Below are 440,449 nucleotides of genomic sequence, written 5' to 3'. Positions count from 1 at the left end.
GCAAATCCGGCCGGGGCCGTTGACCGCGGGCCGGGGTTACCCAGGTTGGCAGACGGCGGAGCGCGTCGAGGAGCACGGCATGGACGTCGGATTCATCGGAATGGGGCGGATGGGTCGCGCCATGGCGGCCAACCTCGCGCGGGCCGGCCACACGGTCCGCGCCTGGAACCGCTCGCCGGAGGCCGCGCGCGGCCTCGACGGCGTCACCCCGGTGGCGAGCGCCGCCGAGGCCTTCGCGGGGGACGCCGTGGTCACCATGCTGGCCGACGACGCGGCCCTCGAGACCGTGATCGTCGCCGGCGGCCTCCTCGACCAGCCAGAGCGGCCCGGCCTGCATATCGGGATGAGCACGATCTCGGTGGCCCTGGCGAAGCAGCTCGCCGCCGTGCACGCGCGGGCGGGCGTTCCCTACATCTCGGCGCCGGTCTTCGGGCGGCCGGACGTGGCAGAGGCCGGCAAGCTCAACATCGTGGCGGCCGGGGCGGCGGCCCTGATCGACCGCGCGGGGCCGCTCCTCGACGCCATGGGCGCCAAGACCTGGCGCTTCGGCGACGACCCGACGCGGGCGAATGCCGTCAAGCTCGCCGGCAACTTCATGCTGATCTCGGCCATCGAGGCCATGGCCGAGGCCTGCGCCCTCACGGAGGGCCACGGGGTCGCGGGCGCCGACTTCCTGGACCTGATGACCAACACGCTGTTCGCCTCGCCGGTCTACAAGGGCTACGGCGCCTCGATCGCGCAGAATCGCTACGAGCCGCCGGGCTTTATCCTCAAGCTGGGGGCCAAGGACGTGCGGCTCGCCCTCCAGGCGGCCGAGGGTGCCGGGGTGCCGATGCCGTTCGCGAGCGTGCTGCGGGACGGTCTCATTGAGGCGATCAGCCACGGCGACGGCGAGAAGGACCTCGCGGCGCTCGCCCGCGTCTCTGCCCGACGTGCAGGGCAGGGTTGAGATCGACGACGACGTCTCGCCTTTCTGGCGAGTCTTAACCCGTCATTTCAACTTCGCAAACGAGTGTTCGTGCCGGCTATAGGCACGGATACCAATAGATGCGCACACATTCCTATTCGCTGCGCAGGATGACTCTGTCTACGAAAGTCATCCTGCTGGCGATGCTCGCCGTGACAGTCACCGCCGGCGCCATCTGGATCACGGTCTCGCGGCAGACCTGGTCGCAGATGGAGGCGCGTCAGCGCACCAACGGCGAGCGCAACCTGAGAACTCTGGCGCTCGTCCTGGCGGCGCGGGTCGAGGGCGCGGCGGCGGACCTCGACGGCGCGCGCGTCGCCCGGGTGTCGACGCCGAGCCTGTCCGGCTTCGCCGATGCCGGCGTCGTGGACGACGCCGTCGCCTATTCGGGCGGCCTGGCGACGGTCTTCAGCTACGAGCCCGCCTCCGACAGCTTCGTGCGGCGCCAGACCACGGTGCGCCGGGAGGACGGGACCCGCGCGGTCGGCACGGCGCTCGCCGCCGACAGCCCGGCCCAGGCCGCGATCCGCGCCGGTCGGACCTACGAGGGGCCGGCCGCCTTGTTCGGGCGGCGCTACTACACAGTGTACCACCCGACGGTCGACACCACCGGCAAGGTGAACGGCATCCTGTTCGTCGGGCTGCCGATCGAGATGTACTTCGACGCCCACGCCCAGACGATGACGAGCCTCAGCGTCGCCGCCCTGGTCATCGCGGTGCTGGCCTGCGCCCTCGTCGGGCTGGCGGCGGCGCGGCTGTTCCGGCCCTTCGCGACGATCGCGGCGCGGATCGAGGCCCTCGCGGCCGGCGACTTGGACTCGGCGATCCCCCACGCGGGGCGCGGCGACGAGATCGGCACCGTGGCGCGCGCCCTCGAGGTGCTGCGCGTCGCCGGGCTGCGGACCCGGGAGCTCGAGAGCCTGCAGAGCGCGGGCGCGGCCGACGAGACGCGGCGGCGGGCCGCCCTCGACCGGGCCATCGAGGCGTTCCGGGGGCAGGTCGTTCGCCTGAAGGACGCGCTGACCGCCAGCACCGGCGCGATGCGGGCCCGGGCCGGCGAGATGGCGGCCAGCTCCGCCGAGGCGGAGGTCGCCGTCGCCGAGACCGAGCGCGGCTCGCACGAGACCTCGGCCAGCGTCCAGACCGTGGCGAGCGCCGCCGAGGAGCTCTCCGCCTCGATCGCCGAGATCGGGACCCAGCTCGACCAGGCCGAGGCCCTGGTGGCCACCGCCGCCGCGGAGTCGGACGCGATGAACGCCGAGATCGGCGAACTCGCCGAGGCCGCCGGGCGCATCGGCGCCGTGGTCGGGCTGATCCGCCAGATCGCCGAGCAGACCAACCTGCTGGCGCTCAACGCCACGATCGAGTCCGCCCGGGCCGGCGCCGCCGGCAAGGGCTTCGCCGTGGTGGCCGCGGAGGTGAAGGCCCTGGCGTCGCAGACCGCGAAGGCCACCGAGGAGATCGGCAGCCAGATCGCCGGTGTGCAGGCCTCGACAACGGCGGCCGTGGCGGCGATCGGCCGGATGGGCGAGCGGATGCGGGCGGTCAGCGTCACCACGGGCGGGATCGCGTCGGCGGTCTCGGCCCAGGGCGCGGCCACGGCCGAGATCTCCCGCAACGTCGCCGACACGGCCGGCGCCACCGAGGCCATCGCGGGGGGCCTCACTACGGTCGCCGGCGCGGCCCGGCGCTCGGCCCGCATGGCCGCCACCGTCACCGACGCGGCTCAGACCGTCGACACGGTCGCGGCCGACCTCGAGGCCGAGATCGAGCGCTTCCTCGGCCAGGTCGCGGCCTGACGCCTCAGAGCCCGTAGCGGGCGAAGGCCGCGCGCTCCGCGAACGCGGCCATCGCCCCCTCGGCCAGGTCGATCCCGCCCGGCGCGCCGCCGCGGCGCAGCAGGCGGGACAGGAATCCGCCCCGGGCCTCGGCGACGAGGCGCAGGTCGACCTTGTCGCCGAAGCGCGCGCGCATCGCGGTGCGCACGTCGCCAAGCGCGTCGACGAGTCCGAGGGGCAGCGCCTGCCGCCCGGTCCAGACCGCCCCGGTGAACAGGTTCTCGGCTCGCGACAGGGTCGGGCGCCGGGCCGTGACGAGGCCGGTGAACAGGTCCTGCACGTCGGCCTGGATGCGCTTCAGGCGCTCCACGTCGGCGGGATCCTCCGGGCGGAACGGGTCGAGCATCGACTTCGCCTCGCCCTGCGTGTGGACCCGGCGCTCGACGCCGAGCTTCTCCAGCAGGCCGTGGAAGCCGAACCCGGCCGAGACCACGCCGATCGAGCCGACGATCGAGGTCGGGTCGGCGACGATCTCGTCGGCCGCGCAGGCGATCATGTAGCCGCCGGAGGCCGCGACATCCTCCACGAAGGCGATCACCGGCACGCCCTTCTCGTCGGCCAGCGCCCGGATGCGGCGGTGGATCAGGTGGGACTGCGCCGGCGAGCCGCCGGGCGAGTTGATCACCAGCGCCACCGCCTTCACCCCCGGCATCCCGAAGGCGCGCTCCAGGCTGCCCGCGACGCTCCCGATCGAGAGCCCCGGCCGGATCGGCGAGACCGCCCCGATCGTGCCCGACAGCCGGACCACCGCGACCCGCGGGCGTCGGTCCCGGAAGCGGCGCGGGAGGAGGGCGCGAAATGTGTCGGGGAACGCGAACGCCATGGGAGTCTTACGCGGCTCATCGGGAAGCCGGGCGGGGGACGGCCCGGAAGCGCCTGTTGCGGAAACTGGGCGCTTTCCGGCGCCGCGCAAGGGCGGCGCGCGACGGCGGCGCATCTGCGCAGTCAGAACGGATCGAACCGTTTGCCGACCTTGGCCGTTTCAGGCGACGGCGCGAGCCTCGTGCCGGCCCGGATCCGCTGGACTCGGACGGGCGCTCACACGGGAGAGAAACGATGCGACCCTGGCCGATCCTGGTCCTCCTCGCCGCGCTGCTCGGCGGGCTGGCGACTGCGCCCGCGCGGGCGGCGCCCCTGCCGGTCCCCGCCGGCGCCGAGGCCGCGGCGCCCGCCCCCGCGGTGCAGCAGGCCCACTGGCGCTACCGCCGCCACTGGCACCGGCGTCACCACTGGCGGCGCCACTGGCACCATCGCCGCCACCACTGGCATCGCCGCCACCACTGGCACCGGCACCACCATTTCCGCCGCCACTGGCACCGCCACCACGTCTGGCACGGCCGCCCGTACGGCCACCGGCACGTCACGTTCTACTGAGCCAAGCCCCCGCGTCCCGGCCCGATCCGGCCGGGGCGCGGCCCCGCCGGGAACTGTGCCGGGGACCCTGCCGGAGACCCCGCGGCCGAGCCTGCCGGCGGCCGCGCTGCGACCTTGCGGGCGGCCTCGGAAAACCTTATTTAACCGTCTGATATCACTGCTCTTCCGCAAGGCCGTTCCGGCGCATCGCGCGCCGCTTGGCCGCCGCGAGCACCGCCCGTCCGGGCCTCAGAACGGAAATCGACTTGGCCGAGAACGATCCGACTGGCGCCGCCCCGCCCGCCAGCGACATCCGCCCCGTCTCCATCACCGACGAGATGCGCCGCTCCTACCTTGATTACGCGATGAGCGTGATCGTGAGCCGGGCGCTTCCCGACGCGCGCGACGGGCTCAAGCCCGTGCACCGGCGCATCCTCTACTCCGCCTTCGAATCCGGGCACCTGCCCGAGCGGAAATACGTCAAGTCGGCGCGCATCGTCGGCGACGTGATCGGTCTCTACCACCCGCACGGCGACCAATCGATCTACGACGCCCTCGTGCGGATGGCGCAGGACTTCTCCATGCGCCTGATGCTCATCGACGGGCAGGGCAATTTCGGCTCGGTGGACGGCGATCCGCCGGCCGCCATGCGCTACACCGAATCGCGGCTCGCCAAGCCCGCCACGGCGCTGCTCACCGACATCGACAAGAACACCGTCGATTTCGGACCGAACTACGACGAGTCGCGCGAGGAGCCGACCGTCCTCCCGGCCCGCTTCCCGAACCTGCTGGTCAACGGCGCCGGCGGCATCGCGGTCGGCATGGCGACCAACATCCCGCCGCACAATCTCGGCGAGCTGATCGACGCCTGCGTGGCGCTGATCGACGATCCGGGGCTCACCATCGAGCAGCTCACCGAGATCGTCCCCGGCCCGGATTTCCCCACCGGCGGCATGATCCTCGGCCGGGCCGGCACGCGGCAGGCCTACGCCACCGGCCGCGGCTCGGTGATCATGCGCGCGAAGTCGCATGTCGAGGAGCTGCGCAAGGAGCGCGAGGCGCTGATCTTCACCGAGATTCCCTATCAGGTGAACAAGGCGACCCTCGTCGAGAAGATCGCCGAGCTGGTGAAGGAGAAGCGCGTCGAGGGCATCTCCGACCTGCGCGACGAATCCGACCGGTCGGGCATGCGCATCGTCGTCGAGATCAAGCGCGACGCCATGGCGGACGTGGTGCTGAACCAGCTCTACCGGTTCACGCCCCTGCAATCCTCCTTCGGTTGCAACATGGTGGCGCTGAACGGCGGCCGCCCCGAGCTGATGAACCTGAAGGACCTGCTCCAGGCCTTCGTCGACTTCCGCGAGGAGGTCGTCTCCCGGCGGACCAAGTTCCTCCTCGGCAAGGCCCGCGAGCGGGCGCACGTCTTGTGCGGCCTCGCCATCGCGGTCGCCAACATCGACGAGGTGATCCGCCTGATCCGGACCTCGCCGGACCCGAACGCCGCCCGCGAGGCCCTGATGGGCCGGGACTGGCCGGCCCACGACATCGCGCCGCTGATCGCCCTGGTGGACGACCCGCGCCACCGGGTCGCCGAGGACGGCACCTATCGCCTGTCCGAGACCCAGGCCCGCGCCATCCTCGACCTGCGCCTGCAGCGCCTCACGGCTCTGGGCCGCGACGAGGTCGGCGACGAGCTGAAGACGCTGGCCGACGAGATCGCCGACTATCTCGACATCCTGCGCTCGCGCGCCCGCATCCAGGGGATCGTCAAGGGCGAACTGGCCGAGGTGCGCGAGCAGTTCGCCACACCGCGCAAGACCGAGATCGTCGACTTCGACGGCAGCGTCGAGGACGAGGACCTGATCGCCCGCGAGGACATGGTGGTGACCGTGTCGCACGCCGGCTACGTCAAGCGCGTGCCGCTCTCGACCTATCGGGCCCAGCGCCGCGGGGGCAAGGGTCGCTCCGGCATGGCGACCCGCGACGAGGATTTCGTCACCCGCCTGTTCGTGGCCAACACCCACACGCCGGTGCTGTTCTTCTCCAGCCAGGGCCAGGCCTACAAGGAGAAGGTCTGGCGCCTGCCGATGGCCGCGCCGAACGCCCGCGGCAAGGCGCTGGTCAACATCCTGCAATTGCAGGACACCTCCGAGCGCATCACCACGATCATGCCGCTGCCCGAGGACGAGGCCTCGTGGGAAACGCTCGACGTGATGTTCGCGACCGCGCGCGGCAATGTCCGGCGCAACAAGCTGTCGGACTTCACCACGGTGAACCGCAACGGCAAGATCGCCATGAAGCTCGATCCGGGCGACCACATCGTCCATGTCGAGATCTGCCGTCCGGACCAGAACGTGCTGCTGACCACGGCGCTCGGCCAGTGCATCCGCTTCCCCGTCGAGGACGTGCGCGTGTTCAAGGGCCGCGACTCGACCGGCGTGCGCGGCATCCTGCTCGGCAAGGACGACAAGGTCATCTCGATGACCATCCTGAATGCCTTCGACGCCACGGCCGAGGAGCGGGCCGGCTACCTGAAGATGCGCCGCGCCGTCACCGGTGAGTCCGAGGAGAACGGCGACGCCGAGGCCGAGGACGGCGCCGAGGCGGCGGCGATCTCGCTGGACCGCTACAACGAGATGGGCGCGGCCGAGCAGTACGTGCTCACCCTGTCGGAGCGGGGCTTCGGCAAGCGCTCCTCGTCGTTCGAGTACCGGACCTCGGGACGCGGCGGGAAGGGCATCACGGCGATGCGGGTCAACGCCCGCAACGGCAGCCTCGTGGCGTCCTTCCCCGTCGAGGCCTCGGACCAGATCATGCTGGTCACCGACGGCGGCCAGCTGATCCGCGTGCCGGTGGACGACATCCGCATCGTCGGCCGCGCCTCGCAGGGCGTGACGGTGTTCAACACCGCCAAGGACGAGAAGGTCGTCTCGGTGGAGCACATCGAGGGCGAGGACGAGGGCGCCGAGGCCGGCCCCGAGGGCGGCGAGGAGGCGTGAGGCGCCGCCCGGTTCCGTCCGGCGCGAAAATGCTCTAGGTCGGGTCGCGATGACCCGCACCGCCCTCTACGCCGGCTCGTTCGATCCGGTCACGAACGGCCATCTCGACGTGGTCCGCCAAGCCTGCCGGCTGGTGGACCGCCTCGTGATCGCCATCGGCGTCCATCCCGGCAAGGCGCCGCTGTTCTCCGCCGAGGAGCGCGCGGCGCTCCTCACCGAGACCTGCGGACCGGTGGCACAGGCCGAGGGCGCGGCGCTGGAGATCGTCACCTTCAACGACCTCGCCGTCTCGGCCGCCCGGCGCTGCGGCGCCGCGATCTTCATCCGCGGCCTGCGGGACGGCACGGATCTCGACTACGAGATGCAGCTCGCCGGCATGAACGGCGCCATGGCGCCCGAGGTGCAGACCGTGTTCCTGCCCGCCTCGACGCAGGCCCGACCGATCACCGCGACGCTGGTGCGCCAGATCGCCGGCATGGGGGGCGACGTCTCGCCCTTCGTGCCGGCGGCCGTCGCCGCGCGCCTCCGGCAGCGCTTCGCCGCCCATTCCTGAGACCGGCCCGACCCTGGAAGGACCACGATGAACCGACGCCACGCCCTCCTCGCGCTCGCCCTCACGCTCGGCACCGTCCAGGCCGCCCGGGCCGCCGACGCCAACACGGTCTATCTCCAGACCAAGGACGGGCGGATCACCATCGAGCTGCGGCCCGACCTCGCGCCCAAGCACGTCAAGCAGATCAAGACGCTGGTCTCGCAGGGCTTCTACAACGGCCTCAAGTTCCACCGCGTCATCGACGGCTTCATGGCCCAGACCGGGGACCCGAAGGGCAACGGCACCGGCGGCTCCAGCCTGCCGAACATCCCGGCCGAGTTCACGCAGGCGGCCCAGTTCCGCCGCGGCACCGTGGGCATGGCCCGGTCGCAGGATCCGAACTCGGCCAACTCGCAGTTCTTCATCTGCCTCGGCGACGCGCCGTTCCTGAACGGCCAGTACACGATCGTCGGCAACGTGACGGACGGGCTCGACGTCCTCGACAAGATCAAGAAGGCCGCCCCCGGCGCGCCGGGCGGGGCCGTGCAGGACCCCGACAAGATCGTCAGCATGACGCTCGCCGAGAAGGCCAAGTAGCGGCCGCATGCCCGGCCGGCGCGCCGCCTCGATCCTCCTGCTGAGCCTGATCCCGGCGGCCGCCGCGGCCTATGACGGCGCGCCGTTCTACGGCTACGCCGACGGGCCGGGGGGCGGCTATCCGCTGAGCCTGCCCCAGACCCTGCGCGCCACGGTCCCGGTGCCGGTCGCCCGGATGGCGACCAGGCCCGCCGACACCCTGGCCGAACTCTACCCGGCGCTCGCCGCCTGCTGGCAGGCTCCGGGCGGCCTCGGCCGCCCGAGCGGCGGCGCCGACGACATCGAGATCACCCTGCGGCTCGCGCTGCGGCGCGACGGCAGCCTGATCGGGCCGCCCCGCGTCACCTACGCGGCGGGGGTCGCGGGCGATCAGCGGACCGCCCTGGTGCGCGGGACCCTCGACGCCCTCGCGCGCTGCACCCCGGCCCACATCACGCCGGGCCTGGGCCGGGCGATCGCGGGCCGGCCGGTGGCGCTCCGCTTCGTCTACCGCCCGCCGGCCTGAGCGCCGGCGAACCCGACACGGGCGCTGGCCGGATCCGGAGCGCGCCGATACAGTTCCCCCAACCGGAAGGAAAGACCATGGCCGACAACGAGACCATCGTGCTGGAGACCACCAAGGGCCGCGTCGTGATCGCGCTGCGCCCCGACCTCGCCCCGGGCCATGTCGAGCGGATCAAGACGCTCGCCGCCCAGGGCTTCTACGACGGCGTGCCGTTCCACCGCGTGATCGACGGGTTCATGGCCCAGACGGGCGACCCGACGGGCACCGGCTCGGGCGGTTCGGACCTGCCGGACCTGAAGGCCGAGTTCAACGCCGAGCCGCACGTGCGCGGCACCTGCTCCATGGCGCGGACGAACTTCCCGCACTCGGCGAACTCGCAGTTCTTCATCTGCTTCGACGATGCCCGCTTCCTCGACAAGCAGTACACGGTGTGGGGCAAGGTCGTGGAAGGCATGGACGTGGTCGACACGATCAACAAGGGCGAGCCGCCGCGCTCGCCGGACAAGATCGTGAAGGCGACCGTCGCGGCGGCCTGAGCCCGGATTAAGCCTCACGTCTGAAGCCATCTCTCGGTGGCTTCGGCGCCGCTGTCGTTGCGGGCGGAGCGAAGCCATCCAGGGGGCACGACGACTTCCTCCGTCGCGCCGCCCTGGGTCACTGCGCTTCGCTCGCGATGCTGGCGGACCGCATCAACCCTCGATCCAGGGCTTCCGCCGCCGCCAGATCCGCCGGCGTGTTGAGGTTGAGGAACGGATCCACCGGCTCGACCGGCCAGGACGCCACCGCGGCCCCGCGGCGCGCGATGAAGGCGCCGACGCGCCGCTCGCCCCGCTCGAGATAGGCCCGGAGCGCGTCGCGCAGGGCCGTCGGCCAGAGGGCGATCGTGTAGTGCTGCCGCTCCCCCGAGGCCGCGAGCGCGATGCCGGTCTCCGGCCCGGCGGCGTCGAGGCGCGCCACCAGATCCCCCGGCAGGAACGGCGCGTCGCCCGACACGCTGACCACCCGCGCGACACCCCGCGCGGCGGCGTGCTCCAGTCCGGCGAGGATGCCGGCGAGCGGTCCCGGCTGATCCGGCACGGGGTCCGGCAGGACCGGCCCGGGAAAGCCGGAGAACCGCGCCGGGTCGCCGTTGGCGCTGAGCACCAGCCCCGCCCCGCATTGCGGCCCGAGCCGTTCGACCACCCGCTCCAGCAGGGTCCGCCCCCCGAGCCGCAGCAGCGGCTTGTCGCCGCCGCCCATCCGCCGCGCCTGGCCGCCGGCCAGGATCAGGCCCAGGACCGGCGAAGCGACAGCCGGCGACGGCATGGGATCACTCGAAGACGATCTTCGGCGCCGTCCGCCCGGCTGGCGCGCCGGACAGGTTCGCCCAGAGCTGGGCGGCGATGTCGCGGTAGACCTTGGCGTGCGGCCCGTCCGGATCGGTCGCCACCACCGGCTGGCCGGAATCCGAGGTCTCGCGGATCGTCATGTTCAGTGGCACCTCGCCGAGGAACGGCACGCCGAGGCGCTGCGCCTCGATCCGCGCGCCGCCGTGCCCGAAGATGTGCGAGGCGTGGCCGCAATTCGGGCAGACGAAGGTCGCCATGTTCTCGATCACGCCGAGGATCGGCACCGCGACCTTCTTGAACATAGTCACGCCGCGCCGCGCGTCGATCAGCGCGAGGTCCTGCGGGGTCGAGACGATCACGGCGCCGGACAGCGGCGTCGCCTGCGCCATGGTGAGCTGCGCGTCGCCGGTGCCGGGGGGCATGTCGACGAGCAGCACGTCGAGCTCGCCCCAGAGCACGTCGCGCAGCATCTGGGTGATCGCCGACTGGACCATCGGGCCGCGCCAGATCATCGCCGTCTCCGGCTCGATCAGGAAGCCGATCGACATGACCTTGAGCCCGTAGCCGATCATCGGCTCCATGGCCTTGTTGTCGACGACGTTGGGCTTGCCCGAGAGGCCGAACAGCTTCGGCACGGACGGGCCGTAGATGTCGGCGTCGAGGAGGCCGACCTTCAGTCCCTGTGCCTGGAGCGCCAGGGCGAGGTTGCAGGCGGTGGTCGACTTGCCGACGCCGCCCTTGCCGGAGGCGACCGCCACGATGTGGCGCACGCCCGCGATCTGCGGGCCCTGGTTCGGCGGCGCGCCGGGCCGCGGCGGCGCGACCGGCGGCGGCGTCACGGGGCGGGGGGCGGCGCTGCTCTGGGCCGGGTGGCTCTGGTTCCGCTCGGAGGTGAGGCTCGCGAACACGCCCGAGACGCCCGGCATCTGCAGGACGCGCCCCTCGGCCTGCCGCCGCACCGGCTCGAACCGCTCGGCCTCGCTGGGATCGACCAGGATCGAGAACATCACCCGGTTGTTCGGATCGACCACGACCTGGGAGAGCCGTCCCGAGCCGGGCAGGGTGGTGCCGGCGGCATCGACCGTGATGCCGGCGAGCGCCTTCAGCACGTCGTCGCGGGTGATCGCCAAGATGTCCTCCAGCGGGGCAAGCAGGTATGCCAGTGCATGTAACCGAGCGGGCCGAGAACACCAGACCCCGGACCCGCAATCGGCGCCGCCGGCGGCGGCCTGCGTCCCCGGGGCCGTCCCGCCACCCATCTCAGTGCGGGCGCGCGATGAGGTTGCACTCCTCCATCGGGCCGCGCACCACGGTCCCGTCGCCGCGCCGGTAGAAGCCGTGGCGCAGGCGGCGGCAGCCGAGCGGGCCGCGCAGTCGCTTGACGCGCTCGATGTGGACGCTGCCGTAGCGCCGGTTCGAGAAGTCGTGGCCGCCGATGCGCACGCCCGGGCCGAAGCGCACCTCTGCGGCGGCCGGCAGCAGGCCGAGTCCGAACGCGACCAGCGCCGCCGCTACCCGGCCGATCCCTCGACCCTGATTCATCCGAACCTCCTCACCGCACGGGCAAGCTGAACCAACGGGAGACTGATCCGTTGTCGGGGCAGCCTTCGGCCGGGGCCCCCCTCCGGAGACCCCGCCGGGACCGAAACGACGCGTAGGAGACCACTTTCATGCATCAGGGCAACCACCGCGACCACGAGGGCGCGAAGAAGCTGTTCGAGCTCATCAAGGACGTGAAGATCGCCATGATGACCACCGTCGATTCCGACGGCACGCTCAACAGCCGCCCGATGTGGAACAACGACGCCGACGAGAACGGTGACCTGTGGTTCTTCACCAAGCTGCACTCGCCCAAGACGGCCGAGATCAGCAAGGACAACCAGATCAACCTCGCCTATTCCGATCCGTCGAGCCAGAACTACGTCTCGGTGGCCGGAAAGGCCGAGATTGTCCGCGACCAGTCGATCATCGACGCGAAGTGGAATGAGAGCCTGAAGACCTGGTTCCCGAACGGCAAGGACGATCCGGAGGTCGCGCTGATCCGCGTCCACCCGGAGAAGGGCGAGTACTGGGACAGCCCGAACAGCACGATGCTGCACCTCTACGGCTACGTGAAGGCCTCGCTCACCGGCGAGAGCCCGAAGACCGAGACCAAGAAGGTCGATCTCGCCTGAGAGTCCGGGTTCAGGGCACGGCCTTTCCGCGGGCGGTCTCCGGGAGGAGGCCGCCCGTCTTCTTGACGTCGGCGGTTCCGGCATGCGCTCTGCGCGATCGAAGCGCGGCAGAGTGCCTTACGAATGCTGGATCTGGCGAAGCGAGTCTACGACCACAGCTTCCGCATCGACCCGATCGTGCGGTCGCTGCTCGACACGGATTTCTACAAGCTCCTGATGGCGCAGACGATCCTGCGCCGACACCCCGACATCCGGACCACCTTCGGCATCACCAACCGCACGCGGCGCATCCGCATCGTCGACGAGGTCGATGCCGGTCTGCTGCGCGAGCAGCTCGACCACGCCCGGACCCTGCGCCTCAGCAAGGGCGAGATCACGTGGCTGCGCGGCAACGTCTTCCGCGGCCAGGGGCGAATCCTGGGACCCGAATTCGTGAGCTGGTTCGAGGCCTTCCAACTCCCCGAATACGAGCTCGCCGTCCATGACGGCCAGTACGAGCTGACCTTCCACGGTCCCTGGGTCGAGACCACGATGTGGGAGGTCCCGGCGCTCGCGATCCTCAACGAGTTGCGGGCGCGGGCCGTGCTGCGTGGCCTCGGCAAGCTCGACCTGCAGGTGCTCTACGCCCGCGCCATGACCCGGGTCTGGGAGAAGATCGAGCGCCTGCAGAGGCTGCCGGACCTGTCGGTGGCGGATTTCGGCACGCGCCGGCGCCACGGCTTCCTGTGGCAGGACTGGTGCGTGCAGGCGATGGCGGAAGGCCTCGGCGGCGCGTTCCTCGGCACCTCCAACTGCCTGATCGCGGCCCGGCAGGAGGTCGAGCCGGTCGGCACGAACGCTCACGAACTGCCGATGGTCTACGCGGCGCTCGCCGAGGACGACGCGGCGCTCGCCGCCGCGCCCTACGCGGTGCTGTCGGACTGGCAGGAGGATTACGGCGGCAACCTGCTGGTGATCCTGCCCGACACCTACGGCACCACCGGATTCCTGGCGAACGCCCCGGACTGGGTGAGCGACTGGACCGGCATCCGCATCGACTCGAAGGATCCGATCGAGGGCGGCGAGGAGGCGATCCGCTTCTGGCAGGCTCGCGGGCACGACCCGCGGGACAAGCTCGCGATCTTCTCCGACGGGCTCGACATCGACGAGATCGAGCGCATCCACGCCCGGTTCCACGGCCGCATGCGCATCGGCTACGGGTGGGGCACGCTGCTCACCAACGATTTCCGCGGGCTCCTGCCGGAGGGGAAGCTCGACCCGGTCTCGATCGTCTGCAAGGTCACCGAGGCCGACGGCCGGCCGACCGTGAAGCTCTCCGACAATCCCACCAAGGCGCAGGGGCCGGCCGACGAGGTCGCCCGCTACCGGCGGGTCTTCGCCGTGGGCGAGCAGGAGGCGCTGCCGGTACTGGTGTGACGGGCGCACACCACCGGCGGAGGATTCCGGCACCGCCGGCCTCGCGAGCGGAGCGACGTGATGACAGTGAGGGACCCGTCCACCGAAGCGCTCGAGCGGAACGCGTATCAGACCCGGCCGTGTGAAACACGGAGGCTGCCGACCTGGGGATGAATTCATTATCGTGCCCGGCAATCGGAGCCGCCCCGGGCGGCCCCGTCCGGGAGAACGCCATGTCGATGAATCGCCGCTCGCTCATCGGGGCCGCGGGCCTCGCTCTCACGGCTCCGGCCCTGCAGGGCGCGCAGGCGGCCGAGACCGCCAAGCCGGCCGCCAAGCCGGCCGCGAAAGCACCGCCGCCGCCCGTGACGAAGATCCTCGCGCAGTGGATCCTCGGATCCACCTACGACACCCTGCCGGAGCCCGTCCGCCGCGAGGGCGTGCGCAGCTTCCTCAACTGGGTGGGGGTGGCGATCGGCGGCTCGCACCACGAGACCGTGGACGTGGCGGTCTCGGCGCTGCAGCCCTTCTCGGGGCCGCCGCAGGCCGGGCTGTTCGGCCGGACCGAGCGGTTCGACATCATGAACGCCGCCTTCCTCAACGGCGTGTCGAGCCACATCTTCGACTTCGACGACACCCACCTGAAGACGATCATCCACCCGGCCGGCCCGGTCGCCTCGGCGATCCTGGCCTACGCGGCGATGAAGCCGGTCTCCGGCAAGGATTTCCTCGACGCGCTGGTGGTCGGGATCGAGGCCGAGTGCCGGATCGGCAACGCGGTCTACCCGAACCACTACGACGCCGGCTGGCACATCACCGGCACCTGCGGACCCTTCGGCGCCGCCGCGGCGGCCGGCAAGCTGATGGGGCTCACCGAGCAGCAGATGGTCTACGCCCTGGGGCTCGCCGCCTCGCAGCCGGTGGGCCTGCGCGAGTCGTTCGGCTCGATGAACAAGAGCTTCAACCCGGGCCGGGCCGCGTCCAACGGCCTGTTCGCCGCGATCCTGGCGGCGAAGGGCTTCACCTCGTCGGACGGGATGATCGAGGCCAAGCGCGGCTGGGCCAACACGATCTCCACCAAGCAGGACTGGTCCGAGATCACCGACGGCCTCGGCACGCGCTACGAGGCCCAGCTCAACACCTACAAGCCCTTCGCCTGCGGGATCGTCATGCACCCGACGATCGACGCCGCGATCCAGATCCGCGACGCGGACCACGTCAGGCCGGAGGACGTCCAGCGCGTCGACCTGAAGGTCCACCCGCTGGTCCTGGAGCTGACCGGCAAGACCGCGCCGAAGACCGGCCTGGAGGGCAAGTTCAGCATCTACCACGCGGCCGCGGTGGCCTTCGTGGAGGGCGCGGGCGGCGAGAAGCAGTTCAGCGACCGGGCCGTGAACGATCCGCGGGTGGTGGCCCTGCGCCAGAAGGTGGTCCCGGTGATCACCCCCGGCGTCGACCCCGCGCAGGTGGACATGACCGTGACGCTGACCGACGGGCGGACGTTCCACCGGCATATCGAGCACGCCATCGGCAGCGTCGAGAAGCCGATGTCGGACGCGCAGCTGGAGGCGAAGTTCACCGACCTCGCCGCCGGGATCCTGCCGGACGCGCAGGCCCGGAAGGTGATGCAGCTGTGCTGGTCGCTGCCCGACCTGAAGGATGCGGGCGACGTGGCGCGGGCCGGCGTCGCGGGGACCTAACCTGCGCGCGAAGCCCGCGGGATCGTTTTCGCGTCCTGTGCCGTTCCCCGTCCGCGAGGCCTCCGCCGCTCCCGGCGGCCGCCCGCGCGTGGCGTTCGGGACGTGGATCACGGTATGGGCACGAGAACCCCGGTCGGGGTCGAACCGGCAGCGCGGCCCGGAACTTCCCTGATCCCGCCGCGGCCGACCCGCGTGGCCGCCGCCGAGACGCCGCGGGCCGCCATGGCGTCGCCGGTCGTGGTCGGCGCCACCATCATCGCCGCCCTGTATTTCGGCCGCGAGATCTTCATCCCGATCGCGATCGCGCTGCTGCTGTCGTTCGTGCTGACGCCGCTGGTGAACCGCCTGCGGCGGCTGCGGCTGCCGCGGCTGGCGGCGGTGGGCGTCAGCGTGCTCCTGACCGTCGGCATCGTGGCCGCCCTGGCCACCCTGATCGGCATCCAGGCCGCCGACCTCGCGGGCGACGTCCCCCGCTACCGCGACACCATCGAGCGCAAGATCGACGGGCTGCGGAACTCCCCCGTCGGCCACGTCACGCAGTACGTCGCCAATATCGGGCGGGCGCTCCACGGCGCGAAGGAAGCCGGCAGCCCGGAGACGCAGTCGGCCGCCCAGCAATCCGCCACACCGCCCTCGACACCGCCCTCGACACCGTCACCGGGCCCCGAGCCGACCCAGGCCGCGCCGAAGCCCGTCCTCGTCGAGGTCGCCACGACCCCGCCGGGCTCCCTGGAGATGCTCTCGACCGTGCTCACGCCGGTGATGCATCCCCTGGCCACGGTCGGCATCGTCTTCGTGGTGCTGCTGTTCGTGCTGATGCAGCGCGAGGACCTGCGCGACCGCATGATCCGGCTGGCCGGATCGAGCGACCTGCACCGGACCACCGTGGCCATCGACGACGCGGCCAAGCGCCTGAGCCGCTACTTCGTGGTGCAGCTGGCCCTCAACGCCGCCTTCGGCGTGGTCATCGGCATCGGCCTCTACATCATCGGCGTGCCGAATCCGGTGCTCTGGGCGATCTTCGCGGCCCTGATGCGCTTCGTGCCGTATCTCGGGGCGGTCCTGTCGGCGATCCTGCCGATGGCGCTCGCCGCCGCGGTCGATCCCGGCTGGAACATGATGATCGCGGTGGCGATCCTGTTCATCGTCCTGGAGCCGCTGACCGGTCAGGTGTTCGAGCCGATCTTCTACGGGCAGTCCACCGGCCTCTCGCCCTTCGCGGTCCTGGTCTCCGCCCTGTTCTGGACGTGGCTCTGGGGGCCGGTCGGGCTGCTGCTCTCGACGCCGCTGACCGTCTGCCTCGTGGTGCTCGGCCGCTACGTCGAGCACCTGGAGTTCCTGGACGTGCTGTTCGGCGACCGGCCGGCGCTGACGCCCGTCCAGAACTTCTACCAGCGCATCCTGGCGGGCGATTCCGAGGAGGTGCTGGGCCATGCCGAGTTGATCCTGCAGCAGTGCTCGCTCTCCTCCTACTACGACGAGGTCGTGCTCAAGGCGCTGGAACTCGCCGCCCGCGACGCGGCCCGCGGGGTGCTGACGGCGCAGCAGAAGGGCGCGATGCGGGCCGCGCTCACCGAGCTGGTCGCCGACCTCTCCGACCGGAGCGACGCCGTCACGGGGGCGACGGGCGAGGGCGAGGAGAGCGCTTGCAGCCCGCTCCCGATGGGACCCGCCCCAGAGGCGCTGCCCGCCGCCTGGACGCGCGAGGGCGCGGTGCTGTGCGTGGCCGGGCGCGGCTTCCTGGACGAGGCCGCGGCCGCGATCCTCGCGCAGATCCTGGAGAAGCGCGGCCTCGGCGTCCGCACGGTCCCCTTCGCCGAGACGGCCTCCGTGCGGATCGGCCGGTTCGAGGCCGGGCCGGCGCGCATCGCCTGCGTGGTCTCCCTGGCGCTCGACGGCGAGCCGACCCACCTGCGCCGCCTGATCCGCCGGCTGAGGGGCCGGGTCCCCGGCGTGCCGGTCCTGCTCGGCCTGTGGCTCGCCCAGGACGGTGGGGCGAACCGCCTCGCCGGCGGGCCGGGGGGCGCCGCCGAGGCCGACGCGCAGGTGGGATCGCTGCGCGAGGCGGTCGAGGCTATCCTGGCGGCCGCGCAGGAGGACGCGGCGGCGGCTGACGCGCCGGAGGGCGGGTCGGACGGCGCCGCGGAGAGCGCCCCGGACGCCTGCGGCGAAACGGCGGGGCTGCCCGCGCCGGCCAGAGCGTGAGCCGAGGATGCGCGGGGGCGAGGGCTTGACGGGCAGGGGCGCGCGCCGGTTTCGTCGGAACGGGCCAGTTGGCCGCGCGGCCTTCGGGCGGAACAGGGGACGGAACGGATGAGCGTCGTCGAACTCGGCCGGTTCATGGACGACCTCGCGGACGCGTCCGGGAAGGCGATCCTGCCGTTCTTCCGCGCCCAGTTCGGCCTGGACGACAAGGCCCGCGGCGGGGCGCCGTTCGATCCGGTCACCGAGGCCGACCGGGCCGCCGAGGTCGTCCTCCGGGCGATGATCGGCCAGACCTTCCCGGGCCACGGCATCCTCGGCGAGGAGTTCGGCGCGGAGCGCACCGACGCCGAGTGCGTCTGGGTCCTCGACCCGATCGACGGCACCCGCGCCTTCATCGGCGGCCTGCCGACCTGGGGCACCCTGATCGGGCTGACCCGCAACGGCGTGCCGGTGCGGGGGATGATGCACCAGCCCTACCTCGCGGAGCGGTTCACCGGGGACGGGCGCAGCGCCAAGCTCCGCGCGCCGGCGGCCGAGCGGACCCTGCGCACCCGCCGCTGCGGGGATCTCGCCCAGGCCATCCTGGCCACGACGGATCCCCGCCTGTTCGCGGCCGGAGACGAGGCCGAGCGCTTCCGGGCACTGGAAGGCCAGGTGCGGATGTCCCGCTACGGCGCCGATTGCTACGCCTACTGCATGCTGGCGGCCGGCCAGATCGACCTCGTGGTCGAGGCCGGTCTGAAGCCCTACGACATCGTCGCGCTGATCCCGATCGTCGAGGGGGCCGGGGGACGGGTCACGGCCTGGGACGGCGGCTCCGCCGCCGGCGGCGGCCGCGTGATCGCGGCCGGCGACCCGCGGCTGCACGAGGCCGCGCTCAAGGTTCTGAACCCGTGACGCGCGGCCGTCTCCAGTCCGTCCGCCGCGAAGGTTCGTCCGCGTGCTGCTGAACGCGCTGATCCTGGTCACGGCCCTGGTGCCGCACGCCGAGGCCGGCGCGGACGCCCTCGCGCGCGCCCTGCCGCTTCCGGCGGCGGCCACCGCCCCGGCGGACGGACGGCCCCCGCGCTTCGATCCCGCGACCCGCTCCGTGTCCAACTGGCACGCCCAGACCGGCGCGCAGCTGACGCCGCGGGCGCTGGCGGTCACGGCCTCGCTGGCCGACGACCCGCCCTACGTCGCCCGCTGCGTGCGGCTCAACAACGGCTGGTGCATCAAGTCCGCCCGCTGGCCCGGTGAGATCGGCGCCGACGGGGAGGGCCACACCGCCTTCGCCACCCTCGACGACGGCGCCGACGCCGCCGCGAGCCTGCTGCGGCGCTACTACCGGGATTACGGCCGCCGCACGGCGCTGGCCATCGTGCGCCGCTGGGCGCCGGCCGAGTGCCGCGTCGGCGCCGCGCCCGCGCGGCCGGGCCGGGCGGTGGCGACGCCCGCCGTCTCGGCGGCCCTCGCGCCCCGGGGGCTCGGGCGGACCCTGCGCGCCCGCTACCTCGCCGCGCACCGCCCCGGCGGCGCGCCGCGCGGCCGGGCAGCCCTGCGGGTGCAGCCCTGGTCGCCGCTCGCCCGGATGGCCGGCCGCCCGAGCAGGCGCCCGGCCGCCATACCGCGGGTGGCGATGCTGCAGCCGGTTCCCGACATCGCCGCCGGGATCTCCGCCTCCAGCGGCCGCCCGGCCGGGAGCGTCGCCGACCCGTCCGCACTCCTCGACCGGAAGCCGGGCCGCGTCCCGAGCGCCGAGCGGATGGTGGCCGAATCCGCGCTTCTGCCCGCGATCGCGGCCGGCCTGCCGGTGCTCGACCTGCGCCTGCCGGCCCCGCTCTGCACCGGCGACGAGGTCCGGATCCAGGCCTACGCCAACCGGATCAGCGCCAGCGTCGGCCTGAAGCCCGGCGACGACCTCGACCTGTTCGGGCCGGACGGCGCGCCGCGCGCCAACTTGGCGCCCGTGATGCTGGCGATGTCGGCGGTGGAACTCGGCACGCTGCGGGCCGGCCCGGACCTCGTGGCCGGGGCGATCGCCCGGCTGAGGCCGCTCACGCCGGCCGCCAGCACCGCGCCGCCCTAGGGGAGCCTTCCCGAGCGGCAAGCCTTGCGGTTCGGCCCCGGCCGCGCCACCTCTGCCCGGCCCGTTCCCCTCACCCCGAGCCCGCCCGTGCCCCTGATCGACCTTGCCGCGCGTGCCGGCTCGGCCGTCAAAGCCTTCGCCGAAGCCTCGCACGACCTGCTGGTCCAGCCGACGCTGCGACTGGGCGTGACCGGGCTCGCGCGGTCGGGCAAGACCGTGTTCACCACGGCGCTGATCCACCACCTCGTGGAGACGCACGCGCTGCCGGCCTTCGCGCCCGCGCAGGAGGGCCGCCTGCGCCGGGCCAAGCTGGTGCCCCAGCCCGACGACGACGTGCCGCGCTTCCCGTTCGAGGAGCATTTCGCGACCCTCACCGAGGCGCGGCGGTGGCCGCGCTCCACCGACCGGATCAGCCAGTTCCGCCTGGAGATCGCCTACGAGCGCGCCGCCGGCTGGCGCTCCGGCCCCGCGACCCTGATGCTCGACGTGGTCGACTACCCGGGCGAGTGGCTCCTCGACCTCGCGCTGATCGAGACCAGCTACACCGCGTGGTCCCGGGCCACGATCGGCGGCACGCGCCGACCCGGCCGCGCCGCCGTGGCGGCGCCCTGGCTCGAGGCGCTCAAGGGCTTCGACCCGAACGGCCCCCTCGACGAGGTCGCGGCCGAGCGGGCGAGCGACGCCTTCAAGACCTACCTCGCGGGCCTGCGCGCCGGCCCGGAAGCCGTGGCGACGACGCCCCCGGGCCGGTTCCTGATGCCGGGCGACCTCGCGGGCTCGCCGGCGCTCACCTTCGCGCCCCTCGACCGGCTCACCGAGACGATCGCCCCCGACAGCCTCGCCGGGCTGATGGAGCGGCGCTTCGAGGCCTACAAGGCCAAGGTCGTGACGCCGTTCTTCCGCGACCATTTCCAGCGAGTCGACCGGCAGATCGTGCTGGTGGACGTCCTGTCGGCGGTCGATGCCGGCCCGACCGCCCTGGCGGAGCTGGAGGAGGCGCTGGACGCGGTGCTGCTCAGCCTCAACATCGGCCGCAACACGGTGCTGTCGCGGCTGTTCGCCCCCCGGGCCGACCGGGTCCTGTTCGCCGCCACCAAGGCCGACCACCTCCACCAGACGAGCCACGACCGGCTCGACGCGCTGCTGCGGCTGCTCGTGTCGCGGGCCATGCGGCGGACCGAGGCCGCGGGCGCCCGGGTCGGCACCGTGGCGCTGGCCTCCGTGCGCGCCACCCGCGAGACCACCGTCCACGACGGGTCGGAGACGCTGCGGGCGGTGGCCGGCACCCCGGAGGCCGGCGAGGTGGTGGGCGACGAGGTCTTCGACGGCGACAGCGAGGCCGCGATTTTCCCGGGCGAGCTGCCCGCCCGTGCCGAGGCGGTGCTGGAGGGTGCGGTCGAGCCGGGCTCGCTGCGCTTCCCGCGCTTCCGGCCGCCGCTGGTGCGGCCCGACGGGTTCGGCCGCCCCGGGCACCTGCCGCAGATCCGGCTCGACCGGGCGATGCAGTTCCTGATCGGCGACCGGCTGGCGTGACGATGTGTGCGATGCGGAGCCCGCGACCATGACCTCCGGCCAGAAACCCCGCGCCTTCCGGATCAATCCCGAGCCGGCCGCCGCGCCGAGCGTGACCACGACGCCGCTCGGCCCCCGGCCGCCGCAGGCCCGGATCGTGGAGGAGCCTTTCGAGATCGTCGACGCCGCGGACGGCGTCGCCGTGCCGGTGGCGCCGCGGCGGCGCTCGCCCTGGGGCGCCCTGTTCCTCTCGGCGGTGGGCGGCCTCGTCTCCCTGGGCGTCGGCCTGTCGGTCGAGCGGATGATCAGCGACCTGTTCCAGGCCGCCCCCTGGCTCGGCTGGGTGGCCCTGGCGCTGCTCAGCCTCGCGGCGCTCGCGCTGCTGGCGATCGTGGTGCGGGAACTCGCCGGCCTGCGGCGGGAGCGCAAGATCGAGCGGCTGCGCCAGTCGGCGCTGGACGCCCTCGCGACCCGCGACCACACCGGCGCGCAGGCGGTGGTCCAGGCGCTCTCGACCTTCTACGCGGACCGCGACGCCCTGGCGGCGGGCCGCGCCCGGATCGACGCGGCCGCCGACGCGATCCTCGACGTCGACGACCGGATCGGCCTCGCCGAGCACGAGCTGCTGGCCGGGCTCGACAGGCAGGCGCGCAACGCCATCGCGACAACGGCCAAGCAGGTCTCGGCGGTGACGGCGCTCAGCCCGCGGGCGATCGTGGACGTGGCCTTCGTGGTGTTCGCGGCGGTGCGGCTGCTGCGCCGGATCGCCGCGATCTACGGCGGCCGACCGGGCTTCCTGGGCTTCCTGCGGCTGGGGCGCGCGGCGCTCGCGCATCTCACGGTCACCGGCGGGATGGCGGTGGGCGAGAGCGTGATGCAGCAGGTGCTGGGTCTCGGGATCGCCGCCCGGGTCTCCGCCAAGCTGGGGGAGGGCGTGCTCAACGGGCTGATGACCGCCCGGTTCGGGCTCGCGGCGCTGAACGTCTGCCGGCCGCTGCCGTTCGTGCGGGAGGCCCCGCCGCGGCTCGCCGACGTCGCCGGCGAGCTGCTGCGCTCGGCCGAGGCCGAGCCGAAATAGTGGCGGGCTACTTGGCGCCCGCGGCGGCGCGGCGGTTGGCGATGCGCGAGAACATGTTGCCGGTGTAGTCGGCGGTCTTCGGCTTCTCGGGCTCGCCGAGCTTGGCCTCGAAGGCCTCGATCCGCTTGAGCAGCGTCACGTCGTTGAACAGCGAGCTGTTGAAGTTGCTCTGGGCCCGGGGGCCGAGGGCGGTCTGCACCGCTTCGAGTCGTTCCAGAAGCTCTTTGCGCGTCACGGTGCTCTCCAGGGGCGGCTTCGGGACGAAGGACCGCCCGTGCCGCCACTGAAGAGGGCGGTGGTAAACAGCGCGTTAATGCGGCCCCACCGGTTCACCCCGGCCGCGGGGACACCGACCGTCCTCACGCGCGCGGCGGCGCTCGCAGGCTCACAGCCCCTTCAGGAACCCGGCGAGCCGCATCAGCCCCTCGGGCCAGGGCCCGTGCCCGCTCGCCACGTTGAGGTGGCCGGACTCGCCCGCGTCGACCGTGAGCGCGCCCCAGGCATGGGCGAAGTCGTCCGCCCGCTCGTAGCGGCAGTACGGGTCGGTGCGGCTGGCGACCAGCAGGGACGGGAAGGGCAGGGGCTCGCGCGGCACCGGCGCGAAGGTCCGGACCGAGTCGGGCAGGTCCGGCGCCTCCTCGACATCCGGGAGCGCCACCAGGAGGGCGCCGCGCACCACCCCCGCGGGGAAAAGCGGGACCGCCTCGACGCAGGCCACCACGCCGAGGCTGTGGGCGATCAGGATGACCGGGCGCGTCGCCGCCGCGACCGCCTCGGCGATGCGCCCGCACCACGCCTCCGGGGTCGGGGCGTGCCACTGGTCCTGCTCGACCACGCGCGCGGTGGCGAGGCGGCCCGCCCAGCGGGCCTGCCAATGGTCTTCCTCGGAGCCCCCGAGCCCCGGGACGATGAGGATGTCGCAATCGGCGGTCTTCATACCGGGATGCCTAGTGCGGACCGGCGGACGCGTCGAGACCGTCCCGTCACTCGGCCGCGATCGGCGCGGCCGCCTCGAGCGCCAGGATGTGACGGGCGATCTGCACGGAGGCGCAGTTCTTCGCCTTGGCCTCGATCTCGAAATCCGCCCAGGCGAGGTGCCGGGCGACGAGGTCGTTCACCGCCCGGTTCCACATCATGTCGGAATGGGCCGCAAGATCCCGGACCGCGTGGCCGGCCGCGCGCAGGGCCGGGAAGTCGGGCAGGGAGTCCGGATCGCAGGCGGCGGAGACCGCCTCGCGCGACACGCTGATGTGGGCCACGGGCCGGACGCCGCGCCAGGACTCCGTCACCCGGGCGATCCGGGGATCGTCCGGCTCGAGATATTCGCCGCCGCTCTCGACCCAGTGGTGGTGCAGGTCGAGCACGACCGGCACGGTGTCGGCGAGCCGCAGCACCGCGTCGAGGCCGAAGACGTTCTCGTCGTTCTCCACCGTCACGAGGTCGCGCGCCACCCGGCTCGCCCGGGGCAGGGTCTCGCGGAAGCCCTCGACCCCGGGATCGCCCGCGCCGACATGGATGTTGATGTGGGCGCCGTGCGGGTGCCAGCCGCCGCCGTAGCCCATCCGGTCGAAGATCTCGGCGTGGTAGTCGAGCTCGGACAGGCCGTTGGCGATCGCCGCCGGGTTGCGGCTCGCCAGCAGGCAGAACGGTCCCGGGTGGAAGCTCAGGCGCACCCCGAGCCGGCGGGCCAGCGCCCCGGCCTCGGCGAGGCCGCGCTCGACGAGCGCCGCCATCTCGGGCTCGGCGTAAAGCGCCTGCGCGATCGGGTGGGTGTAGCCCGGCAGGACGTTGCTCGCCATGCGCAGGAGGCGCTCCAGCGGCGGCCGGGCCCCGACCCAGTCGATCTGGCGGGCGAGGGCGTCGAGGTTGTGGGCGACGAGGCCGGCGAGCTTCGCCCGCCGGGCGGCGGGCTCCAGCTTGGTGAGATAGGCCATCGTCACGCTGGTGAGGTTCATGTGCAGCGTGGCCTCGCGCTCCGCCTTGAGGGTGGCGTGTGTGCCGGGAGGCTCGTCCAGGACGAACTTGCAGCAGAATCCGAGACGGGGCTGATCGCGCATGACGAGCACAACGCGCGAAGGGCTGCGGCGTCCCCGTGCGACGCGCGGAACGGCCGCGGCACGACGACGTTGGGAGTCCCGAGCGCGGCAGTTCCGCGCACTGGCTCCGACCCATGCCCCCGTCACCGACGCGTTCGACCGCCTCCTCCGAGACCGGCTCGATCCTCTGGATCCTGATGCTCGGCTCGGCGCTGGTCGCCCTCGCGGCGGCGCCGGCGCGGCGCGGCGTGCCCGCGGTTCTTCCCGCCGACGAGCCGCCGGCCGACCGCGACCCGCCCTGCGACGACGCGGGCCTGCGGAAGGGCGTGGCCGCGGGCGCGCGCTCGATCTCCGGGCGCGCCGCGCAGCTCACCGCCGCGACCCAGCCCGAGCGCGGTCGCGCCGCCGACAGCCCCGCCGAGATGACGCGGTCCGGCTGGAAGGACATCGCCGTCCGGGTCTACCTGGAATTCAACAAGGACCGGGTCCTGGCGGTCGCCGCCGGCGTGACCTTCTACACGCTGCTGTCGCTGTTCCCCGCCATCGCCGCGCTGGTCTCCTGCTACGGCCTGTTCGCCGACGTGACCGTCATCAACGATCACCTCGCCCAGCTGCACGCGGTCCTGCCGTCCGGCGCGGTCGAACTCATCGGCGACCAGGTCAAGCGCATCGCCGCCAAGGGCAGCGGCTCCCTCAGCATCACGTTCTTCTCCAGCCTGCTCCTGTCGATCTGGAGCGCCAACGCGGCCATGAAGGCGATGTTCGACGCGCTGAACGTCGTCTACGAGGAGGAGGAGAAGCGGAACTTCTTCTGGCTCAACCTCCGGTCGCTCACCTTCACGGTCGGCGCCCTGCTGTTCATCATCGTCGCGCTCAACGTGATCGTGGTCGTGCCGGTGGTGCTGAACTTCCTGGGGCTCGGCTCGACCGCTTGGCTGCTCGCGGCCCTGCGCTGGCCGGCGATCCTGATCGTCCTCCTCGGCGGCCTGTCGGTGCTCTACCGGTTCGGGCCGAGCCGGGAACATGCCCGCTGGCGCTGGGTCGGGGTCGGCAGCGTCGTCGCGGGCCTGCTCTGGCTCGCCGCCTCGCTCCTGTTTTCCTGGTACGTCGCCAATTTCGGCACCTACAATGAGACCTACGGCTCGCTGGGGGCCGTGATCGGCTTCATGACGTGGATCTGGATCTCGTCGACGATCGTGCTGCTCGGGGGCGAGATCAACGCCGAGCTGGAGCACCAGACCGCCCGCGACACCACAACGGGCGCGCCGCTGCCGATGGGCGCGCGCCAGGCGCGGATGGCCGACACCGTCGGCGCCGCCGCCTGAACGCGGCGTCTTCGGTCCCCGGGACGCCTGCGGCATCCTCCGGGACTGCCGGAGACGGCGCGCGTTCCCTATATAGCGTGGCGAAAAGGGAGATCGCCATGGCCGACACGCCGACCACCAGCCCGGAGACCCGCAGCGACGCCGAGTGGCGCTCGGCGCTGACGCCGGAGCAGTACCGGGTCCTGCGCGAGCACGGCACCGAGCGGGCCGGAACGAGCTGCCTGCTCGCCGAGAAGCGGGCCGGGACCTTCACCTGCGCCGGCTGCGGGCAGCCGCTGTTCGAGCAGGGCACCAAGTTCGAGTCCGGGACCGGCTGGCCGAGCTTCTTCGAGCCGATCGACGGCGCCGTCGGGACGACGGTGGACCGCAGCCACTGGATGGTCCGCACCGAGGTGCACTGCGCCCGCTGCCAGGGCCACCTCGGCCACGTCTTCGACGACGGCCCGGCGCCGACCGGCCTGCGCTACTGCATGAACGGCGCGGCGATGAATTTCGAGCCGGCTGAATGAGTCGCGCGTCCCGCTAACCTGGGTTCGGAAACCGGGCGCGAAAGCCGGGATATCGGGGACAGGCAGCGCCGTGGCCGGATCCTCGACCCGATCCGGTCTTGATTTCGTCGCGTTTTTGCTTAGCGCTCTATAGTCTCAGGTTGTCGCTGTCCGGTGATTGGCGACGGAAGCGGTCAGGCTCTGACGAATACGGCGTGGCAGTCAGCTTATACGCCGTGCGGGTCGGCTCCACGTGCCCCCTTCCGTGCGGCCCGGCGGCGCTGAGGGCTGTCCGCCGGATCGGCGCACCGCCGACCAAGCGGGAGGGGTTTTGAGTTCATGAGCACCGTTCGCCGATTTCTGGTCGCACCGTCCCTGGTCCGCCTGATCCGCAAGGAGCGGGGCGGCGCCCGGATCACCGAGGGTCACTTCGCGCCCCAGGGCGGCCGCGCCTCGTACGTGCGCGTCGACGGCCAGGTCTGCCAGCTGGTCCTGGTGAACAAGGGGCCGGACGGCATCCCGGTCGAGGAGCGCACCGACGTCCCGCGTGCCCACGGCGACGCCCTGCTGGACGTCTGCCCCGGCAAGGCCGCCTACGACCGCACCACCCTGAATGCCGGCGGGCGCGAGATCGCCATCGACCGCTACGTCACCCCCGGCAGCCTGGACCTGATCAGCGTCGCCTTCGACAATGACGGCGAGGCCGCCGGCTTCCATGCCCCGAGCTGGTTCGGCCGCGAGGTCAGCAACGAGCCGGCCTTCGAGCGGGCGGCGCTGGCCATCCAGGGCGTGCCGGCTGCCGAGGAGGTGGCGCTGAGCAACGCCGCGCTGGACGCGGTGCTGGACCTGATCGAGCCCCGGTTCGGCTTCGGCCGCTACGGCAGCAGCAGCCGGACCACCGAGTCCGACGAGGGCGCGATGGGCGCCATGCGCCGGGCCGCGGCCCCGGCGGCTCCGGCCGCCGCAGCGCCGGTCGTCGCGGCCCCGCCGCCGGCTCCGGAGCCCGCCGCCTCCGCCCCGCGCCCGCCCGAGCCGGCCCCGGAGCATCACCCCGAGCCCGAGCCGCAGCCGGAGCCCGCGCCGGAAGCGGCCGCGCACGCCGCGCCGGCCGCCGAGACGCCCGCCCCGCAGGGCGGCACCGGCGACGCCCTGCACGGGGATGCCCGCATCGACGACGTCATCGAGAGCCTGTCGCAGGCGCTCGGCGCGGCGATCCACCAGCAGCCCGATCCCGCCGCCGAGAACAAGGACGGGAAGAGCGATGATCCCGCCTCGATGTTCGAGCGCTGGACCGTCCGCCCCCGCCGGACCCAGCAGCAGACCTGACGCGCGGCGCGCCCCGCGGCGCAACGACGCGAGACACGGCCGGGCCGCAGCGCAGACCGCGCTGCGGCCCGTCTGCTTTCGCGGGTCCGCGGCTCTGCCGGACGCGCGAAGTCTTCGCCCGGGACTGACAGGTTTTTGTCACGGATGGTTCCGGGCCGATAAGCGTGCAGCCGTTGAGGCGCCGGGTGATAATCGCTAGCGTGCCGGCAAATCGGGAGGGTGCGCGGTCGTCGCACGGGATGGACATGGCACAGGCAATCCAGGCGACGGCTCCCGCCGCAGCGCCCCGCGAGCCCTGGTACAAGGTGCTCTACATCCAGGTGCTGATCGCCATCGCGCTCGGCGTGCTGCTCGGCTGGTACGACCCGGCCACCGGCAAGTCGATGAAGTGGCTCGGCGACGCCTTCATCGGCCTGATCAAGATGATGATCGCGCCGATCATCTTCTGCACGATCGTCCACGGCATCGCGTCGATCGGCGACCTGAAGAAGGTCGGCCGCGTCGGCCTGAAGGCGCTGGTCTACTTCGAGGTCGTGTCCACCATCGCGCTGCTGATCGGCGTCATCGTCGGTGAGGTGATCCGGCCCGGCGCCGGCTTCAACGCCGACCCGTCGAAGCTCGATGCCAGCAAGGTCGCGACCTACGCCAGCAAGGCGGCGGCCGATTCCACGGTCGCCCACATCCTGGCGATCATCCCGAAGAGCTTCCTCGACCCCTTCGCCACCGGCGACCTGCTGCAGGTGCTGCTGATCTCGATCCTCACCGGCGTCGTGGTGACGAATCTCGGCGATCGGGCGGCCTCGGTGAACCACGCGATCGACACGGCCGGCCAGATCTTCTTCCGGATCATCGGCATCGTCGTGAAGCTCGCCCCCGTCGGCGCCTTCGGCGCCATGGCGTTCACGATCGGCGAGTACGGGATCCAGAAGGTCTACGACCTCGCGTGGCTCGTCGGCACCTTCTACATCACGGCGCTGCTGTTCGTGCTCGTGGTGCTCGGGGCGATCGCCCGGGTGGCGGGCTTCTCGATCCTGCGCTTCCTCGCCTACATTAAGGACGAGTTGCTGATCGTGGTCGGCACGTCGTCCTCCGAGACGGTGCTGCCGCAGCTCATGACCAAGATGCGCCGCCTCGGCGCCTCGGACTCGGTCGTGGGCCTCGTGGTGCCGACCGGCTACTCGTTCAACCTCGACGGCACCAACATCTACATGACGCTGGCGACGCTGTTCCTCGCGCAGGCCGTGGGCGTGGACCTGTCGATCAGCCAGTACGCGACCATCATCCTGGTGGCGATGCTGACCTCGAAGGGCGCCTCGGGCGTCACCGGCGCGGGCTTCATCACCCTGGCGGCGACGCTCTCGGCGATCCCCAACAGCCCGGTCCCGGTCGCCGCCATGACCCTGGTCCTCGGCATCGACAAGTTCATGTCCGAGTGCCGCGCGCTCACCAACCTCGTGGGCAACGGCGTCGCCTGCGTGGTGGTCAGCCGCTGGGAGGGCGAGCTCGACGTCGCCAAGCTCAACGAGGTGATGGCCCACCCGGTCGCCATCGGCACCCACATCGCCGACGAGGCGCCGCAGCCGATGGGCACCGACAGCAAGGTCGCCGCCGCCGAGTGATGGGATCGCCCGCGGCGGAGAACACAGGTCGCCCGCGCCTCGGCATCGATCTCGGCGGCACCAAGATCGCCGGGATCGTGCTCAGCCGGGACGGGACGACCCTGGCCGAGGCGCGGATGCCCGCCCCGCGCGGCGCCTACCGGGCCACCGTCGAGGCCGTGGCCGACCTCGTCCTGCGTCTCGAGGCCGAGGCCGGCGCGCCCTGCAGCGTCGGCATCGGCATGCCGGGGAGCCTGTCCCCGGCGACGGGCCTCGTGCGCAACGCCAACTCGCACTGGCTCAACGGACACCCGTTCGCGGCCGATCTCGGCGCGCGCCTGGAGCGCCCGCTGCGGATCGAGAACGACGCCAATTGCCTGGCGGTGTCGGAGGCGATCGACGGCGCCGGGGCCGGGGCCAGCGTGGTCTGGGCGGTGATCCTGGGGACCGGCGTCGGGTCCGGCATCGCCCTCGACGGTCGGGTGCTCACGGGCCGCAACGGCATCGCGGGTGAGTGGGGCCACGGCCCGCTGCCGGCGCCCCGCGACGACGAGCGGCCGGGCGCCGCCTGCTACTGCGGTCGCCGGGGCTGCGTCGAGACCTGGCTGTCCGGTCCCGGCCTGGCGGCGGACCACGCGCGGCGGCACGGCGGCAGCCTCGCCGCCGAGGCGATCGTCACCGCGGCCCGGGCCGGAAGCCCGGCGGCACGGGAGACGCTCGCCGTCCATCTCGAGCGGCTCGGGCGTGCGGCCGCCCAGGTGGTGAACCTCCTCGACCCGGACGTGATCGTGATCGGCGGCGGCCTGTCGCGCATCCCGGAGCTGATCGCGGGCCTGCCGGCGGCGATCGCCCCCCACGTCTTCTCCGATGCCTTCGACACGCCCGTGCGGGCGAGCCTGCACGGCGACGCCTCGGGCGTGCGCGGGGCGGCGTGGCTGTGGGAGGCGGAGGCCGGCTGACAGCGGCCCAAGGCTTGCCCGACGCTTGCCCGAGACTTGCCCGACGCTTGCCCGAGCCCGATGGAACTGCCGAGCTCACGGAGACGTCGCTTGCGGGTCCGGAGGGGGCAGGGCAGGACGGCGGCACCGCATCGCCGAAGTCCCGATGATCGTCCGCACCCGGCCCAGCCTGCTGACCCTGCTGTTCACCCTGCGCGGCTCGATCCTGCCGCGGGTGGCGCCCAAGCTCGCCGGGATCATCGCAGTCTCGTGCGCGGTGGTGTGGGCGGAGTCGCGCTGGCCCGCGCTGTTCCCGATCAGCGCCGGTGTGACGCCGTTCACCGTGGTCGGGCTCGCCCTCTCGATCTTCCTGAGCTTCCGCAACAACGCCTGCTACGAGCGCTGGTGGGAGGCCCGGAAGCACTGGGGCAACCTGATCGGCGAGGTGCGCAACCTCGCTCGCTCCCTCCCGGCCCTGCTGCCCGAGCGGGAGGCCGCGCTCCAGCTCCGGCGCCTGTCGGCCTTCGCGCACGGCCTCCACGCCCGCCTGCGCGACCTGGACGAGGCCGCCGCCGTCGACCGGACCAGCCCGGGTTCGGACCTGTCCGGTCCGAACCCCACCGACTCGGTCCTGGCCGCCATCACCCGCGACCTCGCCGCGCTGACGCGCGCGGGCCGGCTCAGCGACATCCAGTTCGGCATCCTCGAGGCCCGGATCGAGGCGCTGTCGGGCGTGCACACCGCCTGCGAGCGGCTCGCCAACACGCCGCTGCCCTTCGCCTACACGCTGCTCGTGTACCGGACCGCGTGGCTCTACTGCCTGCTCCTGCCGGTGGGCCTCACCGGCTCGCTCGGCTGGGCGACCCCGATCGTGGTCGCGCTCGTGGCCTACACGTTCTTCGGCCTCGACGCCCTCGGCGACGAGCTGGAGGAACCGTTCGGCACCGAGCCCAACGACCTGCCCCTCGACGCCATGGTCCGCGCCGTGGACCGCATCGTCCACCACGCCCTCGGCGAGCCGATGCCCCAGGCGCTGGCGCCGGACGGGTACTGGCTGCGCTAGCGCCTACCCGTTCCAGGCGCGCAGCACGGGCTCGGTCCGGTCGTGCTCGTAGCCGAGGACCGAGACGCTCGCCGTGCCGAGGACGAGGAGCGCGCCGCCCCGCGGCTCCAGGCCGATCCAGCGCGCGGCGAGCACGCGCAGGACATGCGCGCTGGAGAACACGATCAGGTCGGCGTCGCGGGCGCGGGCCCGGGCGATGACCCGGTCCGCCCGGACACCGACGTCCGCCGCCGTCTCGCCGCCGGGGCAGCCGTCGCGGAACAGGCGCCAGTCCGGCCGCTCGGCCAGGATCGCCTTGGTGGTCCGGCCCTCGTAGGCGCCGTAATCCCACTCCGCGAGATCCGGGTCGATCATGCGGCGGTCGCCGAAACCCGCCAGCGCGCAGGTCGTGGCCGCCCGGCTCGACGGGCTCGACCAGACCTCCGCGTAGGCGCGGGCCGCCAGGCGCGGGGCGAGGGCGCGCGCCGCCTCCTCGCCCTCCGGCGTCAGGGGGATGTCGCTGCGCCCGGTATGCTGACCGGACAGGCTCCAGGCGGTCTCGCCGTGGCGGACCAGCGTGATCTGCGGGAACGGGCTCTCGGCCATGCGCGCCTCCCGGGCGCGCGGTCCGCGGCCCTGCCATCGATCCTGCCGTCAACGCGGCCGCCGCGCTACCGTCTCATCGGCTCGGCACGATCGCCTCAGGCCGGTTCAAGATCGCGCTTGCGTCCGCGTCGAAACGGACATAAACATATCTTTATGTCTATCGAACGCAGGCAAGAGGCGGGGTCGATCCCCTTTCCGGAAGCCCTGGGCGTCCTGCGTGCGGCCGCGGAGGAGACGCGCCTGCGCATCCTGGCGCTCCTCGTCGAGGGTGAGCTGTCGGTCTCCGACCTCACCGACATCCTCGGCCAGTCCCAGCCGCGGATCTCCCGCCACCTGAAGCTCCTGGTGGAGGCAGGGCTGGTCGAGCGCCACCGCGAGGGGGCCTGGGCGTTCTTCCGGCTGTCCGACGCCCGCGCCGGCCTGGCGGACCCGCTGCTGTCCGGGCTCGACCGGACCGCGCCGCCGCTCTCGGAGGACCGCGCGCGGCTCGACGCCGTCCGGGCGCAGCGGGCCGAGGCGGCCACGACCTTCTTCGCCCGGCTGGCTCCCAAATGGGACGAGCTGCGCTCCCTGCACGTGCCCGAGGCGATCGTGGAGGCCGCGGTGCTCGACGCCCTGGGCGACCGCCCGATCGGCAGCCTGATCGATCTCGGGACCGGCACCGGCCGGATGCTCGGCCTCCTGGCGCCCCGGGCCGGCCGGGCCACCGGCCTCGATTCGAGCCACGCCATGCTGTCCGTCGCCCGGGCCAACCTGGAGCGCCAGGGCCTCGCGCGGGTCGATCTGCGGCAGGGCGACATTCACGCGCCGCCCTTCGCGCGGGCGAGTTTCGACCTCGTCGTAGTCCATCAGGTGCTGCATTATCTCGACGACCCGGCCCGGGCGCTCCGCGGCGCCGCGCGGCTCGTGGCGCCGGGCGGCCGCCTGCTGGTGGTGGATTTCGCGCCGCACGATCTGGAGTTCCTGCGCACCGGACAGGCCCACCGGCGCCTCGGCTTCTCGGCCGACCAGGTCTCCGGCTGGCTCGCCGAGGCCGGCCTCGCCACGGTCGCCACCTGCGATCTGGCGCCGCGCGAGTCCGGCCAGCTCACCGTCACCCTCTGGCTGGCCCAGGACGGGCTGGCCCAAGACGGGCTGACCGACACAGAACAGCCTCAGCGCGCCGTCGCCTGAGACACCGAACTCCGCAGACTTCGTCTGAACCGACCGACATAGAGGACGAGACCCCGATGCGCCGCTCCACCCACCGCGCCAGCCGCGACGGCTACCACCCGATCCGCGTCTCGATCGAGTTCTTCCCGCCGAAGACCGAGGAGATGGAGAAGATCCTCTGGGCCTCGATCGAGCGCCTTGCCCCGCTGCAGCCGAGCTTCGTCTCGGTGACCTACGGGGCCGGCGGCTCGACCCGCGAGCGCACCCACAACACGGTGGCCCGGATGGTCCGCGAGACCAGCCTCAAGCCCGCCGCCCACCTCACCTGCGTCGACGCCTCCCGCGAGGAGATCGACGCGGTGGTCCAGTCCTACTGGGATGCAGGCGTGCGCCACATCGTGGCGTTGCGCGGCGACCCGGCCGAGGGCGTCGGCCACGCCTACCGGCCGCATCCGGAGGGCTACGCCTCGACCGCCGAGCTGGTCGAGGGGATCAAGCGGATCGGCGACTTCAAGGTCTCGGTCTCGGCCTATCCCGAGAAGCACCCGGAGGCGGCCTCGCTCGATGCCGATATCGACGCCCTGAAGGCCAAGGTCGATGCCGGGGCCGATCAGGCGATCACCCAGTTCTTCTTCGAGAACGAGATCTACCTGCGCTACCTAGAGAAGGTCCGGGCGGCCGGGATCACGATCCCGATCATCCCGGGCATCCTGCCGGTGCAGAACTTCAAGCAGGCGGCGAACTTCGCCCGCCGCACCGGCGCCTCGGTGCCCTACTGGCTGGCGGCCCGGTTCGAAGGGCTCGACGACGACAAGGAGACCCGCCGCCTCGTCGCCGCCGCGGTGGCGGCCGAGCAGGTGCTCGACTTGGTGGACGAGGGGGTCAATGACTTCCACTTCTACTCGATGAACCGCTCGGATCTGGTCTACGCGATCTGCCACCTGCTCGGCCTGCGCGCCCAGGCGCCGAAGCTGGCGGCCGCGAAGGCGGCGGCTTAGATTTCAGTGGCGCCCGGTTCGGGCGTGACTGGGGGTGACTGCTATGGCTGAGCCGCAGGATATGATCGTTCCGCTCCTCAGGGAGCTGAGGACCGAAATTCGGGATCTGAGACAGGACAACACGCGCGAATTTGCAGTCGTCAATCAGCGTCTGGAGCATATCGAAGGGCGCTTGGCAAACATGCGCGAGGCGATCAACGGCGAATCGGTCCTGGGCCGCTACGCCGCCGCAGAAGTCGAGGAGCGGCTCGAAGCGATCGAGAAGCGCCTCACCGCCCTGGAGAAGGCAGGCTGACCGCAGCCGGTCCGAAATACCCGCATATCCCACCCTCCACCTCATCCTGAGGTGCCGCGCGAGCGGCCTCGAAGGGGGGCTCCAGGGAACACCGAAATATCTGGAGGCCTCCTGCGAGGCCTCCGCTTCGCTCCGGCACCTCAGGATGAGGTGGCTGATGGGATCACCCGAATGACCGCTTTTGCCCCCGTTGACGGCACCGAGATCGCCAAGGCTCTGCGCCAGCGCGCGGCCGAAAAGATCCTCGTCCTCGACGGGGCGATGGGCACCGTGATCCAGCGGCTGAAGTTCTCGGAAGAGGATTTTCGCGGCGACCGGTTCAAGGATCACGGCCACGACCAGAAGGGCAACAACGACCTCCTGATCCTGACCCAGCCCGACGCGATCCGGCAGATCCACCTCGACTACTTCCTGGCCGGCGCCGACGTCTGCGAGACCAACACCTTCTCGGGCACCACCATCGCACAGGCCGATTACGGCATGGAGTCGATCATCCACGAGCTGAACGCCGAGGGGGCGCGGCTCGCCCGGGAGGCCGCCAAGCTCGCCGAGGAGAAGGACGGCCGCCGCCGCTTCGTGGCCGGCGCCATCGGCCCGACGAACCGGACTTTGTCGATCTCGCCCGACGTGAACAACCCGGGCTTTCGGGCCGTGACCTTCGATCAGGTCAAGCAGGCCTATGTCGAGCAGGTCCGCGGCCTGATCGACGGCGGCGCCGAGCTGATCCTGATCGAGACGATCTTCGACACGCTGAACGCCAAGGCCGCGGTGGCGGCGGCGTGGCAGGTCTTCGACGAGACCGGCATCCGCCTGCCGATCCAGATCTCCGGCACGATCACGGATCTCTCGGGCCGCACCCTGTCGGGCCAGACGCCGGCGGCCTTCTGGCACTCCCTGCGCCATTCCGAGCCGCTGACCTTCGGCCTCAACTGCGCGCTCGGCGCCCGGGAGATGCGCGGCCACATCGCCGAGCTGTCGCGGATCTGCGACACGCTGGTCTGCGCCTACCCGAATGCCGGCCTGCCGAACGAGTTCGGCCTCTACGACGAGAGCCCGGAGGCGATGGGCAAGCTGGTCGGCGAGTTCGCCGAATCCGGCCTCGTCAACATGGTCGGCGGCTGCTGCGGCACCACGCCGGACCATATCCGCGCCATCGCGGAGGCCGTCGCCGGCAAGGCGCCGCGGCCGATCCCCGAGGTGCCGCGCCTGATGCGGCTCTCGGGCCTGGAGCCCTTCGTCCTCACGCCGGAAATCCCCTTCGTGAACGTGGGCGAGCGCACGAACGTCACCGGCTCGGCCAAGTTCCGCAAGCTCATCACCAACGGCGACTACGCGGCGGCGCTCGACGTCGCCCGCGATCAGGTGGCAGCCGGCGCCCAGGTGATCGACGTCAACATGGACGAGGGCCTGCTCGACTCCCAGAAGGCGATGGTCGAGTTCCTGAACCTCGTCGCCGCCGAGCCCGACATCGCCCGGGTGCCCGTGATGGTCGATTCCTCGAAGTTCGAGGTGATCGAGGCCGGCCTGAAGTGCATCCAGGGCAAGCCGATCGTGAACTCGATCTCGATGAAGGAGGGCGAGGAGAAGTTCATCGAGGCCGCCAAGGTCTGCCGCTCCTACGGGGCCGCCGTGGTGGTGATGGCCTTCGACGAGCAGGGGCAGGCGGATTCCTACGAGCGCAAGGTCGAGATCTGCACCAAGGCCTACCGGATCCTGACCGAGCAGGTCGGCTTCCCGCCCGAGGACATCATCTTCGATCCGAACATCTTCGCCGTCGCCACCGGTATCGAGGAACACAACCCGTACGGCGTGGCCTTCATCGAGGCGACCCGCACGATCCGCGAGACCCTGCCGCACGCCCATATCTCGGGCGGCGTCTCGAACCTGTCCTTCGCGTTCCGCGGCAACGAGCCGGTGCGCGAGGCGATGCACGCGGTGTTCCTGTTCCACTGCATCAAGGCCGGCATGGACATGGGCATCGTCAATGCCGGCCAGCTCGCCGTGTATGACGAGATCCCGGCGGAGCTGCGCGAGCTGTGCGAGGACGTGGTCCTCAACCGCCGCGACGATTCCACCGAGCGCCTGCTGGAGGCCGCCGAGCGCTTCAAGACCGGCGCCTCGGCCCAGGCCAAGACCGCCGACCTGACGTGGCGCGAGGCGCCCGTCGAGAAGCGCATCGAGCACGCGCTGGTCAACGGCATCACCGAGTACATCGTGGCCGACACCGAGGAGGCGCGACAGAAGGCCGAGCGCCCGCTGCACGTCATCGAGGGCCCGCTGATGGCCGGCATGAACGTGGTCGGCGACCTGTTCGGCTCCGGAAAGATGTTCCTGCCCCAAGTCGTGAAGTCGGCCCGCGTGATGAAGCAGGCGGTCGCCTATCTCGAGCCGTTCATGGAGGAGGAGAAGCGCGCCAACGGCGGCGACGGCAAGCGCCAGGCCGCCGGCAAGGTGCTGATGGCCACCGTGAAGGGCGACGTCCACGACATCGGCAAGAACATCGTCGGCGTCGTGCTGGCCTGCAACAACTACGAGATCATCGATCTCGGCGTGATGGTGCCGGCCGCCAAGATCCTGGAGACCGCCAAGACCGAGAAGGTCGACATCGTCGGCCTGTCCGGCCTGATCACACCGTCGCTCGATGAGATGGTCCACGTGGCGGGCGAGATGGAGCGCGAGGGTCTCGACGTGCCGCTGCTGATCGGCGGCGCCACCACGAGCCGCGTCCACACGGCGGTGAAGATCCACCCGGCCTACGCCAAGGGTCAGGCGGTCTACGTCACCGACGCGAGCCGCGCGGTCGGCGTGGTCTCGAGCCTGATCTCCAAAGAGACCCGCGGCGCCACGATCGAGAAGGTCCGGGCCGAGTACGCCAAGGTCGCCGACGCCCACAAGCGGTCGGAGGCCGACAAGCAGCGGCTCCCGCTCGCCAAGGCGCGGACCAACGCGTTCAAGATCGACTGGTCGGCCTACAAGCCGGCCAAGCCCAGCTTCACCGGCACCCGGGTCTACGGCTCCTACGAGGTCGCGGACCTCGTGCCCTACATCGACTGGACGCCGTTCCTGCAGACCTACGAGTTCAAGGGCCGCTTCCCGGCGATCCTGGACGACCCGGAGCAGGGCCCGGCCGCCCGCGCCCTCTACGAGGACGCGCAAGGCATGCTGAAGCAGATCGTGGAGGAGCGCTGGTTCAACCCGAAGGCGGTGATCGGCTTCTGGCCGGCCAACAGCGTCGGCGACGACATCGCGCTCTACACCGGCGAGAGCCGGTCGGAGCGGCTCGCCACCTTCCACGGCCTGCGCCAGCAGCTCTCGAAGCGCGACGGGCGGTCGAACACCTGCCTGTCGGACTTCGTGGCGCCGGCCGAGACCGGCATTGCCGATTATGTCGGCGGCTTCGTGGTCACGGCGGGTCTGGAGGAGGTGCGGATCGCCGAGCGCTTCGAGCGGGCGAACGACGATTACCGGGCGATCCTCGTGAAGGCGCTCGCCGACCGCATCGCCGAGGCCTTCGCCGAGCGGATGCACGAGCGGGTGCGCAAGGAGTTCTGGGGCTACGCGGCCGACGAGGCCTACGGCCCCGATGAGCTGGTGCTGGAGAAGTACGACGGCATCCGCCCGGCCCCGGGCTACCCGGCCCAGCCCGACCACACCGAGAAGACGATTCTGTTCGACCTGCTCAAGGCCGAGAGCCGGATCGGCGTGAAGCTCACCGAGTCCTACGCCATGTGGCCGGGCTCGTCGGTGTCGGGGATCTACATCGCCCACCCGGAGGCGCACTATTTCGGCGTCGCCAAGGTGGAGCGGGATCAGGTCGAGGATTACGCCGCCCGCAAGGGGATGGATGTCCGCGAGGTCGAGCGCTGGCTCGGGCCGATCCTGAACTACGACCCGGCGCGGTACCTGCCGCAGGCGGCCGAGTAGGGCGGGCCACCGCCGTCATCGTGAGCGGAGCGAAGCGACCCAGGGCAGCGCGACATCGGTCAGCGTGGCGCTATCCTGGATTGCTCGCCCCGCCCGCGAGGACGGCCCGGCGGCCCCACCGGCCGTCCAGCCTCAGCAGGTCCCGGCGCCCCGCGTATTCACGTACAGCGCATAAACCGAGTGCGAGGCCGTCATCAGCAGCAGGTTGCGGTTGAGGCCGCCGAAGCACAGGTTGGCGCAGCGCTCGGGCAGGCGGATCCGGCCGATCAGCTTGGCCTGCGGCGAGAGCACGATGACCCCGTCCTCGGCCTCGCTCATCCCCCAGCCGCACCAGAGATTGCCGTCGACGTCGACGCGGAACCCGTCCGGCGTGCCGGTGCCGGCGTCGTAGAACACCCGCCCGTTCGCGGTCTTGGTGCCGTTCTCGACCACGTCGTAGACGCGGATCAGGCGGTTCGGCTTCGCCCGCGCCTCGATGACGTAGAGCTTGGACTCGTCCGGCGAGAAGCAGAGCCCGTTCGGACCCGCCACGCCCTCGACCGCGACGCTGGCCTGCCCCGTCCTGGGGTCGATCCGATAGACGGTGCCGGGCAGTTCCGGCGCGGCCATCGCCTCGTGCGGGTTCGGCCCGAAGGCCGGATCGGTGAACCACACGGCTCCGTCGGAATGGCAGACGACGTCGTTCGGCGAGTTCAGCGGCTTGCCGTCGAACCGGTCGAGCAGCGTGGTGAGGCTGCCGTCGTGCTCGGTCCGGGTGACGCTGCGAGTCCTGTGCTGGCAGGTGATCAGCCGTCCCTGCCGATCGCGGGTGTTGCCGTTGGCATAGTTCGATGGCTTGCGGAACACCGAGAGTGCGCCCGACGCCTCCTCCCATTTCATGATCCGGTCGTTGACCACGTCGCTGAACAGCAGCGATCCCATGTCGCCGAACCAGACCGGCCCCTCGGCCCAGCGGAAGCCGGTGGCGACCCGCTCCACCGTCGCCGAGGCGAGGCGGTACTTGGCGAAGGCCGGATCGAGGATCTCGACGGCCGGGTCGGGCACCCGCTGCGACGGCTCCCAGCCGGCTCCGGCCGCCCGCGCGGCGCCGAGCAGGGCCGCTCCGGCGAGCAGCCCCCTGCGTGCGATCATGACCATGGTCCCTCCCTGTGGTGCGGCCCGCCGCCTGTTGCCGACGGCTCGGGCCGGTCAGTGAATCTCGGGTTCCGGGATCCCCCCGGCGCCCTCCAGAAAGTCGAAATCGCACCCCTCGTGCGCCTGCCGCACGTGCTGGGCGAACAGCCGGTTATAGCCGCGCGGATAGACCCGGTCCGGCGGCCGGAACGCCTTCACCCGCGCCGCGATCTCGGCGTCGTCGAGATGCAGGTGGATCCGCCGCCCGGGCACGTCCACGGTGATGCGGTCGCCGTCGCGCACCGCCGCGAGCGGGCCGCCCGCAGCGGATTCCGGCGCGACGTGCAGGATGCAGGCGCCGTAGCTGGTGCCGCTCATCCGCGCGTCCGAGATCCGGACCATGTCGCGCACGTCCTGCCGGAGCAGGACCTTGGGGATCGGCAGCATGCCCCATTCCGGCATGCCGGGGCCGCCGATCGGCCCGGCATTGCGCAGGATCATCACGTGGTCGGGGGTGACGTCGAGGTCGAGGTCGTTCACCGCGGCGTTCATCGCGTCATAGCTGTCGAAGACCAGCGCGGGACCGGTATGGTTCAGGAAGCGCGGGTCGGCGGCCGGCGGCTTGATCACGCAGCCGTCCGGGGCGAGGTTGCCGTAGAGGATCGCGGTCCCGCCCATGGCCACGATCGGCCGGTCGAGCGGACGGATCACGTCGTCGTTGAAGACCTTCATGCCGGCGAGCCCGTCGCCGATCGTGCCGCCGGTGACCGAGCGGGCGTCGAGGCGGAGCAGGGGGGACAGGCGCGCCATCAGGGCACGGATCCCGCCCGCGATGTGGAAATCCTCCATCAGCCACTGACCCGACGGCCGGAGGTTGGCGATCACCGGCACCCTCTGGGCGAACTCGTCGAACTCGGTGAGCTTGACCGGGATGCCGGCCCGGCCTGCCATGGCCACGAGGTGGATCATCGCGTTGGTGGAGCCGGCGAGCGCGTTGTGGACGACCAGCGCGTTGTCGATCGAGCGGCGGTCGAGGATGTCGGACGGCTTCAGGTCCTCCCAGATCATCTCGACGATCCGCCGGCCGCAGGCGCCGGCCATCCGCGGATGATCCGCGTCCGCTGCCGGGATCGAGGCCGAGCCCGGCAGGGACAGACCCAGCGCCTCGGTGATCGCCGTCATGGTCGAGGCCGTGCCCATGGTCATGCAGGTCCCGGCGGAGCGGGCGATGCCCGCCTCCATGTCGTTCCACTGCTGGGTGGTGATGTTCCCGGCCTCCTTCTCGGCCCAGTACTTCCAGACATCCGAGCCGGAGCCCAAGATCGTGCCGCCGAAATGCCCGCGCATCATCGGTCCGGCCGGCAGGAAGATCATCGGCAGGTCCATGGAGATGCCGCCCATCACGGTGCCGGGCGTGGTCTTGTCGCAGCCGCCCATCAGCACCGCGCCGTCCACGGGATGCTGGCGCAGCAGCTCCTCCACCTCCATGGCCAGGAGGTTGCGGTAGAGCATCGTGGTCGGCTTGACGAAGTTCTCGGACAGCGACAGCGCCGGCAGCTCGATCGGGAAGCCGCCCGCCTGCCAGACGCCGCGCTTCACGTGCTCCACGCGCTCGCGGAAATGCTGGTGGCAGGGGTTGATGTCGCTCCAGGTGTTGATGATGCCGACGATCGGCTTGCCGGTGAAATCCGCCCGCTCGTAGCCCATCTGCAGCATGCGCGAGCGGTGGCCGAAGCTGCGCAGGTCGGTGGCGCCGAACCAGCGCTGGCTGCGCAGGTCGTCCAGGGTCTTCTTGCGCGCGGTCATCGCTCTGTCTCCGGTCTCACGCGTTCGGCCCGGCCGGGCGGACGGCGGCGAGCGTGATCGCCGCGGAGACGAGCGCGCAGGCCGCCAGGAAGTAGAGGCCGGCCTCGTAGGTGCCGGTGTGATCCTTGAGCCAGCCCAGGACGTAGGGGCCGACGAAGCCGCCGAGATTGCCGATCGCGTTGATCAGCGCGATCCCTCCCGCGGCCGCGGGCCCGGCCAGGAACTCCCCCGGCATCGCCCAGAAGGCGGGCTTGCTCCCGTAGAGCCCGAGCGTAGCCGCCGACATCGCCGTGAGCGCCCAGAGACTGCCCAGCACCGGTCCGGAGGCGAAGAGGCCGAGGGCGGCGACCAGGGCAGCGATCGCGAAGTGCCAGCGGCGCTCGTCGCGCCGGTCCGACGACCAGCTCCAGGCGATCATGCCCAGGGTGCCGACGCCGTAGGGCACCGCCGTGGCGACGCCCGTCTCCCAGTCGGTGAGGTGCAGGCTCTTCAGGATCGGCGGCAGGAAGAAGGTGATGCCGTAGGTGGCGGTGCCGATACTGAAGTAGATCGCCCCCAGCGCCAGCACGCGCCGGTCGGTGAGGACCTGCCCCAGGGTGAAGTGCCCGTGGGTCCTGACGGTGCCGTCCCGCTCTGCCGCGAGCTCCGCCTCCAGCCACAGCCGCTCCTCGACCGTGAGCCACGCCGCCTGTTCGGGCCGGTCGGTCATCAGCGCCAGGACCGCGAAGGCCAGCAGGATCGAGGGCGCCGCCTCGAGGAGGAACAGCCACTGCCAGCCGTGCAGGCCGAGCGCCCCGTCGAGCTGGAGCAGCGCCCCCGAGATCACGGCGGTGAGGGCGTTCGAGCCCGGGACCGCCAGGAACAGCGCGGCGACCACGCGCGCCCGGTACCGCTTCGGGAACCAGTAGGTGAAATAGAGGATCACGCCGGGGAAGAAGCCGGCCTCGGCCACGCCCAGCAGGAAGCGCAGGGCGAGGAAGCTCGCCGGGCCGGTGATGAGGGCCATGCTGCCCGCCACAAGCCCCCAGGTGACCATGATCCGGGCGATCCAGAACCGCGCCCCGGCGCGCTCCAGCAGGACGTTGCTCGGCACTTCGAAGATGACGTAGCCGAGGAAGAAGATGCCGGCCGCCCAGCCGTAGACCGTGGCGGAGAACCCGAATTCCCGGTCCAGCCCGAACGAGGCGAAGCCTACATTCGTCCGGTCCATGTAGGCGACGAAGTAGATCAGGACGATCAGCGGCAGAAGACGCCGCGACACCTTGGCGATCGTCCGCCGCTCGATCTCCGGCGCCGCATCGCCCCCGTGCAACCCCGCCGCCATGGCGTCCCCCCGAGCCGAATCCGACGCGTCCCGGCCCGTTGCCGAGCGCGGGCCGGGACGGAGCGGGCCGGTGCGGCACGCTCAGCGACCGGTCCGCGTCCGCCAGGCGGCGAAATCGGCGAGGCTCTGTTCGTCGGTGGCAGGGTAGAGGCCGAGGATTGTGCGGCCCTTGCGAACCTCCTCAGTGACGAAATCCTCGTAGGCGGTCATCTCCACGGCCTCGTCGGCGACCGCGTCCGCGAGGTGGGCCGGGATCACCGCCACCCCGTCGCCGTCGCCGACGATCACGTCGCCGGGGAAGACGGGCGCGTCGCCGCAGCCGATCGGCACGTTGATGTCGATCGCCTGGTGGACCGTGAGGTTCGTCGGCGCCGACGGGCGCGCGTGGTAGCTCGGCATCTCGAGCCGGGCGATCTCGTCGGCATCGCGGAAGCCGCCGTCGGTGACGAGCCCGGCGCAGCCGCGCACCATCAGCCGGGTCGCCAGGATCGAGCCCGCGGAGGCGGCACGGGCGTCCTTCCGGCTGTCGATCACCATCACGGCGCCGGGCGGGCACTCCTCCACGGCCTTGCGCTGCGGGTGCGCGCGGTCGCGGAACACCGTGATCGGGTTCAGGTCCTCCCGGGCCGGGATGTAGCGCAGGGTATAGGCCTCGCCGACCATCGTCGGGCCGCCGGCCTTCAGGGGCAGCACGCCCTGGATCATCTGGTTGCGGAAGCCGCGCTTGTAGAGGGCGGTCATCAGCGTCGCCGTGCTGACGGTCTTCAGCTTGGCGCGCGTCTCAGGGGACAACCCGGACATCCGCTTCTCCTCCCCGGGCCTCGGTCTCCACGCCCGGCAACGGTGACAATCACCCGTCGCTTGCGCCGGCCTTGGCTCCTGCCCGCGCTGCGCGCGGACTGATATCCCAAGTCTTGAGTAACGCGCCGCGCGGCGCCATTGTCAACCGGCGCAGGTTGCGACGGATACGGGCACATATCGACGGGGAAGTCCTTGGCCGGATTGGAATTTGCGGGCCGCGGGCGCGCGACGCCGGCGGACGCGCCGAGGCCGCGCTCGCTCGCCGAGACCGCCTACGACGCCATCGAGCAGATGATCATCAGCCGCCGCCTCGCGCCCGGCGCCATGGTCTCAGAGGGCGAACTCGGCGCCGAGCTGGGCCTCGGCCGGACCCCGGTCCGCGAGGCGCTGGCGCGGCTGAAGATGATCGGGTTCGTGGAGGTCCACCCGCGCCGCGGCGTCCTCGTCACCCAGGTCGACATCATCAAGCACCTCGAACTGCTGGAAGTGCGGCGCCCCCTCGACGAGACCGTGGCCCGCTGCGCCATCGCGCGCGCCACCGAGGCCGACGTGGCGCGGCTGCTGGACTGCGTCGGCGGGCTGCGCAGCACCGCCGAGGCCCGTGATCGAGAAGCGTATTTCCGGCACAAGCGCGCCCTGCACGAGGGCCTGGTCGGCGCCGCCCACAACCCGACGCTCACCGGCACCATGGCGGCGCTCCACGCGCAGTCGCGCCGGTTCTGGTACACCTACGAGCCGACGGCGAGCTTCCCGGACTGCGCCGCGATCCACGCGGCGATCGTGTCGGGCATCGCGGCGCGGGACGCGGGTACGGCCCTTGCCGGGATCGGGACGCTGTTCGACTTTCTCGACCAGATGACCCGCCGGGCCCTCGACCGGCGGCCCCTCGTCTGACAGGTTGACCGCCCCGAACCCGTCCCTATCCTGAAACTGGGATATCAGACGCATCTCAGCGGCGGGCGGATCCACGGCCGATCCCGGCACCACGCCCCGGATGCGGCCCGAGCGCCAGGGAGGAACGGCTTGAGCGGATTGCCCCCACGCACCGGCGCGCAGGTGCTCGTCGATCAGCTCCGAGCGCAGGGTGTCGAGCGCGTGACCTGCGTCCCCGGCGAGAGCTACCTCGCGGTGCTCGACGCCCTGCGCGACAGCGGTATCGACATGCTGGTCTGCCGGCAGGAGGGCGGCGCGGCGATCATGGCGGAGGCCGCCGGCAAGCTCACGGGCCGCCCGGGCATCTGCTTCGTCACCCGGGGGCCCGGCGCCACCAACGCCTCCGCCGGCGTGCACATCGCCCGCCAGGATTCGACGCCGATGATCCTGTTCGTCGGCCAGATCGCCCGGCGGATGCGGGATCGCGAGGCGTTCCAGGAGGTCGATTACCGGCAGATGTTCGGCGGCGTCGCCAAGTGGGCGGTGGAGATCGACGACGCCGCGCGCATCCCGGAGATCCTCGCCCGGGCCTTCCGGGTCGCGATGCAGGGCCGCCCGGGCCCCGTCGTGGTCGCCCTGCCGGAGGACATGCTCGACGACGTCGCGGCCGTGCCGGACGCGCCGCGCGTCGTTCCGGCCGCGCCGGCCCCGTCCGGGGACGACGTCGCGCGCCTGCGGGCGATGCTGGCGGAGGCGCGGCGGCCGGTGGTGCTGCTGGGCGGATCCCGCTGGACGCCGGGCGCCGTCGCCGCCATGGCCGCCTGGGCCGAGCGCCACGACCTGCCGGTGGCGGTCTCGTTCCGGCGGGCTCAGCTCTTCCCCGCCGACCACCCGAACTTCGCGGGCGAGCTCGGGATCGGGCCGAATCCGGCGCTGCTCGCCCGGATCCGGGAGGCCGACCTGCTGCTGATGGTGGGCGGCCGCCTCTCCGAGATGCCCGCGCAATCCTACGGCCTGCTCGGCATCCCCGATCCCGGCCTGCCGCTGGTCCACGTCCACGCCGACGCGGCGGAGCTCGGCCGGGTCTACCAGCCGGCGCTGGCGATCGAGGCGGCGCCCGAGACCTTCTGCGCGGTCCTGCCGGATTTCGAGGCCACCGGGACCGGCCGCGCCGCCGAGGCCCACGCCGCCTACCGCGCGTGGTCCGAGACGCCGGAGCCGAAGCCCGGCGCGTTCCAGTACGGCGCGGCGATCACGTGGCTGCGCGAGCGGCTGCCGCCGGACGCGGTGATCTGCAACGGCGCCGGCAACTTCGCCACCTGGGTCCACCGCTACTACCGGTTCCGCGCCTTCGGCACGCAGCTCGCGCCGACCTCCGGCTCCATGGGCTACGGGCTGCCGGCCGCCGTGATGGCCAAGCGCAGCCGCCCGGAGCGGATCGTCGTGGCGCTGGCCGGCGACGGCGACGTGATGATGACCGTGCAGGAATTCGCCACCGCCGTGCAGTACGGGATCGCCGTCGTGGTGGTCGTGCTCGACAACGGCATGTACGGCACGATCCGGATGCACCAAGAGCGCGAGTATCCCGGCCGCGTCTCGGCGACGGAGCTGCGCAACCCCGACTTCGCGGCCCTCGCCCGCGCCTGCGGCGGCCACGGCGAGCGCGTGGAGCGCACCGAGGAGTTCGCCCCCGCCTTCGAGCGCGGCCTCGCCTCCGGGCTGCCGGCGATGATCCACTGCCTCGTCGATCCCGAGGCGCTCACCCCGACCATGACCCTCGCGGCTATCCGCGAGAAGGCCCTGGCGGCGCAGCGGGGCTGACCGCCCGCACGCGCCGTCCCGGTGCGGCCCCGCCCGCACACCCTATCGAGAGGAGCAGCTCATGACCCTGCGCGGCGAGAACCTGATCGGCGCCGAGGCGCGGCGCGGCACCGAGGCGGCCTTCCGGGCCGTGGAGGCGGCCACCGGACGGGCCCTGGAGCCGGATTTCCCGGGCGCGAACCGGGGCGACCTCGACCGGGCCTGCGCGCTCGCCGAGGCCGCGTTCGACACCTTCCGCGAGACCGATCCGGAGGCGCGGGCCGGCTTCCTGGAGGCGATCGCCGCGAACATCCTGGACATCGGGGACGACCTCGTCACCCGCTGCATGGCCGAGACGGGGCTGCCCCGGCCGCGGATCGAGGGCGAGCGCGCCCGGACGGTCGGCCAGCTGCGCCTGTTCGCCGGCGTCGTCCGCGAGGGCAGCTACGTCGAGGCGCGGATCGACCCGGCGCTGCCGGACCGCAAGCCGCTGCCCCGGCCGGACCTGCGCCTGCGCCGGATCGCCGTCGGCCCGGTGGCGGTGTTCGGCGCCTCGAACTTCCCGCTGGCCTTCTCGGTGGCGGGCGGCGACACCGCCTCGGCCCTGGCGGCGGGCTGCCCGGTGGTGGTCAAGGCCCATCCCGCCCATCCCGGCACCTCGGAGCTCGTCGGCCGCGCCATCCAGAAGGCGGTGGCCGCCTGCGGCCTGCCGGAGGGGACCTTCTCGCTGCTGTTCGATGCCGGCCAGTCGATCGGGCAGGGGCTGGTGGCCGATCCCCGGATCGCCGCCGTCGGCTTCACGGGCTCGCGCCGGGGCGGCACCGCCCTGATGGCGATCGCGGCCGGCCGCCCGTCGCCGATCCCGGTCTACGCCGAGATGAGCAGCATCAACCCGGTGCTGCTGTTCCCCGGCGCGCTCGCCGCGCGGGGCGCCGCGATCGGCAAGGCCTTCGCGGCCTCGCTGACGCTGGGCGCCGGGCAGTTCTGCACCAATCCCGGCCTGATCCTGGCGCTGCCGGGCCCGGGCCTCGACGCCTTCCTGGAGGCTGCCGGCGCGGCCCTGCGCGAGAGCCCGGCCGCGACCATGCTGACGCCCGGCATCCAGCGCGCCTACCGCGAGGCCGTGGCGCGGGTGGCCGGCCACGCCGCCGTCACCCGCATCGCCGAGGGTGCGGAGGGCGGGGCGACCCAGGGCCGGGCCACCCTGTTCGCCGCGGACTCGGACGTGTTCCTGGCGGATCCCGAGCTGCAGGAGGAGATGTTCGGCGCCTCGGGGCTCGTGGTGCGCTGCGCGGACTTCGCCGCGATGCGGGCGGTTCTGGAGCGCCTGGAGGGCCAGCTCACCGCCTCGCTGCACCTCGCGCCGGAGGATCACGCGGCCGCGCGCGACCTGCTGCCGCTCCTGGAGCGCCGCGTCGGCCGGATCCTGGTGGACGGGTTCGGGACCGGCGTCGAGGTGGCGCATGCCATGGTGCATGGCGGCCCCTATCCGGCGACCTCGGACGGGCGCACGACCTCGGTGGGCAGTCTCGCGATCGACCGATTCCTGCGGCCGGTGAGCTATCAGGACGTTCCCGACGCGCTGCTGCCGGCCGCGCTCCAGGCCGCCAACCCGCTGGGCCTGCCCCGCCGGATCGACGGCACGCCCGAGCGCCGCTGAGCCGCGGCTGGCGGGCGCCGGACGGCCGCGATCCGCCGCTTGCCAGGGGCGGGCGCGGCGTCTAGACAGCCTCCGCTCACCTTGGGGCGTCGCCAAGTGGTAAGGCAGCGGTTTTTGGTACCGCCATTCCCAGGTTCGAATCCTGGCGCCCCAGCCAAACTTCCCAAGGGAAACAGGACCTTCGGGACCGGGATTGAGCGGGCGGCCGGGTCGCGCGTGGCGTTTGCCCGCGGCGCGGAAATCCGCTCTGGCCCGAACGTCCTCCGGCGCCGGCGCCCTCCGGCGAGGAGCCTGCGCGCCGACACCGCCACCGCGCCGGGGCTTTGCCGCACGAGGGTGATGGCCGCGGTCATCATGGGCTTTCCGAGACCGACATGAGCGACGTGCCCGATCAGAAGCGGACGAAGATCGCCGAGAGCGTGCTGGTTCGTCTCAGCACGTTCGCGCTGGGCGCCGGCCTCTGCGATGGCATCGCCCGGAGCATCGTCGAGAAGGTGGTTGCCGACATGCCGGAAGCCTCCGTCGAGCAGATCGCGGCGGCGGCGCGGATGATGATGCTGTTCGTGTCGGGCTGAGCGCGGTACATGGCCCGGACCGCCCCGCTGGCACATCCGGTGAAAGGATGAGCGCGTGATCCTGCCGCCCCTCCGCCGGACCGCGGCCGATGCCCAGACGGTGGCCACCGTCGTCCACCGAGGCCAAGTCGACAAAGCCGGCAGGCCGTACATCGAGCATCTGGCGCGGGTCGTTGCCGGCGTGCTCAGGCTGTCGGAAGGGTGCCCGTCCTGGTCCGATCTGGAGCGGGACGAGGCGGTGCAAGCCGCATGGCTGCACGATGTGGTCGAGGATACCAGCTACGGGTTCGGCCACTTGGCCAAAGAGGGCTTCAGCGACAACGTGCTGACCTCGGTCGCCATGCTCACGAAGCCCGGTGGGCGCTTCACCTACGCGGCCTGGATCAACAACATCGCGAAGGTGGGCACCCTTCGGGCCACGCTCGTGAAGCTCGCCGACCTGGAGGACAATTCGGATCCCGGGCGTCTGGCGCTCCTCGCCGCGGAGACTCGGGAGCAGCTCATCCTCAAGTACGAACCGGCCAAGGCCAGCCTGCGCACAGCGGCCGCGGCGAAGGGCTGGCTCGGTTCGCCGACGACGGTCGAGGGCGACAGGCCGCGTTAGCCCGGCGCCCTCCGAAGGCACCGCCGCCGGGAGCGGCACGGCACCGTCGGGCGGCCCGGTCGGGACGGGATCAGCCGCCGCGTCGATCCGCGTGCCCGGACCGCGCGATGCGGTCCGCCACGGGACATCCTGAAGAACCGGACATTTTCCGGAAGATCAACCGATCTTCTCTGCAGACCGAGAGCGTGCGTGAGCGCACGCGTTTCACAATCCCCGCCGCAGACCGCCGCGCGCGCGCGGATGAAGACCCGATGATGGGACCGTTAATACAGGGGGCCTCGATTTCGGGAGGCAGCACGTGGACCGCACGTATCCGAACACTCGCAGAGGGCGAGCCTTGCTGTTCAGCCGGCGAGCCGAGCCGGCCATTCGGACGTCGGATCTGGTCGGCGCCACGGCCGGGGTCGCGCTCCTCGGCGGCCTGTGCTTGCTGCTCGTGGCCCTGTTCACGAGCGAGGCGCAGGGCTTCACGGATCTCGCGTCGATCCTCCCCGGATCTTAGGTCCATCGCCGGCCCTGCCGGAGACCGGCCACGCGCCTGCATCCGCGTCGGCCGGCGGCGTCTCTCCCTCCGGCGCGGGCCGGCCCGCGACCCGCGGGGCGGGGCACGCAGCGGCCGCGCCGCCGGTCGCGGGCACCACCGGACACATGCGCATGTGGCGCGGCCTCCGACGGCGCCCGGTCGCGGCAGCGGTGAAGCCGCGGGTGCCGGGTCCCGGCCGATCGTCCCGCCCCGACCCGCCTCGGCCCGCGACCGCGCGCCGGATCCCTGCACGATGGCCGCGATTGGAGACGCGGGCGGCGCCGGCCGCCCGACCATCGCGGCGCGGCGGCCGGCGGTCTCGCAACGCCCGGATGGGACGCGGCGATCGCTGACGGCGATCCGCACAGCTGTTCGGCCGGAAGAGGGTTGAATCGCGTTCGCCAGTCGAGAAGGCTCGCTCCGCCCGACCCGCATCGCCCTTCGGAGGTGAAGACCCTGTGCCGCACGCGACCGAACTGATCGCCGTCATCGCCCTCGGGCTGACCCTCGCCTTCATCTGCGGGATGGTCGCGCAGCGCCTCAGGCTGCCGCCTCTGGTCGGCTACCTGGTCGCGGGCGTCCTCGTCGGCCCCTACACGCCGGGCTTCGTGGGCGACAGCAACCTCACGGGCCAGCTCGCGGAGATCGGCGTCATCCTGCTGATGTTCGGGGTCGGGCTGCACTTCTCCTTCAAGGACCTGATGGCCGTGCGCGCCATCGCCCTGCCCGGCGCGGTGGTGCAGATCACGGCGGCGACCGCCATGGGCATCGGCCTGGCCCTCGCCTGGGGCTGGACCCTCGGCCAGGGCCTGGTCTTCGGCCTCGCCCTCTCCGTCGCGAGCACGGTCGTCCTGCTCCGCGCGCTGGAGGAGCGCGGCCTCCTCGACACGGATAACGGCCGCATCGCGGTGGGCTGGCTCATCGTCGAGGATCTGGCGATGGTGCTGACCCTCGTGGTCCTGCCCGCCCTCGCGCCTTCGCTCGGTGGCGAGGCCCGCGGCCTCGGGCACGGCACGGCCCACGCGCTCACGGACCTCGTGGCCCAGCTCGTCGGACCCGACCGCGCGCAGAGCCTCGCGCTGACCGTCGCTCTGACGCTCGCCAAGGTCGCCGTCTTCGCGGCGCTGATGCTGGTCGGCGGACGCCGCTTCGTGCCCTGGCTGCTCGATCAGGCGGCGCGCACCGGCTCGCGGGAGCTGTTCACCCTGGCGGTCCTGGCCCTGGCCCTGGGCATCGCCTTCGGCTCGGCGGAGCTGTTCGGAGTCTCCTTCGCGCTCGGGGCGTTCTTCGCCGGGATGGTGCTCGCCGAGTCCGATCTCAGCCACAAGGCGGCCGCCGACTCGCTGCCGCTGCAGGACGCCTTCGCGGTCCTGTTCTTCGTCTCCGTCGGCATGCTGTTCGATCCGGGCATCCTCGTGCGCGCGCCGCTCTCGGTCCTGGCGGTGCTCGGCGTGATCATGGTGGGCAAGTCCCTGGCGGCGGTCGCCATCGTGCTGGCCTTCCGGCACCCGCTGGGCACGGCCCTGACGATCGCCGCGAGCCTCGCCCAGATCGGCGAGTTCTCCTTCATCCTGGTGTCGCTCGGGCTGTCGCTGAAGCTCCTGCCGGAGGAAGGGCGGAACCTGATCCTGGGCGGAGCCCTGCTGTCGATCACGCTCAACCCGCTCTTCTTCGCCCTGGCGGCCCGGATCGAGCAGGCCTTCGCCGACCGGCCCGAGCTCGCCGCCCGCTTCGAGCGCGAGGGCGTGGTCGACGTCGCCGTCTCGGGCGGGGAGCCGCCGCGCCGGGACCACGTCGTGATCGTCGGTTTCGGACGCGTCGGCAGCAGCATCGGCGCGACGCTGGAGACCTGGGACCTGCCCTACGTCGTGGTGGAGCGCGACCGGCGCCGCGTGCTGGCCCTGCGCGCGGCGGGCACGCAGGCCGTGTTCGGCGACGCGACGGCGCCCGGCATCCTCGAAGCGGCCGGCATCGGCACGGCGCGCCTGCTCGTCGTCGCCACGCCCGACGCGCACCAGGCCCGCCGGCTCGTCGAGGCCGCGCGCGCGGCCAATCCGGGGATCGACACCGTGGTCCGCACGCACAGCGAGGCGGAGCGACGCCATCTCGAGGAGGACGGCGTCGGCCTCGTGCTGATGGGCGAGCGGGAGCTCGCCCTAGGCATGTCCTTCTACGCGCTGCGCAGTCTCGGCGTGCGGGAGGGCGAGGCCCGCGTCTTCATCGACACGGCCCGCGCGGAGAGCCGGAGCGACGCGGAACGGACGGTCGGGCCGGTGAGGGGAAGCCCCGAGTTGCGCCACCAGCACGACCGCGACGGGGCGGACCTGTCCTGACGCGGGAGCACGAGGGCGGCCCGGTCGTGACCGGCCCCGGCCGGAGCGCGGGGAGCCGCCGTCAGAGGTAGCTCAGGGCCGGCCAGGTCGAGGCCCGCTTCAGGCGCACCATGGCGCGGCACGCCAACCAGAGGGGAACGCTCACGGCGGCCGCGATGAGCCAGAGCGCGAGGGGCGAGCCGGCCTCCACCCGTCCCGACGCTCCGGCGAGGCCCAGCGCCGCGGCACCGTCGTAGAGGAAGCGCAGCAGCGCGAGGTGCAGCAGGTAGAAGAACAGCGGCGCGCCGCCGAAGACGCGCAGGCCGCCCAGGAGCCGCTGCGGCAGCGTCTCGAACAGCGCCAGCAGGCCGAGGCCGAGCCCGAGCGTCAGCAGCAGGAAATCGGCCGAGGGCGGGTACTTGGTCAGGTTGACGAAGGACAGGGCGGTGGCGAGCGGCGTGGCCCCCGGCTGCCACGGCACCGGTTCGCCGTAGCCGTTGAGCACGCGCAGGGCGAGGAAACCGACCAGGGCGGCCGCCCCCAGCCCGAGGAGCCGCGCGCGCCGGCGCGCGGGATCGACCCCGCCGGCGAAGAGCGGCCCGAGGGCGTAGCCCGCCGCGATCACGCCGATCCAGGGCAGGAGCGGGTACGAGGTCCGCGCCAGGCCGCCCCAGGGCAGCGCGATCATCCCGCGCTGATGCAGGATCGACCAGAGCACGTAGCCCGGCTCGTCCGCCCGGATCGCGATCCCGTCGAGCAGGTTGTGGCCGAGCATCAGCGCCAGGGCCCCGGCCACGAGGGCGAGCCGCGGCAGCCAGAGGAGCCCGGCCAGCGACACCATGCAGAGGCCGATCACCCAGATCACCTGCAGGTAGAGGATCGACGGTCGGACGCTGCCGGCCCAGGCGAAGCTGACGAGCGTCACCTCCAGCAGGATCAGGAGCAGCCCGCGCTTGAGCAGGAAGGCGGCGGTCGACCGCCGGCCGTGCTTCTGCCCGTAGAGGCAGGCCGAGAGGCCGGTGAGCAGGACGAAGACCGGCGCGCAGAGGTGCGAGGCCGCCCGCGTCAGGAACAGGTCGGGCGGCGTCGCGGCGAGGTCCATCGGGTCGCGGACCTGCGCGTGCAGGTAGAAGAACTCCCGCACGTGGTCGACGAGCATCAGCAGCATGACCAGCCCGCGCAGGGCATCGATGGAGCCGATGCGCCGGGATGCCGCCGGGCCGCCGGTCGCGGCGGCGGGCGCCACGGAACGAGAGACCATCAGGAGCGCGCCGTCGTGCGGAGTGCGCCCCGCAGGCGCGCGCCGATGCCGGCTCGGACGCCGCCGGCGATCGCGCGGGACGCCGACGCCCCCCGACCGGCGCGGTCCCGGCGGCGGCCGGCACCGGCAACGATCTGGGAGCGGAGGGCCGGCGGATCGGTGATCAGGACGTTCTCCTGCGCGAAGGGGCGAGGCGCGTCGGTCACGCCGCCGCGGATGCGACGGTCGAGCGCGATGCCGGTCTCGTAGCCGAACCCGGCCTCGGGGCGAAGGGTCGACTGGCCCCGTCGATGCCGGTGTCGGGCCGGAATGAGGCCACCGCCTCGTCGCGCCCGGGCACGGTCAGCCGGCCCGGATCACCGCGCCGGCCGCCCGCTCGCGTACCGGACCGGCGGCCGGCCGACGTGCCGGGCGAAGGCGACGCTGAACGTGCTCGCCGAACTGTAGCCCACCCGCTCGGCCACCTCGGCCATCCCGATCGCCTCGCGGCTCAGCAGATCCTTCGCCAGCGCCATCCGCCACGCCAGCAGGTACGCCATCGGCGCGACCCCGACCGCGCGGCGGAACCGCTCGAAGAACGTGGACCGGGAGAGCCCCGCTTCCCGCGCGAGCGCGGCCACCGTCCAGCTCTCCGTCGGCCGGTCGTGCATGAGCCGCAGCGCGGCGGCGAGCCGGTCGTCGGCGAGGCCGCGCACCAATCCCGAGGGCGCCGCCGGCCCGGCTGTGGCGCGCAGCGCCTCGATCAGCACGACCTCCAGCAGGCGGGCGAGGACCACGTCGCGGCCCGGCCGGTCGGCGCGCGTCTCCTCGTTCACGAGGCCGAGCAGGGTGGTCAGCCGGGCGGCGCCGCGGACATGCACGTACCGGGGCAGCAGCGACACGAGCAGGTCCGCGTCGCTCGACGCGAAGACGCAGTGCCCCACGAGCATCCGGACGTTCGGCGGCCCCTCGGCGGCGCCGAGCCGGAACACGCCGGGGGCCACCTCGACGGGAGGCGGCGCGGCGCGCCGCGGCGGGTCGAGGCTCGTGGTGGTGAACGCGTGGGCCGCGGGAATGAGGACAAAGTCGCCCTCTCGGAGCACGATCCCGGCCTCGCCGTCGATCGCGAGACGGCACCCGCCCTCGAGCACGGCGGCATAGAACGGCCGACCGGAATCCGCGCGCCGCACCGCCCAGAGGCCGGATCCGGTGACGAGCTTGGACAGCGGGGCACTCGGCCGGAGGAGGCCGACCACCTGGGTGAGCGGATCGGGCATTCTCGGACGCTCGCCAATGCGAACCGGACTTGCGCACGTATCGGGTCCGGCCCGCGCTCCCTATCACCCCGTTGCCCCATCTGCACGGGAATTCCCATGAACACGATCCTGATCACCGGCTGCTCGTCCGGCTTCGGCCTGGAGACGGCCCGCACCTTCCTCGCGCGTGGCTGGCGCGTGGTCGCCACGATGCGCAGGCCGCGGGGCGATCTGCTGCCGCCGTCCGATCGTCTCAGCCTCCTGCCGCTGGACGTGACCGACCGAGACAGCGTCGCCCGCGCGGTCGCGGCCGCCGGACCGGTCGACGTGCTGGTCAACAACGCGGGCGTCGGGCTCCTGAACGCGCTGGAGGGCGTCTCGATGGACGCCGCGCGGGAGGTGTTCGAGACGAACACCCTCGGCACGATCGCGATGACCCGGGCCGTACTGCCGCAGTTTCGGGAGCGCCGTGCGGGCGTCGTCGTCAACGTGACGTCGAGCGTGACGCAGCGCCCGCTGCATCTGCTGTCGGTCTACACGGCGAGCAAGGCGGCGGTGAACGCCTTTACCGAGTCCCTGGCGCTGGAACTCGAACCGTTCGGCGTGCGCGCGCGGCTGGTCATCCCCGGCCGCGCCCCGGAGACCGCGTTCGGCGCCAACGCGCGCGCCCGCATGGGCATGGACATCCCCGAGGCCTACGCGGCGGTGGCCGCGCAGGTCTTCGCCGGCTTCCAGCAGGCGGACGAGGACCTGACCCGGCCCGCGGACGTGGCGGAGGCGGTGTGGCGCGCGGCGACGGACCCGTCATGCCCCACGCGCCTGCCGGCCGGTGCCGACGCGGTGGCGTGGGCCAAGGCGGGCTGAGGGCGGGCTGAGGACGGAGTGCGCGCGGAGTGCGGGCGGCGGCGAACCGCGCCGGCCCCGGACCGGAGGTCCGGGATCCCGACGCGGAAGCCCGGGCTCAGGATGGATCCGCGGACGCGCCGGCCGTCCGGCCCAGGCCCAGGGCCTGATGCAGGATGCGGCTGAGCTGCTCGGCCGAGTACGGCTTGTGCAGCAACGTGAAGTCGTGGGCGTCCGACTGCGCGAGCACGTGGCTGTAGCCCGATGTCAGCACCACGGGCACCTGCGGCGCGCGCCTCCGCAGCTCCTGCGCGAGCGCGACGCCGCCCATGCCGGGCATCACCACGTCCGAGAAGATCAGGTCGAACCGGTTCCCCGCCCGGCCGAGTTCGTCCAGCGCCTCCTCGGCGTTGGCCGCCCAGGTCGGCTGGTAGCCCAGATCCTCCAGGATCTGTGTCGCGAACTGCCCGACGCCGACATTGTCCTCCACGACCAGGACGCGCTGCCCGCTCCCGAGCGGCGCGCGGTCCGCATCCTGCAGGCGGTCACCGGCCGGACGCTCCTGCGACCGCACCTCCGGCAGGTAGAGGGTGAAGGCGGTGCCGGCACCGAGGGTGCTGCGCACGTCGACGTCGCCGCCCGACTGCTTGGCGAAGCCGAACACCTGGGACAGGCCGAGGCCGGTCCCCTTGCCCACCTCCTTGGTGGTGAAGAACGGCTCGAAGATCCGCCCGATCTGCTCGGGCGGGATGCCCGTGCCGGTGTCGATCAGCGACACCGCCGCGAAGGGCTTCTGGGACCCGGCATGGCCGCGGATGGCCGGCAGGGCCGCGCCGCAAGTCACGCGCAGGATCAGCGTCCCTTCTCCATCCATCGCGTCGCGGGCGTTGACCGCCATGTTGACGAGCGCGGTCTCGAACTGGCTCACATCCGCGCGGATCAGGCAGGTCGTCTCCGGCACCTCGGTCACGACCTGCACCCGCGCGCCCGTCAGCGTGTCGAGCATGTCGGCGATCGCCCGCACCCTCTGGCCGACGTCGAACACCTCGGGCTTGAGGGCCTGACGGCGCGCGAAGGCCAGCAGCTGGCCCGTGAGCTTCGCGGCCCGCTCGACGGTCTCTGAGACCGCGTCGAGGTAGCGGCGCTTGCGGACCTCCGGCAGATCGGGCCGGCGCAGGAAGTCGACGGACGAGCGGATGATGGTCAGCAGGTTGTTGAAGTCGTGCGCGACGCCGCCGGTGAGCTGGCCGACCGCCTCCAGCTTCTGGGACTGGCGCAGCGCTTCCTGCGCCTGGGCCAGCTCGGCCTGGCCGCGCAGGCGCTCGGTGACATCCACGACGAACTGGTAGCAGCCCGCGCGCGCGCCCCGCGCGTCGCGCAGGGTGCGGAAGCTGATCTCGTAGTGGGGACGCGCCCGCCCGGCGTCGCCGAACGCCTCGACCAGGGTGATCTCCTCGCCGGCGAGCCCGCGTCCCCACACCGCCCGCACCTGCGCCTGGTGCTCCGGCTGATCGGCCAGCAGGTCGAGCATGTTGTCGCCCACCTTCGGCCTCACGCCGTAGATGCGCGCGAACTCGTCGGCATTCGCCTTGTTGATCGCCAGGATGTTGTAGTCGAGATCGGCCGCCATCACCATGATGTCGGTCCTCTCGACGATCGTGGCGAAGAGATTGCGCTCCGCGGTGCGCTCGGAGACCTGCAGCTCCAGGGTCTCGTTCAGGTGCTGGAGGCGGCGCTCGCTCTCGGCCAAGCGCTGCTCGGCCTCCTTGCGCCGGCTGAGATCGGCCGTGACGATCAGCAGGCTCTTGAGCCTGCCGTCCGCGTCGTCGAGGCGCCGGATGCTGCTGCTCGCCCAGATCGCGCTGCCGTCCGGGCGGCGATACCGCTTGTCGAGGGCGACGCTGCGGTCGGTCTCGAGGGCCCGCGCCATCGCGGCCGCGCTCGGCGACCGGTCCGCGGGATCGGTCACGTCGCCGATGCCGAGCCGCAGCAGCGCCTCGGCCGGCCGGTCGAGGATGCGGCACAACTCGGTGTTGACCCGCAGGAAGCGCCCCGCGGCATCCACCTCCGACAGGCCGACGGAGGCGCCGGCGAAGATCGCCGCCAGGTGCTCCTCGCTCTTGCGCAGGGCCGCCTCGGCGCGGGCGCGCTCGATCGCCGCCTTCACGCGCTCGCCGACGTCGCGGATCAGGTTACCCTCGGCGGTGGTCCAGGCGCGCGGGACCGCGCTCTGCACCGCCAGCAGGCTGACCCACTCAGCGCCGCGGAACAGCACGACGTCGACGAAGGCCGCGACCTCGCGCGACCCGAGGCCGGCGCGCGCCGCGTCGCTGAACCGGAGATCGGCGGCCACGTCCTCGACCGCGACGACGTTCCCGTCGCGGTAGGCGGCCAGCAGGTCAGGGCCGAACGCGGCCAGGGAATGCTCCCCCACGATCGAGCCGACGCCCCGGGCGTATTCGCGCTCGACCTTCATCAGGCTGCCGCAGATCTCGGCGTAGAAGACGCGGCTGGCACCGAGGCGCTCGCCGAGGCGCCGCGAGGCCACCTCGACGATCTCCGCCGACGCGGTCAGCGGGCGGAGCGTGTCGCTGAGATCGAGCAGGAAGGATTGCCGCTCCTCGTTGTCCCGAAGCGACGCCTCCGTCTCGCGCGGACGGCGCGCGGCGGGCTCCTGGCCGGCGAGCGCCGTGCAGGCCCCGTAGAGGCCGGCGACGTGCCCCGCCGTGTCCCGGACGGGCACCAGGGAGAGGGCGAAGCGCGCCGCGCCGGCCCCGTCGCCCCCGTCGTGGAGGACGTGCTCGCCATCCGCCGTGTGGACCGGGCGGCCGGAATAGGCCCTCTCCACGAGGGGGGCGAGACCGGCCCCGATCGCGCCCCAGACCTCGAGGTAGTCCCGGCCGAGGGCCGCGGGGTGCCGCCCGCCGAGGATCTGCGCGTAGAGATCGTTGTACAGGAGCCGCCGCTCCGGACCCCAGACGATGAACATCGGCTGGTTCGCGCCGAACATGACCGCGACGAGGGTCTTCAGGGATTCGGCCCAGGCGAGCGGCGCGCCGAGGGGCGTACTGTCCCAGTCGTGCGCGCTCAGGAGCACGCCCATCGCGCCGCCGTCGGCCAGGAAGGCCGGGCCGCGGATCGGGGCGTCAGATCTGCCGTGCATGACGTCCTGGCGCGGCTTCGAAGGGCATCGGGGGATCCTGGGGCGACGGGGTCGGATGCCGGTCTCGCCCGCTCCCTCGGGCGGCCGGCCGCGTTGCGGCGCGCGCCGGCGGATCATCGCACGCGGAGGCTACCGCGAAGGTCGACCCGGTCCGTTCGGTCGTCGGGGCGGCATCGCGCATCTGGTCGCCCGGCATGCCAGAGCGGTCCCACGAGACGCCGAGCTTGTCAAAGCCGGGGCCGCGATCGCGATCCCCGCCTCGCAGAATCCTGATACAGCCGGGGACCGGACAAGCCGGGCCGCGCGTCGTCCAGGTCCCTCAGGAGACGGCGGCCGGGCCGCGCGCCGGGCGGGCGGAGGCGAGCTGGCCCTGCAGGGTCAGCGCCAGGGCGTTCGAGCGCCACGGCCGCCGGACGATGTCGGCGATGGGAACCGCCGCGAGCACCTCCGGCTGCACCGCGTCGGTCGCCGACAGCGAGAGCACGATCGGCCGCACGCAGATCTCCGCGGCCCGGTGCGCGAAGGCGAGGCCCGAGGAATCGGCTAGACGGTTCTCGACGATCAGCAGATCGAACCGCTGCGGATCCCGCCGGAGGACGGCCAGGGCCGCCTCGGGATCCGCGTAGCCGACCGGCTCGTAGCCCAGGGCGGCCAACGTCTCCTCGTCGTCCTGGACCGACCCGGGCGTGCGCCCGACCAGCATCACGGTCCCGCCGGCCGCCGCCCCGCCCTCGACCTGCGGGATCACGGGCAGCCACACCGCGAAGGCGCTGCCCCGGCCCGGTGCGCTGCGCACGTCGAAGGCGCCGTCGTGCTCCTGAACGAACTCGTAGGCCGTGGCGAGCCCCAGGCCGGTCCCGGCCGGACGGGTGGTGAAGAACGGCTCGAAGATCCGCGCCAGCGTGGCCTCGTCCATGCCGCGGCCGGTGTCGGACACGCGGATCCGCACGTAGTTGCCAGGCCGCAGGGTACCGTGGGTCAGGGCGCCGGGACCCGGCAGGGCGACGCGGTCGAGCCGCACGTCGACGGCCGCGCCCGGCTCGGAGGCCTGGACGGCATTGCGGATGAGGTTGTGGACCACCTGCTGCAATTGCGCCGGCTCGCCGCCGACGCGGGCGCCCTCCGCGGTGCCCGAGAGCTCGATCGTGGCCGGGCCGGCCGTGGAGGCGCGGATCTGCGCCACGGTCTCGTGGAGCACCGCGTCGGCCGCGCTGGTACACTGCGCGGAGCGCCCGCGGCGGCCGAAATCGAGGATCTGGCCGGCGATCTCGCGCGCGCGGCCGCCGGCCTGGACCAGCAGCCCGACATGCTCGGCCGCCCGACCGGGATGGGACGGCAGGGCGTCCCCGGCGATCTCGGCATGACCCAGCATGACGTTGAGGACGTTGTTGATGTTGTGGGCGACGCCGCTCGCGAAGGTGCCGATGGCCTCGAGCCGCTGCGCGCGGCGCAGGGCCGCCTCGATCTCCCGGCGCTCGGCCCAGACGTGCTGCCGCTCCAGGGCGGCCGCGAAGCTGTCGGCGACGACCTGCAGCAGGCCGCGCGAGTGCCGCAGCCACGGCGGCAGGCCGGAGGTGGTGCGCTCGAAGCAGAGCAGGCCGACGATGCGCTCGCCCCGGCGCAGCCGCGCGCAGGCCCACGAGACGACGCCGCGCGCGGCCAGGGACCGGCGCAGGGCCGGCGGCCCGGTCTCGTCCGCCACCTCGACGAAGATGAGATCGCTGGCGGCGGCCGCCACGTCGTGCACGAGAGCCTGCTGCGCCACCGGCCAGCCGCTCGGCGGCGCGAGGCCGGGCCGGTTCCAGAGGTAAACCGCGCCGGTGCCATCGAGCATGAGGACGTAGCCGTGATCCGTGTCGAGCCCCTCGCCCACGATGGCGAGGACGTCCACGATGCGCGTGGCGGTCTCGTCGGGCTGGCTCGCCAGGAACCGGTTCGCCGCCCGCGCCACGACGGTCTGGAAGGCCACGGTCCGGCGCAGGATCCGGGTCCCGGCCCGCATCAGCAGGCCCACGCGGACCACGAGGGCGAGGAGCGCGAGGGCGACGGCGTAGAGCGCGAGGCGGAACCCGTCCGCCCGGGCCTGGCGCCGGTCGCGGAGGCCGCGGCGGGCGTCCAGGAGCGCCTCGCGGGCCGCCTCGCTCGACGAGGCCGGCAGCGAGCGCGTGACCGCGTCGACGTGCGGCAGCAGTTCCAGGAGCTGCCGCCCGTGCAGGACGATGGCGTCGACGTCGCCGGCCCGGGCGGCCGCCCCGTCGGCGGCGTGCAGCGTCTCGAGGCGGCTCCGGATGTCGGCGAGGCGCGCCGGCGTCGAGTCGCGCACGAGTTCCGAGACCCGGATCTGGAGCGCGGCCACCGCGCGCGCGAGCCCGGGGGCGATGTCGGACTCGGACAGACGGTCGCTGAGCGAGTCGAAGTAGGCGATCGAGTTCTGCACCAGGGCGTTGCCGGTCTTGAACCGCTCGACCATCTCGGCCTCCCGGTCCACCGCCTCGGCCAGCACCCGGACATCGGCATCCCCGGCATTGCTCGCCTGCAGGTCGGCCACGGCCTTCTGCATCTCGCGCAGGTGCGCGACGATCGGATCGTAGTTGCGCAGCAGGCCGGTCCGGGCCCGCAGCACATCGTGCTGCATGCGCGACTCGGCCAGCGCCAGGGCGTCGACGGTCCGCTGGGTCGCCACGTAGGCGGCCTCCATCCCGCCGCTGCCGTTGATCAGGAGCCATGTCAGCAGCGCCGCGAGCAGCGCGCCGAGCGTGACGGCCTGCAGGGTCAGTCTCATAGCTGCGGCTTGCCGTCCGGGCGCGCGCCGTCCTGCAACCCCGCGCCGGGCGCCGGCGGCGCGGTCAGGGGCCGGCCCTCGTAGGTGCCGGTCAGGGTTCCCAGGAAGGCGACGATCCCGTCGACCTGCGCCGGGGTGAGTTCCCGGCCGAGCTGCGCCCGCGCCATGAGCCGGACCGCCTCGGGGAGCGTGGCGACGCCGCCATCGTCGAAGTACGGCGCCGTGACCGCGACGTTGCGCAGGCTCGGCACCCGCAGCACCTCGGCGACCTTGTTGGGGATCGTGACGAAGATCCCGACCTTCTCGAACAGGTTGCCGCCGACATTGACGCCCTGGTGGCACGCCGCGCAGCCGATCCGTCGGAACAGGTCGTAGCCCGCCCGCTCCGGGCCGGTGATGGCGCGGGCGTCGCCGCGCAGCCAGCGGTCGAAGCGGCTGTCCGGGGTGAGGAGGGTGCGCTCGAAGCTGTTGATCGCGTCGATCACCGCCTCCCGGTCGGCCGCGCGGCCGTAGGCGGCCTGGAACATCGGGGCGAGCACCGGGTCGTCGCGGACCGTGTCGAGGATCCGCGGCCAGGAGCCGCCCAGGAATTCGGGCCGCGTCAGGGCGAGCTCGGCCTGCTCGCGCAGGCTCGGGATGTCGCCGGCCCAGCCCAGCCGGAAGCTGAGCGCCGCGTTGAAGGCCGTCGGCGTGTTGCGCGGAACCGGCGTGCCGTCAGCGGTCAGGTTCCGGGGCACCGCGCTCGCGCCGCTGGTGCGGATGTCGTGACAGGTGATGCAGGCCCGGTCGCCTCCGCGCGACAGCCGCGTGTCGGTGAAGAGCAGCCGGCCGATGGCGGCCCGGTCCGGGTCCGCCCCCAGGGTGCCCGGCACCGGCGTGATCACCCCCAGGGCATCCGCGGCCTCGGCGGAGAGTTCGGCGTCGGCCGGCCCCGCGTGCGGCCCCTCGTGCGGCCTCTCGTGGGCGGCCGCCGCGAGGATCGCCAGCGCGCTGGCGAGGAGCGCGGCGACCGCGACGCGGCCGCGGCCGGGACGGAACCGGGCCACGGCTACAGCTTCTCGACGGTCGCGGTGAGGACGTAGCCGACGCCGCGCTCGGTGACGATCAGGCGGGGCGCGCTCGGATCCGCTTCCAGCTTGCGGCGCAGCCGCAGGATCTGGACGTCGATGCTGCGGTCGAACACGTCCTCGTGGACGCGCGTGGCCTGGAGGAGCTGCTCGCGGCTCAGCGGGCGCTGGGGCGCGTCGAGGAAGGCCACCAGCAGCGCGTACTCGCCCTTGCTGAGCGCGACCTCCGCGCCGTCGGGATTGGTGAGGCGCCGGCGGCGCCGGTCCAGCACCCAGCCGGCGAAGCGGCTGCGGTGGGACTCCTGGACCCGCGCCGGGGCGGGCGCCACCTCGGCGCGGCGCAGGATGACCCGCACCCGCGCGAGCAGCTCGCGCAGGCCGTAGGGCTTCACGAGGTAGTCGTCGGCGCCGAGTTCGAGGCCGATCACCCGGTCGATCTCGTCCCGGCGATGGCCGGTGGTGATGATCACCGGCAGGTCGCTCCGGGTGCGCAGGTCACGCAGCAGGTCGAGCCCGTTCTCCGAGCCCAGCCGCAGGTCCAGCACGACGAGGTCGAATTCGGCCTCCGCGAGCCGCTTCTCCGCCTCCGCCCGGTCGGTCGCCGCGGTCACGGCGACGTCGTGATCGGCGAAGTGGTCCGAGACGATGCGCTGCATGCCGGCGTCGTCCTCGACGAGGAGGATGCGGGTCGCGCCGGCGCGCGCGCTCCGACCCTGAACTCGGTCCAGACTGGATTCGATCATGGCCACCTCCGGTTCGCGGCGGCTCGCCGCGACGGCACGATCTCGACGCGCCGGCTCCCGGGGCGGGAGGAGTGTCCGGTCGGGCGGATATCGCCGACCGGAAGACCTTCGCGTCCGTCGCCGGTCCGCCCCGGCGGCCTACCTGGGCGCGTCCGGTCATCGGGCCTTACACGGCCGAGTTGATATCACGCCCCCTAAAAGATTGCGCCCTTCGCATTGTGCGTGACAGCACAGCGCGAGCATTCGAACGGTCCCGTACCGTATCGGACCAACGAAATTCGGACCTGTTACCGTTGTAACGGAAAACATCTTGCCCAGACACGGGGATGTAACTCGCGAAAATCACGATCACGCTCTCGCAATAGAGAGGTGACCATGCCTGACGCCGCGATTCTGGAAATCCGCCCGCGCCGTCGGCGACACTTCGGCAAGTCCGGGCCCGACTTCCGGAATGCGCCGGCTGACCTTGTCGGGCCGCCGCGACGCCCGCCGCGGGAGCGCGACGGTCCGATCTCGTCTCCGGTCGCCGCGTCGCAACCGGCGCGCGGCGGCCTCGGACGACGGCTGCTCGACGCGCTGGTGGTCAGCTTCGCGTTCGGCGGGTGCATCCACAGTATCCACCCGGATTACGTCGACTTCCTGCGCGATATCAGCAGCACGAATCGGCACGCGCTCTGATCTCTCCGCTGTCGACAGAGCAACCTCATCCAGATCGATCCAGCCAGGTCCGCCTCGTCGCGGCCTAACCGCGCCTGCGCCGCGGGACGTGCCCCCGAGCTGGGCGGGCATGACGCCCGCCCGCGATCATCTTGGGACATCCAGATCATGTCGCTCAACGTCCTCTGCATCTCGTGGGGCACCACGGGCAACCTCAGCCCTGTCCTCACGGCGGCCCGGCAGCTGCGCCGCGCGGGGCACCGCCCGCGCGTCATGGCCGACCCGGCGATGTGCGGGGAGGTCGAGGCCGCGGCCTTCCCGTTCGTCGGGTGGCGCCGGGCCCCGACCGGCCTCGATGCCGATCCGGCCGACTTCTCGGATCTCGCCGACTGGCTGCGCCGGACGATGTTCGCCCCGGCGGGCGCCTACGCGGCCGACACGCTCGACGAGATCCGCCGCCTCCCGACCGACGCGGTCCTGAGCCTCGACCTCCTGCCCGGCTGCGCCCTGGCGGCCGAGGCGGCCGACCTGCCGCACGCGGTCCTGTCGCCGCATATCAGCATCCGCCCGCTCCCCGGCATCCCGCCCGCCGCGAGCGGCCTGACGCCGCCGCGGACCGAGGCGGAGCGGGACGCGGTGGACGCGGCGACGGCCGCGATCGTGTCGGCGATGGAGCAGGGTCGGCCGGCGCTCAACGCCGCGCGGCGCGCCTTCGGGCTGCCGCCGGTCGCCAGCGCCTTCGCGCATTTCGATCGCGCCGACCGCGTCCTGCTGGCCGTCAGCCGCGCCTTCGACTTCGACACGCAGGCGCTGCCCGCCAACTATCGCTACATCGGCCCGCTGCTCGACGAGCCGGGCTGGTCCCGCGGCGCGCTGACCGCGTGGCCCGGGGCGCGGCGGCCGCGGATCCTCGTCGCCGGCAGCACCGGCGCCCAGAACCAGACCGCCCTGCTGCGGCGGGTCGCGCGCGCCGTCGGGACGGTCGAGGCCGAGACCGTCGTGACCACCGGCCCGAATGTCGGGGCCGCGGACCTGGACGCTCCCGCCGCCGTCCGGGTCGTGGCGGCCGCCTCCCACGACGCCCTGATGGCGCGGGCCGATCTGGTGGTGTGCCAGGGCGGCCACGGCACGGTCAGCCGGGCGCTGCTGCACGGCGTGCCGCTGCTGGTGATCCCCCTGGCCCGCGACCAGGCCGACAACGCTGCCCGCGTCGCCCTGCGCGGCGCGGGCCTGCGCCTTCCGGCCGGCGCGGACGAGGCCGAGATCGCCGCGGCGGCGCGCCGGCTCCTGGCGGAGCCGGGCTTCCGCAGGGCCGCCGAGGCCCTCGGGGCAGCCGTGCGGGCGGATCTCGACGCGGGCGGCCTCGTCCGCGAGATCGACGCGATGGTGGCGGCGCGCCGGGATCCCGGGGCCCGGGGTGTCGCTCGAGGCGGAGACCGGCTTTGGGCCTGACCCGCGCCGCCCCGGCGCATCCCCCCATCCGCCCCGGCTCGGCCGCCTTCTCGGCGCTGCTCGGGCTGCTGGCGGCGCTCCCCACCTTCGGGATCGACATGATCCTGCCGAGCCTGTCGGACACGGCGGCCGCGCTGCATGTCCCGGCCACCGCGATGGGCGCGGCTATGGGCGTCTACCTGCTCGGCTTCGGCGGCGCGCTGCTGGTCTACGGTCCGGTCTCGGACCGGCTGGGCCGCAAGCCGGCCATCGTCTGCGGCTGCCTCCTCCTCGTCGTCGGCAGCCTCGGCTGCGGCGCGGCGCGGACGCTGCCGGACTTCCTGCTGTTCCGAGCCGTGCAGGGGATCGGCGCGGCGGGCCCGGGCATGGCGGTCCTCGCGATGGTGCGCGACCTGTTCGAGGGCGAGGCGGCGCGCGCCCGGATGTCGTTCGTCGTCCTCACCATCAACGTGGTGCCGACGGTGGCCCCGACCCTCGGCGCCGGGCTGATGCATCTCGGCGGCTGGCGCCTGATCAACGCCGCGCCGGTCGCCGCCGCCCTGGCGGCCCTGGTGGCGATCCGGCACGTCGACGAGCCCCTGCGGCGCGCCGCGGATCCCGGGCCGGCCTCCGGGATCCTGCGCGGCTACGGGCGGATTCTGGCCAGCCGGATCTTCCTCGGCCACGCCCTGTGCAACGCCGCGGCGGCGGGAGCGGTCTTCGCCTACATCACCGGCTCGGCGCTGGTCTTCGTCGACGCCCTCGGCCTCGACCCGCTGGCCTACGGGCTGGTCTTCGGGGCGAGCTCCCTGTCGGTGATGGCGGGCGCCTTCCTGAACGGGCGGCTCGCGGCCCGGGGCGTCCCCCCGTCGCGGGTGATCGCCGCCGGCCTCGCCCTGGCGACGGGCGCGGCGGCCGCGCTCCTCGTCGCCGCGCTGGCCCGGCCGCCCGCGGCCCTGCCGGTGGTCGCCGCGATGGTCGGCGTGGCCCTGGCCTTCGGCCTCGTCTCGCCCAACGCCATGCACGGCGCGACGGAGCGCAACCCGGAGGACGCGGGCGCGGCCAGCGCCGTCGCGGTCTTCCTGCAGATGCTCGCGGCGGCCATCGCCAGCGATCTCGTGGCCCGGTTCTTCGACGGCCGGTCCGCCCTGTCGATGGCCGCCGCGATGCTCGGCTGCTGCCTCGCGGCCGCCGCCGCCCAAGCGGGTCTCGCCCGATCGGCGCCCCGCGCCCCCTCCCAGCCCCACGGAGAACCCGCATGATCTTCGACCCGCCCCCCTGGCCGCCCCACTACCTGACCCGCGAGGACGGCCGGCTCGCCCATATCGAAGCCGGGCCGCTCACCCCCGAGGGGCAGCCGCTGCTGCTGATCAACGGCTGGACCGGCGATCACGGCATCTTCACGCCGCAGATCCGGCACTTCGCGAAGACGCGCCGCGTCGTGGCGGTCGACCTGCGCGGCCACGGCGCGAGCGACGCGCCGGAGCGGGCCTACACGGTCGCGGGCTTCGCCGAGGACGTCGCGTGGCAGTGCCGGACGCTGGGCCTCGTGAAGCCGATCGTCATCGGCCACAGCTTCGGCGGCGCGGTGGCCCTGGAGCTGTGCGGCCGCCACCCCGACCTCGCCGCCGGCCTCGTCATGATCGACTCGATCGTCCTGCCGTCGGCGGACAGGGCGGGCGCCGGCGCGATCGAGGGGCTGCTGGCGGGCGTCGGCGGCCCGGATTACCGGTCCGTCGTCCGGGAGATGGCCTGGGCGATCGGCGGCGACTACGACCACCCGGCCAGGCGGAAGGCGATCTTCGAGACGTTCATCCTCGGCGGCTGCCAGCGGACGCCGCAGCACGTCGCCTACGCGGCGCTGCGCGACATGGTGCTGGGTCACGACCCCGTCCCGGCCGCGCGCGCCTGCCGCATCCCGATGGCCTACATCTCGGCGGACGTGCCGCTGGTGGCAGCGGCCCGCGACCTCGACCGGCTGCGGGAGCTCTGCCCGCAGCTCGTGACCGCCCAGACGCTGCTGGCGGGCCACTTCAACACGATCGAGGTGGCCGAGCAGGTCAACGCGATGATCGAGCGCTTCCTGGCGGTCGGCCTGAGGCCGCGCGGGCCGTAGCGGGACGCCGCGGGACCGTCGCCGGACGGGCGGGGCGCGTCAGGACGCCCGGCCCGCCTCCGTCCGGTCGCCCAGGAGGCGCCGCGCCGACGAGATGACCTGGAGCGTCTGGGAGCTCAGCTGCTCCTCGCGCGCCCGCAGCGCGTAGTGTCTCAGACGGACGATGAGCTGGTCCTCGTCCGGGACCCCGTGGTCCATACCGCCCATCACGAAGTCGGTGATCGTCCGTCGGAGCAGCGTCTCGAAGACGTCGTCCGTATTCGCCCGCCCTGCAACCATGAGGACTTCTCCTTCTGCGAAGCGGCGCCTTTTTCGGAGCGTTAAGTTACGGCATGATTTCGGAACATCTCACACACCAAACCCGCGGCGCCCGGCGTGCTCTTCCGCACAAGGCGGGCGCGTGGGTGCCCGGCCCGCCGGAACGCCGAATGTTATGGCTGTAATCATCGGCCAAGCTCCCGCAATCATCCTGTAGCTCGGGCTTCCGAGAGTTCTCGCGCAACACAGCAGCGAGAATTTCCGGATGAATGCGACCGACGATCTGACCCGACAGGCCGGGCCGCCCGGCTCCCCGGCCGATGTCCCGACGCTGACGGTGGCGGAGCTCGAGGCCGACCCGCACGGCGTGTTCCGGGCGTGGCGGCCCAGGCTGCCCTTCGTCGGCCACGAGATCGCGGGCGTCCTGATCCTCCGCGCCCGCGACGTCGATCTGCTGATGCGCGACCCCCGCGCCCAGGCGACGGAGACGCTCTATCCGGAATCGCGCGCGATCCCCGAGGGCGCGCTGTTCGACATCTTCGCGCACGGCATGCTCACCGCCAACGGCGCGGTCCACCGCCGGCGCCGCTCGCCCTTCACCCGCACCTTCGCGGCCCGCCTGATCGAAGGCCTGCGCCCCCGGATCCGCGTCGCCGCGGAGGGCCTCGTCCGCGACTGGCTGGGGGACGGAGAGGTCGACCTCGTCGCGCGCTACACCGCCCAGATCCCCGCCCAGGCCATCGCCGACATCCTCGGCCTGCCGCGCGACGACATTCCCCGGTTCACGCACCTCGCCTACGAGGTCTCGCGGGTCCTGAGCTTCACCTTCGGACCGGAGGACATCCCGGACCTCGAGGCGGCGGCGGTCGCGCTGCAGGACTACGTGGCCGCGATCCTCGCCGCGCGCCGGTCGGCGCCCCGCGACGATTTCCTGTCGCGCTTCCTCGCGGAGGCCGAGGCGGCCGGCGAGCTCACGCCGCAGGAGGTGGTGATCCAGCTCGTGCAGATGATCATCGGCGGCACCGACACGACCCGGGTCGCCGGCGCCATGCAGGTGGCGCTGCTGCTGCAGCATCCCGAGCAGTGGGCGGCGGTCAGCCGCGATCCCGAGCTGATCCCGGCCGCGGTGGCGGAATCCCTCCGCTACGAGCCGAGCGCCGGGTCCGCCGGACGCGTCGCCCGGGAGGACATCCCCCTCGACGGGCACGTCGTGCCGGCCGGGAGCCTGATGCTGCTCTCGACGCTGTCGGCGATGCGGGACGAGACGGTCTACGCGCGTCCCGACACCTTCGACATCCGGCGCACCGACCTCCCGCGCCTCCACCCGGTCTTCGGCGGTGGCGCGCACCGGTGCATCGGCGAGGCCCTGGCACGGATCGAGCTGGAGGAGGGGCTGGGCGCCGTGCTGCGCCTCGCCCCGCGCCTGCGCCTGACCGGTGCGATGCCGGTCCTCCGGGGCCACAGCGGCATCCGCCGCATCGACGCGCTGCGGGTCGCCGCCTAGCGCCCGCGCCGCCTCCCGCGCGCCCGTTGCAGCCGTAGCCACTTCGGCTCCGCGCCGCAGCCACGCCGTAACGGGCCGCCCCCAGCCTCGCTCCCGGACGCCCCGACGATCGTGCCGCGATCGCGCGGCGCCCTCACGTCCCACACGGAAAGGACATGCGATGAAGGTCCTCCTCTGCTCGACGCCCGCCACGGGCCATCTCAATCCCCTCCTCGCGATCGCCCACATGCTGACCGCCGACGGTCACGAGGTCATGGTCCTCTCGGGCTCGGCCTTCCGCGACCGCGCCGTGGCGGCCGGCGCCCGCTTCATGGCCCTGCCGGGCGCGGCCGATTTCGACGGCCGCGACCTCCGCGCCGTCGTGCCCGAGCTGGCCCAGATCGCGCCGGGGCCGGACTGGCTGCGCGTCGCCATGGAGCGCATCTTTGTCGACCGCATCCCCGACCAGGCGCGCGGCCTGCGCGCGGCGCTGCGGGCCTTCCCGGCCTCGGTGGTGATCGGCGACGACATGTTCTTCGGCGTGCTGCCATCGCTCCTGGGGCCCCGCGCGGAGCGCCCCGCCATTGTCCTGTGCGGCACCTCGATCCTGCACTGCGCGCGGCCCGACCGGGCTCCGGCCTTCCTGGGCCTCCCGCCGGCCGAGACGCCCGAGCAGGAGGCCGCCTACGGCCGCATCGCCGAGGCCTACGACGCGGCGGTCGACCGGCCGGTCGGGCTGAGCCTCGCCGCCAAGCTGGCGGAACTCGGGCGCGCCGCCCCGCCCTGGCCGCTGTTCGACGCGGTGGTGCGGCTCGCCGACACCTACCTGCAGCTCACCGTCCCGAGCTTCGAGTACCCTTTCCCGCTGCCGCCGACGGTGCGCTTCATCGGGGCGCTGCCGATCGTCCCGGGGCAGGCGGCGCTCCCGCCCTGGGCGGCCGATCTCGACGGCGCGCGCAAGGTCGTGCTGGTCACGCAGGGCACGGTCGCGAACCACGATTTCGGCCTGCTCGTCGGCCCCGCCCTCCGGGCCCTCGCCGATGAGCCCGACATCCTGACCGTGGTGACGGGCGGCGGCCGGGGGCTCGACGCCATCCCGGGCCCGATCCCCGCCAACGCGCGGCTCTCGCCCTACCTGCCCTTCGAGTGGCTGCTGCCACGGGTCGACGCCATGGTGACCAACGGCGGCTACGGGAGCGTGAACCAGGCCCTGAGCCACGGGATCCCCCTCGTCGCCGCCGGCCTCACCGAGGACAAGGCCGACGTCAACGCCCGCATCGCGTGGTCGGGTGCCGGGATCGACCTCGCCGCGAACGACCCGGCGCCGGAGGCGATCCGGCAGGCGGTGCGGACCGTGCTCGACGCGCCCGGCCATCGCCGGGAGGCGCGGCGCCTCGCCGCCGAGTTCGCCACCTACGACGCGAAGGCCGAGATCCTGCGGCTCCTGTCGAGCCACGGCGGCCGCGCGCGCAGCGCCGCCTGACCGGTCCCGCTCCCGACCCGAGGGCCGTCCCGGCGCGGACGACCCTCTCATCCGCGCCCATCACGGCACCCGGTCCGGCGGACCGGGTGCCGTTCGCGTCTCGGGGCGACGCGTCCGATCTCCGGTCGCGATCGTCCCGGCAACGATCCTGAGCACACCCGTCGATCGCGCCACATTTCTGCTGTCATTGTTTTCCGATCCGCCGAAATCGCGGTGAAAGATCGGGTTTTTACTTTGGCTCCTCCACCACGAGGAGCACCAGATCATGAAATCTCACCGCACACGCACCGCCGCGGCCCCCGCGATCGGGACGCTGCTGATGGTCCTGGCGGCCCCGACCGAGGCGCGGGCGCAGCCGGTCCCGCGCTTCGCGCAGCCCGACGTTCAGCGCCTCGCGGCGATCATCCATGCACGCCCGTTCCGGACGGATCTGGACCTCCGCTCCCCCGCCGTGGCGCGCGAGCACGCGCGGGCCCGGCGCATCATCGGCCGCGTCTGCACGGGCTGCTGATGCCCGCGATGGCGCTCCGGCAACCCCGCGCGGACAGAGCGGACGCCTGTCCCGGCCGCGCGGGGGGTGCCGGGCGACGGGCGGGGACCGCCCCGATCCGCCGACGCCTCGCCGTCGCGGCGGCGGAGCACGGCCGGCTCCTCGCCGCGGCGCCCCTGCCGCTGCTCCTGGCGCTCGCGGCCACGACGACGCCGGAGCCGGTCACCCTCGGGCTCGGCGGCCTCGCCCTGGCGTGGCTCTCGCTGCGGGTGCAGCGCCTGCGCGGAGCCGCGCGCGCCGCGACGCGCCAGCGGAACAACCTCGCGCGCCTGACCGCGCCGACGGTCGCCCGATGGGTCGCCGAGACGGATCGCGCCGCCCGGCGCCCCGGCTGGGAGCAGGAGGCGACGGTGCTCTTCGCCGACATCCGCGGTTTCACCCGCCTCTGCGAGGGCATGGCGCCCGGCGAGGTCGCGGATTTCCTCGCCGCGTTCCGGTCCCGCGCCGCGCGCGCGATCGAGGCGGCGGGCGGGCTCGTCGACAAGTTCGTCGGCGACGAGGTGATGGCGGTGTTCGGCGTGCCGGACGCGGCGGCCGGGGACGCCGAGCGCGCCATCGCGGCGGCGCGCGCGCTCGCGGCCGCGATGGCGGCCTGGAGCCGGGAGCGCGGGGAGGCCGGCCAGCCGCCGGTGCGGCTCGGCATCGGACTGCATCGCGGCCCGGTCTTCATCGGCGTCATCGGGGCGGAGCGCATCGAGTTCACGGCGGTCGGCGACACCGTCAACGTGGCCCGTCGCCTGGAACAGATGACCCGCGCGCTGCCCTGCGACTGCCTCGCCTCGGAGGCGGTGGTGCGGGCCGCGCCGTCCGGCGGGGCGCGGCTGATCGCCGTCGGGCCGGTGCGCGGCGCCCGCACCGTCCTGCGCCTGTTCACCCTCCGGCTCGACCCGCCGCGGACGCGTGCGGACCGAACCGGCGCGTCCTGAAGACCCGGCGGGGCAGGGGGCGGCGACCGCGGCCCGCCGCCGTTCCGGATGCCGCCCTCACGCGCGGGGTCCCTCGGCGAGATCGTCGAGGTCGACGCGCCGGGTGATCCCCAGCGCGTCCAGGAAGGTCGCGTCGTGGCTGACGACGAGGAGCGCGCCGTCATAGGCCGCCAACCCGGCCTCGAGGGCCGCGACCGCGTCCAGGTCGAGGTGGTTGGTCGGCTCGTCGAGGAGCAGGAGGGGCGGGGGCGCGCGGTTGCCGAGCGCGCAGGCGAGGGCGGTCCGGACCTGCTCGCCGCCGCTCAGCGCCGCGACGGGGCGGTCGGCGGCGGCCGACCGGAACTGGAATCGCGCCAGGGCCGCCCGGCACCCGTTCGCGTCCTCCCCCGGGTTGAGACGCGCGAAGTTGTCGGCCACGGTCCGGTCGCGGTCGAGCAGGTCGAGGCGCTGGTCGAGCAGCGCGGCGCGCACGCCGACCGACACGCGGCCCGACCACGGGCTGAGGCGGCCGGCGACCACGGCGAGCAGGGTCGACTTCCCCGACCCGTTCCGCCCGCAGAGGGCGACGCGCTCCGGACCCGTGACCGCGAGGGACACGGCCCTCAGGACCGGTTGTCCCGGCCGGTAGCCGACCGTCACATCGGTGAGCGCGAGGACGTGCCGGTCGGCGTGGAGCCCGCTCGGCGGGACCGCGATCGCGGCCGGCTTCACCGACGCGATCCGGTCCCGGGCCTCGATCAGTTCGGCCTCGGCGCCGGCGCGCTGGCGCTCGGTGAGGCGCGCGCTCCCGCCCGCCGTCCGCTCGGCGTTGTCCCGGCGGGCCCCGGCCAGGATGCGGGGCAAGTCGCCCTTCGCGGAGCGGCGATGCCCGGCCGCGTCGCGGCGCTGCTGGCGCTCGACCCGCTCCTGCGCCCGGCGGGCGAGGTCCGCCGCCCGCTTCTCGGCGACCGCGAGGTCGTGCTCGGCCGCGGCGAGGCGCGTCGCCTTGGCCTGCCGGAAGGCCTCGAAATTGCCCCGGTAGCGGGTCGCCCCCGCCGGCGCGAGGTCCACGATGGCGTCCATCGCGTCCAGCAGGGCCCGGTCGTGGCTGACCACGACCGCGCCGGCGCGCCAGCCCTGCAGCACCTCGCGGACCGCCCGCCGCCCGTCGCGATCGAGATCGTTGGTCGGCTCGTCGAGGAGCAGGAAATCCGGCGCGGCGAAGACCGCCGCGGCGAGCGCCGCGCGGGCGCGCTGCCCGCCGGAGAGGCGCCGCAGCGGCGTGTCGGGGCTCACCGGCACGCCCGTCCGCGCCAGCGCTCCCGTCAGGCGCTCCGCGAGCGTCCAGTCGGCGAGGGCGAGCTCGTCGGCCTCCGCCGCACCGGTCTCCGCGCGGCGGAGCAGCGCCAGGCCCGCGGTCGCGCCGAACAGGTCGGCGACGGTCTCGTCCGCGGTCGGGCCCGCGAACTGGCGCAGCAGCGCGACCGTGCCGTCGCGGTGGACGGTGCCGCTCGTCGGCGCGAGGCGGCCCGCGAGGAGGCTCAGGAGCGTGCTCTTGCCGGCGCCGTTGCGGCCGACGATGCCGGTCCGCTCCCGCGCGAAGCTGGCGGTGATGCCGGAGAGGACCGGGCGCTCGTCAGGCGCGGTCCACGCGACGTTCAGGAGGGCGAGCTGTGCTGGCATGCGGAGAGACGGTCCTGGCGGCAAGGCGGGGCGGCGTTGCAGTCAGGGTCAGTCTCATCGGCGTCTCGGCTCCGGCGGGGCGCCTCGGTAGCGCCGGCCGCGCCCTCCCGCAATGCCGCCGTCGCTTTTTTCGCCGGGATGTCACAAACCGGGACGCTGCATCGTCTCGTCGCCGACCGGGAGGCCGGAGCGGCAGGGTGCCGCTCGGCCCGGTCCGCGCCGGAGACGGGAAACATGAAGATCGTGGTGATCGGCGGCAGCGGGTTGATCGGCCGGCATCTGAAGGCCGAGCTGGAGCGCGCGGGCCACGAGGCCGTCCCCGCCTCTCCGAGCACGGGCGTCGACGCCGTGACCGGCGACGGCCTCGCCGAGGTCCTCGTCGGCGCCGACGCCGTGGTCGACGTCGCGAACGCGCCCTCCTTCGAGGACGCGGCGGTGCTCGACTTCTTCGAGCGCTCGAGCCGCAACCTCCTCGCCGCCGGCCGGCAGGCGGGCCTCAAGCACCACGTCGCCCTCTCGATCGTCGGCACGGATCGCCTGGACGGCAACGGGTACTTCCGGGCGAAGGTCGCGCAGGAGCGGCGGATCGCGGCCTCGGGCCTCCCCTACACCATCGTCCGCGCGACGCAGTTCTTCGAGTTCATCGCCACGATCGCCGAGGCCTTCGCGGTGGGGGATCGGATCGTCGTGCCGGACGCGGATTTCCAGCCCATCGCGGCCACGGACGTCGCCGCGGCGCTCGCCGCGGTGGCGGTCGGCGCGCCCGCCGACGGGACGATCGACGTCGCGGGGCCGGAGCGCTCGTCGTTCCGGGCGTTCGTCGCCCGGCGCATGGCGGCCGCCGGCGACGGCCGCGCGGTGACGGTTGACGGCGCGGCCCGCTACTTCGGCGCCCCGCTGGCGCGGGGCTCCCTGGTTCCCGACGACGGGGCCGCGGCCCGCCTCGGCGGCACGCGCTTCGAGACCTGGCTCGCGACGGCATGACGGGACCCGACCGTCCCCGCGGACAGGTCCGGCCGCGACGCGTCCGGGCATCCGATCCGGTCGCGCGGCCGGTGCACGGGGACGGGACCGCCACCTTCGAGGCCCACCGCCCCCGGCTCCTCCGCATCGCCTACCGCATGCTCGGCTCGCGCAGCGAGGCCGAGGACGTCGTGCAGGACGCGTGGCTGCGCTGGGTCGCGGCGGACCGGACCGGGGTCGCGGCGCCCGACCGGTTCCTCGCGCGCGTCGTGACGCGGCTCTGCCTCGACCAGATCAAGTCGGCGCGCGCGCGGCGGGAGAGCTATGTCGGCCCCTGGCTGCCGGAGCCGCTGGTCGAGGCGGCGGCGGACGGCGTGGACGAGGACGACCTCACCCTGACCCTGATGCTCGCGCTCGAGCGGCTGTCCCCCTTGGAACGCGCGGCCTTCCTGCTCCACGACGTGTTCGGCCTGCCGCTCGGCGACGTCGCGGAGACGCTCGGGCGCGCGCCGCCGGCGGTGCGCCAGCTCGCGGCGCGCGCGCGCCGGAACGTCCGGGCCGCGCGCCCGCGCTATCCCGTGACCCGCGACGAGGGCGAGCGCGTCGCCCGGGCGTTCTTCGAGGCCTCCGCGAGCGGCGATGTCGCGCGGCTGCGGACGCTGCTCGCCGACCGCGTGACGCTGTCCTCGGACGGGGGCGGCAAGGTGCTCGCCTTCGTCAATCCGATCCGGGGGCTGGAGCGCCTGCTCCGGCTCTACGCGGGCGTGCGGCGCAAGTGGGGTGACGACCGGGCGGCGCTGGTCGCGTTCGTGTGGATCGACGGGCTTCCGGGCTATGTCAGCCGCGAGCGCGGCGGCCTCCTGCAGACGACCGCCCTCGCGATCGAGAACGGCCGGATCGACGCCATCTACGTCACGCGCAATCCCGACAAGCTCCGCCACGTCGCGCGCGCCGTCGCGGCCGGGCCGACGCGCGGCGGCGCGGCCGCGACCGGAGCGGGCCCGTCTTGACGACCCGCCCCGCGGCGCGGCTTGCATGGTGCGCGGCGGGCCCTCGCGTCGCCGCAGGTGGACCGACCCACGCGGACTGATCAACCATGCCGGCGCGCCCGCTCGTCCTGTTTCCCGATCCGCGCCTGACGCGCCCGGCCGAGCCGGTCGACGCGTTCGGGCCGTCCCTGCAGGCCCTGGCCGACGACGTCCGGGACACGCTCATGGCCGAGAGCGCCATCGGCCTGACGGCCCCGCATATCGGCGTCCCCGCGCGCCTCGTGGTGGTCCGGATGTCGCCGGACGAGAGCGCCCGCATCTACGTGAACCCCGTCGTGTCCTGGGCGTCCCCCGAGACGGCAACCCACGACGAGGGCAGCGTCAGCATGCCGGGGGTGCGCGAGCGGATCGCCCGGCCCGCCCGCATCCGCCTGAGCTACCGCGACCTCGACGGGTCCGCCCGCGAGGCGGAGACGGAGGGCTTCCCGGCCGCGGTCCTCCAGCACGAGATCGACCAGCTCGACGGCGTGTTCTGGATCGCCCGCCTGTCGCGGCTGAAGCGCGAGCGGCTGCTGAAGCGGTTCGAGAAGGGCCGGCCCGCCTAGACAGGTCCGGGCCCCGCCGGCGGGAGCCGGCGCCCCGCCGCGAGCGTGCTGGCGGAGCCGGCGCAGGGAGGGCTAGGATGAGGGCGACGTCGCCAGCCCTCCGGACTTGTCTCCGCAGAACGGACCTTGCGCATGCATCCTGCCGTGGCCGCCGCCACCGCCTTCAAGGCGGTTCACGAGACCGGTCAGGTCCCGGACTACGAGCGCATCCTGCGGCAGGGCTACAGCCGCTTCCTCGCCCCGGGTGACGTCGTCGTCGATGTCGGCGCCCATACCGGGCTCCACCTCGTCGCGTTCGCCGACCTCGTCGGTCCGACCGGCAAGGTCCACGCCTTCGAGCCGATCCCGTTCCTGATGAAGGACCTGGCGCGGCGGTTCGGCCGGCGGCCCGAGGTGGAGCTGCACGACGTCGCCCTCTCCGACACCGCGGGGCGGACCGCATTCACGGTCGCCAGCGTGCCCGGCGAGAGCGGGCTCCGCGCCCGCTACTTCAGCAGTCCCGCCATCACGTCGAAGACGATCACGGTCAGGACGGCGAGGCTCGACACCGTCCTCGGTCATCTCCCCGCGGTGGCCTACATCAAGATGGACATCGAGGGCGGGGAGCTGAACGCCCTGAGCGGCGCGGCCCAGCTCCTCCGGCGATGCCGCCCGATCGTCAGCGTGGAGTACGGCTGGGCCGGCTACTCCGCCTACGGGCACGCGCAGGACTCCCTCTACCGGTTCGCCGAGAGCCACGGCTACATCTGCGCGGACATCACGGGAAACCTGATCGACGACGCGAGCACGTGGCTCGCGGTCAGCGACTGCGTGACGTGGGATTTCTTCCTCGTCCCGCAGGAGCGTCGACCGGACTGGGGCGCGATGTTCGCGCTCCGCCCGGTGCCTGGACCCGCGTGATCCGGACCCGGGCGGGACAGCGCGACCGGTCCGGATCACGCGGCGGAACAAGCGCCGCGCATGGTGCGTTGCACGCTCCCGCTTCTGCGCCGTCCGGCGTGGCCGTCCGTCCATCGTGCCCAGTCCCGAAGGTCCGTCAGGACCGCGCGCAGGGTATCTCAGACCAACCCGCGTGAAGGGTCGTGACCGTGCCGAAATCGCGGCAGCCGCTGCAATCCTCGTCCGCCGCCAGCGCGCCGCTGGTGAGCCTGCGTCGCGGATCGGGCCAGCTCTTCGAGAGCGAGCGTCGCCTCAACGCGGTCCTCGACAACGCCTCCGTGTCGATCTTCCTGATGGATGACCGCCAGCATTGCATCTACATGAACCGCGCCGCCGAGCAGCTGACCGGCTGGACGCTGCGCGACGTTCTCGCCCGCGACTGCCCGCTGCACGACATCGTCCACCACAGCTACCCGGACGGCCGGCCGTTCCCGCTGGAGGAGTGTGCGATCGACCGCGCCTTCCCGGAGAACAACCAGGAGCGGGGCGAGGAGGTGTTCGTGCACAGGGACGGGCACTTCTTCCCCGTCGCGTTCACCGCCAGCCCGATCCGCGACGACGCGACCAACATCATCGGCACGATCATCGAGGTCCGCGACATCAGCGACGAGAAGGCGGCGGCCGAGCGCCAGCGCCTGCTGATCAACGAGCTCAATCACCGGGTGAAGAACACCCTCGCCACCGTGCAGTCGATCGCCGCGCAGACCTTCCGGGGGCAGACGGACCAGACGGCGCGCGCCGTCTTCGACGCCCGGATGGCCGCCCTGTCAAACGCCCACAACGTGCTGGTCGAGGACAATTGGGAGAGCGCCAGCCTCCGCAGCGTGGTCGAGCGCGCGCTCGCCCCCCACCTTTTGGCAGAGGTCGATCCCGGCCGCTTCCGGTTACAGGGACCGGACGCGCGATTGCACCCTAAGGTGGCAGTGACGCTGGCAATGGCCTTGCACGAGTTGATGACCAACGCGGCGAAGTACGGCGCCCTGTCGACGCCCGAAGGCCAGGTCGCGGTGACGTGGTCCCTGCACGACCGGGATGACGGCCGGCAGCAGCTCGACCTGCTCTGGGAGGAGCGGGGCGGCCCACCGGTCGCGCCCCCGACCCGCAGGGGGTTCGGCTCACGGCTCATCGAGCGGCAATTGCCGCTGGAGTTCGACGGCAGCGCGGCGATCACCTACGCGCCCGCGGGCGTGACTTGCCAGATGCGGATCCCGCTGACCCGCCTCGGCTGGATCGGCCAGGAGACGGTCGAAGGACCGCGCGCGCCATGACGCCGCTCGCCGGACGCCGGGTGCTGCTGGTCGAGGACGAGAGCCTCGTCGCCATGCTGGCCGAGGACATGCTGCTCGACCTGGGCTGCGAGGTCGTGGTGGCGATGCGCCTCGACAGGGCCCTGGCCCATGCCCGGAGCGAGGCGTTCGATCTGGCGGTGCTGGACGTGAATCTCGGCGACGCGCGCAGCTACCCGGTCGCCGACCTGCTGCTGGCGCGCGGGACGCCGTTCCTGTTCGCCACCGGGTACGGGCAGCACGGCCTGGACGCAGCCTATCAGGCCGTTCCGGTGCTTCAGAAGCCCTATCAGGCGGCGCCGCTCGAGCATCTGCTGCTCCGCCTGCTGAGCGGCGAGGACGCGTGCCGCGCGGACCCGACCGGCCTGCCGCCGTCCTGCCGCTGTCGGGCATCCGAGCCCGCCCACGGGCAGTTCCGCGCCGATCCCATCCGCTGAGGCGGCCGGGCCGATGCGGGGACCGAAGCGACGGCACGGCGCCGACCGGCAGGGAGGGGCACTACCATGATCGATCTCAACACGGCGACGGCCGAGGAGCTGGACAGCGTTCCGGCCCTGAAGGGCCACGGCTTCGAGATCGTGCGTTACCGGGAGGAGCGCGGCCGGTTCACCAGCCTGCGGCAGCTCGACGAGGTGCCGGGCCTCAGCGGCAAGACCGACGGCATCGCCGATCAGGTCACGGTCGCGGAACACCCTTAGCGCCGGTTCCGAGCGGGCTGGGACCGAGGCGATCGCCGAGCCCGTGCCGCGAGCGGCGCGGGTCCCTTCTCCCGTACCGGAGAGGGGCATGGTGCGGCGGTCCCGACCGGGGGCGCCGTCCTTCCGAAACCTCGCGACAGGATCGGGAACGGCTGCGGCGCCGGACCCACGGGGTCGCACCGGTTCAGCACCGCCCGCGTACGCACGGATCTGCCCCTGCGGCGGATCGCGGGACCGCTGGCCCGGCGGGATGGCCGGGCGCGGCCGAACCCGGAGGATCGCGGCTGACATGCTTTCGCCGCCTGTCCGTGTGATGGGCTGCGCGAGCGGTGTGAACGCCGCGCGGGCCGACGATGCCCGCGCAAGCCCGAGCTTCGAGAAGCAACGATGAACATGCAGGTCGAGAAAGCCCAGGGCAGGCCTCTGAAAGGCATCGACCGGAACAAGGTGATCGCGCAGTCGCTGCGGCAGTTCGCGCGCCTCCCGGGCCTGCCCGACACCAAGAAGGGCGTGCGCTCCTATCAGAGCCACGTCAAAAGCGACCCCTGGCTGCCGCTCCTGTTCGTTGTCTGCTTCGTCCTCCCGACCCTGGCCGCCGGGATCTACTACGGGCTGATCGCCTCCGACCGCTACGTCACCGAGGCGCGATTCGCGATCCGGCCGACCATCGGAACCGCCGACAAGGCGACACCCGACACGGTCGGCACGAATGCCGGCGTGATCAAGGCGACCGTCGCCCAGGAAACGCTCATCGCGCAGGAGTACATCCACAGCCGGCCGATGGTCGAAGCGGTCTCCGCGGAACTCCCGATCCGCGCGTGGTTCGGTCGGGACGACATCGACATGTTCTCCCGCTTCAACCCTGAGAAGCCGGTCGAGAAGTTCCTGCGGTACTGGCGGCGCCGGGTCGATGTCGACGTCGAATCCGCGTCCGGCATCATGTCGCTGACTGTCGAGGCCTTCGATCCCGACGAGTCGCTCGCCATCACCAAGGCGGTCATGGCGGACACCGAGCGGATGCTGAACGAGCTCAGCATGCCGTCCCGGAAGGACGCCGTCGACGTGAGCACGCGCGTCCTGAAGCTCGCGGAGGAGCGGGAGGCCAAGGCCAACGCTGCCCTGAACGAGCTGCGCAACCGCGAGGGCGTGCTCGACGTCATCAAGTCGAACACCGCCACCATCAAGTCTGTCTCGGAACTGCGGGAGACGCGCACCAAGCTCGCCGTCCAGCTCGCGGTGCTCCAGCGGGACCTCGGCCCGCAATCCCGCAGCATCGTCGACCTGAAGCAGCAGATCGGTGATCTCGACGCGAACATCGCGCGGGTCCAGCAGCAGCTGGCCGGCACCGCGCCGACGGAGAAGCGGCGCCTGTCGGACGCGCTCACGCGGTTCGAGGATCTCGAGCACGAGCGCGAGAACGCCGAGAAGTATCATCGCGACGTGCAGCTGGCCTATGACCGGGCCCGCATCGTCGCCCAGCAGCAGGTCGTGGCCCTGGTGCCGATCGTGGAGCCCATCAAGGCCGGGTCCTCGACCGAGCCCCGCCGCATCCTGATGACGAGCATCATCACAGCCGCCGCCGCCGTGCTGTTCGCGGCCGCGATGTTCACCCGCCGCATGCTCATCACCTGATCCCGGGTCAAGCCGGCACACGGCCGGCACCACGAAAAAGCCCGCCGCGGCGGACCGGGCGGGCTGAGGGAGTGCTTGGGAGGAAGCGGAACCGTACGGCGGATCCCTCTGGTATGCCAGATACCGGATCGCAGGGCAGGTCTGCGAAATCGCGCGGTCTACCGAGGGAATACATTTCCTGAACGAGGCATCGGGCCGGCCAGACCGGGTGTCGAAGCTGTCGGCGACAGCGGTCTTCGGCTGCGCCCGCGCCGCTCCTAGGCAGCCGCCGCCCGGGGCCGGGTCCGCTCCTCGAGGCCGCGGATCGTCGCGGTGAACAGCCTGTCCAGGGCGTCACACGCGTCCGCCCGCTCGGCGCAGGCGGCGCTCCGGGCAGCCTCCTCGATGACGCGCAGCCGCGCCACGAGGGCGCGCGCGCCGACATTCGCGCTCATCGACTTGAGACTGTGCGCGGCCCGGGCGATGGCCGGCTGATCGGAGGCGGCGAGGGCCGCCCTGAGATGGGCGAGCGCCACCGGACCCTGGGCCCGGTACAGGTCGAGGACGCGGTCGAGGAAGGCGCCGTCCCCGAGGCCGAGCAGCCCGTCCAGGACCTCGGCGTCGAGGAGGTCGTCGGCCGCCTCGGGCGGCGCGGCGACCGGGCCGACCGATTCGGGCGTGCCGGTTCGCGCGGGGGCGTCCGCCGGCGCGCCGCGCAGCGCCGGCACCTGCGCCTGCAGCAGGTCGGCGAGCTGGCGCAGGGTGAAGGGCTTCAGGAGCGTCCCGTCCATGCCGGCCGCCACGGCGGCGTCCGCGGCCTCGCCGAGGACGTGCGCCGTGAGGGCGACGATCGGAACGCGCCCGCCGGCGGTCGCCTCGCGCTGCCGGATCCGCCGCGCGGCCGCGAAGCCGTCCAGGACCGGCATGCTGCCGTCCATCAGGATCAGGTCGAAGTGCCGCGCCGCGGCGGCCGCCACGGCCGCGGCCCCGTCCTCGACGGTCACGACGTCGGTCACGCCGCAGCGGGCCAGCGCCTCGCGGGCGACCTCGCAATTGACCGCGCTGTCGTCGGCGACGAGCACCCGCGCGGCCGGGAATTGCGGGAGCGCCTCGGCCGTGGCGGCTGTCGCGGCCGAGGGCGCGGACGCCGCGAGGGCGTCCCCGGCGGCCAGCGCCGCCAGGACGGGTTGCCACTCCGCCTGGGTCACCGGCCAGCGCAGCACCGCGTCGGCGAGGCCGGCGCTGAGCACCGCGTCGGCCGCGCCGTCCCCCGGCCCCGCGACGGCGAGCACCCGCCCGGCCCGGTCCGGCCGGCGGCCCGCCGCCACGAGGGCGGCCGCGTCGCCGATCCAGTGGGCGGCGGTGCCGCTCCCCGGCGCGACCGGCGCGACCGGTGCGAAGCCGGCCGCGCCCAGGCCGGCCGCGAGGGCGGCGCGGGTGGCGGGGCCGGCCGCGTCCAGCACGATCGCGGCCGGCACCGCCTCGCGGCGCCGGACCGGGCGGGCCGGCTCCGCGACGGTCACGGGGATGCGCGCCGAGAAGGTCGAGCCCGCGCCGACGCGGCTCGTCACCGCCACGGTGCCGCCCATGGCGGCGACGATCTGCTGGGCGATCGAGAGCCCGAGGCCGGTGCCGCCGAACCGGCGGGTCGTCGACTGGTCGGCCTGCGAGAAGGCCGAGAAGATCGTGGCCAGCTTGTCCTGCGGGATGCCGATCCCGGTGTCGGAGACCGCGATGACGAGGCAGCCGTCGCCGGCATCGATCGCCATCCGGACGGAGACGTGGCCGGCCTCGGTGAACTTCAGCGCGTTCGACACGAAGTTGCTCAGCACCTGCCCGAGGCGGACCGGGTCGCCGAGGATCGCGCGCGGAACCTCCGGCGCGACCTCGGCCGCGAGGTCGAGCCCGGCCGTCCGGGCCCGCTCGGCGAAGAGCGTCACCGCGGTGTCGGCCAGTTCGGCGGGGCTCACGGGCACGCGCTCGAGCTCGAGCTTGCCCGCCTCGACCTTCGCGAAATCGAGGATGTCGTTGATGATCGCCAGCAGCGACCGGCCGGACCGGGCGATCACCTCGGCGTAGCGGCGCTGGCGCGCGGGCAGGTCGGACCCGGCCAGCAACTCGGCCATGACCAGCACGCCGTTCATCGGGGTCCGGATCTCGTGGCTCATCGTGGCCAGGAAGGCCGACTTGGCGGCGTTGGCGGCGTCGGCGACCTGCTTGGCCTCGCTCAGGTCGGCCGTCCGGGCGCTGACCTCGGCCTCGAGGTGAGCGCTGTGGGCGGCGAGGCGGTGATCGCGCTCGTTCACCGCCGACAGCAGATCGTTGAAGGTCCGCGCCAGCGCGCCGACCTCGTCGTCGCCTCCCACGGGCGCGCGCTGCGCGTAGTCGTGGCGCAGGCGGGCCGCCTCCATGGTGCGGGCGAGGGCGGCGAGCGGGCGCGTGACGCTGCGCTGCAGGTAGAGCGACACGCCGACGCCGATCGCGACGGCGAGCAGCGCCGCCAGCGCGGCGTTCTGCGCGGCCGCCCAGATGTGGCCGAGGATGTCGTCGGTCTCGCCGATCAGCACGACCCGGCCGACGGGCAGCCCGTTCTCCACGATCGGCGCGGTCGCCTGGAGGCTCCGGGTGGCGAGCAGGTGCAGGAGGGACAGGTCCGCGCCGTCCTGGGCGGCGTCCCGGGTCAGGCGCAGGCCGATCCCCTGCTCGGCGAGGACGGACCCGTCCAGCCGCTCGATCGCGCCGTAGACGATGGACGGCACCTTGCCGATCGCCCGCAGCGACGCGTCCGCGCCGTCGGCGTCGCCCGCGGCGGTGGCCCGGGCGCCGCCATGCGCGAAGACCTGCGCGACGGCTTCCAGCGCCGCCTGCTTGTCGGCGGCGTAGCGGGCGACCTCGCGCCAGACCGACAGCGCCGCCGCCAGGACGAGCGCCGCCGTGACGGCGCCGGTCACCGCCAGAGCCAGCCGGCCCGCCAGGGAGCGCCTCGGCCTCAGCCACGCGAGATGCACGCTCTGCTCCTTGAGGTGGCCCGGTCGGGCCCGAACGCGGGAAGGGGCGGGGAAGGGGGGACGGGAACGGGGATGGTGTCAGGCGGCGGCGCGCAGGCAGGTCCGCGTCACCGCGTCCCAGCCCGCGAGGAACGCCTCGACGCAGCGGGGATCGAAGTGGCGGCCGCTCTGGTCCGCCACGAAGGCCCGCGCCCGCTCGAGCGGCCAGGCCGCCTTGTAGGGCCGCTCGGTCACGAGGGCATCGAACACGTCCGCCACCGCCACGATGCGCCCGGAGAGCGGGATCGCCTCGCCGCGCAGGCCCTTCGGGTAGCCGGTGCCGTCCCAGCGCTCGTGGTGGCTCTCGGCGATCTCGGCGGCGAGCCGCACGACGTCGGAGGTGCTGCCCTCCAGGATCCGCCGGCCGCGCTCGGCGTGCTTCTCCATCTCGGCGCGCTCCTCGGCGGAGAGCGGTCCCGGCTTGAGCAGGATCGCGTCGGGCACGCCGATCTTTCCGACATCGTGCATCGTGGAGGCGAGCTTCAGGATCCGGATCTCCTCCGGGTCGAAACCGAGGTTCCGGGCGATGACGCCCACGTAGCCGGCCACCCGGGCGATGTGGTCGCCGGTATCGGTGTCGCGGTGCTCGGCGGCGCGCATCAGGAGGGCGATGATCTCGCGCTCCCGCGCCTCGATGACGGCGACCGCCGCCGCGACCTCGCGGGCGAGCCAGGCGGCCCGGTCCTGCTCCTGCCGGTGGGCCGCGCTAATCTTCATCAGGTTGGTGATGCGTGCCTGGATCTCCACGGGATCGCAGGGCTTGCCGAGGAAGTCGGTGGCGCCGGCGCGCAGGGCCTCGTGGCGCAGGCTGCGCTGGTCGAGGCTCGTCACCATCACGATCGGCACGTGCGCGAAGCCCGGGATCGCCCGCGCCGCCGCGATGACCTCGAGGCCCGTCAGGCCGGGCATGTCGTAGTCGGTGACGACGACCCCGATCCGGTCGACATGCGCCCGCAGGAAGTCGAGCGCCGTCACGGGGCACGTGAAGGCGACCGGCTCGCAGTCCGCCACGGGCTTGAGCGCCTGCATGATCAGCAGGTTGTTCATCTCGGAATCGTCGAGGATCAGCGCGAGCACCGTGTCACTCCCAGGCGACGAGCCGTCGACGCAGGATCCGCATCGCGTCCTCCCTACTGCGACAGCAGCAGCTTGCCCGAGAGGGGGCCGACCCCCTTGGGCACCGGCACGCTGGTCGCGTCGTAATTCGCGTTCAGATAGAGGTTCGGGCCCTGGTACAGGTTGACCTGCTGGGCCACGATCACCGTGTAGGCCGACTGGTCGGCGACGGGCTTGTCGGCGTCGATCACGACGCGACCGGCCGGCAGGTAGAGCGTCCCCAGCATAGTTCGCGCGTTGTCGCTGATGATGCGGTAGGTCCGCATCGGCTTGGTCGCGGCCAGCGGCGGCGGGGTCGGCGACGGGGGCGACGGGGGCGACGGCAGCAGCGGCGCGACAGCCTGGTCCAGGCCGGCGAGGATCGCCGCGGGATCGACGGGATCGCTGACCGTGCGCTCCTCCATCATCAGCAGGCCGGCCATGGGGCCGGTGGTCGGCGCCGACAGGCTGACCGTTGTCTTCTTGTCGAAGAGGAGACCGCCCTTGTTGCCGGTGAAGTAGAAGGCGACGTCGGTGCCGGACATGGCGGCGCTCTGGTCGACGATGAGCGGCCCGTCCTTCATCACGTAGGTGCCGGCGCGCAGCGTCACCGAGGCGTTCTTGGTGATGCGCAGGCCGCCGCAATAGGTGCCCGGCTCGAGGGTGGCGCTCTGGTCGACGAGGTTGCCGCCGGTGTCGCGCTTGCTGTTGGCCGAGGAGGGGATCGCCGTGCACGCGCCGACCGGCGGCGCCGCCCGGTCCTTCAGGGGGTCCTGGATCGGCGGGCAGCCCGTCTGCGGCGGCGGCGCGAAATTCGCGCGGGCGCCGTCGAAGCCGCCGGCGGTGCAGATCGTCTGCGCCCGGGCATAGGCGCTGTCCTTGCCGACCATGCCGCGCGGGCTCTGCGAGTTGCTGTAGAGGGAGCAATCCTGGGCGGTCACCTCGGCGCTCTTCTCCAGCTCGAACGCGCCGGCGGCGAGCGGGTCCAGCGTCAGCAGGCAGAGGCGCATCTTGCCCACGACGCGGACCGTCGAGCGGACCGAGACCTTGACGGCGGGCACGCCGACGAAGCCGCCGAACGCGAGCTTGACGGTCTCGTCCACCGTCGTGGCGACGCTGGTCTTGTCGTCCGCCACCTCGACCCGCAGGGCGTAGGGGCTCTCGGGGCGCGGCGCCGCCTGGGCGTGGACCGTGTCGACCACGATGCTCTTGGCCGCCGCCGAGGTCGCGACGGCGAGCTTGAGGTAGTTGCCGGCCGCGAGGACGCCGGCATCGGCGGCGTTCTGAAGCTGGCTGCGCCGGGCGGCGAGGCGGGCGTAATCGATGCCGCCCCCGGTCAGGCCGAGCAGCACAACGGCGCTCAGGCCGAAGGTCAGGGCGACCGAGCCGGACCGGTCGGTCACGGCCCGCGAGCCCGCGCGGAGCACTCTCCAGAAGGGGGAAATGGACGCGTCTCCCAGGGCGGGACCGGATCGGCGGCTGCGGCGGCACCGGCCACCGCTCCGGCAGGCGTAGAGTCCAGCTCCTAAAATTCCGTCGCGCCGGAGCCCCGGAAAGCTGTCGGAGCTCGAGTAAGGCCCCTTTAGCTGTGAACAACGTCTATACGCTGCCCTCCAAGGCCCGCCGCCGCGCCGACGACTGGCCGCATCGGGACCAGCACCGTGAGAGGATACAACAATACACAACCTGAGGGCGAATCTGGCCCCTCATCAAGCGTCGCGCCCGCAAAATCTTCCTGAACACGCAATTTCTACTCAGATTTGAACCGTTTTTAAACGGCCTCGTCATAGGGTTATTTCGTCCGCGCCTCTGCGTCCGGACAGCGGCAGGCGTGGACCTGCAGAGTTCGTTCGGCATGATGGGCATCTTGCGGCGCGTCGCGACCGGCCGCCGTCCCGGCGGGACCGAGGGCACCGCCCGGCGCGTTCGGCGGTTCGCCGGTCACCGGACCGGCGCCTCAGCTGTGGAGTTCGCGCTCCTGGCCGCGCCGTTCCTGGCGCTCCTGGGCGTCGTGGCGGAAGCCGGCGTCATCGCCATCGAGCAGCAGACGCTGGACATCGCGGTCGACCGGAGCGTCCGGCAGCTGCGCACCGGCACCTTCCAGGACGGCTCCGACGGCAGCGATCCGAGTGAGCGCCTCCGGAAGATCGTCTGCACCGGCCCCTCGGCGCTGTTCCCCTGCGCCGATCTGCGCCTCGACGTCTCGCGGACACCCTCGTTCGCGACCTCGCAGCCGGCGGAACCGTTCGACAAGACCACGAAGAACTGGACGCCGGGCTTCGGCCAGCGGTTCGAGTGCCCGCAGGGCGGCGACACCGTCACGGTCCGGGTCGCCGTGCCGGTGATGCGGCTGTTCCAGATGCTGGATTTCACCGGCCGGATCATGGCCGACAAGACGCAACTGCTGGTCACGACCGAGATCTTCAGGGCCGAGGATTACGAGCCCAAGCCGTGCTGAGCGGCCGTCCGCGCGCCTGCCTGATCCGCTTGATCGGCGACCGGGAGGGCGTCAGCGCGATCGAGTTCAGCGTGATCGCCCCGATCCTGCTGCTGATCCTCATGGGGTCGATCGAGCTGCCCCGGGCCTACATGATCGGGAAGCGGCTCGACAACGCGGCCGCCACGATGGCCGACCTGATTTCCCGCGGCAGCTACGCCGACCTCAAGCCGGTCTTCGCCGCGACGGGCGCGATCTCCAACCCCTACGACGTGAGCCGGGCGAGCATCGTGCTGACGGCGGCGGGCACCTACAGCGACGGCAGCTCGGCGACGACCAAGGTCTGCTCGAGCGCCGAGTCCAACGGACAGGCCCGCACGGCGGGCTCCTCGCTCGGCGCACCGCCCGCCGGGATGACCCGGAACGGCGACCGCTTCGTCGTGTCGGAAGTCACGATGACCTACCACCCGATCTTCCCGGTCCTCTCGAACCTGACCCGGTGGACCTTCCGGTACAAGAAGATCTGGCCGGTGCGCGGCGGCGAGATCTACAACGGGCAGAGCGAGGTGGTTCTGCCCGGGGGCAAACCCTGCCCGGCCTGACGGGCGGGCGCTTCGCGCCGGGCCGGCGCTGCGGCCGGCGCCACCGGATCGCCCGGTGGCGCCGGATCGCGGCCACGCCCCGCCTCAGCGGGCCGAGACCGCGGTGGCGACGACCCGCCGCGAGGCCGGGCTCGCCGGGACGAGGCGCGGCGTCGTGGTCAGCTCGGAGGCCGGCCGCACGGCGGCCGTGGGACGAGCCTGCTCGCGGTAGAGCGGCGGGGTGAGCGCGATGGTCTCGTCAGCCCGGGCAGTGCCGATCATCGGGACGGCGGTGAGGGCGGCGAGAACGATGGTGCGAACGGTCATGGTCTGAAGTCCTCTCGTTGTCCGGGTGGTGCCCGGCTTCGAGGGGTTATCTACGTTGCAGCGCATCATGATCCAAACAGATGCGATCGATTCTCATTATCGATCGCGTCAATGCCAGGACCGCCGCCGGTCCGCCGCATTGCCCCGGTGGCCCGCTTTCTGCTCGCGTGCGGGCTGCCCGATCGGCGTGGGGCAGAGTGGGCCTGCGCGACGCCGATCACTGACGAACCGCCCGGGGGGACCCGTCGAGTTAATGCTAAATTAAATCTCACCCTCGAAGGTCGGGCACGCAGTCGAAAATCCGTGAACTGCCAGAGGTTTAGCGCGTAAAAGTTTATCTATTCGCGCGGAAGGAGACGGCTCGTTGCTGGTTGCGGCCCTGCTTTTCGCGGTGGGCATATGGGAGGGCTGGCGGTATCGGGCATCGGTTCTGGTGGCCAGCTCGATGCTGGTCACCCTCGCGTGGCTGGCCCTCTGGATCTTTGTCTGGGCACAGCTCGACACCGAGAAGGTCCTGCTGCTCTTCGCCTATCTCACAGCCCTTCAGGCCGGCTATCTCGTCGGGGCCTATCTCGGCGTCGACACCGATCCGAATTGCTGACCGGACGGGCCGAGGCATGCTCAGCGGCCGAGCGCGACCGGGATGCTGAGATCGACGATCCCGTCCTCACCCAGGAGTGCGGCCGGCGGCACGGGCGCCGGGCTGATGCCCTGCACGGCGCGGAGCGCGCGCTCGTCGAGTCTCGGCGAGCCCGAGCTCTCCTCGATCTCCGCGCCCTGCACCGCCCCATCGGCGGCGATCTGCACGTGGACGACCACGGTTCCGCGGCCCCGGTCGGGACCCGGCCGCGTCCCGGCGCGGTCCGCGGCATCGATCCGCGTCACGAGATCCGAGAGCCAGGCCCGCGCGGCGGGTCCCGGGGTGGTCCGCGCCCCGGCCGCCCCGGGCGACAGGGTCAGACCGAACACGACGGCAGCGGAGATCACGGCGCGCGGCGACATGGGCAACGGCGGCTCCTCGAGCCCGGGATCGGGGATCGACCCTACGCGCAGAGGCGGGTCCCTTGCGACTCCTCCCGCCGGTCGCCGTCACGAGACAGCGGTGGATTTCCGCCCCTTCGGCCCCGCGGCGGCCAGCATGACGTCGTCGCTGCCGACCTCGAGACCGGTATAGCCCAGCATCTCGGCGAGCTGCGTCCGGGCCCGCCAGACCCGGCTCTTCACCGTGCCGATCCGGCACTGCATGACGGCCGCGGTCTCCTCGTAGGTGAGGTTCTCGATCGCCACGAGCACGAGCGCCTGCCGCATCGACGGCGCCAGGCGGTCGAGGGCGGCTTGGACGTCGCTCAGATCGAGGTGGCCGCCCTGCTCGGGCAGCGAGACCATCCGCTCCGCCTGCGCGCCGTCCTCGTCCTGCACCTCGCGCCCGCGCTTGCGGTGCTCGTTGTAGAACTGGTTGCGCATGATCGTGAACAGCCACGCTTCCAGGTTCGTGCCCGGCGCGAAGCTGGCGCGCGAGCGCCAGGCCCGGAGAAGCGTGTTCTGGAGGAGGTCGTCGGCACCGACATGGCTGCGCAGGAGCGAGCGCGCGAAGCGCTGCAGGTTCGGCACCATCGCGAGGAGCGAGGCCTGGAACGCCTTCTCGCGGCCGTCCTGCGCCCGGCCGAAAGCGCCGTCGAGCAGCCTCAGCAATTCGGCGAAGCGATCCGCGATGGTCGGCTCGACGTTGTCCTGCGCGTAGGTCGCCGCGAGCAGATGGCCGAGATGATACTGCACGCTGTCGGGGAGCCGGGGGCCCTGCGCGTCGATTGTATCGGCGTCGAGCGAGAGTTCGAGCATGATAGCCGATCACCTGAGGAGTATGATAAATCGCGTGGCGCCATTAATCGCTGATTATGCCGTATCCGCCGCAACATAGATCAGCGGACGGGCACATCTTCGGACCGATATATGCTGGGATCCGCGGCAATCGCGACAGATATGCCGACGGAAAGAGGGAGTTCGATGAGGTCATACGTACCGGAAAACTGTTCGCCGCGCGGCCGTATCTGCGGCAGCGCACGCGGAGATCTCGCTGCTGCGAATGCCCATCCCGACCCGGTCGGGCGCGGGACGCCGCGGACCGCGGGATCGCGCCCATGACCCGGCTCTCGGATCTCGAGGACGACCCCGCCTTCCAGGAGGCCGTCCTGGCCGTGCGGGGCGCGGCCAGCACCCTGAGCGGCCGGGCCGTGACCCTGGAGGAGGCCCGGTTCCTCGTCGGCATCGCCCTGACGACCTTCGCGCATGCCGGCGGTCTCGAGGAGCCGAGCCGCAGCCGGCTGGCGCGCTTCTCGGCGCGCATCGGGCCGGGCACCGTCGTCGAGACGCTGACCAAGCACTGAGCGCGACCGCCGGAGGCGCGGGCCGGCGGCCCGACGCCTATCCGGCCTCCGCCATGGCCGCCCGCAGAACCCGGAGGAGGTCCGCCATGACCGCCTCCCGGTCCGGATCGCGCGCCGCGAGGCGGAGCCCCGCGGCGACGTGCTGGTCGATGATCAGGAGGCCGACCTCGCGCAGGGCCGCGGTGGCGGCCCGGATCTGCTGGATCTCGTCGAGGCAGTGCCGGTCGGCCTCGACCATAGCCCGCAGGCCCCGGACCTGACCCTCGATCCGCCCCAGCCGCCGGACCAGCGGCGCGCGCTCCGCGTCGGTCCGGGCGAGGCAGACACGACCATCGACGAGCGTGCCGCGTGTCACGGTTCTGCGAGCCACCTGTTCCCGTCCGCGCGGGTCGCGGCGCGCCGGGGCGCCGCGACTTCGGATGGAGCCGTCCCGGCCGGCGGACCGGCCGGGTGCCCGGCGGCTCAGCCGATCTGCTGAGCCTCGGCGCCGCTGTCGGGCCGCGCCGGGCCGAGGACCGGCTCCTCGCCCATCGGCTGGTTCTGGACGACGCTGAACTCGCCCTTGCCGTCCAGCGACGGTCCCTGCGTCCAGCGCCCGGCCGGCGGCGGCGAGCCGTCCGCCGACGTCGAGAAGAAGTTGTAGTTGAACTTCTGGTTCTCCTTCTCCTGCGGGAAGGAGTTCGGGATCGGCAGCGTGCCGGCGTGGCCGCCGAGTTCCTCGATCACCGCCAGCCATTGCTGCTGGTGCATCGTGTCGCGGGCGATGAGGAAGCTCCACATGTCGCGCATGCCGGCATCGTTGGTGGCGTTGTAGAGGCGCACCGCGAGGACGCGGCCTGTGCTCTCGGCAGCGACGTTGCAGTACATGTCGGCCGCGATGTTGCCGCTGGCGTAGATGTGGCTCATGTCGAAGGATTGGCCGTCGGAATTGCCCGGGAAGGCGGCCATGCCGGTGGAGAGCAGCGTCTTGTGCAGCATGCCCTCGGCGATGTGGCGCGGGTTCTCGCCGCCCATCACGGCACCGACGATCGCGTCGGCCGCCCCGGCCTCCTGGACCTTGGTGGGGGCGTTCTCGAGGTTCAGCGCCACCGCGGTCGCGAGCATCTCGATATGGCCGATCTCCTCGGTGGCCGTATTGAGCAGCATGTCGCGGTACTTGGTCGTCGGGGCGCGGTTCCCCCAGGCCTGGAAGAAGTACTGGAAGGCGACCCGGATCTCACCCTCGATGCCGCCGATCGCCTGCTGGAGCATGCGGGCGTAGACCGGGTCGGGACTGTCGACCCTGACCGGGTACTGAAGCCGCTTGTCGTGATAGTACATGATGTCTGTCCCTCGCGAGAGGCACGGCGTGCTCAAGCCCACCGCACGATCGGCCGTCGGCCCGGTACTCCGTGGGAGCATCGAGCCTCGCACCCTGTCCAACCCGGCTTCGGGACCACGGTTCGATCTTTCGCGAATTTTATAACGATCAATATTTGACCGAACTCGTTTTATCGCGCCAAGCCAGGCTATTGGCACGAAAATCCGCGATCAAGGCCACGCTTAATCGGCCCGTATTACACAATGTATGTTAAGGGCGCCTCATCCATGTTGAGGGGGCGCCGCGCATGACCGGATCGCCGGCCGCTCTCTCTGGCCGCGCGGCCCGATGCGTGGGGACGCCCTGGTGCGGCGGGGGCAGCTCACTCGGGAGCGTGGATCGCCGGCCGCGCGAACGCGGACCGCGCGGCGGTCGGGGCGCCTACAGGAGCCCGGTGCGCCGGGCGAGCATCATCCCGAAGGCGAGGCAGGCGGCGAGGCTGACCGCCAGCATGGCGACGTTGGTCCAGAACCGGACCGGCCGGCTGGACCCGTCGATCCCGCTCGCCCGGAGCCGCACCCACGGCACGTAGAGGTAGAGGGCGATCAGCGTCAGGATCAGGAACGCGAAGGTGGCGATCCGCCCGGTGATCAGGGCCGCGCCGGCCAGGACCGCCCAGCCGATGACGAGGCCCAGCATGGTGAACAGGGCTGTCGAGTTCACGTCCGCGCGTCCCCTTCAGCGGATGGTGTCGGCCGGGCCGCCGCCGCGATCCTCAGTCCGCGACAGGCTCCGCTAGGGAACCCTTAGCATCGTCCGGACTGATTGCGAGATCGGGAAGGTTTCTGGTGCTGCGAGAGAGGATTGAACTCTCGACCTCTTCATTACCAATGAAGTGCTCTACCACTGAGCTACCGCAGCAGGTGACCGGGGCGCCCCCGCGGGGGGCGTGTCCGTCCGGCCGAGTGGGGCCATAACGGATCGCCGCCGCGTTGGCAACGCCGTGTTGCGCGTTCCCGCCGTTTTAGGTGCGCGATGCGGCCCGGATCAGGGCCGCGAGGCCGGGCTCGGACACCGCCTCGGCGGCGTCCGACGGGGTGAACCAGCGCAGCTCGCGCTGGCGCGCCTCGGGGAAATGCTTGAGCTGCTTGCGCACCTCCAGGGGGAACACCTTCACCTGGCAGAGGACGGTGTCGAGGTTCCTCAGGCGCTTCTGGTAGAGGTACAGCCCGATCGGGCGCTTGCCGACCGCACCTCGCAGGCCGGCCTCCTCGTAGGCCTCGCGCGCGGCCGCCTCGAACGGCTTGCGGCCCTTCATCGGCCACCCCTTCGGGATGACCCAGCGGCGGCTCTCCCGCGAGGTCACCAGCAGGATCTTGGTCTTGCCGTCCCGCCCGTGCCGGAACGGAAGGGCTCCGACCTGCCGGCGCGGCTCGCCGTCCTCGTCGAGGACGGTCACGGCCGCACCGCGCGACGCGGGACGCGGCCCCGATCCGGCCGGATCGACGGCGCGCGCGGGCTGTGAGCGGGCTGGGGGATGATCGGATCCTCGGTCGACGACTCACGACAAGCTACACGGCGAGTCGGCTCATTCAACTTGCAATAGTCGAGCGCCGCGGCGTGACCGTGACCCCGCGGCGCTCCTGTCATCCCGCATCCGGATGGCCGGAGCGCGCCGCGACCGGTCAGCCGATCCGGCGGACTGCGCGCTCGGCCGAGCCGGAGGGCGGCAGCGCCGCGGCCGCCATCCCGGCCGAGACCGGGTCGGCGCCGGCCGCCTTCGGCGCGCCCGCCTTCGCCGGAAGGACGGTCGGGATCGGCGCGGCCGGGACCGGGCCGGCGGAGGTCGACGCCGCCGACGCGACCGAGGCCGAGACGGTGGGGACGGCCGGGGGCGACGTCGTGGCCGCGGGGGACTTCGACGCGGGGGCCGGTTTGGCGACCGGCGCCGCGGCGTTCGGGGCCGCCGGCACGAGCGCCGGACCGGCGGCGTCCGCCTCCGGCTCCACCGCGGGCGCGGCACCGAGCGTGTTCGGCGGCTCGCGCCACGCGAAGGCGTCGAGACGCCCGGTCACCGGCGAGACCGGCGCCCAGGTATCGGTGGCGATGCCGTCGGCGATCCACACGCGGTCGCGCGGGGCGCGGGCGGCCCTGGCCAGCCACTCGCGGGCCTGACCGGAGGCGGCCCCGTGCTCGGCCTCCTCGATGGCCGCCATCATCAGGCAGGCCCGGGCGGTCGGACGGTCGGAGAGCAGGGGCTTCACGGCCTCCCGGGCCCGCTTGTAGTCCCGCGCGTCGAGGGCGGCCTGGCCGAGGGCGAGACGGGACTCAGGGTCCCAGACCGACAGCTTCGCCAGGACCTCGGCGCGGGCGAGGCGGTCGCGGACCGAGTCGCCGGGCCGCAGGCCCAGATAGACCTTGGCGAGGTCGGGGTGAGGATTGGCCTTCCAGGCCGCCTCGACGATCCGGGCGGCCTTCTTGACGTCGCCGCGGCGGGCGAGCAGGCGTCCGGCGATGCAGGCCGCCGGCACGAGGTCGGGGGCGAGCTTGACCGCCTGCAGGACCCGCTCCGTGGCGAGTTCCGGCTCGCCGGCCTCGCGCTCGCCGGCGATCGCGGTGAGGAGCACCGCCCGCTGGCGCCGGGCCGCGGCCTTGTCGATCAGTCCGAGGGACGAGCGGCGCTCGATCGTCTCCAGGGCCGCCGCCCAGTCGCCGTCGGCGCTCTGCGCCTCCAGCAGGGCCTCGTTGGCCCAGGTGACGCTCGGGGCGAGGCGGGCGGCCTCGGTGGCGTAGGCGCGCGCGGCCGTCTCGTCCTCGCGGCGCCGGGCCTCCACGAACAGGCCGCGCAGGCCCAGGACCCGGGTCTCGGGATCGTCGACCATGCGCTGGAAGGCGCTCTCGGCCGCGTCCCGGTCGCCGGAGATCTGCGCCGCCTGCGCCTTGAGCAGCAGGGTCAGCGGCTCGGTGCCGAGGAGCCGCTCGGCGTCGCCCGCGTAGCGGCGGGCCGCCAGGGGATCGCCGGAGCCCACCGCCACCATGCCGCGGGAGAGGGCCGAGAGGCCCTTGGCCCGGCGCCGCTCGGCCGAGCCGCGGACCAGGGCCTCGGGCAGGCCGATGACGCCGCGCACGATCGCCCAGAGCAGGCCCAGGACGATCGCCGCGGCGATCACGCCGACGAGGGCGACCGCGAGGCTGGTGCCGATCTGGTAGCCGTTCCAGACGACGGTGACGGTGCCGGGCCTGTCGGCGATCCAGACCGCCCCGAAGGCGGCGAGTGCGAGCAGGGCCAGGAAGGCGAGGGCGCGCCACATGGGGTCAGTATCTCCTGTCGGCGGCCGGCTGGCGGCCGTCGCGGGGTGCGGGAGGAGCGGGGCGCCTGGGCGCCCGCTCGGAGATGGTGCGGCCGCGCAGCGCGCGGATCGGGGCCCTCACCGGACTAGCGCCCGGGGGCGGCCTGAGCCGGCTGGGCGGCCCCGACCGGCAGGGCCTTGAAGGCGCCGTCGAGCAGGGCGCGCACGGCCTGCTCGGCCTCGGCCCGGGCCTTGAGCTTGGCGCCAAAATCCCCGGCCTGCTCCCGGGCCTCGGCCGGGAGCGCCGCGAAGGCCGCCGAGGCCGCCGTCAGGTCGCCGCGGTCGAGGGCCGCCTGGACCTTGCTCTCCGGATCGTCCGCGGCCTCGGGGGCGGGCGCGTCCGCCTTGCGGATCTGCACGAGACCGTCGGCCATGCTGAGGAGCTTGGTGCGGAAATCGCCCGTCTCGGCCGCGCTCTTGGCCCGCTGCGCCTGCCGCTTGGCCGCGATCCGCTCGGCGATCGGCCGGAACGTGTCGGCGAGATCCCCCGCCGAGGGGGCACCGCCCTCGGCGAAGGTCGCCAGGGCCTTGGCCTGCGCCTCGGTTCCCGGATCGAGCTTGCGCAGGGTGGCGAGCGGCTCGGCGTAGGCGGTGCCCGATTCCAGGGCGGCCGCCACGCGGTCGGCGACGACGACCCGGAGCGCCGCCTGGACGGTGCTGGCCTCGGCGCGCTGCGCCACGCTCTTGTCCAGGGCGGCGATCTGGTCGGCCTGCTCCTGCAGCCGCCGGTCGACCGCCTTCGCGGCCTCCGCCGCCTGGGCCTGTCCGGCCTCGGCGGCGGTGCGGCTCGCCTGGGTCGCGGCCTGGACCGCCTCGGTGGCGGCCTTCACCCGCGCGTCGACGGCCTGCTGCAGCGCGTCGAGCCGCTGACCCAGGGCCGCGTCGGCCTCGGCGTTCGCCTTGGTCTTCTGCTCCACCTCGCTCTGCAGCGCCGCGACCTTGCGGGCGGCCTCCTCGGCCGCACCCTTGCTGGCGCCGCCATCCTCCACCGCCTTGAGGCGGGTCTCGAGGTCGGCGATCTGCTTGGCGTTGTCCTGGACCGCGCCGAGCTTCGAATCGGCCGGCTGGTCGCGGCCGGGCTCCTGGCCGGGCTCCTCCTGCAGCGCCGCGACGCGCTGGTCGAGGCTGTCGAGGCGGGCGACGAGATCCGGCGGCACGGCCGGGGCCTGGCCGGAGGCCTGACCGGCCGCTTGCCCCTCGGCGGCGGCAGCGGGCGCCGCGCCGGACTTGTCGAGCGCCTGCTTGGCGCTCGCCTCCGCGGCGGCGACGCGCTTGTCGAGGGCCGTCACCGCGTCGCGCGGGGCCAGCCCGTCGAGGCGCTTGTCGAGGGACGCGAGCTGGCTGGAGAGCCTCTGGTCGAGGGCGTTCAGGCGCGGGTCGGGACCGATCCCGGCCTTCTCGGCGCCGAACAGCAGGCCGGCGCCGATCACGCCCCCGAGCAGCCCCGCGGCCGCGAGCGAGCCGAATCCGGCCCGGGCCCGGCCGGCGGGTGCGGCGGCGCTCCTGTTCGCATCGACGGCGGCCGCCGCGGGGATCGGGCTCTTCGCGGATTCCTTCCCGTCCCTGGCGGCGTCCTTGGAAGCATCCTTGGGAGCGTCCTTCAGAACGTCCCTGGGAGCGTCCTTGGGAGCGTCCTTGCCCGGCTCCTTGCCGGCGGCCGGCGGATCCGGGATCCGCTTGGCCTTCAGGTCGATGATCGGGCCGGCCGTCACCGCGCTGGCCGCCGCCGGGCCCGCGGCACCGGAGGCGGGCCCGCCCGGACGGGGACCGCCCTGCGGGCCGGTTCCGGGCTGCGCGGCCTTCGGATCAATCCGCGCCCCGGAGGCCCCGGACGCGCTGGTGGAGGCCGTCGACGACGACGAGGCGGAGGTTCCGGCCCTGGCGTCGGAGGCCGACGACGCGGCGCCCACCGCCACGGGATCGGGCTTGGCGCCGGCCGTCCGGGCGGCCGGGCCGGTCGACGGCTTCGCGCCGTCGGCCCCGGTAGCCGGTTGGCCCGCGTCGGACTTCGGATCGATCGTGCCGGGCTTGGCGGTCACGACCGGGTCGGTCGCGGGCTTGGGCGGCGTCCCGGGCGCGGATCCCTGCGGCGCCTTCGCGCCGCCGGCGGCGGTGGAGGCCGTGGAAGCCGACGTGGAGGCGGTGGACGCCGACGTCGTGGCCGGTCGCGACGCGCCACCGGGCGGGCTGGATGGCCCGGGCTTGCCGGGCGCGGCGTCCGGCTTCCGGCCGCCGGGGCCGGGCTTGTCGGCGTCGCTGGGTGGTGGCGTCACGGGCAAGTCCTCCAACTCTACGGCGTCGCCGCGCCCCCCTAGCACCGCGGCGGCGCCGGGCGCGAGGGCGAGATACGGCGGCCCGGCCTCCCTGTCACCGCGCGGTTAGCCCGGTCGCCGTGCCAGGGCGTCGAGCAGGTCCGCTTCGCGCGGGCGTGCCGCGACGAAATGGACCGGAACACCGGCCGCTTCCAGGGGTGCCGCGACATCCGGCGATAGGCAGTAATGCCTCAGCCGGCGGAAAGCTCCGCCGTGCTCCGAACCATCCGCGAGGGCAAGGGCGACGGCGGCGCTGCGCCGGGAATAGTGAAGGGCCGCCTCGAGGCGGTGTTCGGCGAGGTCGCGGCCGACCGCCGGCGGCAAGCGCTCCAGCGCCTCGGCCCGGTAAGCCACGAAGGCGGTGATCCGAAATCCGGCCGCCGTCAGCGCCGCCGCCGGCTCCGGTTTGCGCTCGGCCCCGGTCGCGTGGAGGAGCGGTTCGCCGGGCGGCAGCGACGCCGCCACCAGGGCGGCGAGCCCCGCGGCGTCGCCGGGCCCCTCCCGCACGGGGCCGAGACCGGCCTCACGGGCCAGGGCGGCCGTCCGCGCGCCGACGGCGAAGACGGGAAGGCCGCGCAGGGCCGGCGCGTCCCGGAGCGCCGGCCGGAGCGCCGACACCGCGTTGGCGCTGGTGAGGAGCAGCGCGGCGAAGGGTCCCACGGGCGGCGCCGCCGCGGTCGGCCGCACAGCCAGGACGGGGGCCACGAGCGGCGCGTGGCCCAGGTCCGCGAGGGCCGCTCCGGTCCGCGTCGCCCCCGGCTCGGGCCGCGCCACCCAGATCCGCAACGGCTAGGTCTCCAGCGTCAGGCGGACGCCGTGACGCGCCGCGGCGCCCGGGGCGAGCAGGCGCTGCGAATCGCGCGCGGCGAGGTCGCCCGCGAAGTCCGACCAGTCGGCGTAGCCGGTCCAGCACTCGAGCGACAGGAACGGCGCGGTGGGCTTGGTCCAGACCGCCAGGTGGGGGAAATCCGCCATCTCCATGCGGATCGCCCGTCCGGGGCCGGTGAAGCGCATCCAGCGGCTGCGGGCGTTCCGGAACACGAAGGCCTCGGTGAACAGTGCCGGATCGAGGGGCAGCGTGTCCCCGGCGAGGGGGATCGGCTGCTCGTCGCGCAGCAGCAGGCCGCCCGGGCCGACCTGGGGCGCGAAGGGCCGCTCCGCCTGCTCGAAGGCCACCGCGTAGCCACCGTCCCGGGCGCGGCTGCCGCCCGCGAAGGGCCACGGGAAGGCCGGGTGGAAGCCGAGGGCGTAGGGCAGGGGGACGTCGCCGGGATTGGCGACGGTCACGTCGAGGTCGAGACCCGCCGGGCGAACCCGCGCGGCGATGTCGAGCCGGAACGCGAACGGGTAGTGCGCCCGCGTCCCGGGCCCGTCGGTCAGGCGCAGGGTCACCGCGTCGGCGCTCCGGTCGACCACCGCGAAGGGCAGGTCCCGCGCGAAGCCGTGCTGGGCCATCGGGTAGCGCTCGGACCCGACCGTCACGTGCCCGCCCGCCGAGGCGCCGACCACCGGGAAGAGCCAGGGCGCGTGGCGGTTCCAGTGCGCGGGGTCGCCGCTCCAGAGATACTCGGTCCCGCCGACCCGCCAGGAGACCGGCTCGGCCCCGTGGGTCGCGAGCGTCGCGGTTGTGCCGTCCGGTGCGGTCAGCTCGATGCGCGTGGTCACGGTGCTCTCCCGGTCTGCCTCGGACAGCCGAGGTAACGGAGGCGGGGCCGGACGCAAGGCCCCCACGCGGGGTCGCTCACGCGGCCGTGCCGAGCCCCGGCAGGACCGCCTCGGGCGGCCCGGAGGCGACGATCCGGCCGGCCTCCAGGACGTGGACCGCGTCGGCGCCCTCCAGGGTCGAGAGCCGGTGGGCGATCAGGATCAGCGTCCGCCGGCCCGAGAGGGCGCGCAGCGCCCGCATCACGGCCGCCTGCGTCTCGTCGTCGAGGGCGGAGGTCGCCTCGTCGAACACGATGACGTCCGGGTCGTGGTAGAGCGCCCGGGCGATGCCGACGCGCTGGCGCTGGCCGCCGGACAGCCGCGCCCCGCGCTCGCCGACCCGCTCGGCGTAGCCGTGCGGCAGGGCCGCGACGAAGTCGTGGGCGCCGGCGAGCCGCGCCGCCCGCTCGACGGCGGCGAGGTCCGGCGCGTCGAGGCCCAGCGCGATGTTCTCCGCCACCGTGCCGTCCACGAGGAACACCTCCTGCGGGACGTAGCCGATCCGGTTCTGCCACGCGGGCAGGGTGCCGGCATCGAGGGGCCGGCCGTCCACGGTGATCCGCCCGGCGGTCGGGCTCAGGACGCCGAGGATCAGGCCGGCCAGCGTCGACTTGCCCGATCCGGTCCGCCCGGCCAGGCCGAGCGTGGCGTTGACCGGGATGGTCAGGTCGATCCCGGCGAGGGCCGGGCGGCCGGTGCCGTAGTCGAAGCCGAGGCCCTCGAGCCGGATCGCCCGCGCGAAGGGCAGCCGCTCCGCGCTGCGGGGCCGGGGCTCCCGCTCGTCGGCGAGCTCGTCGACGATCACCCGCACCGCCGGCAAGGTGAATCGCATCAGCGCCACCGAGGTGAAGATGTTCTGGAAGGCCGGCAGCATGCGGTAGCCCGCGAAGGCGAACAGGCCGAGCAGCGGCAGGATCCCGGCGACGTCGAGCCCCTGGGCGAGCGCGAACAGCACCACCACGATCACCCCGCCGAAGGCCAGGGCCTCGATCACGAAGCGCGGCATCTGGCCGGTGAGCTGGCTCGCCGCGGTGGCGAGGGCGTAGGCCCGGGCCGGGGCGTCGAACCGCGACGCGAACGCCTCCGCGCGCCCGTAGAGCTTCAGCTCGGTGAGCGCCCCGAAGGTCTCCTGCACGATCCGGAAGCGGGCCTCGTTGTCGGCCACGGTGCGGCTGCCCAGCCGGGCCAGCCGGGCGCGCATCACGAGGTAGATCCCGACATAGAGGCCGCCGAAGCCGCCTCCCAGGATCAGCGCGAGCTGCGGCGCGTAGGCCAGCAGGAAGGCGATCACCGCGAGCGCCGAGCTCGCCCGCGAGGCGAGCACCGTGGCGGGCGTCAGCGCGCCGATCACGAGCCGATCGGTCTCGGACAGCACGTTCTTGGCGAGCTCCGCGCTGTTGCTCTGCGCAAAGAACAGCCGCTCCCGGTCGAGGTAGCGGAACAGCATCCGCCGGCTGAGGCTGTAGCCCGCCAGGTGCGTGAACCGGAGCTGCGCGTAGGTCAGCCCGGCATTCACGAGTGCGGTGACGAGGATCGCCGCGAGCGCGGCCCCGCCGGTCACCAGCAGGAAGCCGCGCTCGTCGGTCAGGCCGAGGGCTCCCCGGGCCTGGGCCAGGTAGGGGATCCGGGTCGCCGCCGACGGGTCCCCGACCAGCGTCAGGAACGGGATCACCGAGGCGACGCCCACCACCTCCAGCAGCGCCGCTCCCGCGAGCCCGAGGGCGATCAGGGCGAGCCGACGCCGGTCGGCCGCCCGCATGGCGCGGACGAGGTCGATCAGCGCGCGCATGGCATCGCGGGGTCTGGCGGGACGGCTCGCATGGTCGGGCCGGGCTTAAGCGCGCCGTCCCGGCCTGTCCACGCCGGGCTCAGTCGAGCTTCTTCAGGGAGCCCAGGTCGACCTCGCCGTCCTGGCCGGTGAAGGTCAGGGTCTTGGCGGCCCCGTCCGCCTGCGCGACGCCGCCGATCCGGTGGTCGCCGCTGTCGTAGGTCGAGACCTGCCCGTCGCGGTCGACGAGGAGGCGGCGCCTGTCTGGGAAGAACGCGTACTTCATCCCGTTCTGCGCGCCGCTGGTCGCGGGCTCGCCGAGATCCTTCGGCCACCAGGGCTGCGCGCCCTTCATCGGCTCCATCGGCTTCATGGGTTCCATAGGCTTCATGGGTTCCATCGGCTTCATCGGCTTCATCGGCTCCACGGCGCGCCTCCTGTCGGTCGAGAGACAGGAGGACGCGGCAGGCGCGGAAGGGTTGCACGCCGACCCTCTCGCCCGGGCCGGGCTCAGAGCGGCGGCAGCCCCGGCGCCGGGCGCTCCCGCACTCGGCCGTCGAAGCCGACATGGAGCTGGTGCTCGCGGCCGTCCCGATCCTTCGCGGCCACATCGAAGTGGCGCGGACCGCGGCCCGTGACCCGCACGTCGCCGTAGCCGGCTGCCTGGACAGCGGCGGTCGCGGCCGCCATGTCGGGCTTCGGTCCGAGACCGAGCCGGTCCTTGGCCCAGTCGAGGCTGCCGGTCGGAGGACCGCCGGCCGGCCCGAGCAGCAGCGTGCGCCCGTCCCCGTGGGTCAGGACCCGGGCGTGCAGGAAGCCGGTCTCGAAGCGGCCCTGCACCGTCACGGTCTCGCCCTTGGCGACGAGGCCGCCGCCCTCGCCCGCGCGGCCCGTCTCGACGAGGGCCCGCCCGGTCCCGTCCTGCACCACGAACTTGTTGCCGAAGATCTCCGCGACCTCGCCCTTGATGGCGGTCGCGCCCGAGGGAGCCAGGGCCTGGATCGCCACCGGCGCGACGGGCGTCGGCTGGAACGGCGTTCCCTGCGCGAGGGACAGGCCGACGGCGCCCAGCGCCAGCGGCAGCGCCACCGCGCCGACCGCCCAGGTGCGTCGCGGGATCGCCTTCGACGCCGGCCCGGCGGCCTCGGGCTGGCGGATCTCCCGCGCGGTCCCGTCGATGGTCTTGTCGTCGCTCATGATCGCATCCTCTGAAGGGTCCGGATCCGCTCGATCCGGTGCCCCTTCGTAGGGAGCCGCCGGCAATCCGGTCTGAACCGCGCGGTTCAGGCCCGGTTAAAGGCGCCGCCCTAGAGCGCTCCGTGCGGAACCCGTGCGGGTTCAGAGGCTTGGCAGCGGGCGCCGATGCGGGCTGGCAGGCCGTCGCCCGGGCGGTGGTCCCGGCGGTCCAGGTGAGGACACGGCCCCAACTCCCGGCGGCGGCAGGGTTCGCGGCCGCCGCAGCGGGCGAAACCGGCCGTCGCGGGCCCGGACGGGGAGGTGAGACCGGTGAAGATCCTACTGGTGGAGGACGACGCGGCCCTCGCGGCGGAGGTCGCCAAGGTCCTGCGCGCCGAGAACTTCGTGCTCGACCACGCCGCCACCGGCGAGGACGCCCAGCATCTCGGCGAGACCGAGGGATACGACGCCGTCGTGCTCGATCTCGGCCTGCCGAAGGGCGACGGGGTCTCGGTGCTGCGGGCGTGGCGCGCGGCGGGCCGGACCCTGCCGGTGCTTGTGCTCACCGCCCGGGACGGCTGGAGCGACAAGGTCGCGGCCTTCAAGGCGGGGGCGGACGACTACCTCGTGAAGCCGGTCCGCGTGGAGGAGCTGGTGATCCGCCTGCGCGCCCTCGTGCGCCGGTCCCAGGGAGGCGGGGCGAGCCGGATCACCTGCGGTCCCCTGAGCTTCGATCCGGGCCTCGGCGCCTTCGAGCACGAGGGCCTGCCGCTCAAGCTCACCGGCCTGGAATGGCGGGTCCTGTCCTGCCTGATGCTGAACCGCGAAACCGTGGTGCCGCGCCCGCACCTGATCGAGCGGGTCTACGAGGGCGACGCCGACGTCGACTCGAACTCCGTCGAGGTGATCATCACGCGCCTGCGCCGGAAGATCGCCCCGGCGCGGATCGAGAGCGTGCGCGGCCACGGCTACCGCCTGCACGCGGAGCCCGCCTGATGGCGGGGAGGGCGCCGCGGCGCTCGCTCCGCACCCGGCTGCTCGCGGCGGCCCTGGTGCTGGTCCTGGCGGCCCTGGTGGTGGCGGGCCTCGTCATAGGGGTGATCCTGCACCGGTTCGTGCGCGGGCAGCTCGACGGCCGGCTCGACGCGCAGATCGTCGCCCTGCGGGCCGGGCTCGAGGCCGGCATCCTCCCGCAGGGTCTCGACGCGCCGCCCTTCGACCGGCCCGGCCCCGGCTGGGCCTGGGAGGTGCGCCGCGGCGGCGCGACGATCCGGTCCGGCTCCCTGCGGGGCGGGGACATCCGCCTGTCCGATCCCGAACCGGACGGGGAGCCGGGCCGGCCGCACCCGGCTTCGGGCACGGGACCGCGCGGCGAGCCCCTCGTCGCCCGCGTGCTGGACGTGCCCGGACCCGAGCCGGCGACGATCGTGGTGGCGGCACCGGAGGGGGAGCTGCGCGGGCCGCTGCGCGAGGCGCTGACGAGCCTCGCCCTAGCGCTCGGCATCCTCGGCCTGTGCCTACTCGCCGGGCTGGCGGTCCAAGTGCGCCTGGGCCTCGCGCCGCTGACGCGCCTGCGCGCGGACCTCGCCTCGGTCCGGTCGGGGCGGCGCGAGCGCGTGCCGGCGGACCAGCCCGCCGAGATCGCGCCGGTGGTGGCGGAACTCAACGCGCTCCTCGACCAGAACGCGCAGAACCTGGAACGCGCCCGCGGCCACGTCGCCAACCTCGCCCACGCCCTCAAGACGCCGCTCGCCACCCTGTCGATGGCGCTCGCGGAGCCCGCCCGCGATCCGGACGGGGCGCTGCGCCGGCAGGTGGACGACATGGACCGGCGGGTGCGGCACCACCTCCGGCGCGCCCGGGCCGCGGCCCTGGCGGGTTCGGCCCGGGGCCGCACGGCCCTGGCGCCCCGGCTGTCGGACTTGCGCGCGGCGCTGGCCCGGATCCACGCGGAGAAGGGCGCGGCGATCGACCTCGACGTCCCGGAGGCCCTGGCGGTCTCCTGCGAGGGCCAGGATCTCGACGAGATGCTCGGCAACCTCGTGGACAATGCCTGCCGCTGGTGCCGCGGCCGCGTGCGGGTCTCCGCGACGGCGCGCGATGGCGCGGTGGCCGTGTCGGTGGAGGATGACGGGCCCGGCCTCGACCCGGCGGCCGCCTCCGCCGTCATGGCCCGGGGCCGGCGCCTCGACGAGGGCGTGCCGGGCCACGGCTTCGGGCTGCCGATCACCCTGGAACTCGCCGAGCTGTACGGCGGCGGCCTGAGCCTCGGGCGCTCGGATCTCGGCGGCCTCCGCGCGGACTTGGTGCTGCCGGCCTGACCGGCCCCCCTCAGCCGAGCGCCTCCCGCAGGATCGGCCGGATCCGCGGATCGGCGCAGTGGGCGACGTTGAAACGCATGTAGCCGTTCCACGTATCCGACAGGCTGAACGAGGTCCCGGGCGCCAGCACCATGCCGCGGGCCAGCGCCCGGCGGGCGACGTCGGCCCCGTCGCGCCCGTCGGGCAGCCGCATCCACAGGAAGAAGCCGCCCCGCGGCTGCGCCCAGGTTTCCAGGCCGCAGGCGCGCAACTCCGCGGAGGCCTGCACCATCGCGCCGGCGAGCCGGCGGCGGGTCTCGGCGAGGTGTCGCCGGTAGGCGCCCTCGGTGATCAGCGCGTGCACCAGCGCCGCGGTGATGTGGCCGTTGCCGAGGCTGAGGGCCAGCTTGAGGTCGACCAGCGGCTCGACCCAGTCGGCCCGGAGCGCGATCCAGCCGCAGCGCGCGGCCGCCGACAGGGTCTTGGAGAAGCTGCCGATCTGGATCACCCGCTCCAGCCCGTCGAAGCCGGCGAGCCGCGGGGCCGCCTCGGGCTCGAGGTCGCCGAAGATCTCGTCCTCGACGATGAGCGTGTCGTGCGCCTCGCACAGCTTCAGCAGGCGGTGCGCCACGGTCGGCGCGAGGCTCGCCCCGGTCGGGTTCTGGAGGGCCGCGTTGGTCAAGTAGAAGCGCGGGCGGTGCTGCTCCAGCAGGGTCGCGAGCGCCCGCAGGTCCGGCCCCTCCGGGGTGATCGGCACGCCGACCACCGCGACGCGCTGCGCGCGCAGCAGCGCCAGGAAATTGAAGTAACAGGGATCGTCCACCAGCACGGTGTCGCCGGGCTGGAGCAGGAAGCGGCAGACGAGGTCCAGCGCCTGCGTGGCCGATTCGACCAGCACGATCTGGTCGGGCTCGGCGCCGACGCCCTTCTCGCCGACCTTGCGGGCGATCTGGTGGCGCAGGGGCTCGTAGCCCAGCGGCCGGTCGTAGTTGGTCATCTCGGCGAGGTCGGCGCGCGCCACCCGGCGCAGACCCCGGCGGATCGCCTCGTGGGGCATCCAGGAATCGGGCAGCCAGCCGGCCCCGGGCTTGAGCTGGTCGGAGCCGGCCTGCTGCGCCTGCCGGGTAATCCAGAGCGGGTCGACGATCCGGTCGAGCCGCGGCCCCATCGCCTGGAGCGAGAGCGGCCGCGTCTTGCCGGCGACGTAGAAGCCCGAGCCCGGCCGCGGCACCACGGCGCCCTCGGCGGCGAGGCGCTCGTAGGCCTCGACGACGGTGGATTTCGAGACGCCCATCGTCTCCGCGAAGGCGCGCACCGAGGGGATCCGCACGCCCGGAACCAGCCGCCGCGCCGCGATCCGCTCCCGGATCTCGCCGACCACGGCCTCGACGCGCGTCCCGGGGCTTCTGGCTGCGACCGACATCCGTACTGCTCTTTCGTCCGGACAATTCTTCCGAACCGTACCGAAGTGTTCCTGTCGCCGCCAGCCCCGGGCCGACAGGATCGTGACGCCCCCAAACGACGGAGGAGGGGATCCATGACCCAGTGCCTGACCGAAACCGCCGCCCTCGAAGCCCGGATCAGACCGCGGAGCGGATGGCTCGCCCGGATGGCCGGCCCCGTGCTGACGGTCGCCGCGGAGGTGCGCGCCGGCCTGTCGCGGGCGGCGATGAACCGGCGCGTGCTCCAGCGCCTGTCGACCCTGTCGGACCGGGAATTGAAGGATATCGGCCTGACGCCGCAGGACGTGGCGGATGCCTGCGTGCCGCGCACGGGCGACGCGATCCACCTGCTGGTCGGCCGGCGCGACGAGCGCCGCCGGGCCCGGACGGCCGTGCGCCCTTGGTGATCGGGGCGCACGGGTTCTAGGATCGCGCCGATGACGCTGCGTGACGGGCTGGCCGCGCTCCTCGTGGTCACGCTCCTCGGTGTGAACTTCGTGGCTATCAAGGTGGGGCTGGTGACGGTGCCGCCGCTGATGCTGTGCGCCCTGCGATTCGGCTTCGCGGCCCTGCCGGCCGCCCTGGTGATCCGCCCGCCCCGGGCGCCCGCCGCCCTGGTGGCGGCCTTCGGGCTGGCGCTCGGGATCGGCCAGTTCGGGCTGCTGTTCACGGCGATCCGCCTCGGCATGCCGGCCGGCCTGTCGTCGCTGCTCATCCAGATGCAGGTGCCGTTCACCGTGGCGCTCGCCTGGATCGTCCTGAAGGAGCGCCCGCGGGTGCTCCAGGTGATCGGCGGCGCGGTCGCGCTCCTCGGCGTCGCCGCGGTGGCGCTCGGGCGGGCGGGAGGCGCCCCGGCGGGACCGGTGCTGCTGGTCGTCGGCGCGGCCCTGTCCTGGGCCAGCGCCAACATCGTGGCGAAGCGGATCGGCCGCGTCGACATGCTCGCGCTGATGGTCTGGGGCAGCCTCGCCACGACGCCGCCGCTGCTCGCCCTCTCGCTGATCGTCGAGGGCTCCGACGCCGTCCGGGCCCTGACCCATCCCGACTGGGTGACGAGCGCCTCGATCGCCTTCCAGGCCTACCCGACGCAGCTCCTCGCCTTCGGCCTCTGGAGCCGGCTGCTGACCCGCTACCCGGCCGCCGCGGTGACGCCGTTCGCGCTGCTGGTCCCGGTGGCCGGCATCCTGAGCACGCACCTCGTGCTGGGCGAGCCGCTGAGCGCCGATATCCTGGCCGGCGGCAGCCTCATCCTCTTCGGGATCGCCCTGAGCCTCAGGGGCGGCCGCGCCGCCGTCCGGCCCGCGGGGCGCGGCCCGATCGGACCCGCGACGGGTGCACCGCCGAAGGTGACGTGACCCGCGCGCACCCGAGGCGCACGGCGAGCGCCGTCGCGATCGCGAGGCCGGTACTGTCGATTGTTCGAGAAGGGACGTGGCGCGGGCGACGGGGCTCGAACCCGCGACCTCCGGCGTGACAGGCGGGGCGGAAATGCAGATCCATCAAAGGCCCGTCAGACTTTCGGCCTCCGGAAACCCTCTTCGACGGAGCCCCGGAGTTTGACGGCACCGCGGCCTACGCGATCCGCGACAGGCCCCGGTTCTCGAACAGCAGGTTGAGCGCCTCGACGAAGAGATCCTGCATCGCGGCATCCTCCGTCGCAGCGAGCAGCCGGAGCTGGCGGTGCGCCGCCTCGTCGACGAAGGCGGTCACGTTCCGCTTGCCCTCGCGTGTCTTGGCTTTGGCGGGCCGCGCCTGCGTCGGCGCCGCTGGCGCGGCCGGAGCGGCTGGCGCCTCGGTCACCGCCGGCGTCGGCTCGCTCGTCGGTTTCCTGCCCATCAGGGTTCCGCGCTTCATCCCGCTCACTCCGCTGCCAGCGTCGTCACGTCGGCCTGTCTATCTGGCGACAAGCCGACGTGCCTACACGCCCACAGCATCAGCGCCCGCGCTTCCTCGGCCGCCTTGCCCGCCGGCTCGTATTCCGTGGCGGTGCGGCCATCGATGACGGCGTGGGAGAAGGCGATGCGGTTGTGCAGCACGACGGGTGCGATCTGCGCGCCCTCCGCGGTCAGACCGGCACTGGCCTCGGCGACGAGCGCGCTGCGCACGGGCGCGGCCGACAGGACGATGTAGGCCGCCTTCTTCTCGATCCGGACGAGCTCGCGCGTGGTGGCGATCGCCGCGAGATCGAAGGCCGAGGGGCGGCAGGGGATCAGCACCAGGTCGGACGCCCGGATCGCGGTGAGCGCCGCGCCGTCGGCGTTCGGCGCCGTGTCGATCACCACCAAGTCGGCGCCGGCGGCGCGGGCCGTATCGAGCGTCTTGGCCAGACGGGCCGGCTGGATCGACACGACCTCGGGCTCCTCGGCCATGCGATCGTCGGACCAGCGGGCGGCGCTCGCCTGCGGATCCATGTCGACGATCGCGACGCTCAAGCCCGCGGCCTGCGCTGCGACCGCGAGGTGGACGGCGATCGTTGTCTTGCCCGCGCCACCCTTCTGGCTGACCACTGAAATTGTCCGCATGTCGGCGTGTCCGTTCGTCGGCCTGTCGGCCTGCCTACACGTAGGTTCGCCGACAATCGTTGATGAACCCACAACGCGTCGGCGCCGCTGCAAATCCTGTTCGTTCGGCAGGCTTGCCGCAAGTATCTCATGGACGGCGCCGGGGCCACCGCGGTAGGCCGCCGCCATGCCCTCCGAACCGATCGCACCGGTCCGCGGCCGCCAGCTCGCCGCCCTGCGCGCGTGCCTCCTCTATCCGCAAGGGATGCGGCACGAGGCCTACCCGTCCGCAATGCCGACGCTGCGCAGGCTTGGATTTGTCATCTCGCGACCGGCTCTCGGGCCAGGCCGTAAAATCTCAGCGTGGTTCATCACCCATGCCGGCCGGGAGCATTTGGCCCAGATCGACGCCAACAAGCCCGGATCAAGCACCGCACATCGCCGCGTGTGATCCGGCATCATGACGAGTGGAACGCCGATTGACCCTGTGTAGCTTTCAAGCTACAAGAACGGATGCCGACAGTCCGCCGCCTGCCCGACTTTGCTGACTGGTTAAGAGACCTTCGCGACGCCAGGGCGGTCGCGCGGATCGGTCTTCGTCTCGACAGGCTGAAGCTGGGCAACCCAGGCCAATGCCGCGGTGTAGGTGACGACGTTCACGAGATGAAGATCGACTACGGTCCTGGATACAGGGTCTATTTCACCAATCGCGGAGCGGAATTGATAATTCTGCTGTGCGGTGGAGACAAGTCAACGCAAGAAAATGATATCGTCAGAGCTAAGAAGCTGGCAAAAACAGTCTAGCTTATCTAGTTGGTTCCTCAGGCTAGGTTTATTAAAATGTCCGACCATCTTCCAGAATATGATACGGCTGAATTCCTTGATACTCCGGAGCATGTCGCCGCGTATATCGAGGCCGTTCTAGAGGACAGTGATCCATCTTTAATTGCTCATGCAATTGGCGTTGTCGCTAGAGCCCGAGGCATGTCCCAAATTGCGGCCGAGACAGGCAAGTCGCGCGAAAGTCTCTATCGTGCTCTATCGGAAAAAGGCAACCCGAACCTTGATACGCTGACATCGGTTCTAAAAACGATTGGATTAAGGCTCAGTGTTTTGCCGATCAAGGCGATAAAAGACCCTCAAATTAAACAGGTAGTTGCGCAATATACGAATTCGTCATTCGCCGGCCCGGTATTCATAAAAGAATTGAGCCCCGGCGAAGCAAAGAAAGTATTCATGCTACATGATCGAACGATCAATTATATAAATAATGAGCAATGCGTCGCATAAATGCGCTTGTAGATCAAGGAGACATCTATGTCAGGTTCATCAACAGTCGCCTCCCCTCCCGAGCCCCTCGCGCCAATCAAACAGGACATTTTCCTGGAGGAAATTGCAAGGCTTGCAAATCTCGGTATAGGACAGTGGGTCACGCTAATGGTCTCAGGTACTACTATCTGTGGGCGGACTTTATCGGGGCGAGATTTTTTCTCAAGGATCGCAGATCAGGCCGCTTCATACCAGTTCACTGGCAAAGTCGGCGACGTGGATTTTGCCAGCATCCTTTCGAATAATTATCGTGACTACACCAGGCTATACGACAAGCCCGATGGAGCGCCCGAAGATTGGGCTCCGCCGAAAGTTGGATATATCCATCTTGAGATGGCTAAAATATTGCTTAACGGCAGCATGGTTCCTTCTGGCGATGGAATGCTTTGGCGAGGAAGTCTCAGTTCAATCAACGGCTTCGCATTGAGTCGCCTGGAACTATCTTGACTGAATTCCAAATCGTGGAGCCGAGAGAGGACCAAGCTGGGCAAAATTTAGTGGAGGTATGCGGCTAGGAGAACGCGTGCGCACTCTCGTCCAAAACGACGAAAGGCGCCCCGGCCGAAGCCAGGGCGCCCAGAGCAGTGGGAAGCTGAGTGTGAAGCGGCGCTACCGGCGCGGCCCGGTCTCCAGCGTGTCGATCCGGCGCTGCTGTCGGTCGTTGAAGGCTCGGACGTGCTCGTCGACCTCGCCGCGCAGCATGCTGGTGACCCGGTCCTGCGCGTCGTTCCGGGCGAGGACTTCGCTGCGGGAGACGACGCGGTCCTCCAGGCGGTCGAGTCGCGCTTTCATCTCGTCGAGGCCCTTCACCGATCGCGCCTCGACCCGACCGATGCGGTCGCGCATGAAATCATAGTCCCGATCCTGCGAGCGCCAGTGCACCTCGTGCTCCGCGCGCGTGACCTGATTGGCCGCCAGCGCCTCGATACGCTTGTCAGCCTTCTCCTGGATCAACAGGAGCGAGCTCTTGAGGTCGGACTGACCGTCCTTCAGCGGGTAGAACGCGAGGCCGCCGATCAGCCCCGCGATGGTGACACACGTTCCCATGGCGCCCCAGATTACGGCCCACGGGGTCGCGCTTCGGCGGTCGAGCTTGTCGCTCAGGGCCCCGAGGCTCTTCACGACGTTGTCGAGGATCGAGCCGAAGCCGTCGAGACGCGTTTCCTGCCGCTCCAGTCGAGCCTCCAGGTTGCCGATCATCGGAGGCTGCATCTGCTGCTGAAGCTGCGTGGTCATGGTTCTGGCCCCCAGGCCGAAGACCGCGCGCCGGTGTTCCGGTCGCGCGTTGAGTGGCGCGGACCGGCCTCCGGTGAGAGACAAGCCGCGTTGAGCGGTTGGGATGAGAGGCAACGACCGGCCGGGAACCCCGTGAAACTTTCACGGGCTTGCGAGGCTACGGGTCGACCGTACCCCGCGCCGGCGCGGGGTGCTTCAAGGCGTCGGCGAGCGCTCCGTACCGGTCCGCGGCGTCGCCGAGGCCGGCCGCGTTGGCGTCCCCGTAGTCGAGGGCGCGCCGTGCGTAGAGCCGCGCATCCTCGCCCCGCTTCGGCACCGGGCGGGGCGCCGGCGCCGGGACGATGTCAGCGACCGGGGGCAGCATGCGGGCGCCGGGCGCCGCGCTGGACAGCCCACGCGTTGTCCCGCAGCCGGCCGAGGTCAGCATCAGACAGCCCGCAAGCGCCCATCGGGCCGAGCGACCGCAGAAGCTTCGCGTATTCGACATTGCGTTTCTCCGCCGCCGCCTGGGCGCTCGCGTTGCGGGCCTCGCCTGCGCGGGCGGCCTGTTCGGCAGCCCGCGCCGCGTTCGCGTCGACGCGCGCCTCGGCGGCGTCGCGGGCGAGGCGGTTGATCTCGGCCTGCCGGTCGGCGGCGCGGTAGCCGGCCGCCTTACCGATGAGGAAGGACAGCCCGGCGCTGGGCAGCGACCCCAGCGTGAGGCCGGAGAGCAGAGCGAAGGCGACGGCGCCGATGCCCAGGAGGGCGGCCCCGCGCTCGGCGAAGCCCTTGATGCGATCCAGGAGGGCGCGCATGTCAGGCCGCCTCCGCCGCGGTCGCCGGAGGTGTGACGGCGGCCTCCGGAGCGGCAGGATCGTCGACCGCGACCGCGGGTAGGTCCTCGTCAGCGCTCGTGTCCACCGCCTGCGTGGCGGAGCCCGCCTGGACCTTGTCGGCCACCGCGTGCCCGTACTTGACGATGACGCCGGCGACGCCGGCGATGACCGCGAGTCCGCCGAGCACGTAGGGCATCCACGCGAACCAATCGCGCATCACCTCGAGCTGCTGTCCAAGCTCGGACACGGGCGCGGCGACCGCGGAGGCCGAGGTCACCACCGTGGTCGAAGCCGTCGAGAGCAGCGGCCGGGCGATCGTCTCCGGGGACACCACCGCCTTGCGGTGACCGCCGACCTGATCGACGGCGACCGGCGCGGGTCCGACGCTGCCCGACGCCCAGCCCTGGCCGATCTTCTGCGCGTTGGCGATCCGGGCCGCCCAGCCCTTGCCGTAGATCCGCCACGTCTTGAGACCCCGCAGGGTGCCGAGGCGGGCCGCGCAGTAACGCGCGATCAGCGCGTCGTTGTCCTCGTCCTGGCCGACCGCGTGTAGGGTGACGTCACCGATCGCGCCGTCCACCGCGCCCGGGTAGCCGACGAGGCTGCGCTGCAGCCACCGGACCGACTGCCCAATGCCGCTGTTCACCGCCCCGTCGAAGACGACGAAGTCGACGCCGGCCGGCAGCTCGTCGCAGGCGGCCTTGTCCCAGTAGAGCGCGCGATAGATCGCGGCGACCTGCGCATCCGTCGCGGTCCAGACGTCCGCGTTCGGCAGGCCCTGGCGGCGCAGCCACGCGGTGTAGACGCGCTGCGTGACGCCACGCGACGTGCGTCCGCCGGGATCGCGCGGATCGTCGACGTTGCCGCCCTCGTAGACGCGCACGCGCGCGTAGGCTCGTGCGAAACCGTCCTTCGCCATGGGTCAGGTCCTCAGAAGGGGATGGAGAGGCGCAGGCGCAGCGGCGCGATCTCGTCGAGCTCAAGGGTGCGCAGGCGCCCGGCGTCGTGGATGAGCAGGCCGTTCGGCGCGATCGGCGCCGCGGCCAGAAGGCTCGCCGCGCTCGGCCGGGGCGGCAGGTGCGGGATGCGCGGCCGGGCGGTGGCCGCTGCCGGCGCGCCGGACACAAGGACGGCCAGCAACGCCGCCAGGATCCGGGCCCGCATCAGCGCGCGTCCGCCAAGCGGCGTCCCGACCCGGCCCGGTCCAGGATCTCAATCCGGACGCGAGCGAGGCCGTCGAAGCACAGCGCGCGGGCCGCGCCGGTGGACATGTCGATCGCGCGGCGCAGCCGCCTGTGTGGCCCTCGGTCGTTGATCCGGGCGATCACGCTGCAGCCGTTGGCGAGGTTCGTCACGCGAACGCGCGTATTGAACGGGACGTCCCACATCGCCGCCGTGAGCCCCATCGGCTTGAACCGCTCCCCGTTGGCGGTCAGCCCCTTCGGGTTGATGCGGAAGATCTCGCGGCCGTAGGTCGAGGCAATGCCTTCCCAGGCTCGGGCGTGGGCAGGCGCGAACAGCAGCGCGCAAGCGACTGCGGCCCGTAGCGCGAGGCGCTGCAGGAGCATGGCGGGATCCAAGGTGTCGGGTTGGGGCCGGGCGATCAGCCGCGCGGCATCAGGTCGGCGCCCCGCGGGTGGGATCCGCGGGGCGCCGTGGGCGTCAGGTCAGCGAGGGTCGACCCAGCCGTAGGTGCGTACGCCGAAAATCGTGCTGTCGACGGACGAGCGAGCACGGATCCGCCCGAACGTATCCGTTCGGACGCGAAACTCCCCGAAGGCGTTGGTATTTGCCGCCCATGTCAGCGAGTAGTTTGGGAACGTTGGCACCTCATCCGCGGCATCTGGAGAGGAAATCATGAGGCCGTTCGGGGAACTGCTGGAGGCCCCCGCTCGGAACAGCGCCTCGACTTGGACCCCCGTCGGGACAGTCAACGGCACGAGCGACGCTGTCGTCGATGCGCCCCCGTTCAAATCGGTCACGCTCGCAGTCCAGACGAAGGTGGACCCGGTTTGCTTGAACGGTAGAATGTTGCTGCTCGCATCAGTGCGAACGGAACCGATGCGCCGATACAGCAGATATCCAGCCGGCAGCGTGGGCGTACTGGGCGAGAGCGAAAACAGCGCGTCCACAGCGCCCGTTGACGGGTTGCTGATCAGGAACACGTGATACCAAGTCGAAGACGCTACGGCGCCTGTGTCCAGCCCGCCACCCGTGCCCGCCACCCAAGTACTGAGGATGGATTTGTTCAGCACGCCGAACATCGCCATCACCCCGGACCGGGGAGAAGATGTCGCGGATCCCGGACCGATGTTGATGACGCTTGCTGGGGTCGTAACGTCGTTCGAGAGGGTCAGCCCCGTCGTCGCGACGGCGGGAACAAGCTCGCTAGAGGTGAGAAGCCGCCCAGCCTGATAGGTTGCATTCAAGGTCCCGAGCGCATTCCCAACGCCGCGGACATTGGAAACAACCACGGCGTGGCCAGCGACGGTCGGGTTGACGCCGTATGCTCGCGCTGCCCGGATCGCCAACCCTCCTGAAAAGGTCGCCCTCGCCGAGGCATCATCGACCCGGACGTTGTCGGTGAATGCGCCGATCGTACCGCCAGTCCAGATGAGGTCGGAACCGCGCCAGTTCTTGACCCACAAGCCGTGGCCGGGGCCGGATGTGTTCCAAGTGCCGGTGAACGCGATGATGCCGTTGGCGATCAAGCTATCGTCGAGGACGATCGACGCGGAGCTGGCGTCCTGAGCGCTGTCGAAAGATACGGTGGCACCGATGAATACCTCTCTGTTGCCTTCAGCAGTCAGAGTTGTATCGACGATCATGTTGGTGCCGTTGGCAATGACGTCCGTCTGTTCCAGACTGAAGCCGCCGAACGCGCCCCCGACGCGGATGCCGACGCCGCTGCCGGCGATCTTGCCTTGATGCAGGAAAAGTCCGGCCTTGGCGCCATTCCCCAGCGCGCCGTTGAGCCGAACCGCATCGCCTTGAGCGCGCGCTTCGTATTGCCCCAGCACGACCATATCGACCTGGTCGAACCATAGGCCGTGGAACAGGTTGCCGTTGCCGTCCTGACCGTCTGCAATGATATCTCGCAGCACGGACCGAACCAGACCGCGCATCCGAAGCCCGGCGCCGGCCGTCATCTTCAGATTAGAGGCAACTCGAAAGCCGGACAGGTTGCATTGCCGGACCTGAGAGATTGAACTGGTCGTGTCTCCAATCGTGATGATGTCTTTGGCGGCGTCTGGTCCGTCGTACCAGAACACGCTCGAATGGCTGCCGGAGCCGGCGAGCGACAGATTGCTGACGATCGGGAACTGGAGCGGCTGAGTAAACCGGTAAAGCCCGGGCGGCATGGCACCGCGCCGGCCGAGCCCGAGCGCCGCCAGCCACGAGCGAAGGGCCGTCGTGTCATCGGCCACACCATCGCCGACGGCGCCAAAATCCTGCGGGGTCACACCATGGTCGGTCGCCCGATCGGTGACGGCTCGCGCGACCGCCGCGGCGATGGCAAGTCGGACCTTGGTCCCGGAGGCGTCGCCGGTCTTGGCCAGCGCCCCGATATCGTCCAGACCCAGAGCGCCAACCTTGCCGGCGAGCGTCGTGACGCCACCCGGCGCACCCTTCTGGGCCGCCACGAAGTCGGCAAGCTCGCCGGTGTTGCCCAGGGCCAGCCACGCCGCGTAGGTGCTCTGCCCGGGCAGGCCGGCCGGCCCGCCGACCGGCACATAGGCACGGGCGAGCGAAGAACCTCGGATCGCCATGCTCTCAGGCTCCCTGTCCGATCTGTGCGGGGACGGCGGTGTGGTGGATGAGGCCGTAGAAGGTCGGGACCCGGAGGCCCGTCGCCGGGTCGGTGGCGGTGATGCCGTAGGGGTAGCCCTCAGGCTTGACCGGCAGGCGCGCCATGGGCGTGCGAGCCACTGCCATGGCGATCACGCCGAGAGGGCCGCCGTTGGCGATGCTCGGGTTCGCGCCGCCGCTGGTGGCCTGCAGCGCGATGGTCGCCGCCCCCACCGCCTGGCGCGCGTCAAGATCGAACACGAGGCCGGTGAGGTCGACCGGCTGCGGCACTACGGCGATCGCGAAGCTGTCGCCGACCCCAAACGGCGTCGCGCCCTGCGCCAGGCTGATAGTGATCCCGCCGGCATAGAGGGGCGCTCCAACGACCCCCTGGCCGGTCACGAGGCCATAGGGGTCCGTGACACTGATCCGAGTAAGCCCACTCGCGATCGCAGTGACTGCAACCACGTGTGCGCCGTAGACCGCCCCGGGCTGAACGTCCGCGACCGTGATCGCGCCGTTCCCAACGTTGGCGTCGCCCGCGAGTGTGCCGCCAGCCGCCGGCGAGCCGATCAGCGGCAGGCCGTCGAGCCAGTCGGTCGCCTGCGTCGTGTCGAAGTCGACCCGCTGCGGCTGGATCAGCTGGATCGGGGCGAGGCTCGACATGCACCGGACCTCAGGCGAGCGGGCAACAAAAAGCCGCCCGGAGGCGGCGCGGGTCGGACTGGTCTGCGCCGCTGACGATCAAGCCGCGGGCGCGAGGCCTGCGAAGGCGGCATCGACCTGGGCGAGTGTCGTGATCGTCGGCGGGCTCGCGTTGATGCCGGCGTCGCAGGCGTCCTCGGCGGTGAAGCACGCCTGGACGTGAGCGAACACGGCGAGCGCCACCGCCTTCATCTGGTCGGCCGTCAGCTCGATCCAGCCGGAGGCGGCCTTGAACTTGACGGAGGCGACGCCGCCCGCCTGCATCCCGGCGTAGGCATTGGCGACCATCGACTGGCTGTCCCGGTCGGTGGCGACCGTCACGCCGTTGACCACCACGCCGCCGGTCTCGACCGCGAAGCGCCGGGCCGCCGCGTAGGCGACGAGATCGGCCGCGGAGGGCGCCGCCGCCAGAGCATCGGGGAGCGCCAGTCCCCAGCGCGCCAGCTCCTCGCGAAGCGCGACCAGCGTCGGCGCGCCGCTGGCGTCGACCGGACAGGGCGTCGGCTCCCAATCGTCGGGCGCGCTCCACGCCTTCAGGGTGGCATCGTCGGCGCCGACGATCGCCCCGCGCGCGGAGGCGAAGATGTCGGTGCCGTTCGGGAGGCGCCAGTACCAGTCCGAGGCGTTGAAGTTACGCAACCTGACCTCCCGTGTCGTAGGTGCCGGCCGTCGTGCCCGGAATGAAGTTGACGCCGCGGCCGTAGAGCTGGATCACGCCGTTCAGCCCGGCGTAGAACCGGCGCCCGGAAGTCGTACCGCCCCACGCCGCGCCCGTGCCGAAGGCGACGCGGCCGTTGATGCAGTTGACGACGTTGGTGAAGACGCCGGCCGACGGCACGTTGATCGTGCCGAATGAGGTGATCGTGCCGCCCTGCGCGTCGAGGATCGCGCCCGCGCTCTGCGCGATGCCAATCGTCCCGCTGAGGGTGACGGAGCCGCCCGGTCCGGCGAAGAGGTGGCTGGCGTTCAGCGCCGTGTCGCCGGTGAAATCGCAGTTGTCGATCGTCACGTTGCTGCCGGCCGCGATCGTATTCAGCGCCGGATTGGTGTTGCGCAGCGTCGCCCCGCTGATGGTGCAGACCGTTCCCGTGACCTGCGTCTGGGCGTCTTTGGTGCCCGCACCGGCGAGGAGGTAGTTGCCGCGATTGGCCGGAGCGCCCAGGATCGTGAGGTTCGGGACACCGGTGACCACCGCCGGCAGATCGTAGGTACCGGCCGAGAGCATCTGCACCAGGAGCCCGTAGCCGCCGAACGCGTAGCGCGAGGCGGCATATCGGATGGCCCGCGCGTTGGTTCGGAACGGGTTGGCCTGCGAGCCGTCACCGGTCGCATCGCTGCCCGTGGAGCTGTCGACGTAGAGCGTGACGGCCGCCACGACCGGCGTGATCGCGGTCGAGGCGATGAGCGCCTTGATCGCCTGGGCGAGCTGGGTCAGATCGCCGTTCGTCGGCGTGAGGCCGGCAGCGGTGATCGCGTTGACGATCTCGCGCTGCGGGTACTCCAGACCCTCGGCGCAGGGGATCGAGCCCGCCGTGTTGGTCGCCGGGTTGCCGTTGACATAGCCGGCCGCCGGGTTCGTCTGATCGAAGGGTTTATTGTACTGCACGGGCGGGCGCTCCGGACGCGCGCAGCCGCGCCCGGCCCGCGGGGCGGGTCAGCGTCGGCCAAGCGATCGGTTGAGGGGCGGGGCTAGTAGAGCGGCACGCTCTCGGCCGGCAGCGGGTCGCCGCCGTGCTCGATGATCGTCAGCAGCGGGTCGGTCCCGCAGTGGTTCACGCCTGCCCGGAAGGGCACGTATTCCTGGTACTTCGGCGTGACGTTGGCGTAGTCGAACAGGATCTCGGTGTGCGCCGGCTTGTAGCGCCGGAACAGGCATTCGAGGTCCATGGCCATGCTGAAGCGCACCATCGGATCGATGCCGCACTGGCCAGCGCCGGCCCGGAACCACGACACGCGCGAACCGTAGACCCGCACCGTCCAGTAGAACCGGATCTCAGGCGGTCCGACCTGCCAGCGGTACTGCTCGCCGTTGGTGCCGGTCGCCCGCGTGTCGCCGCACCGGGAGATCCCGGCCATGAACGGCGAGTACTCGACGATCCGGATCACGTACCCGAGGCGCGAGGCGACGTTGTAGAAGAACGCCCGGCTCTGGCCGCCCTCGGTCGTGATCCGCTCGATGAGGGCGAGGCGCCGCTCCTCCAGGGTGTACTGTTCCTGGACGCACGGGTCGGGCAGACCGAAGGCGCGCTCCCAGTCCGGCAGCAGCTCGGTCGTGAAGCGCGGGTCGAGTTCGAGCTCCAGGAGGTCGGCGGCCCGCGGGTCGACCACCGTTCCCCAGATCTCGGCCTGCCCGCGCACGAGCTGCATCAGGTCGCTGTCGGGGTCGCGCGACCACGCCTCGCCGCGCGGCAGCAGGCGCGCGAAGGCCTCGGCGTAGTCGTCGCCATCGCGGCGGATGAAGCCGTCGCTCATGGGTAGGAGATCCCACCGCCGGCCGCGGCCGAGAGGCTCGCCATGTGCCCGGGCGAAGCCATCACCGCGTCGTCGAAATCGAGGTCGAAGTAGCCGTCGCCCACCACCTCGGAGATCGCCGCCGACACCCAGGCCGCGTAGATCGTCTGGCCGGGCGCCGCGCGCTCCAGGAGCAGCAGCTGCAACGCCGTCTCGATGGCGAGCCGCATCGACGGCGTGTCGTCCGACAGGTTGCGGATCTTGATCGCCAGCCCCTGCGGGATCGGCGGGACGACGAAGAAGTCCTTCACGCAGACGGGTCGGACCGTGTCGAGATAGGCGCGGACCTGCGCGATGTCGTCGTCGGTCGGCAGGCCGCCGTTGCCGGCGCGCAGCGCGTCGCACAGGAACCGCACCACCACGGTGCCGATGCCCATGCCGTTCGGGCTCGACCAGGCGCGGGTGACGCCGGGGACGGCCAGCGTCCACTGGATGTAGTCGTCGGCGTCGCCGCCCATCGGGGGCCGGCGCAGGCGCAGCAGCACCCGGGTGCGCAGATCGTCGTCGCTCTCAGTGTCGGCGCCGCCGTCGATCAGGACGACCGTGGCCTGCGCGTCGATGTTGGAGACCGCGACCGTCAACGACAGCGGCGCCCCGGCGTCTCGGTTGCCGATCGCGCCTGCGGTCAGACAGGTGACCGCCGCCTCGGTTGCAGTCGACGAGAGGTAGATGTCGGCCGCGGTCTGGTACTGGACACCGTCCGAGGTCGCCAGGATCGACCCGGCCGGCAGGAGCGTGCCCTTCACGCCGGTGAGCGCGATCGTGCCGGAGGCGAAGGTCGCCGCCTTCGGGCCGCCGAACAGGATGTAGGCCCAGCGCAGGAGCCAATCGCCCTCGGCCTTATCCGGCAGGGCGTTCTTGGCGATGTAGGCGAGGTATTTCAGGTTCAGGAACGCGCCGCCGGCGTTCTGATCCGAGAGGACGCGCAGCGCGTTGTTCGGGACGCTCGCGTCGGCGCCCTTCAGGAAGGCGGCGAGGTTGTCGCGGTTCTGCCGGCGCACGCTCGGCAGGTCCGGCAGGTTGAACGGCATGGGGCAGCCTCAGGCGCGCCGCGGCGGCGGCTTCCAGCGGGTCGGTTCGGGCGGTGGCGGTGGTGGGAGGCCGGTCAGCCGGTCGGCGCGGAGACGACGATCCCGGCCCAGAGGTCACTGAAGCGAAGGTCGAGCAGCAGCTCGTCGCCGCGGTACATCACGACGCGCGCCTCGATCCGCTCGATGCCGGCGCGGACCGCCGTCGCCTCGATCTTGGTGGCGATCTTCCTGTCCACGAACGGCTGCAGGGCCTCGTAGATGTAGTCCTCGATCTGGACCGTGGTGGCGCCCTTGCGGGCGGCCGCGCCGGTGATCGTGGCCCGAGACAGGAGCCAGAGCTTCGAGCCGATCGGCCAGCCGTCCCAGATCTGCTCGGCGTCGACGTCGCCCCACCAGCCGCGGCGGTCGGTGTCGCGCGAGTCCGGCAGGTCGTCGTCCGGGCCGGCGAGCGCATCCGTCATCAGCGCGACGACGACGGCCGTGGCGAGCTCGTCCGAGGTGTCGAGCTGGCCCGCCGGGGTGAGCAGCAGGTCGAGGTCGACCGCCTGGAAGGGCTGGCCCGGGGCGGTGCCCTTCGGCGCGATCCGGACGTCCGTCATGGCGGGTCTCTCAGCCCGGGCCGCCAAAGCGCATCGACTTCGTCTGGCCCTGCACGAGCCGCTTCTGCGGCTCCAGGAAGTTCATCGCCGGCCCGGCCTGGTCGGCGAGCTGCTGGAGCCGGCCCCGCAGGTTGGCAATCTGGCCGATCACCGGGTTGGCGCCGGTCAGCTGCTCGATCTGGCCGGTCAGCTCGGCGGTCTTCGCGGCGATCGCCGCCTCGGGGCCGCCGCTGGCGTTCAACGCCTCGAGCTCGTCGACGAGGTCGTCCACCATCCCGATCACTGGGTTGTTGGCGATCAGGCCGGCGATCTGCGCCTCGAGGCCGGCGATCAGGCTCTCGACGTTGCCCGCCAGCAGGCTCGTCATACCCATCAGCCGGCCCGGATCCAGGAAGGCCTTCAGGCCGCGCTGCAGGGCATTCTGGAGGTAGCCGGTGAGCTTGCCCTCCGCGAGCGCCTTCATGGCGTCCAGGCCCGTCGGCGCGCCGCTGAGGGCGTTCGTGACCTGGGTGGCGGCGTTGACCGGGACGAGAGCCGGGACGACCTGCTCCGCGTTCTGGCGGAACTTGGACACCACGTCGAAGAGGGCGTGGTGCGAGTCCTCGACCTGCGACAGGCGGGCGGCGAGCCCCTTCAGCTGCTCGTTGAGCTCGAAATTGTCGGTGGCGGGTTTGACGGCCCGGCCCGAGCCGTCGTCTCCACCCGTGATCGTGACCTTCTTGCCGGTCTGGTTGACGCCATCCCGGGTCAGGTGCGTGTGCTGGCGCTGATCGTCGTGGTGCGAGCTCTCGCCGGCCTTGAGGTTCTTCGGGCGGTGGCGGCGGTCTCCGATGCCGACGACGACCGGATGATCCAGGCTGCCGCCGAGGTAGGTGATCAGGACCTCGGCCTGCCTTTGCTCCTGATCGTCAGGCTTCAGCGGAACGCTGGTGAAGCCGTACGGATGCCAGTGCTCGACGTTGGTGAGCATCCGTCCGAACCGGGCCCGGACCGTCACCTCCTGCATCTTGGTCGAGTCGTCTACCTCGACGAGGGTCCCGCGACCGACGCCGAGGTACGCGCGCCGCGCGGCATCGTCGGCGTCCGAGCGCAGCGTGGTCATGTCGAAGCCTCGGGCTGGGCCGGCGTCGGGTTCGCGCCGAAGAACCCGTCCGAAGTGGTCGCGTCGGGGTGCTGGACGTTCCAGGCGGCCTTGTTGCGCAGCTCGACCATCGAGGTGGTCTGCCCCTCCGGCGTCTGGGTATAGGCGTAGCCCCAGACCTTGAGGTCCATCTTCGCCGTCTCGGTCGGAAACAGGATCTCGGACTCGACTGTCACGAATTCCGACAGGTCCCAGAGCTTGCCGGCCGGGTTGAGCCAGCCCTGGTAGGCGAGGCTCACCTGCAGCCGGGACGCCTCGATCGCCTGCGCCTCCATGTTGGTGCGCAGCTGCAGCTCCTTCTGTGAGAGCGGCATCTCGGCGAGGACGTTGCGCGTCAGGCCCGGGATGCCATCCGAGAGCTTGGACTGCGCGGAGATCTCTGCGGCCTTGCGTCCGAACAGGCTGTCCGAGCCCGGCTGCTGCGCGTTGCCCTTGATGGCATCGGCGAGCGACATCTCCGAGGTGCAGTTGCCCGAGAGGATGTTGCGCCCTTCGCTGAAGACCAGGCCGCCTCCGTTGCTATCCGTCTTCGAGCCGGCGACGAGATCTCCGTTCGCCTCGGCCCACAGCCACAGCCCGCGCTGACGGCACAGCCGCGAGATGGCGTCGAAGGGTGTTTCCCCGTCGTGGATGACGACGTTCGGAAACGGCGTGTTCCAGCCGTCCGGCCCGTTCTGGACCTTGAACTTGAGCCCGTGGGGCTTCAGCAGCCGGTTGGCGATCGCGTCGATCGGGTAGCCGCGAAACTGGCCGGTGCCGGCGTCGGCCGAGACTTTCGTGAGTGGACCGGCCGCGCTGAAACCCGAGATCTGCACACCGTGGCGATTGGCGTCGAAGGCCGCCTGACGCCGCTCGATGAAGCCGCCCTGGATGACGACCTGCCCGGCCATCGCGATGTCGATGCGCTTGCCCGGAAACAGGCGCTGCTGGAATTTGCCGCTCACCTCCGTGCAGGTGAGCGCAAACCGACGCATCCACCGCGTCTCGATATCCTGGGTGACCTGCACGGTCAGCCAGTCGCGGAAGGTGCCGCCGGTGGTGCGGACCTCGCAGTAGAGATCGGGGCTGGGCATGGTCAGGCAGACAGCGTGCGACCGGTGGGCGGCATGAACAGGGGATGGACCGTGTCGCAGTTCTCCGCGAGCAGCTGCTCGGCACGGCTCGCATCGCCGAACAGGCGGTTGGCGAGCGTCAGGAGCGGCATGCGTGTGCCGAAGGCATAGGACACGATCCGCGGGAGCGGCCGGGCCCGGGCCTTGAGGTCGCGCACGACGTCGGCGTGGGACGCGACGAGCGCGCGCCAGACCACGGCGTTGAACTGCGCGGCTGCGAAGTCTTCGGCCGGGGCGAAGGCCGCGTTGACGCGCGCGAGCGTCGCGTCGACGTCCTGGCGGCTCGTGAACGTCGTGGCCGCGACGATCCGGGCCATCTCCACCAGCGCGAAGCGGGCTGCGGTCTGGGCGACGCGCTGTACGGGGAGGTCGGGCGCCGTGACGCTCTGCGCCTGCTGCCGAACCTGATCCATGCCCGCGAAGGTGGCGCCGGCCGCGGTGGCGGCGGCGAAGCACGCACGCAGCGGCGTCCCGAAGGTGCCGCCCTGGACCTGGCCGATGGCATCGGCCGAGAGCCCGCCGCAGAGCTGCCGAAGCGTGGCGCCGTCCTGGCTCGTGGCGTCGACGCCGGAGGCGAGCAGCGCATCGAGGACGGCCTTCAGCGCCGCGACGGCGACGCGGCGCTGGGCGGAGGTCATCCGGTTCTAACTCCAGTCGTCGTCGGTGCCGGCGGAGAGCTCGGAGGCATCTGCCAGCTGCACCGCAGAGGCGGCCGAAGCCGCCTGCGTGTTCTCGCCGAACCGCGTCACGCCTCCACCGCTGGCGTCGACGAAGGCCATCTCGAAATAGGCGATGCCGCCCTCTTCCTTGCGCTCGGCGCGCGGGCCGAACTCGCAGCGCATGAACATGCGCCCGAGGGTCGGCAGGATGAGCGTTCCGCCGCCCTCGCGGTTGAGCGCGGCTTCCAGCGCATCGGCCTGCAGGTCGTAATCGTCGCCAATGACGTAGCCGGACACCGCGACGCGTGTGACGCGCTTGCCCAGGTCCTCGTCGAGCGACCGATCGCCCTTCGCGAACTCGTACGTGAAACCGCGCCGCCCGTTGGTCCGAGAATTGGCCGCCACGTGGAACGGCACACCCCGGAACGAGGCGGGGCGGTAATCGTCACGCCAGGACATGCAGAGCGCCTCGACAACCTGTTCGGCGAAGTTAGGCTGACCGGATGCGCCACACCCCGATCTTCATCGTCCTGGGCTCGCTCACGCTGGCCGTTGGCAGCGCCACGGCACAGATGCCCCAATCGGAGGCGCTCAGGCTGGCGAGCGACATCCGCTGGATCGGCGGGAACTGCCCGGCGTTGCGCGTGGATTATCCGGCTACGCAGCGGTTCATGGACCGAAGCGGGTTGATCAACCCCTTCAACCCCGACGGGCCGCTACAACCGTACCTGCGCCAGCACGATCGGCAGCTCGATGATGGGCTCAAAGCTGTCGGGGCCGAGACGATGTGCCAATCATTGCTCGATAAATACCGCTCTACAGGCCTTCTCACCATCAAGTCCGCGAAAGATCTTGATGACCTGAACAAGATCCGAGCGATGGATGGGGGCACGCAAGTCGCGCCCCTCAAGTGAGCGCTATGCCTGCGCCATGCTCATTTGCGACTTGCCGTGGGAGACCTTTGTCTCCCCGAACAAGTCGCTCATATCGGCCTTCACTTTCGTCCCGGGCGGCCCATCGACCTTGATGTGCAGCGAGCCCTTGCCGCCCGCTTGCGACCCGCCCGGCATCTGCATCGCCTGCCCGGCGCTGGCCGCGCCCTTGCCGTAGAAGCGGTCCATCAGCGCGTCGCCGACCTTCTCCTTCGGTGCGGGTGCGTCGGCCTTCGCGCGCCGCGCGCGCAGCGCGATGCCGAGATCGCGAGCCGCGCGCTGATCGTCCTCCTCGGAGTAGAAGGGCTTCCCGGCCTGCCGGCGCTCGTCGGTTGGATCGGCCAGGACCTCGGGGCGACGCGCCGCGGACTTCGCCGCCTCGCGTCGACGCTCAGCTTCCTCCATCGTGACGCCGGGCGCGTCCTTCATGGAGTTAGGCTTTAGCACCCGCGGGGCACCGTTGGGGAACAGGTCGGGATCGTCGACGGTGGGCTTCAGGGGGCCGGCCTTGTCCGCGAGGGGGCCGCCCTTGCTGGGGTCAATGCTGGCACTCGGTTCGTCGGGGCCGATGCGCAGGGCGTTCCGGACGGCGCCGGAGCGCCGGTTGATGACCGCCGGCGACTCGAACTCCTTGGTGATCGCGTTGGTGTCGGCCTCGACGTCGCCGGTCCCGCGACCCATCAGGATAGCCTTGGTGCGCGGGTACTTCCCGGACATGGCCTGGTGGACCATCTCGCGCATCTGCCCTTCGGCCGAGTTGCGCGCGTAGCCGTTCGCCTCGAGCCACCGCACCATGTCGCTGCGGCGTGCGCCGCGATAGGTGCCCCAGCCCTTCGGGTCCCGGGCCCCGTAGATGCCGTAGCCGGTCCCGCCATCGTGGATCTTGTTGGGATCCAGGCCCGACTCCATGTGGGCCTGGCCGACGAGGTGCGCCGCCGCCTGGCGGAGCTGGCCCTCCGGCACGCCCTCGCGACGGAGCTGGTCCATCGCGTAGCGCATCATCTCGCCGGTGCGGGCGCCCCGCGGGTTCCCGCGCCCGGATCCGCGGGGCGTGACAACCGCTCGATCGCTGCCGTCCGGCGATCCGCCGCCCGAGCCGGATCTGCCACCGAAGCCAGACCCACCGTCGGAGCGCGAGCGCGATCCGCCGCCGGCCCCACCATTCCCACCTCCATCGCCGCCGCCAGGGGCGCCATACGACGGGATCGCCGCCCCCCCGGACGAGCCGAAGCCGCCCCAGGCCGCCTTCTGGATCAGCGAACCACCGCCGCTGTTGCTGCCGCTGAAGCTCTGCTGCTGGACGGTGGGGGTCCCCGAACCGTTCTCCCGCAGGCGCCGCAGCTCCTCGGTCAGGCGGCGGATCTCCTCGGCCAGTTCCTTCTCGCGACCCGGATCCTTCGTGAGGCGGCGGTTCTGGTAATAGTCGAGCTCCGCCTTGGCCGATCCGAGCTTGTCCTCGACGGCCGTGGCCGCTGGCGCGGCGCGACGCTTCTCCAGGCGCGCGATCTCCTGATCCAGGCTGTCGCGCTGCCGCTCAAAGTACCAGCCGGTGCCGTAGGGCGCGGCCTTCACCGCGGTGTCTGCACTCTGCCGGCTCTCTTTCAGCCGCTTGAGCTGCTCGCCTTCGGGATCCGCCGCGGCGGCATCCATCTGGTCGAGGGCGCCGGCGACGTTCCGGAGGGCGGGGCCCAGGAGGTTGAGCTTCGCCTTCTCGGCTGCACGGCCGATCCGGCTGAAGTGCTCCTCGAAGCGCCGCGCGGCTTCCTCGGTCTCCTTGTCGAGGTGGCCGATATCGGCCTGCGTCTGCTTGAGCGCGTCGCTGATCTTGCCCGTGATGTTCCGGGAGATCGTCGCCATGTCCGGCGTGCCGAAGATCAGCGTGGAGACCCGCGCCGCCTTCATCGAGTCCGGGATGTTCTGGAGGGCCTTCATCGCCGTCTCGACGGCAGCCTCCATGCTCGGCGCGTTCACGAGGTCCTCGGCCAGGCTGCCGAGGTTCATGTTTTTGAGTTCCCCGTAGACCTGGCCCCAGCGCTGGCGCAGGTCGACCATGTTGGTCGCGAACTGGCCGATCGCGCCGCGCATCGCGTCGGCCGACACGCCGAATTTCTCGCCGAGCGAGCCCAGCGTGCGCAGCTGGTCGACCGTCATCCCGATCTGGCGGCCCATCTGGCTCAGGTCGCGGGTCTGCCCCGAGAAGCCCTTGAGCGCAGTGACCATGCCGGTGAGCGACATGGCCGCGCCGAAGCCCGTCACGCCGACGGCCGCGAAGATCGGATCGAAGCCGCGCAGGACGCCCTGGAACTTGCCGACCTCCTCCCGGACGCCGGCCCAATCCTTCTTCCAGGTCGCGCCCTGCTTAGCCGTCTCCTCGCCGACGTGCTTCAGGCCCTTTTCGAGCTTGGACAGCGGGCCGGTGAACTGATCCTCGACGGTGGCGACGATCCTGAGCTTGTCGTCAGCCATCCTCGTCCTCGCGTGGAGCGGGGCGCGGCATCAGCGCCAGGGTGCGGGCCATCAGGCGGGCCACGATCGCCGGCGGCATGGCGCCGGGCGGATCGCGGAACGGCCACGCGTGGAACGCGAGGCCTAGGCGGAGGCAGTCGTCGACGGCACCGGCGGCAGGGCCGCCCACACGAAAAAACGGCTGAGGATGGTCCCCAACTGCAGGACGTCACGCGCGCCGATCTTCATCAGCACCGGCGGGGGCGTCGCGGAGAGGTCGGCCACCAGCGGGAAGAACTGGTCGGCCGACAGCCCCTCCAGGAGGCCGAACTTCAGGACCTCCTCACCGGTGGGCTCGCGCAGGCTCAGGAACTGCACGGTGTTCTGGCCGACAACGATCGGCTTGCTGAGCGGGAACTCCAGCGGCCAGGAGATCTCGCGCGGATCGCGCGCGGGCGCGGTGCTGTCGCTCATGATCAGAACTCGTCGCAGGTGAGGCCCATCCAGGTCACCGCCACCTTGCCGGCGCCGGTGTCGATCTCGTGCGCGGACTCGGTCCAGGCACCGGCGAGCACGTAGGTCTTGCCGTTGGCGAGCGAGGCAGTGACCGTCTCGTCCACCATCGCGTCGAGCTCGGCGATGGTGAGCCCGTCCATGGTCGACAGGTCGCCCTTGATGAAGGGCACGCGCGGCGTCTCGATGAAGCCGTGGACGCTGTCCTGGCCGGCCACCCCCTCGCGCTTCGTCAGCGAGGGCGACACGACGAACGAGCCGCGCAGCCCGTACTGCCTACCGTTCACCTTGACGTAGGCGATGCCGGCGATCCTCTGGCCCATGGCCGGTTCTCCAAAGAAAAACCCGCCTCAGGGGCGGGTCAGGTTGCGGTCAGGGGCGAGGACGGTCAGTTGCTGGACGAACTGAACGGGTACTGGAGCCGGAACTGCGCAAGGATGTTCATCCGGCGCAGCTGATTGATCACATCCGGCGGGTCCAGGATCTCGATCGTGTTCGCCTCGGTGGCGCGGCGCACGACGAGGTTCTGGATGTAGAGGGCCGCGTTCTCGACGAGGCCGTCGTATTCCATGCCCCGATACTCGGCGATTAGCTCGGCCTTGATCGAGGACGGCGTGACGATCGGCAGCCCGGCGGCGAACTTGGTGCCGTCGTCGGCGAGCGCGCAACGCGGGAACTTGCTGGTGATCGCCTGCCGCAGGCGGGTGTAGCGCTCGTCGAGAGTGGCGAGCGTGGTCACCAGCTCGTAGGCGTTGTCGGCCTGGCCGTAGCTGTTCACCTGGTACTGGGTCTGCTCGCGCAGGATCACCGGCACGTTGGTGGTGCCGCCGTAGAGGTCGGTCCCCTGGATCGCGAGGCCGACCTGCGCGAGGGCGTTGAGCTGGGTCTTGTTCCAGCGGTAGCCCTTCTGCGCCGGCAGGATGCCGTAGAGCGGCAGCGTCTGCAGCGGCTGGGCCGCGTAGGCGTTGATCGAGAACGCGGCGGCGGCGGTGTAGGCGGCGGCCCACTCCCAGACCGGCGACGGGCTCTGCGGCTCGAACGGCATCGTCGAGATGACGGGCGAGTTGTTGGACGGGCCCCAGGTCGCCTGATCGGCGTAGGCGCCGCGGCGGGCCGAGAAGATCTGGCCGTAGCTCTGGCGGTACGGCCCCCAGCGGCCGCCGTCGGCGAAGCCGTACTCGCCGCCCCAGACCGCGTAGGAGCCGGAGTCGCTGAACGGCAGGCCCGCGAACTTGTAGGGCGCGTCGCCGAGGTTCGCGATCGCCGAGGTGAAGTCGGGCGTGCCGGTGCCGCCCGAGAGCTGATTGCCGGTCGGATAGGTGACGGCGAGGCCGGCGGGCAGCTGCTCGCCGCCGTAGCGGCCGAGGTAGCAGTCCTGCACGTTGATGTCGTTGCCGGTCAGGCCCTTCCACTTGGCCGTCAGGGTGACGACGGCGGCCGCCGCGGAGGCGGTGACCGGCAGGTCCGGGGTCGCGGTGATCGCGGCTGCGATCTTGGTGGCCACCGTCGCCGTGGTGTCCGCCGAGACGATGGCGATCGGCACGAGCTGGCCCGCGATGTAGAGCGGATAGGTGCCCGCGACGGTCGGGGCAGCCGTCACGGTGATGGCGCCGGTTGCGGCGACGCCGGCGGCCGGCTCCGGCACTGGCAGGCAGTAGATCGGCAAGCTCGTGACGCCCTTGAAGGTCGTCTTGAACATGCGCGCGAGCATCGAGCCAGGGCCGAACAGGGCGTCGGCGTCGGGGCTGGTCCCGCAGGCGATGACTTGGTTCGGCGGGGCCGAGCCGGCCGAAATCAGGTGCCCGACGAGCAGGATCCACTTCAGCGCGGTCGGCGTGCCGGCCTGGGAGGGATCGAACTCGGTGTTGGCGCCCGGGATCTTGTAGGTCGGCGGAATGCGGGTGAGGCCCATCGCGGCTTACTCCTGCGAAGCGGCGGCGGGCGCGGCGGCGCTCGCGCGGGTGGCGGGCTGGGCGGAGGACGGTGCGGCGGCGGGGCCGCCGGCGTCGTGCAGCTCCTCCAGGAGCTCGATGGCGCCCTCGTCCCGGAGCCGGAACGTGAACTGGTCGGCCGGCCAGCGGGCGGTGCCGTCCGCCTCGAAGCCGGTCTGCGACGGCATGTGCTTGAGCGCGCGGTAGCGCTCCTCGGTCGCCCTGACGGCGACCGTGGCTGATCCGGCCATGGCGATGTCCTCGGATTGGGAGCGGCGCGGGCCGGCTCAGGTCGTGGGGAGGTCGATCGTGAGCCCGATCGGGGGCGTGCCCGGGCCGGCGCTGGCCGGGCGGGCGGTGATGACGACGTGCTCGAGCAGATCCGGGATCACCGGCTCGTAGTTCGTGCGGGCCAGGAAGGTGATCTCCAGCCGGCCTTCGGCGAAATACGTCTCCCCGTCCTGCGGGAAGACGCGGCCGCGGCGGACCTTGCTCACCGCCTCGAACAGCGGATAGCGCTCCGGATCGTCCTCGTCCTTCGACCGATCGACGCCGCGAACGAACGTGGGATCGGTCAGCAGATGCGAGCGGATCCGGTCGACGATGTCGTCGAGGTCGGCGTCTAGCTGCTCGGGAGGCTGATGGCCGATCACCACCGAGATACCGACGGTCACCTCGCTGATGAAGCGCGTCGGTCCGATGTTGGCCTCGTCCTCCGGCGTCTCCGTCTCGTCGACGAGGATCACCAGGAGCGCGGGCAGGTTCGCGGGCTGGATCTGCGGCCGCGGCTGCTTTCGGATGGCCTTGACCGGCAGCCAGGTCTGACCCGTGAGACGCGCGACGATCGCGTCGCGGATCTGCGTCGATGGTGACGGCATCACAGCTCCGGCGGGTACCCGCGCTTCAGGGTCAGGGTCGCGCCGCCCTGGCCGTCCGGATCGATGTCGTCGATCCAGAGCGTGCCCTCGTCCGGGTAGAAGCCGGCGGCGGGCATGCGCACGAGGGCGAACTGCTCGGGCTCGTACGTCCAGTCCGAGAGGCGGATCCCGAGCGTGAGCACCGTGGTGTTCAGGCTCTGCTCGGCTTCCAGACCGACGTTCGTGTTCCGCACCGTCCAGACGCCGGTGGCGTCGAACGGCGGGCGGACCGGCGTCGAGGCCGGCGGCGTCACCGTGACCGGCCGCCCAAACGCGGCGATGCCGGGACCGAGCGCTAGGGCGGCGAGGTCGATCACGTGGCGGCCGTCCTCGCGGCGGACTTGCCGGCGGGCTTGGCGTCGATGGCGGGCTCCTCGTCCGAGATCTCCTCCAGGACCTCGCCACCGAAGCGGGCAAGGATCCGGTCGGCCTCGTCGGCGTCGAGGGTCACGGCCTCGCCGGCCTTCTTGTGCGCGATCCCGCGCGAGGCGGGCACGAGCACGGTGCCGGTGGTGTCGCGCACCTCGGCGACGTCGTGGTCCGGATCCTCGACGCCGAGGGCGATCTTGGTGACGATGGTCTTCTTGGACATGAGCACCGGGCCTCACCTCAGCGGGAGCCAGAGGCGCCGCCGGAGCGGCGCCGGCGGGATCAGCGGACGGTCGCGCAGAAGGTCGCGTCGACCCAGCCCAGGACCGGCAGCGGCGCCGATTGGGTCATGAGGTACTCCGCGGACGGGTCCTCGCTGATCCAGTTCTTCGGGAAGCGCGGCATGGCGCGCAGCGCGCGCACGTCCTGGATGGCGCCGTAGAGGCGGGTGCCCTGCGCGCCGACCGGATCCAGCATCATGCAGGTGTAGTCCGGCATGAACTGGGTGACGTTGCCCTGATCGTCGGTGAAGTACTGCTGGTAGACCCAGAACTCGAATTCGCCGGTGTCTCCGAGGTACTTCGCCTCGCGGCCGACGCCGCCGACCACGACACCGCCGAGGTCGACGTTGCCCTTGGTCTGGCGGAACGAGTTCATGATCTGCTGGATGCCGGGCGACTTCACCAGCAGGTTGCCGGCGAGCGGATCCAGCACCACCACGCTCGGGTGGAAGCCCGAGTTCTTCTGCACCGTGGCGGCGGACGTGCGCAGGAAGTCCAGCGCGTCGACGCCGGTCTCACCCCAGCGCGCGCCGCCGGTCAGCGCGACGGTGTGGTTGGGATTGCGCTGCAGGTCGACCGCGGTGCGCTGCGGGTAGTTCGGTCCGGAGAGGACCAAGCCGCCGGTCTGGATGAGCTGACAGGCCATCAGCTCCTCGCGGCGGGTGATCTGGTCGTCCTGGATCTTGAGCGTATCCATGACGATCATGGCGCGGCGCTCCTCGGGGGAGAACTCGCCGAGCAGGCGCTCGCCGGGCCGGCGCCGCAGCATGCGGTTCGGCTCGATCACGTGCTTGGGCTTCACGTAGCCGGGCACGAGGCTCGCGGCGTTGAAGCCGCGCAGGCGCTCGGGCTGGCCGACGTCGCCGGGATGGACGAGCGGGGCGAGGCGGCGGGCGCGCTCGACCTTGTCGAAGTAGACCTCCTCCGTCTCGAACTGCTGCTCCATGCCGAACGCGAGGTTCCACAGGAACGGGTTCGGGCGGTCGATGACGCCGTAGGCGCCGAGCAGGAACGCGGTGGAGTAGACGGAGCTGTTGTCGAGTGCCACGGGCGGTTCTCCAAAAGAGAAGGGCGCCCGAGGCGCCCTGTGTCAGTCCGGATTGTTGCGGGGAGCGGCGTGCGGTCAGGCGACCGCGCCGACGGAGCGGATGAAGATGTTCCGGCCGGCGATGCGGAAGGCGTCGTCCAGCGTCTGGATCGACCAGGAGGCGTCGATCGGCATGACCTCGCCCGCGAACTCGCCGGTCTCGTAGCCCTTCACCCGCACGTCGGCCGCGCTGGCGTCGACGTCGAAGGTCAGGACGTGGGTCGGAACCTGGGAGCCGTCCGAAGCGGTCTTGACGCTCGGGATGTACTTGTCGGTCGCGGTGACGCGCCCGAGCGGGGTGCCGCGCTTCAGGGGCACGCCGGGGGCATTGGCGCCCGAGGCGATCACGAGCGAGCGCGTGACGCGCGGGAAGTCGCCGGCGTAGAGGGCGGTCGGGTGGAAGTTCGAGAAGACGGTCATTCGGGCGGGTCCTCTGGATGGCCGCCTTCAGGCCGGCCGCGACGGGGTGGGCAGCGCGCGGTTACCCGCGCGCCCGGCAGGATCAGTTCTTCTTCGGATCGGGCTTGCCGCTGAGGCGCCGGAAGAAGGCCGCGCCCTCCTCGACCTCGCGCTGGAAGGCGGCCTTCGAGCCGGAGCGGGCGGCGTCGCGGCCGATCTCCTCGGCGCCGGTGCCGGCGAGCGTCTCGTGGCCACGGGCCTCCTGCTTTTTCAGCATTCGCTCGAGCACGATCTCGCCGAAGCGCTTGACCGACGTGCCCTGGTCCAGATGCTTGCGCCCGAGCTTGGGCAGGCCGGCGCGCTCGGCCATCTCGGTGATCTTGGCGGAGCGGACGCGCTCGGCCTTCACCGCGGCCTCGGCCGCCCGCTTGGCCGCGGCGCCGGCGGCGCGCTCGTCGTCCTTCTTGGACTCGTCCGCGTCGTCGTCGCCGTCACGATCCTCGTCGTCGGCGTCGTCATCGTCGCCGTCGCGCTGGTCGTCGGCATCCGCGTCGTCGTCCTTCTTGCCCTCGTCGCCGTCGCGCGCCTCGTCCTCGTCCTCGTCGCGCTCGGACTCGTCCTCCTCGGCGTCGTCCTCGTCGCGCTTGGCGCGCTCGGCGGCCGCGCGGCGGGCCTCGGCCTGCCGCTTCTTCTCGGCCTCGATCTCCGCCGGGGTCTTGTTGCGCTGGGACTTCGGCTTGGCGGGCTTGCGGGTGGTCATGGACTGGTCTCCACGGCTCTGCGGGGACGGCCCGGAGGCCGGGGTTCGGGTCACGATGAGGCAGGAGGAGCGGGCGATCGCCTCGCCCTCGTCGCCCCCAGCGGACCGGATCTGTGAGCCGGCATCGGCCGGCACGGGGACGGCGCTGATCTCCAGCGGCTCCCAATCGACGACGTCGTGGCGGGCGACGCTGCCGTCGTCGGCCTCGGTCTTGACCACCTTGTGCAGCCAGTACCCGACCGAGATGTTGCGGATCACGCCCTCGCGGATCTTCTGCACCGTGTCGGCGACGCCGGGGGCTGCCGAGAGCAGGATCGTCGCGATGCCGCGCCCATCCTCGATCTTGGCGGTGCCGGGCACCACCGCGCCGATGACGTTGTCGAGGCAGTGGGTCGCGTGGGTGTCGACGAAGGCCGCGCCCGCGTTCAGGCGATCGAGCCGGACCGCGCCCGGCTCCATCGAGAGGACCTCGTCGTATTCCTCACCGTCCCACCACGAGTAGCGGCGTACGCTCGACCCCGTGCTCCAGACGATCTCGACCGTGTTGGCCTTGGCGTCGAAGCTTTCCGGGCGCACGCTGGCGTCCCGGTGCACGGGCGGCAGCCGCACCACGTTGTCGTCGCTCGAGCCGGACGAGCGCTGCCCGGTTCGGGCGGGAGAGCTCCGGCTCGTCCCCGGGGCTGATCTCCCGGTCCGGTTGCTGGAGGCCGGCGACGTTCGTGACGCGCGGGTCGGAGTCGAGGACAATGCCGAGGTCATCGCACTTGGTGTTCCAGTCGTTGATCTCGTCGAGCACGTCGTCCGGGTTGCGCCCGGTCTCCGACACCACGTCCTGGTAGGAGCGGATGCCGGTACGCATCGCGAGCTGGGCTGCCTGGGCGTCCGCCATCGGGTCGACCCACTCGAATTTCGGGGGCGCCCACTGCACGGGGATCACGGGCTCGTCGATCACGCCGGCGAGGAACGCGATCTCGCACCACCACTCCCAGATCGGCTGGAGGGCCAGCTGGATCAGGATGTGCCACTGGATGGTGCGCAGCAGGCGGCGGAACTCGACGAGGCCGCCGCGCATGGAGCTGAAGTTGACCTTCGAGAGGTCGTTGGAGACGAGCTCGTAGGGCACGCGGTAGCCGGCCGCGATCGTCTGCAGCTGACTGACCTTGTACTCGCCGTAGCCGCCGACCGCGTTCGGGGCGTTGAACTTGATGTCCTTGCCGCCGCGCAGGCGGGCGATCATGCCCGGCTCGAACTTCTCGTAGACCGAGCCGTCGGCCGCGAGGACCTGAGGCGCGATCGACTCGTCCTCCGCGTCCTCGGCGTCGACGACGAAGCCGGCGATGCAGGCCTCGGTGCGCTTGCGGGTGATCTCCGCGAGCTCGTAATCGGCGAGCAGCTGCAGGTTCTCGATCGCCGGCGTGCCCCAGGGGACGCCGCGCGTCTGCGTTCGCTGCAGCTCGTAGACGTGCAGCACCTCGTCGGCCGGCACCGGCGCCGACACGGTCGGCTCGCCGGTGTTGATCCACAGGTTGCCCGGGTGCTGCGGGTAGAGCCAGTAGGCCGACCGCTTGCGGGTCTTGATGTCGACCTCGACGCCCTGGATTGCGATCGTGCCGGGCGTCAGCATCCCGTTGCGGGCCGGGTCGAGGAAGTCGGCCTCGAGGAGCTGCAGCTCGAGCGGGACGTCGCCGGTCCCGATCTTCTTGCGCAGGCGTTTGCGGACGAGGACCTCGCCGCCCTCGATCATCTCGCGGCAGAGCAGCGTCTGCAGGCCGTAGAAGTCGAGTTGGCCGGCTGCGTCGCACCGGAACGACCAGCGCTCGAAGACCTCGCGGATCCGCTTGTCCTTCGCCTTATTGCCGGTCACCGGACGAGGGACGATGCCCTCACCGACGATGTTCGATACGAGCGACGCGACCGCCTTGGCCGCGTACGGGTTGTTCCGGACGAGGTAACGGGAGCGGTCGCGCAGCGTGCGCGCGCTCCCGAAGATCTCGGTGTCCGCTGAAGCGAACCGCGTCAGCCACGGCTCGCGCAGACGCGTCGAGGCGGCGGCATCGTAGCTGCGGGCCATCTTGCCCGGGATGCCGCGCCCGGGGCGCGGCGCGGGCCCGGGGGCCGCCTTCCTGAGGGCGGCCATGCTAGTATCCGCCGTAGCCCGACCCGCGGGTCCGGTAGCCGTTGGAGAAGCCCGCCACGCCGGCGACGGCGCGGCCCTGGCCGCTGGCCTTGGCCTGCTGGCGCTTCAGGTAGGCGATGACCTGGATCATCTCCTTGAAGGAGCGATACGAGGCGGACTTCCCCTCGTAGCTGACGCTCATCACGCCCTGCGCGAGCGCGGCTTCCATCGCCACGATCTGCGCCGTGTGGTCTACAGCCATGACGAACGCCTGATCCGGGGTGTGGCCGCGGCGGGTGCCGGCGGCGGTGGTGGCGGTGTGGGCCGGGGCGCCGGAGCTGCGGGTACGACCGGAGCGGCCGCAGCAATCGGAAGCGCCTCGTCGGGCTCCTCGACGGCCACGGCCGTGTCGGGAGGCTCGGTCGCGTTGGGCATCTTGCCCAGCGCCACGTAGCGGCGGGACACGCTCTGGAGCCCGCACATCGCGACGTAGGCGTAGACGAAGCACACGCCGGCCTCGCGCGGGACCTTTGGCTTGTCCCACTCGGTGAAGCCCTGGCGCCGCACGACCAGCTTCTCGCGGGTCAGCTGCTCGAAGTATTCGGCGTCGATCGGCCGGGAGCCGCGCGCCGGCACCACCGGAAAGTGCACGTAGCGCGGGCCGGGATCGACCAGCGGCAGCGAGCCGTAGGCGAAGTCGCGGGCGGCGTTGCCGCCGATCATGTACCAAGACGAGCCGAGCTTCGTGGACGCCAGCCGAGGCCACACCTTGGAGCGGGCGCCCCGCGCCTCGGACTTGCCCTTGATCGCCCACACCCGGCGCTTCCGGCGCTCGGTGCAGAAGGCGTAGGTTTCCGCCGTGTGGTGACCGCCGGAGTCGATGGCGGCCGCGGTCACGCGCAGCTCGGTGCCGTCGGCCTTGCGGAAGGTCCGCTTCAGCAGGGCGTCAAGGGACTGCCAGACGCCCGGCTCGGCCGGATCGCCCATCAGGACGAAGTGGCCAATCAGGGCGCTCTCCAGGCCAGGGCCCCAGCCCCAGATACCGCCCTCGATGCGGGCGTTGGCGCCCGACTGGACGTCGCCGCCCAGCGTCAGGGTAGTGACGAAGTCCGGGACCTCGGCACCGTATTCCTCACAGCGCTCTAAGAACGCCGTCGGCTTGATCTCCTGGCCGTAGGTCTGCCGGTACGGCCGGCCAAGGCGCAGGTTGACGAACGGTTGGACGAGGTTCGAGGGATCGTCCTGGGCCTCCAGCCACTCTTGCACGATCACCGGCCACGCGGCGTTCGCGTTGAGCGACATGCCGGTCCAGAGGTGGAAGCCAGCGTGCCCGGGCGTCTTCGGCGTCGCGGTCGCCCGCCATTCGCCGTGGCCGTCCATCCAGGCCTTGCTGCCCTCGTCGATGATGCAGCCGCAGGTGCCCTGGTACCAGACGGACTTGAGCGAGCGATCCTCGTTGAGGTCCCACTTCAGACCGTGCGGCGTGTCCTTGCCGCCCCAGTCCAGGTACTGCCAGCCAGCGAGCGCCCCGGCGTGCTCCGAGCATTGCGGGCAAGGCACGAAGTAGCGCCGCTGGTCAGAGGCCAGCCAGAGCTTCCAGATCCGGCTCGTCTCTTCGAGCGTCGGCGTCGAGCCCCGGACCTGCTTGCGGTTGTAGAAGGTCTCGCCGCGGGTCCAGAATAGCTTGAGCTTGTCGCCCTGCGTCTTGGCGCCGGGCGTCCATCCGTCGCCGTCGATCTCGTCGGCGAACATGAACCGGGCGGAGTAGCGCCGGAACGCGTCGTCCGAGGCCGCCCCGACGATGCGCACGAGCGCCCCGTTCGAGAGCTGGAAGAAAGTCTCGGAGTCCTGCTTCTCACCCTTACGGTTCGGCCGCAGCATGCGCGACAGCACCGGGGTCTCGCGCAGCATCGGCGCGATCTCGGTTCCGCCGAACTCCGCCGCGTGTTGCTCGACCGGCTGTGCGATGGCGCAGAGCGTCGGATCCTGATGGAGGTGGTAGCCGATCGCCAGCGTGGCGAGCCGCGTGTAGCCGACGCGGGCCGCCTTCAGGACGGTGACCAGCGGCAGGGTCGGATCGCACATCGCGTCGAGAAGGCCGCGCTGGTACCCGTAGAGGGTCACCGGCCCGCTCTCAGATCCGGTGCTCTTCGGGATGCGGCCGTATTCTTCGGCCCAGGCCGACCCCGACAGCTTCGGCTTGAATTCGAGCGCCTCGTCGAACAGCTGGTCCAGCTCAATGCGCGCGGCGACGCGCCCAGCCGAGTACTCACCCCGCTGGTGGTTTCCGATCCGCTCCGCCAGCGTCATCGTCGGGGTCGCGTCCTGCAAACCACCGCTGCGCGATCTCCTCGCGGGCGGCCGTGAAGGCTCGGTTCATCTCGGCCTTCGCCATCACCTCGATCTCGGAGGCGTTGGTCATCGTGGCCGCTCGTCCGGCGACCTTGGAGGCCATGTTCGACAGCCCGGTCCGGAGGACCTGGCAGAAGGTCGCCATGTCGGCGACGGCGTCGTGCCGGGACACGACCGCCTTGAGCGCCTCGTCGGCGTTGATCTCGGCGACGATCGCGTTGGCAACCGCCCGCCGACAGTCGGCGTCCTCACGCCGGGCCTTGCTGCTGTCCTTCGGGCCGTCATCGCCAGCGTTGACCGCCACGTTCTCGACGGCGCGCTGGATCCGCCAGTTGATCACGGCGGCCGTGTCGAACTGCCACTCGACGCCGTTGCTGCCGCGCTCGACGTAGGGGCAGCCCTTCTCGATCCAGCTCGTCACCGTGTTGACGCTGACGCCGAAGATCCCGGCGAGGTCAGCCCGGTTCACGAGCCGGCCGTCGATGGCGCCGGACATCAACAACAACCCCTGTTTTCAAAATTTCTTAGAGGGTGAACCGATGGGGTCCGAATTCCCCTCACCGGCACCCCCCTCCCGGAAGGACCCTGGATTTGGCCGGGGAGGGGGGTGAGGCACCCCTCGGCCCTCCGGCCCGCCCCTCGGGCGCCCGGATGGCCCTCCCGTGGCCTTCGCGGGCCGCTGGCGGCCGCCGTCCGGTCAGCTCTTCCGGCGCACGTCGTTGACGACGAAGCGCTCCCAGGCCGCCCGGAAGTGCTTCCGGTACGCGGCCGGCACCACGGCGCCCGCCTTCTCGTAGTAGGGGAAGCGCTTGGAGTAGCTGACGCCCTTCACGAACAGGAAGATGGGCACCGCCCACTTCTCCTTCTGAAGGTAGATCCCGTCCGGTGCCTTACCGTGGTTGCGGAAGACGATGTACTCGACGTTCCGCCCGACGTTGCGGCGCTTCGAGCGCGCCGTGGTGTTCTGGTACCGGTCCGACTGTGCCCCGAGCGCCGAGAGCATGCGGGTGATGAAGGCGCCCGACACGTTGCCGTTGCCGTCCCGCGGACAGCGCGTGCTGGGCACCGCGAACTCGCCCGCAAGCATCAGACCCTTGCGGATCAGCAGGACCTCGAACCGCTTGTGGCGGCGCGTGCCGCCGGCGACCTGAGGCCCGAGGAACTTCCAGGCCGGGATCGACCCGCTGCCTTCCTTGAAGCCGAGCTCTGCCTGGAGGCGTTGCTTCGTGGCCGGCCGGACCATCAGGCTGTTGAGCGTGAACCTCGACGGCTGGTCGAACACGGACCGCATGGTCTCGCGCTCGGCCTCCCGTGCGTCCTTCATCGCGTTGGTCAGTGCGACCGCGGCGACGAACGGCACCTGCCGGGCAGCTCGGCCAACGGCCTCGGCCTTGAGGCCGAACTCGCTGGCGTCGAGCTTCAGCATGGGATCAGCGCCCGACCGTGATCGTCTTCAGCTCGCCCGAGACCGGATCGAGGATCGTCAGCGTCTGCGCGGCCATGTCATGCCTGTTCGGACGGATGATCGCGCAGCTCGAGCAGACGATCGAACTCGCGGTGGGCCCGATCCGCGACGCTCCGAGCCTCGTCACGGGCCTGACGCCGGGCGACGAGTTCCCGCTCCGCCGCCATTTCGGCATCGAACGCGACATTGAGATCGGCGCGCGCCACGCGGAGAGCGTACGAGGCTGCCAGGATCTCTTGGTCCGTTGCCTTCGGCATGATCAGCAGCCCTGCATCGGTTGCGGAAACTCCCGGCGCTGCTGCGCGGGGCGCGTGGTCGGCCGGTCGACCGTCAGGTCGGTGCAGTCATCGAGGATGAGCACCCCGACGTCGCGCCAGCCCTGCGCGCGGATCAGCTTCTCCAAGCCGTCCTGCCATCGCTTGGCCTTGTCGGCGTCGAGCTTGGAGCGGGTGCGCACCGTGACGATGTCGCCCTCTTGGAGGTCGAGGCGGGCGAGCTGTGGGGCGAAGTCATCCTCGGGCAGCAAGAGGCGAAAGAGGCCAAGCTCTGCGCGGGCGGCCTGCAGCATCTCGTCCCGGGCGGGACCGACGACGGTCGCCACGCGGAGTTCCGCGAGGCGCTCGCGGCAGCCCTGGCGGCCGCAGGCACCGGCGCGGCTGGCGGGGCAGTTCGGACAGGTCATGGCGACTTCACGATGGCTTCATGGTCGCCGTCGGCGAGCACGTGGGTTTCCTGCCCGTTCCAGCGGAACAGGTACTCGATGGCGCCGCGGTACTTCATGTTGTCGGTCACGTAGGCGACCGTCGAGATGGACCAGCGGCCGCCCTTCGGCGCCGGGATGCCGTCGGCGTTCAGCGCTTCGGCGATCGCCTTCAGCGTCGTCTTGCGCTTCCGGGCCTCGAAGATGCGGCGGACGACCTTCGCTTGGGCCGGGACGATCCGGAGGCCGCCCTCCAGGTCGCGTTCATAGCCGTAGGGCGCCTGGCCGCCGGCGAAGCCGCCCTTCCGAGCCTTGGTGGTGCGCCCGCCCGCGGTGCGGTCGCGGATCAGGTAGCGCTCCTGCTCCGCCATGCCGGCGAAGAAGGTGAAGAACATCCGCCCGATCGAGTTGGACGTGTCGATCACGGCCTCGGTCACGGACCGGAAGGCCACGCCGTGCAACTCGGCCAGATCGGAGACCGTCATCAGCGCGTGCCGCACATCGCGCGACAGGCGGTCGATCTTGGCGACCAGCAGGATCTCGAAGCTGCGCGCCTCGGCCATCTGCAGGATCGTCGCGAACCCCGGGCGATCCGCGGGGCGAACCGCGCCGGAGACGCCCGGATCGGAGACGATCCCGACGACCTCGTAGCTCTGGCTCTCGGCGAACGCGCGGACCGCGCGCTCTTGCGCCTCGAGCCCGTGGCCCGTGACCTGCTCGTCCGTGCTGACCCGGGTGTAGATCACCGCGCGGGTCGAGGCCGTGGCCTTCGCCTCTGCCTGGACTTTATTCCGTGCCCGCAGACGGGCCACGCGGCGCGAGCCCGAAACCGCCTGCAAGCTCATGTTTTTACTACGCTTTTCGCCCTCAACGACCCGAAATTTCCAAGGTCTTTTAAGACCTTGAAAATCGCCCGTTTCGGCCTGCGGATGGCAGGATCAAAACCCGGTCAAATCAGGCGGCGAACGCCCGGGCGAAGCCCAGTGCGAACCGGCGGTACCAGGCGCGGAACATCACCGGTCCCGCAGGATCCGGCCCCACTCGTCGAGCAGGGCCATCGGCAGCTGGTAGCTCGCCTCGACGACGATCGTCGCCGCGGCCGCGTAGATCGCGACGAGCGACCAGAGGTCGAGGTGTGGGCGGGGCTCAGAGCGCATCGTCACCCACCAGGTCCTCGACGATCGCTTCGCGGTCCTCGTCGGAGTCGGCGAGGCGGTGGGCGTGCATCTCGGTGGCGCCGTCGGCCGCGGCGAGCTCGACGGCCTCGGACATCGTCCCGCGCCAGCCGACGCCGACGATGCGGGCGAGCCCGTCATCACCGCGGCGCACACCGATCAGGACCGCTCCGGGGGCGTCGACGTCCGCGCGGGCCTGGGCCAGCGTGTAGACCGCCACGACGTAGCGGCGGCCGGACTGGCCGCGCCACGCGGAGAGATCGAGAACTGAGCAGCGCTGACCGCGCAGGCGCTCCTCGCGGATCTCACGGCGTACCATGCGATCCCCTCGAGCCTTGGCGAAGGCGGCGCCCCAGGCGACGCGGCGGTTGGACGACATCAGCGCTTCTGGCGGCGGCAGCCGACCTTCACGTAGCGACCCGCGCGCGGATCTCCGAAGGCCTCGGCGGCCATGACCTGGCCGAGCAGCTTGCACGCCTCGACCGAGGCGGACGGCTGCTCGAGGACGTCGAGCGCGTTGGCGCGGTCGCAGTCCGAGCCGGCGATCGCCGCCGAGCAGAGCATGGCGAAGGCGACGACGGTGTTCATGCCGCGTGTCCCATGCAGATGGCCGCGATCAGGACGCAGGCCGCGAGCGCGAAGTGCAGAGCGCCGATCAGGAGCACGTCCTGGATGGCGCGCTCGGCGCTGCGGCCGCCGTGATGGGCGTCGAGGCCGGCGATCGCGATCAGGAGCACGAAAGCGCACGCGATGAAGGGTAGCGGCGCGGCGTCCATGTCAGCGCTCGCTTACGAGCTCGTCGGCGATCACACGGCGCGTGGTGTAGTGCCGGAACGCCTCGTCCGACGTCGCCGGGACGATGCGGATGCCGAAGCACCGGTGCGCTTCCTCGGCGGAGAGCTTCGCTACCGGCTTCGACGCCGTCCCCAAGGCGGCAGTCCCGGCGCAGAACTCGCGCTCACCGCGGTGGATCAGCAGCTCCGGCGTCGGCGCCGGCCGGGCGCGCAGGCCGAAGAAGAGCGCGAGGCGCGCGGCGAGGCGGGACATCACTGCCTCCAGGCATGGAGGACGCCGCGGGCGTGCTCGCGCTGCTCCTCGACGAAGTGGTCGCGGAACACGGGCAGGCTGAGGCGGCGCACGACCGCCAGCTCGTCGAGGACGGTCGGGGCGGCCACAACGCGCGTGGCGTCGGCGACCTCGTTGCCCCGCACAGACCGGATGAGGTCGCGGAAGATGCCGATGACCGAGGGCGAATGGACGATCACGACCGCGCCGTCCTTCGGCAGGTCCATGATCATCCGGCGCGTGCGGCCGGCTCGACGCTTTTCTCCGGCGCTCGGCTTACCGGCGCCGAGGCGCTCGGAGGCGGAGTAGCCTTTGGCATCGGCAGCGACGCCGACGCGCAGGGTGGTGTCCTCGAACGTCACGTCAGGCCACCACGATCACGAGGTAGCTCACCCGGGAGTAGTCCCGGGCGGCGTGGGCGCGCAGACGTTCCGCGCGGCGGCGCAGGCTCGGCGTGCAAGCCGAGCAGGCGAGCACGGCGTCGCACATCGCGACCGTGGCCAATCGCTGGCGAAGCGTCATCGTGGCTCTCAACGAAAAACCCCGCGCTAGGGCGGGGCGTGGGTCTGTGGGTCGGGCCGTGCGTCAGGCGCGGGCGGCGCGGGCAGCCTTGGTGCGCTCGCGGTGGCGCAGGACCGCCGCCGGGACTGGCGGGTGCGGCCTGCGCTCGGGACCAGATGAGCCGGCCTCGTGCCCGGGCCAGCTGCCGGTCAGATCCCGGTAGAACCGCCGCGCGTGGTCGCGGATCTCGTCACGGTCGGCGACGTAGTCCTCCGGCGTGTGCCGGTGGCCCGGCGCGCGCAGGCGGTCCGCCAGGAGGCAGAGGCCATGGAGGCGCTCGACGATGTCGCGTTCGGTCACGGCCGCGGATCCGTCATCGGGGCGACCCTACCAAGGAATGGTCCGATTTGGGAACGGACCGGGAAGATGCGGGCCGGGCGCAACGCCGGCTTGAGGCCGTTCCACCGCGCCGAACTCCCCGATCCCGGTACATGACGGTTCACCGGCGCTCTGCACCGTCACCCGCCAGCCTGCCGGATCAAGGCGGCCAGCCCTCCCACGCCTCGTGAGGGCCCACTCCTGCGGGTCTGCGACTTTCCCCGCCGCCGCACCATCTCGTTCGGGCTGCCCCGAAACGGCGACGGCCCCGTGCGGGGTTCCGCCGGGGCCGTCTTAAAATTCTGCGCTGTCCATATGCGTCAAGCGACTGACCGCAGTCAAGCCTGTTATCGAAGCCAAACTCAGAGCGCCGGCCCGCCCAGAGCCGACCCGTTGTCGTCGGTAAAGCTCAGGCGGTCGCCGACTGCGTCGCCGGAGCCGCCTTCGGCTTGCGGGGGCTGCTCTTCCGGCGGTGCGACAGGAGGTAGTTCACGACTTGGTCGACGCGCTGTTCGCGCAGGCGCTTGCGGCTCGACGGGTTGTCGAGGATCCGCTTCGGCTTCGCCGCATCCGTCTCGCCGGTCCACGGACGCTGGGCGGCCGCCGGCGGCAGCACGGCGATCGACGCGAGCTTGCCGGAGAGTTCATGCGCCAGCAGGTCGAGCCCGGCCCACCAAGCGGCGTACTCAGCCCGCTCGATCAGGATCGACTTCGGATCGTCCCACTCCAGAATGCAGTAGGCCCCGCGCGGGTACCGATCCTTGCCCTCGGCGCCGACCTTCTCCTCTACCAGGTGCGGGCGCAGCCGCCCCTCGTCGTCCGCCTTCATCGTGGAACGCAGGATCATCACCAGCGGACGGCCTTGCTTGTCCACGACTGCCGCCGGCTCAGGCGATGCGGCGAAGGTGGGACGCGCGCCCAGCCGGGCCCGGATCCGCACGACCTCGACGAGCTGCTGCATCGCTCGCGCCATCGGCCCCTGCTGGTCCTGCCCGGGCGGGAGGTCCGGGGCGAGCCCGAGATCGCCGTCGAACTGGTGATCAGCGAAGCGGGAGAGCCCCAGGACGGCCGCCTCGACGATCAGCGCGTCCGGGTGCGGCTCGCCCATGGCAGCCGGGAAGCCGGGCTCACGGGTGAAGTTCTCGATCCGGCCGCCGTGCTGGGCCATGGCGAACATCGGGCAGACCGAAGGGAACTCGCGCATCCGGAACGAGCCGTCGTCCTCGCGCCGCTTCGGCAGCTCGTCGACGAAAGCCCAGCGCAGCACGTCCTCGATGTCCATGACGCGCTTGTTCGGCGTCTCCGGACGGCGCGTGCCGATCGGCGGGGCGTGGACGCGGCTCTGACGGATGCCGCCGACGTGGCGGCCGGGTGAGGAGCGCCGAGCCGGCGCGAAGGCGTGGGTGGTGCTCTGCGACTGCGACGGTGCCGGCACGGTGGATCCCCAATGCTGTGCCGGTTCGAAACGAAGCAGCAACCCGCCTGTGGTCCGGCGTCCGTTTCCGCATCGTCAAGAGGAAACTTGACCGCTGCGGCATTTTCGATGGGCCGCAGCCGAACATAGATCAGCGTCGGCCGTCGACGCGGTTCTTCTCGTCCGCGATCTTCTGGCAGGCGCGGATCCGCTTGCGGTCGAACTTGCTGCGATACCACCCCCGAGCTGCGCAGTACTCAGAGATCGAGCCGCCGACCTCGCCCTCGGTGGCGAGCGCCCGCGCCCAGAGCAGCAGGATCTTCCGTTCCTCCGACCGATCCCCCAACACTGTGCCGGTGAAGGCCAGGATGTCGAAGGTCGCGCTGGGTTGGTTCTGCATCGCGCTGCGAAGCGTGTTGCCGCGTGGCGCGTAGATCGGGGTGTAGGGCATCGCCCGGAACGCAGCCTTCAGCCAGCCCTCGACGTCGGTGCAGGTGAACGGCTCACGAGGGGGATCTGGACCTTCCGGGCGGGCGAGCATCGAACGCGGTGGCGCGGCCCAATGCGCCGCTACCCGTTCCTACCATGTTCGCGCCGCTCGGGCCGTTGCGGCAAAGCAATCACCGGTCGTATTTGCCCCCGAACATAGCTTCCTCGTACGGCGACAGGCTGAGATACAGCGCCACCCGCTCGGCGTAGCTCATGGGCTGGAGGGTTCGCGCCAGGGCGATCTCGACCGCGTTGCCCTGCGCCGTCGCCTCCCGGACGGCATCCTCCACGCTGTCGTCTTCCAGGTTGCCGTCGTCCATCGTGACGTGAAGGGCGCCGTAGAAGCCGTCACGCGCAGCCGCAGCGAAGGCTGGGAACGCGTTGAAGACCCGCTCGGTCAGAGGCCGGCCGGACAGCCCGGCGGACAGCAGACCCGTGGTATCGACCGGCCGCCCGAGCTGGCCCTGCCAATACGCGTAGAGATCCAGGGTCGTACGCAGAACTGCCGCGCGCAGCCGGCCATCCATCAGCATGGGTCCTGCCCCTCCGCGCTATTCGACCGACTTGCCGTCGCCCAATGCGCAAAGGCCCGCGATCAGCGCCGGCAGGGTTGAGGCGCTGATAGAGCAAAAGCCAACGGGCGTGTCGGGATACCAGTGCACGTTCCACCAACTATTCGTTTCGATGGCCCTGGCGCGTTCCTCGTCCGAAACCCAATCGGTGTGGTTGTCCCAATCGGGCCAACCCTCGGCGTGTTTTTGGACGGTGCTGTAATTCGGCGCGTTACTATCGTTGAAGCTAATCGTCAGCGATGAAAACTCACCTTTGAGGAGCGACTTTAATAGCGTCTCAAGCTCGGGCACGGTCATCGTGTCTGTTCCTTCCCCAAATGGCGGAGTTCCCGTCTGCCATCCGCGCCGGCTATCTCCGCAGGGAATGCGCGTCCCGGAACATCGCATCCCACGCGGCCCGGAAGTCGCTGTCGGGGGACAGGCGCTGCGCTTCGATCTCGTCGACGATCTGCTGGAGACGTGACACCGCCGCGGCGTCGCTCTCAGCCTTGAACTGGTACCCGTGGTTCGGCGGACTGAGCGCCTGAACTTGCCCACCCTCGACCATGGACTGGGCGCTCGTGGCCGGACGGGCCGGATCGAGGGCGACCAGGAGGAACTCGTGCGTGGCGCCGTCGAGGTGGATGACTGCCGGCTGATCGGTCGGCGTCGTCAGATCGTAGAGCGCGAGCGCGTACTGGCTCCAGACAGGATGCGCCCAGGTTGCGGTGATGAGCCATGTGGCGCCGAAGGGCTTACCTTCGGTCGTAGTCAGATGAGGTTCGTTCGTCACAAGTTTTCCTCCGGTCGCGCTGATAGATCTGCGCCCGCGACAGTCGGAACTGCCGCGGCATGTCCCGGGCCCACCGCGTCAGCCACACGTGCTTGGGCGGCATGATCGGAAGGCCGGATACGCCCGGACGGTAAAGGCCGAGCCGAATGAGGTGGGGTGGACACCGGCGCATCGTCACGGCTGAGGGCATCACCCCGGCGCGTCGGCCTGCGGCTCAACGGCCGCAGCACGCCTTTTCCGCCAAGGCGCATCGGCCTCCCAGTCGCCGGCCATGATCGACCCGAACGGCAGGACCTCGTCGACCACGGTAGCGAGTTCGTACGCCTCGATCTGGGTGCGCACCGCGGCGGCGTCCTTGTACGCGCCGGGCAGCTCGGAGAGGTCGGGGCGTCCGCTGAAGAACCGCACGTCGATGCCAGGCGGGTACGCCGGCGCGTTGTCGCGCAGGTAGGCCGTGCGGGATAGGTTCCGACCGGCCCCGTGCGGCGCGAAGCCTAGCGTCTCCGGCCGGTCCCGGTGCGCGGTGATAAGCACCGGCTCCGCCATGTTGAGCGGGATCAGCGTGCGGCCCGTGTCCTCCGAAGAGAAGCCGGTCCACGACGGGGTCGCGCCCTTGCCGTGGTAGAACAGGCCGTCGGTGCGCCGGAAGACGAAGTTGTGCTCGTTCCAGAAGCGATCGCCGGCAGCGGCCCCGATCCGCGCCAGGGACTGGTCGTGGATCACGTAGTGGCTCTCGCGGGTCCAGTCGCGGAGGATCTGGAGCGCCTCCCAGTAGCCCTCCCCGTCGAGGCTGGTCGCCTTGATCCAGGCGTTGTGCCGCGGAACCTCTGGCGCGACCTTCGCCGTGTAGCGCTGGGCGACCGTCATGCCCTTCTTGTAGAGGCCGGCGCCCAAGCCTCGGGAGCCGTGATGGGTCACGAGTGCCGGCAAGCCGGATGATCGCAGGCGGCCGACATAGGCGAAGTGGTTGCCGTCGCCCTGGCTCCCGAAGTCGCCAACCGCCTTGCTCATCAAATCGGCGAGGAAGGCGTTGCCATCGATCGCCGAGACGACAGAGGCCGGCATCCGCTCCGGATCGCGGCGGCCGCCAGGTCCGAAGTGCGTCACGGCCTGGACGGCGTCGAGCAGTCCGGTCAGGTCACAGTCCGCGCGCAGCACGGTGATGGCCACCGAGCAGCAGATGTCGGCCGAGTGGAAGCCCGGGTGGATCGCGTCCTCGCAGGCCACCACGCCGCCGACGGGGATCGTGCCCGGCGCCGATCCGGAAGGACACGCGTCGGGCATCACGGCGCCGGCGCGGATCGTGGGCACGCGCATCAGCTCGTCCATGTGCCGAAACACGGCCTCGACGTTCGCTCGCTCGGCGCCCGTCTCCGCCTCGATGGCCCGAGCATAAGGGATGGGAGCGGCCCGCATCGGGATCGTGACCGGGACGAGGGCTTGGATCGCGGCAAGGATCGTCGGCTGCTCCGCGCCCTCGCTCTGCATCCGGTTCGCCGTGGCGATCGCCTCCTTGAAGTGGGCGCCGGGCTTCACGTCCCAGCTGATGAGCGTCTGTCCCGTGATGGTGTCCATGCTCCCCTCCTAAGCTCCCCTCTCAACGGCGCTCTCAGCAGACCGGACGCCCCAGAACAGCATCCATGATCTGCTTTTCCCGGCGGCGATCCATGTCGGCCACGAGGCGCGCGTGCAGCCTGTCGATCACCGCCGGATGGGCGACGATCATGTTCTGAGCCGGCAGGTGGTAGAACTCCGGCTTCGGGAGCTCGCGGTAGCGGATCCTTTGGGGATGGCCCTCACGCCGCCGCCGGGCGGCTCGGGACGGGGATCGCACCTCCGACCAATCCTCTGTCACGTCGACCATGTGCGGGTCGGGGACGAGGCGGATGCCGGCGTAACGCGAGATCGCCACCGTGCGGATCTCGACCATCGCGCTACTCCGCCGCCTGCCGCGCCGCTTGGGCGCCGGGCACGCCCAGCCCGATCGCCTTCGCCAAGGCCGACCGCCGCGCGGCGTAACCGGCGGCGACCATGGGATAGTCGTCGGGCAGCCCGAAGCGTGCGCGGTAGCCGTCCGGCGTCAGGCCGTGGGACGTCAGGTGCCGCTTCAGCGTCTTGTACGGCTTGCCGTCGAGGAAGCTGATCAGGCTGTCGTTCCGGATCGACCTGCGGATCTCGGTGGCCGTCAGGCGGAAGCCCTCGGGCTTGGCCGTCGCCGCGGCCGGCTCCAGGTCCTGGAGCGCGACCAAGCCGTCGCGGACGGTGCGCATCAGACCGGGCAGCGCGTCGGCGGTCACGGCCTGTCGGCCGACGTAGGCCGCCACGATGCCGGCGGTGAGGCTGAGGATGTCATCTTGGGTGTCGGACACTGGAGAACTCCTGTGGGGATGTGAGGCCGGGCTGTCTGCGCCGGCCGGGCGCGTCGGTTCAGTGGACCTCCTCTTCGTGGTCGGCGGGGATCGGCACGCGCAGGCCGATCTTGTGGGCGAGCTCGTCGCTGATCGGGAGGCGGCCCCACATGGCCTGGCCGCGGCCTTGCGCTGCGGCCTCGGCCCGGGCCCGCGCGCGGAACCGGTCGTTCGCCCGCGCCATCGACGCGCGTTCGGCGGAGATCTCCTCCTCCGTCTGCTCGGTGATCACGGCCTCGCCGCGTAGCTCCGCCTTCACCGTCTCCCAGTGGGCGACGGCGTTTGCCCGATCGTCGTCGGTGGCGCCGGTGTCGTAGAGCTCGGCGCCGAGGATCGCTTCGACCCTCGCCAGCTCGGTTTCGAGCGGCAGGGTCTCGTACCGGCACTCGGCAACGACATCGGTGTCGGACGGGCAGCCCTTGCCGTCCCACAGGCAGCGCCAGCCGGGCTGTCGGAACCGGAGACGGGCCCGCTCGATCGCCCAGGTCGGCTCGCCGGCGAGCGCCTGGGCGTAGAAGCCGACCTTGGTGGTGAGCTCCTGCGCGTCGGCGCCGAAGTTCGCTTTGCTGGCGATCAGCAGCATGATCTCCCGGTTCGCCTCCGGGCCCGGCGTCGGCACGAGGGCGCGCCGCAGCTCATCCCGCCGGTGCTCCAGCCAGTCCTGCTGCGCCCGGTTAGGCGCCGAAGCGACGGGCAGGCGCTTGCGCCGGAAGGAGCCCGGCGTGTCCTCCAGCCGGTTCGTGAACTGCGCGATGAAGCGATCCGACTCTCGCGTCGGGAGCAGCGGGAGCACGGCCCGACTGTAGGCCGAGGACATCGAGGAGGTCGGCAGGGTCATGGGGCAATCCAATCATCTCGGCGACGAGGGCGAGTCCGCCGTTCGTGGAGCGGCGGGGCGAAGCGGATGCGGGGGCGGAGCGGCGGGTCTCGCGGGCGGCGCGCTCGGCGGCCTCGCGGAGGGCGGTGTCGAGGAAGCTGTCAAAGGCCAGCGCCCAGTCGGCCTTCCGGGCGATCGGGCGGTGCGCGTTGGCGTGCGACCAGCGGTGCATGCTGGCGGCGGTCTGCCGGACGAAGGCGGCGTCGAAGCCGAGAGCCTCGGCGGCCGCGTAGTGGCGCCCCTCCGGCGCGAATCCATCGGGACACAAAACCGCCCGGGGAGAGGGAGCCCCCTTGGGGGCCGTGGCCGTGTCAGCGGACGCGGGGGGTAGCGCCGAGTCCCGAGTCTCTCTCCTGGGGGATTCCCTTCTGGGGGATTCCTTCTGGGGGATTCCTCTAGGGGTGACAGCAGTGTCACCCTCGGGGGTGACTGGCGTGACACCCCCGAGGGTGACTGGATCGGGCGGCGGTATGGGTGACTGTGTGTCACCCTCCCCACGATCCGGCCGGCCACTCGATTGGGGCGGCGCCGGGTCGTTCGCCGCCGGCCGCGGTACGCCCGGCAGGTAGAGGACGAACAGGTTCTCCCGCTGCCGGCCGGTCTCCGCGTGGCGCTGTTCGACCCGCAGGATACCGAGGTCCTCCAGGACGCGGATCTTGCGCTGGACGGTCCGGACGGACTGCGAGCACTTGCGCGCCAGCGTCTCGATCTTCGGCCAGGCCTGCCCAGTCTCGGCGTGCGCGTAGTCCGCGATCACGAAGGCGACGAGCTTCGCGATCCCGTCCGGGATGTCCGTCTTCATGACGTAGTGGATGGCCTCGATACTCATGGGCGGTGCGCCTTCGTTCAGGCAAAGCTTCATTGGCCGGCCGCGAAGCCTTTCCGGCTCCGGGCACGCGAATACCCGTCGCTGAAATCGCTGCTCGCGAACGGCGGTCGGGTCGGCGGGGCGGTGTGAGAAGCTCGCAACGCGGGCCGGGCCACAGGCCTCCGCCGAAAAGGACGGCGTCTGGAGGCGGCAGCTCAGGACCTGCGGAAGGCCGGATCTCGTCCGGACCGGGCGGCATCAGTCGGGCACGAGGCGGGGACCTGACGCAGGGCGCGCGAGGATCTGATGTCCTGGCGCGGGGGACCGCGGGGCAAGGGCCAGAGCTGCGGGTTCATGGCTGGGCGGCTCCGCGCGTCAGACGGCCGGCTGGGCGGCGGCTGGCGCCGCGGCGGCGCTCGCGGGCTCGATCCCGTCGGCCGGGGCCGGCGCGGCACCCGTGCTGGGCGTCGGCAGAGAGGCCGCCGGCACGTCGGCCGCGCCGGCGCCGAGGCGCGGCGTGCCGCCCGGACCCTGGTCGGGCGCCAAGCGGTCTAGGCGGGCGAGCGTGTCCCGCTGGCGGCCCTCGAGGACCGACAGCAGGTCGATCATGCCGAGGTTGTTCGCCCGCACCGCCTTGGCGGTCGGTCGCGGGTCGTCGGCGATCCGGTCGTTCTTCGCGTGCAGCTCCAGGCGCAGCTGCGCCAGCAGCTCCTCTAGCTTCCATCCGTCCGGATTCGCTTTCGACATCAGCACCGGTGTCGTGGGCGTGCTCATGGATCACCTCGGGAGGGTTGCCGCGCGTGCGCGGTCGGGCGGCCCGCGTGGGCCGGAAGCGGATTCGGAGTCCGAGTCTGGCGGGAGTCGGGGCCGCTCCGCGGCCTGCTCCCGAGCGCCACGCTAGGCGTCCGGTCCGGATGATGCCGGCGGCATCGGCGGCGGTTCGCTCGCGGCGGCCAAGCGCACGGATTCGCGCGTCAGCAGCTCGGCGTAGAGCCGGCAGCGCATCGGAGCCCCGAACGAGCGGAAGGCCGCGATCTCGGGCGGATAGACCAGCGCCACCGCGGCGATCGCGCGGGCCTCGGCCGTGAGCTGCGCCTCGATCCGCGCGGGCTCGGATCCGATGCCGGCGACGAGCTCCAGGAGATCGGGCGGCGTCGACGCGTCCAGCGGGTGCGCGCGCTCGAGCGCGGCGCCAATCCCGGGCAGGCCTGCGCCTCGCGTGCCATCGGCGAGCCGGCCCAGCGCCGCCGGCGCTAGCGCGTCGAAGCGACCGGCCGCCGCCATCATGCGGACGCGGCCCAGCACCGAGGCCGGCTGGACGCTGGCGGCGGCCGCGATCGGCGCGGCGGCGAACAGGCCCAGAAGCCCGCGGCGGTTCGGATTCGCGCTCATCGTCCGACCGCCCAGATGAAGGCGAGCAGCAGGCCGGCCACCGCAAAGCGGGACGCATGGAGCGCCGCCAGCTGCGGGACGAAGCCTCCGCGTCGCGCGCGCCGATGCAGCGCTTCGGATTCGAGGGCGGCGATCGCCATGAGGGGCGTGGCGGCCGTCATTCGGCGGCCTCCAGCCGAGGCGGCTCGGCCTGCCGGTAGAGGTTGATGAAGTCCTCGCGCGGCTTGCGCTGAAACGCTTCCCCGAACGGTCCGTAGGAGCACTGCCTCACGAGATCGTAGAAGGCGTCCGGCTTTTCACTGTTGGCGCCCAGCGGCCAACGGTGATGGGTCGCCGTTGAATACGTCGCGGAGCGCCGAGGCATGCGAAGCTTGGATCCACGACGAGCAAAGACGAAATGCTCAGTGGTATTCCGCATCTCGTGTCCGAGGCTGAACTTCGGATCGTTGCGGCTGAGGTCGCTGACCTCTTTGACCCAAGTGTGGACTGTTTTGACCTCGAAGCCCCACTCCTGAACAATCGATGGGATGTCGCCCCAGACGCCGTTGATGAACCACAGGTAGAGGTGGGAATCCTCCCAGGTCCACCGCTGCAACGGCAGTGCGCGGATCTCGTCGAGCGACATCTTCGCGTAGGCGTGTCCGGCCGCCGCAGACACGTTCACTTCCTTCCAGGGCGGGTCGAGCACCGCAGTCTGGACGGATCCATCGTACGGGATCAGCTCCAGGCAGCGTTGCTCGTCGCCCACCGCCCGCATGCGATTCCAGGCGGCTGTCGGGTTGTCGGCCTTGCACATGACCGGGACGAGGAAGCCGAAACGGTCCGGATCGACCGCGGCGGCCTCGCAGACCTCGAAGGTGCGCAGCAGAAAGTCGGCGCTCTCGTCCCAGAGCTTGCCGAGGTCGGCGAGCGCGCGCCGCTGAGCGGCGTCGAAGGTGCCGCCGATGACAGGCGCGTGGCCGAGCCGGGCCTCAAGGAGCGCGCGCGCCGCCAGGTTGATGTCGACGAGGCTCCAACGGCCCTTCCAAGCATCCGTGAGCAGCTGCCGGCCCTGACGCTTCAGCGCCGGCAGCGTGATCGTAGCCTCTGAATCGCGCGCCGACGAGATGCAGGACCATGCGACGTTCGGAGCGCCGCCGGCATCGAGGAAGTTCAGCGCCGCGCCGAGCCGGATGGGATCTGCAACGGCTGCGTCGCTGACCTTCAGCAGCCAGTCGAGCCACTGATGGCTCTTACCCCATCGCGCTGCCGTTGCACCCGTTGCCCTCGACCCTTGTCTAATTTTGACAAGGGTTCCGCCCAATTCTCTCGCCCTCGCAGCGTCGCGCTCGACGGCCAGAATCGGACGGGCAGCGGTCGCCACCTCGCTCAACAGCCACGGCCTCGGACCACGCATCACGCGCCCTTGCGAACTCAGACTTGGACTGGGGAGGGCGCGCGGTATGGCGCACCAGGTTGTCACGACGCGGAAGAGCCCTGCGCGGCGGCGCGTGTGATCGCCTGCCGCACGAGCTCGCAGCCCTGCGCGATCAGCCGCTCACCTTCGTCGAGATCGACAGAGGCGGCGAGCCCGCTCAGCTCACCCATGAGGCCGATGTATTCGACCAGCGCGGCCTCGCGGCTGCCGAACATGCTCAACAGCGAGGGCGTCAGCTCGGTGAGCCTATTCCGATCGAGGGCAGCCATCAGACGAATCCCCGCTTCGTTGAAGGATGCAGTGACCGCTCCTCGAGCCGCCCCTCCCGCCGCGCCGTCCAGCGCAGGACGACGAGCAACCCGAGCTGTATCGGCAGGGTGAGCAGCGCCGCGAAGCTCGGGTGCACCATGATCGCCGTCGCGATGGCGGCGGCGATCAGGACCCAGAGGGAGGGAGAGCGGGCAGCCACGGCGTCAGTCCTGCGGCTGCGCGATCGCCTGGATCTGCGGCTTGGCGGCCGTGAAGGCGCGCAGCAGACCGTCGTAGGCGCGCTCGTTGGCGTTCACCCACGGGATCGCCGTGACGAACAGCGCGTCGACCGCGATCGTGTCGAGGGCCTTGGTGCCGAACACGAGGCCGCCCGGCTGGACCCGCGGGTACGTGCCAGCCGGTATCGAGCCGTAGCTGTAGACCGGCTGGCCCCGGGCATCCTTCGCCGCTCCCACCATCTCCTGATCGTCGGAGCGGACCAGCACGACGCGGTCGCCCTGCGCCTGCGCATCGTTCTTGATGAAGGACGCGTTGAGCGCCCCGACCCAGAGCGCGCACTGCACCTGACTGCCGTCGGCCACGGCGGACAGGGCGCGCACGCCCGAGCGGGTGTCGACGTTCACCGGCCCGAAGCGCTTCTTGTCGGCGAGCGCGAAGGCGTCCCAGGTGGTGCGGCCGCCTGAGCCGTCCGGGCCCACCGCGACGGTGTTGGCCTTGCCCAGGTCCGTGATGCGGGAGATCCCCGCGCCGCGGTTGCAGATGAGGTGCACCTGCTCCTGGTAGAGCACGCCGGCGCGCTCGATCGTCGAGAGCGCGGCCGCGTTCTTCGACGAGTAGACCAGGAGCGCGTCCGACTGGACGAAGGCGCCGTCGCACTGCCCGGCCGAGAGCTTGTCCAGGTTGTCGAGCGAACCCTGCGTCGGCACGACCTCGATCTTCAGGCCTCCGGCCTTGCTCTTCAGCATGTGGCCGGCGCGGAAGTAGTTGCCGGATTCGGAGCCGGTGCAGAGGCGGAAGGTCGGGGGCTCGGCCGCGAGCGCGGACGAACTGCTGGCAAGGACGAGGGCGAGGACTGCGAGCGGGGCGCGCATGGACGGGCCTCAGGCTTGGGGGGCGGGGGCTTCGGTGCCGGCGTCGGCAGCCGGATCGGGATTCGCGTCGGGTGCGCTGGCCGCCGCGATCGCCGCCTCGGACCACCAGCCCTCGGTCAGCCGACCGTCTGCGGCGCGGTACCGGACGAGGTAGTTGCGCGAGCTCTCGGAGTACTCGGCTCGGGCGATGACGGTGCCGCGCTCGTCGGTGCCGACGAGGCCGACCGGCTCACCGAGCGCGAAGGCGAAAATCCCGACGAGGCTCGAATGGCCATCGCGATCGGCGCCGACCTTGCCCTCTGCCACGAAGACGGAGGCGCACTCGTGCGCGTAGAAGGATCGGGACTCACCCGGATTCACGGTGCTGTACCAGACGGCGCGGACACGGCCCCCGGTCTCCCGTTCGACAGTCGTCACCTCGGCGGTCCAGCCGACGTCTTTCGGCACTTCGACGTGCACGGTTGTGGTCACGATGCTCTCCTCAGGAATCGCGCCGGCCGGGCGGGGAGCCCGGAGCGCCGGCGGGCGGGTGAAGGTCGGCGTGGCCGCCGCGTGACCAGAGACGCGGCAGCCATTCGCGCGGGCGCCAAATGCTCTCCGGCATGGCCGGATCGGCGAGGTTCGCCAGGACGCCGAGGAGCTCCGGCAGCCAGAGTGACCAGCCTTGGAGGCGGCGAAGGCCGGCGGCCAGGTACGCGCGCAGGATCTCGAAGTAGCCGTCCAGCCTCATCGGCGGCCTCCGTCGATCTGCTGGCGCAGCCGGGCGATCTCACGCTCGACGCGTTCGCGCTCTTCCTGGCGCGCGGCCGCGATCAGGGCCGGCGGCGGATGGTCGAGGATCACACACAGCACCTCGGACCCGTACGCGCCGACGAGCTGGGACAGGGATTCGAGGCTCGGCGCGGAACCGCGGTCGAGCCAGCGCGCGATGGTTGCCGGGAAGATCCCGGTGTCGGCAGCCACGTTGTCCGCCGTCTTGGTGGGATGCTTGCGCCGGAGAAACGCCGACAGGCGTTCCGCAACAACTGTTCGTTCTTCACCCACACCTGTCGTGTCTTCCACCACAGCTGTGGTGGAGTTTCTGGGCGACTGTTTCATCGGCCTCCTCGATGATCTGGTCATCGAGGGCGATCGGCCGATGGGTCCGGTCGGGAAGAGCGAGGCGGTCATCGATCGTCCCTCGCGAGGAGGTTGACGCAACGATGGTCAGGAGCACGCGCCGGGGCTGGCAGGCTGAGAGGCGCGTGGAGGTGAGCAGGGGCGGTTCGCATCACGCGGCCGCCCTTCTGCTGTCGGGTGCCCAGTCGGGCGAATTACTGCCCGGCATGACGCCGGGACCGGAGGCCGAGGTCAGGCCGTCGCCATCGCCCGTCGCCCCCGGCACGACCTTCTCAACGGACTGGCTCGATGGGGCCGTCGCCACCATCCCACCGTCGCCCTGGTCGCCTCGGGCCGCTCTTGCCGCGCCATCGCGCGTAGCTCTGTCGTCTCCCAAAAGGCGCCGGAGCCCGCAGGCCCCGGCGGAGTCTAGGGAGGAAACGCCCACGAAGGGGCATGCCCGGCCGGCGCTTGCCCAAGCACCGGTCGAACCTCGGGCGGCCGGGAGCGGCCGGATCTTTGTGGCTACCGGCTCGACAGGAGCCAGAGGCCGATCGCGGCCGCGGCCAGGATCGCCAGCCAAGGCCGGGTGGACTCGTAGAGCCGCGTCAGGAGCGGTCGCCCCTCTGCCCTGGCCCTGTCCGCTCGCCGAAACGCCGGCAGCGCGCCCAGCAGCAGGAGCACGGCCAACAGGAGCGCGGCGATACGCAGGAACACGGGAGGCGGCGCCTTGGGCTTGAGCGCGAGGGACGGACACAGATGCGCGGGCGGGGACCAGCTGTCGAGAGCGCATCAGGCGTCTCCGACCGGGTCACAGGGCAGCACGAGCTTGCAGGCGTCGCAGCGCGCGAAGAAGGCGTCCTGCTCGCGAAGGACATCCTCCCACGAGCCGTGCGCGCGGATCGCCCCGGCCCGCACGACCGCGACACCGTCCGCCGTGACGTCGGCGCCGAAGATCTCCGGCGCAGGCGCGGAGATCGCGGCGATCGCGACCGGAGCGGCGACTGGGCCGAGCCCGAAGAAGGCGAGGATGCTGCGGCGGGAGGGCATGTCAGCCCTCGTCCGATTTGGCTTGGCCCATGGCCCAGGCCAGCTTCTCGATCAGCCAGGGGACCCGGCTCGGGTCGATGCCGATCGCGAGCTCGGAGTGAAAGCCCAGGGCCGTGACGGCGAGCGTCGTGACGCCGCGCTTCTCGTCAAACCCGACGGTCAGCTTATCAGCGCGGAGGTAACCCTCGCGCGGCGGGACGAGGGCCCTTGCCTGCAGCTCCCGCTCCTTCAGCTCGGCCTCGGCATTGGTCAGCCGGGCTCGGGCCCGGGTCAGCTCTTCGTCCGGGTCCACGGCGGGCACAGTGGGTGCGGACGGCGCGAGCGCTTGCGTCCGGGGCGGCAGGAGCAACGCCAAATCACCCGGCTCGACGAGGAAGCGGTGCGGCTTGCCCGCGTAGTCGATGATCTCAAGCCCGACGAAGCTCGTGAGATCAGACCGCACGCTCACCCCCATACCCCGGACCGGCCTCGCCGAGATCTTCGCCGATTGATCGGCGGGATCGCGCTCGGGGATGTCTTCGTCGCGGCAATCGCTGCCGTCCGATCTATCCTCCGTCGACGAGGCCAGACCGTCGATCTGGTCTTCCAGCGCGGCCACGCGATCGGCGAGGGTTCTGATAGGGCGCGAGCGCATCTACGCGGTCTCCGGATCGAGGGCGGCGGGGATCGGCTCCGCGCCGTAGGGCAGCAGCGACGTCTGGACGGTGGTGCCGTTCGGCCGGATGCCGACGACGTCCTGGCGGGTCGGCAGTTCGATGCCCACGGCCTCGGCGAGGTCGAGCGTCACCCGCTCGGTGGACGGGATCTGCTCGCCCTTCAGCTTGGTGCGCTTGTGCCAGAGGCCGAGGATGAAGCCGTAGAGCCGGACGAGCTGCTCGGCGTCGAAGGGCGAGCGGCCGATCGCTCCGGCGTCGACGTTGATGTCGACGCCCTCGTCCCGAACCTTGGCGACGTGGTCGTTCAGGTCCTGGAGCTGATGCAGGACGCCGGAGGCCACGACGGTGATCACCGCGCCCATGACCAGGATCACCGCCGCGAGGCCGGCGGCGGCGTAGAGGACGGCGTCGGCCAGCTCGCCGATCGCGGCGGTGAGGACGGGATCGGTCGCCATCTACGCCTTCTCCCGCTCGGCACGGCAGACATGGTGCGCCACGCCGACCGCCTCGAAGGCGCGGCCGAGGTAGCCGATCGGCGCGCCGCAGCGCTGGCAGCAGCTGGCGGGGACACGGCCATTTGGCAGCCGTGCCCGCTCGACGTAGGTGGCCATCAGCGCGTTGACGCGCCGACGCTGGATCCTGACGCTGCTCTCGACGTCGAAGAGACGCCGCTCGATCGCGCCGCCCTTGAAGAACTGATCAAGGGGCTCGGCACGTGGGTGGTCGGTCCGGCCCTGGTTCTGCGGGCCACGATAGACGATCGAGGACTCCCCCTCGCACGGGCTGAACTGGGCAACGAAGCCGCCCTGTCGACGCGCGACGAGAGAGATCGTCGCGAGCTCTTGCAGGTCGCTGACGGTGACGAAGAAGCGATGCGCGCGTTGCTCGCCGTCCACCAGTTCGAGCACGGCGCGGCTCGGCTCCGGCCCGACCTTGAGGTCGATCGAGCGGATCAGCCGCGTCGCGCCGTGCGGGATGCCTTCCCCGGACTTTGGGGCCGTTTCGTTGGCGCGCCGCACGTATCCGGCATGGCGGTCCATCAGCAGTGCGTCGAAGAACGCCTGCGACACAGCCCGATCGGCGAACGTCACCGTGATGGCGGCGCCGTTGGTCGAGAGCCCCGGCAGGTGCTGGGAGACGAGCTCGGAGGCCGAGAGCTTGCGCATCATGCCGCGCTCCCGGTCGACGAGATCGGCCAAGCGCGGGTGAGGCCATGAGCGCGAAGCTCGACAGCCTCACCCGGCCGGCTACCATGGAGGTGTCTAGTCACCATGGAGCTGAGAATGAGCGACGACTTTGCCCCGATCGGATCGCCGGCGCGATTGACTGCCGAGGACATGGTCAGGCGGGCGATCCTCGACGTGCTGGACGACATCCTTCCCGGCGCCCGCACCAAAGTCTTCGAGCGCGCGCACGCACGCCTGTCCGATGCCGAGAAGGCCATCTCCAAGGGCGGCGACTTCTTTCGGGAAGCGCATGCCGCCATCGATGCGATCGTCCAGGCGCCCAAGGCCTAGCCCTCCACCTGGCGGAGGACGGCGTTGGCCGTCTCCTGCGCGGGGGCGGCGCCTGCCGGCGTCACCTCCAGCGCGGACAGCCGATCAACGACGACGGCGAACACCGCGTCCCGATCATGGCCCGAGGCGCACAGGTACGCCTCCAGGAGGAGCGCCCGGCGAATGGCCGGGTCGGGGCGCCTCATGGCCTCTGCGACGACCGTCGCCGCGTAACTCTCCTCGCCGTCGAGCATGGCCCAGGGCATCAGGCGGCAGCTCCCTCGGTTGGGATCGTCTTGGGTGGGCGCGGGACGGACTGCGGCCACGTCGCCTTGTCTTCGGGCCAGTGGTCCGAGAACCACTGCATCGCCAGCTCGAGCCGCCGCGTGGTGAGATCGCGGCCCTCGGCAAGCCGCGTGAGGACCTTTCCGTCGCCGAAAACCAGCGTCGAGGTCCGCGCGGCACTCAGGCCGCGCGCCTCGCAAAATCGGCCAGAGACCGCCAGCAGGGCATCAAGAAGCGTCATCGAGTCGAACGATGCTGTATGTTTACCGCGCGAGTCAACGGTAAACATACAGCTCGGGGCCAGCGTTCCGTGCGGTTAAAATACCGCGTGACCCAGGCAGGCCTTCCTCAGCGCGTGCAGCAGCGCCTCGACGCCCTCGGAATGAGCGCTCGCCAAGCGTCTCTCGACGCGAAGCTCAGCAGCGCGTTCGCGACGAACATCCTCAACGGGAAATCCAAGTCGCCTCGCTCGGAGAACCTCCACAAGCTTGCCGGCGTCCTGGGGACAACGGTCAACTGGCTGGTCAACGCGGAAGGCCCTGAGACGCCACAGACGAACGGACATGCGCGGATCGACAATGATCTCGCGCGGGCGATGGAGGAAACGGCACAGCGCGCCGGAGATCTGATGCCGGTCCTGGGGGAGGTCGCGGCCGGCCGATGGCTGGAGGTAGAACAGGACATAGACGAGTCGCGCTTCGAGCCAGCCCCGATTACGCCGGATCCGCGGTGGCGCCGAGAAGCGCAGTACGGTCTCGTGGTGCGTGGAACCTCGCTCAACCTCTACGCCGCTGACGGTGACACGCTTCACTGCCTCGACATCCGCCAGAGCGGCCGCCTTCCCGTGAACGGCGATCTCGTGATCGTCGAGAAGGTCCGGGACGGTGGCCAACTCCGCGAGCGAACGGCCAAGGCCTACCACGAGGGCGAGAACCAGTTCGTTGAGCTGCGCGCCTACAGCGATGACCCTCGCTGGGATGAGCCGATCCACGTTCCACATCGGGTCTTCAGCCACGTCATCGAGAAGGGCCTGAGCGTCGAAATCGTCGCGATCGTGCTGGGCGCATACAGACCGATGCCCAAAATCCTGCGACGGTAGCAGTCATCCGAGGTATATGATGATGCAGCGTTTATCGAGCATTGTTGCGCTGACAATAGTCACGAGTTTTTGCGGCTCCATCACCGCACGCGCAGCTACGGAAGAGCAAAAACAGGCTGCAATCGAAAATCTTGCTATGATATCTATGGCCAAGAAGTGGTGCACTGACTACCAGATTGACCAAGAGAGCACCGTCGCTGCTGCGTTGTCAGTGGTCGATCTCACGCAAGAGCCCTATACGAGCAAATTCAAAGAACAGCGTGCCACGGCGGAGAAGATGGTCGGCCAATACGGCACGACAACGTTCTGCCTTGCCGCGTTCAAGACCTACGGTCCAGAGCGCGGCATGAACCTGATGATGAAGAAATAACTCAGAACGGCAGCTGATCCGATATTCCGGACGGCACTCGTCCAAAGATGGCGAGTGTCGTCGGCTCCGCACCGTCATCATAGTCTGGGTCTAAGATGGTGCGCGTAAATGCCGCCGCGCCAACAGCGCGGCCGTTGCGCACCTTCTCTTCTGCGATCTTGCAAGCGTCAGCCGCATCTTTTGCTCCAAGGCAGCGGCCCTGGGCGAGTTTGCCTTTCTCGGCAACGAACAACTGAACACCGTGGGCAACGATTGGCTTCAGGGACATAAGCGCTCCTCAGCTCTGCGTTGACCCAATCGAACGCCGCGGAAGCGAACAAAGCAAGAACGGAAATTTCCGACCCTGTGGACGAGTGTGGATATCGGCCGAGGTATTTTTACAGCGAAAACGGTTGACGCGGTAGATTTACAGCATACCATAGCTGCCATCGCCCATCGCGATGGAGTCGCCCGTGGCCGCCCGCCGCCGTACCAACTTCCCGACAGACGTCCGCAAGGCCGCCCTCGCGCGCGCCGACGGCCAGTGCGAGGGCGCGCTTCCGACCGGGATCCGCTGCGAGGCGGTCCTTCAGGCCAGCCAGTACGTCTTCGACCACGTCGTCACGGACTTTCACGGCGGCCGGGCTACGCTCGATAACTGCCAGGTCCTCTGCAAGGACTGTGATCGCGCCAAGACGGCGGCCGATCAGACCGCGATCGCCGACACCCGCCGCGCCTACGACGCGCACCATCGCCTGCGAGCGCCCCGCAAGCCGATGGCTGGCAGCCGCTACGACCGGGTGAGCAAGGGCCTCGACGGCCTCACCCGCGACCGGGAGACCGGCGCCGTCCGCTCCCGCCTCAGCTCGATCGACGTGAGGGACCTGTGATGGCGGCCGAGCACTCTTGCACGCCCTGGCATCAGGACAGCGCACGCCCCGAGATGGTGTTCGATGCTGACGGCCGCCTCGTGGTCGATTGCGATCATCACGGCCTGTTTTCGCGCGAACGGGCCCAGGCCCACGGGGCCCTGGTCGCCGCGGCGCCTGATCTGCTGACGCAGCTCCGCGGCGCGGTCGCCATGATGCGCCTCGCCATCAGCAGCCTCGATATCGACCCGGACCTCACCGAGATCGAGTTCCGGGCGAACGGCGAGCACATCGCGCGGGTCTCGATGGCGACGCTCCTGGCGAACGGACAGGCCGCCATCGCGAAGGCGGAAGCCCGCTGACATGGCCGCCCGCGCCCGCCGCCAGCCTGCGCCCGAGCCCGCCCCCGCCGCCGTCCCGGTGCAGCCGGACTTCGGTACGTACCGGCTGGAGCAGCTCGGCTCCTGCCAATGCCGCTTCCCGTGCTCCTCGCGTGGGACGGATCACCGCTTCTGCGGGAAGCCGGCCGTCCAGCATCACCCGAACCGGCCGGCCGTCTGGTGCGCCGACCATCGGCAGGTTGTGTTCGAGGCTTGGCGCCCGGGTGGCCAGGTCCTGCGCCGCGCGGGGAGGGCCTGACATGGCTCGCCTGCGCCCCACCCTCACGCCCGGCCCGAGCCCGACGCTCCGTCAGGCCCGCGTGGCCGCCTTCAACGCCGCCTACCCGGTCGGCGCGCCGATCCTGGTGTGGATCGGCCAGTACCGGGACGGCCAGCCGGTGGCGACCGAAGTCGAGGCGCCCGCGCGCTGCGCCGGCAAGACCGGCCCGATGGTGCTGGTCCGCAACCATGGGTGGATCGCCCTGACCCACGTCTTCCACCGCGCCGATCCGGCCGAGCAGCGCGAGCTGTTCCTCGACGCCCGGCGGATCGACGTCGAGAGCGCCGAGCTGCGGGTCGCGCCGGCGATCGCCGAAGGCCTGCGGCTGGCCGCGGCCGCGCGCGGGATCCGCGCCGGCGAGCTCGCCCGCCGCATCGTTGAGACCGTCGCCCGGGACGGCCTGATCGACGCCGTCCTGGAGGACGGAGCCCGGGCTCATCGTCGCTACGGGGAGGCCGCCTGACATGGCCCACGCCAAGGATCATCCGCTCGCCGGCCGCCGCGTGGTGCTCGACGAGCAAACCGGGGAGACGGTCTACGTCGTCGACTGGCTCGACCGCCTGCCGGGAAACGGCACGCTGCTGCGCCCGACCCATCCGGTCGCCCGGGCCTTCCGGCACCGGCTCGCCGCGCTCGACCTCCACGAGTCCGGCACCGTCCTCGCCCGCACTGCCGCCGGCCTCACGCTCGTCCACCACGCCGAGCTGCCCGCCTACGACCCCGTGCCCGTGGGAGTGATCTCGTGAGCGACGCTCTCGAACAGCTGCGCGCTTCGCGCTCGTTGCTGGCCGATCCGGCGGCCTGGACGCGGGAGACGTACGCCCGTGATCGGTATGGCGATCCGGTGCACTCGGCGTTCGATGAAGCCGCGTGCTGGTGCGCGTACGGCGCCCTCGAACGCCAAGGCGCGAGCGGAAGCAGCGAGGCCTCCGAGTACCTGCGGAGCGCAGCCCTCGTTCTCTTCGACAGCTGGCCCGCCTGCGTGAACGATGATCGCGGCCACGAAGCCGTCCTGCACATGTTCGACCGCGCCATCGAGCTGGCGGAGTCGCAGTCATGACCCGCCGGATCGACCTCATCCCCGACCGGCGCGAGCGCGCCGCCCTGGAAGCTCTCTGGCGCGCCCAGGGCTGGCCGCAGGCGCGGATCGACGGGCTCGGCGATCGCCTGCGGGACGACGAGACCCTGGACGGCGCGCTCTTCGAGGTCAGGGCGGTCCTGGCCGCGCTCGATGCCCTGCCGGTGCCGCCCCGCAAGGCGGGCCCGCTCAATCCCGCCGACGTGTCCGCCCTCGCGCTCGATGTTGGGGCGCGGGTGATGATCGTCCTCGCCTCCGGGCCCGACGCGCTCGACCGCGCAATCGTCTGGGCCCGAGGCGCGCCCACCGAGGCGCTCGATCCCAGAGAGGCCGCCGCGCTCCTCAAGCTCGTCGCCCGGTCGCTGACCGCGATGGAGGACGCCGCCTCCCATCCGCTTCCCGCCCCCGCCTCGACCCCGGAGACCTAGTCGTGATCCAGCGTACCCTCATCCCGACCACGATCCCGATGGCGCGCCGGCTCGCCCGCCTCGACCCCGTCACCCGCATCAGCCCGGCGCTGGCGGCCGCGGCGCTCAAGGCCGAGTTCTTGGCCGAGGACGTCGAGGCGCACCTCGCCGAGGCGATGGCCCTCGTCCCGACCTACGTCGAGCTGGCGGCCTCGGACCGGCCCTGGATCCAGGCGCTCGGTCACGCGCGTGACGTGGTGGCGATCGCTGTGCTCGCCGGCTTCGGCGCCTACGCCTGGGCGATCCTGTCGTGAGCGGTCCGCGCGAAGCCCGGCCTGGCGCCTTCCATGGCGAGCTCGTCGACGTGAGCTGGGACTGGAAGCGTCGGCACTTCGTGGGCCACGTCTCCCTGCCGCTGCAGCTGCTCGACCCGTTCCTAAAGGAAGTGGGCACGCCCCCGCATCCCGACGATCGGGGCGCGCCAGGCCAGCGGATCCCGGTCGCGCTGCTCGCCTGCTACGGGCCGACCGAGGGCATCCAGGACGAGGAGGTAATCGCCGCGGCCGCGCTCGACGCGCTGATCCGGCTCGCCGAGCAGGGGCGCCTTCGCAACAACGGCCAGCTCGCCCTCAGCGGCCGCATGCAGCGGTTCGACGATGCCCGGGCCCGGGCTGCCGGCGTCAGCGCCCCTGACCGCGGGGAGCCGCGGTGATGGCCTACGACCTCATCAAGCAGACCCATCCGCACGCGCCGACCGCGATCGGCGCCCGCGTGGTCGAGCGGCTGTCCGGCCGCCTCGGCACGGTGGCCCATCCCCGCGCCGGGCTGAAGGGCATCGCCGTCCACTTCGACGGCCGCTTCGGCGTCGCCGACTGCCCGCCGGATCGGCTCGATTACGCCGCTCCGGCTCCCTCTCCCTCGCCGCTGTGGTGTGCCCGATGAACGCCGCCCCATCCGCCTCCGCAATCCTCCTCGCCCAGATCGCCGCGACGCTCCGCGTTCCCGTCGAGCACTTTAGCGCGCCCCGGCGCGAGCCCACCGAGGCTGAGCGCAGCCCATCCGTCCAGGTCGCTGCGCTGCTCCTGGATCCGGAAGGCGCGCGTCTGGCGGCCGCGTTCGTCGCGCTCCCGCGGCATTCCCGGACAGCCCTGGCCAACACGGCCGAGGTCCTCGCGTCCATGTCGTCGAAGGACGCGGCGTGATGGGTTGGCCATCGCGCGAGCAGCTGCGCCATCCCGCGACCGGCGAGAGCTACGCTGCTCTGCGGGACCGAGCCCGGGCCATGCGCTCGGCCGGCGCCACCGAGGCGGCGATCATGGCCGCGCTCGCCGTGAGCAAACCGACCGTCTGGAAGTGGGTCCGCGATCTGCCCGATCACGCGGAGGTGGCCCAGGCGAACATTCGCGCGGCCGCCCACCGCCGGCGCCTCTACCCGCGCGGCACAGGTGCCCTGGCGCTTAAGCTCCGGCTCGCCGGGGTCCCGCAGTCGACGCGCATCCGCCTCGCACAGGAGGCCGCGCGATGAAGCCCGGCCTGCAGCTCGTGGCTTCGGCTGCCCGCACCGGCTCATGGCGGATCGCTGCCGACGAGTCGGTGATCGAGCTCGTGGTCGAGGGCGCCGTCGTCTGCACGATCGCCCCTTGGACCGACAACAAGACGGGCGAGCTCGCCTGGTGGGGCGCGACGGCCGGTGATCGGCAGATCGGCCTCGATGTACGGCTGGCCGAGGTCTGCCGGATCGCGGCACTCGACGCCGGCGTATCCGCGCCCGTTCCGCCCGAGCTGCTCGCCAGCCTCAGAGAGAGCGCGGATCCTGCTGACGCGACCCCGCGCGTCGTCGCCAGCGCGGTCGCCCCGCTCCTCGAGCGCTTCGCCGACCTCCTGGCCGCGATCCTCGATGAGCCGCTGCACACGCTGTCCGGCCCCGGGCCCGATGGCGGCCATGATCCACTCCAGCTGCGCCTCGCGCACTTCCGCCCGGACCTGTCCGAGCGCGCGGCCGTGCTCCTGGAGGAAGCCGGACGATGAAGCCCGTCGCCGCTCCGCTCGCGATCGCGTCCGCGATCCTGATCCTGCTGATCGTCCTGGCGATGCTGCTGATCCCGGTCCTGGACGCCGAGCTGCGGCGAGCGACGGCGCGGAAGGCTGCGGCCCTGACCAAGCTCGCAAGCCAAGCGGAACAGAAGGATCCCACCGCGTGACAAAGCTCAGACCAATCGCCGCCCTGAACTTTCCGGACATCCAGCCGGACGCCGAACTCGGTCCGGCGCCGCAACTGCGGCTGGTGTCCCCGACCGATCTCCTGGTCGACGAGACCTATCAGCGGGATCTGTCGCCCCAGTCGGTCCAGCTGATCCGCCGCATCGTCGGGTCCTGGCGCTGGCGGGCGTTCAAGCCGCCGATCGTCGTGTCGACTGAGGAAGGCCTTCACGTCATCGACGGTCAGCACACCGCGATCGCGGCCGCGACGCACCCGGAGATCCAGGAGATCCCGGTGCTGATCGTCGAGGCCGCGGACCGGCAGAGCCGCGCCGAGTCCTTCGTCCGGCACAACCGTGACCGCCTCCAGGTCACCGGCACACAGATGCACCATGCCCTGGTGGCGGCCGGCGATGAGACGGCGCTGACCATTGAGCGCGTCTGCCAGCGCGCCGGCGCTCGCGTCGTCCGTTACGCCACAACGAGCGACCGCTGGCTCGTCGGTGACACGATGGCGGTGGAGGCCCTGCGCGCCCTGGTCAACCGCCGACACGCCCGGGGTGCTCGCGAGGTCCTGCAGGTCTGCGTCGAGGCCCGCATGGCGCCCGTGACCGCAGCGTTCCTCAAGGCGGTCGAGGCGATGCTGTTCGCCCCGGAGTTCACCGGCGCCGTTCTGGCTGCCGACATCGCCACGACGATCCGCGCGATGGGCCCGCAGGCCGAGAAGGAAGCCGTCGTGCTCGCGGTCGCCCAGCGCCTCCCGCGGTGGCGCGCGCTCGCTGCCATCCTTTTCCGCAACACCAGAAAGGTCCGGAGCCATGGACGTCGAGCGGCGGCTTGAAGTGGTGGAGCAGGAGAACCTGCTCTTGCGCGAACGCATCGCCTTTCTGGAGGCGATCCTGATCGACTGCGCGCGGCTGCCCGTCGAGTGGGGCCTGACGCAGCAGGAGACGCGGGTCTTCGGGACGCTCGTCAACCGTGAGGTCGCGACAAAGGATGCCGTGATGGCGGCCCTCTACAGCGACCGTGCGGGCTCCGAGGGCGAGATCGAGCCGAAGATCGTCGACGTCTTCGTCTGCAAGATCCGCAAGAAGCTGAAGCCCTTCGGCATCGAGATCCGGACGGTCTGGGGCCAAGGCTACGCCCTCAAGCCGGACATCAGATCGGCCTACCGGCACGCCTCCAAGGCGGCCGCGTGATGGCCGACACACTCGCCGCTGCGCTCCCCCGCGAGATGGTCCGCGTCACCAAGATCGCCGGCCAGTACCGACAGGTCGAGATGGGCTTCATCGCCGCCGCCCTGATGGAGGCGGCTGTCGAGCGCGGACAGAAGGCGATCGAGTCCGGCGACCTCACCGAGATGATCCGGGCCTACCACGACCTGAAGGGGTACGAGCTGTGAGCGACCGCGTCGTACCCCAGCCGCGCGACTTCATCGCGACGCTTCCCCGCCTGCGCCTCACCCCTCAGCAGTTCGAGGACCTGCGCGACTACAGCGCCAGCTACCCGACGGGCACGACCCCCGGGAAGATGTGGCGGCGCCTCGATGGCGCATTCGACCACGCCTTCATCCGAGCCGGCGGCAAGCCGTACTGGATGGTGATGCAGTATGATCCGGCGGCGCCCTCCGACGCCGAGATCGAGGCCATGAAGGCACGCGGCGAGCCGGTGCCGACGCGGATCAGCATCCTGCGGTTCAAGCCGGTCATCGTGCTCCGCGCCGACTCGCGGCCCTCAGCTACTCAGGTCGCAGCATGACCCGCCGCGCCCCCATTCTCCCAACGCCGACCATGCAGGAGCGCGCCGACGCGGCGATCGCCGCCCGCGTCCTGGCCGCCGCGGCCGCTGATCCGTCGACCCGGGGCGAGCGCAGCGTCGCCTTCTTCGATTTCAGCAACCCGCGCCGGGGCGAATGTCACGTCACCTGGGCGAACCTGCCCGGCTTCCTCCAGGTCAACGACCGCTTTCAGCACGCCTGCCTGCCCGGCTGGGAATACACGAAGGCCGAGGTCGAGTTGGAGATGATCCCGGACCTGCGGGCTTTGGCCGAGCACGGCGTGCGGCCGGCCGTGGCGACGAACGGCAAGCCCACCACCGGTGATCTGTTCGGGGTCCTTTTCGCCACGCCAGTTGAGGGTTCGCGCTGATGCCGGAGATCTCCGAACTCTTGGCACGCCCAGCGCCCGAGCGCTTCGACGGCGCTGAGGCCTGGTCGAAGCTGCCGCCCGACGTCCAAGCCGAGATCGGCGCGATCGCGCTGGAAATGGCGGCCGCCAACAGCCTCCACGATCGGTGCTGCCAGGACGATCTGCCGGAGATCTACCACCGCGCCGGCGATGCTGCGGTGGTCGAGCTGTGGCGCGATCTTCAGGCCGTGACGTCCGATGCGCTGCCCGAAGGGGTCTTCGAAGCCTCGGACGGGCGGCTGCCCCGCATCCCCGCGCTCCTCGGCGGCGTGTGCCGCGTCTGCGGCTGCTCGCAGAACGATGCCTGTGACGAAGGCTGCGGCTGGGTGGCCGAGGACCTGTGCACGGCCTGCGTCGCCATCGGAGGGCACGATCATGGGTGAGCCCGAGCGCTTCATCACCAGCGCCGCCCTCAGCCGCGGCGCACAGGAGAAGATCGAGGCGATGAAGGAGCAGCTGCTCATCGCCTTCGTCAACCGGCTCGGCGGCTCGCTCACCCTACCGGTCGACGAGATCAACGGCACGGACGCCTTCCACTTCGTCATCGGGGCCGACGCTGCGGCCGGGATCTTCACGTTCCGCGTCGTGCGGAAGGAGGTACGGCAATGACCCTCACCCCGAACCGCGACGCAGTGCGCACGGCTGCCGCAGAGGCCCGCGAGCGCCACGCCACCGTCATCGCCCGGGACGACGCGTCCGGCATCGGCATGCGCATGGCGATCGAGGCGGCCGAGGCGATCGTCGGCGGCACGGCCGACATGACCGATCGAGAGATCCCGGTAGAGGCGATCTACCCGCAGGTCAGCATGGCCGCCGGACACGCGTTGACGGCGTTCCTGATGACCATCGCGCGGGGCGACGTGAACCTCGCGGCGAGCTTCCTGCCGGGGCTGCTGGCGTCGGTCCAGGAATGCGCGCTCGTCCGTCTTCAGGACGGGCCGGAGGCCTTTGCGCAGAGCTTCGCGGAGATCCAGCATCCGGCGGGGCGGGCATGAGACCGCTCAACACGCGTCAACTCGGCGTCCTGCGCGCCGCCCCGATCGGCGTCGACGATGCCTCCGGCGGCGATCCCTACAAGGGTGGTCGCTTCACCTACCACGGGGCGGATGGCCGGGTCGCACGCGGCCTCTGGCTCTCAGGACACCTCGAATACCGGCAGGTCGGGTTCGGTGGGCAGGGCGGGTTGCTGACGCTTTCGGCCGCCGGCCGCGCCGCCCTCGCGACGGAGGCCGCCCGTGGCTGAGAACAGCAAGATCGAGTGGACCCATCACACGATGAACTTCTGGCTCGGCTGCACGGCGCTGAGCCCCGCATGCGACCACTGCTATGCCGAGGCCTGGGCGAAGCGCACCGGCAACGCGGCCCTCTGGCAGGGCGCGCGTCGCCGTACCAGCGCCGCGCTGTGGCGGCAGCCGGCGAAGTGGGATGCCGCCTGCACCGCGGCCGGCATCCGCCATCGCGTGTTCACCAACTCGCTCGCCGACTTCTTCGACAACCAGGTCCCGGCCGAATGGCGGCATGACGCCTGGGCCGTGATCGCCGGCGCCCGGCACCTCGATTGGATGGTGCTGACGAAGCGACCGGAGAACATCGCGAAGATGCTCCCGGTGATGGACAGCTCGGCGCCCGGCTACCGGCCGTGGAACGAGCGCTGGCCGTGGCGGAACGTCTGGCTCGGCACGACGATCGAGGACCGGGCGCGCCTGCGCCGCCTCGACAAGCTGCGTGCGGTCCCCGCCGCGGTCCGCTTCCTGTCGGTCGAGCCGCTGCTGGAGGACCTAGGCGAGCTGGACCTGTCCGGCATCCACCTCGTCATCGTCGGTGGCGAGAGCGGCGGGAAGGCGCGTCCAATGCAGGCCGAATGGGTCCGCGAGATCCGGGACCAGTGCGCTGAGCAAGGTGTGCCGTTCTTCTTCAAACAGCACGGCGACTGGATCGACGTGGGCCAGCTCCGACACCTCAACGCTTGGACCGGCGGCCCTGGCTTCGGTGCCTTTGATCACTGCCGCTTCGACATGGAGGCTCAGTGCCTGCGGATCGGCAAGAAGGCCGCCGGCCGCCTCTTGGATGGCGTGGAGCACAACGGCTTCCCGGAGGCGCGATCCTGATGGCGCTCCTTCGCTGCCCCCACTGCCGCCATCCCCTCGATATGACCGATGTCGAGGTCTACGGGCGCTTCACGACCCTGCATGGTGACGACGGTCCGGTTGCGACCGAATGCGACGACTGCGGTCAGACCTTCTACGTCCAGGAGTACGTCAACCGCACGTGGTCGGTCGGCGTCGATGCGGATGCGGCTGCGGATCTGCTCGCCCCGTTTGTCGATGGGGTCGGCGCATGAAGCCGGCCGCGCCCCCGATCGGCGTCGCCGAGGATGCTCGCGGCATCGTCGTGAGCCTGCCGCCGCGCTTCTGGCTGCTGGTCAGCCTGCGCAAGCTCTTCCGGCGCATGCTGCCCGAGCCGATGGCCTGGACGTACCGGCTGCCGCGGACGATCGGCGCAGCGAAGCGCGTCGAGGTCTGGATCTCTGAGGTCGAGCTGCAGGTGCGCGCCGAGGAGCGCCGACGCGCCTGGACCGCGTCTGACGCGGAGTGGCACGACACCCCTCAGCCCACGCCCGCGGCGCCGATCGCCGCCGAGCCCGTGGTCGTCACGCTCCCGACGGAGGAGACCGGCCCGTCCGTCCTGGACCTGCTGCGCAGGCTCAACGAGGGCGCGACCATGGTGGCGACGATCGAGGAGGACGGCGTGCGCCGGTACCGCCTCGAGCCGCGCGGCTACCTCGTTCGGACCACGGTCGCCGAGCGCGCGATCCGCGAGCGCCTGGTCGCGCCCGGCAACGACGGGCTCCTCGGGCCCGACTTCTCGCAGACCTGGCGAGCACCGACCCGCGAGGAGGTCACCCGAGCCGAGCCGCGACCAACGAAAGCCAAGGGCAAAACCAAGGCCCCGACCAAGCGTCGAGCCCCCCCCGGCGGAGCTCTGCATCATCCGTCGACCATCACCCGTAGCGTCTGAGGAGGTCCGTCCATGCCGTCGCCGTCTCTCATTCACGCCGCCCGTCATGCCCCACATGCGCGCGCCGAGATCTTCCGCATGGCCCGCTTCATGGTCGAGCAGAAGAACGGCCCGGAGGGCGCCTGCACCATCGCTCACCTGTTCCAGAAAGGCTGGACGGAGGCGGAGGTCCATGCCTACCGCGACCCCGCCCGCGCGCTCATCCGAGGGCTGCCGCTGACGGGAGATCCGCCCGGCCGGCGCGAGGCCGAGGCGGCGGTAGAAGCCGTCCGGGAACTCCGGTTCGCGCGGGTGGCCGAGCGCTACCTCGCGCGGCGCGCTTGGGCGCCGCCCGTGATCTGGGAGCAGCCTGCGCCGGACGCCGTGTCGTGAAGACCGCCCTCATCATCCTGCGCGCCGACGGCAACCGCGAGGACCGCGACGTCGACATGGCCGGCGACCCCGGCCTCGCCGAGCTGCGCGACGTCCTAGAGCCGATCCTGGCCGGCCGGCCCGAGCATGTGGCTGTCCTCCATGACGGCAGACGCGCCGACATGTTCGTCCACGAGGACGGGCACGGCGCGGGCCTGCCCCGCAACGAGGCGGCGACGAAGATCTACCGCGCCTCGTGGCTGTCGCGGCACCCGTCCGATCACCCCGAAACTCTGCCCTGGATCGCCGGCACCGCCGTCGTCTTCGGCCGCATCGTGTGGAGCTGACCCGCCATGGCCTGCGACTGCATCGCCACCATGAACACCGCTCTGGCGGAGCGGAACACCGAGATCCAGCCGACGATCATCTTTGGCACGGAGGAGCGCCCGGGGTTCACCTGCGTCACCATCGTGACGGAGAAAATCAAGGCGCGCGGCCCGCGGGCGGCGGTGCCGCTCCCGAGCTTCTGCCCGTTCTGCGGGACGGCCTACGCCTTCACGGATGCCGATGGCGACGCCGGCGGCTCGCACGGGCAGGTGGCGGCATGACAGCGGGCCTGTCCACCGCATGCGACGTCTCCTCGGCCGAGGGCGTCGCAGCCGATGAGCTGAAGCAATTCATCGAGCGCCTGGAGCGCCTCGAGGAAGAGAAGGCCGGCATCATGGGCGACATCAAAGAGGTGTTCGCCGAGCTGAAGGGCCGGGGCTTCGACGCCAAAGCCATCCGCACCATCCTGCAGGTGCGCAAGCAGGACCACAGCGAGCGCCAGGAGCAGGAGGCGATCCTCGAGCTCTACATGCAAGCGCTGGGAATGGCGTAGCGATGGTTGCCCCGCCCCCGATCGCCATCGAAGATCTCGACCGCGAGGAGCTGTTGCAGCTCATCAAGGTGCGGCTTCCCTTCAACCTGCGTCCTGCAGAGCTGTGGCGGGCGCGTTGGGACGTCCTCGCACGGCGTGCGCTGGAAGCCCGCGAGCGCGAACTGGAGGCCTTCTCGGCGTACGTCGCGGCCTTCGCGCCGATCGACCCTTCATCGGTCGCGCAATCCTTCGTCGACCCCATCGCAGTCCGCGAGCGCAAGCGGGAGGAGCGGGAGCGTGCCGATCGCGCGGCGAAACGTCTTGAGGCCGCCCGGGACCGGGCCTGGGACGCGCTGCAAGCCAGCCACGGAAGGACTGCCGCATGACTGAACGACTCGCGACACAGCGGAAGCGCTACCGGATGGGCGATCCGCTCCTGCCCTTCGTCGAAGGTAATATGGGCGCACTCAGAGTGCTCACCGATCTGTCGCAGAAGATCCAGGGCATGGATTTTATGATGTTCGTCCTCGACCTCGACGACATGAACATCCGGGGCGCTCAAATCTGGGTGGCTTACAAGGATGTTTGTAGGAATGACCTCGAAGCGCTGATCAAGCGCGTGAAAGGTCGGGATCCTACGCTCGCGGACGCCATCAACGACGTCATCCCCGAGGGGGAGCGAGCAGTACCGCATGGAGGAAGCTTTGCGCACCTCTGACGCTTCGCAGGATCCCATCAGCTGGGCACTGGCCGCCCGGGCGATCACCGGCGGCGTCGCGCTCCAGCTCGACCTACCGGGCCGCGATCTCGCCGTCGCGATCGACATGACCCGTGACGAGGCGCGCGCCTTCGCCCGGGCGATCCTGGCGGCCGCCGGCGACGCGACCGAGCGCACCTTCCCGCACCCGCAGATCCCGGAGGCGTGAGCCATGTCCGAAGATCCCCAGCCCTTCGTGCACGTCTACCTCACCCCCGACCCGCTGTTCGCCGGCGAGATCCAGGAGGTCTGGGGCAAGGTCGTGGGCGACACCGTCCACTATGGCGCGTTCGGCTACTGCCTCGCCGGCGAAGGGCGCCAGTGGCATCGCCAGCGCTGGGCTGCGGAAAACTACGCGCGCCAGCTCCAGGCCGCGAAGCTCGCCGAGTTGCGTGCCGAGGTCGCCCGCATCGAGAGCTACCGCTTCGGGAGGCCGGGATCGTGACCCGCCAGCGCGAAAGCGACGACTACGCGGCCGGCTACGCCGACGCCATGCGCGACGCGGCCGCTCGCAGCGCCAAGCGTGCGGTCGACCTCCACACTCGCGCCAGCATGCTGACCCGTGAAGCGAAATCGCTTCTCCGGCGGTCCGAGCAGCTGCGGGACGAGGCGGAAGCCTTCCACGACGCGGCGCAGAACGTCTGGGCGCAGTGGTCGGATCGGCGGAACTGGCCGGATGTGATGGCGCGGGTCGCTGATGCGCGAACCGGGCAAGCTGCGGCATCATCCAAGCCGACCCTCGCCCTCGGCGATCCGGAGCCACCGGCTGCTCCGGCGCTGCCGGCGGAGGAAGAGATGCGCCGCGCAGCCGGCCAAGCGTGGAGGGCGTGAAGTGGGACGGCCGCAGCTCATCCCCGAGGTCGGCGACGTGCCTGTGGCGAAGGTGGCGTCGCGCATGGGGTTCGCCGGCGTGCGCGAGTTCGAGTCGGCGCTGCCCGAGCTGCGCCGGCGCGGCTTCCCTGCTGCCGACCCGACCTCCGGCCACTACTGCATCGAGGCGATCGACCGCTGGCGCCGGCGGCGTCATCCCGATCTCTTCCCCGAATTGACAGTCCTCGGCGAGGCGCGTGACGCTTCGGTCGCCAGACAGCGACTCGCGGAGAGACGAACCGGTGGGCACCGTGAAGATCCCCTACCTCGTCGTTCGTGAGCGGCACGGCAAACGGTTGGCCTACTGGTGCCCGACGCCGAAGATGAAGGCTGCGGGGTTCTCGCTGATCGCGCTGGGCCCTGACGGGCCTGATGCCTGGCGCGATGCCAGGACTTGGAACGAGCGCTGGCAGGCGCACCGCAAGGGCGTGAAGGCGTCGGAGAAGCCGAAGTGGCCGCGTGGCTCGCTGGGCGAGGCCTATGATCGCTACCGAGCCACAGAGGGCTGGAACCGCAAGCAAGCGCGCACCCGCGAGGACTGGGAGCGGGGCTGGCGCTACATCGCCCCGATCTTCGGCGACGTCGCCCCTCACACGGTCGACTACGACCTGATCGATGCTTGGTACGCCGACCTGATCGAGTCGGCCGGCGTGCGCGAGGCGCACCGGGCCATGAAGATCTGGCGCGCGCTCTGGGTCGTGGCGGCCGCCATGAGCGGCGGCCGGCCGTTCTACTGCGCCCGCGGCGCGGACCCTTCGCTCGGCGTCCGCCGCGTCACACCCAAGGCGCGGGCGGCGATCTGGCAGGAGCACGAGCTGCGGCGGATCATCCACCGCGCCTGGCGCGAGGGCTATCGTGGCCTCGCCTGCCTCGTGTCGATCATGTGGGACACCGCCTTCTCGCCGGTCGACGCGCGATCCCTCACGGCCGGGCAGCTCGTGCGCGTCGGTCGCTTCGGAGCCTTCGAGATCGGCCGGGCTAAGACGGGGCAGGCGGCGATCGGCACGCTGTCGCGGCGGTCGGCCGTGCTGATGCGGGCCTACCTTGAGGGCCTCGGCCTGCGGCCGTTGCCGTCCACGCCGCTGTTCCGCACCCGGGAAGGAGCCCCGTATCGGAAGAACTCGCTCGCCGAGGACTTCCGCGATCTGCGTCGCTTGGTCGATCCGAAGGAGACTCGACAGATGCTCGACATCCGGCGGTCGGTCGCGATCGAGGCGAGGGCAGGGGGCGCGTCGCGGGAGCACCTCGGCGCCAAGCTCGCCAACTCGATCGCCGCCAACGCGGAGCTGGAGCGGACCTACCAGCCTGTCGATATCGATGCCGTTCAGGCGGTCGACCGCGCGCGGCTCAACGCCCGGAGGAGGGCGCGTGCCACGAGGGCCTCGAAGTGAGTCCGCCGGCGAAGATCGCCTACTACGTCATCCGCGAGCGCCACGGGCGTAAGCTCGGCTACTGGTGTCCAACGCCCAGGATGAAGGCGCTCGGCTTCAGCCTCGTCCCGTGCGGCGAGGATGGTCCGGAGGCGAGGGCGCAGGCGGCCCTATGGACGGCGCGCTGGCAGGAGGCCCGGGCGGCCAGCCGCGGTGAGCCGGCCGCGATCTCTCCATCACGGAGCGGGTACGTCTACTTCCTGAGGTGCGGGGACCGGATCAAGATCGGCTTCTCGAAACAGCCGCTGTCACGCGCCGGCGACCTGGCGACCGGAATGCCGGACAAGCCGAGCATGATTGCCGCCTTCCGCGGCACCAAGGCCGAAGAGACCAGACTACACCGGCGCTTCGATGCCTACCGTCGCAAGGGCGAGTGGTTCACCGCCAGCCCGCTGATCATGAAGACGATTATGCGCAGCGTGATGATCGGACGGCTGGACATGCCGGATGTCGACGTGCCGAACGAACAAACCGGGTCTGAAAGTTTGACAGCTTGACCGTAGCCGGTTGAACGGCGTGGCCGTACCGTCGTGATAACCGTCTGCGATAATGAGATAAAAGTGGCGCGGGCGACGGGGCTCGAACCCGCGACCTCCGGCGTGACAGGCCGGCACTCTAACCAACTGAGCTACGCCCGCACGGCGTGGTCGCCTTCGGTGGGGGCGTTTCGCCCGGCGACGGGGCGGGGTTTATGGGGCGCCCGGGGCCCTGTCAAGCGCATCCGCCACGGATTCGTACCGGCACCGTCCGCGGGCCCCACGCGCAGGCATACCAGCCCCCCGACTCGGGGCCTGCGCGCTTCCGTCGTGTTGTGTCGCGGCCGCGCAAGCCCATCTCGGACATGACTGACAGGAAGGCTGACAGCGCGCTTTGTGCGACGCGACAAGCCATTGTCACGGACCGGCGGCTCGACTAAGCCTCCGGCCGCGCGCATCCTGGCATAAGAACAATTCCACGGGCGGATCCGGGTCGGCGTCGCACCGCGGTTTCACTCGTCTCGCGAGGCCCTGGCATGACCGGATTGTTGGCGGATTACCTGCCGCTCATCGTGTTCATCGGCGTGGCGCTGTTCATCGCCACGGCGCTGCTGGTCGTCCCCTTCCTGGTGGCCTTCAAGAGCCCCGATCCCGAGAAGCTCTCGGCCTACGAGTGCGGTTTCAACGCGTTCGACGACGCCCGCATGAAGTTCGACGTGCGCTTCTACCTCGTCGCCATCCTGTTCATCATCTTCGACCTCGAGGTCGCGTTCCTCTTCCCCTGGGCGATCACCTTCGGGGATCTGGGCTGGTTCGGCTTCTGGTCGATGATCGTCTTCCTGGGCGTGCTGACGGTCGGTTTCGTCTACGAGTGGCGCAAGGGCGCCCTCGAATGGGATTGACGTCCCGCCGCTCGCCGCCCGCACTGAATTCCTGAGTCGCCGATGGCCCTGATCACCGACACCAACCGCGCCCCCGCGATCGCGCCCCAGCCGAAGGGGATCATCGATCCCAACACCGGCCGCCCGATCGGCGCGGACGATCCGACCTTCCTGTCGATCAGCGACGAGCTGGCCGACCGGGGCTTCCTGCTCACCACCACGGACGAGCTGATCAACTGGGCCCGCACGGGCTCGCTGATGTGGATGACCTTCGGTCTCGCCTGCTGCGCGGTCGAGATGATGCAGATGTCGATGCCGCGCTACGATTGCGAGCGATTCGGCTTCGCGCCCCGCGGCTCGCCCCGCCAGTCCGACGTGATGATCGTCGCCGGCACGCTGACCAACAAGATGGCCCCGGCGCTCCGCAAGGTCTACGACCAGATGCCGGAGCCGCGCTACGTCATCTCGATGGGCTCCTGCGCCAACGGCGGCGGCTACTACCACTACTCCTACTCGGTGGTGCGCGGCTGCGACCGGGTGGTGCCGGTGGACATCTACGTGCCCGGCTGCCCGCCCACCGCCGAGGCGCTGCTCTACGGCGTGCTGCTGCTGCAGAAGAAGATCCGCCGGACCGGCACGATCGAGCGCTGAGGAGCGGCCATGACGAACGGCATCTCGATCCTGCCCCACACCCAGCCGGTCTACGGCGACGCGGCCGTGGCCGCCATGGCCGAGCGCGTCGTCGGCGCCCTCGGACCGGCGGTGGTGTCCCACGCCATCGCGTTCGGCGAGCTAACGCTGGTGGTCCAGGCCTCCGACATCGTCTACGCGCTCACCTACCTGCGCGACGATCCGGCCTGCGCGTTCCGCAACTTCATCGACATATGCGGAGTGGACTATCCGCAGCGCGAGAAGCGCTTCGACGTGGTCTACCACCTGCTCTCCCTGCGCCATAACCTGCGCATCCGGCTGAAGGTGCAGACCGACGAGGTGACGCCGGTCCCCTCGGTGATCGAGGTCTTCCCGGCGGCCAACTGGTACGAGCGCGAGACCTACGACCTCTACGGGATCCTGTTCTCGGGCCATCCCGACCTGCGCCGCCTGCTCACCGATTACGGCTTCGAGGGGCATCCCCTGCGCAAGGACTTCCCGCTCACCGGCTTCGTCGAGGTCCGCTACGACCAGGACCAGGCGCGGGTGGTCTACGAGCCGGTGCAGCTGACGCAGGAATTCCGGAACTTCGACTTCTTGTCGCCGTGGGAAGGCACCGACTACGTGCTGCCCGGCGACGAGAAGACGTCGGCATGAGCCGCGGAGACCGTCCGTGACCGAACACAACATCCGCAACTTCGCGATCAACTTCGGCCCGCAGCACCCGGCGGCGCACGGGGTGCTGCGCCTCGTGCTCGAACTCGACGGCGAGGTGGTCGAGCGGGTCGACCCGCATATCGGGCTGCTCCACCGCGGCACCGAGAAGCTGATCGAGTACAAGACCTACCTGCAGGCGACGCCCTATTTCGACCGGCTCGACTACGTGTCGCCGATGAACCAGGAGCACGCCTTCTGCCTGGCGATCGAGAAGCTCGCCGGGATCGAGGTGCCGCGGCGCGCGCAGCTGATCCGCGTGCTGTTCTGCGAGATCGGCCGCCTGCTGTCGCACCTGCTCAACGTCACCACGCAGGCGATGGACGTCGGCGCCCTCACGCCCCCGCTCTGGGGCTTCGAGGAGCGCGAGAAGCTGATGATCTTCTACGAGCGGGCCTCCGGCGCCCGGCTCCACGCCAACTACTTCCGGCCGGGCGGCGTCCACCAGGACCTGCCGCCGAAGCTCATCGACGACATCGACGCGTTCTGCGACCCGTTCCTGCAGGTCGTCCAGGACCTCGACGACCTCGTCATGGCCAACCGCATCTTCAAGCAGCGCAACGTCGATATCGGCATCGTGTCGGTGGACGAGGCGATGCAGTGGGGCTTCTCGGGCGTGATGGTGCGCGGCTCGGGCATCCCGTGGGACCTGCGCAAGGCGCAGCCCTACGAGTGCTACGAGGAGATGGAATTCGACGTCCCCGTCGGGAAGAACGGCGACACCTACGATCGCCAGGTGATCCGCATGGAGGAGATGCGCCAGTCGGTGCGCATCATGAAGCAGTGCATCGCCAAGCTGCGCGAGCCCGCCGGCCAGGGGCCGATCGCCTCCGTCGACGGCAAGTTCGCGCCGCCGCCGCGCCGGGAGATGAAGCGCTCGATGGAGGCGCTCATCCACCACTTCAAGCTCTACACCGAGGGCTTCCACGTGCCCGAGGGCGAGGTCTACGCCGCGGTCGAGGCGCCGAAGGGCGAGTTCGGCGTGTATCTGGTGTCCGACGGCACCAACAAGCCGTATCGCTGCAAGATCCGCGCGCCGGGCTTCGCGCATCTTCAGGCGATGGACTGGATGTGCCGCGGGCACCTCTTAGCCGACGTGTCCTGCGTGCTCGGCACGCTCGACATCGTGTTCGGCGAAGTGGATCGGTAAGACAGAAGCGATGGCAAACCGCAGACTCGCCCCCGCCTCGGAGCAGCCCGAGAGCTTCGCGTTCTCCCCCGAGAACGCCGAGTGGGCCAGGACCCAGATCGCAAAGTACCCGGAAGGCCGTCAGGCCTCCGCGGTGATCTCGCTGCTCTGGCGGGCGCAGGAGCAGAACGGCGGCTGGCTGCCGCGCGCGGCCATCGAGGCTGTGGCGGCCGAGCTCGGCATGCCGAACATCCGCGTGCTGGAGGTGGCGACCTTCTACACGATGTTCGCCCTGGAGCCGGTCGGGCGGTTCTGGATCCAGGTCTGCGGCACGGTCCCGTGCGATTCCTGCGGCGCGCGGGGCCTCAAGGAGATGCTCCAGGCCCGCCTCGGACCGGCCGGCCACGTCTCGGCCGACGGCAACTTCTCGTGGCTCGAGGTCGAGTGCCTCGGCGCCTGCTGCAACGCGCCGATGGTCCAGATCAACCAGGATTACTACGAGGACCTGACGCCCGAGTCCCTCGGCCAGCTGATGGACGACCTCGCCGCCGGCCGGCCCGTGAAGGTCGGCTCGCAGACTGGGCGCGTCTCGTCCGAGCCCCAGGGCGCCGTGAACACCCTCACCGACCCGACACTGTTCGACGGGTCGCGGGTCGGCGCGTGGCGCAAGCGCTTCGAGGAGGCCGGCAAGGCCGAGGAGCCGGCCGCCGCGCCGGTGTCCAAGACCGGCGAGGCGGCCTCCGGAACCCAGCAGGCCGCCGAGAACCCGAAGCCGGCCCGGCCCGACGCCGGCCGCCCGGTGGAGCGTTCCGTGAGCGACGCCCCGGCCCAGCGCGCCGCCGGCGGCGAGACGCCGGTCAAGCCCGAGGATCGCGCGGACGCGGCCGAGCGCGGCCGGTCCACCGCCAAGCACGGCGCCGCCCGCCAGGGCGACGCGGACGTGCTCGACTCGCCGGCCAAGCGCGTCGCCGAGGGCGAGCCCGCGGCCGGCGAGCAGGGCCACCAGGCGGTGCCGGACCGCGACGCCGTCCCGCAGCAGCCGGAAGCCTCTGGGGCCAGCGAGGGCGAGATGGCGGCCGAGGCCGAGGAGGCCCGCATCGCCGGCGCCCTCGCGGCCCTGCCGAAGGACGCCAGCCCCGAGCAGAAGGCGGACGCCGTGGGCAAGCGCCCGCCGGGCCTCGACGCGGCCCGCGCCGGGAAGCCGGACGAGCTGACGCGCATCAAGGGCATCGGCCCGGGCAACAGCCAGCGCCTGAACGGGCTCGGCATCTACCACTTCGACCAGATTGCCGCCTGGTCCCGCGACGAGATCGCCTGGGTCGGCACCTACCTCGCGTTCCCGGGTCGCATCGACCGCGAGAACTGGGTGGGGCAGGCCAAGGCCCTGTCGGCGCCGGCTCAGTGAGGACCTGACATGCTGTCGGATCAGGATCGCATCTTCACCAACCTCTACGGGCTGCACTCGCCGGGCCTGGAGGCCGCCAAGAAGCGCGGCGCGTGGGACGGGACCAAGTTCCTCCTGGAGCAGGGCCGCGACTGGATCATCGAGGAGATGAAGGCCTCGGGCCTGCGCGGCCGCGGCGGCGCGGGCTTCCCCACCGGCCTCAAGTGGTCGTTCATGCCCAAGAAGTCGGACGGGCGCCCGCACTACCTCGTGGTCAACGCCGACGAGTCGGAGCCGGGCACCTGCAAGGACCGGGAGATCATGCGGCACGATCCGCATCTCCTGATCGAGGGCTGCATGCTGGCCTGCTTCGCGATGAACGCGCATGCCTGCTACATCTACATCCGCGGCGAGTACGTCGCCGAGAAGCACGCGCTCCAAAAGGCCGTGGACGAGGCCTACGCGGCCCGGCTCGTCGGCCAGTCGAACGTGCACGACTACCCGTTCGACATCTACGTCCACCACGGCGCGGGCGCCTATATCTGCGGCGAGGAGACGGCGCTCATCGAGAGCCTGGAGGGCAAGAAGGGGATGCCGCGGCTGAAGCCGCCGTTCCCCGCCAATATGGGCCTCTACGGCTGCCCCACGACCGTGAACAACGTCGAGTCGATCGCGGTCGCCGGCACGATCCTGCGCCGGGGCGGCGCGTGGTTCGCCGGCCTCGGCGGCAAGAACAACACCGGCACCAAGCTCTTCTGCGTCTCCGGGCACGTCAACAAGCCGTGCAACGTCGAGGAGGAGCTCGGCATCACCTTCCGCGAACTCATCGACCGCCATTGCGGCGGCATGCGCGGCGGCTGGGACAACCTGCTGTGCTCGATCCCGGGCGGCTCCTCGGTGCCGCTGGTGCCGGCCGAGCAGATCGTCGACGCCAAGATGGACTTCGACACCCTGCGCAACCTGGGTTCCGGCCTCGGCACGGCGGCGGTGATCGTCCTCGACAAGTCCACCGACATCGTCGCGGCGATCACGCGGATCTCGTACTTCTACAAGCACGAGTCCTGCGGCCAGTGCACGCCCTGCCGCGAGGGCACCGGCTGGATGTGGCGGGTGATGCAGCGCATGACCGAGGGCCGCGCGCAGAAGCGCGAGATCGACATGCTGTTCGAGGTCACCAAGCAGATCGAGGGTCACACGATCTGCGCGCTCGGCGACGCGGCGGCCTGGCCGATCCAGGGCCTGATCCGGCACTTCCGCCCGGAGATCGAGAAGCGCATCGACCGCTACACCGCCAACCCGCACAGCGAGCCTGTGCCGATGGCCGCGGAGTGATCCGATGACGAGCCAGCCTGACAACCTGATGCTCGTGTACCTGCGGCGGATCGACGAGAAGGTCGATCGCCTCAGCGATGATGTCCGAGAACTGAAAGGCCGCATGGCCGCGGTCGAAGAGAATCTGGCTGGCGTCCACCGGCGGATCGACAGGGTCGAGCTTCGCATCGAGCGGATCGAGCGACGCCTCGATCTCGCCGACGCCCCGCACTGAGATTGCACCGATGACAAAAATCCTCGTCGACGGCACCGAGGTCGACGTCCCCGCCGATTACACGCTGCTCCAGGCCTGCGAGGCCGCGGGGGCCGAGATCCCGCGCTTCTGCTTCCACGAGCGCCTGTCGATCGCCGGCAATTGCCGCATGTGCCTCGTCGAGCTGAAGGGCGCGCCGAAGCCGGTGGCCTCCTGCGCCTATGCGGTGAAGGATTGCCGCCCCGGCCCGAACGGCGAGCCGCCGGAGGTGCTGACCCGCTCGCAGGGCACCAAGAAGGCGCGGGAAGGGGTGATGGAGTTCCTCCTCATCAACCACCCCCTCGACTGCCCGATCTGCGACCAGGGCGGCCACTGCGACCTGCAGGACCAGGCCATGGCCTACGGGGTCGATTCGACCCGATACACGGAGAACAAGCGCGCGGTCGAGGAGAAGCATATCGGGCCGCTGGTGCGAACCGCGATGAACCGCTGCATCCACTGCACCCGCTGCGTGCGCTTCCTCGCCGAGGTGGCGGGCGTGCCCGACCTCGGCGCCATCGGTCGCGGCGAGGACATGGAGATCACCAGCTACCTCGAGCAGTCGATGGCCTCGGAGCTCCAGGGCAACGTCGCCGACCTCTGCCCGGTCGGCGCCCTCGTGCACCGGCCACAGAGCTACAACGTCCGCCCCTGGGAGCTGAACAAGACCGAGTCGGTCGACGTGATGGACGCGGTCGGCTCGTCGATCCGCATCGACACCCGCGGCCGCGAGGTCATGCAGATCGAGCCGCGGATCAGCGAGGAGATCAACGAGGAGTGGATCTCCGACAAGACGCGCTACCACATCGACGGGCTGCGGATGCAGCGCCTCGACCGGCCCTACCTGCGCGAGAACGGTCGCCTGCGTCCCGCCTCCTGGGGTGAGGCGTTCCAGGCCATTGCCGCCCGGGTGAAGGGCGCGGATCCGAAGCGCGTCGGCGCTGTGGTCGGCGACCTCGCGGGCGTCGAGGAGATCTTCGCGCTCCGCGAGCTGATGAAGGGTCTCGGCTCGCCGAACCTCGACTGCCGCCAGACCGATGCCGGCCTCGACCCGGCGCTCGGCCGCGCCTCCTACATCTTCAACCCGACGATCGCGGGCCTCGAGGCCGCGGACGCGATCCTGATCGTCGGCGCCAACCCGCGCACCGAGGCCTCGCTGCTGAACGTGCGGATCCGCAAGCGCTGGCGCATGGCGCCGCTGGCGGTGGGCGTGATCGGCGAGCCGGTCGACCTGACCTATCCGAGCCACTACATCGGCGCCGGCCCCGATTCGCTGGCGGCGCTCGCCCGCGGCGAGCACAGCTTCCTCGACGTGCTCAAGGAGGCCAAGGCGCCGCTCGTGATCGTCGGCGCGAGCGCCGCGCCGGACGTCCTGGCCGCTGCAGCCTCCCTCGCGAAGGAGATCGGCGCGGTCTCGGCCGAGTGGAACGGCTTCGGCGTGCTGCACACGGCCGCTGCCCGGGTCGGGGCGCTCGATCTCGGCTTCGTGCCGGGGGAGGGCGGATTGACCTTCGCGCAGATGCTGGAGCCCGGCGCCCTCGACGTCCTGTTCAACCTCGGCGCCGACGAGCGTGACGTCGCCCCGGGCGCTTTCGTGGTCTACCAGGGCAGCCACGGAGATCGCGGGGCCTCCCGCGCCGACGTGATCCTGCCGGGGGCCGCCTATAGCGAGAAGTCGGCGACCTGGGTGAACACGGAAGGCCGGGTCCAGATGGGCAACCGCGCCGCCTTCCCGCCGGGCGACGCCCGCGAGGATTGGGCGATCCTCCGCGCCCTCTCGGACGTGCTGGGCAAGCGCCTGCCGTTCGACTCGCTCACCGCCCTCCGCCGGGCGCTCTACGCCGCCCACCCGCATCTGGCGGCGATCGGGGCCGTGGAGCCCGGCACCGTCGCGGAAGCGGTCGACCGGCTCGCCGGTCTCGGCGGCTCCGCGACCGGACCGGCCTTCGCGTCGCCGGTGACCGACTTCTACCTCACCAACCCGATCGCCCGCGCCTCGCGCATCCTCGCGGAGTGCTCGCGCCTCGCCCGGGAGCGTGCCGCCGAGGCGCGGCCCCTCGCGGCGGCCGAGTAGGAGCTCAAGACCGATGACGCCGCTCGAAATCCTCGGGACCGTGCTCCTGATCGTGCTGAAGAGCTTCGTGCTCCTCTCGGCGCTCCTCGTGTTCATCGCCTACGCGCTGCTCGCCGACCGGAAGATCTGGGCGGCGGTGCAGCTCCGGCGCGGCCCGAACGTGGTCGGGCCGTTCGGCCTGTTCCAGTCCTTCGCCGACCTGATCAAGTTCGTGATCAAGGAGCCGGTGATCCCGGCGGGCGCCAACAAGGCGATCTACCTGCTGGCGCCGCTGGTCTTCGCGATGCTCGCCCTGTCGAGCTGGGCGGTGATCCCGCTCGCCGACGGCTGGGCGATCGCCGACATCAACGTCGGCATTACCTACATCTTCGCGATCTCGTCGCTCGGCGTGTACGGCGTCATCATGGGCGGCTGGGCGTCGAACTCGAAATACGCGTTCCTCGGCGCGCTCCGCTCGGCGGCGCAGATGATCTCGTACGAGGTGTCGCTCGGCTTCGTGATCATCTGCGTGCTACTCTGCGCCGGCTCGCTCAACCTCTCGCGCATCGTCATGGCGCAGGACACCAGTCTCGGGATCTTCGGCTGGTACTGGCTGTGGCTGTTCCCGATGTTCGTGGTGTTCTTCGTCTCGGCGCTCGCCGAGACCAACCGCCCGCCCTTCGACCTGCCGGAGGCCGAGTCGGAGCTCGTGGCCGGCTACATGGTCGAGTATTCCTCGACCCCGTACCTGCTGTTCATGCTCGGCGAGTACGTCGCCATCATGAGCATGTGCGCCCTCGGGACCATCCTGTTCATGGGCGGCTGGCTGTCCCCGATCCCGTTCGCGCCCTTCACCTGGGTGCCGGGCGTGATCTGGTTCACCCTGAAGGCCAGCTTCCTGTTCTTCCTGTTCGCGATGGTGAAGTCCATCGTGCCCCGCTACCGCTACGATCAGCTCATGCGCCTCGGCTGGAAGGTCTTCCTGCCGATCTCCCTGATCTCGGTCGTCGTCGTCGCCTTCGTGCTCAAGCTGACCGGCCTCGCGCCGGGCGCCTGAGCCCACCCTTCGCATCGGAGATCCGGGCATGAAGCTCGATCAGGTCGCCAAGAGCCTTCTCCTGAAGGAGTTCGTGTCGGGGATGATCCTCGGCATGCGCTACTTCTTCAAGCCGAAGGCCACGATCAACTACCCCTTCGAGATGGGCCACCGCGGCCCGCGCTTCCGGGGCGAGCACGCCCTGCGCCGCTACCCCAACGGCGAGGAGCGCTGCATCGCCTGCAAGCTCTGCGAGGCGATCTGCCCGGCGCAGGCGATCACCATCGAGGCGGGCCCCCGCCGCAACGACGGCACACGCCGGACGACGCGCTACGACATCGACATGGTGAAGTGCATCTACTGCGGCATGTGCCAGGAGGCCTGCCCGGTGGACGCCATCGTCGAGGGCCCCAACTTCGAATTCTCGGTGGAGACCCGGGAGGAGCTTCTCTACGACAAGCAGAAGCTCCTGCTGAACGGCGACCGCTGGGAGCGTGAGATCGCCCGCAACATCGCGATGGACGCGCCGTATCGCTGACGCGTCGTCCCGAAGGGCGGCCGCCGGCTTTCGGAAGAAGATGATGCGAGAACAAGCCTTTAGAGCACCGTGCCGGTTCCCGTTTCCGGTGCGATCCTCTAGAGCCATGCCGGGGGCGCTGTTGTGCCCCCGCCGACCGGGTTCTATAGACGGGCCGCCCGCTGCGGACCGTCTCCACGCACGGCAGAAGGGGCCGCTCCGGCGGCCGATCCCGACCAGCGCATGACCGCAGCAGCCGCCTTCTTCTATCTGTTCGCGAGCATCACGGTCGCGTCGGGCTTCATGGTGATCGCCTCGCGCAATCCCGTCGCCTCGGTGCTGTTCCTGATCCTCGCCTTCGTGAACGCCGCCGGACTGTTCGTCCTGATGGGCGCCGAGTTCCTCGCGATGATCCTCGTGGTCGTCTACGTCGGCGCGGTCGCGGTCCTGTTCCTGTTCGTCGTGATGATGCTCGACGTCGATTTCGCCGAGCTGCGCCAGGGCTTCCAGCAATACTTGCCGATTGGCGCCCTGATCGGCGCGATCTTCCTGGTCGAGTTGCTGCTGGTCGTCGGCTCGTGGAGCATCGACCCGGGCCTCGTCCAGGCCCCGCTCGGCAACGTCGCGGCCGCCGAGAACCTCACCAACGCCCAGGCGCTCGGCCGGGTGATCTACACGGACTACGCCTACTTCTTCCAGCTCGCCGGCCTGATCCTGCTGGTCGCCATGATCGGCGCGATCGTGCTGACGCTGCGCGACCGGCCGGGCGTCAAGCGCCAGAACATCGCGGTCCAGAACGCCCGCACCCAGGCCATGGCGGTGGAGACCCGCAAGGTCCCGTCGCGCCAGGGTGTCGAGGTCTGATGATCGCCCGGAGATTCGAACGATGATCGGCCTGAGCCACTATCTCACCGTCGCGGCGATCCTGTTCACGCTCGGCGTGCTCGGCATCTTCATCAACCGCAAGAACATCATCGTCATCCTGATGTCGGTCGAGCTGATCCTGCTCTCGGTCAACATCAACCTCGTCGCCTTCTCGACGCAGCTGAACGACATCACCGGACAGGTCTTCGCCCTGTTCGTGCTGACCGTCGCGGCCGCCGAATCGGCGATCGGCCTCGCCATCCTGGTGGTGTTCTTCCGCAACCGCGGCTCGATCGCGGTGGAGGACGTGAGCATGATGAAAGGGTGATTCGGTGTCGGCCGCTCGCTGCATCGCAGCCGGTGTCATGGCCTTAGCCGTGTTCGACGGCTCTGTTGGTGCGGGCCTCCCGCCCAGCAATCCGGCGAAGGCAGATGATCTCAGCTCCGTCGCATCGAAAAAGCCGACGCAAGATGATGTCTACGATTTCGACCCGCGACCTCGGCGCGACCGCCCAAATCGTGAACGCATCTACGAGATTGGCGAGGCCGTGCCGTGCAACGAATGCGAGTTTTCGAAGCGAAACCCCGACGGCAGCGTCACGCATTGGTTCAAAATGTGCGGCTGCGGGAGATTTTGAGTCCATCGATGCGGGTCAATGACGGAACTGCATTGCCGGCCGGTCGAACGATCGAACTGAGGACCTACGAGTAGGATGTATCACGCGATCGTCTTCTTCCCGCTTATCGGCTTCCTGATTGCCGGCTTGTTCGGCCGGTACATCGGGGCGCGGGCCTGCGAGTACATCACCACGGCGTTCCTCGCCTTCACGGCGCTGATCGCCTGGGGCGTGTTCCTCGACGGCGGCCACGCCGAGCGGGTGCAGGTTGCGTCCTGGTTCTCGGCCGGCGACCTGCAGGTCGACTGGGCCTTCAAGGTCGACACCCTGACGCGGGTGATGCTGGTCGTCGTGACCACCGTCTCGACCCTCGTGCACCTCTACTCCGTGGGCTACATGGAGGAGGACCCGCACCGGCCGCGCTTCTTCGCCTACCTGTCGCTGTTCACCTTCGCCATGCTGATGCTGGTGACGGCCGACAACCTCGTGCAGATGTTCTTCGGCTGGGAGGGCGTGGGCCTCGCCTCCTACCTGCTGATCGGGTTCTGGTACGAGAAGCCCTCGGCCAACGCCGCCGCCATGAAGGCGTTCATCGTCAACCGCGTGGGCGATTTCGGCTTCTCCCTCGGCATCTTCCTGACCTTCGTGCTCACCGGCTCGGTGGCCTTCGACGCGATCTTCGGCAAGGTCGACGCGATCAAGACGCTCACCTTCCACTTCCTCGGCTACGACTGGAACGCACTGACCCTCGCCTGCCTGCTGCTGTTCATGGGCGCCATGGGCAAGTCGGCGCAGTTCCTGCTGCACACGTGGCTCCCGGACGCGATGGAGGGCCCGACACCGGTCTCGGCGCTGATCCACGCCGCCACCATGGTGACCGCGGGCGTGTTCATGGTCGCGCGCCTCTCGCCGCTCTTCGAGGAGGCGCCGAACGCGCTCATCGTCGTGACGGTGATCGGCGGCATCACGGCGTTCTTCGCGGCCACGATCGGGCTGGTGCAGAACGACATCAAGCGGGTGATCGCCTACTCGACCTGCTCGCAGCTCGGCTACATGTTCGTGGCGCTCGGCGTCGGCGCCTACTCGGCCGGCGTGTTCCACCTCTTCACCCACGCCTTCTTCAAGGCGCTGCTGTTCCTCGGGGCCGGCTCGGTCATCCACGCGATGCACCACGAGCAGGACATGCGGAACATGGGCGGCCTGCGCCGCTACATCCCCTACACCAGCGCCATGATGGCGATCGGCTCCCTGGCGCTGATCGGCTTCCCCTACACGGCCGGCTACTACTCGAAGGACGCGATCATCGAGGCCGCCTACGCGTCGACCCGGCCGGGCCACACCCTCGCCTTCCTGTGCGTCGTGGTGGCGGCGTTCTTCACCTCGTTCTACTCGTGGCGCCTGTTCTTCATGACCTTCGAGGGTCCGGCGCGCTGGGGCGCGCACGCGGCCCACGGTCACCACGACGCCCCCGCGGTCGCGCACTCTACCATGGCGCACGAGGCCGACGGCGCGCCGGGCCACACCGAGGGCGTCGCCCACGACGACAAGGGCCACGACGTCGAGCCGGCGCACAGGAGCGACCTCGTCGCCGACGACCATCACGGGCACGGCCACCACGGCGACCACACGCCCCACGAGAGCCCGCTGGTGATGACGGTCCCGCTGGCGATCCTCGCCTTCGGCGCGCTGTTCGCCGGGATCATCTTCCACAACCGCTTCATCGGCGAGGGGATGGACGCGTTCTGGGGCCACGCCCTGGCGCACGGGCCGAACAACCACATCATGCACGAGATCCACGAGGTCCCGGCTCTGGTCTCCTACTCGCCGCTCGTCATGCTGATCCTCGGCTTCGTGCTGGCCTACTGGATGTACATCCGCCGGCCGGAGCTTCCGGGCCAGCTCGCCGCGCAGCAGCCGTCGCTGTACCGGTTCCTGCTCAACAAGTGGTACTTCGACGAGATCTACGACCGGATCTTCGTCCGCCCGGCCAAGGATTTCGGCCTGTTCCTCTGGAAGGAGGGCGACGGCCGGATCATCGACGGCCTCGGCCCCAACGGCATCGCGGCGCGCGTCGTGGACGTGACCCGCGGGGTCGTCCGGCTCCAGACCGGCTACCTGTACCATTACGCCTTCGTGATGCTCATCGGCGTCGCCGGCCTGATCAGCTGGTACCTGATGTCCGGCCTGCCCAAGGGTGCTCACTGACATGCTCGGCCTCGGCATCCTCTCCGGCCTGCTGATCGTGCCGCTCTGCGGCGCGGCCTTCATCCTGACGCTGAACGGCGACGAGGAATCGGTCGCGCGCAACAGCCGCTGGGCCGCGCTCGCCACCACGGTGGTCACCTTCCTGCTCTCCCTGGTGGCCTGGAGCCGCTACGACGCCGCCTCGTCGAGCTTCCAGCTGGTGGAGAGCCACGCCTGGCTCACCGAGACGATCCGGTTCAAGCTCGGCGTCGACGGCTTCTCGATGCCGCTGATCCTGCTGACCACGTTCCTGATGCCGTTCTGCATCGGCGCCTCGTGGCACTCGATCCACTTCCGGGTGAAGGAGTACTTCGTCGCCTTCCTCGTCCTCGAGACGACGATGATCGGCGTGTTCGCCTCCCTCGACCTGCTGCTGTTCTACCTGTTCTTCGAGGCCGGCCTGATCCCGATGTTCCTGATCATCGGCATCTGGGGCGGGCAGCGCCGGATCTACGCGAGCTTCAAGTTCTTCCTCTACACCCTGCTCGGCTCGGTGCTGATGCTGCTCGCCGTGATGGCGATGTACTGGCAGGCCGGCACCACCGACATCCCGACCCTGCTGCAGTACCGCTTCCCGGTGCAGATGCAGACCTGGCTGTGGCTCGCCTTCTTCGCCTCGTTCGCGGTGAAGATGCCGATGTGGCCGGTCCACACCTGGCTGCCCGACGCCCACGTGGAGGCCCCCACCGCCGGCTCCGTGATCCTGGCCGGCATCCTCCTGAAGATGGGCGGCTACGGCTTTATCCGGATCTCGCTGCCGATGCTGCCGGTGGCGAGCCAGGAGTTCGCGCCCTTCGTCTTCGCCCTCTCGGTGATCGCGATCATCTTCACCTCGCTCACCGCGATGATGCAGACCGACATCAAGAAGCTGATCGCCTACTCGTCGGTGGCCCATATGGGCTTCGTGACGCTCGGCCTGTTCACCTTGAACGAGCAGGGCATCCAGGGCGCGCTGTTCCTGATGATCTCCCACGGCATCGTGTCGGGGGCGCTCTTCCTCTGCGTCGGCGTCGTCTACGACCGGATGCACACCCGCGAGATCGCCGCCTATGGCGGCCTCGTGAAGCGGATGCCGCTCTACGCCGTGGCCATGCTGATCTTCACCATGGCCAATGTCGGCCTGCCCGGCACCTCCGGCTTCGTCGGCGAGTTCCTGGCGATGCTCGGCGCCTTCAAGGCGAACCCGAACGTCGCGTTCTTCTCGACCTTCGGCATCATCCTGTCGGCGGCCTACGCCCTGTGGCTCTACGCCCGGGTGATCTACGGCAAGCTGGAGAAGCCGAACCTCCAGGGCATCCTGGATCTCGACACCCGTGAAAAGATCATCCTGGCGCCGCTGGTGGTGCTGACGATCTACTACGGCGTGCATCCGGCCCCGGTGCTCGACGTGTTCGCGCCCTCGACCGACGCGCTCATGGCGAGCATCAAGACCGCGCTCTCGAACACCCAGACGGCCGCCGCGGCGCTGCCGATCCCGCGCTGAGGCGGACACCATGACAACCGTCCACTCCGTCCTGCCGTCGCTGGCGCCGCTCCTGCCCGAGCTGATCCTCGGCGTCGGCGTCATGGTCCTGATCCTCTACGGCGCGTGGCGCGGCGACCGCTCCGCCGAGACCGTCAGCGTCGGCGCCCTGGTCCTGCTCCTCGTCGCCCTGTCGGTGGTGATCTCCCAGCCGGTCCACGGCCGGGTGACGACCCTGTCGGGGGCGTTCGTGTCGGACGCCTTCTCCAAGGTGATGAAGTCGCTGGTGCTGCTCGGCTCGTCGGCGACGATCCTGCTGGCGCACGACTTCTTCAAGCGCGAGCGCATCGACCGGTTCGAGTTCCCGGTGCTGATCGTGCTCTGCACCATCGGCATGATGGTCATGGTCTCGGCCAACGACCTGATCGCGCTCTATCTCGGTCTGGAGTTGCAGTCGCTCGCCGCCTACGTGATCGCCGCCTTCCACCGGGACGACGTGAAGTCCACCGAGGCCGGCCTCAAGTACTTCGTGCTCGGCGCGCTCTCGTCCGGCATGCTGCTCTACGGCGCCTCGCTGGTCTACGGCTTCACCGGCACCGTGTCGTTCCCCGGCATCGTCTCCGCGCTGAACGAGAATGCCGGCTTCGGCATCGTGCTCGGCATCGTGTTCCTGGCGGCCGGCGTCTGCTTCAAGCTGGCGGCCGTGCCGTTCCACATGTGGACGCCCGACGTCTACGAAGGCTCGCCGACCCCGGTGACGGCCTTCTTCGCCTCGGCGCCCAAGATGGCCGCCGTGGCGATGACGGTCCGCGTCTTTATCGGCGCCATGCCGGACGTGACGGCGATCTGGCAGCAGATCTTCATCTTCGTCTCGGTGGTGTCGATGGCGCTCGGCTCCTTCGCGGCGATCGGCCAGACCTCGATCAAGCGCCTGATGGCCTACTCGTCGATCGCCAATATCGGCTACGCGCTGATCGGGCTCGCCTGCGGCTCGGAGGAGGGGATCAGCGGGCTCGTCACCTACATGATCATCTACCTCGCGATGACCCTCGGCACCTTCGCGATCATCCTGTCGCTCCGGCGCCGGGACGTGATGTTCGAGAAGATCGAGGACCTGTCGGGCCTGTCGCGCACGCATCCGTGGCTGGCCTTCTGCCTCGCCGCGATGATGTTCTCGCTGGCCGGCATCCCGCCGCTCGCCGGGTTCTTCGCGAAGTTCTACGTCTTCGCCGCCGCCATCAAGGCGGGCCTCGTGACGCTGGCGGTGATCGGCGTCGTGACCAGCGTGGTCGGCGCCTACTACTACCTGCGCGTCGTGCGGATCATGTACTTCGACGAGCCGAAGGAGCCCTACGAGGCGATGGCGCCGGGCCTGCGCGTGGTGCTCGCCCTGTCGAGCGTCGTGGTGGTGCTGTTCTTCCTGCTGCCCGGCCCGCTGGTCGGCGCCGCCGGCCGGGCCGCCAAGTCGCTGTTCTAGGACGGCCTTGAGCTACCGACTCGGGCCCTCGGCGCGCGCCGAGGGCCACCGCCTGCACGTCCACGACACCCTCGGCTCCACCAACACGGAGGCCATGGCGCGCGCGCGCGCGGGCGAGACCGGCCCGCTCTGGGTCGTGACGCACCGCCAGGAGGCGGGCCGCGGCCGGCGCGGCAACAGCTGGGCCTCGCTTCCCGGGAACCTCGCGGCCAGCGTGCTCTGGCCCGTCGCCGGGGTCGCGCCGGACCACCTCGCCGAACTCGGCTTCGTGGCCGGCCTCGCCCTGATCGAGGCGCTGGAGGCGGCCTGCGGCACCCTGCCGGATACCGGATCCGGCGCCGGGGCCCGATCTTTTTGGCTGAAATGGCCGAACGACGTTCTGCTCGGCGGGGCGAAGCTCGCGGGTCTTCTCCTGGAGGCGGAGACGCTGCCCGGCGGCCGGCGCGCCGCCGTCATCGGCTTCGGCGTGAACGTCGCGGCCGCGCCGGACGGCCTGGAGGCCGCGAGCTTGGCGGCGGCGGGTTACGCGCGCGACGCCGAGGCGCTACTGGAACATCTCTCGGACCGGATGGCCGCGCGGGCGCGCGCCTGGGACCGAGGACGGAATTTCGCTGACCTGCGCGCGGCCTGGCTCGCGCGGGCCGCGGGTCTCGGATCGGAGATCGCGGTGCACAGCGGCGGGCACACCCTGCGGGGCGTGTTCGAGACGATCGACGAGGGGGGGCGGCTCGTGATCCTCGCCCCCGATGGGAACCGGCATACCGTGACGGCGGGCGAGGTGCATTTCGGATCGGCCGCGACGGCGGCCTGAGTTTGGACGACGACAGATGGTTAAAGGACAGGAGGAGCTGGTCTTCCTGCCGCTCGGCGGCGTGGGCGAGATCGGGATGAACGCGGCGCTCTACGGGTTCGGCCCGGAGAAGGGCCGGAAGTGGATCATGGTCGATTGCGGCATGGGCTTCGCCGGCGAGGAGCAGATGCCCGGCGTCGACCTGATGTTCCCCGACCTCTCCTTCATCGAGGAGCGGCGCAAGGACCTGCTGGGGATCTTCATCACCCACGCGCACGAGGACCATATCGGGGCGATCTCGGAACTGTGGCCCCGGCTCAAGGCGCCGGTCTACGCGACCCGCTTCGCCAAGAACCTGCTGGAGACCCGGCGCCTCTCCGAGCCCGGCGCCCCGAAGGTCGAGCTGCGGGAGGTGAAGCCCGGCCGGCGCGTGACCGTCGGCCCGTTCGAGCTCGAGTACGTGCCGGTCTCGCACTCCATCCCGGAATCGAACGCCATCGCCATCCGCACGGCGGCCGGTCTCGTCCTCCACACCGGCGACTGGAAGATCGACCCGACCCCGGTGGCCGGCTCCGTGACGTCGCCGGAGGCGTTCACGGCGCTCGGGGACGAGGGCGTTCTCGCGATCGTGTGCGACTCGACCAACGTCGTGCGCGAGGGCTTCTCGCCGAGCGAGAAGACCGTCGCCGAGACCCTGAAGACGCTGATCGCGGACGCGCCGCACCGGGTCGCGGTGACGACCTTCGCGTCGAACGTGGCCCGCATCCGCGCGGTCGCCGAGGCCGCCGCCGCCTGCGGGCGCGAGGTCATCGCGGTCGGCCGCGCCATGGACCGGGTTATCGACGTCGCCCGCGAGTGCGGCTACCTCGACGGCCTGCCCGAGTTCCGCCGCTCGGATTCGTGGAAGAGCCTGCCGCGGGAGCGCGTCGTCGCCCTGCTCACCGGCTCCCAGGGCGAGCCGCGGGCGGCGCTCGCCCGCGTCTCCCGCCGCGACCACCCGGATATCAGCCTCACCGCCGGCGACCAGGTGATCTTCTCCTCGCGCGCCATCCCGGGCAACGAGCGCGATGTCGGATCGATCATCAACGACCTGATCGAGCAGGGCGTCGAGGTGATCACCGACCGCACCGACCTCGTCCACGTCTCCGGCCACCCGCGCCGGGACGAGATGGTCGAGATGTACCGGTGGACCCGCCCGGGCACCGCGATCCCGGTCCACGGCGAGGCCCTGCACCTCGACGAGCATGCCCGCTTCGCCCGGGCGCAGGGCGTGCAGAACGTGGTCAAGGCCCGCAACGGCAGCCTGATCCGCCTGAGCCCCGGCAAGCCCGAGGTGATCGACCACGTGAAGGCCGGCCGCCTGTTCAAGGACGGCGACGTCCTGATCGACGAGAAGGACCGGGCGATCCCGGAGCGGCGCAAGCTGATGCAGGCCGGCCTGGTCTCGGTGGCGATCGCCATCGACGAGGACGGCGTCGTGCTCGGCGAGCCGGCCGTGGACATCATCGGCCTGCCGAACCGCGGCCGGTCCGGGGAGCCGCTGATCGAGACCGTGGTGGACGCGGTCTCCCGCACCCTCTCGGGGATGTCGCGGGGCAAGCTGAAGGACTCGGAGAGCGTCGAGAAGACGGTCGACCGGGCCGTGCGCACCGCGGTCAACGAGGTGTGGGGCAAGAAGCCGGCCTGCCACGTGCAGGTGGTGGAGGTGTGAGGCTGGCTGCCGATCGCGAGGCGCTGTAATCTGCAGCGCTTCGAGACAGCTGAAGTCTCTCATCGTCGGCCGGAGAAGACACAGGTTCCCTCTCCCGCGCGGGAGAGGGACAGGGCGAGGGGACAGGTTCGGCAGGAGAGGGCGTATCCCTCCCCCCAACCCTCTCCCGCACGGGAGAGGGGCAGGTCGCGTCCGGCCGCACGGGCGGAGCCTTCCCCGCGAACGAACAAAGCTCCCGGACAGGGAGCCAGCGCTGGGGAGGAAACACCATGATCGGCCGTCTCAACCACGTGGCCATCGCCGTGCAGGATCTCGACGCCGCCTGCGCGGTCTATCGCGACACGCTGGGTGCGAAGATCACCGCGCCCCTGCCGCAGCCCGAGCACGGCGTCACCGTCGTGTTCGTCGAGCTGCCGAACAGCAAGATCGAGCTGATGGCCCCCCTGGGCGAGGGCTCGCCGATCGAGTCCTTCGTGGCCCGCAACCCGGGCGGCGGCATCCATCACGTCTGCTACGAGGTCGACGACATCCTGGCCGCCCGCGACAAGCTCAAGGCGCAGGGCGCCCGGGTGCTCGGCACCGGCGAGCCGCGGATCGGCGCCCACGGCAAGCCGGTCCTGTTCCTGCATCCCAAGGACTTCCTGGGCACCCTGGTCGAGCTGGAGCAGGTGTGAGCCGGATGATGACCACGCTCGCCCGCTCGACGCCGATGACGCTGGCCGTCATCGCCGCGATGATCGCCGCCTTCGTGGCGGCGGCGGTGGGCCTGTTCAAGCTGACGGTGGGCGGCGCGATCGCCCTCTACTTCGTGGTCTGGTGGACGCTGCTCTTCGCGGTCCTGCCCCTGCGGAACCAGCCGGAGACGCGGCCCAGCCACGTGGTGCCGGGTCAGGATCCCGGCGCGCCGGCGGCGCCGCGGCTGCGCGAGAAGGCCATCTGGACGACGCTGGTCGCGGGGGCCGCCTTCCTGATCGCCTTGGCGGTGTTCCCGCTGACCGGGCTGTAGGACGGCCGGGAAACCTAGACGGGCGGAGGACCGTCGGGCGCCCCGACACCGCCCAGCCGACGGGTCCCAAGAATAAAAAAAGCAAGGCCCGAGGCCTTGCTTTCAAGCTTCAGTGGCTCGACCTTGAAATATCCCTCGCATTGGCTGCGGGGCGGTCGCTTTTCCTCCCGAGACTCGGACCTTGCGCCACCTCTTCCGGGCGTCGCAAACATCGCCGGACGCTTATAGGAACAACAATTCGTGTTGTCACCGGGTCTGCGAGAAAAATCTGCGCTTTCTTGCCGGCAAATGGGCATACCGCTTCCCGCCTAGGCAGCGGCCTCGCCGCGGCCGGGCCGCCGCCTCCGGTTCGCCGCGATTACGCCCCGCCGTGGTCGCGCAGTGCTTGTAATTTGCGTCTCCGGCGTGTTGTGTGCCGGCGCGCCGCGGCTCCTCCCGGTCGATCCTCTTCCAAGACTCCGAAGACATGCGTCTCTCCCGCTACTTCATGCCGACCTTGCGCGAGACGCCCAAGGAAGCCGAGATCGTCTCGCACCGGCTGATGCTGCGCGCCGGCCTGGTCCGCCAGGAAGCCGCCGGCATCTACGCCTGGCTGCCGCTGGGCCTGCGGGTGCTGGAGCGCGTCTGCGCGGTGATCCGGCGGGAGCAGGACCGGTCCGGCGCCGTCGAGATCCTGATGCCGACGGTGCAGTCCGCCGAGCTGTGGCGGGAATCCGGCCGCTACGACGCCTACGGCAAGGAGATGCTGCGCCTGAAGGACCGGCACGACCGCGAGATGCTCTACGGCCCCACCGCCGAGGAGATGGTCACCGAGATCTTCCGGGCGAGCGTGCGCTCCTACAAGGACCTGCCCAAGAACCTCTACCAGATCTCGTGGAAGTTCCGCGACGAGGTGCGGCCGCGCTTCGGCACGATGCGCTCCCGCGAGTTCCTGATGAAGGACGCCTACTCGTTCGACTTCGACCAGGCCGGCGCCCGCCACGCCTACAACCGGATGTTCGTGGCGTATCTGCGCACCTTCGCGGGCCTCGGCCTGAAGGCGATCCCGATGCGCGCCGATACCGGCCCGATCGGCGGCGACCTGTCCCACGAGTTCATCATCCTGGCGAAGACCGGCGAGAGCGAGGTCTTCTGCGACAAGGCCTATCTCGGCTTCGACATCCCGCCGGCGACCGTCGATTTCGACGACGTCGCCGCCCTGCAGGGCATCGTCGATGCCTGGACCTCGCACTACGCGGCCACCGAGGAGATGCACGAGCCGGCGGCCTTCGCGGAGGTCCCGGAGGACAGCCGCATGGCCGCCCGCGGCATCGAGGTCGGGCACATCTTCTATTTCGGAACGAAGTATTCCGAGCCGATGGGCGCCAAGGTCGCCGGTCCGGACGGGATCGAGCGGCCGGTCCACATGGGCTCCTACGGCATCGGGCCGAGCCGCCTGGTGGCGGCGATCATCGAGGCCAGCCACGACGAGGCCGGGATCATCTGGCCGGACGCGGTCGCGCCGTTCGACGTCGCGCTGATCAACCTCAAGGTCGGGGATTCCGCGACCGAAGCCGCCTGCGCGCAGATCCAGTCCGATCTCGAGGCCGCCGGCCTGTCGGTGCTCTACGACGACCGCGACGAGCGCCCCGGCGCGAAGTTCGCCACCGCCGACCTGATCGGCCTGCCCTGGCAGGTGATCGTCGGGCCCAAGGGCTTGGCGGAGGGCAAGGTCGAGCTGAAGCGGCGTGCCGGTGGCGAGCGCGAGAGCCTCGCGACCGTCGATCTGCTGGCACGCATCCGGCGCGTCTGAGGCGTGCCGATGGCCGCCTCAGCGAAGCTGGACCGGGTTCGGACCTTCGCGGCCTCGCTCGCGGCCTCGTTCCGCCAGGGCACCGCGCCCTTCGCGCCGTTCGAGTGGATCCTCGCCGGCCGCTACCTGCGCGCCCGGCGCCGGGGCGGCGGCGTCTCGGTGGTGGCGTTCTTCTCGGTGCTCGGCATCGCGCTCGGCGTCGCCACGCTGATCATCGTCCTGTCGGTGATGAACGGCTTCCGGGCGGAACTGCTGTCGAAGATCGTCGGCATCAACGGCCACCTGTTCGCGACGCCCATCGACCGGCCGTTCAACGACTGGACCGACCTGTCGGAGCGCCTGTCGAAGGTGGCGGGCGTGCGCGCGGCGGTGCCGCTGGTCGAGGGCCAGGCCTTCGCCTCCTCGCAGTATGGCGGCTCGGGGGTGATCATCCGCGGCGTGCGGGCGGCCGACCTCGACGCGCTGGCGGCCGTCTCCTCGGCGATCCGCGGCGGCACCCTGGAGGGCTTCGACGACGGCACGGGCGTGCTGATCGGGCGGCGGCTCGCCGACACGCTGGGCCTGCAGGCCGGCGACACGATCACGCTGGTCACGCCCAAGGGCTCGTCGACGCCGTTCGGGACGGCGCCGCGCACCAAGAGCTACACCGTCAAGGCGGTCTTCGAGGTCGGCATGACCGAGTTCGACCAGACCTTCGTGTTCATGCCGCTGACCGAGGCCCAGGCCTTCTTCAACAAGGACGGCGACGTGAGCATGATCGAGATTTACGTCGACGATCCCGACCATGTTGGCGACATGCGCGAGCCCCTGGAGATGGCGGCCGAGCGCCCGATCCTGCTGACCGACTGGCGCCAGCGCAACCGGACCTTCTTCGGGGCCCTGGAGGTCGAGCGGAACGTCATGTTCCTGATCCTCAGCCTGATCGTCGTGGTGGCGACGCTCAACATCGTCTCCGGCCTGATCCTGCTGGTGCGCGACAAGTCGAGCGACATCGCCATCCTGCGCACCATGGGGGCGACCCCGGGCACGATCATGCGGGTGTTCCTGATCAACGGTGCGCTGATCGGCGTCGTCGGGACGCTCAGCGGGCTGGGGCTCGGCGTCCTGATCACCCTCAACATCAAGCCGATCCAGCACGTGCTGTTTCCGGGCGCCTGGGACCCCACGGTGCGGTTCCTCGCCGAGATCCCGGCCCAGATGAACCCGAAGGAGATCACTGCCGTGGTGATCACCTCCCTGCTGCTGTCGCTCGCGGCGACGCTGTATCCCTCCTGGCGCGCCGCCCGGCTCGATCCGGTGCAGGCCCTCCGCTACGGCTGACGGGCCCATCCGATGAGCGATTCGAGCCAGACCGCCGGCGACCCGCCGGTGCCGGCCCTGTTCTTCTCCCGCGTCGAGCGGCGCTACGCCCAGGCCGAGGGCGCCTTGGAGATCCTGCGCGGGGCCGATCTCGCGATCTGGCCGGGCGAGCTGGTGGCGCTCGTGGCGCCGTCGGGCGCCGGCAAGTCGACGCTGCTGCACCTCGCCGGCCTGCTGGAGCGGCCCGACGGGGGCGAGATCTACATCGGCGGCCACCCGACCGCCGCGATGGCGGATGCCGAGCGGACCCGCCTGCGGCGCGAGGAGATGGGCTTTGTCTACCAGTTCCACCATCTCCTGCCGGAATTCTCCGCGCTGGAGAACGTGGTGATGCCCCAGCTCATCCGCGGCCTGAAGCGCCCGGAGGCGAAGGCCCGGGCCACGGAGCTCCTCAGCTTCCTGGGCCTCAAGGAGCGGCTGCCGCACCGCCCCGCGGAGCTGTCGGGGGGCGAGCAGCAGCGCGTCGCCATCGCCCGGGCGGTGGCCAACGGCCCGCGCCTCCTCCTCGCCGACGAGCCGACCGGCAACCTCGATCCCGGGACGGCGGGCCACGTCTTCTCGGTCCTGATGGCCCTGGTCCGCGCCTCGGGGCTCGCCGCCCTGGTCGCGACCCACAACCTGGAATTGGCCGCCCGCATGGATCGGCGGGTCACCATCCGGGACGGCCTGATCACGCAGCTCGACTGAGCGGCCCCACATCCGGGCAGAGTGCCCCGTGCGCCGGCGCAGCGACGGCACGCGGCGAACGCCCGCCCACGCGTGCACCGTCGGCCTCGATCAACCACAAGGCGCATCGCTTCGAACCCGCGACGCGACCCGGTCCGCGGGCCTACGCTCCCCGCAAGTGCACGCGATCTTTAATCCGTCGCGCCGCGTGCGGCGCGTCACGCCGCGGAAGACGCCCGCTCCCTACCTTACGATCACGCAAGATAAAACAGAGCCGAACAACCGGCCTGTACTGCGTGATCTCTGGAGCCTGACCATGAAGACCCGTATCGCCGTCGCCGTCACCGCACTTGTCCTTGGCGTCGCTCCGATCTCGTCCGCTCTGGCGGCGAACGGCGCCCGCTGGACAGGCTTCACTCCCTACGAGGTCGAGACCACGGGCGCGCTGGGCCTCGGGGTCCACGACAATCCCAACTATGTCGGCTGCCCGCTGAGCTCGGCCGCCGAGGGCAACGCCGATCAGCAGACCCGGCCGGTGAAGCAGTACGGCCAGACCGCCGGCGGCTACCGCTGCTGATCCGACGGGAGGACGGATGAAGCTGAAAGCGCTCTCCTACGTCATGATCGGCGCCTTCGTGAGCGGCCTGCTCATGACCATCGTCGGTTCGGCCACCACGTTGTTGGGCCAGTGATCGGAGGCGCCGCCCCGTACAGGGCGGCGCCTCCCGCGCGCGCGGCCGGTGCAGTCAGGACGCGCCGGAACCGGCCTCCGCGCTCGTCAGCCGCTCCACGTAATCGCAGGCGTCGCGGATGGCATCGGGGCCTTCCGCCATCCGAGCCCGGGCCGCCGCGCAGGCCCGCGCCACCGCGGGGTCGGCGAGGAGCCGCCCGAGCACGCGCGCCGCGCGCGCGGGCCGGAAGGCGCGGCGGCTCAGGGTGGCGCCCAGATCCCGATCCTTCAGCCGCCGCCCCTCGTCGAAATGGTCGAAGGCCACCGGCACCACGAGCTGCGGGACGCCCGCCGCCAGGGCCTGCGCGACCGTGCCGACGCCGCCGTGATGGACCAGCGCCGCGCTGCGCGGCAGCAGGGCGCTCAGGGGCGCGTAGGGAAGGTGGACGATCCCGGCCGGCAGCGGCTTCGGGATCTGCCCGCCCTGGGGGGCGAGCAGGACGCCGCGCCGGCCCATGCGCCGGCACAGCCGCACCGCGGTGTCGAAGAAGCCGGCGCCCTGGCGCATGGCCGAGCCGTAGGTGAACACGATCGGCGGGTCGCCCGCGTCGAGGAACGCTTCCAGCTCCGGCGGCATGGCCGCCACGTCGCCGAACCGGTCGACCAGCGGGAAGCCGAGCTGCACCGCCTGGCCCGGCCAGTCGGCCTGCGGCTCCGCGTACCAGTCGGGAAACATCAGGAGCATGCCGGTCGGGCTGTTCCACCAGTGCCGCAGCCGGTAGACCGGATCGAGGCCGAGACGCGCCCGCAGGGCGTTCAGCGGCGGCAGCGTGAACGGGCCGACCGCCACCTTGTCGACGCCGAGATTCACGTAGGCCCGCAGGGCGGCCGGCAGCACGCGCGGCAGCGGCAGGCCCGGCAGGCGCGGCGGATCGTACCGGCTCTCGATCAGGAACGGCATGACGTGCAGCGTCGCGGTCGGCAGATCGTAGAGGTCCTGCGCGAGCCGCGCGCCCCAGCCCAGCGGCGAGGCGACCACCCGCAGGTCGACCCCCCGGGCGCGGGTCGCGCCGAGCCACAGGCAGGCCGCCTCGGCGACCTGCAGGGCGTAATCGAACATCGGGCGGAAGCCCTGCTGCGGGTGCCAGAGATCCGGCTGGCGGATCACCGCCTCGTAATCCGCTACCGTACCCAGGGGCTGGAAGGCGAGGCCCGCCCGGCGGGCCATCGCCTCGAACGGGGCCGGGGCCGCGAGCGAGACGCCGTGACCGCGCTTCAGGAGCTCGTGCCCCAGCGCGATGAACGGCAGCACATCGCCATGTGTGCCGACGGCCACGAGGGCGACGTCGAACCGTTCGACCGTCCGGTGCTCGGGAATGGCTTGCTCCTTCGAACCCCCCAGCCGGTGACGAGTTCGTCTCGAAGGCGGGGGCATGCCAGCCCGCCCGATCCGCATCAAGACACTTTTTACCTTATCGGAGAAACGGGACCGCCCTGTGACCCGCGGGCCCTTCCAAAGGAACAAAACATGAACATACTAGGACCGGAACACAGGAGGCAGGTCGATGCTGAAGCGGATGGTCCTGACCGGAATGGTCGAGTTCATGGCGTTCGGGATGCTGTTCGCGGCTTTCGGCGCCTGGGCGATAGCCTTGGCACCGGTTCGTTAGCCGGTTTTTTCCGAAGACCGCCCGGTTCCGTCCGCGGACGGGTTATGCACAGGCGATGGGCCGCCGGACGCCGATTGTCCACAGGGGCGGGCCGAACTGGTGCTTCCGGAGCACGACCGGTGGATATCGTCCTTCGGCGGCCCGGCACACGTCGACTTGAGGCCGGCGAGCGGGGATGCTGCCCGACCCCGGAACAAGGTCGGCCATGCCACGCCAGCTCAAGGAGGTCGGATTCGTCCACCTCCACGTCCACTCGTCCTATTCTCTCCTCGAAGGGGCGCTGAAGGTCGGTTCCCTGATCAAGGCGGCGGTCGCCGACCGGCAGCCGGCCCTGGCGCTCACCGACACCAACAACCTGTTCGGGGCGCTGGAATTCTCCGAGAAGGCGGCCGGGGAGGGCGTCCAGCCGATCGCCGGCGTGCAGCTCTCGGTGGCGTTCGAGGCCGCCGACCCGCATCAGCGCCAGGCACCGACGAGCCACGGCATCGTGCTCCTCGCCCAGGACGAGACCGGCTACGCCAACCTGCTGCGGCTGGCGAGCCGCGCCTATTTCGACACGGCGCTCGGCGAGGCACCGCGCCTGGATGCGGGAGCACTGGCGGGCGCCTCCGAGGGACTGATCGCGCTGACCGGCGGGATGGCGGGCCCCCTCGACGCGGCCTTCCGGGCGGGCCGACCGGAGCTCGCCCTCAACCGTCTGAAGCGCCTAAAAGAGACCTTCGGCGAGGACCGGCTCTACGTGGAGATCCAGCGCCACGGCCTGCCCGAGGAGGGGCGGATCGAGACCGCGCTCCTCGACCTCGCCGGTCGGCACGGCCTCGGGATCGTGGCGACGAACGAGCCCTTCTTCGCCAAGCCGGACGATTACGACGCCCACGACGCGCTGCTCGCCATCGCGGAGGGCCGCCTCGTCTCCGACGACCGCCGCCGCCGGCTGACGCCGACGCACGCCTTCAAGACCCGCGCCGAGATGGCCGAGCTGTTCCGCGACCTGCCGGACGCGCTCCAGGCCACGGTCGAGATCGCCATGCGCTGCGCGGTCCGGGCGCGGACCCGCAAGCCGATCCTGCCGAATTTCGGCGCCGTAGCGGCGGGCGAGACGCCTCCCATGGCGGATGCCCTGGCCGAGGCGTCCGACGCGGGCGCGCAGGCGGTCTCGGCCGACGAGCCGACCGAGCTGCGCCGGCAGGCCGAGGCGGGGCTGGAACTGCGCCTGAAGCAGCACGGCACGGCGCCCGGCTTCGCCGAGGAGGATTACCGCAAGCGCCTCGCCTTCGAGCTCGACGTCATCGTCAAGATGAAGTTCCCGGGCTACTTCCTGATCGTCTCGGACTTCATCAAGTGGGCCAAGGACCACGACATCCCGGTGGGCCCGGGCCGCGGCTCCGGCGCCGGCTCGCTGGTGGCGTGGTCGCTGCTGATCACCGACCTCGACCCGCTGCGCTTCGGCCTGCTGTTCGAGCGCTTCCTCAACCCCGAGCGCGTCTCGATGCCGGATTTCGACATCGATTTCTGCGTCGAGGGCCGCGAGCGGGTGATCAAGTACGTGCAGCAGCGCTACGGCGAGGGGCAGGTCGGGCAGATCATCACCTTCGGTACGCTGCTCGCCCGCGGCGTGCTGCGCGATGTCGGCCGCGTCCTCGAGATGCCGTACGGGCAGGTCGACAAGCTGACCAAGCTCGTGCCGCAGAACCCGGCCAACCCGGTGACCCTCGCCCAGGCGATCGAGGGCGAGCCCAAACTCCAGCAGGCCATGGAGGAGGAGCCGATCGTCGGTCGGCTCATCGACATCTCCAAGAAGCTGGAAGGCCTGCACCGCCACGCCTCGACCCACGCCGCCGGCGTGGTGATCGGCGACCGGCCCCTGGAGGAGCTGGTCCCGCTCTACCGAGACCCGAAGACCGGCATGCGCGTGACCCAGTTCAACATGAAGTGGGTCGAGCAGGCGGGGCTGGTGAAGTTCGACTTCCTGGGCCTCAAGACCCTGACCATGCTGCGCTGCTGCACGGATCTCCTCAAGCAGCGCGGCATCCACATCGACCTCGCCTCGCTGCCGCTCGACGACCCGAACACCTACGGGCCCATGGGCCGGGGCGAGACGGTCGGCGTGTTCCAGGTGGAATCGGCCGGCATGCGCAAGGCGCTCTGCGAGATGCAGGCCGACCGGCTGGAGGACATCATCGCCCTGGTGGCGCTCTACCGGCCGGGCCCGATGGCCAACATCCCGGTCTACTGCGAGCGCAAGCTCGGCCGCGACGCCGGCAACGAGGCGTCCTGGTACCCGGACCCGAAGCTGGAGCCGATGCTGAAGGAGACCTTCGGCATCATCGTCTACCAGGAACAGGTGATGGAGATCGCCAAGGTGCTCGCCGGCTACTCGCTCGGCGAGGCCGACATGCTCCGGCGCGCCATGGGCAAGAAGATCCGCGCCGAGATGGACGCGCAGCGCGACCGGTTCCTGAAGGGCTGCACCGAGCGCGGCCTGACCAAGGCCAAGGCCAACGAGATCTTCGACCTGCTCGCCAAGTTCGCCGATTACGGCTTCAACAAGAGCCACGCGGCGGCCTACGCGCTGCTGACCTACCAGACTGCCTACCTGAAGGCGAACTTCCCGGTCGAGTTCCTGGCCGCCGCCATGACCCTCGACATCGACAACACCGACAAGCTGGCCGAATTCCGCCAGGACGCCCAGCGCCTGAAGATCACGGTCGAGCCGCCCTCGATCAACACCTCGGGCGAGGTGTTCGAGGTGCGCGACGGCAAGATCTTCTACGCGCTGGCCGCCATCAAGGGCGTCGGGCGCGAGGCGGTGCGGGCGCTGGTGGAGGCCCGCGGCGACCGGCCGTTCAAGGACCTCGCCTGCCTCGCCCGCCGGTTGAACCCCCGGATGATCAACAAGCGCACCCTGGAGAGCCTCGTCCAGGCGGGGGCGCTCGACTGCATCGAGCCGGACCGGGCCCGCGCCTTCGCGGCGGTGGAGCCGATCATGAAGCTCGCGGCCAGCGCGGCGGAGGCCGAGACCGCCGGCGTCACCGACATGTTCGGCGGCGTGGTGGCGGACGACGTGTCCCTGCGTATCCCGCCCCACGAGATCTGGCCGATGGCCGACACGCTGAAGCGCGAGTACGCGGCGATCGGCTTCTTCATCTCGGGCCATCCGCTCGACGAGTACGGCGACCTTCTCGACAAGCTGCGGGTGCAGAGCTGGACGGATTTCTGCCGCGCGGTCCGGGCCGGGACCTCGAGCGTCGGCCGGGTCGCGGCCTCGGTGCTCGACCGGGCGGAGCGGCGGACCAAGACCGGCAACAAGATGGGTATCGTCACCCTGTCGGACCGGACCGCGCATTTCGAGGCGATCATCTTCTCCGAGGGCCTCGGCCAGTACCGCGACATCCTCGAGCCGGGCCGCCCGCTCGTCCTTCAGCTTCAGGCCAACCTGGAGGGCGAGGACGTGCGCGCCCGCATCCTCACCGCGGAACCCCTGGACCAGGCGGTCGCCCGCCACCAGAAGGGCATCCGCATCCATCTGAGCGACCCGCGCGGCGTCGCCCCCGTGCAGCAGCGCCTGTCCATGCGGGGCGAGAGCGAGGTCTCGCTGATCCTCAAGCTCGACGGCGGCGAGCGCGAGGTGGAGATCCGGCTGCCCGGAAAATTCCAGGCGAGTCCGGCGCTCGCCGGCCAGCTCCGGACCGTGCCGGGTGTGGTGCAGGTGGAGGTGAGCTAGCCTCCCCCGGCGTGCGGAAGACCGTCCCGTCATTCCGGGGCTCGCCTCGGGCGAGCCCCGGAATGACGGCGCGGATGCCTGACCGAGAACACTCGCGAAACCCGACCGGTTGGACCTCGGCGCACCCTGCGACGAGGATCCATGGACCAGCCCCGTCCGAAACCCGACACCGACGACCCGGACAGGCCACGCGGCCGTGGCAGCCTCCTCCACGCCCTCGGTACCGGGGTGATCACCGGCGCCGCCGACGACGACCCCTCCGCCATCGGCACCTATGCGAGCGCCGGCGCCCGGTACGGCCTCGGGTTCCTGTGGATCGCCCCGGTCGTCCTGCCGATGATGGTCGTGGTCGTCTACCTCTCTGCCAAGCTCGGGCAGGTCTACGGCAAGGGCCTGTTCGCCATCGTGCGCGACCGCTACCCGCGCTGGGTCCTCTACCCGCTCGTGGCCGGCGCCTTCGCGGGCAACGTCATCGAGGCGGCGGCCAATCTCGGCGGGATCGGCGCGGCCCTCAACCTGCTGGTCCCGGTCCCGATCCCCGCCATCGTGGTCGGCGCCGCCGCGGCGATCCTGAGCCTGCAGATCTTCGGCTCCTACGCGCTCCTGCGGGACATCTTCCGCTGGCTGGCGCTCGCCCTGTTCGCCTACGTGGCGGCCGCGATCCTGGCCCGTCCCGACCCCGCCGAGATCCTGCGCGGCACCCTCGTGCCGCAGGTCCGGTTCGATGCCGACTTCCTGGCGATGATCGTCGCCTGCATCGGCACCTCGCTCTCGGCCTACATCTACACGTGGCAGTCGAACCAGGAGGTCGAGGAGGAGATCGCCCTGGGACGGCGCACGCTGCGGCAGCGCAAGGGTGCGACCGATGCCGAGCTGCGCAAGACCCGCCGGGACGTGATGATCGGGATGCTGTTCTCGAACATCATCCTCTACTTCATCGTCCTGTCCACGGGCGCGACGCTGCATCAGGCGGGGCAGACCGAGATCGAGAGCGCCGCCCAGGCCGCGGCCGCCCTGGAGCCCCTGGCGGGGGCAGGGGCCAAGTACCTGTTCGCCCTCGGGGTCGTCGGCGTCGGCTTCCTGGCGGTGCCGGTGATGACCACGGGGGCGGCCTACGACCTCGTGCAGGGGATCGGCCGGACGGGCAGCCTGCACGCCCGTCCGAGCGAGGCCAAGCTGTTCTACGGCACGATCGCGGCCGTGACCGTGCTGGCGGTGGGTCTGAACTTTCTCGGCTTCAACCCGATGCGGGCGCTCGTCTGGTCCGGCATCGTGCAGGGCTTCTCGGTGCCGCCGCTCCTGCTCCTCATGATGCTGATGACCAACGACCGGGCCGTGATGGGCGGCCGCGTCAATGGCCGCGTGACCAACGGGCTCGGATGGCTGACCACCGCTGCGACCTTCCTCGCCACGCTCTGCCTGGTCGGGACATGGGTCCTGTGAGGCGCCGGCCGGGCCGCCTCAGAACGGCGCCGCGAGGCAGCCGTCGAGGGCCGCCTTCAGGGCGGCGGCGTCGGCCTCCGCGACCGTGAACGTCGCCGTCAGGGCGGGGTCTCCCGGGCGCGGGCTCGCCTGTGTCCAGGTCAGCTTGGTCCCGGGCTGGGCGAGGGCCAGGGCCACCCCGCGCAGCGGATCCTCGCCCCGGCGCGCGCCCGTCACCGTCAGCGTGAAGCCCGCCTCCGGCCCGGTCGCGGCGCCCCGGACCGGCATGCGCACGGAGCGCACGCTGCCGTCACTGGAAACCAGGATCCCGGTGAGGGGCTTCTCGCTGTCGGCCCCTTCGAGGCCCGCGAAGTCGAAGCGCGGCGCCAGCTCGGCGAAGCGCGGCACGGTCATCGCGGCGGACAGGCCGGTGCCGCCCGGATCGCAGGCGACGTGCAGGGTCGCCGGCCGCCGGTCCGCCTCGAGGGTCGCGGTGCCGGTCAGGTCCGCGCTGCCGCCGGGCGCCCGGGCGCTCCCGGCCAGCAGCGGCGTCCGGCCGGTGAGGATGTCGGACAGGCTGTCCCCGCGGCTCAGCGGTCCGGCCAGGAGAGCAACGGCGGCGATGACGACCACCGCCAGGGCCACGCCGATCCGGAGCCGCATCCTATCCTCCGCCTGTGGACATCACGGGCCGGCGGCATAGACGATCGCGGCCGCATCGCAACCCTTCGTTCACCACGTCCGCGGGGAAGCGGCTGGCCGCGCGCCCGCGTGCACTGCAGCAACTCCGTAAAAACCGATCGTTCCTATGCACCGACGCTCAAGCTTGAGCGTCGCCATGCGCACGAAGATCCTGCTCGTCCTCACCCTCCTCGTCTACGTCACCACCGGCCGTGCCCCCGGCATCCGGGAGCCGCGCAACCCGGACGCGGAGCACGGCGGCGGGCGGGTCGTGGTCGCGACCAAGCGGGCCTGGATCTGAGCCGCCGGCATCCGGTCGTCGCCCTCGGTCCACGCGTTCGGTCGACGCGTTCGGCTCCGTCCGCGCGCGAGGCGCGGAGGACCGGGGATCACGCTCCCGGCGCGCAGGCCCTGAGCCGCGCGGCCACCAGGGCCTGGAGGCTCCAGAGGTGGCGGTCGCGGATCCCGAGGCGCTCGCAGGCCTCCACGGTCCGGAACAGGTACTCGGCGCTCGGCCCCTTGTGGCCGCAGGCCGCGGCGATCTTCTCGGCGATCTCCGCATCCGAGAGGCGGCCGGCGTAGCGGTCGCTGGCGCGGTTGGCCAGGAAGGTCAGGGCCGAGACGGTCCCGGCCTCCGTGGCGACCGGCAGCCAGCGGGCGACGTAGCCGCGGCCGCGCATCTCGCGGCGCCAGACCGGCATCAGCGCCTCGCGGATCTCCATGCCGGGCAGGCGGAAGGCCACGCCCCGGCACAGGCCGCCGCGGTCCAGCGCCAGCACGAAGCCCGGCCGGTCCGGCGTCCCGCGGAACCGGCGCTGAAGCAGGCAGAACCGGCGATGGAAGCCGCGCACGGTCCCGATCCGGCGCTCGGCGACGGGAAATTCCGGATTCCACATCAGCGAGCCGTAGGCGAAGACCCAGAGGTCGCTGCCCTCGCGCCCGGCGACGATCGCGTCGAGCCCGGGGCGCAGCTCCGCGTCCGAGAGAACCTCGAGGGCGCTCGGGTCGTCGGGGATCGGGACGGAATGGGCGCGGGCGATCAGGTCGAGGCTGAGGTCGAGGGTGCGGGCGGGCGCGGCGGGCATGGGCCCTCAACGCCCGGGCCTCACGGCTTGTTGCCCAGCGCGTCGAGTTCGGGGAAGGGTCGGGTGCGGTGCCCGGCGCAGACCTCGTCGTCGTCGAGCACTGAGAGCCGGTCGTTGTCGTCGAGCAGCGCCACCCTCGGCCGCTCGGGCTTGCCGAAGGTCCGCCCGTACATCCGGCCCGACACGCAGTAGATCACCCGGCCGCCGTCCGCGATCGGCCCGGCGATCCGGCTGCCCGCGAACCGGACGGGCAGCAGGGACACCGCGCCGAACTCGACCTGCCTCAGGGCCAGGGCGGCGATGCGCCGGAGGAGGGCCGGGGAGGGGACAGACTCGGCGGCGGGCCTCGATGCCCGCGGCGCGGCCTGCGCACCGGCGGCGAGGAGGACCATCAGGGCGGCGAGGGCGACGCGGCGCGGCATCGGTCATCGCTACCCGGCCAAGGCTGCCTGGGGCTGGGCACCGCGCGGGGCAGCGCCGACCGCCGCGGCTCCCTATATGAGAGGCAGGCGCGGAGCGCACCGCTCACCCGATCTCTCACACGAAGACGCGACGTTCGATGCAGTGGACCGACGACGCCCTGGTGCTCGGCCTGCGCCGGCACGGGGAGACCGGCGTCATCCTCGAGGCCATGACCGAGGCCCACGGGCGCCACCTCGGCCTCGTGCACGGCGGGCGCTCGCGCCGGATGCAGCCCGTTCTGCAGGCCGGGAACCGCGTCCGCCTGACGTGGCGGGCGCGCCTCGACGACGGCCTCGGCTCCTACGCGGTGGAACCCCTCGAGTCGCAGCTCTCGCGGCTGATCGGATCGAGCCTCGCCCTCTACGGCATGAACCACATGGCCGCCCTGCTGCGGCTCCTCCCCGAGCGCGACCCGCATCCGGCGCTCTACGAGGCGGCGGGGATTCTGGTCGAGCACCTCGACGACCCCGCCGTCGCCCCGCCTCTGATGGTGCGGTTCGAGCTGGCGATCCTGTCGGAGCTCGGCTTCGGCCTCGACCTGACCGCCTGCGCGGCCACCGGCGGCAACGACGCCCTGGCCTACGTGTCGCCGAAGAGCGGCCGGGCGGTCAGCGCCTCGGCCGGCGAGCCCTACCGGGACCGCCTGCTGGCGCTCCCGACCTTCCTGCACGCGGGCGGGTCCCCCGGTCCCGACGGCGTTGCCCAAGGGTTTACCTTGACGGGATACTTCCTCGACCGGCACGTCTGGGGTCCGCGCGGCCTCGGGCCGCCCGAGGAGCGGGCGCGATTCGTTGCGCTCGGCCGCGAGGCCGGGTAATGTTCGCGTTCTGTTCTAGAAACGCCCGGGCTTGAGCGTGGCTCGACCCGGGACGAACAAACCCGTCATTCCGGGGCCGCGGAGCGGAGCCCGGAATCCAGACGCGCACGCGGCCCGGCAGGATCGTCCGTCTCCTCCGGCAGGGCAGGCGGGTCTGGATTCCGGGCTCGCCTCCGGCGCCCCGGAATGACGGATTGCTGCATGAGGTGGCGCCGCTGTTCGGCGGCCCCGCCCTGAGACAGGAGCCGTCATGGGCCAGCCCTTCGAGCCGCCGTCCGGCGACGGGATCGAGAGCGTCGAGCTGAAATCCGCGCTGGAGGAGCGCTACCTCGCCTACGCGCTCTCCACGATCATGCACCGGGCCCTGCCGGACGCCCGCGACGGGTTGAAGCCCGTGCACCGGCGCATTCTGTACGGGATGCGGCTGCTCCGGCTCGACCCGACCACCGCGCACAAGAAATGCGCCAAGATCGTCGGCGACGTGATGGGCGATTTCCACCCGCACGGCGACCAGGCGATCTACGACGCGCTGGTGCGGCTCTCCCAGGACTTCGCCCAGCGCTACCCGCTGGTCGACGGCCAGGGCAACTTCGGCAACATCGACGGCGATGGCCCGGCCGCCTACCGCTACACCGAGGCGCGGCTCACCGAGGTCGCGCGCCTCCTGCTCGACGGGATCGACGAGGACACGGTCGATTTCCGCCCCTCCTACAACGGCGAGAAGGAGGAGCCGGTCGTCCTGCCGGCGGCCTTCCCGAACCTGCTGGCCAACGGCAGCCAGGGCATCGCGGTCGGCATGGCGACCTCGATCCCGCCGCACAACGCCGCCGAGCTGTGCGACGCGGCGCTCTACCTGATCAACCATCCCGAGGCGACCTCGGGTCAGCTCGCCAAGTTCGTCCAGGGGCCGGATTTCCCGACCGGCGGCATCCTGATCGACTCGGCCGAGTCGGTCGCCGAGGCCTACCGGACCGGCCGCGGCGCCTTCCGGGTCCGGGCCCGCTGGGCCAAGGAGGATCTCGGCCGCGGCACGTGGAACATCGTCGTCACCGAGATTCCCTACGGCATCCCGAAGGGCCGGCTGATCGAGAAGATGGCCGAGCTGCTGCAGGAGAAGAAGCTGCCGCTCCTCGCCGACGTGCGCGACGAATCGGCCGAGGACGTGCGCATCGTGCTGGAGCCGCGCTCGCGCACGGTCGATCCCGTGATCCTGATGGAATCTTTGTTCCGGCTGACCGAGCTGGAGGCGCGGATTCCGCTCAACCTCAACGTCCTGGTCGGCGGCCTCGTGCCGAAGGTGATCGGGCTCGCCGAGTGCCTGCGCGAATGGGTCGACCACCGCCGCGTGGTGCTGCAGCGCCGCTCGCGCTACCGCCTCGGCCAGATCGACCGGCGCCTTGAGATCCTGGGCGGCCTGCTCATCGTCTATCTCGACCTCGACGAGGTGATCCGCATCATCCGCGAGGAGGACGAGCCGAAGGCCGCCCTCATGGCCCGGTTCGAGCTGACTGAGATCCAGGCCAACGCGATCCTCGACACCCGCCTGCGCTCCCTGCGCAAGCTCGAAGAGATGGAGCTGAAGCGCGAGTTCGACGCGCTCACCGCCGAGAAGGCCGAGATCGACGCCCTGCTCGCCTCCGAGCCGGCGCAGTGGAAGGCGATCCAGGCGCAGATCCGCGCCGTGAAGAAGACCTTCGGGCCCGAGACCAAGCTCGGCAAGCGCCGCACGACGCTGGCGAGCCCGCCGGATGTCGGCGGCATCGACTTCACGGCGGCGCTGGTCGAGCGCGAGCCCATCACCGTGATCGTCTCGACCAAGGGCTGGATCCGGGCACTCAAGGGCCACGTGGCGGACCTCTCCGGCGTGGCGTTCAAGGGCGACGACACCCTGAAGATCGCCTTCCCGACCGAGACCACGCAGAAGATCCTGCTGCTCGCCACCAACGGCAAGGTGTTCACGCTGGAGGCCTCGAAGCTGCCGGGCGGGCGCGGCTTCGGCGACCCGGTGCGGCTGATGGCCGACCTCGACGACGGCACCGAGATCGTGGCGGCGCTGCCCTACCGGCCGGAGACCAAGCTGCTGATCGCGGGCTCCGACGGGCGCGGCTTCCTGGCGCCCGCGGACGCGCTGGTGGCCAACACCCGCAAGGGCAAGAACGTGCTGGGTCTCGACGGCGACGCCAAAGCGGCCGTGCTGGTGCCGGCGGACGGCGACCACGTCGCGGTGGTGAACACCGAGAAGCTGCTCCTGATCTTCCCGGTCTCCGAGGTGGCGGAACTCGCCCGCGGCAAGGGCGTGCGGCTCCAGCGCTGCCGCAGCGGAAGCCTCCTCGACGCGCACGTCTTCAAGCTGGCGGACGGCCTGCCCTGGCAGGACGGCTCGGCCGAAGGCCGGCTCGCCAACGTCTCGGTGCTGGAGAAGTGGCTCGGCCACCGCGCCGAGGTCGGGCTGATGATGGCGCGCAGCTTCCCGAAATTCGAGCGGTTCGGGCGTTGAGGGAGGCCGGGGGCGCTCCAGTGCCCCCCTCGGCCTGAGGTGCCGGTGCTCGCTGGACCCATCCTTCTGGACGGCTCCACCGCAGCTCAGGACGAGGGCGCGGTCTCCGCGTTGCGGAGGCCGCTGTCCTCAATGCGCCCGCTGGGCGAGCCAGAGCGCGCCGAAGGCCAGCACGCCGCCGCCGAGCGGAACCGCGAGCAGGAGGAGAAGCTGGGCTGTCGTCATGGCCGAAGGTTCCGCAATGCGTGCCTCACGGCCCAATGTATGGCGCCACTCATGATCCAGCAAACCACCATGGCGATGAGCACGGGCGCGAAGTGCGGACGATCCGACAGGGCGGTCGAGATGAACGGCGCGAAACCGCCGACGGCGAAGATCGCGACGGCCAGGCCGTTGGCGTAGGTCGCCGAGAACTTGATCCGCTCGTTCGCCACGAGCGTGTCGCGCGCTTCGCTCTCCGCTTCCGACATCGAACCAGAGCCCCCGGCCGGCCGCGAGCTTAGCCGATACCGGCGACGCGGACCATGAGCCTGCCGGCCGCCTCACCGCCCCGTCACGGTCGCCTCGTCCGCCGCCCAGAGGTGCTGTGCCGCGTAGGCCCGGAACGGGCGCCACGCCTCCGCCCGGGCCAGGAGCTCCGCCGGGCTCGGCCGCCCGGTGCCGGTCTCCAGCGCCCGCAGCAGCCCGACATCGCCCACCGGCAGGGCGTCGGGCAGCTTGAGCGCCCGCATGGCGATGTACTGCGCGGTCCACGGCCCGATCCCGCGGATCGCCGTGAAGCGGAGCAGAGCGGCCTCCAGCGACTCGGCCGGGGCGAACAGGTCCGGGTCGGCCAGCGCCGCCGCGGCGAGCGCCCGGATCGCCGCGCCGCGGGCGCGAGGCATGTTGAGCGCCCGGGCGACATCCGCCTCGACCAGATCCGCCGGCGCCGGGAAGACGTGGGTCAGGCCGCCCGACGGCTCCGCCAGCGGCGTCCCGAACGCCGCCACCAGCTTGCCCGCGAGGCCGATCGCGGCCGCCACCGACACCTGCTGGCCGAGGATCGCCCGGCAGCCGGTCTCGAACGGGTCCCACGCCCCCGGCAGGCGCAAACCCGGCCGCGCGGCCACGAGCGGGGCCAGGATCGGATCCCCGGCGAGGCAGGCCGCGACGGCGCCGGGATCGGCGTCGCAGTCGAACAGGCGGCGCAGGCGCCCGGCGACCGCTTCGGCGTGCCCGGCCTCGACGCCGCGGAGCGTGACGCGCAGGCCGTCCGCGCCGGGGGCCACCGTCAGGAGGCCGTGCCGCCCCGCGACGCTGACCGTACGCGCGTAGGCCTCCGCGGGATCCGTCGCCTCGACGCCCGGGATCGCCCGCTTGGCCAGGAAGGCGCGGATCGCCCCCCAGTCGTAGGGCGGCCGGACGGGCAGGCAGAGCTCGATCGCCTCCGCAAACACGAAGGGCGGCCTCTCGGCCGCCCCGCTGGTCGCGTCTCCGGACAGGTGATCCCGCCTCAGCCGCGCTGGTCGACCGGCACGTAGTCGCGCTGGGTCGGACCGACGTAGAGCTGGCGCGGACGGCCGATCTTCTGCGACGGGTCCTCGATCATCTCGGCCCACTGGGCGATCCAGCCGACCGTGCGGGCCACGGCGAACAGCACGGTGAACATGTCGGTCGGGAAGCCCATCGCCTTGAGGGTGATGCCCGAGTAGAAATCGATGTTCGGGTAGAGCTTCTTCTCGATGAAGTACTCGTCCTTGAGGGCGATCTGCTCCAGCTCCATGGCGACGTGCAGCAGCGGATCGTCGGTCTTCCCGAGCTCCTTCAGCACCTGGTGGGTGGTGCTCTGCATGATCCGGGCGCGCGGGTCGTAGTTCTTGTAGACCCGGTGGCCGAAGCCCATCAGGCGGAACGGGTCGTTCTTGTCCTTGGCCTTGGCGACGTACTTGCCGACGTTCTCCGGAGTGCCGATCTCCATCAGCATCTTCAGCGCCGCCTCGTTGGCGCCGCCATGGGCCGGGCCCCACAGGCAGGCGATGCCGGCCGCGATGCAGGCGAAGGGGTTGGCGCCCGAGGAGCCGGCGAGCCGCACCGTCGAGGTCGAGGCGTTCTGCTCGTGGTCGGCGTGCAGGATGAAGATCTTGTCGAGCGCGCGGGCGAAGACCGGGTTCACCTCGTACTCCTCGCACGGCACCGCGTAGCACATGCGCAGGAAGTTCGACGTGTAGTCGAGGTCGTTCTTCGGGTACACGAACGGCTGACCGATCGAGTACTTGTAGGCCATCGCGGCGAGCGTCGGCATCTTGGCGATCATGCGGATCGACGCGATCAGCCGCTGGCTCTCGTCCGTGATGTCGGTAGAGTCGTGGTAGAAGGCCGAGAGGGCGCCCACCGAGGCGACCATGACGGCCATCGGGTGCGCGTCGCGGCGGAAGCCGGTGAAGAACCGGTTCATCTGGTCGTGCACCATGGTGTGGCGCGTGACCCGGTACTCGAAATCGGCCCGCTGGGCGGCGGTCGGCAGGGCGCCGAACAGCATCAGGTAGCAGGTCTCGAGGAAGTCGCCCTTCTCGGCGAGCTGCTCGATCGGGTAGCCGCGGTACAGCAGCACGCCCTCGTCGCCGTCGATGTAGGTGATCTTCGACTCGCAGGAGGCCGTCGAGGTGAAGCCCGGGTCGAAGGTGAAGGCGCCGGTCTGGGCGTAGAGCTTGCCGATATCGATCACGTCCGGCCCGATCGTGCCGGATTTCACCGGCAGTTCGATCGACTTGCCGTCCACGGTGATGGTGCTGGGTGCGCTCATGGATCGTGGACCCTTCTCTGGCGACGTGGCGGATGCCGGCCTCGGGCTGCCCGAGTCGGTCCCGGGGGCCTGAGCACACGCATTATGCTGCGGGTGCTCACAGCCATGGGTTACCCAAACGGCAGTGCAGCAGCAACGGGGTCGGTGACAACCCGCCCCCGACGCCAAGCGAATTCCGCCAACTGAATTCCACCCAACGCAATCCGGGCCGGGGCCCGCAGTTCCCGGTCCGCGCGCGGCAGTCTCAGCCCTGCGGCGCCTGATCCCCGAGGCGCGCCAGGGTTTCCTCCCGGCCGAGCACCGCCATCACGTCGAACAGGGGCGGGGAGGTGGTGCGGCCGGTCAGCGCCGCGCGCAGGGGCTGGGCGACCTGTCCGAGCTTGCAGCCGGCCGATTCCGCGTACTGGCGCACCGCGCCCTCGGTGGAGGCCGCGCTCCAGTCGGGCAGCGCCTCGAGCACCGGCCGCACGCCGGCGAGGCGGCCGCGCCCCTCGTCGGAGAGGAGGGCGCGGGCCTTGTCGTCCAGTGCCAGGGGCCGCTGGGCGTAGAGGTAGTAGGCGCTGTCGAGGAGCTCGATCAGCGTCTTGGCCCGCTCCTTCAGGCCCGGCATGGCTTGGATCAGCTTGTCCTTGAGGTCGGGCTGCAGCGGCGCCGACAGGCCGCGCTCCGGCCCGACATTCGGAAGGATGGTCTCGATCGCCGCGACGAGATCGGCATCGGCGCTGGTGCGGATGTAGAGGCCGTTGAGGTTGGCGAGCTTGGCGAAGTCGAACCGCGCCGCGGAGCGACCGACCGCCCCGAGGTCGAAGGCCGCGACCATCTCCTCGGTGGAGAAGACCTCCTGGTCGCCGTGGCTCCAGCCGAGCCGCACGAGGTAGTTGCGCAGGGCCGCCGGCAGGTAGCCGAGATCGCGATAGGCCTCGACGCCGAGCGCGCCGTGGCGCTTCGAGAGCTTGGCCCCATCGGCCCCGTGGATCAGCGGGATATGGGCCATCCGGGGAACGTCCCAGCCGAGCGCCGAGAAGATCTGGCTCTGGCGCGCCGCGTTGGTGAGGTGGTCGTCGCCGCGGATGATCTGCGTGACGCCCATGTCGTGGTCGTCGACCACCACGGCGAGCATGTAGGTCGGCGTCCCGTCCGAGCGCAGCAGGACGAGGTCGTCGAGGTCCTTGTTGGCCCAGGTGACCCGGCCCTGGACGGCGTCCTCGACCACGGTCTCGCCCTCGGTCGGCGCGCGCAGGCGGATCACCGGCTTGACCCCGGCGGGCGCCTCGGACGGGTCGCGGTCGCGCCAGCGGCCGTCGTAGCGCGGGGCGCGCCCCTCCGCGCGGGCGGTCTCGCGCATCTGCGCGAGTTCCTCGGCGGTGGCGTAGCAGTGATAGGCGCGGCCCGCGGCCAGCAGCTCCTCGGCCACGGCGCGGTGGCGCTCGGCGCGGGCGAACTGGAAGACCACGTCGCCGTCCCAGTCGAGGCCGAGCCAGGACAGGCCGTCGAGGATCGCGTCGATCGCGCCCTTGGTGGAGCGCTCCCGGTCGGTATCCTCGATGCGCAGCAGCATCTTCCCGCCGGTGTGGCGGGCGTAGAGCCAGTTAAACAAGGCCGTGCGGGCCCCGCCGATGTGCAGGTAGCCGGTGGGCGAGGGGGCGAAGCGCGTGATGACGGCTGAGGACATCGGTCCGGTATGTTCCGGGGCTGGTCGCGGACGGAGCGCGACGGACGGCGAAGGGGCGGCGGAGCGGCGAGGGGCTCGACAGGGCGCCCGTAGCACGAAGAGCCGGCTGTAGCACGGGCCGGCGGATGCGTTAAGAATCGCCCGCAGAATCGCTCGACCCCGACGACAGGTCGCGCGGAGCGGGGCGGCGGCGATGCGGCGGATCGGCGCGAGGCGGGCGGGCGGCGCGGTGGCGCTGATCGGCCCGCGCGTCCGAGCCCTCCCGCCCGCCCTACCGGCGCTCCGCGGCTGGGTCGCCGCCGGTCTCGCCCGCGAGGCCGAGCAGCGCCGGCTGTTTCCCTGGCTGGCAGTGGCCTTCGGCGGCGGGATCCTGGTCTACTTCGCGGCGGCCGACGGCGCGCCGAGCCTGGCCGCGCCCCTGATCGCGGCCGCCCTCGCGCTGGCGCCGGTCCCCGTCCTCGGCGCGCGGCCGGCGGCCCTGGCGGCGGCGCTCGCGGTGGCGGCCGCGCTCCTCGGCTTCGCGGCGGCGACCTGGCGGGTCTCGCAGGTCGCCGCGCCGATCCTGACGCGCACCACGATCGGTCCGCTCGTCGGAACGGTCGAGGCCCTGGACGAGCGCGAGGTCGGCGCCCGGCTGGTGATCCGGGTGGAGAGCTTCGCCGGCCTCGCGCCCGAGGCGCGGCCCGCCCGGGTGCGGGTCTCGTTCCGCAAGACGCCGATCCCGCGCCCCGGGGACGTCGTCGCCGCCACGGCGCGGCTGCTGCCGCCCCCGGAGGCGGCCCGGCCCGGCGGCTACGACTTCGCCCGGGACGCCTACTTCCAGGGGATCGGCGCGGTGGGCTCGCTGGTCGGCGCGGTCACCGTCCGGGCGCCGTCCGAGCCGCCGCCGCTGGGCCTGCGGCTCGCCGCGGCGCTGGACGCGGCCCGCAACGGGCTCACGCGCCGGATCGCGGAGGCCGCCGGCGGCCAGGCGGGCGCGGTGGCGGCGGCCCTGGTGACCGGCAAGCGCGGCCTCATCGGACCGGCGACCAACGACGCGCTCCGCGCCGCGGGCATCTACCACGTGGTGTCGATCTCGGGCCTCCACATGGTGCTGGCCGCCGGCGTGGTGTTCTGGCTGGTGCGGGCGGTCCTCGCCGCGGTGCCGCTCTGCGCGCTCCTCTGGCCGATCAAGAAGATCGCGGCCGGCTTCGCCATGGTCGGCGTCACCGCCTACTGCGCCTTCTCGGGCTGGGACATCGCGGCCGAGCGCTCGCTGATCATGACCCTGATCATGCTGGGCGCGATCCTGGCGGACCGGCCGGCCCTGTCGATGCGCAACCTCGCCCTCGCGGCGCTGATCGCGCTCGCCCGGGAGCCGGAGGGCCTGCTCGGCCCGAGCTTCCAGATGTCCTTCGGCGCCGTGGCCGGGCTGATCGCCTGCGCCCGGCTGATCGACGGGCGGCTGTTCGTGCGCCCCGGGGCCGGGCGGATCGGCCGCCTCGTCGGCACCGGCCTCTCGGCGATCACCGGGACCCTGGCCACGACCCTTGTGGCGCAGGTCGCGACCGCGCCCTTCGCCACCTACCACTTCCAGACGGTTCAGCCCTTCGGCCTCGTCGGCAACGCCCTGACCCTGCCGCTCGTCTCCCTGGCGGTGATGCCCGCCGCGGTGATCGGCTGCCTCGCCTATCCCTTCGCCCTCGACCGGCCGGTCTGGTGGCTGATGGGGCAGGCGGTGGCCGGCATGCTGGCGATCTCGGACTGGATCGCCGGGTTCGAGCGGGCGAGCCTGGTGCTGCCGGCCTTCGGCGCCGCAGCGCTGACCCTGCTGACCGCGGGCCTGCTGCTGGCGACGCTGCCGGCCTCCCGCCTGCGCTGGCTCGCCGTGCCGCCGGTCCTGCTCGGCCTCGTCCTCGCGGCCCGGCCCGACCGCTACGACCTCTACGTCGACCGGCAGGGCGCGGGAGCGGCGGTGCGGGGTCCGGACGGGCGGCTCGCGGCCCTCGGAAGCCCCTCCGGCTTCGTCCTCGAGCAGTGGCTGAAGGCGGACGGTGACGGGCGGCGGCCCGCGGCGCTCATCGTCCGGTCGGGCAGCGGGCGCTGCGACCGGCTCGGCTGCACCGCCCGGCTGCCGGACGGGCGGGCGGTCGCCCTCGTCCGGGACAGGCGGGCCTTCCCGGAGGATTGCGCCCGCGCCGCGGTGCTGATCACCTTCCTCGCGGCGCCGCCGACCTGCACGGGCCCCCTGGTGATCGATCGGCAAGTCCTCGCCGCCCGCGGCGCCGTGGCCCTCCGGACCGACGGCGACGGCTTCGCCGCGCGCTTCGCCCGGGACGACGGGCGCGCCGTGCCCTGGCGGCCGGCCCCGGGACGCGATCCGGGACGCGATCCGGGACCGCCGCGGCCGGTCACCGCGGAGCCGGGCGACCGCGCCGCGGAGGACGGGGCCGCCGCGCCGGGCGGAGACCTCGCTCCCGGCGACGCGCCGGCCGAGCCGCTTCAGTAGCGGCGGACGAGGCTGACGAGGCGGCCCTGGATCCGGACCCGGTCGGGCCCGAGCACGCGGGTCTCGTAGGCCGGGTTGGCGGCCTCCAGGGCGATCGAGGAGCCGCGGCGGCGCAGGCGCTTGAGCGTCGCCTCCTCGTCGTCGATCAGCGCCACGATGATGTCGCCGGTATTGGCGGTGTCCTGCTTGCGGATGACCACGAGGTCGCCGTCCAGGATCCCGGCCTCGACCATCGAGTCGCCGCGCACCTCGAGGGCGTAGTGCTCGCCGCCGGCCACGAAGTCCGGCGACAGGGTGATGGCGTGGCTCTGGTTCTGGATCGCCGAGACGGGCGTACCGGCCGCGATCCGACCCATGACGGGGATCGAGATGGCCCGGCCGGACTCGTCGATCATCCGCGTGCTCGCCGGGGCCGGCGGCTGCTTGGACTTGCCGCCCTCGACCACGCTCGGCGTGAAGCGACGCGGCTCGGCGGGGGTCTGGGGCGCCGGCGCGGCCTGCGTCAGGCTCTCGGGGATGCGGATCACCTCGATGGCGCGCGCCCGATTCGGCAGGCGCCGGAGAAAGCCGCGCTCCTCCAGCGCCGTGATCAGCCGGTGGATACCGGATTTCGACTTGAGGTCGAGGGCATCCTTCATCTCGTCGAACGACGGCGGGACGCCGCATTCCTGCATCCGGCTCTGGATGAATCGCAGGAGGTCCAGCTGCTTGCGCGTGAGCATCGACGGGGGACTCGCGGCTTGGCGGACCGCCACGTGACGGTCTCCGAAACAAATCACGAACAGGTTAAACGTTCCGCAAGTGTTCCGCAAGAGCGGCACCGCCACGCTCGGCGCGCCGCGGCGCGCCCGCGGGACAAGGCGGAGAAACGCATTGACGGCGCAAGCGGAGCCGTTTCAATGCACCGCGGTGCCCCGCCGGGCAGGCGGCGGATCCGGGGCGCGGGCTGGGACCCTCTTGGAATGACGAGGATGCGACGACCCGCGGCTCTGCTGCCCCTCGGCCTCGCCGCCCTCGGCCTCGCCGGCTGCACCACCGGGTTCTCCTACATCTCGCGGAACTACGTGGCGCTCACCCCCCAGGTCGTGACGATCGGCTGCAAGGAGCCCTACGAGGTCTACGACAACCGGCAGCTGCGCCGGATGCTGATCGTCTCCAACGCCCTGCGCGAGTACACCGGCTGCAATCTGAGCGAGGTCCGGATCGATCCGGAGCCGGACGCCACCCGGGTGAAGCGCTTCCGCACCGCCGCCCGGGCCTATCTCGACGAGACCGTGCGCGAGGATTGCCGGATCACCGGCGAGACCGTGTTCGATCCGCTGAAGACCGAGTTCGCCTACGCGTGCGACGCGCCGATCGAGAAGCGCGGCACGGTGGTCCCCCGCCTGCCGGGCCGCAACCCCGGCCTCGGGGTGCGCTGACCGGCCGGCGGCGCGCCGTCAGGCGCCCGGCTTCGGGAAGGTCCGCTCCGCCGCGTCCCCGGCGGCGGCGAGCAGGGCGCGGGCGAAGGCCCGGGCCTCGGCCCGGTCGAGCACGATCGCGGCGGTCACCGGCGCGCCGCCGAGGTCGGCGAGGGCGAGTTCCAGGCGCACCCCGTCGGGCACGGCGCTCGCCTGCAGGCTCCAGCCGGAGCCCCGATCCGTGCTCTCCGCCATCTCACGCTCCTCCCGCCTGCCCCGGGAAAACGCCGCAGGCGCCCGCCGGAACCGCCCGTGCGCGGGACTGTTCCCGAGCCGTGCCCAGCGCTTCCCTGCCTCGCCTGTCCGCTTACCTCAAGGCCGCGGGCCCCGGACTCGTGGTGATGCTGGCCGATACCGATGTCGGAAGCCTCATCACGGCGGCCCAGAGCGGGGCGCGCTGGGGCTACGCGCTGCTGCTCCTGCAGATCCTGCTGGTGCCGATCCTGTACGTCGTCCAGGAGCTGACGGTGCGGCTCGGGACCGCCACCGGGCGCGGCCACGGCGCGCTGATCCGGGAGCGGTACGGGCCGGTCTGGGCCTGGATCTCGTACGGCGGCCTCGTGGTCGCCGGCCTCGGCGCCATCGTCACGGAATTCTCCGGCATCGCCGGCATCGGGGACCTGTTCGGGGTGCCGCGGCTCGTGAGCCTCGGCCTGCCGGCCTGCCTGCTCCTCGGGCTCGTCCTCACCGGGAGCTACCGGCGCGTGGAGGTCGTGGCGATCGTGGTCGGACTGTTCGAGCTGGTCTTCGTCGGGCTCGCCGCCGCGGCGCGGCCGAACGTGTCCGAGATCGTCGCCTCCTTCGGGCACATGCCGCTGGGCGACGGTCAGTTCCGGGTGCTGATCGCCGCCAATATCGGCGCGGTGATCATGCCGTGGATGATCTTCTATCAGCAGTCGGCGATCGTCGATAAGGGCCTGGGCTGGGAGCACGCGCGGCGCTCGCGGCTCGACACGCTCGTGGGCGCGGTGATCTCGCAATGCGTGATGGGCGCGATCCTCGTCGCCGCCGCCGCCACGATCGGCAAGGCCGGGCAGGGCAGCGCGAAGGGGCTGGAGACCGTCGGCGACCTCGCGGGCGCCTTCACGCCGGCCCTCGGGCCGTGGCTCGGACAGGTGGTGTTCGGGGTGGGCATCGTCGCGGCGGCCTTCGTGGCGCTCAACGTCGTGGCCCTGGCGCTGGCCTGGGGGTTCGGCGACGTGACCGGCCGGCCCCACTCCCTGGAGCAGTCCCCCCGGGAGGCGCCGGCCTTCTACGGCGCCTTCGCGCTCGCCGTCGCGGCGGGGGCGGGCGCCGTGCAGCTCGTGCCGAACCTCGTGGCGCTCAACATCGCCGTGGAGGTGATGAACGCCCTGCTCCTGCCCCTGGCGCTCGGCCTGCTGATCCTGCTCGCCACCCGGGCCTTGCCCGACGGACAGCGCGTGGCGGGGGCTTACAAGTGGGTGGTCTACATCATCTCCGGCGTGACGATCGCCTTCGCCATGGTGGGCGTGCTCGACGGGGTCGGTCTGCTCTGAGGCGATTGACGCAGGCTGCCCGATGATGTCTCCCCCGGGCTCCGATCAGGTGGAGTTCGAACATGCAAGAGATCTGGTTCCGCACGGGCGAGGCCACGGTGCTGGCGGCCGAGGGCCAGTACACCGACGCCATGCCGGAGGTGCTGATCGGCTCGGTGCGCGGTCCGGTGGGCCAGGCCTTCGCGTCGATGATGGGGCAGGTCCAGGGCCACACGCGGATGTTCGTGGTCCGCGACCTCAACCAGCTCGTGCGCCCTGCCACGATGATGACCACCAAGGTCACGATCCACACGGCCGAGTATGCCGAGCTCCTCGGCGGCGTGGTTCAGGCCGCCACCGGCGACGCGATCGTGGACTGCATCATCGAGGGCATCCTGCCGAAGGACGGGCTCGACGAGCTGTGCATGATCATCATGATCTGGCTCGATCAGCGCTGCGCCGAGGACGACAACCTCGACCAGAAGGACCTCTACCGGACCAACTACGAGGCGACGAAACTCGCCATCGCCCGCGCCCTCAAGGGCGAGCCGACGGTCGACGAGCTGATCGCCAACCGGAAGACCGTGAAGCACTACGCGCTCGACGGCGTGATCGAGTACTGATCGGCCGCGCGGACCGCATCCTGCCGGCTCAGGTAAGCCTCAGCCCGGCGGGATGCGCCCCACCGAGCAGAGGGTGCGCACCGTGCTGCTGCCCGGGTCGGTGTAGCAGGAGGCCGACCAGCCGTTCTGCTGGATGAACGACTTGCGCCGCTCCGCCAGCGCGGTCCGGTAGGCGTTGGCGATGATCGGCTCGACGGTCGCGGCCGGCTCGCCGACGAGGATCTCGGAGGCCACCGACAGGTCGCGGAAAAAGGCCGACGAGGGGGCCGGCTCGGCGGAGGTCGCCTGCACGATCGGCTCGGCCCGGCAGGTGACGTCGAACTTGATCGGGCCGGCCACGCGGATGTCGATGCTGGGGCCGGCGCGCTTGCCGACCCGGCCGCCGATCGCGCCGGCGATCTGGCGGGTGAGGTCGTCGCAGCTGTCGGCCCGGGCGGCCTCCGCCAGGAGGGGCAGGGCCGCGCAGGCGGCGAGGAGGAGGCGCGGAACGGCGAAGCTCGACATCGCCGCACTCTACGCCCGGCGCGGGGCCTGTCGAGGGGCGCGCCTCAGTGGAAATCCCGGCTGCGATACACGCGCCGGTCCGGGGGCACGCCGAAATCCGTGTTCTCGGGCGGCAGCCTCATGCCGGCCTCGCGCAGGTCGCTTAAGGAGGCGGTGAGGTCGCGGAACCCCTCCGCCACGAGGTGGACCACCCCGTCCGCCCGCTGGATCCGGCCGCGCACGGCGAGGAACCGGGCCTGCATGGCGGCCCGGCGGTTGGCCTCGAACACCGCCTTCCAGACGATCACGTTGGCGATACCGGTCTCGTCCTCCAGGGTCAGGAAGACCACGCCCTTGGCGGTGCCCGGCCGCTGTCGGATCAGCACGAGGCCCGCCACCGTGACCCGCGCGCCCTGGGGTAGGGCCGGATCGAGATGGGCCCGGGCCGGGATCGCGCCGATCCGGGCCAGCCGCCCCCGGAAGAAGGCGACCGGATGCCCCTGCAGGGACAGGCCGGTGGCGGAATAATCCTCGGCCACCGCCTCGGACGGGGCCAGGGCCGGCAGGTCCACAGCCGGCTCGTGCCGGAACAGGCCGTCATCGGCGTGCCAGGCGAAGAGCGGCAGCGGCGCGTCCAGCAGATGGGCCCGGCGCTCGCTCGGATCGGCTCGGGCGGCCTTGCGGGCCGAGGTCCCCTCCAGGGTGCGGACCATCCAGAGGGCGGCGCGCCGGTCGAGTCCGAGGGAGCGGAACGCGTCCGCCTCGGCCAGGCGCTCCAGGGCGTTGCGGGGCAGGGCGAGGGACGCCTGCAGGCCCTCGATGCTGGCGTAGCCGTTGGCGCGCAGCCGCACGAGCCGGCGCATGGCGGCCTCGGGCAGGCCGCGCACCGCGCGCAGGCCGATCCGCACGGCGTGCAAGGCCGGATTCCCGCCCGGCTCCAGGGTGCAGTCCCAGTCGCTGGCGTTGACGCAGACGCCGCGCACCTCGACGCCGTGGGCGCGGGCGTCGCGCACCAGCTGGGCCGGCTGGTAGAAGCCCATGGGCTGGGCGTTGAGGATCGCCGCCAGGAAGACGTCGGGGTGGCGGCACTTCATCCAGGCCGAGGCGTAGACGAGGAGCGCGAAGCTCGCCGCGTGGCTCTCCGGGAAGCCGTAGGTGGAGAAGCCGCGGATCTGCGCGAAGCAGCGCTCGGCGAAGTCCTTCGGGTAGCCCCGGCGGGTCATGCCGCCCACGAACTTGTCCGCGAACCCGCCGATCGAGCCGACATGGCGGAAGGTCGCCATGGCACGGCGCAACCCGTCGGCCTCGGCCGGGGTGAAGCCCGCCGCCGTGATGGCGATCTGCATGGCGTGCTCCTGGAACAGCGGCACCCCGTAGGTCTTCTGCAGGACCTCCTTCAGCTCGTCGGCCGGGCCGTGGTCCGGGTGCGGGGCCGGGTACTCCACCGGGTCGATCCCGGAGCGCCGCCGCAGGTAGGGGTGGACCATGTCGCCCTGGATCGGGCCGGGGCGCACGATCGCGACCTGCACCACGAGGTCGTAGAATTCCTTCGGCTTCAGGCGCGGCAGCATCGACATCTGCGCCCGGCTCTCGACCTGGAACACCCCGACGGAATCGGCCTTCGCCAGCATCGCGTAGGTCGCGGGATCGTCCTGCGGCAGGTCGGCCAGCGTCGCGTAGAAGGTGCCGTGGTCCCGCTCCAGGAAGTCGAGGCCGCGCTTGAGGCAGGTCAGCATGCCGAGCGCCAGCACGTCGACCTTCATCAGCCCGATCGCGTCGATGTCGTCCTTGTCCCACTCGATGAAGGTGCGGTCCGCCATGGCGCCATTGCCCACCGGCACGGTCTCGTCGAGCCGACCGCGGGTCAGCACGAAGCCGCCGACGTGCTGCGACAGGTGGCGGGGGAAGCCGATCAGCTGGTGGGCGAGGTCGAGCGCCTGACGGATCGCGGGATTCTCCGGGTCGAGGCCGGCCTCGCGCACGTGCCGGTCCGGCATGCCGGTGCCCCAGGAGCCCCAGACCGTGTCGGCGATCGCCGCGGTCACGTCCTCGGTCAGGCCCAGGACCTTGCCGACCTCGCGGATCGCCATGCGCGGGCGGTAGTGGATCACCGTGGCGCAGAGGGCGGCCCGCTCCCGCCCGTAGCGGGCGTAGAGGTGCTGGATCACCTCCTCGCGGCGCTCGTGCTCGAAATCGACGTCGATGTCGGGCGGCTCGCCGCGGTTCTCCGAGATGAACCGGGCGAAGAGCAGCCGGTGCTTCGACGGGTCCACCGCGGTGATGCCGAGGCAGAAGCACACGGCGGAGTTGGCCGCCGAGCCGCGGCCCTGGCAGAGGATGCCCTGGCCGCGGGCGAACTCGACCACGTCGAACAGGGTCAGGAAGTAGCGGGCGTAGTCCATCTTGGCGATGAGCCGCAGCTCCTCGCGGAGCGTCGCCGCGACGGCGTCCGGGACCTCGCCGGCGTAGCGCCAGCGCGCCCGCTCCCAGGTCTTCTCCTCCAGGTATTCCTGCGGCGTGCGCCCGGGGGGCACGGGCTCGTCCGGGTACTCGTAACGCAGCTGCGCCAAGTCGAAGGCGCAGGCCTGCGCGATCTCGACGGTGCGGACCAGCGCCTCCGGGTGGTCGGCGAACAGCCGCGCCATCTCGGGCGGCGGCTTCAGGTGGCGCTCGGCATTGGCCTCCAGGCGGTAGCCGGCGTCCTCGATCCGGCAGCCTTCGCGGATGCAGGTGACCACGTCCTGGAGCGGGCGCCTGTCGGGATGGTGGTAGAGCGCGTCCGAGACCGCGACCATCGGGGCGCCGGAGGCCGCGCCCAGCTCGGCGAGCAGCCCGAGGCGCCGCCGCTCGTCGCCGCGGCGCGTGTGGCTCGCCCCGAGGAAGGTCCGGCCCGGGGCCGCGGCGGCCAGCGCCTCCAGCCGGGCCCGGAAGCCCTCCGGCAGGCGCCGGGCCGGCGGCATGGCGATGAACATCTGCCCCTCCGAGGCCTCCAGCATCTCGGCGAAGGCGAAGCGGCAATCGCCCTTGCGGACGCGCCGGTTGCCGAGGGTGAGCAGCCGGCAGAGGCGGCCCCAGGCCTCGCGGTCCATCGGGTAGGTGACGGCCTCGAACCCCTCCTCGGTGACGAGGCGCACCCCCGGCAGGATCCGGATCGCGGTGCCCTGCGGTTCGAGGGCGCGGGCCGCCGCGTGCGCGCGCACCACACCGGCCACGGTGTTGCGGTCGGCGATGCCGATGGCCTCGAGGCCGTAGGAAGCCGCCTGCGCGACGAATTCCTGCGGGTGCGCGGCGCCGTGCAGGAAGGAGAAGTTCGTGGTGACGGCGAGCTCGGCGTACGGGAGCTGAGGCGCGGTCACGCGAACAGCCCGTGGACGTACCACGCGGCCGGGCGGTCGGGGGCGTGCGGGCCGTCGCGGTAGAGCCAGAGCCGGTGCCCGGCCTCGCACTCGATGCGGTAGTAATCGCGATCCGCGCCGGGCTCGCGCCACCATTCGGCGGCGATCCGCTCCGGCCCCTCGGCATGGGTGACCCGGTGGATCCGGGCGCGCCAGCGGAAGCGCCGGGGCGGCCCCTCCGGAACGGTCGAGAGCACGTCGAGGGCGGCCTCGCCGCGGGGGAAGATGACCAGGGGGCGGGGCGGGAGGTCTTCGGGCCAGGGGGACGCGCGGGTGCGCGCCTTCCCTTCCATCCCTGTGCGGGAGGTTGCCCCCATCGGGGTCGAACACCGCCCTTGATCAAGGAGCGCACCCGGCCCCCCCTCCCGTGCGGGAGAAGGTCGGGGTGAGGGACGGGAAGCGTCGGGATCGAGCACACCGCCGCCGTGAGAGGCGGTCGCGCCGCGTCCCGCAGGACCTGATCCCTCTCCCTGCCCCTCTCCGGCCACCCAGACCCGGCTCCGGTCGGCCCGCTCGGGCAGGTGGCTCGCCCGGGGCTCGAGCCGCAGGAGCGCCCGCCCGAGGCGCTGCGCCAGGGCATCGGCCAGGACGCCGACCCCGTCGGCCGCGGACGCCGCGCCGAGATCCGTCTGGCGGGCCGGCATGGGACCGGTCACCGTGACGGCGAGCGCCACCGTCTCGAACCCGAAGCCGGCGTCGAGGGCGGAGCCCAGCCGGTCGAGGCGCAGAGAGACGAGGGTCGCGACCCGCTCCGGGCAGCGCTCGGGGCGGGATAGGCCGAGATCGAGGACGCGCAGGGCGCCGTCGACCCGGTGCAGGCTGAGGCGCAGGGCGCAGGCGCCGAGCCCGTCCCGCTCCAGCCGGGGGGCGGTCTCGGCCATCAGGTCCCGGACGGTCCGGACGATGTCCGCTTGCCGCCCGATCGGGTCGAGGAAGCCGCGCGCGGCGGCGTAGGCGGCGGCCTCCGTCAGGGGCGCCAGCGGCTCGGGCCGGCGGGCCAGGGCCTGATCGAGGCGCAGGAGCAGCGCCGCGCCGAATCGGCGGGCGAGGGGCCCCCGGGGCAGGGCGTCGAGTTCGCCGATCCGGCGCAGGCCGAGCCGCTTCAGCCCCGCGACCGTACCGGGATCGAGGCGCAGGGCGTCCACGGGGAGGGCCCGCAGGGCCTCGGGGGCCCCGCCCGGCGGCACCACGACCCGGTCGCCCCCGCCATGCCGCGCCAGCGCGAAGGCGCCGCCGGGCGTGTCGGCCAGCGCGATCCCCGCCGGGACGCTGCTCCGCGCGAGCCGGGCGGCCAGGTCCGCGACGAGGTTCGCCTCGCCGCCGCGCAGTTGACTCGCGCCGGCGACGTCGATGTAGAGCCCGTCCGCCGCCTCACCCGGCCCGAACGGCGCCACGAGGGGCGCGTACCCGCTCGCCCAGCGGCACAGCCGCAGCAGGGCGTCCCGGTCGGCTTCCGGGTCGGCGGGATAGACCTGGAGCGGGACGCCGATCCGCGCCCGGACCCGGCCGAGGGGCTCGCCGACCCGGAGGCCCAGGGCGCGGGCCTCCGGGTCGAGGGCCACGAGCCGCAGCCCGCCGGACCCTTCGGCCGCCACCGCGAGGGGGCCGCGCTCAGGCGCGAGACCCGCCCGCCGCAGCCGCGTCACCGGCCAGTGGCTCAGGCAGATGCAGACGATGCGCGGCATGGTCCCACTCCACAAGCCAGTCGCCGCCCCGCCCGTTGCGGCAGCGGTCGAGCCGCGCCCGCCAGCGCGGCCTGTCCAGGGTCCCGAACCGGTCCCGCGCCGCCGGCGCCGCCGCGATCCGCCAGCGTGTGGCGGCCCCGTTGGGCAGGCTGGCGGGCGCCGGCCGCAGGATCAGCAGCAGCGGCGGCGCGGGCCCTTCCGCGGCGAGCTGCAGGCGCCGGCCCGGCTTCAGCGGCAGCCCGTCCCGCAGGAGGCCGATCAGGGCCGTGAGCGCCCGCGCGTGCAGGGCCGCCTCCAGGGCGCGGAACACCTCCGCGTCGCTGCCGGCTTCCAGCAGCAGCAGGCGGCCGGGGTCGAGGCCGAGGCCGGCGAGACCGTGTCCGTAGGGCAGGGGCTGGCCGGGCGCGGCGGCGATCAGCGCCTCTCCGGGCGCCCGGGCGAGGTGGCGGGCGCAGAGCGCCAGGGCGAAGCCCAGGGCCGCGATCGCGTCCGCGGGCTCGGCCGGCGCGATCTCGTGGGGCGGCCCGAGGACGAGGCCGCCGCCGGGCAGGTGCGCGTCGAGGTCCGACACGCCGAGCGGCAGGACCGGGGACGGATCCCGGCCCCGGTCCGGCGGCGCGAGGCGCACCCGCAGGGCCGCCAGCCGGGCCCGGGGATCGCTCGGCGCGAGCGCCGCCTCGGTCTCGTCCGCAGGGTCCAGCCCCATCTCCATCGGCTCCGGTCATGCTGGACGATAGGAACAGAACAGGAACATGCACAAACGGTTTCCGCAGGGTCCCGGAATCGCGCGTGGCGGCAGCGGCTTGGCCTGTGGACGGCTGTGGACGCCGGTGGACTCGACAGCCACCGCAGGGTTCGAGGTCACGGTTGACCGCAATCGCAGGGCGAGACCAATGTCCCGACGCCGCGCGCGTGACGCGGCCGAACCGGACCGCGCATGCGCTCAGCCCTCAGCTCAGCCCTCACCCTGACGCTCCTGCTCGCCCTGTCGGGGGCGGCACTCGGCCAGCAGGCGGATCCGCCAAGTGCCGCCGGTCCGGATCCGGCCGCGGCCGCCCCCGTGACGGGGCGGTCTCGCCCGGCCCGCCCGCGGGTCCGCCACGCGCAGGCCCCGAGCCAGCCGATCATGGTCTACGACGCGCGGATCGAGGCCGGCGACCTGCGGATCTCGGGCTCGGTGCGCAAGCCCGGGGCGATCGTGGTGCTGGACGACGACATCTCGATCCAGGCCGACCGGCGCGGCCGGTTCACCTTCCGGCTGCCCTACCGGCCCTCGACCTGCGTGGTGACGCTGAAGGCGGAGCCGGACGAGCGCGAGGCGGTGGTGGCGAACTGCGCGCCCGAGGGGCCGCCCGGACCGCCCGGTCCCCAGGGTGCGGCGGGACCGGCCGGCGAGACGGGCCCCAAGGGTGAGACGGGCCCCAAGGGTGAGACCGGTCCCAAGGGCGAGCAGGGGCCCAGGGGGGAGCAGGGGGCCAAGGGCGAGCAGGGCCCTCAAGGCGAGCGGGGCCTCAAGGGCGATACGGGTCCCCAGGGCGAGCCCGGCCCGAGAGGAGAGCCCGGTCTCGCGGGCGCGGTCGGCCCACAGGGCGCACCGGGTCCGAAGGGCGACGCGGGCCCACGGGGTCCGGTCGGACCGCAGGGCGGCCCGGGTCCGAAGGGCGAGGCCGCCGCGGCCAGCCTGCGGCCCGTGCGCAAATCCGACTGCCCGGGGGGCTGCACGATCACCTGCGGGACCGGCGAGATGCTGGTCACGGCCCACTGCCTCAAGGGCGGCGCGCCGGTCTACGAGGGGGAGGGCGCCAGCTGCCCGGCGGAGGCGTCCGGCATCGTCGGGTTCTGCACGCGGCCCTGAGGCGGGCAACCCTGATCCCGGCGGCTCAGCCGCCGGTCTCGCGCAGCCAGTCGAGCATCCCGGCGGCGGCCGCCCGGCCGCCCGCGAAGGCGCCCTGGAGCAGGTAGCCGCCGGTCGGCGCCTCCCAGTCGAGCATCTCGCCGGCCAGGAACAGGCCGGGATGGGCGCGCAGCATGGACCGCCCGTCGAGGGCGTCGAGCCGGACGCCGCCCGCCGTCGAGATCGCCCGCTCGATCGGCGCGGAGGCGGTGAGGGTGATGGGCGCGGCCTTGATCAGACCGGCGAGGGCCCCGGGCTCCGTCGGGAGGGCGCCGCCGGCCGCCTCGCGCAGCAGACCCGCCGCCGCGGGCGCGAGGCCCGCGGCCTTGCGCAGCCGGGTCCCGGCCGAGTCGCCCGGCCGGGACCCGGACAGGCGGCGGGCGAGGGCCTCCCGGGTCAGGTCGGGGCGGAGATCCACGACCAGCCGCGCGCTGCCCACGGCCGCGATCGCCTCCCGCAGGGGGCGCGAGAGGGCGTAGATCGCCCCGCCCTCGATGCCGGCCTCCGTGATCACGGCCTCGCCCCGCACCGTGGTGCCCGCGCAGGTGAGCGCCACCCGCTTCAGCGGCGCGCCGGAGAACCGCTCCCGGAACAGGTCGGACCACGCCGCCGCGAAGCCGGCATTGGCCGGACGCAGGGGCGCCACCGCCACGCCGAGCCCTTCGAGGAGCGGCACCCAGCGCCCGTCCGAGCCGAGGCGGGGCCAGCTGGCCCCGCCCAGCGCCAGCAGGGTGGCGCGGGGGCGGAGGTCCAGGGGACCGTCCGGGGTCTCGAAGCGCAGGCCTTCGGCGATCCCCGTGAGCCGGTGGCGGGTGCGGATCCGGACGCCGAGGCGGTCGAGCCGCGCCAGCCACGCCCGCAGCAGCGGCGAGGCCTTGAAGCTTTGCGGGAAGACGCGCCCGCTCGAGCCGACGAAGGTCGGCTCGCCGAGATCCGCGCACCACGCCCTGAGCGCGTCGGGCGGGAAGGCCGCGATGGCCGCGTCGAGGACGCCGCGCGGATGGTAGCGGGCGAGGAACTCCGCCCGCGCCTCGCTGTGGGTGATGTTGAGGCCGCCGCGCCCGGCGATCAGCAGCTTGCGGGCGACGGACGGCATGCGCTCGTAGACCGTGACCGCGCGGCCGGCCTCCCCCAGCAGCTCGGCCGCGGCGAGCCCGGCCGGCCCGCCGCCCACGATGGCGATTGCATCCCTGTCATCCGGCATGGGCCGGGAGAGCGACAGCCCGGCGCCCTCTGTCAAGGGCGAAGGCCGGATCGGCGCCGGGCGCCATGGGCTGGCCTCCGGCGTTGCGCTAGGAACCGGGTACGTCCGGACCTGCGTTCTTTCCGATCCCGGGCGCCGCGGGTACCGGCACACCGGCCCGCGACCGCGGTCCGTCCGCACACCTCCTCATGCCGCCCCAGGCCCCGTCCGCCCCGGACGGTCGGCCGGCACGGTCCGGATCAGAGGCTCTCAGACACGTGGCCAGTCCCGTCGCCGTCACCGAGGTCCAGCCGCAAACCCGGGCGCGGCCGGCCGGCCCGCAGGCCGCGCTCAGCCCCGGCGAGATCCGCGCCATCGTCTACGGGCTGATGACCGCGATGCTGCTCGCGGCCCTCGACCAGACCATCGTGGCGACCGCCATGCCGACCATCGGCCTCGACTTCGGCGACGCCGCGAACCTGCCCTGGATCGTCACCGCCTACCTGCTGGCCTCCACGGCGGTGACCCCGCTCTACGGCAAGCTCAGCGACATCCACGGCCGGCGGATCATGCTGCTGATCGCCATCGCGACCTTCGTGGTCGGCTCGCTCGCCTGCGCGCTCGCGCCCACGATGGTGGCGCTGGCGCTCGCCCGGGGCCTCCAGGGCGTCGGCGGCGGCGGGCTGATCGCCCTGGCGCAGACCATCTTGGCCGACATCATGTCGCCCAAGGAGCGGGCGCGCTACCAGGTGGTGATCGCGGGCGTGTTCGTGACGGCCTCGGTGGCGGGGCCGCTGCTCGGCGGCTTCTTCGCCCAGCACCTGCACTGGTCGCTGATCTTCTGGATCAACCTGCCGATCGGCTGCCTCGCCTTCGCGCTCACCAACGCCAACCTGAAGCGCCTGCCGCGCCACGAGCGCCGCCACCGGCTGGACTATCCCGGCGCCGCCCTGATGGTGGCGGGCTCCGTCACCCTCCTGCTGGCCCTGAGCTGGGGCGGGGTGCGCTATCCCTGGGACTCGGCGCCGGTCCTCGCCCTCCTCGCCGGGGCGGCCGTGCTGGGGGGCGGCTTCGCGGCGCGGCTCGCCACGGCGCCGGAGCCGCTGATCCCCACGGAGGTGCTGAGGGACCGGGTGGTCTACAGCGCGACGCTGGCGGCCTGCTTCGCCATGGGCACCTTCATCGGGCTCACCATCTACGTGCCGATCTTCCTCGAAGGGGTGATCGGGCTCTCGGCGAGCGAGTCCGGCGTGGCCCTGGTGCCGCTGATGATCGGCACCGTCACGGGCGCGACCCTGTCGGGCCGGTCGATGCTGCATTTCCGGCACTACAAGCGGGTACCGCTGGCGATGATGTGCGTCAGTCTCGCCTGCTGCGCCACCATCGCCTGGCAGGGCCGGGCGCTGCCCTTCTGGCTCATGGAGGTGCTGTTCGCGCTGCTCTCCATGGGAATCGGGACGATCCTCCCGCTCTCGACCATCTCGATCCAGAACGCCGTGGAGACGCACCAGCTCGGCATCGCCACCGCCGCGATGAACTTCTTCCGCTCCCTCGGTGGGGCGCTGATCGTGGCGGCCTTCGGGACGATCGTGCTCGGCGGCGCCGCGGGCGGGGCAGGGGGAGGGGCGCACGACGTGGAGAGCCTGATCCGCGGCGCGGACCCGGCCCAGCTCGCCCTGACTTTCCGCTACGTCTTCCTGGCCGCCTGCCTCGGCCTGCTCGGCGCCTTCACGTTCCTGGCGCTGATGGAGGAGCGGCCCCTGCGCGAGCGCACGTCGCCGAAGATGGCCGCCGAGACGCCGGAGGCCTCCGCCTGACGGCCCCCGGGGTGGACTTGTGCCGATCCCGCGACGCCGGACCGGGCCGGGATCCCGTCACCGCGCACGCGGGCGGGGCCGAGACGGGAGACCGCTCCGGAGCAGGTCGCGGACGCGTGCGGGTGCTCGCGCCTTCCGGCGGCATCCGGAAGGTGACGCGCTCCTTCGTCGCGCCGGGGCCACGGGGGCCGGATATCGTCACCGGTCCGCGCGCCACGCCGGCGCTCTGCCCTTGATTCGCCCGGATCGCCCCTTACGTCGACCTCATCGGCTGCGGGCCCCTCTGGCGGGCGCTCCTCAGCGCCCGTGATGTCGGAGCCGATGCTTTCCATTCGGAATCAGCATCAGGTCCCGCACATGATGGACGTCCTTACCGTCGTATGGCTCGGCAAGCCGTTGTGGATGTGGCTCGGGTTCCACGTCCTGATCGCCTGCCTGCTCGCCTTCGACCTCGGGCTCCTCCACCGCGACAAGGAGCACGAGATCGGCGTCCGGGAGAGCCTGCTGCTCACCGGCTTCTACCTCGCCCTCGGCCTCGCCTTCGGCGGCTGGATCTGGTGGTATCTCGGGCCGTCCTCCGCCGAGGAATACGTCACCGGCCTCGTGGTCGAGAAGTCGCTGTCGATGGACAACGTCTTCGTCATCGCCATGATTCTCACGGCTCTGGGCGTCCCCCGGGCCGCCCAGCACCGGGTCCTGCTCTGGGGCATCCTGGCGGCCGTGGTGCTGCGCGGCCTGATGATCGGCCTCGGCGCCGCCCTGGTGCACGAGGTGCACTGGGTGCTCTCCCTGTTCGCCGCCTTCCTGATCTACGCCGGCCTGAAGATCCTGATCGCGGGCGACGAGGAGGAGGGCGACTTCCAGAACAGCGCCGTCGTGCGCTGGTTCAAGACGACCTTCCGGGTCACGCCCGACCTGCACGGCCAGCGCTTCACGGTGCGCAAGACCGACCCGAAGACCGGCAAGGTCGCCCTGTACTTCACGCCGCTGGCCCTCGCCCTGGTGCTGGTGAACGGCGCCGACGTGATCTTCGCGGTCGACAGCGTGCCGGCGATCTTCGCGATCACCACCGACACGTTCGTCGTCTACACCTCCAACATCTTCGCGATCCTGGGCCTGCGCGCCCTCTACTTCGCGCTCGCCGCCATGGTCGACCGGTTCGCCTACCTGAAGACGGCGCTGGCCTTCATCCTGATCTTCATCGGCGCCAAGATCGTGGTGGCCGACACGTTCGGGCTCATCCACGTGCAGCCCTGGGTCTCCCTTGTGGTGACCCTGACGCTGCTGGCGGCCGGTGTCTTCTACAGCCTCTGGCGGACCCGGACCGACGCTTCGGCCGCGGCCGCCCCGGAGGCCGCCCCCCCGCACGAGGCGCGGGCCCACCGCGCCTGAGGGAGGCCCGGCGGGCGCCCGGCCCTCAGGACGCCGGCAGCGCCGCGATCAGGTCGCGCAGGGTGGTGATGGTGGAGGCGTCGGCCACGCCGTCCACCCGCGCCGGGCGGAAATGGCGCTGGAACGCGGTGACCACAGCCCGGGTGCGCGCGTCGAACGTCCCGGTCACCGGCAGGTCGTAACCGTAGAGCGCGAACATCGCCTGCAGCGCCTCGACGGGCTGGCCAGCATCGCCCCGCGCGAGGAAGCGGCCGTCCTGGAGGCGCGCGGGCGGCACGTGGTGACCCACCCCCGCCGCCGCGAGGCGGTCCCACGGGAAGATCTCCCCCGGATCCTCCTTGCGCTCGGGCGCCACGTCGGAATGGGCGAGCACCCGCTCCGGCGGGATCGGCCAGCGGCCGAGGATGTCCCGGGCCAGCGCGATCACGGCCTCGACCTGCGCCTCCGGGTACGGCGGCAGCCCGCCGGCATGGCCCGGATTCACGATCTCGATCCCGATCGACCGGGAATTGACGTCGGTCTCGCCCTTCCAGGCGCCGGCCCCGGCGTGCCAGGCCCGGCGGGCCTCCGGCACCATCTGGACGGTGCCGCCATCCTCGAACACGAGGTAGTGCGCCGAGACCTCGCTCAGCGGGTCGCGCAGGCGCGCGAGGGCGGCGGCCCCGCTGTCCATCCCGGTGTAGTGCAGGATCAGCATGTCGAGCGGCCCCGCGCGGCGGGCGCCGTGGTTCGGCGAGGGCGCGACGCGGCGGGCCAGGGGGCTGTCGGGCGCGAGACTCACCGGAGTCCGCGCTCCTGCGCGATCCGGTCATAGGCCGCGTTGATCGCGGCGAGCCGCCGCGTGGCGATGGCGACCGCCTCCGTCGGCAGGCCGCGAGCGAGCGCCCGGTCCGGGTGGTGCTCGGCCACCAGCGCCCGGTGGCGGGCCTTCACGGCGGCGTCGTCCGCCCCGCGGTCGAGCCCGAGGACGCCGTAGGGATCGTCCGGCAGCCGCACGTGGCGGGCGGCGATGCGCCGGAACGCCGCCTCGTCGAATCCGAAGATGCCCGAGACGGCGCGCAGGTAGCGCTCCTCGGCCTCGTGCAGCGCCCCGTCGGCGCCGGCGATCTGGAACAGGCCGTCGAGCACGTCCTCGAGGAGCGCCGGCTCGTCGCCGAAGGTGGTCGCCAGTTGCTGGGCGTAGGCCTCGAAGCCGCTCGTGGTCTTCTTGGCGAGGTCGAACAGGCGCTCGACGCCCGCCCGCGCGGACGGCTCCACCTGCACGACCCGGCCGAACGCCTCGACCTCCGACGGCAGCACGACCCCGTCGGACTTGGCCATCTTGGCGGCGAGCGCCACGAGTCCGGTGGTGAACACGACGTCGCGCGGCGTCCGCCCGAAGGGCGCGCCGACGCGGTCGAGCAGGAAATGGCCCGCGACCCCGCCGATCAGCGCCCCGAGCGGACCGCCGAGCGCGAGGCCGAATCCGGCACCGCCGAGCTTGCCCCAGACGCCCTGAGACTTGGTCGCCTGATTCATGGGCGGACCGGTCCCGGCGCTGATCCTCGGCTCGGCTCTGTCATCGGGGGCGGCGGGGTTCCGGCGCCGGGACGGGCCCGGCCGAGCGACGGGATAGCCGCTCCGCACGCCGCGAGGAAGGGCCGGGACGCGCCCGGCCCCCCCCCAGGTACGCTCAGCGCGGCTCAGCGGCAGTAGACGTTGCCGTAGGCGTCGCGGTAGGTGCCGTAGGGGCAGCGCGGCGCGGTCGAGGCGCCCACGATGGCACCGCCGGCGCCGCCGATCGCGGCACCCGCCAGGGCACCGCCCGCGCGGCCGGTGGCCGCCGCGCCGATCGCCGCACCGGTCAGGGCGCCGAGGCCGGCACCGCCCAGAGCCCGGTCCTCCGGGGTGTTGCAGCCGGCGAGCGAGAGGGCGGCGATGGTGGCGATGGCGGCGGCCGTCAGCTTCTTCATGGTCCCCAGAACTCCCTTGTGTATCCGGTCCGGCCGGTGGCCGTGATCGTTGCGGATCGCGTCGAGCTTAGCAGGAAAGGAATGTCGGCCATACGGCTAAGGTTCCATCGGCCGCGGGACGAGTTGCGCCGGGTTCCCGTCTCGCCCTATGCCACGGTTCGGAGGCGCTCCGGCCGCAATGCCGCGACGCCCTATCCGGCACCACGCCCGGCACCAGTCCGGCTCATGTCCGAGGGTCCCATGCCGACAGCCACCACGATCGTCCGCCGGGCCGCGGTCCGCGCCGACCGCGTCGCCGACACGGTGACCCTCGACCGCGCGGCCCGGGCTGCCGTCGCGGGATCCCTGGTCGCCGAGGGCGGCCTCGGCTTCGACGTCGCGCTCACCAGGGCCGCGGCGCTCGAGGACGGCGACGCCCTGCGCCTCGACGACGGTCGGCTCGTCGCGGTGCGGGCGGCCGCCGAGGACCTCCTGGAGGTGCGCGCCGAGAATCCGGCCCGCCTGCTGCGCCTGGCCTGGCAGCTCGGCGGCAGCCACGTGGACGCCGAGATCGGCACGGACGTGCTCTACGTGCCGGCGACACCCGCCGCGGCCGAGCTGGTGCGGGGGCAGGGCTGCGTCGCGACCCCCGTCTCCCGCGCCTTCCGGCCCGAGCAGGCCGCCCACGATCACAGCACCTGCGGACACGATCACGGGCACGACCACCATGCCCACGATCACGACCACGATCATCACGACCACGGTCACAAGCACGCGCACGACCACCGTCACAGCCACGATCACGGGCACCATCACGAGCACGGGCACCAGAAGCACGCCCACGATCACGCCCATGACCACGGCCATGACCACGGCCACGTGCACGGTCCCGGCTGCGGCTGCGGCCACGAGCACTAGCGTTCGAGCCGGGCCCGGTCCGGAGCGGCGCTCGGGGACAGGGCGGGTCAGACGGGACCGATCGGGGGTCCCGCGCCGGCTCCCGACCGCGGCCGCTCCACCACCGTCACGCGGCCGTCACTCCGCCGGGACGAAGCGCAGCGTGCCGGCGCGACGCGTGGGCTGGCCGGTGTCGTTCGTGTGATTGACGCCGTCCATCACCGGGACCTCCGGAAAGTCGAAGGGGCTGACCCCGTCCAGGCAGGCCACGTTGACGGCGTGGACGTTCGGGTCCGACCGCCGCTGATGATGCGTGTAGACGCCGCAGCGGGAACAGAAGAAGTGCTGCGCCGCCCCGGTGTGGAACCGGTAGGTCGTCAGCGCCTCCGCGCCCTGCAGGATCCTGACCCCGCCCGGCCGCGCCATGACGACGACGGCGCCGCGCATGCGGCAGTAGGAGCAGGTGCACCGGCGGATCGACGCGAGATCGTCGCCGAGGGCCGCCTCGAAGCGCACGGCCCCGCAATGGCAGCGGCCGGACCGGATCGTCGCGTCGTCCGCCATGGGCCGGGCCTTCCGTGCGTTTTCCTGCGATCCGACTCGGCGACAGACCCGGCCGGTGCTCCGACGTCTAGGTTCCCGACGCCGCGGGGACAATCACCATGTCTTCACGCGGCGTGTCAGGAAAACTCACGCTCCGCCGTCAGGACATCCGCTGCGCTCCGGGTCACAGGCGCTTCGGCACGGGCCTGCGGCAGTAGAGGCGCGCCTCCTCGTCTGACAGGCTGTCCTGGGCCGCCACGCACTGGTCGAGGGTGAGGCCGATGCTGGCCGCGTAGGGCTCGTCGGGCGACAGCGCCGCGCGGGCGAGGGCCGCCAGGTACAGCAGGAACGCCGCGGCCGCGGCGATCAGCGCGGCGACGACGGCGCGCTTCAGCAGCATCGCCGGCGACCGATCACGGGATACCGACCAGCAGCAGCGCGAGCGCGAGCACCGCCAGCCCCGCTCCGATCAACGCCACGGCGGTGTAGTCGCGTCCGGACCGCCGCGCGGACGCCCGGCCGGGCCGGTTCATGATCGGCGTTCCGGATCCCTGTGCAGCGTTCGGGCCCCGGGGCTGGCTCACTTCAGCAGGCCCCACAGGCCCGTGGCCAGTCCGAAGGTGAGCGAGAGCATCGCGGCGCAGAGCAGGACGCGGTCGATCACGCGGGCGGCCCGATCCTCCGGCTGTGCGTCGATCATGGCGAGACCTCCTCGCGGCCAGAGTGGCGAACGGCTGTTGCTGACCTGTGTCGGCCCGCCGCCGGCACACGGGTTCGTGTTGTCCGCGACGGAAGCCGCCTCGAACGGGGCCGTGCCGGGCAGGGCTGTGCCGGGCGGGGCGCGGCGCCAGGGCACTGGAACACCCGGGAGACCGTGCGGTTGGACCGGCATCCCTATCGGAGACGACGCGTGACCACGGATCCGCTGCACAAATATCCCCGCCCGCCCTTCGCGGCGCAGCCCCAGAGCTTTCCCGGCAAGACCGGCCGCATGGAGCCGGAACCCGACCACGGCGAGGCGAGCTACAAGGGCTCGGGCAAGCTGACCGGCCGAGCGGCGCTGATCACCGGCGGCGATTCCGGCATCGGCCGCGCGGTCGCCATCGCCTTCGCCCGCGAAGGGGCCGACATCGCCATCTCCTACCTGCCCGACGAGCAGGCCGACGCGGAGGCGGTCGCCCAGTGGGTCGAGAAGGCGGGACGGCGGGCGCTGCTCCTGCCGGGCGATCTCAAGGACGCCGCCTACGGGCGCCAGATCGTCGCCCGCACGCTGGAGACGTTCGGGCGCCTCGACGTGCTGGTCAACAACGGGGCGTTCCAGCAGCCGAACGGGGACCTCGCCGGGATCGACGACGCCGTGTTCGAGGACCATTTCCGCACCAACGTGTTCGGCGCGTTCTACGTGACCAAGGCGGCGCTCGCCCATCTGAAGCCCGGCGCCTCGGTGATCTTCACCTCGTCGGTGAACTCCAAGCACCCGATGCCGTCGCTCCTGGCCTACAGCGCCACCAAGGGCGCCCTGAGCAACATGGTGCTCAGCCTCTCCCAGCTGCTCGCCGACAAGGGCGTGCGCGTGAACGGCGTGCTGCCCGGGCCGATCTGGACGCCGTTCATCCCCTCCGGGATGAGCCAGGATTCGGTGAAATCCTTCGGCAGCCAGGTGCCGTTCGGCCGGCCCGGACAACCGGCCGAACTCGCCTCGGCTTACGTGATGCTGGCCTCTGAGGAGAGCAGCTACACGTCGGGCGCGCTCGTCACGGTGGCCGGGGCCATGCCGGTGTTCTGACGCGCCCCTCCGGTGCGCTTCGCGGACGGGCCCCGCACCCGGGGGCGCCCGTCCGCGCGACGGCGCGCTCAGGCGGCGCGCATCTCGACGAGAAACCGCATCACCTCGGCGCGCAGGGCCTCGGCGCTGCGGCAGACATCGCCGGCCGCCGCGCCGACCTCCGCGGCCACGCGGTGCGTCGCCTCCGCGGCCGACGAGGCCGAGACCACGTTCTGGCTCACGGCGTCGGTTCCCCGGGCGGCCTCGTCGATGTTCTGCGAGATGTGCCCGGTGGCGAATCGCTGCTGCTCGACCGCCGCCGCGATCGCGCTGGCGATCGCGTTCATCGTGTCGACGGTCCTGCCGATCGCGTGGACCGCCCCGACCGCCTCCGTCGTCTCGCCCTGGATCGCCGCGATCTGCGCGGTGATCTCCTCGGTGGCCTTCGCGGTCTGCCCGGCCAAGCCCTTCACCTCGGCGGCGACCACGGCGAAGCCGCGACCGGCCTCGCCGGCCCGCGCCGCCTCGATCGTGGCGTTCAGCGCCAGCAGGTTGGTCTGCTCGGCGATCGCCGCGATGATCCGCACGACCTCCCCGATTCTCTCCGCTGCCCCGGCGAGGCCGCGGATCTGCCGGTCGGTCCGCTCCGCCTCGGTCACGGCCTGGCCGGCGATCGCGGCCGACTTGGTGACCTGCCCGCCGATCTCGCCGATCGAGGCGGACAGCTCCTCGGTGGCCGCCGCCACCGTCTGCACGTTGGCCGCCGCCTGCTGCGCCGCCCCGGCCGCCGAGCCCGCCTGCCGCGACGCCTGCGCGGCGGTGTCGGCCATCGCCCGACAGGCCTCGCGCATGCCGGCCGCCGCGGTATCGACCTGTGCCAGGAGCTGGCTCGCCTCGGTGTCGAAGCTGCGGGTCACCGCCTGCATCCACTGGGCGCGCTCCTGCCGGCGCTCCTGCTCGGCGCGCTGCTCAATCGACAAGGTCCGAGCCTGGATCATGCTGTCCCGGAACACGCCGGCGGCCTCGGCCATGTGGCCGATCTCGTCGCGCCGACCGAGTCCCGGAATGGCGACGTCCGTCGCGCCGTCGGCGAGGCGGCGCAGGGCCGCCGTGAAGGCGCTCAGGGGTCGCGTGATGCTGCGCGCCAACAGGAACCCGACCAGCCCGATCCCGACCGCGAGGGGTGTCAGCCAGAGCAGGGTGGTGACCGTCCGCCCCCGGTCCATGGCGTGGATGTCGTCCACGTACAGGGCCGAGTTGATGACCCATTGCCAGGGCTCGTAGGCGAGCGAGTAGGCGACCTTCGGGGCGGGCTCGGTCTCGCCGAGGCGGGCCCAGCGGTACTCGGTGAAGCCGCCGCCCTCCTGGCCGTGCTGGATCATCGTCCAGACGAAGGTCTTCTTCATCGCCGCGTCGTCGCGGGACCGCGTGCCTTCGATCTTGGGATCGGGATGGACGACGTTGCGGCCGATATTGCCCGGGGCCGAGCTGTAGACGAAGACGTAGTCGCTGCCGTTGTAGCGCATCGCCCGCAGCGCCTCCCCCGCGCGCCGCCGCGCCTCGTCGGCCGTGATGGCGCCGGCCTCCGCCTGCTGGGCGAACGCCGCCACGATGCCGTGCGCCGACTCGACCTGGGCGCGGATGGCGGCCCTGCGGCCATCCATCATCACCGCGCCGACGAGCGAGATCTGAACGCCCACGATCGATATGAAAGCCAGCAAGATACCGCCGATAAGGTAAAATATCCTCTTTCCGATCGTCATATCGAATTTCCCGGCCATGAATAAAGTTATTATGCCCAGACCGCGGACAGAATCGACTGTCCCTCAGCGCTGCGCCGGACCATCATCTGCCGTACATTGGAATTATTCCATGACGGGCGAGCATATGAGATATGCTTCATCCCGATCGCGGCGGAGAAGACCTGTCCGCGCCGGACGGCCACCCGGCCGGACCGGACGCCGGCCCGGGCCGACGCTCCGCCCGACATCGGCGCGCGGCCCTGTTCGACGGGGGCCTCGCCATCGACCGGTGGGACATCCCCGGAACGCCGCCGGAACTGCGATCCGCCCGCGCCCGGATGGCTGCCCGGGGGCGACGTTCGGCGCGTGCGGCCCGGCCGGGCCGGCACCCTGCGCGCTGGCTGTGCCGGATCGACGGCGCCGAGGGCTGGGAGGCGGCCGGGTCCCGCGGGCCAGGCGCTGGGCGTCGAGCGCGCGGCGAACCCGCGCGACCTTGCCCTCCGGTCGGTGCGCGCGGGCCCGACGGTCGCGGGCGCGGAACATCCGCGAGCCGCGCGGGCGGCTCGCGGACACGTGCACTCGAAATGCGCGCGCGGCCGGCGCGATCGCCCGGAGTCAAGTCTCGCTGAACGGCCCTGTCACCGCGGCCGCGATCGGCGAGGCCCCGCCTGTCCCGACCGTATGCCCGGACGGGAGCACCGCATCATCGCGCTGGCGGGACCTGGAACCTGACAGGCCGCGGGTCCGGCACCCGTGATCCCGTCTTCGAGTCGCGGGGCGAAGCGACACCCGGGGTTTGACCAGGTCCCGTCGGGGCGGGCTCGCCTCGAAGGCTCCGCGCTCGGCGGGCCCATCCATCGCGGCGCAGCTCGCAGGCGCTGCGAGCGTGCCGGCCGCTCCGGCTCGGCCGCCCGCGCCGGACGCGACGAGGCGGCTCAGGATCCGGCGCGAAGCGCGCGAGACGCCGCGATGATCTGAAGCGCTCTCGACGGCGCTTCGCGCGGTGTCGTCCGTGTCGGCGCAGGTCTCGTCGTCAGCGAAGAAGGTTCGGGGGCACCGGCGGGCTCGCATTGAGCAGCGTGATCGTCACCCGTCGGTTCGGCGCGAGGTAGGGATTGTCGGGGAAAACCGGCTCGGTGTCGCCGCGTCCCGACACGGCGGAGAAGTTGTCGTTGGGAACCCCGGCCCCCGACAGGATCTCGCGCACGGCGAGCGCGCGCCCGGCGGAGAGGCTCCAGGGTTCGCCGGCCCGTGCCGAGCCCGGGCGCGCAACGGCCGTGTAGCCGGTGATGGACAGGCGATTGGGCATCCGGCGCAGAGCGGGCGCGAGCGCCTCCAGCACGCGACGGGTGCGCTCGTAGGGCTCGACAGAGCCCTCGCGGAACATGGAGCGGCCGTCCTGGTCCACGAGGGACACGTTCACGCCCTCCTTGGTCGGCTCGATCACGATGTTCTTCGACAGCTCGGCGATATCGGGCATCGTCTGGAGCGCCTGCCGGAGGCTGGCTATGGCGCTCCAGTTGGCCTGCACGTTGGCGACCGGACGGCTGGCATCGAGCTCGCTGGTGAGGCCCGGACTGGTCGGGCGCGCTGTGACCTCCCGCTCGGCAGAGCCCCTCTCCGCGTCGCGGGGGGTGGACGGCTTGTTGCCTGCGGTGTCCAGGGCGGTGCCGTACAGGATCCCGCCCGCACCGCTGGTTGCAGGGCTCAGAGCCGCCGGCGAGAAGTACTCCGCCAGACCGATCTTCTGCTCCTGCGTCGTCATGCTGATCAGCCACATCAGCAGGAAGAACGCCATCATGGCGGTCACGAAGTCCGCGTAGGCGATCTTCCAGGCCCCGCCGTGGTGGGCATGGCCGGCCTTCTTGACCTTCTTGATGATGATCGTGGTCATCGAATCCCTGCCGGCTATCGGGTCAGCTCTGGGCGGGCAGAGCGGCGGTCGCCGCTTCCACCTCGTTGAAGGTCGGGCGGACGTCGCTCATCAGAGCCTTCCGGGCGAACTCGACCGCCATCACCGGGGGCTGGCCGGCGATGTGGGCGAGCAGACCCGCCTTGAGTGAGAGGTAGTATTTGGATTCGGCCTCGAAGAGGCTCTTGAGCGACTGCGCCATGGGCCCGAAGAAGCCGTAGGCGACGAAGACGCCGAAGAAGGTACCGACCAGCGCGCCGCCGATCAGATGTCCCAGCACCTCCGGCGGCTCCTTGATCGCGCCCATCGTCTTGATCACGCCGAGCACGGCGGCGACGATGCCGAGCGCCGGCGTTCCGTCGGCGAGCGACTGCATGGCCGAGACGACGCGCTCCTGCTCCTGGTGGTGCGTCTCCAGTTCCTCGTCCATGAGCGCGTCGATCTCGTGGACGTTGTTGGCGCCCAGCGTCACCATACGCATGTAGTCGCAGACGAACTCGACCGCGTGATGGTTCGCCGCGAAGGTCGGGAAGGCGTTGAACAGCGTCGACTCGCCCGGATCTTCGATGTGCGGCTCGAGCGCCATCGAACCCTTCTGCTTCGCGAGCCTGAACAACGAATACTGCATCCCCAGCAGCTCAACATAGGATTGCTGGTTGTATTTGGGGCCCTTCACGAGCGTGCCCAGCATGGCGGGCACGGCCTTGAGCACCGGCCCGGTGTTGCCGATGACGAAGGCGCCGATGGCTGCGCCGAGGATGATGACGAACTCGAACGGCTGCCAGAGGACCAGCAGATGGCCGCCCATCGCCGCGTAGCTGCCGAAGACGCAGGCGAAGACGATCAATGTGCCGACGATCAGCCGCATGACTTGCCATCCTTAAGCGGCGGCAGGTGCAGCCCGCGCGACGCTACCAATGGATTCGAGAAATCACTGATCTTGGTTAACGGTGCGTTTCGAGCCGCGACCGGAGGATCGTAGGATGTCTGATCCCGGCGTTCGGTGGGGCGGGTTCGGCCTCAGGTAAGGGATGCGGGCGTGCCCGAGGCGGCCGCACCGGCTTTCACGCGTCGTCGGGCACAGCCGCGGCGGGCGCGCCGAGTTCCGCCTCCCGCTTCCTGGCCCGGGGCGCGGCCGCGCGCCGGTGGACGGTCCGGGTCTCGCGGTGGACCTTGCCGTCTCTTTTGACGGCGATCTTCGCGTGATACCCCGTCGTCCCGGTCCTCCGCGCGCTCGACGATGGTCCCCATCGCGCGCCAAGCGGTGGTACAGCACGGGGTCGAGCCGGCACGCTGAGGCCGGGCTCCGCGCCGTCCGACGCCCGATGGGGCCCGGCGAGGTACAGCACGAGAGCGACAGCAAGTGATTGCCGCAACGGAAGAACCTGGAAATCTCAGCGGATGGCGCTTCTCCGTCGCCCCGATGATGGACTGGACGGACCGGCACTGCCGGGCGTTCCACCGGTCGCTGTCGGCGCGCGCCCGCCTCTACACCGAGATGGTGACCACCGGCGCGGTGCTGCACGGGCCGCGCGAACGGCTGCTCGGCTTCGCGGCGGTGGAGCACCCGGTGGCGGTCCAGCTCGGCGGCTCGGACCCGGGGGAGCTGGCGCAGGCCGCCCGCATCGCCGCGGATCTCGGCTACGACGAGGTCAATCTGAATGTCGGCTGCCCCTCGGACCGGGTGCAGGAGGGCCGCTTCGGCGCCTGCCTGATGCGCGAGCCGGCCCTGGTGGGTGACTGCGTCGCCGCCATGAAGGCGGCGGTCTCCGTGCCGGTGACGGTGAAGTGCCGGATCGGCGTCGACGATCAGGACCCCGAGGCGGCGCTCGACGCCCTGGCCGACGCCGTGGTGGCGGCGGGCGTCGACGGGCTGATCGTCCACGCCCGCAAGGCCTGGCTCCAGGGCCTCTCGCCCAAGGAGAACCGGGACGTGCCCCCCCTCGATTACGGCCGCGCCGCGCGGCTGAAGCGGCGGCTTCCCGGGCTGCCGATCGCGGTCAACGGCGGCCTGCGCGACCTGGATTCCGCGCGGGCGCGGCTCGCCGAGGTCGACGGCGTCATGGTCGGCCGCGCCGCCTACACCGAGCCGGCACTGCTGCTCGGCGTCGATCCCGACCTGTTCGGCGTGCCGGCTCCGGCCCCCGACGTTTTCGCGGCGGTCGCGATGTTCGAGCCCTACATCGCCGCGTGCCTGGCCCGGGGCGAGCGCCTGCACGCGGTCACCCGGCACATGCTGGGGCTGTTCAACGGTCGGCCGGGCGCGCGGGCCTTCCGGCGCCACCTCTCGACCCACGGGATGCGCCCGGAGGCCGACCTCGCGACCCTGCGGGAGGCGGTGGCGCTGGTCTCCCGCGCCGCGCCCGAGGCGCGCGCCGCCTGAGCGGCGGCCCGGTCAGGGCCGGCGCAGGATCAGGCGGTCGCCCCGGACCTCGTAGCCGGACAGGCGCGACAGGAAGGTCTGGCCGAGGAGATTCGCCGAGAGCGCGCCCGGCTTGGCCACCATGGCGTTGACCCGCCGCTCGGTGATCGTCCCGACGCTGAGCGAGTCGAGCTGGGTCGGCGCCGCGTAGGTGACGCCGTTGGCGGTGGAGACGCGGGCGGTGAACTCGGCGGGCGCGGGCGTGAGCCCCAGCGCGGCGGCGTTCTCGGCGGTGAGCACGACGCTGCTCGCCCCGGTGTCGAACAGGAAGGGCTGCACCCGGCCGTTCACCTCGGCATCGACGCGGAAATCGCCGTCCGCCCGCCGTGTGACGGTGACCGAGCCGTCGGCGCCCGGGGTCGCGCTCCCCGGCCGGAGATCGCCGAGCACCCGGGCGCCGACGTCCTGGATCCGGTCGCGGTAGCTGTAACCGATCACCAGGGCGAGGCCGATCAGCGCCCAGGCCAGGAGCGCCTGGAGGTTCGCGCCGAGCCGGGCCGTGAATTGCCGCCAGAACCCGGCCACCACCAGGAGCAGGATCGTGCCGGTCCAGGCGAGGTTCGCCAACTGGTCGGGCCCGATCACGCCGCCGACGCTGTCGCTGCCGTCGCTGAGGACCAGGGCGACGAGAACCAGGGCGAGGGCCGCGAGGCCGAGATAGATCATGACGGCAGCGGCGCTTCCAGGGGCGCGAGGCGGGCGGCGCGCATCCGGGCCTCCAGCCCCGCCATCACGGCGCGGCGCTGCGCCTCCGACAGCGAGCCCCAGGCGGCGATCTCGTCGCGGGTCCGGCCGCAGCCGCAGCACAGGCCGGTCGCGGCGTCGAGGACGCAGACCTTGGTGCAGGGGGAGGACGGTTTCGGCGCGGGCGGCATCGGTGATCCTTGGCCGGGGGATCGTGGCCGGGTCAAGACGCGGCGGGATCTGTCAGTCCGCCACGCCCGCCGTCGCCGCCACCAGGGCCAGCAGGGCGGCGATCTCCGCGGCCTGCTGGCAGGCGCCGATGACGTCGCCGGTCTGCCCCCCGATCTTCGCGCGCGCCAGCCGGGTGAGGCCCAGTGCCGCGAGGCCGGCGCACAGGATCATCAGCGCGACCCCGCCGAAGGGCAGGCCGAGCGGCACGGCGCCGAGCGCCAGCACCGCGCCGAGGCCGAGCGCGGTGGCGAGGCTCGCCCGGTCCGGGCGGCCGACCGAGGCGGAGAGGCCGCCCGGCCGCGCCGGCGCCAGCAGCACCATCGGGGCGAGGGCGGCGACCCGCGACAGCGCGGCCGCCAGGATCAGGCCGGTCACGGCCGCGTGGCCGGTCCGGTCGAGGAGCGTCGCCAGGGCGCCGATCCGCAGGGCCAGCGCCAGGACCAGGGCCGCGCCGCCGTAGGCGCCGATCCGGCTGTCGCGCATGATCTCCAGGCGGCGCTCCCGCGTGGCGCCGCCGCCGAACCCGTCCGCGACGTCGGCGAGCCCGTCCTCGTGGAGGGCGCCGGTCGCCACCACCGCGACCGCCACCGCGAGGGTCGCGGCCAGGAACGGCCCGAGCCCGACGGCCCAGCCGGCCGCCAGCACCAGGGCGGCGGGCAGCGCCAGGATCAGGCCGGCCAGCGGCAGCATCCGCGGCAGGGTGGTGAAGTCGGGGCTCCGGTGCGGGTCCGGCTCGCCGGGCAGTTGCGGCACCGGCAGGCGGGAGTAGAAGCGCAGGCACCCGGCGAGGTCGTAGAGGGCGCCGCGCCCGGGCCAGTCGGCCTCCCCGCCGGTCTGCCTGTCCATCGCGGTCTCTCGCATCCGCCCGCCACCGCGCGCCGCTCCCGTATAGTCTCCCCGTCCGGGGGCGCCCACAGGAAATCATCGCCGCCATGACCGATTCGAAGACCGACCCGATGACCGCGCCCGAGCCCGGCCCCTTCGCCGACATCCGCAACCTGCTGACGGCGATGCCCGGCCCCGACGCGGAGGCGAAGGCCGCCGTCGCGGCCCGGGACGCGACCCTGACGAAACCCGCCGGTTCGCTGGGTCGCCTGGAGAGCCTCGTGACGTGGCTGGCGGCGTGGCAGGGCAAGGCGCCGCCGACCTTCGACCGGCCGCTGGTCTGCGTCTTCGCCGGCAGCCACGGAGTCACGCGCCGCGGCGTCTCGGCCTTCCCGGACGCGGTCAACCGGCAGATGCTCGACAACTTCGCCGCCGGGGGCGGGGCGATCAACCAGATCTGCGCGGCCTACGGCCTCGGCTTCAAGGTGTTCGACCTCGCCCTCGACATGCCCACCGGCGACATCACGGAGGGGCCGGCCCTCGACGAGCGCGCCACGGTCGCCACCATGGCGTTCGGCATGGAGGCGGTGGCCGCCGGCACCGACTGCCTCGGCATCGGCGAGATGGGCATCGGCAACACCACGGTGGCGGCCGCCCTCTACGCCGCCCTGTTCGGCGGCGATCCCGCCCACTGGGTCGGGCGCGGCACCGGGGTCGACCGGGACGGCCTGTCCCGGAAGGTCGCGGCCGTGGAGGCGGCGCTCGCGCACCATGCCGGCCACCTCGACGACCCGCTCCAGGTCCTGGCGCGCCTCGGCGGGCGGGAGATCGCCGCCATGGCGGGGGCGATCCTGGCCGCGCGGCTGCAGCGCATCCCGGTGGTGATCGACGGCTACGTGGCCACCGCCGCGGCGGCCGTGCTGCACGCCGCCGACCCGGCCGCCCTGGACCACTGCCTCGCCGGCCACGTCTCGGCGGAGGGCGTCCACGCCGAGGTTCTGGAGCGGCTCGGGCTGGTGCCGCTGCTGGCGCTCGGCATGCGCCTCGGCGAGGCCTCGGGCGCCGGCATGGCGATGGGCCTGCTGAAGGGCGCGCTCGCCTGCCACACCGGCATGGCGACCTTCGCGCAGGCCGGCGTGTCCGAGAAGGGCGCGGGCTGAAGACGCAGGGGCATCCGCACCCTCGCGTCTTCGCGAGCGGCGCGAAGCGATCCAGCGGCGCCCCGCCCATCAGCGCCCCGCTGCCCTGGGTTGCTTCGCTGCGCTCGCGAAGACGAACCGTCCTCGGGAGCGCCCTGATCAGGCGGTCTTCTCGATGTTCCAGAAGAACTGCACGGGCGCCATGACCATGCCCTTGAGCTTCGCGCTGACGGCCATCGGCTGCTGAACGAGGCCCGCGGGCGCGTAGGGCACGACCGCGAAGGCCCGCTCCTCGATGCGCGCGGCGAGCGCCTTCTGCTGCGCCTCGTCGCCGGTGGCGATCCAGTCGCTGCGCAGGCTCTCCAGGGTCGGGTCGTCCGGCCAGCCGAACCACGCGGCCTGACCGTTGGCGCGGATCAGCGGGTGCAGCGCCGGGTTCAGCACGTCCGCCCCCGACCAGAGGGTGTGGAACAGGGACCAGCCCCCGGCATCGACCGGCCCGCGATTGCCGCGGCGGGCGATGAAGCTGCCCCAGTCGGTCGAGACCAGATCGACGTTCATGCCGAGCTGCTTGAGCAGGTCCTGGGTCACCAGCGACTGGTTGTAGGCGATCGGCTGGTCGGCCGGGGCCAGCAGGACCACGCGCTCGCCCTTGTAGCCGGCCTGGGCCAGCATCGCCTTGGCCTTGGCGAGGTCGGCCTGCATGGCGGCGGCCCCGCCGGCCCCGGTCGACATCGGCGAGCCGGGCGTGAAGAAGGTCTTGGCCTCCCGGTAGTATTCGGGGCTGCCGACCACCGCCTGCATGTAGTCGTCCTGCTTCATGGCCATCATCACGGCCCGGCGGATCTCGGGATTGTTGAACGGCGGCTGCGTGTGGTTGAACCGCATCAGCAGGATCAGCCCGAGCGGCACGTTGCGGATCTCGATCCCCGGCTTGCCCTTGAGGACCGGGATCAGGTCGATCGCCGGCTGCTCGTACCAGTCGACCGCCCCCTGGATCATCGCGCCCACCGCGGCCGAGGCCTCGGTGATGGCGAGCCACTCGATCCGGTCGACCTTGGCGACCTTGCCGCCGGCCGCCCAGGAGGGCGCCTCCTCGCGGGGGCGGTAGCCGGCGTGGCGGGTGTAGATCGCGTTCTGGCCGGGGATCCATTCCCGCGCCTCGAAGCGCCACGGCCCGGAGCCCGTGGCGTCGGCGATCGGCTTGGACGCGTCCTGGAGGGCGACGCGCTCCGGCATGATGAACGGCACGTTGGAGGACAGCTTGCCGAGTGCCGCCGGGAGGAGGGGGAACGGCTTCTTCAGCGCGATGGTGAAGGTCCGCGCGTCCTCCTGGCCGTAGCCCTCCACGAAGCCCGCCAGGGTCTGGCCGAACGCGTCCCGCTTGGACCAGCGCGCGATGGACGCGATGCAGTCCTTGGCCTCGACGGGGGAGCCGTCGTGGAAGGTGAGGCCGTCCCGGAGATGGAAGGTCCAGCGCAGGCCGTCGGGCGCGGTCTGCCACGCGCTGACCATCTGCGGCTGGATCCGGAAATTCTCGTCGGTGGCGAACAGCGTGTCGTAGACGAGATAGCCGTGGTTGCGGATGACGTAGCTCGTGGCGACGATCGGATCGAGGGACGGCAGGGGCGTCGACGGGATGAAGCGCAGCACGCTGCCGCCGGGCTGGGCCCGGACCAGGTGCGGGAGGCCGAGGCCGGCGGCCGCGCCGGCGGTTCCGGCCAGTATCTGGCGGCGGGAGAGCGTCATCGCGGGCACCCTTGTCCTGATCGAGCCCGTTGCCCGATTGATTTTATACAATTTCAACACTGGAGCTCCGCCGTCAAGGGTCCTGCGGAGCACCGGGAGCCGACCGGGAGCGAGACGATGAAGAACCGGACCATCGCGGGTTCGATCGGGACCGAGATCCGGCGGCGCATCCTCGACGGCCGCTACCCGGCGGGCTCGCAGCTCCGCCAGGACGGACTCGCGGCGGAGTTCGGGGCCAGCCGGATCCCGGTGCGCGAGGCCCTGTTCCAGCTCGAGGCCGAGGGCCTCGTCCGGATCCTGCCCCATCGCGGCGCCATGGTGGCGCCCCTCTCGCCGGCGGACGCCGCCGAGGCCCTCGAACTCCGGGGCGCCCTCGAGCCGCGCCTCCTGGCCCTCTCGGCGCCCCGCCTGACCGCCGACGACTTCGCCCGGGCCGACGCCCTGCTGGAGGAGTACGCCGCGGCCCTGCGGGCGGGCGCGACGGCGCGCTGGGGCGCCCTCAACACCGAGCTGCACCTCCTCCTCTACAGCCGGGCGGAGCGTCCCCGCGCCCTCGGGCTGGTCGGCTCCCTGCTGGCCGAGTGCGACCGCTACACCCGCCTCCAGCTCTCCACCGACGGCGCCGAGCTGGAGCGGGCCGACCGCGAGCACCGCGAGATCGTCCGGCTGTGCCGGAACGGCCACGTCTCGGCCGCGCGCGCCCTCCTGACCGACCATATCGACCACGTCGCCGCCGCGCTGATGGCGTTCCTCGGGGCCGCGCCCGGCCCGGCCCACGAGACAGGGATTGTATAAAATCCTTGCCAGACTCGCGCGGCGCTGCCATGGAGAGGCGTGCCGCCCCGCGAGGCCCGCAAGGCCGGCCGGGACGATCCCACCTCCCAGCAGGCGAGCCGGCGATGGCCTTCGATCGACACATCTTCTCCGGCACGATCCCGGCCCTGATGACGCCCTGCCGGCCGGACCGGACGCCCGACCTCGACGCCCTGGCGCGCAAGGGGCGGGAACTCGTCGATGCCGGCATGTCGGCGGTCGTCTACTGCGGCTCGATGGGCGACTGGCCGCTGCTCACCGACGAGGAACGGATGGCGGGCGTCGAGCGGCTGCTCGCCGCCGGCGTCCCGGTGATCGTCGGGACCGGCGCGCAGAACCCGAAGCGGGCCGCGGCGCTCGCGGCGCACGCCAAGGCGGCCGGCGCCCACGGCCTGATGATCATCCCGCGCGTCCTGTCGCGCGGCAGCTCGGCCGCGGCCCAGGAGGCGCATTTCGGCGGCATCCTGGAGGCCGCCGTCGACCTGCCGTCGGTGATCTACAACAGCCCCTACTACGGGTTCGAGACCCGGGCGGACCTGTTCTTCCGCCTGCGCGCCCGCCACCCGCACCTCGTCGGCTTCAAGGAGTTCGGCGGCGCGGCCTCGCTCACCTACGCGGCCGAGCACATCACCGGCCAGTCGCCCGACATCACCCTGATGGTCGGCGTGGATACCCAGGTGGTGCACGGCTACGTCCATTGCGGCGCCCGGGGCGCCATCACGGGCATCGGCAACGTCCTGCCGCGGGAGGTGCTCCACCTCGTCGCCCTGTGCGAGAAGGCCGCCGCGGGCGACGTCCCGGCCCGGCGCCGGGCCGAGGAACTCGACGCCGCCCTGGCGATCCTGTCGAGCTTCGACGAGGGGACGGATCTCGTCCTCTACTACAAGCACCTGATGGTGCTGGAGGGGAACCCGGAATACGCGCTCCACTTCAACGCCACCGACGCGCTGAGCGCCGGTCAGCGCCACTACGCGGAGACGCAGCTGCGCCTGTTCAAGGCGTGGTACGCGCGCTGGTCGGAGGAGACCGCCGGGGCCTGATCCCCGGCCGCGGCCGAACGCAGGGCAGCCCGTCTTTGCGCGGGACCGCCCGTCGGCGCTATGGCGGGTGCGAGATCGGCCACATCCGCGAACCCTCCCATGAAGATCACCCAAGCCTTCACCTTCGAGGCGGCCCACCGGCTGCCGAACGTGCCCGAGACCCATCGCTGCCACCGGATGCACGGGCATTCCTACCGGGTCGAGCTGACGGTCGCCGGCCCGGTCGATCCCCGGACCGGCTGGGTGATCGACTTCTACGACATCGAATCGATCTTCGGGCCGCTCCTCGCCCGACTCGACCACCACTGCCTCAACGAGATCGAGGGGCTGGAGAACCCGACCGCCGAGAACATCGCGGCCTGGATCTGGCATCGCCTGCGGCCGGACCTGCCGGGGCTTGCCCTGGTGCGTGTCGCCGAGACCCCGATGTCCTGGGCGGAGTACGATGGCGAATGACCCTGTCGGGCCCGGCGACCGCGCCGCGCTGGTGCTGTTCTCCGGGGGCCAGGATTCGGCCACCTGCCTGGCCTGGGCGCTGGACCGGTTCGACCATGTCGAGACCCTCGGCTTCGACTACGGCCAGCGCCACCGGGTCGAGCTCGACCGCCGCGCGGCCCTGCGGGCGGGCACGACCGCCCTCGACCCCGCCTGGGCGGCCCGCCTCGGGGACGACCACACGCTCGCCCTCGACGCCCTCGGGCAGGTCTCCGAGACGGCGCTGACCCGGGAGGCCGCGATCGGCTACGAGGCGTCGGGCCTGCCCAACACCTTCGTGCCCGGCCGCAACCTCGTGTTCCTGACCTTCGCGGCGGCGCTCGCCTACCGGCGGGGGCTCCGGCACGTCGTCGGCGGCATGTGCGAGACCGACTATTCCGGCTACCCGGATTGCCGCGACGACACGATCAAGGCCCTGCAGGTGGCGCTGAACCTCGGCATGGAGCGGCGCTTCGTGCTGCACACGCCGCTGATGTGGCTCGACAAGGCGCAGACCTGGGAACTGGCCGAGAGCCTCGGCGGGCGGGCGCTGGTCGACCTGATCGTCGAGGAGAGCCACACCTGCTACCTCGGCGAGCGCGGGCAGCGGCATCCCTGGGGCTACGGCTGCGGGACCTGCCCGGCCTGCCGCCTGCGGGCGGACGGCTACGCCCGGTTCACTGCGGCCTGAGGCCGTCGACCAGCACCGCCAGCGTCCCCCGGAAGGCGTCGGGGCTCGCGAACAGGCGCTCCATCAGGAGCGCCCCCTCCAGGGTGGCGACGACGTAGCGGGCGAGCGCCGCCGGATCCGCGCCGCCGCGGACGCTCCCGTCCGCCTGGCCCGCGCGCAGGACCGTCTCCAGCCACGCGAGGTGGTCCGCGAAGAAGGCCGCGATGTCCCGGCGCAGGCGCTCGGGCAGGGCCTCGCCCTCGATGGCCAGCGCCGCGCAGAGGCAGCCGAGCCCCTGCTCGACGCCGCCGAGATAGAGCCGCCCGTAGGCCTCGATCCGCCCCGGCCCGTCCGGCACGTCCCGGTGGATCGCCTCCAGGGCCGCGGCGTAGCGCGCCGCGTAGGCCGCCACCAGGGCGCCCCCGAGATCGACCTTGGTGGGGAAGTGGTGGTGGATGCTCGCCTTGCGGATCCCCACCGCCGCCGCGAGGTCGGCGTAGCTGAAGCCGGCGAAGCCGCGGCCCCGCACCAGGGTCTCGGCCTGCATCAGCAGCTCGGCGCGGGTATCCCTCATCGCGGCGATCGTCGCTCCAAACCCACCCGCATCATCGCACGGAGTCACGCGAACGTGCACGCGCCCCGGCGACCGGCACACGGCGGCCCCTTGACGGTCGACGAATCTACCTACTTAATGGTAGACAATCAAGATCGGGAGGTTTCGGCATGACGGCACGAGCCGTCCATCCGAGGACGCTGGCCGCCGGGCCGACGCGACGGCACGCCCTCTTCGCGGGGCTCTGCCTGTGCTGCCTGCCGACGCTGGGCCGCGCCGCCGAGAGCTTCACGATGGAGGAGGTCGGGCCGGGCCTGTACGTGCGCAAGGGCCTGATCGCCGACGCCACGCCCGAGAATGCCGACGCCATCGCCAATATCGGCTTCCTCGTCGGCAGGACCGGCGTGGTGGTGACCGAGTCCGGCGGCAGCCTCGCCGACGGCCAGTGGCTGCGCGCCGAGATCGCCAAGCGCACGGACAAGCCGATCACCCACGTGGTGCTGACCCACGTCCACCCGGACCACGTCTTCGGGGCGGGGGCCTTCGTCCAGGACAAGCCGGTCTTCATCGGCCACGCCAAGCTCACCGAGGCGCTGGCGGCCCGGGGCGAGTTCTACCGCAAGCGGCTGATCGATCTGCTCGGCGAGGACCGGACCGGTCCGGTGGTCTACCCGACGATGAGCGTCGCCGACACGGCCGAGATCGACCTCGGCGACCGGCGCCTGACCTTCACGGCCCACGGCCCGGCGCACACCACCTCGGACCTGTCGATGATCGATTCCGGCAGCGGCCTGCTGTTCCCCGCCGACCTGCTGTTCGTGAACCGGATCCCGTCCCTCGACGGCAGCCTCAAGGGCTGGCTGCGGGAGATCGAGCGCCTGAAGGCCATGGGTCCCGCCCGGGCCGTGCCGGGCCACGGCCCCGTCGCGGTCGACCTCGCCCCGGCGCTCGCCGACCTCTCCGGCTACCTGACCGCCCTGCGCGACGGCACCCGGGCGGCGATCGCCAAGGACGTCCCCATCGAGAAGGCGGTGACCCGCGTCGCGGCGGACCAGCGCGACAGGTGGGCCCTGTTCGACACCTACAACGGCCGCAACGTCACCGTGGCCTACCAGGAACTCGAGTGGGAATAGGTTTCGGGATCCCCATATCCAAGCCAATCGGGAGGCACGCCATGACGCACAGGATCGGACAGACCTTCTCCACCCTCGCCCTCGGCCTCGTCCTGGCGACCACGGCCCTGTCCGGACCGCTCGCCGGCGCCGCGCGGGCGGCCGGCGCCTCCGACACCGACCAGGAGCGGGCGGCCCGCTGGCAGGAGATCGCCAAGTCGATCTTCGGCGACCGCCAGATCGCCCCGACCGACAGCCTCGTGAAGATCGAGGCGCCCGCCCGGGCGCTCGACGCCGCCCTGGTGCCGATCACCCTGACCATGCCCAACGACGGGCAGATCAAGGCGGTCTCGCTGATCATCGACGACAACCCGGCGCCCTACGCGGCCAAGTTCGAGTTCGGGCCGGCCGCCGACCCGGCGGAGCTGAAGCTGCGCGTGCGGGTCAACAACTACACCGACATGCACGCCGTGGTGGAGACGACGGACGGCAAGCTCTACGAGGCCAAGCAGTTCGTGAAGGCCTCCGGCGGCTGCTCGGCCCCGATGGGCATGAGCGACGAGGAGGCCATGAAGGGCATGGGCGACATGCGCATGAAGTTCGCCGAGACGGCGGCCGGCAAGCCCGTCGAGGCGACGCTGATGATCCGCCACCCGAACTTCTCCGGCATGCAGATGAACCAGGTGACCCGCGACTACACGCCGGCGCGCTACATCGACAAGCTGACCGTCTCGGCGGGCGACCGGACGGTCTTCACCATGACGGGCGACATCTCGATCGCGTCGAACCCGGTGATCAACTTCGCGTTCAAGCCGGACGGCAAGCCGATCCAGGTGGCGGCCTCCGACAACCAGGGCGGCCAGTGGCAGCACAGCTTCACCCCGCCGAGCCCGACGAACTGACCATGCGGCGCCTCCTCCTGACCGGCCGGGCCGCGGCGGCCTGCGCCGCGCTCCTCTGCCTCGCCGCGGCCCCGGCCGATTCCCCGGTGAACGTGCCCGAGCCGGAGGGCCTCTACGCCGGTCCCCCGAAGGGCTACACGCCGCCGACCCTCAAGGGCGCCGCGGTGGTCGACGCCGACGCCGTCGCCGCCCTGATGGCCGGGCCCGACAAGCCGGTGCTGCTCGACGTGGCGGCGCCGGACCGCAAGCCGTCGAACTTCCCGGAGGGCCGCCTCTGGCTGCCGGTGCATCCGTCGATCCCCGGCGCCGTCTGGATGCCGGAGGCCGGCGCCGAGCCCCTGGCGCCGGCGCGCGAGGCGCTGTTCTACGCCCGCGTCGCGGCCCTGACCGGGGGCGACAAGGCCAAGCCCGTCGTGGTGTTCTGCCACGTCGAGTGCTGGGGCAGCTGGAACGCCGCCAAGCGGCTGGTGCTGAAGGGCTATACCGGCGTGCGCTGGTTCCCGCAGGGGGTCGAGGGCTGGCAGGAGCAGCACGAGACCGCGAACCTGACGGTCGATCCGGACTGGAAGGCGGGTGCCGAGCCGCAGGCGGGGCGCTGACCCGCGGCGCCGGGCCATGTAAGAGAGGCCCGGAACGAGGCTCACGGAGCGGGCGCGCCCGCTCCCGGGCGGGAGAGGGGACCCGCGCCTCGTCCTGGGTGGCCGGAATGAGGTCTGAACCATGTCGCAGGTCGTGCAGTCCCGACGGCTCCGGGCGATCGATATCGGCAAGCGCAAGGCCGAGGGGCGCAAGATCATCGCGCTCACCGCCTACCACGCCCACACGGCCGGCATCGTCGATCCCTATTGCGACTTCATCCTCGTGGGCGATTCCCTCGGCATGGTCATGCACGGGATGGAATCGACGATCCCCGTGACCCTGGAGATGATGATCCTCCAGGCCCAGGCGGTGATCCGCGGCACCGAGAAGGCGCTGGTCGTGGTCGACATGCCGTTCGGCTCCTACGAGGCGAGCCGGGAGCAGGCCTTCCTGAACGCCTCCCGGGTCCTGAAGGAGACCGGCGCCGGCGCGATCAAGATGGAGGGCGGCGCCCATTTCGCCGAGACGGTGGCGTTCCTCGTCCAGCGCGGCGTTCCGGTGATGGGCCATATCGGCCTCACCCCGCAGGCGGTGAACACGATGGGCGGCTTCAAGGTGCAGGGCCGGGGGCCGGACGACGAGCGCCGACTCCTGGAGGATGCCCGCGCCATCTCGGAGGCCGGCGCCTTCGCGATCGTGCTCGAGGGCATCGTCGAGCCGGTGGCGCGGGCGATCGCGTCCTCGCCCCGGGTCACCGCCGCCACGATCGGCATCGGCGCCTCGGCGGTCTGCGACGGGCAGATCCTGGTTCTGGAGGACATGCTCGGGCTGTCCGAGCGCACGCCGAAATTCGTGCGCCAGTTCGGGAGCCTGCGGACCCACATCGAGGACGCCGTGAAGGCCTACGCCGACGAGGTCCGGGCCGGGCGGTTCCCGGCCGACGACCACACCTACGGGTAGGGCAGGGCGGCCCATGAGGCGCGTGATCGGGCCGTGGAGCGCTGCCGCCGCGTGGCCTGTCCGGGCGCTCGCGGTCTGCGCCGCGGTCGCCGGACCGGGAGCGGCGCGGGCGCTGGAGAATCCGGCCTCGGCCTTCTGCGCGACGATGGGCGGGCAGTCGATCCTCGCGAAGCTGCCCGACGGCGGCACGATCGGGCTCTGCGCCCTTCCGGGCCGGAAGATCGTCGAGGAATGGACGCTGTACCGGATGCTCCACGGCGTGAAGCCGGCACCCGGCGCCGACCCGTTCCGGTAGCCCGGCCGGCCCGGTCCCCGAACAGTCCTCATCCGTGGCCATCGGGCCGGCGTGAGTGATCTCGGCCGCCCGACGAGGCCACTCTCGTCGTGCGGGCTCTCTCAGGCGGGATCGACGACCCATGCGGCGTACCCGATCGCGCCGGCGCCGCGTCCGCGCGTGCCTCGCCCTCGGCCTGATCGCGGCCGGGACGGGAGCCGGTCGACCCCGACACGGTCATCCGGATCGCCTCCCTGACCGAGCCCGTGACCGCGACGGTCGCGGCGGCCCTGGCGGGCGACGCGCTCGACGCCGGCGGGCTCGGCACCCTCGCGCGGCGGGACGGATCGCCGCCGTCACCCCGCGCGCCGCGACGGCAGCCGCAGGCCCGGGGCCGGGCGCTCCAGCAGCACCTCCCGGCGGAAGCGCACCAGCCGCGCCGGCCGGCCGGCGGCGCCGCTGGTGACGCTCTCGGTCTCCTCCACCAGCCCCTGCTGGGCCACGAGGCGCCGGAAATTCTGCTTGTGCAGCTGCGTCCCCGACAGGGCCTCCACGGTCTTCTGCAGCTGCAGCAGGGTGAACTCCGGCGGCATCAGCTCGAACACCACCGGGCGGTACTTGATCTTGCCCCGCAGCCGGCCGATCGCGGTGGCGAGCACCCGCCGGTGGTCGAAGGCCATGGGGACGCCGGTCGGGTCGTTCGGCAGGGCCGGGCCCGGATTGCCCTTCGCCTCCGGGATCAGCCCGGCCTCGAACAGCAGCTCGTAGCGCTCCAGGACGCGCTCCTCGTTCCACGTGCCGCCGTTCATGCCGAAGGTCAGGCCGAGGCGGTCCAGGCGGCGGGTCCGCGCGGCGCAATCCTCGGGCTCGGACGCCCATTCGGCGAGCCGCGCCTCGATGGCGTCGAGCTGGCGCGGGCGCCCCTGCCGGAAATCCTCGTAGGGCAGGTAGCGGTACCAGTTCTGCCACGCGGCCTCGGCGAGCCCCGCCGGCCGCTCCTCGCGGACGAGCGCCAGATAGGCCACCGAGAGCGAGTGCACCCCCGACAGGGTCGCCGTGCCGGAGCGGTCGCGGTCGCCGAAGGTGTAGAGCTGCTCCACGTAGCCGAGGCGCTGGTGCGTCTGCCGCTCCACCCAGGCGCGCAGGCCGCGCTCCAGCGTGGCGTGCTCGGGGACGAGGGGACCGGCCGGCAGGCCGTCGCCGCGGCCGGGCGCCTGGTCCGGGACCCGGATCGTCAGGGCGCGCGGCTCCCCCTTGGTCGCGGCGACGATCACCGCGACGAGGCCTACGGAGGAGCGCTCCGGCGGGGCCTGCCCCCCGCGCGCGTCCGTCTGCGTCGCGGCACCCGTCATCGTTCCTCGACCGTCCGTCCCCCGGGATGCGCCGTAGCGGATCCCGCCTATAGGGGGGCAGGATCGCCGCGCGTCAACGCCGCCGTATGACGGAGCGGGGGGCCCCGTCGACGCACCGCGCGCCGACGGCCGCTTGCCAACGCGGCGAGGCCTGCCCAAACAGGGGCCGGGGCGGGCCGGCACGGGGCCGGCCGAGGCGGATCGAGCGACGACAGCGATGCCAGCGAGCGCGACTTCCCCCGCGAATTCCCCTGCGAATTCCCCCGCGACGTCCTCCGCGGCCGGCAGCCGGGCCGTCGACCTGCGCCTCTACGGGCTCCTCGATGTCGGCGTCTGCGGCGCCGACGGGGCGCGGCTGGCGGAACTCGGCGCGGAGGCGGTGGCGGGAGGCTGCACCCTGCTCCAGTACCGCGAGAAGGACATCGCCGATGCCCGCGCCGCCCTGGCGCGGATCCGGGCGATCCTGGCGGCGGTGGGCGGCCGCGTCCCGGTCCTCGTCAACGACCGCGTCGACCTCGCCCTGGCGGCCGGAGCCGACGGGGTGCATCTCGGCCAGAGCGACCTCCACCCGGCCGACGCGCGCCGGCTCCTGGGGGAGGGCGCGATCATCGGCCTCACCCTGAAGAAGCCCGCCCAGGCCGACGAGCTGTACCGGCTGCCCGTCGACTACGCCTGCATCGGCGGCGTGTTCGCCACCACCAGCAAGGACAACCCCGACCCGCCGGTGGGCCTCGACGGCTTCGCCAGCATCGCCTTCCGCGCCCGCCTCGCCCGTGGGGCCGGCCTGCCGCTCGGCGCCATCGCGGGGATCGGCCTCGACAACGCCGCCGCGGTCGTCGCCGCGGGGGCGGACGGCGTCGCGGTCATCACCGCCCTGTTCGGCGCCGACTCGGTGCGCCAGCGCGCCCACGACCTGCGCGCGCGGATCGACGGCGCCCTGGCGGAGCGGGCCGGCGCCCGATGAGCGGCCCGGCGCCCATCGCGGTCACGATCGCGGGCTCGGATTCCGGCGGCGGTGCCGGCATCCAGGCGGACCTCAAGACCTTCTCGGCGCTGGGCGTCTACGGCGCCAGCGTGATCACGGCCCTGACCGCGCAGAACACGATCGGCGTCCAGGGCATCCACGACGTGCCGGCGGATTTCGTCGCCCGGCAGATCGACAGCGTGTTCGCCGACCTCGCCGTGAAGGCCGTGAAGATCGGCATGCTGTCGCAGACCGCGGTGATCGCGGCGGTCGCCGAAGGCCTGGCGCGGCGCGCCGGAGCGATCCCGGTGGTCCTCGATCCGGTGATGGTCGCCACCAGCGGCGACCGGCTGATCACCGACGCCGCCGTGGCGACGCTGCGCGAGCGGCTGCTGCCCCGGGCCGACCTGATCACCCCCAACCTGCCGGAGGCGGCGGTGCTCCTCGGCGAGCCCGTCGCCGCGGACGCGGCGGCGATCGTGGCCCAGGCGCGCCGGCTGGTCGCCCTCGGCGCCAGGGCGGTGCTGATCAAGGGCGGCCACGGCACGGGGCGGGAGAGCATCGACCACCTCGTGACGGCGGACGGCGCCCTGCGGACCCTGTCGGCGCCGCGGATCGCGACGCGCAACACCCACGGCACCGGCTGCACGCTCTCGGCCGCGGTCGCGGCGGGCCTCGCCCAGGGCCTGGCGCTGCCGGAGGCGGTGGCGGAGGCCAAGGCCTACCTCACGGCCGCCCTCGCGGCGGCGGACAGCCTCGCGGTCGGAACGGGGCACGGGCCGGTCCACCACTTCCACGCCGTCTGGTCCTAGGCCGGTCCTGGGCCGGTCCTGGGCCGGCGCTTTCCGGTGCGCACGCCGCTGCGCGCGCCGGGCGCCGCCTTGCAACAGGGCGTCGATTGCGTTTGAAGAAGCGCACGATCGTTCGGATAACGGAACGGTGCAGGCGGATCGGGGACGATGCAGGATCAGGCGGAACGGCCCGACCGGGCGCGCGGGCGCGACCTGCTGACCGGGGCGCAGGCGCTCTCCGGCCAGCTCGGCAAGACCATCCAGCGGCTGCGCAAGGCCTACAACCTCTCGCTCTCGGAACTCGCCGAGCAGTCCGGCGTGGCCAAGTCGATCATCAGCCAGATCGAGCGCAACGAGACCAACCCGACGCTGGCGACGATCTGGCGCCTGTCCCAGGCCCTCGACGTGTCGATCGAGCGGGTGCTGGCGGCCGGCGACGAGGAGCCGTTCATCGAGAAGACCTCCCGGGCCGACACGCCGATCCTCGTCTCCGAGGACGGGAAGGTGCGGCTGGCGATCATCGGCTGGCTCAAGACGATCGAGTGGCTGCAATGGTACGAGGTCACGGCCGATCCGGGCGGCGTCCTCGACTCGGACCCGCACCAGCGCGGCTCGGTGGAATCCCTCTCGGTCACCGAGGGCGCGTTCGAGGTCGAGATCGGCGGCGTCGTGCAGCGGGCGCGGGCCGGCGAGACCCTGCGCTACCGCTGCGACCGGCCCCACCTCGTGCGCTGCACGGACGGCCCGGCCCGGGCCACCATGGTGGTGATCATGAAGGCCGCCGTGATGGAGTGAGGCGGCCCGGCCGAGCCCCCGGTCAAGCCCCCGGTCAGCGCTCCGGACTGGCGGCGGCGCCCGGCGCGAGGGCGCGCATGCGGTAGTCGCGGGGGCTCAGACTGTAGCGCTCCTTGAAGCGGCGGGAGAAGTGGGACTGGCTGAGGAAGCCGCAGCCATACGCCAGGGTCCCCAGCGGCATGTGGAGGCAGCCCGGATCGGCCAAGCGCTTGGCGGCCGCCTCGAGCCTGCGGTGCCAGATCCAGTCGGCGATGTGCCGGTCCTGCGCGCGGAACAGCGCCTGCAGCCGGCGCAGGGACACGCCGGCCGCGGCCGCGAGCCGGGGCGGGTCCAGGGTCGGATCGTGGAGATGGGCCTCGAGATAGGCCCGGGCGCGCTGCACCACGACGCTGTCCTGGACGGGCTGCTGCGCCTCCCGCGCGAGCCGCTCCGCGAGGCTGGCGACGATGAGGTCGAGCCCCGTGGAGACCATGCTCTCGGCCACCTGGGGCGTCAGCCGGTCGCCCAGGCTGAGCAGGTTGCCCAGGAACGACCGGGTCAGGGTCGCGGTCGGCAGATCGCCGCCGACAGTCACGCCGGCGAACAGGCGTGCGGAGCCCAGAGCCCCCTCCAGCCGCTCCCGCGGGATCCCGATGGCCAGCACCTCGCTGTAGCCGCCGTGCTCGATCGTCCAGGGTGTATTCGTATCCCGGATCGAGAAGTCGCCGACCCGATCCGTGCTCGACCGATCGTACTGATCCGCGCGGACCTGTCCCGAGAGCACGATGCTCATGAACAGGTGGTCAGTCTTGTGGTTCTCATGGCGAAGCGTGCGCGGCGTCGTGGCCGCCCGCAGGTTGCGCAGCGCGAATTTCGTGAAGACCAGGCCGCCGATACTGGCTCCCTCGATCGTCGCGTGAAACGGATCGTCGTTGAGACGGTCCTGCGCCATCGGAACCAGGCGATCTTCGCAGACGTCTCGCCACAGGCGAAACCTATCCTTCTCCGATACACCTTCGGTTGAGAACAGAGTCTGCATCGCGGCAGCCGTATGACCGCGATTGCTGCGAACCGCAACCGCGCCCCGTCCACGCACGCCGCCGCGGGACACGGATTGATCGGCGGGAAATCCCGCGCGCCCACGATGGACCGTCGGGCCCGTCCCATCACTCGTGGCGCCTGTCGGGCCGTGGAGCGGATCCGCACGGCTGGCATTCGGAAGACGTTCCGTCGCGAGCGCCCCGCCCCGGCGGGGGCGTCGGCGCGGGCCGGCCGCGGAGGGGTCAGCGCCCGCTGTTCACCCAGCGCACCACGTCGGCCAGCACGACGGTCAGCGCCTGATCGAGGGCGCGGGCGCCGCTGCCGGCATCGATCTTGGACACCGGGACGCGGGCCGTGAAGATCCGCGCCGCCGCCACCTTGCCGGTGCCGTCGGCCACGAGCTTCAGCGACAGGTCGACCACGGCCTCGCCGGTCCCGGACTGCACGTCGAAGGCGCGGATCTCGCTGATCAGCTGGTAATCGGCCACGACCTTGTCGCCGGGCCGGCTCACGGAGCGGAGCCGCCCGGAATTCTCCAGGCTCTGGATGAGCCGCGTCTGGATCAGGCGCGGCAGCCGGTCGGCCCACTGGCCGCCGCCCAGGAAGGACAGGGCGCCGCCGTTCTCGCGGACGATGATCCGGTCGGCCTCGAAGGGCTGGATGCTCACCGGCTCCGAGACCACGATCGAGCGGCCGGCCGCGATCGGCCGCCCCGCGGCCGGCAGCGCCGCGAGGTCGAAGGTGAGGGGCGCCGCGCCGCCGCAGCCGCCCAGGAAGGCGGCGAGCAGCGCGGCGGCGGCGATGTGGGACGAGCGGACCATACGCATGACCTGAGGGACCCCGCCGGCGAACGGCGGAGCTGTATAAGCTATGCGGTTAAAACTAATCCGCCGCGGCATCCGTGCCGTGCGCCGGGACACATCCGCCCGGCGACGCGGCATTTCACCGGCCACCGTTGTATTCAGGCAACGAAGGCTTGCCGCCGAAGATCACCTGGCTCGGGTCGCGCTCCAGGCTGCGCACCGTGCGGTTGAGGGTGCTCAGCGTCCGCTGCCCGTCCCCCGACAGGGCCTCCACCTCCCGGCGGCCGGTGCCGCTCAGCCGGCCGAAATTGGCCGAGATGCTGGCGGTGCGCTTGTCGAGGTTCTCCGACATGGTCCGGAACGCCTTGCCGGCGTCGCGCACCGAGATCGCCGCCGCGCGGATCTCCGCGAAGGTGCTGGAGCCCTCCTGGCCGGAGGCCGAGCCCAGGAAGCTCTCGGCCCCGTTGAGCACGGCGTCGATCTTGTCGGCCGAGGCGCTGAGCTTGCCGGCGAGCAGCCGGGCGTCGTGCAGGCCGGCCTCGATGTCGGGGCTGGCCTTGGACAGGGCGGCCGAGAAGCGGTCGGCGTTGTCGATCACCCGGCCGAGCTTGGCCCCGTCCACGGCCTTGACCAGCGCGGAGATGTTCGGGCCGGCATCGGCCAGCGTCTTCGAGAAGGTCTCGACATTGGCGAGCGACCGGTTGATCGCCCCCTCGTTGGCGGAGACGAGCCGGTCGAGGCGGGCCAGCATGTCGTCGGCCCGCTGCGCCACCTGGCGGGCCAGCGCCATCATGTCCTGCATGTCGGAGGAATCGGCGAAGATCGTCGGCGGCTCGCCGTTGGCCATCGGGGTCAGCACCGGCGCGTCGGCGTTGCCGCCCGACAGGGAGATCACCGAGACGCCGGTGAGCATCGCCGAGTCGAGCCGGGCGCGGGTGTCGGCCCGGAGCGGGGTCGCGGGATCGACCTTGATCGTGGCGAGCACCCGGCGGGGATCCTGCGGGGCGAGGCGGATATCGGTGACCTCGCCGACCTTGATGCCGTTGAAGTTCACGCTCGAGCCGCGCGACAAGCCCCCGACTGAGCCGGAGAAGACGATGCGGACGAGCTGGCTGACCTGCCGCGACGAGCCGCCGGAGAGCCACAGCACGGTGCCGAAGCCCGCCAGGATGACGGCGATCGTGAAGGCCCCGATCAGGGCGTAGTTCGCGCGAGTTTCCATGCGCTCAACCTGCGGTTCTGGCCGGCGGAGATCCGGCCGGGCCTGGAGCCCCGGCTCCCGGACGGGAGCAGGGCGGGATCTGGGTGGGGCGGCGACCGGGCATCGGATCAGGCATCGGATCAGGGATCGGATCAGGCATGGGCCGAGGCGCCGCCCGTGGCGATGGTCCGGGCGCGCTTGCCGTGGAAGTACGAGCGCAGCCAGGGATGGTCGCTCGCCAGCATCTCGTCGATCGTGCCGGCGGCGATGATCTGGCCGTCGCCGAGCGCCGCGATGCGGTCGCAGGCGGTGTAGAGGCTGTCGAGGTCGTGGGTGACCATGAACACGGTCAGCCCCAGCGTCTCCTTGAGGGTCGAGACGAGGTCGTCGAACTCGCCCGCGCCGATCGGGTCGAGGCCCGAGGTCGGCTCGTCCAGGAACAGGATCTCGGGATCGAGCGCCAGGGAGCGGGCCAGGGCCGCGCGCTTGATCATGCCGCCCGACAGTTCCGAGGGCAGCTTGTCGGCGGCGTCGGGCTTCAGGCCGACCATCTCGATCTTGAGCCGGGCGAACTCGTCGAGCAGGCGCTCGGACAGGTTCAGGTGCTCGCGCATCGGCACCTGGATGTTCTGCTTGACGGTCAGCGCCGAGAACAGGGCGCCCTGCTGGAACAGCACGCCCCAGCGCTGCTCCATCCGGCGCCGCTCGGCGTAGGTCAACGCGTCGACGTCCCGGCCGAACACCTCGATCGTGCCGGCCCGCTTGGGGTTGAGACCCAGGATCGTCCGGGTCAGCACCGATTTGCCCTGGCCCGAGGGCCCGACGAAGCCCAGGATCTCGCCGGCGCGGATGTCGAGGCTCAGGCCTTTCAGGATGTTGCGGTCGCGGAAGCCGACCACGAGGTCGCGCACGCGGATGATCGGCGCGGGGCCATTCGGCGAGGCGGTCATCGGGGCATCCATCGCGGCGGCCTCAGAAGTCGATCGCGGCGAAGAACACCGCGAACAGGCCGTCGAGGACGATGACCATGAAGATGGACTTCACCACCGACGCGGTGACGTGACGGCCGAGCGATTCCGCGGAGCCCTCGACCGCGAAGCCCTCGATCGTGGCGATCACCCCGATGGTCAGCGCCATGAACGGCGCCTTGATCAGGCCGACCATGACGTGGTGCACGCCCACCGCCGCCTGGAGCCGGACCAGGAACTGGTCGAGGGTCAGGCCGCCGTAGAGCATCGCGGTGAGGCCGCCGCCGGCGAGCGCCGCGAGGTCGCCGATCAGCGTCAGCATCGGCAGGCCGATCATCAGCGCGAGCACCCGGGGCACGATCAGGATCTCGACGGGGTCGAGGCCCATGACCCGGAGCGCGTCGACCTCCTCGCGCATGCGCATGGAGCCGATCTCGGCGGTGATCGCCGAGCCGGAGCGGCCCGCGACCATGATCGAGGTGAGCAGCACGCCCATCTCGCGCAGGATCAGGAGGCCGATCAGGTTGACCACGAAGGTCTGGGCGCCGAAGCGCTGGAGCTGGAAGATGCCCTGCTGGGCGACGATGCCGCCGACGAGGAACGAGATCAGCACGATGATCGGCGTGCCGTTGAGCGCCACCTGCTGGATCTGGTTGATCAGGGCGTTGCCGCGGAACGTGCCGGGCCGCAGGGCGACGCGCCCGCAGGCGGCGATCAATTCGCCCAGGAAGGCGAGGGCGGTGACGAACTCGTGGCCGCCCTGCACGGTGCGGCGGCCGGTGGCGTCGAGCAGGCCGACGACCGGGCCGTGCCGCCGCGGCGGCGGCGCGTCCGGCTCGCGCAGCCGGACCTCGCCCAGCAGAATGCGGTGCTCCGGGCGGGCGCCGAGATAGGTGAGGGCGCTGCCCGCCTGCTCGATCTCGGCGCGGGTCCGCTCCAGGACCCAGGCGCCCAGGGTGTCGAGGCGCTCGATCCTCGACAGGTCGACCGCCACCGGCCCGGTCCGGCCGGCCGCCGCGATGCGCGCGGCCGCGGCCTCGACGGTCGGGGCCTGGTCGGCGGTCCAGCGGCCGTCGAGCGCCAGGCGGCCGTCGGCCGACCGGTCCCGCAGCGCGGCGCCGGCCAAGGCGCCGGGAACACTGCCCTCGCTCAGCAACACCCTTACTCCTCGATCGAGGCACCACCCTGCCCGGCGGTTATGACGACATTACGGTTGACGATCCGTCTCCAACCGCACCCCCAGCGCGCGGCGGGAGGCCAGGGCGAGGCCCAGTCCCGCGGCGGCGAGCGGCGCCATCAGCAGGAAGGCGAGGGGGCCGCCGGCCCGGTAGGCGACGCCGCTCACCAGGGTCGCGACCACCGAGATCCCGGCATTGACCGCGCTGAGGGTGCCCTGCGCCCGGCCCCGCGCGCCGTCGGGGGCGTAGGCCGAGACCGCCGCCATGGCGCCGAGCTGCGTCGCCCCGAAGGTCAGGCCGTGGAGGCACTGGAGCGGCACCAGCGCCGCGAGATGGTCGCCGAGGAAGTACATGCCGATCGCCCGGAGGATCGCCGCTACGGCCCCGGCGCCGAGGAGCCGCACCGGGCTGCGCCAGGCGGCGGGCAGGGCGGGCAGGCCGGCGAACAGGGCGATCTCGGCCAGCACGCCGATCGCCCAGAGCGCGCCGACCCAGGCGGGCGGGATGCCCTGGCCGGTCCAGTAGATGCTGCCGAACCCGTAGATCGCCCCGTGGCTCGCCTGGATCGCGGCCGCCGCGCCGATGCACAGCCAGAGCCTGGGCGGCAGCCGCTTCCGGCCGTCGCCCTCCGCCGACGGCGGCAGGGCCGCCACCGCGCGGCTGCGCCACGCCACCAGCGCCGCGCCGAGGGCGAGGCCGGTCAGGAGCAGCGGCACGGCGAGCCGGCCGCCGAGCGCCGTCAGCAGCACGCCGCCCGCGAGGTTCGCCAGCAGGAACGCGATGGAGCCCGCCATCCGGATCCGCGAGTAGGCGAGGCGGGCATCCCGGCGCACGGCGGCGAGCGTCAGGTAGTCGATGCAGGGCACGAGCGGCGCGCCGGCGACCGCGTTGAGCACGATCAGCCCGGCCAGCAGCGGCCACGCGATCCCGGCCGCGGCGGGCATCAGCGCGTAGGTCAGGCTCAGGGCGAGGCTGCCGAGCAGGATCAGCCGCCGGGGGCCGAGGCCGCGGTCGAGGAGGCTCATCAGCGGCGCCGTGGCGGCGATCCGCGTGGCGATCGGCAGGGCGAGGAGGACGCCGATCACCCGGGCATCCAGCCCCAGGGCGTCGAGCCACAGGGGCATGAACGGCATCGCGATGCCGATCTCGGTGAACACCACGGCGTAGAGCAGCGACAGGCGCGCCGGGCCGGACGGGCGGGGCAAGGCGGGTCTCGACGAGCGGGGAGGGGGCGGAGGCGGAACCGGGAGGGCGTCCGTAAGCGCCCGTTAAAGGGCCTCTGTCAAATTCCCGGGTATCGGTGCGCACCGGGGCGGGCCGCCGCCGCGCCCGCATCGAGCGTCCAGAGAGACCCATGTTCGGTTCCGTCAACCCGAGCGCGCACGCGTCGGCCGAGTACGAGGCGATCGAGGCGACGATCAGCGCCAGCGAGCGCGGCCGCTGGTTCCTCGCCGAGTATGCCCGGCGCAACCGGGGTGCCGAGACCGAGGTGCTGCTCGGGGCGATCGCGCGGCTGGAGCGGAGCGTCACCGCCGACCGCGGGCAGGAGGCCTTCGGGCACCTGCGCGGCAACCTCCTCGACATGGCCGACGCGATCAGCCGGACCAAGGGCGAGATCGCGGCGCTCAACGCCCCGAACGGCGACGAGACCCGGCTGACGCAGGCGTCCCTCGCCCTCGACGCCATCGTGCGCGAGACCGAGCAGGCGACCTCCGACATCCTCAGCGCCGCCGAGTCGATCCAGGAGGCGGCCTGGACCCTGCGCGAGCGCGGGGCCGACGCGCAGGCCTGCGACGCCCTCGACCGCCACGCGACCGCGATCTACACGGCCTGCTCCTTCCAGGACCTGACCGCGCAGCGCACCGCCCGGATCGTCTACACCCTGCGCTACCTGGAGGACCGGGTCTCCGCGATGATCGCCATCTGGGGCGAGGACGCGGTGCGGGTGCCGCCCCACCGGGGCGCGCGGCCGGACGGCGAGCCGGCCGATCTGAACCAGAGCGACATCGACCGCTACATCGCCATGGACGTGCCGGCCGTCACCGTGGCGGCCCTGGTGGCCCGCCCCGGCAGCCCGGCGCTGCACGAGGACCTGGTGTTCCTGCCGGTCCAGGCGGAGGCCCGGGCGCCGGAGATCGAGCCGGAGACAGAGGTCGCGGCCGAAGTGCCGGCCGCGCTGGAGCCGGCGGCGGAGGCCGAGCCGGACGCCGTGTCCGAGCCGACGGGAGCGGCCGCGCTGGCATTCGCCCCGGGACCGGACCTCGCCGCCGCGGCGGGGGACGGGCCGGAGGCCGCACCCGCGGCCGACTTGCAAGCCGGCTTGGAGGCCGATCTGGTAGCCGACTGGGCGGTCGATCTCGAGGCTGCCCCGGAGCCGGAGTCGGCTCCGGACGTCGCCCCCCTTCCCGTCGCCGATCCGTCCGCCGCGGACGCGCCGGAGGCCGCCACCGCGATCGAGGAGGCGTTCGAGACGGACGTCGAGGAGGATGTCGAGGAGGATGTCGAGGAGGATGTCGCGCAGGACATCGCGCGGGACGTGGCCGACCTCACCTGGGGCGAGACCGTCGCGGCCGCTCCCGAGCCGGCGATGCCGCCGGAGGAGCCGGCCCTGAGCTTCGCCGAGATCGACGCGCTGACGCCGGAACAGCGGCTCGCGCTGTTCGCCTGACAGGCTCCGACCGGGCCTCGGCGCCGACGCCGCGCGGCGGGGCGGTTCGACAGGCGCGCGCCGGCGCGGACCCTGCTATCAGGGGCGCCCCCGGCAACCCCGAGCACGCGCATCCGTGGCCCTGCACCTGATCAAGCTCTGCGTCGGCCCCGCCACCATCGCCGACCTCGAGGCCCGGCAGGCCCGGTTCCGGGAGGAGGCGCTCCGGGACGGCCGGCAAGCGGCCCCGTTCCACGTCACCCGCACCCTGCCCAAGCGCCACCGGGAGATCACCGGCCACGGTTCGATCTACTGGGTGATCCGCGGGACGCTGTCCTGCCGGCAGGCGATCACCGCGATCGAGCCGCTCACCGGGGAGGACGGCATCCCGCGCTGCCGCCTGGTCTTCGATCCCCGGCTCGTCCCGGTGGCGCCCCGGCCCTACCGGCCGTTCCAGGGCTGGCGCTACCTCACGGCGCGCGACGCGCCGGCCGATCTCGGGGCCGAGGCTTCCGGGGACCTCGCCGAGATGCCCGAGGCCCTGCGGCGCGAACTGGTCGGCCTCGGCCTGCTGTGAGGGCGGGGCGGCGCCCGCGCCGCCCGGTCCCGCGCGCAACGTCAGGATGCGGGGGCGGGTGCGACGGATCTCGTCGTCCCCGGCGTGTGCCCCGCCGGCGCCGCGAACGGCCCCGGCGGGATCGGTCCTACGCCCCGTCGAAGCGCCCGCTGGCATGGGCCAGCATGGTGTAGACCTTGCCGGTCTCCGAGGTCAGGTAGGCGTCGGTGCGCTTGGCGTCGCTGTCGTTCTTGACCACGTCGCCGAGCAGGCGCTCGAACTCGCTGACGTAGCGGTCGACGCTGCGGCGGAACTCCGCGTCGGTCCTGTAGCGGCGCTGGATCTCCGCGAAGGTCGCCCGGCCCTGCGGCGTGTAGATCCGCGGGTCGAACAGGTTCGGCTCACCCCGGCGGTACCGCTCCCACAGGTCGACCGCGGTCCGGTGCTCGATCATCTTGGCGATGTCGGTCGAGATCGTGTCGAGGGCGATCCGCCCGGTCTCGGCGGCCGCCACCGCGGGGCGGCGGGCCGGCGCCGCGGGCGCCGGGGCGGCGGCCGGCGCGTCGGTCGCCGGCTCCTCGTCGTCGTCCAGCGAGGCGCGGGTCAGCAGGTCCGACAGCCAGCCGCGCTTGTCGCCGGCCTGCGCCGGGCGGGCGGGCGCGGCCGGGCGCGCCTCGATCTTGGCCGCGGCGGCGCGGGGCGTCGGCGCGGGGGCCGGCAGGGCCGGAGCCGCGGGGGCCGCCGTCGGCATCGACGGTGCGGGCGCGGGGGCCGCGGCGGTCGGCGCCGCCGCGACGGCCCGGCCGCCACCCTCCGCGACCCGGCGCTGGGCCTGCGGCTGGGCGACGTCGACCGAGCGGCCGGAGCGGGAGACCAGGGACGACAACTCGTTGAGGGCCTTGATCTGGTCCGCCACCACCCGGCGCATCTCGCCGGTGGCGTCCTGCGTCTCGCGCGGCAGCTCGAGGACGCCCTTGGCGAGCTCGGCGCGGGTCGCGTCGAGTTCGCCGCGGATCGAGCCCGCCATCTCGCGCAGGGCCGAGAAGGAGTCGCCGAAGCTGGCCTGGGCCTCCTGGAAGCCGCTGCGCATCTCGCGGGCCGCCTCCTCGATGACCTGCCGGACGCCCTGGGCGGCCTTCTCGCCCTCGGCGCTGGCGCTGTCCTTCAGGTCGGCGAAGGCGCTCGTCACCGAGGCCCCGGCCCCCTGGGCCGACTGGGCCAGGGACTCGCCGACGCTGCGGGCGCGCTCCTCGGCGGCGCGCAGCGTCTGCTCGATGGTCTGCGCCAGGGCGGTGCCGTTCTGCTCCAGGGCCGCGGCCCGGGCCTCGAACGCGGCCAGCGCCTCGGTCAGCTTGGTCTCGCGGCCCGACAGGGCCGAGTCGAGCCGCTCCTCGATGGCCGCCAGGGAGGCCGCGGCCCGGTCGAGGGCCGCGACGTGCGCGGCGGTCTGCTCCCCGAGCGAGCGGCCGCGGCCGTCGAGGGTCTCGGCGAGGCGCGAGGCCTCGCTGAGCGCCCCGTCGGCGGCGCCGCGCAGGGCCTCGACCTGGGCCGAGACGCCGGCGCTGGCGCGGCCGGTCTCGGCGGCGATGCGCTCCAGCGCCCCCTGGACCTGCTCGATCCGGCCGGCGAGACCCTGCTCGATCGCGCCGAGATTGGTGTCGGCGCCGGCCACGAGGTCGGTCAGCGCCGTGTTGGCGGCCTCGATCCGCTGGAGCAGCGCGCCGAGCTCGCGGCCCATCCGGTCGTTGGTCTCGAACAGCTCGGAGAGGGTGCGGCCGGCGCCGTCCTCGACGGCGGCGCGCAGCAGCTCGGCCGAGGCCCGCGACTGCACGGCCAGCTCCTCGGTCCGCTCCCGCAGGCTCTCGGCCAGGGGCACGCCGGTCTCGGCGAGCGTCCGCTCGATCGCCTCGGCGCGGTCCGACAGGGCCCGCGACAGGTCCATCATCGGCCCGTCGATGGCGCCGCGCAGGCGCTCGACATGGCCTTCCAGGCTGTCGCCGACGGCGCGGCCGCTGCCCTCGACGCTCGCGAGCAGCGCGCCGCCGCGCTCCTCGATGGCGCGCACGAGGGTCTCGGCGCTCTCGGCGAGACGGCGGGACAGGGCCTCGCCGCGGGCATCCACCAGGGCGCCGAGCGCCGTGGCGCGGCGCTCGAACCCCGCCCCGAGGGCCTCGGTGCGGGCGTCGATCAGGCCGGCGAGCGCGGCCTCGCGGCGGCTGAGCGTCTCGGCCAGCGCCGCGTTGTGGGCGTCGACCTGCTCGGCATGGGCGCGGGCCCGCTCGTCGAGGGCGGCGACCAGGGCCGCCGTGCGCTCGTCCATGAGGCCCGCGAAGGCCTCGTGGCGGTCGTCGAAGGCGGTGGCCAGGGTGTCGGCCCGCTGCGCCACCAGGGTCGCGAACAGCCGCATGCGGCTGTCGATGCGCTGCGTGAACGCGTCGGCGCGGGCGTCGACGCCGCGGGCCAGGGCCTCGCTCTGCGCCTCGACGGCCTGCGCCAGGGCCGCGGTGCGGCCCTCGACCACGCCGTCCAGGGCGCGCAGCCGGGCGTCGAAGGTCTCCACGAGGGTGCCGGTGCGGCCCTCGACGGCGCCGTCCAGGGCGCGCAGGCGGGCGTCGAAGGTCTCCACCAGGGCGCCGGTCCGGTCCTCGACGGCGCCGTCCAGGGCGCGCAGGCGGGCGTCGAAGACCTCCACCAGGGCGCCGGTGCGGCCCTCGGCGGCCGCCACCAGGGCCTGGCCGCGGTCCTCCAGCAGGCCCTCGATCGCGGCGCGCGCCTGCTCGAAGGTCGCCCGCAGGGTCTCGACGCGCGCGTCGACCCGCTCGGACACGTCGCGGCCGGTGCCCTCGACCAGCGCGCCGAGGCGGTTCTGCACCCGGTCGAACAGGGTCTGCAGCTCGCCCGTCCGCTCCTTGAGGGTCTCGGCGAGGCGGGTCTCGCGCTCCTCGAGCAGGCCGGCAATGGCCGGGTTCACCCCCTCGATGGTCGCCTGGAGCGCCTGGGTGCGGTGCTCGATGGTGCCGGCGATCTGGCGGCCGCGGCTGTCCACGAGCCGGTCGATCTCGCCCTGCGCCCGCTCGAACAGGCCCTGGAGGTCGGACAGACGGGTGTCCAGCAGGTCCGCCATCTGGGCGGGCGCCGCGTCGAGGGTCGTGCGCAGGCCCTCGGTCCGGGCCGCGATCGCGTCGGCGACTTCCTGGCCGCGCCCGTCCACGAGGTCGCGCAGGCCGGCCTGGGCCTCCTCGAACAGGGTCTGCAGGCGCTGAGTGCGGGCGTCGAGGGTGGCGGCGAGCTGGCGCTCGCGGGTCTCCACCAGCGCCGAGACGGCGGCGGGCGCCTCCTCCAGCACCGCGCGGAGGGACTGGATGCGGGCGTCGACCGCGGCGGCGAAGCGGCCGCCGCCGCCCTCGACCACGCCGTCGAGGGCCGACTGGGCCTCCTCGAACAGGGTGCGCAGGGCCTGGGCCCGGGCGGTGAGGGTGTCGGCGAGGCGGTTGCCGCGGCCGTCGACCAGGCTCTCCAGGTGGCCCAGCCGCTCGTCGAACAGGCTGCCGAGCTGCCGGGTGCGGTCGTCCAGGGCGCCGGTGGCGGAGCCGAACGCGCCCTCCAGGGCGGCGACCATCGCCTGCCCGCGGCCGTCCAGCGCCTCGTGGATCGGCCCCATCCGGCCGTCCAACGTGGCGGCCAGGGTGCCGGCGTGGTCGTCCAGCATGACGCGGATCTGGTTGGTCCGGTCGTCCAGCAGGGTGTGGACCGAGCGCACGCCCTCGTCGAGGAGGCCGCTGATGTCGGCGGTGCGGCTCGACAGGGTGTGGCCCAGGCGGCCCTCGCCGGCATCGAGCATCCGCTCGGCGTCCGCGATGGTCTGCTGGAGCTTGGCGAGCACGCTCTCGCCGCGCTGGTCGATGAGCTCGGCCAGCGAGCTGCCGCCGCGGTCGAGCAGGCGGGCCAGCTCGGTGATCCGGCCGCCGATCGCCCCGAACACGGCGCGGCCCTTCTCGTCGAGCTCGCCCGACATGGCGGCGATGCGCTCGTCGATGAGGCGGCCGAGCAGGTCGGCGCGCTCCGCGAAGGCCGCGTGCACGGCCTCGGTGCGGGCGGCGAGCGCCGCGTCGGCGCTCTCGGTGCGCTCGTCCACCAGCCGGATCATCGAATCCGCGCGGTTCGCCAGCGCGGCCTCCAGGCCGCGGGTGGCCTCCTCGATGGTGCCGGTGAGGGCGCGGACGCGCTCGGCCATCGCGCCGTCGAGGCCGCCGGTCCGGTCGGTGATCATCGCCACGAGGTCGCGGGTCCGGCCGGCGAGCTCCTCGTCGACAGCGCGGGTGCGCGCCTCGATCAGGCGGATCGCCTCGAAGGCCTGCACGCCGAAGCTCTCGTCCACGAGGCGGGCGCGCTGGTCCAGGGTCTCGGCGATCGCCTGCAGGCGGCCGATGACGCCGGTGTCGAAATGGCCGGCGCTCTCCTCGATCCGCCGGGCGATCTCGCCGGTGTGGCGGGCGATGTCCTGGCCGAGCCCGGAAGTGCGGCCCTCCAGCATCTCCATCAGGCCGCGATGGCCCTCGGCCATGATCCGGTCCATCTCGTCGGTCCGGGCGCGCAGCGCCTCGTCCACGGCGTTCGCGCGGCTGCCGAGATGGTCGTCGATCTGGCCGACCAGCGCTGCCACGGCGGCCGCGATGGCGGCGGCCCGCTCGGCGGAGCGCGTCTCCAGGCCGCCGAGATGGGTCTCGATCAGGCTGCCGGCCTCGCGGGCCCGGGTGGCGATCGTCTCGGCCACGGCCTCGCCCTTGCCGGTGAGGAGCCGGTCCATCTCCTCCAGCCGCGCGCCGACGGTCTCGCCCAGCGCGGCGGTGTCGCGGTTGATCCGGTCGGCCAGGATGTCGCCGCGCGCGATGGTCTCCTGCAGGGCGGCGAGGCGGTTGCCCAGCGTCTCGTCGATCGCCCGGACCCGGCCGTCGGCGGTCTCGGCGAAGCTCGCGCCGGTCTGGCTGAGGGTGTCGGCGATGCGGGCGCCCTGGCTCGCCACGGCGAGGACGATGTCGCGGCCGGTGCCGCTGATCCGGGCCTGGGTCTCGTCGGCGTGGCTGGCGAGCAGCTCGGCGACGCCGCGGCCGTGCTCGCCGAAGGCCGCTTCCATCTCGCCGATCCGGGCGGCGAGGTCGGCCGAGATCGCGCGGGCGGCCTCGGCGAGGCTGCCGGTGGCGTCGCCGGTCCGGGCGGCGAGCTCGCGGTTGAGGTCGTCGAGGGCGGCGCGGACCGCCGCGACGGCTTCCGTCCCGCGCGCGCCGAGCTCGGTGCCGGCGCGGTCGGCGGCGTCGCGGAACCGGGCGGTGAGGATCGCGGTCTCGGCCTCGACGGCGCCCGTGACCTCGCCCGAGGCGGTCCGCAGGGTGTCCAGCGCCTCGGCGAGCCGGGCGGCGGCGTCGCGCGTCTGCGTCTCGGCGGCCTGGCTCGCCTGATCGGCGGCGGCCCGCAGCGCGGCGGCCGCCTCCTCGGTGCGCGCCGACAGGGCGGCGGCGGAATCCGCGACCCGGCGCTCGAACACCCGCACGGCCTCGAGGGTGCGGGACTCGACCGCGCCGGTGGCGTCCTCGGCGGTGCCGCGCAGGGCGCTGGTGGCCGCGTCGGCGCCGCGCTGGAGCGCCGCGACCGCCTCGGCGGTGCGGCCGTCGATCTCGCCCGACAGGCCCTCGACCGTGCCCCGCAGCGACTGGACCGCCGAGGCGGCCCCGGTCTCGAAGCCCTGGCCCAGGGCCGCGAAGGCGGCCTCCAGGTTCGCCGCGACCGTCTCGGTCCGGTGCGCGATGCTGCCGCCGGCCCGCTCGGCCGCCGCCGCCACCCGGTGCTCCAGGTCGGCGGCCCGGACCGTCACGGTCTCGTCGAGGCGCGCCGCGATGCCGTCCATCCGCTCGGCGAGGGCGCCGCCGCGCTCCGACAGGGCCTCGGCGATCCGCTCGGCGGTGCCGACGAGGTCGTCGCGCACGGCGCCCGCGCGGGCCGCCAGGGTCTCGCCGGCGCCGCTCGCGGCGAGCGCCAGGGCGGCCTGGGCGTCGCGCCCGCGGCCCTCGATCGTCTCGGCGACCGACAGGCCGGCGCTCTCGATCTCGGCGCGCAGCGCGAGGCCGCGGCCGGCGATGTCCTGGGTCAGGGCCGAACCGGTCTCGGCGAAGCGGGCGGTGATCTCGGCGCCCATCGCGCCGAAGCGCTCGGTCAGCTCCGAGCCGCGCGACAGGAAGGCGGATTCGAGCCCCGTCACCGAGCGCTCGAAGGTCTCGCGCACCGTGCCGGCCTGCCGCTCCAGCGCGTCGCTCACGCGGCTGCCGGTCTCCTCCAGGGTCCGGGTGAGGGCGCCGGCATTCTCCGACAGGCGCTCGGCCAGGGCGGTGCCGGCGGCCTGGAAGGCGCCGGTCGCGGTCCCGGCGCGGTCCTCGAAGCTGCGGGTCAGGGTCTCGCCGACCTCCTGGAAGCTGCCGCGCACCTCGTGGCTGGTGGCCGCCAGCGTGTCGATCAGGTCGCTGCCGCGGGCGGTCATCAGGTTGACCACCCGGTCGCCGGCCTCGCCCAGGGAGGCGGTGATCGCGGCGCCGCGGGTCTCCAGCGCGCCGGTCACGCGCTCGCCCGCGCCGGTCACCGCGGAGACGATCCGGTCGGAGGCGCCCTCCAGGTCCTGGCTCAGGCTCTGGTGCGACCCGGTGATGGCGCTGCGCACCCGCTCGGCGTTGGTGACGATCGCCTCGCGCTGGGCCACCAGCTCGTCCACGAGGGAGCGGATGCGGATCTCGTTGTCGGAATAGGCCCGCTCCAGGGTGGCGATCTCGCCCCGGACCAGGGTCTCCAGCTCGCCGGCCCGGGCGAGCGCCCGCTCGACGCCGTCGCCCACCGCCGCCACCTCGCGGCGCACGGTCTGCGACATGGTCAGGACCGCGTCGGTGGAGAAGCTCTCGGGCTCGGCCAGACGGACCGCGACCTCGCCGACCGCGCGGGCGACGAGGCGCATCTCCTGGGCGCGCACCGCCAGCATGGCGGCGATCACGAACAGCACAACCGGGCCGAACAGGGCCGCGGCGCCGACGCTCGCCTGGAGGGCGGAGAGGCCCGACACGACCGCGCGCAGGTCGCCGTCGGACTTCGCCCACGCGATCAGCACCAGGGCGCCGATCCAGACGGCGCCGGCGGCGAGGGCGAGCAGGTAGGGCTTGGGCGAGGAGCGCACCCGCAGGGTCTGCTGCAGGATGCCGATGTTGCGCCGGTCGTCGTTGGCCACGAGCGAGCGGTCGGGGGGCAGGAGGCCGCCCTCGCGGCGGGGGCGGTCCAGGCCCGGCGGCGGCAGGTCGGAGGCGAGCGGCGGGTCGAGGTCGAGGCGCGGCGGCATGGTCCGGCCGGCGTCGAGGCCGCCGTCGCGCAGCGGGTCGGCGTCACCGACATCGGGCAGGCGCGGCTCGGCGCGGCCGTCGGTGCCGTTCGGCGTCAGGGCGTCGAGGTTCAGCGCCTGCTCGATCGCAGAGAGCGCGGCCTCGGCCGGGTCCTTCAGCTTCTTCTCGGTCGCCATTCAACGCCTCGTTACACGGGTTCACCGGCGCCTGGGGAGGCTTGAGCCGGAGACGCAACGCCCCGTTTACCATTACAAGACTAAACTCGGGCAGCGACTGCCGATACCCGAGCCCTCGACCGGCCCCAGAAAACGTTAACCGAATGGTTACCGGGCCCGTCGCTCACCGCCTCCACCATCCTGCCGCAGGGGAGGGGTCCGGCGCGATCCCCACCCGGCGAATCAGGGGGTGAATTGTGTGGATCAGATCCGCAATCCCCGACGAATCCGGATGCCGGGAGCCCGAGCATGCAGGCCATCGACCCCGCGGAACTCGAGGCGCAGACCGGCGGCGACGCCGAGCTGGCCCGTGAGGTTCTGGAGCTGTTCGCCGGCCAGTGCCGGTCGATCCTGCCGCGCCTCGCGGACCCGGCCCTGCCGCGGGAGCAGCGCGCCGACCTCGCCCACACCCTGAAGGGCTCGGCCGCGGGCGTCGGGGCGGTTCACGTGCGCGCCCTGGCGGACGCCGCGGAGACGCGCCTGCGCGCCGGCGCCGGGGCCGTGCCGGTCGACGACCTCGCGGCCGCGGTCGCGCGGGCGCTGGCGGAGATCGCGGAGGCGCGCGCCTGACGGTGTCGCCGCGATGCGGCGATCGATCCGGGATTGGTGTCTAATGCCGCGCTTGCATTCCGCGTTTCCAGCCGCCAAGCAGGCACGCCGCCCGTCGGACAGAGTGCGCTCGACGCGAGCCCGGAGCCCCCAGCATGCCCAAGATCACCTACGTCGACCACGCCGGGACGGAACGGACCGTCGAAGGCAGCGTCGGCGCGACCGTGATGGAGACGGCTATGCGCAACAACGTCCCGGGCATCGACGCGGAGTGCGGCGGCGCCTGCGCCTGCGCCACCTGCCACGTCTACGTGGCCGACGCCTGGATCGACACGGTCGGCAAGGCGCAGGACATGGAGCAGGACATGCTGGATTTCGCCAGCGACGTCCGCGAGAATTCCCGCCTGTCCTGCCAGATCAAGATCACGCCGGCGCTGGACGGCCTCGTGGTGACGACTCCGCCCCAGCAGGGCTGACACGGCCGCCGTTCGGGTCTCGTCGATCCCCCGGTCATCGCGCGCAGCGAAGCGACCCCGGGCCGGCGCGACCGCATGCGCGTGGGATCGCCGGGTCGCTTCGCTCCGCGCGCCGAGACGGCACGGCGTCCGGCCGCATCGCGCTCGAAGGCCGCGACCCCGCCTGTCACCGCACCAGCGCCCGCGCCGCCGCGTCGAGCCCCTCCAGGGTGAGGGGGAACATCCGGCCGGCGACCAGCCGCTGCACCATCCCGATCGACTGGGTGTAGCCCCAGTGCGTCTCGGGCACCGGGTTGAGCCACGCCGCCTTCGGGAAATGGTCGAGGAGCCGCTGCATCCAGACGGCGCCGGACTCCTCGTTCCAGTGCTCCACCGAGCCGCCGGGCGTGGCGATCTCGTAGGGGCTCATCGAGGCGTCGCCGACGAAGACCAGCCGGTAGTCGCTGCCGTAGGTGCGGATCACGTCGAGGAGCGGCGTCCGCGCCTCGTGCCGCCGCCGGTTCTCGGTCCAGACCGCCTCGTAGGGGCAGTTGTGGAAGTAGTAGTGGGCGAGGTGCTTGAACTCCGAGCGCGCCGCCGAGAACAGCGCCTCCGCCTGCTCGATGTGCCAGTCCATCGAGCCGCCGACGTCCAGGAACAGCAGCACCTTCACGGCGTTGCGCCGCTCCGGCCGCAGCTTCACGTCGATGTAGCCCTGGCGGGCGCTCGCGCGGATCGTGCCGTCGAGGTCGAGCTCCTCGGCCGCCCCGGTCCGGGCGAAGCGGCGCAGGCGCCGCAGCGCGAGGCGCATGTTGCGCGCGCCGATCTCCCGGTCGTCGTCGAGGTCCTTGAACTCGCGCTTGTCCCAGACCTTCACCGCCCGGAAGTTGCGGTTGCCGTCCTGGCCGATGCGGATGCCCTCGGGATTGTAGCCGTAGGCGCCGAAGGGCGAGGTCCCGCCGGTGCCGATCCACTTCGAGCCGCCCTGGTGGCGCCCCTTCTGCTCGGCGAGGCGCTGCTTCAGGGTCTCGAACAGCTTGTCCCAGCCGAGCGCCTTCAGCTCCGCCTTCTCGGCCTCGGTCAGGTACTTCTCGGCGAGCTTCCTCAGCCATTCCTCGGGAATGGCTGAGGGCTCCACCGCCTCGCCGAGGGTCTCCAGCCCCTTGAACACCGTGCCGAACACCCGGTCGAACCGGTCGAGATGCGCCTCGTCCTTCACCAGCGCCGCGCGCGACAGGAAGTAGAACGCCTCGACGTCGTGCTCCGCGAGGCCCCGGTCCAGGGCGCCGAGCAGGGTCAGGTATTCCTTCAGGGAGACGGGGACCTTGGCGTCCCGGAGGGCCGTGAAGAACTGCAGCAGCATCCCGGGAGAACGCGCCAGCCGGGCGCCCGGGTCAAGCCCGCGCGAATCGGTCGGCGCCCCGCCGGGCGGGGCAGGACTTTCCCGGAAGACTTCCGAGTCTTCGACGATGGTCGACAAGATTCCGCCCGGTCGGCATCGCTGATTCCGGGACCCGAGCGAGTCTCTCCAGCCCGTTGGGACTCATAACCTGGGTATAAGTCGTCGAATCTGTTGATATGTGGCCGGACGGGCCTCGCCCGGTCACTCAATCGGTCATGGGAATCGCTCAACTCGGGACATCGAGTGTGTGCGGACGCGGCGACGCGGCCCACACGGAGCTGGCGAGGAGACCTGCGATGGCGGTCGTCCTGCGGAATCTGACGGAATTCAAGCGGTTTCTCGGGAAGCCGGGGGCGACGATTCAGCTGGTGCGCAACACCTTCATGGACCGCCAGCCGGAGGCGACCCGGGACGCCTATCGCGACAAGGGCATGTACGCCCCGCGGGCGGTGCAGGCCCTGTCGCGCAAGGCCGCGGTCTTCACCCTGCGGGGCTATCCCGGGACGGTCTGGCTCTACTGGGACAAGGGCGCCTGCGGCTGGCGCTTCTCCGGCGACACCGTGACGGTGCCCCTGGTCACCGGCCTCGGGCCGGCGGACGAGCTGGTCTACCGCTGCAGCTTCGCCGACGGGTTCGAGCCGGCGCCCCGCAGCCGCGTGGCGCGGCGAGCCAAGCACGAGGACGCGCACCCGGTCCTGATCTGAGGAGGCCCGCGGCCCGGGCCTCACGGTCCGCGCCGCGCGGCCGCCTCGCGCCCGCCGCCTCAGGCCTCCTGGCCGGCCGCCTCCTGGTGTCCGACTTCCTGGCGCCCGACTTCCTGGCGTCCGACCTCCTGGCGCTCGGGCTCCCGCTTGACCGGGGCCTTGCCCAGCGCCTTCCCGACGGTCCGCCGGGCCCGGAAGATCGGCTTCGACTCGCTCTCGCGCTTCTTCAGCAGGGCGCGATACTCGTCCCGCCGCTCGTGGATCGACGCGATCACCAGCCCCATCGGCACGCCGACATCGACCAGCACGGCCTCCGACAGCTGCAGCGACGCCTCGATCGTCTCCGGCACCGCGTCGTCGACGCCGAGCTCGTAGAGCGAGGAGGCGTGGCGGGCGTCGCGGGCCCGGGCCACGATGGTCAGGTCCGGCCGCTCGGCGCGGGCCGCCGCCACCGCCGCCTCGACGGCGCGGGGATTGTCGAGGGTGACGACCAGCGCCCGGGCCGTGGCGATGTCGCAGCGGCGCAGCATCTCGGTGTTGCCGCTGTCGCCGAAATAGACCGGCGCGCCGGCGCGGCGCTGCTCGGCGACCCGGGCGGCGTCGGAATCGAGGGCGAGGTACGGGATCTTGTGCCGCTCCAGCATCTCGCCGACCTGCCGGCCGACGCGGCCGAAGCCGGCCACGATCACCCGGTTCTCCACGCGCTGCGGCCACGGCTCGGCCTTGGCGGTGGCCTGGGCGCCGGCCGTCGCCCGCAGCTTGAGCCGGCGGCCGACGGCGGCGAGCGCCGGGATCATGATCATCGTGACCGTGGTCACCACGAGGGCCGCCGCGCCGACCTCCTCCGGCACCAGGCCTGTCGCCATGGCGCCGCCGATCAGCACGTAGGCGAACTCGCCGCCCGGACCGAGCAGGAGCGCCGTCTCCAGCGCCACCGGCCGGGGGATCTTCAGGACGGGGGCCGCCATCATCACCACGGCGGCCTTGATCAGGACCAGCGCCAGCGACAGGCCGATGATCGCGCCCGGCGTCGCCATGAGCTGCGCCGGATCGAGGTTCATCCCCACCGAGACGAAGAACACGCCGAGCAGCAGGCCCTTGAACGGGTCGATCGTCGCCTCGATGGCCCGGCGGTACTCGGTCTCGGCCAGCAGCAGGCCGGCCACGAAGGCGCCGAGCGTCATCGACAGGCCGCTCGCCGCCGCGGTCAGCGCCGTGCCGACGATGACCAGCAGGCAGGCGGCCATGAACAGCTCGGTGGAGCGCGTGCGCGCCACGAGCTGGAACAGCGGGCGCAGGGCGAGGCGGCCCGCCACCACGATCAGCACCAGCGCGATCGCCGCCTGGCCGAGCGCCATGGCGAGCGCCCAGCCCTTGTCGCCGCCGTCGTCGCGGCCGAGCACCGCGATCGCGAACAGGACCGGCGCCACCGCCAGGTCCTGGAACAGCAGGACCGCGAAGCTGGTGCGGCCCGTGGGCGCGTTCAGCCGCTTCTGCTCGGCGAGGACCGGCAGCACCACGGCGGTCGACGACAGGGCGAGGCCGATGCCCACGATCACCGCGCCGGTGAGCGGCACGTTGAGCCCGTAGAGGATCGCCCCGAGGATCAGCGCGGAGCAGCCCACCTGCAGGGAGCCGAGGCCGAAGACCAGCCGGCGCAGCACCCGCAGGCGCTCCCAGGACAGCTCGATCCCGATCATGAACATCAGGAAGATCACGCCGAACTCGGCGAGGTGCGAGATCTCGGCCCGGTTGCCGATGGTGAAGAGGTGCACGGAGGGATAGGTGTCGGCCAGCCGACCGAGGCCGAAGGGGCCGAGCAGGGCGCCGGCGCCGATGAAGCCGAGCACCGGCGAGATCCGCAGGCGGTGGAACAGCGGCACCACGATGCCCGCCGTGACGAGAAACAGGATCGCTTCCTTGTAGGAGCCGGCGTGGACCTCTGGCATCGGCGGCGGATCGAACCTCGTCTCTCGGGGCAGGGGGATGCCGATCACGGCTGCGCGATCATGGGTCGCCCCCGCCCTCGGGGCAACCGGATTCGGGTCGCGACCGGCCCCGCGGATGTGCGTTCCGACACAAGCCGGATACAGACGCGGGTGAGACATTTCGGTCACCGGCGCGCGGGATGCGGACGGCATCCAGAGGCGGCGCGCGCGGAGGGCGTGCAACCCGGCTCAAAATCGGCACAATGCGCGCATACACGCCTGAGTTAACCGGGGGTTAAGCTCGGCCGGGCCCCGCCCGGAACTGGACCGATGGATGCGACGAGGCCGATGATCTCCATCAAATCGATATTTGCCGGTCCGACAGCGCCTCCCAGCCGCGACATCGAGCGCGAGAAGCGCGAGTGGAAGCTCGAGTCGGACCGCTGGCGCCACCAGCGCCACGTCGAGAAGGGCTACCGCATCAAGTGGGGCTACGTGGCGATCGCGTACCTCGTCGAGTTCATGGTGATCGGCGCCTCGCTCTGGGGCGCGTGGCTGTTCGCGGGCGTCTACAGCGACGGCGACTGGCACGCCTTCTACTTCATGCTGCTGGCGCCGCTGGTCTACGCCGCGGTCGAGCTGTGCCGCGTGCCGCTCGGCATCCTGGCCCGCACCCAGCGCTCCTACTTCGTGCGCGGCCTCGCCGTGCTGGGCATCATCTTCGCGGCGGGCGTGACCACCAAGTCGGTGTCGCAGCTCGGCGAGATGATGTTCCATCCCCGCCTGATGGAGGCGGCCCGGACCAAGACCGCCCTGAAGGACGCCCAGGCCGACCGCGCCACGATCGGCGACCGGATCAAGGCGGCGGACGAGCGCGTGGCGCAGTACACGGCCGAGCTCGACCAGATCGAGAAGCGCTCCGCCGACAACGCCCAGCAGCTCGCCGGCCTGCCGGCCCAGCGCTGCGAGCGCGTGTTCGGCACCAACAGCAAGGGCCGCAAGTACCAGAACCTGAAATGCGTGGCCGATCCCCGCGTCGCCGCCCTGTCGCAGGGCGTCGCCAAGGCGTCCGCCGACCGCGCCGGGATGATCAAGGACCTGGAGGAGGCCCGCAAGGCGCGCGCCGCCCTCGATCCGGGCGCCGCCGACCGGCGCGTGGCCGATGCCGAGCAGGGCTACCGCAACGCGGTCAACCGCTCGCAGCTCCACTCCTTCACCGCCATGGTCTACGGCGTCGACCCGATCGACGTGACCGAGAGCCAGGTCCACGCCTTCCTGCGGATCTTCGTGTTCCTGCCCGCGGTCTGCGCGGCCTTCGCGTCGACGATCCTGGCGCTGTGCGCGGTCTCGACCCGCCGGACCTTCATGGACGAGGACGATCTCGGCGCCGCCGTGAACCCGGAGGCGGCCCCCTACATGCTCGACGCGATCGCCGACGCCCTGCGCTCGCATCCCGAGCCGATCCTGCCGCGGGCCGCCAACGCGTCGGGCGCGGTGATCCCGATGAACCGGCCGGCCCAGGGCCAGCAGGCGCTGCCGAACCAGACCCATCCGGGCCCGACCCTCCCTGCCGCTGGAGCCGGCGCATGAACTACGTCGCCAGCGGGACCCCCGAGAACATCGCCCTCGCCCAGCAGGTGAATTCCCGCCTGCGGGCGGATTCGAGCTACGTCGCCGCCCGGGCCTTCCTGTTCCGGGCGCTGGGCTTCGGCGCCTTCGCGTGCCTCGCCGGCATCGGCGTCGGCGCGGCGGCCTACGGCTGGGCGACCCTCAACCAGTTCGACACCGCGGCCGAGAAGATCGCCGCCGCCATGCAGGCCGCGCTCTCGGACGTGACCCTGAAGACCAAGGGCGAGGTCACGCTCACCGACAACGTGCTGAAGCTCGAGGGCCTGCCCAAGGCCTCCGCGACGCCGACGCCGACCAAGGCCCAGCTCGGCAGCGACGCCGCCCCGGCCTCCAAGGCGGCGGTGAACACGACCTTCACGGTGTTCAAGCAGGTGCCCTACCTCGACGGGCAGATCGTGACCGGCTGGAACTTCAAGGACAGCGCCGAGCAGCCCTACCAGCAGTACTGCTACTTCTCCCGCCGCTCCAACGAGGCGAAGGGCCAGGTCGAGATCAAGATCGACCTCGCCATGGACGGCAAGACCCTGCCGCAGCCGCAGAAGTCGGACGTCAACCTGGAGATCCTGGCCCGGAACTGCGTCTGGCACGAGAAGGGCTGAGATCGCTCGCGGCGATACCGTCCTCGCGAGCGGAGCCGAGCAATCCGGGGCGACGCCACGCCTCGGAACGTCGCGCTGCCCTGGGTCACGTCGCATCGCCCGTGATGACGGAGTTCGGACAGGCCCGGCCGGACGGGCTCGGCGCTTGCGGCCCGGCGGCGCGGCGCGCTACCCCTGGGCCCGAGCCCCTCTCTCCGAGACCGCGATGCGCTTTTCCGGAACCGAGACCTACGTCGCGACCCCCGACCTCACCGCGGCGGTCAACGCCGCCGTGGTCCTGGAGCGGCCGCTCCTGGTGAAGGGCGAGCCCGGGACCGGCAAGACCGTGCTGGCCGAGGAGATCGCCAAGGGGCTGAACGCGCCGCTGATCGTCTGGAACATCAAGTCGACCACGAAGGCGCAGCAGGGCCTGTACGAGTACGACGCGGTCTCGCGCCTGCGCGACTCCCAGCTCGGCGACCCGCGGGTCTCGGAGATCGGCAACTACATCCGGCGCGGCAAGCTCTGGGAGGCGTTCACCGCGCCCGAGCGCCCGGTCCTGCTCATCGACGAGATCGACAAGGCCGACATCGAGTTCCCCAACGACCTGCTGACCGAACTCGACCGGATGGAGTTCCACGTCTACGAGACCGGCGAGACCGTGAGGGCCGTGCGCCGGCCGATCGTGATCATCACGTCGAACAACGAGAAGGAGCTGCCGGACGCGTTCCTGCGCCGCTGCTTCTTTCACTACATCAAGTTCCCCGACGCCGAGACGCTGCAGCGCATCGTCGACGTCCACTATCCGGGCATCAAGCACCGCCTCGTCGAGGAGGCGCTGCGGACCTTCCTGGCGATGCGCGAGGTCCCGGGCCTCAAGAAGAAGCCCTCGACCTCGGAGCTGCTCGACTGGCTGAAGCTCCTCGTCTCCGAGGACATCGCCCCCGAGACCCTGCGCGAGCAGGACGGCCGCAAGCTGATCCCGCCGCTGCACGGGGCGCTCCTGAAGAACGAGCAGGATGTCAGCCTGTTCGAGAAGCTGGCCTTCATGATGCGCCGGGACCAGCGCGGCGGCTGAGGCCGGCGGGAAGACCCGAGGATTCCCGCGAGAGGAGCCCGGGACAGGGACAGGAGCGTGCGGCATGGGCGAGATCGCGATCGTCGGCGGCGGCGTGATGGGGCACGGCATCGCCCTGGTGCTGGCGCTCGCCGGCCACGGCGTGCGGCTCACCGACACGCGGCCCGAGACCCGCGCGCGGATCCCCGCCCTGATGGACTCGGCCCTCGCGACCCTGCGGGAGGCGGGCGCCGCCCCGGAGGGCTGGGATGCCGCGCGGCTGGCCCGGGCCGTCCGGGTCGAGGCGGAGCTCGGCGCGGCGGTGTCGGGCGCCGGTCTCGTGATCGAGGCGATCACCGAGGACCCGGAGGCCAAGGGCGCGCTCTTCTCCGAGCTCGACCGGCTCTGCCCGGCCGACGCGGTCCTCGCCAGCAACACCAGCTACCTCGACGTCTTCCCGCTGATCCCGGAACGCCGGCAGGCGCGGGCGCTGATCCTGCACTGGTACACGCCGCCCTACATCGTCGACCTGGTCGACGTGGTGCCGGGGCCCGGCACCGATCCGGCGGTGATCGCCGCCATGGCCGAGTTCGTGCGCGGCCTCGGCCAGGTCCCGATCGTCCTGAAGCGCTTCATCCCCGGCTACGTCGCCAACCGCATCCAGCAGGCGATCAGCGCCGAGGTGTTCCGGCTCCTCGACGAGGGCGTGGCCGCGCCGCGGGACATCGACGACGCGATCGTCCACGGGCTCGCCCTGCGCATCCCGATCCTCGGCCACCTCGCCAAGGCCGACTTCACCGGCCTGGAGCTGACGCAGCGGGCGCTCGCCAACGGCAGCTACGCGCCGCCGCCGCCGCGCACCCGGTCCGAGACCCTCGACGCCCTCTGCGCCGCCGGCCGGACCGGGGTGATGGCGGGGCGCGGCTACTTCGACTGGGGCGGGCGCGCGCCCGAGGAGCTGTTCCGCGAGCGCGACCGCAAGCTCCTGGCGCTCAAGGCGGCGATGGCCGGGATCGGCCGGATGGAGGGAACATGATCGGAGCGGACCTGTCCGGGCGGCGCGTCCTCGTCACCGGGGCCTCCTCGGGCATCGGGCTCGCGACCGTCGCGATCTTCGCCCGCAACGGCGCCGCGGTGGCGCTGAACCACCTGCCCGACGATGCCCGCGGCCCGGCCGAGGTCGCCCGGCTCGCCGGGGAGGGCCTCTCGGTGATCGCGCTGCCCGGGGACGTGTCGCGGGCGGGCGAGGCCGAGGCGATGGTGGCGGCCGGCATCGACCGGCTCGGCGGCCTCGACGTGCTCGTCAACAATGCCGGGACGTCGGCCACGACCGCGCCCATCGCGTTCGAGGATCTCGACGCGATGAGCGAGGAGTTCTGGGCGACGATCCTCGCGACCAACCTGCTCGGGCCGTTCCGCTGCGCCCGGGCCGCGGCCGCGACCCTCAAGGCGAGCCGCGGCGCCATCGTCAACACCGCGTCGGTGGCCGGTCTCGGGCGGCGCGGCTCGTCGGTCGCCTACGCGGCCAGCAAGGCCGGGCTGATCAACCTGACCCGCAGCCTCGCCCGGGCGCTGGCGCCGGAGGTGCGCGTCAACGCCGTCGCGCCGGGCCTCGTCGCCACGCCCTGGACCGACCCCTGGTCGGAGGAGCGCAAGGCCGCGACGGTGGGGCGCACCATGCTCGGCCGCATGGCCCGCCCGGAGGACATCGCCGAGACGATCTTCTTCCTGAGTGCCGGCGCGGCCTACATCACGGGCGAGACGATCACGGTCGACGGCGGAGCGATCTAGGGTCCGAGGAGAACACCCATGGCGAGCACCACCGTCATCACCTGCGCCCTCACGGGCTCCTTCGACACGCCGCGGAAGAACCCGGCCGTGCCGGTGAGCCCGGAGGCGATCGCCGAGTCGGCGCTCGAGGCCGCCGCCGCCGGGGCCGCGGTGGTGCACATCCACGTCCGCGACCCCGAGACGGCCGCGCCCAGCATGGCGCTCGCCCATTACCGCGAGGCGGTGGAGCGGATCCGCGAGAAGAATACGGACGTGATCCTCAACCTGACCACGGGGGCGGGGGGCCGGTTCGTGCCGGGCGATCCCGACCCGGCGGTCGCCGGCCCGGGCACCACCTTCGTCAGCCCGGAGGTGCGCACCCGGCATGTCGGCGCGCTGCGGCCGGAGATCTGCACCCTCGACATCGCCACGATGAATTTCGGCGAGCACCTGTTCCTCAACACGCCAAGCCATCTGCGGGCGATGGCGGGTCACATCCGCGACGCGGGCGTGAAGCCCGAGATCGAGGTGTTCGACCTCGGCCAGATCGAGCTGGCCCGGCACCTGATCGCCGAGGGGCATCTGGCGCGCCCGCCCCTGTTCCAGATCTGCCTCGGCATCCCCTGGGGCGCCCCGGCGACGCCCGAGGCGCTCGTGGCGATGCGGGCGCGGCTGCCGGAGGACGCGGTCTGGTCGGCCTTCGGCATCGGCCGGGAGGAGTTCCCGATCCTCGCGGTGGCGGCCGGGATGGGCGGCAACGTCCGGGTCGGGCTGGAGGACAACCTGTACCTGTCGAGGGGCCGGCTCGCGCCGAGCAACGCCGCCCTGGTGGAGAAGGCGGTGAGCCTGCTGGCCCATCTCGACCGGGAGCCGGCCACCCCCGATCAGGCGCGGGCGATCTTCGGGTTGACGCCGCGGGGCGGTTGAGCGGCCGATCGCCGCCGCACACCCGTCATCACGACCGTGGCGCTGCTGGATCGCTCCGCTCGCGAAGACGGCGGTGTCGTCTCGCGTGGTGAAGGCTGTCCCTGACGGATCGCCGGCATCCTCACGCGCACCCGTTCCAGCCGCGATCCGCCACGGATAGTCTGCCTTCGGAAACGTCCCGAGCGGCGATCAACGCGGCCGGGAGAGATTCGACAGGGAGAGAGACATGACGCTCCGCCACCGCGCCGCGGCGCTGCTCGGGAGTCTGTGCGCGCTCGGCGCCGGCGCGGCGCTCGCGGCCGACCTCGTGCCGGTGAAGATCGGCGTGCTGAACGACCGCTCCGGCGTCTACTTCGACTCCACCGGCGAGGGCTCGGTGGTCGCCGCCCGGATGGCGGTCGAGGATTTCAAGCCGGAGGCGCACGGGCTGAAGGTCGAGGTCGTCGCCGCCGACCACCAGAACAAGCCCGATGTCGGCGCCTCCATCACCCGGCAATGGTACGACCGCGACGGCGTCGACGCGGTGTTCGACGTCCCCACCTCCTCGGTGGCGCTCGCCATCGCGCAGATCACCAAGGAGAAGAACAAGGCCTTCATCAACTCGGGCGGCGGCACCGCCGACCTGACCGGCCCGGCCTGCACGCCCAACACCGTGCACTGGACCTACGACACCGCGGCGCTGGCCAACGGCACCGGCAAGGCCATCCTCAAGCGCGGCGGCAAGTCCTGGTACTTCATCACCGCCGACTACGCCTTCGGCCTCGCCCTTGAGCGCGACACCAAGGCGGTGGTGGAGAAGAACGGCGGCAAGGTCGTCGGCGGCGTGCGCACGCCGTTCCCGAACCCGGACTTCTCCTCGTTCCTCCTCCAGGCCCAGGCCTCGGGCGCGCAGGTGATCGGGCTGGCCGATGCCGGCCTCGACGCCGCCAACGCCATCAAGCAGGCGCACGAGTTCGGCATCCGCCAGGGCGGCCAGACGCTCGCGGCCCTGCTGATCGCCATCACCGACATCCACTCGCTGGGCCTGGACGTGGCGCAGGGCCTCGCCTTCACCGCCTCGTTCTACTGGGACCTCAACGACGGCACCCGGGCCTTCGCGGAGCGGTTCGAGAAGCGCATGCCCGGCAAGAAGCCGACCTCGTACCAGGCGGGCGTCTACGCCAGCACGCTCCACTACCTGAAGGCGGTGGCGGCCCTGCACTCGGCCAGGGACGGCGCCGCCGTGGTCGCCAAGATGAAGGAGATGCCGACCGACGACCCGCTGTTCGGCAAGGGCACGATCCGGCCGGACGGGCGCAAGATCCACCCGATGTACCTGTTCGAGGCCAAGGCGCCGTCCGAGTCGAAGGGCGCGTGGGACCTCTACAAGGTGCTGGAGACGATCCCGGCCGAGCAGGCGTTCCGCCCGATGAGCGAGGGCGGCTGCCCGATGCTCGCCGATATGACGGCGAAGTAGGCGCCGGGTCGATCGTTGCGGCACCGCCGTCCTTGCGAGCGGAGCGAGGCACTCCAGACAGCGCGACGCCGACCGTCGTCGCGCGGCCCTGGGTCACTTCGCTGCGCTCGCGATGACGGGGAGGGAGAGCGCAACCGAAGCGTCCGGACGGGAACCGTTCACGCCGCCCCGATCCGATCCAGCGCCGCCATCGCCTCATCCGGGAGCGCGAGCGCGGCCGCCGCGAGGTTCTCGCGCAGATGGCCGAGCGAGGAGGTCCCCGGGATCAGCAGGATGTTGGGCGACCGGCGCAGCAGCCACGCCAGCGCCACCTGCATCGGCGTCGCGCCGAGCCCGGCCGCGACCTCGGACAGCGTGCCCGACTGCAGCGGGCTGAACCCGCCCAGCGGGAAGAACGGCACGTAGGCGATCCCGGCCGCCGCCAGATCGTCGATGAAGGCGTCGTCGCCCCGATGGGCGAGATTGTACTGGTTCTGCACGCAGACGATGTCGGTGATCCGGCGCCCCTCGGCGACCTGACGCGGCGTGGCGTTGCTCAGGCCGATCCGGCGGATCAGCCCCTGGCGCTGAAGATCCGCCAGCACGGTGAGCGGCGCCTCGATCGGGCCCTCTGCCGGCCCGTGGACGTCGAACATCAGGCGCAGGTTGACCACGTCGAGGGCGTCGACGCCGAGGTTGCGCAGGTTGTCGTGGACCGCCCGGGCGAGCTCCTCGGCCGAGAAGGCCGGGTTCCACGAGGCGTCGGCCCCGCGCCTGGCGCCGACCTTGGTGACGATCACGAGCCCGTCCGGGTAGGGGTGCAGCGCCTCGCGGATGATCCGGTTGGTGACGTGCGGCCCGTAGAAGTCGCTGGTGTCGATGTGGTCGACGCCCGCCGCCACGGCTTCCCGGAGCACCGCGACCGCGGCGGCGCGGTCCTCGGGCGGCCCGAACACCCCGGGCCCGGCGAGCTGCATGGCCCCGTAGCCGAGCCGCTTCACGGTGCGGTCGCCGAGGGCGAAGGTCCCGGCCTGCGCGATGTCGGTCATGACGTATCTCCTGTGGGCGCCCCGGATGTAGACGCCCGGTTTTGCGCCGATAAGCCGTGACAATCGGCACGGCCTGTGCGGATTCTCGAACGATGACCCGGGATCTCACCGACCTCGCCGCCTTCGTGACCGTGGCGCGGGCTGGCGGGTTCCGCGAGGGCGCCCGCGCCGGGGGCGGGAGCGCGTCGAGCCTCAGCGAGGCGGTGCGCCGGCTGGAGGCGGGGCTCGGCGTGCGCCTCCTGAACCGCACCACCCGCAGCGTCGCGCCGACCGAGGCCGGGACCCGCCTGCTGGAGCGGCTCGGCCCGGCGCTCGCCGAGGTGGAATCCGCCCTCGACGTGGTGAACGGGTTCCGCGACCGGCCGGCCGGGACGCTGCGGCTCAACGTGCCGCTCAGCGCCGCCCGGCTGGTGCTGCCGGCACTCGTGCCGCCCTTCCTGGCGGCCTACCCGGAGATCCGCCTGGAGGTGGTGGTCGAGGACGGGTTCGTGGACGTGCTGGCGGCAGGCTGCGACGCCGGCATCCGCTACGACGAGCGGCTGGAGCAGGACATGATCGCCGTGCCGATCGGCCCGCGGCGGCAGCGCTTCGCCACGGCGGCGTCCCCGGCCTATCTCGACCGGCGCGGCCGGCCGGAGCATCCGCGGGACCTCCTCGACCATGCCTGCCTGCTCGGCCGCTTCCCCAGCGGCGCGCTGACGGCGCCGTGGGAGTTCGAGCGCGACGGCGCGATCGTCCGGGTAGACCCGACCGGGCCGCTGATCGTGCGGGTCGGCGCCAGCGACCTCGCGGTGGAGGCCGCGGTCGCCGGCACCGGGATCGTCCACCTGTTCGAGGACTGGCTGCGGCCGCGGCTCGACGGCGGCGCCCTGGAGCCGGTGCTGGAACCCTGGTGGCAGGACTTCCCCGGCCCGTTCCTCTACTACCCCGGCCGGCGGCACCTGCCGGCGCCGCTGCGCGCCTTCGTGGACTTCGTCGGCGCGCAGGCGTCGCGCGCTAGAACCGCAGGGTGAAGCCGCCCGTCACGGCCTGATCCCGCGCGCGGGCGCCGGTCTGGCCCGTGTAGGCCACGCCCAGGCTCGCGTCCGGCGTCACCGCCAGCTCGAGCCCGACCTGCGCCACCAGCGCGTCCCGGTCGATCGGCACCCCCGCGCTCAGGAAGGCCGGACCGCCCGCGCCGAAGGCCAGCAGAGCCGTCGGCACCACGTCGCCGAACGCCCGCCGGTAGCCGACGAGGCCCCGCAGCGTCACCGGCCGGCTCAAGCCCAGGTCCAGGCGCGTCTGCGCCCGAACCCCCACGGTCGCCGCGCCGAGATCGTAGTCCCGCGCGACGCTCGCCAGCGCCGCCGCGCCCCCCGTCTCCGCGAAGGCGCCGCGCCGGATGCCGACATACGCCCCGCCCGCGAACGGCTCGACGGACGCGCCCGCCGGCTGCCCCAGCGCGATCCGCCAGCCGATCTCGCCGAATGCCTGCACCGTGTGGCCGCCGCCGTGCCCGCTCAGCGTGTCCGACAGCCCGTACGCCACGGCCCGGCGGGTGCGCGCGTCCGTCTCGGCGTAGAGGGCGCCCAGCCGCAGCGCCAGCGGGCCGCGTTCGTAGCCGCCGTACAGGCCGCCGAAGCCGCTCTTGAGCGTCGCGCTCTCCGCCCGGCTCAGGCCGCCCACCCGGCCCGCGCTGGCGAGATCGGCCTCGGTGTAGCCGCCGACCACGCCGACGCGCGGCCCGCTGGCCAAGCGCACGTCCGCGCCCGCCGCGAAGCCGGCGATCTGCCGGTTCAGGTCGAAGGCGTTGCCGCCGCCGCCGGCCGTGCCGAAGGCGCCGAAACCCTGGCCCCAGACCCCGAACACCTGCGGGTCGAGCGCCCGCACCGGCACGTCGGCCACCACCGGGGCCCGTCCGGGCAGGTCGGCCGCGTCGGCGGCCGGCAGGCGGCCGTCGTCGAGGCCTGTGCCGGGGCCGCCCCAGCGCAGCCGGTCGAGCACGGCCTCGCGCACGAAGTAGGCGGTCTCGTAGGCGGTGGACACGGTGCCGGCGTGGATGTCGCCGGCCAGCGCCCGGAAGCCGCTACCGGCCTCGTCGGCCGTGAAGGCGACCGCCGCGTCGTAGAGCCGGCCCGATCCGGCGGCCTGGATCGCGTTGGCGGCGGCCGCGCCGTTGCGGCCGGTGGCGGAGGCGGCGAAGGGCACGTCGTTGCGGGTCAGCGTCAGGTCGACCGCGTCGCTCCGGTAGCGCAGGCCCGGGCTGAGGAAGGCGAGGTTCGCGGTCACGCCGGCGAACCGGCCGGAGACGCCGCCGGCGGCGGAGAGGATCGTGTAGGTGGTGCGCGGGCTGTAGGCGCCCGGGGCGGCGCGCACCTGGACGGTGCCGCCCGACAGGGTGGCGGTGCCGGTCGCGGCGATCCGGTCCGCCTGTCCGGCGGCGCCGGCCTCGACCCGGTAGACGGAGCCCGGCGCGAAGGCGACATGGCCGGCGGCGGTGAGGGTCCCGATGGAATTGCCCGGCGCCACGGTGCCGCCCGCGAGCGCGCTGATCCCGCCCAGCGTGCCCGAGCCGCCGAGTTCCGCCCCCGGCAGCACCGTGACGACCGAGTGGGCGAGGGCGCCGTTCACCACGAGCCGCCCGGCCTGCACCGCGGTGGCGCCCGTCAGCGTGCCGAGCCCCGTGAGCGTGAGGGTGCCCGCCCCGGTCTTGGTCAGGGTCCCGGAGCCCGAGACGGCGTTGGCCAGCGTCCCGTCGGTCGACTGATCCACGACGAGCGCCGCGTCGTCGACGATGGCGCCCGTGCCGAAGGCGCCGGCATGGCCGACGAGCGTCCCGCCGCCGATGGTCGTGCCGCCCGCGTAGGTGTTGGCGCCGGTCAGGACCAGCGTGCCGCTGCCGAGCTTCACGAGGCCGCCCGCGCCGCCGATGTCGTTGCGCCAGACGTCGTAGGCCGAGAAGCCGCCCCTGGCCGCGTCCATCGTGACGGTGACCGTGCCGTCGAGGGCGCCGTAGCCGTCGGCGGCGGCGAACAGGTTGATGCGGTCGTAGCCCAGCCCGTTGTCGAGGAAGCCGCCGGAGGGCAATTCGGTGGTCGCGATCACGTCGCGGCGCTGCGCCGCCGTGAGGTAGGGGAAGCGGGTCGCGAGCAGCGCCTCCGCCCCCACCGGGACCACCGGCGGCCGGTCCGTGGGCCCGACCGGCGGCAGGCCGTAGGTCAGGCGCGCCGTGTAGGCGGCCTTGTCGCGCGCGTAGTCGGAGAAGCGGTCGGTGGCCGGATCCACGGGCGCGTGGGCGCACCGCTCCAAGGGACCGCCGCAGGCCTGGCTCAGGTAGCGCTGCGCCTGCGCGAAGGCCTCGCCCAGCAGGGCCGCGTTCGCCGGGTCGTTGAGCGCCCGGATGGCGAAGGCGGTCGCCAGCACGCGGCCGCCGATCACGTCGGTGGGCGAATGCATGCCCGCCTCGATCCGGTTGTCGCCGAGCTCGCTCGCGCGGGTGAGCAGTTCCTGGAACCGCTGCGGGACCGCGTAGGCCAGGGCGAGGGCCGACAGGTAGGCGGCGTTGGTGTGGCCGCTCGGGAAGCCGCCATCCGTCGCGGGGGTCGGGCTCCTCTCCGGCCCGAGGGAGGGCGGCACGACGAAGCCGAGGCTCTGGCCGTTCAGGCTCTGCCGCCAGGGGCGCGGATAGCTGTAGGCGTCCTTGGCCGGGCCGGTGGAGGCGTTGGTCCGGAACGCGTTGACCAGCTGCACGACCTTCCCGAGGGGCGACGTCGTCACGCCGGCGCCGGTGCCCTGGTCGACGTACTGGACGCGCGACGTGGTCGCGTCGAAGGCCGGGATCGTGGTGGTCGCCCCCGATCCCGCCAGATAGGCCCGGGTCAGCGGCCCGAGGCCGTCGATGACGCTGTAGCTCTGGTTTCGGCGGTCGTCGTCGTAGGCGGCGATCTCCTGCGCCTGGGTCCGCTCCCGCGCCCGCTCGGCGACGATCTGGATGTTGCGCAGCAGGAGGGGCGCCCCGAGGGCCGTGGGCGATCCGGTGTCGTAGGTCTGCCCGGGGATCCAGATCCGCCGGAAACCCGACAGGATGTCGACGCCGTTGCCGGCCGTCTGCGCCTGAGCGCCCGGACCGAGCAGCGCGACCGCCAGCGCGGCGAGTGAGACCCCATATCCCCGTGTCATGACGCGCTCCCCGACACCGCCCCATCCGGCCGGTCGCGCGCCCCATAGCCAAGATCAGCTCCAGCAGATCGTCATAGTTCGTTCAAGATCCGACGTTCCAACGATTCGTATCATCGGAGCAACACTCTGTAAGGCGGCTTATTTTCGGAGATAGACTCTGGATTTGCGAATTTATACCGTTGAATTCGCCCCATCACAGCGGCATGCCGACCATTGATCGCCGTGAACGGCACGGCCGCACCTGAATAGTTGCGTCCGGGGCCGGCCGCCGGAGCCGGAATCGGGGCCGTGCGGGACAGGAGAGGCGGCCCGGGATGCGGCCCGGCAAACCCGGCGCGGGGGCGCCTCGGAACGTCGGAGGGATGCCGCGCGAATCGCCCGGCGGCGCGTGCGGACGCCGCCGGGGGCGGCTCACTGCGGCAGTTCGAACACCGTGAGCTGCCCGCCGGGCGCCGTGTACTGCGACAGGGCCGCGTAGCCGCCGACTGCCCCCGAACCGTCGGCCGGGTCGGTCAGCCCGGCCGCCAGACCGATCCCGGCCCAGCCGCCGACCCCGGAGAGCACCGCCACGTACTGCTTCCCGCCGTGCAGGTAGGTGGTGACGTTGCCGACGATGCCGGACGGGGTCTTGAACCGGTAGAGCTCGTGCCCGTCCCGGGCGTCGACCGCCTTCAGGTAGCCCTCCAGCGTGCCGTAGAAGACCACGTTGCCGGCCGTGGCGAGCGCCCCCGACCAGACCGAGAACGGCTCCGGGATCGTCCAGGCGATCCGGCCCCTGGCGCCGTCCCAGGCGATGAACGCCCCGGTCCGGTCCGAGCCCTCGGGCGGGTGCAGGGTGAGCGTCGCGCCGACATAGGGCTGGCCGGGCGTGTAGGTCACCCGAAACGCCTCGTAGTCCATGCACATGTGGTTGGTCGGCACGTAGAACAGCCGCGTCTTGGCCGAGTAGGCGGCCGGCTGCTGGTTCTTGGCACCCAGCGCCCCGGGGCAGATGTTCTTCGTGGCCTCGTCCTCGTCGGCCGCGCCGGGGGCGTAGCGCTTGTCGACCGCGGGCCGGCCGTAATCGGGGGCGGCGGGGTTCGTCTCCACGCGGCTCGCCCAGTTCACCGTGGGATCGAACTTCTCCGCCACCAGCAGAGCGCCGGTGGCGCGGTCCAGCGTGTAGCCGAAGCCGTTCCGGTCGAAATGGGTCAGCACCTTCCGGGCGCGGCCGTCGATCACCTGCTCGGTGAGGATCATCTCGTTGACGCCGTCGTAGTCCCACTGGTCGTGGGGGGTCATCTGGTAGACCCAGCGGGCGACGCCCGTATCGGCGTCGCGGGCGATGATCGCCTGTGCCCACCGGTTGTCCCCCGGGCGCTGGTTCGGGTTCCAGGTCGAGGGATTGCCGGTGCCGTAATAGACGAGGTTCAGGTCCGGGTCGTAGGAGAACCAGCCCCAGCTGCAGGCGCCGCCGGTCCGCCACTGGTCGCCCTCCCAGCTCCTGAGCGAGGAATCCCTGCCGATCGGGCGCCCGAGCTCGGTCGTCGTCTCCGGATCGACCAGCATGTCGGCGTCCGGCCCGGTGGCGTAGGCGCGCCAGAGCCGCTGACCCGTCGCCTGATCGTAGGCGGTGACGTGGCAGCGCGCCCCGTACTCGCCCCCCGCGAGCCCGACGATGAGCTTGCCGTGCACCGGCAGGACCGTGGCGGTGTTGGTCTCGCCCCGGCCCGGGTCGCCGTTCCGCACCGACCACAGCACCCGGCCGGTCTCCGGATCGAGTGCCACCACGGTGGTGTCGGCCTGCTGCAGGAACAGCCGCCCGTCCGCGTAGGCGAGCCCCCGGGAGACCGTGTCGCAGCACATCACGGCGATGACGCTCGCGTCCTGCCGCGGCGCGTAGCGCCACAGGATCTTCCCACCCTGGTCGAGGTCGAGGGCGTAGACCGCGTTGGGGAACGGCGTGTGCACGTACAGGACGTGCCCGACCACGATCGGCGCGCCCTCGTGGCCGCGCAGGACGCCGGTGGAGAAGGTCCAGGCGACCTTCAGGCGCCCGACATTGCCGGCATCGATCTGGTCGAGGGCGGAGTAGCGCGTGTTGGCGTAGTCCAGGGTCTGCAGGACCGGCGACGGGCCGGCCGCCGCCGCGCCGGCGAGGCCGGCGAGCGGCAGCGCCGCGAGGAGTGAAGCACGCATCGACGCCCGCATCCCTGTGATCCTCTTCGCCGCGCGGCCGGCGGCGGGCCGGAACCCCGGCCGGGATCCGCGACGGCAGCCACGGCTCCCCGCGCGAGGGCGCGCGCCTCTACGCGCCTCTACATGCGCTGCTGGACGATGCTCTCGGCCTTCGGGTCCGGCTCGTGTCCGGCCGCGCGGAGCAGCGGCACCACCTCGGCCGCCTCCCGCGCGACGAGGTAGCTCAGGTCGAGGCCCTCGCGGATGAAGCCGTGGCCGCGCATGTGCTCGAACAGGGCCAGCAGCGGCGCCCAGAACTCCGCCACCGAGACCAGCACCACCGGCTTCCGGTGGCGCCCGAGCTGCGCCCAGGTCAGCTGCTCGACCAGCTCCTCCAGGGTGCCGATGCCGCCCGGCAGGGTCACGAACGCGTCCGAGCGCTCGAACATCAGGCGCTTGCGGGTGTGCATGTCGGAGACCACCACGGTCTCCTGGATGTCGGCCAGCATGTGCTCGCGCGCCTGGAGGAAGTCCGGGATGATGCCGGTGACGTGGCCGCCGGCGGCGAGCGCCGCCCGCGCCACCGTACCCATCAGACCGACATCGCCGCCGCCGTAGACGAGGCCCATCCCGGCCTGCGCGACCGCGGTCCCGAGGATCTCGGCGGCCGCGCGGAAGGCCGGGTCGCGGCCGAAGCCGGAGCCGCAATAGACACAGACTGTCCTCACCGGAGCCATCCGGCGTCCTCCTCGCGCGTCCGTTGCGTGCCGTCCAGAACGCGCCCCCGCCCGGCACTCCACGTGCCAAACTGCTGAATTCGCGTGGGATTCACCCGCCTGGGCGGCAGGACGGCTTGGTGTGGGGACCATGTACGGTATTATGGGCGGCGCCGTCGACGGGTTTTCGCGCGGCCGGATGGCCGCCCGCCGGGCGGCGGCAGGATGAGGGGAGGCCTTCGTGGCGATGTCGAGACAGGTGCGGCGCAGTCTCGCCCTGGCGCTCGCCGGCCTCCTCGGCGGACTGGGCCTCGTGCTGGCGCTGTTCGGCGGCGACTCCCTGCGGCGGCTCACCGGCCGCGCCGGCCCCGAGACGTCCGCGTCGTCGGCGCCGGGCGGCAGCCCGCGCGGCCTCGCCGATCCGGGCGCCCTGGCCGGCCGCGCCGACCCGCCGATCGACTTCCGCGACGACAAGCCGGGCCGGGCGCGCCCGGCGCCGGGGCCGGGCCCCGCGGCGGCGCTCCCGCAGGATCCCCGCGCCGGCGCCGCCGGGGCGCCGCAGGCCGGTTCGGGCCGGGACGCGCGCCTGCCGGAGGCGGCCGAGGCGCCGCGCTTCGACATCGTCCGCGTCGAGCCGAACGGCGACGCCGTGGTGGCCGGCCGTGGCGCGCCGGACGCCGCCATCGAGATGCTGGTGGACGGGAAGCCCGTGGCCCGGGCCAAGGCCGACGCCAACGGCCAGTTCGCGATCGTGCCGCCGGCCCTGCCGGCGGGCGCCAGCACCCTCCGCCTGCGCATGACCGGCGCGGACGGGCGCGCGACCGAGTCGCAGCAGAGCGTCGCGGTGGACGTGGCCCCCGGCCGGGACCGCCAGCCCCTCGTGGCCCTGACCGCCCCGGACGCCGCCACCGTCGTGCTGTCGCAGCCCGGCGCGCCCGGGGCGACGGCCGACGCGCAGGGTGGCGCGCACGGCGGCGCGCAGGGTGGCGCGAAGGGCGGCGGATCCGGCACGAGGCCCGGCGCCGAGCCGGGCACCCGGGCCGCCGACGCGGCGCCGGCCGGGGGCGGGGAGACCCGCGCGGCCGCGGCGTCCGGGTCGGGGCCGACCCGGATCGCCAGCGTGGACGTGCAGGGGAACGGACGCCTGTTCGTGACGGCCACCGGCACGCCGGGGGCGCGGATCCAGCTCTACCTCAACGACACGCTGATCGCCCCGGGCAGCATCGGGCCGGACGGCCGGGCGACCTTCACGATCGGGCGCGGGATCAAGCCCGGGCAGTATCAGGTGCGGATCGACCAGGTCGATCCGGCCACCGGCAAGGTCGCCAGCCGCGCGGCGGTCCCCCTCGCGGTGCCGGAGCCGACGCAGGTCGCCGCCCGGGAGACCGCCGAGCCCGCACCGGCCCCTGCCCAGGAGGGCGCGCGGGACCACGGCGGGCGCGATCGGGCCGCGCTGGCCGGTTCCGGTCGGGACGGGTCCGGGCAGGACCGGCCGGCGGCGGCCTCGCCCCCGGCCGCGGTCTCGAATCCCCAGCTGGCCGACATGGCGGGGCCGGACCGGGTCGGCGCGGTGTTCGTGCCGGAGATCAGCACCGCCCGGATCACCCGCGGCGACAACCTCTGGCGGATCAGCCAGCGCACCTACGGCCGGGGCGAGCGCTACACGGTGATCTACGACGCCAACCAGAACCAGATCCGCGATCCGGACCTGATCTACCCGGGCCAGATCTTCGTGCTGCCCACCGACAAGCGCGGCTGAGCGGCCCCGCCTACTCCACCACCTGATCGTCGCCCGCGAAGGCCAGGCGGCGCAGGCCGCGCAGGGCCCGGTCGAGCTCCTCCCGGGACGGCGAGGCCAGGGCGAGGCGCACCGCGTTCGGCGCGTGGCCGGGATGGACCGCGAAGGACGAGGCCGGCAGGAGGGCGATGCCCTGGCGCAGGGCCGCGGCCGCGTAGGCCTCGGCCCGCCACGTCTCGGGGAGCTCCAGCCAGAGATGGTAGGCCTGCGGATCGCCCACGACCCGCAGGTCGGCGAGCGCGGCCCGGGCGAGGGCCTGCCGGGCCGCGGCGTCGCGGCGCTTGGCCTCGGCCAGCGCCGCCGCCGAGCCCCCCGCCATCCAGTGCATGCCGGCCGCGAGCGACAGGCCGAGCACCGTCCAGGCGCCCTGCCGGACGGAGGCGGCGAGCCGGTCGGTGAGGGACGGCGGCGCGGCGATCAGGCCGACCGTCAGCGCCGGCATCACCCGCTTCGACAGGCTGTCCACGAAGATCACCCGGTCCGGTGCGAGGCCGGCGAGGGGCGGCGCGTCCGCCAGGAAGCTGTAGACCGCGTCCTCGACGGCGGTGAGCCCCGTCCGCTCCAGGACCTCCGCCAGGGCGGCCCGGCGCGCCGGCCCCATCGTGGCGCCGAGGGGGTTGTGCAGGGTCGGCTGGAGATAGACGCCGCTCAGCGGGGTCGCCCGGTGGGCCTGGAGCAGCGCCTCGGGGCAGACGCCCTCGGCGTCCATGGCGAGCGGGATCAGCGTGATCCCGAGCCGCGCCGCGATGCCCTTCACCCCCGGATAGGTCAGGGGCTCGCAGCCGATCCGCTCGCCGGGCGCCGCCAGGGCCGCCAGGGCGGCGGCCAGCGCCTGCCGGCCGTTGCCGGTGAACAGGATGTCGGCGGGGTCGGGGGCGTAGCCCGCCCGGGCCAGGAACCCGGCGGCGATCGCCTGCGCCGACGGCGTGCCGGCGGGCCCGTACTGGCTGAAGCCGATCTGGCCGTCGTCGCGGGCGAGCGCCGCCAGGGTCTCGGCCAGGACGGCCTCCTGCTCGGGCAGCCGCGAGTGGGTCCGCTGCAGGTCGAGGGCCGCCGGGGGCGGCTCCGGACGGAGCAATCCGGCGCGCCCCGGCTCGCTGCGGACGTAGGTGCCGCGCCCGACCTCGCCGGTCACCAGACCCCGGCGGGCCAGCTCGGCGTAGACGCGGCTCGCCGTCGAGACCGCGATGCCCCGCGCGTAGGCGAAGTCGCGCTGCGGCGGCAGCCGCGCGCCGGGGCGGAGCCGGCCCGCCGCGATGTCGGCCGCGAGCGCGTCGGCGACGGAGCGGTAATCCGCGGGGCGCATAATTGCTCCGAGGTCAATGTTTCGATTGATCCGAGGTTTGTATCGGATCAATGCTCCGCCAGCAATCCCGGCCGGACTGCATTCCCGCCACCGGATCGTCTGCGATGCAAGCCGTCACCCTGTCCCCGCCGCCCGCCGCCGCCCGTCCGACGGGCCGTCCGGCCGCGCGCCCGTCCCTGCTCCGCACGTGGCTGCAGCGGATCCGCACCCGCCGCGCCCTGGCGGCTCTCCACCCCGATCAGGCCCGGGACGCCGGCCTCGAGCCCTGGGACCTGCGCGCCGAGATCGCGAAGCCGTTCTGGCGGGCGTGAGACGGGGACATGCACGCAGCGCGGGTGATCCCGCGCGATCTCGGGCCTATATGCGGGTCTCGCGACACGCTCCCCGCGGAACCCCATGACCGACGACACCGCGCCCGCGGCCGGGACGAAGATCCCGGCCGAGCGCCCCGGCCTGATCGCCACCTACAGGCGGCTCTGGCCGCATCTCTGGCCGCACGGCCGGCCCGACCTGCAGCGCCGGGTGTTCCTGGCCTTCGGCCTGCTGCTCGCCGCCAAGCTCGTGACCATGGTGACGCCGTTCACCTTCAAGTGGATCACCGACGCCCTGGTCGCGGCGGTCGGCGGCAAGGACGAGGCCGTGCCCACCGGCCTCCTCGCCGCGCCGATGCTGCTGATCGCCCTCTACGGCGTCTCGCGGATCGCCATGTCGGCGCTCACCCAGGTGCGCGACGGGCTGTTCGCCAAGGTGGCGATGCACGCGGTGCGGCGGCTGGCGCTCCAGACCTTCGAGCACATGCACCGCCTGTCCCTGCGCTTCCACCTGGAGCGCAAGACCGGCGGCCTGACCCGGGTGCTGGAGCGCGGCCGCGCCGGCATCGAGGAATTGTCGCGCCTGATGGTGCTGACCCTGGTGCCGACCATCGTCGAGTTCGTGCTGGTGCTCGGCGTGCTGGCCTACGAGTTCAGCTGGACCTACGCGGCGACCGCCTTCCTGACGGTCGCGGCCTACCTGGCCTTCACCTACAAGGCGACCGAGTGGCGGATCGCGATCCGCCGCCGGATGAACGCCTCCGACACCGACGCCAACACCAAGGCGGTCGACTCGCTGCTCAACTACGAGACGGTGAAGTACTTCGGCGCGGAAGCCCGGGAGGCCGGCCGCTACGACGAGTCGATGGCCAAGTACGAGAAGGCCTCGACGCAGACCTACGTGTCGCTGGCGGTGCTCAACGCCGGGCAGGCGGTGATCTTCACGCTCGGCATGACCGTGGTGATGTGGCTCGCGGCGCGCGACATCCTGGCCGGGCGCACGACGATCGGCGGCTTCGTGCTGGCCAACACCATGCTGGTGCAGCTCTCGATGCCGCTCAACTTCATGGGCATGATCTACCGCGAGATCAAACAGGCGCTGATCGACATCGACGACATGTTCCGCATCCTCGGGCAGAACCCCGAGATCGCCGACCGGCCGGGCGCCGCCCCGCTCGCGGTCGCGGGCGGCACGGTGCGGTTCGAGGACGTGCGCTTCGCCTACAACCCCGAGCGGCCGATCCTGCGCGGCGTCACCTTCGAGATCCCGGCGGGCCAGACGGTGGCGGTGGTGGGGCCCTCGGGCGCCGGCAAGTCGACGCTCTCGCGCCTGCTGTTCCGGTTCTACGAGCCGCAGGCGGGCCGGATCAGCGTCGACGGGCAGGACATCGCGGCGGTGACGCAGGCGTCGCTCCGGGCGGCGATCGGCATGGTCCCGCAGGACACGGTGCTGTTCAACGACACGATCGGCTACAACATCCGCTACGGCCGGGCCGACGCCACCGACGCGGAGCTGCGGGAGGCGGCCCGCCTCGCCCAGATCGACCGCTTCGTCTCGGGGCTGCCGGAGGGCTACGACACGCCGGTGGGCGAGCGCGGCCTGAAGCTCTCGGGCGGCGAGAAGCAGCGGGTCGCCATCGCCCGCACGATCCTCAAGGCGCCGCCGATCCTGGTCCTCGACGAGGCGACCTCGGCGCTCGACTCCTTCACGGAGGCCGAGATCCAGTCGGCGCTCGACCGGGTCAGCCGCGGCCGCACCACCCTGGTGATCGCCCACCGGCTGTCGACGGTGGTCAACGCCGACGCGATCCTGGTCCTCGACCACGGCCGCATCGTCGAGCGCGGCAGCCACGCCGAGCTGCTGGAGGCCGGGGGCGTCTACGCGGCGCTCTGGGACCGCCAGCGGGAGGCCGACGCCGCCCTGGAGGTGCTCCAGCGCGCCGACGCGCCGGTGCTCCCGCCCCGGTCGGGCCGCGCCGCCGTGCCGGAGACCGAGGCCGCGGAGTGACCGAAAGGCGACACGTGGAGAGCGCAGTCCGGGCGGGACGCAACCGGAAGCGGTAAGCGCGGTTTGCCGGTCATGCCGCACTTCTACCTGCACATCCGGGACGGTCAGTGGCTGGTCGAGGATCTCGACGGCGCCGACCTGCCCGACCTCGACGCCGCCCGCGCCGAGGCCGAGCGCTCCGCCCGGGCGCTCTTGGAGATCCAGCAGGTCGACGGCGCGGTGCTGGCCGGGCAGTCCTTCGAGATCGCCGACGCGTCGGGTCAGGTCCTGGCGGTGGTGCCGCTGAAGGACGTGCTCGAGCTGCCGTAAGCTCCAGGGCGCGGGTGGGACGGCCGGGATCGACCGCCCGAGGGCCCCTACGGCCGGCCCCTACGGCCGCGACCGCACCCGGACCCCGAGCAGCTCCTCGAACGGCAGCACCATGGCGCCCTTGTCCCGGTCGCCGTGGCCCTGGCGCAGGGCGGTCTGGTAGGTGGCGGTGGCGGCCGCGGTGACCGGCATCGGGAAGCCGTTCTCCGCCGCGACCGCCGCGGCGGCGACGAGGTCCTTGTAGGCCGCCCCCATCGGGTAGCCCTCGTCGAACTGGCCCCGGAGGATGCGCGGCACGAAGTACTGGGCCGCGTAGCTCCGGCTCGTGCCCGTGGTGACCACCTGGGCGACCTGGTCCGGGTCGAGCCCCATGGCGACGGCCATCGGCAGCACCTCGGCCAGGGCCGCGATGTTGATGTCGTAGAGCACGTTGTTGATCGTCTTGGTGAGCTGGCCGGACCCGGCCGGGCCCATGTGGAGGATTGTCGTGCCGATCCGCTCCAGGAGCGGGCGCACCCGCGCGACCGCCCCGGCCGCGCCGCCGCACATCACGGTGAGCGTCCCGGCCTCGGCGCCGGCCGGCGCGCCGGAGACGGGCGCGTCCACGAAGGCGCGCCCGGTCGCCGCCACCGCGCGGCCGACCGCCAGGGCCTGGGCGTGCGCGACGGTGCTGAGGTCGACCACGACCGCGCCCGGGGCGAGGCGCTTCGCGAGGGCGCCGGTCCCGAGCAGGGCGGCCTCGACCGCGTCGCCGTTCGGCAGGCACAGGAACAGCACCTCGGCGCCGGCGGCCCGGCCGGGATCGGTGGTGGCGACGAGGCCCGGCCCGTCGAGACCGGCGAGGCGCGCCGGGTCGGTATCGATCGCGACGAGCGTCTCGGCACCGGAGGCCCGCTTGGCCGCGAGGTTGCGGGCGATGGGGTGCCCCATCGCGCCGAGGCCGATGAGGGCGAGGCGCGCAGCCATGCGGGTGTCCCTGTTCCGAGTGTCCGGGCGCCCGCCCCTCCGTGCGGGGGAGGCGCCGCGCCAGCATGTCGCCGGACGCGGCCGCCTTCCAGTCCCGATCCCGGCATCCGTGGGAGACCCGTCACCCCGGATCCCATGGCGGCCCCCGGGCCGCGCCCGATCGTCGTGCGACGGCCCGGACGGCGGGCGTCCCCGGCCGGGCCAGCCGCGCCGTGCCGCCTCTCCCGCTCACGGAGACGGGCCTGCTTTGGCCACCGAGTCTTGACAATGTTCCTATTTTGTGCTTCCTGACCGCACCTGTCCGCGGCGCCTCGGGAGCGATCCCGGGGCGTCCTTCGGGGGCCTGCCCGGTGGCTGACCGGTCGGGTCCGGGGACGGGGCGGCGCCCGCGTCGGTGGCTCTCAGCCGCCATCGCCCCGGGCGGCGGACCGGTGCGGGGCGTGCCTCGGACGCGGGCGTGAGACCGGGCGGCACTCTGCCCGGCGGGGGAGGAAATGCCCCCGCGCCGACCCGCCTCTGGGCTGACCCTGAGCGACCTGCGGACCCGCCCACGACGAGGCGGGGGACGGCTGGAAGGCCACGGCGCCGATGCGGGTTCCGGGGGTTGCGGGCACGGCGTGCGCGCACCTCGCCCGAGACCGCTAACGGGGAGTCGCAGGACCGGGACGTCGGAGACGCCGCGACGAGAAAGACGGCAGCGGCCGGGGGAGAGGCCCGGCCGGTGCCGCGGGGCGCCGCGGGGATCGGATCCCGCGCGTACCTGGCCGACACCTGGGTTCCCGCGGCGTCCCGCGTCCCTCGTGCGGTCTCCCGGGCCATGCCCCCGGCGCCCAGGCGCGCGCGGGGACGATCACGCGCGTCGGAGCGGCGGGCGGGGGCCAGGGATGCGTGGAGTTGCACCGCACCGTTGTTCCCTCGCCCGAGAAATCGGTCTACACGGCCGCTCCCTCGAAATCGCTTACCTGCCCCGTATGCAGGACTGAGCCCGGAGACGCGCGCACCATGCCGATTCTCACCTTCCCCGACGGCAACACGCGGGAGATCGCCGCCGGCACCACCGGCCGCGCCGTGGTCGAGGGCATCGCCAAGTCGCTGGCCAAGCGCACCGTCGCCATGGCGCTCGACGGCACGGTCGCCGACCTCGACGACCCGATCGACCGCGATGCCCGCATCGAGTTCCTGGACCGCACCGACCCGCGCAGCCTGGAGCTGATCCGCCACGACTGCGCGCACGTGCTCGCCGAGGCCGTGCAGGCGCTCTGGCCGGAGACGCAGGTCACGATCGGCCCGGTGATCGAGAACGGCTTCTACTACGACTTCCACCGCGAGACCCCGTTCACGCCCGAGGACTTCCCGAAGATCGAGGCGAAGATGCGCGAGATCATCGCGCGCGACGCGCCCTTCACCAAGGAGGTCTGGACGCGCGACGACGTGCGCGGCCTGTTCGCCGGCAAGGGTGAGGGCTTCAAGGTCGAGCTGGTCGACGCGATCCCGCCGGGCGAGGACCTGAAGATCTACCGCCAGGGCGACTGGTTCGACCTCTGCCGCGGCCCGCACATGACCTCGACCGGCAAGGTCGGCACGGCCTTCAAGCTGATGAAGGTCGCGGGCGCCTACTGGCGGGGTGATTCGAACAACCCGATGCTGACCCGCATCTACGGGACGGCCTGGGCGAACCAGGCCGACCTCGACGATTACCTGCACCGGCTGGAGGAGGCCGAGCGCCGCGACCACCGCCGGCTCGGCCGCGAGATGGACCTGTTCCACTTCCAGGAGGAGGGCCCGGGCGTCGTCTTCTGGCACGCCAAGGGCTGGACGATCTTCCAGGAGCTGATCGCCTACATGCGCCGGCGCCTGCGCGGCGACTACGCCGAGGTGAACGCCCCGCAGATCCTCGACAAGGCCCTGTGGGAGACCTCCGGCCACTGGGGGTGGTACCGGGAGAACATGTTCGCCGCGCAGTCCGCGGGCGAGGAGGCCGAGGACAAGCGCTGGTTCGCCCTCAAGCCGATGAACTGCCCGGGCCACGTGCAGATCTTCAAGCACGGCCTGAAATCCTACCGCGACCTGCCCCTGCGCATGGCCGAGTTCGGCATCGTCCACCGCTACGAGCCGTCCGGCGCCATGCACGGGCTGATGCGCGTGCGCGGCTTCACGCAGGACGACGCCCACGTCTTCTGCACCGAGGACCAGCTCGCCGACGAGTGCCTGAAGATCAACGACCTGATCCTCTCGACCTACGCGGATTTCGGCTTCGACCAGATCGTCGTGAAGCTCTCGACGCGGCCCGAGAAGCGCGTCGGCTCCGACGCCCTCTGGGACCACGCCGAGGACGTGATGACCCGCGTGCTGGCGCAGATCGAGGAGCAGTCCGGCGGGCGGATCCGGACCGCGGTCAACCCGGGGGAGGGCGCGTTCTACGGGCCCAAATTCGAGTACGTGCTGCGCGACGCCATCGGCCGCGACTGGCAGTGCGGGACCACGCAGGTGGATTTCAACCTGCCCGAGCGGTTCGGCGCCTTCTACATCGACGCCGACGGCGCCCGGAAGCCGCCCGTGATGGTCCACCGGGCGATCTGCGGCTCGATGGAGCGCTTCACCGGCATCCTGATCGAGCACTTCGCCGGGCACTTCCCCCTGTGGCTGGCGCCGGTCCAGGTCGTGGTGGCGACGATCACCGGCGAGGCCGACGCCTACGCCCGCGACGTCATCCGCACCCTGGAGCGCGCGGGCCTGCGGGTCGAGGCGGATCTGCGCAACGAGAAGATCAACTACAAGGTCCGCGAGCACTCGCTGGCCAAGGTGCCGGTGCTGCTGGCGCTCGGCCGCCGCGAGGCGGAGGAGCGGACGGTCTCGATCCGGCGGCTCGGCAGCCAGCAGACCCGCACGCTGCCGCTGACCGAGGCCGTGGCGGCCTTCGTGGAGGAGGCGACCGCGCCGGACATCCGCCGCGCCGAGGCGGTCGCCGCGACGGTCCCGACCAGCGACACGGTGCTCGACGCCCACCACGACCGGCACGACGCGCCCTGACGGGGCCTCCGGAAGACGTCGTCCCGGCGCCGCGCGGCGGCGCCCGGGACGACAGCGCGGATCCACCGCGTCGAGGCCGGGTTCGAGCCGGCGACCGACAGAGTTCGCGTGTCGGGATCGCGGTCTCAACTTGCGGATGGTCAATCTCGGCGTGGATCGCTCAACGCGCACAACTTTCGTCAAGGTTGGCGAAAGGAATCCCATTCTATGAAGGCCGGAGACTAATTTCCGAGCCGGCTCGATCCGGCAATCGCCCGACGACGCTGTCGGGCGCTTCGGGGGACCGGCCATGGCGGCGGAGGCGGGCAGGGCGGCGACGAGGCTGGCGCGGCGCCACCGGCAGGTGGCCTGCGACCGGCGCCAGGACGGGCTCGGCCGCGGGCGCAAGCTCGGACCCGGCATCGTTCAGGCGCTGGATTCGCTGCCGCACGGCCTGTGCCTGTTCGATTCCGCCGACCGGCTGCTGTTCGTGAGCGACGGGTTCCGGCGCCTGTTCGGCCCGCCCGCGAGCCGGGTCCGGCCCGGCATGCACGCCCGGGCGGTGGGCGCGGCGAGCGCGGCGGGGGCCCTCCCGGCCGACCGGGATCCCTGCGGCCTCTGGGCGGCGCGCCGGCGGCTCCTCGCCCGGGGCGCGACCGACGCCGTGGTGCAGACGCTCGCGGACGGGCGCCAGATCGCGATCACGCTGCACCCGCAGGCCGGCGGCGCCTGGACCGCCCTGTGGGAGGACGTGACCGAGCGCTGCCGGGCGGAGTCGCTCCTGCGCTACATGGCCCACCACGACCCGCTGACCGGCCTGCCGAACCGCCGCCTGTTCGCGGCCCGGCTCGAGCGGACCCTGGCGGACCTCGACGGCGCGCCCTGCGCGCTGCTGTGCCTCGACCTCGACGGCTTCAAGCCGGTGAACGACCGCCACGGGCACGCGGTGGGCGACGCGCTCCTGCGGCAGCTGGCCGAGCGCCTGCGGGCGGCGCTCGGCGCGGGCGATTGCGCCGCGCGGCTCGGCGGCGACGAGTTCACCATCCTGCTCGGCGACGCGGCGCCGGCGCCGGCCCTCGGCTTCGCCCTGCGCCTCCAGGCGCGCCTCGCCGAGCCGTACGATCTCGGGACCGGATCGCCGATCCGCATCGGCGCGGCGATCGGCGTGGCCTGCGCGCCCCTGCACGCGACCCGGGCGCAGGCCCTGGTGGAGCGGGCGGACGCGGCGATGTACGCGGCCAAGCGCCTCGGCCACCCCTACCTGTGGGACGACGCGCTGGGTCCGGGGCCGGCGGAACCGGGCAGGGCGCCGCCGGCCTGCGGCGGCCGGGACGGCGCTCAGCGCGCCTTCTCGTGCTCCGCGAGGCCCACGGCCCTGTAATCGTAGGTCGGGAAGAACTCGGTGCGGTAGGCCCCCCAGGCCGTGTCCTCGAGGACGCGGTTGACCTCGCGCAGGCGGGACGCGGGCAGCCGCAGGACGATGATCTGCCCGATCCCCATGACGACGTTCCAGGAGACGACCTCGATCCCCGGCGGCGGGAAGGCCTTGTAGAAGCCCTGCTTGGCGAGCTGCGCGTTCAGCTCCGCCAGCGGGCGGGACTGGTCGTGGCGCAGGAAGACCGTCAGCAGCACGGCGTTGTCGGCCGTCGCCGCGGCGGAGCCGGGGGGCGGGGGCGGCGCGGTCTGCGCCACCGCCTGTCCGGCGGGACCGAGCAGCAGCAGCGCCGCCGCGAGCGGGGCTGTCAAACCTGTTGAACGTCGCATGCGATCTCCTGGCCTTCCCGTGCGCCGGCCGTCGTCAACGCGCCCGGGCGCCGGACTTTCCCGCCCCGCCCCGTCAGCCGCCCTCGACATCGTAGGAGAGCCGCAGACGCAGGCGGACCGCGCCCTGCTCGTCGCGCACGGCGATCACGTAATCCTGCCGCTCCATCGGATCGGTCAGGCCCTGCGCGAGCCGGGTCAGGATGCGCACCGCCTGCGCCCGCGCCGCGGCGAGATCCGGAAGATCGAAGCCGTCGCGGTCGCGAACCAAGTTGGCGCCGTCGTGGAGGTCGATGAAATAGCGGGGCACGGATACGAGCTCAGCGAGCGCCGGAGCTCGCAAGGATCAATCTCCGCTGTTTCTACGTAGTTTCCCGGGGGCCGCAATCCGAGGTCGCCCGTGTCGCACCCCCAGACGCGGCCGGTTGTGAGGCCGGGCAGGCGGGCGGCGTCAGCTCCCCAGCAGGCTCTCGGCGAAATCGTCCGGAACGGTCCCGAACTGGCCGAGGATGGTGACGCCCTCGAGCTCCCCGGTCTCGTCGTCGGCCACAACCTTGAGGGCCGCGGCGCCCGGCATGCGGGCGGCCAGCGCCTCCGCCTTCTTGAGGGCACCGAACTCGCTCTGTGCGGGCTCCTGGCGAGCGGGCCGCAGGCGGTTCCGGTGCAGCTCGAACGGCTGCACGAGGTAGGTGGTCTTCAGGGTCATTCCGGCGTCCTCGGCGCGGCGCGCGGTCGCGAACAGACCGCGGCGCGGTCCGCTACAGGCTGCGGGTGGTCACCCCGAGGGCGAGCAGGGCGTAGGCGCCGATGAAGAACCACTGCCGGTGCGCCACGACGGTTTTTCCGACCATCGGGATGCGTGTGTAAAGGCTGGCGACGGCGAGGCCGATCAGCACGGCCGACACCAGGAACGTGAGCAGGCGCGGGGCGGAGAGCGTGGGCATGCCCCATGCTCCGCCCGGTACGCTTACCGAACCGTTACCGGTCGAGTCCGGGCACGAGCGGGCGATACGCCGTCAACGGCCCCTGCGTCCCGGGAAGCAGCCCGACCTCGGCGAGCCAGAGGACCATGATCGCCCCGGCCAGCAGCGTCGCGAGCGAGGCGAGACGCCCGGTCCACCGCCGCAGGACGAACATGGCGACCACGACGGCCAGCAGGGCGACGAGGAGGGCGAGCATCAGCATGGTGGCGCCATGCCACGGCCGGGCCGCCGCGTCACCGCGGTTCACGGCGGAACACACCACCGGCCCGGCCGCACCGGGCTCGAGGCCGCCAGATGCACGTTCTGGTCGTTCCGCAGAGCGGAAACTCTACCGCAGTCGATAGGCCGCCTCGAGAGGCGCTCGGAAATACTCCGCCGCAAATCGCCAGGAATAGCTGTCCGCTCTCCGCGACGGGCACCCCAATCATGCACGGGATGCCGCCCACCAACGCTTTTGTAACTTGCATTCAGCGCTCAAAAGTAGCAGATCGCGGGCGAGGGGCACACCAGGAATCTTGCAGTGACAGAAGAAACCACAGGGCCCAACTCCAACTTCATCGAGCTGGCGGGCGATATCGTCGCCGCCTACGTGTCGAACAATCCGGTGCCGGCCGCGGAGCTGCCGGCGCTGATCGCGCGGGTGCACGGCGCGATCAGCGGGCTCGTCACCGGGACCCTGACGGCGGAGATCGGCGCGGCTCCGCAGGCCGAGGTCGAGAAGCCGAGCGCGGCCCAGATCCGCAAGTCGGTTCGGCACGACGGGATCGTCAGCTTCATCGACGGCAAGACCTACAAGACGCTGAAGCGTCACCTGACCAGCCACGGCCTGGACCCGCGCAGCTACCGCGATCGCTACGGCCTGCCGGCCGACTATCCGATGGTCGCCCCGAGCTACGCCGAGCAGCGTTCCGCCCTCGCCAAGGCGATCGGCCTGGGCCAGCCCGGCGCCATGGCCGAGCGCGAGCGCAGGGGCCGCAAGGCCGCCTGAGGACGAAGACCTCCGAGGGTGCCCCGCTCGGGGCACCCTCGCAACGACGCGTCGCAGGGCCCGGCGCGTCGCGCGGCCGCCGGCCTCCCCCCGGATCGGGGGAGCGGACCCCCGCGCGGCCCGAAACCGCGCCGAGACCGTTGCATCGTCGCCACACGCGCTCAGGACATCGCGCGACACGGACAAGCTGCCACACTCTGCACAAAGCTGATGCGCACGCCGGGGCCCGAGGATGCTACCGAAGGGTTCGGCGAGATGAAGCGAGAGCAGACGATGACGAGTTCGGTCGTACCGTTCCCGGCGCATATCGCGCCGGCGGTCGTGGACGAGGACACCGCGTCGATCATCGCCGTGTTGCAGGATCAGTTGGCACTGGCCCGCGAGGGCCGGCTGCGCTCGGTGGCGGTCGTCTCCGTCTCGGCGGACGGCGAGGCGATCGGCACGCAATGGTCCTGCAAGGGCTCCGATATCAGCAACCTGATCGGCAAGCTGACCGTCCTGACCCACGACCTGATGGCCGCCCGCAAGTGACCGACCGGCGCTGACGGGCATGCCCGCGGGACCCTCCGCGCACGCTGCGGGGTGGCACGGTCCGCGCGGTGCGGCGCTCCGGACTCGGGTCCAGCCTCGGACCGAAGGAATGCCCCGGATGACTCGCGCTCTCCTGTTCGCCGCCCTCCTGGCCACGGCCGTCCTGCCGGGCACGGCCCGGGCCGCCGAGGAGGCGGACGACACCAAGCGTGCTGAGACGATCCAGGGGCTCGTGCGGATCGTCGGCGCGCAGGCCGGCATCGTCCTGTATTGCCGCAAGCTCTACACCATCGACGACACGGTTTCCGAAGGCCTGTCCCGCACGGTGCGCCGAGCCCTGGACGCGGCCCTCGGCCGCCCGCGCGCCCGGAACGCCATCGCCGAGGAAGGCCGGCGGGTCGCGGGCGAGATCGCCGCGGTCGGCGCGGAGCAGTGGTGCGCCGACCAGCGCGACATCCTGAACACGGACGGCGTCCGGGTGTTCATCGACTGATCGCGTCGGCTTCCGTTCCTGCGGGCCGGTCCGGGCGGTCAGCCGGCCGATGCCCCTCGGGAACGACAACCCCAGCGGCGGCGCGCGCCGCGAGGCCCGCGCCCCGTCAGATGAAGGCGGCATTCCGGCCGTTGTTCCGCAGTGCAGAACAGATTAGCGCCTTGTTCACCGCGTCCTCGTCTGTCATGCTCCGATGACGGAAGAGCCTGAACAGATCAAGCCGGTCGCACTCGTCCGTTTACAAGAGCCCTCAAGGGCCGAGAGACCGGCGCAGAGGGAAACGCCATGTCTCGTCCAATACTTCTGGCCCTCGCTCTCGTCGTCTGCGGGGCCGCCGTCACGCTGTTCGCCTTCCTGCGCGCACCCCAGTCGCGGGAGTTCGCCGGGTGGGACGTCGCCTTCATGGGCGGCATCGGGGCCGTCGCGCTGGGCTTCCTCACCACCCTCGTCGAGGTCGTGACCGGGTAGGTCGCGTCCGCGGAAGGCCCCGGGCCGCCGAGCGGTCGGACCGAGGCCGTCCCGTCCCTGCGGATCCGTCGCCCCCGTCGACCGGCGGGTGGCGGGGCTCTGCGCATCCGGTGCCCGACCGAACCCGCATATAGAGCTCAGAATTCACAGGGACGCGGGCATCCCGACAATTCGAGGCATTTCGCAAACCGCCCTTGAACCCGGGTGACCGATCCTGTCGGGCAGAGGTTCTCGAGGCGGTGATGTTCGAACGACGCAGCGCTCCACGCACGCTTCTCAACGAGACCGGCAGCATCTCGGTCGACGAGCATCGAAGCTTGCCCTGCATCGTCTACGACCGGTCCGCCGGCGGCGTGCGGGTCGCGCTCCCGGATGCCGAGATCGTCCCGGACAGCTTCATCCTCAGCATCGACGCGAGCAGCGAGATCCTCGTCTGCCGCGCCATCTGGCGCAAGGCGGAGGAGATCGGGGCCACCACCGACATCCCCGAGACGGCGCGGTCGGGCCGGGCGAATGTCTGGCGCGAGCTCGAACCGACCTGACAGCCGCCTCGGCGGTTCACGCGGCGGGCGGCGCGGCTCCTGTCATCGACGGACTCGGCCGGCAGCGGCGTCGCCGTCCGACGCGCGTCACTCCCAGTCGATGTTGAGCGAGCGCTCGAAGGCGGCCGCCGACAGCTCCTTGCCCTTCGGATCGGCGACCGTGATCTCGCGGAAGCCGCGCCGGGCCAGCTCCCAGGTCTTCTCCATCGCCTGCTCGTCCGTCCCGCAGGCGAACGTCATGACGCGACCGGACGGATCAATCCCCTTGACGGTGAACACACCACTCTCCCTGCTCGCGCCTCCCATATAGAGTCGCGATCCGAAACGCGCCTCCCGCCATCGTGACGAAGCCGCGGGACCCGCACCCGCGCCGTCGCGTTGGCTGCAGGCAGGGAGAGACCGCATGACCCGCGCAGGCGAGACCGCAACCCCGACGCGCCCCGCTACGGACCCGGTCGAGGCGGGCGAGGTCCCGACGGAGCGCGGTGACAGGGCGGCCACGGTCCCGACCGACGATCCCGAGGTCGGCCTCGCGCAGAAGGGCAGCGGGGAAGAGGCGGTCGTTCGGCGCGAGACGGAGATCTGACCGGTCGCGCCGGTGCGCGGGCGGTCCCTGGACGCCGGCGCTTGTGCGGCGCACAAACGGGGGCCGCACCCGGATGGCGGCCGACAGGAGACCGTTCATGGCACAGATGTCGAGCTACGAGGTCCCGACCCAGATCCGCGACCTCGCCGAGACCAGCGTCGAGCAGGCCCGCAAGGCCTTCGGAAGCTTCATCGGAGCGGCGCGGCGCGCCTCCGAGACGGCGCACGATACGGCCGATCTCGCGCGGACCAACGCGCAGGCCCTGTACGCCCGCAGCCTCGACCACGCGGAGCAGAACATCCGCGCCGCCCTGGATCACGCGCAGAAGCTCGCCGCGGCCGGGTCGCTCCCGGAGGCGGCCGCGATCCAGGCCGAGTACGCCCGCGAGCGCTTCGCGGCCCTGCAGGCGCAGGCCCAGGAGGTGGGCAGCCTGGCCCAGAGCGCGTTCCAGCAGGGGGCCGAGCGCGCCCGCGCCGCTCTGCAGCAGGGCGCCGATGCGGCCCGCACGACCCTCGAGCAGGGGCAGGATGCGGCCCGGGACGCGGCGGCCGCGGCACACGAGGCCTCCGGGGCGGCGTCCCACTGAGCGGAACCGCCGAGCGCCCCCTGGGCGAGTGGCCGGCGGCCCTTCGCGGCGCTGCTGGCCGTGTTCGGACGCGGAGTTGGAAATGATGTACGGGGAGGTTGGCCGCCTGACGGATGAGAGTCTGCGGCTGGGCCTGAGACAGGCCGAGAACGCCGTCCTGCTGGTTCTGGCGGCGCAGTACGCGTGGGCGGATCTGTGGTTCGAGGGGTACCGCGCGGCGGGGACCGCCCTCAGCACCGAGCTCGATCAGCGGGCGCGGACGCGGCGCTTGATCCGTCGCGGCGTGGCACCTTCGGTGGCGTCGCAGGAGTTGCACATCGTCTGAGCTATGGCCGGGGACGGAGCCGCCCGAGGGGCTCCGTCCCCAGCAGCGGGCTCAGCGGCTCGCCTCAACGGACGCCTGGACCATCGGCCGGCGGAGGGACGAGACCGTCCGGCCGACGGTCGCCGGCGCGGCGACGGGCTGGGGCGTGGTGGTCAGATCGTGGATCGCGCGGATCTGCTGGGCGGGCCGGGCCTGATCGCGATAGAGCGGCGGCGTCAGGTGCAGGCGGTCGTCGGCGGCGGCGAGACCCGTGAAGGCCGCCGAGGTGAGCGCGGCCGACGCGAGGATGAGGATCGTGCGCATGGTGCGTCTCCGGTTCGATCGCGGCGTCGACCGCGGGATGCGATCGACCAGCGCATGAGACCACGGATTTGTGCAGCGCGGCATGCAAATTGCGCATTGCACCATATCGCCATGACGGCACGGTATTGCAGTGTTTCCCGGGAATTCCCAGCCGCGAATTCAGGCCCCGATCCCGCGCGCCATGCATTCGATGCAAATGAACTAAACTTCCATGGGCGCGTTCTCAAATCAAACTTGAGGAGCGCGTCATTTGTTTTTCGCGCGGGCCACCGGATCGACCGAAACCGTCGGGCGAGCGCGAGCATTGTTGGCGTCGCGGCCCGTGACACGAATCGGAGACCTCGACGCCAGATCCGCGTCACACAGGCACGCTAGAAGACCGCACAACCCGCGCAGGCACCCTGCGAAGCACCACGAGAGCGCCGATGACGCCCTCCGACCTCGACAGACGAGCCGAACTGACCATCTGGCCCAAGGGCGCGCCCGGCCACGCCGCGGAGGGGCGGCCCTTCGCGACCCTGCGGGAAGCCCTCGCCGTCGCGATCGCGGCGATCGAGTCCGGCGAGGCCCAGCCCTGGATCATCACCGAGGCCGGCGACATCCTCTCGCCGCGCTGGATCCAGGCGAATTCCCGGTCGCGGGCGCCGCACTAGCCGGCGCCACGCCGGGCGCGGAGCCTGATCAGCAGCCGATGCAGATGTCGCGGACCACGTGCTGATGCCGCTGGCCGGTGCGCTGGTTCGGGAGCTGTCCGTCGAGCGACGAGAAGCCGCTGCCCAGGACCCGGAAGCGGCGCTCGACCGCTGGCACGGAAGCGGCCTTGACCGGAGCGGGGGCCGGGGCCGCCGTAGGGGCAGCCGCCGGTGCGGGCGCTCCGTTGGCCATGCCGGGATCGGGCAGGGTCAGGGCCATGCCCGGCGCCGGCGGCACCTGCGCGAACTCGCCCGCCCGGCCGGGCAGAGGCGCCGCGACCAGAAGCGCGAGGACCGGGGCCGCGACGACGCGCCGGTTCAGCGGATGCATCACACTCTCCTGCCTCGGGAGCCGGCACGCCACGGACCCCGTGCCTCTGGGCCATCGCCGGATCGGCCCCCGTCCCGATGACGGGAACGGCGCCGATCCCGGTTGTGCGCGGCGGAGCGGGGCGCCGCCACTCATCCATTCGGCGGAGCGTGCGCCGGGCGGCTCAGTAGGCCCGACCGTAGAAGGGCTGCGAGACCGGGCGATAGCGGTCGCTCACCGGCCACGTGTAGGGCTGCTCCTTGCCGGTGCGAAGATCCGAGCGGAACTTCGGCTCATTGAAGCCGATCCCGTGCAGGCCCGCCGCGCCCTTGGCACCCTGGGCCTTGGGCCCGGCATCGCGCGCCAGGGCAGCGCCCGAGACGCCGATAACGAGAGCGGCCGCGAGCGAGACGCGGCCCAGCATGACGTTCATCTCTGTCTCCTGTCCCGGCCGAGGTGCCGGCACAGAAGGAACGGCAGCGGTTCGGCCCGGTTCCGGGCCCGGAGGCCGGTCAGAACCCCTGGCCGAGGCAGGCTTCGGCGAAGGGCCCGCCGCAGAGGTCGCCGGTCCGGACCGGCGCGGCCGCCGCGCCGCCGATGCCGGCACCACCGGTCGCCCCGCCGCCGCTCGGCAGGGTGCGGGCCGCCCGGGCGGGGTCGTCCGCGGGCAGCCCGGCAGCCCCGGCGATCGCGGCGCCGCCCGTGCCGGCGCCGCCCGCCCCGGATGCCGTCACGGCCGTGGTCCCGCCGACGGCCGTGACGGTCCCGAGCCCGAACAGCCCGAACAGCCCGCCGCTGGACAGGGTGACACCGGTCGCGCCGATGCCCGACGCGGTGCCCGCGCCACTGCCGAGACCTGTCGACGCGGCGGCGGCGGACGAGCCCGGCGCGAGCGAGGATCCGGCAATCCCGGCGGCGTTCAGGCCTGTGCCGAGCCCGGTGCCCAGACCGGTGCCCAGACCGGCGCCGGCGCCCGTGGCGCCGGCGCCCAGGCCGGAGGTGAGGCCCGCCCCGCTCCCGAGCCCGCCCGTGCCGGGGATCGACGTCAGGACGCTCCCGGTGGTCGAGCCCGAACCCGTGCGGGACGCGCCGCTGAGACCGCTGCGGAATCCGGTGGCGCCGATCGTCCCGCCGGTCCCGGGGGTCGTACCGGTGACACCGGCACCGCCGGTCGCGGTGGATCCCAGGCCGCCGAGCTGGCCCGCGCCGCCCGATCCGGCGGTCGTCGTACCGAGTGTCGTCCCGGCCGACAGGCCGGCCGACGAACCGATGCGGCCGCCACCTCCGCCCCCGCCGCCGAAGCTGAGCTGACCGGCATTCACGAGGCCGCCGGTCTGCGCCGAGACGGTCGGGAAGGGGCCGGTGGTGGAACTGCCGCCCAGGCTGAGCTGGCCAGGATTGGCGATGGGGGTGATCGGCTCCAGCGCGGCCCCACTCGGCACCGTCGCGGTGGCCGAGAGGCTCTGCGCCCCGGCCGGGACGGCGATCGGCAGCAGCAGGGCGGCGGCGAGGATGGACCGCATGGCACGCTCCTCAGGCGGAGGGACGGTGGCAGAAGCCGGGACGGGGTACGGCTCGGAAACCGGAGGGCGTCCGGCGGGTTCCGGCGGCGCGGGGACGCGGCGCGGCCCTGGCCGGCGGGAGAAAGGAGGCTGCCGGCCTTCATGCTGCCGGAAAGGCGGTGTGCTCTCGGCCCGGATCCGCCCGACCTGCGCCCGAACCTGCGACCGTGCCGTTGCCCGAAACCCTCGCCCAAGGCCTGCGCAGTGCCGGCTGGCTCGCCGGCCTGCCGGCCCTCGCGCTGATCTGGGCGAGCGCGACCCTCTACGCCGCCCCGCGGATCGCCGACGGGCTCGAGGCGGAGGGCGCGGCGATCGCCGCCGGCACGGCCACCGCCACCGGCGAGCCGTGGCTGCGCCTGGAGGCCAGCGGGCGCGACCTCGTGGCCGCCGGCGAGGCCCCGGACGTCGCCGAACGCGCCACCGTGCTGTCCCGCCTCGCGGCCCTCGACGGCCCGCGCCGCATCGTCTCCGAACTCGGCATCGTGGAGACCGCCGCGCCGTTCCAGTGGGCGGCGATCCGCACGGGTCAGAACCGGATCGCCCTGGAGGGGAGCCGCCCGGTGGAGATCGGCCGGCGGGCGCTGGAGGCGCGGATCACCGGCGCCCTCAATCCCGGCACCGGTCTCGACGACACCGCCAGGGCCGCCCGGGGCGCGCCGCCGGATTTCGCCGGCGCGGCCGCGTTCCTGGCGGCCCGGCTCTCCGGCCTCGCCAAGGGCGGGCGGGCGGCGCTCAGCGACACGGTGCTCAGCCTGTCGGGCGAGGCCCTCGACGTGCCGGCCTACGAGGCCCTGCGGGCGGCCCTGTCGGACCCGCCGGAGGGGTTCAGCGTCGGGCGGGTCGAGATCCTGCCCCCGAAGGTGGCCGCGTACCGGTTCGCCGTCGAGAAATCGGGCCGGGGCATCGTCCTCGACGGCTTCGCCCCCTCGGCGGCCGACCGCGAGGCCGCCCTGCGTGCCGCCACCGAGGCCGCCGCGGGCGGCACCGTGGAGGACCGGCTCCTGGCCGCCCGGGGACTCGACCCGGCGATCGACCCGAAGGGCCTCATCGCCTTCGCGTTCAGACTCGCCGAGCTGATCCAGTCCGGGCAGGTCGTGTTCCAGGACGGGGCGGTGTCGGTGACCGGAGACGCCATCGACGGGCAGGCGCTCCCCGACGCCGAGGCGCTGATGCGCGACGGCCGGCCCGCCGGCGTGGCGGCCGGGCGGGTGGCGCTCACGGCGCGGCCGCTCTCGCCCTACCGGGTGGCGATCCGCCGGACCGCCGACGCCGTGACCCTCACCGGCCACCTGCCGGACGCCGCGACCCGGGAGCGGGTGCTCGCCGCCCTGCGCCCGCGCCTGTTCCGGGAGCCGGTGATCGACCGCACCCGCCTCGCCGACGGCGCCCCGCCGGATCTCGGGGACGCGCTGGCCGCCGCCGCCCCGCTGGTGACGAACCTCGCGGACGGAACCGTCTCGGTCTCGGACCGCGCCCTGACGCTCACGGGCGAGAGCCTCTACCGGGAGGGCGCCGCGCGAACCCCGGACCGGCTCGCCGAGGCGCTGCCCCCCGGCTGGACCGGGCGGGCCAGCGTCACGGCCCGGGACGCGGCGGAGCGGCGCGATCCCGCCACATGCCGCACCGACTTCGCCGCCGCCCTGGCGGGGGCGGACCTGCACTTCCCCGCGGGCGGCGCCGTGCTGACGCCCGCCTTCTACCCGACCCTCGACGCGCTGGCCGCCCTGGCGAAGACCTGCCCGTCGCTGCGCGTCGCGGTCTCCGGCCCCGCCGACCCGGCGAGGCCGCCCGCGACCCCGGCCGCCGGGCCGTCGCCGGGGGAGGGCGCGGCCGCCGAGCCGACCCGGGTCGCCGACGCCGCCAAGCCGGAGGTTGCTGCCAAGCCGGCCCCGGCCGCTCAGGACACCGCGACGCATACGGTCAAGGATGCGGCCAAGGACGCGGCCAAAGATCGGGGCAAGGACGCGGCCAAGGACCGGGGCAAGGACCGGGGCAAGGCCGAGACCGGCAAGGCGAGCACGGCCAGGAAGGAGCCGGCCGCGCCCGGCAAGGTGGCGGCGAAGAAGCCCGCCGAGGCCCCCGACGAGCCGCCGGCCGACCTGCCGCGCCTGCGCGCCCAGGCGGTGGTGGAGTATCTCCTCCAGGCCGGAGCCCGGCCGGATCAGGTCGCGGCCGGTCCGGACGGGCCGGCCGGCCCCGTCGTCTTCGCGCTGCTGCCGTGAGGGACATCCGCTCCGCCGCGCGCCCGCCAGCCGGGCCGCGCCCATCCGCGCGCCACCATCGCGCCCGCAGGGAGGCCGGACGGCCGTGACGCTGCTGCTCGCCGGATTCTGGCCCGGACTCGCCGGGGCGGCCGCGCTCGGCCTCGTGGTCGGCGCGCTGGTCGGCTGGCCGGACCGGCTCGCCGTCTCGCTGGGCCTCTGCGTGGTCGCGGGGCTCGTGGCCGCGGCGGCGATCGCCGGGTTCGTGCCGGGCCTGCCCGGCCTGTGGCTCGACGGCGCGGCCCTGATGCTGCCGGTCTACTGCGCGGCCTGCCTGCTCGGGGCGCTGGGACGTCGCCTCGCCGGCCGGACCTGACGGCGCGGGAACCGGTCCGCCCCCCGGCCGCGTTTTTCCGGCAGAAGGGCCCCGAGGGCCCGCCCCGAACCCGGAGAGGCCGCGATGCCCAGGACCGTCGACAGTCCCCAGCCCGCGCGACGCCGCGCCGTCCGCCTGCCGCGCCCCCGCGCCGGCGCCGCCGCCACCGGCCTGTTCCTGGCCGGACTGATCCTCTCGGCCGCGACGGTGCCGCTGGTCGAGCCCGCCGACGCCACCACCGGCGGCGGCACCGCCCAGGCCGCGCTCGCGACGCCGGCCCGCTGAGCGAGGCAACCCGCGCCCGCCCCGGATTGTTGTTCGGCCGGGCCCGTCCGGCCCGGTTCTGCGGGGGAGACGCGCATGGGACTGCTCGAATCGGCGATCGGCGGCGTGCTCGGTCAGGTGTTCGGCGGGCAGAAGCAGGGCTCCGGGGGCATGTCGCCCCTGGTCAAGGCGCTGCTGATGCTGCTGCTGGCCAAGGGCGCCAGCGGCGGCTTCGGCGACATCTTCGGGCGCGGGCGCCAGGGCGAGCCCGGCCCCGAGGCCGACCGCTCCGGCGGCGCCGGCCCCTACGGGCGCGATCCCGGCCAGCACCCCGCCGATGCCGGCGGGCGCCGCCCCGACGACGGCGGCGATATCGGCGGCTGGGACCAGTACGGCGGCCGCCGCGACGGCGGCCGCCGCGACGGCGGCCCGGTGGACTCGTCCCTGCCGCCCGGCGACTTCTCGGACCTCTCCGGCATGCTCGACGGCCCCGGCGACGCCCCGCCGCCGAGCCGCGCCGCCCCGGACGGGCAGGGGGATCTCGGCGGCCTCGACGGGCTGGTCGACCGGTTCCGCCAGGGCGGCCTCGGCGACGTGATCGAGTCCTGGATCGGCCACGGCACCAACCGCCCGGTGGCCCCGGACCAGCTCGCCCGGGCGCTCGGCCCCGACACGGTGGACACCCTCCAGCAGCAGACCGGGATGGACCGCGAGACGCTTCTTTCTCAGTTGGCCCAGGCGCTGCCGGAGGTGGTGCACACGCTCACGCCGCAGGGACGGGTGCCGGGAGCGGATGAGCGGCGGGGGTGGTAGCCGGACGCCGGATCGGGTGCCGCGCGGCGCGCCGGACAGGGGATTCGATCACGACCCCATCCTGAAGGGCCGGTTTCTCAGTTGGCCCAGGCGCTGCCGGAGGTGGTGCACACGCTCACGCCGCAGGGACGGGTGCCGGGAGCGGATGAGCGGCGGGGGTGGTAGCCGGACGCCGGATCGGGTGCCGCGCGGCGCGCCGGACAGGGGATTCGATCACGACCCCATCCTGAAGGGCCGGGGCGCCGCGCCGGTCACGATGCCCTCCGTCGAGGCGGCCGCGCAGTCTGCCAGGATGCGCGCGGGATCCCGCTCACAGCGCGATCACCCGATCGAAGCCCCCATTCCGGACGTCAGCGCGCTGACGGAACCTGCGGAAGACTTTCCGAAGACTTCGCGAAGATTTGCGGAGCGTGTCGGAGTTGGACGGCGACGCGCCTAAGCGACCCGCCGCATCACCAGCGACGCGTTCGTCCCGCCGAACCCAAACGAGTTCGACAGCACGACGTCCACCTGCTTGCGCTTCGCCTCGAACGGCACGAGGTCGATCTTGGTCTGGACGGAGGGGTTGTCGAGGTTGAGCGTCGGCGGGATGACGTTGTCGCGCAGGACGAGGATCGAGAAGATCGCCTCGACCGAGCCGGCGGCGCCCAGCAGGTGGCCGACCGAGCTCTTGGTCGACGACATGGTGGCGTTCGCGGCGGCGTCGCCCAGGAGGCGCTCCACGGCCTTCAGCTCCAGCTCGTCGCCCATGGGCGTCGAGGTGCCGTGGGCGTTGATGTAGCCGATCTCGGACGGGGAGATGCCGGCGCGCTTCACCGCGGCGGTCATGCAGCGGAAGGCGCCGTCGCCGTCCGGGGACGGGGAGGTGATGTGGTAGGCGTCGCCCGAGAGGCCGTAGCCCACCACCTCGGCGTAGATCTTCGCGCCGCGGGCCTTGGCGTGCTCGTACTCCTCCAGCACCACGATGCCGGCGCCCTCGCCCATGAGGAAGCCGTCGCGGTCGCGGTCGTAGGGGCGCGAGGCCTTCTCGGGCGTGTCGTTGAAGCCCGTGGTCAGCGCCCGGCAGGCGGAGAAGCCCGCGATCGACAGGCGGTTCACCGGCGACTCGGCGCCGCCCGCCACCATCACGTCGGCGTCGCCGAGCGCGATCAGGCGGCTCGCGTCGCCGATGGCGTGGGCGCCCGTGGAGCAGGCCGTCACCACGGCGTTGTTCGGCCCCTTGAGGCCGTACGCGATCGAGACCTGGCCCGAGGCGAGGTTGATGATCCGGCCCGGGATGAAGAACGGCGAAATCCGGCGCGGGCCCTTCTCGTGCAGGGTCACGGAGGCGTCGTAGATGCCGCCGATGCCGCCGATGCCGGAGCCGATCAGCACGCCGGTGGCGCACTGGTCCTCGTGGCTCTTGGGCGCCCAGCCGGCATCCTTCAGCGCCTCGTCGGCCGCCGCCATCGCGTAGACGATGAACGGGTCGACCTTGCGCTGCTCCTTCACCTCCATCACGAGGTCGGGGTTGAAGGTGCCGTCGGTGCCGTCGCCGAAGGGGACCTGCGCGGCGATCCGGCAGGGCAGGTCGGCGGATTCGAAGCCGCGGATCGGGCCGGCGCCGCTGTCGCCCGCGATCAGCCGGCTCCAGGTGTGCTCCACCCCGCTCCCCAGCGGCGTGACCATCCCCAGACCCGTGACCACCACCCGCCGCATGTGCCCTGTCCCGTCTTGAGGCGCCGCCCCGCCGGCACCGCCGCGGTCGCGCATCGTCCTAACTCGCTCGGAGGCGGAATCGGTCCCTGCGGGACGCCTCGCGACTCCGAGCCTTGAAACGCGTAACGGCGCGGGGGCTGTCTCGCCTCACCCGCGCCGCGTCAAACCCGCTCCCCGGCGCCTTCAGGCGGCGGAGTTCTTCTCCAGGAACTTCACGGCGTCGCCGACCGTCTGGATGGTCTCGGCAGCGTCGTCCGGGATCTCGACGTTGAACTCTTCCTCGAAGGCCATGACCAGCTCGACGGTGTCGAGGCTGTCGGCACCGAGGTCGTCGATGAAGTTGGCGCTCTCGACCACCTTCTCGGGCTCCACGCCCAGGTGCTCGACGACGATCTTCTTCACGCGCTCAGCGATATCGCTCATCGGTCTTCCGTCCTCGTCCTTCTGGTCTGTCAGTCTTCTCGGGGTGGTGCCGTGGCCGCGTCGCGCCCTTGCGGGCTTGTTGTGACGGGCCGGTGTCCGATCGCGCGTGCTTCTGAGGTGAACCGGCGCGTGAGCCGGGACGCCCCCGCCGGAGGGCCTTGGACTGAAAACCCGCAGAACCGTCAACCCCCTGTACGGCTGCGGGGCGTGGTAGCACAGGGTTCCCGCCCTGGCGAGGGCCCGTTCAGAAAGCCTTCATGGGTGTGGCACTTGCGTGTCGGCGGGGGTGATTCGCGCGCCGTTCGCGCCGGTCGGGAGCCGGTATACGCGCCCTAGTACATGGCCATCCCGCCATTCACGTGCAGCGTGTGGCCGGTGACGTAGCCCGCCTCCGCGGAGGCGAGGTAGAGGCAGGCCGCCGCGACCTCCGCGCCCTCGCCGAGACGGCCGGCCGGCACGCGGGCGAGAATACCCTCGCGCTGCTTCTCGTTGAGGGCGTCGGTCATGGGCGAGCTGATGAAGCCCGGGGCGATGCAGTTGACGGTGATTCCCCGCGAGGCGACCTCGGCGGCGAGCGCCTTGGTCATGCCCACGAGGCCGGCCTTGGCGGCGGCGTAGTTGCCCTGGCCGGGATTGCCGGTGCTGCCGACCACCGAGCCGATGTTGACGATCCGCCCGGAGCGGCGGCGCATCATGCCCTTCACGGCGGCCCGCGACAGGCGGAAGGCGGCGGTGAGGTTGACGGCGATCACCTGCTCCCACTCCTCGTCCTTCATCCGCATGAAGAGGTTGTCGCGGGTGATGCCGGCATTGTTCACGAGGATGTCCAGCGGACCGATCGCGGCCTCGGCGGCCGGGACGAGACCCTCGACCGAGTCCTTGTCGGAGAGGTCGGCCGCGACGGGGCTCGCGCGCTCGCCGAGCTCGGCGGCGAGCGCCTCCAGGGCCGCGGGCCGCGTGCCCGAGAGCGCCACGGTGGCCCCCTGCGCGTGCAGGGCCCGGGCGATCGCCTGGCCGAGGCCGCCGGTCGCGCCGGTGACGAGGGCCTTGCGGCCGGTGAGGTCGAACATGCGGGACTCCGTCGGATCAGAGCGCGCGGATCAGAGCGCGAAGGCGGCGACGTCGGCGGGGGTGCCGATTGCGGCGGCGCTCGCCTGGGGGGCGATGCGCTTGACGAGGCCGGTCAGCACCTTGCCGGCGCCGAGTTCGTAGAACCGGTCGACGCCGGAGGCGGCCATGGCGGCGACGCTCTCGCGCCAGCGCACGGTGCCGGTGACCTGCTCGACCAGGGCCGCGCGGATCGCCTCCGGATCGGTGACCGGGGCGGCCGCGACGTTGGCGTAGAGGGTGACGCGCGGGGCCGCCAGGGTGACGGCGGACAGCGCTCGGGCCATGGCCTCGGCGGCCGGGGCCATCAGGCGGCAGTGGAACGGCGCCGAGACGTTGAGCATCACGGCGCGCTTGATGCCGCGGCCGGTGGCGATGCCGACGGCGCGCTCCACGGCCGGACGGTCGCCGGAGAGCACCACCTGGCCGCCGCCGTTGTCGTTGGCGACGTCGCAGACCGCGCCGTCGCCGGCCTCGTCGGCCGCCGCCTCGGCGACGGAGCGGGCGGCCTCGAGGTCGGTGCCGATCAGCGCCGCCATGGCGCCGGCGCCCGGCGCGACCGCCGCCTGCATGGCCTCGCCGCGCAGGCGCAGAAGCTTGGCGGCGTCCGCGACGGTCAGGCTGCCGGCGGCCGCGAGCGCGGCGTACTCACCGAGCGAGTGGCCGGCCACGCAGGCGACGTCGCGCGCGAGGTCGAGGCCGCGCTCGGCCTCCAGCACGCGCAGCACCGCGAGGCTCGCCGCCATCAGGGCCGGCTGGGCGTTGGTCGTGAGGGTCAGCTCCTCGACCGGCCCCGCGAACATCAGCCGCGACAGGTTCTGGCCCAGGGCGGCGTCGACCTCGTCGAGCACGGCCCGGGCCTGCGGGAAGGCCTCCGCGAGGTCCCGCGCCATGCCGACCGCCTGGCTGCCCTGGCCCGGAAAGATGAGTGCGCGCATGTTGCGTCCTGATCGCCGGCGCCGTGCGGCGCGCGAACGCCGCCCGTGTCGGCCGAAACTCTGGAATGGCGCGCGCACTCGCACCCGCGGCCCTGGGTGTCAACAATGCGCCGCACCATGACGCCGCAGCACGATGCGCGTCGGCGGCGCGCCTCGGAGGGGCGCCGGGGCCCCGGGGGCGACCGGACCGGCCTGCTCGTCGGACGCTCGTCGGACGCTCGTCGGACGCTCGTGGGCCGCTCGCCGGACGCGCGCCGGGTTCGCGCCGGGCGCGCGCCCTGCGCAACCCGCTGTGCTTGTTGCACAACGGCATCCGGTGTAGAGTGGGCCCATACCCGACATCACCCGTCGCTCAAGCCCAAGGAGCCGCCCCGCATGGCGCGCGTCACCGTCGAAGACTGCATCGAGAAGGTCGAGAACCGCTTCGAGCTGGTGCTGCTGGCGAGCCACCGGGCCCGCCTCCTGGCCGCCGGCGCCCCGCTGACCATCGACCGCGACCGCGACAAGAACCCGGTCGTGGCCCTGCGCGAGATCGGCGACGAGACGATCACGGCCGACGACCTCAAGGAGCAGCTGATCCACTCGATGCAGAAGTACGTCGAGGTGGACGAGCCCGAGGCCGAGACCGTGCCGCTGCTGTCGAGCTCGCCGGCCGCCGCCGCGGTGGCGCCCCAGTCCTCCAGCGACGACGCGGCGGTCCAGTTCGACCGCATGAGCGAGGAGGACCTGCTGCGCGGCCTCGAGAACCTCGCCCCGCCGGTCGAGACCGACGACGAGGGCGAGTGAGCCTGACGGCGTGGGCCTGGATGCGCGCGACCTGACCGAGACCGGACCCGGCGGAGACGCCGGGTTCTCTCGTTCCGTGGCCGGCCCGCCGGCACCCGGCGCGGCCGCGCCGCCGGAGGCCGGCGCCGTCCCGGCCGTCGCGGAACAACCGCGCGTGATCCCGGCCCCGCGCACCGCCCCGGACGCGCCGGCGCCGTCCCGGCGGATGATGCGCCAGTACGAGCTCGTCGAGCGGGTCAAGCGCTACAACCCGGCCGCCGACGAGGCGCTGCTCAACCGCGCCTACGTGTACGCCATGCAGGCGCACGGCACGCAGAAGCGCGCCTCGGGCGACCCCTTCTTCGCCCATCCCCTCGAGGTCGCGGCGATCCTGACGGATCTCCACCTCGACGACGCCACCATCGTGGCCGCGGTCCTGCACGACACCGTCGAGGACACCGAGGCGACGCTGGAGGAGATCCGCCGGCTGTTCGGCCCGGAGATCGGCGCCCTGGTCGACGGCCTGACCAAGCTCAAGCGCCTCGACCTCGTCTCCAAGCAGGCCGCGCAGGGCGAGAACTTCCGCAAGCTGCTGCTCGCGGTCGCGGCGGATGTCCGCGTGCTGCTGGTCAAGCTCGCCGACCGCCTGCACAACATGCGCACCCTCCAGCACATGCGCGACGACAAGCGTCGCCGCATCGCGCAGGAGACGCTCGACATCTACGCGCCGCTCGCCGGCCGCATGGGCATGCAGGAGCTGCGCGAGGAGCTGGAGGACCTGGCCTTCCGCAACCTGGAGCCGGAGGTCTACGCCACCATCACGCAGCGCCTGACGCGGCTCTCCGCCAAGTCCGAGAGCGTGGTCGAGACCATCGCGCAGGTGCTCACCGAGAAGCTCGGCGCGCAGGGGATCACCGCCGAGGTCAGCGGCCGGCAGAAGCGCCCGTTCTCGATCTGGTCGAAGATGGAGCGCAAGTCCGTCGCCTTCGAGCAGCTCTCCGACATCTTCGGCTTCCGCGTGGTCGTCGACACCGTGCAGGACTGCTACGCGGCTCTGGGCATCGTCCACACCAGCTGGCCGATGGTGCCGGGACGGTACAAGGACTACATCTCGACCCCGAAGCAGAACGATTACCGCTCGATCCACACCACGGTGATCGGGCCGAAGAGCCAGCGCGTCGAGCTGCAGATCCGCACCCGCGCCATGGACGACATCGCCGAGTACGGCATCGCGGCCCACGCGCAGTACAAGGAAGTCGGCGCCGAGCTGGTCAAGGACCCGGCCCGCGCCGAGGGCAGCGTGCATCCCCGGCTCGCCGCCGAGAGCGGTGCCTACCAGTGGCTGCGCCGGACCATCGAGCTCCTCGCCGAGGGCGACAGCCCCGAGGAGTTCCTGGAGCACACCAAGCTGGAGCTGTTCCAGGACCAGGTGTTCTGCTTCACCCCGAAGGGCCGGCTGATCGCCCTGCCGCGGGGCGCGACGCCGATCGACTTCGCCTACGCGGTCCACACCGACGTGGGCAACACCGCGGTGGGCGCCAAGATCAACGGCCGGATGGCGCCGCTCCTGCACGAGCTCGCCAACGGCGACGAGGTCGAGATCAGCCGCTCCGACGGCGCCTCGCCCCCGGCGGCCTGGGAATCCCTCGTGGTGACCGGCAAGGCCCGCGCGGCGATCCGGCGGGCGACCCGCACCGCCGTGCGCCGGCAATATGCCGGCCTCGGCCGCCAGATCCTGGACCGGGCGTTCGAGCGCGCCGCCAAGACCTTCTCGGAGGACAAGCTCCGGGGCGCCCTGCCGCGGCTCGCCCGCGCCACCACCGAGGACGTCTTCGCCGCCGTGGGGCGGGGCGAGATGTTCTCGGGCGACGTCGTCCGCGCCGTGTATCCCGACCACCGCGACGAGCGCCGGCCCTCCGCCGCGCAGGGCGCCGCCAGCGGCGCGGGCCGGCTCGTGCGCTCCTCCGACCAGACCATGCGGCTGACCTTCCCGGGGGCCGAGGGCGGCAAGGAGGGGGAGGACGCGGATCGCAGCGACGCCATCCCGATCCGCGGCCTCGCGGGCGACCTGCCGGTGACCTTCGCGCCGAACGGCGGCGCGGTCCCGGGCGACCGGATCGTCGGCATCCTGACTCCCGGCGTCGGCGTGACCGTCTACCCGATCCAGTCGGCGGCGCTCGCGGCCTTCGACAACGAGCCGGAGCGCTGGCTCGACGTCCGCTGGGACACGGAGGCGCTCGGCGGCGAGCGCTTCCCGGCCCGGCTGGCGCTCAAGTCGATCAACGAGCCCGGGGTGTTCGCCCAGATCGCCCAGGTGATCGCCGACCACGACGGCAACATCGACAACATCTCGATGAAGCGGCGCACCCAGGACTTCACCGACATCACCATCGACCTGTCGGTCTGGGATCTCCAGCATCTCAACGCCATCATCGCCGAGCTGCGCGGCAAGCGCCCGGTCAACAGCGTGGAGCGCGTGAACGGCTGAGGCCGAGAGTCGCGGGGCCCGGTGGATCTGAGGTTTACAGGATCAACTTCCGTAAACCGTCTTCTTCATGATGAATCCCTGGCGCGGCCAATTATTCCCGACCACGGATTGAGTTTTTCAGGTCCGCACAGTCTCGTGCTCTGCTTGACACGGACCCGTTTGAATCGAATGGTCCGGCGCCCGGGGCGGCGGTCGCGCGGATCTCCGACCGCGCCGGTCCACCCCGGAGTGCAGAGCGTGGCGGCCGCGATCGCGGAGCACCGTCCTCGACCGCTCGTCCCGGCCATTCGCCCCGGGCGAACCCTGACCGATTGTTCAGACGATTTCCTGTCACCCACGATTTTTCGGGATCTGACCTGTTCATGCCAGCGACCCAGCGCAGCGCCATCTTCATCGACGGCGCCAACCTCTACGCCACCACCAAGGCCCTCGGTTTCGACATCGACTACAAGAAGCTGCTCAAGGAATTTCAGTCGCGGGAGAATCTCCTGCGGGCATTCTATTATACGGCCATGATCGAGGATCAGGAATATTCGTCGATCCGGCCGCTGATCGACTGGCTCGACTACAACGGCTACCGCGTCGTGACCAAGCCCGTGAAGGAGTTCACGGACTCGATGGGGCGGCGCAAGTACAAGGGCAACATGGACATCGAGCTGGCGATCGACGCCCTCGAGCTCAGCCCGCACATCGACCACATGATCCTCTTCTCGGGGGACGGCGATTTCCGCTCCCTGGTCGAGGCGATGCAGCGGCGCGGCGTGAAGGTGACGGTGATCTCCACGATCCAGACCCAGCCGGCGATGATCTCGGACGAGCTGCGGCGGCAGGCCGACGAGTTCGTCGACCTCGCGAGCCTCGCGGGCCGCATCGGGCGCGAGCCCGGCGAGCGCCCGGCCCGGGCCTCCGGGGAGGCGCCGACCCGCTACCGCGGGGAGGGCCGGGCCAATCCGGGCCTGGAGAACCGCTACGGCATCCGCCAGCCGGAGTCCGAGGCGGAGTAGCGCCTCAGGCGCCGGCCGCGTCGAGCCAGTCGAGGACCTGCCGGGCGCTCCGGTCCGGCGGGAAGACCGGGTAGAACAGCTGGCTCACGACGCCGTCGTCGATCACCAGGGTGAGGCGGCGCAGCAGCACGTGGCCGCCGGCCTCGAAGACCGGCAGGCGCGCCGCCATCGCGAAGGCCCGGTGCGGATCGGCCAGCAGCGGGAAGGGCAGGCGCAGGCGCTCGGCCGCCTCCCGCTGGTAGGCGCTCGTCTGGGTCGAGAGGCCGAAGACCTGCGCGACGCCCCGGGCCTTCAGGTCGCCGTGGTGATCGCGGAAATCGCAGGCCTGCGGCGTGCAGCCCCGGGCGCCCGGGATCGCGTCCCAGTCGGGCGTCAGGCCCGGCTGACCCGGCTCGCCGGTGCGCGGGTAGGCGTAGGCCACGGTGCGGCCCGGCAGCCGCGCCAGCGAGACCGTGCGGCCGTCCGTGGCGGTGAGCGCCACGTCGGGCAGGCGCATCCCGCGCAGATGGTCGGCCGCGCCGTCGTCGACGGGGACGGGCAGGTCGTCGGGCAGGGCGTCGTGGGTGGACGGCATGGATGTCTCCTCCCGGCTCGGCGCACGGCCGCGGCACCCGTCATCGCGAGCGGAGCGATCCAGAGGCGCACCGCTCGCCGACGTCGCGACACCCTGGGTCGCTCCGCTCCGCTCGCGATGACGCCCGGCCTCAGCCCCGGTCCCGCATCAGCCGCGCCCGGTCGCGCTGCCAGTCGCGCTCCTTGACCGCCTCGCGCTTGTCGTGGGCCTGCTTGCCCTTGCCCAGACCCAGCTCGACCTTCGCCCGTCCCTTGTCGTTGAAGTAGATCTTCAGCGGCACCACCGTGTAGCCCTGGCGCTGGGTCGCGCCGATCAGCTTGTTGATCTGGCGGCGGTGCAGCAGCAGGCGGCGCGGGCGCTTGGTGTCGTGGTTGAAGCGGTTCGCCTCCAGGTATTCCGGGATGTAGGCATTGAACAGCATCAGGTCGGTGCCGGAGGGTCCGGCATAGGCCTCGCCGATCGTCGCCTTGCCGCCGCGCAGGGACTTCACCTCGGTGCCGGTCAGCGCGATGCCGGCCTCGAGCGTGTCCTCGATCGTGTAGTGATAGCGCGCGGCGCGGTTGTCGGCGACGATGCGCCGACTGGGCTCCGGTTTCGGGGCCATGATGCGTGACTTCCCTCAGTCGACCAGCAGGCCGGCGTGGCGCAGGGCGTCGTCGACGATGCGCTTGGTGGGCTCGGTCACCGGCACGAGCGGCAGGCGCAGCTCGTCGGTCATGTGGCCGAGCCGCGACAGCGCGTACTTCACCGGCGCCGGGTTGGCCTCGGCGAACAGGCCCGTCTGCAGCGGGAACAGCCTGTCCTGGAGGGTCAGCGCCTTGGCGTAGTCGCCCGCGAGCGTCGCCTCCTGGAGGTCGGCGCAGAGGCGCGGGGCGACGTTCGCCACCACCGAGATGCAGCCGTGGCCGCCGTGGGCGTTGTAGCCGAGCGCCGTCGCATCTTCGCCCGAAAGCTGGATGAAGCTGTCGCCCATGGCCTGACGCTGCTGGCTGACGCGGTCGATCTTGGCGGTCGCGTCCTTCACGCCGGCGATGTTCTTCAGCTCGAAGAGCCGGGCCATCGTCTCGACGCTCATGTCGATGACGGAGCGCGGCGGGATGTTGTAGATGATGATCGGAATGCCGACCGCATCGTTGACGGCCTTGAAGTGGGCGTAGAGGCCCGCCTGCGTCGGCTTGTTGTAGTACGGCGTCACCACGAGGACGGCGTCGGCGCCCGCGCGCTCGGCGTGCTGCGCCCGCTCGACCGCCTCGGCCGTCGAGTTGGAGCCCGCGCCTGCCACGACCGGCACGCGCCCGCCCGCCTCGTCGATGCAGGCCTCTACCACCCGGTCGTGCTCGGAATGGGTGAGGGTCGGGCTCTCGCCGGTGGTGCCGGTGGGCACGAGGCCGTGGCTGCCCTGCTCGATCTGCCAGCGCACGAACTTTCGGAACGCGGCCTCGTCGAAGGCCCCGTCGCGGAAGGGCGTCACAAGCGCGGTGAGCGAGCCCCGCAGGCGGCTCCCGGTCATCTCGGTCATCTCAGGCGTCCCAAAGGGTCCCAGCTGGGATTTCGGCGGTCTCGGCGCCGCGCGTGGTCCGCATCGTGCGGGCACGGACCGGCAGACATAGGCGGTCGCGTCACGGCGCGCAAACAGATCGTGGCGACGGTTAACGCGATCTTAATGGTCACAGCCCGATCCTCGACCTTTCCCGCTCCGGTGATCAGTAGGGGGGAATCGTGATCCGACCCGCGGCCTCGTCTCCGGCCTCGAAGCGCACGTCCCTCACCGCCGCCGCGCTCGTCGCCACCGTCGGCGTCGCGCTGGCCGGTCAGGTCGGCACGGACGCGCCGACCGCGGCGGCCCTGGCGGCGCCCGCGTCGCAGCCGAGCTCGCAGCCCGCCTCGCAGCCGACCCCGCCGGCGAGCGACGCCGCCCTCTCGACCGCCCAGGTCCGGGGCGCCCAGGCCGCGAAGGCCGCCGACCCGGTCGCGGCCGACGCCCTGAAGCTCGACCCGGTCCACGCCTCCGGCGGCGACGACAAGGGCGAGGAGCCCGCCCGGACGCTGCCCGCCGCGGCCTCGGCCTACGCCTCCGCCGACCCCGACGCCCCGGTGGCCTTCCCGCTGCCCGACGCCGCCGTCACCCCGGCGGCCCCGGTGCCCGAGGTGCCGGACCCGGCGCGGCCCAAGATCTCCGGCGACACCGACCCGACGCTGCTGCGCGGCGCCATCGACCTCTACCGCAAGGGCCGGGTCGCCGACGGCGACCGGATGCGCGACGGCTTCACCGACCCGGCCGCGCGGGCGCTGCTCGAATGGGTGGCGATCCGCGCGGGCGCCGGGATCGGCTTCAACCGCACCGTCGCGTTCGTCCGGGCCAACCCGGACTGGCCGGCGGGCCCGCTGCTGCGCCGCCGGGCCGAGGAGGCGCTGCTCTCCGAGCGGAAATCCCCCGCGGTCGTCCGGGCCTACTTCGCCACGGCGAAGCCGTCGAGCGCGCCGGGCAAGTTCGCCCTGGCGCTGGCCCTGCGCGCCGACGGCTGCGAGGCCGACGCCGCCGAGATGGTCCGCGACCTCTGGCGCACCGAGAGCTTCGGCCGCAGCCTCGAGGCCAAGGTGCTCGACGCCTTCCCGGACGCGCTGACCCGTGTCGACCACCGCTACCGGATGGAGCGGGCGCTCCTGAAGGACGACTGGGAGAGCGCCGGCCGGGCGGCCGGCTACGCGGGCGGCGGCTACGCCAGCCTCGTGCGCGCCCGCCGGGCCGTGGAGGACAAGTCCTCCGGCGCCGCGGCCGCGCTCGCCGCCGTGCCGCCGTCGCTGCGCGGGGACGCCTCCTACATCTTCTCCCGGGCGCAGTATCTCCGCCGGGCCGACAAGCCCGAGGCCGCCGCCGCCGTGCTCGCCACGGCGCCGAGCAACCCGGACGTGCTGGTCGACGGCGACGAGTGGTGGATCGAGCGCCGGATCGTGGCGCGCAAGCTCCTCGACCTCGGCGATGCCAAGACCGCCTACGCGGTGGCGAGCCAGCCGGCGGCGCGCTCGCCCGAGAAGCGCATCGAGGCCGAGTTCCACGCCGGCTGGATCGCGCTCCGCTTCGCCGGCGATCCCGCCGCCGCCGCGCAGCATTTCGCGCAGGTGGCGGCGATCGCCGAGAGCCCGATCTCGGTGGCGCGGGCCGCCTACTGGCAGGGACGGGCGGCCGAGGCGCTCGGCCAGTCGGAGGAGGCGAAGCGCTTCTACGAGCGCGCCGCCCTGCAGCCGATCGCCTATTACGGCCAGGTGGCCCGGGCCCGGCTCGGCCAGACCAGCCTGCCCCTGCGGGCGCCGGCCGACCTCGAGGGCGCGGAGCGCCAGGCCTTCGACGGGCGGCTCTCCATCCGCGCCCTGCGCCTGCTCGGCGAGGCCGGGATCAAGGAGCTGGCCCTCCCGCTCTACATCGACGCCGCCCGGGACCTCTCGGACCCGCGCGAGCTCCAGGCGCTCGGCGACCTCGCCACCGACATGAAGGACGCCCGCGCCCTGGTGGCGATCGGCAAGCTCGCGGTCCAGCGCGGCCTGCCGCTCGACGCCCACGCCTACCCGACGATCGGCATTCCCAGCTACGAGACCTTCACGGCGGTGCCGCAGGTCGAGCGGGCCATGGTCTACGCCATCGCCCGCCAGGAGAGCCAGTTCGACCCGCGGGCGCAGTCGGGCGTCGGCGCCCGGGGGCTGATGCAGATGATGCCGGCCACCGCCCAGCGCACCGCCCGCCGGGTCTCGACGGCGTTCGACGTCGACCGGCTGACCAGCGACCCCGCCTACTGCGCCAAGCTCGGCCAGGCCCATCTCGGCGAGCTGATGGAGGATTGGCGCGGCTCCTACGTGCTCGCCTTCGCGTCCTACAACGCGGGCGGCGGCAACGTGAAGAAGTGGATCGACGCCTACGGCGACCCGCGCAAGGGCGACGTCGACGTGATCGACTGGGTGGAGCGCATCCCGTTCACGGAGACGCGCAACTACGTGCAGCGGGTCATGGAGAACCTGCAGGTCTACCGCTCGCGGCTCGACAGCCGCAGCGCCCTGCTGATCGAGGGCGACCTCCACCGCGGCGCGCGGTAGGTCCTGGGCACGAGGCGCCGGCCCCTCGCGCGCGCGGCAGAGGTGGCGCGCGCGGCAGCGGCGGCGCGACAGAGGGCGCGCGGGGAGCCTCGCGGCGCGCGGCGGGAGTCGGCACCCGCTCGACGGACGAGCCCCTCCCGTCCGCGCCGCGGCCGCGCGAGGCCGACACCCGATTTTCCCACACCCCGCTCCGCAGCGGCATAGCTTTTGGTTGTGCCCTCGTTGCCTGGCTCCCTAGAAGATGGGCCGGTCCGCATTGATCGGCTCCCGTGAGCCCGCGCTGCCGAGAGGTTCCCCATGCCGCGTTCGAGATCGGGTTTCGCCCTCCTGCTGAGCACCGCGCTCACGGTCGCCGCCCCGGCCCTGGCCCAGGAGGCCTCCACCGCCGAGCAGACGATCGACGTGATGAACACGCTGTTCGGGAAGCATCCCGGGGCGCGGGCCAACCACGCCAAGGGCGTCGTCGCCGAGGGCAGCTTCACCCCGTCGCCCGAGGCGGCGAAGATCAGCAAGGCGTCCCTGTTCCGGGGGCCGGCGGTGCCGGTGACGGTCCGGTTCTCGGACGCCACCGGCGTCCCGACCATCCCGGACGGCGCCGCCGACGCCAACCCGCACGGCCTCGCGCTCAAGTTCAAGCTGAGCGACGGCTCCGAGATGGACGTCGTCACCAACGCGCTGAAGTACTTCCCCGTCGCCACGGGCGAGGAGTTCCGCGACCTCCTCAAGGCCGCCGCCGAGAGCGGCCCGAACGCCGCCCATCCGACCGCGCTGGAGCGCTTCGCCGCCGCCCACCCGGCCGCCGCCACCGCGGGCGGAACCGCCAAGACCCCGTCGAGCCTCGCCCGGCAGACCTACAACGGCGTCAACGCCTTCATCCTGGTGGACGCCGCCGGCAAGCGGCAGCCGTTCCGGTTCCGCTTCGTGCCGGTGGAGGGCGAGGAGATCCTCGCCCCCGATGAGGCGGCCAAGCGCGACCCGAACTTCCTGATGGCCGAGATCGGCCCGCGGGTCGCCAAGACTCCGGCGAAGTTCCGGATGCTGGCCCAGCTCGCCGAGCCGGGCGACCCGACCAACGACGCCACCAAGCCCTGGCCGGACGACCGCAAGACTGTCGATCTCGGCACCGTGACGGTGAGCAAGGTCGTGCCCGACAGCGCCGAGGCCGAGAAGGCGCTGCTGTTCATGCCCAACAACCTGACCGACGGGATCGAGGTCTCGGACGACCCGCTGATCGACGCCCGCGTCCAGGCCTACGCGGTCTCGTTCAGCCGCCGCTCGCAGTAGCGCGGTCCGGCCGGACGGGATTTCCGGCTCGCGTCCTCACCCTGAGGCACCCGCCTCAGGATGAGGTCCAGGGTGGGCGGTCGCCCGGACCGGGCGGATCAGCGGCCCGTCCCGGCCATCGGGGCTGACGGCGCCGTCGCGCCGCCCGGCTGCCCCTTGCCCTCGGCCGAGCCCGTGCGGGCGCCGTCCCGGGTGGAGCCGGTGCCGCTGAGGCCGCCGGCGCCCATGCTGGTCGTGGGCGCGCCGGCATCCTTGCGTCCCTCCGCCTTGCCCGGCCCCCCGGCGGCGTGCGCGGTCCCGGCCGCGCCGGCAAGGAGGGCGGCGAGCAGCGTCGTACGGGTCAGGATCCTCATGGGGCCTCCGCGGTTCCACCTGCGCCCGGGCGGGCTTGCCGGTCCAACCGGGCGCGCCCGGGAGCGTTCCCGCGCCGGCGGGGCGTCACCCGTTGGCGCGCAGGCTCGCGGCGGCGCGGCGGCCCCGCCGCTCGGCGGGATCCTGGAACACCCCCGACCACAGGCCGATGCGGCGTCCCCAGGCCCGGTCCGCCGCGGGCGCGTAGTCCGGCGCGACGTCCCGATCGGGCAGGGCGAGGCCCTGCGCCACCATCCAGGCCCCGAGATCCGCGTCGCCGACCCGGCAGAGCGCCGTGCTCGCGTCACCGCGCGGCTCGCAGGCGACGGCGGCCCCACCGATCCGGTCGGCCAGCGCCCGGGCGGCGTCCCGGCCGCACGGGTAGGGCCGGTCCCGGGCATCCGCGCAGGTCGCGTCCGCCTCCGGCGCGGCGATCCCGAACAGGCTGACCTGACGCGCGCCGACGCGCAGCGTGCCGGCGTCGATCACCTGGGCGGGGCCGCGCAGGATCTCGCCGGCCCGGGCGGGGGCATGCCAGGGCAGGCCGCCGATCAGGAGCGCGGCGAGGAGCGGCAGGCGCGAGCGGCCGCCCCTGTCGTCCGGGCAGAGGAGGGTGCCGGCGAGGCCGGCCGCGCAGGCGAGGAGGATACCGACGAAGAGCGACATGGTCTCAGGTCTCCGAAAGGGCTATGGCCGCCCTTGTGCCGAAGCCCCGCCCCGCGACCCTGACGCCGCCTGTCAGCGTCCCGTCAGGCGGCGCCGACTAGCCTGCACCCGCATGAGCCCGTTCCCGCCCCGCCGCGCCCTCGTTCTCGCCCTCGGCCTCGGCCTCGGCCTGCTGGCCGCCCTCGCGGGCGGGCCCGTGCACGCCTCCGAGGACGCCGACCGGGCCCGCCGGGCCCTGGAGAGCGGCGCGATCCGCCCCCTCGACGCGGTGCTGGCGGCCGCCCGGGCGGCGGTGCCGGGAGACGTCGTGTCGGTCGACCTCAAGCACGACGACGGGCGCTGGCTGTACAAGCTGCGCATCCTCGGGGCCGACGGGAAGCGCCGGACCGTGAAGGTCGATGCCGGCACGCTCAAGATCCTGGACGAGGACGACGATGATTGAGGGGGCCGACCCGTGCGCGTCCTGATCGTCGAGGACGAGCCGCGCATCGCCGCCGACATCCGGCAGGGGCTGGAGAGGGCCGGCTACGTCGCCGACGTGGTGGCGGACGGCGAGGCGGCGTGGTTCCGCGCCGAGACCGAGACGTACGACGCCATGGTGCTGGATCTCGGCCTGCCGCGCCTCGACGGTCTCGGCGTGCTGCGCCGCCTGCGCGCCGCCGAGGTCGCCCTGCCGGTCCTGATCCTCACCGCCCGCGACGGCTGGCGCGAGCGCGTCGAGGGCATCGACGCCGGCGCCGACGACTACCTCGCCAAGCCGTTCCGCATGGAGGAGCTGGTGGCGCGGCTCCGGGCGATCCTGCGGCGCACCGCCGGGCACGCCGCGCCGGTGCTACGCGCCGGCGCGGTGGAGCTCGACACCCGCACCCGCGCGGTCAGCGTCGACGGACGGCCCGCGGAGCTGACCGCCCTGGAGTACCGGCTGCTGGCCTTCCTGCTGCACCGGCCGGGGCAGGTCGTGCCGGCGGGCGAGCTGCTCGACCACCTCCACGGGGTCGGGACCGAGCGCGAGGCCAACGCCCTGGAGGCGCTCGTGACCCGCCTGCGCCGCAAGCTCGGGCCGGGGGTGATCGAGACCCGGCGCGGCCAGGGCTACCGGATCGCCGGACCGGGCGGGTCGTGAGGCGCGACTCCCTCCGCCTGCGTCTCGGCCTCGCGGCGGCCGCGCTGATCGCGCTGGCGCTGGTTCTCGCCGGGATCGGCCTCACGGTGATCCTCGACCGGGTGCTCGACGCCCGCACCGTCGCGGAGCTGGACCGGACCGCCAAGCTCATCGCCGGCCGGGTCGGCCTCGCGCCGGACGGGGCGCCGACGCTCTCGCGGGACCTGCCGGACCCGCGCTTCGCCACGCCCTACGGCGGCCTGTACTGGCAGGTCGAGGCGGGGTCGCACCTGCTGCGCTCGCGCTCCCTGTGGGACAAGAGCCTCGACCTGGGCCAAGCCGGGGCGGCCGCGCAGGCCCCCGCCACCCTCGACACGACCGGGCCCGACGGCGGCCGGCTCATCGCGGTGGTGCGGCCGCTGCAGATCGGCGCGCCGGGCGCCGAGACCGCGCTGCGGGTCGCGGTGGCGGAGGACCGGCGCGGCCTCGCGGCGAGCCGGACCACGTTCCTGCGCCTGCTCGTCCCGGCCCTGGTCGCCCTGTTCGTCGTCCTGACGCTGGCGATGGGCCTGTTCGTGCACCGGGCGCTCGGCCCGTTCCGGGTGCTGCAGGCCGAACTCCTGGCGGTCCATGCCGGGCGGCGGGCGCGGCTGCCGGAGCATTTCCCCGACGAGGTCCGGCCGCTGGTCACCGACCTCAACCGGCTGCTCGACGCGCAGGAGCGGGCCCTGGTCCGCGCCCGCGCCGCCGCCGCCGACATGGCCCACGGCCTCAAGACGCCGCTGGCGGTGCTGGACGCCCTGGCGCGCCGGACCGGGCCGGCCGACCCGGCGCTGGCGGCCGAGATCGCCGAGCAGGCGCGGGCCATGGGCGGGCAGGTCGAGCGGGCGCTGGCCCGGGCGCGGATCGCCGCCGCGGGCGACCTGCGGCGGCGCTCCTGCCGGGTCGCCCCGGTGGCGGAGCGCCTCGTCGCGACCCTGCGGCGGCTGCCGGAGGGCGACTCCCTGGAATGGACAGTGGCGGTGCCCGAGACCCTCGCCTATCCGGGCGAGGAGGGCGAGCTGATGGAGGTGCTGGGCAACCTCCTCGACAACGCCCGCAAGTGGGCGCACCGGCGGGTCCGCGTCACCGGGACGGACGCCGGCCGCCCGGGCCTCGCCGTCGAGGATGACGGCCCCGGCATGAGCGCCGCGGCCATCGCGGGGATCGGGCGCGGCCAGCGCTGGGACGAGAGCCGGCCGGGCACCGGCTTCGGCATCGCCATCGCCCGCGACGTCGCCGAGGCCGCGGGCGCCCAGCTCGATTTCGGCCGCTCGGAGCTGGGGGGCCTGCGGGCGGACCTGCGCTGGCCGGGCGGGTAGGGCCACGGGCGCCGCTGGCGGGCGCGACCTGCCCCCTCTCCCGTGCGGGAGAGGGCTGGGGTGAGGGACCGGATGCTTCAGGACGGAGCACGCCGTCGACGCGCATGAACGGTGCGCCTATTCCGGACAGACCTGATCCTTCACCCTGTCCCTCTCCCGAACGGGAGAGGGGACCCGCGTCCAGTCCCGGATCGTCAGCGCGGCCGCGACCCGTCCGCAGCTCCCGCGGCCGCCCGGCTCAGCCGCATCAGCCGCGCGCTCAGGGCGCGGGCGCAAGGCCCGGTGCCGCGGCCCTCGGTGGCGATCGTCAGATCGGGCCGCTCCGGCGCCTCGTAGGGCGCCGAGATGCCGGTGAAGCCCGGGATGCGGCCGGCGCGGGCCAGACGGTAGAGGCCCTTCGGGTCCCGGGCCTCGCACAGGCCCAGCGGCGTGTCGACGAACACCTCCAGGAACGGGATGTCGCCGGCGATCCGGCGGGCGAGCGCCCGGTCGGCCCGGTAGGGCGAGATCAGCGAGACGATCACCACCGTCCCCGCCTCGGCCATCAGCCGGGCCACCTCGGCGGTGCGCCGGACGTTCTCGGCGCGGTCCTCCGGCGAGAAGGCGAGGTCGGCGTTCAGCCCGTGGCGCAGGTTGTCGCCATCGAGGACCGCGCTGTGCCGGCCGCCCGCGACCAGGGTCCGGTCGGCCTCCGCCGCGAGCGTCGACTTGCCGGCACCCGACAGGCCGGTCAGCCACGCGATCACCGGCACCTGGCCGAGGCGCGCCCAGCGCGCCTCGCGGGCCTGGAGGGGGTGCCAGGTCACGGGACCCGGAGGGAGACCCGTCGAGACCGTCTGCGGGATCGTCCGCGGGACGCACATATCCACCGCCTGGGGCTCCACCACCTGGGGCAGCGTCCGCGAAGGCGGCCGCCGGTTCTCGGACATCGACACGGGCGCGGCCCCTAGGGCACGCGCCAGACCGGGTAGCCGAGGGCCTCGCCGAGGCGCTCCCGGCACTCCTCCAGGACGTGGGCCGTCCGCCGCCGCCACGCGGGCGGGGACCGGAAGGCGGCCCGCGCCGCCGCCGCCCGCACCAGCGCCTCGACCGCGGCCTCCGTCTCCGGCGCGACCGGCCCGGCGGCGAGCTCGTTCGGCGGCGCGGCGGGCGCGGGCGCGATGACCGCGTCCCAGCTCTGCCCCCAGCAGGCGGCGGCGAAGCGCGCGTTCCCGGCCGCGTAGCGCGCCGCGACGCGGGCCAGCCCCTCCGGCGCGTCGCCGCGGAACCGCTCCGCGTCGAGCCCCCGCGCCCAGGCCCAGTCGTCGAGGATATGGCCGAGCAGGCGGCGATGCCCGGTCACCTGCCGATGCACGCCGAGCCGGTACAGGCGGCGCGACGCCTCGACCGCGACCGGCCCGGAACTCCGGTTCGTGCGGTAGGCGAGGTCGGCCGGGCCGAGGAGCGGCGCGAGGCGCTCGCCCAGGCCCAGCCCGTCGACCAGCCGCGCCAGCAGCGGCGCGTCGGACCGTCGGTCGCGGTAGGGCAGGGCGGTGACGCGCCCCGCGGCGGCGCGGCGCCAGGGCTCGAGCCGTTCCGCGTAGTCGTAGCGCCGGGACCCGCCCTCGGAGCGCAGGAAGCCGCGGAACGTGCGGCCCTCGGCGACGACCTGGGCCCGCAGGGCGTAGGCCGAGGCCAGCTGCTCGGCCTGCGGCTTGACCACCAGCGCCGCCTCCAGGGCGAAGCCCCGGCGCGCGAAGAGATCTGCCAGAATCTCGGGCACGCGCCAGAGCGGGCGCTGGACGGAGAAGTCCTCGTAGGAGAGCAGGACCGTGTCGGCCGGCGTGGCGGCGAGGATCGCGTCGAGGCGCGCGAGGGCCTCGCGGCGCTCCGCGGCGCCGCGGCGCCGGTCCAGCGCCTGGCCGAGCCGGTAGTGATTGACGTCGTCGCTCCCGGGCGCGCCCGGCGGGGCGAGGTTCGGGTAGCAGATCCCGGCCGAGGCGAGGCGGGGGCGCAGGCGGGCCAGCACCTCCTGGAAGGCGGTGGAGCCGGTTCGCGGCATCCCGATGTGAACGATCGCGCGGCGCACGTGTCCTGTCGACCCTGCTGGAATTCGCGGTTGCGGCAAGTCTTCCGCGCAGCCGGACACAGTCCACGACCCCTCGTGGACGCGCACGTCTCGGGAAAACGCCGAACGAATCCGTAATCACGGTCCGATCACGGGAACGCGATCGGAAATAGCCAAGCTCCGTTTCTGGTCTATTTCAGGCTGCTGTCGGCAGCGCCGGGCCGGGGCGCGGCGGGTGCCGGGGAGAGACAGCGCCGTGCGGCGACCCTCGAGCGCCGGACACCAGCGGCGCGATGCTGGGGCCGCTTCCGATCGTGTTGCAACGGTTGGGAAGGACGAAGACCCCGGTCGAGACATCCGCGCCATGCCCCCTCTCCCGCACGGGAGAGGGTTGGGGTGAGGGACAAGACGCTTCGAGGTCGAGCGAGCCATCACGGCGCGACGGGGGTGTGCCTCGTCCGGACAGAGCTGATCCCTCACCCTGTCCCTCTCCCGCACGGGAGAGGGGCCCCGCGCCTCGTCCGGCACGGGCTCGACGCGCCACCGCCTCGCCTTGATCGGGAGCGGCGCTAGGGCCCGGGATCCTCGCGCCGGAGCAGGAACACGCCCTGCGCGCCGAACAGGTTCCAGACCCACCAGGGCATGGAGAACCGCATCGGCCGGCCGCGGGCGTCCAGCGCCGTGGCGTGCTCGATCCGGGCGCCGATCAGGCGGCACAGGCCGACGAAGTCGCGGATCGTGCAGTGGTGGATGTTGGGCGTCTCCCACCACGCGTCCGGCATGATCTCGGTGACCGGCATCCGGCCGCGGAAGGCCAGCTCGGAGCGCACGCGCCAGTGCCCGAAATTCGGGAACGAGATGATCACCTGCCGGCCGATGCGCAGCAGGTGCTCCAGCACCACCCGGGGATTGCGGGTCGCCTGGATGGTCTGGGACAGGACCACCACGTCGAAGGCGCCGTCCGGGTAATTGGCGAGGTCGGTGTCGGCGTCGCCCTGGATCACCGACAGGCCCCGGGCGAGGCAGGCGTTCACGCCCTCCCGGGACAGCTCGATCCCGCGCCCGTCGATGCCGCGGCGGTCGCGCAGCAGCGCCAGCAGCGAGCCGTCGCCGCAGCCGATGTCGAGGACCCGGGCGCCGGCCGGGACGAGGCCGAGCACGACGAGGTGGTCGACGCGGGCGCCGCCGCCCTCGGCCGCGTGGGGGAGGGCGTCCGCGCTCTCCCAGGGGGCGCCGTGCCGGATCCTGCCCAGGGGCAGCTTGCCGAAGGTCATCTTGCCGGACCCGCCGCTCGCCATCCGCGTCACAGCCCGCGCGCCCGGGCGGCGGCGTCGATGAAGCCGCGGGCCGCGGAGAACATCGCCGGCTCGTCGAGCAGGAACGCGTCGTGGCCCTTGTCGCTCTCGACCTCCACGAAGGCCACCGGCGCCGCGGCGGCGTTCAGCGCGTGGACGATCGCCCGCGAATCGCGGGTCGGGAACAGCCAGTCCGAGGTGAACGAGATCACGCAGAAGCGGGTCTTGGTGCCCCGGAAGGCGTTGGCGAGCACGCCGCCGTGGTCCTCGGCGAGGTCGAAATAATCCATCGCCCGGGTCAGGTAGAGGTAGGCGTTGGCGTCGAACCGCTCGACGAAGCTCAGGCCCTGGTGGCGCAGGTAGCTCTCGATCTGGAAATCGGCGTTGAACGAGAAGGTCGGCGCCGTGCCGCCCTGGAAGCGCCGGCCGAACTTCCGGTGGAGCGCCGGCTCGGACAGGTAGGTGATGTGCGCGCCCATCCGGGCGACGCCGAGCCCCTTGGCGGGGCGCGTGCCCGCCTCGAGGTAGCGCCCGTCAGCCCAGGCGGGGTCGGCCATGATCGCCTGGCGGCCGACCTCGTGGAAGGCGATGTTCTGCGCCGAGTGGCGGGCGCCGGTGGCGATCGGCATCGCGGCGAAGACGCGCTCGGGATAGAGCGCCGCCCATTGCAGCACCTGCATCCCGCCCATCGAGCCGCCGATGCACAGGAACAGGTCCCGGATGCCGAGATGCTCCAGCAGCATCGCCTGGGCCCGGACCATGTCGCGGATCGTCACCAGCGGGAAGTTCAGCCCGTAGGGCCGCCCCGTCGCCGGGTCGATCGAGGCCGGGCCGGTGGAGCCCATGCACGAGCCGATGACGTTCGAGCAGACGACGAAGTAGCGGTCCGTGTCGATCGGCTTGCCGGGGCCGACCAGCGTCTCCCACCAGCCGGGCTTGCCGGTCACCGGATGGGTGTGGGCGAAGTACTGGTCGCCGGTGAGGGCGTGGCAGATGAGGACCGCGTTCGAGCGCGCGGCGTTGAGGGTGCCGGCGGTCTGGTAGGCGATCTGGAACGGCGCGAGCTCGACGCCCGCGTCGGTGAGCAGCGGCGTGTCGGCGGCGAAGCGCGCCACCGGGCTCCTCGGGTCGAGCGCCTGCGAGCGCTCGGACGCGCGCCGCGCCGGCTCGTCGATCGGGTCCGGCCTCAGGGCCGTGTCCGTTTGGGTGTCCATGGCGGGTCTTGACGACCGTGTATCGGTTCGGATCCGAACCGGGAGAGCACGGAATCGCCTGACGCGCCGCACTCGCCCGACGCGGCCAGCCCCGCCGAGGTAATGCGCGGGGCGCCGAGCGTCAACGCGGGCCGGCCGGCGGCCCCTGCCGGGCGAGGCCGGCGCGACCGCTCACGCGATCGGCGCGGCCATCACGGCGAGCCCCAGGGCGGGCAGGCCGAGCGCGAGGGCCGCCCGGACATCGAGCCGGTCGGCGCGGACGCCCGCCCGCCAGTGCCGGCTCGCCGCGCTCTCGATCAGGATGCCGGTGAGCACGAGACCGCAGCCGATCAGGGCCTGCATCGAAACCATGGAAACCTCGCCCAGCCAGCCGCAGATCCTGGCGCCGCACGGCCCGGCACGCACCGGGTCGACGCTGGGAAATTCCGTCCGGTGGCCGACGGTTCCTCAGCGCATGGCGGCCGCGCAGGCCGCGAAGACCAGGGCGGCGCCGGCGGCCGTGATGCAGCCGTTGGCCCAGGGCGCCGCCTCGGCACGGCGCAGGCGGCAATCCGCGGCGACCGACACGAGGATCCCGATCAGGAAGAGGCTGCAGGGGATCAGGTCACCGGGCATCGTCGATCCATCCAGGGGCATGCGGGGCGGGGCACGCCCGACGCGCCCCTGTTCTCCCGGTTCAACAGGCCGAAACGTGGCGAGTGCCCCGCGGCATTTGCGCGTCGCCGATTTGCCGCGGCGCCCCGGATGGATCGAACCGGCGGGAGCGCGTCGATCAGAGCTCGGCGATCAGAACTCGGCGATCAGAGCTTGGCCGAGGCGGGCCGCGTGTCGAAATCCTCCGGGCCCAGATCGAGGAGGTCGTTCGGGGTCTCGGTTCGGTCGTAGGCCTGGCTCGCCGCGGCCTCGATCACCGCCTGATTGCGGGCGAACAGCTCCAGGGGGGCGAGGTCGGCGCCGCCGCCGAACTGCTGGCGCAGCACCGGAACCGGGACCTCGACCGCGATCACCCGCTGGCCGTTGGTCATGGCGAAGCGGATCAGCGAGTCGTCGGCGGGGAGGATGTGGGCGCCGCCGTCCAGGTAGCGTTCGAGGGGCATGCGGGAGATCCTTCGCGTTGGGCGCCTGTCGGCGGAGCGCCGGCATACAGCCACGACTCCGTGGGGCCGGACAAGTCGCCACGGCGGGATCGGGCCGGCGCCGGAGGAGGCGGGCCCGGGTTCACCGGAAGAGGAAATGCTGTAGACGGGCGCGGAACCGATCGAACCCCGCGCATCCCGAGTCGCACTGCAATGTCCGCCCCCCGACCCGCCCGTCCGGAACCGCGTCCCGGCGTCCTGGCGATCGACACCTACGTGCCCGGCAAGAGCGGGCGGCCCGGCGGCGGCAAGGTCTACAAGCTGTCCTCCAACGAGACGCCCCTCGGCCCGAGCCCGGCGGCGCTCGCGGCGCTCCACGCGGCGACCGCCAAGCTCGAGACCTACCCGGACGGGCGCGCCACCGCCTTGCGCACCGCCATCGCCCGGCGCTACGGGCTCGATCCCGAGCGGATCGTCTGCGGCGCCGGCTCGGACGAGCTCCTGTCGCTGCTGGCCTACGCGTATTGCGGGCCGGGCGCCGAGGGCATCTACTCCGAGCACGGATTCCTGGTCTACCGGATCGCCATCCTGGCCTCGGGCGGCGAGGCGGTGGTCGCGCCCGAGCGCGACCTGACCGTCGACGTCGACGCGATCCTGGCCCGGGTCACGGACCGGACCCGGATCGTCTACGTCACGAACCCCAACAACCCGACCGGCACCTACCTGCCCTTCGACGAGATCCGCCGCCTCCACGCCGGCCTGCCGCCGCACGTGCTGCTGGTGATCGACGGCGCCTACGCCGAGTACGTCCGGGCCAACGACTACTCGGCCGGGCTCGAGCTGGCGCTCGAGGCCGAGAACGTCGTGATGACCCGCACCTTCTCGAAGATCCACGGCCTCGCCGCCGTCCGGATCGGCTGGATGGTCGCGCCGTCCCACGTGGCGGACGCGGTCAACCGGATCCGGGGGCCGTTCAACGTCTCGGGCCCGGCGATCGCCGCGGGCTCGGCGGCGATCGCCGACGAGGCGCACATGGCGGCGGCCGCCGCCCACAATTCCGAGTGGCTGCCGAAGCTCACCGCGGGCGCCCGCGCCCTCGGCCTGGAGGTCACGCCGAGCGTCGCGAACTTCCTGCTGATCCACTTCCCCGACGCGCCGGGCCGCTCGGCGGAGGACGCGGACGCGTTCCTGACCGAGCGCGGCCTCATCACCCGGCGGGTCACCGCCTACGGCCTGCCCAACGCCCTGCGGGTGACGGTGGCGGGCGCCGAGGCGAACGAAGCCTTCCTGGCGGCGCTCGGCGACTTCGTGCGGGGCCACCATGGCTGAGACATCCGAGGGCGTCCCCGCGATCGACCGCCTCGCCATCGTCGGCCTCGGGCTGATCGGCTCCTCGATCGCCCGGGCGGCGCGGCGCTACGGCCTCGCCCGCACCATCGTGGCGGTGGACCGGGACGAGGCCGTGCGCGCCCGGGTGCGCGACCTCGGCATCGCCGACGTCGTCACGGGCGACCCGGCGGAGGGGGCCGCCGGCACCGACCTCGCGATCCTGTGCGTGCCGGTGGGCGCCATCGGGGCGGCGGCGGCCGAGATGGCGCCTTACCTCAAGCCCGGCGCGATCGTGTCGGATGTCGGTTCGGTGAAGGGTGCCGTGGTGGCGGCGGTCCGGCCGCACCTGCCCGACGGCGTCGCGCTGGTCCCCGGCCACCCGATCGCCGGCACCGAGTTCTCGGGCCCGGACGCGGGCTTCGCGACCCTGTTCCAGGGCCGCTGGTGCATCCTGACCCCGCCCGAGAGCACCGACCCGGCCGCGATCGAGACCGTCCGCGCCCTGTGGGCGGGGATGGGCGCCGACGTCGAGACGATGAGCGCCGAGCACCACGACCACGTGCTCGCCATCACCAGCCACCTGCCGCACCTGATCGCCTACAACATCGTGGGCACCGCGGCCGACCTCGAATCGGCGACGCAGTCCGAGGTGATCAAGTTCTCGGCGAGCGGGTTCCGCGACTTCACCCGCATCGCGGCGTCGGACCCGACCATGTGGCGGGACATCTTCCTCAACAACCGCGACGCGGTGCTGGAGATGCTCGGCCGGTTCAACGAGGACCTGTCGGCGCTCGCCAAGGCGGTGCGCTGGGGCGACGGCGACGCGCTCCACGCGATGTTCACCCGCACCCGGGCGATCCGGCGCAGCATCGTGGCGCAGGGCCAGGAGACCGCGGCCCCGGATTTCGGCCGGCCGCGGCCGCCGGAGGAGTAGGGACCGCCGGCGCTCACGCCGGCGGGCGGTTGACCAGCACCGGCTGCGCCGCCGCCCGCTCCGGGAACAGGTGCTTCAGGGCTTCGAGCTTCGGCGCGTCGTTGGCGGCGATGTACGGGTGCCCCGGATGCAGGACCATGAAGTCCTGGTGGTACCCTTCCGCCGGGTAGAAGGCCGCCCCCGGCTCGATCCGGGTGGCGACCGGCCGCCCGTAGGTCTTCGCCCCGTCGAGCTGGGCGATGTAGGCCCGCGCCACCCGCGCCTGGTCGGCATCCTGCGGGAACAGCGCCGAGCGGTACTGGCGCCCGGCATCGGGCCCCTGGCGATCCACCTGGGTCGGGTCCAGCGCCACCGAGAAGAAGATCCGCAGGAGCTCGTCGTAGCGGATCGCGGCCGGGTCGTAGGTGACCGACACGGCCTCGGCGTGGCCGGTCCCGCCGCCGCTCACGGTGCGGTAATCGGCCTCCGCACGGGTGCCGCCGGCGTAGCCCGACACCGCGCTCGTCACCCCGCGCACGTGCTGGAACACCCCCTGCACGCCCCAGAAGCAGCCGCCCGCGAAGACGGCCACGCGCGGCCCCGGCGGCTCGGCGGAGCGGGTCGCGGCCTCCGGCAGGCGCCGGGGCGCCTCCTCGGCGAAGGCCGGCAGACGCGGGAGCAGGACGGCCCCCGCGAGGCCGAGCCCGAGGGCGGCCCCGAGGAGCGGGCGGGCGAGGGGACGGGAAAGGGGGCGTACCGTGTCGCGAAGTGCCATGCTGACCTCCTTCGGCCTCCGTGCCGGCCTCCTGGCGGAGGCTGACAGCCCGTTCGTCCCGGCACCCGTTCCGGTTACGCGCGCGGCAGGCCGCATTGCGGTGGCGGCCGCATGGGTCTAGGCACCCCGCAAATCATCGCTTCGCCCGCAGGATCCGTCCCGTGACCATCGCGCCCGAGCCCAACTCCTTCCGCACCGGCCCCGACGAGCGCGGCCGCTTCGGCATCTTCGGCGGCCGCTTCGTCGCCGAGACGCTGATGCCGCTGATCCTCGAGCTCGAGGCGGCCTACGAGACGGCCAAGAAGGATCCGGCCTTCCAGGCCGAGATGGAGAGCTACGGCACGCACTATATCGGCCGGCCGAGCCCGCTCTACTACGCCGAGCGCCTGACCGAGCACCTGCGCGCCAAGGCGCCGGCGGGGCAGGGCGCCAAGGTCTATTTCAAGCGCGAGGAGCTGAACCATACCGGCTCCCACAAGGTGAACAACGTGCTGGGCCAGATCCTGCTGGCCCGCCGCATGGGCAAGCCGCGGATCATCGCCGAGACCGGCGCCGGCCAGCACGGCGTCGCCACCGCGACGCTCTGCGCGCGCTTCGGCCTCAAGTGCGTCGTCTACATGGGCGCGGTCGACGTCGCCCGGCAGGCGCCCAACGTCTTCCGCATGAAGATGCTCGGCGCCGAGGTGGTCCCGGTGGAATCCGGCACCAAGACCCTCAAGGACGCCATGAACGAGGCGCTGCGCGACTGGGTCACCAACGTCGCCGACACGTTCTACTGCATCGGCACGGTGGCGGGCCCGCACCCGTACCCGGCGATGGTGCGCGACTTCCAGTCGGTGATCGGCCGCGAGACCCGCGAGCAGATGATCGCGCAGGAGGGCCGGATCCCGGACTCCCTCGTCGCCTGCATCGGCGGCGGCTCGAACGCCATGGGCCTGTTCCACCCGTTCCTCGACGACCGCGAGGTCGAGATCTTCGGCGTCGAGGCCGCGGGCCACGGCGTCCAGTCGGGCCTGCACGCGGCCTCGCTGACCGGCGGCAAGCCGGGCGTGCTGCACGGCAACCGCACCTACCTGCTGATGGACGGGGACGGCCAGATCGCCGACGCCCACTCGATCTCGGCCGGCCTCGACTACCCGGGCATCGGCCCCGAGCACGCGTGGCTGCACGAGATGGGCCGGGTCACCTACCTGTCGGCGACCGATTCCGAGACGCTGGAGGCGTTCAAGCTCTGCTCGATGCTGGAGGGGATCATCCCCGCCCTGGAGCCGGCCCACGCCCTGTCCAAGGTCCTGGAGCTCGCGCCCCAGCGCCCGGCCGAGCACCTCATGGTGATGAACATGTCGGGCCGCGGCGACAAGGACATCCCGCAGGTGGCCGAGATCTTCGGCACGAAGATCTGAGGACGCGCGGCGGCGGTCCTCCGCCCGCCGCGCCCCGCCTGCTCCGCACGCGCACCGTCGGCCTCAGGCGGTCTCGATGTCCGTGAGCGGGAAGTCGTTGCCCTTGTAGAGCAGCGGGACGCCGTGGGCGCGGGCACAGGCGTAGGCGAAGCAGTCGCCGAAGTTCAGGCCGGCCGGGTGCCGGCCCTTGCCGAAGCGGTCGTAGGCGTCCAGCGCACCCGCTTCGGCCTCCGGCGGGACGGCCAGGATCTCGATGCCGGCGAGGTCGAGATAGGCGTGCACCGCCTCGCGGGCGGCCGGGACCGGGAGATCGAGGTGGCGCGCCACGGCCACGCCGGTTTCCCAGACTGCCAGGGGCGACGTCACGCGGCGCAGCGCCCGCTGAAGCCGGGCCGCCAGGGCCGCCGCATCCGTTTCGTCGGTGAGGATCGCCGTGAGGGCCGACGCATCCACGAACATCGGGTCCCGCCTCAGGTGCGCTCGTACAGACCGTCGATGAACGCCGCGTCGGCGGGCTTCCGGTCCGGACCGGCGCGCTCGTGCAGGGCACGGACGAAGTCGGCCGTCCGCGCGACGAGATCGGGCCGGTTCGTCTGGCGGGCGATCTCGTTCTGAAGCGCGCGGCGCACCGCGTCGGTCTTGCTCGTGCCCAGCAGCGCCATGAGCTGGGTCGCGAGCGCGTCGACCTGCGGATCCTTGACGTAGAGCGGCATGCGCGGACCCCTGGGATATCCCGCACAGCGCTAATTTATATCCTCGGACGCCGCAAGACAGAGCGGGCCGGAGCGGGTCGCGGGGCCGCGGCCTCACCGAACGCTCACCGCACAGTCACCGCACAGTCACCGCACAGTCACCTGATCCTTGATCTTCTCGTAGACTGACCGGCTGAGCACGCGCTTCGACAGCAGCTGCTCCACCGACGTGTAGGGCCGCTTGGCGACGATCGCCCGGCCGATGGCGCCGCCGCCGCGCAGGCGGTTGAGATCCGCCACCGAGGCGGTGTTGAGATCGAGGATGGCCAGGGCCCGGGGACCGGCGCTGTCCTCCGCCCGGTCGACCTCGTCCTGACCGGCCGGCTCCTGCGCCGACGGCCCGGGCTGCGCCTCCCGCGGGGGCGGCTCGGCGGGGAAGGCCGTCGCGTCGGAGGGCATCTGCGTCGGCGCCGGGGCGCCGCCGGACGGGGCGGGGGCGGGCTGGACCGCCGCGGGCGGCGCGGGCGATGCAGCCGGCGGGGGCGGAGCCGCCGGAGCCGGCTCGACGCGCCGCACCGTCGCCGAGGGCTGGGGGGCCGCCGGTGTTTCCGGAGCGGACGCGGGCAGAGTCGCCGGTCCGGGTGCGGGGCTCGGCAGCAGGGCCTGCACCACCGCCGCGAGGATGCCGGCAATGATGAGGAGAACCGAAACTCTGAGAATTGCAGGACCGCTGAGCACGCACCACTCGACGAGGATTAAAACTATATGCATCTACAGTTAATGCTGTCCTTGCGCCTCGTCCAATCCACGTCCGAAACCCGGCCGGTCATCCCCAGGGGATGAGCGGGCCCGCGCCGCGGCCGGGGGCGGGCCCGCGCCAGCGCCTCCGCGAGCGACTCGCTGGGCGCCTCGGTGGGCGCCTGGGCGAGCGCCTGGGCGAGCGCGTCGGCGCCCTGCGCTACCTGCCGACCCTGTTCCGGGAGATCGCCGCCGCGAGCCCGCGCCTGCTGGCGGCGAGCCTGTCGCTGCGCCTCGTGGCGGCCTGCCTGCCGGTCCTGACCCTCTACCTCGCCAAGCTGATCCTCGACGGGATCGTGGCCGAGCACGCCCGGCCGGCGCCGGAGGCGGGGCTCGCGGCGTGGTTCGCCGATCCCGGCCGGGCGCGGCTCGCCGGCCTCGTCGCCGCCGAGCTCGGCCTCGCCCTGCTCTCGGACCTGACCGGCCGGCTCACGAGCCTCGTCGAGACCCTGATCGGCGACCTCTACGCCAACGCGGCCTCCCTGCGGCTGATGGCGCACGCCGCCGAGCTCGACCTCGCGCAGTTCGAGGACAGCGCCCAGCAGGACCGGCTGGAGCGGGCGCGCCGGCAGGTCAGCGGCCGCACCGGCCTCATCGGCACGGTGTTCGGCCAGCTGCAGGGCCTCCTGACCCTCGCGACCCTGGCGGTCGGGGTCGCGGCCTTCACGCCCTGGCTCGTCGTGCTGATCGCCGCCGCCCTGGTCCCGGCGGTGCTCAACGAGTGGCACTTCACCAAGGCCGGCTACCGCCTCGCCTGGATCCGCAGCCCGGAGCGGCGGCGGATCGACTACCTGCGCTACCTCGGCGCCAGCGTCGAGACCGCCAAGGAGATCAAGCTCTTCGGCCTCGCGGGCTACCTCACCGGGCTCTACGCCGCGGTGGCGGGGCGGCTGCTGGCCGAGAACCGCAACCTCGCGGTCGCCCGGGCCGGCTGGGGCTTCGCCTTCGCGAGCCTCGGGACGCTCGCCTACTACGCCGCCTACGCGGTGATCGTCTGGCGGACGGTGGCGGGCGCCTTCTCGGTGGGCGACCTCGCCTTCCTGGCCGGCGCCTTCCAGCGGCTGCGCGGCGGCCTGGAGGGGCTGCTCCTCGGGCTGACCCAGATCACCGGGCAGGCGCAGTACCTCGAGGATTTCTATGCCTTCTTCGCGATCCGGCCGCAGATCCGCTCGCCCGCCCGGCCCGTGCCGGTCCCGCGCCCGATCCGGGAGGGGCTGGTCTTCGAGGGGGTCGGCTACCGCTATCCCGGCACGCAGACTTTCGCGCTGCGCCACCTCTCCTTCGCGGTCCGCGCCGGGGAGACGGTGGCGCTGGTCGGCGGCAACGGCGCCGGCAAGACCACGATCGTCAAGCTGATGACCCGGCTGTACGACCCGCACGAGGGCCGCGTGCTCCTCGACGGCGTGCCGCTCGCCGCCTACGACCTCGACGAGTTGCGGGCGCGGATCGGGGCGATCTTCCAGGACTTCGTCCGCTTCGACCTCACCGCCGGGGAGAACGTCGCGGTCGGCCGGATCGAGGCCGCCGACGACGCGGGCCGCATCGCGGCCGCGGCGGCCCGGGGGCTCGCGGCCCCGGTGATCGAGCGCCTGCCCGCGGGCTACGCCCAGCCGCTGGGCAAGCGCTTCGCCGGCGGCCTCGACCTCTCCGGGGGCGAGTGGCAGAAGGTCGCGCTGTCCCGGGCCTACATGCGCGAGGCCGAGATCCTGATCCTGGACGAGCCGACCGCCGCCCTCGACGCCCGGGCCGAGCACGACGTCTTCGCGCGGTTCCGGGAATTGTCGGCCGGGCGGACGGCGGTGCTGATCTCGCACCGCTTCTCCACCGTGCGCATGGCCGACCGCATCCTCGTCCTGGAGGGCGGCCGGGTGCTGGAGGAGGGCAGCCACGCCGCCCTCATGGCCCGCGGCGGCCGCTACGCCGAGCTGTTCACCCTCCAGGCAGAGGGCTACCGGTAGGCGGGCCGCGGCCGCCCGGCGCCGCCGCGTCCCGCAGGCGCGAGGTCCCGCGACGCGGCCCAAGCATTGCCCGATTCCGTCAGCCTGCTATCTGCGGCGGACCGAACCGGGGTTGTCCATGCGCCTGCGCCTCTCCCACCTGCTGACGGCCGGCCTTCTCGTCTGCGCCGGGCCCGCCCGCGCGGCCCCGCCGGCCGGGCCCGAGCCGGAGGCCAAGCCGCCGGCGCCCGAGATCGTGCTCGCCAACCACCGCGCGGTCTACGACCTGTCGCTCGCCGAGGGCGGCGGCACCCGCTCGGTGGAGAGCGCCCGCGGGCGCATCGTCATCGATTTCCGGGGCGACGCCTGCCGCGGCTACACGATGCAGACCCGCCAGGTGACGGAGCTGTCCTCCGGCGAGACCGGCGCGCGCCTGTCCGACATGCGCAGCACCACCTTCGAGGGCGGGCAGGGGCGCGAGTTCCGGTTCAAGACGACGACGCTCACCAACAACAAGCCCGCCGCCCCCGTGGACGGGACCGCCTCCGAGCAGGGCGACGCCCTGACGGTGAGGCTGAAGGGCGGCCCGAAGCCGTTCACCGTGGAGGGGCCGGTCCTGTTCCCGAGCGAGCACATGCGCCGCCTGATCGAGGCGGCGCGGGCCGGCCAGTCGACCCTCGCGGTCAAGGTCTTCGACGGCTCGGACGACGGCCGGAAGGTCTACGACACCTTCGCGGTGATCGGCCACGCCGCGACCGGCCCGGCCCCGGCCGCCGACTCGACCCGCGACAAGCCCCTGCGCGAGGGCTCGCTGGCCGCCATGCCGCACTGGCCGGTCCGCCTCAGCTACTACACCGAGGGCGCCGGGGAGCGCACGCCGATCTACACCCTCGGCTTCGACCTGTACGAGAACGGCGTCAGCGGCGCGCTCAAGCTCGATTACGGCGACTTCGCCATCCTGGGCGACATGACCGCCCTCGACATCGACGCCAAGGCCGGGCGGGCCGACAGGGAGGCGGGGAAGGGCTGCACGCCCTGAGGGCCCGCCTCACGCCCACTCGTCGTCCGGCCGCGGCGACAGCCTCTGCCAGGCCGCGGCGATCCGCTCCGGCTTGATGCCGAGGCCGTTCGCGCAGGCGACGAGCACGTTCTCGTCACCCATCACGTGGTCGAGCACGCCCACCAGGAAGGCGGGCTCCCGGGCGCTCGCGCGGAGCGTGTCGGGGCTCAGGCCGCTCGCCGCCAGGAAGGGCAGGAGACGGTCGTCGTCCCCAGCGATCCACAACAGAACGTCCAGGGCGAGCCGTTCGGCCGACTCATCCCCTTGAAGAGGTTTGCCATTCATCAACATGTGAACGCTACAAAGGTGACGGAGGGGCTTCACGGCCCGCTAATCATGATCGGCGCGCACCGGGACAACGGATCATGAAGAAGACGGTGCTGATCGTCGAGGACAACGAGTTGAACATGAAGCTGTTCAACGATCTCCTGGAGGCGAACGGCTACGCGACGCTCAAGACCGCCCACGGCATCGAGGCGATCGAGCTGGCGCGCGCCCACCACCCCGACCTGATCCTCATGGACATCCAGCTCCCCGAGGTCTCCGGCCTCGAGGTGACGAAATGGCTCAAGGAGGACGACGACCTCAAGGGCATCCCGGTGATCGCCATCACGGCCTTCGCCATGAAGGGCGACGAGGAGCGGATCCGCGAGGGCGGCTGCGAGGCCTACCTGTCGAAGCCGATCTCGGTCGCGAAGTTTTTGGCAACGGTTCGGGCCTATCTTGAACCGCGTTGACGCCGGCGAGGCGTGCCGTTGAACCGGCCCCCCGGCCGCGCCGGGCCGGGGGGCCGGTTCAACCGTCCGTCCCGTCGTGTCCGCCCCGGCCCCGGCGGCCGACCGGCGGCGCGCACCCACGGCACACGGCGCCCGGTCCGGGCCGCTCACCCGCGCCCTGACGAGGAAGCATGTCGGCCCGTGTCCTGATCGTCGACGATCTGTTCCCGAACGTCAGGCTTCTGGAGACGAAGCTCGGCCTGGAATATTTCGACACGCTCGCGGCCATGAACGGCCGGGACGCGATCGCGATCTGCGAGAAGGGCCTCTGCGACCTCGTCCTGCTCGACGTGATGATGCCCGGCATGGACGGGTTCGAGGTCTGCCGGCACCTCAAGAACAACCCGCTCACGGCCCATATCCCGGTGGTGATGGTCACGGCCCTCGACCAGCCCGCGGACCGCCTGCGCGGCCTCGATGCCGGGGCCGACGACTTCCTGACCAAGCCGGTGGACGACACCGCCCTGTTCACGCGGGTGCGCAGCCTGGTGCGGCTCAAGGCCGTGACGGACGAGCTGCGCCAGCGCGCGCTCGCCTCCCGCGAGTTCGGCATCGGCGATCCCCTGGCGCTCGCCACCGCCGAGACCGGCCTCGACGCCCGGATCCTGCTGATCGAGGACCGTCCCGGATCGGCCGAGCGCCTCGCCGGGGCCCTGCGCCAGCACCACGTCGTCACGGTCGAGCCCGACCCGCAGGAGGCCCTGCGCCGCGCCGCCGAGGAGACCTTCGACCTCGCCCTGGTGAGCCTCGACCTCACCGGCTTCGACGGCCTGCGCCTGTGCAGCCAGCTCCGGTCCCTCGACCGGACCCGGGCGATGCCGCTGATCATGCTCGCCGAGGAGTACGACCGCGCCCGGGTGGTCCGCGGCCTCGATTTCGGCGTGCACGACTTCCTGATGCGGCCGGTCGACCGCAACGAGCTGATGGCCCGGGTCCGCACGCAGGTGAAGCGCAAGCGCTTCACCGACGCGCTCCGCGGGGCGATGCAGGCCTCCCTGCAGATGGCCGTGACCGATGCGCTCACCGGCCTGCACAACCGGCGCTACCTCGACAACCACCTCGGCACGCTGTTCGGCGACGAGGCCGCCCGCCGGGCGAACCTCGCCGCGCTGATCCTCGACATCGACCACTTCAAGGGGATCAACGACAGCTTCGGCCACGAGGCCGGCGACGAGGTGCTGCGCGGCTTCGCCGAGCGCGTCCGCCAGCACACGCGGCCCATCGACATCGTGGCGCGCTACGGCGGCGAGGAGGTGGTGGTGATCCTGCCGGAGGCGGGCCTCGTCGAGGCGCAGGGCATCGCCGAGCGCATCCGCGAGCGCGTCGAGGCGATGCCGTTCACCGTGCAGCGGGCGAGCCGGACCGTGTCGGTGACGGTCTCGATCGGCGTCGCCGTGCGCCGCGGCGACGATCTCGGCCCCGCCGACATGCTCCGCCGGGCCGACCTCGCCCTCTACCGGGCCAAGGCGGCCGGGCGGAACCGGGTCGAGTCGCAGGCGGCCTGACCGGCGGCCTGACAGGCGCCCCCCCGCGTCAATCCGCGCGCCCGCGCGCGCGGATGAAAAGGCCGGCCTCGCCGTGTTATCGGATTCGGCCGGCCCGGCGAGGCCGGCGGAGCGGCGCGCGGGACCGAATCCATGGACATGCAGGTACCGGCACGATCCGGCCGCGACGCGAGCGTGCTGAACCACCGCCGCCTGTGCAAGATCGCCTCCTCGCCGCACGCCTACGTCCGCGGCAGCACGGCGCGGTTCTACGAGCTGCTCGCCGGGATGCCGGCCGGCACCCTGCCCGAGGGGCCGCCGGTCTGGATCTGCGGCGACGCGCATCTCGGCAATCTCGGCGCGCTCGCCGGCCCGGACGGCGGGATCGACATCCAGATCCGCGACCTCGACCAGACCGTCGTGGCGAACCCGGCCTTCGACCTCGTCCGGCTCGCGCTCTCCCTGGTCACCGCGGCGCTCAACGCGACCCTGCCGGGCATCGTCACCGCCCGGATGATGGACGCGATGGCGGACGGCTACGCCGACGGGATCGCCGATCCCGAGGGGGCCGAGCGGGGCGTCGACCCGTCCGAGATCGTCGTCACGACGAAGCGGCGGGCGCTCGGCCGGCGCTGGCGCCACCTCTCGCGCGAGCGGCTGAAGGGCAAGGCCGCCCGGCTCCCGCGGGGCAGCCGGTTCTTCGACCTCGACCCCGACGAGCAGGCGTCGCTGACGGCGCTGGTCCGCGACCCGGAGATCCGCCGCCTCGTCCTGGCGCTCGGCAGCGCGGCCGACGGCGCCGAGATCCGGCTGCTCGACGCCGCCTACTGGATCAAGGGCTGCAGCTCCCTCGGGCGCCTGCGCTACGCCGCCCTGGTGGAGGTCCTGGGCGGCGACCGCCCGCAGCTCGCCCTCCTCGACGTCAAGGAGGCCGTGCCGCACCTCGCGCCGGCCGCCGCCGGGATCGCGGTGCCGCCCGACCACGCCGAACGCGTCGTCGCGGGCGCGCGGGCGCTGTCGCCCAACCTCGGAGACCGGATGGTCGCCGGCCATGTGGGCGACCGCGCCGGCGGCACGCCCGTCACGGTCCGCGAGCTGCTGCCGCAGGATCTCAAGATCGACGCCGAGCAGTTCTCCCGCGGCGAGGCGGTCCGGGTCTCCCGGCACCTCGCCGCCATCCTGGGCCGGGCCCACGGCCGCCAGATGGGCGCGGCCGACCGCCGGACCTGGATCGACGCCGTGCGGGCGCCGGGGCCGGGCCCCGACGCCCCCGGCTGGCTCTGGTCGGTGGTCACCGACCTGATGGGCGCGCACCAGCGCGGCTACCTGGAGCATTGCCGCCGGATCGCCCGCGAGGCGCGGGACGCGGCCTGACGCCCGATCGCCGCCCGACACCGCCCGACGCCGCCCGACACGGCGTGCCTCGACCCCGGCGCGGGGCGCATCCGCCACAACGCCGGTTGACACCATCCCCGCCATCGCCAACACCTCGCGCCCGCCGCCTCTCGCGCGGCGGACCCCGGGAAGACCTGTGATACGATGGCGGTGACGCGCACCTACCTCGACTTCGAGAAGCCGGTGGCCGAGCTGGAGGCCAAGCTCGAGGAGCTGCGCGCCGTGAGCGCGCGCGACGGCGCGGTCTCGATCGCCGAGGAGGTCGGCCGGCTCGAGGCCAAGGCCGGCCAGGCGCTCGCCGAGATCTACGCGAATCTCACGCCCTGGCAGAAGACCCAGGTGGCCCGCCACCCGCAGCGGCCGCACTTCGTGGACTATTGCGACGGGCTCATCACCGAGTTCACCCCGCTGGCCGGCGACCGCAGCTTCGGCGAGGACGAGGCGATCCTGGGCGGGTTCGGCCGGTTCCGCGGCCGGCCGGTCCTGGTGCTCGGCCAGGAGAAGGGCGCCACCACCGAGGCGCGGCTGCGCCACAATTTCGGGATGGCCCGGCCCGAGGGCTACCGCAAGGCGGTCCGGCTCATGGAGACCGCCGACCGGTTCGGCTTAGCCGTCATCGCCTTCGTGGACACCGCCGGCGCCTATCCGGGCATCGAGGCGGAGGAGCGCGGCCAGGCCGAGGCCATCGCCCGCTCGACCGAGGCCTGCCTCGCGCTGGGCGTGCCGAACGTCGCCGTGGTGATCGGGGAGGGCGGCTCGGGCGGCGCCATCGCGCTCGCCACCGCCAACCGGGTGCTCATGCTGGAGCACGCGATCTACGGGGTGATCTCGCCGGAGGGCGCCGCCTCGATCCTGTGGCGCGACCAGGGCCGCGCCTCCGACGCCGCCACCGCCATGAAGATCACCGCCCAGGACCTGCTGCGGCTCGGCGTCATCGACGGGATCATCCCGGAGGCCACCGGCGGGGCGCACCGCGACCGCGAGGCGGCGATCCGGGCCGCGGGCGACGCCGTCGCCGACGCCCTCGCCCAGTTCGACGGCCTCTCGCCCGCCGAGGTCCGCGACCGGCGCGCGGAGAAGTTCCTGGCGATCGGCCGGACCCTGTGAGCGAGCCCGGGGCGACGGGGGGCCTGTTCGGCGCGCTCGGCCGGCTGCTGGGCCGGCGCGACGCGCGGGAGCCGGGCCGGCACAACCACGTCTCCCTCGGCTGCAATTGCCAGATGGCGCACGTCCTCAAGACGCTCGACCTGCGCCAGTGGTCGGGGCCCCTCGACTGGATCTTCTCCATGCCCGGCATGGCCCGGGACTGTCTCGCCGACGACTTCGCCGCGCTCGTCGACCGGGGCCAGCTGGAGAGCATCCCGGAGGCCGAGCGGCGCGGCCCCGGCATCTGGCGCGGGCGCCACCGCCTCTACCGGGAGCGGCACGGCCTCGAGTGCGTGTTCAACCACCACGACCCGGCGACGAGCGAGGCGGACTACGCCTTCCTGACCGAGGGCGTGCGCCGGCTGCGCCGGGCCCTCGACACGCCGGGCACCGACAACCGGCTCTGGATGATGACCCATCTCCACACGCCCCGGGACGTGGTCGAGGCGATCGACGACCTGCTCGGGCAGCGCGCCAGCCGCAACCACCTGACCTTCGTGCAGCTCGAGACCGGGCACCCGCGCATGGCGGTGGTCGAGGCGGTCGACCTCCGGCCCACCCTGCGCTGGCTCACCGTGCACACGCCCTCGGAGCCGGTCGGCCTGCGGCTGGCCGACCCGGCCGACGACGCGGCGCTGGTGGCGATCATCCGCGCCGAGGCGGCGCGGCGGCCGGCGCTGTTCGCCTGAGCGGCCGCCCGGGAGCGACGTTGCGGGGGCAACGTGGCCGGGGCGACGGCCGGTCGGCGCCCGGGGCGGCCGTCAATGGGCGGCGCGCGACAGGGCAACGATCGCGCCGACGATGACGATCGTCTGGACGCCGATCGAGCCGATCACCCATTTCATGATGTCGACCGTCGCTTCGGCCAGATCGGTCTCGGTGACGCGGTTCGTCAGATCGGAATCCCGACTCTCGCGGATCGCCGCGGCGATCGCCTCGGCCTGATCCTCGGACAGGCCGGTCGCCCGCAGGCGACGGACGAGGGCGTGCGTGTCGAGCGAGAGGGCCGTCATGGGCGACGTTCGCGTGTTCGAGCCGTCCGGGTCGATCGGCCGAATCCGGATGGCAGCCTCCGCGACCGTGGCGCCCTCATCCCGCCGGGGCAAGCAGCTCGAAGTCGGGCGCCCGGCGCGGTCACGCGCGTCCGCTCCGCAGGGAGTCCACCGGTACGCGCACCGGGCCGGCAGGACGGACCGGGGGCCGGACCGCGGGCCGGACCGCGCACGCGCACCGCCTGTCTCGCCGCGCGGCCCTGCGGCTCGAACGGCGCCGGCCCGCGACCCCGCCGCGGCGCGCTGTGGATAGGGTGCATCCGCCGGCTCTCCACACCGGAGAACAATCCAGTGTTGCAGCCGGGTCCTTGCGGTAAGGAAGGCGCAAGCTTAACGAGCCTATTGGGTTGGGGAGTGGCACCCGACGCGGCCAGCAAGGCCCGCGGGCGCGCGTAAGACGATCGAGGTTCCCCATGACGGCGCGTCTCGCGACCGCGCGACTGCTGGCGGCGGCGTCCCTGCTGGCCCTGTCGCTCGCCGCCTGCCAGGACGGTTCCGGGATCAACGGCCCGAGCGCGCGCAGCCTCGCGCCGATCGCCCCCCAGACCGTCGCGCTGATGCAGTCCAAGGGGATGCAGCCCTCCGACCCGATCCTGATCCGCACCTTCAAGAAGGAGGCGGAGATGGAGATCTGGAAGCGGGGGAGCGACGGCCGCTACGCCCTGATGAAGACCTACCCGATCTGCCGCTGGTCCGGCCAGCTCGGGCCGAAGACCCGCGAGGGCGACCGGCAGGCGCCCGAGGGCTTCTACACGATCACCCCGGGCCTGATGAACCCGAACTCCTCGTACTACCTGTCGTTCGACACGGGCTTCCCGAACGCCGTCGACCGGGCCAACGGGCGCACCGGCAAGTACCTGATGGTGCACGGCACCTGCTCGTCGGCGGGCTGCTTCGCCATGACCGACGCCACCATCGCGGAGATCTACGCCGTCGCCCGCGACGCGTTCATCGGCGGCCAGCGCAGCTTCCAGTTCCAGTCCTACCCGTTCCGGATGACGGCCGAGAACATGGCCAAGTTCCGCAACGACCCGAACATCGCCTTCTGGCAGAACCTCAAGGAGGGGTCCGACTATTTCGAGGCCCTGCACGAGGAGCCGAAGGTCGGCCAGTGCGGGACCAAGTACGTGTTCGGCGGGGCCGACGCGGCCGCCGGCGCGTGCCGGCCGCACGTCGACCCGCTGGTGGCCGAGAAGAGCGCGCACGACGCCCGCGCGGTCGCCGACCTCGTCGCCAAGGGCACGCCCGCGGTGCGGGTCGTCTACCAGGACGGCGGCCAGAACCCGGTCTTCCGCCCGCAGAACGCCAGCGCCTTCGCGAGCCTCGGCGGCACCGAGACGGTGCTGCCCTACGACGCCAAGGAGTACGGCCGGCACAATCTCGGCGACGTGAGCCGCCCCGAGACCCTGGCGGCGGGCCCGCAGGAGATCGAGGTCGGCCCGAAGGGCCGGCCCACGATGCTGGCCGGCGCCGAGCCGGAGGTGCCCGCCCGGGCCGCGAAGGCCGGCGGCAAGGGGCACGGGCGCGAGCCGGCGGCGCCCGCGGCGCCCACGACCCTCATGGCGAACCGCGCCGATCCCGGCGCGCAGGTCGAGACCACGGCGGCCCTGCCCGACAAGCCCGCCCGGATCGCCGTCGCGGACGCGGACGGCGATGCGAGCAGCTACCAGAAGCTGTTCGGTCAGCTCTTCGCCAAGGACAAGCCGGCCCCGGCGGCGCCCCCGGCCCCTCCGGTCGACGCCGCGGCGGCGCCGGAGCCGGCGAAGCTCGCCCACGCCGCCGAGACGGCCGCGCCGCGGGCCGCCAAGGCCCACGCGGTGAGGACCGCCAGGGTCGAGGCGAAGGGCGACGGGAAGGGGAAGGGTGACGGGAAGGCGGAGGCGAAGCCCGCCCTCCGGAAGGGCGAGCCCGAGGGCCGGAAGCCCTGACGGCTCAGACCAGCGGACGGTCGCGGTTCATCAGCCACAGGGCGTGGACCGTGCCGGGCAGCCAGCCGAGGATCCACAGCAGGATGTTCAGCAGGAACTGCAGGCCGAAGCCCGTGGTGACGAGCACGGCGATCGGCGGGAAGAAGATCGCGAGCAGGATGCGGACGAGGCTGGACACGGGGACTCCGGGCGCGAGGTAGGCACGTCCCGGCTCCAACGGCACACGGTTTCATCCGTTCCGCCCGATCCGGCCGCGACAGCCCCGGCCTGCCGGGGCCGCGCGGCGGCGCCTCAGTTCCTGGCCGGCGGCGTGGTGGCGGAGGGGACGTTGGCGGCCTGCTTCTCCGGGTGCTTCACCTGGCTGTAGGCGACGTTGGCGAAGGTGCCGATCACCGCGGGCCAGCTCGGCTTGCCGTATTGCGGGTCGTCGCGGCCGACCTTGCAGAAGGCCGTGGTCAGGCCGTTGACGATGTCGTCGTCGGTGACGCCGGTCGGCTCCGCCTTCACCTGCTGGACCAGCCGGGCGAGGGTCGGGACGAAGTCCTGCTGCTTCAGTCCGGTCAGGCTCGCCTGGATGCCGAGCTTCTCGAAGGCGGCCTTGAGCTTGTCCTGCTCGATCTCCGCGCAGGGGGCGGTGCCGGCCAGCATGGTTCGGGTGGCGGCGCGCGCCTCCGAGGCCTTGTCGCCGGTCACCGGCGGCGCCCTGTTGCCCCAGGAATTGCGGATGTAGTCGGTGACGTTCTTCACCTCGACATCGGTCATCTGCTGGCCGATCGCCACCATCGGGGCCAGCCCGCTCTGGGCGGCGAGGCCGCCGTAGATCACCCGCAGCACCGTCTCGGGCCCGTCGGACTGGACCGAGGTGTTGCCGGCGAGCGCCGGGACCGCGCCCTCGATGCCCTTGCCGTCGGGCTGGTGGCACGAGGAGCAGTAGGTCAGGTAGGTGGAGGCGCCCGGCGCGTCGGGCGTGTCGAAGGCCGTGAGGTCCTTCGGCTTGTAGGTCTGCTTGGCCGGCACGGTGCGCAGGTACGCGACCATGGCCTTGAGGTCCTCCTCCTTCACCTTGGAGAGGGATTCCATGATGGTCTGGCGCATCGGGCCGGCGGCGACGCCCGGCCGGTCGCCCGGGGCGGTGCCGGTCTTGAGGTAGGTCACCACCTGCTCGTCGGTCCAGGCACCGATGCCCTGGTGGCCGTCCGGGGTGATGTTGGGGGCGTACCAGCCGTCGATCACGCCGCCGCCGAACCGGCCCGCGAAGCTCGAATTGCCGACGAGCTTGTTCTCGTTGTGGCACATGGCGCAGTGGCCGAGGCCCTCCACCAGGTAGGCGCCGCGGTTCACCTCGGCGCTGGCCTTCGGGTCGGGCTTGAAGCGCTCGTCGGTGAAGAAGGCCGTCCGCCACGTCACCAGCGCCGTGCGGACGCTGAACGGGAACGGGATCTGGCTCTCCTGCCGCTTCTCGTTCACGGCCGGGACCGATTGCAGGTAGGCCCAGATCGCCTGGGTGTCCTCGTCGGTGACCTTGGTGAACCAGCCGAACGGGAAGGCCGGGTAGAGGTAGCCGACGTTCTTGCTGTAGCCGTGCCGGAACGCCTGGTCGAAGTCGGCGTAGCTCCAGTTGCCGAGGCCGGTCTCCTTGTCGGGGGTGAGGTTGGGGGTCATGATCACGCCGAAGGGCATGTTCAGCGCGTAGTTGCCGGCGAGGTACTTGCCGCCCGGCGCCGTGTGGCAGGCCGCGCAGTCGCCCATGGTCACGAGATACTTGCCGCGCGCGATCTGGTCGGCCGACCCGTCCTGCGCCAGCGCCGGCGCGGCCGGGAACAGGCTCGCCAGGAACAGGCTCCCCAGGATCGGCGCCGTCCGGATCGGCGGCAGGCGGCCGGAGGAGAGGGCTCTCGTGCGCTGCATGCCGCGTCTCCCATCCCGAGTTTAGAGCTGTTTGAGATTTGTGACGCGCGTGAACGCGGCCGTTCGGGGCGTTGTTCCGGGCGGCGCCGGGCTGCGGCGATGTGCCGTGGCGGACCGGAAGCGCAGGCCGAGATCGGCCAGATGGGCGGCGAGCCCGGCGAGCATCCACCCGGCGACCGCGACGAAGCCGGCCCCCGCCAGCGCCGCCCGCAGGGCCAGCATCAGCGCGGCGCCGGAGGCGAGCGTGGCCAGCAGGGACGGCAGCGGCGGCCCGCCCCGGCGGCTGAGCCAGGCGAGGACGAGGGCCTCCAGGGCGACGAGCAGGAGGATCCCGTCGACGATCCGGCCCGAGGCGAAGGCGGCGGCGAGGGCGGCGGCGAGCGGCGGCTCCATCACGCCGGCTCCCCGAAGGGCGCGTTGAGGCGCACGATCCGCAGGTTCAGGCAGGCGGCGACGCTGACCCAGGCGAGGTAGGGCAGGTTCATGAGGCCCGCCGCGACGGAGATCCGGCCGGTGACCAGCACCAGCACGGCGATCGACAGCCACAGGGCCGCGACCTCGGCGAGCGCCCAGTCGGGCCGGCGGAACCGGAAGAACAGCACGCTCCAGGCGATGTTGAGCACCCCGTTCACCGCGAAGGCGGCGATCAGCACGCCCCGGGCGACGGGGTCGGCCGCGCCGCTCCAGGCGAGGACCGCCGAGGTGGCGGTCAGCGCGAAGATCACCGCCCAGACCGGCCCGAAGGCCCAGTCCGGCGGCTTCCAGGCCGGGACCCGCAGGCGCCGGTACCACGTGTCCGTCGTGGTCGCGAGGCCGCCGGCCACGGCCACCAGCACGGCGGCGGCGGCGGCCACCGCGGGCGGCCCGAGATCGGCGAGGCCGAGGCTCACGGCGAGACCCAGCGGAACAGGTGGGCGAGGTCCTTGAAGAAGATCCGCGCGTGGGCGGCGGGCTTCGCGCGGACCAGCTCCTTGTTCATGTAGCTGTCCCAGGTGAGCTGCTGGACGTCCTTGTCCCGGCAGATCGAGACGAAGCGCTCGCGCAGACCGTCGCTGCGGTACCAGACCCACTGCATCATCCCGAGGATCCAGAACACGCGCCCGTGCAGCTTCATGAACCGTCTTCGCGCGCGCCCGAGCGCCCGGGCATCGCCGGTCTCGAGGAAGGCGGCGGCGGCCTCGGCGGAGAGGCGCCCGCCCAGCATCGCGTAGTAGATGCCCTCCCCGGAGGCCGGGGCGACGACGCCGGCGGCATCGCCCGCCAGCAGCACGTCGCGGCCGTTGTCCCAGCGCTTCAGCGGCTTGAGGGGGAGGGGGGCGCCCTCGCGCCGGACGGTCTCGGCCCCGTCGAGGCCGGTCGCCACCCGCAGAGCGCGGATCGAGGAGCGCAGGGAGAAGCCCTTCCGGGCGCTGCCGGTGCCGATGCTCAGCGTGTCCCCGTGGGGGAAGATCCAGCTGTAGAAATCCGGCGAGTGGCGGCCCTGGTAGTAGACGTCGCAGCGGGTCGCCTCGACCGACCCGGCCCCGGGGGCGCCGGCCTCCGGCACCCGGAGGATCTCGTGATAGGCGAAGACCTGCCGCATCCTGGCGTGGCCCGGCACCTCCGCGCGGCCGACCGGCGAGCAGGCGCCGTCGGCGCCGACGACGAGGCGCGCCCGGACGGCGTGGCGGGCGAGGCCGGTCCCCGCGCCGGTGGTGAAGTGGACCAGCGGCGGCCCGTCGTCGGGCCGGGTGATCCGCTCGAAGGCGGCCGCGCGCAGGTCGGCGCCGGCCTCCGCGGCCCGGGCGCGCAGCCACGGGTCGAAATGCTCGCGGTCGACCATGCCGACGAAGCCCTCGCCCACCGGCATGTCGACGGTCTTGCCGCTCGGCGCCACCATCCGGGCCGAGCGGATCTTGGCGACGAGGAGCGCGTCGGGGATCGCGAAGTCGCGGATCAGCCGCGGCGGGATCGCGCCGCCGCAGGGCTTGATCCGCCCGGGCTTGTCGAGGAGCAGCACCGCGTGGCCGGCCCGGGCGAGGTCGGTCGCCGCCGTGGCGCCGGCCGGCCCGCCGCCGACCACCACGACGTCGTAGCTGTCGCGGCCGGGGCCGCCGTCGTCCAACCGGGCCATGGCCTCACCTCGCGCTGAAGGCAGGATCGAGCGGCACCGGGTCCGGTGCCGGGGCTGAGTCGAGCCGGGCCGCCAGGACGACCGCGACGAGGAACAGCAGCCCTTCCGCGGCGAACACCGCCGCGTAGGCCTGGACGGGTTCGGCGGTGACGAGCCGGACGGCGTCGACCGCCACCGCTCCGAGGAAGCCGCCGGCGCCGAAGGCGACGCCCTGCGCGGCGCCCCAGACGCCCATGCGGGTGCCGCGCTCCCGCGCGTCGCCGCGGCCGGCGAGCGCCATCATCGAGCCGATGGCGGCGACCGCGTAGGCGCCGTTGGCCACCCCGAGGGCGAAGACCGTCGTGCGCAGGGGGAAGTCCGATCCCGCCGCCGCGCCGCTCGCCAGGGCGAACAGGGCGGCGGCCGAGCCGGCGCAGCCGATCCCGATCCAGAGCCGCAGGGACGCGAGGGCGGTGCCCCGGGCGAGGAGCGTCACCGCCGCCACCAGCAGCATGCCGGCGAGCACGCCGCCGTGCTGGAGGCCGGCGAGCTTGGTGGTGGCGCCGGGGGTCATCGCGAAGACGAGGCCGGCATAGGGCTCCAGGATCAGCTCCTGGGCGCTGTAGGCCAGCATCGACACGAAGACGAAGACCGTGAAGGTCCGGGCCACGGGGTCGGCCAGCACCCGGGCCAGCACGGTGAAGAACGGGCGGCGGGCCTCCGCGGGCTCGGGGGCCCGGACCGGCAGGCGGCGCTCGACACCGGCGAGCGCGAGCGCCGCCACGCCGAAGGCGACGAGCGAGACCGTGCCCGAGACCGCGACGAGCCGCGGGCCGGAGAACGGGTCGAGGAAGTGCCCGGCGAGCGGCGCCGTGACGGCGAAGCCGACGATCATCATCACCCAGACGACGGTGGCGGCCGCGCCCCGCCGGGCCGGCGCGACGCCGCCCGACAGCAGGACCAGGAGGGAGGTCCCGGCCGCGCCGACGCCCATGCCGACGCACAGGAACGAGAGGGCGGCGAGCGCCAGCCCCAGGGCGAGGTTCTCGGCCGCCAGCGCGGTGCCGCAGGCGGCGCCGAACCCGCCGAGGCAGAGGGCGGCCATGCCGCCGACGATCCACGGGGTGCGCCGGCCGCTCCGGTCGGACCCGTAGCCCCAGCGCGGGCGCAGGACCTGCACGGCGTAGTGCAGGGCGACCAGCAGGCCCGGCACGAAGGCGGGAAGCGCCAGTTCCACCACCATGACCCGGTTGAGGGTGGCGGTCATCAGCACGACGACGCTGCCCAGCGCGGTCTGGACGAGGCCGAGGCGGACGATCTGGGGCCAGCCCAGGCCGTCGGCCGCGCCAGGCTGCTCGGGCACCCGCCCACGAGAACCGCGACGTGCCCCCTCTCCCGTGCGGGAGAGGGGACCCGCGCCCGGCCCTGAAACCGGCTGCGCAGCGGAGGAACCGAGAGCCCCCGTACGGCGCGCGCGCGACTCGATCCCCATCACGCGCCTCCCACCAGCGGGCGCAGCGCGAAGGCCGCGACCAGCATGCCGAGGACGTAGAGCGTGGTGCCGGTGCCGTTGTACCAGATCGCCCGCTCCCGGGGATTCTCGAGGAACCGGGCCATCAGGGCGACCTGGCCGGCGAGGAGCGCCGCCACGAGGCCGGCGTGCCAGTAGCGCTCCCAGCCGGCGAGGAGCGCGATCACCGCGACCTGCGGCAGGGCCATGACCAGGCAGGCGAAGCGCGCGGCGCGCGCGGAGCCCATCTGCACCGGCAGCGACAGCAGCCCCATCCGCCGGTCGCCCTCCACGGACTTGAAGTCGTTGAGGGTCATGATGCCGTGGGCGCCGGCCGCGTAGAGCAGCGCCACCAGGAGCACCCGCCGGTCGGGCAGGGCGGCGGCCATGACGGCGGCGCCGGTGAACCAGGGCAGACCCTCGTAGCAGAGCGCCACCGCGGCGTTGCCCCACCAGCCGTTCCGCTTCAGCCGCACGGGCGGCGCCGAGTAGACCCAGGCGAGCGCGAGCCCGAACAGGGCGGCCCCGAGGATCCAGGGCCCGAGGGCGGCGGCCACCGCTAGCGACAGGGCCGTCCAGGCGAGGGCGAGGTAGAGCCCCCAGCGGCCCGGGATCCGCCCGGACGGGATCGGCCGGTCCGGCTCGTTGATCGCGTCGACGTGGCGGTCGAACCAGTCGTTGGCGGCCTGGCTGGTGGCGCAGACCAGCGGGCCGGCCAGCAGGATGCCGGCGGCGATCACCGGCCACTGGCCGCTGGCCGGCTGGCCCGAGGAAATGACCCCGCAGGCGAAGGCCCACATCGGCGCGAACCACGTGAGCGGCTTCAGCAGCTCGATGACTGCGCTCGGGGCGGGCGTAGCGGTCATGGCGGGAGGCTAACGGGGCCCGCCCGAGTGTCAAGCCAGATTTACACGACGCGACCACGTGTGCGCGACGTTTGTCGGATCAATACAGCGGCGGCCCAGAAATACATTATCCGAAACACCTGATAACCGCGGCGGCGGACCCGCCCGGCGCGGGCGGATCCTGGCGCGACGGCGGCGCCCCGGGCGCTCCCGGCGCCCCTCGGACGCGAGCACGATTCCGGGATCCTCGAGCCACTCGGCGCCCGGCTCAGGCACCCGGTTCCGGCACCGGGTTCCGGGCCGACGCGGCGCGCCCGCGCGGGGCTCCGGCAGGCCGGGCGGGGATGAACCGGACGGGACCCGCGGTCGGCCGCGCCCCGGGGCGGGGGCCGTCAGGCCTCCTCGACCGGGCCGTCGAGGTCGCCGACGCCGTAGCGGCGCATCTTGGCGTAGAGGCCCTGCCGGCTCAGGCCGAGCATCTCGGCCGCCGAGGCCCGGTTGTCCCGGGTGATCCGCAGGGCCGCCTCGATGCAGAGCTTCTCGATCAGGTCCGTCGTCTCGCGCACCAGGGTCTTCATCGAGACCCGGCCCACGAGCTCGGTCATCTGCTCCACCGAGCGGGGCACCTCCCGACCGACCCCGGGACGTCCCTCGGCGATCCGCCGCGGGCCCGACCGGATGGCGAAGCCCAGGCAGGGGCGGGTCCCGGCCACCGACACGGCGGCGACCTCCACGTCCTCCATGCCGCCGTAGGCGCCGCGGACGACGGTGGCGAAGCGGCGCACGGCGCCGTGGTCGACGAGGGTCGCGAACAGCGCCTGCGCCTCGGTCTCGTCGCGGCCGAGCCAGTGGTCGAGGGTGCGCCCGCGGGCCTGGCCCACGGTGGCGAGCTGCGCCAGCTCCAGGAAGGCGGCGTTGGCCATCAGGACCCGCCGCGCCGAATCGGTGACCACGAAGCCCTCCGGCATCGCCTCGATCACCGCGGCGGTCGGCGCCTCCTGGTCGGGCCCGGCCGCCGCGGCCGCCGGGTCGGCGGCCAGCTGCAGCAGGGCGCTCGCGCCGCCCTCGCCCCGGAACAGCGAGGCCGAGACCGTGACCTCGCCGCGCCCGTGCTGGAGCGCCGCCCGGATCTCGCCCGCCTGCCCGGTCGCCCGCAGGGCGGCGAACTGGGCCTCCAGGGTCCGGGTGCTGGCGGGATCGAACAGCTCGACGGCGTCCTGCCCGGCGATGCGCTTGGCCGGGCGTCCGAGGAGGCGCGCCGCCGCCGGGTTGGCCTCGGCCACCCGGCGCGTGCCGGCATCGACCACCAGCACCGGCTCGCCGGAGATCTGGAACAGCAGCCGGTAGCGGGTCTCGGCGGCGCGGAGCCGGTCGTAGTCCCGCTCCAGGGCCTGCTGGGTCTCGACCAGCCGGCGCTGCAGGGCCGCCACCGCCCGCATGTCGCGCCCGAGCACGAGGATCGGGCCGCCCTCCGAGGGCCGGATCGACGCGTAGCGGATCGGCAGGTCGGCGCCGTCGGGCGAGGGGTGGTTCACCTGGCGCCAGCGGGTGATGCCCTCGGTCCCGGCATCCCGCAGCAGGGCGTCGATCTTCGGGCGGCTCTCCACCGTGACGGTGTCGATCCAGCGCCGGCCCAGCCAGCCGGCCACGGTCTCGGCCGCGAGGTCGGCGCCGACCGCGGCGTCCCGAATCACCCCGTCGGCGTCGATCACCAGGGAGAGGTCCGCGGACGCCGCGACGATGCGCCCGACCGCCTCGCCCTGGAGGAGGCCGGCCACCTGCTGCAGGGCCGCGGGCGGCGACTGCGGGGAGGGGCGGGGCTGAGGGGTCACGGTCACCGCAATGTGATAGTCGGTTTGAGGCCCTTTCAGCAGGCCAATGCCTGTCTGTCCAGCAAAGCTTCCGCCGCGGCGGGCGCGAGGCACGCGTCCGACGCGCAGGCATCCGCCCCGACGATCCCCGCCTCGCCGCCGTGGCGCGCGAAGAAGGGGCCGCCGACCAGCACCCGGACGTCCCGGTTGCGCGAGTCGCGGCGCACCTCCGCCACCGTCGCCGTCAGGACCGGCAGCAGGACGTCGCAGGAGAGCGACAGGCCGACCACGTCGAACCAGTCCGACCGGAGCAGGTCCAGGGGGTCGACCCCCGGCCCGGGCACCGCGGTGGTCACGTCCCAGCCGGCCTCCCGGAAGAAGCTCGCGACCAGGGACAGGCCGAAGACGTGGGTCTCGCCCGGGCAGGGCAGCAGCAGGACGCTGCGCCCGTTGGCCGGGACCGATTCGCTCTCCAGCTCGGCGCAGAGGCGGCGGCTCACGGCGTGGAGCCGCCCGAGGGCCTCGGTCACCGCCAGGAAGTCGCAGGCATCCTCCTCCCAGAGGGCGCCGAGATGCCGGGCCGCCGGGGCGAGCAGGTCGAGGAGCAGGCGCGCGAGCGGCAGGCCGCCGTCGCGCAGGGCGTCCACCCGGGCGTCGAGGTCGACCGGGCCGGCGGCCAGGAGCAGGGCGCTGAAATCGGCGATCTCCCGCGCGCTCGGCGCCCGGTCCGCCGGGACGGCGCGGCCGGCGGGCCGGTGGGCGAGCATCAGGCGGGGCAGGATCTCCGCCTCGACGACCTTGGCGAGCGCGTCCGGGACGGGCCTGTGCAGGTCGGACCAACCGAGGGCAGTGTCGCGGAACACGGGAAGACCATCGCTCACGGGGCTGCAGCCGGCCGCGGACGGACCGTAATCAAGACGGCCACCGAAATGCCTCCAGTTTCCCATCGGCATCCTCCCTGAGACGACCCCGGCCCGGAAGGGCCGGCGGATCCGCTCGCCTGCTCGGTGTGGCGTTGCTCGCCCGTCTATTCTTCGCGTCCGCCAGTTCCTGGATCTGACAAGCCAAACGGCGGCAATCTCTGCCGTCTCAGTTGACGATACGCTTCCTGGCCATCTTGGCAATGATCTTATTCGAAGAAAAAATATCCCTCCCCGTGTCATACCGCAGAAGCGTCAAGCGCACTTGACACTTCCGGGACCCCCGCCCTAGCCTCTGTCAACGACGGAGCCTCTGGCGCCGCCGACCAGCAGGGAGCGGATGCATGGGTCCCGAGGACCGGCCGGCACGACCGCTCTACACGCCCGCCGAACGGCGCCGGCGCGATTCCTCGCCCTGGACCCTGGTCCAGGGGGTTCTGGCGCCCCTCCAGTTCGCGATCTTCCTGATCAGTCTCGCCCTGGTGCTGCGCGCCCTGGCCACCGGTGACGGCGCGCGCGCGGCCGAGATCTCGGTCGTCGTGAAGACCGTGGCCCTCTACGCAATCATGGTCACCGGTTCGATCTGGGAGAAGGTCGTGTTCGGACGGTGGCTCTTCGCACCCGCCTTCTTCTGGGAGGACGTGGTCAGCATGCTGGTGCTGGCCCTCCACACCGCTTACCTCGCGGCCCTCGCGACGGGCGCCCTGAGCGGGCAGGCGCTGCTGCTCCTCGCGCTGGCGGCCTACGCGACCTACGTGGTCAACGCGGCCCAGTTCCTTCTGAAGCTCCGGGCCGCGCGCCTGGAGAGGGCCGGCAGCCGCGCACCGCGTCTCGCGGAGGCGCTGCCATGAACGCCCCCCTGGCCCACCCGCCGTCCTGCGGCGGTATCGAACTGCGCCAGGAGCACGGCCAGCGGGCCGTGTTCTGCGGCCTCACCGGCATCGTCTGGCTGCACCGGAAGATCCAGGACGCGTTCTTCCTCGTGGTCGGCTCGCGCACCTGCGCGCACCTGATCCAGTCGGCGGCCGGGGTGATGATCTTCGCCGAGCCGCGCTTCGCCACCGCCATCATCGACGAGCGCGACCTCGCCGGCCTCGCCGACGCCAACGAGGAGCTCGACCGGGTGGTGACCCGGCTGATCGAGCGCCGGCCCGACATCAAGCTTTTGTTCCTCGTGGGCTCCTGCCCGTCCGAGGTGATCAAGCTCGACCTGTCCCGGGCGGCGCAGCGCCTGTCGGGCCGCCTCGCCCCCGTGCGGGTGCTGAACTATTCGGGCTCCGGCATCGAGACGACCTTTACGCAAGGTGAGGATGCCTGCCTCGCGGCGCTGGTGCCGGACCTGCCCCGCGAGGCAGAGGCAACCGCGTCGTCGCTCCTGATCGTCGGGGCGCTGGCCGACGTGGTGGAGGACCAGTTCCTGCGGATGTTCGCCGCGATGGGCATCGCGGATGTCCGGTTCCTGCCCGCCCGCCGGGCCGGCGCCATGCCGGCGGTCGGGCGCGGCACCCGCTACCTGCTGGCCCAGCCCTTCCTGACCGAGACCGCCCGCGCCCTCGAGGAACGCGGCGCCCGCCGGCTCGCGGCCCCGTTCCCGCTCGGCGCCGAGGGCACCACCGGCTGGCTGCGGGCCGCCGCCGAGGCGTTCGGCGTCTCCGGGGAGGCGTTCGACCGGGCGACCGCCGCGGGCCGGGCCCGCGCCGAGACCGCGCTCGCGCCCCACCGCGAGAAGCTCGGCGGCAAGCGGGTGTTCTTCTTCCCCGACTCGCAGCTAGAGGTGCCGCTCGCCCGCTTCCTCGCCCGGGAACTCGGCGCTGAGCTCGTGGAGGTCGGGACGCCCTATCTGCACCGGGGACATCTCGCCGCCGAGATCGAGTGGCTTCCCGCGGGCACACGCGTGACCGAGGGCCAGAGCCTCGACGACCAGATGGACCGCTGCCGGGCGGCCCGCCCGGACCTCACGGTCTGCGGCCTCGGCCTCGCCAACCCGCTGGAGGCGGAGGGGCTGTCGACCAAGTGGTCGATCGAGTTGCTGTTCACGCCGGTGCAGGGCTACGAGCAGGCCGGCGACCTCGCCGAGCTGTTCGTGCGCCCGCTCCGACGCCGTGCCCTGCTGGAGGTGTAGCGCCATGCAGCTCACCCTCTGGACCTACGAGGGTCCGCCTCACATCGGCGCGATGCGCGTCGCCACGGCGATGTCCGGGCTGCATTACGTGCTGCACGCTCCGCAGGGCGACACCTACGCCGACCTGCTGTTCACCATGATCGAGCGGCGGGACGCCCGCCCGCCCGTGACTTACACGACCTTCCGTGCCCAGGATCTCGGCCGCGACACCGCCGAGCTGTTCAAGGAGGCGGTCGCCGCCGCGCACGCACGGTTCCGGCCCCAGGCCATGATCGTCGGCGCCTCCTGCACGGCCGAGCTGATCCAGGACGATCCGGGCGGCCTCGCCAAGGCCCTCGACCTTCCGATCCCGGTGATCCCGCTGGAGCTGCCCGCCTACCAGAAGAAGGAGAACTGGGGCGCGTCGGAGACCTTCTACCGGCTGGTCCGCGCGCTCGCCGGGGCTCCGGCCCCGCGCCCGGCGCGGGAGCCCGGGCGGCGCCCGCTCTGCAACATTCTGGGTCCAACGGCGCTGGGCTTCCGCCACCGGGACGACCTGATCGAGATCCGCCGGCTGCTCGATACCCTCGGCATCGCCGTGAATGTCGTGGCGCCGCTGGGGGCCACGCCCGCCGATCTGGGCCGGCTCCGGGACGCCGACTTCAACGTCGTGCTCTATCCCGAGACGGCCCGCTCCGCTGCGGACTACCTGAAGAAGGCCTTCGGGCAGCCGTTCACGCAAACCATCCCGATCGGCGTCGGCGGCACCCGCCGGTTCGTCGAGGAGGTGGCGGGCCTCGCCGGGATCGACCCGGCGCCGGTGCTCGACGGATCCGGCTCGCGGCTGCCCTGGTACTCCCGCTCGGTCGATTCGACCTATCTCACGGGCAAGCGCGTCTTCGTGTTCGGCGACGCCACGCACGCCATCGGCATCGCCCGGGTCGCCGCGAAGGAACTCGGCTTCACCCTCGTCGGGCTCGGCACCTACGGCCGCGAGTTCGCCCGCGAGGTCCGCGCCGAGGCGGCCGCGCACGGTATCGAGGCGCTGGTCACCGACGACTACCTCGACGTCGAGGCGGCGATCCGCGCGGCCGCGCCGGAACTCGTCCTCGGCACCCAGATGGAGCGCCACGTCGCCAAGCGGCTCGGCATCCCCTGCGCGGTGATCTCCGCGCCGGTCCACGTCCAGGACTTCCCGGCGCGCTACGCCCCGCAGATGGGCTTCGAGGGCGCCAACGTCCTGTTCGACACCCTGGTCCATCCGCTGATGATGGGCCTCGAAGAGCACCTCCTCGGCATGTTCCGGGAGGATCCCGAATTCCACGACGGCGTCGGCCCCTCGCATCTCGGCGGCAAGTCCTTCGGGACTCCGGCGGACGAGGCGTTCGAGGCCGCGGAACGGGCGCCGGCTGACACCCCTCCGACGCCGGCGCCCGTTCCGATCCTGCTTGAGCGGCCGGCCGCGACCGCGTGGTCGCCCGAGGCCGAGAAGGAGCTGAAGAAGATCCCGTTCTTCGTGCGGGGCAAAGCACGCACGAACACCGAGACTTTCGCGCGGGAGCGGCACCTGCCGCTCATCACCCTCGAGACCCTCTACGATGCCAAAGCGCATTACGGCCGCTAGGCCGCCGATCCGCGTCGTCATCGTCACGCTCGACAATCACTTGGCGAGCGCGGTGGAGCGGGCGCGCCTGCGCCTCCGGTCCGAGATGCCCGGGCTGGTGCTGGGCTTCCACGCGGCCGCCGAGTGGGACAACGATCCCGCGACGCTGGCGGCCTGTCGGGCCGACATCGCGCAGGCCGACATCGTGCTCTCGGCCATGCTGTTCATGGACGAGCAGGTGCGGGCGATCCTGCCGGCGCTGGCGGCCCGGCGCGCGGCCTGCGACGCGATGGTCGGCTGCCTCTCGGCCGGCGAGGTGGTGAAGACCACGAAGCTCGGCCGCTTCGACATGAGCGGCACCAAGCGCAGCGCCCTCGACTTCCTGAAGAAGCTGCGGGGCAAGCCGGGCCAGCAGGGCAATGCCGGCCGGCAGATGGCCCTGGTGCGCAAGCTGCCGAAGATCCTGCGCTTCATCCCGGGTTCGGCCCAGGACGTGCGCGCCTATTTCCTGACCCTGCAATACTGGCTGGCGGGCTCGGACGAGAACGTCGCCGCCCTGGTGCGCTTCCTCGTGCACCGCTACGCGGCCGGCGAGCGCGCCGCTTGGCGCGAGGGTCCGGCGGCGCCCGCACCCCTCGATTATCCGGAGACCGGTCTCTACCACCCGCGCCTCACCGGTCGGATCGGTGCCGACCCGTCGCGGCTGCCGCGCCTCACGGGCGCCAAGGGCCGGGTCGGCCTGCTGGTGATGCGCAGCTACGTGCTCGCCGGCAACACCGCCCATTACGACGGCGTCATCGCCGCCCTGGAGGCGCAGGGCCTCGACGTGGTGCCGGCCTTCGCCAGCGGCCTCGACAACCGCCCGGCGGTAGAGTCCTTCTTCATGGAGGACGGGCGCGCCTGCATCGACGCGCTGGTCTCGCTCACCGGCTTCTCGCTGGTCGGCGGCCCCGCCTACAACGACGCCGCCGCCGCCGAGGCGATGCTGGCCCGGCTCGACGTGCCCTACCTCGCCGCCCAGGCGCTGGAGTTTCAGACCCTGGAACAGTGGGAGGCGGGTGACCGCGGCCTGTCGCCGGTCGAGGCGACCATGATGGTCGCGATCCCCGAACTCGACGGCGCCACCACCCCGATGGTGTTCGGCGGCCGCTCCGCGAATTCCGGCGCCGACAACGCAAGGGACATGCGGGTCCATCCCGAGCGCGCGGCCCGGCTCGCCGAGCGGGTCGCGCGACTGGTATCGCTCCGCTGGACCGCGAAGGCCGAGCGGAAGCTCGCCGCGGTGCTGTTCAACTTCCCGCCCAATGCCGGCGCCACCGGCACGGCGGCGTTCCTGTCGGTCTACGCCTCGCTGCTCAACACGCTGAAGGGCCTGGCGGCGGACGGCTACACGGTCGAAGTGCCGGAGAGCGTCGACGCCCTGCGCGAAAAAATCCTCGACGGCAATGCCAAGCGCTACGGCACCCAGGCCAACGTCCACGCCCGCATTCCGGCCGAGGACCACCTGCGCCGCGAGCCCTACCTCGCGGAGATCGAGGCCCAGTGGGGCCCGGCGCCGGGCCGCCACCAGACCAACGGCGCCGACATCTTCGTGCTGGGCGCGCAGTTCGGCAACGTCTTCGTCGGGGTCCAGCCCGCCTTCGGCTACGAGGGCGACCCAATGCGGCTGCTGTTCGAGCGCGGCTTCGCACCGACCCACGCGTTCAGCGCCTTCTACCGCTACCTGCGCGAGGACTTCAGCGCCGACGCCGTGCTGCATTTCGGCACCCACGGGGCGCTCGAGTTCATGCCCGGCAAGCAGACCGGCCTGTCCGAATCCTGCTGGCCGGAGCGGCTGATCGGGGCGCTGCCCAACGTCTACCTCTACGCGGCCAACAACCCGTCCGAGGGGACGCTCGCCAAGCGGCGCTCGGCGGCGACGCTGGTGAGCTACCTGACCCCGAGCCTCGCGGCGGCCGGACTCTATCGCGGGCTGCTCGACCTGAAGAGCTCGATCGAGCGCTGGCGCGGCCTCGGCCCCGAGGCGGGCGGCGAGCGCGAGACGCTGGCGCGCCTGATCCAGGACCAGGGCGCGGCGGTCGATCTCGTCGCCGCCGAGCCGGCCTGGACCGGCGATCTGGAGGCTCGGGTCTCCGGCCTCTGGACCGCGCTGCAGGAGCTGGAGCAGACCCTGATCCCGCACGGCCTGCACGTGGTCGGCGCGGGCACGCCGGAAGAGGAGCGGGTCGATCTGCTCCTGGCGCTCGCCCAGTCGGCGCACGGCGTGCGGCCGGAGCGGGCCGGGATCGAGGCCCTCGTCACGGGGCAGGGGGTCGAGGCGGCGCTGACGGCTTCCGGCCTGCCCGCCGACGACGTGACCCGGGCGGCGTTCGCAAGTCTGGCGGAGACCGACCGGCTGCTGTCGCGCGACCACGAGGTTCCGGCGCTGCTGCGGGCGCTGGACGGCCGCTTCGTGCCGCCGGTGGCCGGCGGCGACCTGCTGCGCAACCCGGCCGTGCTGCCGACAGGCCGCAACCTCCACGGCTTCGATCCGTACCGCCTGCCCTCGGCCTTCGCGGTGGCGGACGGTGCCCGGCAGGTGGCCCGCATCCTCGAACGCTTCGCCGCGGACGGAAAACCCTGCCCGGAGAGCGTCGCCCTGGTCCTGTGGGGCACCGACAACCTCAAGAGTGAGGGCGGCCCGATCGCCCAGGCTCTGGCGCTGATCGGCGCCGCGCCCCGCTTCGACGGCTACGGGCGCCTGAGCGGCGCCGAGCTGATCCCGCTGGAGACCCTCGGCCGCCCGCGGATCGACGCGGTGGTGACCCTCTCGGGCATCTTTCGAGACCTGCTACCGCTGCAGACCAAACTCCTGGCGGAAGCGTCTTTCCTCGCCGCCACCGCCGACGAGCCCCTCGAACAGAACTACGTCCGCAAGCACGCCCTCGCGATCCAGGCCGAGCAGGGCTGCGATCTGGAGACGGCGGCGCTCCGGGTCTTCTCCAACGCCGAGGGCGCCTACGGAGCCAACGTCAATCACTTGGTCGACTCGGGCAACTGGGACGACGAGGCCGAGCTCTGCGAGACCTTCGCGCGCCGCAAGAGTTTCGCCTACGGCCGCACCGGCCGCCCGGCGCCGCAGCGGGCGCTGATGCAGGCGGTGCTCGCCTCCGTCGACATGGCCTACCAGAACCTCGACTCGGTCGAGGTCGGCGTCACCTCGGTCGACCACTACTTCGACGGGCTCGGCGGCATGGGCCGGGCGGTGGCCCGGGCCAAGGGCGAGTCGGTGCCGATCTACATCAGCGACCAGACCCGCGGGGAGGGGCGCGTCCGCTCCCTGGAGGAGCAGGTGGCGCTGGAGACGCGCACCCGGATGCTCAACCCGAAATGGTACGAGGGCCTGCTCGGCCACGGCTACGAGGGCGTCCGGCAGATCGAGACGCATCTCACCAACACGGTCGGCTGGTCGGCCACCGCCAACGCGGTCCAGCCCTGGATCTACGAGCGGATCACCGAGACCTACGTCCTCGACCCCGCCATGCGCGAGCGCATGGCCGCCTTGAACCCCACCGCCTCCGCCAAGGTCGCCCAGAGGCTGATCGAGGCGCACCGCCGCGGCTTCTGGACCCCCGACGCAGCGATGCGCGACGCCCTCGACCGGGCCGAGGAGGAGCTGGAGGACCGCCTGGAAGGCGTCACCGCAGGAGTGGCCGCATGAACATCGCGATCCGCAACCCCGTCGTGGCGCGAAAGGAGGAGGGGAGCCTTCAGGTCGCCCTCGATCCCGATCTGAAGATCGAGACCGCCAAGGTCTTCGCGGTCTACGGCAAAGGCGGGATCGGCAAGTCGACCACCTCGTCGAACCTGTCGGTGGCCTTCTCGAAGCTCGGCAAACGGGTGCTGCAGATCGGCTGCGACCCGAAGCACGACTCGACCTTCACGCTGACCAAGCGCCTCGCCCCCACGGTGATCGACGCGCTTGAGGCGGTGAACTTCCACTCGGAGGAGCTGCGCGTCGAGGATTTCGTGGTCGAGGGCTACAACGGGGTGATGTGCGTCGAGGCCGGCGGCCCGCCCGCCGGCACCGGCTGCGGCGGCTACGTGGTCGGCCAGACGGTGAAGCTCCTCAAGGAGCACCACCTCCTCGAAGACACCGATGTCGTCGTGTTCGACGTCCTGGGCGACGTGGTCTGCGGCGGCTTCGCCTCGCCGCTCCAGCACGCCGACCGGGCGCTGATCGTCACCGCCAACGACTTCGACTCGATCTTCGCCATGAACCGGATCGTCGCGGCGATCCACGCGAAGTCCAAGAATTACGGCGTGCGACTCGGCGGCGTCATCGCCAACCGCTCGGCCAAGACCGACGAGATCGACCGGTTCAACGACGCGGTCGGCCTGAAGCGGCTGGCGCATTTCCCCGACCTCGACGTGGTCCGCCGCTCGCGGCTCAAGAAGTCGACCCTGTTCGAGATGGAGTCCTCGCCGGAGCTCGACGCCGTGACCGCCGAGTACATGCGGCTCGCCGAGACGCTCTGGGCCGGCGCCGAGCCCTGCGAGGCGCAGCCCATGAAGGACCGCGACCTGTTCGAGTTTCTGGGATTCGACTGATGGCCAGCGCCAGCTACGACGCCCGCCGGGGCGAGCTGACCACCTACTTCGACCGCACCGCGGTCGAGGCGTGGTCGCGCCTGACCTCGGACGCGCCCGTGAGCCGGATCCGCGCCACGGTGCGGGCCGGGCGCGACGCCATGCGGGCCACGCTGCTCTCCTGGCTCCCGGCCGACATGACCGGCCTGCGTTTGCTCGATGCCGGCTGCGGCACCGGGGCGCTCAGCGTCGAGGCGGCGCGGCGCGGCGCCGAGGTGGTGGCGATCGACGTCTCGCCGACGCTGATCGGGCTGGCGCAGGAGCGGCTGCCGGCGATCGCCGGCGCGGGGCGCATCGATTTCCGGGTGGGCGACATGCTCGATCCCGGGCTCGGGCGGTTCGATCACGTGGTGGCGATGGATTCGCTGATCCACTACCGCGCCGCCGACATCGCCCGGGCGCTGGCGGTCCTGGGTGCGCGCACGGACGGGTCGGTGCTGTTCACCGTGGCGCCGCGCACGGCCCTGCTGACGCTGATGCACGCGGCCGGAAAATTCTTCCCGCGCGGCGACCGCTCGCCTTCCATCGTGCCGGTGACCGAGGGTGGATTGCGGCGGCGGATCGCCTCGGAGAGCGCCCTGGACGCCTTCGCCTGGGCGCAGAGCCACCGGATCAACAGCGGGTTCTACCTGTCGAACGCGGTGGCGCTGACGCGCACCCTGCCGCCCCGCGCGGATCGGGGCGGGGGCCCGGTGCAATCCGGGATGCGGCCATGACCCCCACCCGCAAGCTCACCGCCGCCCTGATGCGCCTCGGCCCGGCGGTGCTGCCCTTCGCGGACGCCGCCACCGCCGAGCTGCCGCTCGGGCGGCTGCTCCGCCTCGCCCTGTTCCAGGTCACCGTCGGCATGGCCGCGGTGCTGCTGATCGGCACCCTGAACCGGGTGATGATCGTCGAGCTCGGCGTCCCGGCCTGGATCGTCGCGATGATGCTGGCGCTGCCGCTGGTCTTCGCCCCCTTGCGGGCGCTGGTCGGCTTCCGCTCGGACACGCACCGCTCGGTGCTGGGCTGGCGGCGCGTGCCCTACATCTGGTTCGGCACGCTGCTCCAGTTCGGCGGCCTCGCGATCATGCCGTTCGCCCTGCTCATCCTGTCGGGCGACACGACCGGGCCGCTCTGGGTCGGCGACCTCTCGGCGGCGCTCGCCTTCCTGCTGGTCGGCGCGGGCCTGCACACGACCCAGACCGTGGGGCTCGCGCTCGCCACCGACCTCGCCCCCGCCCATGCGAGGCCGAAGGTGGTGGCGCTGCTCTGCGCGGCCCTGCTGTTCGGCATGATGGCGAGCGCGGTGCTGTTCGGCCTGTTCCTGGCCCATTTCTCGCCCGTCCGGCTGATCCAGGTGATCCAGGGCGCGGCCCTCGTCACCATCATCCTCAACGGGTTCGCCCTGTGGAAGCAGGAGCCGCGCGATCCGAACCGGACGCGGACGGCGCCGCAGCGGGACTTCCGGTCCTCCTGGCGGGCCTATGCGGGGCAGGGCACCGCCCGGCGCCGCCTCGTGGCGATCGGGCTCGGCACGGCGGGCTTCTCCATGCAGGACATTCTGCTCGAACCCTACGGCGGCCAGATCCTGCACCTCTCGGTGGCGGCCACCACGGCGCTGACCGCCTTGCTGGCCGCCGGTGGCGGGCTCGGCCTGCTGGTCGCGGCGCGCTGGCTCGGCCGCGGGGGCGACCCGTTCCGCGTCTCCGCGGTCGGCGTCGGGATCGGGATCCTCGCGTTCTCGGCGGTCGTGTTCGCCGCCCCGCTCGCCTCGGCCGACCTGTTCGCCGCGGGCGTGAGCCTGATCGGGCTCGGCGGCGGCCTGTTCGCCCACGGCACGCTCACCGCCTCGATGAACCGGGCCGGCCCCGAGGATACCGGGCTCGCGCTCGGCGCCTGGGGCGCCGTGCAGGCGACCGCGGCCGGCCTCTCGATCGCGGCGAGCGGCCTCGTGCGCGACGTGGGCGGCGCCATCGCCCAGTCGGGGGTGCTGGGCGAGGGCATGAACGAGCCGGCCATCGGCTACCTCATCGTCTACCACATCGAGATCGCCCTGCTGTTCGCCGCGCTGCTCGCGCTCGGACCGCTGGTGCGCGAGGACGCTCGGACAGAGGATCGGAACCGCATCGCCGACGGCCTTGCCGGCCGGACGGCCTGACATTCGGGGAGGACAGCCATGCCAACCGGCGCACTTACGGGTTACGTCGACGTCGCCCAGGTCGTGCTCTACGCCTTCTTCCTCTTCTTCGCGGGACTGGTCTTCTGGCTCCGCCGCGAGGACCGGCGCGAGGGCTACCCCCTGGAGAACGAGGCGGTCGGCCGGCGCAAGGCGGACGACCCGATCCTGATCCCGCGGTCCAAGGCGTTTCACCTGCCGGGCGGCGAGACGACCTACGCGCCGCAGGCGGTGCACGGCCGGGACGACATCGAGACCGGCATCCCGGCCCGCAAGGTCGAGCCCTGGCCGGGGGCGCCCTACGAGCGCACGGAATCGTCGCTCCAGGCCGGCGTCGGTCCCGGCTCCTGGGTGCTGCGGCACGACGTGCACGACCGGACCTGGGACGACGAGATCCGCATCGTGCCCCTCCGGGTGGCGAAGAACTTCGTCATCCACGAGGACGGCCCGAACCCGATCGGCATGACGGTGTTCGGCACCGACAGCGCCGTCGCGGGCGTGATCAGCGACGTCTGGGTCGACCGCGGCGAGTCGCTGATCCGCTACTACGAGGTCGAGCTCCCGACGGGCGGACGCCGGCTGATGCCGACCACGTTCTGCCGGGCCGGCGGTTTCACCAAGACGGTGACGACCGAGGCGCTGCTCGCGAGCCAGTTCGCCGACATCCCGACCACCCGCGATCCCGACAGCGTAACCTTCCTGGAGGAGGAGCGGATCATCTCGTATTTCGGCGCCGGCACGCTCTACGCGACGCCGGCCCGGGCGGAGCCCCTGATATGAGCGGCGACTTCCTCCCCGAAGGCACCCTGCGGGGTCTGCCCGGCCCGCTGCCGCCGGGCGAGCGCATCCTCTGGCAGGGCGCGCCGACCACCGCGGGCCTGCTGGTCCGAGTGTTCCACGCCCGCCTCGTGATCGCGTGGTTCTCGGTCTGCGCCCTGGCCTTCGGCCTCGCGGCGGGCTCGCCCGCGGCGGCGCTGAGGGTGGTGGCGCCGACCCTGGTGATCGGCGCCGGCGCCGTCGCGCTGCTCTGGCTGCTCGCCTGGCTCACCCACCGGACGACGCTCTACACGGTGACCAACCGCCGCGTCGTGCTGCAGGCCGGCATCGCCCTGCCGGTGACCCACAACCTGCCCTTCGCGCAGATCGAGACCGCGGCCCTGCGCGCCTTCACGGACGGCAGCGGCGACCTGCCACTGCGGTTGCAGCCGGGCCTCCGGATCGCCTACCTTCACATCTGGCCGCACGTCCGGCCCTGGCGTCTCGCCCGGACCGAGCCCATGCTGCGCTCCGTGCCGGACGCGGACGCCGCGGCGGCGCTGCTGGCACGCGCCCTCGAGGCCCATGCCGACGGCACCGCGCCGCCGGTCCGGGTGGCGCGTCTCGGCCGAGCGGACGAGAATCCCGGTCGCCTCGTCGCGGCCGAATAGGGAGGGGCACGATGGGCGAGCGGGCGGAAGGCGCCGGCCGGGCCACGGCATCGGCGGTCGCGGGACCGGCACCGGCGCTGCTGATGATCGGCGGCGGCGCGCTGATGGGCTTCACCATGCTGGCGGTCCTGATCGGCCGGAGCGAGAAGGTCGGCCTCGTCGCCCTGCCGCCCGCCAATGTGGTGGAACGGCTCGAATTCCGCGCCGAGGATCAGGTCGACGGCTCGATCGCCCTGCGGGACGTCGCCGACCGGCACATCGTGGCCTGGATCCGCCCCGGCGAGGACGGCTTCCTGCGCGGGACGCTGCGGGGCCTCGCCCAGGCCCGCCAGCGGGAGGGACTCGGCCCCGAGAAGCCCTTCAGCCTGACCCGCTACGACGACGGCCGCCTCGCGCTCGCCGACGAGGCCACCGGCCGCCAAGTGCCCCTGGAGGCCTTCGGGTCGACCAATGCCGGGGCCTTCGCCCGGCTGATGCCCGGGCCGGGCGCGCCCGCCACGGAGACGCGGTGATGGGCCTGTTCGGCAGCCGCACCGTCACCGTGCCCTGCACGGTGGAGATCGAGCAGACGCCCGAGAGCCTGCACGCGCACGTCACCCTCGATGCCGGCTTCGAGATCGAGCCCGGCGACGCGGTTCAGGTCCACGACGCGCCGACCTCGGTGCCCTACGGCGAGCGCCTCACCGTGCGGCGCACCGCCACGGTGACCAGGGCCGGCCCGCTGGAGCGGGCCTGGACCAAGCTCATCGCCCATCTCGAGCTGACCGAACTCTACGAGGTCAGCTTCTCCGAGAGGAGGAAGCTGTGAACGCACCCGTCCCGCCGCCCTCCGGCCAGCCCGTTCCGAAGACTCCGGTCAACGAGTCGACCCGGGCCGCCCAGGAGACGACCTTCCTGTCGCCCCGCTTCTACACGACCGACTTCGACGAGCTCGACCGGACCAACGTCGAGCCGGTACGCCGCGACTGGGACGTGCTGATCGCCGAGCTGCGCTCCGACCCGAACAAGCGCCACTTCACCCGCAACGCGGAGTTCGACTGCGACCTGTCGCGGATGGAGCCCGAGTTGCGGAAGGAGTTTCTGGACTTCTTGGTCTCTTCCATCACGGCAGAGTTTTCCGGCTGCGTGCTCTACGCGGAGATGCGCAAGCGCGCGAAGAACAAGGACATCAAGGAGCTGTTCGGCTTCATGAGCCGCGACGAGGCGCGTCACGCCGGCTTCATCAACGACACGCTGAAGGATTTCGGCATCGGCGTGGACTTGGGGTTCCTCACCAAGTCCAAAAAATACACGTTCTTCCGGCCGAAATTCATCTTCTACGCCACCTATCTCTCCGAAAAGATCGGCTACGCCCGCTACATCACGATCTTCCGCGAGCTGGAGCGGCACCCGGAGCGGCGCATCCACCCGATCTTCAAGTGGTTCGAACTGTGGTGCAACGACGAGTTCCGCCACGGCGAGGCCTTCGCGCTGCTGATGCGCGCGAACCCGAAGCTGACGAGCGGCGTGAACCGCTACTGGATCCGGTTCTTCCTGCTCGCGGTCTTCGCCACGATGTACGTGCGCGACCATCACCGCCCGGCCTTCCACGCGGCGCTCGGGGTCGATCCCAGCGACTACGACTTCAAGGTCTTCCGGATCACCTCGGAGATCTCCCGCCAGACCTTCCCGCTGGAGCTCGACCTCGACAACCCGAAGTTCAAGGCGGGGCTCGACCGGCTGCTCGCCTGCTCCCGGGCGATCGCCGACGCCAAGGCGCGGGGCGGCCTCGTCGGCAAGGCCCTGCAGGGGTTCCACGCCGCCCGGGCGGCGGTGACCTTCGCGCGGCTGTATTGTCTCCCCGTCAAGGCCAACGTCCTGCCGGCCGACATCCGTCTCCAGCCGGTCTGGTAGCATGGGGACCTACGCCGCCCCGGTCCTGTACGCGGTCCTGCTCTGGTGGTTCTCCACCGGGCTGATCCTGCTGCTCGACCACGCCCCGCGGCGGACGCATCCGTGGAGCATGGCCGGGGCGACCCTGCTGCTCGCCGGCGCCCTGGTGGCGATCCGGTCCAGCGCCGCCGACACGAGCGCCACGGGGGCCTACACGGCCTTCACGGCCGCGCTCGTCGTCTGGGGCTGGCAGGAGATGAGCTACTACATGGGCTTCCTGTCGGGCCCGCGGCCGGTCGCCTGCGCGCCGAGCGTGCGCGGCCTCGACCGGTTCCTCGCCGCGCTCGCCACCAGCCTGTGGCACGAATTCGCCATCGTGGTCGGCGGCCTCGCGATCCTGGCGCTGGTCTGGGGCAGCCCCAACCGCTTCGCCCTGTGGACCTACGGCACGCTGGTGGTGATGAACCTCTCGGCGCGGCTCAACCTGTTCCTGGGGGTGCGCAACCTCCACGCCGAGTTCCTGCCGGACCATCTCGGCTACCTCGCCTGCTACCTGTCCCGGAAGCCGATGAACCTGCTGTTCCCGGTCTCGGTGAGCCTCGGGACCATCGCGGCGGCCCTGCTCGGGCGCGCGGCGCTCGGCGCCGACCTGCTGGAGCACGAGCTGATCGGCTTCACGGTCCTGGCGACGCTGACCGCGCTCGCCACCCTGGAGCACTGGTTCCTGATGCTGCCGCTGCCCTCGGCGGAGCTGTGGCGCTGGAGCCTGCCCGCGCGGGCGCCCGGGGAAGCGGCCGGGCCGCCGGACCACGTGTAGGCCGAGGGATCATCGCGGGGCGACGCACGTCCACCAATCTGGAACTGGTCTTGTGCGAAGTCCGGTGTCACAGGCGGGATCAACCCGCAGGATTTGTTCGGGGAGAGGCGACATGGATTACGAGACCTTCTTCGAAGGCGAGATCGCCGGGCTCCACCGGGAGGGCCGCTACCGGGTCTTCACCGACCTCGAGCGCCACGCGGGCAACTTCCCGCACGCCACCCACCACCACGCCTCCGGCACGCGGCCGGTCACGGTCTGGTGCTCCAACGACTATCTCGGCATGGGCCAGCACCCGGCCGTGACGGGGGCGATGCACGCGGCGATCGACCGCTGCGGCGCCGGGGCCGGCGGCACCCGCAACATCTCGGGGACGAACCACTACCACGTGCTGCTGGAGCGCGAGCTCGCCGACCTCCACGGCAAGGAGGCGGCCCTGCTGTTCACCTCCGGCTACGTGTCGAACTGGGCGGCGCTGGGGACCCTGGCGTCGCGCCTGCCGAACTGCGCGGTCTTCTCCGATTCCGAGAACCACGCCTCGATGATCGAGGGCATCCGGTTCTCCCGCGCCGAGCGCCACATCTTCCGCCACAACGACCCGGAGGACCTGAACCGCAAGCTCGCGCTGGTCGACCCGGCCCGGCCGAAGCTGGTGGCCTTCGAGTCGGTCTACTCGATGGACGGCGACATCGCGCCGATCGCCGAGATCTGCGACGTGGCCGAGGCCCACGGGGCGCTCACCTATCTCGACGAGGTCCACGCGGTCGGCCTCTACGGGGCGCGCGGCGGCGGCATCTCGGAGCGGGACGGCGTCGCCCACCGGCTCGACGTGATCGAGGGCACGCTCGGCAAGGCCTTCGCGGTGCACGGCGGCTACATCACGGCCTCCGAGAAGCTCTGCGACTTCGTGCGCAGCTTCGCCTCGGGCTTCATCTTCACGACCTCGCTGCCCCCGGCCGTCGCGGCGGGCGCGGCGGCGAGCATCCGCCACCTCAAGGAGAGCGGCGCCGAGCGCGCCCGGCATCAGGAGCGCGTGGCGAAGGTCCGGCAGGCCCTGGAGGCCGCCGACATCCCGACCATGCCCAACGACAGCCACATCGTGCCGGTGATGGTCTGCGATCCCGTGCTCTGCAAGGGGATCTCCGACACCCTGCTCGACGAGTTCGGCATCTACGTGCAGCCGATCAACTACCCGACCGTCGCCCGCGGCACCGAGCGCCTGCGGATCACGCCGTCGCCGCTGCACACGGACGCCGACATCGCCCATCTGGTCCAGGCGCTCACCACGATCTGGGGGCGGATCGGGCTCCGGCAGAAGGCGGCGGAGTAGGGCTTCCCTTCTCCGACCCACCCCCTCATCCTGAAGTGCCCGCGGCGGCGGGCCTCGAGGGAGGGCTCGGGCCGGCCGCGCGATCCCTGGAGTTCCCCTTCGAGGCCTTCGCCGCGCTCCGGCACCTCAGGATGAGGGGGGTGGGTCGGATGCCCCCCGCAGCGTCGAGTCACACCCGTGCCCACCTTTCCCTTCTCGGCCATCGTCGGCCAGGACGAGATGCGCCAGGCGCTGCTGATCGCGGCGGTGGACCCGGCGGTCGGCGGCGTGCTGGTCTTCGGCGACCGCGGCACGGGCAAGTCCACGGCGATCCGGGCGCTGGCCGCCCTGCTGCCGCCGATGCGGGCGGTGGTCGGCTGCCCGTACAATTGCGATCCCGACGGCCCGGCGGAGAGCTGCCCGCACTGCGCCGAGGGTGGCCCGCGCAAGAGTCATAAGAAGCCGGTGCCCGTCGTGGACCTGCCGCTCGGCGCCACCGAGGACCGGGTGGTCGGCACCCTCGACCTGGAGCGGGCGCTCGGGGCCGGCGTGAAGGCGTTCGAGCCGGGGCTGCTGGCGCGCGCCAATCGCGGCTTCCTGTACATCGACGAAGTGAACCTCCTCGAGGACCACCTCGTGGACCTGCTGCTCGACGTGGCGGCCTCCGGGGTCAACACCGTGGAGCGCGAGGGCCTGTCGCTCCGCCACCCGGCGCGGTTCGTCCTCGTCGGGTCCGGCAACCCGGAGGAGGGGGAGTTGCGCCCGCAGCTCCTCGACCGGTTCGGGCTGGCCTGCGAGGTCGCGACCCCGAAGGACATCCCGACCCGCATCGCGGTTGTGCGCGCCCGCGACGCCTACGAGCGCGACCCGGAGGGTTTCTGCGCGGCGCACGCGGGTGGCGAGCGCAAGATCCAGAAGAGCATCCTGCTGGCGCGGGAGCGCCTGCCCGCGGTGACTGTCCCGGACGCCGCCCTGGAGCGCACGGCGCGGCTCTGCCTGGCGCTGGGCACCGACGGGCTGCGCGGCGAGCTGACCCTGATGCGCACCGCGCGGGCGCTGGCCGCCCTCGACGGCGCCGGGGCGGTGACCGACGACCACCTCCGGCGCATCGCCCCGGCCGCCCTGCGCCACCGGCTGCGTCGCAACCCGCTGGACGAATCCGGTTCCACCGCCCGGGTGGAGCGGGCGCTGGCGGAGGTGTTCGCGTGACGGGCGCGCGGCTTCTCCCTCCCCGCGCAGAGGTCGGAAGGCGTGCGCTCGATCTCTGGGCCGATGCTCGTCTCGCCGCCCGTCTGCTCGCCGCCGACCCGCACGGGCTCGGCGGCGCGGTGCTGCGCGCCTCCCCCGGCCCGGTGCGCGAGCGCTGGCTCGAGATCCTGAGGGCGGCGCTGCCGCCCGGAACGCCCTGGCGGCGCCTGCCGCCCGGCATCGGCGACGACGGCCTGCTCGGCGGCCTGGATCTCGCCGCGACCCTGGCGGCGGGCCGCCCCGTCGCGCGGGCCGGGCTGCTCGCGGAGGCCGATGGCGGGATCGTCCTCGTCCCCATGGCCGAGCGTCTGCCGCCGGGCACCGCGTCGCGGCTCGCGGCCACCCTCGATACCGGCACGGTCTCCGACCGCCGCGCCCGGTTCGGCCTGATCCTCCTCGACGAGGGCGTGGCGGACGAGACGGTCGCCGAGGCGCTGGCCGATCGCCTCGCCTTCCGGATCGACCTGAGCGGGCTCGGCCTGGCGGAGGCCGCGGCGGCCGAGCCAGAACCCGCCGCAGGCGCACCGGAGCCCGACCCGGTCGGCAGCCTCTGCGCCCTGGCCGAGGCCTTCAGGATCGCGTCGCTGCGCGGGCCGATCCTGGCAGCGCGGGTGGCGCGCGCCCTCGCGGGAGTCGGGCCGATCGACCAGGCGGCGATCGTGGCGGCCGGGCGCCTGGTCCTGGCGCCGCGCGCCACGCGCCTGCCCGCACCGGAGCAGCCCGCCTCCGAGACCGCGGAGGCGCCGCCGGCGGAGCCGCCCGAGCCGAACGAGGCGGAGGCGTCGGATCCGGCCGCCGCGGAGGCGCCCGACGACGTCGTGCTGGAAGCGGTGCGCGCCGCGATCCCGCCGAACCTCCTCGACCAGCTGCTGGCGGGCGCGCAGCGTCTCCCGGCCGCGAGGGCCGGCCGGGTCGGGCAGGCGGCCTCCGCCCGCACCGGGCGCCCTGTCGGCAGCCGGCGGGGCGACCCGCGGCGGGGACGCCTGGACCTGCTCGCCACCCTGCGGACGGCGGCGCCCTGGCAGGCGCTGCGGCGCGACCCGGAGGAGGCGCGCCGCATCGTGGTGCGGCGGGACGATCTGCGGATCCGGATCCTCAAGCAGCGGACCGAGACCACCACGGTGTTCTGCGTGGACGCCTCGGGCTCGGCCGCCCTGGAGCGGCTGGCCGAGGCCAAGGGCGCGGTCGAGCTGCTGCTGGCGGAGGCCTATGTCCGCCGGGACCGGGTGGCGCTGGTGGCGTTCCGCGGCGCCGGCGCGGATCTGGTCCTGCCGCCGACCCGCTCGCTCACCCGGGCCAAGCGGGGGCTCTCGGGACTGCCGGGCGGAGGCGGGACGCCCCTCGCGGCGGGAATCGACGCCGCGGTCGCGGTGGCGCTGGGCGTGCGCCGCGGCGGCAGCCGGCCGGCGATCGTGCTGCTGACCGACGGGCGCGCCAACGTCGCGCGGTCGGGGGAGGGGGGACGGGTCCGCGCGGGCGCGGAGGCCCTGCAGGCGGCCCGCGCGTTGCGTGCGGCCGGGCTGCCGGCCCTCGTGGTCGATACCGGCACACGGGGTGAGGAGGCCCGTTCGGTCGCGAGCGCGATGGGCGCCCGCTACCTGAAGCTGCCGCGGGTCGAGGCCGGTCAGATCAGCGCGGCGGTGCGGGCGGCGCTCTGAGTGCCGCGCGCGTCAACCTCGGGCCAGGGTGTCAGAGGTCGCCGCCGATGCCGCTGTCGGCGAGGCGCTGGTGGTGGGCGAGCCAGGAGTTCAGCATCTCGCGCACGATGGCCTTGAGGCTCCAGCCGCCGGAGACGGGGGCGGCGATGTTCTGGGTCGAGGAGGTGAAGAGGATCATGGCCTTCTCCGAAGTTGGCGAACGCGTCTTGTTCTTGCTCGCCCGTGATATGCCGCCGCTGTTGCAGCGCAGCAATCGGTCTCCGCTCACCGGTGGCATGCGGCCGCCGCATGGGATTGTTCAGTGTTACGAAATACTTCCGGCCATGAACGATAGCGCCGCCGCCTCCCCCGGATCGCCCGGCGATGCCGCAGTGCAGGATACGGGCCCATGCTGACCGGTCTCGACGCGGAGCGGCCGGACTGGGCCGTGGAGGGCCGGGACTGGCCCCATCGGGAGGCGAGCCGCTTCGTGGAGGCGGCCGGCCTGCGCTGGCACGTCCAGGAATTCGGGTCTCCGGACGCCCCGACATTGCTGCTCCTGCACGGGACCGGGGCGGCCACGCACTCGTGGCGCGGGCTGGCGCCGCTCCTCGCGCGGGACTTCTTCGTGATCGCCCCGGACCTGCCGGGCCACGGCTTCACGGATCCGCTGCCCGACGCTGACCTGTCCCTGCCCGGCATGGCCCGGGCCGTGGCGGGCCTCGTGGCGGCGCTCGGCCGGCCGCCGGCCCTGGCGGCGGGCCACTCGGCCGGCGCCGCCGTCCTCGCGCGGATGTGCCTCGACGGCGCCATCGCGCCCCGGTTGCTGGCGGCCTTCAACGGCGCCCTGGCGCCGCTGCCGGGGGCGGCCAACCTGCTGTTCCCCAGCATGGCGCGGCTGCTGTTCCTCAACCCCTTCACCCCCCGCATCTTCGCCTGGACGGCGGACCGGTCCGCGGCCAAGCGGCTGATCGAGGGGACCGGCTCGCGCCTCGACCCGGAGGGCGTCGACCTGTACCGGCGGCTCTTCGCCCGGGCCGGCCATGTCCGCGGGGCGCTGGGCATGATGGCGAACTGGGATCTCGCCGGGCTGCACCGGGCGCTGCCCGGCCTCGCGACCCGGACCCTGCTGATCGTCGGCGGCGACGACAAGGCGATCCTGCCGGACACCGCCTTCGCGCTGCGCGATCGCCTGCCCGACGCCCGCGTCCGCCTGATCCGCGGGCTCGGCCACCTCGCCCATGAGGAGGCGCCCGAGCGCGTGGCCGAGGTGCTCCGCGCCGAGGCTTCGGACGCGGGTGTGCTGTCGCCGCCGTGAGCCGCATAGGACTGGCGCCGGCCTTGCGTGGGTCGTAGAGCCTGCCGCGGAGCGCGGCGGCCGCCGCGCGGCCAGGACAGGATCGAGGAGCAGCCGGGACGATGACGAGACCCGTGATCGGCGTCATCGGCAACGCGCGCCTGATCGACAGCCGCTTCCCGGCACAGATCGTCGGCGAGAACAACATGCGGGCGGTCGCCGCGGTGGCCGGCGCCCTGCCGCTGATGTTCGCCGCCGTCCCGGCGATCACCGACCTCGGCGACCTCCTCGACACCGTGGACGGCGTCCTGCTCACCGGGGGCCGCGCCAACGTCCACCCGGCGCGCTTCAACACCGAGCCCTGCGCGGCGCACGAGCCCTACGACGAGGATCGCGACGCCGTGGCGCTGCCGCTGATCGAGGCCTGCGTGGCGCGCGGCGTGCCGCTGTTCGGCATCTGCCGCGGCTTCCAGGAGATGAACGTCGCCTTCGGGGGCAGCCTGCACCCGGAGATCCGCGATCTGCCGGGCCGGCTCAACCACCGCATGCCGCGCCTCGAGAACGGCGAGATCCACCCGGACCTGGAACTGATCTTCGCCGACCGTCACGAGGTCAGGCTGGCGCCCGGGGGCACCTTCGCCCGCCTCCTGGAGCGCGAGACGATCCGGGTGAACTCCCTGCACGGCCAAGGTATTCTGGAGCCGGGCGGGCGGATCGTGGTCGAGGGCATCGCCGAGGACGAGACGGTCGAGGCGATCCGCGTCCGCGACGCGGCGGACTTCGCGCTGGGCGTGCAGTGGCACGCCGAGCACGACCCGGCGACCAACCCGATCAACCGCGCCCTGTTCGAGGCCTTCGGGGCCGCCGCGGCGACGCGGCACCGGGCGCGAACGGCCGGGCGGGCCTGAGCTTCCGCCCGGCGGATCGGCCCAGTCCAGGCGGCCCTCGCGGCAGCACAGCGCCGGAGCGGTGCCAGTCCGGCGAGTCTTTCCTGCCTTAACCTATGTTTATCCGGCACGCCTGATCCACGGAATATTGGCTGATCGGCGGAGCACAACTTACCCGCGTTCAGCCGGATTCACCCTGTCCCCCGGACGACCTGTCGCAGGACGGAACAGCGGCCGCCCGGTGGTGTTGCCGGAGTCCCGAACAGCGGCCGCCTCGCGTCGAGGCCGGCCGCACAGAGACCGGGCAGGACCCGCATGCATCTCCCCCGCGACGACCGAGAGCACCCCCGTGCCGAGGCCTTCCGCGACTTCATCCGGAATCCGCCCTTCCCCTGCGTGGGCGCCAAGTCGGCCCTGTCCCGCGGGCGGATGCGGATCGTGGTGGCCCGGGACATCACCTCGGGTTGGGACGACATGCGGATCTACCCGGCGCTGCTCGCCTTCGTGGCGCAGTACCGCGCGCAGCCCGACCTGTTCCAGAGTTTCGCGGTCGTGTTCGAGGGTCCGGGCGATCTCTCGGAGGAAGCGTTCGAGCGGAATCTCTGGGCGCGCGCGCAATCCCTGACCGACAAGGATGCCTGGCTCGGTCAGCCCCACGATGCCCGCGTGGCCGAGGATCCCGACAACCCGCACTTCTCCCTGAGCTTCGGCGGCGAGGCGTTCTTCGTGGTCGGGCTGCACCCGCAGGCGAGCCGGCCGGCGCGGCGCTTCTCGTCGCCGGTCCTGGTCTTCAACCTGCACGCGCAGTTCGAGCGGCTGCGGGCGGAGGGGCGCTACGAGAAGCTGCGCGCCGCGATCTTGGAGCGCGACGAGGCCCTCGCCGGCAGCGTGAACCCGATGCTGGCGCGCCACGGCGAGGCCTCGGAGGCGCGCCAGTACAGCGGCCGCGCGGTCGACGCGGACTGGCGCTGCCCGATGAAGGGCCGACCGGCACCGGCCCCCGAGGCGCGGGACTGGCACCCGCCGGTCCTGCCCTTCGACCGCGGCCTGCCGGGCAGCGGCGCCTGAGCCGGTCGGATCGCGGGCCTCGAACGGAGTGAGCCAACCCACCATGTGCCAAGACGACGTGCAGACGATCGAGCCGCGCTCCGGCGTCGCCTTCACCCTCGAGCAGGGTCAGCGCCTCACGGTGATCGACCCGTGCGGGGAGCAGGTGGCCGACCTTCTCGCCTTCAACCGCCACGATACGGGGGAGGTGATCTCGTCGGGCCGGACCCTCGACTACGCCAGCCGGATCTACCTGACCACCGGTGACCCGCTCTACTCGAACCGCTCCAACATCCTGCTGCGGATCGTCGAGGACACGGTGGGGCGGCACGATTTCCTGCTGACGCCGTGCTCGTCCGACACGTTCCGCATCATCTACGGCGACACGAACCCGCATCGCGGCTGCTTCGGCAACCTCGCGGCGGCGCTCGCCCCCTACGGCATCGCGCCGGACGCGATCCCGGTGGCGTTCAACTGCTTCATGAACGTGCCGGTCGACGGCGCGACCGGGGCGCTCACCGTGGCGCCGCCCCTCAGCCGGGCAGGGGACCGGATCGTGTTCGTGGCCGAGACCGACCTGATCATCGGGCTCACCGCCTGCTCCGCCCTGCAATCCAACAACGGCAGCTTCAAGCCGATCCACTACAGCGTCAGCGCGTAGCTGCAGGCCGTCAAACGGCCCGGCCCGGCCCCGATACTAATCTGTGTAAACCTCTAGACTGAACCGCATTCGCTGACTTGGCACCGATATTCGCCTCCGAAGTGCCGGCTAACGGCCTCACATCTTTGCGATTTACTAACCCGATTGCACGACGCTGATGCGGTGCAGCGCCGACGGCGAGTCCATGCCGGCCGGCCGAACGCCTCCTCTTCCGGTGCTCGGATGACCCCCACGCAGACCAGCCGCCCGCCCGCCGACCGTGCCGCGCCGTGGCAGGGCCTCGCCGATCTCCGGCTTCGCCACAAGCTCGCGGCCGTGATGGCCCTGGTGCTCCTGGCCATCGGCGCCCTCAGCGCCCTGAGCTTCGTCGACATGCGCGGCTCGGCGCTCGAGGACCGCGCCCTGATGACCAAGCGCCTGACCGAGGTCGCGCAGAGCCTGCTCGTCCACTACGAGGCGCAGGCCCGGACGGGCCAGATGCCCGTCGCCGAGGCGCAGAAGGCCGCGCTCGCGGCGATCACCGCCCTGCGCTTCGGCAGCGAGGACTACTTCTTCGTCCTCGACGCCCAGGGCCACCTGATCGCCAACGCCTTCAACGCCAAGAACGTCGGCAAGCAGGTGCTGGACCAGACCGACGTCCCGGGCGGGAAGCGCTACTTCGCCGAGATGGTCGAGACCGCCAAGCGCGACGGCTCCGGCTTCGTCGACTACATGAAGCCGCGCGCCGGCGGGTCCGTGCCGGTGGAGAAGGTCGCGAGCGTGCAGATGTTCAAGCCGTGGGGCTGGATCGTCGCCACCGGCCTGTACCGCGACGACGTCCACGCGGCCGTGCGCGACCGGGCGATCACCCTCGGGCTCTGGTCGGCCGGCCTCGCCCTGCCGATCCTGGCGCTGCTCCTGCTCGTCGGCAACGGCCTGTCGCGCCCGATCACCCGCCTGACCGCGGCGATGCGCGGCCTCGCGGACGGCGACCTCGCGGTGACGGTCGCCGACCAGCGCCGCGGCGACGAGGTCGGCGCCATGGCGCGCGCCGTCCAGGTGTTCAAGGACGCCCTGATCGCCAAGCGCGCGGCCGACGCGGCCGCCGTGACGGAGAGCGAGGCGAAGATGCGCCGCGCCCAGATGCTGGACGACGTCACCGCCCGGTTCGATGCGCAGGTCAGCGCGCTGACGCAGGGCCTGTCGGCGGCCGCGGTGGAGATGGAGGCCACGGCCCGGGAGATGACGCGCACGGCCGCGCGGACCACCGACCAGTCGGTGCGCGTCGCCGCGACCTCCGAGCAGACCTCCAGCAACGTGCAGACCGTGGCGGCGGCCAGCGAGGAGATGGCCGCCTCGATCAACGAGATCGCGTCCCGCGTCGCCCAGTCCTCCGCGATGGCCGACCGGGCCGGCACGGACGTGGCTCAGACCAACGCGCTGATGCAGGTGCTCTCCCGCGGCACGGACCAGATCAGCGAGGTGATGGGCCTGATCGCCGGGATCGCCGGGCAGACCAACCTGCTGGCCCTCAACGCCACCATCGAGGCCGCGCGCGCCGGCGAGGCGGGCAAGGGTTTCGCCGTGGTGGCGGGCGAGGTGAAGGCACTGGCCTCGCAGACCGCCCGGGCGACCGAGACCATCGCGACGCAGATCGCGGCCATCCAGAACGAGACGCGGCAGGCGGTGGAGTCGATGCGGACGATCGGGGGCACGATCGAGGAGATGCGCACGGTCGCGCTCAGCGTGGCCGCCGCCATGGAGGAGCAGGGCGCGGCGACGAGCGAGATCGTCCGCAACGTCACGCAGGCGGCGCAGGGCACCCAGGCGGTGAGCACCGACATCGCCGACGTCCGGCAGGCGGCCCGCGAGACCGGCGCGGCCTCCGATCAGGTGCTGAGCGCCGCGCAGGAACTGGCCCGCTACTCGACGAGCCTAGGCCAGGAGGTCGCGACCTTCCTCGCCGCCGTGAAGGCCGCCTGACAGCGGAGCGCCGGGCCGGCCGGGGCGGGCTGAGGCGGCGACCCGGCCGCAGATCGTCCGGCCCCCCGTCTCGGCGGCCGCCCGGCCTCGCGGCCCCTCGGCTCACGCGATCCCGTCGATCGCCACCCGCAGGTGCTCCGGACCGCGCAGGGCGGCGCCCGGCCGGTAGGGCGGCGGGTCCTCGATGAGGCGCGGCGCCTTCAGCCGGCGGGCGAGGGCGGTGAGCGCCGCCTCGGCCTCGAACCGGGCGAGCGGCGCGCCCACGCAGTAGTGCAGGCCGCCGCCGAACCCGAGATGGCGGGTTCCGGCGCGGTCCGGGTCGAACCGGTCGGGATTGGGGAAGACGGCCGCGTCGCGGTTGCCGGAGGCCAGCAGCAGCACGAGATCGGCCCCCTCGGGGACCGTGACCCCCGCGATGTCGATGGGCGACAGGGTCCGCCGCGTCCGGAACTGCACCGGCGGCTCGTAGCGGAGCAGCTCCTCGATCAGCCGCGGGGCCCGGAGCGGATCCTGCCGCAGGCGCTCCAGCTCGTCCGGATGCCGCAGCAGGGTCAGCAGGCCGTTGGTGATCAGGTTCACGGTGGTCTCGTGCCCGGCGACCAGCATCAGGATCGAGGTGGCGATCAGGTCGTAATCGCCCATCTTCACGCCGGCCGGGGTGGCGTGGTTGGCGAGGCCCGACAGCATGTCGTCCTGCGGGTGCCGGCGCTTCTCCTTGATCAGGTCGCCCATGTAGCCGCCGATCGCGTCGAAGGTCCGGCTGTTCGCCGCGCGGATCTCGGGGTCCGACAGGCTGTCGGGCTCCAGCGCGGTGGCGAGCTGGGTCGCCCAGCCGTGGAATTTCGGCTCGTCCTCCCGGGGCACGCCGAACAGCTCGCAGATCACCGTCACGGGCAGCGGGTAGGCGAGGTCGTCGACCGCGTCGATCTCCCGGGCACCGCATTTCTCGTCGAGCAGGTCGGCCACCAGCCGGTCGGAGCGGGCGCGCATCGCCTGGACGCGCTCGCGGGAGAACTGGTGCATCACCGCCGAGCGCAGCGCGTCGTGGTCCGGCGGGTCGCGGAAGATGAAGACCCGGTGCCGGTCCATCATCCAGTCCTTGAGCGGCTTCACGATCAGGTCGGTGAGGGGGTTGCCGGTGCGGGGCCGGTCGGCCGGCGGCAGGGTGTCGGAGCTGACCCGCGGGTCCTGCAGCAGGCGCGCGATGGTGCCGTGGCTCGCCGCCACCCACGTGCCCGCCTCGGTGCCGTCATCCTGGCGCGAGACGGGATTCTCCCGCAGCTTCGCGTAGACCGGGTAGGGGTTCGGCCGGTTGGCGAAGTCCTTGACCTGATCGAGGAGGGTGGCGTCGGGCATGCGGTCTCCTTCACACTTCGGGACAGATGCCGCGACAGCAAAGGCTTCGCGCATCGTGGCGGTTCCGCATCCGGGTCCGCGTCGTCCGCGCGACGCGGTCGGGCGGTCCTAGGCGAAGCCCGGCTCGAAGACCGTGACGCCCTTCGGTCGGTCGGTCGCGGCGCCCTCGGGCGGGAACGGCGCGCGGGCCTCGACCAGCTCGGCATGGGCCGGCAGCCAGCGGGCGGAATCCACCGAGACCGCCGCGATGCAGCGCCCCGCGCGGCCGTAGGTGGCGACGAACCGGCCGGCGGCCGCGTCGCCCTGCGTGATCGCCACCGCGTCGGCGCCCTCGGTCAGGCCGACGGACTTCACCACGAGGTCGCCCTGCGTCGACCAGAAGGTCGGCAGGGCGCCGTAGGGCGCCCCGGGCTCCGCGCCGGCGAGGAGCCGGCCGGCATGGACGCCCTGCGCCACCGCGTGGCTCCAGTGCTCCAGGGCGACGCGCCGGCCGTCGTAGAGCGGGTGGGGAAAGCGCGCCACGTCGCCGGCGGCGGCGATGCGCGGGTCGGGCCTGCCGTCGGTATCGAGGACGTGGCCGCGGGCGTCGCAATCGACCCCGCCCGGATCCGCCGACAGGCCGGCCCCGTCGAGCCACTCGGTGTTGCGCACGGCCCCCAGGGCGATGACGGCGATGTCGGCCGCGAGGCTGCTGCCGTCGACGAGATGGGCGCGAACCAGCCGGCCGTCCCGGCCCTCCAGCCACTCGACCTCGCGGCCGCACCGCAGCGCGACGCCGTGGCCCTCGTGGATCGCGCCGATGAACGCCCCGACGGTGCTGCCGAGGACGCGGCCCAGCGGCGTCGGGCCCGGCTCGACCAGGGTGACCGGCAGGTCGAGCTGCCGGCACAGGCTCGCGACCTCGCAGCCGATGAAACCGGCGCCGATCACCAGCACGTGCTTCGGGCCGGCGGCCAGCGCCCGCCGCAGGGCGGCGGCGTCGTCCCGCCCGCGCAGGGTGAAGACGCCGGCGAGGCGGCCCTCGTGCGGATTCGCCCAGGGCCGGGCGCGGGTGCCGGTGGCGATGAGCAGGCGGTCGTAGGGGAGGATCCGCCCGTCCGCGAGGCTGACCGTGCGCGCCTGCCGGTCGAGGCGCTGCGCCGCGCTGCCGAGCTGCCACTCCGCCGCGAGGGCGCCGATTCCCGGCAGGGTCGTGGCCTCCGCCGGGATCGCGCCGGTGAGGACGTGCTTCGAGAGCGGCGGCCTGTCGTAGGGAAAATGGGGCTCGTCGCCGACGATCGTCAGCGGGCCGGAGAAGCCCGCTTCGCGCAAGGCCTCGGCCCCGCGCAGCGCCGCGAGGCCGGCGCCCACGATCAGGACACGCCCGGGCTCCCACGCCATCAGGCGCCCCGCTCCGGATCCTCGACCCGGATCGCCTGGACCGGGCAGGCGACGCGCGCCCGCTCGATGTCGTCCCGGTCCCGCGCGGCGGGGGCGGGATCGTAGAACAGCGCCTCGTGCCCCTCGATGCGGAAGTGCCGCGGCGCCGCGTAGCAGCACTGGGCGTAGGCCTGGCACAGGTTGAGGTCGACGCTCACCCGAAGGCCGGGTGGGGGACCGGAGGACGCATCGGCGGGGGCGGACATGGCGGAGCAACCGCGCGCGGCGCCGCGGGTTCCGCGGGCCTTCGTCGCGGGCCTCGGTCGCGGGTTCCATCGCTGGTATCGCCGCCGCCGGTCGTCGGACGGCCCGTCCGCGTCCGGCGCCGGCCGTCATCCGTATTAAACGTGTTTCGGCGATCCTGGTGGAAATGCAGCGACGCGATTCCCCTGCGCGGCGGTTCGATCTATTGTTGCGCTGCCCCGCGGATCTGTCCGAAACCCCGCGATGACAGGAGGGCGCCATGCCGCACGGTGCGCGAACGAGCCTCGCCGCCCTCATGCTGGTCCTGGGGATCGGCGGCGCCTCCGCCGAATCCGTCGCCACGACCTGGACGGACCCGCCGGCCCACAAGGCCGCGTCCCCGAAGGCGCCGGCCGCGGACCCGAAGGCGGCCGCACCGGCGCCGTCCGCCTCGACCCAGGCCGCGACCCCCGCCGCCGCGACCGAGACCCGGGCGGCCCCCGCCCGGCGGAAGGCCGTGGCCGCGCGGCGCGCGCCGGAGCGGAAGACCGCCCGCGCGGCGTCGGCGCCCAAGCGGGTCGACGCCGCGCGCCGCGCCCGCGTCGCCGCCGCGCCGGCCCGGACCGTCCGGGGCACCCCGCAGGTCGTCGCGGCCGCGCCGCCGCCCCCGGAAGGCTACGCCCGCTACCGGGCCTACAATTACGGGCCGGGCTACGGCTACGGCTACGCGCCGGGTTACGCGTCGGGCTACACCGACGACCGCCTCGACCGCCTCAGCAGCGCCCAGGCCGCCGGCTACGTCGTCGTCCACCGCCGGACGGTGCAGTTCCCCGACGGCCGCACCCTGCGGGTCTATCGCCCGGACGACGAGGGCGAGCCGTTCTGACCTGAACCGGCCGCGAACACCGCCCGCAGGGGCGCCCGCAGGATCTTCCCGGCGGGGTTGCGGGGCAGGAGCCCGTCCCAGATCTCGATCCGCACCGGCACCTTGAACGCCGCGAGCCGCTCGGCCGCGAAGGCGCGGATCGCCTCCGGGCCGGTCTCGGCGCCCTCGGCCAGCACCACGATGGCGCCCGGCTCCTCGCCCAGCGTCGGGTGGGGCACCGGCAGCACCACGGCGTCGATCACGTCCGGATGCGCGTAGAGGGCGTTCTCGACCTCGCAGCAGTAGATGTTCTCGCCGCCGCGGATCAGCATGTCCTTGATCCGGTCGACGATGGTCAGGAAGCCCTCGTCGTCGGTGCGGGCGAGGTCGCCGGTGCGCAGCCAGCCCTCGGAGAGCACCTCCGCGGTGGCCGCCGGGTCGTCCCAGTAGCCGCGGACCACGTTGGGGCCCTTCGCGCAGAGCTCGCCGATGCTGCCCGGCGGCAGCGGCTCCCCGAGGGGATCGACAATCCGCACCTCGCAGACCGGCAAAGGCGGGCCGCAGGATTCCGGGTGGGCGAGGTAATCCTCGCCCTGGTGGTGGGTGAAGGTCGCCGAGGTCTCGGTCATGCCCCAGCCGGTGCCCGGGACGACCCGCGGCAGGGCCTCGCCCAGCGCCCGCACGAGGTCGCCGGCCGCTGGAGCGCCGCCGTAGGTGACGCCCTCGAGGGTCGGCAGGGGCCGGCCGGCCTCCCGGGCCGCGGTGGCGAGCTGCCACGCGATGGTCGGGACGCCGCCCGCGCTGGTGCAGCCCTCGGCCTCGATCAGGTCGAGGGCCGCGTTCGCGTCCCAGCGGTGCATCATCACCAGCCGGTGGCCGCCGTAGAGGGCCGCCCCGAGGCTCGCGTGGCAGCCGGTGACGTGGAACAGCGGGATCACCAGCAGCGCCGCCCGCTGCGGCGCGGCCGGGTCGGGCTTCGGCGGCGCCTCGCCCCGGCGCAGGGCGCTGCGCGCCGCCGAGTAGGGGTAGGCCATCACCGTGGTGGCGGCCGCCCGGTGCGTGCCGACCGCGCCCTTGGGCCTGCCGGTCGTGCCCGAGGTGTAGAACAGGGTCGCGTCGTCCTCCGGGTCGAGGGCGATGTCGGGCAGGGGCAGGTCGGGCAGGGCGCCCCAGTCCCGGACTGGCCCGAGGATGTCGGCGAGCGGCGTCGCCCGGGGGTCCGGCGCCGTCCGCGCGGTGAGGACCCGCTCCAGGGCCGGGCATTCGGGCAGGTGCGGGGCGATGCGGTCGAAGCGCTCGCCGTCGGCGATCAGCACCCGCGCGCCCGAATGCTGCAGGCCGTAGGCGAGTTCGGGCCCGGTCCACCACGCGTTGAGCGGCGTCGCGATGGCCCCGGCGAGCAGCGCGCCGAAATAGCTCACCGGCCATTCGGGCAGGTTGCGCTGCGCGATGGCGACCCGGTCGCCCTTGCGCACGCCGGCCTCGACCAGGGCCCGCGCCAGGGCGGTGGCGGCGCGGGCGAAGCCCGTGAAGGTCACGCGCTCGTCCTGGTAGACCACGAAGGTCTTGTCCCCGTGGCCGCGCGCGATCCGGAACAGATCGCCCAGCGTCGGCGGTGCCTTCTCCCAGATCCGGGTCGGCACACCCCGGATCGGCACCGTGGCGATGGCGAAGGGCGCACCCGGGGCGGTGAGCCGCGCCTCGGCCTCGCGGAAGGGCAGGGCCGGCCAGCCGGCGGGGATGCGGGGATCGGGGCTCATCGGGCGATGGTCACGCCGCCGTCGATCACGAGCGCCTGGCCGGTCACGAACCGGCCGGCCGCCGAGGCCAGGAACACGGCGGCGCCGGCGATCTCGTCGGGCTCGCCGATCCGGCGCAGGGGGGCGGCGTCCGTGGTGGCGGCCAGCATGTCGGGATTCTCCCACAGGGCGCGGGCGAAATCGGTGCGGATCAGGCCCGGGCACAGGCAGTTCACCCGCACGTTGGCGGGCCCGTACTCCACCGCGTAGTTGCGGGCGAGCTGGAGGTCGGCGGCCTTCGAGACGTTGTAGGCGCCGATCACGGGCGAACCCTTGAGCGCCCCGATCGAGGAGACGATGACGATCGCCCCGTCCCGCCGCGCCACCATGCCGGGGGCGACCATCTGGATCAGCCAGTGGTTCGACAGGACGTTGTTCTCGAGGATCTTTCGGAACTGCGCGTCGGAGATGCCGGCCAGCGGCCCGTAATAGGGATTGCTGGCGGCGTTGCAGACCAGAACGTCGACCGGCCCGAGCCGGCTCTCGGTCTCGGCGACGAGGTGTTCCAGCTCGGCCTTCACCGAGATGCTGGCCGGAATCGCCACCGCCCGGCCGGCGCCGTGCGCGGCCTCGATCTCGGCGACCACCGCCGCGCAGGCCTCGCGCTTGCGCGAGGAGATCACCACGCGGGCGCCGTGCTCGGCCATCCGCAGGGCGATCGCCCGCCCGATGCCCCGGGACGAGCCGGTGATGAGGGCGACCTTGCCGGTCAGGTCGAACAGGGACATGGCGAGACTCTGCGCTGCGTGAAGCGGCGAACGGCTTCCATTCTTGGTTCGCGGATCGTGATGGTCGCGACGCGTCCCCTCTCCCGTGCGGGAGAGGGGACGCGCGCCTCATCCGGCCATCGGTGGGATAGCCCGGAGCCGCCCATCCTCACGCTCCCGCCCGCATCGACCGGCGCAGGCGCGCCATGCCGGCGAGCCAGCGCTCGGGGTCCTCGGCCCGGCGGCGGGCGTAATCCGCCACCTGCGGGTGCGGCAGGATCAGGAAGCGCCCCGACGCCAGCCCGTCCAGGGCCGCCTCGGCGACGACCTCCGGCGTCAGCACGCCGTCGCGCGACGCGGCGCTGGCTTCCCCCAGCATGGCGGTGTCGACGCCCTGCGGGCACAGGGCGGCGACCCGGATCCCGTCCTCGGCATGGGCGATGGCGATATGCTCCAGGAAGGCGAGCGCCGCGTGCTTGGTGGAACCGTAGGTGGCGCTGCCGATCTGGCTGAGCAGCCCCGCCGCCGAGACCGTGCCGAGGAACGCGCCGCCGCCCCGGGCGCGCCAGAGCGGGACCAGCACCCGCGCCGCGTGGACGTGGCCCATCACGTTCACCGCGAAGGCACGCGCCCAGCTCTCCGGGTCGGCGGAGGTGGCCAGATCCGGATCGGGGTCGCGCTCCAGGAGGCCGGCGTTGGAACAGTACAGCGTGACCGGGCCGATCTCGGCCTCGATGCGCGCCAGGATGGCGGAGACCGCCACCGCATCGCCCACGTCGAGGGCGAAGGCCCGGCCGCCGAGTCCCGCCGCCACCGCCTCCGCCCCGGCCCCGTCCCGGTCGAGGGCCACGACCGTCGCGCCCCGCGCCCGTGCGGCTTCCGCGAGCGCCCGGCCGATGCCCCGGGCGGCCCCCGTGACGGCGACGACGCGGCCAGCGAGGTCCATGCTCACGCCCCCGCCCGCTCGGCGAAGCCCCAGGCCGCAGCGGCGAGTTTCGGCACCCGCGCCGCCATCGCGGCGGCGTGCTCGCTCGCGGCGTTGCCGGCCTTGGCGCGGGCCGCCACGCCCTGGAGGATGCCGACCAAGCGGAACAAGTTGTAGGCGAAGTACCAGTCGAGATCGGGCAGGTCTCTGCGATCCGACGCCCGGCAGTAGAGCGCCACCGCCTCGTCCCGCGTGGGGATGCCGAGCGCCTGGAGGTCGAGCCCGCCCAGCCCGCTGCGCCCGTCCGCCGGCAATGCCCACTGCATCAGCAGGTAGCTGAAATCGGCGAGCGGATCGCCCAGCGTCGACAATTCCCAGTCGAGCACGGCGCTGACACCGCCATCTGGCGAAAAAATCAGGTTGTCGAGGCGGTAATCGCCGTGGACCACGCAGGCGCCCTGCTGCTCCGGCACGGTGCGGGGCAGCCACGCGATCAGCCGCTCCACGTCCTCCAGCCGCCCGTCCTCGGCGGCGCGGTATTGGCGGGTCCAGCGGTCGACCTGCCGGGCGAAGTGATTGCCGGGCCGGCCGTAATCGGACAGCCCCGCCGCCTCCGGGTCGATGGCGTGGAGGCGCGCCAGCGTCGCGATCATCGCGGCGTAGTGCCGGTGGCGGGCATGGGGGTCGAGGCCCGGCAGGGCGCCGTCCCAGTGCACGGCGCCGTCCACCGCCTCCATCACGTAGAAGGCCGCGCCGATGACCTCCGGGTCCTCGCACAGCGCGAAGGGCCGCGGCACCGGAAACCCCTCGCCGTAGAGGGCACCGATCACCCGGAACTCGCGGTCCACCGCGTGCGCGGAGGGCAGGAGCGCGCCGAACGGCTTTCGGCGCAGCACGTAGGCCTGGCCCGGCGTGTCGAGCCGGTAGGTCGGGTTCGACTGGCCGCCGCGGAACTGCTGCACGGTGAGCGGGCCGGCGAAGCCCCGGACGTGCTCGGCCATCCAGGCGGCGAGCTTCGCCTCGTCGATCCGGTGGCGCGGCTCGACCGGCTTCACGCCGGAGAAGATTTCGGCGTCGCTCATGCCCCCTCCCGGGCATTGGTGTAGCGCCCGAATTCCAGCCGGGCGATCGAGCGATTGTGGACCTCGTCGGGCCCGTCGGCGAGCCGCAGGGTGCGGATATGGGCGTACATTTTGGCGAGACCGAAATCCTCCGAGACGCCGGCCCCGCCATGGGCCTGGATGGCGTCGTCGATCACCTTCAGCGCCACCCGCGGCGCCGCGACCTTGATCATGGCGATCTCGAGCTTGGCGCCCTTGTTGCCGACCTTGTCCATCATGTCGGCGGCCTTCAGGCAGAGGAGGCGGGTCATCTCGATGTCGATCCGCGCCTCGGCGACCCGCTGCTCCCAGACCGACTGCTCGCTGATCCGCTTGCCGAAGGCGACCCGGGACACGAGCCGCCGCGCCATGGCCTCCAGCGCCACCTCGGCGGCCCCGACGGTGCGCATGCAGTGGTGGATGCGGCCCGGCCCGAGCCTGCCTTGCGCGATCTCGAAGCCGCGCCCCTCGCCGAGGATGAGGTTCCCGGCCGGGACGCGGACATTCTCCAGCACCACCTCGCCGTGGCCCTTGGGGGCGTCCTCGTAGCCGAAAACCGGGAGCAGGCGCTCGACGCGCACGCCCGGCGTGTCCATGGGCACGAGGATCTGCGATTGCTGCCGGTGGCGGGGGGCCTCCGGGTCGGTCTTGCCCATCAGGATCGCGATCCTGCAGCGCGGGTCGCCGACGCCGGTCGACCACCACTTGCGGCCGTCGACGACGTAGTGGTCGCCGTCGCGGCGGATCGCCGTCGCGATGTTGGTGGCGTCCGAGGAGGCGACCTCCGGCTCGGTCATCAGGAAGGCCGAGCGGATCTCGCCGGCCATCAGGGGCTTGAGCCACCGGTCTTTCTGGGCCGCGGTGCCGTAGCGGTGCAGCACCTCCATGTTGCCGGTGTCGGGCGCCGCGCAGTTGAACACCTCCGAGGCGATCCCGACCCGGCCCATCTCTTCGGCGCACAGCGCGTAGTCGAGGTTGGTCAGGCCGGCGCCGCGATAGGCGTCGGTGTCGTGCTCGGGGGAGGGCGGCAGGAACAGGTTCCACAGGCCCTCAGCCCGGGCCTTCTCCTTCAGCCGCTCCATGGTGGGCGAGGGTTCGCGGCTCTCCGCGCGCTCGGCCGCCACCGCGGCGGCGGCCGGCAGGATCGCGTCTTCGATGAAGGCGCGGACGCGGGTCAGCCAGTGGGTCTGGGAGGGGGAGAGGGTGAAATCCACGGTGTCCGCTCCCTAGGGTTTCTCTGCCGGGCGAGCGCACCGAGCTTGCATGCGCCGGCTGCCCGCCTTCCCGTTGCCTTCACCCACGGCGCGACGCGCCCCCTCTCCCGTGCGGGAGAGGGTTGGGGTGAGGGACGAGAAGCCACAGGATCGAGCCCGCCCTTGTCGCGCAGTCAGATCGAGCCCTCTCTGGACAGACCTGATCCCTCACCCTTTCCCTCTCCCGCACGGGAGAGGGGACCCGCGCTCCGACCCAAATCGAACCTAGATCTTGATCGACCCGGATCACGCCCCCCTCACAGATAGGCCGATCCCATCTCGCTGGCGAAGCGCTGCGGCGGCCCCTCCCAGACGATCCGCGCCTGTTCCAGCACGTAGACCCGGTCGGCGTGCGGGAGCGCGAAGGTGACATTCTGCTCGCCGAGCAGCACCGTGATCGGCGTGGTCTGCCGCAGCTTCTCCAAGGCCTTCGACAGCAGCTCCAGGATCACCGGGGCGAGGCCCAGAGTCGGCTCGTCGAGGATCAGGAGGCGGGGCCGCATCATCAGCGCCCGGGCGATGGTCAGCATCTGCTGCTCGCCGCCCGACAGGGTGCGGGCGCTCTGCGTCTCGCGGTCCTTGAGGATCGGGAACAGCTCGTAGAGCCACTCCCGCTGCTTGGCGCTCTCGGCCTTCGGGAAATGCTGGCCGCCGAGGTCGAGGTTCTCGCGCACGCTGAGGTCGCCGAACAGCTCCCGGGTCTCGGGCACCTGGACGATGCCGGCGCGCGCGATGGCGGCGGGCTTCATCCGGGCGAGATCCTGGCCGTCGAACCGGATCGTGCCCCCATGCGGGACGAGGCCCGAGATCGCGTTGAACAGCGTGGTCTTGCCGGCGCCGTTCAGGCCCACCACCGAGACGAACTCGCCCTCGTGGACGTGGATCGAGGCGGAGCGGAGGGCCTGCGCCTTGCCGTAGAGCACGTCGACATTCTCGACGGTCAGCAGCGAGTCGGGCTTGAACGCGGCTTCCGGCCGGGCCGCCGTCTCGATGCTGCCGCCGAGATAGACCCGGCGGACGGTCGGGTCGGCCATGACGGCTTCGGCCGAGCCCTCGGCGATGCGCTCGCCGAGATACATGGCGAAGACCCGGTCCACGAGGGCCGCGACGCTCTTCACGTTGTGGTCGACGAGGAGCACGGCCTTGCCCTCGTCGCGGAAGCCGCGGATCAGCTCCGAGAAGGCCGCGACCTCGCCGCCGGTCAGGCCCGCGAAGGGCTCGTCGACCAGCACCACCCGGGGGTCGCGGGCGATGGCCTTGGCGAGTTCCAGCCGGCGGAGATCCGCGAAGGGCAGGGTGCCGGGCCGCCGGTCGACGACGGCCCCGAGGCCGACGCGCTCGGCGATTTCCTTGGCGCGCCGGGCCACGTGGGGGTCGGCGGCCAACCGGATCAGGCTGTCGGGCAGGAGCGCGAGGCTGATATTTTCGAGAACCGTCTGCCGCTGGAGCGGGCGGGCGTGCTGGAACACGAGCCCGATCCCGGAGCGCGCCACCCGGTGGGCCGGCATCCCGCCGATCTCGGCGCCGTCGAGGCGGATCGTGCCGGCGCTCGGACGCTCCAGGCCCATGATCAGCTTCATCACGGTGGACTTGCCCGAGCCGTTCGGGCCGATCAGGCCCAGGATCTCGCCGGGCCGCAGATCGAGGTCGATCCCCTTGACGGCGACGAGGCCGCCGTAGCGCTTGGTCAGGCCGCGCACGCTGAGGCAGGGCTCGGCCAGGACGGGGGACACGGCCCGCGGGGGCGCCACGGCGACGGTCATCGGGCTCTCCGGAGCGATCCGAGGCCGAGCAGCCCCGAGGGCACGAACAGGATCACCAGCAGCGCCACCGCCGAGACCACGAAGGTCGAGAGGCCGCCGAGTGGGCGCAGCAGCTCGCCCGCCGCGATCAGGAACACGGCGCCGAGCGCCGCGCCCACGATGGTGCGCCGGCCGCCGAGCACAGCCGCGATGATCACCTGCACGCCCACCGACGTGTTGATCAGCGTGCCGACCGAGGCGGTGCCCATGTAGAAGACCACCAGCCCGCCCGCGAGGCCCGAGAAGGCGGCGCTGACCGCGAAGGCCGCGAGCTTGTGCTTGGCGACGTTGAAGCCGAGCGCCCCGGTCACCACCGGGTCCTGGCCGGCGGCCTGGAGGATCAGCCCCGCGGGCGAGCGCGCGATGGCCGTGAGGATCAGGCCCGAGACCGCCATGAAGCCGAGCGCCAGCCAGTAATTGGTGTCGGCGTCGATCGAGATGACGTCCGGCACGGTCAGGCCGATCTCGCCGCCGGTGAGGCCGGAGAACACCACGATCATGTTCTGCAGGAGCAGGACCGCCACCAGGGTGATCAGCCCGAAATAGGGGCCGCGGACCTTCAGCGCCGGCAGCGCCAGGGCGAGGCCGCCGACCACGGCGAGCACGGTCCCGGCCGCGAGGCAGTAGGGGATCGGCAGCTCGTAGCGGTTGTTGAGGATGCCAGCGCCGTAGGCCCCGAGGCCGATCAGGAAGGTCGGGCCGAAATTCACCTCGCCGGCGAAGCCGAAGAGCAGGTCCCAGGCCATCGAGAACACGCCGAAATAGTAGGCGATGGTCAGGAGGCCGAGGATGTAGCCGGAGACCCACCAGGGCAGGGTGGCGGCGGCCAGGACGGCGAGGACCGCGATCCAGAAGCCGGGGGTGGTGAGGAGCTTCATGGATTAGCCAGACCGGGACCGACTGCGAGGGATCCGATTGCCCGAAGCGATGCGGGCACGGCGCGGGTCCCCTCTCCCGTGCGGGAGAGGGTCAGGGTGAGGGATCAGGTCTTGCAGGACGAGGCGCGACCGGAATGCCCGGGGATGGGCTGCTCCATCCGGAGCCTCCTCATCCCTCACCCCAGCCCTCTCCCGCTCGGGAGAGGGGGTGCGTCGCGCTCTGCCGCCGGCGTCGATGCCCCACTCCGATTCCATCATCACCGCCGCCCCAGCAGGCCCTGCGGGCGCAGGTACATGACGGCGACCAGCAGGAGCAGGGCCGGGATCACCCGGTAGGCCGGCGAGATCAGGTAGGCGGTGGCGGTCTCCAGATACCCCACCACGTAGGCGGCGATCAGCGAGCCGGTGACGCTCCCCAGGCCGCCCAGCACCACGATCGAGAAGGCGCTCGCGGTGAGCGGCCCCACCGAGTACGAGGACACCCCCAGGAACATCCCGAGCAGCACCCCGGCGGTGCCGGCGAGCAGGCCGTAGATCGCCCAGACCGCCACGTAGATCTTGCCCATGTCGTGGCCGAGCAGCGTGACGCCCCGCGGGTTCATGGAGGCGGCGAGCAGGACCTTGCCGGCCCGCGCCCGGTTCACGAACAGCCAGAGGAGGCCGATCACGATCCAGCAGACCACCGCGGTGAAGACCTGGTTCCTCGGCGTCCGCACGCCCGCGATCTCGAAGACGCCCTCGACGATCGGCAGCACGGTCTTCGGGTTGTCGGTGAAGAAGTAGGCCACCAGCTCCTGGATCATGATCCCCCAGAGCAGCGTGCCGGTGAGCACGAAGATCTCCTTCTCCTCCCGCGGGATCGCCCGGCTACGCTCGATCGGCGCGACCACCGCGAAGTAAGTGACCAGCGCGCCCGCGAGCCCGCACAGGATGCCGATCGCCGCGCCCGCGTAGGAGCCGAGCCCGAACAGCGCCGAGGCCGCCCAGGCCGCCACCGCGGCCATGACCATCAGGGCGCCGTGGGTCAGGTTGAGGACGCCCGAGACCCCGAAGATCAGGGTGAAGCCCATCGCGCCGAGCGCGTAGAGGGCCGAGATCGCGAAACCGTCGACGAGGATCTGGAGGCCGATCACCGCGCTCTCCCCGCCCGACCTACTGGACCGCCGGCTTGACCGCAGGGGGCAGGATCATGGTCCCGTTGGCGGTCGCGGCCGGCCAGATCGCCACCTGCTTGCCGTTCTGCCACTGCCCGAGGACGCTGGTCATCAGGCCCGGCCCGTACTGGATCGAGTGGGTGAACGGGTCGTCCTTGCCGTAGAACTTCAGGCGCCCGACGGTGCCGACGTAGTCGGTCTTCTCCAGGGCCTCGACCAGCTTGTCGGCCTCGGTCGAGCCCGCCCGCTTGATCGCCTCCGCCGCGTAGTGCGTGGCGTCGTACGCCATGTAGCCCGCGTAGGACGGCGCGCCGCCGAAGCGCTTGGTGAAGGCCTCGGCGAACGGGATCGTCTTCTCGGTCAGCGCCACGCCCGGCACCGCCACGCTGTCGAACAGCACGCCCTGGGTGCCGCCGTTGGTGTTGGCCCAGAAGGTCGAGGAGGTCGCCTGGCCGCTGATGCCCGTCATGGCGATCGGGACCTGCTGGTTCTGCCACTGCACGGTCGGCTGCACGCCGACATGGGCGATGCCGGTGACGATCAGGTCGGGCTTGGCCGCCTCGATCTTGTTGTAGATCGGCGTGAAGTCGCCCGTGTCCGGCGAGAAGCGGACGTGCTCGACCACCTTGAGCCCGGATTTCGGCAGGCATTCCTGGTAGGCGGCGTCCAGCGGCCGGGTCCAGGCGGCGTCCTCGCTCATGATCGCGGCGGTCTTGGCCTTGAGCTTGTCGACCAGCACCTCCTTGGCCGAGTCGCAGACCGCCTGCGCCAGGGCGTGCGAGGTCAGGTAGCCGTGGAAGGTGTACTTGTTGCGGGCGTAGTCCTTGTGGACCGCGACGCTGATCTCGTTCGAGGCCGCGCCCGGCGTGATCATCGGCGTCTTGAGCCGGGCCGCCCAGGGCATCAGCGCCAGCACGACCTCCGAGATGTAGCTGGCGATGACGAGGTTGACCTTGTCCTCGGAGGCCGCCCGCTGGAAGGCGCGGACCGCGTCGGAGGCGGAGGACTTGTCGTCGTAGGTGACGACCTGGATCTGGCGGCCGTCGACGCCGCCCTGGGCGTTGATCTCGTCGGCGGCGAGCTGGACCGCCTGCGGGATCGAGGCCCCGGCCACCGACTGGGCCTCGGCGATCACCCCGATCTTGATCGGATCGGCGGCCCGGACGGGCCCGGCGGCGACCAGCCCCGCGGCGATCAGCGCGGGCAGCGTGCGCCGAATCGGGGCAACCCGGGCGGCGGCGCGCACGGTCTCGGACATCGGCGTTCCCTCATCCCAGTGCCCGAATTTTATATTCGCGGGCTTGGCCCGGACTGTACCCGCGCTCCGACGGATCACAAGGGGCCGATCGGGATCGGCCGGTGACGTTTGCACCGAGTCGTTTTCCGCCCGGGGTATCGCCGCGCGCCGCCGCGGCCTAGGCTCGCCGCGGCCCTGCGAAGCGCGGGCCCGGCGGCCTCGAAGAAGGGCACGGTCTGGTGAGGAACGCACGCTCGGCCGCGGCCGGGGTTCGCCCCGGACCGCGGCCCTGGAGCCTCGGGAAGCGGCCCGCTCGGCGCTCGGCGCGGGCAGGGGAACCACAGGCATGACCCTGCGCTGGACGCGGCGGCCCGAGGGCTCGACCTGGGGGGATTTCGGACCCGACGACGAGCTGGGCCGCCTGAACCTGCTCACCCCCGAGAAGGTGCTGCAGGGGATCGCGGAGGTGCGCGAAGGGCTCACCTTCTGCCTCAGTCTGCCGCTGGACCTGCCGGGCGGCAACGTCCTGAACCCGCGCCGCCACCCGCCCCAGATCACGCCGACGCGCCGCGCCAACGGCCGGCCGAACATGAACTTCCCGGTCTGCGAGGAGGTCGACGGCGCCACCGACGTGATCTGCGACGACCGCGCGCTGATCCACCTGCAATACTCGACGCAGTGGGACGCGCTCGCCCATGTCGGCGCGCTGTTCGACGCGGACGGGGCGGGCGCCGCGCCGACCTTCTACAACGGCTTCCGCGGCGGCCACGACATCGTCGGGCCGAGCGCGCCGGAGGCGGCGGATGAGCCGTCCCGGGCCAAGCGCCTCGGGATCGAGCGCCTCGCCGAGACCGGCATGCAGGGCCGGGCCGTGATGATCGACCTGCGCGCCCATCTCGGCGATGCCAAAGCCAAAGTCGGGTACGACCAGCTCGCCCGGATCCTGGAGGCCGACGGCGTCGTGGTGGAGCCGGGCGACATGGTCTGCCTGCACACGGGCTTCGCCGAGCGGCTGATCGCCATGGGCGGCGCGCCGGACCCGAAGCAGGTCCACACCCTCTGCGCCGGGCTCGACGGGCGCGACCCGCGGCTCCTCGACTGGATCACCCGCACCGGGCTCTGCGCGCTGATCGCCGACAACTACGCGGTGGAGGCCTACCCGGCCGGCCCCGGCCCCGCCTGCTGCGCGACGCTGCCGCTCCACGAGCACTGCCTGTTCAAGCTCGGGGTCAATCTCGGCGAGCTGTGGCACCTGACGCCGCTCGCCGACTGGCTGCGGGCCCGCGGCCGCAGCCGCTTCCTGCTCACCGCCCCGCCGCTGCGCCTGCCCGGCGCCGTCGGCTCGCCGACGACGCCGGTCGCCACGGTGTAGGGATCGGGGGCCCCGGGACGCGCTCCCGGGGCCGCCCGGATCAGCCGAGGGCGGCGGGCGCAGTGGCGGGCGCGGCGTCGGCGCGCGGCGGGCCGCCGGCCGGCGCCGCGGCTCGCTCCGCGGCTTCCTGGGGCGGCCCGGGGCGGAGGACGGCGCGCTCGCGGAAATGCGGGATGGCCGCCTCGAACACGGCCTCGGCGGCCGCCCGGTCGCCGGCCGACACGGCGTCGCGCAGCCGCGCCACCCAGGCGTCGAGCCGGTCCCGGTCGGCGAAGACCGGCCGCGCCGCCATCACCCCGTCGATGCCCGGCAGGGCGATCCGGGGCTCCTCGCGGGCGAACAGGATCTCGTTGAGCCGCTCGCCCGGCCGGGCGCCGGTATAGGCGATCTCGATCTCGGTGCCGGGCTCGAAGCCGGCCAGCCGGATCATCCGCTCGGCCAGGTCGGCGATCCGCACCGGCTGCCCCATCTTGAGCACGTAGACCGCGGCGCGCTCCGCGCCCGCCCGCGCCTCGCCGTCGGCGTGCGAGGCCGCCGTCAGCACGAGGTCGCAGGCCTCGCGCACGGTCATGAAGTAGCGGACCATGTCCGGGTGGGTGACGGTGACCGGGCCGCCACGGGCGATCTGCGCCTTGAACACCGGTACCACCGAGCCCACGGAGCCCAGCACGTTGCCGAAGCGCACGGCGATCAGCCGGGTCGGGTGGTCCGGCCGCGCCGCCTGCGCGGCGTCGAGGGCCTGGGCGACCATCTCGGCGAAGCGCTTGGTGACGCCGAGCTGCGAGACCGGCTCGATCGCCTTGTCGGTGGAGATCATCACCAGGGCGCGGGCGCCGGACGCCACCGCCGCCTCCGCGACGTTGATCGAGCCGAACACGTTGGTCTTGATGCCCTCCTGCCAGTCCCGCTCCAGGTAGGGCACCTGCTTCAGCGCGGCGGCGTGGAGCACGTAGTCGGGCCGGAACGCCGCGATCACCGCGTGCGTCCGCTCCCGGTCGCGGATATCGGCCAGCACCCCCGTCACGGCGGCCTCCGCGGCCAGGATCGCGGGGTGGCTGAGGATGCCGTGGAGCGCCGGCTCGGAGGATTCGAGCACAAGCACCGCCGCGGCCCCGAAGGCCACGGCCCGCAGGCAGATCTCCGAGCCGATCGAGCCGCCGCCGCCGGTCACCACGACCCGGCGGCCGGCGAGGAACGCCTCCAGGCGCGGCCGGTCGATGGCGACGGTCGGCCGCAGCAGCAGGTCCTCGATCTCCAGCGGCGCCAGTTCCGGCCCCTGCACGCCCTCGCCGAGGCCGACGACCCGGGCGAGGGGCAGGCCGAGGCGCCGGGCGCGGGCGATCAGGTCGTCCGGCGCCGCCTCCGGCACGAGGGCGCTCGGGGCGGCCACGAGCCGCCGCACCGGCTCGCCCCGCGCGGCGAGGTCGGCGACCACCCGCTCGAGATCCGGGAAGCCGCCGAGCACCGGCACGCCGCGCATGAACTGGCCGCGCTCGTCCGCCCGGGGCGACAGGATGCCCCGCGGCGCGAGCTTCCGCACCGAGCCCGACTCGATCGCCCGGATCAGCACGTCCATGTCGGCGCCGCGCCCCAGGAGCAGGGTCGGGACGGTGGCGGCCCGCGCGCTCGACTGCCGGGAGCGCGTGTCCTTGAGGTAGCGGAACGCCAGGCGCGTGCCGCCCAGGAAGAAGATCTGCAGAACCCAGTAGAGCAGGATCGCGATCTTGCCGAAGAAGTAGAAGCCGTAGAGGTCGGACGAGACCAGCACCCAGTCGATGACCAGCAGCGCCAGGGCCAGGACGCTGGCCGCCCGGACGATGCCGGCGAGGTCCTGCAGCGAGGCGAAGCGCCACTTGGTTCGGTAGAGCCGGAAGCGGCCGTAGACGAGGCCGGCGAGGACCAGGAACGGCGGCAGCAGCAGAGGCAGGGCGTGCAGGCGCTCGGCCAGCATGCCGCCCTGGAAGCGGAACAGGAAGGTGAGCACCACGGCGGCAGCGGTCGCCGCGAGGTCGTGGGTCACCATCACCGCGGTCTTGTAGAGGCGCTGCTGCATCGTGGGCCGGATGGGATGCCGGGGGTATCCGCCGCGGCACCGGCCCTGTCAACGCGGCCCGTCCGGGGCCGGCGGCCGCGCGGGCGCGGGCCTCAGCCGAGCGCCCGGGCCGCCGCACCGGCCGCATCGTCCACCCGGTCGATGTCGGGGGCGTCGATGTGCCGGTAGCGGGCCTGGATGAGCCCGAAAGCCCCGAAGGCGGCGTGGCCGGCCGCCACGAGCCCGAGGAGGATCCAGCCGTAGGGCTGGGCGCGCAGCAGCGCGAACGCCTCGGACAGGCCCTTGGCATCCGAGGAGCGCTGGTGCCACGCCGCCGCCACGAGGAACCCGCCGATGATCAGGAAGGCGAGGCCCCGCGCCGCGTAGCCGAACCGGCCGATCGGGCCGGCCCAGCGGTCCCGGGCCCGGGCGTCGAGGGCGAGGCGGTCGGTGACGTCCCCGCGCCAGGCCTTGCCGAGGAAGCCGAAGCCGCCCGCCACCACCGCGAGGCCGACCAGGGCCACGAGCCAGCGGCCGAAGGGCTTGCTCAGGAGCCACGCGGTCCCGTCATGCACGCCGTCGCCGCCGCTCATGCCCAGGCCGAGGCTGAGCGAGGCCGCGCTGGCGGCGAGGCCGAGATAGAGCCCGGCGCTGATCAGGTGGGCGCCGCGCACCGCGAGGCCCTTGGCGGAGGTGCCCCGCCGGTCGGCGTCGGTGATCCCCTCGACGAGGCGCCAGAGGGCGAAGCCGGCGAGGCCGAGGGCGATCAGGCCGACGACGGCCGCGCCGAACGGACCGGCCATCACGGCGCGGAGCGCGTCCTTGCTGTCGCCGGCCCGGCCGCCATGCCCCAGGGCCGCCAGCAGGGCGAGGGCGCCGACCACGATGTAGACCACGCCGCGGGCGCCGTAGCCGAAGCGGGCGATGCGCTCGATCGCGTTGCGGCCGCCGGGAAGGGTCCTCATCGGCGGGACCGGGCTTCGGGGAATCGGGCGTCGGGCACGGGCGGCATCCTGTCGGGCGGGCCTGTCGGGCGGGAGCGTTCAACGCCCGGCGGCGCGCACCCGATCCGTTGCCGGCACAACCTCCGCGGCCGCCCTACATCGGCGTCCGCTCGGCCCGGCCGGTGAGCGCCACGTAGAAGCCGAGGCCGTCCTGGGCCGGCAGGGTCTGGAGGCGCTCGATCAGGCCGCGGCGCTTCGCGTCGAGGAGCAGGCGCCCGGCCGGCTGGAACAGGGTCTCGCCGCCGCCCTCCGGGGGCGGATCGAGCCGGATCGCCACGGTCTTGCCCTTGGCGAAGCGGCTGCGCTCCAGCATGTCCTTGAGCGAGGCCTCGGCGGTCGCCCGGTTGGTGCCGCGCAGGTCGAGCACCGACTCGGCGTCGGTCACGCCGAGGGAGCCGCGCAGCTTGGCCGCGTAGAAATCTTCGAAATGGGGCAAGTCGGTGCCTTGATGCTTCGCCGTTCGATCAGGTGGGGTGCGGCCGCTCAGAAGGCGAGACCGCGGTAGAGGTCGCGCACCGGCACGGCGCCGTCGAGCTCCGGCAGCGACACGGTGCCGTCGAGCCCGAGGGCCGCGACGCTCCAGGCGTCGCCCGCGCGCCGCCAGACCTCGACCCGCGCCTCGTCGGAATAGACGATCAGCAGCACCGCGAGGCTCGGCACGGTCCGGTAGAAGTCGATCTTCCGGCCGCGGTCGAGACTCATGGTCGAGGGCGAGAGCACCTCGGCGACGAGGAGCGGGTCGGCGGCGTAGCCCTCCGGCAGCGGCGGCCCGCACCGCACCACCACGTCGGGGATCGGGGCGAAATCGTCCATCGCGGCGCTGAGGATCGCCAGCCCCGGCATGGCGCGGCAGCCTCGCGGCTCCGCCAGGGCGTCGAGTCGTCCCGCCAGGTTCATGACGATTCGCCGATGCCGCTCCCGCGGCGACGCCATGAGCACGGGCTCGCCGTCGAGCAGCTCCCAGCGCTCGTGCGCGGGCCGGCCCTCCACCCAGAGCCTGAACTCGGACACATCCATCCGCGCGTCGCGCATCGCGGCCAGAGCCATCGCCGATCCCCACCTCGGCCGGATCGTAGCACCGGGCCGGCCGCCCGCAACAGGTCCGGCCCGGAAGGCCATCCCCGCGCGGGCGTCGCGCGTCACGGCGGCCCGCACACGGCGACCACCGCGACGGCTCAGTCGGCGCCGAGCCCGGCCGCCGCGACGGTGGCGCCGGCCTCCAGGAAGCGCTGCGGATCCACCGGCTCGCCGTCGATGCGGGTCTCGTAGTGGAGATGCGCCCCGGTGGAGCGCCCCGTCGAGCCGACGGCGCCGACTACGTCGCCCGCGGCCACGCGCTGCCCGGGGCGGACCGCGATGCGGGCGAGATGGCCGAACCGGGTGCTGACGCCGTGGCCGTGGTCGATCTCGACCATGTTGCCGTAGCCGCCCGCGGCCTCGGCGGCGATCACCCGGCCCGGCGCGGTGGCGCGGGCGGGCTCGCCGTACTCCGCCTTCAGGTCGAGCCCGGTATGCAAGGCGAGGCCGCGGGTGAAGGGATCGAGGCGCGTGCCGAACGGGCTCGACACGGCCGAGGGGCCCCGGATCGGGCGGCCCAGGGGCAGCGTGGCGGCGAGCCGGCGCAGGCGCTCGCCGTCGTCGAGCGTCCGCCGGGCCAGGGCGAGGCCCTCCGCGAAGCCGGTGCCGTCCAGGGCGCGGCCGTCAAGGGCGCGGCCGTCCAGAGGCACGAACGGTCCGCCCAGCCCGGCGGCCGGTGCGGCCGCGCCGGTGCGGTCGGGATCGAGGCGGTCAGGGTCGAGACCGGTGCGGCCGATCAGGCCGCGCAGCCGCCGCACCGCGTCCCCGGCCCGGGCGGCCAGCCCGGCGAGGCGCTCGCCCTGGGCCGCCTGAACGCCGTCGAGCCGAGCCTCCAGCCGGATCAGCCCGGTCTCGGCCTCGCGCGCGCCGCGCCGCGGCAGGGGATCGCGGGCGGAGCGCGGCTCCGGAGCCGGCCCCTCGGTCGGACGCAGGAAGAGATCGTCGTAGCCCCCGCCGCGCGCTCCGTCGGGCCGACCGGGCAGGTCGCCGGTGGCGGACGGCTCGGGCAGGGCCTGCCGCGCGAGGTCGGCGAGGGCGGCGGTGCGCCGCTCCAGCTCGGCCTGGCGCTCCAGGGCGGCCGCGACCCGGTCGGCCAGCCCCGCCTCGCTCCCCGCCCGGTCGCTCCGGTCGCGGTCGAGCCGGTCCAGGAGCTCGCCGATGCGCGCCTCGTAGGCGTCGCGCAGGGCGGCCTGCCGGGCCACGAAGCCGGCCAGCACGTCGTCGTGGAACACGATCAGGTAGGAGGCCCCGAGCGCCCAGGCCAGCGCCAGGGCGAGGCCGGCGGCGAGCCAGGGGGTCGGCCGGTGCGGCCTGAGACGCGCGAGGAACTTCGGAGACTGCATCGGGACGGCACCGGAGGAGCCGCCATTCAGACCTCGGTAGGGTTAAGGATCCGTCGCGCGCCGGGCGTTCCGCCGATCCGGGCGGCGGGCGTCAGGGGGCGTCAGGGGGCGTCAGGGCAGCGCGCGGGCGGCCGCCAGGACGGCCTCGGCGTGGCCGGGCACCTTCACCTTCGGCCAGATCCTGGCGACGCGCCCCTCCCGGTCGACCAGCACGGTGGTGCGCTCCACGCCCATGTACTTGCGCCCGTACATGCTCTTCTCGACCCAGACGCCGTAGGCCTCGAGCACGGTCTTGTCCTCGTCCGCGGCGAGCGGGAAGGTCAGGCCGTACTTGCCGCAGAACTTGTCGTGGCTCTTCACCGGGTCCGGCGACAGGCCGACGACCTTGGCGTCCGCCTCCGCGAAGGCCGGCAGCAGACCGTTGAAGTCCTGCGCCTCCAGCGTGCATCCGCTCGTGTCGTCCTTCGGGTAGAAGTAGAGCACGACTTTGTGACCGCGGAGCGCGGACAGTCCCACGCGCCCTCCGCCCGAAGCGGGAAGGTCGAAATCGGGGGCGGGATCCCCCTCTGACAGCGGCATCGTGCCTTCCTTTCGGCCGATTGATGATGTGCAACCGATCTCGTGCGCCGGCTCGAGCGATGGGCCCCGCGCACGTCCGAGCCAAGCCCGGAGTCGCGGCCGCTGTAAAGCGCGGGCGCGCTTCGATCCACCGGCCGCGGAGCCCGAGGGCGCCGCGCGCAGAGACCCCGGAACAAAGGTCCCGATGGCGGACGAGACAACGCCGGCATGCAGGCCTCGGGGGAAGGCGCGACGCGTCGGCGGCGTCTGCCTCGTGAGCGCCCTCGCGCTGGTGCTGCTCGTCGGCGCCGGTGTCGGCCTCGTGGCCCTGCGCCTGTCGAACGGGCCGCTGCAGATCGACGGCCTGTCGCGCCGCGTCGCCGCCGCCGTGGCCGAGCGGATCGGGCCCGGCTGGAGCATCGGGCTGCGCGGCAGCAGCCTGGAGCTCGACCGCGAGAACGCGCTGAGCCTGCGCTTCTCCGGCCTCGACATCCGCAACCCGCAGGGCGACCTCGTGGTGCGCGCGCCCCTGGCACTCGTCAGCCTCGACCTCTGGAGTCTCCTGCGGCTCAACCTGCAGCCGCGCTCGATCGAGTTCCGCGAGACGCAGACCACCGCGCTGCTGCACCGGGACGGCTCCATCGCCTTCGCGGCCTCGGAGGCCAACCACCCGGTCGACGTCGCGCCGCACACGCCGCCGAGCGTGGACGGGGTGCGCGGCACCGTGTCGCCGCTCTCGGCCGCGATCGCGTCGATCTTCGGGGTCGTCCTCGATACGGGCGGCGTGGTCGGCGCCCTCGACCGCGCCCGCGTCACCGACGCGCGGCTGCGGCTGATCGACGAGGACGGGCACGAGCGCGCGGTCTTCGCGCGGGTCAACGGCCTGTTCGGGCGCGACCCGGTCAACGGGACCCGGAACTTCGAATTGCGGCTCGACGGGCCGCACGGCGAGTGGCGCTTCGGCGGCACGCTGCGCGACGGCGCGGACGGGCAGGAGCGCTCGGGCGTCATCACCCTCGACGACCTGCCGGTCACCGATCTCCTGCTGCTCTCGGGCCAGTCCGGCCTGCCGCTGACCACCGACCTGAAGCTCTCGGCCCGCGCCGACGTCAGCCTGACGGCCGGCCGCATCCGGACCATGAACGCCAAGCTCCACACCGGCGACGGCACGTTCCTGATCGAGGAGAAGGACTTCAACCCGGTCACGGTCGAGAGCCTCGACGCCTCGCTGGACTGGGACGAGGCCAACCGCGTGATGTCGCTCACCGGCCTGGACTATCGCGGGGCCGGCAACGCCGTGCACCTCACGGGGACGTGGAAGGGCGGCCCGCCCGACGCGAGCACGGCCTGGACCGCGACGCTGGCGAGCCGCGACGCCACCTTACGCGGGGCGACCCCGCAGGACGCGCCGGTGAAGATCGACGCCCTCGACGCGCAGCTCTCGGGCCGCGACGGCGGCATCGCCATCGACGCGCTGACCCTGTCGGGTCCCGGCGTGAAGGGCGCGATCACCGGCACGATCGGCACCAGCGCCGACGACGGCGGCCTGACCCTGCACCTCGCCGGCCACGACGGCGAGGTCCGCACCGGGCTGCGGCTCTGGCCGGAGCACATCGCCCCGCCGGCCCGGACCTACCTGGTGGACCAGCTCCGCCGCGGCCGCGTCGATTCCGTCGACATCAAGGTGAAGATGTCCGGCTCGGTCCTGGCCGCCGCGACCCGGGGCGACCCGGCCCCGGACGACGCCGTCCACATCGACTTCCACGTCTCGGACGCGGCCATCGACGTCACCGCCGACGCGCCGCCCGTGACCAAGGGCAACGTCGTCGGCGTGATCACCGGGCGCTCGACCACGGTGCGCAACGTGACCGCCGAGGTCCACGGGCCGGACGGGCGCGGGCTCGCCATCTCGGACGGCAGCTTCGTCATCCCGCAGATCACCCCCGACCGGGTCGTGGCCCAGATCGGGATGCGGCTCTCCGGCGGCGCCGACGGCATGGCCTCCGTGCTCCAGGCCAAGCTGTTCAAGAGCGTGATGAGCGTCGACCTCGACCCCGCCACGATCAAGGGCAGCGCCGACCTGCGCGTCGACTTCCCCCTCGACCTCAAGCACATCCCCGACCTGCCGGACCTGCCGGTGACGCTGACCGGCTCGCTGGCCGACCTCTCGGTCGACAAGGTGATGGGCCGGGACCGGCTCGAGTCGGGCCGGTTCAACCTCGTCTACGACCGGGGCGCCTTCACGCTGAAGGGCGACGGACGGGTCGCGGGCGCGCCCATGTCGGTCGACCTGCGCCAGCCGAAGGTCGGGCAGCCCGGCGAGGCGGTGGTCAACGTGTCGCTCGACGAGGCGGTCCGCGGCCGCAAGGGCCTGCCGACCGCGCCGCAGCTCACCGGCACCATCCCGGTCCGCGCGGTGGTGCAGATCGGCCGGCCGGGATCCGGCAAGCCGCCGATCCGGGTCGAGGCGGATCTGGCGAAGGCCGGGATCGACGGGCTGATCCCGGGGTTGACCAAGCCCCCGGGCAAGCCGGGGCGGCTCACCTTCACCCTGGTCGACGGCGGCCAGACCTTCGAGCTGCGCGACTTCGCCCTCGACGCGGCCCCGGCGAGCGCGCGCGGCACCGTCTCGATCACCCAGGAGGGCGGCCTCGAGCGGGCGGACCTGAGCAGCGTCAAGCTCTCCCCCGGCGACGACCTGCGCGTGAGCCTCGACCGCACCGGCGGCGGCTACAAGGTCGTGGTCCGGGGGGCGGTGGCCGATGCCCGGCCGTTCCTGAAATCCCTGGGCGGCCCCGACTCCAAGGGCGGCCGGGAGGCGAAGGACGCGAATCCGAAGGATATCGACGCCGACATCCAGGTGCCCATCGTCACCGGCTTCAACGAGGAGGCGCTGACCGGCGCCACCCTGAAGCTCGCCCTGCACGGGAAGACCCTGCGGGCCGCCAACATCACCGGGCGCTTCCGCGCGGCGCCCTTCGCCGCCACGGTCACCCGCGGCGAGCGCGGCGTGCCGACCCTGTCGGTGGAATCGGCCGATGCCGGCGCGACGCTGCGGTTCGTCGACGTGTACCGGCGGATGTATGGTGGCCGGCTGACGGCCGGGATCGGCCTCAACGACGGCCCGCAATCCGGCGTCGTCCAGATCCGCGACTTCATCCTGCGCAACGAGCCCGCGCTGTCGAGCATCATGGCGCAGGGCCCGGAGCCGACCGACGCGGAGACGGCCCGCGGCCGCCGGGTCGCCCCGGGCCGGGGGGCGGGCGACGTCACCTTCGACCGCATGCGCGCCAATTTCGTGCGCACCGGTACCCGCGTCGACTTCACCGACGCGGCGATCTCGAACGCCGCCATGGGGTTCACCCTGTCGGGCTGGCTCGATACCGGCCGCGAGCGCACCGACATGACCGGCACCTTCGTGCCGCTCTACGGCCTGAACAACGTGGCCTCGCAGCTGCCGCTGCTCGGGCCGCTGCTCGGCGGCGGCCACAACGAGGGCCTGTTCGCGGTCAATTTCCGCGTCTCCGGCAAGCTCGCCTCGCCGGACGTGAGCGTGAACCCGCTCTCGGCGATCGCCCCGGGCTTCCTGCGCAAGCTGTTCAGCGCCGGCGGCGGCCCCTTCGCGGACGGGATGCCGGGCGTCCCGCAGCAATAGGGCGGGCAGCCCGGAAGAGCCGCCCGCCCCGTCTCACGCGCGGATGAAGTCCGCGATCACGGCCGGAGCCGCGGTGTCGAAGCCGACCACGTCGAGCATGCCGGGATCCTCCGGGTCGGCGATGCTGAAGCCGTTGGAGACCAGCCCCACGACCACCAGCTTCGCCGGGATCCCGGTCTTCTCCCGGTACGCCCGCAGCGCCTGGACCGGGTGGACCGGCCCCGCCCAGGTCTCCGAGTCCGTGTAGACCACGAACGCGTCGGCCTTCACGCCCCGCTCCAGCGCCCAGCGCATCGGCAGGGCGCAGTCGGTGGCGCCGAACGGCAGGTCGGCGGTCACCCGCACCGCCTGATCGAGCCGCGTCGACGGCCCGATCGGCAGCGGCGTCAGCGCGGCCCCCTGGCTCCAGGCCCGGCCGGCCTCGGCGGTGAAGCCCAGCACCTGCCAGCGCTCCTCGGTCGCCGCGGTGACGAGCGCCATCGCGGCGGCCGCCTCCCGGGCCGTGAGCGTCGAGCCCGCGACCGTGCTGGCGCCCATCGAGCCCGAGACGTCCAGTGCCAGCACGAGGCGCTGGCCCGTGGGCTCGACCGCGCCGAACGCCGTGTAGAACGCGGCGTTCAGCGCCTCGACGATCGCCGCCACCGGCTCCCAGGTGAGCGTGCCCCGCTGACCGCGCCCGGAGGCGTAGGTCGCGAGGGCCAGCAGCAGCGCCATCGGGTGCAGGCGCGCCCGCAGGATCCGCTCCCGGTCCGACAGGACCGCCCGGACGTGCTCGGTGCCCTCGGAGAAGGGCGCGAGCACCCCCGCGGCCGTCAGGCGGCCGAGCTGGCGCACGAGGGCTCCGACCGGCATCCGCTCGATCAGGGCCTCGTTCACCGCGCGGCTGCCCATCAGCCCGGTCGGCAGCGCCTCCCAGGGCAGGCCGTGGGAGCGCACCAGGGCGGCGGCCACCGCCCCGTCGACGCCCGGCGCCTGCACCCGCGCGAAGGCGTGGACGATCCCGGGTGCGGCCTCGGTCACGGTGCCGCGGCAGATCCAGTCGAACAGCGCCTTCCGGGCGGGCTCCTCCGTCTCCGGGTGGGCCAGCCGCAGCAGGTCGCGGTGCGACCAGCCCTGGCGGGTCCGGTACTTCACCGCCTGGAAGGCCAGGGCCTCCACGGGCTTGGCGCAGTACCAGTTACCGACCGCCCGGCGCAGGCCCCGGCCCCAGCCGCGCATCGCCTCGACCGAGGCGGCGAACTGGAACAGATGCGTGCCGGTGCGGCAGACCCGCGGCAGGGCCGCGAGGGCCGCGCGCCGGGTCGCGAGGTCCGCCGACGCGGCGGCCAGCGCCAGGGCGAAGATCGCCGGATCCTGCTTCGGGGCCCGGCCGCCCTCGCTCACCGCCACGATGGCGGCGACCGCGCGGGCGCCGTCCTGCGCGACGCACCGCTGCACCGCCGCCGCGTTCGCGGCGGTCAGGGCGCGCGGGCTCGCGTAGTACGAGCCGCCCTCGGAGCCGAGCACCAGGAAGCGGTCGAGCCGCGCCCAGTCGCCGACCGCGAAGACGTGGCCTCCGGCGGCGTTCGGCACCGTGCCGGGGATCGGCTCCGTCTGCGGGGTGGCGCGGAGCCGGAACATCTGTGCGAGCTTCGTCATGGCGGGCTCCTCTCGGTCTCTCCTCTCTCCATCGCGGCCGATCGCCGGCCGGTGGCGCGTCCCGGCGCGCGCGGTCGGGCGGGGACGCGGCCGCGGCGCGTCGTCCACCGCCGCTCGCGCGCGGCCGGTATCTCGTGTGGTCGGGGGCGGGGTTCCGTCCGGCCGGGCGCGGGCGTGGCGGCGACGAAGGGCTTGTCCGATGCTCTGCTTGAGCTACGGGCCTGACGGCCCGGCGGGACTCGCACCCGCACCCCTCGGATCCCGATAACCTTCGTCTTCCGGCCCGCGTCCGGGCGATGCGGGCGTGGGGTGAGGAACGGTGTCCGGGCGCTCTATCCGGGCTGAGCTACGGGCCTCGCGGCCCGGCGGGATTCGAACCCGCGACCTCCCTGACGTGAAGATAACCGTTCCTCTCCGGCCCGCATCGTCGGCCGGGATCCGCGCACGGTCGGCGCCCCGGTCGTCTCGCGGGGCCCTGCGGTCGTGGTGTCGGGGACGGGCATGAGCTCCGGCGACCGCGCGGCCCCCGGCGGGGATCGAACCCGCAACCTCCGCGGGACAAGCCCGCGGCGCTCTACCGATGATAACCGTCCCCTGCCGGCCCGCAGGGTCCTCGAGACGCGCTCAGCCTCTCGGGCCGAGAGCCCCGCGATACGACCGTAACGGTCGCATCAGCCCGGGACGGGCGAACGCCGCGACGTCGATGCCGTCGTGCTGTTTCATGCCATGCTCCGTCCGAACGGGGCTTCGGGTGACGCGGGCGTGTCGATGAGGCTCGGGGGGATCCGTGACAGGGATAACCGAGCGTCTCCGGCCCGCGCCGGTGAACTGCGATTGGCTGCCGGTGGCGACCGACGCGAAGGGAACCGGACTCTTCCGCCGCGGCGCGCGGGCCGCGGATACAGGGAGGGTGCGGAAACTTCAGATCACCGGCCCGGCAGGCCGATGGCGCGGTGGATACGGTCGCGCTCGGCCTGCGTCAACCGGAAACTTGATAATTCTTTCAGTTCGGGCGATCCCGGATCCATGATCACTGCCGCCCAGATCCGCGCCGGCCGCGGACTTCTCAAGTGGACGCAGGGGGTTCTCGCGAGCCGCGCCGCGGTCTCCGTCGTCACCCTGAACATGATCGAGAGCGAGCAGGTCCAGCCCCGCACCCGGACCCTCGCGGCGATCCGCGCGGTCCTCGAGGGGGCCGGCATCCGCTTCGTCGGCGACCCGCAGGAGGGCTACGGCGCGATCCTGCGCCCCGCCCCCGAGGCCGGATCCGGGGACGCGCCGGCACAGAAAAGCCCGGCGCGGCGGACCGCACCGGGCTGAAGCCGAACCGGCCTGCGCGGACGCGCTACTTCTCGACGAAGGCCTTCTCGATGACGTAGTGGGCGGCCTCGCCGTGGTTGCCCTCCTCGTAGCCGCGGGAGGACAGGAGCTCGCGGGTGTCGCGGATCATGTCGGGGCTGCCGCAGAGCATGAAGCGGTCGTTCTCGATCGACATCGGCGGCAGGCCGATATCCTCGAACAGCTTGCCCGAGACCATCAGGTCGGTGATCCGGCCGCGGTTGCGGAACGGCTCGCGGGTGACGGTCGGGTAGTAGATCAGCTGGTTCGAAATCATCTCGCCCAGGAACTCGTGGCGCGGCAGCGTCTCGGTGATGGTCTCGCCGTAGGCCAGCTCCTGCACCTGCCGGCAGCCGTGGACAAGCACGACCTTCTCGAACCGGTCGTAGGCCTCGGGATCCTTGATGATCGACAGGAACGGTGCCAGCCCGGTGCCGGTGCCCAGCAGGTACAGGTTGCGGCCCGGCAGCAGGTTGTCGAGCACCAGCGTGCCGGTGGGCTTCTTGCCGACGATGATCGGGTCGCCGACCTTCAGGTGCTGCAGCTTCGAGGTCAGCGGGCCGTCCTGGACCTTGATCGAGAAGAACTCCAGCTCCTCCTCGTAGTTGGCCGAGACCACCGAGTAGGCGCGCAGCAGCGGCCGGCCCTCGACCTCCAGGCCGATCATGGTGAACTCGCCGTTGCGGAACCGGAACGCCGGATCCCGCGTCGTGCGGAACGAGAACAGGTTGTCGGTCCAGTGGTGGACCGACAGAACGCGCTCCTCGTAGAACTTGCTCATCGACGGATCAGTCCTCGAATCCTCTGACGCTCGGCTCACGGTCCCGACGATTCGGGTCCCGTGGTGCGGGGGATCCCCGCCGCCCCGCTCGGGCGGGGGTGGATCCTCGGCAGGGAACCCGCCCGGATCCGGATGCGAACACACGCGCGCTGCTTCTTTCGCAGTTGCAGCACGCCCGTCAAGGCGCGCCGGGATCACACACGCGAAAGAAGTGAACGGCCTGGAATCGTTCGAATATTTAGCGTCTTCGGGGACGCCCCGCAGCGTCGCCCGGGACATGGGAGGGTTGCCGCCGGGCGGGCCCCGCGCCGCGCCCTCAGGCGGGGGCGCCGGGCCGGAGCGGCGTCAGCCCGGCCTCGATCTCGGCCCGGCGCGGCTCCAGGAACGGCGGCAGGGCCAGGCGCTCGCCCAGGGTCTCCAGGGGCTCGTCCGCGGTGAAGCCCGGCCCGTCGGTGGCGATCTCGAACAGGATGCCGTTGGGCTCGCGGAAATAGAGGCTGCGGAAGTAGTAGCGGTCCACCGGCCCGCTGCTCGGCACCCGCGCCGCCCTGAGCCTGTCGGCCCAGGCCTCGTACGCCCCGTCCGGGATGCGGAAGGCGACGTGGTGGACCGCGCCCGCGCCCTGGCGGGCCGGCGCGGACCGGTCGGCCAGGAGCTGGAGCTCCGCGGCCGGGCCGCCGGGTCCCATCGCGTAGACCTCCACCGGGCCGTCCCCCGTCTCGAAGGTGCGGTCCCGGCGCATGCCGAGCACCTCGGTCAGCACGGCGGCGGTGCGGGCCGGGTCCGGAACCGACAGCCGGATCGGGCCGAGGCCGCGGATCTGGTAGGCGGCCGGCACCGGCGATCCGTCCCAGGGATGCTCCGGCCCGGTCCCGCCATCGTCCACCAGGGCGAGGCGCTGGCCCTCCGGATCCTCGAAGTCGAGGGTGAGGCGCCCGTCGCGCGCGACCGGCTCGGCCTCGACGAGGCCGGCCTCGCGCAGGCGCGCGTGCCACCACGCCACCGCGCCCTCGCCCGGGACGCGCAGATGCGTGCGGGTGATGCTGCTGGAGCCCCGCCGCTCCCGGGGCGCCGGCCAGTCGAAGAAGGTGATGTCGGTGCCGGGGCTCGCCAAGCCGTCGGCGTAGAACAGGTGGTAGGCCGAGACGTCGTCCTGGTTCACCGTCTTCTTCACGAGCCGCAGCCCGAGCGTGCCCGTGTAGAAGGCGACGTTCTCCGCCGCGCGCGCGGTCACCGCGGTGAGGTGGTGAATACCGGTGAGCTGCATGTCGGTCCTGGGGTTCGCCGCGTCCGCCTCAGGTGGGGAGCGGCGGCGGCTTTGCGAGCGGCCCGCGGATCGGGAGGCCGGCACCCGTTCCTCCGGCGCAGCGCCGCGGTCGGCCTGCACCGGTCGCCGCCCGGGAGGCGCCACGCCGCTCCGGGCCGCACCCCGGAAGGGAGAAGGGGTCGCGGCGCGCCGATCGTCCCCCGGACGCGGCGGATCTTGCGGAGCCGCGTTCCCGAGCCCTGGCCCTCAGAGCCCGACCGGCCGGCCGGCGGCGACCACCAGCATCTTGCCGTCCGCGAAGGTGCGGGCGGCGGCCCGGCGGATATCCGCCTGGGTCACGGCCGACACCATCGCGTTGCGGCGGGCGATGTAGTCCATGCCCAGCTCCTCGAAGGCGATCTGCACCAGCTGGTGGGCGATCTTGGTCGAGGTGTCGAAGCCGAGCGCGTAGGAGCCGGTCAGGTAATCCTTGGCCTTCTGCAGCTCGTCGTCGTCCGGCCCGTCGGCGATCAGCCGGCCGATCTCGTCGCCGATCACCGACAGGGCCTCGCCGACGCGCTCGTTCTTGGTGGCGGTGTAGCCCCAGGTCATCGCGGCCGACCGGTGGCTGACCAGAGAGGTGCCCACCGAGTAGGCCAGCCCGCGCTTCTCGCGCACCTCCTGGAACAGGCGGGACGTGAAGGCGCCGCCGCCGAGGATGTGGTTCAGCACGTAGGCCGGGATGAAGTCCGGGTCGCGCCACGGCACGCCGGCCATGCCGAACCGGATCACCGACTGGGGCACGTCGAGGTCGACGATGACGCGCTTGCCGAGATCGTGCACCTCGGTGCGCGGCACCGCCTTCAGTTCGCCGGCCTCCGGCAGGGCCCCGAAGGCGCGGTTCAGGCCCTCGGCGAGCTGCTCGGCGCCGATGGCGCCGACCGCCGCCACCTTCACCCGGCCCCGGCCGATGATGCGGGCATGCATCGCCAGCAGGTCGTCCCGGGTGATCGCCGTCACGCTCTCCACGGTGCCGGAGGACGGGCGGGCGTAGGGGTGGCCGGCGAAGGCCTCCTTGAAGAAGCGGCGCGAGGCGAGCACGCCCGGATCGTTCTGCTGGTAGCGCAGGCCGGCGATGATCTGGGCGCGGACGCGCTCGATCGCGTCGGGGTCGAGGCGCGGCTTGGCCAGCGCCAGGGCGAGGAGCGCGATGCCCTCGTCGGCGTGCTTCACCAGCATCTTCAGCGAGCCGCCGACCGCGTCGGCGCCCGCGTGGAACGACAGCTCGATCGCCCGGGCGGCGAGCCGCTCCTGGAACAGGTCGGAGGTGAGGTCGCCGGCGCCCTCGTCGAGGAGCCGCGCCAGCATCTGCGCGCAGCCGGCCTTGCCGGCCGGGTCCTGGGCGGCGCCGCCCTCGAAGGTGAAGGCCAGGGCGATCATCGGCACCACCGGCGACTCGACGTGCCACGCCTCGATGCCGGGGGCGGTCGTCACCGGCAGCGCCGTGGTCGGCGAGCTGACGGTTTGGGCGGTGGTCTCGACCAGAGTCTCGGCCAAGCTCATGGGAACCTCGTGTCTCTTTCTCGGGCGACGGCGGAGCGGGCCAGGGCTCCCGTTCGGCACGCGCCCCGTCCGGCCCCGTCACGGGCCCGGCGGGACGCACCCGGGGTTACTCGGCGGCCATCGCGACCGGGGCGTCCGGATCCTGCGCCTTGGTCAGGTAGCCGGTGACCGAGCGGGCCGGCGTCAGCCAGCGCTCGGCGGCGCCCTTGAGGCGGTCCTGCGTCACCGCCTCGATGTCGGTCGGCCAGCGGCGGACCTCCTCGATGGTCTCGCCGATCGCCAGCGCCGAGCCGTAGATGCGGGCCAGCGACGACTGGCTGTCGGAGGAGTAGACGGTCTCGGCCACGAGGCGGGTCTTGGCGCGCTCGATCGCCTCGGCGTCGAGGGCCTCCGCGGGGGCGCGGCGCAGCACCCGGTCGACGGCCTCCTCCAGCTTCTCCAGCGGCACGCCCTCGGCGGGCACCGCGTAGACGGAGAAGCGGGTGTCGTCGATCGCCGAGCCCATGTACCAGGCGCCGGCATTGACCGCGAGGCCGCTCTCCATGACCAGCTTGCGGTAGAGGTACGAGGTCGAGCCGCCGCCCAGCACCTCGGCCAGCAGCTCGAGGTCGTGGCAGCCGCCGTCGCGGGCGGTGATGCAGGAGGGGGTCAGGTAGAGCCGCTGCAGGGTCGGCTGCTCGACCTTCGGGTCGGCGACGGCGACGCGGCGCAGGGCCTTCGGCTCCGGCTCCCGCGCCCGCAGACGCTCGGGCCGGGCGCCCTGGGGCGCGACGCGGCCGTAGGTGGTCTCGGCCAAGCGCCGGACCTCGTCGGGGGTCACGTCGCCGGCCACCACCAGGATGGCGTTCTCGGGGGTGTAGAAGCGCTTGTAGTAGGCCAGCGCGTGCTCGCGGTTCAGGCCCTCGATCTCGTGCATCCAGCCGATGATCGGGATGCCGTAGGGATGGTGCACGAACAGGCCGGCGGCCATCGCCTCGGAGAGCTGGGCGGAGGGGTCGGTCTCGACCCGCATGCGCCGCTCCTCCAGCACCACGTCGCGCTCGGGGGCGACCACGGCGTCGTCGAGGACGAGGCCGCTCATGCGGTCCGCTTCGAACGCCATCATGGTGCCGAGGTGGTCGCGGGCGACCCGCTGGAAATAGGCGGTGTAGTCGTAGCTGGTGAAGGCGTTCTCCTGGCCGCCCAGGCCCGACACCGCCTTCGAGAAGGCCCCGACCGGGTGCTTCTCGGTGCCCTTGAACATCAGGTGCTCGAGGAAGTGGGCGATGCCCGACTGGCCGAGCGGATCATCGGCCGAACCGTTGCGGTACCAGATCATGTGGGTGGCGACGGGGGCCCGGTGATCGGGGACGACCACCACGTCGAGGCCGTTGTCGAGGGTGAAGGCCGTCACTTCCGGTCCGCCCGCCTCGGAACGCCCGAACGGCGCGGCCTCGCCCCGGCCGGCGCTGCCGCCGTAGGGCGAGCCCGGACGCAGCGGGAAGAGGGTGGGCGTCGCCTTCCTGAACAGGTGCATTCCGCTTTCCTTCTGCCGGCCCCGGATCGAAGCGTCCCGCGTCGGGATGCGCGCGCGGATCGGGGCCGTCCTGGTCACCGGGGCGCAAGAACCGCACCGGGACAATCGTCTCATGTTGCCACGCCGCCGCGCCGTTGCAACGGCGACACGGCGCCCCCGTCACTGCTGCGCGCGCTGACGGAGATACGCGCGGGGATCCGCCTCCTCGCGCTCGCGGCTGGCGTTGTTGATCGGGTCGCTCGACGGCGGCCGGGCCAGCTGCTTGGGCGACTGCCGGTATCCGGTCGGCGGATCCGTCAGCGTGTCGCGGCTCGGCTCGATGTCGGAGGGCTCGGCGTTGGCGCTCTTGCCCTTGAGCAGCTCGAAGGGGCTGAGCAGGCTGTCGTCGCGGTTGTTGTCGCCGGGCTTGCGCTCGGCGGTGGTCGTCAGGCCCGCCCCGGCGCGGCGGCCCCCGCGCATCTCCTCCACGGAGAGCGTCGCGTTGTTGTCGTCGTAGCGGCCCTGGGCCTGGGAGCCCTTGGGGTTGCGCCGCTCCACGGCGGCGCGCTCGCGCTCGACGATCTCGGGATCCTTCGGCCAGGCGGTGCTGGTGGAGCGCGCCCGCGGCTGGGGCAGGGCCTTGCCGTCGATCTTGGGCGGCATCACCAGCGGGGGCCGCTCGTGATAGTCGATCGGATCCTGGCGCTTCTCCAGGAGGCCGATGCCCGACAGGGCGTCGCGCATGAACTCGCCGCGCTCCTGCGCGTGCGCGGGGCCGACGCAGAGCGGAGCCAGGGCCACCGCGGCGGAGAGGAGGGGACGAAGCCTGCGATGCCCGGTCATGCTGCCTCACGGGTTCCGGACGGGGGGTCCGGCTCTGGGACGACCGCGGCGCGGCCTGATCCGACGGGTCCCGGCCTGAGGCCGGTTTCCGGCGATCGTATGGCGCCTTGACCGCGTCGCGCCAGGAGGGCGGTGCAGCCGTACCTGTGTGTTGCAGGGATCACAGGCGCGGCGCCGGGTCGCCCCGCGCCGGCGACGCCCGGTCCTTGCGGCCGTCCGGGGACAGGCTGTCGAGGATCAGGCCGATCACGCCCGCCACGATCGCCGCGTCGGCGACGTTGAACACGTACCAGGACCAGCCGCCGGCATGCAGGTGGACGAAGTCGAAGACGGCGCCGTAGGCGGCCCGGTCGATGGCGTTGCCGAGCGCGCCGCCGACGATCAGCCCGAGGGCGATGCCGAGGAGCCGCGACGTGGCCCGGCGCATCCAGATCCCGAGGCCGAGGGCGGCGGCCAGCGACAGGGCCACGAGGAGCCAGCGGCCGATCCCGCCCTCCTGCTGGAACAGCCCGTAGGAGACGCCCCGGTTCCAGACCACCACGAAGTCGGCGAAGGGCGCCAGCCGCCAGGGCTGCGTCAGCACGAGGTCGGTGCCGAAATAGAGCCCGAGCTTGGTGGCCTGGTCGAGGATCAGGGTGAGGACGAGGGCCAGGAGGCCGGCGCCCCCCGCTCCCCGCGGGCGGGGAGCAGGGGCGGCGCCGCCGACGACGTGGGAGGCCCTCACGCCGCGCTCGCCTCCGGATGCGCCGCGTCCCACTCGCGCAGGGCCTGGGCGTCGCGGGGCGTCACCTCCGGGTAGTCCGGATCGCTGCCCACGCTCGGGCTGACCCGCCAGGACCGGGCGCATTTGCGCCCCTCGGCCGGGCTCGGCACCACCGCCACGCCGCGCACCTCGTCGAGCCGGAAGGCCTCGGCCGGGCCCTCGCCCGCGACCACCGTGATGGCGGAGGTGATGCAGGTATCGGCGAAGTCGCAGCCCTCGAGCGCCGCGAGCAGCTCCGGGTCCGCCACGTAGACCGTCGGCGCCGCCTCCAGGCTCGCGCCGATGCGCTTGGCCGCGCGCTCGATCTCCAGGGCGCCGGTGACCACCCGCCGGACCCGCCGGATCCTGTGCCAGCGCTCCGCGAGGGCGGGGTCGAGCCAGTCCGCCGGGGTCTCCGGCAGGGTCTGGAGGTGCACCGAGCCGTCCTCGGACGGGTAGCGGTCGAGCCACGCCTCCTCGGCCGTGAAGGCCAGCACCGGGGCGAGCCAGATCGCCACGCGCCGGAAGGCCTCGTCGATCACCTGCAGCGACGCCCGGCGGCGGACCGAGGACACCGGATCGCAGTACAGGGCGTCCTTGCGCACGTCGAAGTAGAAGGACGACAGGTCGCCGGTCATGAAGCCGTTGAGCAGCGCCACCACCCGCTTGGTGTCGAACGCCGCGTAGGCCTCGCGGATCTCGCCGTCGAGCTCGGCGAGCCGGTGCAGGATCAGCCGCTCCAGCTCGGGCATGTCGGCGTAGGCCACGTCGTCGCCCGGGACCCGGTGGGCCAGCGAGCCCAGCATCCAGCGCAGGGAGTTGCGCAGCTTCCGGTAGGTCTCCGCGAAGGTCTTGATGATCTCCGGTCCGATGCGCAGGTCGTCGGTGTAGTCGGAGGCCGCGACCCAGAGGCGCAGGATGTCGGCGCCGGAATCCTTGATGACGCTCTGCGGCGCGACGACGTTGCCCTTCGACTTCGACATCTTCAGGCCCTTGCCGTCGAGCACGAAGCCGTGGGTCAGGACGATGTCGTAGGGCGCCCGGCCGCGGGTGCCGGCGGATTCGAGCAGCGAGGACTGGAACCAGCCGCGGTGCTGGTCGGAGCCCTCCAGGTACATGACCCGATCCCGGCCGCCGTCGCGGACGCGCTTCACCCCAGAGAGACCCGGGAAGGCCTCCGGATCGTCGAGCACGAAGGCGTGGGTCGAGCCGGAATCGAACCAGACGTCGAGGACGTCGGTGACCTTCTCGTAGGCGGCCGGGTCGTGGTCGGGCGCCAGGAAGCGCTGCGCGGCGTCGTCGCGGAACCACGCGTCGGCGCCCTCGGCCGCGAAGGCGTCGCGGATGCGGGCGTTGACCCGCTCGTCCCTCAGGATCTCGGCGGTCTCGCGGTGGACGAAGACGGTGATCGGCACGCCCCAGGCGCGCTGGCGCGAGACCACCCAGTCCGGCCGGTTGGCGACCATGCCGGTGATGCGGTTCTTGCCCTGGGTCGGCACCCACTGGGTGTCGTCGATGCCCTGGAGCGCGACCTCGCGGAGCGTCCGGTTGCCGAGCGAATCCACCGGCCGGTCCATGGCGATGAACCATTGCGGCGTGTTGCGGAAGATCACCGGCTTCTTGGACCGCCAGGAATGCGGGTACTGGTGGCGCAGCACCCCGCGGGCGATCAGCGCCCCGGCCTCGGTCAGCGCGGCGATGACCGCCTTGTTGGCGTCGCCCTTCTCGCCCTTGGCGGTGAGCACGCGTGTGCCGGTGAAGCCCGGGGCGGCCTCGGTGAGGACGCTGTCGGCGTCGACCGTGTACGGAATGGTCGCGTCGATGCCGCGCTCGCGCAGCAGCCGGCCGCTGGCCATCCAGAGCTCGAAATCCTCGCGGCCGTGGCTCGGCGCCGTGTGGACGAAGCCCGTGCCGGACTCGTCGGTGACGTGGTCGCCGTCGAGCATCGGCACGGCGAAACCGTAGCCGAGCTTCGCCAGCGGGTGGTCCAGGGTCAGGCCCGCGAGCGTCGACGGGCTCACGTCGGCCACGCGCGCGAACGCCTCGACCCGGGCGGCCTTGAACACGGTCGCGGCCAAGCTGTCGGCGAGCACGTAGGTCTGGCCGGGGGTCGCCCAGTTGTCGGCCGGCGCCTCCGTGACCCGGTACAGGCCGTAGGCGATTTTTTTGGAGTAGGCGACCGCGCGGTTGCCGGGGATCGTCCAGGGCGTGGTCGTCCAGATCACCACCCGGGCCGCCGCGAGGTCGCCCTCGGCGCCGGACCGGATCGGGAAGGCCACGAACACCGTGTCGCTGACGTGCTCCTCGTACTCGACCTCCGCCTCGGCGAGCGCGGTCTTCTCGACCACCGACCACATCACGGGCTTGGAGCCGCGGTAGAGCTGGCCGCTCATCGAGAACTTCATCAGCTCGTCGGCGATCACGGCCTCGGCGGGGAACGCCATGGTGGCGTAGGGATGGTCCCAGTCGCCGGTGACGCCGAGGCGCTTGAACTCCTCGCGCTGCACGTCGAGCCACTGGGCCGCGAAGGTCCGGCATTCCTGCCGGAACTCGATCACCGGCACGTCGTCCTTGTTGCGGCCCTTGGCGCGGTACTGCTCCTCGATCTTCCACTCGATCGGCAGGCCGTGGCAGTCCCAGCCGGGGACGTAGTTGGCGTCGAAGCCGAGGGCGGTCTGCGAGCGGACCACCACGTCCTTGAGGATCTTGTTGAGCGCCGTGCCGATGTGGATGTTGCCGTTGGCGTAGGGCGGGCCGTCGTGGAGCACGAATTTCGGCCGGTCGCGGCCGGCGGCGCGCAGCTTCCCGTACAGGTCCATCCGCTTCCAGCGCTCGATGAAGAGCGGCTCGCGCACCGGCAGGCCGGCGCGCATCGGGAACTCGGTCTGCGGCAGGAACAGGGTCTTGGAATAGTCGCGGGCGGGCGCGGTCTCGGGGGCGGTCATCGGATCTCGCATCGGCGGTCGGGCCGGCAGCGTCGGGCCGGCGGAATCGGGTCGGGCGGCAGGAGGATCCCGGACCTCCGCGCGGCCACGCTGGAGCGGGCCCTCAGGCGGAGGCCGGGCCGGTAATTCGGATCGGGCGGCCGGGGCCGCGCAGGGCGCGCGAAGCGTGCATGGGGCGTTCTCTACCAGCCGCCCCGGCCCGAGGCCAGCGGCAGCGCGGATCACGCGCCCGTGACCGCGGATGGGACCAATCGGCGTCTGAACCGTTGACCGACACACCCTCCGCCCGCCTCGGCGGGCGGAGCCGATTCGGACAGACATCCGGGAGTAGCCCCATGAAGAAGCTTCTGATCGCGACCCTCGCCCTCGCGCCGCTGGCCTACGCGGGCGCCGCGGAGGCCCAGGGCACGGCGCGCGGCGCCCAGCGCGGCGTCGAGGACGGCACGGCCGCGGCCGGCCCCGTGGGCGGGGTCGTCGGCGGCGCGGTCGGCGCGGCGACCGGCACGGTCGGCGGCGTGCTCGGCACCGATCCGGACCCGGCCCGCCGGGCGCGCGAGAACCGCCGCGAGGAGCGGATGGAGCGCCAGGAGCGCCTCGGCCGCTGACAGGTTCCGGCCGGTCGCCTCAGGCGGCCGGCCGCGCCTCCCGGCGGATCGTCTCCTGCGCCAGGAGGTACAGGCCCGATCCGACGACGATCATGGCGCCCGCCACGGTCCAGCGGCTCGGGACGTCGCCGAACAGCAGGAAGCCCAGCGTCACCGACCACAGCAGCTGCGTGTAGATGAACGGCGCCAGCACGTTGGCCGGGGCCCGGGCATGGGCCATCACCAGCAGCCAGTGGCCCAGCGTCCCGAACAGCGCCACCCCGAACAGCAGCGCCCAGTGGGTCAGGCTCGCCGGGCTCGTCCAGATCCAGGGCAGGAGCGGGGCCATCAGCGCGAGCCCCGCGAGCCCCGTGTAGAACATGGTCGTGGCGGTCGAGTCGTAGGCCGCGAGCTTGCGCGTGATGATCGCGTAGAAGGCGTAGACCACGACGTTGGCGACGCAGAGCAGCGCGGCCGGATGCATCCCGCCGACGCCCGGCCGCACGATCACCAGCACGCCCAGGAAGCCGACGCCGATCGCCGTGAGCCGCGCCCGCGACGACCACTCGCCAAGCAGCGGCCCGGCGAGCAGCGCCACGGTGAGCGGCGCGGCGAACTGGATCGAGATCGTCTCGGCGAGCTGCAGGTAGCGCAGGGCCAGGAAGTTGAGGGCCGTGGAGGCGAAGAGCAGCAGGGAGCGCGCGATCTGCAGCGGCAGGCGCCGGCTCTTGACCACGCCCGGCGTGCGCACCGGGTTGATGAACAGCGAGATCATGGCGACGCTGGCCGCGTAGCGCATGAAGGTGGTGACCAGGGGGTCGACGCCGGCCCGTGCCAGGGTCTTGCCGCAGGCGTCGAGGCTCGCGAAGAAGGCGACGGCCCCGCACATCAGGGCGATGCCGACGATCCGCCGGCGGCCGGCGAGCTCGGCCTCCGGATCGGCGCGCGTCGCGGCGCTGTCGTCGGGGACGGAGGTCGCGACCTGCGTGCTCATGCCTGACCAATCTCGGTAGAGGCCGAAATCCCTGCCACGCCCGGCGCCGCGCCGGTATCCGTCGGCGCGCAGGGGAACCATGCAGCCGGCACGGTCGCCCGCGCCGGCGGGGGCTCAGCGCTTCGCCGCGACCTTCTCGGCGACGGGCGCCCTCTCGGCGGAGGCCGTCTTGGTCGCGGCCTTGGCGAGCTTCGGCTTGGGCGGCGTCGCGCCGGCGATCAGGGCGGCGAGGTGCGACTGGTCGAGCCCCGCGGCGGCGCGCGCGGGCGCAGCGGGAACCGGCGCCGCCGCGGCGACCGGCGCGGGCGCCAGCGCGGCGGCCCGCTCGACCCGGCGCGGCTCGATGGAGCCGGTCGCGGTGGGCTCGGCGAGGCTCGCCGTCGCGACCGCGGGGGCGGCGGACTCGCGCTGCACCCGCAGGGTCCAGTGCGCGGCGGTGGAGAGCGCGGCGATGCCGAGGATCGCCTTGATGCCGCTGGTGAGCAGGGCTCGCATGGTCGTCAGGCCCGAGAGAACGCGGTTACGCGGAACCGGATCCCCGGCCCGGACGCATCATCGCGCGGGAGCGTGAACGAAGCCGCAACGGCCCCGGCCGCCCCTGTCCCGGAACGGGGCAGGGCCCCGCGCCCGCGACAAGTCCGGCGGGCGGGATCGGGCGGGAAATCATGTGGGCCATGCGCCGGACCCGCGGTTCCTGTTCCCCGCGCTCCCGACACTCCTGCAGCGACTCGGCCCACTGAGCCTCACAGGAACGGTCCAGAGAACTGGTCCGGACCGCCCCGTCACTGCCGACCCCGCCGCCATGCAGGCCCGAGCGGGCTCGCGAAACCTTCAGGCGCATCGGCCGCTGGGGACAGCCCGTGTAGAGGGTGACAGCCGAGCCGGCAACAGAGGCGGGGCCGTTTCGGCGGCCCCGCGGCGATCAGCGCTCCGCCGCGGCCGCGGCGAAGCGCATCAGCGCGGCGATCTCGGCCGCGCCGTCCTCCGCGGCGAGGCGGCGGTAGAGCGCGGCGTAGCCGGCGAAGACCTGCCGCCCGACCGCGTCGGGACCGAGGAACCCGGCGATCTCCTCCATCTCGGGCGCCCAGCGGTGGGCCTTCGGCGCCATGTCGGGCAGGCCCCTGGCGAACCGGGCCAGCAGCGCCGGCTCGTTCTCGGCGAGTTCGGCCAGCAGCGCCTCGCCGGCGCCGGCGCGATCGGCGGCGCCGATCACGAGCGCGGCGAGCGCCGTCAGGCCCTTGTTGAGGCCGGCATAGCTCATCTTGAGGCCGGAGGCGGCGCCGACCGCGCCGGGGCAGACGCGCAGGTCGAGGCCGAGGTCGCGCAGGACCAGCGCGGGAGCCGTATCCGCGCCCGAGACGTAGACGCGCGGCCCCCGGCTGCCGGGCTGCGGCGGCAGGCCCAGGATCGCCCCGTCGAGGAACGGCGTGCCGGTGGCCGCGACGACCCCGGCGATGCGCCCGACCGTCTCCGGGCTGACGGCGTTGGCGTCGATGTAGACCGGCTTGCGCGGGGCCGCCGCCAGGGCGGGCGCGAGCCGGCGGGCGAGCGCCTCCGCGTCGGCGGGCGGCACGATCGCGAGCAGGAGGTCGGCGGCGGCGAGCTCGCCGTCCCCGGCATGCGCCATGCCGGCGGCCGCGGCCCGGGCGCGGCTCGCCGCCCCGCGCCCGTCCAGGGAGGTCAGCACGCGGGCGCCGTGCCCGGCGAGCCGGGCCCCGACGGCGCTGCCCATGGCGCCCGGGGCGATCACCGCGACGGTGGGCATGGCGAGACTCTCCAGGGCACGTGATCCCACCATAGTAGTCAGCAGGGCCGGCAGAGCCTAGGATGCCAAACGATCGGATCCCCCGCCCATGACTCAGACCAAGCCGAGGGAAGGCTCGCCGAAGAACTTGCGCTATCGCCGCGTGCCGCAACGCGACGGCATGAAGCTCATACGCCTCTGGGTGCCTGATCCGGCGAGGCCGGACTTCATCGAGGAGGCCGCCCGGCAAGCCGCAATTCTGAGGGGGGCCCCCGAGGAAGCCGAAGCTCTCGACTTCATCGAATCAGCGTTCGACTGGCCCGAACCGTGACGCGCGGTGACATCGTCACCGTCTCCCCGCCAGGGGCTTACGGCCAGCCGCGTCCTGCCGTCGTCGTGCAATCCGACTGGCTCACAGGGACCGTTAGCATCCTTGTCTGCCTCATCACGAGCACGCTCCGCGACGCACCGCTCTTCCGGCTGACCGTCGAGCCGAGCCCCGCCAACGGCTTGCGAAGCACTTCGCAGATCGTGGTTGACAAAGTTATCGCGCTGCCACGGGCGAAATGCGGTGCCCTCATCGGCCGACTTGAACGCGACACCCTCGCAGCCCTGAGCCGGATGCTCGCCATCGTGCTCGGCCTTGCCGACTGATACAGCGATCTGGTTCCGCACGCTCGATCCCGCAGGCGTGGAACGCTCCGCGGGATGACCGGACAGCAGGGCTCCTGCTCCTACCGCAGCGAGCCGCAGAAGCGCTGGATGCGCCGGCAGGCCTCCTCCAGCACCGCGTTCGACGTCGCGTAGGAGATGCGCAGGTTCGGGCCGAGCCCGAAGGCCGAGCCGTGGACCGCGGCCACGCCCTCAGCCTGGAGCAGCTCCATGACGAAGTCCTCATCGGTCTCGATGGTCTTGCCGGCCTCGGTCTTCTTGCCGATCAGCGCCGCGCAGGACGGGTAGACGTAGAACGCGCCCTCCGGCGTCGGGCAGGTCAGCCCGTTGGTCTGGTTGAGCATCGACACGACGAGGTCGCGCCGGCCCTGGAAGGCGGCCCGGAACGTGGCGAGGTGATCCTGCGGCCCGTCGAGGGCGGCGACCGCGGCCCATTGCGCGATCGTGCTGGCGCCGGAGGTCTGCTGGCCCTGCACGAAGTCCATCGCCTTGATGAGCTTCTCCGGGCCGGCCGCGTAGCCGATGCGCCAGCCGGTCATGGCGTAGCCCTTCGAGACGCCGTTCATGGTCAGCGTCCGCTCGAGCAGCTGCGGCTCGACCTGGACCGGCGTGACGAACTCGAAGTCGCCGTAGGTGAGGTGCTCGTAGATGTCGTCGGTGAGGATGTGCACGTCCGGGTAGCGGAGCAGCACGTCGGTGAGCGCCTTCATCTCGGCGCGGGAATAGGCGGCGCCCGACGGGTTCGACGGCGAGTTGAGGACGATCCACTTGGTCTTCGGCGTCAGCACCCGGTCGAGCTCCTCGGCCTGGAGCTTGAAGCCGTGCGCCATGTCGGTGTCGGCGAAGACCGGGGTGCCGCCGCACAGGCCGACCATCTCCGGATAGGACACCCAGTAGGGGCGGGGGATCACCACCTCGTCGCCGGGGTTCAGCGTGGCGAGGAAGGCGTTGTACAGCACCTGCTTGCCGCCGGTGCCCACGATGGTCTGCGAGACCTTGTAGTCGAGCCCGTTCTCGCGCTTGAACTTGCGCACGATCGCCTCGCGCAGGGGCACGATGCCGGAGACCGGCGGGTAGCGGGTCTCGTTGCGGTGGATCGCGTCGATCGCCGCCTGCTTGATGTGCTCGGGCGTGTCGAAATCGGGCTCGCCCACCGACAGGCTGATGACGTCGACGCCGGACGCCTTCAGGTCCCGGGCCTTCTGGGTCATCACGATGGTCGCGGACGGCTTCACCCGCGAGAGGACGTCGGCGAGGAGAGCCATGGCGTGCGGTGCTCCGGATCAAGTGGGCGAGGGATGCCCGGGCGCCGCCCATATTGCGGCGCGGCGGACCCTAGGCCGGGGACGCTGAGCCGGCAAGGCGGTGCGCAGCACGCAGCCGACGCTCGCGCCCGGCGCGCGGCGCAGGGCTCTCCTGCGCGGCCGCCCTCGCTTTGCCGGATCATCGTTACCAGATCCTGCCCATGACCCCGCTCTCCGTCCTCGACCTCTCCTTCGTCAGCGCCGAGTCCACCCCGGCGCGGGCCCTGCACGACACCCTGGCGCTCGCCCGCCACGTCGACGGCCTCGGCTACCGGCGCTACTGGCTCGCCGAGCACCACGCCCTGCCCAACGTGGCGAGCCCGGCCCCCGAGATCATGATCGGCCAGATCGCCGCCGCGACCCGTAACCTCCGGGTCGGCTCGGGCGGGATCATGCTGCCGAACCACGCGCCGCTGATGGTGGCCGAGCGCTTCCGGGTGCTGGAGGCCCTGTTCCCGGGCCGCATCGATCTCGGCCTCGGCCGGGCGCCGGGCACGGACGGCCTCACCGCGCGGGCGCTGCGCCGCCGCGAGGCCCCGGGGGAGGGCGGCGGGGACGACTTCCTCGACCGCCTGCAGGAATTGCTGTTCTGGGACGGCGGCTTCCCGGAAGGTCACCCGTTCGCGCGGATCGAGGCGAGCCCCGCGGGCGTGCCGCTGCCGCCGATCTTCCTGCTCGGCTCCTCCGATTACAGCGCCCGCCTCGCCGGCGAGATCGGCTGCGGCTTCGGCTTCGCCCAGCACTTCTCCGGGATGCCCGCGGAGCCGCCGATGCTGGACTACCGGAACCGGTTCCGGCCGACGCGGCTCGGCGCGAAGCCCCACGCGATCCTGGCGGTGGCGGCGATCTGCGCCCCCACGGACGCGGAGGCCGAGCGGCTGGCGGCCAGCGCGCGGCTGGCGACGCTGCGGCGGGAGCGGGGCGAGTACCGGCCGCTGCCGAGCCTCGCCGAGGCGCTGGCCTACCCGTATTCCGACGGCGAACGGATGCAGATCGAGCGCGGCCGCGACCGCCTGCACGTGGGCGGCCCCGAGACCCTGCGGGCCCGGCTCGCCGACATGGTCGCGCGCACGCAGGCCGACGAGCTGATGATCGTCACGGCGATCCCCGATCAGGCCGCGCGGCACCAGTCCTACGCGCTGCTGGCGCGGGCCTGGGGGCTCGGCGCCGACTCACAGGCGGCCTGAGCCGTCACCCGGACCCCGCCGCGGGTCCTGGCGGCGCCGCCGCCGGCCGTGCAGGCTCCGCCCGGTTCACGCCCGCGACCAGACGGGCCGACCGGAGGAGGAGAGGCAGCATGGGCAACCGACGCGAATTCCTGACCGCCACGGCCGCCGGCCTGGCCGCCGCCGCGGCGCCGGCCCGCGCCGCCGAGGAGCAGACGGCGGCGCCGAGATCCACGCCGGCGGGGGCACCCCCCTTCGGCATGCCCCGCGACATGGTCCTCCTCAACATGCGCCGCGGCGACGGCTACGCCCTGGGCGTGAAGACGAAGGACGGCGTCCTCGACGTCGCCGCCGCCGGCCGGGCGCTCGGGATGCCGGTCCCCGCCGACATGGACGACCTCCTCCAGAACGGGCGCGGCCCGGCGCTGCGGGCGCTGATCGACGCGGTCGAGGCCGCCCCCGACGGGCGCTTCGTGCTGGCGGAATCCGGCATCGCCTACGCGCCGGTG

At 72.4% G+C, this 440,449-nt stretch carries 463 protein-coding genes, 5 tRNA genes and 1 pseudogene (1 of these 469 only partly in view); 237 read left to right on the top strand and 232 right to left on the bottom strand.

The window, feature by feature from the left end:
• Positions 1–19 precede the first annotated feature (19 nt).
• Both J3A75_RS15705 and J3A75_RS15700 read left to right on the top strand, forming a co-directional pair.
• On the top strand, positions 20–949 hold the full coding sequence (locus J3A75_RS15705) for an NAD(P)-dependent oxidoreductase (RefSeq protein ID WP_409518665.1): 930 nt from the start codon (positions 20–22) through the stop codon (positions 947–949).
• A gap of 128 nt (positions 950–1,077) precedes the next feature.
• Positions 1,078–2,766, top strand: a complete 1,689-nt coding sequence (locus tag J3A75_RS15700; RefSeq protein WP_245337814.1) for a methyl-accepting chemotaxis protein — start codon at positions 1,078–1,080, stop codon at positions 2,764–2,766.
• A 4-nt stretch (positions 2,767–2,770) separates the two neighbouring features.
• Here J3A75_RS15700 and J3A75_RS15695 read toward each other — a convergent pair whose 3' ends face one another.
• Positions 2,771–3,628 carry a S49 family peptidase gene (locus tag J3A75_RS15695; protein WP_012319127.1) on the bottom strand — a complete coding sequence of 286 codons (858 nt, stop codon included), beginning with the start codon at positions 3,626–3,628 and terminating at the stop codon, positions 2,771–2,773.
• Positions 3,629–3,861: 233 nt separating this feature from the next.
• On the opposite strand from J3A75_RS15695, the gene J3A75_RS15690 reads away from it, so the two are divergent.
• The 6 genes from J3A75_RS15690 (at position 3,862) to J3A75_RS15665 (ending at position 9,327) form a co-directional block, all read left to right on the top strand.
• Positions 3,862–4,179, top strand: a complete 318-nt coding sequence (locus tag J3A75_RS15690; protein WP_012319126.1) for a hypothetical protein — start codon at positions 3,862–3,864, stop codon at positions 4,177–4,179.
• Between the two features lie 245 nt (positions 4,180–4,424).
• The gene (gyrA, locus tag J3A75_RS15685) at positions 4,425–7,157 is read left to right on the top strand and encodes a DNA gyrase subunit A (protein ID WP_012319125.1); all 2,733 of its coding nucleotides are present in this window, start codon (positions 4,425–4,427) and stop codon (positions 7,155–7,157) included.
• 49 nt (positions 7,158–7,206) lie between these two features.
• Positions 7,207–7,710 (top strand): pantetheine-phosphate adenylyltransferase, encoded by a 504-nt coding sequence (gene coaD, locus J3A75_RS15680; protein ID WP_012319124.1) that lies wholly within the window; start codon positions 7,207–7,209, stop codon positions 7,708–7,710.
• Positions 7,711–7,737: 27 nt separating this feature from the next.
• Complete coding sequence (locus J3A75_RS15675) at positions 7,738–8,286, top strand: peptidylprolyl isomerase (RefSeq protein ID WP_012319123.1); 549 nt, start codon at positions 7,738–7,740, stop codon at positions 8,284–8,286.
• 7 nt (positions 8,287–8,293) lie between these two features.
• Positions 8,294–8,791 carry a hypothetical protein gene (locus J3A75_RS15670; protein ID WP_029361131.1) on the top strand — a complete coding sequence of 166 codons (498 nt, stop codon included), beginning with the start codon at positions 8,294–8,296 and terminating at the stop codon, positions 8,789–8,791.
• Between the two features lie 77 nt (positions 8,792–8,868).
• Complete coding sequence (locus J3A75_RS15665; RefSeq protein WP_010686120.1) at positions 8,869–9,327, top strand: peptidylprolyl isomerase; 459 nt, start codon at positions 8,869–8,871, stop codon at positions 9,325–9,327.
• Positions 9,328–9,445: 118 nt separating this feature from the next.
• On the opposite strand, the gene mobA is transcribed toward J3A75_RS15665, so the two are convergent.
• The 3 genes from mobA to J3A75_RS15650 form a co-directional block, all read right to left on the bottom strand.
• Positions 9,446–10,096 (bottom strand): molybdenum cofactor guanylyltransferase MobA, encoded by a 651-nt coding sequence (gene mobA / locus J3A75_RS15660; RefSeq protein WP_029361132.1) that lies wholly within the window; start codon positions 10,094–10,096, stop codon positions 9,446–9,448.
• A 4-nt stretch (positions 10,097–10,100) separates the two neighbouring features.
• The gene (locus J3A75_RS15655; RefSeq protein ID WP_024830123.1) at positions 10,101–11,249 is read right to left on the bottom strand and encodes an Mrp/NBP35 family ATP-binding protein; all 1,149 of its coding nucleotides are present in this window, start codon (positions 11,247–11,249) and stop codon (positions 10,101–10,103) included.
• 130 nt (positions 11,250–11,379) lie between these two features.
• The gene (locus tag J3A75_RS15650; protein WP_058607480.1) at positions 11,380–11,661 is read right to left on the bottom strand and encodes a hypothetical protein; all 282 of its coding nucleotides are present in this window, start codon (positions 11,659–11,661) and stop codon (positions 11,380–11,382) included.
• Positions 11,662–11,789: 128 nt separating this feature from the next.
• Between J3A75_RS15650 and J3A75_RS15645 the strand changes: the two genes are divergently transcribed.
• The 8 genes from J3A75_RS15645 (at position 11,790) to J3A75_RS15610 (ending at position 22,251) form a co-directional block, all read left to right on the top strand.
• Complete coding sequence (locus tag J3A75_RS15645; protein ID WP_024830124.1) at positions 11,790–12,293, top strand: pyridoxamine 5'-phosphate oxidase family protein; 504 nt, start codon at positions 11,790–11,792, stop codon at positions 12,291–12,293.
• 123 nt (positions 12,294–12,416) lie between these two features.
• Positions 12,417–13,709: a nicotinate phosphoribosyltransferase gene (locus J3A75_RS15640; RefSeq protein WP_070999458.1), complete on the top strand. Its 1,293-nt coding sequence runs from the start codon at positions 12,417–12,419 to the stop codon at positions 13,707–13,709.
• 212 nt (positions 13,710–13,921) lie between these two features.
• Complete coding sequence (locus tag J3A75_RS15635) at positions 13,922–15,388, top strand: MmgE/PrpD family protein (protein WP_070999456.1); 1,467 nt, start codon at positions 13,922–13,924, stop codon at positions 15,386–15,388.
• Positions 15,389–15,502: 114 nt separating this feature from the next.
• Complete coding sequence (locus tag J3A75_RS15630) at positions 15,503–17,593, top strand: AI-2E family transporter (protein WP_059408925.1); 2,091 nt, start codon at positions 15,503–15,505, stop codon at positions 17,591–17,593.
• 108 nt (positions 17,594–17,701) lie between these two features.
• Positions 17,702–18,490 (top strand): histidinol-phosphatase, encoded by a 789-nt coding sequence (hisN, locus tag J3A75_RS15625; protein ID WP_070999455.1) that lies wholly within the window; start codon positions 17,702–17,704, stop codon positions 18,488–18,490.
• 43 nt (positions 18,491–18,533) lie between these two features.
• On the top strand, positions 18,534–19,661 hold the full coding sequence (locus tag J3A75_RS15620; protein WP_012319113.1) for a hypothetical protein: 1,128 nt from the start codon (positions 18,534–18,536) through the stop codon (positions 19,659–19,661).
• Between the two features lie 87 nt (positions 19,662–19,748).
• Positions 19,749–21,194 carry a YcjX family protein gene (locus J3A75_RS15615; RefSeq protein WP_024830128.1) on the top strand — a complete coding sequence of 482 codons (1,446 nt, stop codon included), beginning with the start codon at positions 19,749–19,751 and terminating at the stop codon, positions 21,192–21,194.
• A gap of 28 nt (positions 21,195–21,222) precedes the next feature.
• On the top strand, positions 21,223–22,251 hold the full coding sequence (locus tag J3A75_RS15610) for a YcjF family protein (RefSeq protein ID WP_012319111.1): 1,029 nt from the start codon (positions 21,223–21,225) through the stop codon (positions 22,249–22,251).
• Positions 22,252–22,258: 7 nt separating this feature from the next.
• On the opposite strand, the gene J3A75_RS15605 is transcribed toward J3A75_RS15610, so the two are convergent.
• The 3 genes from J3A75_RS15605 to J3A75_RS15595 all read right to left on the bottom strand — a co-directional run bounded on the left by J3A75_RS15605 (position 22,259) and on the right by J3A75_RS15595 (position 24,308).
• On the bottom strand, positions 22,259–22,486 hold the full coding sequence (locus J3A75_RS15605; protein ID WP_012319110.1) for a hypothetical protein: 228 nt from the start codon (positions 22,484–22,486) through the stop codon (positions 22,259–22,261).
• 150 nt (positions 22,487–22,636) lie between these two features.
• Complete coding sequence (locus J3A75_RS15600; RefSeq protein WP_012319109.1) at positions 22,637–23,188, bottom strand: RBBP9/YdeN family alpha/beta hydrolase; 552 nt, start codon at positions 23,186–23,188, stop codon at positions 22,637–22,639.
• Positions 23,189–23,234: 46 nt separating this feature from the next.
• A complete protein-coding gene (locus J3A75_RS15595) occupies positions 23,235–24,308 on the bottom strand; it encodes a UV damage endonuclease UvsE (RefSeq protein WP_071000679.1) in 1,074 nt (357 codons plus the stop codon).
• A 113-nt stretch (positions 24,309–24,421) separates the two neighbouring features.
• Here J3A75_RS15595 and J3A75_RS15590 point away from each other — a divergent pair, with 113 nt between their 5' ends.
• The 6 genes from J3A75_RS15590 (at position 24,422) to J3A75_RS15565 (ending at position 31,025) form a co-directional block, all read left to right on the top strand.
• Positions 24,422–25,612, top strand: a complete 1,191-nt coding sequence (locus J3A75_RS15590; protein WP_209650417.1) for a YihY/virulence factor BrkB family protein — start codon at positions 24,422–24,424, stop codon at positions 25,610–25,612.
• Positions 25,613–25,710: 98 nt separating this feature from the next.
• Positions 25,711–26,121 (top strand): peptide-methionine (R)-S-oxide reductase MsrB, encoded by a 411-nt coding sequence (gene msrB / locus J3A75_RS15585; protein WP_012319106.1) that lies wholly within the window; start codon positions 25,711–25,713, stop codon positions 26,119–26,121.
• 318 nt (positions 26,122–26,439) lie between these two features.
• On the top strand, positions 26,440–27,426 hold the full coding sequence (locus J3A75_RS15580; protein WP_012319105.1) for a hypothetical protein: 987 nt from the start codon (positions 26,440–26,442) through the stop codon (positions 27,424–27,426).
• A gap of 245 nt (positions 27,427–27,671) precedes the next feature.
• Positions 27,672–29,045 (top strand): dicarboxylate/amino acid:cation symporter, encoded by a 1,374-nt coding sequence (locus tag J3A75_RS15575; protein ID WP_012319104.1) that lies wholly within the window; start codon positions 27,672–27,674, stop codon positions 29,043–29,045.
• On the top strand, positions 29,045–29,983 hold the full coding sequence (locus tag J3A75_RS15570; RefSeq protein ID WP_012319103.1) for an ROK family protein: 939 nt from the start codon (positions 29,045–29,047) through the stop codon (positions 29,981–29,983). The genes J3A75_RS15575 and J3A75_RS15570 overlap by 1 nt, the downstream gene beginning before the upstream one ends.
• A gap of 145 nt (positions 29,984–30,128) precedes the next feature.
• Positions 30,129–31,025 (top strand): bestrophin family protein, encoded by an 897-nt coding sequence (locus J3A75_RS15565; protein ID WP_012319102.1) that lies wholly within the window; start codon positions 30,129–30,131, stop codon positions 31,023–31,025.
• A 3-nt stretch (positions 31,026–31,028) separates the two neighbouring features.
• Here J3A75_RS15565 and J3A75_RS15560 read toward each other — a convergent pair whose 3' ends face one another.
• The gene (locus J3A75_RS15560) at positions 31,029–31,610 is read right to left on the bottom strand and encodes a histidine phosphatase family protein (protein ID WP_070999451.1); all 582 of its coding nucleotides are present in this window, start codon (positions 31,608–31,610) and stop codon (positions 31,029–31,031) included.
• Positions 31,611–31,763: 153 nt separating this feature from the next.
• Here J3A75_RS15560 and J3A75_RS15555 point away from each other — a divergent pair, with 153 nt between their 5' ends.
• The 4 genes from J3A75_RS15555 (at position 31,764) to metH (ending at position 37,979) form a co-directional block, all read left to right on the top strand.
• Entirely contained in the window at positions 31,764–32,783 is a 1,020-nt protein-coding gene (locus tag J3A75_RS15555; protein ID WP_070999450.1) for an ArsR/SmtB family transcription factor, read from the top strand.
• A 56-nt stretch (positions 32,784–32,839) separates the two neighbouring features.
• Positions 32,840–33,760 carry a methylenetetrahydrofolate reductase [NAD(P)H] gene (metF, locus tag J3A75_RS15550; protein WP_029359478.1) on the top strand — a complete coding sequence of 307 codons (921 nt, stop codon included), beginning with the start codon at positions 32,840–32,842 and terminating at the stop codon, positions 33,758–33,760.
• Between the two features lie 43 nt (positions 33,761–33,803).
• Complete coding sequence (locus tag J3A75_RS15545) at positions 33,804–34,055, top strand: hypothetical protein (RefSeq protein WP_029359480.1); 252 nt, start codon at positions 33,804–33,806, stop codon at positions 34,053–34,055.
• A gap of 171 nt (positions 34,056–34,226) precedes the next feature.
• Positions 34,227–37,979 (top strand): methionine synthase, encoded by a 3,753-nt coding sequence (gene metH, locus J3A75_RS15540; RefSeq protein ID WP_209650416.1) that lies wholly within the window; start codon positions 34,227–34,229, stop codon positions 37,977–37,979.
• A 132-nt stretch (positions 37,980–38,111) separates the two neighbouring features.
• On the opposite strand, the gene J3A75_RS15535 is transcribed toward metH, so the two are convergent.
• The 4 genes from J3A75_RS15535 to J3A75_RS15520 form a co-directional block, all read right to left on the bottom strand.
• Positions 38,112–39,116: an SMP-30/gluconolactonase/LRE family protein gene (locus tag J3A75_RS15535; protein ID WP_089231347.1), complete on the bottom strand. Its 1,005-nt coding sequence runs from the start codon at positions 39,114–39,116 to the stop codon at positions 38,112–38,114.
• Positions 39,117–39,167: 51 nt separating this feature from the next.
• A complete protein-coding gene (gene araD, locus J3A75_RS15530) occupies positions 39,168–40,898 on the bottom strand; it encodes an L-arabinonate dehydratase (protein WP_209650415.1) in 1,731 nt (576 codons plus the stop codon).
• Positions 40,899–40,914: 16 nt separating this feature from the next.
• Positions 40,915–42,222, bottom strand: coding sequence for an MFS transporter (locus J3A75_RS15525; protein WP_012319095.1), 1,308 nt, complete (start codon positions 42,220–42,222; stop codon positions 40,915–40,917).
• Positions 42,223–42,303: 81 nt separating this feature from the next.
• Complete coding sequence (locus J3A75_RS15520) at positions 42,304–43,023, bottom strand: ribonuclease activity regulator RraA (RefSeq protein ID WP_012319094.1); 720 nt, start codon at positions 43,021–43,023, stop codon at positions 42,304–42,306.
• A gap of 192 nt (positions 43,024–43,215) precedes the next feature.
• Here J3A75_RS15520 and J3A75_RS15515 point away from each other — a divergent pair, with 192 nt between their 5' ends.
• The 8 genes from J3A75_RS15515 to ybaL all read left to right on the top strand — a co-directional run bounded on the left by J3A75_RS15515 (position 43,216) and on the right by ybaL (position 51,391).
• Complete coding sequence (locus J3A75_RS15515; protein ID WP_070999446.1) at positions 43,216–43,917, top strand: GntR family transcriptional regulator; 702 nt, start codon at positions 43,216–43,218, stop codon at positions 43,915–43,917.
• A gap of 129 nt (positions 43,918–44,046) precedes the next feature.
• Positions 44,047–45,717: a thiamine pyrophosphate-binding protein gene (locus J3A75_RS15510; protein WP_070999445.1), complete on the top strand. Its 1,671-nt coding sequence runs from the start codon at positions 44,047–44,049 to the stop codon at positions 45,715–45,717.
• Positions 45,718–45,778: 61 nt separating this feature from the next.
• Complete coding sequence (locus J3A75_RS15505) at positions 45,779–47,356, top strand: aldehyde dehydrogenase (NADP(+)) (RefSeq protein WP_029359485.1); 1,578 nt, start codon at positions 45,779–45,781, stop codon at positions 47,354–47,356.
• A gap of 82 nt (positions 47,357–47,438) precedes the next feature.
• Positions 47,439–47,513, top strand: a tRNA-Gln gene (locus J3A75_RS15500).
• Positions 47,514–47,730: 217 nt separating this feature from the next.
• Positions 47,731–47,931: a hypothetical protein gene (locus J3A75_RS15495; protein WP_059408933.1), complete on the top strand. Its 201-nt coding sequence runs from the start codon at positions 47,731–47,733 to the stop codon at positions 47,929–47,931.
• A 55-nt stretch (positions 47,932–47,986) separates the two neighbouring features.
• Positions 47,987–48,535, top strand: coding sequence for an HD domain-containing protein (locus J3A75_RS15490; protein WP_053622688.1), 549 nt, complete (start codon positions 47,987–47,989; stop codon positions 48,533–48,535).
• Between the two features lie 337 nt (positions 48,536–48,872).
• Positions 48,873–49,037: a hypothetical protein gene (locus tag J3A75_RS15485; protein WP_164891279.1), complete on the top strand. Its 165-nt coding sequence runs from the start codon at positions 48,873–48,875 to the stop codon at positions 49,035–49,037.
• 479 nt (positions 49,038–49,516) lie between these two features.
• On the top strand, positions 49,517–51,391 hold the full coding sequence (gene ybaL, locus J3A75_RS15480) for a YbaL family putative K(+) efflux transporter (protein ID WP_059408935.1): 1,875 nt from the start codon (positions 49,517–49,519) through the stop codon (positions 51,389–51,391).
• Positions 51,392–51,452: 61 nt separating this feature from the next.
• Here the strand turns inward: ybaL and J3A75_RS15475 are convergent, their stop codons facing one another.
• Positions 51,453–52,631: a DUF1624 domain-containing protein gene (locus J3A75_RS15475; protein ID WP_209650413.1), complete on the bottom strand. Its 1,179-nt coding sequence runs from the start codon at positions 52,629–52,631 to the stop codon at positions 51,453–51,455.
• A 356-nt stretch (positions 52,632–52,987) separates the two neighbouring features.
• A complete protein-coding gene (locus J3A75_RS15470; RefSeq protein ID WP_024830204.1) occupies positions 52,988–53,887 on the bottom strand; it encodes an AraC family transcriptional regulator in 900 nt (299 codons plus the stop codon).
• 96 nt (positions 53,888–53,983) lie between these two features.
• Between J3A75_RS15470 and J3A75_RS15465 the strand changes: the two genes are divergently transcribed.
• Positions 53,984–54,730 carry an SDR family oxidoreductase gene (locus tag J3A75_RS15465; protein WP_024830205.1) on the top strand — a complete coding sequence of 249 codons (747 nt, stop codon included), beginning with the start codon at positions 53,984–53,986 and terminating at the stop codon, positions 54,728–54,730.
• 97 nt (positions 54,731–54,827) lie between these two features.
• Here J3A75_RS15465 and J3A75_RS15460 read toward each other — a convergent pair whose 3' ends face one another.
• From J3A75_RS15460 to J3A75_RS15445, 4 genes are all read right to left on the bottom strand, one after another.
• The gene (locus J3A75_RS15460) at positions 54,828–57,872 is read right to left on the bottom strand and encodes a PAS domain-containing protein (protein ID WP_053622692.1); all 3,045 of its coding nucleotides are present in this window, start codon (positions 57,870–57,872) and stop codon (positions 54,828–54,830) included.
• A gap of 319 nt (positions 57,873–58,191) precedes the next feature.
• Positions 58,192–60,654 carry a two-component system VirA-like sensor kinase gene (locus tag J3A75_RS15455; RefSeq protein WP_024830207.1) on the bottom strand — a complete coding sequence of 821 codons (2,463 nt, stop codon included), beginning with the start codon at positions 60,652–60,654 and terminating at the stop codon, positions 58,192–58,194.
• Complete coding sequence (locus J3A75_RS15450) at positions 60,651–61,700, bottom strand: cytochrome-c peroxidase (RefSeq protein ID WP_053622694.1); 1,050 nt, start codon at positions 61,698–61,700, stop codon at positions 60,651–60,653. Before J3A75_RS15450 ends, J3A75_RS15455 begins: the two co-directional genes overlap by 4 nt.
• A gap of 2 nt (positions 61,701–61,702) precedes the next feature.
• Positions 61,703–62,464, bottom strand: coding sequence for a response regulator (locus J3A75_RS15445; protein WP_024830209.1), 762 nt, complete (start codon positions 62,462–62,464; stop codon positions 61,703–61,705).
• Between the two features lie 375 nt (positions 62,465–62,839).
• Here J3A75_RS15445 and J3A75_RS15440 point away from each other — a divergent pair, with 375 nt between their 5' ends.
• The 4 genes from J3A75_RS15440 (at position 62,840) to J3A75_RS15425 (ending at position 66,668) form a co-directional block, all read left to right on the top strand.
• Positions 62,840–63,142, top strand: a complete 303-nt coding sequence (locus J3A75_RS15440) for a hypothetical protein (protein WP_053622695.1) — start codon at positions 62,840–62,842, stop codon at positions 63,140–63,142.
• A gap of 147 nt (positions 63,143–63,289) precedes the next feature.
• Entirely contained in the window at positions 63,290–64,573 is a 1,284-nt protein-coding gene (locus tag J3A75_RS15435) for a glycosyltransferase (RefSeq protein WP_024830211.1), read from the top strand.
• Positions 64,564–65,814, top strand: coding sequence for a Bcr/CflA family efflux MFS transporter (locus J3A75_RS15430; protein WP_070999438.1), 1,251 nt, complete (start codon positions 64,564–64,566; stop codon positions 65,812–65,814). Before J3A75_RS15435 ends, J3A75_RS15430 begins: the two co-directional genes overlap by 10 nt.
• Positions 65,811–66,668: an alpha/beta fold hydrolase gene (locus J3A75_RS15425; protein ID WP_058621112.1), complete on the top strand. Its 858-nt coding sequence runs from the start codon at positions 65,811–65,813 to the stop codon at positions 66,666–66,668. Before J3A75_RS15430 ends, J3A75_RS15425 begins: the two co-directional genes overlap by 4 nt.
• Positions 66,669–66,707: 39 nt before the next feature.
• Here J3A75_RS15425 and J3A75_RS15420 read toward each other — a convergent pair whose 3' ends face one another.
• On the bottom strand, positions 66,708–66,947 hold the full coding sequence (locus tag J3A75_RS15420; RefSeq protein WP_024830213.1) for a hypothetical protein: 240 nt from the start codon (positions 66,945–66,947) through the stop codon (positions 66,708–66,710).
• Positions 66,948–67,191: 244 nt separating this feature from the next.
• Here J3A75_RS15420 and J3A75_RS15415 point away from each other — a divergent pair, with 244 nt between their 5' ends.
• From J3A75_RS15415 to J3A75_RS15400, 4 genes are all read left to right on the top strand, one after another.
• Entirely contained in the window at positions 67,192–68,430 is a 1,239-nt protein-coding gene (locus tag J3A75_RS15415) for a cytochrome P450 (protein WP_070999437.1), read from the top strand.
• Between the two features lie 160 nt (positions 68,431–68,590).
• On the top strand, positions 68,591–69,892 hold the full coding sequence (locus J3A75_RS15410) for a glycosyltransferase (protein ID WP_029359506.1): 1,302 nt from the start codon (positions 68,591–68,593) through the stop codon (positions 69,890–69,892).
• Between the two features lie 265 nt (positions 69,893–70,157).
• Entirely contained in the window at positions 70,158–70,403 is a 246-nt protein-coding gene (locus J3A75_RS15405) for a hypothetical protein (protein WP_070999436.1), read from the top strand.
• Positions 70,404–70,411: 8 nt separating this feature from the next.
• Positions 70,412–71,368, top strand: coding sequence for an adenylate/guanylate cyclase domain-containing protein (locus tag J3A75_RS15400; RefSeq protein WP_024830217.1), 957 nt, complete (start codon positions 70,412–70,414; stop codon positions 71,366–71,368).
• Positions 71,369–71,425: 57 nt separating this feature from the next.
• Here J3A75_RS15400 and J3A75_RS15395 read toward each other — a convergent pair whose 3' ends face one another.
• Complete coding sequence (locus J3A75_RS15395) at positions 71,426–73,030, bottom strand: ATP-binding cassette domain-containing protein (protein ID WP_070999435.1); 1,605 nt, start codon at positions 73,028–73,030, stop codon at positions 71,426–71,428.
• Positions 73,031–73,264: 234 nt separating this feature from the next.
• Between J3A75_RS15395 and J3A75_RS15390 the strand changes: the two genes are divergently transcribed.
• The 8 genes from J3A75_RS15390 to J3A75_RS15355 all read left to right on the top strand — a co-directional run bounded on the left by J3A75_RS15390 (position 73,265) and on the right by J3A75_RS15355 (position 80,142).
• Positions 73,265–74,014 carry an SDR family oxidoreductase gene (locus J3A75_RS15390; protein ID WP_070999434.1) on the top strand — a complete coding sequence of 250 codons (750 nt, stop codon included), beginning with the start codon at positions 73,265–73,267 and terminating at the stop codon, positions 74,012–74,014.
• Positions 74,011–75,003, top strand: coding sequence for a sigma-70 family RNA polymerase sigma factor (locus tag J3A75_RS15385; RefSeq protein WP_024830220.1), 993 nt, complete (start codon positions 74,011–74,013; stop codon positions 75,001–75,003). Before J3A75_RS15390 ends, J3A75_RS15385 begins: the two co-directional genes overlap by 4 nt.
• An 86-nt stretch (positions 75,004–75,089) precedes the next feature.
• The gene (locus J3A75_RS15380; protein ID WP_029359510.1) at positions 75,090–75,587 is read left to right on the top strand and encodes a peptide deformylase; all 498 of its coding nucleotides are present in this window, start codon (positions 75,090–75,092) and stop codon (positions 75,585–75,587) included.
• 132 nt (positions 75,588–75,719) lie between these two features.
• On the top strand, positions 75,720–76,487 hold the full coding sequence (locus J3A75_RS15375; RefSeq protein WP_012319066.1) for an FkbM family methyltransferase: 768 nt from the start codon (positions 75,720–75,722) through the stop codon (positions 76,485–76,487).
• A 188-nt stretch (positions 76,488–76,675) separates the two neighbouring features.
• On the top strand, positions 76,676–77,794 hold the full coding sequence (locus J3A75_RS15370; RefSeq protein ID WP_012319065.1) for a sensor histidine kinase: 1,119 nt from the start codon (positions 76,676–76,678) through the stop codon (positions 77,792–77,794).
• The gene (locus J3A75_RS15365) at positions 77,791–78,249 is read left to right on the top strand and encodes a response regulator (protein WP_012319064.1); all 459 of its coding nucleotides are present in this window, start codon (positions 77,791–77,793) and stop codon (positions 78,247–78,249) included. Before J3A75_RS15370 ends, J3A75_RS15365 begins: the two co-directional genes overlap by 4 nt.
• Before the next feature lie 66 nt (positions 78,250–78,315).
• Complete coding sequence (locus tag J3A75_RS15360) at positions 78,316–78,510, top strand: ComEA family DNA-binding protein (RefSeq protein ID WP_012319063.1); 195 nt, start codon at positions 78,316–78,318, stop codon at positions 78,508–78,510.
• A 387-nt stretch (positions 78,511–78,897) separates the two neighbouring features.
• Positions 78,898–80,142, top strand: coding sequence for a capsule biosynthesis protein (locus J3A75_RS15355; RefSeq protein WP_209650412.1), 1,245 nt, complete (start codon positions 78,898–78,900; stop codon positions 80,140–80,142).
• 257 nt (positions 80,143–80,399) lie between these two features.
• Here J3A75_RS15355 and J3A75_RS15350 read toward each other — a convergent pair whose 3' ends face one another.
• From J3A75_RS15350 to J3A75_RS15340, 3 genes are all read right to left on the bottom strand, one after another.
• Positions 80,400–83,129: an ATP-binding protein gene (locus tag J3A75_RS15350; RefSeq protein WP_209650411.1), complete on the bottom strand. Its 2,730-nt coding sequence runs from the start codon at positions 83,127–83,129 to the stop codon at positions 80,400–80,402.
• Between the two features lie 78 nt (positions 83,130–83,207).
• Entirely contained in the window at positions 83,208–84,245 is a 1,038-nt protein-coding gene (locus tag J3A75_RS15345; RefSeq protein WP_043073660.1) for an HD-GYP domain-containing protein, read from the bottom strand.
• Positions 84,246–84,298: 53 nt separating this feature from the next.
• A complete protein-coding gene (locus J3A75_RS15340; protein WP_043073659.1) occupies positions 84,299–85,690 on the bottom strand; it encodes a TadE/TadG family type IV pilus assembly protein in 1,392 nt (463 codons plus the stop codon).
• A gap of 404 nt (positions 85,691–86,094) precedes the next feature.
• On the opposite strand from J3A75_RS15340, the gene J3A75_RS15335 reads away from it, so the two are divergent.
• Both J3A75_RS15335 and J3A75_RS15330 read left to right on the top strand, forming a co-directional pair.
• On the top strand, positions 86,095–86,721 hold the full coding sequence (locus J3A75_RS15335; RefSeq protein ID WP_234742008.1) for a TadE/TadG family type IV pilus assembly protein: 627 nt from the start codon (positions 86,095–86,097) through the stop codon (positions 86,719–86,721).
• Entirely contained in the window at positions 86,715–87,302 is a 588-nt protein-coding gene (locus J3A75_RS15330; protein ID WP_043073658.1) for a TadE/TadG family type IV pilus assembly protein, read from the top strand. The genes J3A75_RS15335 and J3A75_RS15330 overlap by 7 nt, the downstream gene beginning before the upstream one ends.
• A gap of 84 nt (positions 87,303–87,386) precedes the next feature.
• Here the strand turns inward: J3A75_RS15330 and J3A75_RS15325 are convergent, their stop codons facing one another.
• Positions 87,387–87,608 carry a hypothetical protein gene (locus J3A75_RS15325; RefSeq protein ID WP_012319056.1) on the bottom strand — a complete coding sequence of 74 codons (222 nt, stop codon included), beginning with the start codon at positions 87,606–87,608 and terminating at the stop codon, positions 87,387–87,389.
• Positions 87,609–88,053: 445 nt separating this feature from the next.
• Between J3A75_RS15325 and J3A75_RS15320 the strand changes: the two genes are divergently transcribed.
• Entirely contained in the window at positions 88,054–88,209 is a 156-nt protein-coding gene (locus tag J3A75_RS15320) for a hypothetical protein (protein ID WP_234742006.1), read from the top strand.
• 20 nt (positions 88,210–88,229) lie between these two features.
• Here J3A75_RS15320 and J3A75_RS15315 read toward each other — a convergent pair whose 3' ends face one another.
• Together J3A75_RS15315 and J3A75_RS15310 are read right to left on the bottom strand one after the other, a co-directional pair.
• Positions 88,230–88,610, bottom strand: coding sequence for an energy transducer TonB (locus tag J3A75_RS15315; protein ID WP_043073657.1), 381 nt, complete (start codon positions 88,608–88,610; stop codon positions 88,230–88,232).
• Between the two features lie 87 nt (positions 88,611–88,697).
• Positions 88,698–89,447, bottom strand: coding sequence for a sigma-70 family RNA polymerase sigma factor (locus tag J3A75_RS15310; RefSeq protein ID WP_209650410.1), 750 nt, complete (start codon positions 89,445–89,447; stop codon positions 88,698–88,700).
• Between the two features lie 299 nt (positions 89,448–89,746).
• On the opposite strand from J3A75_RS15310, the gene J3A75_RS15305 reads away from it, so the two are divergent.
• The gene (locus tag J3A75_RS15305; protein WP_012319052.1) at positions 89,747–89,992 is read left to right on the top strand and encodes a hypothetical protein; all 246 of its coding nucleotides are present in this window, start codon (positions 89,747–89,749) and stop codon (positions 89,990–89,992) included.
• A 37-nt stretch (positions 89,993–90,029) separates the two neighbouring features.
• Here the strand turns inward: J3A75_RS15305 and J3A75_RS15300 are convergent, their stop codons facing one another.
• From J3A75_RS15300 to J3A75_RS15245, 12 genes are all read right to left on the bottom strand, one after another.
• Complete coding sequence (locus J3A75_RS15300) at positions 90,030–90,362, bottom strand: metal-sensitive transcriptional regulator (protein ID WP_234742004.1); 333 nt, start codon at positions 90,360–90,362, stop codon at positions 90,030–90,032.
• A gap of 92 nt (positions 90,363–90,454) precedes the next feature.
• Complete coding sequence (locus tag J3A75_RS15295; RefSeq protein ID WP_012319050.1) at positions 90,455–91,312, bottom strand: manganese catalase family protein; 858 nt, start codon at positions 91,310–91,312, stop codon at positions 90,455–90,457.
• Positions 91,313–91,733: 421 nt separating this feature from the next.
• Positions 91,734–92,015: a hypothetical protein gene (locus J3A75_RS15290; protein WP_012319049.1), complete on the bottom strand. Its 282-nt coding sequence runs from the start codon at positions 92,013–92,015 to the stop codon at positions 91,734–91,736.
• A gap of 123 nt (positions 92,016–92,138) precedes the next feature.
• Positions 92,139–92,213 (bottom strand) — tRNA-Thr (locus J3A75_RS15285).
• Positions 92,214–92,316: 103 nt separating this feature from the next.
• Positions 92,317–92,751: an NUDIX hydrolase gene (locus J3A75_RS15280; RefSeq protein WP_012319048.1), complete on the bottom strand. Its 435-nt coding sequence runs from the start codon at positions 92,749–92,751 to the stop codon at positions 92,317–92,319.
• A gap of 226 nt (positions 92,752–92,977) precedes the next feature.
• Positions 92,978–94,603, bottom strand: a complete 1,626-nt coding sequence (locus tag J3A75_RS15275; RefSeq protein ID WP_024830229.1) for a heme biosynthesis protein HemY — start codon at positions 94,601–94,603, stop codon at positions 92,978–92,980.
• Positions 94,604–94,728: 125 nt separating this feature from the next.
• Positions 94,729–96,915, bottom strand: coding sequence for a translation initiation factor 2 (locus tag J3A75_RS15270; RefSeq protein ID WP_070999429.1), 2,187 nt, complete (start codon positions 96,913–96,915; stop codon positions 94,729–94,731).
• A gap of 105 nt (positions 96,916–97,020) precedes the next feature.
• Positions 97,021–97,740, bottom strand: coding sequence for a uroporphyrinogen-III synthase (locus J3A75_RS15265; RefSeq protein ID WP_024830232.1), 720 nt, complete (start codon positions 97,738–97,740; stop codon positions 97,021–97,023).
• Positions 97,741–97,743: 3 nt separating this feature from the next.
• A complete protein-coding gene (locus tag J3A75_RS15260) occupies positions 97,744–98,619 on the bottom strand; it encodes an aldose 1-epimerase family protein (RefSeq protein ID WP_043073655.1) in 876 nt (291 codons plus the stop codon).
• A gap of 76 nt (positions 98,620–98,695) precedes the next feature.
• On the bottom strand, positions 98,696–100,447 hold the full coding sequence (locus J3A75_RS15255) for an ABC transporter ATP-binding protein (RefSeq protein ID WP_070999428.1): 1,752 nt from the start codon (positions 100,445–100,447) through the stop codon (positions 98,696–98,698).
• Positions 100,448–100,526: 79 nt separating this feature from the next.
• Positions 100,527–100,844, bottom strand: a complete 318-nt coding sequence (locus J3A75_RS15250; RefSeq protein WP_234742103.1) for a hypothetical protein — start codon at positions 100,842–100,844, stop codon at positions 100,527–100,529.
• A 92-nt stretch (positions 100,845–100,936) separates the two neighbouring features.
• Positions 100,937–101,623 carry a DNA-binding protein gene (locus J3A75_RS15245; RefSeq protein ID WP_053622706.1) on the bottom strand — a complete coding sequence of 229 codons (687 nt, stop codon included), beginning with the start codon at positions 101,621–101,623 and terminating at the stop codon, positions 100,937–100,939.
• A gap of 309 nt (positions 101,624–101,932) precedes the next feature.
• On the opposite strand from J3A75_RS15245, the gene J3A75_RS15240 reads away from it, so the two are divergent.
• Positions 101,933–102,598: a response regulator transcription factor gene (locus J3A75_RS15240; RefSeq protein WP_012319040.1), complete on the top strand. Its 666-nt coding sequence runs from the start codon at positions 101,933–101,935 to the stop codon at positions 102,596–102,598.
• Positions 102,598–103,923 carry a sensor histidine kinase gene (locus J3A75_RS15235; protein WP_070999427.1) on the top strand — a complete coding sequence of 442 codons (1,326 nt, stop codon included), beginning with the start codon at positions 102,598–102,600 and terminating at the stop codon, positions 103,921–103,923. The genes J3A75_RS15240 and J3A75_RS15235 overlap by 1 nt, the downstream gene beginning before the upstream one ends.
• Positions 103,924–103,933: 10 nt before the next feature.
• On the opposite strand, the gene J3A75_RS15230 is transcribed toward J3A75_RS15235, so the two are convergent.
• On the bottom strand, positions 103,934–105,325 hold the full coding sequence (locus J3A75_RS15230; RefSeq protein WP_012319038.1) for a PLP-dependent aminotransferase family protein: 1,392 nt from the start codon (positions 105,323–105,325) through the stop codon (positions 103,934–103,936).
• A 114-nt stretch (positions 105,326–105,439) separates the two neighbouring features.
• Here J3A75_RS15230 and J3A75_RS15225 point away from each other — a divergent pair, with 114 nt between their 5' ends.
• Both J3A75_RS15225 and J3A75_RS15220 read left to right on the top strand, forming a co-directional pair.
• The gene (locus J3A75_RS15225) at positions 105,440–105,751 is read left to right on the top strand and encodes a DUF1127 domain-containing protein (RefSeq protein ID WP_012319037.1); all 312 of its coding nucleotides are present in this window, start codon (positions 105,440–105,442) and stop codon (positions 105,749–105,751) included.
• Between the two features lie 30 nt (positions 105,752–105,781).
• On the top strand, positions 105,782–106,699 hold the full coding sequence (locus tag J3A75_RS15220) for an EamA family transporter (protein WP_070999426.1): 918 nt from the start codon (positions 105,782–105,784) through the stop codon (positions 106,697–106,699).
• Between the two features lie 217 nt (positions 106,700–106,916).
• Here J3A75_RS15220 and J3A75_RS15215 read toward each other — a convergent pair whose 3' ends face one another.
• On the bottom strand, positions 106,917–107,198 hold the full coding sequence (locus J3A75_RS15215) for a ribbon-helix-helix domain-containing protein (RefSeq protein WP_209650409.1): 282 nt from the start codon (positions 107,196–107,198) through the stop codon (positions 106,917–106,919).
• A 5-nt stretch (positions 107,199–107,203) separates the two neighbouring features.
• Positions 107,204–108,034, bottom strand: coding sequence for a ParA family partition ATPase (gene parA, locus J3A75_RS15210; RefSeq protein ID WP_245364426.1), 831 nt, complete (start codon positions 108,032–108,034; stop codon positions 107,204–107,206).
• Between parA and J3A75_RS15205 the strand changes: the two genes are divergently transcribed.
• The 4 genes from J3A75_RS15205 to J3A75_RS15190 all read left to right on the top strand — a co-directional run bounded on the left by J3A75_RS15205 (position 108,033) and on the right by J3A75_RS15190 (position 109,621).
• A complete protein-coding gene (locus tag J3A75_RS15205; RefSeq protein WP_209650408.1) occupies positions 108,033–108,296 on the top strand; it encodes a hypothetical protein in 264 nt (87 codons plus the stop codon). The genes parA and J3A75_RS15205 overlap by 2 nt on opposite strands.
• Positions 108,297–108,358: 62 nt before the next feature.
• Positions 108,359–108,649 carry a type II toxin-antitoxin system RelE/ParE family toxin gene (locus tag J3A75_RS15200; RefSeq protein ID WP_209650407.1) on the top strand — a complete coding sequence of 97 codons (291 nt, stop codon included), beginning with the start codon at positions 108,359–108,361 and terminating at the stop codon, positions 108,647–108,649.
• 36 nt (positions 108,650–108,685) lie between these two features.
• Positions 108,686–109,135, top strand: a complete 450-nt coding sequence (locus J3A75_RS37255) for an addiction module antidote protein (protein ID WP_209650406.1) — start codon at positions 108,686–108,688, stop codon at positions 109,133–109,135.
• 27 nt (positions 109,136–109,162) lie between these two features.
• Positions 109,163–109,621 carry a hypothetical protein gene (locus J3A75_RS15190; protein WP_209650405.1) on the top strand — a complete coding sequence of 153 codons (459 nt, stop codon included), beginning with the start codon at positions 109,163–109,165 and terminating at the stop codon, positions 109,619–109,621.
• A gap of 162 nt (positions 109,622–109,783) precedes the next feature.
• Here the strand turns inward: J3A75_RS15190 and J3A75_RS15185 are convergent, their stop codons facing one another.
• The 17 genes from J3A75_RS15185 to J3A75_RS15105 form a co-directional block, all read right to left on the bottom strand.
• Positions 109,784–110,410 carry a hypothetical protein gene (locus J3A75_RS15185; RefSeq protein ID WP_209650404.1) on the bottom strand — a complete coding sequence of 209 codons (627 nt, stop codon included), beginning with the start codon at positions 110,408–110,410 and terminating at the stop codon, positions 109,784–109,786.
• Between the two features lie 157 nt (positions 110,411–110,567).
• Positions 110,568–110,774: a hypothetical protein gene (locus J3A75_RS15180; protein WP_209650403.1), complete on the bottom strand. Its 207-nt coding sequence runs from the start codon at positions 110,772–110,774 to the stop codon at positions 110,568–110,570.
• The gene (locus tag J3A75_RS15175; RefSeq protein ID WP_209650402.1) at positions 110,755–111,204 is read right to left on the bottom strand and encodes a hypothetical protein; all 450 of its coding nucleotides are present in this window, start codon (positions 111,202–111,204) and stop codon (positions 110,755–110,757) included. The genes J3A75_RS15180 and J3A75_RS15175 overlap by 20 nt, the downstream gene beginning before the upstream one ends.
• A gap of 1 nt (position 111,205) precedes the next feature.
• Entirely contained in the window at positions 111,206–112,144 is a 939-nt protein-coding gene (locus J3A75_RS15170) for a glycoside hydrolase family 108 protein (protein ID WP_209650401.1), read from the bottom strand.
• A gap of 11 nt (positions 112,145–112,155) precedes the next feature.
• On the bottom strand, positions 112,156–112,389 hold the full coding sequence (locus tag J3A75_RS15165; protein WP_209650400.1) for a hypothetical protein: 234 nt from the start codon (positions 112,387–112,389) through the stop codon (positions 112,156–112,158).
• Entirely contained in the window at positions 112,389–112,793 is a 405-nt protein-coding gene (locus tag J3A75_RS15160; RefSeq protein WP_209650399.1) for a septal ring lytic transglycosylase RlpA family protein, read from the bottom strand. Before J3A75_RS15160 ends, J3A75_RS15165 begins: the two co-directional genes overlap by 1 nt.
• 99 nt (positions 112,794–112,892) lie before the next feature.
• Entirely contained in the window at positions 112,893–114,995 is a 2,103-nt protein-coding gene (locus J3A75_RS15155) for a hypothetical protein (RefSeq protein WP_209650398.1), read from the bottom strand.
• 4 nt (positions 114,996–114,999) lie between these two features.
• Positions 115,000–115,680 carry a hypothetical protein gene (locus J3A75_RS15150; protein ID WP_209650397.1) on the bottom strand — a complete coding sequence of 227 codons (681 nt, stop codon included), beginning with the start codon at positions 115,678–115,680 and terminating at the stop codon, positions 115,000–115,002.
• A 78-nt stretch (positions 115,681–115,758) separates the two neighbouring features.
• Positions 115,759–116,358, bottom strand: a complete 600-nt coding sequence (locus J3A75_RS15145) for a DUF4376 domain-containing protein (protein ID WP_209650396.1) — start codon at positions 116,356–116,358, stop codon at positions 115,759–115,761.
• A complete protein-coding gene (locus J3A75_RS15140) occupies positions 116,351–117,325 on the bottom strand; it encodes a hypothetical protein (RefSeq protein ID WP_209650395.1) in 975 nt (324 codons plus the stop codon). The genes J3A75_RS15145 and J3A75_RS15140 overlap by 8 nt, the downstream gene beginning before the upstream one ends.
• Positions 117,326–117,408: 83 nt before the next feature.
• Positions 117,409–118,191 carry a YmfQ family protein gene (locus tag J3A75_RS15135; protein WP_209650394.1) on the bottom strand — a complete coding sequence of 261 codons (783 nt, stop codon included), beginning with the start codon at positions 118,189–118,191 and terminating at the stop codon, positions 117,409–117,411.
• Positions 118,188–119,261, bottom strand: a complete 1,074-nt coding sequence (locus J3A75_RS15130; RefSeq protein ID WP_209650393.1) for a baseplate J/gp47 family protein — start codon at positions 119,259–119,261, stop codon at positions 118,188–118,190. The genes J3A75_RS15135 and J3A75_RS15130 overlap by 4 nt, the downstream gene beginning before the upstream one ends.
• Positions 119,262–119,335: 74 nt before the next feature.
• A complete protein-coding gene (locus tag J3A75_RS15125; protein WP_209650392.1) occupies positions 119,336–119,860 on the bottom strand; it encodes a phage GP46 family protein in 525 nt (174 codons plus the stop codon).
• A gap of 10 nt (positions 119,861–119,870) precedes the next feature.
• On the bottom strand, positions 119,871–120,962 hold the full coding sequence (locus J3A75_RS15120) for a phage baseplate assembly protein (protein WP_209650391.1): 1,092 nt from the start codon (positions 120,960–120,962) through the stop codon (positions 119,871–119,873).
• Positions 120,959–122,074: a phage baseplate assembly protein gene (locus J3A75_RS15115; protein WP_209650390.1), complete on the bottom strand. Its 1,116-nt coding sequence runs from the start codon at positions 122,072–122,074 to the stop codon at positions 120,959–120,961. Before J3A75_RS15115 ends, J3A75_RS15120 begins: the two co-directional genes overlap by 4 nt.
• 2 nt (positions 122,075–122,076) lie before the next feature.
• Positions 122,077–122,751, bottom strand: a complete 675-nt coding sequence (locus J3A75_RS15110; RefSeq protein WP_209650389.1) for a hypothetical protein — start codon at positions 122,749–122,751, stop codon at positions 122,077–122,079.
• Between the two features lie 6 nt (positions 122,752–122,757).
• Positions 122,758–123,231 (bottom strand): DNA circularization N-terminal domain-containing protein, encoded by a 474-nt coding sequence (locus J3A75_RS15105; protein ID WP_209650388.1) that lies wholly within the window; start codon positions 123,229–123,231, stop codon positions 122,758–122,760.
• A 44-nt stretch (positions 123,232–123,275) separates the two neighbouring features.
• On the opposite strand from J3A75_RS15105, the gene J3A75_RS15100 reads away from it, so the two are divergent.
• Positions 123,276–123,686, top strand: a complete 411-nt coding sequence (locus tag J3A75_RS15100; protein ID WP_209650387.1) for a hypothetical protein — start codon at positions 123,276–123,278, stop codon at positions 123,684–123,686.
• A gap of 3 nt (positions 123,687–123,689) precedes the next feature.
• Here the strand turns inward: J3A75_RS15100 and J3A75_RS15095 are convergent, their stop codons facing one another.
• The 52 genes and pseudogenes from J3A75_RS15095 to J3A75_RS14845 form a co-directional block, all read right to left on the bottom strand.
• Positions 123,690–126,170, bottom strand: a complete 2,481-nt coding sequence (locus tag J3A75_RS15095) for a phage tail tip lysozyme (RefSeq protein ID WP_209650386.1) — start codon at positions 126,168–126,170, stop codon at positions 123,690–123,692.
• Positions 126,171–126,293: 123 nt separating this feature from the next.
• Positions 126,294–126,623, bottom strand: a complete 330-nt coding sequence (locus J3A75_RS15090; protein ID WP_209650385.1) for a phage tail assembly protein — start codon at positions 126,621–126,623, stop codon at positions 126,294–126,296.
• 2 nt (positions 126,624–126,625) lie between these two features.
• A complete protein-coding gene (locus J3A75_RS15085; protein ID WP_209650384.1) occupies positions 126,626–126,985 on the bottom strand; it encodes a phage tail tube protein in 360 nt (119 codons plus the stop codon).
• Positions 126,986–127,050: 65 nt separating this feature from the next.
• The gene (locus J3A75_RS15080; protein WP_209650383.1) at positions 127,051–128,574 is read right to left on the bottom strand and encodes a phage tail sheath C-terminal domain-containing protein; all 1,524 of its coding nucleotides are present in this window, start codon (positions 128,572–128,574) and stop codon (positions 127,051–127,053) included.
• 6 nt (positions 128,575–128,580) lie between these two features.
• A complete protein-coding gene (locus J3A75_RS15075; RefSeq protein WP_209650382.1) occupies positions 128,581–128,844 on the bottom strand; it encodes a hypothetical protein in 264 nt (87 codons plus the stop codon).
• 36 nt (positions 128,845–128,880) lie between these two features.
• Positions 128,881–129,471: a hypothetical protein gene (locus J3A75_RS15070; protein WP_209650381.1), complete on the bottom strand. Its 591-nt coding sequence runs from the start codon at positions 129,469–129,471 to the stop codon at positions 128,881–128,883.
• A complete protein-coding gene (locus tag J3A75_RS15065) occupies positions 129,471–129,827 on the bottom strand; it encodes a hypothetical protein (RefSeq protein WP_209650380.1) in 357 nt (118 codons plus the stop codon). The genes J3A75_RS15070 and J3A75_RS15065 overlap by 1 nt, the downstream gene beginning before the upstream one ends.
• On the bottom strand, positions 129,824–130,102 hold the full coding sequence (locus J3A75_RS15060; RefSeq protein ID WP_209650379.1) for a hypothetical protein: 279 nt from the start codon (positions 130,100–130,102) through the stop codon (positions 129,824–129,826). Before J3A75_RS15060 ends, J3A75_RS15065 begins: the two co-directional genes overlap by 4 nt.
• 59 nt (positions 130,103–130,161) lie before the next feature.
• Positions 130,162–131,208, bottom strand: coding sequence for a major capsid protein (locus tag J3A75_RS15055; RefSeq protein WP_209650378.1), 1,047 nt, complete (start codon positions 131,206–131,208; stop codon positions 130,162–130,164).
• A 75-nt stretch (positions 131,209–131,283) separates the two neighbouring features.
• Entirely contained in the window at positions 131,284–131,667 is a 384-nt protein-coding gene (locus tag J3A75_RS15050) for a head decoration protein (RefSeq protein ID WP_209650377.1), read from the bottom strand.
• Positions 131,668–131,749: 82 nt separating this feature from the next.
• Positions 131,750–132,982 carry an HK97 family phage prohead protease gene (locus J3A75_RS15045; RefSeq protein WP_312892505.1) on the bottom strand — a complete coding sequence of 411 codons (1,233 nt, stop codon included), beginning with the start codon at positions 132,980–132,982 and terminating at the stop codon, positions 131,750–131,752.
• Positions 132,888–134,543, bottom strand: coding sequence for a phage portal protein (locus J3A75_RS36555; protein ID WP_245364427.1), 1,656 nt, complete (start codon positions 134,541–134,543; stop codon positions 132,888–132,890). The genes J3A75_RS15045 and J3A75_RS36555 overlap by 95 nt, the downstream gene beginning before the upstream one ends.
• A gap of 1 nt (position 134,544) precedes the next feature.
• Complete coding sequence (locus tag J3A75_RS15040) at positions 134,545–134,784, bottom strand: phage head-tail joining protein (RefSeq protein WP_209650375.1); 240 nt, start codon at positions 134,782–134,784, stop codon at positions 134,545–134,547.
• Positions 134,775–136,832 carry a terminase gpA endonuclease subunit gene (locus tag J3A75_RS15035; protein WP_209650374.1) on the bottom strand — a complete coding sequence of 686 codons (2,058 nt, stop codon included), beginning with the start codon at positions 136,830–136,832 and terminating at the stop codon, positions 134,775–134,777. The genes J3A75_RS15040 and J3A75_RS15035 overlap by 10 nt, the downstream gene beginning before the upstream one ends.
• Positions 136,792–137,370, bottom strand: a complete 579-nt coding sequence (locus tag J3A75_RS15030; protein ID WP_209650373.1) for a terminase small subunit — start codon at positions 137,368–137,370, stop codon at positions 136,792–136,794. The genes J3A75_RS15035 and J3A75_RS15030 overlap by 41 nt, the downstream gene beginning before the upstream one ends.
• A gap of 201 nt (positions 137,371–137,571) precedes the next feature.
• Positions 137,572–138,300 carry a hypothetical protein gene (locus J3A75_RS15025; RefSeq protein ID WP_209650372.1) on the bottom strand — a complete coding sequence of 243 codons (729 nt, stop codon included), beginning with the start codon at positions 138,298–138,300 and terminating at the stop codon, positions 137,572–137,574.
• A gap of 77 nt (positions 138,301–138,377) precedes the next feature.
• On the bottom strand, positions 138,378–138,596 hold the full coding sequence (locus J3A75_RS15020; protein ID WP_209650371.1) for a hypothetical protein: 219 nt from the start codon (positions 138,594–138,596) through the stop codon (positions 138,378–138,380).
• Between the two features lie 2 nt (positions 138,597–138,598).
• Entirely contained in the window at positions 138,599–138,940 is a 342-nt protein-coding gene (locus J3A75_RS15015; protein ID WP_209650370.1) for a hypothetical protein, read from the bottom strand.
• 77 nt (positions 138,941–139,017) lie between these two features.
• Entirely contained in the window at positions 139,018–139,884 is an 867-nt protein-coding gene (locus J3A75_RS15010) for a recombinase family protein (RefSeq protein WP_209650369.1), read from the bottom strand.
• A 168-nt stretch (positions 139,885–140,052) separates the two neighbouring features.
• Positions 140,053–140,202, bottom strand: a complete 150-nt coding sequence (locus J3A75_RS15005) for a hypothetical protein (RefSeq protein WP_209650965.1) — start codon at positions 140,200–140,202, stop codon at positions 140,053–140,055.
• Positions 140,186–140,593 (bottom strand): hypothetical protein, encoded by a 408-nt coding sequence (locus J3A75_RS15000; RefSeq protein WP_245364428.1) that lies wholly within the window; start codon positions 140,591–140,593, stop codon positions 140,186–140,188. The genes J3A75_RS15005 and J3A75_RS15000 overlap by 17 nt, the downstream gene beginning before the upstream one ends.
• Complete coding sequence (locus J3A75_RS14995) at positions 140,593–140,802, bottom strand: hypothetical protein (RefSeq protein WP_209650368.1); 210 nt, start codon at positions 140,800–140,802, stop codon at positions 140,593–140,595. Before J3A75_RS14995 ends, J3A75_RS15000 begins: the two co-directional genes overlap by 1 nt.
• The gene (locus J3A75_RS14990) at positions 140,799–140,990 is read right to left on the bottom strand and encodes a hypothetical protein (protein WP_209650367.1); all 192 of its coding nucleotides are present in this window, start codon (positions 140,988–140,990) and stop codon (positions 140,799–140,801) included. The genes J3A75_RS14995 and J3A75_RS14990 overlap by 4 nt, the downstream gene beginning before the upstream one ends.
• Position 140,991: 1 nt before the next feature.
• Positions 140,992–141,261, bottom strand: a complete 270-nt coding sequence (locus tag J3A75_RS14985; protein WP_209650366.1) for a hypothetical protein — start codon at positions 141,259–141,261, stop codon at positions 140,992–140,994.
• Entirely contained in the window at positions 141,261–141,641 is a 381-nt protein-coding gene (locus J3A75_RS14980) for a hypothetical protein (protein ID WP_209650365.1), read from the bottom strand. The genes J3A75_RS14985 and J3A75_RS14980 overlap by 1 nt, the downstream gene beginning before the upstream one ends.
• A 1-nt stretch (position 141,642) precedes the next feature.
• Entirely contained in the window at positions 141,643–141,801 is a 159-nt protein-coding gene (locus tag J3A75_RS14975) for a hypothetical protein (protein ID WP_209650364.1), read from the bottom strand.
• Between the two features lie 63 nt (positions 141,802–141,864).
• Positions 141,865–142,140 carry a hypothetical protein gene (locus J3A75_RS14970; protein WP_209650363.1) on the bottom strand — a complete coding sequence of 92 codons (276 nt, stop codon included), beginning with the start codon at positions 142,138–142,140 and terminating at the stop codon, positions 141,865–141,867.
• 427 nt (positions 142,141–142,567) lie between these two features.
• Positions 142,568–143,593 (bottom strand): hypothetical protein, encoded by a 1,026-nt coding sequence (locus tag J3A75_RS14965; protein ID WP_209650362.1) that lies wholly within the window; start codon positions 143,591–143,593, stop codon positions 142,568–142,570.
• 130 nt (positions 143,594–143,723) lie between these two features.
• A complete protein-coding gene (locus J3A75_RS14960) occupies positions 143,724–144,113 on the bottom strand; it encodes a hypothetical protein (protein WP_209650361.1) in 390 nt (129 codons plus the stop codon).
• Positions 144,114–144,192: 79 nt separating this feature from the next.
• Entirely contained in the window at positions 144,193–144,594 is a 402-nt protein-coding gene (locus tag J3A75_RS14955; protein ID WP_209650360.1) for a hypothetical protein, read from the bottom strand.
• An 18-nt stretch (positions 144,595–144,612) separates the two neighbouring features.
• A complete protein-coding gene (locus tag J3A75_RS14950) occupies positions 144,613–144,930 on the bottom strand; it encodes a hypothetical protein (RefSeq protein WP_209650359.1) in 318 nt (105 codons plus the stop codon).
• 52 nt (positions 144,931–144,982) lie between these two features.
• Positions 144,983–145,405, bottom strand: coding sequence for a hypothetical protein (locus tag J3A75_RS14945; RefSeq protein ID WP_209650358.1), 423 nt, complete (start codon positions 145,403–145,405; stop codon positions 144,983–144,985).
• Between the two features lie 189 nt (positions 145,406–145,594).
• Positions 145,595–146,980, bottom strand: coding sequence for an RtcB family protein (locus J3A75_RS14940; protein ID WP_209650357.1), 1,386 nt, complete (start codon positions 146,978–146,980; stop codon positions 145,595–145,597).
• Positions 146,981–147,014: 34 nt separating this feature from the next.
• On the bottom strand, positions 147,015–147,335 hold the full coding sequence (locus J3A75_RS14935) for a hypothetical protein (protein ID WP_209650356.1): 321 nt from the start codon (positions 147,333–147,335) through the stop codon (positions 147,015–147,017).
• A gap of 4 nt (positions 147,336–147,339) precedes the next feature.
• Positions 147,340–147,774, bottom strand: coding sequence for a MucR family transcriptional regulator (locus J3A75_RS14930; protein WP_209650355.1), 435 nt, complete (start codon positions 147,772–147,774; stop codon positions 147,340–147,342).
• Positions 147,775–147,832: 58 nt separating this feature from the next.
• Positions 147,833–148,651 carry a hypothetical protein gene (locus J3A75_RS14925; RefSeq protein ID WP_245364429.1) on the bottom strand — a complete coding sequence of 273 codons (819 nt, stop codon included), beginning with the start codon at positions 148,649–148,651 and terminating at the stop codon, positions 147,833–147,835.
• 724 nt (positions 148,652–149,375) lie between these two features.
• Positions 149,376–149,492 (bottom strand): annotated as a pseudogene (locus J3A75_RS37370) (helix-turn-helix domain-containing protein); the annotation flags it as partial.
• 381 nt (positions 149,493–149,873) lie between these two features.
• Positions 149,874–150,272: a hypothetical protein gene (locus tag J3A75_RS14915; protein WP_209650352.1), complete on the bottom strand. Its 399-nt coding sequence runs from the start codon at positions 150,270–150,272 to the stop codon at positions 149,874–149,876.
• A gap of 123 nt (positions 150,273–150,395) precedes the next feature.
• Positions 150,396–150,890, bottom strand: a complete 495-nt coding sequence (locus J3A75_RS14910; protein WP_209650351.1) for a hypothetical protein — start codon at positions 150,888–150,890, stop codon at positions 150,396–150,398.
• Positions 150,887–151,051 (bottom strand): hypothetical protein, encoded by a 165-nt coding sequence (locus tag J3A75_RS14905; protein ID WP_209650350.1) that lies wholly within the window; start codon positions 151,049–151,051, stop codon positions 150,887–150,889. Before J3A75_RS14905 ends, J3A75_RS14910 begins: the two co-directional genes overlap by 4 nt.
• The gene (locus J3A75_RS36545) at positions 151,048–152,253 is read right to left on the bottom strand and encodes an MT-A70 family methyltransferase (protein ID WP_312892923.1); all 1,206 of its coding nucleotides are present in this window, start codon (positions 152,251–152,253) and stop codon (positions 151,048–151,050) included. Before J3A75_RS36545 ends, J3A75_RS14905 begins: the two co-directional genes overlap by 4 nt.
• Positions 152,254–152,348: 95 nt before the next feature.
• Positions 152,349–152,576 carry a hypothetical protein gene (locus J3A75_RS14895; RefSeq protein ID WP_209650349.1) on the bottom strand — a complete coding sequence of 76 codons (228 nt, stop codon included), beginning with the start codon at positions 152,574–152,576 and terminating at the stop codon, positions 152,349–152,351.
• A complete protein-coding gene (locus J3A75_RS14890) occupies positions 152,576–152,776 on the bottom strand; it encodes a hypothetical protein (protein ID WP_209650348.1) in 201 nt (66 codons plus the stop codon). Before J3A75_RS14890 ends, J3A75_RS14895 begins: the two co-directional genes overlap by 1 nt.
• 4 nt (positions 152,777–152,780) lie before the next feature.
• Positions 152,781–153,668 (bottom strand): TAXI family TRAP transporter solute-binding subunit, encoded by an 888-nt coding sequence (locus J3A75_RS14885; RefSeq protein WP_209650347.1) that lies wholly within the window; start codon positions 153,666–153,668, stop codon positions 152,781–152,783.
• 9 nt (positions 153,669–153,677) lie between these two features.
• Entirely contained in the window at positions 153,678–154,139 is a 462-nt protein-coding gene (locus J3A75_RS14880; RefSeq protein WP_209650346.1) for a hypothetical protein, read from the bottom strand.
• Between the two features lie 10 nt (positions 154,140–154,149).
• The gene (locus J3A75_RS14875; RefSeq protein ID WP_209650345.1) at positions 154,150–154,398 is read right to left on the bottom strand and encodes a hypothetical protein; all 249 of its coding nucleotides are present in this window, start codon (positions 154,396–154,398) and stop codon (positions 154,150–154,152) included.
• Positions 154,395–154,766 (bottom strand): hypothetical protein, encoded by a 372-nt coding sequence (locus J3A75_RS14870; protein ID WP_209650344.1) that lies wholly within the window; start codon positions 154,764–154,766, stop codon positions 154,395–154,397. The genes J3A75_RS14875 and J3A75_RS14870 overlap by 4 nt, the downstream gene beginning before the upstream one ends.
• 525 nt (positions 154,767–155,291) lie before the next feature.
• Entirely contained in the window at positions 155,292–155,483 is a 192-nt protein-coding gene (locus J3A75_RS14865; RefSeq protein ID WP_209650343.1) for a hypothetical protein, read from the bottom strand.
• 75 nt (positions 155,484–155,558) lie between these two features.
• Positions 155,559–155,816 carry a hypothetical protein gene (locus J3A75_RS14860; protein ID WP_209650342.1) on the bottom strand — a complete coding sequence of 86 codons (258 nt, stop codon included), beginning with the start codon at positions 155,814–155,816 and terminating at the stop codon, positions 155,559–155,561.
• A 1-nt stretch (position 155,817) separates the two neighbouring features.
• Entirely contained in the window at positions 155,818–156,450 is a 633-nt protein-coding gene (locus J3A75_RS14855) for a hypothetical protein (RefSeq protein WP_209650341.1), read from the bottom strand.
• On the bottom strand, positions 156,451–156,927 hold the full coding sequence (locus J3A75_RS14850; RefSeq protein WP_209650340.1) for a hypothetical protein: 477 nt from the start codon (positions 156,925–156,927) through the stop codon (positions 156,451–156,453).
• On the bottom strand, positions 156,928–157,641 hold the full coding sequence (locus J3A75_RS14845; RefSeq protein ID WP_209650339.1) for a hypothetical protein: 714 nt from the start codon (positions 157,639–157,641) through the stop codon (positions 156,928–156,930). It lies immediately after the preceding gene.
• A gap of 114 nt (positions 157,642–157,755) precedes the next feature.
• Between J3A75_RS14845 and J3A75_RS14840 the strand changes: the two genes are divergently transcribed.
• Entirely contained in the window at positions 157,756–157,989 is a 234-nt protein-coding gene (locus J3A75_RS14840) for a hypothetical protein (protein ID WP_209650338.1), read from the top strand.
• Here J3A75_RS14840 and J3A75_RS14835 read toward each other — a convergent pair.
• Together J3A75_RS14835 and J3A75_RS14830 are read right to left on the bottom strand one after the other, a co-directional pair.
• Positions 157,986–158,234: a hypothetical protein gene (locus tag J3A75_RS14835; RefSeq protein WP_209650337.1), complete on the bottom strand. Its 249-nt coding sequence runs from the start codon at positions 158,232–158,234 to the stop codon at positions 157,986–157,988. The genes J3A75_RS14840 and J3A75_RS14835 overlap by 4 nt on opposite strands.
• Entirely contained in the window at positions 158,234–158,542 is a 309-nt protein-coding gene (locus J3A75_RS14830) for a hypothetical protein (RefSeq protein WP_245364432.1), read from the bottom strand. Before J3A75_RS14830 ends, J3A75_RS14835 begins: the two co-directional genes overlap by 1 nt.
• Before the next feature lie 39 nt (positions 158,543–158,581).
• On the opposite strand from J3A75_RS14830, the gene J3A75_RS37250 reads away from it, so the two are divergent.
• Positions 158,582–159,352, top strand: coding sequence for a S24 family peptidase (locus J3A75_RS37250; protein ID WP_209650336.1), 771 nt, complete (start codon positions 158,582–158,584; stop codon positions 159,350–159,352).
• Positions 159,353–159,368: 16 nt separating this feature from the next.
• A complete protein-coding gene (locus J3A75_RS14820) occupies positions 159,369–159,722 on the top strand; it encodes a hypothetical protein (protein WP_209650335.1) in 354 nt (117 codons plus the stop codon).
• A gap of 1 nt (position 159,723) precedes the next feature.
• On the opposite strand, the gene J3A75_RS14815 is transcribed toward J3A75_RS14820, so the two are convergent.
• A complete protein-coding gene (locus J3A75_RS14815) occupies positions 159,724–159,990 on the bottom strand; it encodes a hypothetical protein (protein ID WP_209650334.1) in 267 nt (88 codons plus the stop codon).
• A gap of 184 nt (positions 159,991–160,174) precedes the next feature.
• Here J3A75_RS14815 and J3A75_RS14810 point away from each other — a divergent pair, with 184 nt between their 5' ends.
• From J3A75_RS14810 to J3A75_RS14630, 37 genes are all read left to right on the top strand, one after another.
• On the top strand, positions 160,175–160,591 hold the full coding sequence (locus J3A75_RS14810; RefSeq protein ID WP_209650333.1) for an HNH endonuclease: 417 nt from the start codon (positions 160,175–160,177) through the stop codon (positions 160,589–160,591).
• Positions 160,592–160,810: 219 nt separating this feature from the next.
• A complete protein-coding gene (locus tag J3A75_RS14805; RefSeq protein ID WP_209650929.1) occupies positions 160,811–161,209 on the top strand; it encodes a GcrA family cell cycle regulator in 399 nt (132 codons plus the stop codon).
• A 1-nt stretch (position 161,210) separates the two neighbouring features.
• A complete protein-coding gene (locus J3A75_RS14800) occupies positions 161,211–161,693 on the top strand; it encodes a hypothetical protein (RefSeq protein ID WP_209650332.1) in 483 nt (160 codons plus the stop codon).
• A 1-nt stretch (position 161,694) separates the two neighbouring features.
• A complete protein-coding gene (locus J3A75_RS14795) occupies positions 161,695–161,976 on the top strand; it encodes a hypothetical protein (protein ID WP_209650331.1) in 282 nt (93 codons plus the stop codon).
• Positions 161,973–162,290, top strand: a complete 318-nt coding sequence (locus J3A75_RS14790) for a hypothetical protein (RefSeq protein ID WP_209650330.1) — start codon at positions 161,973–161,975, stop codon at positions 162,288–162,290. Before J3A75_RS14795 ends, J3A75_RS14790 begins: the two co-directional genes overlap by 4 nt.
• Positions 162,287–162,736, top strand: a complete 450-nt coding sequence (locus tag J3A75_RS14785; protein WP_209650329.1) for a hypothetical protein — start codon at positions 162,287–162,289, stop codon at positions 162,734–162,736. Before J3A75_RS14790 ends, J3A75_RS14785 begins: the two co-directional genes overlap by 4 nt.
• Positions 162,737–162,738: 2 nt before the next feature.
• The gene (locus tag J3A75_RS14780; protein WP_209650328.1) at positions 162,739–163,029 is read left to right on the top strand and encodes a hypothetical protein; all 291 of its coding nucleotides are present in this window, start codon (positions 162,739–162,741) and stop codon (positions 163,027–163,029) included.
• Entirely contained in the window at positions 163,026–163,427 is a 402-nt protein-coding gene (locus J3A75_RS14775; protein ID WP_209650327.1) for a hypothetical protein, read from the top strand. Before J3A75_RS14780 ends, J3A75_RS14775 begins: the two co-directional genes overlap by 4 nt.
• Positions 163,427–163,657 (top strand): hypothetical protein, encoded by a 231-nt coding sequence (locus tag J3A75_RS14770; RefSeq protein WP_209650326.1) that lies wholly within the window; start codon positions 163,427–163,429, stop codon positions 163,655–163,657. Before J3A75_RS14775 ends, J3A75_RS14770 begins: the two co-directional genes overlap by 1 nt.
• Positions 163,654–163,917: a hypothetical protein gene (locus J3A75_RS14765; RefSeq protein ID WP_209650325.1), complete on the top strand. Its 264-nt coding sequence runs from the start codon at positions 163,654–163,656 to the stop codon at positions 163,915–163,917. Before J3A75_RS14770 ends, J3A75_RS14765 begins: the two co-directional genes overlap by 4 nt.
• A complete protein-coding gene (locus J3A75_RS14760) occupies positions 163,917–164,240 on the top strand; it encodes a hypothetical protein (RefSeq protein WP_209650324.1) in 324 nt (107 codons plus the stop codon). Before J3A75_RS14765 ends, J3A75_RS14760 begins: the two co-directional genes overlap by 1 nt.
• The gene (locus tag J3A75_RS14755) at positions 164,237–164,743 is read left to right on the top strand and encodes a hypothetical protein (RefSeq protein WP_209650323.1); all 507 of its coding nucleotides are present in this window, start codon (positions 164,237–164,239) and stop codon (positions 164,741–164,743) included. The genes J3A75_RS14760 and J3A75_RS14755 overlap by 4 nt, the downstream gene beginning before the upstream one ends.
• The gene (locus J3A75_RS14750) at positions 164,740–164,916 is read left to right on the top strand and encodes a hypothetical protein (RefSeq protein WP_209650322.1); all 177 of its coding nucleotides are present in this window, start codon (positions 164,740–164,742) and stop codon (positions 164,914–164,916) included. The genes J3A75_RS14755 and J3A75_RS14750 overlap by 4 nt, the downstream gene beginning before the upstream one ends.
• Positions 164,913–165,755 carry a DUF6551 family protein gene (locus J3A75_RS14745; protein WP_312892499.1) on the top strand — a complete coding sequence of 281 codons (843 nt, stop codon included), beginning with the start codon at positions 164,913–164,915 and terminating at the stop codon, positions 165,753–165,755. Before J3A75_RS14750 ends, J3A75_RS14745 begins: the two co-directional genes overlap by 4 nt.
• Positions 165,733–166,113, top strand: a complete 381-nt coding sequence (locus tag J3A75_RS14740; protein ID WP_209650321.1) for a winged helix-turn-helix domain-containing protein — start codon at positions 165,733–165,735, stop codon at positions 166,111–166,113. The genes J3A75_RS14745 and J3A75_RS14740 overlap by 23 nt, the downstream gene beginning before the upstream one ends.
• Positions 166,113–166,316: a hypothetical protein gene (locus J3A75_RS14735; RefSeq protein ID WP_209650320.1), complete on the top strand. Its 204-nt coding sequence runs from the start codon at positions 166,113–166,115 to the stop codon at positions 166,314–166,316. The genes J3A75_RS14740 and J3A75_RS14735 overlap by 1 nt, the downstream gene beginning before the upstream one ends.
• Positions 166,313–166,672, top strand: coding sequence for a hypothetical protein (locus J3A75_RS14730; RefSeq protein WP_209650319.1), 360 nt, complete (start codon positions 166,313–166,315; stop codon positions 166,670–166,672). The genes J3A75_RS14735 and J3A75_RS14730 overlap by 4 nt, the downstream gene beginning before the upstream one ends.
• Positions 166,669–167,061, top strand: coding sequence for a hypothetical protein (locus J3A75_RS14725; protein WP_209650318.1), 393 nt, complete (start codon positions 166,669–166,671; stop codon positions 167,059–167,061). The genes J3A75_RS14730 and J3A75_RS14725 overlap by 4 nt, the downstream gene beginning before the upstream one ends.
• The gene (locus J3A75_RS14720) at positions 167,061–167,483 is read left to right on the top strand and encodes a hypothetical protein (protein WP_209650317.1); all 423 of its coding nucleotides are present in this window, start codon (positions 167,061–167,063) and stop codon (positions 167,481–167,483) included. Before J3A75_RS14725 ends, J3A75_RS14720 begins: the two co-directional genes overlap by 1 nt.
• On the top strand, positions 167,476–167,709 hold the full coding sequence (locus tag J3A75_RS14715) for a hypothetical protein (RefSeq protein WP_209650316.1): 234 nt from the start codon (positions 167,476–167,478) through the stop codon (positions 167,707–167,709). The genes J3A75_RS14720 and J3A75_RS14715 overlap by 8 nt, the downstream gene beginning before the upstream one ends.
• Positions 167,706–168,095: a hypothetical protein gene (locus tag J3A75_RS14710; RefSeq protein WP_209650315.1), complete on the top strand. Its 390-nt coding sequence runs from the start codon at positions 167,706–167,708 to the stop codon at positions 168,093–168,095. The genes J3A75_RS14715 and J3A75_RS14710 overlap by 4 nt, the downstream gene beginning before the upstream one ends.
• Complete coding sequence (locus J3A75_RS14705; protein WP_209650314.1) at positions 168,092–168,343, top strand: hypothetical protein; 252 nt, start codon at positions 168,092–168,094, stop codon at positions 168,341–168,343. The genes J3A75_RS14710 and J3A75_RS14705 overlap by 4 nt, the downstream gene beginning before the upstream one ends.
• Entirely contained in the window at positions 168,336–169,208 is an 873-nt protein-coding gene (locus J3A75_RS14700; protein WP_209650313.1) for a phage Gp37/Gp68 family protein, read from the top strand. Before J3A75_RS14705 ends, J3A75_RS14700 begins: the two co-directional genes overlap by 8 nt.
• Positions 169,208–169,441, top strand: a complete 234-nt coding sequence (locus tag J3A75_RS14695; protein ID WP_209650312.1) for a hypothetical protein — start codon at positions 169,208–169,210, stop codon at positions 169,439–169,441. Before J3A75_RS14700 ends, J3A75_RS14695 begins: the two co-directional genes overlap by 1 nt.
• Positions 169,438–170,118, top strand: coding sequence for a hypothetical protein (locus J3A75_RS14690; protein ID WP_209650311.1), 681 nt, complete (start codon positions 169,438–169,440; stop codon positions 170,116–170,118). The genes J3A75_RS14695 and J3A75_RS14690 overlap by 4 nt, the downstream gene beginning before the upstream one ends.
• A 78-nt stretch (positions 170,119–170,196) precedes the next feature.
• On the top strand, positions 170,197–170,490 hold the full coding sequence (locus tag J3A75_RS14685; protein ID WP_209650310.1) for a hypothetical protein: 294 nt from the start codon (positions 170,197–170,199) through the stop codon (positions 170,488–170,490).
• Complete coding sequence (locus J3A75_RS14680) at positions 170,487–170,816, top strand: hypothetical protein (protein WP_209650309.1); 330 nt, start codon at positions 170,487–170,489, stop codon at positions 170,814–170,816. The genes J3A75_RS14685 and J3A75_RS14680 overlap by 4 nt, the downstream gene beginning before the upstream one ends.
• A gap of 6 nt (positions 170,817–170,822) precedes the next feature.
• A complete protein-coding gene (locus tag J3A75_RS14675; RefSeq protein ID WP_209650308.1) occupies positions 170,823–171,077 on the top strand; it encodes a hypothetical protein in 255 nt (84 codons plus the stop codon).
• A complete protein-coding gene (locus J3A75_RS14670; protein ID WP_209650307.1) occupies positions 171,074–171,349 on the top strand; it encodes a DUF2312 domain-containing protein in 276 nt (91 codons plus the stop codon). Before J3A75_RS14675 ends, J3A75_RS14670 begins: the two co-directional genes overlap by 4 nt.
• Before the next feature lie 2 nt (positions 171,350–171,351).
• Complete coding sequence (locus tag J3A75_RS14665) at positions 171,352–171,714, top strand: hypothetical protein (protein WP_209650306.1); 363 nt, start codon at positions 171,352–171,354, stop codon at positions 171,712–171,714.
• Positions 171,711–172,046, top strand: coding sequence for a hypothetical protein (locus J3A75_RS14660; RefSeq protein ID WP_209650305.1), 336 nt, complete (start codon positions 171,711–171,713; stop codon positions 172,044–172,046). The genes J3A75_RS14665 and J3A75_RS14660 overlap by 4 nt, the downstream gene beginning before the upstream one ends.
• Positions 172,033–172,254 (top strand): hypothetical protein, encoded by a 222-nt coding sequence (locus J3A75_RS14655; RefSeq protein WP_245364435.1) that lies wholly within the window; start codon positions 172,033–172,035, stop codon positions 172,252–172,254. The genes J3A75_RS14660 and J3A75_RS14655 overlap by 14 nt, the downstream gene beginning before the upstream one ends.
• Before the next feature lie 3 nt (positions 172,255–172,257).
• Positions 172,258–172,530: a hypothetical protein gene (locus J3A75_RS14650; protein WP_209650303.1), complete on the top strand. Its 273-nt coding sequence runs from the start codon at positions 172,258–172,260 to the stop codon at positions 172,528–172,530.
• Positions 172,527–172,916 (top strand): hypothetical protein, encoded by a 390-nt coding sequence (locus J3A75_RS14645; protein ID WP_209650302.1) that lies wholly within the window; start codon positions 172,527–172,529, stop codon positions 172,914–172,916. Before J3A75_RS14650 ends, J3A75_RS14645 begins: the two co-directional genes overlap by 4 nt.
• A gap of 1 nt (position 172,917) precedes the next feature.
• A complete protein-coding gene (locus J3A75_RS14640) occupies positions 172,918–173,235 on the top strand; it encodes a hypothetical protein (RefSeq protein ID WP_209650301.1) in 318 nt (105 codons plus the stop codon).
• On the top strand, positions 173,198–174,346 hold the full coding sequence (locus J3A75_RS14635) for a hypothetical protein (RefSeq protein WP_209650300.1): 1,149 nt from the start codon (positions 173,198–173,200) through the stop codon (positions 174,344–174,346). The genes J3A75_RS14640 and J3A75_RS14635 overlap by 38 nt, the downstream gene beginning before the upstream one ends.
• Positions 174,343–174,882, top strand: a complete 540-nt coding sequence (locus J3A75_RS14630) for a GIY-YIG nuclease family protein (RefSeq protein ID WP_209650299.1) — start codon at positions 174,343–174,345, stop codon at positions 174,880–174,882. The genes J3A75_RS14635 and J3A75_RS14630 overlap by 4 nt, the downstream gene beginning before the upstream one ends.
• Before the next feature lie 64 nt (positions 174,883–174,946).
• On the opposite strand, the gene J3A75_RS14625 is transcribed toward J3A75_RS14630, so the two are convergent.
• Positions 174,947–175,023: transfer RNA gene (locus tag J3A75_RS14625), tRNA-Asp, on the bottom strand.
• 374 nt (positions 175,024–175,397) lie between these two features.
• On the opposite strand from J3A75_RS14625, the gene J3A75_RS14620 reads away from it, so the two are divergent.
• The 24 genes from J3A75_RS14620 to J3A75_RS14505 all read left to right on the top strand — a co-directional run bounded on the left by J3A75_RS14620 (position 175,398) and on the right by J3A75_RS14505 (position 199,355).
• Positions 175,398–175,763 carry an NADH-quinone oxidoreductase subunit A gene (locus J3A75_RS14620; RefSeq protein WP_007560754.1) on the top strand — a complete coding sequence of 122 codons (366 nt, stop codon included), beginning with the start codon at positions 175,398–175,400 and terminating at the stop codon, positions 175,761–175,763.
• A gap of 42 nt (positions 175,764–175,805) precedes the next feature.
• Positions 175,806–176,393 carry a NuoB/complex I 20 kDa subunit family protein gene (locus tag J3A75_RS14615; protein WP_010686017.1) on the top strand — a complete coding sequence of 196 codons (588 nt, stop codon included), beginning with the start codon at positions 175,806–175,808 and terminating at the stop codon, positions 176,391–176,393.
• 9 nt (positions 176,394–176,402) lie between these two features.
• The gene (locus tag J3A75_RS14610; RefSeq protein ID WP_012319035.1) at positions 176,403–177,050 is read left to right on the top strand and encodes an NADH-quinone oxidoreductase subunit C; all 648 of its coding nucleotides are present in this window, start codon (positions 176,403–176,405) and stop codon (positions 177,048–177,050) included.
• 16 nt (positions 177,051–177,066) lie between these two features.
• Positions 177,067–178,257, top strand: coding sequence for an NADH-quinone oxidoreductase subunit D (locus J3A75_RS14605; RefSeq protein WP_070999425.1), 1,191 nt, complete (start codon positions 177,067–177,069; stop codon positions 178,255–178,257).
• 10 nt (positions 178,258–178,267) lie between these two features.
• On the top strand, positions 178,268–179,641 hold the full coding sequence (gene nuoE, locus J3A75_RS14600; protein ID WP_024830237.1) for an NADH-quinone oxidoreductase subunit NuoE: 1,374 nt from the start codon (positions 178,268–178,270) through the stop codon (positions 179,639–179,641).
• Positions 179,642–179,650: 9 nt separating this feature from the next.
• Positions 179,651–180,952 carry an NADH-quinone oxidoreductase subunit NuoF gene (gene nuoF / locus J3A75_RS14595; protein WP_012319032.1) on the top strand — a complete coding sequence of 434 codons (1,302 nt, stop codon included), beginning with the start codon at positions 179,651–179,653 and terminating at the stop codon, positions 180,950–180,952.
• Between the two features lie 28 nt (positions 180,953–180,980).
• Positions 180,981–181,166: a hypothetical protein gene (locus J3A75_RS14590; protein ID WP_308630469.1), complete on the top strand. Its 186-nt coding sequence runs from the start codon at positions 180,981–180,983 to the stop codon at positions 181,164–181,166.
• A gap of 10 nt (positions 181,167–181,176) precedes the next feature.
• A complete protein-coding gene (gene nuoG / locus J3A75_RS14585; RefSeq protein WP_070999424.1) occupies positions 181,177–183,258 on the top strand; it encodes an NADH-quinone oxidoreductase subunit NuoG in 2,082 nt (693 codons plus the stop codon).
• Between the two features lie 13 nt (positions 183,259–183,271).
• Entirely contained in the window at positions 183,272–184,294 is a 1,023-nt protein-coding gene (gene nuoH, locus J3A75_RS14580; RefSeq protein WP_012319029.1) for an NADH-quinone oxidoreductase subunit NuoH, read from the top strand.
• Between the two features lie 28 nt (positions 184,295–184,322).
• Complete coding sequence (gene nuoI / locus J3A75_RS14575) at positions 184,323–184,811, top strand: NADH-quinone oxidoreductase subunit NuoI (RefSeq protein ID WP_007560744.1); 489 nt, start codon at positions 184,323–184,325, stop codon at positions 184,809–184,811.
• Between the two features lie 222 nt (positions 184,812–185,033).
• Entirely contained in the window at positions 185,034–185,654 is a 621-nt protein-coding gene (locus J3A75_RS14570; RefSeq protein ID WP_024830239.1) for an NADH-quinone oxidoreductase subunit J, read from the top strand.
• A 22-nt stretch (positions 185,655–185,676) separates the two neighbouring features.
• Entirely contained in the window at positions 185,677–185,982 is a 306-nt protein-coding gene (gene nuoK, locus J3A75_RS14565) for an NADH-quinone oxidoreductase subunit NuoK (RefSeq protein ID WP_010686008.1), read from the top strand.
• Positions 185,983–186,019: 37 nt separating this feature from the next.
• A complete protein-coding gene (locus tag J3A75_RS14560) occupies positions 186,020–186,292 on the top strand; it encodes a hypothetical protein (protein WP_139342601.1) in 273 nt (90 codons plus the stop codon).
• Positions 186,293–186,367: 75 nt separating this feature from the next.
• Positions 186,368–188,476 (top strand): NADH-quinone oxidoreductase subunit L, encoded by a 2,109-nt coding sequence (gene nuoL / locus J3A75_RS14555; protein ID WP_070999422.1) that lies wholly within the window; start codon positions 186,368–186,370, stop codon positions 188,474–188,476.
• 1 nt (position 188,477) lies between these two features.
• Entirely contained in the window at positions 188,478–189,998 is a 1,521-nt protein-coding gene (locus tag J3A75_RS14550) for an NADH-quinone oxidoreductase subunit M (RefSeq protein ID WP_012319026.1), read from the top strand.
• Between the two features lie 10 nt (positions 189,999–190,008).
• Entirely contained in the window at positions 190,009–191,454 is a 1,446-nt protein-coding gene (nuoN, locus tag J3A75_RS14545; protein WP_012319025.1) for an NADH-quinone oxidoreductase subunit NuoN, read from the top strand.
• A gap of 7 nt (positions 191,455–191,461) precedes the next feature.
• Entirely contained in the window at positions 191,462–192,265 is an 804-nt protein-coding gene (locus J3A75_RS14540; protein ID WP_070999421.1) for a biotin--[acetyl-CoA-carboxylase] ligase, read from the top strand.
• A 16-nt stretch (positions 192,266–192,281) separates the two neighbouring features.
• A complete protein-coding gene (locus J3A75_RS14535; protein WP_012319023.1) occupies positions 192,282–193,955 on the top strand; it encodes a ribonuclease J in 1,674 nt (557 codons plus the stop codon).
• Between the two features lie 269 nt (positions 193,956–194,224).
• Complete coding sequence (gene mce, locus J3A75_RS14530) at positions 194,225–194,629, top strand: methylmalonyl-CoA epimerase (protein WP_012319022.1); 405 nt, start codon at positions 194,225–194,227, stop codon at positions 194,627–194,629.
• 5 nt (positions 194,630–194,634) lie between these two features.
• Positions 194,635–194,961: a DUF1467 family protein gene (locus J3A75_RS14525; RefSeq protein WP_024830242.1), complete on the top strand. Its 327-nt coding sequence runs from the start codon at positions 194,635–194,637 to the stop codon at positions 194,959–194,961.
• A 466-nt stretch (positions 194,962–195,427) separates the two neighbouring features.
• Entirely contained in the window at positions 195,428–196,753 is a 1,326-nt protein-coding gene (gene proS / locus J3A75_RS14520) for a proline--tRNA ligase (RefSeq protein ID WP_012319020.1), read from the top strand.
• 9 nt (positions 196,754–196,762) lie between these two features.
• Positions 196,763–198,073, top strand: coding sequence for a lipoprotein-releasing ABC transporter permease subunit (locus tag J3A75_RS14515; protein WP_012319019.1), 1,311 nt, complete (start codon positions 196,763–196,765; stop codon positions 198,071–198,073).
• A 12-nt stretch (positions 198,074–198,085) separates the two neighbouring features.
• Positions 198,086–198,799 (top strand): ABC transporter ATP-binding protein, encoded by a 714-nt coding sequence (locus tag J3A75_RS14510; protein ID WP_012319018.1) that lies wholly within the window; start codon positions 198,086–198,088, stop codon positions 198,797–198,799.
• A 295-nt stretch (positions 198,800–199,094) separates the two neighbouring features.
• A complete protein-coding gene (locus tag J3A75_RS14505) occupies positions 199,095–199,355 on the top strand; it encodes a hypothetical protein (protein WP_053622713.1) in 261 nt (86 codons plus the stop codon).
• Positions 199,356–199,524: 169 nt separating this feature from the next.
• Here the strand turns inward: J3A75_RS14505 and J3A75_RS14500 are convergent, their stop codons facing one another.
• A complete protein-coding gene (locus J3A75_RS14500) occupies positions 199,525–200,883 on the bottom strand; it encodes a glycosyltransferase (RefSeq protein WP_245295949.1) in 1,359 nt (452 codons plus the stop codon).
• Positions 200,884–201,323: 440 nt separating this feature from the next.
• Between J3A75_RS14500 and dnaE the strand changes: the two genes are divergently transcribed.
• Complete coding sequence (gene dnaE / locus J3A75_RS14495) at positions 201,324–204,842, top strand: DNA polymerase III subunit alpha (protein WP_024830246.1); 3,519 nt, start codon at positions 201,324–201,326, stop codon at positions 204,840–204,842.
• Positions 204,843–204,983: 141 nt separating this feature from the next.
• Entirely contained in the window at positions 204,984–206,285 is a 1,302-nt protein-coding gene (locus tag J3A75_RS14490; protein ID WP_058607640.1) for an Nramp family divalent metal transporter, read from the top strand.
• Between the two features lie 18 nt (positions 206,286–206,303).
• On the opposite strand, the gene J3A75_RS14485 is transcribed toward J3A75_RS14490, so the two are convergent.
• On the bottom strand, positions 206,304–206,927 hold the full coding sequence (locus J3A75_RS14485) for a hypothetical protein (RefSeq protein WP_024830248.1): 624 nt from the start codon (positions 206,925–206,927) through the stop codon (positions 206,304–206,306).
• A 175-nt stretch (positions 206,928–207,102) separates the two neighbouring features.
• On the opposite strand from J3A75_RS14485, the gene J3A75_RS14480 reads away from it, so the two are divergent.
• Positions 207,103–207,246, top strand: a complete 144-nt coding sequence (locus tag J3A75_RS14480) for a hypothetical protein (RefSeq protein WP_012319010.1) — start codon at positions 207,103–207,105, stop codon at positions 207,244–207,246.
• Positions 207,247–207,334: 88 nt separating this feature from the next.
• Here J3A75_RS14480 and J3A75_RS14475 read toward each other — a convergent pair whose 3' ends face one another.
• Together J3A75_RS14475 and J3A75_RS14470 are read right to left on the bottom strand one after the other, a co-directional pair.
• Entirely contained in the window at positions 207,335–208,030 is a 696-nt protein-coding gene (locus tag J3A75_RS14475; protein ID WP_024830249.1) for a gamma-glutamylcyclotransferase, read from the bottom strand.
• A 20-nt stretch (positions 208,031–208,050) separates the two neighbouring features.
• Complete coding sequence (locus J3A75_RS14470; RefSeq protein WP_070999420.1) at positions 208,051–208,452, bottom strand: hypothetical protein; 402 nt, start codon at positions 208,450–208,452, stop codon at positions 208,051–208,053.
• A 137-nt stretch (positions 208,453–208,589) separates the two neighbouring features.
• Here J3A75_RS14470 and recO point away from each other — a divergent pair, with 137 nt between their 5' ends.
• Both recO and parC read left to right on the top strand, forming a co-directional pair.
• Entirely contained in the window at positions 208,590–209,309 is a 720-nt protein-coding gene (gene recO, locus J3A75_RS14465) for a DNA repair protein RecO (protein ID WP_024830250.1), read from the top strand.
• A gap of 250 nt (positions 209,310–209,559) precedes the next feature.
• A complete protein-coding gene (gene parC, locus J3A75_RS14460) occupies positions 209,560–211,806 on the top strand; it encodes a DNA topoisomerase IV subunit A (RefSeq protein WP_070999419.1) in 2,247 nt (748 codons plus the stop codon).
• A gap of 221 nt (positions 211,807–212,027) precedes the next feature.
• Here parC and J3A75_RS14455 read toward each other — a convergent pair whose 3' ends face one another.
• The 4 genes from J3A75_RS14455 to gltX form a co-directional block, all read right to left on the bottom strand.
• The gene (locus tag J3A75_RS14455; RefSeq protein WP_012319004.1) at positions 212,028–212,276 is read right to left on the bottom strand and encodes a hypothetical protein; all 249 of its coding nucleotides are present in this window, start codon (positions 212,274–212,276) and stop codon (positions 212,028–212,030) included.
• A gap of 72 nt (positions 212,277–212,348) precedes the next feature.
• Positions 212,349–213,242 carry a 3-methyladenine DNA glycosylase 2 gene (locus J3A75_RS14450; RefSeq protein WP_063111549.1) on the bottom strand — a complete coding sequence of 298 codons (894 nt, stop codon included), beginning with the start codon at positions 213,240–213,242 and terminating at the stop codon, positions 212,349–212,351.
• 56 nt (positions 213,243–213,298) lie between these two features.
• Entirely contained in the window at positions 213,299–214,588 is a 1,290-nt protein-coding gene (gene gltA, locus J3A75_RS14445) for a citrate synthase (protein WP_012319002.1), read from the bottom strand.
• A gap of 244 nt (positions 214,589–214,832) precedes the next feature.
• Positions 214,833–216,260 (bottom strand): glutamate--tRNA ligase, encoded by a 1,428-nt coding sequence (gene gltX / locus J3A75_RS14440; protein WP_209650298.1) that lies wholly within the window; start codon positions 216,258–216,260, stop codon positions 214,833–214,835.
• A gap of 193 nt (positions 216,261–216,453) precedes the next feature.
• Between gltX and J3A75_RS14435 the strand changes: the two genes are divergently transcribed.
• Positions 216,454–218,748, top strand: coding sequence for a ComEC/Rec2 family competence protein (locus J3A75_RS14435; RefSeq protein WP_209650297.1), 2,295 nt, complete (start codon positions 216,454–216,456; stop codon positions 218,746–218,748).
• On the opposite strand, the gene lexA is transcribed toward J3A75_RS14435, so the two are convergent.
• Positions 218,742–219,470, bottom strand: a complete 729-nt coding sequence (lexA, locus tag J3A75_RS14430) for a transcriptional repressor LexA (RefSeq protein ID WP_012318999.1) — start codon at positions 219,468–219,470, stop codon at positions 218,742–218,744. The genes J3A75_RS14435 and lexA overlap by 7 nt on opposite strands.
• A 249-nt stretch (positions 219,471–219,719) precedes the next feature.
• On the opposite strand from lexA, the gene J3A75_RS14425 reads away from it, so the two are divergent.
• Positions 219,720–220,169: a hypothetical protein gene (locus J3A75_RS14425; protein ID WP_012318998.1), complete on the top strand. Its 450-nt coding sequence runs from the start codon at positions 219,720–219,722 to the stop codon at positions 220,167–220,169.
• Between the two features lie 18 nt (positions 220,170–220,187).
• On the opposite strand, the gene J3A75_RS14420 is transcribed toward J3A75_RS14425, so the two are convergent.
• Positions 220,188–220,403, bottom strand: coding sequence for a hypothetical protein (locus J3A75_RS14420; protein ID WP_012318997.1), 216 nt, complete (start codon positions 220,401–220,403; stop codon positions 220,188–220,190).
• 80 nt (positions 220,404–220,483) lie between these two features.
• Between J3A75_RS14420 and J3A75_RS14415 the strand changes: the two genes are divergently transcribed.
• Together J3A75_RS14415 and fae are read left to right on the top strand one after the other, a co-directional pair.
• Positions 220,484–221,725, top strand: a complete 1,242-nt coding sequence (locus J3A75_RS14415) for an NRAMP family divalent metal transporter (RefSeq protein WP_209650296.1) — start codon at positions 220,484–220,486, stop codon at positions 221,723–221,725.
• A 62-nt stretch (positions 221,726–221,787) separates the two neighbouring features.
• Positions 221,788–222,327 carry a formaldehyde-activating enzyme gene (fae, locus tag J3A75_RS14410; protein ID WP_020092273.1) on the top strand — a complete coding sequence of 180 codons (540 nt, stop codon included), beginning with the start codon at positions 221,788–221,790 and terminating at the stop codon, positions 222,325–222,327.
• Between the two features lie 39 nt (positions 222,328–222,366).
• On the opposite strand, the gene J3A75_RS14405 is transcribed toward fae, so the two are convergent.
• Genes J3A75_RS14405 through J3A75_RS14390 form a run of 4 tightly spaced genes read right to left on the bottom strand, consistent with a single transcriptional unit; the run spans position 222,367 to position 228,602 of the window.
• Positions 222,367–222,831 carry a hypothetical protein gene (locus J3A75_RS14405; RefSeq protein WP_070999404.1) on the bottom strand — a complete coding sequence of 155 codons (465 nt, stop codon included), beginning with the start codon at positions 222,829–222,831 and terminating at the stop codon, positions 222,367–222,369.
• Positions 222,832–222,875: 44 nt separating this feature from the next.
• On the bottom strand, positions 222,876–226,166 hold the full coding sequence (locus tag J3A75_RS14400) for an error-prone DNA polymerase (RefSeq protein ID WP_209650295.1): 3,291 nt from the start codon (positions 226,164–226,166) through the stop codon (positions 222,876–222,878).
• Positions 226,163–227,890: a DNA polymerase Y family protein gene (locus J3A75_RS14395; protein ID WP_245364321.1), complete on the bottom strand. Its 1,728-nt coding sequence runs from the start codon at positions 227,888–227,890 to the stop codon at positions 226,163–226,165. The genes J3A75_RS14400 and J3A75_RS14395 overlap by 4 nt, the downstream gene beginning before the upstream one ends.
• A complete protein-coding gene (locus tag J3A75_RS14390) occupies positions 227,817–228,602 on the bottom strand; it encodes an ImuA family protein (protein WP_070999400.1) in 786 nt (261 codons plus the stop codon). The genes J3A75_RS14395 and J3A75_RS14390 overlap by 74 nt, the downstream gene beginning before the upstream one ends.
• A gap of 225 nt (positions 228,603–228,827) precedes the next feature.
• On the opposite strand from J3A75_RS14390, the gene J3A75_RS14385 reads away from it, so the two are divergent.
• Positions 228,828–229,745, top strand: coding sequence for a collagen-like protein (locus J3A75_RS14385; RefSeq protein ID WP_070999398.1), 918 nt, complete (start codon positions 228,828–228,830; stop codon positions 229,743–229,745).
• Positions 229,746–229,770: 25 nt separating this feature from the next.
• Here the strand turns inward: J3A75_RS14385 and J3A75_RS14380 are convergent, their stop codons facing one another.
• Positions 229,771–230,988, bottom strand: a complete 1,218-nt coding sequence (locus J3A75_RS14380) for a TIGR03862 family flavoprotein (RefSeq protein WP_012318989.1) — start codon at positions 230,986–230,988, stop codon at positions 229,771–229,773.
• A 257-nt stretch (positions 230,989–231,245) separates the two neighbouring features.
• Between J3A75_RS14380 and J3A75_RS14375 the strand changes: the two genes are divergently transcribed.
• Both J3A75_RS14375 and J3A75_RS14370 read left to right on the top strand, forming a co-directional pair.
• Positions 231,246–232,784 (top strand): MDR family MFS transporter, encoded by a 1,539-nt coding sequence (locus J3A75_RS14375; protein WP_199825838.1) that lies wholly within the window; start codon positions 231,246–231,248, stop codon positions 232,782–232,784.
• Positions 232,785–233,141: 357 nt separating this feature from the next.
• Positions 233,142–234,176 carry a TerC family protein gene (locus J3A75_RS14370; protein ID WP_012318987.1) on the top strand — a complete coding sequence of 345 codons (1,035 nt, stop codon included), beginning with the start codon at positions 233,142–233,144 and terminating at the stop codon, positions 234,174–234,176.
• Between the two features lie 25 nt (positions 234,177–234,201).
• On the opposite strand, the gene J3A75_RS14365 is transcribed toward J3A75_RS14370, so the two are convergent.
• The 3 genes from J3A75_RS14365 to J3A75_RS14355 form a co-directional block, all read right to left on the bottom strand.
• Positions 234,202–234,957: an N-acetylmuramoyl-L-alanine amidase gene (locus tag J3A75_RS14365; RefSeq protein ID WP_012318986.1), complete on the bottom strand. Its 756-nt coding sequence runs from the start codon at positions 234,955–234,957 to the stop codon at positions 234,202–234,204.
• Entirely contained in the window at positions 234,954–235,694 is a 741-nt protein-coding gene (locus tag J3A75_RS14360) for a TerB family tellurite resistance protein (RefSeq protein ID WP_024830265.1), read from the bottom strand. The genes J3A75_RS14365 and J3A75_RS14360 overlap by 4 nt, the downstream gene beginning before the upstream one ends.
• A gap of 164 nt (positions 235,695–235,858) precedes the next feature.
• Entirely contained in the window at positions 235,859–236,128 is a 270-nt protein-coding gene (locus J3A75_RS14355) for a hypothetical protein (RefSeq protein WP_012318984.1), read from the bottom strand.
• A 240-nt stretch (positions 236,129–236,368) separates the two neighbouring features.
• On the opposite strand from J3A75_RS14355, the gene J3A75_RS14350 reads away from it, so the two are divergent.
• Positions 236,369–237,025: an urease accessory protein UreE gene (locus tag J3A75_RS14350; RefSeq protein WP_070999396.1), complete on the top strand. Its 657-nt coding sequence runs from the start codon at positions 236,369–236,371 to the stop codon at positions 237,023–237,025.
• 117 nt (positions 237,026–237,142) lie between these two features.
• On the opposite strand, the gene J3A75_RS14345 is transcribed toward J3A75_RS14350, so the two are convergent.
• Positions 237,143–237,568 (bottom strand): GFA family protein, encoded by a 426-nt coding sequence (locus J3A75_RS14345; RefSeq protein WP_012318982.1) that lies wholly within the window; start codon positions 237,566–237,568, stop codon positions 237,143–237,145.
• A 163-nt stretch (positions 237,569–237,731) separates the two neighbouring features.
• Positions 237,732–237,947 (bottom strand): hypothetical protein, encoded by a 216-nt coding sequence (locus J3A75_RS14340; protein WP_012318981.1) that lies wholly within the window; start codon positions 237,945–237,947, stop codon positions 237,732–237,734.
• Positions 237,948–238,457: 510 nt separating this feature from the next.
• On the opposite strand from J3A75_RS14340, the gene J3A75_RS14335 reads away from it, so the two are divergent.
• Positions 238,458–239,333 carry an SDR family oxidoreductase gene (locus J3A75_RS14335; RefSeq protein WP_063111438.1) on the top strand — a complete coding sequence of 292 codons (876 nt, stop codon included), beginning with the start codon at positions 238,458–238,460 and terminating at the stop codon, positions 239,331–239,333.
• Between the two features lie 68 nt (positions 239,334–239,401).
• On the opposite strand, the gene J3A75_RS14330 is transcribed toward J3A75_RS14335, so the two are convergent.
• The 3 genes from J3A75_RS14330 to motA form a co-directional block, all read right to left on the bottom strand.
• Entirely contained in the window at positions 239,402–241,012 is a 1,611-nt protein-coding gene (locus J3A75_RS14330; protein ID WP_312892487.1) for a cache domain-containing protein, read from the bottom strand.
• Between the two features lie 1,075 nt (positions 241,013–242,087).
• Positions 242,088–242,948: a flagellar motor protein MotB gene (locus J3A75_RS14325; RefSeq protein ID WP_012318957.1), complete on the bottom strand. Its 861-nt coding sequence runs from the start codon at positions 242,946–242,948 to the stop codon at positions 242,088–242,090.
• A 22-nt stretch (positions 242,949–242,970) separates the two neighbouring features.
• Positions 242,971–243,834 (bottom strand): flagellar motor stator protein MotA, encoded by an 864-nt coding sequence (motA, locus tag J3A75_RS14320; protein ID WP_012318956.1) that lies wholly within the window; start codon positions 243,832–243,834, stop codon positions 242,971–242,973.
• A gap of 495 nt (positions 243,835–244,329) precedes the next feature.
• Here motA and dusA point away from each other — a divergent pair, with 495 nt between their 5' ends.
• Entirely contained in the window at positions 244,330–245,349 is a 1,020-nt protein-coding gene (dusA, locus tag J3A75_RS14315; RefSeq protein ID WP_209650294.1) for a tRNA dihydrouridine(20/20a) synthase DusA, read from the top strand.
• Between the two features lie 12 nt (positions 245,350–245,361).
• Here the strand turns inward: dusA and J3A75_RS14310 are convergent, their stop codons facing one another.
• From J3A75_RS14310 to cobS, 3 genes are read right to left on the bottom strand one after another with little or no spacing between them, the layout of a single operon-like run.
• A complete protein-coding gene (locus tag J3A75_RS14310) occupies positions 245,362–246,054 on the bottom strand; it encodes a TIGR02281 family clan AA aspartic protease (RefSeq protein WP_024830269.1) in 693 nt (230 codons plus the stop codon).
• The gene (locus J3A75_RS14305; protein WP_012318953.1) at positions 246,051–246,263 is read right to left on the bottom strand and encodes a DUF1289 domain-containing protein; all 213 of its coding nucleotides are present in this window, start codon (positions 246,261–246,263) and stop codon (positions 246,051–246,053) included. The genes J3A75_RS14310 and J3A75_RS14305 overlap by 4 nt, the downstream gene beginning before the upstream one ends.
• A 52-nt stretch (positions 246,264–246,315) precedes the next feature.
• Positions 246,316–247,149: an adenosylcobinamide-GDP ribazoletransferase gene (cobS, locus tag J3A75_RS14300; RefSeq protein ID WP_053621171.1), complete on the bottom strand. Its 834-nt coding sequence runs from the start codon at positions 247,147–247,149 to the stop codon at positions 246,316–246,318.
• An 86-nt stretch (positions 247,150–247,235) separates the two neighbouring features.
• On the opposite strand from cobS, the gene cobT reads away from it, so the two are divergent.
• The gene (gene cobT / locus J3A75_RS14295) at positions 247,236–248,288 is read left to right on the top strand and encodes a nicotinate-nucleotide--dimethylbenzimidazole phosphoribosyltransferase (protein ID WP_012318951.1); all 1,053 of its coding nucleotides are present in this window, start codon (positions 247,236–247,238) and stop codon (positions 248,286–248,288) included.
• A gap of 138 nt (positions 248,289–248,426) precedes the next feature.
• On the opposite strand, the gene J3A75_RS14290 is transcribed toward cobT, so the two are convergent.
• Positions 248,427–250,016, bottom strand: a complete 1,590-nt coding sequence (locus J3A75_RS14290) for an ABC transporter substrate-binding protein (protein ID WP_063111439.1) — start codon at positions 250,014–250,016, stop codon at positions 248,427–248,429.
• 117 nt (positions 250,017–250,133) lie between these two features.
• On the opposite strand from J3A75_RS14290, the gene J3A75_RS14285 reads away from it, so the two are divergent.
• The 4 genes from J3A75_RS14285 (at position 250,134) to queC (ending at position 253,034) form a co-directional block, all read left to right on the top strand.
• Positions 250,134–250,811, top strand: a complete 678-nt coding sequence (locus J3A75_RS14285; RefSeq protein WP_029361236.1) for a GntR family transcriptional regulator — start codon at positions 250,134–250,136, stop codon at positions 250,809–250,811.
• 104 nt (positions 250,812–250,915) lie between these two features.
• Complete coding sequence (locus J3A75_RS14280; RefSeq protein WP_029361237.1) at positions 250,916–251,869, top strand: dihydrodipicolinate synthase family protein; 954 nt, start codon at positions 250,916–250,918, stop codon at positions 251,867–251,869.
• Positions 251,870–251,968: 99 nt separating this feature from the next.
• Positions 251,969–252,325, top strand: a complete 357-nt coding sequence (queD, locus tag J3A75_RS14275; protein WP_012318947.1) for a 6-carboxytetrahydropterin synthase QueD — start codon at positions 251,969–251,971, stop codon at positions 252,323–252,325.
• Positions 252,315–253,034: a 7-cyano-7-deazaguanine synthase QueC gene (gene queC, locus J3A75_RS14270; RefSeq protein ID WP_012318946.1), complete on the top strand. Its 720-nt coding sequence runs from the start codon at positions 252,315–252,317 to the stop codon at positions 253,032–253,034. Before queD ends, queC begins: the two co-directional genes overlap by 11 nt.
• Here the strand turns inward: queC and J3A75_RS14265 are convergent.
• On the bottom strand, positions 253,021–253,587 hold the full coding sequence (locus J3A75_RS14265; protein ID WP_070999391.1) for a TetR/AcrR family transcriptional regulator: 567 nt from the start codon (positions 253,585–253,587) through the stop codon (positions 253,021–253,023). The two genes, queC and J3A75_RS14265, sit on opposite strands and share 14 nt — an antisense overlap.
• 149 nt (positions 253,588–253,736) lie before the next feature.
• On the opposite strand from J3A75_RS14265, the gene J3A75_RS14260 reads away from it, so the two are divergent.
• The 5 genes from J3A75_RS14260 (at position 253,737) to J3A75_RS14240 (ending at position 257,414) form a co-directional block, all read left to right on the top strand.
• Complete coding sequence (locus tag J3A75_RS14260) at positions 253,737–254,699, top strand: quinoprotein relay system zinc metallohydrolase 2 (RefSeq protein ID WP_012318944.1); 963 nt, start codon at positions 253,737–253,739, stop codon at positions 254,697–254,699.
• A gap of 41 nt (positions 254,700–254,740) precedes the next feature.
• The gene (locus J3A75_RS14255; protein ID WP_070999389.1) at positions 254,741–255,580 is read left to right on the top strand and encodes a quinoprotein dehydrogenase-associated SoxYZ-like carrier; all 840 of its coding nucleotides are present in this window, start codon (positions 254,741–254,743) and stop codon (positions 255,578–255,580) included.
• A 2-nt stretch (positions 255,581–255,582) separates the two neighbouring features.
• The gene (locus tag J3A75_RS14250) at positions 255,583–256,179 is read left to right on the top strand and encodes a rhodanese-like domain-containing protein (RefSeq protein WP_012318942.1); all 597 of its coding nucleotides are present in this window, start codon (positions 255,583–255,585) and stop codon (positions 256,177–256,179) included.
• Positions 256,180–256,300: 121 nt separating this feature from the next.
• On the top strand, positions 256,301–257,119 hold the full coding sequence (panB, locus tag J3A75_RS14245; protein WP_012318941.1) for a 3-methyl-2-oxobutanoate hydroxymethyltransferase: 819 nt from the start codon (positions 256,301–256,303) through the stop codon (positions 257,117–257,119).
• 13 nt (positions 257,120–257,132) lie between these two features.
• A complete protein-coding gene (locus J3A75_RS14240; protein WP_083374342.1) occupies positions 257,133–257,414 on the top strand; it encodes a DUF333 domain-containing protein in 282 nt (93 codons plus the stop codon).
• A gap of 335 nt (positions 257,415–257,749) precedes the next feature.
• Here J3A75_RS14240 and J3A75_RS14235 read toward each other — a convergent pair whose 3' ends face one another.
• On the bottom strand, positions 257,750–258,745 hold the full coding sequence (locus J3A75_RS14235) for an NUDIX hydrolase (protein ID WP_012318939.1): 996 nt from the start codon (positions 258,743–258,745) through the stop codon (positions 257,750–257,752).
• A gap of 217 nt (positions 258,746–258,962) precedes the next feature.
• Between J3A75_RS14235 and thiE the strand changes: the two genes are divergently transcribed.
• From thiE to J3A75_RS14220, 3 genes are all read left to right on the top strand, one after another.
• A complete protein-coding gene (gene thiE / locus J3A75_RS14230) occupies positions 258,963–259,709 on the top strand; it encodes a thiamine phosphate synthase (RefSeq protein ID WP_029361399.1) in 747 nt (248 codons plus the stop codon).
• Entirely contained in the window at positions 259,706–260,521 is an 816-nt protein-coding gene (thiD, locus tag J3A75_RS14225; protein ID WP_012318937.1) for a bifunctional hydroxymethylpyrimidine kinase/phosphomethylpyrimidine kinase, read from the top strand. The genes thiE and thiD overlap by 4 nt, the downstream gene beginning before the upstream one ends.
• A 147-nt stretch (positions 260,522–260,668) precedes the next feature.
• Complete coding sequence (locus J3A75_RS14220; protein WP_012318936.1) at positions 260,669–261,295, top strand: helix-turn-helix domain-containing protein; 627 nt, start codon at positions 260,669–260,671, stop codon at positions 261,293–261,295.
• Between the two features lie 34 nt (positions 261,296–261,329).
• Here J3A75_RS14220 and J3A75_RS14215 read toward each other — a convergent pair whose 3' ends face one another.
• From J3A75_RS14215 to J3A75_RS14190, 6 genes are all read right to left on the bottom strand, one after another.
• Positions 261,330–262,313 (bottom strand): helix-turn-helix domain-containing protein, encoded by a 984-nt coding sequence (locus J3A75_RS14215; RefSeq protein WP_070999387.1) that lies wholly within the window; start codon positions 262,311–262,313, stop codon positions 261,330–261,332.
• 244 nt (positions 262,314–262,557) lie between these two features.
• A complete protein-coding gene (locus tag J3A75_RS14210; RefSeq protein ID WP_012318934.1) occupies positions 262,558–263,136 on the bottom strand; it encodes an ABC-type transport auxiliary lipoprotein family protein in 579 nt (192 codons plus the stop codon).
• A 121-nt stretch (positions 263,137–263,257) separates the two neighbouring features.
• Positions 263,258–264,340, bottom strand: coding sequence for an MlaD family protein (locus J3A75_RS14205; RefSeq protein ID WP_012318933.1), 1,083 nt, complete (start codon positions 264,338–264,340; stop codon positions 263,258–263,260).
• A gap of 131 nt (positions 264,341–264,471) precedes the next feature.
• On the bottom strand, positions 264,472–265,281 hold the full coding sequence (locus J3A75_RS14200; RefSeq protein WP_012318932.1) for an ABC transporter ATP-binding protein: 810 nt from the start codon (positions 265,279–265,281) through the stop codon (positions 264,472–264,474).
• 10 nt (positions 265,282–265,291) lie between these two features.
• The gene (locus J3A75_RS14195) at positions 265,292–266,446 is read right to left on the bottom strand and encodes an ABC transporter permease (protein ID WP_070999385.1); all 1,155 of its coding nucleotides are present in this window, start codon (positions 266,444–266,446) and stop codon (positions 265,292–265,294) included.
• A 48-nt stretch (positions 266,447–266,494) separates the two neighbouring features.
• Positions 266,495–267,670: an MFS transporter gene (locus J3A75_RS14190; protein WP_070999383.1), complete on the bottom strand. Its 1,176-nt coding sequence runs from the start codon at positions 267,668–267,670 to the stop codon at positions 266,495–266,497.
• Positions 267,671–267,819: 149 nt separating this feature from the next.
• On the opposite strand from J3A75_RS14190, the gene J3A75_RS14185 reads away from it, so the two are divergent.
• Both J3A75_RS14185 and J3A75_RS14180 read left to right on the top strand, forming a co-directional pair.
• Positions 267,820–269,133: a hypothetical protein gene (locus J3A75_RS14185; protein ID WP_070999381.1), complete on the top strand. Its 1,314-nt coding sequence runs from the start codon at positions 267,820–267,822 to the stop codon at positions 269,131–269,133.
• A 115-nt stretch (positions 269,134–269,248) separates the two neighbouring features.
• Positions 269,249–269,689: a DUF1489 family protein gene (locus tag J3A75_RS14180; RefSeq protein WP_012318928.1), complete on the top strand. Its 441-nt coding sequence runs from the start codon at positions 269,249–269,251 to the stop codon at positions 269,687–269,689.
• 127 nt (positions 269,690–269,816) lie between these two features.
• On the opposite strand, the gene J3A75_RS14175 is transcribed toward J3A75_RS14180, so the two are convergent.
• Entirely contained in the window at positions 269,817–277,214 is a 7,398-nt protein-coding gene (locus J3A75_RS14175; protein WP_209650293.1) for a hypothetical protein, read from the bottom strand.
• A gap of 288 nt (positions 277,215–277,502) precedes the next feature.
• Between J3A75_RS14175 and J3A75_RS14170 the strand changes: the two genes are divergently transcribed.
• Positions 277,503–277,823 (top strand): Hpt domain-containing protein, encoded by a 321-nt coding sequence (locus J3A75_RS14170; protein ID WP_012318926.1) that lies wholly within the window; start codon positions 277,503–277,505, stop codon positions 277,821–277,823.
• 134 nt (positions 277,824–277,957) lie between these two features.
• On the top strand, positions 277,958–278,278 hold the full coding sequence (locus tag J3A75_RS14165) for a 2Fe-2S iron-sulfur cluster-binding protein (RefSeq protein ID WP_012318925.1): 321 nt from the start codon (positions 277,958–277,960) through the stop codon (positions 278,276–278,278).
• 166 nt (positions 278,279–278,444) lie between these two features.
• Here the strand turns inward: J3A75_RS14165 and J3A75_RS14160 are convergent, their stop codons facing one another.
• Positions 278,445–279,620 (bottom strand): vWA domain-containing protein, encoded by a 1,176-nt coding sequence (locus tag J3A75_RS14160; RefSeq protein ID WP_012318924.1) that lies wholly within the window; start codon positions 279,618–279,620, stop codon positions 278,445–278,447.
• A gap of 335 nt (positions 279,621–279,955) precedes the next feature.
• Between J3A75_RS14160 and J3A75_RS14155 the strand changes: the two genes are divergently transcribed.
• Positions 279,956–280,363 (top strand): hypothetical protein, encoded by a 408-nt coding sequence (locus tag J3A75_RS14155; protein WP_209650292.1) that lies wholly within the window; start codon positions 279,956–279,958, stop codon positions 280,361–280,363.
• Positions 280,364–280,422: 59 nt separating this feature from the next.
• Here J3A75_RS14155 and J3A75_RS14150 read toward each other — a convergent pair whose 3' ends face one another.
• Entirely contained in the window at positions 280,423–282,312 is a 1,890-nt protein-coding gene (locus J3A75_RS14150) for a cation:proton antiporter (protein ID WP_012318922.1), read from the bottom strand.
• 309 nt (positions 282,313–282,621) lie between these two features.
• Between J3A75_RS14150 and J3A75_RS14145 the strand changes: the two genes are divergently transcribed.
• The 7 genes from J3A75_RS14145 (at position 282,622) to J3A75_RS14115 (ending at position 289,708) form a co-directional block, all read left to right on the top strand.
• Positions 282,622–283,881: a hypothetical protein gene (locus J3A75_RS14145; RefSeq protein ID WP_012318921.1), complete on the top strand. Its 1,260-nt coding sequence runs from the start codon at positions 282,622–282,624 to the stop codon at positions 283,879–283,881.
• Positions 283,878–284,519: a hypothetical protein gene (locus tag J3A75_RS14140; RefSeq protein WP_012318920.1), complete on the top strand. Its 642-nt coding sequence runs from the start codon at positions 283,878–283,880 to the stop codon at positions 284,517–284,519. Before J3A75_RS14145 ends, J3A75_RS14140 begins: the two co-directional genes overlap by 4 nt.
• A 205-nt stretch (positions 284,520–284,724) precedes the next feature.
• Entirely contained in the window at positions 284,725–285,576 is an 852-nt protein-coding gene (locus tag J3A75_RS14135; protein WP_024830280.1) for an AAA family ATPase, read from the top strand.
• A gap of 64 nt (positions 285,577–285,640) precedes the next feature.
• Positions 285,641–286,591, top strand: a complete 951-nt coding sequence (locus J3A75_RS14130; RefSeq protein WP_012318918.1) for a 3-hydroxyacyl-CoA dehydrogenase family protein — start codon at positions 285,641–285,643, stop codon at positions 286,589–286,591.
• The gene (locus J3A75_RS14125) at positions 286,588–287,346 is read left to right on the top strand and encodes an SDR family NAD(P)-dependent oxidoreductase (RefSeq protein ID WP_024830282.1); all 759 of its coding nucleotides are present in this window, start codon (positions 286,588–286,590) and stop codon (positions 287,344–287,346) included. Before J3A75_RS14130 ends, J3A75_RS14125 begins: the two co-directional genes overlap by 4 nt.
• A gap of 18 nt (positions 287,347–287,364) precedes the next feature.
• Positions 287,365–288,252 (top strand): 3-keto-5-aminohexanoate cleavage protein, encoded by an 888-nt coding sequence (locus J3A75_RS14120; RefSeq protein WP_063111706.1) that lies wholly within the window; start codon positions 287,365–287,367, stop codon positions 288,250–288,252.
• Between the two features lie 226 nt (positions 288,253–288,478).
• A complete protein-coding gene (locus J3A75_RS14115) occupies positions 288,479–289,708 on the top strand; it encodes an ABC transporter substrate-binding protein (RefSeq protein ID WP_024830284.1) in 1,230 nt (409 codons plus the stop codon).
• Positions 289,709–289,866: 158 nt separating this feature from the next.
• Here the strand turns inward: J3A75_RS14115 and J3A75_RS14110 are convergent, their stop codons facing one another.
• Positions 289,867–290,736: an aldo/keto reductase family oxidoreductase gene (locus tag J3A75_RS14110; RefSeq protein ID WP_070999379.1), complete on the bottom strand. Its 870-nt coding sequence runs from the start codon at positions 290,734–290,736 to the stop codon at positions 289,867–289,869.
• 92 nt (positions 290,737–290,828) lie between these two features.
• Here J3A75_RS14110 and J3A75_RS14105 point away from each other — a divergent pair, with 92 nt between their 5' ends.
• Positions 290,829–291,749 carry a LysR family transcriptional regulator gene (locus J3A75_RS14105; RefSeq protein ID WP_012318913.1) on the top strand — a complete coding sequence of 307 codons (921 nt, stop codon included), beginning with the start codon at positions 290,829–290,831 and terminating at the stop codon, positions 291,747–291,749.
• On the opposite strand, the gene J3A75_RS14100 is transcribed toward J3A75_RS14105, so the two are convergent.
• The 3 genes from J3A75_RS14100 to J3A75_RS14090 form a co-directional block, all read right to left on the bottom strand.
• Positions 291,733–294,894, bottom strand: coding sequence for an autotransporter domain-containing protein (locus tag J3A75_RS14100; protein ID WP_209650291.1), 3,162 nt, complete (start codon positions 294,892–294,894; stop codon positions 291,733–291,735). The two genes, J3A75_RS14105 and J3A75_RS14100, sit on opposite strands and share 17 nt — an antisense overlap.
• A 411-nt stretch (positions 294,895–295,305) precedes the next feature.
• Complete coding sequence (locus J3A75_RS14095) at positions 295,306–297,072, bottom strand: methanol/ethanol family PQQ-dependent dehydrogenase (RefSeq protein ID WP_071000673.1); 1,767 nt, start codon at positions 297,070–297,072, stop codon at positions 295,306–295,308.
• Positions 297,073–297,191: 119 nt separating this feature from the next.
• Complete coding sequence (locus J3A75_RS14090) at positions 297,192–297,788, bottom strand: TIGR00730 family Rossman fold protein (protein ID WP_012318910.1); 597 nt, start codon at positions 297,786–297,788, stop codon at positions 297,192–297,194.
• A gap of 226 nt (positions 297,789–298,014) precedes the next feature.
• Here J3A75_RS14090 and J3A75_RS14085 point away from each other — a divergent pair, with 226 nt between their 5' ends.
• Positions 298,015–299,526 carry a LysM peptidoglycan-binding domain-containing protein gene (locus J3A75_RS14085; RefSeq protein WP_209650926.1) on the top strand — a complete coding sequence of 504 codons (1,512 nt, stop codon included), beginning with the start codon at positions 298,015–298,017 and terminating at the stop codon, positions 299,524–299,526.
• Between the two features lie 10 nt (positions 299,527–299,536).
• Here J3A75_RS14085 and J3A75_RS14080 read toward each other — a convergent pair whose 3' ends face one another.
• Positions 299,537–300,871, bottom strand: a complete 1,335-nt coding sequence (locus J3A75_RS14080) for a PLP-dependent aminotransferase family protein (RefSeq protein WP_029361560.1) — start codon at positions 300,869–300,871, stop codon at positions 299,537–299,539.
• A gap of 104 nt (positions 300,872–300,975) precedes the next feature.
• On the opposite strand from J3A75_RS14080, the gene J3A75_RS14075 reads away from it, so the two are divergent.
• From J3A75_RS14075 to J3A75_RS14065, 3 genes are all read left to right on the top strand, one after another.
• Positions 300,976–301,182 (top strand): DUF1127 domain-containing protein, encoded by a 207-nt coding sequence (locus J3A75_RS14075; protein ID WP_053621182.1) that lies wholly within the window; start codon positions 300,976–300,978, stop codon positions 301,180–301,182.
• Positions 301,183–301,267: 85 nt separating this feature from the next.
• Positions 301,268–303,190 carry an ABCB family ABC transporter ATP-binding protein/permease gene (locus J3A75_RS14070; protein ID WP_012318906.1) on the top strand — a complete coding sequence of 641 codons (1,923 nt, stop codon included), beginning with the start codon at positions 301,268–301,270 and terminating at the stop codon, positions 303,188–303,190.
• A 72-nt stretch (positions 303,191–303,262) separates the two neighbouring features.
• Complete coding sequence (locus tag J3A75_RS14065) at positions 303,263–303,499, top strand: DUF6894 family protein (protein ID WP_012318905.1); 237 nt, start codon at positions 303,263–303,265, stop codon at positions 303,497–303,499.
• 60 nt (positions 303,500–303,559) lie between these two features.
• Here the strand turns inward: J3A75_RS14065 and J3A75_RS14060 are convergent, their stop codons facing one another.
• Positions 303,560–304,465, bottom strand: a complete 906-nt coding sequence (locus tag J3A75_RS14060; RefSeq protein WP_209650290.1) for an NAD(P)-dependent oxidoreductase — start codon at positions 304,463–304,465, stop codon at positions 303,560–303,562.
• Between the two features lie 1,002 nt (positions 304,466–305,467).
• On the opposite strand from J3A75_RS14060, the gene thrS reads away from it, so the two are divergent.
• Entirely contained in the window at positions 305,468–307,495 is a 2,028-nt protein-coding gene (gene thrS, locus J3A75_RS14055; protein WP_012318903.1) for a threonine--tRNA ligase, read from the top strand.
• A gap of 289 nt (positions 307,496–307,784) precedes the next feature.
• A complete protein-coding gene (locus J3A75_RS37040; protein WP_053621331.1) occupies positions 307,785–308,855 on the top strand; it encodes a sensor domain-containing diguanylate cyclase in 1,071 nt (356 codons plus the stop codon).
• Here the strand turns inward: J3A75_RS37040 and J3A75_RS14045 are convergent.
• The 5 genes from J3A75_RS14045 to J3A75_RS14025 all read right to left on the bottom strand — a co-directional run bounded on the left by J3A75_RS14045 (position 308,813) and on the right by J3A75_RS14025 (position 310,465).
• Positions 308,813–309,238, bottom strand: a complete 426-nt coding sequence (locus tag J3A75_RS14045) for a hypothetical protein (RefSeq protein WP_012318901.1) — start codon at positions 309,236–309,238, stop codon at positions 308,813–308,815. The genes J3A75_RS37040 and J3A75_RS14045 overlap by 43 nt on opposite strands.
• Before the next feature lie 73 nt (positions 309,239–309,311).
• Entirely contained in the window at positions 309,312–309,545 is a 234-nt protein-coding gene (locus tag J3A75_RS14040; RefSeq protein ID WP_012318900.1) for a DUF6894 family protein, read from the bottom strand.
• Positions 309,546–309,686: 141 nt separating this feature from the next.
• On the bottom strand, positions 309,687–309,941 hold the full coding sequence (locus J3A75_RS14035; RefSeq protein ID WP_012318899.1) for a hypothetical protein: 255 nt from the start codon (positions 309,939–309,941) through the stop codon (positions 309,687–309,689).
• Between the two features lie 52 nt (positions 309,942–309,993).
• The gene (locus tag J3A75_RS14030) at positions 309,994–310,179 is read right to left on the bottom strand and encodes a hypothetical protein (RefSeq protein ID WP_012318898.1); all 186 of its coding nucleotides are present in this window, start codon (positions 310,177–310,179) and stop codon (positions 309,994–309,996) included.
• A 34-nt stretch (positions 310,180–310,213) separates the two neighbouring features.
• A complete protein-coding gene (locus J3A75_RS14025) occupies positions 310,214–310,465 on the bottom strand; it encodes a hypothetical protein (RefSeq protein ID WP_306419169.1) in 252 nt (83 codons plus the stop codon).
• A gap of 273 nt (positions 310,466–310,738) precedes the next feature.
• Here J3A75_RS14025 and J3A75_RS14020 point away from each other — a divergent pair, with 273 nt between their 5' ends.
• The 5 genes from J3A75_RS14020 (at position 310,739) to J3A75_RS14000 (ending at position 313,240) form a co-directional block, all read left to right on the top strand.
• Positions 310,739–311,206, top strand: coding sequence for a MucR family transcriptional regulator (locus J3A75_RS14020; RefSeq protein ID WP_012318896.1), 468 nt, complete (start codon positions 310,739–310,741; stop codon positions 311,204–311,206).
• Between the two features lie 255 nt (positions 311,207–311,461).
• Positions 311,462–311,737, top strand: a complete 276-nt coding sequence (locus J3A75_RS14015) for a hypothetical protein (RefSeq protein ID WP_012318895.1) — start codon at positions 311,462–311,464, stop codon at positions 311,735–311,737.
• 118 nt (positions 311,738–311,855) lie between these two features.
• On the top strand, positions 311,856–312,230 hold the full coding sequence (locus J3A75_RS14010) for a hypothetical protein (protein WP_012318894.1): 375 nt from the start codon (positions 311,856–311,858) through the stop codon (positions 312,228–312,230).
• A 285-nt stretch (positions 312,231–312,515) separates the two neighbouring features.
• Positions 312,516–312,698: a hypothetical protein gene (locus J3A75_RS14005; protein WP_012318893.1), complete on the top strand. Its 183-nt coding sequence runs from the start codon at positions 312,516–312,518 to the stop codon at positions 312,696–312,698.
• 242 nt (positions 312,699–312,940) lie between these two features.
• Positions 312,941–313,240, top strand: coding sequence for a PilZ domain-containing protein (locus J3A75_RS14000; RefSeq protein WP_070999365.1), 300 nt, complete (start codon positions 312,941–312,943; stop codon positions 313,238–313,240).
• An 87-nt stretch (positions 313,241–313,327) separates the two neighbouring features.
• Here the strand turns inward: J3A75_RS14000 and J3A75_RS13995 are convergent, their stop codons facing one another.
• Positions 313,328–313,546: a hypothetical protein gene (locus tag J3A75_RS13995; RefSeq protein WP_210383195.1), complete on the bottom strand. Its 219-nt coding sequence runs from the start codon at positions 313,544–313,546 to the stop codon at positions 313,328–313,330.
• A gap of 97 nt (positions 313,547–313,643) precedes the next feature.
• On the opposite strand from J3A75_RS13995, the gene J3A75_RS13990 reads away from it, so the two are divergent.
• The 3 genes from J3A75_RS13990 (at position 313,644) to J3A75_RS13980 (ending at position 314,737) form a co-directional block, all read left to right on the top strand.
• Positions 313,644–313,826 carry a hypothetical protein gene (locus J3A75_RS13990; RefSeq protein WP_012318890.1) on the top strand — a complete coding sequence of 61 codons (183 nt, stop codon included), beginning with the start codon at positions 313,644–313,646 and terminating at the stop codon, positions 313,824–313,826.
• A 97-nt stretch (positions 313,827–313,923) separates the two neighbouring features.
• Positions 313,924–314,412 carry a phasin gene (locus tag J3A75_RS13985; RefSeq protein ID WP_024830294.1) on the top strand — a complete coding sequence of 163 codons (489 nt, stop codon included), beginning with the start codon at positions 313,924–313,926 and terminating at the stop codon, positions 314,410–314,412.
• Between the two features lie 82 nt (positions 314,413–314,494).
• A complete protein-coding gene (locus J3A75_RS13980; protein WP_012318888.1) occupies positions 314,495–314,737 on the top strand; it encodes a hypothetical protein in 243 nt (80 codons plus the stop codon).
• Positions 314,738–314,788: 51 nt separating this feature from the next.
• Here the strand turns inward: J3A75_RS13980 and J3A75_RS13975 are convergent, their stop codons facing one another.
• A complete protein-coding gene (locus tag J3A75_RS13975; protein WP_012318887.1) occupies positions 314,789–315,040 on the bottom strand; it encodes a hypothetical protein in 252 nt (83 codons plus the stop codon).
• A 425-nt stretch (positions 315,041–315,465) separates the two neighbouring features.
• Here J3A75_RS13975 and J3A75_RS13970 point away from each other — a divergent pair, with 425 nt between their 5' ends.
• A complete protein-coding gene (locus tag J3A75_RS13970; RefSeq protein WP_012318886.1) occupies positions 315,466–315,693 on the top strand; it encodes a hypothetical protein in 228 nt (75 codons plus the stop codon).
• A gap of 28 nt (positions 315,694–315,721) precedes the next feature.
• Here the strand turns inward: J3A75_RS13970 and J3A75_RS13965 are convergent, their stop codons facing one another.
• The 3 genes from J3A75_RS13965 to J3A75_RS13955 form a co-directional block, all read right to left on the bottom strand.
• Complete coding sequence (locus J3A75_RS13965) at positions 315,722–316,063, bottom strand: hypothetical protein (protein ID WP_012318885.1); 342 nt, start codon at positions 316,061–316,063, stop codon at positions 315,722–315,724.
• Between the two features lie 163 nt (positions 316,064–316,226).
• A complete protein-coding gene (locus tag J3A75_RS13960; protein WP_012318884.1) occupies positions 316,227–316,475 on the bottom strand; it encodes a hypothetical protein in 249 nt (82 codons plus the stop codon).
• Positions 316,476–316,554: 79 nt separating this feature from the next.
• Positions 316,555–317,565 carry a hypothetical protein gene (locus J3A75_RS13955; RefSeq protein ID WP_182179198.1) on the bottom strand — a complete coding sequence of 337 codons (1,011 nt, stop codon included), beginning with the start codon at positions 317,563–317,565 and terminating at the stop codon, positions 316,555–316,557.
• 206 nt (positions 317,566–317,771) lie between these two features.
• Here J3A75_RS13955 and J3A75_RS13950 point away from each other — a divergent pair, with 206 nt between their 5' ends.
• The 4 genes from J3A75_RS13950 (at position 317,772) to J3A75_RS13935 (ending at position 321,258) form a co-directional block, all read left to right on the top strand.
• The gene (locus J3A75_RS13950; RefSeq protein WP_245295990.1) at positions 317,772–319,826 is read left to right on the top strand and encodes a BON domain-containing protein; all 2,055 of its coding nucleotides are present in this window, start codon (positions 317,772–317,774) and stop codon (positions 319,824–319,826) included.
• A gap of 85 nt (positions 319,827–319,911) precedes the next feature.
• Positions 319,912–320,181 (top strand): hypothetical protein, encoded by a 270-nt coding sequence (locus tag J3A75_RS13945; protein ID WP_012318881.1) that lies wholly within the window; start codon positions 319,912–319,914, stop codon positions 320,179–320,181.
• 84 nt (positions 320,182–320,265) lie between these two features.
• Positions 320,266–320,466: a hypothetical protein gene (locus tag J3A75_RS13940; RefSeq protein WP_012318880.1), complete on the top strand. Its 201-nt coding sequence runs from the start codon at positions 320,266–320,268 to the stop codon at positions 320,464–320,466.
• 75 nt (positions 320,467–320,541) lie between these two features.
• The gene (locus J3A75_RS13935; RefSeq protein WP_070999360.1) at positions 320,542–321,258 is read left to right on the top strand and encodes a YidB family protein; all 717 of its coding nucleotides are present in this window, start codon (positions 320,542–320,544) and stop codon (positions 321,256–321,258) included.
• 435 nt (positions 321,259–321,693) lie between these two features.
• Here the strand turns inward: J3A75_RS13935 and fabF are convergent, their stop codons facing one another.
• From fabF to fabD, 4 genes are all read right to left on the bottom strand, one after another.
• Positions 321,694–322,956, bottom strand: a complete 1,263-nt coding sequence (fabF, locus tag J3A75_RS13930) for a beta-ketoacyl-ACP synthase II (protein ID WP_012318878.1) — start codon at positions 322,954–322,956, stop codon at positions 321,694–321,696.
• Positions 322,957–323,139: 183 nt separating this feature from the next.
• The gene (locus J3A75_RS13925) at positions 323,140–323,379 is read right to left on the bottom strand and encodes an acyl carrier protein (RefSeq protein ID WP_007559070.1); all 240 of its coding nucleotides are present in this window, start codon (positions 323,377–323,379) and stop codon (positions 323,140–323,142) included.
• Positions 323,380–323,711: 332 nt separating this feature from the next.
• A complete protein-coding gene (fabG, locus tag J3A75_RS13920; protein ID WP_012318877.1) occupies positions 323,712–324,449 on the bottom strand; it encodes a 3-oxoacyl-[acyl-carrier-protein] reductase in 738 nt (245 codons plus the stop codon).
• A gap of 30 nt (positions 324,450–324,479) precedes the next feature.
• Complete coding sequence (gene fabD, locus J3A75_RS13915; RefSeq protein WP_012318876.1) at positions 324,480–325,424, bottom strand: ACP S-malonyltransferase; 945 nt, start codon at positions 325,422–325,424, stop codon at positions 324,480–324,482.
• A gap of 375 nt (positions 325,425–325,799) precedes the next feature.
• Here fabD and rpoZ point away from each other — a divergent pair, with 375 nt between their 5' ends.
• The 3 genes from rpoZ to J3A75_RS13900 all read left to right on the top strand — a co-directional run bounded on the left by rpoZ (position 325,800) and on the right by J3A75_RS13900 (position 329,681).
• Positions 325,800–326,210, top strand: a complete 411-nt coding sequence (gene rpoZ, locus J3A75_RS13910) for a DNA-directed RNA polymerase subunit omega (RefSeq protein WP_010685409.1) — start codon at positions 325,800–325,802, stop codon at positions 326,208–326,210.
• A gap of 205 nt (positions 326,211–326,415) precedes the next feature.
• Positions 326,416–328,677 carry a RelA/SpoT family protein gene (locus J3A75_RS13905; RefSeq protein ID WP_012318875.1) on the top strand — a complete coding sequence of 754 codons (2,262 nt, stop codon included), beginning with the start codon at positions 326,416–326,418 and terminating at the stop codon, positions 328,675–328,677.
• A gap of 362 nt (positions 328,678–329,039) precedes the next feature.
• Positions 329,040–329,681 carry an NYN domain-containing protein gene (locus J3A75_RS13900; RefSeq protein WP_012318874.1) on the top strand — a complete coding sequence of 214 codons (642 nt, stop codon included), beginning with the start codon at positions 329,040–329,042 and terminating at the stop codon, positions 329,679–329,681.
• A gap of 4 nt (positions 329,682–329,685) precedes the next feature.
• Here J3A75_RS13900 and J3A75_RS13895 read toward each other — a convergent pair whose 3' ends face one another.
• From J3A75_RS13895 to dapA, 3 genes are all read right to left on the bottom strand, one after another.
• Positions 329,686–330,255: a peroxiredoxin gene (locus J3A75_RS13895; protein WP_012318873.1), complete on the bottom strand. Its 570-nt coding sequence runs from the start codon at positions 330,253–330,255 to the stop codon at positions 329,686–329,688.
• A 130-nt stretch (positions 330,256–330,385) separates the two neighbouring features.
• Complete coding sequence (gene smpB, locus J3A75_RS13890) at positions 330,386–330,859, bottom strand: SsrA-binding protein SmpB (RefSeq protein WP_012318872.1); 474 nt, start codon at positions 330,857–330,859, stop codon at positions 330,386–330,388.
• A gap of 15 nt (positions 330,860–330,874) precedes the next feature.
• The gene (gene dapA / locus J3A75_RS13885) at positions 330,875–331,774 is read right to left on the bottom strand and encodes a 4-hydroxy-tetrahydrodipicolinate synthase (RefSeq protein WP_012318871.1); all 900 of its coding nucleotides are present in this window, start codon (positions 331,772–331,774) and stop codon (positions 330,875–330,877) included.
• A 200-nt stretch (positions 331,775–331,974) separates the two neighbouring features.
• On the opposite strand from dapA, the gene J3A75_RS13880 reads away from it, so the two are divergent.
• Complete coding sequence (locus J3A75_RS13880) at positions 331,975–334,341, top strand: lytic transglycosylase domain-containing protein (protein WP_012318870.1); 2,367 nt, start codon at positions 331,975–331,977, stop codon at positions 334,339–334,341.
• A gap of 297 nt (positions 334,342–334,638) precedes the next feature.
• Positions 334,639–335,625 (top strand): catalase family peroxidase, encoded by a 987-nt coding sequence (locus tag J3A75_RS13875; protein WP_059409883.1) that lies wholly within the window; start codon positions 334,639–334,641, stop codon positions 335,623–335,625.
• A 98-nt stretch (positions 335,626–335,723) separates the two neighbouring features.
• Here the strand turns inward: J3A75_RS13875 and J3A75_RS13870 are convergent, their stop codons facing one another.
• A complete protein-coding gene (locus tag J3A75_RS13870; RefSeq protein ID WP_063109954.1) occupies positions 335,724–335,978 on the bottom strand; it encodes a hypothetical protein in 255 nt (84 codons plus the stop codon).
• Between the two features lie 85 nt (positions 335,979–336,063).
• Positions 336,064–336,642, bottom strand: coding sequence for a thermonuclease family protein (locus J3A75_RS13865; RefSeq protein ID WP_043073619.1), 579 nt, complete (start codon positions 336,640–336,642; stop codon positions 336,064–336,066).
• A 112-nt stretch (positions 336,643–336,754) separates the two neighbouring features.
• Here J3A75_RS13865 and J3A75_RS13860 point away from each other — a divergent pair, with 112 nt between their 5' ends.
• Genes J3A75_RS13860 through J3A75_RS13850 form a run of 3 tightly spaced genes read left to right on the top strand, consistent with a single transcriptional unit; the run spans position 336,755 to position 339,105 of the window.
• Positions 336,755–337,084 carry a PepSY domain-containing protein gene (locus J3A75_RS13860; protein WP_070999358.1) on the top strand — a complete coding sequence of 110 codons (330 nt, stop codon included), beginning with the start codon at positions 336,755–336,757 and terminating at the stop codon, positions 337,082–337,084.
• Between the two features lie 12 nt (positions 337,085–337,096).
• A complete protein-coding gene (locus J3A75_RS13855; RefSeq protein WP_024830306.1) occupies positions 337,097–337,765 on the top strand; it encodes a response regulator transcription factor in 669 nt (222 codons plus the stop codon).
• On the top strand, positions 337,762–339,105 hold the full coding sequence (locus tag J3A75_RS13850) for a sensor histidine kinase (protein WP_070999356.1): 1,344 nt from the start codon (positions 337,762–337,764) through the stop codon (positions 339,103–339,105). Before J3A75_RS13855 ends, J3A75_RS13850 begins: the two co-directional genes overlap by 4 nt.
• A gap of 194 nt (positions 339,106–339,299) precedes the next feature.
• Here J3A75_RS13850 and cysC read toward each other — a convergent pair whose 3' ends face one another.
• From cysC to J3A75_RS13815, 7 genes are all read right to left on the bottom strand, one after another.
• Positions 339,300–339,968 carry an adenylyl-sulfate kinase gene (gene cysC / locus J3A75_RS13845; RefSeq protein WP_024830308.1) on the bottom strand — a complete coding sequence of 223 codons (669 nt, stop codon included), beginning with the start codon at positions 339,966–339,968 and terminating at the stop codon, positions 339,300–339,302.
• Positions 339,969–340,051: 83 nt separating this feature from the next.
• Positions 340,052–341,173, bottom strand: a complete 1,122-nt coding sequence (locus J3A75_RS13840; RefSeq protein ID WP_070999352.1) for a hypothetical protein — start codon at positions 341,171–341,173, stop codon at positions 340,052–340,054.
• A gap of 548 nt (positions 341,174–341,721) precedes the next feature.
• Complete coding sequence (metW, locus tag J3A75_RS13835) at positions 341,722–342,426, bottom strand: methionine biosynthesis protein MetW (RefSeq protein WP_058606767.1); 705 nt, start codon at positions 342,424–342,426, stop codon at positions 341,722–341,724.
• Between the two features lie 29 nt (positions 342,427–342,455).
• Positions 342,456–343,661: a homoserine O-acetyltransferase gene (locus J3A75_RS13830; protein ID WP_020095220.1), complete on the bottom strand. Its 1,206-nt coding sequence runs from the start codon at positions 343,659–343,661 to the stop codon at positions 342,456–342,458.
• Positions 343,662–343,832: 171 nt separating this feature from the next.
• The gene (locus J3A75_RS13825) at positions 343,833–344,012 is read right to left on the bottom strand and encodes a hypothetical protein (RefSeq protein ID WP_012318859.1); all 180 of its coding nucleotides are present in this window, start codon (positions 344,010–344,012) and stop codon (positions 343,833–343,835) included.
• A gap of 96 nt (positions 344,013–344,108) precedes the next feature.
• On the bottom strand, positions 344,109–344,276 hold the full coding sequence (locus J3A75_RS13820) for a hypothetical protein (protein WP_020095222.1): 168 nt from the start codon (positions 344,274–344,276) through the stop codon (positions 344,109–344,111).
• Between the two features lie 185 nt (positions 344,277–344,461).
• The gene (locus tag J3A75_RS13815; RefSeq protein ID WP_024830311.1) at positions 344,462–344,758 is read right to left on the bottom strand and encodes a hypothetical protein; all 297 of its coding nucleotides are present in this window, start codon (positions 344,756–344,758) and stop codon (positions 344,462–344,464) included.
• Between the two features lie 192 nt (positions 344,759–344,950).
• On the opposite strand from J3A75_RS13815, the gene J3A75_RS13810 reads away from it, so the two are divergent.
• On the top strand, positions 344,951–346,066 hold the full coding sequence (locus tag J3A75_RS13810; RefSeq protein WP_029359391.1) for a pyridoxal phosphate-dependent aminotransferase: 1,116 nt from the start codon (positions 344,951–344,953) through the stop codon (positions 346,064–346,066).
• The gene (locus J3A75_RS13805; protein WP_209650289.1) at positions 346,059–347,000 is read left to right on the top strand and encodes a prephenate/arogenate dehydrogenase family protein; all 942 of its coding nucleotides are present in this window, start codon (positions 346,059–346,061) and stop codon (positions 346,998–347,000) included. The genes J3A75_RS13810 and J3A75_RS13805 overlap by 8 nt, the downstream gene beginning before the upstream one ends.
• A gap of 13 nt (positions 347,001–347,013) precedes the next feature.
• Here J3A75_RS13805 and msrA read toward each other — a convergent pair whose 3' ends face one another.
• Positions 347,014–347,754 carry a peptide-methionine (S)-S-oxide reductase MsrA gene (gene msrA / locus J3A75_RS13800; RefSeq protein ID WP_012318854.1) on the bottom strand — a complete coding sequence of 247 codons (741 nt, stop codon included), beginning with the start codon at positions 347,752–347,754 and terminating at the stop codon, positions 347,014–347,016.
• Between the two features lie 161 nt (positions 347,755–347,915).
• Here msrA and trpB point away from each other — a divergent pair, with 161 nt between their 5' ends.
• Complete coding sequence (gene trpB / locus J3A75_RS13795; RefSeq protein WP_012318853.1) at positions 347,916–349,157, top strand: tryptophan synthase subunit beta; 1,242 nt, start codon at positions 347,916–347,918, stop codon at positions 349,155–349,157.
• Positions 349,158–349,220: 63 nt separating this feature from the next.
• On the opposite strand, the gene J3A75_RS13790 is transcribed toward trpB, so the two are convergent.
• The 3 genes from J3A75_RS13790 to J3A75_RS36520 all read right to left on the bottom strand — a co-directional run bounded on the left by J3A75_RS13790 (position 349,221) and on the right by J3A75_RS36520 (position 350,620).
• Entirely contained in the window at positions 349,221–349,616 is a 396-nt protein-coding gene (locus J3A75_RS13790) for a type II toxin-antitoxin system VapC family toxin (RefSeq protein ID WP_012318852.1), read from the bottom strand.
• 11 nt (positions 349,617–349,627) lie between these two features.
• The gene (locus tag J3A75_RS13785) at positions 349,628–349,870 is read right to left on the bottom strand and encodes a type II toxin-antitoxin system VapB family antitoxin (RefSeq protein ID WP_012318851.1); all 243 of its coding nucleotides are present in this window, start codon (positions 349,868–349,870) and stop codon (positions 349,628–349,630) included.
• 126 nt (positions 349,871–349,996) lie between these two features.
• Positions 349,997–350,620, bottom strand: a complete 624-nt coding sequence (locus tag J3A75_RS36520) for a helix-hairpin-helix domain-containing protein (protein WP_012318850.1) — start codon at positions 350,618–350,620, stop codon at positions 349,997–349,999.
• Positions 350,621–350,688: 68 nt separating this feature from the next.
• Between J3A75_RS36520 and J3A75_RS13775 the strand changes: the two genes are divergently transcribed.
• Together J3A75_RS13775 and J3A75_RS13770 are read left to right on the top strand one after the other, a co-directional pair.
• Entirely contained in the window at positions 350,689–352,605 is a 1,917-nt protein-coding gene (locus J3A75_RS13775; protein ID WP_083374341.1) for an ABC transporter ATP-binding protein, read from the top strand.
• A 118-nt stretch (positions 352,606–352,723) separates the two neighbouring features.
• Positions 352,724–353,623, top strand: a complete 900-nt coding sequence (locus tag J3A75_RS13770; RefSeq protein ID WP_024830314.1) for a cell envelope integrity EipB family protein — start codon at positions 352,724–352,726, stop codon at positions 353,621–353,623.
• Between the two features lie 9 nt (positions 353,624–353,632).
• Here J3A75_RS13770 and J3A75_RS13765 read toward each other — a convergent pair whose 3' ends face one another.
• Positions 353,633–353,929, bottom strand: a complete 297-nt coding sequence (locus J3A75_RS13765; protein WP_012318847.1) for a DUF3572 domain-containing protein — start codon at positions 353,927–353,929, stop codon at positions 353,633–353,635.
• Positions 353,930–354,009: 80 nt separating this feature from the next.
• Here J3A75_RS13765 and J3A75_RS13760 point away from each other — a divergent pair, with 80 nt between their 5' ends.
• The 5 genes from J3A75_RS13760 to J3A75_RS13740 all read left to right on the top strand — a co-directional run bounded on the left by J3A75_RS13760 (position 354,010) and on the right by J3A75_RS13740 (position 359,134).
• Positions 354,010–354,381, top strand: a complete 372-nt coding sequence (locus J3A75_RS13760; protein ID WP_012318846.1) for a response regulator — start codon at positions 354,010–354,012, stop codon at positions 354,379–354,381.
• A 170-nt stretch (positions 354,382–354,551) separates the two neighbouring features.
• Complete coding sequence (locus J3A75_RS13755; protein WP_070999345.1) at positions 354,552–355,925, top strand: PleD family two-component system response regulator; 1,374 nt, start codon at positions 354,552–354,554, stop codon at positions 355,923–355,925.
• Positions 355,926–356,057: 132 nt separating this feature from the next.
• Positions 356,058–357,278, top strand: coding sequence for a DUF2252 family protein (locus J3A75_RS13750; protein WP_029359389.1), 1,221 nt, complete (start codon positions 356,058–356,060; stop codon positions 357,276–357,278).
• Between the two features lie 165 nt (positions 357,279–357,443).
• Positions 357,444–358,406: an acetyl-CoA carboxylase carboxyltransferase subunit alpha gene (locus tag J3A75_RS13745; RefSeq protein ID WP_029359388.1), complete on the top strand. Its 963-nt coding sequence runs from the start codon at positions 357,444–357,446 to the stop codon at positions 358,404–358,406.
• The gene (locus J3A75_RS13740; RefSeq protein WP_024830317.1) at positions 358,403–359,134 is read left to right on the top strand and encodes a DUF1796 family putative cysteine peptidase; all 732 of its coding nucleotides are present in this window, start codon (positions 358,403–358,405) and stop codon (positions 359,132–359,134) included. The genes J3A75_RS13745 and J3A75_RS13740 overlap by 4 nt, the downstream gene beginning before the upstream one ends.
• 72 nt (positions 359,135–359,206) lie before the next feature.
• Here the strand turns inward: J3A75_RS13740 and J3A75_RS13735 are convergent, their stop codons facing one another.
• Positions 359,207–359,458: a DUF1640 domain-containing protein gene (locus tag J3A75_RS13735; RefSeq protein ID WP_070999340.1), complete on the bottom strand. Its 252-nt coding sequence runs from the start codon at positions 359,456–359,458 to the stop codon at positions 359,207–359,209.
• 452 nt (positions 359,459–359,910) lie between these two features.
• Here J3A75_RS13735 and J3A75_RS13730 point away from each other — a divergent pair, with 452 nt between their 5' ends.
• Positions 359,911–361,425 (top strand): murein L,D-transpeptidase family protein, encoded by a 1,515-nt coding sequence (locus J3A75_RS13730; RefSeq protein WP_024830319.1) that lies wholly within the window; start codon positions 359,911–359,913, stop codon positions 361,423–361,425.
• A gap of 4 nt (positions 361,426–361,429) precedes the next feature.
• Here the strand turns inward: J3A75_RS13730 and J3A75_RS13725 are convergent, their stop codons facing one another.
• The 9 genes from J3A75_RS13725 to J3A75_RS13685 all read right to left on the bottom strand — a co-directional run bounded on the left by J3A75_RS13725 (position 361,430) and on the right by J3A75_RS13685 (position 370,538).
• A complete protein-coding gene (locus J3A75_RS13725; protein ID WP_012318839.1) occupies positions 361,430–361,603 on the bottom strand; it encodes a YqaE/Pmp3 family membrane protein in 174 nt (57 codons plus the stop codon).
• 113 nt (positions 361,604–361,716) lie between these two features.
• Positions 361,717–363,333 (bottom strand): c-type cytochrome, encoded by a 1,617-nt coding sequence (locus J3A75_RS13720; protein WP_012318838.1) that lies wholly within the window; start codon positions 363,331–363,333, stop codon positions 361,717–361,719.
• Positions 363,334–363,354: 21 nt separating this feature from the next.
• Positions 363,355–363,726, bottom strand: coding sequence for a hypothetical protein (locus J3A75_RS13715; RefSeq protein WP_012318837.1), 372 nt, complete (start codon positions 363,724–363,726; stop codon positions 363,355–363,357).
• Positions 363,726–364,223: a TspO/MBR family protein gene (locus J3A75_RS13710; RefSeq protein ID WP_012318836.1), complete on the bottom strand. Its 498-nt coding sequence runs from the start codon at positions 364,221–364,223 to the stop codon at positions 363,726–363,728. Before J3A75_RS13710 ends, J3A75_RS13715 begins: the two co-directional genes overlap by 1 nt.
• Positions 364,220–365,446: a geranylgeranyl diphosphate reductase gene (locus tag J3A75_RS13705; RefSeq protein WP_012318835.1), complete on the bottom strand. Its 1,227-nt coding sequence runs from the start codon at positions 365,444–365,446 to the stop codon at positions 364,220–364,222. The genes J3A75_RS13710 and J3A75_RS13705 overlap by 4 nt, the downstream gene beginning before the upstream one ends.
• A gap of 4 nt (positions 365,447–365,450) precedes the next feature.
• Positions 365,451–366,917 (bottom strand): BCD family MFS transporter, encoded by a 1,467-nt coding sequence (locus J3A75_RS13700; RefSeq protein ID WP_245364324.1) that lies wholly within the window; start codon positions 366,915–366,917, stop codon positions 365,451–365,453.
• Positions 366,917–367,801 carry a chlorophyll synthase ChlG gene (gene chlG, locus J3A75_RS13695; RefSeq protein WP_012318833.1) on the bottom strand — a complete coding sequence of 295 codons (885 nt, stop codon included), beginning with the start codon at positions 367,799–367,801 and terminating at the stop codon, positions 366,917–366,919. The genes J3A75_RS13700 and chlG overlap by 1 nt, the downstream gene beginning before the upstream one ends.
• 371 nt (positions 367,802–368,172) lie before the next feature.
• Entirely contained in the window at positions 368,173–369,618 is a 1,446-nt protein-coding gene (gene ppsR / locus J3A75_RS13690) for a transcriptional regulator PpsR (RefSeq protein WP_012318832.1), read from the bottom strand.
• 29 nt (positions 369,619–369,647) lie between these two features.
• Entirely contained in the window at positions 369,648–370,538 is an 891-nt protein-coding gene (locus J3A75_RS13685; RefSeq protein WP_043073611.1) for a B12-binding domain-containing protein, read from the bottom strand.
• Positions 370,539–370,855: 317 nt separating this feature from the next.
• Between J3A75_RS13685 and bchF the strand changes: the two genes are divergently transcribed.
• From bchF to J3A75_RS13605, 16 genes are all read left to right on the top strand, one after another.
• Positions 370,856–371,362, top strand: coding sequence for a 2-vinyl bacteriochlorophyllide hydratase (bchF, locus tag J3A75_RS13680; RefSeq protein ID WP_070999336.1), 507 nt, complete (start codon positions 370,856–370,858; stop codon positions 371,360–371,362).
• Positions 371,359–372,633: a ferredoxin:protochlorophyllide reductase (ATP-dependent) subunit N gene (locus J3A75_RS13675; protein WP_070999334.1), complete on the top strand. Its 1,275-nt coding sequence runs from the start codon at positions 371,359–371,361 to the stop codon at positions 372,631–372,633. Before bchF ends, J3A75_RS13675 begins: the two co-directional genes overlap by 4 nt.
• Before the next feature lie 4 nt (positions 372,634–372,637).
• Positions 372,638–374,236, top strand: coding sequence for a ferredoxin:protochlorophyllide reductase (ATP-dependent) subunit B (gene bchB, locus J3A75_RS13670; RefSeq protein WP_024830327.1), 1,599 nt, complete (start codon positions 372,638–372,640; stop codon positions 374,234–374,236).
• Complete coding sequence (locus J3A75_RS13665; protein ID WP_070999332.1) at positions 374,211–377,915, top strand: magnesium chelatase subunit H; 3,705 nt, start codon at positions 374,211–374,213, stop codon at positions 377,913–377,915. The genes bchB and J3A75_RS13665 overlap by 26 nt, the downstream gene beginning before the upstream one ends.
• Complete coding sequence (gene bchL / locus J3A75_RS13660; protein WP_012318826.1) at positions 377,912–378,805, top strand: ferredoxin:protochlorophyllide reductase (ATP-dependent) iron-sulfur ATP-binding protein; 894 nt, start codon at positions 377,912–377,914, stop codon at positions 378,803–378,805. The genes J3A75_RS13665 and bchL overlap by 4 nt, the downstream gene beginning before the upstream one ends.
• A complete protein-coding gene (gene bchM, locus J3A75_RS13655) occupies positions 378,805–379,560 on the top strand; it encodes a magnesium protoporphyrin IX methyltransferase (protein ID WP_012318825.1) in 756 nt (251 codons plus the stop codon). Before bchL ends, bchM begins: the two co-directional genes overlap by 1 nt.
• Positions 379,557–380,984, top strand: coding sequence for a BCD family MFS transporter (locus tag J3A75_RS13650; protein WP_070999331.1), 1,428 nt, complete (start codon positions 379,557–379,559; stop codon positions 380,982–380,984). Before bchM ends, J3A75_RS13650 begins: the two co-directional genes overlap by 4 nt.
• 18 nt (positions 380,985–381,002) lie before the next feature.
• Positions 381,003–381,782 (top strand): photosynthetic reaction center subunit H, encoded by a 780-nt coding sequence (gene puhA / locus J3A75_RS13645; RefSeq protein WP_012318823.1) that lies wholly within the window; start codon positions 381,003–381,005, stop codon positions 381,780–381,782.
• Positions 381,779–382,429 carry a photosynthetic complex putative assembly protein PuhB gene (puhB, locus tag J3A75_RS13640; RefSeq protein ID WP_012318822.1) on the top strand — a complete coding sequence of 217 codons (651 nt, stop codon included), beginning with the start codon at positions 381,779–381,781 and terminating at the stop codon, positions 382,427–382,429. The genes puhA and puhB overlap by 4 nt, the downstream gene beginning before the upstream one ends.
• Positions 382,430–382,440: 11 nt before the next feature.
• The gene (puhC, locus tag J3A75_RS13635) at positions 382,441–382,941 is read left to right on the top strand and encodes a photosynthetic complex assembly protein PuhC (protein ID WP_070999326.1); all 501 of its coding nucleotides are present in this window, start codon (positions 382,441–382,443) and stop codon (positions 382,939–382,941) included.
• Positions 382,941–383,237, top strand: a complete 297-nt coding sequence (locus tag J3A75_RS13630) for a hypothetical protein (protein ID WP_012318820.1) — start codon at positions 382,941–382,943, stop codon at positions 383,235–383,237. Before puhC ends, J3A75_RS13630 begins: the two co-directional genes overlap by 1 nt.
• The gene (acsF, locus tag J3A75_RS13625; RefSeq protein ID WP_059409497.1) at positions 383,234–384,322 is read left to right on the top strand and encodes a magnesium-protoporphyrin IX monomethyl ester (oxidative) cyclase; all 1,089 of its coding nucleotides are present in this window, start codon (positions 383,234–383,236) and stop codon (positions 384,320–384,322) included. Before J3A75_RS13630 ends, acsF begins: the two co-directional genes overlap by 4 nt.
• Before the next feature lies 1 nt (position 384,323).
• Positions 384,324–385,118: a putative photosynthetic complex assembly protein PuhE gene (gene puhE / locus J3A75_RS13620; RefSeq protein ID WP_012318818.1), complete on the top strand. Its 795-nt coding sequence runs from the start codon at positions 384,324–384,326 to the stop codon at positions 385,116–385,118.
• Between the two features lie 112 nt (positions 385,119–385,230).
• Positions 385,231–386,448 carry a 5-aminolevulinate synthase gene (gene hemA / locus J3A75_RS13615; protein ID WP_012318817.1) on the top strand — a complete coding sequence of 406 codons (1,218 nt, stop codon included), beginning with the start codon at positions 385,231–385,233 and terminating at the stop codon, positions 386,446–386,448.
• Positions 386,449–386,625: 177 nt separating this feature from the next.
• Complete coding sequence (gene bchI, locus J3A75_RS13610; RefSeq protein WP_024830331.1) at positions 386,626–387,636, top strand: magnesium chelatase ATPase subunit I; 1,011 nt, start codon at positions 386,626–386,628, stop codon at positions 387,634–387,636.
• Positions 387,633–389,333 carry a magnesium chelatase subunit D gene (locus tag J3A75_RS13605; RefSeq protein WP_070999325.1) on the top strand — a complete coding sequence of 567 codons (1,701 nt, stop codon included), beginning with the start codon at positions 387,633–387,635 and terminating at the stop codon, positions 389,331–389,333. The genes bchI and J3A75_RS13605 overlap by 4 nt, the downstream gene beginning before the upstream one ends.
• A 31-nt stretch (positions 389,334–389,364) precedes the next feature.
• On the opposite strand, the gene J3A75_RS13600 is transcribed toward J3A75_RS13605, so the two are convergent.
• The gene (locus tag J3A75_RS13600; RefSeq protein WP_012318814.1) at positions 389,365–389,511 is read right to left on the bottom strand and encodes a hypothetical protein; all 147 of its coding nucleotides are present in this window, start codon (positions 389,509–389,511) and stop codon (positions 389,365–389,367) included.
• Positions 389,512–389,721: 210 nt separating this feature from the next.
• On the opposite strand from J3A75_RS13600, the gene bchO reads away from it, so the two are divergent.
• The 5 genes from bchO to J3A75_RS13575 all read left to right on the top strand — a co-directional run bounded on the left by bchO (position 389,722) and on the right by J3A75_RS13575 (position 395,166).
• Positions 389,722–390,630, top strand: coding sequence for an alpha/beta fold hydrolase BchO (bchO, locus tag J3A75_RS13595; RefSeq protein WP_024830333.1), 909 nt, complete (start codon positions 389,722–389,724; stop codon positions 390,628–390,630).
• 101 nt (positions 390,631–390,731) lie between these two features.
• Positions 390,732–391,517 carry a gamma-glutamyl-gamma-aminobutyrate hydrolase family protein gene (locus tag J3A75_RS13590; RefSeq protein ID WP_012318812.1) on the top strand — a complete coding sequence of 262 codons (786 nt, stop codon included), beginning with the start codon at positions 390,732–390,734 and terminating at the stop codon, positions 391,515–391,517.
• Positions 391,518–391,811: 294 nt separating this feature from the next.
• A complete protein-coding gene (gntA, locus tag J3A75_RS13585) occupies positions 391,812–392,564 on the top strand; it encodes a guanitoxin biosynthesis heme-dependent pre-guanitoxin N-hydroxylase GntA (RefSeq protein ID WP_024830335.1) in 753 nt (250 codons plus the stop codon).
• Positions 392,565–392,607: 43 nt separating this feature from the next.
• Positions 392,608–393,204, top strand: coding sequence for a DUF1989 domain-containing protein (locus J3A75_RS13580; protein ID WP_209650288.1), 597 nt, complete (start codon positions 392,608–392,610; stop codon positions 393,202–393,204).
• A 222-nt stretch (positions 393,205–393,426) separates the two neighbouring features.
• Positions 393,427–395,166, top strand: coding sequence for a methyl-accepting chemotaxis protein (locus tag J3A75_RS13575; protein WP_029359369.1), 1,740 nt, complete (start codon positions 393,427–393,429; stop codon positions 395,164–395,166).
• 102 nt (positions 395,167–395,268) lie between these two features.
• On the opposite strand, the gene J3A75_RS13570 is transcribed toward J3A75_RS13575, so the two are convergent.
• From J3A75_RS13570 to J3A75_RS13560, 3 genes are all read right to left on the bottom strand, one after another.
• Positions 395,269–396,522 (bottom strand): cytochrome P450, encoded by a 1,254-nt coding sequence (locus J3A75_RS13570; protein WP_070999321.1) that lies wholly within the window; start codon positions 396,520–396,522, stop codon positions 395,269–395,271.
• A gap of 108 nt (positions 396,523–396,630) precedes the next feature.
• Complete coding sequence (locus J3A75_RS13565; protein ID WP_059409500.1) at positions 396,631–397,902, bottom strand: NAD(P)/FAD-dependent oxidoreductase; 1,272 nt, start codon at positions 397,900–397,902, stop codon at positions 396,631–396,633.
• Positions 397,902–398,147, bottom strand: a complete 246-nt coding sequence (locus J3A75_RS13560) for a ferredoxin (RefSeq protein ID WP_020095273.1) — start codon at positions 398,145–398,147, stop codon at positions 397,902–397,904. The genes J3A75_RS13565 and J3A75_RS13560 overlap by 1 nt, the downstream gene beginning before the upstream one ends.
• A gap of 257 nt (positions 398,148–398,404) precedes the next feature.
• Here J3A75_RS13560 and J3A75_RS13555 point away from each other — a divergent pair, with 257 nt between their 5' ends.
• Positions 398,405–399,010 (top strand): hypothetical protein, encoded by a 606-nt coding sequence (locus J3A75_RS13555; protein WP_209650287.1) that lies wholly within the window; start codon positions 398,405–398,407, stop codon positions 399,008–399,010.
• On the opposite strand, the gene J3A75_RS13550 is transcribed toward J3A75_RS13555, so the two are convergent.
• The 9 genes from J3A75_RS13550 to J3A75_RS13510 all read right to left on the bottom strand — a co-directional run bounded on the left by J3A75_RS13550 (position 398,977) and on the right by J3A75_RS13510 (position 409,865).
• Positions 398,977–400,749 (bottom strand): class I adenylate-forming enzyme family protein, encoded by a 1,773-nt coding sequence (locus J3A75_RS13550; protein ID WP_070999320.1) that lies wholly within the window; start codon positions 400,747–400,749, stop codon positions 398,977–398,979. The two genes, J3A75_RS13555 and J3A75_RS13550, sit on opposite strands and share 34 nt — an antisense overlap.
• A complete protein-coding gene (locus tag J3A75_RS13545; protein ID WP_012318803.1) occupies positions 400,746–401,516 on the bottom strand; it encodes an SDR family NAD(P)-dependent oxidoreductase in 771 nt (256 codons plus the stop codon). The genes J3A75_RS13550 and J3A75_RS13545 overlap by 4 nt, the downstream gene beginning before the upstream one ends.
• Before the next feature lie 148 nt (positions 401,517–401,664).
• Positions 401,665–402,441 (bottom strand): SDR family NAD(P)-dependent oxidoreductase, encoded by a 777-nt coding sequence (locus J3A75_RS13540; RefSeq protein ID WP_076727723.1) that lies wholly within the window; start codon positions 402,439–402,441, stop codon positions 401,665–401,667.
• 2 nt (positions 402,442–402,443) lie between these two features.
• The gene (locus tag J3A75_RS13535) at positions 402,444–403,502 is read right to left on the bottom strand and encodes a phosphotransferase family protein (RefSeq protein ID WP_043073604.1); all 1,059 of its coding nucleotides are present in this window, start codon (positions 403,500–403,502) and stop codon (positions 402,444–402,446) included.
• Positions 403,499–404,734, bottom strand: coding sequence for an acyl-CoA dehydrogenase family protein (locus J3A75_RS13530; RefSeq protein WP_012318800.1), 1,236 nt, complete (start codon positions 404,732–404,734; stop codon positions 403,499–403,501). Before J3A75_RS13530 ends, J3A75_RS13535 begins: the two co-directional genes overlap by 4 nt.
• 296 nt (positions 404,735–405,030) lie before the next feature.
• Complete coding sequence (locus J3A75_RS13525; RefSeq protein ID WP_209650286.1) at positions 405,031–406,536, bottom strand: ATP-binding cassette domain-containing protein; 1,506 nt, start codon at positions 406,534–406,536, stop codon at positions 405,031–405,033.
• Positions 406,533–407,453, bottom strand: coding sequence for a branched-chain amino acid ABC transporter permease (locus J3A75_RS13520; protein ID WP_056524055.1), 921 nt, complete (start codon positions 407,451–407,453; stop codon positions 406,533–406,535). The genes J3A75_RS13525 and J3A75_RS13520 overlap by 4 nt, the downstream gene beginning before the upstream one ends.
• Positions 407,454–407,710: 257 nt before the next feature.
• Positions 407,711–408,586, bottom strand: coding sequence for a branched-chain amino acid ABC transporter permease (locus tag J3A75_RS13515; RefSeq protein WP_012318797.1), 876 nt, complete (start codon positions 408,584–408,586; stop codon positions 407,711–407,713).
• 19 nt (positions 408,587–408,605) lie between these two features.
• Complete coding sequence (locus tag J3A75_RS13510; protein ID WP_012318796.1) at positions 408,606–409,865, bottom strand: ABC transporter substrate-binding protein; 1,260 nt, start codon at positions 409,863–409,865, stop codon at positions 408,606–408,608.
• A gap of 325 nt (positions 409,866–410,190) precedes the next feature.
• On the opposite strand from J3A75_RS13510, the gene J3A75_RS13505 reads away from it, so the two are divergent.
• Positions 410,191–411,216 carry a cyclase family protein gene (locus J3A75_RS13505; protein WP_012318795.1) on the top strand — a complete coding sequence of 342 codons (1,026 nt, stop codon included), beginning with the start codon at positions 410,191–410,193 and terminating at the stop codon, positions 411,214–411,216.
• A gap of 40 nt (positions 411,217–411,256) precedes the next feature.
• Here the strand turns inward: J3A75_RS13505 and J3A75_RS13500 are convergent, their stop codons facing one another.
• From J3A75_RS13500 to J3A75_RS13475, 6 genes are all read right to left on the bottom strand, one after another.
• Positions 411,257–413,269 carry an SDR family NAD(P)-dependent oxidoreductase gene (locus J3A75_RS13500; RefSeq protein ID WP_053621725.1) on the bottom strand — a complete coding sequence of 671 codons (2,013 nt, stop codon included), beginning with the start codon at positions 413,267–413,269 and terminating at the stop codon, positions 411,257–411,259.
• Positions 413,270–413,361: 92 nt separating this feature from the next.
• Entirely contained in the window at positions 413,362–414,213 is an 852-nt protein-coding gene (locus J3A75_RS13495) for a DUF1206 domain-containing protein (protein WP_012318793.1), read from the bottom strand.
• Positions 414,214–414,346: 133 nt separating this feature from the next.
• A complete protein-coding gene (locus J3A75_RS13490; protein ID WP_012318792.1) occupies positions 414,347–414,688 on the bottom strand; it encodes a hypothetical protein in 342 nt (113 codons plus the stop codon).
• Positions 414,689–414,735: 47 nt separating this feature from the next.
• The gene (locus tag J3A75_RS13485) at positions 414,736–415,299 is read right to left on the bottom strand and encodes a Uma2 family endonuclease (RefSeq protein WP_070999317.1); all 564 of its coding nucleotides are present in this window, start codon (positions 415,297–415,299) and stop codon (positions 414,736–414,738) included.
• Positions 415,300–415,427: 128 nt separating this feature from the next.
• Positions 415,428–416,672: a M23 family metallopeptidase gene (locus tag J3A75_RS13480; protein WP_209650285.1), complete on the bottom strand. Its 1,245-nt coding sequence runs from the start codon at positions 416,670–416,672 to the stop codon at positions 415,428–415,430.
• 111 nt (positions 416,673–416,783) lie between these two features.
• Positions 416,784–417,251, bottom strand: a complete 468-nt coding sequence (locus tag J3A75_RS13475; protein ID WP_012318789.1) for a peroxiredoxin — start codon at positions 417,249–417,251, stop codon at positions 416,784–416,786.
• Between the two features lie 184 nt (positions 417,252–417,435).
• Here J3A75_RS13475 and J3A75_RS13470 point away from each other — a divergent pair, with 184 nt between their 5' ends.
• Positions 417,436–420,885 (top strand): DUF3971 domain-containing protein, encoded by a 3,450-nt coding sequence (locus J3A75_RS13470; RefSeq protein ID WP_058607888.1) that lies wholly within the window; start codon positions 417,436–417,438, stop codon positions 420,883–420,885.
• A 33-nt stretch (positions 420,886–420,918) separates the two neighbouring features.
• Here the strand turns inward: J3A75_RS13470 and J3A75_RS13465 are convergent, their stop codons facing one another.
• From J3A75_RS13465 to J3A75_RS13455, 3 genes are all read right to left on the bottom strand, one after another.
• Complete coding sequence (locus J3A75_RS13465) at positions 420,919–422,523, bottom strand: TROVE domain-containing protein (protein WP_070999312.1); 1,605 nt, start codon at positions 422,521–422,523, stop codon at positions 420,919–420,921.
• 224 nt (positions 422,524–422,747) lie between these two features.
• Positions 422,748–422,879: transfer RNA gene (locus J3A75_RS13460), tRNA-OTHER, on the bottom strand.
• Positions 422,880–422,946 (bottom strand) — tRNA-Ser (locus J3A75_RS13455).
• Positions 422,947–423,549: 603 nt separating this feature from the next.
• On the opposite strand from J3A75_RS13455, the gene J3A75_RS13450 reads away from it, so the two are divergent.
• Positions 423,550–423,843 (top strand): helix-turn-helix domain-containing protein, encoded by a 294-nt coding sequence (locus J3A75_RS13450; protein ID WP_012318786.1) that lies wholly within the window; start codon positions 423,550–423,552, stop codon positions 423,841–423,843.
• A gap of 25 nt (positions 423,844–423,868) precedes the next feature.
• Here J3A75_RS13450 and J3A75_RS13445 read toward each other — a convergent pair whose 3' ends face one another.
• From J3A75_RS13445 to ileS, 7 genes are all read right to left on the bottom strand, one after another.
• Positions 423,869–424,642 carry a ferredoxin--NADP reductase gene (locus tag J3A75_RS13445; RefSeq protein ID WP_012318785.1) on the bottom strand — a complete coding sequence of 258 codons (774 nt, stop codon included), beginning with the start codon at positions 424,640–424,642 and terminating at the stop codon, positions 423,869–423,871.
• A 316-nt stretch (positions 424,643–424,958) separates the two neighbouring features.
• A complete protein-coding gene (locus J3A75_RS13440; RefSeq protein WP_012318784.1) occupies positions 424,959–425,909 on the bottom strand; it encodes a ring-cleaving dioxygenase in 951 nt (316 codons plus the stop codon).
• 246 nt (positions 425,910–426,155) lie between these two features.
• Positions 426,156–427,451 carry a M16 family metallopeptidase gene (locus J3A75_RS13435; protein ID WP_012318783.1) on the bottom strand — a complete coding sequence of 432 codons (1,296 nt, stop codon included), beginning with the start codon at positions 427,449–427,451 and terminating at the stop codon, positions 426,156–426,158.
• Between the two features lie 106 nt (positions 427,452–427,557).
• Complete coding sequence (locus J3A75_RS13430) at positions 427,558–428,967, bottom strand: M16 family metallopeptidase (RefSeq protein ID WP_012318782.1); 1,410 nt, start codon at positions 428,965–428,967, stop codon at positions 427,558–427,560.
• A 159-nt stretch (positions 428,968–429,126) separates the two neighbouring features.
• A complete protein-coding gene (locus J3A75_RS13425) occupies positions 429,127–429,789 on the bottom strand; it encodes a hypothetical protein (RefSeq protein WP_029360955.1) in 663 nt (220 codons plus the stop codon).
• A 160-nt stretch (positions 429,790–429,949) separates the two neighbouring features.
• A complete protein-coding gene (lspA, locus tag J3A75_RS13420) occupies positions 429,950–430,441 on the bottom strand; it encodes a signal peptidase II (protein WP_071000671.1) in 492 nt (163 codons plus the stop codon).
• A 68-nt stretch (positions 430,442–430,509) separates the two neighbouring features.
• A complete protein-coding gene (gene ileS / locus J3A75_RS13415; protein ID WP_107088329.1) occupies positions 430,510–433,476 on the bottom strand; it encodes an isoleucine--tRNA ligase in 2,967 nt (988 codons plus the stop codon).
• A 335-nt stretch (positions 433,477–433,811) separates the two neighbouring features.
• On the opposite strand from ileS, the gene J3A75_RS13410 reads away from it, so the two are divergent.
• Positions 433,812–434,081, top strand: a complete 270-nt coding sequence (locus J3A75_RS13410) for a hypothetical protein (protein ID WP_012318778.1) — start codon at positions 433,812–433,814, stop codon at positions 434,079–434,081.
• Positions 434,082–434,100: 19 nt separating this feature from the next.
• Here the strand turns inward: J3A75_RS13410 and J3A75_RS13405 are convergent, their stop codons facing one another.
• The 3 genes from J3A75_RS13405 to J3A75_RS13395 form a co-directional block, all read right to left on the bottom strand.
• Positions 434,101–435,054: a DMT family transporter gene (locus J3A75_RS13405; RefSeq protein ID WP_012318777.1), complete on the bottom strand. Its 954-nt coding sequence runs from the start codon at positions 435,052–435,054 to the stop codon at positions 434,101–434,103.
• Between the two features lie 114 nt (positions 435,055–435,168).
• Positions 435,169–435,549 (bottom strand): hypothetical protein, encoded by a 381-nt coding sequence (locus J3A75_RS13400; RefSeq protein WP_012318776.1) that lies wholly within the window; start codon positions 435,547–435,549, stop codon positions 435,169–435,171.
• Positions 435,550–435,976: 427 nt separating this feature from the next.
• On the bottom strand, positions 435,977–436,819 hold the full coding sequence (locus tag J3A75_RS13395) for a DUF1932 domain-containing protein (RefSeq protein WP_070999307.1): 843 nt from the start codon (positions 436,817–436,819) through the stop codon (positions 435,977–435,979).
• 88 nt (positions 436,820–436,907) lie between these two features.
• Here J3A75_RS13395 and J3A75_RS13390 point away from each other — a divergent pair, with 88 nt between their 5' ends.
• Both J3A75_RS13390 and J3A75_RS13385 read left to right on the top strand, forming a co-directional pair.
• On the top strand, positions 436,908–437,129 hold the full coding sequence (locus J3A75_RS13390) for an antitoxin MazE-like protein (RefSeq protein WP_024830355.1): 222 nt from the start codon (positions 436,908–436,910) through the stop codon (positions 437,127–437,129).
• Positions 437,126–437,452, top strand: coding sequence for a type II toxin-antitoxin system PemK/MazF family toxin (locus J3A75_RS13385; protein ID WP_070999305.1), 327 nt, complete (start codon positions 437,126–437,128; stop codon positions 437,450–437,452). The genes J3A75_RS13390 and J3A75_RS13385 overlap by 4 nt, the downstream gene beginning before the upstream one ends.
• A gap of 80 nt (positions 437,453–437,532) precedes the next feature.
• Here the strand turns inward: J3A75_RS13385 and J3A75_RS13380 are convergent, their stop codons facing one another.
• A complete protein-coding gene (locus tag J3A75_RS13380) occupies positions 437,533–438,735 on the bottom strand; it encodes a pyridoxal phosphate-dependent aminotransferase (protein WP_012318772.1) in 1,203 nt (400 codons plus the stop codon).
• A gap of 200 nt (positions 438,736–438,935) precedes the next feature.
• Here J3A75_RS13380 and J3A75_RS13375 point away from each other — a divergent pair, with 200 nt between their 5' ends.
• Both J3A75_RS13375 and J3A75_RS13370 read left to right on the top strand, forming a co-directional pair.
• Positions 438,936–439,961: an LLM class flavin-dependent oxidoreductase gene (locus J3A75_RS13375; RefSeq protein ID WP_024830356.1), complete on the top strand. Its 1,026-nt coding sequence runs from the start codon at positions 438,936–438,938 to the stop codon at positions 439,959–439,961.
• 110 nt (positions 439,962–440,071) lie between these two features.
• Positions 440,072–440,449: the beginning of a fumarylacetoacetate hydrolase family protein gene (locus tag J3A75_RS13370; protein ID WP_029361308.1), read on the top strand. Its footprint extends 651 nt past the window's final position; the window shows 378 of its 1,029 coding nt (coding positions 1–378); its start codon is at positions 440,072–440,074; its stop codon lies beyond the right edge, outside the window.

The organism is Methylobacterium sp. PvP105, assembly GCF_017876975.1.
GTDB classification, from domain to species: domain Bacteria; phylum Pseudomonadota; class Alphaproteobacteria; order Rhizobiales; family Beijerinckiaceae; genus Methylobacterium; species Methylobacterium radiotolerans.
The sequence above is the reverse complement of the archived record's forward strand: the minus strand, read 5'-3'. Positions and strand labels throughout refer to the sequence as shown.

Coding starts and splice junctions, on each gene's coding strand:
- J3A75_RS15700 (WP_245337814.1), top strand. CDS start 1,078: ATGACTCTGTCTACGAAAGTCATCCTGCTGGCGATGCTCGCCGTGACA.
- J3A75_RS15695 (WP_012319127.1), bottom strand. CDS start 3,628: ATGGCGTTCGCGTTCCCCGACACATTTCGCGCCCTCCTCCCGCGCCGC.
- J3A75_RS15690 (WP_012319126.1), top strand. CDS start 3,862: ATGCGACCCTGGCCGATCCTGGTCCTCCTCGCCGCGCTGCTCGGCGGG.
- coaD (WP_012319124.1), top strand. CDS start 7,207: ATGACCCGCACCGCCCTCTACGCCGGCTCGTTCGATCCGGTCACGAAC.
- J3A75_RS15675 (WP_012319123.1), top strand. CDS start 7,738: ATGAACCGACGCCACGCCCTCCTCGCGCTCGCCCTCACGCTCGGCACC.
- J3A75_RS15670 (WP_029361131.1), top strand. CDS start 8,294: ATGCCCGGCCGGCGCGCCGCCTCGATCCTCCTGCTGAGCCTGATCCCG.
- J3A75_RS15665 (WP_010686120.1), top strand. CDS start 8,869: ATGGCCGACAACGAGACCATCGTGCTGGAGACCACCAAGGGCCGCGTC.
- mobA (WP_029361132.1), bottom strand. CDS start 10,096: ATGCCGTCGCCGGCTGTCGCTTCGCCGGTCCTGGGCCTGATCCTGGCC.
- J3A75_RS15650 (WP_058607480.1), bottom strand. CDS start 11,661: ATGAATCAGGGTCGAGGGATCGGCCGGGTAGCGGCGGCGCTGGTCGCG.
- J3A75_RS15645 (WP_024830124.1), top strand. CDS start 11,790: ATGCATCAGGGCAACCACCGCGACCACGAGGGCGCGAAGAAGCTGTTC.
- J3A75_RS15640 (WP_070999458.1), top strand. CDS start 12,417: ATGCTGGATCTGGCGAAGCGAGTCTACGACCACAGCTTCCGCATCGAC.
- J3A75_RS15635 (WP_070999456.1), top strand. CDS start 13,922: ATGTCGATGAATCGCCGCTCGCTCATCGGGGCCGCGGGCCTCGCTCTC.
- J3A75_RS15630 (WP_059408925.1), top strand. CDS start 15,503: ATGGGCACGAGAACCCCGGTCGGGGTCGAACCGGCAGCGCGGCCCGGA.
- hisN (WP_070999455.1), top strand. CDS start 17,702: ATGAGCGTCGTCGAACTCGGCCGGTTCATGGACGACCTCGCGGACGCG.
- J3A75_RS15610 (WP_012319111.1), top strand. CDS start 21,223: ATGACCTCCGGCCAGAAACCCCGCGCCTTCCGGATCAATCCCGAGCCG.
- J3A75_RS15600 (WP_012319109.1), bottom strand. CDS start 23,188: ATGAAGACCGCCGATTGCGACATCCTCATCGTCCCGGGGCTCGGGGGC.
- J3A75_RS15595 (WP_071000679.1), bottom strand. CDS start 24,308: ATGCGCGATCAGCCCCGTCTCGGATTCTGCTGCAAGTTCGTCCTGGAC.
- J3A75_RS15590 (WP_209650417.1), top strand. CDS start 24,422: ATGCCCCCGTCACCGACGCGTTCGACCGCCTCCTCCGAGACCGGCTCG.
- msrB (WP_012319106.1), top strand. CDS start 25,711: ATGGCCGACACGCCGACCACCAGCCCGGAGACCCGCAGCGACGCCGAG.
- J3A75_RS15580 (WP_012319105.1), top strand. CDS start 26,440: ATGAGCACCGTTCGCCGATTTCTGGTCGCACCGTCCCTGGTCCGCCTG.
- J3A75_RS15575 (WP_012319104.1), top strand. CDS start 27,672: ATGGCACAGGCAATCCAGGCGACGGCTCCCGCCGCAGCGCCCCGCGAG.
- J3A75_RS15570 (WP_012319103.1), top strand. CDS start 29,045: ATGGGATCGCCCGCGGCGGAGAACACAGGTCGCCCGCGCCTCGGCATC.
- J3A75_RS15565 (WP_012319102.1), top strand. CDS start 30,129: ATGATCGTCCGCACCCGGCCCAGCCTGCTGACCCTGCTGTTCACCCTG.
- J3A75_RS15560 (WP_070999451.1), bottom strand. CDS start 31,610: ATGGCCGAGAGCCCGTTCCCGCAGATCACGCTGGTCCGCCACGGCGAG.
- J3A75_RS15555 (WP_070999450.1), top strand. CDS start 31,764: ATGTCTATCGAACGCAGGCAAGAGGCGGGGTCGATCCCCTTTCCGGAA.
- metF (WP_029359478.1), top strand. CDS start 32,840: ATGCGCCGCTCCACCCACCGCGCCAGCCGCGACGGCTACCACCCGATC.
- J3A75_RS15545 (WP_029359480.1), top strand. CDS start 33,804: ATGGCTGAGCCGCAGGATATGATCGTTCCGCTCCTCAGGGAGCTGAGG.
- metH (WP_209650416.1), top strand. CDS start 34,227: ATGACCGCTTTTGCCCCCGTTGACGGCACCGAGATCGCCAAGGCTCTG.
- J3A75_RS15535 (WP_089231347.1), bottom strand. CDS start 39,116: ATGGTCATGATCGCACGCAGGGGGCTGCTCGCCGGAGCGGCCCTGCTC.
- araD (WP_209650415.1), bottom strand. CDS start 40,898: ATGACCGCGCGCAAGAAGACCCTGGACGACCTGCGCAGCCAGCGCTGG.
- J3A75_RS15525 (WP_012319095.1), bottom strand. CDS start 42,222: ATGGCGGCGGGGTTGCACGGGGGCGATGCGGCGCCGGAGATCGAGCGG.
- J3A75_RS15520 (WP_012319094.1), bottom strand. CDS start 43,023: ATGTCCGGGTTGTCCCCTGAGACGCGCGCCAAGCTGAAGACCGTCAGC.
- J3A75_RS15505 (WP_029359485.1), top strand. CDS start 45,779: ATGACCCTGCGCGGCGAGAACCTGATCGGCGCCGAGGCGCGGCGCGGC.
- J3A75_RS15495 (WP_059408933.1), top strand. CDS start 47,731: ATGAGCGACGTGCCCGATCAGAAGCGGACGAAGATCGCCGAGAGCGTG.
- J3A75_RS15475 (WP_209650413.1), bottom strand. CDS start 52,631: ATGGTCTCTCGTTCCGTGGCGCCCGCCGCCGCGACCGGCGGCCCGGCG.
- J3A75_RS15470 (WP_024830204.1), bottom strand. CDS start 53,887: ATGCCCGATCCGCTCACCCAGGTGGTCGGCCTCCTCCGGCCGAGTGCC.
- J3A75_RS15465 (WP_024830205.1), top strand. CDS start 53,984: ATGAACACGATCCTGATCACCGGCTGCTCGTCCGGCTTCGGCCTGGAG.
- J3A75_RS15460 (WP_053622692.1), bottom strand. CDS start 57,872: ATGCACGGCAGATCTGACGCCCCGATCCGCGGCCCGGCCTTCCTGGCC.
- J3A75_RS15455 (WP_024830207.1), bottom strand. CDS start 60,654: ATGAGACTGACCCTGCAGGCCGTCACGCTCGGCGCGCTGCTCGCGGCG.
- J3A75_RS15445 (WP_024830209.1), bottom strand. CDS start 62,464: ATGATCGAATCCAGTCTGGACCGAGTTCAGGGTCGGAGCGCGCGCGCC.
- J3A75_RS15440 (WP_053622695.1), top strand. CDS start 62,840: ATGCCTGACGCCGCGATTCTGGAAATCCGCCCGCGCCGTCGGCGACAC.
- J3A75_RS15435 (WP_024830211.1), top strand. CDS start 63,290: ATGTCGCTCAACGTCCTCTGCATCTCGTGGGGCACCACGGGCAACCTC.
- J3A75_RS15425 (WP_058621112.1), top strand. CDS start 65,811: ATGATCTTCGACCCGCCCCCCTGGCCGCCCCACTACCTGACCCGCGAG.
- J3A75_RS15420 (WP_024830213.1), bottom strand. CDS start 66,947: ATGGTTGCAGGGCGGGCGAATACGGACGACGTCTTCGAGACGCTGCTC.
- J3A75_RS15415 (WP_070999437.1), top strand. CDS start 67,192: ATGAATGCGACCGACGATCTGACCCGACAGGCCGGGCCGCCCGGCTCC.
- J3A75_RS15410 (WP_029359506.1), top strand. CDS start 68,591: ATGAAGGTCCTCCTCTGCTCGACGCCCGCCACGGGCCATCTCAATCCC.
- J3A75_RS15405 (WP_070999436.1), top strand. CDS start 70,158: ATGAAATCTCACCGCACACGCACCGCCGCGGCCCCCGCGATCGGGACG.
- J3A75_RS15400 (WP_024830217.1), top strand. CDS start 70,412: ATGGCGCTCCGGCAACCCCGCGCGGACAGAGCGGACGCCTGTCCCGGC.
- J3A75_RS15395 (WP_070999435.1), bottom strand. CDS start 73,030: ATGCCAGCACAGCTCGCCCTCCTGAACGTCGCGTGGACCGCGCCTGAC.
- J3A75_RS15390 (WP_070999434.1), top strand. CDS start 73,265: ATGAAGATCGTGGTGATCGGCGGCAGCGGGTTGATCGGCCGGCATCTG.
- J3A75_RS15385 (WP_024830220.1), top strand. CDS start 74,011: ATGACGGGACCCGACCGTCCCCGCGGACAGGTCCGGCCGCGACGCGTC.
- J3A75_RS15380 (WP_029359510.1), top strand. CDS start 75,090: ATGCCGGCGCGCCCGCTCGTCCTGTTTCCCGATCCGCGCCTGACGCGC.
- J3A75_RS15375 (WP_012319066.1), top strand. CDS start 75,720: ATGCATCCTGCCGTGGCCGCCGCCACCGCCTTCAAGGCGGTTCACGAG.
- J3A75_RS15365 (WP_012319064.1), top strand. CDS start 77,791: ATGACGCCGCTCGCCGGACGCCGGGTGCTGCTGGTCGAGGACGAGAGC.
- J3A75_RS15360 (WP_012319063.1), top strand. CDS start 78,316: ATGATCGATCTCAACACGGCGACGGCCGAGGAGCTGGACAGCGTTCCG.
- J3A75_RS15355 (WP_209650412.1), top strand. CDS start 78,898: ATGAACATGCAGGTCGAGAAAGCCCAGGGCAGGCCTCTGAAAGGCATC.
- J3A75_RS15325 (WP_012319056.1), bottom strand. CDS start 87,608: ATGACCGTTCGCACCATCGTTCTCGCCGCCCTCACCGCCGTCCCGATG.
- J3A75_RS15320 (WP_234742006.1), top strand. CDS start 88,054: ATGCTGGTCACCCTCGCGTGGCTGGCCCTCTGGATCTTTGTCTGGGCA.
- J3A75_RS15315 (WP_043073657.1), bottom strand. CDS start 88,610: ATGTCGCCGCGCGCCGTGATCTCCGCTGCCGTCGTGTTCGGTCTGACC.
- J3A75_RS15310 (WP_209650410.1), bottom strand. CDS start 89,447: ATGCTCGAACTCTCGCTCGACGCCGATACAATCGACGCGCAGGGCCCC.
- J3A75_RS15305 (WP_012319052.1), top strand. CDS start 89,747: ATGACCCGGCTCTCGGATCTCGAGGACGACCCCGCCTTCCAGGAGGCC.
- J3A75_RS15295 (WP_012319050.1), bottom strand. CDS start 91,312: ATGTACTATCACGACAAGCGGCTTCAGTACCCGGTCAGGGTCGACAGT.
- J3A75_RS15275 (WP_024830229.1), bottom strand. CDS start 94,603: ATGTGGCGCGCCCTCGCCTTCCTGGCCCTGCTCGCACTCGCCGCCTTC.
- J3A75_RS15255 (WP_070999428.1), bottom strand. CDS start 100,447: ATGCGCGCGCTGATCGACCTCGTCCGCGCCATGCGGGCGGCCGACCGG.
- J3A75_RS15250 (WP_234742103.1), bottom strand. CDS start 100,844: ATGAAGCCGATGAAGCCGATGGAACCCATGAAGCCTATGGAACCCATG.
- J3A75_RS15245 (WP_053622706.1), bottom strand. CDS start 101,623: ATGAGCGACGACAAGACCATCGACGGGACCGCGCGGGAGATCCGCCAG.
- J3A75_RS15235 (WP_070999427.1), top strand. CDS start 102,598: ATGGCGGGGAGGGCGCCGCGGCGCTCGCTCCGCACCCGGCTGCTCGCG.
- J3A75_RS15230 (WP_012319038.1), bottom strand. CDS start 105,325: ATGTCGGTCGCAGCCAGAAGCCCCGGGACGCGCGTCGAGGCCGTGGTC.
- J3A75_RS15225 (WP_012319037.1), top strand. CDS start 105,440: ATGACCCAGTGCCTGACCGAAACCGCCGCCCTCGAAGCCCGGATCAGA.
- J3A75_RS15220 (WP_070999426.1), top strand. CDS start 105,782: ATGACGCTGCGTGACGGGCTGGCCGCGCTCCTCGTGGTCACGCTCCTC.
- J3A75_RS15215 (WP_209650409.1), bottom strand. CDS start 107,198: ATGAAGCGCGGAACCCTGATGGGCAGGAAACCGACGAGCGAGCCGACG.
- J3A75_RS15205 (WP_209650408.1), top strand. CDS start 108,033: ATGCCCTCCGAACCGATCGCACCGGTCCGCGGCCGCCAGCTCGCCGCC.
- parA (WP_245364426.1), bottom strand. CDS start 108,034: ATGGCGGCGGCCTACCGCGGTGGCCCCGGCGCCGTCCATGAGATACTT.
- J3A75_RS15200 (WP_209650407.1), top strand. CDS start 108,359: ATGCCGACAGTCCGCCGCCTGCCCGACTTTGCTGACTGGTTAAGAGAC.
- J3A75_RS37255 (WP_209650406.1), top strand. CDS start 108,686: ATGTCCGACCATCTTCCAGAATATGATACGGCTGAATTCCTTGATACT.
- J3A75_RS15190 (WP_209650405.1), top strand. CDS start 109,163: ATGTCAGGTTCATCAACAGTCGCCTCCCCTCCCGAGCCCCTCGCGCCA.
- J3A75_RS15185 (WP_209650404.1), bottom strand. CDS start 110,410: ATGACCACGCAGCTTCAGCAGCAGATGCAGCCTCCGATGATCGGCAAC.
- J3A75_RS15180 (WP_209650403.1), bottom strand. CDS start 110,774: ATGCTGCCCCCGGTCGCTGACATCGTCCCGGCGCCGGCGCCCCGCCCG.
- J3A75_RS15175 (WP_209650402.1), bottom strand. CDS start 111,204: ATGCGCGCCCTCCTGGATCGCATCAAGGGCTTCGCCGAGCGCGGGGCC.
- J3A75_RS15170 (WP_209650401.1), bottom strand. CDS start 112,144: ATGGCGAAGGACGGTTTCGCACGAGCCTACGCGCGCGTGCGCGTCTAC.
- J3A75_RS15165 (WP_209650400.1), bottom strand. CDS start 112,389: ATGCGGGCCCGGATCCTGGCGGCGTTGCTGGCCGTCCTTGTGTCCGGC.
- J3A75_RS15160 (WP_209650399.1), bottom strand. CDS start 112,793: ATGCTCCTGCAGCGCCTCGCGCTACGGGCCGCAGTCGCTTGCGCGCTG.
- J3A75_RS15155 (WP_209650398.1), bottom strand. CDS start 114,995: ATGGCGATCCGAGGTTCTTCGCTCGCCCGTGCCTATGTGCCGGTCGGC.
- J3A75_RS15150 (WP_209650397.1), bottom strand. CDS start 115,680: ATGTCGAGCCTCGCCCCGATCCAGCTGATCCAGCCGCAGCGGGTCGAC.
- J3A75_RS15135 (WP_209650394.1), bottom strand. CDS start 118,191: ATGAGCGACGGCTTCATCCGCCGCGATGGCGACGACTACGCCGAGGCC.
- J3A75_RS15130 (WP_209650393.1), bottom strand. CDS start 119,261: ATGCCGTTCAACCTGCCGGACCTGCCGAGCGTGCGCCGGCAGAACCGC.
- J3A75_RS15125 (WP_209650392.1), bottom strand. CDS start 119,860: ATGACGGACGTCCGGATCGCGCCGAAGGGCACCGCCCCGGGCCAGCCC.
- J3A75_RS15120 (WP_209650391.1), bottom strand. CDS start 120,962: ATGACCACGCTGCGCTCGGACGCCGACGATGCCGCGCGGCGCGCGTAC.
- J3A75_RS15115 (WP_209650390.1), bottom strand. CDS start 122,074: ATGCCCAGCCCCGATCTCTACTGCGAGGTCCGCACCACCGGCGGCACC.
- J3A75_RS15110 (WP_209650389.1), bottom strand. CDS start 122,751: ATGACCTCCGCCCAGCGCCGCGTCGCCGTCGCGGCGCTGAAGGCCGTC.
- J3A75_RS15105 (WP_209650388.1), bottom strand. CDS start 123,231: ATGTCCTGGCGTGACGATTACCGCCCCGCCTCGTTCCGGGGTGTGCCG.
- J3A75_RS15100 (WP_209650387.1), top strand. CDS start 123,276: ATGCGCCACACCCCGATCTTCATCGTCCTGGGCTCGCTCACGCTGGCC.
- J3A75_RS15095 (WP_209650386.1), bottom strand. CDS start 126,170: ATGGCTGACGACAAGCTCAGGATCGTCGCCACCGTCGAGGATCAGTTC.
- J3A75_RS15090 (WP_209650385.1), bottom strand. CDS start 126,623: ATGAGCGACAGCACCGCGCCCGCGCGCGATCCGCGCGAGATCTCCTGG.
- J3A75_RS15085 (WP_209650384.1), bottom strand. CDS start 126,985: ATGGGCCAGAGGATCGCCGGCATCGCCTACGTCAAGGTGAACGGTAGG.
- J3A75_RS15080 (WP_209650383.1), bottom strand. CDS start 128,574: ATGGGCCTCACCCGCATTCCGCCGACCTACAAGATCCCGGGCGCCAAC.
- J3A75_RS15075 (WP_209650382.1), bottom strand. CDS start 128,844: ATGGCCGGATCAGCCACGGTCGCCGTCAGGGCGACCGAGGAGCGCTAC.
- J3A75_RS15070 (WP_209650381.1), bottom strand. CDS start 129,471: ATGCCGTCACCATCGACGCAGATCCGCGACGCGATCGTCGCGCGTCTC.
- J3A75_RS15060 (WP_209650379.1), bottom strand. CDS start 130,102: ATGTCCAAGAAGACCATCGTCACCAAGATCGCCCTCGGCGTCGAGGAT.
- J3A75_RS15050 (WP_209650377.1), bottom strand. CDS start 131,667: ATGACCGTCTTCTCGAACTTCCACCCGACCGCCCTCTACGCCGGCGAC.
- J3A75_RS36555 (WP_245364427.1), bottom strand. CDS start 134,543: ATGGCCGCCCTCAGGAAGGCGGCCCCCGGGCCCGCGCCGCGCCCCGGG.
- J3A75_RS15040 (WP_209650375.1), bottom strand. CDS start 134,784: ATGGCTGTAGACCACACGGCGCAGATCGTGGCGATGGAAGCCGCGCTC.
- J3A75_RS15035 (WP_209650374.1), bottom strand. CDS start 136,832: ATGACGCTGGCGGAGCGGATCGGAAACCACCAGCGGGGTGAGTACTCG.
- J3A75_RS15030 (WP_209650373.1), bottom strand. CDS start 137,370: ATGTCCGGCGCCATCGACGGCCGGCTCGTGAACCGGGCTGACCTCGCC.
- J3A75_RS15025 (WP_209650372.1), bottom strand. CDS start 138,300: ATGCTGAAGCTCGACGCCAGCGAGTTCGGCCTCAAGGCCGAGGCCGTT.
- J3A75_RS15020 (WP_209650371.1), bottom strand. CDS start 138,596: ATGCCGAAGGCAACGGACCAAGAGATCCTGGCAGCCTCGTACGCTCTC.
- J3A75_RS15010 (WP_209650369.1), bottom strand. CDS start 139,884: ATGAGCTTGCAGGCGGTTTCGGGCTCGCGCCGCGTGGCCCGTCTGCGG.
- J3A75_RS15000 (WP_245364428.1), bottom strand. CDS start 140,593: ATGTCGTCCAACCGCCGCGTCGCCTGGGGCGCCGCCTTCGCCAAGGCT.
- J3A75_RS14995 (WP_209650368.1), bottom strand. CDS start 140,802: ATGAACACCGTCGTCGCCTTCGCCATGCTCTGCTCGGCGGCGATCGCC.
- J3A75_RS14990 (WP_209650367.1), bottom strand. CDS start 140,990: ATGGACGCCGCGCCGCTACCCTTCATCGCGTGCGCTTTCGTGCTCCTG.
- J3A75_RS14985 (WP_209650366.1), bottom strand. CDS start 141,261: ATGTCCCGCCTCGCCGCGCGCCTCGCGCTCTTCTTCGGCCTGCGCGCC.
- J3A75_RS14975 (WP_209650364.1), bottom strand. CDS start 141,801: ATGACGCTTCGCCAGCGATTGGCCACGGTCGCGATGTGCGACGCCGTG.
- J3A75_RS14960 (WP_209650361.1), bottom strand. CDS start 144,113: ATGCTCGCCCGCCCGGAAGGTCCAGATCCCCCTCGTGAGCCGTTCACC.
- J3A75_RS14955 (WP_209650360.1), bottom strand. CDS start 144,594: ATGCTGATGGATGGCCGGCTGCGCGCGGCAGTTCTGCGTACGACCCTG.
- J3A75_RS14950 (WP_209650359.1), bottom strand. CDS start 144,930: ATGACCGTGCCCGAGCTTGAGACGCTATTAAAGTCGCTCCTCAAAGGT.
- J3A75_RS14940 (WP_209650357.1), bottom strand. CDS start 146,980: ATGGACACCATCACGGGACAGACGCTCATCAGCTGGGACGTGAAGCCC.
- J3A75_RS14935 (WP_209650356.1), bottom strand. CDS start 147,335: ATGGTCGAGATCCGCACGGTGGCGATCTCGCGTTACGCCGGCATCCGC.
- J3A75_RS14925 (WP_245364429.1), bottom strand. CDS start 148,651: ATGACCCTGCCGACCTCCTCGATGTCCTCGGCCTACAGTCGGGCCGTG.
- J3A75_RS14915 (WP_209650352.1), bottom strand. CDS start 150,272: ATGAGCACGCCCACGACACCGGTGCTGATGTCGAAAGCGAATCCGGAC.
- J3A75_RS14910 (WP_209650351.1), bottom strand. CDS start 150,890: ATGAGCGCGAATCCGAACCGCCGCGGGCTTCTGGGCCTGTTCGCCGCC.
- J3A75_RS14905 (WP_209650350.1), bottom strand. CDS start 151,051: ATGACGGCCGCCACGCCCCTCATGGCGATCGCCGCCCTCGAATCCGAA.
- J3A75_RS14895 (WP_209650349.1), bottom strand. CDS start 152,576: ATGGCTGCCCTCGATCGGAATAGGCTCACCGAGCTGACGCCCTCGCTG.
- J3A75_RS14885 (WP_209650347.1), bottom strand. CDS start 153,668: ATGCGCGCCCCGCTCGCAGTCCTCGCCCTCGTCCTTGCCAGCAGTTCG.
- J3A75_RS14875 (WP_209650345.1), bottom strand. CDS start 154,398: ATGAGGCTGGACGGCTACTTCGAGATCCTGCGCGCGTACCTGGCCGCC.
- J3A75_RS14870 (WP_209650344.1), bottom strand. CDS start 154,766: ATGAAACAGTCGCCCAGAAACTCCACCACAGCTGTGGTGGAAGACACG.
- J3A75_RS14860 (WP_209650342.1), bottom strand. CDS start 155,816: ATGCCCTCCCGCCGCAGCATCCTCGCCTTCTTCGGGCTCGGCCCAGTC.
- J3A75_RS14855 (WP_209650341.1), bottom strand. CDS start 156,450: ATGCGCTCGCGCCCTATCAGAACCCTCGCCGATCGCGTGGCCGCGCTG.
- J3A75_RS14850 (WP_209650340.1), bottom strand. CDS start 156,927: ATGGCGACCGATCCCGTCCTCACCGCCGCGATCGGCGAGCTGGCCGAC.
- J3A75_RS14845 (WP_209650339.1), bottom strand. CDS start 157,641: ATGATGCGCAAGCTCTCGGCCTCCGAGCTCGTCTCCCAGCACCTGCCG.
- J3A75_RS14840 (WP_209650338.1), top strand. CDS start 157,756: ATGAGCGACGACTTTGCCCCGATCGGATCGCCGGCGCGATTGACTGCC.
- J3A75_RS14835 (WP_209650337.1), bottom strand. CDS start 158,234: ATGCCCTGGGCCATGCTCGACGGCGAGGAGAGTTACGCGGCGACGGTC.
- J3A75_RS14830 (WP_245364432.1), bottom strand. CDS start 158,542: ATGTTTACCGTTGACTCGCGCGGTAAACATACAGCATCGTTCGACTCG.
- J3A75_RS14820 (WP_209650335.1), top strand. CDS start 159,369: ATGATGATGCAGCGTTTATCGAGCATTGTTGCGCTGACAATAGTCACG.
- J3A75_RS14815 (WP_209650334.1), bottom strand. CDS start 159,990: ATGTCCCTGAAGCCAATCGTTGCCCACGGTGTTCAGTTGTTCGTTGCC.
- J3A75_RS14800 (WP_209650332.1), top strand. CDS start 161,211: ATGGCTCGCCTGCGCCCCACCCTCACGCCCGGCCCGAGCCCGACGCTC.
- J3A75_RS14795 (WP_209650331.1), top strand. CDS start 161,695: ATGGCCCACGCCAAGGATCATCCGCTCGCCGGCCGCCGCGTGGTGCTC.
- J3A75_RS14785 (WP_209650329.1), top strand. CDS start 162,287: ATGACCCGCCGGATCGACCTCATCCCCGACCGGCGCGAGCGCGCCGCC.
- J3A75_RS14770 (WP_209650326.1), top strand. CDS start 163,427: ATGGCCTACGACCTCATCAAGCAGACCCATCCGCACGCGCCGACCGCG.
- J3A75_RS14765 (WP_209650325.1), top strand. CDS start 163,654: ATGAACGCCGCCCCATCCGCCTCCGCAATCCTCCTCGCCCAGATCGCC.
- J3A75_RS14760 (WP_209650324.1), top strand. CDS start 163,917: ATGGGTTGGCCATCGCGCGAGCAGCTGCGCCATCCCGCGACCGGCGAG.
- J3A75_RS14755 (WP_209650323.1), top strand. CDS start 164,237: ATGAAGCCCGGCCTGCAGCTCGTGGCTTCGGCTGCCCGCACCGGCTCA.
- J3A75_RS14750 (WP_209650322.1), top strand. CDS start 164,740: ATGAAGCCCGTCGCCGCTCCGCTCGCGATCGCGTCCGCGATCCTGATC.
- J3A75_RS14740 (WP_209650321.1), top strand. CDS start 165,733: ATGGACGTCGAGCGGCGGCTTGAAGTGGTGGAGCAGGAGAACCTGCTC.
- J3A75_RS14735 (WP_209650320.1), top strand. CDS start 166,113: ATGGCCGACACACTCGCCGCTGCGCTCCCCCGCGAGATGGTCCGCGTC.
- J3A75_RS14725 (WP_209650318.1), top strand. CDS start 166,669: ATGACCCGCCGCGCCCCCATTCTCCCAACGCCGACCATGCAGGAGCGC.
- J3A75_RS14720 (WP_209650317.1), top strand. CDS start 167,061: ATGCCGGAGATCTCCGAACTCTTGGCACGCCCAGCGCCCGAGCGCTTC.
- J3A75_RS14715 (WP_209650316.1), top strand. CDS start 167,476: ATGGGTGAGCCCGAGCGCTTCATCACCAGCGCCGCCCTCAGCCGCGGC.
- J3A75_RS14710 (WP_209650315.1), top strand. CDS start 167,706: ATGACCCTCACCCCGAACCGCGACGCAGTGCGCACGGCTGCCGCAGAG.
- J3A75_RS14705 (WP_209650314.1), top strand. CDS start 168,092: ATGAGACCGCTCAACACGCGTCAACTCGGCGTCCTGCGCGCCGCCCCG.
- J3A75_RS14695 (WP_209650312.1), top strand. CDS start 169,208: ATGGCGCTCCTTCGCTGCCCCCACTGCCGCCATCCCCTCGATATGACC.
- J3A75_RS14690 (WP_209650311.1), top strand. CDS start 169,438: ATGAAGCCGGCCGCGCCCCCGATCGGCGTCGCCGAGGATGCTCGCGGC.
- J3A75_RS14685 (WP_209650310.1), top strand. CDS start 170,197: ATGGCCCGCTTCATGGTCGAGCAGAAGAACGGCCCGGAGGGCGCCTGC.
- J3A75_RS14675 (WP_209650308.1), top strand. CDS start 170,823: ATGGCCTGCGACTGCATCGCCACCATGAACACCGCTCTGGCGGAGCGG.
- J3A75_RS14670 (WP_209650307.1), top strand. CDS start 171,074: ATGACAGCGGGCCTGTCCACCGCATGCGACGTCTCCTCGGCCGAGGGC.
- J3A75_RS14665 (WP_209650306.1), top strand. CDS start 171,352: ATGGTTGCCCCGCCCCCGATCGCCATCGAAGATCTCGACCGCGAGGAG.
- J3A75_RS14660 (WP_209650305.1), top strand. CDS start 171,711: ATGACTGAACGACTCGCGACACAGCGGAAGCGCTACCGGATGGGCGAT.
- J3A75_RS14650 (WP_209650303.1), top strand. CDS start 172,258: ATGTCCGAAGATCCCCAGCCCTTCGTGCACGTCTACCTCACCCCCGAC.
- J3A75_RS14620 (WP_007560754.1), top strand. CDS start 175,398: ATGACCGGATTGTTGGCGGATTACCTGCCGCTCATCGTGTTCATCGGC.
- J3A75_RS14615 (WP_010686017.1), top strand. CDS start 175,806: ATGGCCCTGATCACCGACACCAACCGCGCCCCCGCGATCGCGCCCCAG.
- J3A75_RS14610 (WP_012319035.1), top strand. CDS start 176,403: ATGACGAACGGCATCTCGATCCTGCCCCACACCCAGCCGGTCTACGGC.
- nuoE (WP_024830237.1), top strand. CDS start 178,268: ATGGCAAACCGCAGACTCGCCCCCGCCTCGGAGCAGCCCGAGAGCTTC.
- nuoF (WP_012319032.1), top strand. CDS start 179,651: ATGCTGTCGGATCAGGATCGCATCTTCACCAACCTCTACGGGCTGCAC.
- J3A75_RS14590 (WP_308630469.1), top strand. CDS start 180,981: ATGCTCGTGTACCTGCGGCGGATCGACGAGAAGGTCGATCGCCTCAGC.
- nuoG (WP_070999424.1), top strand. CDS start 181,177: ATGACAAAAATCCTCGTCGACGGCACCGAGGTCGACGTCCCCGCCGAT.
- nuoH (WP_012319029.1), top strand. CDS start 183,272: ATGACGCCGCTCGAAATCCTCGGGACCGTGCTCCTGATCGTGCTGAAG.
- nuoI (WP_007560744.1), top strand. CDS start 184,323: ATGAAGCTCGATCAGGTCGCCAAGAGCCTTCTCCTGAAGGAGTTCGTG.
- J3A75_RS14570 (WP_024830239.1), top strand. CDS start 185,034: ATGACCGCAGCAGCCGCCTTCTTCTATCTGTTCGCGAGCATCACGGTC.
- nuoK (WP_010686008.1), top strand. CDS start 185,677: ATGATCGGCCTGAGCCACTATCTCACCGTCGCGGCGATCCTGTTCACG.
- J3A75_RS14560 (WP_139342601.1), top strand. CDS start 186,020: ATGGCCTTAGCCGTGTTCGACGGCTCTGTTGGTGCGGGCCTCCCGCCC.
- nuoL (WP_070999422.1), top strand. CDS start 186,368: ATGTATCACGCGATCGTCTTCTTCCCGCTTATCGGCTTCCTGATTGCC.
- J3A75_RS14550 (WP_012319026.1), top strand. CDS start 188,478: ATGCTCGGCCTCGGCATCCTCTCCGGCCTGCTGATCGTGCCGCTCTGC.
- nuoN (WP_012319025.1), top strand. CDS start 190,009: ATGACAACCGTCCACTCCGTCCTGCCGTCGCTGGCGCCGCTCCTGCCC.
- J3A75_RS14535 (WP_012319023.1), top strand. CDS start 192,282: ATGGTTAAAGGACAGGAGGAGCTGGTCTTCCTGCCGCTCGGCGGCGTG.
- mce (WP_012319022.1), top strand. CDS start 194,225: ATGATCGGCCGTCTCAACCACGTGGCCATCGCCGTGCAGGATCTCGAC.
- J3A75_RS14525 (WP_024830242.1), top strand. CDS start 194,635: ATGATGACCACGCTCGCCCGCTCGACGCCGATGACGCTGGCCGTCATC.
- proS (WP_012319020.1), top strand. CDS start 195,428: ATGCGTCTCTCCCGCTACTTCATGCCGACCTTGCGCGAGACGCCCAAG.
- J3A75_RS14515 (WP_012319019.1), top strand. CDS start 196,763: ATGGCCGCCTCAGCGAAGCTGGACCGGGTTCGGACCTTCGCGGCCTCG.
- J3A75_RS14510 (WP_012319018.1), top strand. CDS start 198,086: ATGAGCGATTCGAGCCAGACCGCCGGCGACCCGCCGGTGCCGGCCCTG.
- J3A75_RS14505 (WP_053622713.1), top strand. CDS start 199,095: ATGAAGACCCGTATCGCCGTCGCCGTCACCGCACTTGTCCTTGGCGTC.
- J3A75_RS14500 (WP_245295949.1), bottom strand. CDS start 200,883: ATGCCCCCGCCTTCGAGACGAACTCGTCACCGGCTGGGGGGTTCGAAG.
- dnaE (WP_024830246.1), top strand. CDS start 201,324: ATGCCACGCCAGCTCAAGGAGGTCGGATTCGTCCACCTCCACGTCCAC.
- J3A75_RS14490 (WP_058607640.1), top strand. CDS start 204,984: ATGGACCAGCCCCGTCCGAAACCCGACACCGACGACCCGGACAGGCCA.
- J3A75_RS14485 (WP_024830248.1), bottom strand. CDS start 206,927: ATGCGGCTCCGGATCGGCGTGGCCCTGGCGGTGGTCGTCATCGCCGCC.
- J3A75_RS14480 (WP_012319010.1), top strand. CDS start 207,103: ATGCGCACGAAGATCCTGCTCGTCCTCACCCTCCTCGTCTACGTCACC.
- J3A75_RS14475 (WP_024830249.1), bottom strand. CDS start 208,030: ATGCCCGCCGCGCCCGCCCGCACCCTCGACCTCAGCCTCGACCTGATC.
- J3A75_RS14470 (WP_070999420.1), bottom strand. CDS start 208,452: ATGCCGCGCCGCGTCGCCCTCGCCGCCCTGATGGTCCTCCTCGCCGCC.
- recO (WP_024830250.1), top strand. CDS start 208,590: ATGCAGTGGACCGACGACGCCCTGGTGCTCGGCCTGCGCCGGCACGGG.
- parC (WP_070999419.1), top strand. CDS start 209,560: ATGGGCCAGCCCTTCGAGCCGCCGTCCGGCGACGGGATCGAGAGCGTC.
- J3A75_RS14455 (WP_012319004.1), bottom strand. CDS start 212,276: ATGTCGGAAGCGGAGAGCGAAGCGCGCGACACGCTCGTGGCGAACGAG.
- gltA (WP_012319002.1), bottom strand. CDS start 214,588: ATGAGCGCACCCAGCACCATCACCGTGGACGGCAAGTCGATCGAACTG.
- gltX (WP_209650298.1), bottom strand. CDS start 216,260: ATGTCCTCAGCCGTCATCACGCGCTTCGCCCCCTCGCCCACCGGCTAC.
- J3A75_RS14435 (WP_209650297.1), top strand. CDS start 216,454: ATGCGGCGGATCGGCGCGAGGCGGGCGGGCGGCGCGGTGGCGCTGATC.
- lexA (WP_012318999.1), bottom strand. CDS start 219,470: ATGCTCACGCGCAAGCAGCTGGACCTCCTGCGATTCATCCAGAGCCGG.
- J3A75_RS14425 (WP_012318998.1), top strand. CDS start 219,720: ATGCGACGACCCGCGGCTCTGCTGCCCCTCGGCCTCGCCGCCCTCGGC.
- J3A75_RS14420 (WP_012318997.1), bottom strand. CDS start 220,403: ATGGCGGAGAGCACGGATCGGGGCTCCGGCTGGAGCCTGCAGGCGAGC.
- fae (WP_020092273.1), top strand. CDS start 221,788: ATGCAAGAGATCTGGTTCCGCACGGGCGAGGCCACGGTGCTGGCGGCC.
- J3A75_RS14405 (WP_070999404.1), bottom strand. CDS start 222,831: ATGTCGAGCTTCGCCGTTCCGCGCCTCCTCCTCGCCGCCTGCGCGGCC.
- J3A75_RS14395 (WP_245364321.1), bottom strand. CDS start 227,890: ATGCCGCGCATCGTCTGCATCTGCCTGAGCCACTGGCCGGTGACGCGG.
- J3A75_RS14390 (WP_070999400.1), bottom strand. CDS start 228,602: ATGGAGATGGGGCTGGACCCTGCGGACGAGACCGAGGCGGCGCTCGCG.
- J3A75_RS14385 (WP_070999398.1), top strand. CDS start 228,828: ATGCGCTCAGCCCTCAGCTCAGCCCTCACCCTGACGCTCCTGCTCGCC.
- J3A75_RS14380 (WP_012318989.1), bottom strand. CDS start 230,988: ATGCCGGATGACAGGGATGCAATCGCCATCGTGGGCGGCGGGCCGGCC.
- J3A75_RS14370 (WP_012318987.1), top strand. CDS start 233,142: ATGATGGACGTCCTTACCGTCGTATGGCTCGGCAAGCCGTTGTGGATG.
- J3A75_RS14360 (WP_024830265.1), bottom strand. CDS start 235,694: ATGAATCAGGCGACCAAGTCTCAGGGCGTCTGGGGCAAGCTCGGCGGT.
- J3A75_RS14355 (WP_012318984.1), bottom strand. CDS start 236,128: ATGAAGAAGCTGACGGCCGCCGCCATCGCCACCATCGCCGCCCTCTCG.
- J3A75_RS14350 (WP_070999396.1), top strand. CDS start 236,369: ATGCCGACAGCCACCACGATCGTCCGCCGGGCCGCGGTCCGCGCCGAC.
- J3A75_RS14345 (WP_012318982.1), bottom strand. CDS start 237,568: ATGGCGGACGACGCGACGATCCGGTCCGGCCGCTGCCATTGCGGGGCC.
- J3A75_RS14340 (WP_012318981.1), bottom strand. CDS start 237,947: ATGCTGCTGAAGCGCGCCGTCGTCGCCGCGCTGATCGCCGCGGCCGCG.
- J3A75_RS14325 (WP_012318957.1), bottom strand. CDS start 242,948: ATGACCACGATCATCATCAAGAAGGTCAAGAAGGCCGGCCATGCCCAC.
- motA (WP_012318956.1), bottom strand. CDS start 243,834: ATGCGGCTGATCGTCGGCACATTGATCGTCTTCGCCTGCGTCTTCGGC.
- J3A75_RS14310 (WP_024830269.1), bottom strand. CDS start 246,054: ATGATCTATCTCGGCCTCGCGGCCCTCGCCCTGGTTCTCGTCGCCCTG.
- J3A75_RS14305 (WP_012318953.1), bottom strand. CDS start 246,263: ATGCCGCCCGCGCCGAAACCGTCCTCCCCCTGCACCAAGGTCTGCGTC.
- cobS (WP_053621171.1), bottom strand. CDS start 247,149: ATGGACAGGCAGACCGGCGGGGAGGCCGACTGGCCCGGGCGCGGCGCC.
- cobT (WP_012318951.1), top strand. CDS start 247,236: ATGACCGATTCGAAGACCGACCCGATGACCGCGCCCGAGCCCGGCCCC.
- J3A75_RS14290 (WP_063111439.1), bottom strand. CDS start 250,016: ATGACGCTCTCCCGCCGCCAGATACTGGCCGGAACCGCCGGCGCGGCC.
- J3A75_RS14285 (WP_029361236.1), top strand. CDS start 250,134: ATGAAGAACCGGACCATCGCGGGTTCGATCGGGACCGAGATCCGGCGG.
- J3A75_RS14280 (WP_029361237.1), top strand. CDS start 250,916: ATGGCCTTCGATCGACACATCTTCTCCGGCACGATCCCGGCCCTGATG.
- queD (WP_012318947.1), top strand. CDS start 251,969: ATGAAGATCACCCAAGCCTTCACCTTCGAGGCGGCCCACCGGCTGCCG.
- queC (WP_012318946.1), top strand. CDS start 252,315: ATGGCGAATGACCCTGTCGGGCCCGGCGACCGCGCCGCGCTGGTGCTG.
- J3A75_RS14265 (WP_070999391.1), bottom strand. CDS start 253,587: ATGAGGGATACCCGCGCCGAGCTGCTGATGCAGGCCGAGACCCTGGTG.
- J3A75_RS14260 (WP_012318944.1), top strand. CDS start 253,737: ATGACGGCACGAGCCGTCCATCCGAGGACGCTGGCCGCCGGGCCGACG.
- J3A75_RS14255 (WP_070999389.1), top strand. CDS start 254,741: ATGACGCACAGGATCGGACAGACCTTCTCCACCCTCGCCCTCGGCCTC.
- J3A75_RS14250 (WP_012318942.1), top strand. CDS start 255,583: ATGCGGCGCCTCCTCCTGACCGGCCGGGCCGCGGCGGCCTGCGCCGCG.
- panB (WP_012318941.1), top strand. CDS start 256,301: ATGTCGCAGGTCGTGCAGTCCCGACGGCTCCGGGCGATCGATATCGGC.
- J3A75_RS14240 (WP_083374342.1), top strand. CDS start 257,133: ATGAGGCGCGTGATCGGGCCGTGGAGCGCTGCCGCCGCGTGGCCTGTC.
- J3A75_RS14235 (WP_012318939.1), bottom strand. CDS start 258,745: ATGACGGGTGCCGCGACGCAGACGGACGCGCGCGGGGGGCAGGCCCCG.
- thiE (WP_029361399.1), top strand. CDS start 258,963: ATGCCAGCGAGCGCGACTTCCCCCGCGAATTCCCCTGCGAATTCCCCC.
- thiD (WP_012318937.1), top strand. CDS start 259,706: ATGAGCGGCCCGGCGCCCATCGCGGTCACGATCGCGGGCTCGGATTCC.
- J3A75_RS14220 (WP_012318936.1), top strand. CDS start 260,669: ATGCAGGATCAGGCGGAACGGCCCGACCGGGCGCGCGGGCGCGACCTG.
- J3A75_RS14215 (WP_070999387.1), bottom strand. CDS start 262,313: ATGCAGACTCTGTTCTCAACCGAAGGTGTATCGGAGAAGGATAGGTTT.
- J3A75_RS14210 (WP_012318934.1), bottom strand. CDS start 263,136: ATGGTCCGCTCGTCCCACATCGCCGCCGCCGCGCTGCTCGCCGCCTTC.
- J3A75_RS14205 (WP_012318933.1), bottom strand. CDS start 264,340: ATGGAAACTCGCGCGAACTACGCCCTGATCGGGGCCTTCACGATCGCC.
- J3A75_RS14200 (WP_012318932.1), bottom strand. CDS start 265,281: ATGGATGCCCCGATGACCGCCTCGCCGAATGGCCCCGCGCCGATCATC.
- J3A75_RS14185 (WP_070999381.1), top strand. CDS start 267,820: ATGTTCGGTTCCGTCAACCCGAGCGCGCACGCGTCGGCCGAGTACGAG.
- J3A75_RS14175 (WP_209650293.1), bottom strand. CDS start 277,214: ATGGCGACCGAGAAGAAGCTGAAGGACCCGGCCGAGGCCGCGCTCTCT.
- J3A75_RS14170 (WP_012318926.1), top strand. CDS start 277,503: ATGCAGGCCATCGACCCCGCGGAACTCGAGGCGCAGACCGGCGGCGAC.
- J3A75_RS14165 (WP_012318925.1), top strand. CDS start 277,958: ATGCCCAAGATCACCTACGTCGACCACGCCGGGACGGAACGGACCGTC.
- J3A75_RS14160 (WP_012318924.1), bottom strand. CDS start 279,620: ATGCTGCTGCAGTTCTTCACGGCCCTCCGGGACGCCAAGGTCCCCGTC.
- J3A75_RS14155 (WP_209650292.1), top strand. CDS start 279,956: ATGGCGGTCGTCCTGCGGAATCTGACGGAATTCAAGCGGTTTCTCGGG.
- J3A75_RS14150 (WP_012318922.1), bottom strand. CDS start 282,312: ATGCCAGAGGTCCACGCCGGCTCCTACAAGGAAGCGATCCTGTTTCTC.
- J3A75_RS14145 (WP_012318921.1), top strand. CDS start 282,622: ATGGATGCGACGAGGCCGATGATCTCCATCAAATCGATATTTGCCGGT.
- J3A75_RS14140 (WP_012318920.1), top strand. CDS start 283,878: ATGAACTACGTCGCCAGCGGGACCCCCGAGAACATCGCCCTCGCCCAG.
- J3A75_RS14135 (WP_024830280.1), top strand. CDS start 284,725: ATGCGCTTTTCCGGAACCGAGACCTACGTCGCGACCCCCGACCTCACC.
- J3A75_RS14130 (WP_012318918.1), top strand. CDS start 285,641: ATGGGCGAGATCGCGATCGTCGGCGGCGGCGTGATGGGGCACGGCATC.
- J3A75_RS14125 (WP_024830282.1), top strand. CDS start 286,588: ATGATCGGAGCGGACCTGTCCGGGCGGCGCGTCCTCGTCACCGGGGCC.
- J3A75_RS14120 (WP_063111706.1), top strand. CDS start 287,365: ATGGCGAGCACCACCGTCATCACCTGCGCCCTCACGGGCTCCTTCGAC.
- J3A75_RS14115 (WP_024830284.1), top strand. CDS start 288,479: ATGACGCTCCGCCACCGCGCCGCGGCGCTGCTCGGGAGTCTGTGCGCG.
- J3A75_RS14110 (WP_070999379.1), bottom strand. CDS start 290,736: ATGACCGACATCGCGCAGGCCGGGACCTTCGCCCTCGGCGACCGCACC.
- J3A75_RS14105 (WP_012318913.1), top strand. CDS start 290,829: ATGACCCGGGATCTCACCGACCTCGCCGCCTTCGTGACCGTGGCGCGG.
- J3A75_RS14100 (WP_209650291.1), bottom strand. CDS start 294,894: ATGACACGGGGATATGGGGTCTCACTCGCCGCGCTGGCGGTCGCGCTG.
- J3A75_RS14095 (WP_071000673.1), bottom strand. CDS start 297,072: ATGCGTGCTTCACTCCTCGCGGCGCTGCCGCTCGCCGGCCTCGCCGGC.
- J3A75_RS14090 (WP_012318910.1), bottom strand. CDS start 297,788: ATGGCTCCGGTGAGGACAGTCTGTGTCTATTGCGGCTCCGGCTTCGGC.
- J3A75_RS14085 (WP_209650926.1), top strand. CDS start 298,015: ATGTCGAGACAGGTGCGGCGCAGTCTCGCCCTGGCGCTCGCCGGCCTC.
- J3A75_RS14080 (WP_029361560.1), bottom strand. CDS start 300,871: ATGCGCCCCGCGGATTACCGCTCCGTCGCCGACGCGCTCGCGGCCGAC.
- J3A75_RS14075 (WP_053621182.1), top strand. CDS start 300,976: ATGCAAGCCGTCACCCTGTCCCCGCCGCCCGCCGCCGCCCGTCCGACG.
- J3A75_RS14070 (WP_012318906.1), top strand. CDS start 301,268: ATGACCGACGACACCGCGCCCGCGGCCGGGACGAAGATCCCGGCCGAG.
- J3A75_RS14065 (WP_012318905.1), top strand. CDS start 303,263: ATGCCGCACTTCTACCTGCACATCCGGGACGGTCAGTGGCTGGTCGAG.
- J3A75_RS14060 (WP_209650290.1), bottom strand. CDS start 304,465: ATGGCTGCGCGCCTCGCCCTCATCGGCCTCGGCGCGATGGGGCACCCC.
- thrS (WP_012318903.1), top strand. CDS start 305,468: ATGCCGATTCTCACCTTCCCCGACGGCAACACGCGGGAGATCGCCGCC.
- J3A75_RS37040 (WP_053621331.1), top strand. CDS start 307,785: ATGGCGGCGGAGGCGGGCAGGGCGGCGACGAGGCTGGCGCGGCGCCAC.
- J3A75_RS14045 (WP_012318901.1), bottom strand. CDS start 309,238: ATGCGACGTTCAACAGGTTTGACAGCCCCGCTCGCGGCGGCGCTGCTG.
- J3A75_RS14035 (WP_012318899.1), bottom strand. CDS start 309,941: ATGACCCTGAAGACCACCTACCTCGTGCAGCCGTTCGAGCTGCACCGG.
- J3A75_RS14030 (WP_012318898.1), bottom strand. CDS start 310,179: ATGCCCACGCTCTCCGCCCCGCGCCTGCTCACGTTCCTGGTGTCGGCC.
- J3A75_RS14015 (WP_012318895.1), top strand. CDS start 311,462: ATGAAGCGAGAGCAGACGATGACGAGTTCGGTCGTACCGTTCCCGGCG.
- J3A75_RS14010 (WP_012318894.1), top strand. CDS start 311,856: ATGACTCGCGCTCTCCTGTTCGCCGCCCTCCTGGCCACGGCCGTCCTG.
- J3A75_RS14005 (WP_012318893.1), top strand. CDS start 312,516: ATGTCTCGTCCAATACTTCTGGCCCTCGCTCTCGTCGTCTGCGGGGCC.
- J3A75_RS14000 (WP_070999365.1), top strand. CDS start 312,941: ATGTTCGAACGACGCAGCGCTCCACGCACGCTTCTCAACGAGACCGGC.
- J3A75_RS13995 (WP_210383195.1), bottom strand. CDS start 313,546: ATGGGAGGCGCGAGCAGGGAGAGTGGTGTGTTCACCGTCAAGGGGATT.
- J3A75_RS13990 (WP_012318890.1), top strand. CDS start 313,644: ATGACCCGCGCAGGCGAGACCGCAACCCCGACGCGCCCCGCTACGGAC.
- J3A75_RS13985 (WP_024830294.1), top strand. CDS start 313,924: ATGGCACAGATGTCGAGCTACGAGGTCCCGACCCAGATCCGCGACCTC.
- J3A75_RS13980 (WP_012318888.1), top strand. CDS start 314,495: ATGATGTACGGGGAGGTTGGCCGCCTGACGGATGAGAGTCTGCGGCTG.
- J3A75_RS13975 (WP_012318887.1), bottom strand. CDS start 315,040: ATGCGCACGATCCTCATCCTCGCGTCGGCCGCGCTCACCTCGGCGGCC.
- J3A75_RS13970 (WP_012318886.1), top strand. CDS start 315,466: ATGACGCCCTCCGACCTCGACAGACGAGCCGAACTGACCATCTGGCCC.
- J3A75_RS13965 (WP_012318885.1), bottom strand. CDS start 316,063: ATGCATCCGCTGAACCGGCGCGTCGTCGCGGCCCCGGTCCTCGCGCTT.
- J3A75_RS13960 (WP_012318884.1), bottom strand. CDS start 316,475: ATGAACGTCATGCTGGGCCGCGTCTCGCTCGCGGCCGCTCTCGTTATC.
- J3A75_RS13955 (WP_182179198.1), bottom strand. CDS start 317,565: ATGCGGTCCATCCTCGCCGCCGCCCTGCTGCTGCCGATCGCCGTCCCG.
- J3A75_RS13940 (WP_012318880.1), top strand. CDS start 320,266: ATGCCCAGGACCGTCGACAGTCCCCAGCCCGCGCGACGCCGCGCCGTC.
- J3A75_RS13935 (WP_070999360.1), top strand. CDS start 320,542: ATGGGACTGCTCGAATCGGCGATCGGCGGCGTGCTCGGTCAGGTGTTC.
- fabF (WP_012318878.1), bottom strand. CDS start 322,956: ATGCGGCGGGTGGTGGTCACGGGTCTGGGGATGGTCACGCCGCTGGGG.
- J3A75_RS13925 (WP_007559070.1), bottom strand. CDS start 323,379: ATGAGCGATATCGCTGAGCGCGTGAAGAAGATCGTCGTCGAGCACCTG.
- fabG (WP_012318877.1), bottom strand. CDS start 324,449: ATGTTCGACCTCACCGGCCGCAAGGCCCTCGTCACCGGCGCGACCGGC.
- fabD (WP_012318876.1), bottom strand. CDS start 325,424: ATGCGCGCACTCATCTTTCCGGGCCAGGGCAGCCAGGCGGTCGGCATG.
- rpoZ (WP_010685409.1), top strand. CDS start 325,800: ATGGCGCGCGTCACCGTCGAAGACTGCATCGAGAAGGTCGAGAACCGC.
- J3A75_RS13905 (WP_012318875.1), top strand. CDS start 326,416: ATGATGCGCCAGTACGAGCTCGTCGAGCGGGTCAAGCGCTACAACCCG.
- J3A75_RS13900 (WP_012318874.1), top strand. CDS start 329,040: ATGCCAGCGACCCAGCGCAGCGCCATCTTCATCGACGGCGCCAACCTC.
- J3A75_RS13895 (WP_012318873.1), bottom strand. CDS start 330,255: ATGCCGTCCACCCACGACGCCCTGCCCGACGACCTGCCCGTCCCCGTC.
- smpB (WP_012318872.1), bottom strand. CDS start 330,859: ATGGCCCCGAAACCGGAGCCCAGTCGGCGCATCGTCGCCGACAACCGC.
- dapA (WP_012318871.1), bottom strand. CDS start 331,774: ATGACCGAGATGACCGGGAGCCGCCTGCGGGGCTCGCTCACCGCGCTT.
- J3A75_RS13875 (WP_059409883.1), top strand. CDS start 334,639: ATGCCGCGTTCGAGATCGGGTTTCGCCCTCCTGCTGAGCACCGCGCTC.
- J3A75_RS13870 (WP_063109954.1), bottom strand. CDS start 335,978: ATGAGGATCCTGACCCGTACGACGCTGCTCGCCGCCCTCCTTGCCGGC.
- J3A75_RS13865 (WP_043073619.1), bottom strand. CDS start 336,642: ATGTCGCTCTTCGTCGGTATCCTCCTCGCCTGCGCGGCCGGCCTCGCC.
- J3A75_RS13860 (WP_070999358.1), top strand. CDS start 336,755: ATGAGCCCGTTCCCGCCCCGCCGCGCCCTCGTTCTCGCCCTCGGCCTC.
- cysC (WP_024830308.1), bottom strand. CDS start 339,968: ATGTGCGTCCCGCGGACGATCCCGCAGACGGTCTCGACGGGTCTCCCT.
- metW (WP_058606767.1), bottom strand. CDS start 342,426: ATGACCTTCGGCAAGCTGCCCCTGGGCAGGATCCGGCACGGCGCCCCC.
- J3A75_RS13830 (WP_020095220.1), bottom strand. CDS start 343,661: ATGGACACCCAAACGGACACGGCCCTGAGGCCGGACCCGATCGACGAG.
- J3A75_RS13825 (WP_012318859.1), bottom strand. CDS start 344,012: ATGGTTTCGATGCAGGCCCTGATCGGCTGCGGTCTCGTGCTCACCGGC.
- J3A75_RS13820 (WP_020095222.1), bottom strand. CDS start 344,276: ATGCCCGGTGACCTGATCCCCTGCAGCCTCTTCCTGATCGGGATCCTC.
- J3A75_RS13815 (WP_024830311.1), bottom strand. CDS start 344,758: ATGCCCCTCGAACGCTACCTGGACGGCGGCGCCCACATCCTCCCCGCC.
- J3A75_RS13810 (WP_029359391.1), top strand. CDS start 344,951: ATGTCCGCCCCCCGACCCGCCCGTCCGGAACCGCGTCCCGGCGTCCTG.
- J3A75_RS13805 (WP_209650289.1), top strand. CDS start 346,059: ATGGCTGAGACATCCGAGGGCGTCCCCGCGATCGACCGCCTCGCCATC.
- msrA (WP_012318854.1), bottom strand. CDS start 347,754: ATGGCACTTCGCGACACGGTACGCCCCCTTTCCCGTCCCCTCGCCCGC.
- J3A75_RS13790 (WP_012318852.1), bottom strand. CDS start 349,616: ATGTTCGTGGATGCGTCGGCCCTCACGGCGATCCTCACCGACGAAACG.
- J3A75_RS13785 (WP_012318851.1), bottom strand. CDS start 349,870: ATGCCGCTCTACGTCAAGGATCCGCAGGTCGACGCGCTCGCGACCCAG.
- J3A75_RS36520 (WP_012318850.1), bottom strand. CDS start 350,620: ATGCATATAGTTTTAATCCTCGTCGAGTGGTGCGTGCTCAGCGGTCCT.
- J3A75_RS13775 (WP_083374341.1), top strand. CDS start 350,689: ATGAGCGGGCCCGCGCCGCGGCCGGGGGCGGGCCCGCGCCAGCGCCTC.
- J3A75_RS13770 (WP_024830314.1), top strand. CDS start 352,724: ATGCGCCTGCGCCTCTCCCACCTGCTGACGGCCGGCCTTCTCGTCTGC.
- J3A75_RS13765 (WP_012318847.1), bottom strand. CDS start 353,929: ATGAATGGCAAACCTCTTCAAGGGGATGAGTCGGCCGAACGGCTCGCC.
- J3A75_RS13760 (WP_012318846.1), top strand. CDS start 354,010: ATGAAGAAGACGGTGCTGATCGTCGAGGACAACGAGTTGAACATGAAG.
- J3A75_RS13755 (WP_070999345.1), top strand. CDS start 354,552: ATGTCGGCCCGTGTCCTGATCGTCGACGATCTGTTCCCGAACGTCAGG.
- J3A75_RS13750 (WP_029359389.1), top strand. CDS start 356,058: ATGGACATGCAGGTACCGGCACGATCCGGCCGCGACGCGAGCGTGCTG.
- J3A75_RS13745 (WP_029359388.1), top strand. CDS start 357,444: ATGGCGGTGACGCGCACCTACCTCGACTTCGAGAAGCCGGTGGCCGAG.
- J3A75_RS13735 (WP_070999340.1), bottom strand. CDS start 359,458: ATGACGGCCCTCTCGCTCGACACGCACGCCCTCGTCCGTCGCCTGCGG.
- J3A75_RS13730 (WP_024830319.1), top strand. CDS start 359,911: ATGACGGCGCGTCTCGCGACCGCGCGACTGCTGGCGGCGGCGTCCCTG.
- J3A75_RS13720 (WP_012318838.1), bottom strand. CDS start 363,333: ATGCAGCGCACGAGAGCCCTCTCCTCCGGCCGCCTGCCGCCGATCCGG.
- J3A75_RS13715 (WP_012318837.1), bottom strand. CDS start 363,726: ATGGAGCCGCCGCTCGCCGCCGCCCTCGCCGCCGCCTTCGCCTCGGGC.
- J3A75_RS13705 (WP_012318835.1), bottom strand. CDS start 365,446: ATGGCCCGGTTGGACGACGGCGGCCCCGGCCGCGACAGCTACGACGTC.
- J3A75_RS13700 (WP_245364324.1), bottom strand. CDS start 366,917: ATGGGGATCGAGTCGCGCGCGCGCCGTACGGGGGCTCTCGGTTCCTCC.
- chlG (WP_012318833.1), bottom strand. CDS start 367,801: ATGACCGCTACGCCCGCCCCGAGCGCAGTCATCGAGCTGCTGAAGCCG.
- J3A75_RS13685 (WP_043073611.1), bottom strand. CDS start 370,538: ATGGGAAACTGGAGGCATTTCGGTGGCCGTCTTGATTACGGTCCGTCC.
- bchF (WP_070999336.1), top strand. CDS start 370,856: ATGGGTCCCGAGGACCGGCCGGCACGACCGCTCTACACGCCCGCCGAA.
- J3A75_RS13675 (WP_070999334.1), top strand. CDS start 371,359: ATGAACGCCCCCCTGGCCCACCCGCCGTCCTGCGGCGGTATCGAACTG.
- bchB (WP_024830327.1), top strand. CDS start 372,638: ATGCAGCTCACCCTCTGGACCTACGAGGGTCCGCCTCACATCGGCGCG.
- J3A75_RS13665 (WP_070999332.1), top strand. CDS start 374,211: ATGCCAAAGCGCATTACGGCCGCTAGGCCGCCGATCCGCGTCGTCATC.
- bchL (WP_012318826.1), top strand. CDS start 377,912: ATGAACATCGCGATCCGCAACCCCGTCGTGGCGCGAAAGGAGGAGGGG.
- bchM (WP_012318825.1), top strand. CDS start 378,805: ATGGCCAGCGCCAGCTACGACGCCCGCCGGGGCGAGCTGACCACCTAC.
- J3A75_RS13650 (WP_070999331.1), top strand. CDS start 379,557: ATGACCCCCACCCGCAAGCTCACCGCCGCCCTGATGCGCCTCGGCCCG.
- puhA (WP_012318823.1), top strand. CDS start 381,003: ATGCCAACCGGCGCACTTACGGGTTACGTCGACGTCGCCCAGGTCGTG.
- puhB (WP_012318822.1), top strand. CDS start 381,779: ATGAGCGGCGACTTCCTCCCCGAAGGCACCCTGCGGGGTCTGCCCGGC.
- puhC (WP_070999326.1), top strand. CDS start 382,441: ATGGGCGAGCGGGCGGAAGGCGCCGGCCGGGCCACGGCATCGGCGGTC.
- J3A75_RS13630 (WP_012318820.1), top strand. CDS start 382,941: ATGGGCCTGTTCGGCAGCCGCACCGTCACCGTGCCCTGCACGGTGGAG.
- puhE (WP_012318818.1), top strand. CDS start 384,324: ATGGGGACCTACGCCGCCCCGGTCCTGTACGCGGTCCTGCTCTGGTGG.
- hemA (WP_012318817.1), top strand. CDS start 385,231: ATGGATTACGAGACCTTCTTCGAAGGCGAGATCGCCGGGCTCCACCGG.
- J3A75_RS13600 (WP_012318814.1), bottom strand. CDS start 389,511: ATGATCCTCTTCACCTCCTCGACCCAGAACATCGCCGCCCCCGTCTCC.
- bchO (WP_024830333.1), top strand. CDS start 389,722: ATGCTGACCGGTCTCGACGCGGAGCGGCCGGACTGGGCCGTGGAGGGC.
- J3A75_RS13590 (WP_012318812.1), top strand. CDS start 390,732: ATGACGAGACCCGTGATCGGCGTCATCGGCAACGCGCGCCTGATCGAC.
- gntA (WP_024830335.1), top strand. CDS start 391,812: ATGCATCTCCCCCGCGACGACCGAGAGCACCCCCGTGCCGAGGCCTTC.
- J3A75_RS13580 (WP_209650288.1), top strand. CDS start 392,608: ATGTGCCAAGACGACGTGCAGACGATCGAGCCGCGCTCCGGCGTCGCC.
- J3A75_RS13575 (WP_029359369.1), top strand. CDS start 393,427: ATGACCCCCACGCAGACCAGCCGCCCGCCCGCCGACCGTGCCGCGCCG.
- J3A75_RS13570 (WP_070999321.1), bottom strand. CDS start 396,522: ATGCCCGACGCCACCCTCCTCGATCAGGTCAAGGACTTCGCCAACCGG.
- J3A75_RS13565 (WP_059409500.1), bottom strand. CDS start 397,902: ATGGCGTGGGAGCCCGGGCGTGTCCTGATCGTGGGCGCCGGCCTCGCG.
- J3A75_RS13560 (WP_020095273.1), bottom strand. CDS start 398,147: ATGTCCGCCCCCGCCGATGCGTCCTCCGGTCCCCCACCCGGCCTTCGG.
- J3A75_RS13555 (WP_209650287.1), top strand. CDS start 398,405: ATGCCGCACGGTGCGCGAACGAGCCTCGCCGCCCTCATGCTGGTCCTG.
- J3A75_RS13550 (WP_070999320.1), bottom strand. CDS start 400,749: ATGAGCCCCGATCCCCGCATCCCCGCCGGCTGGCCGGCCCTGCCCTTC.
- J3A75_RS13545 (WP_012318803.1), bottom strand. CDS start 401,516: ATGTCCCTGTTCGACCTGACCGGCAAGGTCGCCCTCATCACCGGCTCG.
- J3A75_RS13540 (WP_076727723.1), bottom strand. CDS start 402,441: ATGGACCTCGCTGGCCGCGTCGTCGCCGTCACGGGGGCCGCCCGGGGC.
- J3A75_RS13535 (WP_043073604.1), bottom strand. CDS start 403,502: ATGAGCGACGCCGAAATCTTCTCCGGCGTGAAGCCGGTCGAGCCGCGC.
- J3A75_RS13525 (WP_209650286.1), bottom strand. CDS start 406,536: ATGACCGTCGCCGTGGCGCCCCCGCGGGCCGTGTCCCCCGTCCTGGCC.
- J3A75_RS13520 (WP_056524055.1), bottom strand. CDS start 407,453: ATGAAGCTCCTCACCACCCCCGGCTTCTGGATCGCGGTCCTCGCCGTC.
- J3A75_RS13510 (WP_012318796.1), bottom strand. CDS start 409,865: ATGTCCGAGACCGTGCGCGCCGCCGCCCGGGTTGCCCCGATTCGGCGC.
- J3A75_RS13505 (WP_012318795.1), top strand. CDS start 410,191: ATGACCCTGCGCTGGACGCGGCGGCCCGAGGGCTCGACCTGGGGGGAT.
- J3A75_RS13500 (WP_053621725.1), bottom strand. CDS start 413,269: ATGCAGCAGCGCCTCTACAAGACCGCGGTGATGGTGACCCACGACCTC.
- J3A75_RS13495 (WP_012318793.1), bottom strand. CDS start 414,213: ATGAGGACCCTTCCCGGCGGCCGCAACGCGATCGAGCGCATCGCCCGC.
- J3A75_RS13485 (WP_070999317.1), bottom strand. CDS start 415,299: ATGGCTCTGGCCGCGATGCGCGACGCGCGGATGGATGTGTCCGAGTTC.
- J3A75_RS13480 (WP_209650285.1), bottom strand. CDS start 416,672: ATGCAGTCTCCGAAGTTCCTCGCGCGTCTCAGGCCGCACCGGCCGACC.
- J3A75_RS13475 (WP_012318789.1), bottom strand. CDS start 417,251: ATGCCGCTGTCAGAGGGGGATCCCGCCCCCGATTTCGACCTTCCCGCT.
- J3A75_RS13470 (WP_058607888.1), top strand. CDS start 417,436: ATGGCGGACGAGACAACGCCGGCATGCAGGCCTCGGGGGAAGGCGCGA.
- J3A75_RS13465 (WP_070999312.1), bottom strand. CDS start 422,523: ATGACGAAGCTCGCACAGATGTTCCGGCTCCGCGCCACCCCGCAGACG.
- J3A75_RS13450 (WP_012318786.1), top strand. CDS start 423,550: ATGATCACTGCCGCCCAGATCCGCGCCGGCCGCGGACTTCTCAAGTGG.
- J3A75_RS13445 (WP_012318785.1), bottom strand. CDS start 424,642: ATGAGCAAGTTCTACGAGGAGCGCGTTCTGTCGGTCCACCACTGGACC.
- J3A75_RS13440 (WP_012318784.1), bottom strand. CDS start 425,909: ATGCAGCTCACCGGTATTCACCACCTCACCGCGGTGACCGCGCGCGCG.
- J3A75_RS13435 (WP_012318783.1), bottom strand. CDS start 427,451: ATGAGCTTGGCCGAGACTCTGGTCGAGACCACCGCCCAAACCGTCAGC.
- J3A75_RS13430 (WP_012318782.1), bottom strand. CDS start 428,967: ATGCACCTGTTCAGGAAGGCGACGCCCACCCTCTTCCCGCTGCGTCCG.
- J3A75_RS13425 (WP_029360955.1), bottom strand. CDS start 429,789: ATGACCGGGCATCGCAGGCTTCGTCCCCTCCTCTCCGCCGCGGTGGCC.
- ileS (WP_107088329.1), bottom strand. CDS start 433,476: ATGACCGCCCCCGAGACCGCGCCCGCCCGCGACTATTCCAAGACCCTG.
- J3A75_RS13410 (WP_012318778.1), top strand. CDS start 433,812: ATGAAGAAGCTTCTGATCGCGACCCTCGCCCTCGCGCCGCTGGCCTAC.
- J3A75_RS13405 (WP_012318777.1), bottom strand. CDS start 435,054: ATGAGCACGCAGGTCGCGACCTCCGTCCCCGACGACAGCGCCGCGACG.
- J3A75_RS13400 (WP_012318776.1), bottom strand. CDS start 435,549: ATGCGAGCCCTGCTCACCAGCGGCATCAAGGCGATCCTCGGCATCGCC.
- J3A75_RS13395 (WP_070999307.1), bottom strand. CDS start 436,819: ATGCCCACCGTCGCGGTGATCGCCCCGGGCGCCATGGGCAGCGCCGTC.
- J3A75_RS13390 (WP_024830355.1), top strand. CDS start 436,908: ATGACTCAGACCAAGCCGAGGGAAGGCTCGCCGAAGAACTTGCGCTAT.
- J3A75_RS13380 (WP_012318772.1), bottom strand. CDS start 438,735: ATGGCTCTCCTCGCCGACGTCCTCTCGCGGGTGAAGCCGTCCGCGACC.
- J3A75_RS13375 (WP_024830356.1), top strand. CDS start 438,936: ATGACCCCGCTCTCCGTCCTCGACCTCTCCTTCGTCAGCGCCGAGTCC.